Source organism: Pseudomonas sp., assembly GCF_049653025.1.
Lineage (GTDB): Bacteria > Pseudomonadota > Gammaproteobacteria > Pseudomonadales > Pseudomonadaceae > Aquipseudomonas.
This window is the reverse complement of the sequence record NZ_JBASFM010000006.1, coordinates 221,967-675,533: the sequence shown is the minus strand read 5'-3', so window position 1 is coordinate 675,533 and position 453,567 is coordinate 221,967. Positions and strand designations below refer to the sequence as shown.

418 protein-coding genes, 1 tRNA gene and 4 pseudogenes (2 of these 423 running past the window's edge) are annotated in these 453,567 nt (G+C 61.3%); 260 read left to right on the top strand and 163 right to left on the bottom strand.

Annotated elements, in window-relative coordinates; translation table 11 throughout:
* Window positions 1-1,198, bottom strand: the 5' portion of a protein-coding gene (locus tag WBK23_RS06210) for a TonB-dependent siderophore receptor (RefSeq protein ID WP_424483089.1). 920 nt of this gene lie to the left of the window's left edge; the window shows 1,198 of its 2,118 coding nt (coding positions 1-1,198); it begins with the start codon at window positions 1,196-1,198; the stop codon falls past the left edge of the window.
* Between the two features lie 169 nt (window positions 1,199-1,367).
* On the opposite strand from WBK23_RS06210, the gene guaB reads away from it, so the two are divergent.
* The 4 genes from guaB to tadA all read left to right on the top strand — a co-directional run bounded on the left by guaB (window position 1,368) and on the right by tadA (window position 6,423).
* A complete protein-coding gene (gene guaB / locus WBK23_RS06205) occupies window positions 1,368-2,837 on the top strand; it encodes an IMP dehydrogenase (protein WP_424483088.1) in 1,470 nt (489 codons plus the stop codon).
* A gap of 92 nt (window positions 2,838-2,929) precedes the next feature.
* On the top strand, window positions 2,930-4,510 hold the full coding sequence (gene guaA, locus WBK23_RS06200) for a glutamine-hydrolyzing GMP synthase (protein ID WP_424483087.1): 1,581 nt from the start codon (window positions 2,930-2,932) through the stop codon (window positions 4,508-4,510).
* A gap of 57 nt (window positions 4,511-4,567) precedes the next feature.
* On the top strand, window positions 4,568-5,938 hold the full coding sequence (locus tag WBK23_RS06195; protein WP_424483086.1) for a multicopper oxidase family protein: 1,371 nt from the start codon (window positions 4,568-4,570) through the stop codon (window positions 5,936-5,938).
* 2 nt (window positions 5,939-5,940) lie between these two features.
* On the top strand, window positions 5,941-6,423 hold the full coding sequence (gene tadA / locus WBK23_RS06190; RefSeq protein WP_424483085.1) for a tRNA adenosine(34) deaminase TadA: 483 nt from the start codon (window positions 5,941-5,943) through the stop codon (window positions 6,421-6,423).
* Here the strand turns inward: tadA and mltF are convergent.
* Window positions 6,420-7,880 (bottom strand): membrane-bound lytic murein transglycosylase MltF, encoded by a 1,461-nt coding sequence (mltF, locus tag WBK23_RS06185; protein ID WP_424483084.1) that lies wholly within the window; start codon window positions 7,878-7,880, stop codon window positions 6,420-6,422. The two genes, tadA and mltF, sit on opposite strands and share 4 nt — an antisense overlap.
* Before the next feature lie 176 nt (window positions 7,881-8,056).
* On the opposite strand from mltF, the gene purL reads away from it, so the two are divergent.
* The 3 genes from purL to WBK23_RS06170 all read left to right on the top strand — a co-directional run bounded on the left by purL (window position 8,057) and on the right by WBK23_RS06170 (window position 12,728).
* Entirely contained in the window at window positions 8,057-11,953 is a 3,897-nt protein-coding gene (gene purL / locus WBK23_RS06180; RefSeq protein ID WP_424483083.1) for a phosphoribosylformylglycinamidine synthase, read from the top strand.
* Window positions 11,954-11,971: 18 nt separating this feature from the next.
* Window positions 11,972-12,241, top strand: a complete 270-nt coding sequence (locus WBK23_RS06175) for a CDGSH iron-sulfur domain-containing protein (protein ID WP_424483082.1) — start codon at window positions 11,972-11,974, stop codon at window positions 12,239-12,241.
* Window positions 12,242-12,410: 169 nt separating this feature from the next.
* Window positions 12,411-12,728: an NGG1p interacting factor NIF3 gene (locus WBK23_RS06170; RefSeq protein ID WP_424483081.1), complete on the top strand. Its 318-nt coding sequence runs from the start codon at window positions 12,411-12,413 to the stop codon at window positions 12,726-12,728.
* A 208-nt stretch (window positions 12,729-12,936) separates the two neighbouring features.
* Here WBK23_RS06170 and WBK23_RS06165 read toward each other — a convergent pair whose 3' ends face one another.
* Together WBK23_RS06165 and WBK23_RS06160 are read right to left on the bottom strand one after the other, a co-directional pair.
* Window positions 12,937-13,440 (bottom strand): L,D-transpeptidase family protein, encoded by a 504-nt coding sequence (locus tag WBK23_RS06165; protein ID WP_424483080.1) that lies wholly within the window; start codon window positions 13,438-13,440, stop codon window positions 12,937-12,939.
* Between the two features lie 15 nt (window positions 13,441-13,455).
* Window positions 13,456-14,013: an NUDIX hydrolase gene (locus WBK23_RS06160; protein ID WP_424483079.1), complete on the bottom strand. Its 558-nt coding sequence runs from the start codon at window positions 14,011-14,013 to the stop codon at window positions 13,456-13,458.
* 169 nt (window positions 14,014-14,182) lie between these two features.
* Here WBK23_RS06160 and WBK23_RS06155 point away from each other — a divergent pair, with 169 nt between their 5' ends.
* Genes WBK23_RS06155 through WBK23_RS06135 form a run of 5 tightly spaced genes read left to right on the top strand, consistent with a single transcriptional unit; the run spans window position 14,183 to window position 17,478 of the window.
* Window positions 14,183-14,788 carry a CoA pyrophosphatase gene (locus tag WBK23_RS06155; protein ID WP_424483078.1) on the top strand — a complete coding sequence of 202 codons (606 nt, stop codon included), beginning with the start codon at window positions 14,183-14,185 and terminating at the stop codon, window positions 14,786-14,788.
* 22 nt (window positions 14,789-14,810) lie between these two features.
* Entirely contained in the window at window positions 14,811-15,335 is a 525-nt protein-coding gene (locus tag WBK23_RS06150) for a gamma carbonic anhydrase family protein (RefSeq protein WP_424483077.1), read from the top strand.
* Window positions 15,335-15,526: a DUF1289 domain-containing protein gene (locus WBK23_RS06145; RefSeq protein WP_424483076.1), complete on the top strand. Its 192-nt coding sequence runs from the start codon at window positions 15,335-15,337 to the stop codon at window positions 15,524-15,526. The genes WBK23_RS06150 and WBK23_RS06145 overlap by 1 nt, the downstream gene beginning before the upstream one ends.
* 33 nt (window positions 15,527-15,559) lie before the next feature.
* Window positions 15,560-16,741, top strand: a complete 1,182-nt coding sequence (purT, locus tag WBK23_RS06140) for a formate-dependent phosphoribosylglycinamide formyltransferase (protein WP_424483075.1) — start codon at window positions 15,560-15,562, stop codon at window positions 16,739-16,741.
* The gene (locus tag WBK23_RS06135; RefSeq protein WP_424483074.1) at window positions 16,738-17,478 is read left to right on the top strand and encodes an SGNH/GDSL hydrolase family protein; all 741 of its coding nucleotides are present in this window, start codon (window positions 16,738-16,740) and stop codon (window positions 17,476-17,478) included. Before purT ends, WBK23_RS06135 begins: the two co-directional genes overlap by 4 nt.
* Here the strand turns inward: WBK23_RS06135 and WBK23_RS06130 are convergent.
* Both WBK23_RS06130 and WBK23_RS06125 read right to left on the bottom strand, forming a co-directional pair.
* Window positions 17,444-18,733: an HlyC/CorC family transporter gene (locus tag WBK23_RS06130; protein WP_424483073.1), complete on the bottom strand. Its 1,290-nt coding sequence runs from the start codon at window positions 18,731-18,733 to the stop codon at window positions 17,444-17,446. The two genes, WBK23_RS06135 and WBK23_RS06130, sit on opposite strands and share 35 nt — an antisense overlap.
* Before the next feature lie 17 nt (window positions 18,734-18,750).
* Window positions 18,751-19,551, bottom strand: a complete 801-nt coding sequence (locus WBK23_RS06125) for a cytochrome C assembly family protein (RefSeq protein WP_424483072.1) — start codon at window positions 19,549-19,551, stop codon at window positions 18,751-18,753.
* A gap of 156 nt (window positions 19,552-19,707) precedes the next feature.
* Here WBK23_RS06125 and ffh point away from each other — a divergent pair, with 156 nt between their 5' ends.
* The 5 genes from ffh to rplS all read left to right on the top strand — a co-directional run bounded on the left by ffh (window position 19,708) and on the right by rplS (window position 23,277).
* On the top strand, window positions 19,708-21,081 hold the full coding sequence (ffh, locus tag WBK23_RS06120; protein WP_424483071.1) for a signal recognition particle protein: 1,374 nt from the start codon (window positions 19,708-19,710) through the stop codon (window positions 21,079-21,081).
* A gap of 253 nt (window positions 21,082-21,334) precedes the next feature.
* Window positions 21,335-21,586: a 30S ribosomal protein S16 gene (gene rpsP, locus WBK23_RS06115; protein ID WP_090239277.1), complete on the top strand. Its 252-nt coding sequence runs from the start codon at window positions 21,335-21,337 to the stop codon at window positions 21,584-21,586.
* A 5-nt stretch (window positions 21,587-21,591) separates the two neighbouring features.
* Window positions 21,592-22,128 (top strand): ribosome maturation factor RimM, encoded by a 537-nt coding sequence (gene rimM / locus WBK23_RS06110; RefSeq protein ID WP_424483070.1) that lies wholly within the window; start codon window positions 21,592-21,594, stop codon window positions 22,126-22,128.
* A gap of 5 nt (window positions 22,129-22,133) precedes the next feature.
* Entirely contained in the window at window positions 22,134-22,886 is a 753-nt protein-coding gene (gene trmD, locus WBK23_RS06105) for a tRNA (guanosine(37)-N1)-methyltransferase TrmD (protein WP_424483069.1), read from the top strand.
* A 40-nt stretch (window positions 22,887-22,926) separates the two neighbouring features.
* On the top strand, window positions 22,927-23,277 hold the full coding sequence (rplS, locus tag WBK23_RS06100; RefSeq protein ID WP_108486694.1) for a 50S ribosomal protein L19: 351 nt from the start codon (window positions 22,927-22,929) through the stop codon (window positions 23,275-23,277).
* Window positions 23,278-23,360: 83 nt separating this feature from the next.
* Here the strand turns inward: rplS and WBK23_RS06095 are convergent, their stop codons facing one another.
* Together WBK23_RS06095 and WBK23_RS06090 are read right to left on the bottom strand one after the other, a co-directional pair.
* Window positions 23,361-24,038, bottom strand: coding sequence for a hypothetical protein (locus tag WBK23_RS06095; RefSeq protein WP_424483068.1), 678 nt, complete (start codon window positions 24,036-24,038; stop codon window positions 23,361-23,363).
* Between the two features lie 112 nt (window positions 24,039-24,150).
* Window positions 24,151-25,968, bottom strand: a complete 1,818-nt coding sequence (locus tag WBK23_RS06090; RefSeq protein ID WP_424483067.1) for a cation:proton antiporter — start codon at window positions 25,966-25,968, stop codon at window positions 24,151-24,153.
* 77 nt (window positions 25,969-26,045) lie between these two features.
* Here WBK23_RS06090 and xerD point away from each other — a divergent pair, with 77 nt between their 5' ends.
* The 5 genes from xerD (at window position 26,046) to WBK23_RS06065 (ending at window position 31,560) form a co-directional block, all read left to right on the top strand.
* Entirely contained in the window at window positions 26,046-26,942 is an 897-nt protein-coding gene (xerD, locus tag WBK23_RS06085; RefSeq protein WP_424483066.1) for a site-specific tyrosine recombinase XerD, read from the top strand.
* Between the two features lie 93 nt (window positions 26,943-27,035).
* A complete protein-coding gene (gene dsbC / locus WBK23_RS06080) occupies window positions 27,036-27,761 on the top strand; it encodes a bifunctional protein-disulfide isomerase/oxidoreductase DsbC (RefSeq protein ID WP_424483065.1) in 726 nt (241 codons plus the stop codon).
* A 113-nt stretch (window positions 27,762-27,874) separates the two neighbouring features.
* Entirely contained in the window at window positions 27,875-29,179 is a 1,305-nt protein-coding gene (locus WBK23_RS06075) for a homoserine dehydrogenase (RefSeq protein ID WP_424483064.1), read from the top strand.
* Window positions 29,180-29,246: 67 nt separating this feature from the next.
* Window positions 29,247-30,656, top strand: coding sequence for a threonine synthase (gene thrC / locus WBK23_RS06070; protein ID WP_424483063.1), 1,410 nt, complete (start codon window positions 29,247-29,249; stop codon window positions 30,654-30,656).
* Window positions 30,657-30,840: 184 nt separating this feature from the next.
* A complete protein-coding gene (locus tag WBK23_RS06065) occupies window positions 30,841-31,560 on the top strand; it encodes a substrate-binding periplasmic protein (protein ID WP_424483062.1) in 720 nt (239 codons plus the stop codon).
* A gap of 42 nt (window positions 31,561-31,602) precedes the next feature.
* Here WBK23_RS06065 and WBK23_RS06060 read toward each other — a convergent pair whose 3' ends face one another.
* A complete protein-coding gene (locus WBK23_RS06060; RefSeq protein ID WP_424483061.1) occupies window positions 31,603-32,802 on the bottom strand; it encodes a CaiB/BaiF CoA transferase family protein in 1,200 nt (399 codons plus the stop codon).
* Between the two features lie 100 nt (window positions 32,803-32,902).
* Between WBK23_RS06060 and WBK23_RS06055 the strand changes: the two genes are divergently transcribed.
* Window positions 32,903-33,442, top strand: coding sequence for a YaeQ family protein (locus WBK23_RS06055; RefSeq protein ID WP_424483060.1), 540 nt, complete (start codon window positions 32,903-32,905; stop codon window positions 33,440-33,442).
* 214 nt (window positions 33,443-33,656) lie between these two features.
* Window positions 33,657-35,369 carry a single-stranded-DNA-specific exonuclease RecJ gene (recJ, locus tag WBK23_RS06050; RefSeq protein ID WP_424483059.1) on the top strand — a complete coding sequence of 571 codons (1,713 nt, stop codon included), beginning with the start codon at window positions 33,657-33,659 and terminating at the stop codon, window positions 35,367-35,369.
* A gap of 5 nt (window positions 35,370-35,374) precedes the next feature.
* On the opposite strand, the gene WBK23_RS06045 is transcribed toward recJ, so the two are convergent.
* Window positions 35,375-36,046 carry a transglutaminase-like cysteine peptidase gene (locus WBK23_RS06045; RefSeq protein ID WP_424483058.1) on the bottom strand — a complete coding sequence of 224 codons (672 nt, stop codon included), beginning with the start codon at window positions 36,044-36,046 and terminating at the stop codon, window positions 35,375-35,377.
* A 289-nt stretch (window positions 36,047-36,335) separates the two neighbouring features.
* On the opposite strand from WBK23_RS06045, the gene WBK23_RS06040 reads away from it, so the two are divergent.
* Window positions 36,336-37,106: a tellurite resistance TerB family protein gene (locus WBK23_RS06040; protein WP_424483057.1), complete on the top strand. Its 771-nt coding sequence runs from the start codon at window positions 36,336-36,338 to the stop codon at window positions 37,104-37,106.
* Between the two features lie 69 nt (window positions 37,107-37,175).
* On the opposite strand, the gene WBK23_RS06035 is transcribed toward WBK23_RS06040, so the two are convergent.
* The 8 genes from WBK23_RS06035 to WBK23_RS06000 form a co-directional block, all read right to left on the bottom strand.
* A complete protein-coding gene (locus WBK23_RS06035) occupies window positions 37,176-39,038 on the bottom strand; it encodes an NAD(P)-binding protein (RefSeq protein WP_424483056.1) in 1,863 nt (620 codons plus the stop codon).
* A 394-nt stretch (window positions 39,039-39,432) separates the two neighbouring features.
* Window positions 39,433-40,857 carry a gamma-aminobutyraldehyde dehydrogenase gene (locus tag WBK23_RS06030; RefSeq protein ID WP_424483055.1) on the bottom strand — a complete coding sequence of 475 codons (1,425 nt, stop codon included), beginning with the start codon at window positions 40,855-40,857 and terminating at the stop codon, window positions 39,433-39,435.
* 135 nt (window positions 40,858-40,992) lie between these two features.
* Window positions 40,993-41,817, bottom strand: a complete 825-nt coding sequence (locus tag WBK23_RS06025) for an ABC transporter permease (protein WP_424483054.1) — start codon at window positions 41,815-41,817, stop codon at window positions 40,993-40,995.
* On the bottom strand, window positions 41,807-42,748 hold the full coding sequence (locus WBK23_RS06020) for an ABC transporter permease (RefSeq protein ID WP_424483053.1): 942 nt from the start codon (window positions 42,746-42,748) through the stop codon (window positions 41,807-41,809). Before WBK23_RS06020 ends, WBK23_RS06025 begins: the two co-directional genes overlap by 11 nt.
* A gap of 1 nt (window position 42,749) precedes the next feature.
* Window positions 42,750-43,778 (bottom strand): ABC transporter ATP-binding protein, encoded by a 1,029-nt coding sequence (locus tag WBK23_RS06015; protein WP_424483052.1) that lies wholly within the window; start codon window positions 43,776-43,778, stop codon window positions 42,750-42,752.
* 282 nt (window positions 43,779-44,060) lie between these two features.
* Window positions 44,061-45,212 (bottom strand): putative ABC transporter substrate-binding protein YdcS, encoded by a 1,152-nt coding sequence (gene ydcS, locus WBK23_RS06010; RefSeq protein ID WP_424483051.1) that lies wholly within the window; start codon window positions 45,210-45,212, stop codon window positions 44,061-44,063.
* 81 nt (window positions 45,213-45,293) lie between these two features.
* Entirely contained in the window at window positions 45,294-46,748 is a 1,455-nt protein-coding gene (locus tag WBK23_RS06005; RefSeq protein WP_424483050.1) for a gamma-aminobutyraldehyde dehydrogenase, read from the bottom strand.
* Between the two features lie 135 nt (window positions 46,749-46,883).
* Window positions 46,884-47,795: a LysR family transcriptional regulator gene (locus WBK23_RS06000; protein WP_424483049.1), complete on the bottom strand. Its 912-nt coding sequence runs from the start codon at window positions 47,793-47,795 to the stop codon at window positions 46,884-46,886.
* A gap of 226 nt (window positions 47,796-48,021) precedes the next feature.
* Here WBK23_RS06000 and WBK23_RS05995 point away from each other — a divergent pair, with 226 nt between their 5' ends.
* Window positions 48,022-48,810: a hypothetical protein gene (locus WBK23_RS05995; RefSeq protein ID WP_424483048.1), complete on the top strand. Its 789-nt coding sequence runs from the start codon at window positions 48,022-48,024 to the stop codon at window positions 48,808-48,810.
* A gap of 184 nt (window positions 48,811-48,994) precedes the next feature.
* Here WBK23_RS05995 and WBK23_RS05990 read toward each other — a convergent pair whose 3' ends face one another.
* Window positions 48,995-50,368, bottom strand: a complete 1,374-nt coding sequence (locus tag WBK23_RS05990; RefSeq protein WP_424483047.1) for a diguanylate cyclase domain-containing protein — start codon at window positions 50,366-50,368, stop codon at window positions 48,995-48,997.
* A gap of 280 nt (window positions 50,369-50,648) precedes the next feature.
* On the opposite strand from WBK23_RS05990, the gene prfB reads away from it, so the two are divergent.
* From prfB to WBK23_RS05960, 6 genes are all read left to right on the top strand, one after another.
* A protein-coding gene (prfB, locus tag WBK23_RS05985; protein ID WP_424483046.1) for a peptide chain release factor 2 occupies window positions 50,649-51,744 on the top strand; the annotation gives its coding sequence in 2 pieces (ribosomal slippage) (window positions 50,649-50,720 and window positions 50,722-51,744; 1,095 coding nt in all).
* 85 nt (window positions 51,745-51,829) lie between these two features.
* Window positions 51,830-53,332, top strand: coding sequence for a lysine--tRNA ligase (lysS, locus tag WBK23_RS05980; protein WP_424483045.1), 1,503 nt, complete (start codon window positions 51,830-51,832; stop codon window positions 53,330-53,332).
* Between the two features lie 128 nt (window positions 53,333-53,460).
* Window positions 53,461-54,174: a TetR/AcrR family transcriptional regulator gene (locus WBK23_RS05975; RefSeq protein ID WP_424483044.1), complete on the top strand. Its 714-nt coding sequence runs from the start codon at window positions 53,461-53,463 to the stop codon at window positions 54,172-54,174.
* A gap of 30 nt (window positions 54,175-54,204) precedes the next feature.
* On the top strand, window positions 54,205-54,756 hold the full coding sequence (locus tag WBK23_RS05970) for a hypothetical protein (RefSeq protein WP_424483043.1): 552 nt from the start codon (window positions 54,205-54,207) through the stop codon (window positions 54,754-54,756).
* Between the two features lie 20 nt (window positions 54,757-54,776).
* Entirely contained in the window at window positions 54,777-56,072 is a 1,296-nt protein-coding gene (locus WBK23_RS05965; protein WP_424483042.1) for a flavohemoglobin expression-modulating QEGLA motif protein, read from the top strand.
* Between the two features lie 91 nt (window positions 56,073-56,163).
* Window positions 56,164-56,472 (top strand): hypothetical protein, encoded by a 309-nt coding sequence (locus tag WBK23_RS05960; protein ID WP_424483041.1) that lies wholly within the window; start codon window positions 56,164-56,166, stop codon window positions 56,470-56,472.
* Between the two features lie 4 nt (window positions 56,473-56,476).
* Here WBK23_RS05960 and WBK23_RS05955 read toward each other — a convergent pair whose 3' ends face one another.
* Entirely contained in the window at window positions 56,477-56,827 is a 351-nt protein-coding gene (locus WBK23_RS05955) for a pilin assembly protein (RefSeq protein WP_424483040.1), read from the bottom strand.
* Window positions 56,828-56,963: 136 nt separating this feature from the next.
* On the opposite strand from WBK23_RS05955, the gene ppc reads away from it, so the two are divergent.
* From ppc to WBK23_RS05925, 6 genes are all read left to right on the top strand, one after another.
* Entirely contained in the window at window positions 56,964-59,600 is a 2,637-nt protein-coding gene (gene ppc, locus WBK23_RS05950) for a phosphoenolpyruvate carboxylase (RefSeq protein ID WP_424483039.1), read from the top strand.
* A 244-nt stretch (window positions 59,601-59,844) separates the two neighbouring features.
* The gene (gene adk, locus WBK23_RS05945; RefSeq protein WP_424483038.1) at window positions 59,845-60,492 is read left to right on the top strand and encodes an adenylate kinase; all 648 of its coding nucleotides are present in this window, start codon (window positions 59,845-59,847) and stop codon (window positions 60,490-60,492) included.
* 213 nt (window positions 60,493-60,705) lie between these two features.
* Window positions 60,706-61,491 carry a 5'-nucleotidase, lipoprotein e(P4) family gene (locus WBK23_RS05940; protein ID WP_424483037.1) on the top strand — a complete coding sequence of 262 codons (786 nt, stop codon included), beginning with the start codon at window positions 60,706-60,708 and terminating at the stop codon, window positions 61,489-61,491.
* A 160-nt stretch (window positions 61,492-61,651) separates the two neighbouring features.
* Complete coding sequence (tsaB, locus tag WBK23_RS05935) at window positions 61,652-62,332, top strand: tRNA (adenosine(37)-N6)-threonylcarbamoyltransferase complex dimerization subunit type 1 TsaB (RefSeq protein WP_424483036.1); 681 nt, start codon at window positions 61,652-61,654, stop codon at window positions 62,330-62,332.
* A gap of 117 nt (window positions 62,333-62,449) precedes the next feature.
* Entirely contained in the window at window positions 62,450-62,791 is a 342-nt protein-coding gene (locus tag WBK23_RS05930) for a hypothetical protein (protein ID WP_424483035.1), read from the top strand.
* Window positions 62,792-62,794: 3 nt separating this feature from the next.
* A complete protein-coding gene (locus WBK23_RS05925) occupies window positions 62,795-63,655 on the top strand; it encodes a DUF72 domain-containing protein (protein WP_424483034.1) in 861 nt (286 codons plus the stop codon).
* On the opposite strand, the gene WBK23_RS05920 is transcribed toward WBK23_RS05925, so the two are convergent.
* Window positions 63,652-64,413 (bottom strand): hypothetical protein, encoded by a 762-nt coding sequence (locus tag WBK23_RS05920; protein WP_424483033.1) that lies wholly within the window; start codon window positions 64,411-64,413, stop codon window positions 63,652-63,654. The two genes, WBK23_RS05925 and WBK23_RS05920, sit on opposite strands and share 4 nt — an antisense overlap.
* A 106-nt stretch (window positions 64,414-64,519) precedes the next feature.
* On the opposite strand from WBK23_RS05920, the gene WBK23_RS05915 reads away from it, so the two are divergent.
* Window positions 64,520-65,308 carry a class I SAM-dependent methyltransferase gene (locus WBK23_RS05915; protein ID WP_424483032.1) on the top strand — a complete coding sequence of 263 codons (789 nt, stop codon included), beginning with the start codon at window positions 64,520-64,522 and terminating at the stop codon, window positions 65,306-65,308.
* 18 nt (window positions 65,309-65,326) lie between these two features.
* On the opposite strand, the gene WBK23_RS05910 is transcribed toward WBK23_RS05915, so the two are convergent.
* Complete coding sequence (locus tag WBK23_RS05910) at window positions 65,327-65,965, bottom strand: TetR/AcrR family transcriptional regulator (RefSeq protein WP_424483031.1); 639 nt, start codon at window positions 65,963-65,965, stop codon at window positions 65,327-65,329.
* Between the two features lie 91 nt (window positions 65,966-66,056).
* Here WBK23_RS05910 and WBK23_RS05905 point away from each other — a divergent pair, with 91 nt between their 5' ends.
* The 3 genes from WBK23_RS05905 to WBK23_RS05895 all read left to right on the top strand — a co-directional run bounded on the left by WBK23_RS05905 (window position 66,057) and on the right by WBK23_RS05895 (window position 72,077).
* A complete protein-coding gene (locus WBK23_RS05905; RefSeq protein ID WP_424483030.1) occupies window positions 66,057-67,178 on the top strand; it encodes an efflux RND transporter periplasmic adaptor subunit in 1,122 nt (373 codons plus the stop codon).
* A 5-nt stretch (window positions 67,179-67,183) separates the two neighbouring features.
* Entirely contained in the window at window positions 67,184-70,264 is a 3,081-nt protein-coding gene (locus WBK23_RS05900) for an efflux RND transporter permease subunit (protein WP_424483029.1), read from the top strand.
* A 373-nt stretch (window positions 70,265-70,637) separates the two neighbouring features.
* Window positions 70,638-72,077, top strand: coding sequence for a sodium:solute symporter family protein (locus tag WBK23_RS05895; RefSeq protein ID WP_424483028.1), 1,440 nt, complete (start codon window positions 70,638-70,640; stop codon window positions 72,075-72,077).
* Between the two features lie 989 nt (window positions 72,078-73,066).
* On the opposite strand, the gene WBK23_RS05890 is transcribed toward WBK23_RS05895, so the two are convergent.
* Complete coding sequence (locus WBK23_RS05890; RefSeq protein WP_424483027.1) at window positions 73,067-73,510, bottom strand: DUF2846 domain-containing protein; 444 nt, start codon at window positions 73,508-73,510, stop codon at window positions 73,067-73,069.
* 230 nt (window positions 73,511-73,740) lie between these two features.
* Window positions 73,741-74,418: a DUF4197 domain-containing protein gene (locus tag WBK23_RS05885; protein WP_424483026.1), complete on the bottom strand. Its 678-nt coding sequence runs from the start codon at window positions 74,416-74,418 to the stop codon at window positions 73,741-73,743.
* A gap of 163 nt (window positions 74,419-74,581) precedes the next feature.
* On the opposite strand from WBK23_RS05885, the gene WBK23_RS05880 reads away from it, so the two are divergent.
* From WBK23_RS05880 to WBK23_RS05870, 3 genes and pseudogenes are all read left to right on the top strand, one after another.
* Window positions 74,582-76,087 (top strand): transglycosylase SLT domain-containing protein, encoded by a 1,506-nt coding sequence (locus tag WBK23_RS05880; protein WP_424483025.1) that lies wholly within the window; start codon window positions 74,582-74,584, stop codon window positions 76,085-76,087.
* A gap of 155 nt (window positions 76,088-76,242) precedes the next feature.
* Window positions 76,243-77,133 (top strand): annotated as a pseudogene (locus tag WBK23_RS05875) (cache domain-containing protein); the annotation flags it as partial.
* On the top strand, window positions 77,119-78,249 hold the full coding sequence (locus WBK23_RS05870) for a methyl-accepting chemotaxis protein (protein ID WP_424483299.1): 1,131 nt from the start codon (window positions 77,119-77,121) through the stop codon (window positions 78,247-78,249). The pseudogene WBK23_RS05875 and the gene WBK23_RS05870, both read left to right, overlap by 15 nt.
* Here the strand turns inward: WBK23_RS05870 and WBK23_RS05865 are convergent.
* Entirely contained in the window at window positions 78,246-78,464 is a 219-nt protein-coding gene (locus WBK23_RS05865) for a hypothetical protein (protein ID WP_424483024.1), read from the bottom strand. The two genes, WBK23_RS05870 and WBK23_RS05865, sit on opposite strands and share 4 nt — an antisense overlap.
* Window positions 78,465-78,483: 19 nt before the next feature.
* The gene (gene plsB / locus WBK23_RS05860; RefSeq protein ID WP_424483023.1) at window positions 78,484-80,967 is read right to left on the bottom strand and encodes a glycerol-3-phosphate 1-O-acyltransferase PlsB; all 2,484 of its coding nucleotides are present in this window, start codon (window positions 80,965-80,967) and stop codon (window positions 78,484-78,486) included.
* 203 nt (window positions 80,968-81,170) lie between these two features.
* Here plsB and WBK23_RS05855 point away from each other — a divergent pair.
* From WBK23_RS05855 to WBK23_RS05835, 5 genes and pseudogenes are all read left to right on the top strand, one after another.
* Window positions 81,171-81,461 (top strand): annotated as a pseudogene (locus WBK23_RS05855) (hypothetical protein); the annotation flags it as partial.
* A gap of 51 nt (window positions 81,462-81,512) precedes the next feature.
* On the top strand, window positions 81,513-82,355 hold the full coding sequence (locus WBK23_RS05850) for a DUF692 domain-containing protein (RefSeq protein ID WP_424483298.1): 843 nt from the start codon (window positions 81,513-81,515) through the stop codon (window positions 82,353-82,355).
* Window positions 82,352-83,050, top strand: coding sequence for a DNA-binding domain-containing protein (locus WBK23_RS05845; protein WP_424483022.1), 699 nt, complete (start codon window positions 82,352-82,354; stop codon window positions 83,048-83,050). Before WBK23_RS05850 ends, WBK23_RS05845 begins: the two co-directional genes overlap by 4 nt.
* 53 nt (window positions 83,051-83,103) lie before the next feature.
* Window positions 83,104-83,703, top strand: coding sequence for a DoxX family protein (locus tag WBK23_RS05840; protein WP_424483021.1), 600 nt, complete (start codon window positions 83,104-83,106; stop codon window positions 83,701-83,703).
* Window positions 83,704-83,939: 236 nt separating this feature from the next.
* Window positions 83,940-85,340 (top strand): OprO/OprP family phosphate-selective porin, encoded by a 1,401-nt coding sequence (locus tag WBK23_RS05835; RefSeq protein WP_424483020.1) that lies wholly within the window; start codon window positions 83,940-83,942, stop codon window positions 85,338-85,340.
* A 774-nt stretch (window positions 85,341-86,114) separates the two neighbouring features.
* Here the strand turns inward: WBK23_RS05835 and WBK23_RS05830 are convergent.
* On the bottom strand, window positions 86,115-86,684 hold the full coding sequence (locus tag WBK23_RS05830; RefSeq protein WP_424483019.1) for a hypothetical protein: 570 nt from the start codon (window positions 86,682-86,684) through the stop codon (window positions 86,115-86,117).
* Window positions 86,685-86,846: 162 nt separating this feature from the next.
* On the opposite strand from WBK23_RS05830, the gene WBK23_RS05825 reads away from it, so the two are divergent.
* Together WBK23_RS05825 and WBK23_RS05820 are read left to right on the top strand one after the other, a co-directional pair.
* A complete protein-coding gene (locus WBK23_RS05825; protein ID WP_424483018.1) occupies window positions 86,847-87,968 on the top strand; it encodes a GNAT family N-acetyltransferase in 1,122 nt (373 codons plus the stop codon).
* A gap of 66 nt (window positions 87,969-88,034) precedes the next feature.
* Window positions 88,035-88,775, top strand: coding sequence for an MgtC/SapB family protein (locus tag WBK23_RS05820; RefSeq protein WP_424483017.1), 741 nt, complete (start codon window positions 88,035-88,037; stop codon window positions 88,773-88,775).
* 18 nt (window positions 88,776-88,793) lie between these two features.
* Here the strand turns inward: WBK23_RS05820 and WBK23_RS05815 are convergent, their stop codons facing one another.
* The 4 genes from WBK23_RS05815 to WBK23_RS05800 form a co-directional block, all read right to left on the bottom strand.
* Complete coding sequence (locus WBK23_RS05815; protein ID WP_424483016.1) at window positions 88,794-90,626, bottom strand: ABC transporter ATP-binding protein; 1,833 nt, start codon at window positions 90,624-90,626, stop codon at window positions 88,794-88,796.
* Between the two features lie 282 nt (window positions 90,627-90,908).
* Window positions 90,909-91,463 (bottom strand): peptidylprolyl isomerase, encoded by a 555-nt coding sequence (locus tag WBK23_RS05810; RefSeq protein WP_424483015.1) that lies wholly within the window; start codon window positions 91,461-91,463, stop codon window positions 90,909-90,911.
* A gap of 12 nt (window positions 91,464-91,475) precedes the next feature.
* On the bottom strand, window positions 91,476-92,288 hold the full coding sequence (locus WBK23_RS05805; protein WP_424483014.1) for an alpha/beta fold hydrolase: 813 nt from the start codon (window positions 92,286-92,288) through the stop codon (window positions 91,476-91,478).
* A 13-nt stretch (window positions 92,289-92,301) separates the two neighbouring features.
* Window positions 92,302-93,228: a LysR family transcriptional regulator gene (locus WBK23_RS05800; protein ID WP_424483013.1), complete on the bottom strand. Its 927-nt coding sequence runs from the start codon at window positions 93,226-93,228 to the stop codon at window positions 92,302-92,304.
* Window positions 93,229-93,312: 84 nt separating this feature from the next.
* Here WBK23_RS05800 and WBK23_RS05795 point away from each other — a divergent pair, with 84 nt between their 5' ends.
* The 3 genes from WBK23_RS05795 to rarD all read left to right on the top strand — a co-directional run bounded on the left by WBK23_RS05795 (window position 93,313) and on the right by rarD (window position 95,474).
* Window positions 93,313-93,627 (top strand): 3-phosphoglycerate kinase, encoded by a 315-nt coding sequence (locus WBK23_RS05795; RefSeq protein ID WP_424483012.1) that lies wholly within the window; start codon window positions 93,313-93,315, stop codon window positions 93,625-93,627.
* A 150-nt stretch (window positions 93,628-93,777) separates the two neighbouring features.
* Window positions 93,778-94,377 carry an FMN-dependent NADH-azoreductase gene (locus WBK23_RS05790; protein ID WP_424483011.1) on the top strand — a complete coding sequence of 200 codons (600 nt, stop codon included), beginning with the start codon at window positions 93,778-93,780 and terminating at the stop codon, window positions 94,375-94,377.
* A gap of 200 nt (window positions 94,378-94,577) precedes the next feature.
* Window positions 94,578-95,474 (top strand): EamA family transporter RarD, encoded by an 897-nt coding sequence (rarD, locus tag WBK23_RS05785; RefSeq protein ID WP_424483297.1) that lies wholly within the window; start codon window positions 94,578-94,580, stop codon window positions 95,472-95,474.
* Here the strand turns inward: rarD and WBK23_RS05780 are convergent.
* The 3 genes from WBK23_RS05780 to WBK23_RS05770 all read right to left on the bottom strand — a co-directional run bounded on the left by WBK23_RS05780 (window position 95,469) and on the right by WBK23_RS05770 (window position 97,231).
* Window positions 95,469-96,023 (bottom strand): dihydrofolate reductase family protein, encoded by a 555-nt coding sequence (locus WBK23_RS05780; protein WP_424483010.1) that lies wholly within the window; start codon window positions 96,021-96,023, stop codon window positions 95,469-95,471. The two genes, rarD and WBK23_RS05780, sit on opposite strands and share 6 nt — an antisense overlap.
* A gap of 86 nt (window positions 96,024-96,109) precedes the next feature.
* Window positions 96,110-96,514: an anti-virulence regulator CigR family protein gene (locus WBK23_RS05775; protein ID WP_424483009.1), complete on the bottom strand. Its 405-nt coding sequence runs from the start codon at window positions 96,512-96,514 to the stop codon at window positions 96,110-96,112.
* 45 nt (window positions 96,515-96,559) lie between these two features.
* Entirely contained in the window at window positions 96,560-97,231 is a 672-nt protein-coding gene (locus WBK23_RS05770; RefSeq protein WP_424483008.1) for a 7-cyano-7-deazaguanine/7-aminomethyl-7-deazaguanine transporter, read from the bottom strand.
* Between the two features lie 253 nt (window positions 97,232-97,484).
* Here WBK23_RS05770 and WBK23_RS05765 point away from each other — a divergent pair, with 253 nt between their 5' ends.
* Window positions 97,485-98,834 carry a DEAD/DEAH box helicase gene (locus WBK23_RS05765; RefSeq protein ID WP_424483007.1) on the top strand — a complete coding sequence of 450 codons (1,350 nt, stop codon included), beginning with the start codon at window positions 97,485-97,487 and terminating at the stop codon, window positions 98,832-98,834.
* A gap of 256 nt (window positions 98,835-99,090) precedes the next feature.
* Window positions 99,091-99,360, top strand: a pseudogene (locus WBK23_RS05760) (DUF1294 domain-containing protein); the annotation flags it as partial.
* Window positions 99,361-99,396: 36 nt separating this feature from the next.
* Here WBK23_RS05760 and WBK23_RS05755 read toward each other — a convergent pair.
* On the bottom strand, window positions 99,397-100,377 hold the full coding sequence (locus WBK23_RS05755) for a zinc-dependent alcohol dehydrogenase family protein (RefSeq protein WP_424483006.1): 981 nt from the start codon (window positions 100,375-100,377) through the stop codon (window positions 99,397-99,399).
* A 186-nt stretch (window positions 100,378-100,563) separates the two neighbouring features.
* On the opposite strand from WBK23_RS05755, the gene WBK23_RS05750 reads away from it, so the two are divergent.
* Entirely contained in the window at window positions 100,564-101,286 is a 723-nt protein-coding gene (locus WBK23_RS05750) for a substrate-binding periplasmic protein (RefSeq protein WP_424483005.1), read from the top strand.
* A 19-nt stretch (window positions 101,287-101,305) separates the two neighbouring features.
* Here WBK23_RS05750 and WBK23_RS05745 read toward each other — a convergent pair whose 3' ends face one another.
* Both WBK23_RS05745 and WBK23_RS05740 read right to left on the bottom strand, forming a co-directional pair.
* Window positions 101,306-103,519, bottom strand: a complete 2,214-nt coding sequence (locus WBK23_RS05745) for an LTA synthase family protein (RefSeq protein WP_424483004.1) — start codon at window positions 103,517-103,519, stop codon at window positions 101,306-101,308.
* Between the two features lie 223 nt (window positions 103,520-103,742).
* Complete coding sequence (locus tag WBK23_RS05740) at window positions 103,743-103,931, bottom strand: hypothetical protein (RefSeq protein ID WP_169852821.1); 189 nt, start codon at window positions 103,929-103,931, stop codon at window positions 103,743-103,745.
* A 322-nt stretch (window positions 103,932-104,253) separates the two neighbouring features.
* Between WBK23_RS05740 and WBK23_RS05735 the strand changes: the two genes are divergently transcribed.
* From WBK23_RS05735 to WBK23_RS05725, 3 genes are all read left to right on the top strand, one after another.
* The gene (locus WBK23_RS05735) at window positions 104,254-105,096 is read left to right on the top strand and encodes a CvfB family protein (RefSeq protein ID WP_424483003.1); all 843 of its coding nucleotides are present in this window, start codon (window positions 104,254-104,256) and stop codon (window positions 105,094-105,096) included.
* A 150-nt stretch (window positions 105,097-105,246) separates the two neighbouring features.
* Window positions 105,247-105,322 (top strand) — tRNA-Thr (locus WBK23_RS05730).
* A 105-nt stretch (window positions 105,323-105,427) separates the two neighbouring features.
* On the top strand, window positions 105,428-105,766 hold the full coding sequence (locus WBK23_RS05725; RefSeq protein ID WP_424483002.1) for a hypothetical protein: 339 nt from the start codon (window positions 105,428-105,430) through the stop codon (window positions 105,764-105,766).
* Window positions 105,767-105,778: 12 nt separating this feature from the next.
* Here WBK23_RS05725 and WBK23_RS05720 read toward each other — a convergent pair whose 3' ends face one another.
* The 7 genes from WBK23_RS05720 to WBK23_RS05690 form a co-directional block, all read right to left on the bottom strand.
* The gene (locus tag WBK23_RS05720) at window positions 105,779-106,216 is read right to left on the bottom strand and encodes an ABA4-like family protein (RefSeq protein ID WP_424483001.1); all 438 of its coding nucleotides are present in this window, start codon (window positions 106,214-106,216) and stop codon (window positions 105,779-105,781) included.
* 121 nt (window positions 106,217-106,337) lie between these two features.
* A complete protein-coding gene (gene msrA / locus WBK23_RS05715; protein WP_424483000.1) occupies window positions 106,338-107,009 on the bottom strand; it encodes a peptide-methionine (S)-S-oxide reductase MsrA in 672 nt (223 codons plus the stop codon).
* Window positions 107,010-107,011: 2 nt separating this feature from the next.
* Window positions 107,012-107,533, bottom strand: coding sequence for a peptide-methionine (R)-S-oxide reductase MsrB (gene msrB, locus WBK23_RS05710; protein WP_424482999.1), 522 nt, complete (start codon window positions 107,531-107,533; stop codon window positions 107,012-107,014).
* Between the two features lie 115 nt (window positions 107,534-107,648).
* Entirely contained in the window at window positions 107,649-108,203 is a 555-nt protein-coding gene (locus tag WBK23_RS05705) for a magnesium transporter (protein WP_424482998.1), read from the bottom strand.
* A 144-nt stretch (window positions 108,204-108,347) separates the two neighbouring features.
* Window positions 108,348-109,379, bottom strand: coding sequence for a GGDEF domain-containing protein (locus tag WBK23_RS05700; RefSeq protein WP_424482997.1), 1,032 nt, complete (start codon window positions 109,377-109,379; stop codon window positions 108,348-108,350).
* Window positions 109,380-109,535: 156 nt separating this feature from the next.
* Window positions 109,536-109,937, bottom strand: a complete 402-nt coding sequence (locus WBK23_RS05695) for a GNAT family N-acetyltransferase (RefSeq protein WP_424482996.1) — start codon at window positions 109,935-109,937, stop codon at window positions 109,536-109,538.
* Between the two features lie 86 nt (window positions 109,938-110,023).
* Window positions 110,024-110,155: a hypothetical protein gene (locus tag WBK23_RS05690; RefSeq protein WP_424482995.1), complete on the bottom strand. Its 132-nt coding sequence runs from the start codon at window positions 110,153-110,155 to the stop codon at window positions 110,024-110,026.
* Between the two features lie 272 nt (window positions 110,156-110,427).
* Between WBK23_RS05690 and WBK23_RS05685 the strand changes: the two genes are divergently transcribed.
* The 4 genes from WBK23_RS05685 to WBK23_RS05670 all read left to right on the top strand — a co-directional run bounded on the left by WBK23_RS05685 (window position 110,428) and on the right by WBK23_RS05670 (window position 115,122).
* Window positions 110,428-111,216, top strand: coding sequence for a PP2C family protein-serine/threonine phosphatase (locus WBK23_RS05685; RefSeq protein ID WP_424482994.1), 789 nt, complete (start codon window positions 110,428-110,430; stop codon window positions 111,214-111,216).
* A 23-nt stretch (window positions 111,217-111,239) separates the two neighbouring features.
* Window positions 111,240-112,742 carry a protein kinase domain-containing protein gene (locus WBK23_RS05680; RefSeq protein WP_424482993.1) on the top strand — a complete coding sequence of 501 codons (1,503 nt, stop codon included), beginning with the start codon at window positions 111,240-111,242 and terminating at the stop codon, window positions 112,740-112,742.
* Window positions 112,743-112,839: 97 nt separating this feature from the next.
* Window positions 112,840-113,694: an FHA domain-containing protein gene (locus tag WBK23_RS05675; protein WP_424482992.1), complete on the top strand. Its 855-nt coding sequence runs from the start codon at window positions 112,840-112,842 to the stop codon at window positions 113,692-113,694.
* A gap of 108 nt (window positions 113,695-113,802) precedes the next feature.
* The gene (locus tag WBK23_RS05670; protein WP_424482991.1) at window positions 113,803-115,122 is read left to right on the top strand and encodes a phospholipase; all 1,320 of its coding nucleotides are present in this window, start codon (window positions 113,803-113,805) and stop codon (window positions 115,120-115,122) included.
* Here WBK23_RS05670 and WBK23_RS05665 read toward each other — a convergent pair.
* The 6 genes from WBK23_RS05665 to WBK23_RS05640 form a co-directional block, all read right to left on the bottom strand.
* Window positions 115,100-115,975, bottom strand: a complete 876-nt coding sequence (locus WBK23_RS05665; protein WP_424482990.1) for a hypothetical protein — start codon at window positions 115,973-115,975, stop codon at window positions 115,100-115,102. The genes WBK23_RS05670 and WBK23_RS05665 overlap by 23 nt on opposite strands.
* 122 nt (window positions 115,976-116,097) lie before the next feature.
* Window positions 116,098-117,840 carry an N-acyl-D-amino-acid deacylase family protein gene (locus tag WBK23_RS05660; RefSeq protein ID WP_424482989.1) on the bottom strand — a complete coding sequence of 581 codons (1,743 nt, stop codon included), beginning with the start codon at window positions 117,838-117,840 and terminating at the stop codon, window positions 116,098-116,100.
* Between the two features lie 103 nt (window positions 117,841-117,943).
* Window positions 117,944-118,270 carry a DUF2025 family protein gene (locus WBK23_RS05655; protein ID WP_424482988.1) on the bottom strand — a complete coding sequence of 109 codons (327 nt, stop codon included), beginning with the start codon at window positions 118,268-118,270 and terminating at the stop codon, window positions 117,944-117,946.
* A 101-nt stretch (window positions 118,271-118,371) separates the two neighbouring features.
* Window positions 118,372-119,511 (bottom strand): hypothetical protein, encoded by a 1,140-nt coding sequence (locus WBK23_RS05650; protein ID WP_424482987.1) that lies wholly within the window; start codon window positions 119,509-119,511, stop codon window positions 118,372-118,374.
* 137 nt (window positions 119,512-119,648) lie between these two features.
* Window positions 119,649-120,269: a hypothetical protein gene (locus WBK23_RS05645; protein ID WP_424482986.1), complete on the bottom strand. Its 621-nt coding sequence runs from the start codon at window positions 120,267-120,269 to the stop codon at window positions 119,649-119,651.
* A 224-nt stretch (window positions 120,270-120,493) separates the two neighbouring features.
* Entirely contained in the window at window positions 120,494-121,195 is a 702-nt protein-coding gene (locus WBK23_RS05640) for a YebC/PmpR family DNA-binding transcriptional regulator (protein WP_424482985.1), read from the bottom strand.
* A gap of 199 nt (window positions 121,196-121,394) precedes the next feature.
* On the opposite strand from WBK23_RS05640, the gene WBK23_RS05635 reads away from it, so the two are divergent.
* Window positions 121,395-122,279: an EamA family transporter gene (locus WBK23_RS05635; protein ID WP_424482984.1), complete on the top strand. Its 885-nt coding sequence runs from the start codon at window positions 121,395-121,397 to the stop codon at window positions 122,277-122,279.
* Here the strand turns inward: WBK23_RS05635 and WBK23_RS05630 are convergent.
* Window positions 122,276-122,524, bottom strand: a complete 249-nt coding sequence (locus WBK23_RS05630) for a hypothetical protein (protein WP_424482983.1) — start codon at window positions 122,522-122,524, stop codon at window positions 122,276-122,278. The two genes, WBK23_RS05635 and WBK23_RS05630, sit on opposite strands and share 4 nt — an antisense overlap.
* Before the next feature lie 155 nt (window positions 122,525-122,679).
* Between WBK23_RS05630 and WBK23_RS05625 the strand changes: the two genes are divergently transcribed.
* Complete coding sequence (locus WBK23_RS05625; protein WP_424482982.1) at window positions 122,680-123,432, top strand: substrate-binding periplasmic protein; 753 nt, start codon at window positions 122,680-122,682, stop codon at window positions 123,430-123,432.
* 62 nt (window positions 123,433-123,494) lie between these two features.
* On the opposite strand, the gene WBK23_RS05620 is transcribed toward WBK23_RS05625, so the two are convergent.
* Both WBK23_RS05620 and sstT read right to left on the bottom strand, forming a co-directional pair.
* A complete protein-coding gene (locus tag WBK23_RS05620) occupies window positions 123,495-123,776 on the bottom strand; it encodes a peptidylprolyl isomerase (RefSeq protein WP_090248458.1) in 282 nt (93 codons plus the stop codon).
* 147 nt (window positions 123,777-123,923) lie between these two features.
* Window positions 123,924-125,144 (bottom strand): serine/threonine transporter SstT, encoded by a 1,221-nt coding sequence (gene sstT / locus WBK23_RS05615; protein ID WP_424482981.1) that lies wholly within the window; start codon window positions 125,142-125,144, stop codon window positions 123,924-123,926.
* A 280-nt stretch (window positions 125,145-125,424) separates the two neighbouring features.
* Between sstT and WBK23_RS05610 the strand changes: the two genes are divergently transcribed.
* Complete coding sequence (locus WBK23_RS05610; protein WP_424482980.1) at window positions 125,425-126,087, top strand: YceH family protein; 663 nt, start codon at window positions 125,425-125,427, stop codon at window positions 126,085-126,087.
* A gap of 45 nt (window positions 126,088-126,132) precedes the next feature.
* On the opposite strand, the gene WBK23_RS05605 is transcribed toward WBK23_RS05610, so the two are convergent.
* Window positions 126,133-126,561 carry a phage infection protein gene (locus WBK23_RS05605; protein ID WP_424482979.1) on the bottom strand — a complete coding sequence of 143 codons (429 nt, stop codon included), beginning with the start codon at window positions 126,559-126,561 and terminating at the stop codon, window positions 126,133-126,135.
* Window positions 126,562-127,011: 450 nt separating this feature from the next.
* On the opposite strand from WBK23_RS05605, the gene WBK23_RS05600 reads away from it, so the two are divergent.
* Genes WBK23_RS05600 through WBK23_RS05585 form a run of 4 tightly spaced genes read left to right on the top strand, consistent with a single transcriptional unit; the run spans window position 127,012 to window position 130,914 of the window.
* Window positions 127,012-128,253, top strand: a complete 1,242-nt coding sequence (locus WBK23_RS05600) for a glutamine synthetase family protein (RefSeq protein ID WP_424483296.1) — start codon at window positions 127,012-127,014, stop codon at window positions 128,251-128,253.
* A gap of 53 nt (window positions 128,254-128,306) precedes the next feature.
* A complete protein-coding gene (locus WBK23_RS05595; protein WP_424482978.1) occupies window positions 128,307-129,617 on the top strand; it encodes an MFS transporter in 1,311 nt (436 codons plus the stop codon).
* Window positions 129,614-130,306: a TIGR04283 family arsenosugar biosynthesis glycosyltransferase gene (locus tag WBK23_RS05590; RefSeq protein WP_424482977.1), complete on the top strand. Its 693-nt coding sequence runs from the start codon at window positions 129,614-129,616 to the stop codon at window positions 130,304-130,306. The genes WBK23_RS05595 and WBK23_RS05590 overlap by 4 nt, the downstream gene beginning before the upstream one ends.
* Window positions 130,303-130,914, top strand: coding sequence for a TIGR04282 family arsenosugar biosynthesis glycosyltransferase (locus WBK23_RS05585; RefSeq protein WP_424482976.1), 612 nt, complete (start codon window positions 130,303-130,305; stop codon window positions 130,912-130,914). The genes WBK23_RS05590 and WBK23_RS05585 overlap by 4 nt, the downstream gene beginning before the upstream one ends.
* Before the next feature lie 17 nt (window positions 130,915-130,931).
* Here WBK23_RS05585 and WBK23_RS05580 read toward each other — a convergent pair whose 3' ends face one another.
* From WBK23_RS05580 to flgA, 4 genes are all read right to left on the bottom strand, one after another.
* Entirely contained in the window at window positions 130,932-131,681 is a 750-nt protein-coding gene (locus tag WBK23_RS05580) for a flagellar brake protein (RefSeq protein WP_424482975.1), read from the bottom strand.
* A gap of 84 nt (window positions 131,682-131,765) precedes the next feature.
* The gene (locus WBK23_RS05575; protein ID WP_424482974.1) at window positions 131,766-132,233 is read right to left on the bottom strand and encodes a flagella synthesis protein FlgN; all 468 of its coding nucleotides are present in this window, start codon (window positions 132,231-132,233) and stop codon (window positions 131,766-131,768) included.
* An 88-nt stretch (window positions 132,234-132,321) separates the two neighbouring features.
* Window positions 132,322-132,666: a flagellar biosynthesis anti-sigma factor FlgM gene (gene flgM, locus WBK23_RS05570; RefSeq protein WP_424482973.1), complete on the bottom strand. Its 345-nt coding sequence runs from the start codon at window positions 132,664-132,666 to the stop codon at window positions 132,322-132,324.
* Window positions 132,667-132,822: 156 nt separating this feature from the next.
* Window positions 132,823-133,581, bottom strand: coding sequence for a flagellar basal body P-ring formation chaperone FlgA (gene flgA / locus WBK23_RS05565; protein WP_424482972.1), 759 nt, complete (start codon window positions 133,579-133,581; stop codon window positions 132,823-132,825).
* Window positions 133,582-133,655: 74 nt separating this feature from the next.
* On the opposite strand from flgA, the gene WBK23_RS05560 reads away from it, so the two are divergent.
* Window positions 133,656-134,588 carry a chemotaxis protein CheV gene (locus WBK23_RS05560; RefSeq protein ID WP_424482971.1) on the top strand — a complete coding sequence of 311 codons (933 nt, stop codon included), beginning with the start codon at window positions 133,656-133,658 and terminating at the stop codon, window positions 134,586-134,588.
* A 44-nt stretch (window positions 134,589-134,632) separates the two neighbouring features.
* Complete coding sequence (gene cheR / locus WBK23_RS05555) at window positions 134,633-135,460, top strand: protein-glutamate O-methyltransferase CheR (protein WP_424482970.1); 828 nt, start codon at window positions 134,633-134,635, stop codon at window positions 135,458-135,460.
* Between the two features lie 92 nt (window positions 135,461-135,552).
* Here cheR and WBK23_RS05550 read toward each other — a convergent pair whose 3' ends face one another.
* Complete coding sequence (locus tag WBK23_RS05550) at window positions 135,553-138,648, bottom strand: transglycosylase domain-containing protein (RefSeq protein WP_424482969.1); 3,096 nt, start codon at window positions 138,646-138,648, stop codon at window positions 135,553-135,555.
* Between the two features lie 296 nt (window positions 138,649-138,944).
* Between WBK23_RS05550 and WBK23_RS05545 the strand changes: the two genes are divergently transcribed.
* Complete coding sequence (locus tag WBK23_RS05545; RefSeq protein WP_424482968.1) at window positions 138,945-139,628, top strand: class I SAM-dependent methyltransferase; 684 nt, start codon at window positions 138,945-138,947, stop codon at window positions 139,626-139,628.
* A 7-nt stretch (window positions 139,629-139,635) separates the two neighbouring features.
* On the opposite strand, the gene WBK23_RS05540 is transcribed toward WBK23_RS05545, so the two are convergent.
* The 6 genes from WBK23_RS05540 to metR form a co-directional block, all read right to left on the bottom strand.
* Window positions 139,636-140,376: a glutathione S-transferase family protein gene (locus WBK23_RS05540; RefSeq protein ID WP_424482967.1), complete on the bottom strand. Its 741-nt coding sequence runs from the start codon at window positions 140,374-140,376 to the stop codon at window positions 139,636-139,638.
* A gap of 126 nt (window positions 140,377-140,502) precedes the next feature.
* Window positions 140,503-143,649 (bottom strand): efflux RND transporter permease subunit, encoded by a 3,147-nt coding sequence (locus WBK23_RS05535; RefSeq protein ID WP_424482966.1) that lies wholly within the window; start codon window positions 143,647-143,649, stop codon window positions 140,503-140,505.
* Window position 143,650: 1 nt separating this feature from the next.
* A complete protein-coding gene (locus WBK23_RS05530) occupies window positions 143,651-144,733 on the bottom strand; it encodes an efflux RND transporter periplasmic adaptor subunit (RefSeq protein WP_424482965.1) in 1,083 nt (360 codons plus the stop codon).
* A 5-nt stretch (window positions 144,734-144,738) separates the two neighbouring features.
* A complete protein-coding gene (locus WBK23_RS05525; RefSeq protein WP_424483295.1) occupies window positions 144,739-145,395 on the bottom strand; it encodes a TetR/AcrR family transcriptional regulator in 657 nt (218 codons plus the stop codon).
* Between the two features lie 110 nt (window positions 145,396-145,505).
* Window positions 145,506-146,279, bottom strand: coding sequence for a substrate-binding periplasmic protein (locus WBK23_RS05520; RefSeq protein ID WP_424482964.1), 774 nt, complete (start codon window positions 146,277-146,279; stop codon window positions 145,506-145,508).
* A 57-nt stretch (window positions 146,280-146,336) separates the two neighbouring features.
* Window positions 146,337-147,257, bottom strand: a complete 921-nt coding sequence (metR, locus tag WBK23_RS05515) for a transcriptional regulator MetR (RefSeq protein WP_424482963.1) — start codon at window positions 147,255-147,257, stop codon at window positions 146,337-146,339.
* Window positions 147,258-147,406: 149 nt separating this feature from the next.
* On the opposite strand from metR, the gene metE reads away from it, so the two are divergent.
* Window positions 147,407-149,695 (top strand): 5-methyltetrahydropteroyltriglutamate--homocysteine S-methyltransferase, encoded by a 2,289-nt coding sequence (gene metE, locus WBK23_RS05510; protein WP_424482962.1) that lies wholly within the window; start codon window positions 147,407-147,409, stop codon window positions 149,693-149,695.
* Between the two features lie 130 nt (window positions 149,696-149,825).
* The gene (locus WBK23_RS05505) at window positions 149,826-150,815 is read left to right on the top strand and encodes an alpha/beta fold hydrolase (RefSeq protein WP_424482961.1); all 990 of its coding nucleotides are present in this window, start codon (window positions 149,826-149,828) and stop codon (window positions 150,813-150,815) included.
* A 156-nt stretch (window positions 150,816-150,971) separates the two neighbouring features.
* Here WBK23_RS05505 and WBK23_RS05500 read toward each other — a convergent pair whose 3' ends face one another.
* The 4 genes from WBK23_RS05500 to WBK23_RS05485 form a co-directional block, all read right to left on the bottom strand.
* Complete coding sequence (locus tag WBK23_RS05500) at window positions 150,972-151,478, bottom strand: DUF1993 domain-containing protein (protein WP_424482960.1); 507 nt, start codon at window positions 151,476-151,478, stop codon at window positions 150,972-150,974.
* Window positions 151,479-151,576: 98 nt separating this feature from the next.
* A complete protein-coding gene (locus WBK23_RS05495; RefSeq protein WP_424482959.1) occupies window positions 151,577-152,047 on the bottom strand; it encodes a MaoC family dehydratase in 471 nt (156 codons plus the stop codon).
* Window positions 152,044-153,006 carry a lysophospholipase gene (locus WBK23_RS05490; protein ID WP_424482958.1) on the bottom strand — a complete coding sequence of 321 codons (963 nt, stop codon included), beginning with the start codon at window positions 153,004-153,006 and terminating at the stop codon, window positions 152,044-152,046. Before WBK23_RS05490 ends, WBK23_RS05495 begins: the two co-directional genes overlap by 4 nt.
* 71 nt (window positions 153,007-153,077) lie before the next feature.
* Window positions 153,078-153,806 (bottom strand): substrate-binding periplasmic protein, encoded by a 729-nt coding sequence (locus tag WBK23_RS05485; RefSeq protein WP_424482957.1) that lies wholly within the window; start codon window positions 153,804-153,806, stop codon window positions 153,078-153,080.
* 330 nt (window positions 153,807-154,136) lie between these two features.
* Between WBK23_RS05485 and fadD2 the strand changes: the two genes are divergently transcribed.
* Window positions 154,137-155,825 carry a long-chain-fatty-acid--CoA ligase FadD2 gene (gene fadD2, locus WBK23_RS05480; protein WP_424482956.1) on the top strand — a complete coding sequence of 563 codons (1,689 nt, stop codon included), beginning with the start codon at window positions 154,137-154,139 and terminating at the stop codon, window positions 155,823-155,825.
* Between the two features lie 314 nt (window positions 155,826-156,139).
* Window positions 156,140-157,828: a long-chain-fatty-acid--CoA ligase FadD1 gene (gene fadD1, locus WBK23_RS05475; protein ID WP_424482955.1), complete on the top strand. Its 1,689-nt coding sequence runs from the start codon at window positions 156,140-156,142 to the stop codon at window positions 157,826-157,828.
* 245 nt (window positions 157,829-158,073) lie between these two features.
* Here the strand turns inward: fadD1 and WBK23_RS05470 are convergent, their stop codons facing one another.
* The 4 genes from WBK23_RS05470 to WBK23_RS05455 form a co-directional block, all read right to left on the bottom strand.
* The gene (locus tag WBK23_RS05470) at window positions 158,074-158,445 is read right to left on the bottom strand and encodes a hypothetical protein (protein WP_424483294.1); all 372 of its coding nucleotides are present in this window, start codon (window positions 158,443-158,445) and stop codon (window positions 158,074-158,076) included.
* Between the two features lie 2 nt (window positions 158,446-158,447).
* A complete protein-coding gene (locus WBK23_RS05465) occupies window positions 158,448-159,251 on the bottom strand; it encodes a putative RNA methyltransferase (protein WP_424482954.1) in 804 nt (267 codons plus the stop codon).
* A gap of 146 nt (window positions 159,252-159,397) precedes the next feature.
* Entirely contained in the window at window positions 159,398-160,552 is a 1,155-nt protein-coding gene (gene dapE, locus WBK23_RS05460; RefSeq protein ID WP_424482953.1) for a succinyl-diaminopimelate desuccinylase, read from the bottom strand.
* A 96-nt stretch (window positions 160,553-160,648) separates the two neighbouring features.
* Window positions 160,649-163,246 carry a glycosyltransferase gene (locus WBK23_RS05455; protein WP_424482952.1) on the bottom strand — a complete coding sequence of 866 codons (2,598 nt, stop codon included), beginning with the start codon at window positions 163,244-163,246 and terminating at the stop codon, window positions 160,649-160,651.
* A 257-nt stretch (window positions 163,247-163,503) separates the two neighbouring features.
* Between WBK23_RS05455 and tcdA the strand changes: the two genes are divergently transcribed.
* A complete protein-coding gene (gene tcdA / locus WBK23_RS05450) occupies window positions 163,504-164,337 on the top strand; it encodes a tRNA cyclic N6-threonylcarbamoyladenosine(37) synthase TcdA (protein WP_424482951.1) in 834 nt (277 codons plus the stop codon).
* Between the two features lie 62 nt (window positions 164,338-164,399).
* On the top strand, window positions 164,400-165,206 hold the full coding sequence (locus WBK23_RS05445; protein WP_424482950.1) for a substrate-binding periplasmic protein: 807 nt from the start codon (window positions 164,400-164,402) through the stop codon (window positions 165,204-165,206).
* On the opposite strand, the gene WBK23_RS05440 is transcribed toward WBK23_RS05445, so the two are convergent.
* The 7 genes from WBK23_RS05440 to map form a co-directional block, all read right to left on the bottom strand.
* Entirely contained in the window at window positions 165,185-165,604 is a 420-nt protein-coding gene (locus tag WBK23_RS05440; protein ID WP_424482949.1) for a SufE family protein, read from the bottom strand. The two genes, WBK23_RS05445 and WBK23_RS05440, sit on opposite strands and share 22 nt — an antisense overlap.
* Window positions 165,601-166,806 (bottom strand): aminotransferase class V-fold PLP-dependent enzyme, encoded by a 1,206-nt coding sequence (locus tag WBK23_RS05435; protein ID WP_424482948.1) that lies wholly within the window; start codon window positions 166,804-166,806, stop codon window positions 165,601-165,603. Before WBK23_RS05435 ends, WBK23_RS05440 begins: the two co-directional genes overlap by 4 nt.
* 126 nt (window positions 166,807-166,932) lie before the next feature.
* Window positions 166,933-167,967 carry a 2,3,4,5-tetrahydropyridine-2,6-dicarboxylate N-succinyltransferase gene (gene dapD, locus WBK23_RS05430; RefSeq protein WP_424482947.1) on the bottom strand — a complete coding sequence of 345 codons (1,035 nt, stop codon included), beginning with the start codon at window positions 167,965-167,967 and terminating at the stop codon, window positions 166,933-166,935.
* Window positions 167,968-168,006: 39 nt separating this feature from the next.
* A complete protein-coding gene (locus tag WBK23_RS05425) occupies window positions 168,007-168,354 on the bottom strand; it encodes an ArsC family reductase (RefSeq protein WP_424482946.1) in 348 nt (115 codons plus the stop codon).
* Window positions 168,351-169,565 carry a succinyldiaminopimelate transaminase gene (dapC, locus tag WBK23_RS05420; protein WP_424482945.1) on the bottom strand — a complete coding sequence of 405 codons (1,215 nt, stop codon included), beginning with the start codon at window positions 169,563-169,565 and terminating at the stop codon, window positions 168,351-168,353. The genes WBK23_RS05425 and dapC overlap by 4 nt, the downstream gene beginning before the upstream one ends.
* Before the next feature lie 68 nt (window positions 169,566-169,633).
* A complete protein-coding gene (locus WBK23_RS05415; protein WP_424482944.1) occupies window positions 169,634-172,336 on the bottom strand; it encodes a [protein-PII] uridylyltransferase in 2,703 nt (900 codons plus the stop codon).
* A gap of 42 nt (window positions 172,337-172,378) precedes the next feature.
* Entirely contained in the window at window positions 172,379-173,161 is a 783-nt protein-coding gene (gene map, locus WBK23_RS05410) for a type I methionyl aminopeptidase (RefSeq protein WP_424482943.1), read from the bottom strand.
* Window positions 173,162-173,446: 285 nt separating this feature from the next.
* On the opposite strand from map, the gene rpsB reads away from it, so the two are divergent.
* The 32 genes from rpsB to rpoS all read left to right on the top strand — a co-directional run bounded on the left by rpsB (window position 173,447) and on the right by rpoS (window position 207,385).
* Window positions 173,447-174,190: a 30S ribosomal protein S2 gene (rpsB, locus tag WBK23_RS05405; RefSeq protein WP_275961183.1), complete on the top strand. Its 744-nt coding sequence runs from the start codon at window positions 173,447-173,449 to the stop codon at window positions 174,188-174,190.
* 183 nt (window positions 174,191-174,373) lie between these two features.
* Complete coding sequence (tsf, locus tag WBK23_RS05400; RefSeq protein ID WP_424482942.1) at window positions 174,374-175,240, top strand: translation elongation factor Ts; 867 nt, start codon at window positions 174,374-174,376, stop codon at window positions 175,238-175,240.
* Window positions 175,241-175,430: 190 nt separating this feature from the next.
* Window positions 175,431-176,174 (top strand): UMP kinase, encoded by a 744-nt coding sequence (gene pyrH, locus WBK23_RS05395; protein ID WP_424482941.1) that lies wholly within the window; start codon window positions 175,431-175,433, stop codon window positions 176,172-176,174.
* Window positions 176,171-176,728: a ribosome recycling factor gene (gene frr, locus WBK23_RS05390; RefSeq protein WP_136662670.1), complete on the top strand. Its 558-nt coding sequence runs from the start codon at window positions 176,171-176,173 to the stop codon at window positions 176,726-176,728. Before pyrH ends, frr begins: the two co-directional genes overlap by 4 nt.
* A 15-nt stretch (window positions 176,729-176,743) precedes the next feature.
* Window positions 176,744-177,499 carry a polyprenyl diphosphate synthase gene (uppS, locus tag WBK23_RS05385; protein WP_424482940.1) on the top strand — a complete coding sequence of 252 codons (756 nt, stop codon included), beginning with the start codon at window positions 176,744-176,746 and terminating at the stop codon, window positions 177,497-177,499.
* The gene (locus WBK23_RS05380; RefSeq protein ID WP_424482939.1) at window positions 177,499-178,314 is read left to right on the top strand and encodes a phosphatidate cytidylyltransferase; all 816 of its coding nucleotides are present in this window, start codon (window positions 177,499-177,501) and stop codon (window positions 178,312-178,314) included. The genes uppS and WBK23_RS05380 overlap by 1 nt, the downstream gene beginning before the upstream one ends.
* A complete protein-coding gene (gene ispC, locus WBK23_RS05375) occupies window positions 178,311-179,504 on the top strand; it encodes a 1-deoxy-D-xylulose-5-phosphate reductoisomerase (RefSeq protein WP_424482938.1) in 1,194 nt (397 codons plus the stop codon). The genes WBK23_RS05380 and ispC overlap by 4 nt, the downstream gene beginning before the upstream one ends.
* Window positions 179,504-180,856, top strand: a complete 1,353-nt coding sequence (gene rseP, locus WBK23_RS05370; protein WP_424482937.1) for a sigma E protease regulator RseP — start codon at window positions 179,504-179,506, stop codon at window positions 180,854-180,856. Before ispC ends, rseP begins: the two co-directional genes overlap by 1 nt.
* Window positions 180,857-180,929: 73 nt before the next feature.
* A complete protein-coding gene (gene bamA, locus WBK23_RS05365) occupies window positions 180,930-183,290 on the top strand; it encodes an outer membrane protein assembly factor BamA (protein ID WP_424482936.1) in 2,361 nt (786 codons plus the stop codon).
* Between the two features lie 43 nt (window positions 183,291-183,333).
* Complete coding sequence (locus tag WBK23_RS05360) at window positions 183,334-183,837, top strand: OmpH family outer membrane protein (RefSeq protein WP_424482935.1); 504 nt, start codon at window positions 183,334-183,336, stop codon at window positions 183,835-183,837.
* Window positions 183,837-184,898 (top strand): UDP-3-O-(3-hydroxymyristoyl)glucosamine N-acyltransferase, encoded by a 1,062-nt coding sequence (lpxD, locus tag WBK23_RS05355; protein ID WP_424483293.1) that lies wholly within the window; start codon window positions 183,837-183,839, stop codon window positions 184,896-184,898. Before WBK23_RS05360 ends, lpxD begins: the two co-directional genes overlap by 1 nt.
* A 48-nt stretch (window positions 184,899-184,946) precedes the next feature.
* Entirely contained in the window at window positions 184,947-185,387 is a 441-nt protein-coding gene (gene fabZ / locus WBK23_RS05350) for a 3-hydroxyacyl-ACP dehydratase FabZ (RefSeq protein ID WP_090383257.1), read from the top strand.
* Complete coding sequence (gene lpxA / locus WBK23_RS05345) at window positions 185,384-186,160, top strand: acyl-ACP--UDP-N-acetylglucosamine O-acyltransferase (protein ID WP_424482934.1); 777 nt, start codon at window positions 185,384-185,386, stop codon at window positions 186,158-186,160. The genes fabZ and lpxA overlap by 4 nt, the downstream gene beginning before the upstream one ends.
* Window positions 186,161-186,163: 3 nt before the next feature.
* Entirely contained in the window at window positions 186,164-187,297 is a 1,134-nt protein-coding gene (gene lpxB, locus WBK23_RS05340) for a lipid-A-disaccharide synthase (protein WP_424482933.1), read from the top strand.
* Entirely contained in the window at window positions 187,297-187,893 is a 597-nt protein-coding gene (gene rnhB / locus WBK23_RS05335) for a ribonuclease HII (protein WP_424482932.1), read from the top strand. The genes lpxB and rnhB overlap by 1 nt, the downstream gene beginning before the upstream one ends.
* Window positions 187,894-187,982: 89 nt before the next feature.
* Entirely contained in the window at window positions 187,983-191,504 is a 3,522-nt protein-coding gene (gene dnaE, locus WBK23_RS05330) for a DNA polymerase III subunit alpha (RefSeq protein ID WP_424482931.1), read from the top strand.
* Between the two features lie 168 nt (window positions 191,505-191,672).
* Window positions 191,673-192,623, top strand: a complete 951-nt coding sequence (locus WBK23_RS05325) for an acetyl-CoA carboxylase carboxyltransferase subunit alpha (RefSeq protein WP_424482930.1) — start codon at window positions 191,673-191,675, stop codon at window positions 192,621-192,623.
* Window positions 192,624-192,683: 60 nt separating this feature from the next.
* Window positions 192,684-194,000 carry a tRNA lysidine(34) synthetase TilS gene (tilS, locus tag WBK23_RS05320; protein WP_424482929.1) on the top strand — a complete coding sequence of 439 codons (1,317 nt, stop codon included), beginning with the start codon at window positions 192,684-192,686 and terminating at the stop codon, window positions 193,998-194,000.
* A 168-nt stretch (window positions 194,001-194,168) separates the two neighbouring features.
* Window positions 194,169-195,800, top strand: a complete 1,632-nt coding sequence (locus WBK23_RS05315; protein WP_424482928.1) for a CTP synthase — start codon at window positions 194,169-194,171, stop codon at window positions 195,798-195,800.
* A gap of 4 nt (window positions 195,801-195,804) precedes the next feature.
* Entirely contained in the window at window positions 195,805-196,650 is an 846-nt protein-coding gene (gene kdsA, locus WBK23_RS05310; protein WP_275961197.1) for a 3-deoxy-8-phosphooctulonate synthase, read from the top strand.
* A 145-nt stretch (window positions 196,651-196,795) separates the two neighbouring features.
* Window positions 196,796-198,085 (top strand): phosphopyruvate hydratase, encoded by a 1,290-nt coding sequence (gene eno / locus WBK23_RS05305; protein WP_424482927.1) that lies wholly within the window; start codon window positions 196,796-196,798, stop codon window positions 198,083-198,085.
* A 190-nt stretch (window positions 198,086-198,275) separates the two neighbouring features.
* Window positions 198,276-198,557: a cell division protein FtsB gene (gene ftsB / locus WBK23_RS05300; RefSeq protein WP_424482926.1), complete on the top strand. Its 282-nt coding sequence runs from the start codon at window positions 198,276-198,278 to the stop codon at window positions 198,555-198,557.
* Window positions 198,554-199,264: a 2-C-methyl-D-erythritol 4-phosphate cytidylyltransferase gene (gene ispD, locus WBK23_RS05295; RefSeq protein WP_424482925.1), complete on the top strand. Its 711-nt coding sequence runs from the start codon at window positions 198,554-198,556 to the stop codon at window positions 199,262-199,264. The genes ftsB and ispD overlap by 4 nt, the downstream gene beginning before the upstream one ends.
* Before the next feature lie 115 nt (window positions 199,265-199,379).
* Window positions 199,380-200,492, top strand: coding sequence for an S-(hydroxymethyl)glutathione dehydrogenase/class III alcohol dehydrogenase (locus WBK23_RS05290; RefSeq protein WP_424482924.1), 1,113 nt, complete (start codon window positions 199,380-199,382; stop codon window positions 200,490-200,492).
* Between the two features lie 20 nt (window positions 200,493-200,512).
* Window positions 200,513-201,358 carry an S-formylglutathione hydrolase gene (gene fghA / locus WBK23_RS05285; RefSeq protein ID WP_424482923.1) on the top strand — a complete coding sequence of 282 codons (846 nt, stop codon included), beginning with the start codon at window positions 200,513-200,515 and terminating at the stop codon, window positions 201,356-201,358.
* Window positions 201,359-201,459: 101 nt separating this feature from the next.
* Window positions 201,460-201,933 (top strand): 2-C-methyl-D-erythritol 2,4-cyclodiphosphate synthase, encoded by a 474-nt coding sequence (gene ispF, locus WBK23_RS05280; protein WP_424482922.1) that lies wholly within the window; start codon window positions 201,460-201,462, stop codon window positions 201,931-201,933.
* Entirely contained in the window at window positions 201,930-202,988 is a 1,059-nt protein-coding gene (gene truD / locus WBK23_RS05275) for a tRNA pseudouridine(13) synthase TruD (protein ID WP_424482921.1), read from the top strand. Before ispF ends, truD begins: the two co-directional genes overlap by 4 nt.
* Window positions 202,976-203,725, top strand: coding sequence for a 5'/3'-nucleotidase SurE (gene surE, locus WBK23_RS05270; protein WP_424482920.1), 750 nt, complete (start codon window positions 202,976-202,978; stop codon window positions 203,723-203,725). The genes truD and surE overlap by 13 nt, the downstream gene beginning before the upstream one ends.
* A 41-nt stretch (window positions 203,726-203,766) precedes the next feature.
* A complete protein-coding gene (locus WBK23_RS05265) occupies window positions 203,767-204,402 on the top strand; it encodes a protein-L-isoaspartate(D-aspartate) O-methyltransferase (protein WP_424483292.1) in 636 nt (211 codons plus the stop codon).
* 26 nt (window positions 204,403-204,428) lie between these two features.
* Entirely contained in the window at window positions 204,429-205,367 is a 939-nt protein-coding gene (locus WBK23_RS05260) for a DUF368 domain-containing protein (RefSeq protein ID WP_424482919.1), read from the top strand.
* A gap of 56 nt (window positions 205,368-205,423) precedes the next feature.
* Entirely contained in the window at window positions 205,424-206,272 is an 849-nt protein-coding gene (locus WBK23_RS05255) for a peptidoglycan DD-metalloendopeptidase family protein (RefSeq protein WP_424482918.1), read from the top strand.
* A gap of 105 nt (window positions 206,273-206,377) precedes the next feature.
* Window positions 206,378-207,385, top strand: a complete 1,008-nt coding sequence (gene rpoS, locus WBK23_RS05250) for an RNA polymerase sigma factor RpoS (RefSeq protein ID WP_424482917.1) — start codon at window positions 206,378-206,380, stop codon at window positions 207,383-207,385.
* A gap of 645 nt (window positions 207,386-208,030) precedes the next feature.
* On the opposite strand, the gene fdxA is transcribed toward rpoS, so the two are convergent.
* Both fdxA and mutS read right to left on the bottom strand, forming a co-directional pair.
* The gene (gene fdxA / locus WBK23_RS05245) at window positions 208,031-208,354 is read right to left on the bottom strand and encodes a ferredoxin FdxA (RefSeq protein WP_424482916.1); all 324 of its coding nucleotides are present in this window, start codon (window positions 208,352-208,354) and stop codon (window positions 208,031-208,033) included.
* A gap of 139 nt (window positions 208,355-208,493) precedes the next feature.
* Complete coding sequence (gene mutS / locus WBK23_RS05240) at window positions 208,494-211,067, bottom strand: DNA mismatch repair protein MutS (RefSeq protein WP_424482915.1); 2,574 nt, start codon at window positions 211,065-211,067, stop codon at window positions 208,494-208,496.
* Between the two features lie 77 nt (window positions 211,068-211,144).
* Between mutS and WBK23_RS05235 the strand changes: the two genes are divergently transcribed.
* The 3 genes from WBK23_RS05235 to recX all read left to right on the top strand — a co-directional run bounded on the left by WBK23_RS05235 (window position 211,145) and on the right by recX (window position 213,261).
* Window positions 211,145-211,645 (top strand): CinA family protein, encoded by a 501-nt coding sequence (locus tag WBK23_RS05235; RefSeq protein WP_424482914.1) that lies wholly within the window; start codon window positions 211,145-211,147, stop codon window positions 211,643-211,645.
* A 90-nt stretch (window positions 211,646-211,735) separates the two neighbouring features.
* A complete protein-coding gene (gene recA, locus WBK23_RS05230) occupies window positions 211,736-212,785 on the top strand; it encodes a recombinase RecA (RefSeq protein ID WP_424482913.1) in 1,050 nt (349 codons plus the stop codon).
* A gap of 11 nt (window positions 212,786-212,796) precedes the next feature.
* Complete coding sequence (recX, locus tag WBK23_RS05225; protein WP_424482912.1) at window positions 212,797-213,261, top strand: recombination regulator RecX; 465 nt, start codon at window positions 212,797-212,799, stop codon at window positions 213,259-213,261.
* Window positions 213,262-213,359: 98 nt separating this feature from the next.
* Here recX and WBK23_RS05220 read toward each other — a convergent pair whose 3' ends face one another.
* Window positions 213,360-214,439, bottom strand: a complete 1,080-nt coding sequence (locus tag WBK23_RS05220; RefSeq protein ID WP_424482911.1) for an LOG family protein — start codon at window positions 214,437-214,439, stop codon at window positions 213,360-213,362.
* A 333-nt stretch (window positions 214,440-214,772) separates the two neighbouring features.
* Between WBK23_RS05220 and WBK23_RS05215 the strand changes: the two genes are divergently transcribed.
* Window positions 214,773-214,973, top strand: a complete 201-nt coding sequence (locus tag WBK23_RS05215; RefSeq protein ID WP_424482910.1) for a hypothetical protein — start codon at window positions 214,773-214,775, stop codon at window positions 214,971-214,973.
* Between the two features lie 6 nt (window positions 214,974-214,979).
* Here the strand turns inward: WBK23_RS05215 and WBK23_RS05210 are convergent, their stop codons facing one another.
* The gene (locus WBK23_RS05210; protein ID WP_424482909.1) at window positions 214,980-215,378 is read right to left on the bottom strand and encodes a quorum-sensing-regulated virulence factor family protein; all 399 of its coding nucleotides are present in this window, start codon (window positions 215,376-215,378) and stop codon (window positions 214,980-214,982) included.
* A gap of 220 nt (window positions 215,379-215,598) precedes the next feature.
* Between WBK23_RS05210 and WBK23_RS05205 the strand changes: the two genes are divergently transcribed.
* Window positions 215,599-216,309 carry a tRNA-uridine aminocarboxypropyltransferase gene (locus tag WBK23_RS05205; RefSeq protein WP_424482908.1) on the top strand — a complete coding sequence of 237 codons (711 nt, stop codon included), beginning with the start codon at window positions 215,599-215,601 and terminating at the stop codon, window positions 216,307-216,309.
* Between the two features lie 73 nt (window positions 216,310-216,382).
* Here the strand turns inward: WBK23_RS05205 and WBK23_RS05200 are convergent, their stop codons facing one another.
* The gene (locus WBK23_RS05200) at window positions 216,383-217,264 is read right to left on the bottom strand and encodes a DMT family transporter (RefSeq protein WP_424482907.1); all 882 of its coding nucleotides are present in this window, start codon (window positions 217,262-217,264) and stop codon (window positions 216,383-216,385) included.
* Window positions 217,265-217,604: 340 nt separating this feature from the next.
* On the opposite strand from WBK23_RS05200, the gene erdR reads away from it, so the two are divergent.
* On the top strand, window positions 217,605-218,255 hold the full coding sequence (erdR, locus tag WBK23_RS05195; protein ID WP_424482906.1) for a response regulator transcription factor ErdR: 651 nt from the start codon (window positions 217,605-217,607) through the stop codon (window positions 218,253-218,255).
* A 60-nt stretch (window positions 218,256-218,315) separates the two neighbouring features.
* A complete protein-coding gene (locus tag WBK23_RS05190; protein ID WP_424483291.1) occupies window positions 218,316-218,681 on the top strand; it encodes a diacylglycerol kinase in 366 nt (121 codons plus the stop codon).
* Window positions 218,682-218,690: 9 nt separating this feature from the next.
* Here the strand turns inward: WBK23_RS05190 and WBK23_RS05185 are convergent, their stop codons facing one another.
* Window positions 218,691-219,617 carry a LysR family transcriptional regulator gene (locus tag WBK23_RS05185; protein ID WP_424482905.1) on the bottom strand — a complete coding sequence of 309 codons (927 nt, stop codon included), beginning with the start codon at window positions 219,615-219,617 and terminating at the stop codon, window positions 218,691-218,693.
* Between the two features lie 109 nt (window positions 219,618-219,726).
* Between WBK23_RS05185 and fpr the strand changes: the two genes are divergently transcribed.
* Window positions 219,727-220,506 carry a ferredoxin-NADP reductase gene (fpr, locus tag WBK23_RS05180; RefSeq protein WP_424482904.1) on the top strand — a complete coding sequence of 260 codons (780 nt, stop codon included), beginning with the start codon at window positions 219,727-219,729 and terminating at the stop codon, window positions 220,504-220,506.
* Between the two features lie 71 nt (window positions 220,507-220,577).
* On the opposite strand, the gene WBK23_RS05175 is transcribed toward fpr, so the two are convergent.
* The 11 genes from WBK23_RS05175 to WBK23_RS05125 all read right to left on the bottom strand — a co-directional run bounded on the left by WBK23_RS05175 (window position 220,578) and on the right by WBK23_RS05125 (window position 230,683).
* Window positions 220,578-221,942, bottom strand: coding sequence for a diguanylate cyclase domain-containing protein (locus WBK23_RS05175; RefSeq protein WP_424482903.1), 1,365 nt, complete (start codon window positions 221,940-221,942; stop codon window positions 220,578-220,580).
* A 139-nt stretch (window positions 221,943-222,081) separates the two neighbouring features.
* Window positions 222,082-222,495, bottom strand: coding sequence for a VOC family protein (locus tag WBK23_RS05170; RefSeq protein WP_424482902.1), 414 nt, complete (start codon window positions 222,493-222,495; stop codon window positions 222,082-222,084).
* 124 nt (window positions 222,496-222,619) lie between these two features.
* Window positions 222,620-223,315: a tRNA (N6-threonylcarbamoyladenosine(37)-N6)-methyltransferase TrmO gene (tsaA, locus tag WBK23_RS05165; RefSeq protein WP_424482901.1), complete on the bottom strand. Its 696-nt coding sequence runs from the start codon at window positions 223,313-223,315 to the stop codon at window positions 222,620-222,622.
* Between the two features lie 54 nt (window positions 223,316-223,369).
* Window positions 223,370-224,140: an SDR family oxidoreductase gene (locus tag WBK23_RS05160; protein ID WP_424482900.1), complete on the bottom strand. Its 771-nt coding sequence runs from the start codon at window positions 224,138-224,140 to the stop codon at window positions 223,370-223,372.
* A gap of 106 nt (window positions 224,141-224,246) precedes the next feature.
* Complete coding sequence (locus WBK23_RS05155; protein WP_424482899.1) at window positions 224,247-224,708, bottom strand: DUF1456 family protein; 462 nt, start codon at window positions 224,706-224,708, stop codon at window positions 224,247-224,249.
* A 52-nt stretch (window positions 224,709-224,760) separates the two neighbouring features.
* Window positions 224,761-225,471, bottom strand: coding sequence for an rRNA pseudouridine synthase (locus tag WBK23_RS05150; RefSeq protein WP_424482898.1), 711 nt, complete (start codon window positions 225,469-225,471; stop codon window positions 224,761-224,763).
* A 319-nt stretch (window positions 225,472-225,790) separates the two neighbouring features.
* Complete coding sequence (locus WBK23_RS05145; protein WP_424482897.1) at window positions 225,791-226,492, bottom strand: ABC transporter ATP-binding protein; 702 nt, start codon at window positions 226,490-226,492, stop codon at window positions 225,791-225,793.
* Window positions 226,492-227,259, bottom strand: coding sequence for a high-affinity branched-chain amino acid ABC transporter ATP-binding protein LivG (livG, locus tag WBK23_RS05140; RefSeq protein WP_424482896.1), 768 nt, complete (start codon window positions 227,257-227,259; stop codon window positions 226,492-226,494). The genes WBK23_RS05145 and livG overlap by 1 nt, the downstream gene beginning before the upstream one ends.
* Complete coding sequence (locus WBK23_RS05135) at window positions 227,256-228,524, bottom strand: high-affinity branched-chain amino acid ABC transporter permease LivM (RefSeq protein WP_424482895.1); 1,269 nt, start codon at window positions 228,522-228,524, stop codon at window positions 227,256-227,258. Before WBK23_RS05135 ends, livG begins: the two co-directional genes overlap by 4 nt.
* Window positions 228,521-229,444, bottom strand: coding sequence for a high-affinity branched-chain amino acid ABC transporter permease LivH (gene livH, locus WBK23_RS05130; protein ID WP_424482894.1), 924 nt, complete (start codon window positions 229,442-229,444; stop codon window positions 228,521-228,523). Before livH ends, WBK23_RS05135 begins: the two co-directional genes overlap by 4 nt.
* 117 nt (window positions 229,445-229,561) lie before the next feature.
* Complete coding sequence (locus WBK23_RS05125) at window positions 229,562-230,683, bottom strand: branched-chain amino acid ABC transporter substrate-binding protein (protein ID WP_424482893.1); 1,122 nt, start codon at window positions 230,681-230,683, stop codon at window positions 229,562-229,564.
* A gap of 295 nt (window positions 230,684-230,978) precedes the next feature.
* Between WBK23_RS05125 and WBK23_RS05120 the strand changes: the two genes are divergently transcribed.
* Complete coding sequence (locus WBK23_RS05120; protein ID WP_424482892.1) at window positions 230,979-231,308, top strand: DUF2288 domain-containing protein; 330 nt, start codon at window positions 230,979-230,981, stop codon at window positions 231,306-231,308.
* Between the two features lie 79 nt (window positions 231,309-231,387).
* A complete protein-coding gene (locus WBK23_RS05115; protein WP_424482891.1) occupies window positions 231,388-231,756 on the top strand; it encodes a DUF5064 family protein in 369 nt (122 codons plus the stop codon).
* A 32-nt stretch (window positions 231,757-231,788) separates the two neighbouring features.
* Here the strand turns inward: WBK23_RS05115 and phnE are convergent, their stop codons facing one another.
* From phnE to WBK23_RS05095, 4 genes are read right to left on the bottom strand one after another with little or no spacing between them, the layout of a single operon-like run.
* A complete protein-coding gene (gene phnE / locus WBK23_RS05110) occupies window positions 231,789-232,571 on the bottom strand; it encodes a phosphonate ABC transporter, permease protein PhnE (protein ID WP_424482890.1) in 783 nt (260 codons plus the stop codon).
* Window positions 232,568-233,395 (bottom strand): PhnE/PtxC family ABC transporter permease, encoded by an 828-nt coding sequence (locus WBK23_RS05105; RefSeq protein WP_424482889.1) that lies wholly within the window; start codon window positions 233,393-233,395, stop codon window positions 232,568-232,570. The genes phnE and WBK23_RS05105 overlap by 4 nt, the downstream gene beginning before the upstream one ends.
* Window positions 233,389-234,192, bottom strand: coding sequence for a phosphonate ABC transporter ATP-binding protein (locus WBK23_RS05100; RefSeq protein ID WP_424482888.1), 804 nt, complete (start codon window positions 234,190-234,192; stop codon window positions 233,389-233,391). Before WBK23_RS05100 ends, WBK23_RS05105 begins: the two co-directional genes overlap by 7 nt.
* On the bottom strand, window positions 234,189-235,040 hold the full coding sequence (locus tag WBK23_RS05095) for a putative selenate ABC transporter substrate-binding protein (RefSeq protein WP_424482887.1): 852 nt from the start codon (window positions 235,038-235,040) through the stop codon (window positions 234,189-234,191). The genes WBK23_RS05100 and WBK23_RS05095 overlap by 4 nt, the downstream gene beginning before the upstream one ends.
* Window positions 235,041-235,222: 182 nt before the next feature.
* Here WBK23_RS05095 and WBK23_RS05090 point away from each other — a divergent pair, with 182 nt between their 5' ends.
* Both WBK23_RS05090 and WBK23_RS05085 read left to right on the top strand, forming a co-directional pair.
* Window positions 235,223-236,143, top strand: coding sequence for an NAD(P)-dependent oxidoreductase (locus WBK23_RS05090; RefSeq protein WP_424482886.1), 921 nt, complete (start codon window positions 235,223-235,225; stop codon window positions 236,141-236,143).
* Window positions 236,140-236,928 (top strand): hydroxypyruvate isomerase family protein, encoded by a 789-nt coding sequence (locus WBK23_RS05085; protein WP_424482885.1) that lies wholly within the window; start codon window positions 236,140-236,142, stop codon window positions 236,926-236,928. The genes WBK23_RS05090 and WBK23_RS05085 overlap by 4 nt, the downstream gene beginning before the upstream one ends.
* Before the next feature lie 51 nt (window positions 236,929-236,979).
* Here WBK23_RS05085 and WBK23_RS05080 read toward each other — a convergent pair whose 3' ends face one another.
* Entirely contained in the window at window positions 236,980-239,193 is a 2,214-nt protein-coding gene (locus WBK23_RS05080) for a hypothetical protein (RefSeq protein WP_424482884.1), read from the bottom strand.
* Between the two features lie 309 nt (window positions 239,194-239,502).
* On the opposite strand from WBK23_RS05080, the gene WBK23_RS05075 reads away from it, so the two are divergent.
* Window positions 239,503-240,831, top strand: a complete 1,329-nt coding sequence (locus WBK23_RS05075) for a spinster family MFS transporter (protein WP_424482883.1) — start codon at window positions 239,503-239,505, stop codon at window positions 240,829-240,831.
* Between the two features lie 110 nt (window positions 240,832-240,941).
* Window positions 240,942-242,900: an HD domain-containing phosphohydrolase gene (locus tag WBK23_RS05070; RefSeq protein WP_424482882.1), complete on the top strand. Its 1,959-nt coding sequence runs from the start codon at window positions 240,942-240,944 to the stop codon at window positions 242,898-242,900.
* 204 nt (window positions 242,901-243,104) lie between these two features.
* Here the strand turns inward: WBK23_RS05070 and WBK23_RS05065 are convergent, their stop codons facing one another.
* From WBK23_RS05065 to rapA, 4 genes are all read right to left on the bottom strand, one after another.
* Window positions 243,105-243,992, bottom strand: coding sequence for a M48 family metalloprotease (locus tag WBK23_RS05065; protein WP_424482881.1), 888 nt, complete (start codon window positions 243,990-243,992; stop codon window positions 243,105-243,107).
* Between the two features lie 23 nt (window positions 243,993-244,015).
* Entirely contained in the window at window positions 244,016-244,516 is a 501-nt protein-coding gene (locus WBK23_RS05060) for an SH3 domain-containing protein (RefSeq protein WP_424482880.1), read from the bottom strand.
* Window positions 244,509-246,356, bottom strand: coding sequence for a CHASE2 domain-containing protein (locus tag WBK23_RS05055; RefSeq protein ID WP_424482879.1), 1,848 nt, complete (start codon window positions 246,354-246,356; stop codon window positions 244,509-244,511). Before WBK23_RS05055 ends, WBK23_RS05060 begins: the two co-directional genes overlap by 8 nt.
* 92 nt (window positions 246,357-246,448) lie before the next feature.
* The gene (gene rapA / locus WBK23_RS05050; protein WP_424482878.1) at window positions 246,449-249,292 is read right to left on the bottom strand and encodes an RNA polymerase-associated protein RapA; all 2,844 of its coding nucleotides are present in this window, start codon (window positions 249,290-249,292) and stop codon (window positions 246,449-246,451) included.
* 172 nt (window positions 249,293-249,464) lie between these two features.
* Between rapA and WBK23_RS05045 the strand changes: the two genes are divergently transcribed.
* The 4 genes from WBK23_RS05045 to ccoM all read left to right on the top strand — a co-directional run bounded on the left by WBK23_RS05045 (window position 249,465) and on the right by ccoM (window position 250,808).
* Complete coding sequence (locus tag WBK23_RS05045) at window positions 249,465-249,764, top strand: aspartate-semialdehyde dehydrogenase (RefSeq protein ID WP_424482877.1); 300 nt, start codon at window positions 249,465-249,467, stop codon at window positions 249,762-249,764.
* A gap of 11 nt (window positions 249,765-249,775) precedes the next feature.
* On the top strand, window positions 249,776-250,378 hold the full coding sequence (locus WBK23_RS05040; protein ID WP_424483290.1) for an alpha-ketoglutarate-dependent dioxygenase AlkB family protein: 603 nt from the start codon (window positions 249,776-249,778) through the stop codon (window positions 250,376-250,378).
* On the top strand, window positions 250,375-250,536 hold the full coding sequence (locus tag WBK23_RS05035) for a hypothetical protein (protein ID WP_424482876.1): 162 nt from the start codon (window positions 250,375-250,377) through the stop codon (window positions 250,534-250,536). Before WBK23_RS05040 ends, WBK23_RS05035 begins: the two co-directional genes overlap by 4 nt.
* Before the next feature lie 155 nt (window positions 250,537-250,691).
* Window positions 250,692-250,808: a cytochrome c oxidase subunit CcoM gene (gene ccoM / locus WBK23_RS05030; RefSeq protein WP_424482875.1), complete on the top strand. Its 117-nt coding sequence runs from the start codon at window positions 250,692-250,694 to the stop codon at window positions 250,806-250,808.
* A 148-nt stretch (window positions 250,809-250,956) separates the two neighbouring features.
* Here the strand turns inward: ccoM and glpD are convergent, their stop codons facing one another.
* Window positions 250,957-252,498 (bottom strand): glycerol-3-phosphate dehydrogenase, encoded by a 1,542-nt coding sequence (gene glpD / locus WBK23_RS05025; protein WP_424482874.1) that lies wholly within the window; start codon window positions 252,496-252,498, stop codon window positions 250,957-250,959.
* Window positions 252,499-252,710: 212 nt separating this feature from the next.
* Complete coding sequence (locus tag WBK23_RS05020; RefSeq protein ID WP_424482873.1) at window positions 252,711-253,469, bottom strand: DeoR family transcriptional regulator; 759 nt, start codon at window positions 253,467-253,469, stop codon at window positions 252,711-252,713.
* Window positions 253,470-253,710: 241 nt separating this feature from the next.
* Here WBK23_RS05020 and ybaK point away from each other — a divergent pair, with 241 nt between their 5' ends.
* The 3 genes from ybaK to WBK23_RS05005 are packed head-to-tail and all read left to right on the top strand — an operon-like array spanning window position 253,711 to window position 256,528.
* Window positions 253,711-254,181: a Cys-tRNA(Pro) deacylase gene (ybaK, locus tag WBK23_RS05015; RefSeq protein WP_424482872.1), complete on the top strand. Its 471-nt coding sequence runs from the start codon at window positions 253,711-253,713 to the stop codon at window positions 254,179-254,181.
* 38 nt (window positions 254,182-254,219) lie between these two features.
* The gene (glpK, locus tag WBK23_RS05010; RefSeq protein WP_424482871.1) at window positions 254,220-255,707 is read left to right on the top strand and encodes a glycerol kinase GlpK; all 1,488 of its coding nucleotides are present in this window, start codon (window positions 254,220-254,222) and stop codon (window positions 255,705-255,707) included.
* A 47-nt stretch (window positions 255,708-255,754) separates the two neighbouring features.
* The gene (locus WBK23_RS05005; protein WP_424482870.1) at window positions 255,755-256,528 is read left to right on the top strand and encodes a substrate-binding periplasmic protein; all 774 of its coding nucleotides are present in this window, start codon (window positions 255,755-255,757) and stop codon (window positions 256,526-256,528) included.
* A 42-nt stretch (window positions 256,529-256,570) separates the two neighbouring features.
* Here WBK23_RS05005 and WBK23_RS05000 read toward each other — a convergent pair whose 3' ends face one another.
* Window positions 256,571-257,800: an alginate export family protein gene (locus WBK23_RS05000; protein WP_424482869.1), complete on the bottom strand. Its 1,230-nt coding sequence runs from the start codon at window positions 257,798-257,800 to the stop codon at window positions 256,571-256,573.
* 341 nt (window positions 257,801-258,141) lie between these two features.
* Between WBK23_RS05000 and WBK23_RS04995 the strand changes: the two genes are divergently transcribed.
* On the top strand, window positions 258,142-258,942 hold the full coding sequence (locus WBK23_RS04995; protein ID WP_424482868.1) for a PhzF family phenazine biosynthesis protein: 801 nt from the start codon (window positions 258,142-258,144) through the stop codon (window positions 258,940-258,942).
* A 5-nt stretch (window positions 258,943-258,947) separates the two neighbouring features.
* Here the strand turns inward: WBK23_RS04995 and WBK23_RS04990 are convergent, their stop codons facing one another.
* Both WBK23_RS04990 and argF read right to left on the bottom strand, forming a co-directional pair.
* A complete protein-coding gene (locus WBK23_RS04990; RefSeq protein WP_424482867.1) occupies window positions 258,948-260,054 on the bottom strand; it encodes an ABC transporter ATP-binding protein in 1,107 nt (368 codons plus the stop codon).
* Entirely contained in the window at window positions 260,051-260,971 is a 921-nt protein-coding gene (argF, locus tag WBK23_RS04985; protein ID WP_424482866.1) for an ornithine carbamoyltransferase, read from the bottom strand. Before argF ends, WBK23_RS04990 begins: the two co-directional genes overlap by 4 nt.
* A 309-nt stretch (window positions 260,972-261,280) precedes the next feature.
* Here argF and WBK23_RS04980 point away from each other — a divergent pair, with 309 nt between their 5' ends.
* The gene (locus WBK23_RS04980) at window positions 261,281-263,389 is read left to right on the top strand and encodes a molybdopterin oxidoreductase family protein (RefSeq protein WP_424482865.1); all 2,109 of its coding nucleotides are present in this window, start codon (window positions 261,281-261,283) and stop codon (window positions 263,387-263,389) included.
* Between the two features lie 289 nt (window positions 263,390-263,678).
* Window positions 263,679-264,005 carry a Grx4 family monothiol glutaredoxin gene (gene grxD / locus WBK23_RS04975; RefSeq protein WP_424482864.1) on the top strand — a complete coding sequence of 109 codons (327 nt, stop codon included), beginning with the start codon at window positions 263,679-263,681 and terminating at the stop codon, window positions 264,003-264,005.
* A gap of 73 nt (window positions 264,006-264,078) precedes the next feature.
* Here grxD and bfr read toward each other — a convergent pair whose 3' ends face one another.
* Together bfr and WBK23_RS04965 are read right to left on the bottom strand one after the other, a co-directional pair.
* A complete protein-coding gene (gene bfr, locus WBK23_RS04970) occupies window positions 264,079-264,549 on the bottom strand; it encodes a bacterioferritin (protein WP_424482863.1) in 471 nt (156 codons plus the stop codon).
* A 342-nt stretch (window positions 264,550-264,891) separates the two neighbouring features.
* Window positions 264,892-265,110 (bottom strand): bacterioferritin-associated ferredoxin, encoded by a 219-nt coding sequence (locus tag WBK23_RS04965; protein WP_424482862.1) that lies wholly within the window; start codon window positions 265,108-265,110, stop codon window positions 264,892-264,894.
* Window positions 265,111-265,483: 373 nt separating this feature from the next.
* On the opposite strand from WBK23_RS04965, the gene flgB reads away from it, so the two are divergent.
* From flgB to WBK23_RS04825, 28 genes are all read left to right on the top strand, one after another.
* Window positions 265,484-265,891 (top strand): flagellar basal body rod protein FlgB, encoded by a 408-nt coding sequence (gene flgB / locus WBK23_RS04960; RefSeq protein ID WP_424482861.1) that lies wholly within the window; start codon window positions 265,484-265,486, stop codon window positions 265,889-265,891.
* 15 nt (window positions 265,892-265,906) lie between these two features.
* Window positions 265,907-266,350: a flagellar basal body rod protein FlgC gene (gene flgC, locus WBK23_RS04955; RefSeq protein WP_424482860.1), complete on the top strand. Its 444-nt coding sequence runs from the start codon at window positions 265,907-265,909 to the stop codon at window positions 266,348-266,350.
* Window positions 266,351-266,375: 25 nt separating this feature from the next.
* Complete coding sequence (gene flgD / locus WBK23_RS04950; protein ID WP_424482859.1) at window positions 266,376-267,044, top strand: flagellar hook assembly protein FlgD; 669 nt, start codon at window positions 266,376-266,378, stop codon at window positions 267,042-267,044.
* Window positions 267,045-267,087: 43 nt separating this feature from the next.
* Window positions 267,088-268,464, top strand: a complete 1,377-nt coding sequence (gene flgE / locus WBK23_RS04945) for a flagellar hook protein FlgE (RefSeq protein WP_424482858.1) — start codon at window positions 267,088-267,090, stop codon at window positions 268,462-268,464.
* Window positions 268,465-268,870: 406 nt separating this feature from the next.
* Window positions 268,871-269,611, top strand: a complete 741-nt coding sequence (locus tag WBK23_RS04940) for a flagellar basal body rod protein FlgF (RefSeq protein WP_424482857.1) — start codon at window positions 268,871-268,873, stop codon at window positions 269,609-269,611.
* 46 nt (window positions 269,612-269,657) lie between these two features.
* Window positions 269,658-270,443, top strand: a complete 786-nt coding sequence (gene flgG / locus WBK23_RS04935; protein WP_424482856.1) for a flagellar basal-body rod protein FlgG — start codon at window positions 269,658-269,660, stop codon at window positions 270,441-270,443.
* Between the two features lie 124 nt (window positions 270,444-270,567).
* Window positions 270,568-271,287 carry a flagellar basal body L-ring protein FlgH gene (flgH, locus tag WBK23_RS04930; RefSeq protein WP_424482855.1) on the top strand — a complete coding sequence of 240 codons (720 nt, stop codon included), beginning with the start codon at window positions 270,568-270,570 and terminating at the stop codon, window positions 271,285-271,287.
* Window positions 271,288-271,298: 11 nt separating this feature from the next.
* Window positions 271,299-272,402, top strand: a complete 1,104-nt coding sequence (locus WBK23_RS04925) for a flagellar basal body P-ring protein FlgI (protein ID WP_424482854.1) — start codon at window positions 271,299-271,301, stop codon at window positions 272,400-272,402.
* Between the two features lie 12 nt (window positions 272,403-272,414).
* On the top strand, window positions 272,415-273,587 hold the full coding sequence (gene flgJ / locus WBK23_RS04920; RefSeq protein WP_424482853.1) for a flagellar assembly peptidoglycan hydrolase FlgJ: 1,173 nt from the start codon (window positions 272,415-272,417) through the stop codon (window positions 273,585-273,587).
* A gap of 6 nt (window positions 273,588-273,593) precedes the next feature.
* Window positions 273,594-275,633, top strand: coding sequence for a flagellar hook-associated protein FlgK (gene flgK, locus WBK23_RS04915; RefSeq protein WP_424482852.1), 2,040 nt, complete (start codon window positions 273,594-273,596; stop codon window positions 275,631-275,633).
* Between the two features lie 42 nt (window positions 275,634-275,675).
* A complete protein-coding gene (locus WBK23_RS04910; protein WP_424482851.1) occupies window positions 275,676-277,355 on the top strand; it encodes a flagellar hook-associated protein 3 in 1,680 nt (559 codons plus the stop codon).
* 82 nt (window positions 277,356-277,437) lie between these two features.
* Window positions 277,438-280,263, top strand: a complete 2,826-nt coding sequence (locus tag WBK23_RS04905; protein ID WP_424482850.1) for a tetratricopeptide repeat protein — start codon at window positions 277,438-277,440, stop codon at window positions 280,261-280,263.
* Complete coding sequence (gene rfbF, locus WBK23_RS04900) at window positions 280,260-281,033, top strand: glucose-1-phosphate cytidylyltransferase (protein ID WP_424482849.1); 774 nt, start codon at window positions 280,260-280,262, stop codon at window positions 281,031-281,033. Before WBK23_RS04905 ends, rfbF begins: the two co-directional genes overlap by 4 nt.
* On the top strand, window positions 281,015-282,100 hold the full coding sequence (gene rfbG, locus WBK23_RS04895; RefSeq protein ID WP_424482848.1) for a CDP-glucose 4,6-dehydratase: 1,086 nt from the start codon (window positions 281,015-281,017) through the stop codon (window positions 282,098-282,100). Before rfbF ends, rfbG begins: the two co-directional genes overlap by 19 nt.
* Window positions 282,093-282,653, top strand: coding sequence for a dTDP-4-dehydrorhamnose 3,5-epimerase family protein (locus WBK23_RS04890; protein WP_424482847.1), 561 nt, complete (start codon window positions 282,093-282,095; stop codon window positions 282,651-282,653). The genes rfbG and WBK23_RS04890 overlap by 8 nt, the downstream gene beginning before the upstream one ends.
* Window positions 282,650-283,873 carry a methyltransferase domain-containing protein gene (locus WBK23_RS04885; protein WP_424482846.1) on the top strand — a complete coding sequence of 408 codons (1,224 nt, stop codon included), beginning with the start codon at window positions 282,650-282,652 and terminating at the stop codon, window positions 283,871-283,873. The genes WBK23_RS04890 and WBK23_RS04885 overlap by 4 nt, the downstream gene beginning before the upstream one ends.
* On the top strand, window positions 283,870-284,985 hold the full coding sequence (locus tag WBK23_RS04880; RefSeq protein WP_424482845.1) for a DegT/DnrJ/EryC1/StrS family aminotransferase: 1,116 nt from the start codon (window positions 283,870-283,872) through the stop codon (window positions 284,983-284,985). The genes WBK23_RS04885 and WBK23_RS04880 overlap by 4 nt, the downstream gene beginning before the upstream one ends.
* On the top strand, window positions 284,982-285,638 hold the full coding sequence (locus WBK23_RS04875) for an acetyltransferase (protein ID WP_424482844.1): 657 nt from the start codon (window positions 284,982-284,984) through the stop codon (window positions 285,636-285,638). Before WBK23_RS04880 ends, WBK23_RS04875 begins: the two co-directional genes overlap by 4 nt.
* Window positions 285,631-286,410 (top strand): cephalosporin hydroxylase family protein, encoded by a 780-nt coding sequence (locus WBK23_RS04870; RefSeq protein ID WP_424482843.1) that lies wholly within the window; start codon window positions 285,631-285,633, stop codon window positions 286,408-286,410. Before WBK23_RS04875 ends, WBK23_RS04870 begins: the two co-directional genes overlap by 8 nt.
* A 271-nt stretch (window positions 286,411-286,681) precedes the next feature.
* Window positions 286,682-288,277 carry a flagellin gene (locus WBK23_RS04865; protein ID WP_424482842.1) on the top strand — a complete coding sequence of 532 codons (1,596 nt, stop codon included), beginning with the start codon at window positions 286,682-286,684 and terminating at the stop codon, window positions 288,275-288,277.
* Between the two features lie 72 nt (window positions 288,278-288,349).
* The gene (locus WBK23_RS04860) at window positions 288,350-288,733 is read left to right on the top strand and encodes a flagellar protein FlaG (protein WP_424482841.1); all 384 of its coding nucleotides are present in this window, start codon (window positions 288,350-288,352) and stop codon (window positions 288,731-288,733) included.
* A 74-nt stretch (window positions 288,734-288,807) separates the two neighbouring features.
* Window positions 288,808-290,271 (top strand): flagellar filament capping protein FliD, encoded by a 1,464-nt coding sequence (gene fliD, locus WBK23_RS04855; RefSeq protein WP_424482840.1) that lies wholly within the window; start codon window positions 288,808-288,810, stop codon window positions 290,269-290,271.
* Window positions 290,271-290,663, top strand: coding sequence for a flagellar export chaperone FliS (gene fliS / locus WBK23_RS04850; RefSeq protein WP_424482839.1), 393 nt, complete (start codon window positions 290,271-290,273; stop codon window positions 290,661-290,663). Before fliD ends, fliS (WBK23_RS04850) begins: the two co-directional genes overlap by 1 nt.
* 72 nt (window positions 290,664-290,735) lie before the next feature.
* Window positions 290,736-291,116 carry a flagellar export chaperone FliS gene (gene fliS / locus WBK23_RS04845; RefSeq protein WP_424482838.1) on the top strand — a complete coding sequence of 127 codons (381 nt, stop codon included), beginning with the start codon at window positions 290,736-290,738 and terminating at the stop codon, window positions 291,114-291,116.
* 27 nt (window positions 291,117-291,143) lie between these two features.
* Window positions 291,144-291,440, top strand: a complete 297-nt coding sequence (gene fliT / locus WBK23_RS04840; RefSeq protein ID WP_424482837.1) for a flagellar protein FliT — start codon at window positions 291,144-291,146, stop codon at window positions 291,438-291,440.
* Between the two features lie 277 nt (window positions 291,441-291,717).
* A complete protein-coding gene (locus tag WBK23_RS04835) occupies window positions 291,718-293,190 on the top strand; it encodes a sigma-54 dependent transcriptional regulator (RefSeq protein ID WP_424482836.1) in 1,473 nt (490 codons plus the stop codon).
* A gap of 186 nt (window positions 293,191-293,376) precedes the next feature.
* Entirely contained in the window at window positions 293,377-294,588 is a 1,212-nt protein-coding gene (locus WBK23_RS04830) for a sensor histidine kinase (protein ID WP_424482835.1), read from the top strand.
* Between the two features lie 5 nt (window positions 294,589-294,593).
* Window positions 294,594-296,000, top strand: a complete 1,407-nt coding sequence (locus WBK23_RS04825; protein ID WP_424482834.1) for a sigma-54-dependent transcriptional regulator — start codon at window positions 294,594-294,596, stop codon at window positions 295,998-296,000.
* A gap of 63 nt (window positions 296,001-296,063) precedes the next feature.
* Here the strand turns inward: WBK23_RS04825 and lapD are convergent, their stop codons facing one another.
* From lapD to WBK23_RS04805, 4 genes are all read right to left on the bottom strand, one after another.
* The gene (gene lapD / locus WBK23_RS04820; RefSeq protein WP_424482833.1) at window positions 296,064-298,010 is read right to left on the bottom strand and encodes a cyclic di-GMP receptor LapD; all 1,947 of its coding nucleotides are present in this window, start codon (window positions 298,008-298,010) and stop codon (window positions 296,064-296,066) included.
* 9 nt (window positions 298,011-298,019) lie between these two features.
* A complete protein-coding gene (lapG, locus tag WBK23_RS04815) occupies window positions 298,020-298,712 on the bottom strand; it encodes a cysteine protease LapG (protein WP_424482832.1) in 693 nt (230 codons plus the stop codon).
* A gap of 84 nt (window positions 298,713-298,796) precedes the next feature.
* Window positions 298,797-299,213, bottom strand: a complete 417-nt coding sequence (locus WBK23_RS04810) for a YbaN family protein (protein ID WP_424482831.1) — start codon at window positions 299,211-299,213, stop codon at window positions 298,797-298,799.
* Window positions 299,214-299,228: 15 nt separating this feature from the next.
* Window positions 299,229-299,816 carry a UPF0149 family protein gene (locus tag WBK23_RS04805; protein ID WP_424482830.1) on the bottom strand — a complete coding sequence of 196 codons (588 nt, stop codon included), beginning with the start codon at window positions 299,814-299,816 and terminating at the stop codon, window positions 299,229-299,231.
* A gap of 166 nt (window positions 299,817-299,982) precedes the next feature.
* Here WBK23_RS04805 and recQ point away from each other — a divergent pair, with 166 nt between their 5' ends.
* The 8 genes from recQ to WBK23_RS04765 all read left to right on the top strand — a co-directional run bounded on the left by recQ (window position 299,983) and on the right by WBK23_RS04765 (window position 309,395).
* Window positions 299,983-302,109, top strand: a complete 2,127-nt coding sequence (gene recQ / locus WBK23_RS04800; protein ID WP_424482829.1) for a DNA helicase RecQ — start codon at window positions 299,983-299,985, stop codon at window positions 302,107-302,109.
* A gap of 99 nt (window positions 302,110-302,208) precedes the next feature.
* Window positions 302,209-303,372, top strand: coding sequence for a diguanylate cyclase domain-containing protein (locus tag WBK23_RS04795; protein ID WP_424482828.1), 1,164 nt, complete (start codon window positions 302,209-302,211; stop codon window positions 303,370-303,372).
* Window positions 303,373-303,708: 336 nt separating this feature from the next.
* Window positions 303,709-304,725 (top strand): DUF2804 domain-containing protein, encoded by a 1,017-nt coding sequence (locus WBK23_RS04790; RefSeq protein ID WP_424482827.1) that lies wholly within the window; start codon window positions 303,709-303,711, stop codon window positions 304,723-304,725.
* A gap of 82 nt (window positions 304,726-304,807) precedes the next feature.
* Entirely contained in the window at window positions 304,808-305,242 is a 435-nt protein-coding gene (locus WBK23_RS04785; RefSeq protein WP_090248226.1) for a MarR family transcriptional regulator, read from the top strand.
* Window positions 305,242-306,393 (top strand): MFS transporter, encoded by a 1,152-nt coding sequence (locus tag WBK23_RS04780; RefSeq protein WP_424482826.1) that lies wholly within the window; start codon window positions 305,242-305,244, stop codon window positions 306,391-306,393. The genes WBK23_RS04785 and WBK23_RS04780 overlap by 1 nt, the downstream gene beginning before the upstream one ends.
* Window positions 306,390-306,644, top strand: a complete 255-nt coding sequence (locus WBK23_RS04775) for a hypothetical protein (protein ID WP_424482825.1) — start codon at window positions 306,390-306,392, stop codon at window positions 306,642-306,644. The genes WBK23_RS04780 and WBK23_RS04775 overlap by 4 nt, the downstream gene beginning before the upstream one ends.
* A 265-nt stretch (window positions 306,645-306,909) precedes the next feature.
* A complete protein-coding gene (locus WBK23_RS04770; RefSeq protein ID WP_424482824.1) occupies window positions 306,910-309,000 on the top strand; it encodes a FimV/HubP family polar landmark protein in 2,091 nt (696 codons plus the stop codon).
* 104 nt (window positions 309,001-309,104) lie between these two features.
* On the top strand, window positions 309,105-309,395 hold the full coding sequence (locus WBK23_RS04765) for a SelT/SelW/SelH family protein (protein WP_424482823.1): 291 nt from the start codon (window positions 309,105-309,107) through the stop codon (window positions 309,393-309,395).
* 9 nt (window positions 309,396-309,404) lie between these two features.
* Here WBK23_RS04765 and WBK23_RS04760 read toward each other — a convergent pair whose 3' ends face one another.
* The 3 genes from WBK23_RS04760 to WBK23_RS04750 form a co-directional block, all read right to left on the bottom strand.
* Window positions 309,405-310,256: a DMT family transporter gene (locus WBK23_RS04760; RefSeq protein WP_424482822.1), complete on the bottom strand. Its 852-nt coding sequence runs from the start codon at window positions 310,254-310,256 to the stop codon at window positions 309,405-309,407.
* A complete protein-coding gene (locus WBK23_RS04755; RefSeq protein WP_424482821.1) occupies window positions 310,253-310,588 on the bottom strand; it encodes a tRNA-binding protein in 336 nt (111 codons plus the stop codon). Before WBK23_RS04755 ends, WBK23_RS04760 begins: the two co-directional genes overlap by 4 nt.
* A gap of 81 nt (window positions 310,589-310,669) precedes the next feature.
* Complete coding sequence (locus tag WBK23_RS04750) at window positions 310,670-311,422, bottom strand: AraC family transcriptional regulator (protein ID WP_424482820.1); 753 nt, start codon at window positions 311,420-311,422, stop codon at window positions 310,670-310,672.
* Window positions 311,423-311,556: 134 nt separating this feature from the next.
* Between WBK23_RS04750 and WBK23_RS04745 the strand changes: the two genes are divergently transcribed.
* Both WBK23_RS04745 and WBK23_RS04740 read left to right on the top strand, forming a co-directional pair.
* On the top strand, window positions 311,557-312,381 hold the full coding sequence (locus tag WBK23_RS04745) for a UDP-2,3-diacylglucosamine diphosphatase (protein WP_424482819.1): 825 nt from the start codon (window positions 311,557-311,559) through the stop codon (window positions 312,379-312,381).
* The gene (locus WBK23_RS04740) at window positions 312,378-313,409 is read left to right on the top strand and encodes a glycosyltransferase family 4 protein (RefSeq protein ID WP_424482818.1); all 1,032 of its coding nucleotides are present in this window, start codon (window positions 312,378-312,380) and stop codon (window positions 313,407-313,409) included. The genes WBK23_RS04745 and WBK23_RS04740 overlap by 4 nt, the downstream gene beginning before the upstream one ends.
* On the opposite strand, the gene WBK23_RS04735 is transcribed toward WBK23_RS04740, so the two are convergent.
* Together WBK23_RS04735 and WBK23_RS04730 are read right to left on the bottom strand one after the other, a co-directional pair.
* Complete coding sequence (locus tag WBK23_RS04735; RefSeq protein ID WP_424482817.1) at window positions 313,402-314,790, bottom strand: adenylate/guanylate cyclase domain-containing protein; 1,389 nt, start codon at window positions 314,788-314,790, stop codon at window positions 313,402-313,404. The genes WBK23_RS04740 and WBK23_RS04735 overlap by 8 nt on opposite strands.
* 158 nt (window positions 314,791-314,948) lie before the next feature.
* The gene (locus WBK23_RS04730; RefSeq protein ID WP_424482816.1) at window positions 314,949-315,266 is read right to left on the bottom strand and encodes an Mpo1-like protein; all 318 of its coding nucleotides are present in this window, start codon (window positions 315,264-315,266) and stop codon (window positions 314,949-314,951) included.
* 157 nt (window positions 315,267-315,423) lie between these two features.
* On the opposite strand from WBK23_RS04730, the gene WBK23_RS04725 reads away from it, so the two are divergent.
* Window positions 315,424-316,425: an AraC family transcriptional regulator gene (locus WBK23_RS04725; protein WP_424482815.1), complete on the top strand. Its 1,002-nt coding sequence runs from the start codon at window positions 315,424-315,426 to the stop codon at window positions 316,423-316,425.
* 212 nt (window positions 316,426-316,637) lie between these two features.
* On the opposite strand, the gene WBK23_RS04720 is transcribed toward WBK23_RS04725, so the two are convergent.
* Together WBK23_RS04720 and WBK23_RS04715 are read right to left on the bottom strand one after the other, a co-directional pair.
* Window positions 316,638-318,092, bottom strand: coding sequence for a TrkH family potassium uptake protein (locus WBK23_RS04720; protein WP_424482814.1), 1,455 nt, complete (start codon window positions 318,090-318,092; stop codon window positions 316,638-316,640).
* A 53-nt stretch (window positions 318,093-318,145) separates the two neighbouring features.
* A complete protein-coding gene (locus WBK23_RS04715) occupies window positions 318,146-319,600 on the bottom strand; it encodes a TrkH family potassium uptake protein (protein ID WP_424482813.1) in 1,455 nt (484 codons plus the stop codon).
* A gap of 215 nt (window positions 319,601-319,815) precedes the next feature.
* Between WBK23_RS04715 and WBK23_RS04710 the strand changes: the two genes are divergently transcribed.
* Window positions 319,816-320,187: a YkgJ family cysteine cluster protein gene (locus WBK23_RS04710; protein ID WP_424482812.1), complete on the top strand. Its 372-nt coding sequence runs from the start codon at window positions 319,816-319,818 to the stop codon at window positions 320,185-320,187.
* A gap of 69 nt (window positions 320,188-320,256) precedes the next feature.
* Complete coding sequence (locus WBK23_RS04705) at window positions 320,257-320,823, top strand: nitroreductase family protein (protein ID WP_424482811.1); 567 nt, start codon at window positions 320,257-320,259, stop codon at window positions 320,821-320,823.
* Here WBK23_RS04705 and WBK23_RS04700 read toward each other — a convergent pair.
* The 5 genes from WBK23_RS04700 to WBK23_RS04680 form a co-directional block, all read right to left on the bottom strand.
* Entirely contained in the window at window positions 320,789-322,132 is a 1,344-nt protein-coding gene (locus tag WBK23_RS04700) for a sensor histidine kinase (protein ID WP_424482810.1), read from the bottom strand. The two genes, WBK23_RS04705 and WBK23_RS04700, sit on opposite strands and share 35 nt — an antisense overlap.
* 74 nt (window positions 322,133-322,206) lie before the next feature.
* A complete protein-coding gene (locus WBK23_RS04695) occupies window positions 322,207-322,617 on the bottom strand; it encodes a Spy/CpxP family protein refolding chaperone (RefSeq protein WP_424482809.1) in 411 nt (136 codons plus the stop codon).
* A 119-nt stretch (window positions 322,618-322,736) separates the two neighbouring features.
* Window positions 322,737-323,414 (bottom strand): response regulator transcription factor, encoded by a 678-nt coding sequence (locus WBK23_RS04690; protein ID WP_424482808.1) that lies wholly within the window; start codon window positions 323,412-323,414, stop codon window positions 322,737-322,739.
* Between the two features lie 3 nt (window positions 323,415-323,417).
* Window positions 323,418-323,819 (bottom strand): translation initiation factor 2, encoded by a 402-nt coding sequence (locus WBK23_RS04685; protein WP_424482807.1) that lies wholly within the window; start codon window positions 323,817-323,819, stop codon window positions 323,418-323,420.
* A 56-nt stretch (window positions 323,820-323,875) separates the two neighbouring features.
* The gene (locus tag WBK23_RS04680) at window positions 323,876-324,175 is read right to left on the bottom strand and encodes a YciI family protein (protein WP_424482806.1); all 300 of its coding nucleotides are present in this window, start codon (window positions 324,173-324,175) and stop codon (window positions 323,876-323,878) included.
* A 150-nt stretch (window positions 324,176-324,325) separates the two neighbouring features.
* On the opposite strand from WBK23_RS04680, the gene WBK23_RS04675 reads away from it, so the two are divergent.
* The 5 genes from WBK23_RS04675 to rluB all read left to right on the top strand — a co-directional run bounded on the left by WBK23_RS04675 (window position 324,326) and on the right by rluB (window position 328,956).
* Window positions 324,326-325,189, top strand: coding sequence for a PHP domain-containing protein (locus tag WBK23_RS04675; RefSeq protein ID WP_424482805.1), 864 nt, complete (start codon window positions 324,326-324,328; stop codon window positions 325,187-325,189).
* Window positions 325,190-325,202: 13 nt separating this feature from the next.
* The gene (locus WBK23_RS04670) at window positions 325,203-325,832 is read left to right on the top strand and encodes an L-threonylcarbamoyladenylate synthase (RefSeq protein ID WP_424483289.1); all 630 of its coding nucleotides are present in this window, start codon (window positions 325,203-325,205) and stop codon (window positions 325,830-325,832) included.
* Window positions 325,833-326,089: 257 nt separating this feature from the next.
* Complete coding sequence (locus WBK23_RS04665) at window positions 326,090-326,788, top strand: segregation and condensation protein A (protein WP_424483288.1); 699 nt, start codon at window positions 326,090-326,092, stop codon at window positions 326,786-326,788.
* A gap of 2 nt (window positions 326,789-326,790) precedes the next feature.
* Window positions 326,791-327,594, top strand: a complete 804-nt coding sequence (scpB, locus tag WBK23_RS04660; RefSeq protein WP_424482804.1) for an SMC-Scp complex subunit ScpB — start codon at window positions 326,791-326,793, stop codon at window positions 327,592-327,594.
* A 165-nt stretch (window positions 327,595-327,759) separates the two neighbouring features.
* The gene (gene rluB / locus WBK23_RS04655; protein ID WP_424482803.1) at window positions 327,760-328,956 is read left to right on the top strand and encodes a 23S rRNA pseudouridine(2605) synthase RluB; all 1,197 of its coding nucleotides are present in this window, start codon (window positions 327,760-327,762) and stop codon (window positions 328,954-328,956) included.
* Between the two features lie 60 nt (window positions 328,957-329,016).
* Here rluB and WBK23_RS04650 read toward each other — a convergent pair whose 3' ends face one another.
* From WBK23_RS04650 to WBK23_RS04630, 5 genes are all read right to left on the bottom strand, one after another.
* On the bottom strand, window positions 329,017-329,943 hold the full coding sequence (locus WBK23_RS04650; protein ID WP_424482802.1) for a GGDEF domain-containing protein: 927 nt from the start codon (window positions 329,941-329,943) through the stop codon (window positions 329,017-329,019).
* 216 nt (window positions 329,944-330,159) lie between these two features.
* Window positions 330,160-330,900 carry a YciK family oxidoreductase gene (locus WBK23_RS04645; RefSeq protein ID WP_424482801.1) on the bottom strand — a complete coding sequence of 247 codons (741 nt, stop codon included), beginning with the start codon at window positions 330,898-330,900 and terminating at the stop codon, window positions 330,160-330,162.
* Window positions 330,901-330,958: 58 nt separating this feature from the next.
* Window positions 330,959-331,630, bottom strand: a complete 672-nt coding sequence (mupP, locus tag WBK23_RS04640; RefSeq protein ID WP_424482800.1) for an N-acetylmuramic acid 6-phosphate phosphatase MupP — start codon at window positions 331,628-331,630, stop codon at window positions 330,959-330,961.
* Window positions 331,630-332,328 carry a bifunctional 2-polyprenyl-6-hydroxyphenol methylase/3-demethylubiquinol 3-O-methyltransferase UbiG gene (ubiG, locus tag WBK23_RS04635; RefSeq protein ID WP_424482799.1) on the bottom strand — a complete coding sequence of 233 codons (699 nt, stop codon included), beginning with the start codon at window positions 332,326-332,328 and terminating at the stop codon, window positions 331,630-331,632. The genes mupP and ubiG overlap by 1 nt, the downstream gene beginning before the upstream one ends.
* A gap of 137 nt (window positions 332,329-332,465) precedes the next feature.
* Window positions 332,466-333,785 (bottom strand): TRZ/ATZ family hydrolase, encoded by a 1,320-nt coding sequence (locus WBK23_RS04630; RefSeq protein WP_424482798.1) that lies wholly within the window; start codon window positions 333,783-333,785, stop codon window positions 332,466-332,468.
* Window positions 333,786-333,935: 150 nt separating this feature from the next.
* On the opposite strand from WBK23_RS04630, the gene mtnA reads away from it, so the two are divergent.
* The 30 genes from mtnA to WBK23_RS04480 all read left to right on the top strand — a co-directional run bounded on the left by mtnA (window position 333,936) and on the right by WBK23_RS04480 (window position 371,304).
* On the top strand, window positions 333,936-335,012 hold the full coding sequence (gene mtnA, locus WBK23_RS04625; protein WP_424482797.1) for an S-methyl-5-thioribose-1-phosphate isomerase: 1,077 nt from the start codon (window positions 333,936-333,938) through the stop codon (window positions 335,010-335,012).
* Window positions 335,013-335,395: 383 nt separating this feature from the next.
* Window positions 335,396-338,167, top strand: a complete 2,772-nt coding sequence (gene gyrA / locus WBK23_RS04620; RefSeq protein ID WP_424482796.1) for a DNA gyrase subunit A — start codon at window positions 335,396-335,398, stop codon at window positions 338,165-338,167.
* Window positions 338,168-338,260: 93 nt separating this feature from the next.
* Window positions 338,261-339,346, top strand: coding sequence for a 3-phosphoserine/phosphohydroxythreonine transaminase (gene serC / locus WBK23_RS04615; RefSeq protein WP_424482795.1), 1,086 nt, complete (start codon window positions 338,261-338,263; stop codon window positions 339,344-339,346).
* Window positions 339,346-340,440 (top strand): prephenate dehydratase, encoded by a 1,095-nt coding sequence (gene pheA / locus WBK23_RS04610; protein ID WP_424482794.1) that lies wholly within the window; start codon window positions 339,346-339,348, stop codon window positions 340,438-340,440. Before serC ends, pheA begins: the two co-directional genes overlap by 1 nt.
* 91 nt (window positions 340,441-340,531) lie before the next feature.
* A complete protein-coding gene (gene hisC / locus WBK23_RS04605; protein WP_424482793.1) occupies window positions 340,532-341,638 on the top strand; it encodes a histidinol-phosphate transaminase in 1,107 nt (368 codons plus the stop codon).
* Window positions 341,639-341,682: 44 nt separating this feature from the next.
* The gene (locus WBK23_RS04600) at window positions 341,683-343,893 is read left to right on the top strand and encodes a bifunctional prephenate dehydrogenase/3-phosphoshikimate 1-carboxyvinyltransferase (RefSeq protein ID WP_424483287.1); all 2,211 of its coding nucleotides are present in this window, start codon (window positions 341,683-341,685) and stop codon (window positions 343,891-343,893) included.
* Window positions 343,890-344,576, top strand: coding sequence for a (d)CMP kinase (gene cmk, locus WBK23_RS04595; RefSeq protein ID WP_424482792.1), 687 nt, complete (start codon window positions 343,890-343,892; stop codon window positions 344,574-344,576). Before WBK23_RS04600 ends, cmk begins: the two co-directional genes overlap by 4 nt.
* A gap of 148 nt (window positions 344,577-344,724) precedes the next feature.
* On the top strand, window positions 344,725-346,410 hold the full coding sequence (gene rpsA, locus WBK23_RS04590) for a 30S ribosomal protein S1 (protein WP_160015557.1): 1,686 nt from the start codon (window positions 344,725-344,727) through the stop codon (window positions 346,408-346,410).
* Window positions 346,411-346,564: 154 nt separating this feature from the next.
* On the top strand, window positions 346,565-346,849 hold the full coding sequence (gene ihfB, locus WBK23_RS04585) for an integration host factor subunit beta (protein WP_090387490.1): 285 nt from the start codon (window positions 346,565-346,567) through the stop codon (window positions 346,847-346,849).
* 1,105 nt (window positions 346,850-347,954) lie between these two features.
* Window positions 347,955-350,756 carry a lipid II flippase MurJ gene (locus tag WBK23_RS04580; protein ID WP_424482791.1) on the top strand — a complete coding sequence of 934 codons (2,802 nt, stop codon included), beginning with the start codon at window positions 347,955-347,957 and terminating at the stop codon, window positions 350,754-350,756.
* 502 nt (window positions 350,757-351,258) lie between these two features.
* Entirely contained in the window at window positions 351,259-352,359 is a 1,101-nt protein-coding gene (locus WBK23_RS04575; RefSeq protein WP_424482790.1) for a DegT/DnrJ/EryC1/StrS family aminotransferase, read from the top strand.
* A complete protein-coding gene (locus WBK23_RS04570; RefSeq protein WP_424482789.1) occupies window positions 352,349-352,855 on the top strand; it encodes an acyltransferase in 507 nt (168 codons plus the stop codon). The genes WBK23_RS04575 and WBK23_RS04570 overlap by 11 nt, the downstream gene beginning before the upstream one ends.
* 4 nt (window positions 352,856-352,859) lie before the next feature.
* Window positions 352,860-353,816 (top strand): Gfo/Idh/MocA family protein, encoded by a 957-nt coding sequence (locus tag WBK23_RS04565; RefSeq protein WP_424482788.1) that lies wholly within the window; start codon window positions 352,860-352,862, stop codon window positions 353,814-353,816.
* Window positions 353,813-354,790 carry an NAD-dependent epimerase/dehydratase family protein gene (locus WBK23_RS04560; protein WP_424482787.1) on the top strand — a complete coding sequence of 326 codons (978 nt, stop codon included), beginning with the start codon at window positions 353,813-353,815 and terminating at the stop codon, window positions 354,788-354,790. Before WBK23_RS04565 ends, WBK23_RS04560 begins: the two co-directional genes overlap by 4 nt.
* Window positions 354,787-355,884 (top strand): DegT/DnrJ/EryC1/StrS family aminotransferase, encoded by a 1,098-nt coding sequence (locus tag WBK23_RS04555; RefSeq protein WP_424482786.1) that lies wholly within the window; start codon window positions 354,787-354,789, stop codon window positions 355,882-355,884. Before WBK23_RS04560 ends, WBK23_RS04555 begins: the two co-directional genes overlap by 4 nt.
* On the top strand, window positions 355,848-356,786 hold the full coding sequence (locus WBK23_RS04550; RefSeq protein WP_424482785.1) for a methionyl-tRNA formyltransferase: 939 nt from the start codon (window positions 355,848-355,850) through the stop codon (window positions 356,784-356,786). The genes WBK23_RS04555 and WBK23_RS04550 overlap by 37 nt, the downstream gene beginning before the upstream one ends.
* Window positions 356,783-357,526, top strand: coding sequence for a hypothetical protein (locus tag WBK23_RS04545; RefSeq protein WP_424482784.1), 744 nt, complete (start codon window positions 356,783-356,785; stop codon window positions 357,524-357,526). The genes WBK23_RS04550 and WBK23_RS04545 overlap by 4 nt, the downstream gene beginning before the upstream one ends.
* A complete protein-coding gene (locus tag WBK23_RS04540) occupies window positions 357,523-358,521 on the top strand; it encodes a GNAT family N-acetyltransferase (RefSeq protein WP_424482783.1) in 999 nt (332 codons plus the stop codon). Before WBK23_RS04545 ends, WBK23_RS04540 begins: the two co-directional genes overlap by 4 nt.
* A complete protein-coding gene (locus tag WBK23_RS04535; protein WP_424482782.1) occupies window positions 358,521-359,315 on the top strand; it encodes a methionyl-tRNA formyltransferase in 795 nt (264 codons plus the stop codon). Before WBK23_RS04540 ends, WBK23_RS04535 begins: the two co-directional genes overlap by 1 nt.
* 13 nt (window positions 359,316-359,328) lie before the next feature.
* Complete coding sequence (locus WBK23_RS04530; RefSeq protein WP_424482781.1) at window positions 359,329-360,831, top strand: lipopolysaccharide biosynthesis protein; 1,503 nt, start codon at window positions 359,329-359,331, stop codon at window positions 360,829-360,831.
* Window positions 360,828-362,363 (top strand): hypothetical protein, encoded by a 1,536-nt coding sequence (locus tag WBK23_RS04525; protein ID WP_424482780.1) that lies wholly within the window; start codon window positions 360,828-360,830, stop codon window positions 362,361-362,363. The genes WBK23_RS04530 and WBK23_RS04525 overlap by 4 nt, the downstream gene beginning before the upstream one ends.
* Window positions 362,353-363,501 carry a glycosyltransferase family 4 protein gene (locus tag WBK23_RS04520; protein ID WP_424482779.1) on the top strand — a complete coding sequence of 383 codons (1,149 nt, stop codon included), beginning with the start codon at window positions 362,353-362,355 and terminating at the stop codon, window positions 363,499-363,501. Before WBK23_RS04525 ends, WBK23_RS04520 begins: the two co-directional genes overlap by 11 nt.
* The gene (locus WBK23_RS04515; RefSeq protein ID WP_424483286.1) at window positions 363,501-364,097 is read left to right on the top strand and encodes a sugar transferase; all 597 of its coding nucleotides are present in this window, start codon (window positions 363,501-363,503) and stop codon (window positions 364,095-364,097) included. The genes WBK23_RS04520 and WBK23_RS04515 overlap by 1 nt, the downstream gene beginning before the upstream one ends.
* Complete coding sequence (locus WBK23_RS04510) at window positions 364,094-364,711, top strand: acetyltransferase (protein ID WP_424482778.1); 618 nt, start codon at window positions 364,094-364,096, stop codon at window positions 364,709-364,711. The genes WBK23_RS04515 and WBK23_RS04510 overlap by 4 nt, the downstream gene beginning before the upstream one ends.
* A 66-nt stretch (window positions 364,712-364,777) precedes the next feature.
* Window positions 364,778-365,959 carry a DegT/DnrJ/EryC1/StrS family aminotransferase gene (locus WBK23_RS04505; RefSeq protein ID WP_424482777.1) on the top strand — a complete coding sequence of 394 codons (1,182 nt, stop codon included), beginning with the start codon at window positions 364,778-364,780 and terminating at the stop codon, window positions 365,957-365,959.
* A gap of 91 nt (window positions 365,960-366,050) precedes the next feature.
* Window positions 366,051-368,000 (top strand): polysaccharide biosynthesis protein, encoded by a 1,950-nt coding sequence (locus WBK23_RS04500; RefSeq protein ID WP_424483285.1) that lies wholly within the window; start codon window positions 366,051-366,053, stop codon window positions 367,998-368,000.
* Window positions 368,001-368,137: 137 nt separating this feature from the next.
* Entirely contained in the window at window positions 368,138-368,461 is a 324-nt protein-coding gene (locus tag WBK23_RS04495; protein WP_424482776.1) for a ComEA family DNA-binding protein, read from the top strand.
* A gap of 219 nt (window positions 368,462-368,680) precedes the next feature.
* Complete coding sequence (locus WBK23_RS04490; protein ID WP_424482775.1) at window positions 368,681-369,487, top strand: SDR family oxidoreductase; 807 nt, start codon at window positions 368,681-368,683, stop codon at window positions 369,485-369,487.
* 130 nt (window positions 369,488-369,617) lie between these two features.
* Entirely contained in the window at window positions 369,618-370,778 is a 1,161-nt protein-coding gene (locus WBK23_RS04485; RefSeq protein ID WP_424482774.1) for a CynX/NimT family MFS transporter, read from the top strand.
* Window positions 370,779-370,875: 97 nt separating this feature from the next.
* Window positions 370,876-371,304 (top strand): hypothetical protein, encoded by a 429-nt coding sequence (locus WBK23_RS04480; RefSeq protein ID WP_424482773.1) that lies wholly within the window; start codon window positions 370,876-370,878, stop codon window positions 371,302-371,304.
* A 21-nt stretch (window positions 371,305-371,325) separates the two neighbouring features.
* On the opposite strand, the gene WBK23_RS04475 is transcribed toward WBK23_RS04480, so the two are convergent.
* The 3 genes from WBK23_RS04475 to dacB form a co-directional block, all read right to left on the bottom strand.
* Window positions 371,326-371,565, bottom strand: coding sequence for a YheU family protein (locus tag WBK23_RS04475; RefSeq protein WP_424482772.1), 240 nt, complete (start codon window positions 371,563-371,565; stop codon window positions 371,326-371,328).
* Window positions 371,566-371,652: 87 nt separating this feature from the next.
* A complete protein-coding gene (locus tag WBK23_RS04470) occupies window positions 371,653-374,400 on the bottom strand; it encodes a 7TM diverse intracellular signaling domain-containing protein (RefSeq protein ID WP_424482771.1) in 2,748 nt (915 codons plus the stop codon).
* Window positions 374,401-374,606: 206 nt separating this feature from the next.
* Window positions 374,607-376,055 carry a D-alanyl-D-alanine carboxypeptidase/D-alanyl-D-alanine endopeptidase gene (gene dacB, locus WBK23_RS04465; protein WP_424482770.1) on the bottom strand — a complete coding sequence of 483 codons (1,449 nt, stop codon included), beginning with the start codon at window positions 376,053-376,055 and terminating at the stop codon, window positions 374,607-374,609.
* A 235-nt stretch (window positions 376,056-376,290) separates the two neighbouring features.
* Here dacB and WBK23_RS04460 point away from each other — a divergent pair, with 235 nt between their 5' ends.
* Window positions 376,291-376,632 carry a YggL family protein gene (locus WBK23_RS04460; protein ID WP_424482769.1) on the top strand — a complete coding sequence of 114 codons (342 nt, stop codon included), beginning with the start codon at window positions 376,291-376,293 and terminating at the stop codon, window positions 376,630-376,632.
* 61 nt (window positions 376,633-376,693) lie between these two features.
* Here the strand turns inward: WBK23_RS04460 and WBK23_RS04455 are convergent, their stop codons facing one another.
* The 8 genes from WBK23_RS04455 to WBK23_RS04420 form a co-directional block, all read right to left on the bottom strand.
* Window positions 376,694-379,651 (bottom strand): HD domain-containing phosphohydrolase, encoded by a 2,958-nt coding sequence (locus WBK23_RS04455; protein ID WP_424482768.1) that lies wholly within the window; start codon window positions 379,649-379,651, stop codon window positions 376,694-376,696.
* Window positions 379,652-379,749: 98 nt separating this feature from the next.
* Complete coding sequence (locus WBK23_RS04450) at window positions 379,750-380,799, bottom strand: FUSC family protein (RefSeq protein WP_424482767.1); 1,050 nt, start codon at window positions 380,797-380,799, stop codon at window positions 379,750-379,752.
* A 3-nt stretch (window positions 380,800-380,802) separates the two neighbouring features.
* Window positions 380,803-382,134 (bottom strand): deoxyguanosinetriphosphate triphosphohydrolase, encoded by a 1,332-nt coding sequence (locus WBK23_RS04445; protein WP_424482766.1) that lies wholly within the window; start codon window positions 382,132-382,134, stop codon window positions 380,803-380,805.
* A gap of 70 nt (window positions 382,135-382,204) precedes the next feature.
* Window positions 382,205-382,978 (bottom strand): substrate-binding periplasmic protein, encoded by a 774-nt coding sequence (locus tag WBK23_RS04440; protein WP_424482765.1) that lies wholly within the window; start codon window positions 382,976-382,978, stop codon window positions 382,205-382,207.
* Window positions 382,979-383,147: 169 nt separating this feature from the next.
* Window positions 383,148-384,311 carry an EAL domain-containing protein gene (locus WBK23_RS04435; RefSeq protein ID WP_424482764.1) on the bottom strand — a complete coding sequence of 388 codons (1,164 nt, stop codon included), beginning with the start codon at window positions 384,309-384,311 and terminating at the stop codon, window positions 383,148-383,150.
* Between the two features lie 74 nt (window positions 384,312-384,385).
* Window positions 384,386-384,742 (bottom strand): hypothetical protein, encoded by a 357-nt coding sequence (locus WBK23_RS04430; protein WP_424482763.1) that lies wholly within the window; start codon window positions 384,740-384,742, stop codon window positions 384,386-384,388.
* A complete protein-coding gene (locus WBK23_RS04425; RefSeq protein WP_424482762.1) occupies window positions 384,739-385,122 on the bottom strand; it encodes a phage holin family protein in 384 nt (127 codons plus the stop codon). Before WBK23_RS04425 ends, WBK23_RS04430 begins: the two co-directional genes overlap by 4 nt.
* 15 nt (window positions 385,123-385,137) lie before the next feature.
* Entirely contained in the window at window positions 385,138-385,455 is a 318-nt protein-coding gene (locus WBK23_RS04420; RefSeq protein WP_424482761.1) for a DUF883 family protein, read from the bottom strand.
* A gap of 382 nt (window positions 385,456-385,837) precedes the next feature.
* Here WBK23_RS04420 and WBK23_RS04415 point away from each other — a divergent pair, with 382 nt between their 5' ends.
* Window positions 385,838-387,046, top strand: a complete 1,209-nt coding sequence (locus tag WBK23_RS04415) for an ammonium transporter (RefSeq protein WP_424482760.1) — start codon at window positions 385,838-385,840, stop codon at window positions 387,044-387,046.
* A 73-nt stretch (window positions 387,047-387,119) separates the two neighbouring features.
* On the opposite strand, the gene WBK23_RS04410 is transcribed toward WBK23_RS04415, so the two are convergent.
* Window positions 387,120-388,385: an OprD family porin gene (locus tag WBK23_RS04410; RefSeq protein WP_424482759.1), complete on the bottom strand. Its 1,266-nt coding sequence runs from the start codon at window positions 388,383-388,385 to the stop codon at window positions 387,120-387,122.
* Between the two features lie 214 nt (window positions 388,386-388,599).
* Between WBK23_RS04410 and WBK23_RS04405 the strand changes: the two genes are divergently transcribed.
* From WBK23_RS04405 to WBK23_RS04395, 3 genes are all read left to right on the top strand, one after another.
* The gene (locus WBK23_RS04405; protein ID WP_424482758.1) at window positions 388,600-389,766 is read left to right on the top strand and encodes a DUF5610 domain-containing protein; all 1,167 of its coding nucleotides are present in this window, start codon (window positions 388,600-388,602) and stop codon (window positions 389,764-389,766) included.
* 45 nt (window positions 389,767-389,811) lie between these two features.
* Window positions 389,812-390,048 (top strand): glutaredoxin family protein, encoded by a 237-nt coding sequence (locus WBK23_RS04400; RefSeq protein WP_424482757.1) that lies wholly within the window; start codon window positions 389,812-389,814, stop codon window positions 390,046-390,048.
* 61 nt (window positions 390,049-390,109) lie between these two features.
* Window positions 390,110-390,994, top strand: coding sequence for a chemotaxis protein CheV (locus WBK23_RS04395; protein WP_424482756.1), 885 nt, complete (start codon window positions 390,110-390,112; stop codon window positions 390,992-390,994).
* Window positions 390,995-391,084: 90 nt separating this feature from the next.
* Here WBK23_RS04395 and WBK23_RS04390 read toward each other — a convergent pair whose 3' ends face one another.
* Together WBK23_RS04390 and mobA are read right to left on the bottom strand one after the other, a co-directional pair.
* Window positions 391,085-391,306, bottom strand: a complete 222-nt coding sequence (locus tag WBK23_RS04390) for a YgdI/YgdR family lipoprotein (RefSeq protein WP_424482755.1) — start codon at window positions 391,304-391,306, stop codon at window positions 391,085-391,087.
* Window positions 391,307-391,380: 74 nt separating this feature from the next.
* The gene (gene mobA, locus WBK23_RS04385) at window positions 391,381-391,977 is read right to left on the bottom strand and encodes a molybdenum cofactor guanylyltransferase MobA (protein ID WP_424482754.1); all 597 of its coding nucleotides are present in this window, start codon (window positions 391,975-391,977) and stop codon (window positions 391,381-391,383) included.
* Window positions 391,978-392,044: 67 nt separating this feature from the next.
* Here mobA and moaB point away from each other — a divergent pair, with 67 nt between their 5' ends.
* Together moaB and glp are read left to right on the top strand one after the other, a co-directional pair.
* Window positions 392,045-392,584, top strand: coding sequence for a molybdenum cofactor biosynthesis protein B (moaB, locus tag WBK23_RS04380; RefSeq protein WP_424482753.1), 540 nt, complete (start codon window positions 392,045-392,047; stop codon window positions 392,582-392,584).
* The gene (gene glp, locus WBK23_RS04375; RefSeq protein ID WP_424482752.1) at window positions 392,581-393,795 is read left to right on the top strand and encodes a gephyrin-like molybdotransferase Glp; all 1,215 of its coding nucleotides are present in this window, start codon (window positions 392,581-392,583) and stop codon (window positions 393,793-393,795) included. The genes moaB and glp overlap by 4 nt, the downstream gene beginning before the upstream one ends.
* A 75-nt stretch (window positions 393,796-393,870) precedes the next feature.
* Here the strand turns inward: glp and WBK23_RS04370 are convergent, their stop codons facing one another.
* A complete protein-coding gene (locus WBK23_RS04370) occupies window positions 393,871-394,893 on the bottom strand; it encodes an AraC family transcriptional regulator (RefSeq protein ID WP_424482751.1) in 1,023 nt (340 codons plus the stop codon).
* Between the two features lie 124 nt (window positions 394,894-395,017).
* Between WBK23_RS04370 and WBK23_RS04365 the strand changes: the two genes are divergently transcribed.
* The 3 genes from WBK23_RS04365 to WBK23_RS04355 are packed head-to-tail and all read left to right on the top strand — an operon-like array spanning window position 395,018 to window position 399,779.
* Entirely contained in the window at window positions 395,018-396,613 is a 1,596-nt protein-coding gene (locus tag WBK23_RS04365; RefSeq protein ID WP_424482750.1) for an FAD-binding oxidoreductase, read from the top strand.
* A gap of 2 nt (window positions 396,614-396,615) precedes the next feature.
* Window positions 396,616-398,223, top strand: coding sequence for a glycerol-3-phosphate dehydrogenase/oxidase (locus tag WBK23_RS04360; protein ID WP_424482749.1), 1,608 nt, complete (start codon window positions 396,616-396,618; stop codon window positions 398,221-398,223).
* Entirely contained in the window at window positions 398,220-399,779 is a 1,560-nt protein-coding gene (locus WBK23_RS04355) for an FGGY-family carbohydrate kinase (protein ID WP_424482748.1), read from the top strand. The genes WBK23_RS04360 and WBK23_RS04355 overlap by 4 nt, the downstream gene beginning before the upstream one ends.
* Before the next feature lie 35 nt (window positions 399,780-399,814).
* Here the strand turns inward: WBK23_RS04355 and WBK23_RS04350 are convergent, their stop codons facing one another.
* On the bottom strand, window positions 399,815-400,513 hold the full coding sequence (locus WBK23_RS04350; protein ID WP_424482747.1) for a pirin family protein: 699 nt from the start codon (window positions 400,511-400,513) through the stop codon (window positions 399,815-399,817).
* A 274-nt stretch (window positions 400,514-400,787) separates the two neighbouring features.
* Between WBK23_RS04350 and WBK23_RS04345 the strand changes: the two are divergent.
* Together WBK23_RS04345 and WBK23_RS04340 are read left to right on the top strand one after the other, a co-directional pair.
* A pseudogene (locus tag WBK23_RS04345) lies at window positions 400,788-401,183 on the top strand (lipid kinase YegS); the annotation flags it as partial.
* Between the two features lie 166 nt (window positions 401,184-401,349).
* Window positions 401,350-402,285, top strand: a complete 936-nt coding sequence (locus WBK23_RS04340; RefSeq protein WP_424482746.1) for a chemotaxis protein CheV — start codon at window positions 401,350-401,352, stop codon at window positions 402,283-402,285.
* A gap of 9 nt (window positions 402,286-402,294) precedes the next feature.
* Here the strand turns inward: WBK23_RS04340 and WBK23_RS04335 are convergent, their stop codons facing one another.
* Window positions 402,295-402,774: a DUF1499 domain-containing protein gene (locus tag WBK23_RS04335; protein ID WP_424482745.1), complete on the bottom strand. Its 480-nt coding sequence runs from the start codon at window positions 402,772-402,774 to the stop codon at window positions 402,295-402,297.
* On the opposite strand from WBK23_RS04335, the gene WBK23_RS04330 reads away from it, so the two are divergent.
* Entirely contained in the window at window positions 402,773-403,579 is an 807-nt protein-coding gene (locus WBK23_RS04330; RefSeq protein ID WP_424482744.1) for an MOSC domain-containing protein, read from the top strand. The genes WBK23_RS04335 and WBK23_RS04330 overlap by 2 nt on opposite strands.
* Before the next feature lie 38 nt (window positions 403,580-403,617).
* Here WBK23_RS04330 and WBK23_RS04325 read toward each other — a convergent pair whose 3' ends face one another.
* The gene (locus WBK23_RS04325; RefSeq protein WP_424482743.1) at window positions 403,618-405,543 is read right to left on the bottom strand and encodes a transglycosylase SLT domain-containing protein; all 1,926 of its coding nucleotides are present in this window, start codon (window positions 405,541-405,543) and stop codon (window positions 403,618-403,620) included.
* Between the two features lie 382 nt (window positions 405,544-405,925).
* On the opposite strand from WBK23_RS04325, the gene WBK23_RS04320 reads away from it, so the two are divergent.
* Together WBK23_RS04320 and WBK23_RS04315 are read left to right on the top strand one after the other, a co-directional pair.
* The gene (locus WBK23_RS04320; RefSeq protein ID WP_424482742.1) at window positions 405,926-407,839 is read left to right on the top strand and encodes an ATP-binding cassette domain-containing protein; all 1,914 of its coding nucleotides are present in this window, start codon (window positions 405,926-405,928) and stop codon (window positions 407,837-407,839) included.
* A gap of 65 nt (window positions 407,840-407,904) precedes the next feature.
* Complete coding sequence (locus tag WBK23_RS04315) at window positions 407,905-408,591, top strand: DUF6901 family protein (RefSeq protein WP_424482741.1); 687 nt, start codon at window positions 407,905-407,907, stop codon at window positions 408,589-408,591.
* Window positions 408,592-408,635: 44 nt separating this feature from the next.
* Here WBK23_RS04315 and WBK23_RS04310 read toward each other — a convergent pair whose 3' ends face one another.
* A complete protein-coding gene (locus WBK23_RS04310) occupies window positions 408,636-409,076 on the bottom strand; it encodes a universal stress protein (protein WP_424482740.1) in 441 nt (146 codons plus the stop codon).
* An 85-nt stretch (window positions 409,077-409,161) separates the two neighbouring features.
* Here WBK23_RS04310 and WBK23_RS04305 point away from each other — a divergent pair, with 85 nt between their 5' ends.
* Complete coding sequence (locus WBK23_RS04305; protein WP_424482739.1) at window positions 409,162-409,599, top strand: hypothetical protein; 438 nt, start codon at window positions 409,162-409,164, stop codon at window positions 409,597-409,599.
* Window positions 409,600-409,824: 225 nt separating this feature from the next.
* Here the strand turns inward: WBK23_RS04305 and WBK23_RS04300 are convergent, their stop codons facing one another.
* Complete coding sequence (locus tag WBK23_RS04300; protein WP_424482738.1) at window positions 409,825-410,643, bottom strand: hypothetical protein; 819 nt, start codon at window positions 410,641-410,643, stop codon at window positions 409,825-409,827.
* Between the two features lie 482 nt (window positions 410,644-411,125).
* On the opposite strand from WBK23_RS04300, the gene fadB reads away from it, so the two are divergent.
* The 6 genes from fadB to WBK23_RS04270 all read left to right on the top strand — a co-directional run bounded on the left by fadB (window position 411,126) and on the right by WBK23_RS04270 (window position 418,438).
* Window positions 411,126-413,273, top strand: coding sequence for a fatty acid oxidation complex subunit alpha FadB (gene fadB, locus WBK23_RS04295; RefSeq protein WP_424482737.1), 2,148 nt, complete (start codon window positions 411,126-411,128; stop codon window positions 413,271-413,273).
* Between the two features lie 30 nt (window positions 413,274-413,303).
* Entirely contained in the window at window positions 413,304-414,479 is a 1,176-nt protein-coding gene (gene fadA / locus WBK23_RS04290; RefSeq protein ID WP_090248066.1) for an acetyl-CoA C-acyltransferase FadA, read from the top strand.
* An 86-nt stretch (window positions 414,480-414,565) separates the two neighbouring features.
* Window positions 414,566-414,802, top strand: a complete 237-nt coding sequence (locus tag WBK23_RS04285) for a DUF1653 domain-containing protein (RefSeq protein WP_424482736.1) — start codon at window positions 414,566-414,568, stop codon at window positions 414,800-414,802.
* A 125-nt stretch (window positions 414,803-414,927) separates the two neighbouring features.
* The gene (gene topA / locus WBK23_RS04280) at window positions 414,928-417,537 is read left to right on the top strand and encodes a type I DNA topoisomerase (protein ID WP_424482735.1); all 2,610 of its coding nucleotides are present in this window, start codon (window positions 414,928-414,930) and stop codon (window positions 417,535-417,537) included.
* A gap of 71 nt (window positions 417,538-417,608) precedes the next feature.
* Window positions 417,609-418,127, top strand: coding sequence for a DUF6586 family protein (locus WBK23_RS04275; protein WP_424482734.1), 519 nt, complete (start codon window positions 417,609-417,611; stop codon window positions 418,125-418,127).
* Between the two features lie 77 nt (window positions 418,128-418,204).
* A complete protein-coding gene (locus WBK23_RS04270) occupies window positions 418,205-418,438 on the top strand; it encodes a hypothetical protein (protein WP_090248059.1) in 234 nt (77 codons plus the stop codon).
* 67 nt (window positions 418,439-418,505) lie between these two features.
* Here the strand turns inward: WBK23_RS04270 and sulA are convergent, their stop codons facing one another.
* Both sulA and lexA read right to left on the bottom strand, forming a co-directional pair.
* A complete protein-coding gene (gene sulA, locus WBK23_RS04265; protein ID WP_424482733.1) occupies window positions 418,506-418,979 on the bottom strand; it encodes an SOS-induced cell division inhibitor SulA in 474 nt (157 codons plus the stop codon).
* A 10-nt stretch (window positions 418,980-418,989) separates the two neighbouring features.
* A complete protein-coding gene (gene lexA, locus WBK23_RS04260; protein ID WP_424482732.1) occupies window positions 418,990-419,601 on the bottom strand; it encodes a transcriptional repressor LexA in 612 nt (203 codons plus the stop codon).
* Window positions 419,602-419,872: 271 nt separating this feature from the next.
* On the opposite strand from lexA, the gene WBK23_RS04255 reads away from it, so the two are divergent.
* The 4 genes from WBK23_RS04255 to WBK23_RS04240 are packed head-to-tail and all read left to right on the top strand — an operon-like array spanning window position 419,873 to window position 422,920.
* Window positions 419,873-420,580, top strand: a complete 708-nt coding sequence (locus WBK23_RS04255; RefSeq protein WP_424482731.1) for a TetR/AcrR family transcriptional regulator — start codon at window positions 419,873-419,875, stop codon at window positions 420,578-420,580.
* 47 nt (window positions 420,581-420,627) lie between these two features.
* The gene (locus tag WBK23_RS04250; RefSeq protein ID WP_424482730.1) at window positions 420,628-421,152 is read left to right on the top strand and encodes a L,D-transpeptidase family protein; all 525 of its coding nucleotides are present in this window, start codon (window positions 420,628-420,630) and stop codon (window positions 421,150-421,152) included.
* 21 nt (window positions 421,153-421,173) lie between these two features.
* The gene (nagZ, locus tag WBK23_RS04245) at window positions 421,174-422,172 is read left to right on the top strand and encodes a beta-N-acetylhexosaminidase (protein WP_424482729.1); all 999 of its coding nucleotides are present in this window, start codon (window positions 421,174-421,176) and stop codon (window positions 422,170-422,172) included.
* A 10-nt stretch (window positions 422,173-422,182) separates the two neighbouring features.
* Window positions 422,183-422,920 carry an S-methyl-5'-thioinosine phosphorylase gene (locus WBK23_RS04240; RefSeq protein WP_424482728.1) on the top strand — a complete coding sequence of 246 codons (738 nt, stop codon included), beginning with the start codon at window positions 422,183-422,185 and terminating at the stop codon, window positions 422,918-422,920.
* Between the two features lie 60 nt (window positions 422,921-422,980).
* Here the strand turns inward: WBK23_RS04240 and WBK23_RS04235 are convergent, their stop codons facing one another.
* Both WBK23_RS04235 and mfd read right to left on the bottom strand, forming a co-directional pair.
* A complete protein-coding gene (locus WBK23_RS04235) occupies window positions 422,981-423,520 on the bottom strand; it encodes a CsiV family protein (RefSeq protein ID WP_424482727.1) in 540 nt (179 codons plus the stop codon).
* 11 nt (window positions 423,521-423,531) lie between these two features.
* Complete coding sequence (gene mfd / locus WBK23_RS04230; RefSeq protein WP_424482726.1) at window positions 423,532-426,969, bottom strand: transcription-repair coupling factor; 3,438 nt, start codon at window positions 426,967-426,969, stop codon at window positions 423,532-423,534.
* A 131-nt stretch (window positions 426,970-427,100) separates the two neighbouring features.
* Between mfd and WBK23_RS04225 the strand changes: the two genes are divergently transcribed.
* Window positions 427,101-428,567 (top strand): glyceraldehyde-3-phosphate dehydrogenase, encoded by a 1,467-nt coding sequence (locus WBK23_RS04225; RefSeq protein ID WP_424482725.1) that lies wholly within the window; start codon window positions 427,101-427,103, stop codon window positions 428,565-428,567.
* Window positions 428,568-428,632: 65 nt separating this feature from the next.
* Here the strand turns inward: WBK23_RS04225 and WBK23_RS04220 are convergent, their stop codons facing one another.
* Window positions 428,633-429,199, bottom strand: a complete 567-nt coding sequence (locus tag WBK23_RS04220; RefSeq protein WP_424482724.1) for a chalcone isomerase family protein — start codon at window positions 429,197-429,199, stop codon at window positions 428,633-428,635.
* 267 nt (window positions 429,200-429,466) lie between these two features.
* Between WBK23_RS04220 and WBK23_RS04215 the strand changes: the two genes are divergently transcribed.
* The 9 genes from WBK23_RS04215 (at window position 429,467) to sthA (ending at window position 438,353) form a co-directional block, all read left to right on the top strand.
* Window positions 429,467-430,804 carry a Na(+)-translocating NADH-quinone reductase subunit A gene (locus WBK23_RS04215; RefSeq protein WP_424482723.1) on the top strand — a complete coding sequence of 446 codons (1,338 nt, stop codon included), beginning with the start codon at window positions 429,467-429,469 and terminating at the stop codon, window positions 430,802-430,804.
* 1 nt (window position 430,805) lies between these two features.
* A complete protein-coding gene (locus tag WBK23_RS04210) occupies window positions 430,806-432,014 on the top strand; it encodes an NADH:ubiquinone reductase (Na(+)-transporting) subunit B (protein ID WP_424482722.1) in 1,209 nt (402 codons plus the stop codon).
* The gene (locus WBK23_RS04205) at window positions 432,007-432,807 is read left to right on the top strand and encodes a Na(+)-translocating NADH-quinone reductase subunit C (protein ID WP_424482721.1); all 801 of its coding nucleotides are present in this window, start codon (window positions 432,007-432,009) and stop codon (window positions 432,805-432,807) included. The genes WBK23_RS04210 and WBK23_RS04205 overlap by 8 nt, the downstream gene beginning before the upstream one ends.
* Complete coding sequence (locus WBK23_RS04200) at window positions 432,804-433,478, top strand: NADH:ubiquinone reductase (Na(+)-transporting) subunit D (protein ID WP_424483284.1); 675 nt, start codon at window positions 432,804-432,806, stop codon at window positions 433,476-433,478. The genes WBK23_RS04205 and WBK23_RS04200 overlap by 4 nt, the downstream gene beginning before the upstream one ends.
* Entirely contained in the window at window positions 433,478-434,086 is a 609-nt protein-coding gene (nqrE, locus tag WBK23_RS04195) for an NADH:ubiquinone reductase (Na(+)-transporting) subunit E (protein WP_424482720.1), read from the top strand. The genes WBK23_RS04200 and nqrE overlap by 1 nt, the downstream gene beginning before the upstream one ends.
* A gap of 155 nt (window positions 434,087-434,241) precedes the next feature.
* A complete protein-coding gene (nqrF, locus tag WBK23_RS04190; RefSeq protein ID WP_424482719.1) occupies window positions 434,242-435,465 on the top strand; it encodes an NADH:ubiquinone reductase (Na(+)-transporting) subunit F in 1,224 nt (407 codons plus the stop codon).
* A gap of 61 nt (window positions 435,466-435,526) precedes the next feature.
* Window positions 435,527-436,612, top strand: coding sequence for an FAD:protein FMN transferase (locus tag WBK23_RS04185; RefSeq protein WP_424482718.1), 1,086 nt, complete (start codon window positions 435,527-435,529; stop codon window positions 436,610-436,612).
* Window positions 436,609-436,842, top strand: a complete 234-nt coding sequence (gene nqrM, locus WBK23_RS04180) for a (Na+)-NQR maturation NqrM (protein ID WP_424482717.1) — start codon at window positions 436,609-436,611, stop codon at window positions 436,840-436,842. Before WBK23_RS04185 ends, nqrM begins: the two co-directional genes overlap by 4 nt.
* Window positions 436,843-436,958: 116 nt before the next feature.
* Window positions 436,959-438,353 carry a Si-specific NAD(P)(+) transhydrogenase gene (gene sthA / locus WBK23_RS04175; RefSeq protein ID WP_424482716.1) on the top strand — a complete coding sequence of 465 codons (1,395 nt, stop codon included), beginning with the start codon at window positions 436,959-436,961 and terminating at the stop codon, window positions 438,351-438,353.
* A 189-nt stretch (window positions 438,354-438,542) separates the two neighbouring features.
* Here the strand turns inward: sthA and WBK23_RS04170 are convergent, their stop codons facing one another.
* The 3 genes from WBK23_RS04170 to WBK23_RS04160 are packed head-to-tail and all read right to left on the bottom strand — an operon-like array spanning window position 438,543 to window position 440,160.
* Window positions 438,543-439,268 (bottom strand): glycerophosphodiester phosphodiesterase, encoded by a 726-nt coding sequence (locus WBK23_RS04170; RefSeq protein ID WP_424482715.1) that lies wholly within the window; start codon window positions 439,266-439,268, stop codon window positions 438,543-438,545.
* Entirely contained in the window at window positions 439,265-439,567 is a 303-nt protein-coding gene (locus tag WBK23_RS04165) for a phosphodiesterase (RefSeq protein ID WP_424482714.1), read from the bottom strand. Before WBK23_RS04165 ends, WBK23_RS04170 begins: the two co-directional genes overlap by 4 nt.
* Before the next feature lie 11 nt (window positions 439,568-439,578).
* Window positions 439,579-440,160: a PilZ domain-containing protein gene (locus WBK23_RS04160; RefSeq protein WP_424482713.1), complete on the bottom strand. Its 582-nt coding sequence runs from the start codon at window positions 440,158-440,160 to the stop codon at window positions 439,579-439,581.
* A 95-nt stretch (window positions 440,161-440,255) separates the two neighbouring features.
* Here WBK23_RS04160 and WBK23_RS04155 point away from each other — a divergent pair, with 95 nt between their 5' ends.
* The 11 genes from WBK23_RS04155 (at window position 440,256) to murB (ending at window position 450,392) form a co-directional block, all read left to right on the top strand.
* Window positions 440,256-441,506: a lipoprotein-releasing ABC transporter permease subunit gene (locus tag WBK23_RS04155; protein ID WP_424482712.1), complete on the top strand. Its 1,251-nt coding sequence runs from the start codon at window positions 440,256-440,258 to the stop codon at window positions 441,504-441,506.
* A 22-nt stretch (window positions 441,507-441,528) separates the two neighbouring features.
* Entirely contained in the window at window positions 441,529-442,212 is a 684-nt protein-coding gene (gene lolD / locus WBK23_RS04150; protein ID WP_424482711.1) for a lipoprotein-releasing ABC transporter ATP-binding protein LolD, read from the top strand.
* Window positions 442,212-443,456 (top strand): lipoprotein-releasing ABC transporter permease subunit, encoded by a 1,245-nt coding sequence (locus tag WBK23_RS04145; protein WP_424482710.1) that lies wholly within the window; start codon window positions 442,212-442,214, stop codon window positions 443,454-443,456. Before lolD ends, WBK23_RS04145 begins: the two co-directional genes overlap by 1 nt.
* Window positions 443,457-443,536: 80 nt before the next feature.
* Complete coding sequence (locus tag WBK23_RS04140; RefSeq protein ID WP_424482709.1) at window positions 443,537-445,762, top strand: DNA internalization-related competence protein ComEC/Rec2; 2,226 nt, start codon at window positions 443,537-443,539, stop codon at window positions 445,760-445,762.
* A gap of 72 nt (window positions 445,763-445,834) precedes the next feature.
* Window positions 445,835-446,467, top strand: coding sequence for a MotA/TolQ/ExbB proton channel family protein (locus tag WBK23_RS04135; RefSeq protein WP_424482708.1), 633 nt, complete (start codon window positions 445,835-445,837; stop codon window positions 446,465-446,467).
* Entirely contained in the window at window positions 446,464-446,892 is a 429-nt protein-coding gene (locus tag WBK23_RS04130; protein WP_424482707.1) for an ExbD/TolR family protein, read from the top strand. The genes WBK23_RS04135 and WBK23_RS04130 overlap by 4 nt, the downstream gene beginning before the upstream one ends.
* 13 nt (window positions 446,893-446,905) lie before the next feature.
* Window positions 446,906-447,907 carry a tetraacyldisaccharide 4'-kinase gene (gene lpxK, locus WBK23_RS04125; protein ID WP_424482706.1) on the top strand — a complete coding sequence of 334 codons (1,002 nt, stop codon included), beginning with the start codon at window positions 446,906-446,908 and terminating at the stop codon, window positions 447,905-447,907.
* Window positions 447,908-447,961: 54 nt separating this feature from the next.
* A complete protein-coding gene (locus WBK23_RS04120) occupies window positions 447,962-448,147 on the top strand; it encodes a Trm112 family protein (RefSeq protein WP_424482705.1) in 186 nt (61 codons plus the stop codon).
* The gene (kdsB, locus tag WBK23_RS04115; protein ID WP_424482704.1) at window positions 448,148-448,912 is read left to right on the top strand and encodes a 3-deoxy-manno-octulosonate cytidylyltransferase; all 765 of its coding nucleotides are present in this window, start codon (window positions 448,148-448,150) and stop codon (window positions 448,910-448,912) included.
* A complete protein-coding gene (locus WBK23_RS04110) occupies window positions 448,912-449,376 on the top strand; it encodes a low molecular weight protein-tyrosine-phosphatase (protein ID WP_424482703.1) in 465 nt (154 codons plus the stop codon). The genes kdsB and WBK23_RS04110 overlap by 1 nt, the downstream gene beginning before the upstream one ends.
* Complete coding sequence (murB, locus tag WBK23_RS04105; RefSeq protein WP_424482702.1) at window positions 449,373-450,392, top strand: UDP-N-acetylmuramate dehydrogenase; 1,020 nt, start codon at window positions 449,373-449,375, stop codon at window positions 450,390-450,392. Before WBK23_RS04110 ends, murB begins: the two co-directional genes overlap by 4 nt.
* A 103-nt stretch (window positions 450,393-450,495) precedes the next feature.
* Here murB and rne read toward each other — a convergent pair whose 3' ends face one another.
* On the bottom strand, window positions 450,496-453,567 hold the 3' portion of the coding sequence (gene rne, locus WBK23_RS04100; protein WP_424482701.1) for a ribonuclease E. Its footprint extends 33 nt past the window's final position; only the last 3,072 of its 3,105 coding nucleotides appear in the window; the start codon falls outside the window, past its right edge; the stop codon is at window positions 450,496-450,498.

The following is a 453,567-nucleotide window of genomic DNA, read 5'->3' as shown; positions in this document are numbered from 1 at the left end:
AGACCGGTCGGTAGATATTGAAGCCGCCAACGGCCGGGCCGCGATAGGTATCACCGCGGAAATTGTCGACTTGCTCGGTGTCGATGCCCAGCAGCAGGTCATGCTGTTGGCCGAGCACGCTGGCGTTGCCGATCCAGTCCCAGGCCAGGTACTGGGTCTGGTTGTCGTGTTCGCTGCCGTCTGAGCGTCGGCTGAGTGCGCCGGTCGTTGCGTTGAGCGCATTGGGGCGCGCTTCGGCATAGTCGTAGCGCTCGTTGTTCCAGCCATAGGTCAGGCGGCTCAGCCAGTCCGGGTTGAGTTGGTACTCGGCTTTGGCGGTAAACAGCTCATCGGTGCCTTCGGCTTTGGCCCAGCGTTCGTTAAAGCGTGCGTTGTACTCAGTGTTCGCCGGCTTGCCGTTGATGATCACCGTGCCGCGATCCACCGGGGTCGAGTATTCCTTGTGCTCGTAAGCCAGGGTGATGCGCAGGTCATCGCCGCTCCAGCTCAGGGACGGTGCCACCAGGGTGTGGTTGTCCGCGCCGAAGTTGCGCCAGTAGTCCTCGTGCTGGCGTTCGGCAATCAGGCGGTAGGCGAAGCCGCTGTCGCCCAGCGGGCCGGTGGTGTCGAGCATGAGGTTGCCGCCGCCCTCGTTGCTGGTCTCACCGCTGATCTGCGAGCTCCGCTGGTATTCGGGTTGCTTGCTGATCACGTTGATCAGGCCGCCCGGCTCCAGTGCGCCATACAGCAGAGAGGCTGGGCCTTTGAGCACTTCCACGCGCTCGGTGGTGGCGCTGAAGTTGCGCGACAGGCTGGAGCGGATGCCGTCACGCAGGATCGAGCCATCGGCGTTGGTACCAAATCCACGTTTGACGAAGCCGTCCTGGGTGCCTGCCAGGGTGTTGCTCTGGGTCATGCCGCTGACGAACTTCATAGCATCATCCAGCGACTGCACCTGAAAGTCCTCGATCACTTGTTCGGTGACCACTTGCACCGCCTGGGCTTCCTGCATGATCGGTACGGCGCTTTTGCTGGCGGTGCTGGCCGTGCTCGCGCTGTAGCTGGTTTGGTCTTCACGGGTTGCGGTGACGGTCTGGCTGGGCAATTCAAGCGCGGTGGCGGTTTCGGCCGCGAGGCTACTGGCGGCAGGCATCAAGGCCAAGGCGAGCAGGGTAAAACGCCAGGCTGGCTGGGCAGAAGAGAGGCGGGTGAAGGGCATATGCTACTCAGTTGCGGGTGTTTTTGAGAATCATTATTATATTGTTCTTGTCCTGCACCTGGATAGCGCCGCTAGGCTTCGCGCAGTTATGTTGTTGTTTGCGTTGAGTGCAGGGGGGCGTCTGAGTATAATGGCGCGCTTCCAATTTTCCCGTCCGGGAGCCCCCGCCATGCTGCGTATCAGTCAAGAAGCTCTTACCTTCGACGACGTTCTACTTATTCCAGGTTATTCCGAAGTTCTGCCGAAGGATGTCAGCCTCAAAACGCGCCTGACCCGTGGCATCGAACTGAATATTCCGTTGCTCTCTGCTGCCATGGATACCGTGACTGAAGCCCGTCTGGCGATTGCCATGGCTCAGGAAGGCGGCATCGGCATCATCCACAAGAACATGACCGTCGAGCAGCAGGCTGCCGAAGTGCGCAAGGTCAAGCGTTACGAGGCGGGCGTGGTCAAGGACCCGATCACCATCGAAGCCGACGCCACCGTGCGTGATCTGTTCGAACTGACCCGCATGCACAATATATCCGGCGTACCGGTGCTGAGCGATGGCGACCTGGTCGGCATCGTCACCTCCCGTGACGTGCGTTTCGAGAACCGCCTGGACGCCACCGTGCGTGAAGTGATGACGCCGAAAGAGCGTCTGGTCACTGTCAAGGAAGGCGCCGACAAGAATGTCGTGCGCGACTTGCTGCACAAGCACCGCATCGAAAAAGTCCTGATCGTCGATGATGCCTTCCATTTGAAGGGCATGATGACCGTCAAGGACATCGAAAAAGCCAAGGCCTACCCGCTGGCCAGCAAGGACGATCAAGGTCGTCTGCGCGTTGGTGCCGCCGTCGGTACCGGTGCTGACACCGCTGACCGCGTTGCTGCACTGGCTAACGCTGGCGTTGACGTGATCATCGTCGACACTGCCCACGGTCACTCCAAGGGCGTTATCGACCGCGTGCGCTGGGTCAAGCAGAACTTCCCGGACGTTCAGGTGATCGGCGGCAACATCGCCACCGGCGAAGCCGCCAAGGCCCTTGCCGAAGCTGGTGCTGATGCGGTCAAGGTCGGTATCGGCCCTGGCTCGATCTGCACCACGCGTATTGTCGCGGGTGTCGGCGTGCCGCAAATCTCCGCCGTGGCCAACGTTGCTGCCGCTCTGGCTGGCACCGGTGTGCCGCTGATCGCCGATGGCGGTATCCGCTTCTCCGGTGACCTGTCCAAGGCCATCGTCGCAGGTGCGTCCTGCGTGATGATCGGTTCGATGCTCGCTGGTACTGAAGAAGCGCCAGGCGAAGTCGAGCTGTTCCAGGGTCGTTCCTACAAGGCTTACCGTGGCATGGGTTCGCTGGGCGCGATGGCGCAGGCGCAGGGTTCTTCCGATCGTTACTTCCAGGACTCCTCGGCCGGTGCCGAGAAGCTGGTGCCGGAAGGCATCGAAGGCCGTGTGCCGTACAAGGGCGCAATGGCCGCCATCGTTCACCAGCTGATGGGCGGCCTGCGTGCCTCCATGGGCTATACCGGTTGTGCGACGGTCGAAGAGATGCGCAGCAAGCCTGAGTTTGTGCGCATCACCGGCGCTGGCATGGCCGAGTCCCATGTACACGATGTGCAGATCACCAAAGAAGCCCCGAACTACCGCGTGGGCTGATTGTTGATCAGTTGATATAAAGCCCGGGGCTGTCGCTGTTGTTTTACAGGGCAGCCCCGAGTCATTTGTGAATTCCGCTACGAGAGACGGCCATGGCTCATCAAGACATCCACGCTCACCGCATCCTGATTCTGGATTTCGGTTCCCAGTACACCCAGCTGATCGCCCGCCGCGTGCGCGAGATCGGTGTGTATTGCGAGCTGCACCCGTTCGATATGAGCGACGATGACATCCGTGCCTTCGCCCCGCGCGGCATCATCCTCGCCGGTGGTCCGGAGTCGGTGCATGAAGCCGGCAGCCCGCGTGCACCGAAAGCTGTGTTCGACCTCGGCGTACCGGTTTTCGGTATCTGCTACGGCATGCAGACCATGGCCGAGCAGCTGGGCGGCAAGGTTGAAGGTTCCGATCTGCGTGAATTCGGTTATGCCCGTGTCGATGTGGTCGGCAAGGCCCGCCTGCTCAACGGCATCGAAGACCACGTCGATGACGACGGTGTGTTCGGTCTCGACGTGTGGATGAGCCACGGCGACAAAGTCACCGCCATGCCGGCCGGCTTCCATATTCTCGCCAGCACCCCGAGCTGCCCGATCGCCGCCATGGCCGACGACAGCCGCGGCTACTACGGCGTGCAGTTCCACCCGGAAGTGACCCACACCAAGCAGGGCGGTCGCATCCTCTCGCGCTTTATCCTGGAAATCTGCGGCTGCGAAGCGCTGTGGACCGCCTCCAACATCGTTGAAGACGCCATCGCCAACGTGCGCGCCCAGGTTGGCAGCGCCAACGTACTGCTCGGCCTGTCCGGCGGTGTCGATTCCTCGGTAGTGGCTGCACTGCTGCACAAGGCCATTGGCGACCAGCTGACCTGCGTATTCGTCGACAACGGCCTGCTGCGCCTGCACGAAGGCGAGCAAGTGATGGCCATGTTCGCCGAGAACATGGGCGTCAAAGTGATCCGCGCCAACGCCGAAGAGCAGTTCCTCGGCAACCTGGCCGGCGAAGCGGATCCGGAGAAGAAGCGCAAGATTATCGGTCGCACCTTTATCGACGTGTTCGATGCCCAGGCCTCGCAACTGGAAAACATCAAGTTCCTCGCCCAGGGCACCATCTACCCGGACGTGATCGAGTCGGCTGGCGCGAAAAGCGGCAAGGCCCACGTGATCAAGTCGCACCACAACGTCGGCGGCCTGCCGGAAGAAATGAACCTGAAACTGGTCGAGCCACTGCGCGAACTGTTCAAGGACGAAGTGCGTCGCCTGGGTCTCGAACTCGGCCTGCCGTACGACATGGTTTACCGTCACCCATTCCCCGGCCCAGGCCTGGGCGTGCGCATCCTCGGTGAAGTGAAGAAGGAATACGCCGACCTGCTGCGTTGTGCTGACCATATCTTTATCGAAGAGCTGCGCAAGGCCGACTGGTACCACAAGGTCAGCCAGGCCTTCGTGGTGTTCCAGCCAGTGAAGTCGGTGGGCGTGGTCGGTGATGGCCGCCGTTACGCCTGGGTTGTCGCCCTGCGCGCCGTGGAAACCATCGACTTTATGACCGCACGTTGGGCGCACCTGCCCTACGAGCTGCTGGAAACCGTCAGCGGCCGCATCATCAATGAAATCGAAGGCATCTCCCGCGTCACCTACGACGTGTCGAGCAAGCCGCCAGCGACCATCGAGTGGGAATGATCTGAAGCATAAGGGCAGCCAAGGCTGCCCTTATGCTATGGGCTACGGGATGGATAAATGACGTTTACCCGCAGACAGATTCTCGCTGGCTTGGCCGGTCTCGGCGTGGTCGGCCTCGGCGCTGGCGGCGTGCGCTATTGGCTGGGTCGCCCGGAAAACGTGGCGAACCACGACTATGAGCTGATCGCCGCGCCGCTCGACCTGCAACTGGTGCCGGGGCACACGACCCCGGCCTGGGCCTACGGCGGCCAGGCCCCCGGTGTGGAGTTGCGTTGCCGTCAGGGTGAGCGGCTGCGCGTGCGCTTTACCAACAAGCTGGAGGTGCCGACCACCATCCACTGGCACGGCATCCGCCTGCCGCTGGCGATGGACGGCGTGCCCTATGTTTCGCAACTGCCGGTGCTGCCGGGCGAGTACTTCGACTACGCCTTTATCACTCCGGATGCCGGCAGCTACTGGTATCACCCGCATATCGCCAGCAGCGAGCAGCTCGGGCGTGGCCTGGTCGGCGCGCTGGTTGTCGAAGAGCGCGAGCCCACTGGCTTTCGTCATGAGCGCACGCTGAACCTGAAGAGCTGGCATGTCGATGCGCAGGGCGCGTTTACCGATTTCAGCGTGCCGCGCGAGGCGGCGCGCGGTGGTACGCCGGGACGCTTGAGTTCGGTCAATGGCGTGCACGCGCCGGTTCTGGATCTACCGGCCGGGCAGGTGGTGCGCCTGCGCCTGATCAACCTGGATAACACCCTGACTTATCGCCTCAACTTGCCCGGCGCGGACGCGCGGATCTATGCGCTGGACGGCAATCCGGTCGAGCCGCGGCTGTTGGGCAAGGAATACTGGCTGGGCCCGGGCATGCGCCTGGACCTGGCGCTCAAGGTGCCGTCCGCCGGCTCTGAGCTGCCCCTGCGCAACGGCCCGCTGCGCCTGGCCACCTTGCGCGCGGTGGCCAGTGTGGAGGTGGCGGGCGAGTGGCCGCCGGCGCTGCCGGCCAATCCGGTGGCCGAGCCGGATCTGGCCAGTGCCGAGACCCTGCGTTTCAACTTCGAATGGGCCGGTGCGGTGTCGGTTGGCCTGGAGCAGGGCGCGGCGCATAGCTTCTGGCAGATCAACGGCCAGGCCTGGGACAACAATGACAAGACCTGCGCCGACCGGCCGATTGCCCGCCTGCAACTGGGCAAGAGCTATATCTTCGAGCTGCGTAACCTCAGCCAGTATCAGCACCCGATACATCTGCACGGCATGAGCTTCAAGGTGCTGGCATCGGATCGCAAGACGATCATTCCGTATTTCACCGACACCTACCTGCTGGGCAAGAACGAGCGCGCGCGGGTGGCGCTGGTTGCCGATAATCCTGGGGTATGGATGTTCCACTGCCATGTGATCGACCATATGGAAACCGGTCTGATGGCATCAATCGAGGTCGCTTAAACGTGCGTCAGCCACTGATTATTGATCGCAGCCAAGATCAGCGCTTTATGCGCGAAGCCCTGGCCCTGGCGGCCGAAGGCGCTGCCCTGGGCGAAGTGCCGGTGGGTGCGGTGCTGGTGCAGGATGGGCAGATTGTCGGGCGCGGCTTCAATTGCCCGATCACCACCCATGACCCCAGCGCGCACGCCGAGATGGTGGCGATCCGCGCCGCGGCTGCCGACCTGTGCAATTACCGCCTGCCCGGCAGCACCCTGTATGTGACCCTGGAACCGTGCAGCATGTGCGCCGGCTTGATCGTGCATTCACGGATCATGCGGGTGGTGTATGGCGCGACCGAGCCCAAGGCCGGGGTGGCGATCAGTCGTGGGCAGTTCTTCAGCCAGGATTTTCTCAATCACCGGGTGCTGATCGAGGGCGGTGTGCTGGCCGAGGAGTGCGGGGCGGCACTGAGTGAATTTTTTAAAGCCAGGCGCGAGCAGCGTTAAAGCGGTGGGGTCTGCTCATTGGGCTGGCGTTTGTCGATGCCCGGCACATGCAGGCTGCCTTCCGCGACCTGGGTACCTTCCAGCTGCGGCTGAGTGACCCAGGTGAGAATGTCGTAATAGCGGCGGATGTTGCGCACAAAGTGCACCGGCTCGCCGCCGCGGGCGTAGCCATGCCGGGTTTTGCTGTACCACTGCTTCTGCGACAGGCGCGGCAGAATCTTCTGCACGTCCAGCCATTTATCCGGGTTCAGGCCTTCGGCCTCGGTGAGCTTGCGCGCATCTTCCAAGTGGCCACCGCCGACGTTGTAAGAGGCCAGCGCGAACCAGGTGCGGTCGGGCTCCTGGATACTTTCCGGCAGCTGGCTCTTCACGTAAGCGATGTACTTGGCACCGCCCTCAATGCTCTGCTTGGGGTTCAGGCGATCGGCCACGCCCATGGCCTGGGCGGTGCGCAGGGTCAGCATCATCAGACCGCGGACCCCGGTTTTCGAGGTGGCGGTGGGTTGCCAGAGTGATTCCTGGTAGCCCATGGCCGCGAGCAAGCGCCAGTCGACCTCGTGCTTCTGCGCGGCCTGACGGAAGAATCCTTCGTAGCGCGGCAGGCGCTGCTGCAGGTGCTTGGCGAAGGTGTAGGCACCGACGTAGCCGAGTACGTCGACGTGGCCGTAGTAGCGATCTTTCAGGCGCTGCAGGCTGCCATTCTTCTGCGCGCGTTCGAGAAAAGCGTTGATCTCATTGAGCAGGCTGCTGTCTTCGCCGGGCGCGACGGCCCAGGCCAGGCTCTGCTCATCGCCGATGTCGAAGGCCACGCGCACATTGGGGAAGTAGACCTGGTTCATTGCCAGCTCATTGGAGTCGACCAGTGTCAGGTCGATCTGACCTTCATCGACCATGCGCAGCAGGTCGACCACTTCCACGGCGGCGGACTCCTCGAAGACCAGGTCCGGTAGTTCAAGCTTCAGCGCCTGCAGTTGCTCGGCATGGCTGCTGCCCTTGAGCACCAGGATGCGTTTGCCGATCAGGTCGGCCGGGCGAGTCGGGCGTTGCTGGCCGTTGCGGTAGATCACCTGCGGGGTGACTTCCAGGTAGGGCAGGGAGAACCGCGCGTGCTGCTGCCGTCCGTCGCTTTTTACCAGGCCGGCAGCGGCGAGAACCGGGCCGTTGGGCTTGCTCAGGCTGGCGAACAGCTCGTCGAGGTTGTCGGCGGTTTCAATTTGCAGCTTCACGCCCAGGTCGTCGGCCAGGCGTTTGACCAGTTCGTATTCGAAACCGGTTTCGCCGTTGCGGTCCTGGAAATAGGTGGCGGGGCTGTTACGGGTGATCACCCGCAGTACACCCTCCGCCTGAACGCGTTCGAGTGCGCTGGGTTCTTCAGCGCAGCCACCGAACAGCAGGAGGATTCCGATCACCGACAGCCAGCAGGCGCAGCGCGTACGGAACGCAGATTGGGCAAACATTGGCGCAGTATACGCAAAGGCCGCTGCGCGCCATATCTCGACAGCGTATAGCTTCTCTGTTAGCGCAATTACTGCGTTTGGCTCGCGTTATTGCTGGCCGCCACGGGTGTCGTCGGCAACGCTTTAGGCTAGAATGCACGGCCTCAAAGTACACCCCTTCCCAGAGGCTGTCCCCGATGTTGATCCTGCGCGGCGCTCCCGCCCTTTCTGCTTTTCGCCACGGTAAATTGCTTGAGCAACTGACCAGCAAAGTCCCCGCTGTGACTGGGCTGTATGCCGAGTTTGCGCATTTTGCCGAAGTGACCGGCGTGCTCCAGGCCGACGAAGAGCAGGTATTGGCCCGTTTGCTGAAGTACGGCCCGAGTGTGCCGGTGCAGGAGCCAAGTGGCCGCCTGTTCCTGACCATTCCGCGTTTTGGCACTATTTCGCCCTGGTCGAGCAAGGCCAGTGACATCGCGCGCAACTGCGGCCTGGCGAAGGTTCAGCGGATCGAACGGGGTCTGGCCTACTACGTCGGTGGCGAGTTGAATGCCGCCGAGGCGCAGCAGGTGGCCGATGTGCTGCATGACCGCATGACCCAGCTGGTGCTGGATAACCTGGAAGGCGCTGCAGCGCTGTTCAGCCACGCGCAGCCCAAGCCGCTGACTGCGGTCGATGTGCTGGGTGGCGGCCGCGCCGCGCTGGAAAAGGCCAACGTCGAAATGGGCCTGGCCCTGGCCGAAGACGAAGTCGACTACCTGGTGACCAGCTTCAACGCTCTGGGGCGCAACCCCCACGACATCGAACTGATGATGTTTGCCCAGGCCAACTCTGAGCACTGCCGCCACAAGATCTTCAATGCCAGCTGGGATATCGATGGCGAGAGCCAGGAGAAATCCCTGTTCGGCATGATCAAGAACACCTACCAGATGCACAGCGAAGGCGTGTTGTCCGCTTATAAGGACAACGCCTCGGTGATCGTTGGCAGTGTGGCTGGGCGTTTCTTCCCGGACCCTGAGACCCGCCAGTACGGCGCGACCCAGGAGCCCGTGCATATCCTGATGAAGGTGGAAACCCACAACCACCCGACGGCCATCTCGCCGTTCTCCGGTGCTTCCACCGGTTCCGGTGGCGAGATTCGCGACGAAGGTGCCACCGGTCGAGGTGCCAAGCCGAAGGCGGGGCTGACCGGTTTCACTGTGTCCAACCTGAACATCCCCGGTTTCGAGCAGCCTTGGGAAGTGCCTTACGGCAAGCCCGAGCGCATCGTTACCGCGCTGGATATCATGATCGAAGGCCCGCTGGGCGGCGCGGCGTTCAACAACGAATTCGGCCGTCCGGCTCTGGCCGGCTACTTCCGCACCTTCGAGCAGGCGATCCAGACCCCGCGCGGTGAAGAAGTACGGGGTTACCACAAGCCGATCATGCTCGCCGGCGGCATGGGCAATATCCGTGCAGATCACGTGCAGAAGGCCGAGATCACCGTGGGCGCCAAGCTGATCGTGCTCGGCGGCCCAGCCATGCTGATCGGCCTGGGCGGCGGTGCCGCTTCGTCGGTCGCCACCGGTGCCAGCTCGGCTGACCTGGATTTCGCCTCGGTACAGCGCGAAAACCCGGAAATGGAACGCCGTTGCCAAGAGGTCATCGACCGTTGCTGGCAGCTGGGTGACAACAACCCCATCGCCTTTATCCACGACGTCGGTGCCGGTGGTATTTCCAACGCCTTCCCGGAGCTGGTCAACGACGGTGGCCGCGGTGGCCGCTTCGAGCTGCGCAACGTGCCCAACGACGAGCCGGGCATGGCCCCGCACGAGATCTGGAGCAACGAGTCCCAGGAACGTTACGTGCTGGCCGTCAGTGCCGTCGATTTCGAGCGTTTCAAGGCGATCTGTGAGCGCGAGCGTTGCCCGTTCGCGGTAGTCGGCGAGGCCACCGAAGAAGCCCACCTGACCGTGACTGACAGCCACTTCGCCAACACCCCGGTGGACATGCCGCTGGAAGTGCTGCTCGGCAAGCCGCCGCGCATGCACCGTTCGGCCACTCGTGAAAGTGAGCTGGGCGATGACTTCGATGCCAGCGCCCTGGCCATCGACGAAGCCGTGACCCGCGTACTGCATCACCCGGCCGTGGCCAGCAAGAGCTTCCTGATCACCATCGGCGATCGCACCATCACCGGTCTGGTTGCCCGCGACCAGATGGTTGGCCCGTGGCAGGTACCGGTGGCCGATTGCGCCGTGACCGCCACCAGCTTCGACGTTTACAGCGGTGAAGCCATGGCCATGGGCGAGCGCACGCCGCTGGCGCTGCTGGACGCTGCGGCGTCCGGGCGCATGGCGATTGGCGAAACCCTGACCAATCTGGCCGCGTCGCGCATCGAGAAGATGTCTGATATCAAGCTGTCCGCCAACTGGATGGCCGCTGCTGGCCACCCGGGTGAAGACGCGCGGCTGTACGACACCGTGAAAGCGGTCGGCATGCAGCTGTGCCCGGAGCTGGGCATCACCATCCCGGTGGGCAAGGACTCGATGTCGATGAAAACCCAGTGGACGGACGCGGGCACGGACAAGAGCGTGACCTCGCCGCTGTCATTGGTTGTGACCGGTTTTGCTCCGGTCAGCGATATCCGCAAGACCCTGACCCCGCAACTGCGCATGGACAAGGGCGAAACCGACCTGATCCTGATCGACCTCGGTCGCGGGCAGAACCGCCTGGGTGCCTCGATCCTCACCCAGGTGTACGGCAAGCTTGGCACCCAGGCACCGGATGTGGATGACGCCGAAGACCTCAAGGCCTTCTTCGCGGTGATCCAGGGCCTCAACGCCGACGGTCATATCCTCGCTTATCACGACCGTTCCGACGGTGGCCTGCTGGTCACTGCGCTGGAAATGGCCTTCGCCGGTCATTGCGGCCTCAACCTGTTCCTCGATGCCTTGGCCGATAACAGCGCTGAGCTGGCCGCCGTGCTGTTCAACGAAGAGCTGGGTGCAGTTATCCAGGTGCATCAGGACGCGACGCCGGAAGTGTTGGCACAGTTCAGCGCTGCGGGTCTGGGCGACTGCGTGGCGGTGATCGGTCAGCCGGTCAACAGCGACGACGTGGCGATCAGCTTCAACGGCCAGCCGGTATTTGGCGGTCAGCGTCGCTTGCTGCAGCGCCAGTGGGCGCAAACCAGCTACCAGATCCAGCGTCTGCGCGACAACGTGCAGTGCGCCGAGCAGGAATTCGACACGATCCTCGACGAGGACAATCCGGGCCTGTCGGCCAAGCTCAGCTTCGACGTCAATCAGGACATCAGCGCGCCGTACATCCGTAAGGGCGTGCGTCCGCAGATCGCCGTGCTGCGTGAGCAGGGCGTCAACGGTCAGGTGGAAATGGCCGCGGCCTTCGACCGCGCCGGTTTCAACGCGATCGACGTGCACATGAGTGACATCCTCAGCGGCCGCGTCAGCCTGGAAGAATTCAAAGGTCTGGTCGCCTGTGGCGGCTTCTCCTACGGTGACGTGCTGGGTGCCGGCGAAGGCTGGGCCAAGTCGATTCTGTTCAACGCCCGTGCCCGTGATGGCTTCCAAGCCTTCTTCGAGCGCAAGGACAGCTTCAGCCTGGGCGTGTGCAACGGCTGCCAGATGATGAGTAATCTGCACGAGCTGATCCCTGGTACCGAGTTCTGGCCGCACTTTGTGCGCAACCGTTCGGAGCAGTTCGAAGCGCGCGTGGCCATGGTTCAGGTGCAGGAGTCGGCGTCGATCTTCCTGCGTGGTATGGCCGGTTCGCGTATGCCGATCGCCATCGCTCACGGCGAGGGCCATGCCGAGTTCGAGAACGAAGAAGCTCTGCTCGAAGCCGATCTGTCTGGCTGCGTAGCGATGCGCTTTATCGACAACCACGGCAAGGTCACCGAAACCTACCCGGCCAACCCCAACGGTTCGCCGCGCGGGATTACCGGTCTGACCAGCCGTGACGGTCGCGTGACCATCATGATGCCGCACCCGGAGCGGGTATTCCGCGCCGTGCAGAACTCCTGGAAACCAGACGACTGGCAGGAAGATGCCGGCTGGCTGCGGATGTTCCGCAACGCTCGCGTGTGGGTGGATTGATCCAGTTGGCGCGGGATTATGTTGGATAAGCCCGCGCCGATCCTGCCCGAGGTGCGCCAGGTCAAACCTGGCGATACTTTGCTGCTGTGCCGCTGCGGGCGTTCGCCCCAGCTTCCCGATTGTTCTACTGGCTGTTCTGCCGGATTGCACGTACTGCCGCAACGCGAGCAGTTTCTGCTGCTGTGCCGCTGTGGCCAATCACAATGCCTGCCGTACTGCGATGGCAGCCATAACCGCCCGGTTAATGGCCTCAAGACGCGTTGGCTGCGGTTTTTCCGTGGTTTTTAGTGTCTGCCAGCTATGCTGATTGGCTCAGCGTGGCTGAACGCCGTGCGCATTATTGGGTCATAGACTGCAACTGTGATGAAGGCCGCGTACTGCGGATAAGGCAAAGTGCCATTATCTTGTGGCATCATTCTTGGACTGTTTTCTATCAGTCTTGCCGGCGGAGACTTCGATGTACAAGCTGTGTTTTTACGTGCCTGAAACTCATCTGGATGTGGTCAAAAGCGCCATTTTTGCTGCTGGCGGCGGTCGCATCGGCCAGTATGAGCAATGCTGCTGGCAGACCCTCGGGCAGGGGCAGTTCAAGGCGCTGGAAGGCAGTCAGCCGTTTATCGGCCAGCCTGGGCGGCTTGAGCAGTTGGCTGAGTGGAAGGTCGAGATGGTGGTGGCTGACGAGCTGATCCACGACGCGGTCAAGGCCATGAAGACGGCCCATCCCTATGACATGCCGGCCTTCGACGTGTGGCGCCTGTCGGATATCCAGTTCTGAGGGCCTGCAAAAGTCTGCTGCGCGTCGGCCCTGCTGCGTTATAAACAGGCTCGGAATGCTCATTTACAGCTCGTAAACTCCGCTTCCTCGCCTGTTTTTGCCTTGCATGGCTCTAGCTCGCGAGACTTTGAATAGACTCTGAAATTTCTGCATAAAAAGGCACCCTTGCGGTGCATTTTTATCTACGTGGTTTATGCATTTGGCTGCTTTACGGCCTGATTTCGATCAGGGTGCCGTCCTTGACCACTGCCCAGATCTCGCGCATGTCGATGTTGCGCATGGCGATGCAGCCTTCGGTCCAGTCCAGGGTGTGGAACATCCACTCGGGGTATTCCTCATCCAGCGGCGTGCCGTGAATCATGATCATGCCGCCTGCCGATACGCCGCTCTTGCGCGCCTGTGCCTGGTCGCGAGCATTCGGGTAGGAGATGTGCATCGACAGGTTGTAGTTCTCGCTGGGCTTGCGCCAGTCGATCCAATAGAAGCCTTCCGGGGTGCGCAGGTCGCCTTCGCGTTGTTTCGCCCCTTTAGGTTTCTTGCCTAGGGAGATGCGATAGGACTTGAGGGTGTTGCCACGGCTGATCAGGTGCAGCTTGCGTTCAGACTTGACCACCAACACCTTGTCGATGATTTTGCCCTTGAGGGTCGGCGTGGTGCTGGCGGGAGCCGCCAGGGTAACGGTCAGGCAGAGTAGGGCGAACAACCAGCGCATCGTATGTCCCGTGAATCAAAAGGCTTTCTTGTAATGTGCGCGCAAGGCTTCAAGCGGCTCGTTGCGAACCGGAAAGTGCTGTTGCACGCGGTCGGCGAAGTAGCATTCTAAGGTACGCCCGATGGTCGGGAAAGCCAGCTCTGACCAGGGGACATCCTGCTCATCGAATAGCTGCACCTCGAGGCTTTCTTCCCCGGGGTGAAAGTCCAGGTCGACCAGCTCGGCGCGAAACAGCATGTACACCTGATTGATATGCGGCAGGTCGAACAGGGTATAAAGGCTGAGGTTGCGCACCCGCGCACAGGCTTCCTCCTCGGTTTCGCGGGCGGCGGCCTGTTCCAGGGTTTCGCCGTTTTCCATAAAGCCGGCGGGCAGGGTCCAGTAGCCACGCCGCGGCTCGATGGCGCGGCGGCACAGCAGCACTTGCTCGCCCCACACGGGCAGGCAGCCGGCGATGATTCGCGGGTTCTGATAGTGGATGGTCTGGCACTGCCCGCACACATGGCGCAACCGGTTATCACCCGCTGGGATGAGCTGGCTGATAGGGCTGCCACAGTTGCTACAGAACTTCATGCCGGGTCCTCGTTGCGTGAGGCTTATCTTGGCGCGCTGGCGGCGTACTCGGCAAGCCTCTTGCGGCGGCTGCATCGACCGCCTGAATGATCGGTCTGCGGGTGCAAGGCTTTGGCTGTGCGCTGCTTTCGTGCCATTATCGGACGCAGAATAAAGACCGAGAATCCCCATGCTGGACGAGCTGCTCCATCGTATGCGTGGCTATAGCCCGCACCCGCTGCAGACCGACAAGCGTTACCCCGAGGCTGCGGTGCTGGTGCCAATTACCCGCAGCGATGAGCCGGAAGTGGTGCTGACCCTGCGCGCCAGCGGCTTGTCCACTCACGGTGGCGAGGTGGCCTTTCCCGGTGGCCGGCGTGATCCGGAAGACCCCGATCTGATTCACACCGCGCTGCGCGAAGCCGAAGAAGAAATTGGCTTGCCGCCGGGCCTGGTCGAAGTGATCGGGCCGCTCAGCACGTTGGTCTCGCGCCACGGTATTCAAGTCACGCCGTATGTGGGGCTGGTGCCGGATTTCGTCGACTATCAACCGAACGATGGTGAGATTGCCGCGGTGTTTGCCGTGCCGCTGGCGTTCTTTCGCGATGATCCGCGGGAAACCACCCACCGTATCGACTACCTCGGGCGCAGCTGGTACGTGCCGAGCTACCGCTATGGCGAATATAAAATCTGGGGGCTGACGGCGATCATGCTGGTCGAGCTGGTCAACCTGGCCTACGACGATGCGTGCATCGATATGCATCAGCCGCCCGAGCATTTCATCAAGCTCACATGACTGTGGGATGAGGACCGAATTAATGAAATACCGCCTGGGCCAGTCCCGTGTCGACGTTCATCCAGACAGCTGGGTCGCGCCCAATGCCACCCTGGTGGGCAAGGTCAAATTGGAGCCGGGGGCCAGCGTCTGGTTTAACGCCGTGCTGCGCGGCGACAACGAGCTGATTCATATCGGCGAGAACAGCAATGTGCAGGATGGCACGGTGATGCATACCGATATGGGCTTCCCGCTGGCCATTGGCAAGGGTGTGACCATCGGCCACAACGCCATGCTGCATGGCTGCTCGGTGGGCGATTACAGCCTTATCGGCATCAATGCCGTGGTGCTCAATGGCGCGAAAATCGGCAAGTACTGCATCATCGGGGCCAATAGCCTGATCGGTGAAGGCAAGGAAATTCCCGATGGCTCGCTGGTCATGGGCTCGCCCGGCAAGGTGGTGCGTGAGTTGAACGAGGCGCAGAAGAAGATGCTTGAAGCCAGCGCCGCCCATTACGTGCACAACGCCCAGCGCTATGCCCGTGACCTGGCCGAGCAGGACGACTGATGCAAGCGCAAGAGCGTCCGGTCGCCTCGCCCTGCGTGCATATCTGTGCGCTGGACGATGACGATATCTGCATCGGCTGCCAACGCTCGGTGGCCGAAATCACCCGCTGGAGTCGCATGGACAACACCGAGCGCCGTGAGGTGCTGGTGCTCTGCCATGAGCGCGCGAAAGCCAAAGGCGTGCTGCTGTAGCACACGCTTTATCAACCAGTTTGAGGAAAACCCATGCCCCGTATCGGAACCCCATTGTCGCCGAGTGCGACCCGTGTGCTGCTGTGTGGCTCTGGCGAGCTGGGCAAGGAGGTGGTGATCGAGCTGCAGCGCCTCGGCGTTGAAGTGATCGCCGTGGACCGCTATGCCAATGCCCCAGCGATGCAGGTGGCGCATCGTAGTCATGTGATCAATATGCTCGATGGCGACGCGCTGCGGGCGGTGATCGAGCTGGAGCAGCCGCACTACATAGTTCCGGAAATCGAAGCCATCGCCACCGCGACTCTGGTCGAGCTGGAGAATGAAGGTTTTACCGTCATCCCCAGCGCCCGCGCCGCGCAGCTGACCATGAACCGCGAAGGTATTCGCCGTCTGGCCGCCGAAGAGCTGGGCCTGCCGACTTCGCCCTATCGCTTTGCCGATTCCCTCGAAGAGTGCCGTGCGGCGGTCGAGGCGATTGGTTTCCCCTGTCTGATCAAGCCAATCATGAGCTCCTCGGGCAAGGGCCAGTCGGTGCTGAAAAGCCTGGACGATCTGCAGGCTGCCTGGGATTACGCCCAGGCCGGTGGCCGTGCCGGAAAAGGCCGGGTGATTGTCGAGGGCTTTATCGATTTCGACTATGAGATCGCCCTGCTCACCGTGCGCCACAGCGGCGGTACCACCTTCTGTGCGCCGGTCGGCCACCGTCAGGTCAAAGGTGATTATCAGGAGTCCTGGCAGCCGCAGCCGATGAGCGCCAAGGCCCAGGCCGAAGCCGAGCGCATTGCCTTGGCGGTCACCGGCTCGCTGGGTGGACGCGGTCTGTTTGGCGTCGAGTTGTTCGTCAAGGGCGATCAGGTGTGGTTCTGCGAGATTTCGCCGCGCCCGCACGACACGGGCCTGGTCACTCTGATTTCCCAGGATCTGTCCGAGTTTGCCCTGCATGCGCGGGCGATTCTCGGTTTGCCGATTCCGGCGATTCGCCAGCTCGGCCCGTCGGCTTCTGCGGTGATATTGGTCGAGGGCGAGTCGCAGCAAGTCAGCTTCGGCAATCTGGGTGCGGCCCTGGCCGAGCCGGACACCGCCTTGCGTCTGTTCGGCAAACCCGAGGTCAGCGGCCAGCGCCGTATGGGCGTGGCCCTGGCGCGTGATGAGTCATTGCAGGCGGCGCGGGCCAAGGCCACGCGCGCGGCGCAGGCGGTCAAGGTCGAACTGTGAATGCACTGCGCAGCTATGCCTGGTGGCTAACGCTGGTGCTGTTGGCTCCAATGGTCGTGCCACAGGCTATCTGGACGCGCCGACGGGCGCTGCGCTTGCCGGTGGCGGCGGGGCCGCTGTGCGGTGTGGCTGGCGCGGATTTGCCTGGTGCACCGTTGCGCCTGCTGGTACTTGGCGAATCGACAGTGGTCGGTGTTGGCGTCAACGAATTACAGGCGGCCCTAGTCGGGCAGCTGGCCGAGGCGCTGGCGCTTCAACTGGGGCGTCCGGTTGCCTGGCAGGCCTGCGGTGAAAATGGCATCACCGCCGCGCAGGCCCATGAGCGTTTGCTGCCGCAGATGCTGGAGCAACCCTTCGACCTGGCGCTGCTGGTGTTTGGCGTCAATGACACCACCCGTCTGACCTCGTTGCCACGCTGGAGCAGCGCCTTGGGCAGCATGGCCGAGGCATTGGCGGGGCGCGGCGCTCAGGTGGCATTCAGCAGTGTTCCGCCCTTGCAGCATTTCAGCGCATTGCCCTGGCTGCTGCGGCGCTTGCTTGGTCTGCGTGCGGGATTGCTGGATACGCGCCTGCGCACGTTGGCGAGTGCCCTAGGTGCGGGGCACCACTCAGTGGAGTTGGAGTTTTCCGCGGCGTACCTGGCGCGTGACGGCTATCACCCGTCGAGCCTGGGTTATCGCGTCTGGGCGCAGGGGTTGGCGCTCAGTCTTGCACCGGCTGTTCGGCGCGAACCTTGATGGTCGCGTGCCAGACGCGCACGCTTTTCACCCGGTTTTCCGAGGATTGCAGGATTTCCAAACGATACGGGCCGATCTTCAGGCACACGGGACTGTCGGGGATGCTTTCCAGTGCTTCGGTAATCAGGCCGTTGAGCGTTTTCGGGCCATCGCAGGGCAGGTGCCAGTCCAGCGCCTTGTTCACTTCGCGGATATAGGCCGCACCATCGATCACCTGGGTGCCATCAGCCTGTGGGTGAATCTCCGGGTTGCCCTGTGCATCCGGATTGCTGAAGCCGCCGACGATCTCTTCGAGGATATCTTCCAGAGTAACGATGCCGATCACGTCGCCATATTCGTCTACGACGATGCCGATGCGGCGTTTTTGCTTCTGGAAGTTGATCAGCTGGGTCGAGAGTGGCGTGCTCTCGGGGATGAAGTAGGGTTCGTTGCAGGCGGCCAGGAGGGCGTCCTTGCTCAGCTCGTTGTGCGTCAGCAGTCGGGCAATCTGGCGCATGTGCACGATGCCTTCGATCTGGTTGATGTCACCGCGAAACACCGGCAGTCGCGTGTGCGTGGTGCTGGTCAGCTGGTTGTTGATGGTTTCGAGGTCATCATCCAGGTCGATGCCGGTCACTTCGTTGCGCGGGATCATGATGTCGTTCACCGTGACCCGCTCCAGATCGAGGATGCCGAGCAGCATGTTCTGGCGGTTTTGCGGCAGCGCCTGGCCAGAGTCGCGCACCACGCTGCGCAGTTCCTCGGTACTCAGGCTGTCACTGCTTTTCGGCGTGGGGTCGATGCCCAGCAGCCACAGTAGGCCGTTGCTGACCCAGCCAAGCAGTATCACCAAAGGGTAGAACAGCTTGAGCAACAGCAGCAACGGCAGGCTGAAGGGGTAGGCGATCATTTCCGGGCGTAAGGCGGCCAGGGTCTTGGGGGTGATTTCACCGAAAATCAGCAGCGCCAGGGTCAGGCCGATGGTGGCAATGGCAATCCCGGCTTCGCCCCAGAGCTGCAAGGCCAGTACGGTGGCAATAGAGGAGGCGAGGATGTTGACGAAGTTGTTGCCGATCAGAATGGTGCCGAGCAGGCGATCCGGGCGGCTGAGCAGCATGCTGACGCGCTTGGCACCGCGATGCCCTTCCTTGGCCAGGTGGCGCAGGCGGTAGCGGTTAAGGCTGAGAATGCCGGTTTCCGAGCTGGAAAAAAACGCCGAGCAGAGCAGCAGGAAAATCAGCAAGCCAATCAAGTAGCCGGGATGTATGTCGTCCACGTGGGATGCCTTGGCCGCTAGATGTGCAGGATGAATTCGCGGACCAGCTTGCTGCCGAAATAGGCCAGCATCAGCAGGCAGAAGCCGGCTAGGGTCCAACGAATGGCTTTATGCCCGCGCCAGCCCAGTTGATGGCGGCCCCACAGCAGCACGGCGAACACCACCCAGGCGAAGCAGGAGAGGATGGTCTTGTGCGCCAGATGCTGGGCAAACAGGTCGTTGATAAACAGCGCTCCGGAGAGCAGCGACAGCGACAACAGTACCCAGCCAGCCCAGAGGAAGCCGAACAGCAGGCTTTCCATGGTCTGCAGCGGCGGGAAGTTCTTGATCAGCCCCGAGGGATGCTTGTGCTTGAGCTGGTGGTCCTGCAGCGACAGTAGCAGCGCCTGGAACACCGCAATGGTGAGCATGCCGTAGGCGGTGATTGACAGCAGGATATGCGCGAGGATGCCCGGGGCTTCATCGATGGCCTGGGTGGTGCCACTGGGCATAAATTGGGCGAGCAGCACGGTCAGGAAGCCCAGGGGGAACAGCAATAGCAGCAGGTTTTCTACCGGGATGCGGATGCAGGCTAGCAGCGTCAGCAGAATCACCGCATAGGCAATCAGGCTGGCGGCGTTGAAGAAGTCGAGGGCCAGGCCTGTCGAGTGGTACATCTGCAGAAACAGGCTGCCGCCATGGCAGAACAGGGCGAGCGCGCCGAGCAGGATCAGCAGGCGTCTGTCGGGAGCGCTGCGCTGAGTCAGGCGCAAGCCTTGGTAGAGAGCGGCTCCGGCATACAGGCCGGCAGCGGCGAGGCTGGGTAGCAGAGGGTGCATAAATCCTTGTCAGGCAAACCCGAAAGGGGCTCAGTGTGGCATACAACCCGTAAGCCACGAAAGCGTCTGGCGGTGTCGGTGCCTCGTAGTCTTCGCTATAATCCGCGACCTGTTGCAAGCCCACCCTCGGCTCGACTGAGCCTGAAAGGAACGCGCATGTTCGAAAATCTGACTGACCGCCTCTCGCAGACCCTGCGAAATGTCACCGGCAAGGCCAAGCTGAGTGAAGACAACATCAAGGACACCCTGCGCGAAGTGCGCATGGCCTTGCTGGAAGCCGACGTGGCGCTGTCGGTGGTCAAGGACTTCGTCAACAAGGTCAAGGATCGCGCGGTCGGCACCGAGGTGTCGAAGAGCCTGACTCCAGGTCAGGCGTTCGTGAAGATCGTGCGTGCCGAGCTCGAAGAGCTGATGGGCGCGGCCAACGAAGACCTGGCGCTGAATGCGGTGCCGCCCGCCGTGGTGCTGATGGCGGGCCTGCAGGGCGCGGGCAAAACCACCACCGTTGGCAAGCTGGCGCGCTTCCTTAAAGAGCGCAAGAAGAAGACCGTGATGGTGGTGTCTGCCGACGTATACCGTCCGGCGGCGATCAAGCAACTGGAAACCCTGGCCAATGATATTGGCGTGACCTTCTTCCCCTCCGACCTCAGCCAGAAGCCGGTGGATATCGCTGAAGCGGCGATCAAGGAAGCCAAGCTCAAGTTTATTGATGTAGTGATTGTCGATACCGCCGGTCGTCTGGCTATCGATGCCGAAATGATGGCGGAGATCCAGGCACTGCACGCGGCGATCAAGCCGGTGGAAACCCTGTTCGTGGTTGACGCCATGACCGGGCAGGATGCCGCCAACACCGCCAAGGCCTTTAATGATGCGCTGCCGTTGACCGGTGTGGTGCTGACCAAGGTCGACGGCGATGCTCGCGGCGGTGCGGCGTTGTCGGTGCGTGCGATTACTGGCAAGCCGATCAAGTTTATCGGTATGGGTGAGAAGACCGAGGCGCTCGAGCCTTTCCATCCAGATCGGATTGCCTCGCGCATCCTCGGTATGGGTGACGTGCTCAGTCTGATCGAGCAGGCCGAGCAGACCCTGGATCGTGAGAAAGCCGAGAAGCTCACCAAAAAGCTGAAAAAGGGCAAGGGCTTCGATCTCGAAGACTTCCGTGATCAGCTGCAGCAGATGAAGAATATGGGCGGTCTCGGCGGCCTGATGGACAAGCTGCCGCAGATGGGTGGCGTTAATTTGGCGCAAATGGGCAATGCCCAGGGCGCGGCCGAGAAGCAGTTCAAGCAGATGGAGGCGATCATCAACTCAATGACGCCGCAGGAGCGCCGCGATCCTGATGTGATCAGCGGTTCGCGCAAGCGCCGTATCGCCATGGGTTCCGGCACCCAGGTGCAGGACATTGGTCGTCTGATCAAGCAGCACAAACAAATGCAGAAAATGATGAAGAAATTCACTGCCAAAGGCGGTATGGCCAAGATGATGCGCGGCATGGGCGGGATGATGCCGGGCGGCCTGCCAAAGATGTAAGGAATTCGCGTCGGCAGCGATGTCGGCGTAGACCCTGCTAGACAGCGGGGATTTACAGTAAACCCGCCTTTTGCGGGAGCTGATTGGCCGGTTTGGACAGCGGCCCTCTGGCAAATCTTGACTGCACGGCTTCATGCGCCTGAAAAAGCCATTTGCAAAAGTCCGGATATTCCTTAGAATATGCGGCCTTTCGGGCACCCTATGCCCGCCGTGCATTTAGATTTGCAGCACCGACTACAGGAACTATGTTCACATGCTAACGATTCGTCTTGCCCTTGGCGGCTCCAAAAAGCGCCCGTTCTACAAAATTAACGTGACCGACAGCCGTAACCCACGCGACGGTTCGCACAAAGAAGAGATCGGTTTCTTCAACCCGATCGCTCGTGGTCAGGAAGTTCGTCTGTCCGTGAAGCAAGACCGCCTGGCCCATTGGCTGAGCGTTGGCGCACAGCCTTCTGATCGTGTTGCTCAGTTGTTGAAGGACGCTGCTAAGGCTGCGGCCTGAGCAATATGAGCGCGACGCCTGTTTCTACCGATGATTTGATCGTTATCGGCAAGATCTATTCTGTACATGGCGTTCGCGGTGAAGTGAAGGTGTATTCCTTTACCGATCCTGTTGCAAACCTGTTGGAGTACAAATCCTGGACGCTTAGGCGCGAAGGCAGTGTCAAACAGGTAGAGCTGGTCAGCGGACGCGGGAGTGATAAATTCCTGGTCGCGAAGCTCAAGGGTCTCGATGACCGTGAAGAAGCGCGTCTTCTCGCTGGTTATGAGATATGTGTGCCGCGCAGCCTGTTCCCTGAGTTAACAGACGGCGAGTACTACTGGTACCAGTTGGAAGGTCTAAAGGTTATCGATCAGGCGGGGCAGTTGCTCGGCAAGATTGACCACCTGTTTGAGACCGGTGCCAACGATGTGATGGTGGTCAAACCCTGCACCGACAGCCTGGATGGTCGTGAGCGCCTATTGCCCTATACCGAGCAATGCGTGTTGTCGATTGATCTGGCCGCTGGCGAAATGCGGGTCGACTGGGATGCGGACTTCTAAGCCTGATGCCAAATCTGCGCGTTGAAGTCATTACGCTGTTCCCGGAAATGTTTGCCGCTATCAGTGATTACGGCATTACCAGCCGAGCGGTGAAGCAGGGTTTGTTGCAACTGACCTGCTGGAACCCGCGTAGCTACACCACAGACCGTCACCACACCGTGGATGATCGGCCTTTCGGCGGTGGCCCAGGCATGGTGATGAAGATCAAGCCGCTTGAAGATGCTTTGCTTGAAGCGAAGCACGCTACAGGTGGTGCGGCCAGGGTGATTTACCTGTCGCCGCAAGGTCGCCAGCTGACGCAGTCAGCAGTACGCGAACTGGCCAATGAGGAGGCGTTAATCCTAATTGCCGGTCGCTACGAAGGCATCGATGAGCGCTTTATTGAAGCGCATGTCGATGAAGAATGGTCGATTGGGGACTACGTCCTGTCCGGCGGTGAGCTGCCGGCCATGGTGCTGATCGACGCGGTAACGCGCCTTTTGCCTGGTGCATTGGGTCATGCAGACTCGGCCGAGGAGGATTCCTTTACGGATGGCCTGCTCGACTGCCCGCACTACACCCGCCCGGAGGTGTATGCGGATAAACGTGTTCCCGAAGTGTTGCTGAGTGGCAACCACGAACACATCCGGCGCTGGCGTTTGCAGCAGTCCCTTGGTCGGACCTACGAACGACGCGCCGATCTTCTGGAAAGCCGCTCGCTTTCTGGAGAAGAGAAAAAGCTGCTGGAGGAATACGTCCGCCAGCGGGACGATAGTTAATGTATCGATGACCGGCCGAGGCCTGTCTTAGGAGCGCAGCATGACCAACAAGATTATTCAGCAGCTCGAAGCTGAACAGATGGGCAAAGAGATCCCGACTTTCGCACCGGGTGACACTGTTGTTGTCCAGGTTAAAGTGAAAGAAGGCGACCGTCAGCGTCTGCAGGCGTTCGAAGGCGTTGTTATCGCCAAGCGCAACCGTGGTCTGAACAGTGCTTTCACTGTTCGTAAGATCTCCAACGGTGTTGGCGTTGAGCGTACCTTCCAGACCTACAGCCCGCTGGTTGACAGCCTGGCCGTTAAGCGTCGCGGTGACGTACGTAAAGCCAAGCTGTACTACCTGCGTGACCTGTCCGGTAAGGCAGCACGCATCAAGGAAAAACTGGGCTAAGTCTCAGCTTCCTTGTAAAAAAAGCAGCCTTCGGGCTGCTTTTTTCGTTTAACGCGGTAGGACCAGTAGGCCGCGGCAGGTCCTTACTTGTGCAGGCTGATTTTCAGAGAGGCCTGCGACAGGTCGATATCGTGCAGGCTCAGGCTGCCGAAGCTCTGTCCCGGGGAGGCTCCGGCGACGCGGATATTGTCGAAGCGCAGCTCGCCGATCGAGCTGGGCAGGCGCACATTCACCGAGCCGTCGGCATTGATCACAGAGGTCAGCTTGCTGGTGTCGTACTGCACATCCTTCATCGAGGTTTCCGCCTCAAGGCTGTTCAGTACCGGCATCACCAGCTTGCTCAGTTGGCCGACGGTACCCAGGCCGTCGCCACTGCCGGCTTGCAGAAACAGGCCTTGCAGCACATCGTCCAGACCTTGGGCGCTGACATTGCTCATTTCCATATCGGTCAGCGGGCGGAGGCCGCGCGGTGTCTCTTCCTGGCTGATCGCACTGGGTTGTGCGCGCTGAATATCGGCGCTGGCAATCTGGAACGGGCTGAGCAGGGCGGCGACCAGGGTTGCCGCCAGGCGCAGGTTGCTCTGCTTGCTCAGGGCCTTTTTCAGCTGGCGTTCGCTCAGCCAGCCTTGCTCGATCAGGATCTCGCCCAGGCGCTTCTGGCTGGTGAGCTGCAGTTGAATGGCAGCATCCAGCTGGCCGCGGTTAATCAGTCCCTTGTTGATCAGTATCTGACCAAGACGTGAATGCTGTTGGCTGGACATCGCGTGGGCCCATTGTGCTGTAGTGGCGTGGTGCAATCATGGTCTGCAAATGGGCATCTGTCACCCACCCAAAGATAGGGTGACGTGCCTTCTAAGTCTTTGTAGCTCGCGTTTACGGCGCGCTGCTCTCTTTGCTCTCCATGTCGATCAGGGATACCAGGGTCCAGTCCGGGCCTGGCAGGGTCTCCAATGGCTGGGTCGCGACATGGATCCAACCACGCGGGTCGCGCGCCAGCAGGAGCAGCGCTCTCTCGCCATGCAGGTCTTGATAGGCCTGCCAATCGAAGGTGGCGGTCAGGGTGGTGGTGCGAATTTCCGCCCCTTTGCTCAGGCGGCTGGCGAATTGCGGGAAGCTCAGCGGGCCATTGCCCATGGGGCGGCCGCGGACTTCCTCGCTGCTGCGGTGTTTGTCGGTGCGCCGGCTTTCGGCTCCGCTGGGCAAGGTGAAGCGCCGCAGTGCGGAAAAGTCGTGACGAAAATGCATGCAGGCCAGCGCGTTCAACTCGCTGGAGGGCGACAGCGCCAGCAGGTGGCCGAGGCCGACCAGGTCCAGGTGCGCTTCGGCATCCTGCGAGGTGGGGTTGCCGAAGTAGGTGGGGAGTTTTTCCATGCGTGCGGCGCTGATGTTTTCCCAGCTGGAGTCACTCAGCAGCACGCGGTTGCCCAGGTCCTGCAGGGCTTTGCCGAGTGCGCGGGCCACGGGATTGGCACCGACGATAAGGAAGCCGCTGGGGGCGGGTTCGGCCACGTTCAGCAGCTTTGCCAGTGGCCGTGCGGTAGCGCTCTGCAGCACAACGGTGCCGATGATCACCAGGAAGGTCAGTGGCACCAGCAGGTGAGCCTGGGCGTGACCGTACTCCTCCAGGCGCAAGGCGAAAATCGCCGATACCGCCGCGGCGACTATGCCGCGTGGGGCGATCCAGGCCAGCAGGCTGCGTTCGCGCCAGTTGAGGTGGGTGCCGATGGTGCACAGGTAGGCGTTGAGCGGGCGTGCGACAAACTGGATCACCGCCAGCAGCACCAGGGTGAGCGGGCCGAGCGCGATCAGCGCATTCAGGTCCAGGCGCGCCGCGAGCAGGATAAACAGCCCGGAAATCAGCAGTACGCTGAGGTTTTCCTTGAAGTGCAGGATCTGTCGGACATCCACGCCGCGCATATTGGCCAGCCACATGCCCATCAGTGTGATGGCCAGCAAGCCGGACTCATGCATCAGGTGGTTGGCGGCAATAAACACGCCCAGCGCGGCGGCCATGGCGGCCAGGTTGTGCAGGTACTCCGGCAACCAGTGGCGGCGCAGCACCTGGCCAAACAGCCAGCCGCCGGCAATGCCGAGCACGCTGCCGGTGCCGATGACCGCGGCGAATGTCGCGAGGCTTTGGCTCCAGGCGTTGCTTTGCTCATGGCTGACGATAAAGCTGAACATCATCACCGCCAGCAGCGCGCCGATGGGGTCGATAACGATGCCTTCCCAGCGCAGGATGTTGGCGATGGCGGACGTGGGGCGTACCACGCGCAGCATCGGCACGATAACGGTCGGGCCGGTGACCAGGGTCAGGGTGCCAAATAGCAGGGACAGCTCCCAGGTAAAGCCCAGCAGGAAGTGGGTGGCGATGGCAATGACCGCCCAGGTCACCAGCGCGCCGATGGTCACCATGCGCCGCACCACGGAGCCGATTTCGCGCCATTCGGACAGCCGCAGGGTCAGGCTGCCTTCGAACAGAATCAGTGCGACGGACAGGGACACCAGGGGGAAGAACAGCGGGCCGAACAGCTTCTGTGGGTCCAGTAGCCCCAGTATCGGACCGGCCAAAATGCCGCTGAGCAGCAGAAAGAGAATTGCCGGCAGGCGCATGCGCCAAGCCAGCCATTGGCTGGCGAGCGCTGCTGCGCCAATGCCGCCGATGGCGAATAGAATCTGGTTTTCGTTCATGCGCACTCCTTGGCGCTGGTGATTGAGGGGCGTGCTGTGGAAAACTGGGGCGATTAATCACCTTAAAGTACTAGTTGATGCCTGCGCTAGAGCATTCTCTGATCGATAAGTTTCTCGAAGCCATGTGGTTCGAGAAGGGCCTGGCCGAGCACACTCGCGCGGCCTACCGCAGCGACTTGCAGCATTTCAATGGCTGGCTGAGCGAGCGCGGCGCGCTGCTGGAAAGTGTGGGCCGCGAGGCGATACTCGATCACCTGGCCTGGCGGCTTAATGAGGGTTACAAGGCGCGCTCTACGGCGCGTCTGTTGTCGGGGTTACGCGGCTTCTATCGCTATTGTCTGCGCGAGGGGTTGATTGTGCTCGACCCGACCGTGCAGGTGGATATGCCGCAGCTGGGGCGGCCGCTGCCCAAGTCGCTGTCCGAGGCCGATGTCGAGGCTCTGCTGGCCGCCCCCGAGCTGGATGATCCGATTGGCCTGCGCGATCGCGCCATGCTTGAGGTGCTGTATGCCTGCGGCCTGCGGGTCAGTGAGTTGATCGGCCTGACGCTGGAGCAGGTCAACCTGCGTCAAGGCGTGCTGCGGGTACTCGGTAAAGGCAGCAAGGAGCGCCTGGTGCCGCTGGGTGAGGAAGCCATCGCCTGGATCGAGCGCTACAGCAAGGAGGCGCGGCCGTTCCTGCTCGACGGTAGGCCCAGCACGGTGCTGTTTCCCAGTCTGCGCGGCGAACAGATGACCCGGCAGGCCTTCTGGTACCGCATCAAACATCAGGCCAAGGTCGCCGGGATTGCCAAGAGCCTGTCGCCGCACACCTTGCGCCACGCCTTCGCCACCCATCTGCTCAACCATGGTGCCGATTTGCGTGTGGTGCAGATGCTGCTGGGGCACAGCGATCTGTCGACCACGCAGATCTATACGCATATTGCCCGTGCGCGCCTGCAGGAGTTGCATGTGCAGCACCACCCGCGAGGCTGAGAACGCCGTCCGGCCTGCCATGGTCGGCCTGCTGGGGCTTCTATGGTAGGCTGCGCCAATCACTCGTTAGATCATTTTTGTCCAGGAGTTTGTATGCGTTTTAACCGCATTGTTGTCGCGTTGGCCCTGGGTCTGGCCAGCGGCATGGGCATTGCCGCCGATGCCGACCAGGCTATCCGCAAGACCCTCAAGGCTCTCGATCCCGACCTGCCGGTTGAAGCCATTGCTGAAAGCCCTATGCCCGGCGTCTACCAAGTTCAGTTGGCCGGTGGTCGGCAGCTGTATACCAGCGCCGATGGCCAGTTCCTGCTGCAGGGCTACCTGTTCCAGGTCAAGGATGGTCAGGCGGTCAACCTGACCGAGCGGGAAGAAAGCCGCGGCGTGGCGAAAATCCTGAATGCCACTCCAGCCTCGGAGATGGTGGTGTTCCCCGCCAGACAGGCGAAAACCCATATCACCGTATTTACCGACACCGACTGCGGCTACTGCCAAAAGCTGCACAGCGAAGTGCCGGAGCTGAACCGTCTGGGGATTGAGGTGCGCTATATGGCGTTCCCACGTCAGGGCCTGGATAGCCCGGCGGCCAAAGAGCTGACCAGCGTCTGGTGCGCCAAGGATCAGCAGGCGGCCATGAACCTGGCTAAAACTGGGCAGAACGTGCCTGCCGCCGAATGCAATAACCCGGTGGCCAAGCAGTACGCCCTGGGGCAGATGATCGGGGTCAGCGGTACGCCGGCCATCGTTTTGGCCAACGGCAAGGTCATTCCGGGCTATCAGCCAGCGCCACAGTTGGCGAAAATCGCCCTGGAATCCAAGTAAGCTGAGGCTTGCGCCTGATTGACTAATAAACAGCCGCTTCGTATGGTGCGGCTCTTTTTCTACGGCCGGGGCTTGCTCCGGCCGTTTTACGCAGTGCAGATGGGGAGTTCAGTGTGAAACCGGTGAAAGTAGGCATCTGTGGGCTGGGTACCGTCGGTGGCGGTACGTTGAATGTACTCAAGCGAAATGCCGAGGAAATTACCCGGCGCGCAGGGCGTGGTATTGAAGTTGCCCAGATCGCTATTCGCTCGCCCAAGCCGCAGTACGACACGACCGGTATTAGCATGACCAGCGATGCCTTCGAGCTGGTGAACAACCCCGAGATCGATATCGTTATCGAGCTGATCGGCGGTTACACCCTGGCGAAGGAACTGGTGCTCAAAGCCATCGAGAACGGCAAACACGTGGTTACCGCGAACAAGGCGCTGATCGCCGTGCACGGCAACGAAATTTTCGCCAAGGCCCGTGAAAAGGGCGTGATCGTCGCCTTCGAAGCGGCCGTTGCCGGTGGTATCCCGGTGATCAAGGCGATTCGTGAAGGCCTGGCGGCCAACCGCATCAACTGGCTGGCTGGGATCATCAACGGCACTGGCAACTTTATCCTCAGCGAGATGCGCGAGAAGGGGCGCACCTTTGAAGACGTGCTGGCCGAGGCGCAGGCGCTGGGTTATGCCGAAGCCGATCCGACTTTCGACGTTGAAGGCATCGATGCGGCGCACAAACTGACCATCCTGGCTTCGATCGCCTTTGGCATCCCGCTGCAGTTTGACAAGGCCTACACCGAAGGCATCACCAAGCTGACCACCGCTGACGTGAACTACGCCGAGGCGCTGGGCTATCGCATCAAGCACCTGGGTGTGGCCCGTCGCACGGACGCCGGCATCGAGCTGCGCGTACACCCGACGCTGATTCCGGCTGATCGTCTGATCGCCAACGTCAACGGGGTGATGAACGCCGTGATGGTCAATGGCGACGCCGCTGGCAGCACGCTGTTCTACGGCGCGGGTGCTGGCATGGAGCCGACCGCGTCCTCGGTTATTGCTGATCTGGTTGACGTGGTGCGTGCACTGACGGCCGATCCGACCAACCGCGTACCGCATCTGGCCTTCCAGCCGGATTCGCTGTCCGATCACCCGATTCTGCCGATCGAAGCCTGCGAGAGTGCTTATTACCTGCGCATCCAGGCCAAGGATCATCCGGGCGTGCTGGCTCAAGTGGCGAGTATTCTGTCGGCCCGCGGGATCAACATCGAGTCGATCATGCAGAAGGAAGTCGAGGAGCAGGATGGCCTGGTGCCGATGATCCTGGTCACTCACCGCGTGGTCGAGGCGCAGATCAACGAGGCGATTAGCGCCCTTGAAGCGCTTGAAGATGTAGTTGGCAGCGTTGTGCGTATCCGCGTCGAGCAGTTGAACTAATCCGCCTTTGGCCGCAGGTGCAGCAGGCAGCTGCGGCTCTTAAAGATTCAACCGAAGGTTTGCCCCTATGCGCTATATCAGTACCCGCGGCCAGGCACCGGCCCTGAATTTCGAAGACGTGCTGCTCGCCGGCCTGGCCAGTGATGGCGGCCTCTATGTTCCGGAAAACCTGCCGCGCTTCACCCAGGAAGAAATCGCTTCCTGGGCCGGCCTGCCATACCACGAACTGGCCTTCCGGGTGATGCGCCCGTTCGTCACCGGCAGCATCCCGGATGCCGACTTCAAGAAGATCCTCGAAGAAACCTACGGCGTGTTTGCCCATAACGCCGTGGCACCGCTGCGCCAGCTGAACGGCAACGAGTGGGTACTCGAGCTGTTCCACGGCCCGACCCTGGCGTTCAAGGATTTCGCCCTGCAGCTGCTTGGCCGTCTGCTCGACTACGTGCTGGCCAAGCGCAACGAGCGCGTGGTGATCATGGGAGCCACCTCCGGAGATACCGGCTCGGCGGCCATCGAAGGCTGCAAGGCCTGCGACAACGTCGACATCTTTATCATGCACCCGCACAACCGCGTGTCCGAGGTGCAGCGCCGGCAGATGACCACGATCTTCGGCGACAACATCCACAACATCGCCATCGAAGGCAACTTCGACGACTGCCAGGAGATGGTCAAGGCCAGCTTCGCCGACCAGGGCTTCCTTAAGGGCACCCGTCTGGTCGCAGTCAACTCGATCAACTGGGCGCGGATCATGGCCCAGATCGTCTACTACTTCCACGCGGCCCTGCAGCTCGGTGGCCCGGCGCGCTCCATCGCATTCTCGGTGCCGACCGGCAACTTCGGCGACATCTTCGCCGGCTACCTGGCGCGTAACATGGGCCTGCCGATCAGCCAGCTGATCGTCGCGACCAACCGCAACGACATCCTGCACCGCTTTATGAGCGGTAATCAGTATGTGAAGGGTGACCTGCACCCGACCCTGTCGCCGTCGATGGACATCATGGTGTCGTCGAACTTCGAGCGCCTGCTGTTTGACCTGCACGGTCGCAACGGCGCGGCCATCGCCTGCTTGATGGATACCTTCAAGCAGGGTGGCGGTTTCAGCGTCGATCAGGACCGCTGGACCGAGGCGCGCAAGTTGTTCGACTCCCTCGCGGTGGACGACGAAGCGACCTGCGAAACCATCGCCGAGGTGTACGCCGAGTGTGGCGAGCTGCTCGATCCGCACACCGCCATTGGCGTTAAAGCCGCGCGTGAATGTCGCCGTAGCCTGAGTACGCCGATGGTGATTCTCGGCACCGCGCATCCGGTGAAATTCCCCGAGGCGGTGGAGAAGGCTGGCATCGACACGGTTCCGGCATTGCCGCCACACCTGGCGGATCTGTTCCAGCGCGATGAGCGTTGCACGGTGCTGGCCAATGACCTGAAAACTGTGCAGCAATTCGTGGCCGCCCACGGCAACCGTGGCAAGCCGCTGTAAGTCAGTGTGACGCAGGTCGAAAGCCGGTTACCCGCAGGGGGACCGGCTTTTTTTATGTGGCTATGCTTTAGAAAGGCGCATTGTTGGAGTGACGCATGGGCCCAAGGTGTCTTGCTGTCGTCATCGCGGGCTGAGTTAGGTGTGCGCATGTTGAGGTGGCGTAATGAGGCGGTGTAGTAAACCTGTGCTGTGTTACTTGCTGTGCTGTTTAGGCCTGGCGAACACGGTCGCGGCAGATACCTTTGAAGTCGGCTTCTATGATTACCCGCCGATGATGATCGAGCGCGGCAATAGCGGTATCTACAAAGATATATTCGATGAGCTGGGTGCATTGCTCGGTGATGTATTCAATATCCGTTATTACCCCTATCCGCGTATTGGCTTGTTATTCAACGGCGGTCAGCTGGATATCGAACCCGGGGTGTATGCCGGCTGGATGCGCGGGCAGCCGGTGCCGGGTGAGTTCTCGGCCCCCTTTGGCAAGATCGTCGATGTGATGGTGTTTGCCCCAGGCAAATCCTTTCCGGTAAAGACCCCCGATGACCTGCGCGGCAAGGCGCTTGGTCTGGTGCGCGGCTATGCCTACCCGGATCTGCGTGCCTTGATCGAGGCAGGACAGATTGACCGGCGCAATGGCTTGAACGAGATGCAGCTGCTGGAGATGTTGTCGGTTGCGCGCTTCGATCAGATCGTGATCAACAAGGCAGTGGCGCAATACAACATCCTTAAAATGCCCGAATATCGCAAGCTGGAAGTGGGCGATGCGATCAGTGTGTTTGATGTGAGTATGCGTGTGCATCCGCGCAATAAAGCCTGGTTGCCCAGGCTGGATGAAGCCATTCTCAAGCTGAAACGTAACGGTGCGATTGAGCGGATTTACGCCAAGTATGGCGTGACGCTCTGACTTTGCTCCTCGCGTTATAAAGACGCCGCCAGGCTGACGAATTCAGATACTGCCCTCGCGGCGCAAGGCGGCGATCTGCTCGCTGCTGTAGCCAAGGTCGCTCAGCACCTGTTGGTTATGCTCACCCAGCTCCGGCCCGACCCAGTCGACGCCGCCCGGGGTGTCGCTGAGCTTGGGCACTATGCCTGGCATCTTGAATGGCTGGCCGCCCGGCAGTTTGGCGGACAGAAACATCTCGCGGGCCAGGTACTGCGGGTCGCTGAACATATCTTCGGCGCTGAAGATGCGGCTGGCCGGCACCTCGGCCTGGTTCAGCGTGCTCAGCACCTGCTGCAGTGGCAGTGCGCCAACCCAGCGGTCGATCACTCCATAAATCTCATCGCGGCGCGCATCGCGGCCATCGTTGCTGGCCAGCGTGGCATCGTCGGCCAGGTCCTGGCGGCCGATGGCCTGCATAAAGCGCTTGAAGATCGCATCGCCGTTGGCCCCGATCTGGATATGTTTGCCATCGCTACTGGTGTGGATCGAGGAAGGGGTGATGCCGGGCATGATATTGCCGCTGCGCTCACGGATAAAACCGAACACGTCGAACTCCGGCACCATGGACTCCATCATCGCGAAGATCGCCTCATACAGCGCCACATCGACCACCTGGCCGCTGCCGCCGTTGACCTCGCGATGGCGCAGCGCCATCAGCGCGCCGATCACGCCCCACAGCGCGGCAATCGAATCGCCAATGCTAATACCCGTGCGCACCGGCGGCCGGTCCTCAAAGCCGGTGATATAGCGCAACCCGCCCATCGATTCGCCAACCGCGCCGAAGCCCGGCTGATCCTTCATCGGCCCGCTCTGGCCGAAGCCGGACAGGCGCACCATTACCAGCTTGGGGTTTAGCGCATGCAACACGTCCCAGCCGAGGCCAAGTTTCTCCAGCACGCCGGGGCGGAAGTTCTCGATCAGGATGTCGGCTTCGCTCAGCAGCTTCTTCAGCACCTCTCGCCCAGCCTCATGTTTGAGGTTGAGGGTGATCGACTGCTTGTTGCGCGCCTGCACAAACCACCACAGCGAAGTGCCCTCATACAGCTTGCGCCACTTGCGCAGCGGGTCGCCGCCATCCGGCGACTCGACCTTGATCACCTCGGCACCAAATTCGGCGCAGATGCGCGAGGCAAACGGTCCGGCGATCAGGGTGCCGAGTTCGATCACTTTCAGGCCGGCGAGGGGTTTGGCAGTTAGGTTCATCAAGGATTCCGTCGGGCGGGGCAATAGCCGCGACTCTAACGTGCGCTGGCCGCATCGGGTAGACTTGCCGGCTTATTCGACCAGTCAAGAAGCCCCGTCCATGGCCCTGCCGTCTACCACCTACAAAATCGAACTGAACCTCACCGACATGGATCGCAGCGTCTATGAAAACCTGCGTTTCACCGTGGCCAAGCACCCTTCTGAAACCGAAGAGCGCCTGGCGGCGCGCCTGGTTGCCTATGCCTTGTTCTATCACGAGCAGCTGGCGTTCGGTCGTGGCCTGTCGGATGTGGATGAGCCGGCGCTGTGGGAAAAGAGCCTGGACGACCGCGTGCTGCACTGGATCGAAGTCGGCCAGCCGGACAGCGACCGAATCACCTGGTGCTCGCGGCGTACCGAGAAGTTCAGCCTGGTGGCCTACGGCAACCTGCGCGTCTGGCAGACCAAGGCGCTCGACCCGGTACGCAGCCTGAAAAACATCAACGTCGTCGCCCTTGACCAGGAAGCCCTGGCCAAGCTGGCGCTGGACATGCCGCGCTCGCTGAACTGGAGCGTGATGATCAGTGACGGCGAATTGTTCGTCACCGACGAGCGCGGCCAGCATGAGCTGCCTATCGAGTGGTTGGCTGGCGAACGCTAAAACCTGTTTCAACGCTGTTGCGCTTGGTTATGCGGCGTTAAAAGCTGGCTCGGAATGCTCATTTACAGCAGTAAACTCCGCTTCCTCGCCAACTTTTGCCTTGCCTAACCTGCGCTCACGACGCGTTGAGAACAGGTTTGTAGTCGTAGGGCGGGTGCAACCCGCCACGTTTTGATTTCGGCGGGTTGCACCCGCCCTACAAGATAAAACCACCATGCGCATCGAAGCCCGCCCGTTACCCGCCACTCTGCCTGATCTGGGCGCTCTGCCACCGTTGTTGACCCGCTTGTATGCCGCTCGCGGCGTGCAGTCGGCTGCCGAGCTGGACAAGGGCCTGGCGCGGCTGATTCCGTATCAGCAACTCAAGGGCATGGATGCAGCGGTCGAGCTGCTGGTGCAGGGATTGCAGCAAGGTCAGCGCATGTTGATCGTTGGCGACTTCGATGCTGACGGTGCCACCGCCAGTACGGTAGGGGTGCTTGGCCTGCGCATGCTTGGCGCGGCGCATGTCGATTATCTGGTGCCCAATCGTTTCGAGTACGGCTACGGTCTGACTCCGGAAATCGTTGCGGTGGCGCTGGAGCGCGAGCCGCAACTGCTGATCACTGTGGATAACGGCATCTCCAGCGTTGAGGGCGTGGCCGCAGCCAAGGCGGCCGGCTTGACCGTGTTGGTCACCGATCACCACTTGCCCGGTGCCGAGCTACCGGCCGCCGATGCCATCGTCAATCCCAACCAGCCGGGCTGCGAGTTCCCCAGCAAGGCGCTGGCCGGCGTCGGGGTAATGTTCTATGTGCTGCTGGCCCTGCGTGCGCGCTTGCGTGAAATGGGCTGGTTTACTGTGCAGCGCCCGGAGCCGAACCTGGGCGAGCTGCTCGACTTGGTTGCGCTGGGCAGCGTCGCCGACGTGGTGCCGCTGGACGCCAACAACCGCATCCTGGTGCATCAGGGCCTGGCGCGGATTCGCGCTGGGCGGGCGCGTCCGGGCTTGCGCGCAATTCTCGAAGTGGCCGGGCGCGACCATCGGCGCATCACCTCCACCGACCTGGGCTTTATCCTCGGTCCACGGCTGAATGCTGCCGGTCGTTTGGACGACATGGCGCTGGGCATCGAATGCCTGCTCTGCGAAGACGAAGCGCTGGCGCGTGATATGGCGGTGCAGCTGGATCAGCTCAATCAGGATCGCAAGGCCATCGAGCAGGGTATGCAGCGTGAGGCGCTGGCCCAGCTCAAGGATCTGCCTCTGGACGATATGCCATTCGGTCTGTGCCTGTTCGAGGCCGATTGGCACCAAGGCGTGATCGGCATCCTCGCCTCGCGGATGAAGGAGCGCTATCACCGCCCGACCATCGCCTTTGCCGATGCCGGCGACGGTGTGCTGAAAGGCTCGGCGCGTTCGGTGCCGGGTTTTCATATCCGTGACGCGCTGGATGCGGTGGCAGCCAAGCACCCACAGTTGATCAGCAAGTTCGGGGGGCATGCCATGGCCGCCGGCTTGTCGCTCCCAGCGGCGAATTTCGGCGCGTTTGCGGCGGCCTTCGACGCCGAAGTGCGCCGCCAGCTCTGTGCTGATGATCTGACTGGCCGGTTGCTGTCTGATGGTGCCTTGTCCATCGAGGAGTTCCACCTGCCGCTGGCCAAGGAGCTGCGCAATGCCGGGCCCTGGGGCCAGCACTTCCCCGAGCCGTTGTTTCATGGCGTGTTTCAGTTGGTGCAGCAGCGCATCGTCGGCGAGCGCCATCTCAAGGTGGTGTTGAAAAGCGAGTGCGGCAGCGTGCAGCTCGATGGCATCGCCTTTGGTGTGGACCGCGAAATCTGGCCGAACCCGACCGTGCGCTGGGTGGAACTGGCCTACAAACTCGACGTTAACGAGTACCGTGGCCAGGAGGCGATGCAGCTGATGATTGTCCACATCAGCCCACGCTGATGGCGCTAGCTCTGCGGTGAACGTGCGGCCGAGCCATCGGCCAGGGCGCGTTCGCTCAGCTCATTCCAGCGCGCCAGAAACTCCGGTGGCTGGCTGACGCGCTGCGGCGACTTGGCCAGAAACACCCCGTGATTATTGAAGGAATACACCGGCAGCAGGTCGCGGCGCTCGCTGGCCGGGCGAATACGTGGGTCGAGGTTGTCGAGGATCAGCGGCTGCTCGTTGGGGCTGGGGTAATAGGCCAGCACCATATGCGCCTGATTCTGCGTGAGCGCCTTGACGAAGGTCAGGCGCAGCTTCTCGCTGGGGATGCCCATGCTGACCAGGCTGAAGTACTTGGCGATGGCGAAGTCTTCGCAGTCGCCCTGGCCGCGGCTGAGCGTCTGCGCTGGCGTGGCCCAGTAGTCATCCGCAGCCCAGGCCTGTTGGTCGCTGACAAAACTCACCGAACGGTTGATAAAGCCATTGACCCGCTCCAGGCGGGCGCGTTCGCTGTCCTGCGCGGCGCTGCTCAGCAGGCTTTGCCAGGAACTCAGGCGGGCGCTGCTGAGGGCTTCGTTGAGCGCGCTGGGATGGGGTGGCGAGGCATCGGCGCTCAATGCCGGGCTGAATAGCCAGCAACTGGCGAGCAGGCTGTGCAGCAAGCAATGGGCTGGGCGAGCGGCGCGTGGTGGCATGGCGCTGAGTCTCCGGCGTCGGCTCTTGATAGCCTTTTACCGTTGTGGGGTTTCTGTCCGTCATCCTATCGACGTCAAATATAGATCGACTATCGACAGAATGTGATGGTGACCACTATTTGACATGTTTGCTGCCCCGTCACTGACAGAAAGCCGACGAATAGCCGGTTTTCCTGGCCTTTATGCCCGCTGGCAATCTTTCGAAGCACTCTGGCGTTAGGTCGCGGTAAACCTCTGTCCCTAGAATCAGTCTGTGTGACTGCACACCTACTTTTAGGGAGAACGGTTGATGAATACGCGTGGATTGCTTGATCAGTTGCTGAAATCCGGTTCGGATCTGCTGCAGCAGAAGTCTGGCGGTGCATCCGCCGGCGGCATGGCTGGCGGTTCGTCCGGTGGTTTGGGCGGTTTAGGTGGCGCACTGGGTGGTTTGCTCGGCGGGGCAGGCAAAGGTGGTCAGAGCGGTGATCTGAGTACCTTGCTCAAAGGTGCAGGTGGTGGCGCATTGGCGGCCGGTGCGCTGGGCATGCTGCTGGGCAACAAGAGTGCGCGCAAGATGGGCGGCAAGGCGCTGACTTACGGTGGTTTGGCCGCGCTCGGCGTGGTGGCGTACAAGGCCTATGGCAATTGGCAGGCGCAGCAGGCCAGCGCGCCACAGGGCGAGCCGCAGACCCTCGACCGCCTGCCGGCACCGCAGGCTGAGCAGCACAGCCAGGCGATTCTCAAGGCCCTGGTCGCCGCCGCCAAGGCAGACGGCCACGTCGATGCCCGCGAGCGACAGCTGATCGAAGGTGAATTGGTCAAACTGACCAGTGATGCCGAGCTGCAGCACTGGTTGCAGGCCGAACTGAACAAACCGCTGGACCCTGCTGAAGTGGCGCGCGCCGCCAGCACCCCGGAAATGGCCGCCGAAATGTACGTGGCCAGTGTGCTGATGGTCGATGAAGAGCACTTTATGGAGCGTGCTTACCTGGAAGAACTGGCCCGTCAGCTCAAGCTGGACCCAGCGCTGAAGGTCGAGCTTGAGGCTCAGGTGCGCCAGGAGTTGTTGGCCCGCTAGCTAGAGTGCACTCGCCCTGGTAGGTGAGCAGGCGGCGGATGGGCGTCCGTCACCTACTCGACCGGGCGCTTAGCTCAGCTCGTTTACCGCGCGTGCGGCTTCGTCGATAGCGGCGTGGGCATAGGCGCTCCAGGCCGCGTCGGAGTTGGCGATGCTGACGTTGCCGACCTTCTGGCGAGCCAGGTTCATCAGTTTTTCGCTCTCTGCTTCGTCATCGAACAGGCTATTGCTGTAGCCGGCGTAGCCGTGCGACCAGCGGTTGACGGTGATCGCCAGAATGTCCTTGTGGTGCTCGAAGCCGCCTGCACCGAGCATGCGTTGCAGTTGCTCGCGCAACTGCGCTTCGAGTTGTTCGAAGCTGGTGCCGTAAAGCTTGCCACGCCCCGCGCGGGCCTGGTCGCGAGCATTCATGCCGCTGTTCGGGCTGGTCGGCACATACACCATGTGTAGGCAGATCGGCTGCTTGGGGTCACGTGGGTGCTTGTAGTCGCCGAGGTCCACCGGGTAGTCGAGTTTGATCCGGCTGTAGGGCTGGGTCGCCGCGTAGATTTCATGCACGCCGAGCGTGGTGAAGGCCTGCCAGTTGCGGATCACCACCTTGGTGTAAACCAGCGGGTATTTGACGTTCTGGCTCAGCGCGTGGGCCTGTTCGGCCGAGAGGTCGCGCAGCAGGTACGGGATCATCATGTTGTAGCTGGCCAGCACGCAGTGTTTGCCGCGCACGCGGGCCAGCTGGCCGCCACGGCTGTAGCCGACATCGACGCCGCCGGTGACGTTGTGCACGCTCACCGCAGTGCTGTTCAGGCGCAGGCGAATCGGACTGTCGGCCACGTCCAGCTTGGCGTAATCGAACTTGGCCAGGACGATGTCTTCCATGCCTTTGCCCGGAGCCACGGCTGGAATCAGGCTGCGCACCAGCAGGCGCGCGACCGAGGCGTTACCGTCCGGGAAGTGGTAGATGTACGGCTCTTCCATCTCGGCTTTGGCTTCTTCGCTGATCGGGGGCAGGTTCATCGCGCTGAAACCGGGGAAGCCAACGTAATAAGCGTCGTAGGCGGCCACGGCATCAATGCTCAACGCCATAAAGTCGTTGGTACGGCTCTGGAAATACTTCACGGCGGCCGGCGAGAGGCCGACGTCCTTGAGCAGGAAGTCGCGGTAGCTGGTCTTGCTCAGGTGCTGCTCTTTCTCGTCGACTGATTTGCCGGCGAGGTAGTCCTTGGGCGCATTGTGCAGGGCGATCAGCGCCTGGCGGTCGGCTTCCGGCAGCGGGAAGTCGTTGATGAACTCGGCAATCGGGCGGGCATGCAATTTGTCTGGGGCGATATCGTCGGCCACCATCGGCGTCGGGTCGCCGGTAACCAGTTTGTCTTCGCCGAAGTTCTCCTTGTCGAAGAACACCGCGCGCGACAGGCCGAGGTTGGGGTAGAAGTCGCGGTCGAAGGCGGTATCGAAACGCTTGGTCTGTACCCCGAGGCTTTGCATCAGGTCGTTCACGGTCTTGCTGAATAGGTGGCTCGGTGATTGGAACGACTCGCTGCCGCCGTAACCGATGATGGTGCGCCCGCCGGCTTCGAACTCGTTGCGCTTGGCGTGACCGCCGAAGTCGTCGTGGTTCTCGATGATCAGGATGCGTGCCTGTGGGTGTTGCTGCCGGTAGAACCAGGCGGCGGACAGTCCGCTGAGGCCGCCACCGACCACCACCAGGTCGTACTCCTCACTGAGCGGCAGGCTGTCGGTGTCGAACACCTTCTTCTCCCAACCCATCTGGTGCGCAACTTCGAAGGAGCCGACATGGCTACCGCGCAGCCCCGTCAGTGCCGGCGGGTAGTAACGCCCGGAGGGGCTGGCGCGAAGCACCTGGATCGGCGTCAGGCCAGCCGCAATAGTCAAAGCGACGCCGTTGAGGAAGTCGCGGCGAGTGATGGTCATGGTAGAGCCTCCGGTTGAAAGTTCGGGTCAAGCGCCGTACATGCATAGCGTTGCTCCGGCCCATGCCAGGCGGAACGCATCTGGATGCAGTACAGCCTATAACGCTGCAGGCGGTGGAGTGGCGCGCAGGTTGCGACTGGCCCGTGCGGGCCGTGATGACGATGATCTTCGCGGGTATGCCGCAGGCATCGGCTGTCCGTAAGGGAAGCAGGCTGGCCTGATGTGTGCGGCGCGCATGATACCCCGTCCTTCGCGCCGCCCCGCGCTGACGGAGTGTCGCCAGCGGCGGTGCTGTTTCATTGTTAGTGCGCCAGCTGATTTTCGGGGGGTGGAAAAGACGGAGCGACCCAAGCCTCACGCCCGCCGGGCGGGCGAAAGGTTCAGATCAGTTGCGTTAATGCTTGAACATCACGTGGCGGATGGCGGTGTAATCCTCGAGCCCATACATGGACATGTCCTTGCCATAACCGGACAGCTTCACCCCGCCATGGGGCATCTCGCTGACCAGCATGAAGTGGGTATTGACCCAGGTGCAGCCGTACTGCAAACGCGCGGCCATGCGGTGGGCGCGGCCGACGTCGCTGGTCCATACCGAGCTGGCCAGGCCGTAGTCGGAGGCGTTGGCCCAGGCCAGGGCCTGCGCTTCGTCGTCGAACGGGGTGACCGAGACCACCGGGCCGAACACTTCGCGGCGTACGATTTCGTCGTCCTGCAGGGCACCGGCCAGCACCGTCGGCAGGAAGAAGAAGCCGCTGCCGGCCGGGGCCTTGCCGCCGGTGACCACTTCGATGTGTGAAACGGCGCTGGCGCGCTCGACGAAGCCGGCCACGCGCTGGCGATGCACCTCGGTGATCAGTGGGCCGAGTTCGGTGCTGGCGTCGTCCTGCAGGCCATGCTTGATCGAGCTGACGGCGGCACCGAGGGCGGCGACGAACTTCTCGTAGACGCCTTTCTGCGCGTAGATGCGGCAGGCGGCGGTGCAGTCCTGGCCGGCGTTGTAGAAGCCGAAGGTGCGGATACCTTCCACGGCGGCGTCGATGTCGGCGTCGTTGAAGATGATCACCGGGGCCTTGCCGCCCAGCTCCATATGCATGCGCTTAACCGAGGCGGCCGTGCTGGCGATGATATTGGCCCCGGTGGGGATGGAGCCGGTCAGCGACACCATGCGCACCTTGGGATGGGTGACCAGTGGCTCGCCGACGCTGGCACCGCGGCCGAAGACGATGTTGACCACGCCGGCGGGGAAGATCCCGGCGATCAGCTGGCCCAGGCGCAGGGCGGTCAGCGGGGTCTGCTCGGACGGTTTGAGCACCACGCAGTTGCCGGCGGCCAGGGCTGGGGCCAGCTTCCAGGCGGCCATCATCAGTGGGTAGTTCCACGGCGCGATGGAGGCGACCACGCCGATCGGGTCGCGGCGGATCATCGAGGTATGGCCGGGCAGGTATTCGCCGGCGGCTGAGCCTTGCAGGCAGCGCGCGGCACCGGCGAAGAAGCGGAATACGTCGGCGATCGCCGGCAGCTCGTCGTTGCGCGCAGCGGCGTAGGGCTTGCCGCAGTTCTGCGATTCCAGGCGGGCCAGCTCGTCGGCGTTGGCGTCGATGGCGTCGGCCAGGGCCAGCAGCAGGGCGGAGCGCTGGCCTGGGGTGGTCTGCGACCAACTGTCGAAGGCAGCGTCGGCGGCGCGCACGGCGGCGTCGATCTGCTCCGGGGTGGCTTCCGGAATCTGCACCAGCACCGAGCCCTGGGAGGGGTTGAGCACCGGCTGCGCGGCACCGAGGCCGTCGACCAGTTCGCCGTTGATCAGGAGTTTGCTTTGCATCGCTTCAACCTCGCTATCGGGTTTGCAGGAATGTTCTTGTCGGGTGGATGTCGCTTTTTACATCCACCATGGGCGTCTCTGCCGGCAGTGGTGGATCGATGAAGCGTGATCCACCCTACTTTTTGCCCCGCGTCCTTACTTGCCGCTGCCGGCCACGCCTTCACCACCCTTGGTCAGGTAGTAGGCACCGAGGATCGGTAGCATGGTCACCAGCATCACCAGCATGGCGACCACGTTGGTTACCGGCACATCACGCGGGCGTGACAGCTGGTTGAGCAGCCACAGCGGCAGGGTGCGTTCGTGGCCGGCGGTGAAGGTGGTGACGATGATCTCGTCGAACGACAGGGCGAAGGCCAGCATGCCGCCGGCCAGCAGGGCCGAGCCGAGGTTGGGCAGGACGATGTAGCGGAAGGTCTGCCAGCCATCGGCACCCAGGTCCATGCTCGCCTCGATCAGGCTGTGGCTGGTGCGGCGGAAACGCGCGATGACGTTGTTGTAGACGATCACCACGCAGAAGGTCGCATGGCCGATGACGATGGTCAGGAAGCCCGGCTCGATGCCGAAGCTCTTGAACGCCGCCAGCAGGGCCAGGCCGGTGATGATGCCGGGCAGGGCGATCGGCAGGATCAGCAGCATGGAGATGCTTTCCTTGCCGAAGAAGTCGCGGCGGTACAACGCGGCGGCGGCCAGGGTGCCGAGGATCATCGCGACCAGGGTCGCCAGGGCGGCGATCTGCGCCGACAGCTTGATCGCTTCCAGTACATCCGGACGGGCCAGGGCCACGCTGAACCAGTGCAGGGTGAAGCCCTGCGGCGGAAAGCTGAAGCCCGAGCTTTCGGTGTTGAAGGCGTAGATAAAGATGATCAGGATCGGGAAGTGCAGGAACAGCAACCCGCCCCAGGCGGCCAGTTTCAGGCCCCAGGAGGCTTGATCCCCGTGCTTTTCGGCTTTAGAGCGCATCGAAGGCCCCCAGACGTTTGACGATGGACAGGTATACGGCGATCAGCACGATCGGCACCAGGGTGAAGGCGGCGGCCATCGGCATGTTGCCGATCGAGCCCTGCTGGGAATACACCATGTTGCCGATGAAGAAGCCGGGCGGCCCCACCAACTGCGGCACGATAAAGTCGCCGAGGGTCAGGCTGAAGGTGAAGATCGAGCCGGCGGCGATGCCCGGGATCGACAGCGGCAGAATCACTTGCATAAAGGTTTGCCGGGGCTTGGCGCCGAGGTCGGCCGAGGCTTGCAGCAAGGAGGGCGGCAGGCGTTCCAGCGACGCCTGGATCGGCAGGATCATAAACGGCAGCCAGATGTAGACGAACACCAGAAAGCGCCCCAGGTGCGAGGTCGACAGAGTGTTGCCGCCCACCCCCGGCACTTCGAGGATCAGCTGCAGCAGCGGTTGCAGGTGCAGCGCCTGGATAAACCACATGGCCACGCCGCCCTTGGCCAGCAGTAGGGTCCAGGCATAGGCCTTGACGATGTAGCTGGCCCACATCGGCAGCATCACCGCGATGTAGAAGAAGGCCTTGGTCTTGCCCGTGGTGTAGCGCGCCATGTAGTAGGCGATGGGGAAGGCGATCAGGCCGCTGGCGATCGACACCGCCACCGCCATGCCGACGGTGCGCAGGATGATGTCGAAGTTGGCCGCCTGGAACAGCGCGGCGAAGTTGGCCAGGGTGAGGTCTGGAGTGACCGTCATGCTGAAGTCGTCGAAGGTGTAGAAACCTTGCCACAGCAGGGTCAGTAGCGAACCCAGGTACACCGCGCCAAACCACAGCAGCGGTGGAATCAGCAGCATCGACAGGTACAGCGTCGGCTTGCGGTAGAGCAGGTCGGACAGCCGGCGCATGAGGCCGCCGCTGTGGTCGAGGGCGAGGGTCTGGCTCATCTCACACGTCCTCGCGCAGGCCGACCATGGCACCACGCGCCCAGCGCGCGCTGACCCGCTGGCCTGGCTGCACCGGCGCATCGCCCAGTTGCCATTGGTTGTTGGCCTGGCTGACGGAGAAGTTCTGGCCGTTCTCCAGCTGGATCTCGAAACGGGTCGAGGCACCCTGGTACTGGATGTCGTGCAGCAGGCCGCTGATTTCCACTTCGTCGTTGCCCAGGGTCTCGCCGTTGCCCAGGCGGGTGTGTTCCGGACGGATCGACACCGGCAGCGGCGAGCCGTTGATCTGCGCGGCCAGCTCGCCCTTGAGCACGTTGGAGGTGCCGACGAACTCGGCGACGAACGGGGTGGCCGGCTTCATGTAGAGGTTGCGCGGGGTGTCGACCTGCTCGATGCGGCCCTTGTTGAACACCGCCACGCGGTCCGACATGGACAGCGCTTCGCTCTGGTCGTGGGTGACGAAGATGAAGGTGATGCCGAGCTGGCGTTGCAGCTTCTTCAGCTCGCTCTGCATCTGCTCGCGCAGCTTGAGGTCGAGGGCACCGAGCGGCTCATCGAGCAGCAGCACCCGCGGCCGGTTGACCAGGGCGCGGGCCAGGGCCACGCGCTGACGCTGGCCGCCGGACAGTTGCGCCGGTTTGCGCGCGCCGTAGCTGCCGAGGGCGACCATGCCCAGGGCTTCCTCGGCGCGGGCCAGGCGTTCGGACTTGCCGACGCCCTTGACCTTGAGGCCGTAGGCGACGTTGTCCAGCACGTTCATGTGCGGGAACAGGGCGTAATCCTGGAACACCGTGTTGACGTCGCGACGGTAGGGCGCCAGGCCCACGGCCTCCACGCCATGAATACGAATGGAGCCGCTACTTGGCTGCTCGAAGCCGGCGATCAGGCGCAGGCAGGTGGTTTTGCCCGAGCCGGACGGGCCGAGCATGGAAAAGAATTCGCCATCCTGGATGTCGATGGACACCCGGTCGACGGCTTTGACGTCGCCGAACGCGCGGGACACATCGGTGAATTGCACTGCAAGGGTCATTTCAATTGCTCCAGGATAAAAGCCATCCACCACCGTCTCGCCCGGGTTGGGTTTGCCGACACAAGACGGGAGAGTCGGTGGTTGATGTACAGCGGTGAAACCAATTGTTTGGAATGGGCGACCCAGGTGTGTGTTTCACCCCTGGGCTAAGTTGAGGCAGCGCTGAGCGAGCGGTCTGTGGGCAAGGCGTCCCGCAGCACGAAGCGAGACATACCGTCTGGTAGGCGAGCTTCGTGCGAGGACACAACGCCGCCCACGGACCGCGCAGCCAGCGCGGAACCCTTATCTACCGCCCATGATGGCGATGTAGTCCTGGGTCCAGCGGCTATACGGGACGTACTTGCCACCCTCGGCCTGCGGGGTTTTCCAGAAGGCGATCTTCTCGAAGTTGTCGAAGCCGTTGGTCTTGCAGCCTTCGGCGCCGAGCAGGGCGTTGTCCTTGCAGGCCGCTGGCACAGCCGGTACCGAGCCGAACCAAGAGGCCAGGTCACCCTGCACCTTGGGTTGCAGTGACCAGTCCATCCACTTGTAGGCGCACACCGGGTGCTTGGCTTCGGCGTGCAGCATGGTGGTGTCGGCCCAGCCGGTGGCGCCTTCAACCGGTACGGTGGAGGCGATCGGCTGTTTCTCCAGTTGCAGCGCGTTGACCTGATACGGCCAGGCGCCGGAGGCCACCACGCCTTCGTTCTTGAAGTCGTTCATCTGTACGGTGACGTCGTGCCAGTAGCGGTGGATCAGCGGCTGCTGGGCGCGCAGCACTTCGAGCACGGCGGCGTACTGGGCCTCATTGAGCAAGTAGGGGTCGGTGATGCCCAGGTCCGGTTTTGTCGCCTTCAGGTAGAGGGCGGCGTCGGCGATGTAGATCGGGCCGTCGTAGGCCTGCACGCGGCCCTTGTTGCTCTTGCCGTCGGCCAGGGTTTGCTCCTCGAACACGACTTTCCAGCTGGTCGGTGCTTCCTTGAACAGCGTGGTGCTGTACATCAGTACGTTCGGGCCCCACTGGTAGGGCGTGCCGTAGTGCTGGCCGGCGACCACGTGCCAGGGCGAATTCTGCAGGCGGCTGTCGACGTTCTTCCAGCTGGGGATCAGGTCGATATTGACTGGCTGCACGCGCTTGCCGGCAATCAGGCGCAAGGAGGCATCGCCGGAGGCGGTGACCAGGTCGTAGCCGCCCTTGGCCATCAGGCTGACCATCTCGTCGGAGGTGGCGGCGGTTTTGACGTTGACCTTGCAGCCGCTGTCTTTTTCGAACTGGGTCACCCAGTCGTAGTTCTTGTCGGTTTCGCCGCGCTCGATGTAGCCGGGCCAGGCAATGATATCGAGCTGGCCTTCGGCCTTGCCCAGGGTTTTCAGCGGTTCGGCGGCCTGGGCGGCACCGGCGGCGAGCAGAGCGGTGGCCAGTGCGCTGAGCACTGCAGTTTTATACGCGGACATTGTGATTCCCTCTTCTTGTGGGCTGTTATCGGGGCAGTTGAATGTCGTTCGGCGATACGGCTGCCGAGCCGGCGGTGTTACTCAGTCTAGTTGTTGTCCGTGGCGCGCCATGATGTGGCGCACCACGCTGTAATCCTGCAGTGAGTCGCTGGACAGGTCCTTGCCGTAGCCGGAACGCTTGAGGCCGCCGTGGGGCATTTCGCTGGCCAGCATGAAATGGGTGTTGATCCAGGTGCAGCCATATTGCAGGCGGTTGGCCAGCTGGAAGGCCTTGTCCAGGTTCTGCGTCCACACCGAGCTGGCCAGGCCGTACTCGGAGTCGTTGGCCCAGTCCAGCGCCTGGTTCAACTGGTCGAAACGGGTGACGGTGACCACCGGACCGAACACTTCGCGCTGGACGATCTCGTCGTTCTGCTTGCAGCCGGCCAGCAGGGTTGGCTGGTAATAGAAGCCAGCGCCGGAATGCACGGCGGCACCGGTGACCCGCTCGATATGCGGCTGGCCGAGGGCGCGCTCGACGAAGCTGGCCACGCGGTCGCGCTGGCGGGCGCTGATCAGCGGGCCGATCTCGTTATCGCTGTCTTTCTTGCGGGCGAAACGGATGCTCGCCACCGCATCGCCCAGCTCGGCGACTAGGCGGTCGTGGATGCCGGCCTGAGCGTAGATGCGGCAGGCGGCGGTGCAATCCTGGCCGGCGTTGTAGTAACCGTGGGTGCGAATGCCCTGCACCACGGCGTCAAGGTCAGCGTCGTTGCAGACGATCACCGGCGCCTTGCCGCCCAGTTCCAGGTGCGTGCGTTTCAGCGTGCGCGCGGCGGTCTGCAGGATCTTCTGCCCGGTGACGATATCGCCGGTCAGCGACACCATGCGGATGCGCGGGTGGCCAACCAGCTGGCTGCCGACGCCTTCGCCACCGCCACAGATGATGTTCAGCACGCCCGGCGGTAGGGTCTGCGCCAGTGCCGGAGCCAGGGCCAGGATCGACAGCGGGGTGTGTTCCGAGGGTTTGAAGATCATTGTGTTGCCGGCGGCCAGGGCCGGGGCGATCTTCCAGGCGGCCATCATCAGTGGGTAATTCCACGGTGCGATGGACGCGACCACGCCCACCGGGTCGCGGCGCACCATGCTGGTGTGGCCCGGCACGTATTCGCCAGCCAGCTGACCCTGCTGGCAGCGCACGGCGCCGGCGAAGAAGCGGAACACATCGGCGGTGGCGGGGATGTCGTCCTGACGCGCCAGGTGCAGCGGCTTGCCGCAGTTCAGCGATTCCAGACGAGCGAGCTGCTCGGCGTTCTGTTCGATGGCATCGGCGATGGCCAGCAGTGCTGTGGCGCGTTGGGCCGGAGTGGTCCGCGACCAGCCGGCGAAGGCGCGGTGGGCGGCCTGCACGGCGGCTTCCACCTGCTCCAGCGAGGCTTCGGCGATGGTGGTGAGCACTTCGCCGCTGGCGGGATTGATGATGGCTTCGGCCAAACCTTCCCCGCCGACCAATTGGCCGTCGATCAGCAGTGCGCTGTACAGGGTGGGTTCTGGCATTTTTGGCGTTCTTTTTTTGGTTTCTGCCTGCATGACGGCTCCAGTAACTGCCCGGAGCGCCTGCGTCTTTATGAAGCTGAGACTAGAGCCCGGTGCAGCGGTCGACAAATTCTAAATATTGAAAGCAGCGTTCGATTAAATCGAAACCTTGCGATTGTTTGGCTGTTCGCGTGCTACCGAGAGGAACGGGTCAACCAGTGCAGGCCGCGCCGTGCCTCGGCGCCAGGCCAGGCCGACGTCCATTGGCTCGCTCAGGTCAGCCAGCGGCAAGGCCTCGATGATGTCGCCTTCCAGCGACCAGGGGCGGTAGGTCATGTCCGGCTGGATCGACAAACCAAGGCCGGCCGCCACCAGGCTGCGCACCGCTTCCACCGAGGCGGTGCGCAGGGTGATGGTCGGCGTCATGCCGGCGCGGCCCCAGATGCGTTGGGTGTGCAGGCCCATTTCGTCGGCGTTGAGCTGGATCAGCGGCTCGCTGGCTACATCCGCCAGGCTGATGCTGTCGCGTTCTAGCAACGGATGCCGCGCCGGCAGCCATAGGCGGTGCGGCGAATGGGTCAGCACCTCGGTCTGCAGGGCGTGGCGGTCTTCCAGGTTTGAGAGGATCAGCACGCCGACATCGATCTCGCCGCTGACCAGCAGGTGCTCGATATAGGGGCGCTCATCCTCGACTACGCGCACCTGCACGTTGGGGTAGGCACGCTGGAAGCGGGTGATCGGGTCGGCCAAGTAGTAACCGGCAACCAGGCTGGTTACGCCAATGGTCAGGCTGCCGGCGACCTGGTCGGTGCTCTGCTGCAGGCTGCGCTTGGCATTGTCCACAGTGGCCAGGATCAGGTGCGCCTGGCGCAGGAACTGGTGGCCCTGGTGGGTCAGGCTCATACCTTTGGCGTGGCGGTTGAACAGGCTGACGCCGATCTCCTCCTCCAGTTGCTGGATGGCCAGGGTCAGGGTCGACTGGGAAATAAACACCGCCTGGGCGGCGGCGGAAATCGAGCCGGTTTCGGCGACGGCGATGAAATGGCGGATCTGGCGCAGGGTCATCATGCGGCGGTGGCTCGCAGCGAAGAGTGGGTGCTGGGCATTATGGTTTGTCGAAAGTAGGTGGGTTATTTCTTTTTTAACGAAGGCTTAGGTTTTATTGCGCCCATTAGCCCTGTGCAGAGGCAATTCTCGCGCCACGCACGTGTTGCCTATTGCACTGAACCGGTGATGGCCGCTGCCGGTTTGCCTCCCTATACTCGGCGCTTTTCTCGCTATGGACGGATACCCAATGCGCCGCATCTACAAGAATTGCCTGCTGACCCTGGGAATGCTGTGCCTCAGCCCGTTGTTGCAGGCTGCCCCCGATGCAGCCTTGGCACAGGTGCAGCAGGCGCAGGTGCTGGTATTTCGTAGCAGTACCGACCTGTTTATCCATCGTGGTGAAGGCGGGCACGCCGAGCTGGCCGCCAAGGTGCAGGCTGACCTGGGCAAGCTGGGTGAACGCGTGAGTGCATTGCAGGCGCAGGCATTGACGGATTCGGCGCGGCTGGCAATGGAGCAGCTGCAGCCGCCGTTGACCGCCTTTACCGGGTTGGTCGAGCAGACGCTGGCCTACAAGCCTGGCGAGCCGGACCTGCAGTGGGAATTCAATTTCCAGTACAGCAAAGCCCAGCGCGAGCTGGTGATTGCACTCGAAGCGCTTGAGCAGCAGTTGTTGAAGGCCTTGCCCCAACCGCTGTCGGCATCTGAGCAGCGCCTGCAAAGCCTGCCGGTCAAGGTGCAGTACCTGGCGGCACGTTACACCGCGCGGGCCTATGTCGGTGATATCGAAATCCTGCCGGAGCAACAGCAGCATTACCTGAATCAGGATATCGACGTGCTGGCCAAGCAGGTGGATGGCGAACTCGCCAGCCTCGCCGGCGAGCTAACCGATGCCCAGGCGCAGCAACGCTTGCAGCGGGCGCTGCCGCGCTGGAAGTTTATCTACCCGCGTCTGCTCGACTACAACGACAACCTGGTGCCGCTGATTGTCGAGCGCCATGCGGCCGAGCTGGCCGACCAGTTGTTACGTTTGTAAGAACCTGATTACGATCTGCTGTGCGTCGGCGCTGCCGCGTTAAAAACAGCCTCAGAATGCTCATTTACAGCTCGTAAACTGCGCTTCTTCGGCTTTTTTGCCTTGTCTCGCTCTGGCTCGCGAGATCGTAAATAGGTTCTAGGCCGACGCGTTTGGCTTGATGGGCGCGCTGAGCCTCAGCCCTTTAGTCGGTGCCGTTTTCGCAGTGATTGCGCCCGCCAACCTTGGCCCGGTAGAGCGCCTGGTCGGCGCTTTGGATCAGTTGCTCGGGGCTGTTGTCGGCGCGCGGGATCAGGCTGGCGGCACCCAGGCTCAGGGTCACCCAGGGACTGGTCGGTGAGGCGGCATGCTCCAACTGCAGCGCCTCCACGCCTTCGCGCATGGCCTCGGCCAGGGCCAGGGCGGTCTCGATCGAGGCATCCGGCAACACGATGACGAACTCCTCGCCCCCATAGCGCGCCACCAGGTCGCTAGAGCGTTGCGCCGTGTTTTGCAGCAAAGCGGCGACGCGCTGCAGGCAACGGTCGCCGGCCTGGTGGCCGTAGTGGTCGTTGTAGGCCTTGAAATGGTCGATATCCATCATGATCAGACCGAGCGAGCTGTCGGCGCGTAGGGCGCGGTTCCACTCCAGCGCCAGGTAGTCCTCGAAGCAGCGGCGGTTGGCGATCTGGGTCAGGGGGTCGCGGTTGGTCAGTTGCAGCAGGGTCTCATTGACCGTGCGCAGGGTCTGCTCCGCCTGGTGGCGCTCGACGACTTCCCGTTGCAGTGCCTTGTTGAGCAGGTTCAGCTCCTGGCTGAGGCACTGAGCTTCTTCACGGGCGCGATGCAAGCGGCCGACCACCAGGGCCAGCAGGGTGCTGAGCAGTGCCAGTATCGCCAGGGTGACGCCGGCGACCTCGAGCGGCAGGGCGCGCACATTCAGGCTGCTGGCATCCAGCACCTGGTTGATTTCCAGAATGCCGCGCAGGTCGCCTTCCTGCCAGCCGCGCCGTGGCGAATCGGGGTGGCTGTTATGGCAATCGACGCAGGCGGGGCGCATGCGGTCGGCGGTGGCATAGCGCAGCAGCAGCTTGCCGTCCTGCTCCTCGAGGCGATAGAAGGGTTGTTCGGGGCTGGCCAGCAGGGCTTGCCAGGCTTGCTCGCCGAAGCTGTCACGGAGGCCGCCTTCCTGTTGCCGCCAGGGAAAGGGGTAGGGGCTGTAGAGGCGAGTGCGCAGCCCCGTGCCCTGTTCGCCCAGGCGGCTGCCGAGCAGCATGCTCATGGTCGCCGGCAGCGGGATGGCCTGCGGGTTGTTCTGGTAGTCGTGGGTGATGGTCATGCCGTGCTGGCGAGCGCGGACGACCACCTCGGAGGTATAGAGGCTGCGGAATTCGGTCAGGGCGGCGGTGTACAACTGGGCATTCTTCAGCGCCGCCTGGTGCAGTTGCTGGGTGAAGATCTGCTGCAGGTGCCAGGTCAGTCCGCTCAGGCTGAGCAGCAACACCAGCGTCATGCCGAGCACGGCATGACGCTGGAAGAGATCGAGGCCCTGGTCCAGCCAGCGACGGAAAAACGGCATTATCCGGTAACCTCAAAAGGGCATGGTGGCTCTTCCTTTATAGGGGAAGAGCGGGTTGTTGGCTTGCTCTGCTTGTGGCGAACCGTCTCGTCTGGCGGGTTTGAGTCTACTAGTCGGGTGCGTGAGTTTACGAGTGGCGGGCACCTGATCGGTCAGCGCCAGAGTGCGCCGTTGGTCCGCCCTGGCGTGACTCGGCGGCCATTGCGGGCTGCCAGGGGCTGTTGGACTGGGGTATACTCGCCGGCTTTTCCGAAAGTTTGACCTGCGAGTGCTGCCAGCCATGGAAATCAACCCGATCCTTAATAGCATCAAGGACCTGTCCGAGCGCACCCAGACTATTCGGGGGTATCTTTGACTACGATCACAAACATGATCGGCTGGTCGAAGTAAACCGCGAACTCGAAGACCCGAGCGTCTGGAACAACCCCGAATACGCCCAGAATCTAGGCCGCGAGCGCGCGTCCCTGGCGCTGATCGTCGACACCCTGGACGACCTGCACGGCAGCCTGGCCGATTCGCGCGACCTGCTCGATATGGCCGTCGAAGAGAACGACGAAGGCGCGGTGGAGGACGTCGTCAGCGAAGTCGAGCGCCTGCGCGGCATCCTCGAGAAGCTTGAATTCCGCCGCATGTTCAGCGGCGAGATGGACCCGAACAACGCCTACCTGGACATCCAGGCCGGCTCCGGCGGCACCGAGGCGCAGGACTGGGCCAACATCCTGCTGCGCATGTACCTGCGTTGGGCTGACAAACGCGGTTTCAGTGCCGAGATCGTCGAGCTGTCCGCCGGTGAAGTCGCCGGGATCAAGGGTGCGACCGTGCATATCAAGGGCGAATACGCCTTTGGCTGGCTGCGTACCGAGATCGGCGTGCACCGGCTGGTGCGCAAGAGCCCGTTCGACTCCGGTAACCGTCGCCACACCTCGTTCTCTGCGGTGTTCGTCTCGCCGGAAATCGATGACAACATCGAGATCGAGATCAATCCAGCAGACCTGCGCATTGATACCTATCGTTCATCGGGTGCCGGTGGTCAGCACGTAAACACCACCGACTCGGCTGTACGTATCACCCACGTACCGAGCAACACCGTGGTGGCGTGCCAGAACGAACGCTCGCAGCACGCCAACAAAGACACCGCGATGAAGATGCTCCGTGCGCGCCTGTACGAGCAGGAAGTGCAGAAGCGCAACGCGGCTTCGCAGGCGCTGGAAGAGACCAAGTCGGATATCGGCTGGGGCCACCAGATTCGCTCCTATGTGCTCGATGCTTCGCGGATCAAGGATCTGCGGACCAATATCGAGCGCAGTGATTGCGACAAAGTGCTCGACGGCGACATTGATGAATACCTGGTAGCGAGCCTCAAGCAGGGGCTCTAACCGCCGGGTGATGGTTTTAGGCAGGTTGGGCGCGCCGCGCGCGGTCCGACCATCCGCCAACGATTGACAGGACAGACGAACGACCATGAGCGACCAACAACTCGACCACCACGAACTGCAGCAGGAAGAAAACAAGCTGATTGCCCTGCGCAAGGAAAAGCTTGCGGCCGTGCGTGAGCAAGGCAATGCCTTCCCGAATGACTTCCGCCGCGACAACTACTGCGCGGACCTGCAGAAGCAGTACGCCGAGAAGACCAAGGAAGAGCTGGAAGCCGCTGCCATTCCGGTCAAGGTGGCCGGGCGCATCATGCTCAACCGTGGTTCGTTTATGGTGATCCAGGACATGACCGGGCGCATCCAGGTCTACGTCAACCGCAAGACCCTGACCGAAGAAACCCTGGCCGCGGTGAAGACCTGGGACATGGGCGACATCATCGCCGCCGAAGGCACCCTGGCGCGTTCCGGCAAGGGCGACCTGTACGTCGAGATGACTAACGTGCGCCTGCTGACCAAATCCCTGCGTCCGCTGCCGGACAAGCATCATGGCCTGTCCGACACCGAGCAGCGCTACCGTCAGCGCTACGTCGACCTGATCGTCAACGAAGACGTGCGTCAGACCTTCCGCGTGCGTTCGCAGGTGATTGCGCACATTCGCAGTTTCCTGATGCAGCGTGACTTCCTCGAAGTGGAAACGCCGATGCTGCAGACCATTCCTGGCGGCGCGGCGGCCAAGCCATTCGAGACTCACCACAACGCTCTGGACATGGGCATGTTCCTGCGCATCGCGCCGGAGCTGTACCTCAAGCGCCTGGTGGTTGGTGGTTTCGAGAAAGTCTTCGAAATCAACCGCAACTTCCGTAACGAAGGCGTTTCGACTCGGCACAACCCTGAGTTCACCATGTTGGAGTTCTACCAGGCGTACGCCGACTACGAAGACAACATGGACCTGACCGAAGAACTGTTCCGCGAGCTGGCGCAGCTGGTTCTGGGCAGCACCGACGTGCCGTACGGCGACAAGGTGTTCCACTTCGGCGAGCCGTTCGTGCGTCTGTCGGTGTTCGATTCGATCCTCAAGTACAACCCTGAGTTGACCGCTGACGACCTGACCGACATCGACAAGGCCCGTGCCATCGCCAAGAAAGCCGGTGCCAAGGTGTTGGGCTTCGAAGGCCTGGGCAAACTGCAGGTGATGATTTTCGAAGAACTGGTCGAGCACAAGCTGGAGCAGCCGCACTTCATCACCCAGTACCCGTTTGAAGTGTCGCCGCTGGCCCGTCGTAACGACGACAACCCCAACGTCACCGACCGCTTCGAGCTGTTTATCGGTGGCCGTGAAATCGCCAACGCTTACTCCGAGTTGAACGACGCGGAAGACCAGGCCGAGCGCTTTATGGCCCAGGTGGCTGACAAGGACGCCGGCGACGACGAAGCCATGCACTACGACGCCGACTTCGTCCGCGCCCTGGAATACGGCATGCCGCCAACGGCCGGTGAAGGCATCGGCATCGACCGTCTGGTGATGTTGCTGACCAACTCACCGTCGATCCGCGATGTGATCCTGTTCCCGCATATGCGCCCGCAAGCCTGATGTTTGCAAAGCCGCCTCAGGGCGGCTTTTTATTGCCTGGCTTTTTATTGTCGGTAAATGGGTTACTTTTGCGGTCTACTGACTAAGTCTTAAATGATCCTGCAATAACTTGAGAGGAACATCGTGCTGTGACTGCCAAGCCTGCCCAAGAAAGCGCTACCCACGTGGCCAATGCCGTTGCCGAGAGTGTGCAGTATCAAGGGCGCAAGGCCAGTCGTCAGGGCAGCGAACAGCGGCGTCAGGCGATTCTCGACGCCGCCATGCGCATTATCGTGCGTGAAGGCGTGCGCGCCGTGCGCCACCGTGCGGTGGCCGCGGAGGCTGAGGTGCCGCTGTCGGCGACCACCTATTACTTCAAAGACATCAATGACCTGATCACCGATACCTTTACCCAGTTTGTCGAGCGCAGTGCGGCCCATATGGGCCAGTTCTGGAGCAGTACCGAAGGCTTGTTGCGTGAGCAGGTCAGCCGTCTGGATGGCAGTGCCGAAGCGCGCCGGCGTTTGGCCAATGAAATCGCCCGTTTGGCCGTGGAGTACGTGCGTCAGCAATTGCTCACGCGCCGCGAACACCTGCTGGCCGAGCAGGCCTTTCAGCAGGAAGCCTTGCTCAACCCGCGCTTGCACGAGCTGGTGCGTGCGCATCGGCAGATTCTGCTGCAGGGCGTGACGCATTTCTTTGAGGTGCTGGGTTCGCAGCAGGCCGAGCAGGATGCCAAGCTATTGACGGCGATTATTGTGCGCATGGAGTATCAGGGCCTGCTGGACGGCGTTGATCATCTGGACAGTGAAGATATGTTGGCCATGCTTAAACGCTATATGCATCTGGTACTGGGCCTGTAACCCGGTCAATCCGTTCACAAGGAGAGCTGAATGAACACCTGGCGCGCGCTGCTTGCCGTGTCTTTCTTGTTGCTCAGTGGCTGTCTGGTCACCTTCAAGGACCCGATTCCAGCCAATGAGGCGGCCCCGATTCCCTTGCTCGGCGAATGGTCGCGCAAGAATGAGTGGGGCGAGCAGCTGTATCTGCAGATCACCCGTGCCGGCTCCAACGTCTACAAGGCGCGGGCCTATGTCGACAGTCTGGACAATCTCGATAGCCTCGAAGAGTACGGTTTTACCGTGGCTCATCACGGCCGCCGCTGGTACCTGTCGGCGGGCTTGCCGAAGAGCATGGGGGCGAACTTCGCCATCGCCGGCTTCGAGCTGACCAGCAACAATGAACTGGTGATCTACAACCTGGATGTCGACCGCATTCTGCAGGAGCTGGAGCAGGGCGCGTTGCAGGGTGAAGTGGTCGACGGTGCAGAAGGCGATGGCGTGTTGATCAGCAGCCCGCTGGAGCAGGTGTTTACCTACCTCGACGATCAGGCCAATTCGGATGTGTTTATCGAAGTCGCGCGCTATCAGCGCGCCGGTGACTAGCAGGTTGTGGTGAGGGACGCATGAACAGTCATACCGGGTTGGACGACTATCAGTTGATCGTGCGGGTGTTGTCCGACCGTATCGTCGAGGCGCAAACGCCGATCCGCGTGCTGGATGCGGTGAAGTGGGACGACACGATCCGCAGCGAATTCCTCAAGCACAAGGGCAAGAAGCTGCCCGCCGTCGACCGTGGCTATTACGCCAACCGCCCGCTGGCCTTCGATGCCGCGGCGAAAAAGCTGGAATTCCAGAATATCGAGCGCGATATCACCCGCCAGCTCGGTCAGTTCAACCCGGTTGGGCAGATCATGCGGCGCATGTGCCGCGAGTACCGCATGGTGATCCGCATGCTGGAGGCGCGCGGCACCGAGGATTTCGGCCTGATCTCGCAGGAGCTCTACGGCGCGGCATCCGATGCCTTCCATGCCGGTGATCCGACCCTGGCCGACCTGGGCCTGATGTTCTCCGACTTCCTCAACAATATCGACAAGCGCGGCGACCTCAAGGACGAGCCCAAGACCCTCAGCGCCAAAGAGGCGGTCAACCTGCTGCAACACCGCCTGAACAAGGTGTTTGGCGAGGAGGAGAGCACCATTCGGGTGTTCGAGTCCGATGGCATTCTGGCTGACGCGGCGGCCGGCGCCGACTACATCAAGATCCGCAGCGACGCGATGTTCAACGAGCGCGATGTGCGGGCATTGGAGGTGCACGAGGGCCTGGTGCATGTGGCAACCACGCTGAATGGCCTGAGCCAGCCGGTCTGTACCTTTCTGGCCAAGGGCCCGCCATCCTCGACCGTGACCCAGGAAGGCCTGGCGATCCTGATGGAGGTGATCACCTTCGCCTCCTACCCGACCCGCCTGCGCAAGCTGACCAACCGTACCCGCGCCATCCATATGGCCGAGGAGGGCGCGGACTTCCTGCAGGTGTTCGATTTCTACCGCGAGCAGGGCTTCAGCCAGGAACAGAGCTACAGCAACGCCAACCGCGTGTTCCGTGGCTCGACGCCCAGTGGCCTGCCTTTCACCAAGGACCTGTCCTACCTGAAAGGCTTCATCATGATCTACAACTACATCCAGCTGGCCGTGCGCAAGGGCAAGCTGGAGCAGATTCCGCTGTTGTTCTGCGGCAAGACCACCCTGGAAGACATGCGCACCCTGCGCCAGTTGGTGGACGAAGGGCTGGTCACGCCGCCTAAGTACCTGCCGCCGCAATTCAGCGACCTTAACTCGTTGTCGGCCTGGATGTGCTTCTCCAACTTCCTCAATCACCTGAGCCTGGATCGGATCGAAGCCGACTACGCCAATATCCTCTGAGTGCTGCGGGGCTTTGCAAGATCCGGCGTTTGTATCAAGCTGCGCCGCCTCCGGCCGTGCTGGCCAAAGTCTTCAATCTTGAGAGTGCGTAATGAGTGAATTGAATCCAATCCCGCTGATCCTTACCGCGATCGGCAGTGTCTGCGCCACGGTGGCGGTGCTCGGTTTCTACGGTTACCTGCATATCGCCAAGCCGGAAGATGCCTTGCTGTTGTCCGAGTTCACCATGCTCAAGACCGTGCCTGGTGAGGACTACAAGGTCTCGCTGAAGCCCGCCAGCCAGGTCGCGCAGTGCATCGACGGTGTGCTGGTGCTGTTTGACCTGGAGCAGAAAGGTCTTACCGGCGTGCTGGTTGACCCGCGCAAGCAGGCCGTACGCTGTAATCCGGTGGTCGAATAAGGCCTTAACTGGCCAGCTGGGCCTGTTCCTGCTGCTCGCTGAGGCGTTGCAGATGCTTGCGAGAAAGCACCAGAAAGCGCGGCGTCAGGCCGATGTCTTCATAGATCGGATCGCCCTGCTCGTCGCTGGCCACCACCTTGCTGCCTTTCACGTAGGGCAGGCTGGCTTCCAGTTCGTCGAGCGCCGCGCCGAGCAGTTCGCCGAGTAATTCCTCGACATGGTGTTTGGGGTACATCTCCTGGAGCGCCGCCAGGCGTGCGGCGGACTCCAGGTCGAGATGGATCTGGTAGGGCGTTCGGGTCAGACGACCCTGGGCGTTCTCTTGCCAATGCCGAACAAGCTCGCGAATCTTCATGATCACCTCGTGTTTGTCCTGTCAGTGTTAAGCCTAGTTGGCAGGTCGGATATGTGCGGCCCAGACGTCGCGCCCTTGTAAGAAGTTGGCGCGCTGGGCACTCTTGGGCTTCACCTATTGGCGCAGGTATTCAGTCATGGCCGAAATCGACGCGCGCTTGCGCGAGGATGTACACCAGCTTGGCGAACTGCTCGGTAACACCATCAGCACACAGCATGGTGCAGCCTTTCTCGACAAGATCGAGCGTATCCGCAAGGGGGCCAAGGCCGCCCGCAAAGGCTCGCAGGAGGGTGCAGAGCAACTGAGTGCAACCCTCAACCAGCTCGGCGATGACGAGTTGTTGCCGGTGGCGCGCGCCTTCAACCAGTTTCTCAACCTGGCCAATATTGCCGAGCAGTACCACCACGTGCGTCGCCGCGCGCCGAATGAAGCCGAACCTTTCGAGGCCGGCGTACTGGCCGACCTGCTGCAGCGCCTGTCGGCCAATGGCCACAAGGGCGAGGCGCTGGCCCGTCAGTTCGGTCGCCTGGATATCGAACTGGTGCTGACGGCGCACCCCACTGAGGTGGCGCGGCGCACCCTGATTCAGAAATACGATGCGATTGCCGAGCAGTTGGCGGCTGGCGATCACAGCGACCTGTCGAGCGCCGAGCGCGAGCAGGTCAAGCAGCGTCAGCAGCGGTTGATTGCCGAGGCCTGGCACACCGAGGAGATTCGCCGCAGCCGGCCAAGCCCGGTGGATGAAGCCAAATGGGGCTTTGCGGTGATCGAGCACTCGCTCTGGCATGCCATTCCCAAGGTACTGCGCAAGGCCGATCAGGTGCTGCAGAGTTCTACCGGGTTGCACCTGGCGCTGGATGCCGCGCCCATCCGCTTCGCTTCCTGGATGGGCGGCGACCGCGATGGCAACCCGAATGTCACCGCCGCGGTGACCCGCGAGGTGCTGTTGCTGGCGCGCTGGATGGCGGCGGATCTGTACCTGCGCGACGTCGATAACCTGGCCGCCGAGCTGTCCATGCAGCACGCCAGCCCCGAGCTGCTGGCCCAGGTTGGCAGCAGCGCCGAGCCTTATCGCAGCCTGCTCAAGCAACTGCGCGAGCGCTTGCGCGCCACCCGCAGCTGGGCCCACGCCGCCTTGCATGAGCGCTTGGCCGCGCCGGCAGCGGTGTTGCAGGACAACCGCGAGCTGCTGGAACCGCTAACCCTGTGCTACCAGTCGCTGCACGCGTGCGGCATGGGCGTGATCGCCGATGGCCCGCTGCTCGATTGCCTGCGCCGCGCGGCCACCTTCGGCCTGTTTCTGGTGCGCCTGGATGTGCGTCAGGACTCCAGCCGGCATGCCGCGGCCATGAGCGAGATCACCGATTACCTGGGGCTGGGCTGTTACGCCGAGTGGGATGAAGAGGCGCGTCTGGCGTTCCTGCTGAAAGAGCTGGAAAACCGCCGGCCGCTGCTGCCAGCGCATTTCAAGCCCAGTGGTGAAACCGAAGAGGTGTTGGCCACCTGTCGCGAAGTGGCCGCCGCGCCGGCCGCATCCCTCGGCTCCTACGTGATTTCCATGGCCGGTGCGGCTTCTGACGTGCTGGCCGTGCAGTTGCTGCTCAAGGAAGCCGGCCTGCAACGGCCGATACGCGTGGTGCCGCTGTTTGAAACCCTGGCCGATCTGGATAACGCCGGACCGGTGATCAGCCGGCTGCTCGGCCTGCACGGCTATCGCGCACGCCTGCATGGGCCGCAGGAAGTGATGATCGGCTATTCCGACTCGGCCAAGGATGCTGGCACCACGGCGGCGGCCTGGGCGCAGTACCGCGCTCAGGAAACCCTGGTACAGATTTGCGCCGAACATCAGGTCGAGTTGCTACTGTTCCACGGTCGCGGTGGCACGGTCGGGCGCGGTGGCGGCCCGGCTCATGCGGCCATCCTGTCGCAGCCGCCGGGCTCGGTGGCCGGGCGTTTCCGCACCACCGAGCAGGGCGAAATGATTCGTTTCAAGTTCGGCCTGCCGGATATCGCCGAGCAGAACCTCAATCTGTACCTGGCCGCCGTGCTTGAGGCCACCCTGTTGCCGCCGCCCACGCCGCAGCCCGCCTGGCGCGAGCTGATGGACAAACTCGCTAGCGATGGGGTCAACGCCTACCGCGCGGTGGTGCGCGAGCATCCGCAATTTGTCGCGTATTTCCGCCAGGCCACCCCGGAGCAGGAGCTCGGCCGTTTGCCGCTGGGCAGCCGACCGGCCAAGCGCCGCGAGGGCGGGGTGGAAAGCCTGCGGGCCATCCCGTGGATTTTCGCCTGGACCCAGACCCGCCTGATGCTGCCGGCCTGGCTCGGCTGGGAAGCGGCCCTGGTCAATGCCTTGCAGCGTGGCGAAGGCGAGTTGCTCGGGCAGATGCGCGAGCACTGGCCGTTCTTCCGTACGCGTATCGATATGCTCGAGATGGTCCTGGCCAAGGCTGACGGGGCGATTGCCCGGTTGTATGACGAGCGTCTGGTCGAGCCGGGATTGCAGCCGCTGGGTGAGCATTTACGCGGCCTATTGTCGCAGGCAGTGGGTGCGGTTCTGGGTTTGACCGGTCAGTCGCGGCTACTGACGCACAGCCCGGAAACCCTGGAGTCGATCAGCGTGCGCAACACCTACCTGGATCCGCTGCACCTGCTCCAGGCTGAGCTGCTGGCCCGATCACGGCAGCGCGATAACCAGGCCGAGAGCCCTCTGGAACAGGCCTTGCTGGTCAGTGTCGCAGGGATTGCGGCCGGTTTGCGCAACACTGGCTAAGTGCATGGAAGAGTGTTTTGGGTGTTTTCGGTGGTGCGTATGTAGTGCGTGGCCGAAAGCACTACATCTCAGTGGCGGTCGCAGGTGTATCCGACTTTCGGTGGCTTGTGCGGTGGGGGTGCGCTGTGTATCTTGGGCGGCCTTTGGCAGTCTGGCCCTCGCCGGCACACTGCCTGAACAATTCTGAGATTGGCCCCACGAGGCGAGTCCGCCGATATTTACTTAAATCTTGAGGAGCACATCGATGCGCGTGATTCTGCTGGGGGCGCCCGGTGCCGGTAAAGGTACCCAAGCTGGTTTCATCACCAAGAAATTTGGTATTCCGCAAATCTCCACCGGCGACATGCTGCGTGCTGCTGTCAAGGCTGGTACAGAGCTGGGCCTGGTCGCGAAAAGCGTGATGGACAGCGGTGGCCTGGTGTCCGACGACCTGATCATCAACCTGGTCAAAGAGCGCATCGCCCAAGCCGATTGCGCCAACGGCTTCCTCTTCGATGGTTTCCCGCGCACCATTCCTCAGGCTGAAGCCCTGAAAGAAGCCGGTGTAGTGATCGACAACGTGGTCGAGATCGCCGTGGACGACGAAGAAATCGTCGGTCGCATCGCCGGTCGCCGTGTGCACCCGGCCTCGGGGCGCGTCTACCACACCGAGCACAACCCGCCGAAAGTCGCCGGTATTGACGACGAGACCGGCGAAGCGCTGATCCAGCGTGACGACGATAAAGAAGAAACCGTGCGTCACCGCCTGTCGGTCTACCATTCGCAGACCAAGCCGCTGGTAAGTTTCTACCAGAAGCTGGCCGCTGCCGATGGCACGCCGAAGTACAACGCCATCGCTGGCGTGGGTTCGGTGGATGAAATCACTGCCAAGGTGCTGGCTGCGCTCAGCTAAGACCCAGCAGTAGTTGAACCAACGGCCCGCTTATGCGGGCCGTTGGCGTTTCTGGGCCTCTTTCGTTTGTGTTGTTACGGATACGTGCTGGTCGTTCTCAAGCATGGCGGTGCGCGACAGGTTTTTTACTATCGAAGGGCGATCGCCATAGGTGTGTAGCGCCCTGGCATGTCGAATCGCGCGCGTGTCACCACCAAGGAGAGAGGACATTCAATGACCGAGAAATCCACAAACCGCCTGACCTGGCTGGGCCTTGCCGTATCGCTGCTGGCCGTTCCTGCGGCTTTTGCCGAGACCTCGGCGCAGTCCAAGACCGATTGCAGCGTTGCCGAGTTCACCATGGGCCTGCGCTTCCAGCAGCAATCGGCGGAAGTTCAAGCCCTGCAGCTGCAGGCCTACAACATCGCGACGCTGAAACTGGATGCGGCAGTCGCCGCGGCGAAAGATCCGTCGAAGCTGGCCATCGTTACCGATCTGGATGAAACCGTCATCGATAACAGCGCCCTGCTGGCGCGGGACCTGGCCAACTGTCACACCTATGATGCCTGGGACACCTGGCTGCCCTGGGAGCGTGACGGGACTCCGGCGCTGATCCCCGGTGCCAAGCAGTTCCTGCAGCACGCCGACAGCCTCGGCGTGACCATTCGCTATATCTCGGACCGTGCCGACGAGCAGAAGAAGTACACCCTGGCCACCCTGAGCAAGCTGGGCCTGCCTCAGGTGTCGGCGGACAGTGTGCTGCTGCTGGGGCCGGCCAAAGTCGAGCGGCGCGCCACTGTCAGCGCCGATCATCAGATCGTGCTGTTGCTGGGGGACACGCTGCATGACTTCGACGCGCGTTTCCGCAAGACGCCGCTGGCCGATCAGCGCGCCACCGTGGCTGCTGAGGCGGGCAAATGGGGTGCCGAGTGGATCGTCTTCCCCAATGCCAGTTACGGCACCTGGTCCAAAGCGCCTTTGCAAGGTTGGGACGCCAAGACTGTTATCGAACCCTGGTAAGCGCGGTTTGCTTAGGCAGCAGCGGCTCTGTGCAGGAGCGCTGCATGCCTGTGGTGCTGTGAGCCCGCTTGCGTGGCAGGCGCGTCGGCAGTGATTGCGCTGGAAAAAAAAGCCTCAAGCCGTTCTAATGCCGATCCATTTCGTCACCTGTCCGAATGCAATGACCACTCTCCTGGCCCTGGATACCGCCACTGAAGCCTGCTCCGTTGCCCTGCTGCATAACGGCCAGGTGCTCAGCCATTACGAAGTGATTCCGCGCCTGCATGCGCAGCGCCTGCTGCCGATGATCCAGCAACTGCTCGGCGAAGCCGGGGTGTCGCTGTCGGCGCTCGACGCAATCGCCTTTGGCCGTGGCCCGGGTGCGTTTACTGGGGTGCGGATCGCCATCGGCGTGGTTCAGGGCTTGGCGTTTGCGCTCGATCGTCCGGTGCTGCCGGTGTCCAACCTGGCCGTGCTGGCCCAGCGCAGCCTGCGCGAGCATGGCGCGCAGCAGGTGGCAGCGGCCATCGATGCGCGTATGGATGAGGTGTACTGGGGCTGCTATCGCGCCGAACAGGGCGAAATGCGCCTGGCCGGCATCGAGGCGGTGTTGCCGCCGGAGCAGGCCTGCCTGCCGCGCGATGCCAGTGGCGACTGGTTCGGTGCGGGCACCGGCTGGGGCACCTTTGCCGCGCGCCTGCCGGTTGCCGTAACGGGGCAGGCAGCCGCCATGTTGCCGCATGCCGAAGACCTACTCAGCCTGGCGACTTTCGCCTGGGCGCGAGGAGAGGGCTTGCCCGCCGACCAGGCGCAGCCGGTGTATTTGCGTGACCAGGTGGCGACGCCTAAAGCCCCGACCTAAGCACCTTCTGTCGCCCGCCCAGGCCAGCCGGCAACGCCTGATTGCCAAGCCGGATGGCGGGAGCTAAATTGCCATCACCTGTGTCCATCGTTGGCTAAGCAAGCCGAGCAGTAACTGATGCGTATCGACGGTTTTACCTCCTCTTTCTCGCCAGACCGCAGTGCCCGCCCAGGCTCTGCGGTTACGCCATTTCGCGAAGCCCAGCGCGAGATTGAGGAACGTCGTGAGCAGCCGGCCGCGCCCGCCAGCAGCCAAGGTTTCGAGCAGGTCGCGCAACCGCGCAAGGTCGAAGCCAGCAATGCCAGCAGCGACAGCCTGCCGGCGCGCTACCAGGACCAGCTCTACCAAGCTCCGCTGAATAATCGCGCCGCCCAGGCGCTTGCCAGTTACAGCTCAACCGCGAGCTTTGTCAGCGATGGTGATGCCCAGCAAGTGCTGGGTCTCGATCTCTACGCCTAGTTAATGCTGCCTTATTACCTCGGCTGCCCGTCATGGAGCGAGCCAGCCTGGCGCGGCGCATTGTACCCGCCAAACAGCCAATCCCGCGACTTTCTGCCCCTGTATGCGCAGGTATTCAACGCGGTTGAGGGCAACACCACCTTCTATGCCCAGCCTTCTGCGGACACCGTCGCCCGTTGGGCGGAGCGCATGCCGGCGCACTTTCGCTTCTGCGCCAAGCTGCCGCGCGAGATTAGCCATGGCGGTGACCTGCGTGAGCAGCTGAGCGCCACCGAGAGTTTTCGTCGTCTGCTGGCGCCATTGGGTGCGCGGGTCGCACCGTTCTGGCTGCAACTGCCGGCCAGTTTCGGCCCGCAGCGGCTGGCAGAACTGTGCGGCTTTGTCGAACTCTGGAGTGCCGGCGAGTTGGCGGTTGAAGTGCGCCATCCGGCGTTCTTTGCCAAGGGTGAAGAGGAGCGGGCGTTGAACCGCTTGCTGCATGAGCGCGGGATCGAGCGCATCTGCCTGGATTCGCGGGCCTTGTTCAGTTGCACTTCCAGCGCGCCGGCGGTGCTGCATGCGCAGGCGAAGAAGCCGCGCCTGCCGACCCGGCCGACGTCCTTCAGCCAGGCCCCGCAGCTGCGCTTTATCGGCCATCCCGAATTGCAGGCCAATGACCCGTTTATGCTGCCCTGGCTGGAAAAGGTGGCCGCCTGGATCGAGGAGGGTCGTACGCCTTATGTGTTTCTGCACACCGCCGACAATCGCCTGGCTGCGCCGCTCGCCCAGCGTTTTCATCAGCAGTTGATGCAGCGCCTACCGGGGCTGGCAGCATTGCCGCAGATACACCATGAGCCTGAGACCGAACAGCTGGGTTTGCTTTAACGCTGCGCTAGTAGCAGGTCGGCAGCCTGACCACTGCGGCCGTCGGCGAAGTCAAAGCGGCCGAGCTGGGCGATTTCGTCGTAGGCACCCAGGGCGATCTGCACGTCGCGGGCTTGCAGGTGGATGGCGCTGACGCCGGCCTGGCTGAGCGACTGGCTGGATTGGCGGCCTTGGGCGTCGAAGCGCAGCAGGCTCAGGCGTTCGAACACGGCATCCTGGGCGTCGATGCGACCGTCGCCGTTGTCATCGAAGTTGCGCAGCTCGGCAAAGCCGTTGGCCGCACCGTGTTGGTCGCCGAACAGCTCGCGGCCATTGTCGATACGGCCGTTGCCGTTGCGGTCGAGTGCCAGCAGGCCATCGTCGCCGGTGGGCACGCTGATTTGCTCGCGCTGGCCGTCGGCATCCAGGTCGAAACGCACCGAGCGGTTCAGGCCGCTGGTGCTGAAGCCATTGCTGGCGATATCCAGCACCAGTGGGTCGGTTTTCTGCGGTTCGGCGTTGATACTGACGTTCAGCTCCAGTTCGCGCTGAGCGGCCATTTCCTCAAAATCACTGGCCTGGACCGTGACGGCGGGTGGTTCGCTGGGCGTTTCGGCTGGGCTGGGCGGCGCTTCGGCCTCAATTTCATCGGGCATCAGGGTGCGCCGCAGGATCTGATAATCCAGCGAGGAGCGCATGCCTTCATCGAGGGTTTGCCCAATCGAGCCGTGGCTGTTGGGCGAGGGTGCGCTGCGGGGCGCGGAAATTACATCGAACATGGCGAACTCGGTGCGGCTGGAAGCTGCCGGGTCTGGCAAAATGCCGCTCAGGCAGGTTATCGGCCGCACAGGCGGTCAATTGAGTGGTTTTTGAGCATATTTCCTGATGAGTGATGAGCAGCATATAGCCAGAATTCGTATGCAGGCCCTGGCCCCCCATCTGCAAGCGGTCGCAGAGGTCTGGGCGCAGCGCCTGGGTTTGCCGCTGGAGGGCGACAGCGAGTTTGCCCTGCAGCTGGGTGAGGGTGGCTTGCAACTGGTGGAGCTGGGGCCGCAGGCACCGGGACCGGTCAAGGTAGACTTTGTCGAAGGCGCAGTGGCGCATCGTCGGCTGTTCGGTGGTGGTAGCGGGCAGATGATTGCCAAGGCAGTTGGGGTGCAGGCCGGGGTGCGCCCGAGCGTGCTGGACGCCACGGCTGGCCTGGGTCGCGATGCCTTTGTGCTGGCCAGCCTGGGCTGTGCGATGACCCTGATCGAGCGCCAGCCGCTGATCGCCGCGCTGCTGGAGGATGGCCTGGCGCGTGCCGCGCTGGACCGCGACGTCGCGCCGATTGCCGCGCAAATGCAATTACTTAACGGCAATGCCATTGAGCTGATGCGCGCCTGGCAGGGGGAATCTCCGCAGGTGATCTACCTCGACCCGATGTACCCGCACCGCGACAAGAGCGCTCTGGTGAAGAAAGAGATGCGCCTGTTCCGTCCGTTTGTCGGGGACGATCTGGATGCTCCGGCCTTGCTGGAGGCGGCGCTGAACCTGGCCAGCCATCGGGTGGTGGTCAAGCGCCCGCGCAAGGCCCCGCTGATCGAGGGGGCGAAGCCCGGTTATGCCCTGGAAGGTAAATCCAGCCGCTACGACATCTACCCGAAGAAGAAGCTGCAGGCCGCCAGCGAGTAGCGCTGGCGACGCAATGCGCTATTCGGCGCGGAAGGCGCGCAGGAAGACTCCCACTGCATCGCGCACATGGGCTTCGGCTTCGGCACCCTGCAGGGCTTCGCCGCAGCCGATCAGCAGGCGGAAGTTGGCCCCGCCCTTGATCAGGCAGAAGAACTGATCCGCTGCGCTCAGCGGGTCGGCAACGCGCAGCTTGCCGCTCTGGTCGGCCCGGCGCAGCAGCTCTTCCATGCCGTGCAGCACGCGCTGCGGGCCGGCCTCATAGAACATCTTCGAGAGCGTGGAGTCCTGCGCCGCCAGGCTCACCATCACCCGGTGCAGCTCCACCGACTCACGGCTGCTGATCAGCTCATTGAAGCCGCGGCCGATGCTCATCAGCACCTGCGCCACCGGCACCTCGTCGCTCAACTCGAACAGCAGTTCCGGCAGTTGCTCCTCGCATTTGGACTGCACCGCGGCGGCAAACAGCTTTTCCTTGTCGGTGAAGTGGCTGTACACCGTGAGCTTGGAAACCCCGGCTTCGGCGGCAATCGCATCCATACTGCTACCGTCATAACCATTGCTGAGGAATAGGGTCTTCGCCGCTTCCAGGATGGCTTTGCGCTTGGCCGGATCTTTCGGGCGACCGGGGCCGCTGGTTGGCAACACTTTGTTAGGCATTGGTCGTTTTTAATACTGGACTAGTGAGTTTGCTATTTTTACTATACTCGCCAGTATAAATATTCCAAAGCCTCCTGAAAGGTTAGTCATCATGTTTCGTCATGCCCTGTCTGTTGCTGTGCCTGCCGGTCTTGTCCTGCTCCTCGCTGCCTGTGGCAATGGTGAGCCTGCTGCGGTTGCCGTGCGTCCGGCGATGGTGGTGCAGCCACAGCTGGCGGGTGACCTGATGGATGCCTACCCCGGCGAGGTGCGCGCGCGCCTGGAGCCTGAGCTGGCCTTCCGCATTGGCGGAAAGGTGGCCAAGCGGCTGGTCGAGGTCGGCGAGCGGGTGAAGAAGGATCAGCCGCTGGCTGAACTGGACCCGCAAGACGTGCGTTTGCAGCTGGAGGCCATCCGCGCCCAGGTGTCGTCGGCCGAGGCCAACCTGCAGCTGGTGCGCGCCGAACGTGACCGTTACAAGACCCTGCAGGAACGCAACCTGGTCAGCCGTTCGCAGTACGACAACGCCGAGAACCTCTACCGTTCCGGCGAAGCGCGGGTGAAGCAGATCAAGGCCGAATTCAATGTGGCCAATAACCAGGCCGGTTATGCCGTGCTGCGCGCCTCGCAAGATGGTGTGGTGGCGCGGCGCATGGTTGAGGTCGGGCAGGTGGTTGCTGCCGGGCAGACCGTGTTTACCCTGGCCGCCGACGGCGAGCGTGAAGTGTTGATCAGCTTGCCGGAGCAGGCCTTCGAGCGCTTCAAGGTCGGCCAGGAGGTGGCTGTCGAGCTGTGGTCGCAGCCGGACCAGCGTTTCTCTGGGCGCATTCGTGAAATGTCGCCATCGGCCGATCCGCAATCGCGCACCTTTGCTGCCCGTGTGGCCTTCACCGAGGGCAAGGTGCCGGCCGAACTCGGCCAGAGCGCGCGGGTGTTTATCGCCCATGACGGCGTCGTGCCGCTGGCAGTACCGCTGTCGGCCGTAACGGCCGAGAAGGATCAGCCCTATGTCTGGGTAGTCGATCCCAAGGATTCCACGCTCAAGCGCACCTATGTACGCATCGGTGCTTATGGCGAAAAGACCGTGCCGGTGCTTGACGGCCTGAAGGCCACTGACTGGGTGGTGGCGGCCGGCGTGCAGGTACTGCGCGAGGGCCAGCAGGTGCGTCCAGTTGACCGCGATAATCGCCCCGTCCCACTCACGGCCAAGGCCAATCTGACGGTCGAGGAGTGAGCCTGATGGATTTCAACCTGTCCGCCTGGGCGCTGCGCAACCGTCAGATCGTCCTCTACATCATGTTGTTGCTCGGTATCGCCGGGGCCATTTCCTACACCAAACTGGGCCAGAGTGAGGATCCGCCTTTCTCATGGAAGGCCATGGTGGTACGCACCAACTGGCCAGGCGCGAGCGCCGAGGAGATGTCGCGGCAGGTCACCGAACGCATCGAAAAGAAGCTGATGGAGACCGGTGAGTACGACAAGATCATCTCCTTCTCCCGGCCCGGTGAGTCGCAGGTGACCTTTGTCGCCCGTGACTCCATGCGCTCCGGTGAGATTCCCGAGCTCTGGTACCAGATCCGCAAGAAGGTCAACGACATTCGCCACACCCTGCCGCAGGGCGTTCAGGGGCCGTTCTTCAACGACGAATTCGGTACCACCTTCGGCAATATCTACGCGCTGACCGGCGAAGGTTTCGACTACGCCGTGCTCAAGGACTACGCCGACCGCATCCAGCTGCAGCTGCAGCGCGTCAAGGACGTGGGCAAGGTCGACCTGCTCGGTCTGCAGGACGAAAAGGTCTGGATCGAGCTGTCCAACACCAAGCTGGCCACCCTTGGCCTGCCGCTTGAGGCCGTGCAGCACGCCCTGGAAGAACAGAATGCGGTGGCGTCCTCGGGCTTCTTCGAAACCACCAGCGACCGCGTGCAACTGCGCGTCACCGGGCGTTTCGAGACGGTCGAGGAAATCCGCAACTTCCCCATTCGGGTGGGCGATCGCACCTTCCGCATCGGCGATGTAGCCGTGGTCAAGCGCGGCTTCAATGATCCACCCGCGCCGCGCATGCGCTTTATGGCGGAAGACGCCATCGGCCTGGCTGTGTCGATGAAAGGCGGCGGCGACATCCTGGTGCTGGGCGAGGCGCTGGAAGGCGAGTTTGCCCGCCTGCAGGAAACCCTGCCGGCCGGCATGCAGCTGCGCAAGGTCTCTGATCAGCCGGCGGCGGTGAAAACCGGGGTTGGCGAGTTCGTGCGGGTGCTCACCGAGGCAGTGATCATCGTGCTGCTGGTGAGCTTCTTCTCCCTCGGCCTGCGCACCGGCTTGGTGGTGGCCCTGTCGATCCCGCTGGTACTGGCGATGACCTTCGCCGCCATGTACTACCTCGGCATCGGCCTGCACAAGATTTCCCTCGGCGCGCTGGTGCTGGCGCTGGGCTTGATGGTCGACGACGCGATCATTGCCGTGGAGATGATGGCGATCAAGATGGAGCAGGGCTACGACCGTATCAAGGCGGCCAGTTATGCCTGGACCAGCACGGCGTTCCCTATGCTGACCGGCACCCTGATTACCGCCGCCGGCTTCCTGCCGATTGCCACCGCGCAATCGGGCACCGGCGAATACACTCGCTCGATTTTCCAGGTGGTGGCGATTGCCCTGCTGGTGTCGTGGATCGCCGCCGTGGTGTTTGTGCCGTACCTCGGTGCCAAGCTGCTGCCCGATCTGGCCAAGCTGCACGCCGCCAAACATGGTGGCAGCGCAGCCGGACATGACCCGTACAGCACGCCGTTCTACCAGCGTGTGCGGCGTGCGGTGGAGTGGTGCGTGCGCCGGCGCAAGACGGTGATCCTGCTGACTATCGGCCTGTTTGTCGCCTCGATTCTGCTGTTCCGTTTCGTGCCGCAGCAGTTCTTCCCGGCCTCCGGGCGCCTGGAACTGATGGTCGACATCAAACTCAACGAAGGCGCGTCTCTGGCCGCTACCGAAGAGCAGACCAAACGCCTGGAGAAACTGCTCAGCGGCCACCCTGGCATCGACAACTACGTGGCCTATGTCGGTACCGGTTCGCCGCGTTTCTACCTGCCGCTGGACCAGCAACTGCCGGCGGCCAGCTTCGCTCAGTTCGTGGTGCTGGCGAAGAGCATCGAGGAACGCGAGAAGATCCGCACCTGGCTGATCGAGGTGCTGCACGACGAGTTCCCGAGCATGCGCACACGTATCTCGCGCCTGGAAAACGGCCCGCCCGTGGGTTACCCGGTGCAGTTCCGCGTCTCCGGCGAGCATATCGACGAGGTGCGTCAGCTGGCCCGCCAGGTCGCCGACAAGGTGCGCGAGAACCCGCACGTGGTTAACGTGCACCTGGACTGGGAAGAGCCGAGCAAGGTGGTGCGCCTGAACATCGACCAGGAACGCGCCCGCGCCTTGGGCGTGAGCACCGCCGACCTGTCGCGCTTCCTGCAAAGTTCGCTGACCGGTGCGCCGGTGAGCCAGTACCGCGAAGGTAACGAGCTGATCGAAATCCTCCTGCGCGGCACCTTGAGTGAGCGTCAGGAGCTCGGTCTGCTGCCAAGCCTGGCGGTGCCGACCGACAATGGCCGCAGCGTGCCGCTGTCGCAGGTCGCTACCCTGGAGTACGGCTTCGAGGAAGGCATCATCTGGCACCGTAACCGCCTGCCGACCGTCACCGTGCGTGCCGACGTGTATGGCAAGGAACAGCCGGCCAGCCTGATCAAACAGATCCTGCCGACCCTCGATCCGGTGCGTGCACAACTGCCGGACGGCTATCAGCTGGATGTCGGCGGCACTGTGGAGGACTCCAGTCGTGGCCAGGCCTCGGTCAATGCCGGGGTGCCGCTGTTTATCGTGGTGGTGCTGACCCTGCTGATGCTGCAGCTCAAGAGCTTCTCGCGCTCGGCCATGGTGTTCCTCACCGCGCCGCTGGGGCTGATCGGCGTGACTCTGTTCCTGCTGATCTTCCGTCAGCCGTTCGGCTTTGTGGCCATGCTCGGCACCATCGCCCTGTCGGGGATGATCATGCGTAACTCGGTGATTCTGGTCGACCAGATCGAGCAGGACATCAGCTCGGGCATGGACCGCTGGCACGCGATCATCGAAGCCACCGTGCGGCGCTTCCGCCCCATCGTGCTGACCGCCCTGGCGGCCGTACTGGCGATGATCCCGTTGTCGCGTAGCGTGTTCTTCGGGCCGATGGCCGTGGCGATCATGGGCGGCCTGATCGTCGCCACCGCGCTGACCCTGTTGTTCCTGCCGGCGCTGTATGCGGCCTGGTTCCGGGTCAAGGAAGTGGAAGCACAGCCGGGCTGAATCAGCGGCTGATGAGCTAAAAAGCCAGACCCCAGGGTCTGGCTTTTTTATGCCCGCGGTTTGCCAGAGGAGCCGCTCGGTGCGTGAATGGCTGTCAAATATATGCAACTACCCCGCTGTGACGGGTGGCTGCAAACGCAGCAATTACAGTCTGTTACACAGGTTGTGAGTGCATGTTTCGGATGAATGTGCAGACATTTCGTCGTTTTTGTTTGACATATTTTACGTATTTGCCAGACTGCGCGACCTTGAACGGGCGCGTGCGGTTACCCGTCATGAATGGTCATAACAAAAACCTGTAGTCCGCCGTTCCGTCCTGCGCCCTTGCGTAGGTGATGCATGCGGCGGGCTGACGTCTGTGGAACGGGAAAACATGCTGATCTGGTTCGTTGCGCTCTACCTGCTGGTCACCGTAGGCATCGGCTTCTACGCCGCCACCCGGGTGAAAAACTCCCGCGACTTCGCCGCCGGCGGTCGCAGCATGGGCTTCCCTATCGTCGCCGCCATGGTCTTCGCCACCTGGTTCGGCTCCGAAGCGGTGCTGGGGATTCCCGCCACCTTTATCGAAGAAGGCTTCGCCGGGATCATCGAAGACCCGTTCGGCTCCTTCGGCTGCCTGATGCTGGTCGGCCTGATCATCGCCCGCCCGCTGTACCGGATGAACCTGCTGACCATTGGCGACTACTTCCGCAAGCGTTTCGGGCCGAATGTCGAGCTGATCATCAGCCTGGTCATCGTGGCCTCCTACCTGGGCTGGATCGCCGCGCAGCTGACCGCTCTCGGCGTAGTGTTCAACGTGATCTCCGACGGCTCCATCAGCACCACCCAGGGCATGTTCCTCGGCACCTTTATCGTGCTGCTGTACACCTTGTTCGGCGGCATGTGGTCGGTGGCCCTGACCGACTTCTTCCAGATGATCATCATCGTCGTCGGCCTGGTCTACCTGACCTGGCTGATCGGTGACATGGCCGGCGGGGCCGACAAGGTGATCGCCCACGCGGCCAGCGAAGGCAAGTTCACCTTTATCCACGGCTTCGAGGCCAAGGACATCGTCGCCTTTATCGGCGCGGCGCTGACCATGATGCTCGGCTCGATCCCGCAGCAGGACGTGTACGCCCGGGTGATGTCGGCCAAGACCGAGAACATCGCCGCGCGCGCCTCGATGTTCGGTGCCGGCTTCTACCTGTGCTTCTGCATGCTGCCGATCTTCCTGGCCTACGCCGCCTCGATGATCGACCCGGCGATGGTGCAGCGCTGGCTGGCCGAAGACGCGCAGATGATCCTGCCGCACCTGATCCTGGAGAAGACCCCGCTGTTCGCCCAGATCATGTTCTTCGGCGCGCTGCTCTCGGCGATCATGTCCACCGCATCCGGCACCCTGCTGGCACCGTCGGTGACCTTCACCGAGAACGTGCTCAAGCGCTTCGTGCCGGTGATGAGCGACCAGCAGTTCCTGTTGGCCATGCGTATCACCATCGTGGTCTGCGCCATTGCCACCTTGAGCTTCGCGCTGTATTCGGATGCGAGCATCTACGAGATGGTCGGCAACGCTTACAAGGTGACTCTGGTCGCCGCCGTGGTGCCGTTGTTCGCCGGGCTGTTCTGGAAGCGCGCGACCACCCAGGGCGCGCTGTTTGCGATCTTCTTTGGTCTGACGTCGTGGATTTATCTGGAATACAGCCTGACCGACGCGGCCTTCTGGCCGCCGCAGCTGGCAGGTCTGCTGTTCAGCCTGGCCGGTATGCTGATTGGTACGCTGCTGCCGCAGTGGAGCAGCAATCGCAGCAACACCCTGGTGACTCAGCCGGAGTAAGGTTGGGCGCTGACTAACAAAACCCCGCCAACAGGCGGGGTTTTGTTTTTCGGGCCTGACGAGGGTTGCCAGCCCTGTGGGAGGGGCTTTAGCCGCGAGCTTTATTGTTTCTCGGCTGGGTCTTTGTTTGCGCCGCTTATGTGTTGGCCGGGGTAATGGTTCCGCCCTTACGGCGGCTCACTTTTGGCAGACGCCCCAAAAGTAAGCAAAAAGTCTTGCCCCTTGCATACGGCCCGACTTCGTCGGGTTCCCTCGTTCCATCATTGCTCCAGGGGCCGGCGTAAAGGGCCGTCCCTGGCCCTTTACGCCTCTCGCCGCATCCATGCGGCTCGCTCCCTTGACTCGCTTCGCTCGCCCTTCGGGCCAGCCTGCGGCTGTTACGTCGCTGCGCTCCGTTTCACAACGATTCCACTCGGCCTTCTGATGGGGCGTTTGTCCTGGCCCAGGCGGATTGGTTCGGCGGGGCCGCGAGTTGGCTTTTGATTTGTAGGATGGGTGGAGCAGAGCGATACCCATGCGGTTGTTTGAATACCTGTTTGATGGGTATCGCTGCGCTCAACCCATCCTACGAATGTTCACTGATCCTGTAGGAGCGGGCTTGCCTGCGATGCTTCCGCTGTTGCTCTGCTTTTGCCTTTCGCTCTGCCATCCACACATCACCCAAACAACGCGGTCCTCGAATCCCGTCAGGAGGCCGAGTGGAGGTGCTGTGGAGAGGGGCGTTTGGCATGGATGCCAAACGAGGAACGATGGGCCAGGGATGGCCCACCGTGACGACCCTCGGAACAGCACCGGAGCGAGGGAAGTCTGGCGCAGCCAGACCCGTATGCCGGGCGCGCTTTCTCTTTGGTTACTTTCTCTTTGCGCGCGCAAAGAGAAAGTAACTCGGCGTAAGGCCGAAACCGTTACTCACAGTCGATGCAGGTGCGACGGGTATCAGAGGTTTGATGGGTATCGCTGTGCTCAACCCATCCATGAGCTGCTATGGGCTAGCGCGCAAGCTCAGTGTTTGTTACGCCTTTTTTCCCTTCAGCCTCGGTGACTTCCTGAAGTTTTGCACCGCCAACAAAGACGCCGATTTTGATGGACTGACGCACGAAGTGGTTTTTACCGGCTTCGGCGTTCAGGTTGATGGCGTTGTCACTGAACTCCGATTCGGTGGCCAGAACGTGTTGGCCGGGGCTAACGACGCGATAGAAGTAGGTGTTCATGGCTGTTTCGCCGACAACTTCGTTGTCGATCTTGATTGTCTTTTTCAGGATTGGGCCCATTGCCGAATCGCGGAAAATATACAGTCCGGCTTGGTTCTCGGGTGGAGCCGGGAAAGCCTTGAACGCTTGGTCCTTTTCGGCCGATTCCATCGGTACGGATGCACAACCGGACAGCAGCGCAACACCCAGCGCAGCTGCACACATCATCAATTTTTTAGACATAAGGTACTCGTTCCTGAGTAGTGAGTTGAACTGGCGCAGTAGCAATCTGCCAGCAGGCGACACCTTATCGGGAACTTTTTATAAATCAAGCGATTGGCACAAGAAAGCCGCTTGTGGCGTATTAGCTTGGTTTGGCGAGATGTGTTGCACTAGTAGGGTGCCGCACTGTTCTTTGCTTGTAAAAAAGCCAGACCCTGGGGTCTGGCTTTTTCATATCGATCTAACCCTTCTTACAACGCCCCAAACACCTTCTTGGCCAAGCTGGTCGCTGCGCCAGCCGGGTTCTCACGGATGCTGGCTTCCTGCTCGGCGATCATGACGAACAGGCCGTCCAGCGCCTGCTCGGTTACATAGTTCTCGATATTCGCGCTTTTCGCGTCGATCACGCCGAAGCTCGCGGCTTGGCCGGCGAAGCTGTTGTATTGCTTGGCCAGGCCAACCTGGTCGGTGGCTTGTTTGACGATGGGCAGGAACTTGGCGCGGATCTGCTCGCGGCTGGTCTTGTTCAGGTACTGGGTGGCCGAATCTTCGGGACCTGCGAGGATGCTCTTGGCGTCCTGCACGGTCATCTTCTTCACCGAGTCCACCAGCAGCGCCTGGGCTTGCGGTACGGCGGCTTCGGCGGCTTTGTTCATGCTCGCTTCGAGCTGATCGACCTGCGCGCCCATGCCCATCATCTTCATGGTTTTTGCGGCTTTGCCGAGGTTGCCCGGCAGTTCGATACGCACGTCCGGGTTGTTGCTGAAACCACCGGGTTTGCCCAGTTGCTGCACGGCCACTTTCGCGCCTTGGGTGAGGGCGTCCTTGAGGCCGCCGCTGGCGTCGCTTTGCGAGAGGTCGGCGAGGGATAGGGCGAAGACGCTGCTGGACAGGGCGAGGCCAGCGGCCAGGGTTATGCTACGAAGCATCGGGGGCATCCTTGTGTGTGAGATGGGCACGAGCTTAACCAAGTCTGCGCGGCTGGCAAATGCGCGCGAGCACTTTCCCTGGCTGGCGAACCCGCCAAGGCTGAGCCAGTCTGTACCGGCGTGCCGGGCGATAACGCCGCAGGGGCGTACGGAGGAGGCGTTTATGAATCTGTGCAAGGTTTTGGCGCAGGTGTTTTTGCCAGCACTGTTGTTGGCCGCGCTGGCGGGGGCTGCACAGGCAGGCCTGTTCGAGTCGGTGAGTGTGGATTTGACGGCGGCGGAAGAGGCTGAGGTCGACAACCTGGTGTTGCCGGTACCGGCGGATTGGGTCGGCGATTTCGACGGTATGCGCGAACGGCACCTGGTGCGGGTGCTGGTGCCGTACAGCAAGACCTTCTATCTGGTTGAACGCGGTCATCAGCAAGGCATTAGCTACGAGCTGGGCAAGGCGCTGGAGGCGTGGCTCAACAGCAAGCACCCGTATAAGCAGAAGTCGTTGCGCTGGCAGGTGATGTTTATTCCGGTGGCGCGTGACGAGTTGATGCCCAAGCTGCTCAGTGGCGTTGGCGATATCGCCGCCGGTGGCCTGACCATTACCGAAGGCCGCCTGCAGACCGTGGATTTTGCCGCGCCCTTTGTCGACAAGATCAGCGAGGCGGTGATTACCGGGCTCAGCAGCGCGCCGCTGAGCAAGCTGGAGGATCTGGCGGGTCAGGAGGTGACGGTGCGTGCCTCCAGCAGCTATTTCGAGCACCTGATCAAGGTCAATCAGGACTTCAAGACGCGCGGCCTCGAACCGATCAAGGTGATGCCGGCGGATGAGAACCTGGAATCGGAAGACCTGCTGGAAATGCTCAACGCCGGGCTGCTCAACGCCGTGGTGGTGGACCGCTATATCGCCAAGGCCTGGAGCCCGCTCTATACCGAGCTGAAAATCCATGACGAGTTCTATATCCATGAGAACGCGCAGTTCGCCTGGGCCATTCGCAAGAGCAGCCCGCTGCTAAAACAGGAGCTGGCGGGTTTTGTGGCCAAACACAAGGCCGGCACCATGTTTGGCAACAGCCTGCGCAACAAGTACGTGAACAACAGCAAGCGCGTGCTGAATGTGGTGTCCGAGGCCGAGTTGAAGAAGTTCAACGAGCTGGTCGGCTTGTTTGAGAAGCATGCCGGCACCTACGACTTCGATCACCTGATGTTGATGGCCCAGGGCTTTCAGGAGTCGCAGCTGGACCAGGGCGCGCGCAGCCCGCGTGGCGCGGTGGGCGTGATGCAGTTGCTGCCGACCACGGCGGCGGACCCCGCGGTGGGGATCAAGGGCATCGACAAGAGTGCCGACAAGAACATCGAGGCCGGCAGCAAATACATGCGCGTGCTGGCGGACAAGTACCTGAATGATCCCGAACTGACCCCGCGGAACAAAACCCTGATGAGCTTTGCCGCCTACAACGCCGGCCCGGGCAACTTGCGCAAGTTTCGTCGGCTGGCGGAGAAGTCCGGGTTGGACAAGAACGTCTGGTTTGGCAACGTCGAACACTCCGCCGCGCGCATCGTTGGCCGCGAAACAGTCGATTATGTCGGCAATATCTACAAGTACTACGTGGCCTACAAACTGGCCGAGGCGAAGAACCGCAAGCGCGCCGAGCTGAGCAAGCCGGCCAGCAATTAACTACGCACCCAGGCGGCATCATCTATAACTCAAACCAGGCACCCGCGTAATGGTGGGTTGCTTGCTGCAGTACCTGACCTTGCTGGTGGAACTAGGAGTGGTTCGTAGGCAGTTCTGGTAGTCCCATCCTTTCTACGCAAGCAGGAGTAATCGGCATGGCTTTGGTCCCCGTTCGGCTGTCGCAGCGTTTGACCCTGGGTAGCATCCTTCTTCTGATTCTCACCGCCCTGGCGGTCTTTGCCGTGATGGCGCTGCGCGGTCAGCCTCGGGTAATCGCTGCCAGTGGCGAGCTGATCGAGCAGACCGGCAGCGCCATCGTGCGCCAGCTGGCGCTGCAACTGGCGGGTATCGAGGGGGTGACTGCCAGTCTGGCGCACCTGGCCGAAGTGCTGCCGCTGGATGAAACGCTGTACCTCAATAGCCTGCCCAATGTGATCGACAACCAAGGCGACAAAGCTATTGCCGGTGGTGGTGTGTGGCCGGAGCCGAATGCCTTTGCCGCGGGCGTGGAGCGCCGCAGCTTCTTCTGGGCGCGTGGTGGCGATGGCCGGTTGGCCTATTCCGATGACTACAACGCCGCCAGTGGGCCGGGTTACCACAACGATGCCTGGTACACCGGCGCGCGCAGCAGCAAGGCTGGCCAGTGCCTGTGGTCGGAGGCCTATCAGGATGCGGTGACCGGCGTGCCGATGGTCACATGCAGCGTGCCTTATCAGCTGGCTGGGCGCTTCGCCGGTGTGGCTACCCTGGACCTGCTGCTGGATGACCTGGCGCGCTTTCTCACCGAGCAGGGCAAGGTCACCGATGGCTACGCCTTCGCCCTCGATCAGGCCGGCAACGTCCTGCATTTTCCCGGCGTGACCGGTAGCAAGGGCGGTGCGATGTTGAAGTTTGCCGACCTGGTGCAACAGAACAACTGGCTGCGCCCGGTGCAGGAGTTGCTTGCCAGTTCCAGTTCGGGCGAAATTCGTAACCTTGATCTGGAAAACGACGAGCAGCTCAAGCAGGCCAGTCGCGTCAGCCTGTTCGTGATGCCCGATACCGGTTGGGTGATCGGCCTGGTTACGCCGCATGACCGCGTCACCGGCCTGGCCCGGGCGCTGACCTGGGACATTCTGCTGTTTCTCCTGCCGCTGCTGGCGGTGCTGCTGGCGCTGGCCTGGTTGGCCGGGCGCAAGCTGATCGGCCAGTTGGAGGAAACCACCGCGCAGATCGACTCCCTGGGGCGCGGTTCAACCAGCCGTGACGTGGCCTTGAGCGTGGAGCGTGAAGATGAAATCGGCGCGCTGCGGCATGCGGTCAATCGCTACGCCGGGCAGCTGCGCACCATGCTCCAGCGGATTGCCGAGGAAGCCGACCACCTGCAGGCCGAAGCCGCTCAGTTGGGTGGCCTGAGCAGCACCCTGGCCGGTCGCGCCGAGCAGCAGCGTCTGGAGAACACCCAACTGGCCGCGGCGATTACCGAGATGTCGTCGAGCGCCCAGGAAGTGGCGCAGAACACCAATGACTGCGCCACCACTGCGCAGAACTCGCTGGCGGTGGTGCAACAAGGCCAGCAGAAAGTTGCCTCCAACAGCTCGGCGATTCAGGCGCTGTCGGCGGAAATGGCCGGCGCGGCCATGGTGATTACCCGTCTGGAGAAGGACAGCCAGCAGGTCGGCGCGGTGCTGGATGTGATCAAGGCGATTTCCGAGCAGACCAACCTGCTCGCTCTCAACGCCGCCATCGAGGCCGCACGCGCCGGCGAACAGGGCCGCGGCTTTGCCGTGGTGGCGGATGAGGTGCGTACCCTGGCGGGCAAAACTCAGGCCTCGGCCAATGAGATCAGCACCATGATCAGTGCCCTGCAGCAGGCTTCACGCCAGGCGGTGCAGGCCATGCAGGCCGGTGAGGCACGTACCGAGCACGCGGTGGAAGAGGCCGAAGGCGCGGCGTCGGCGCTGTCGAGCACGGTGCAGAGCTTCGATGATATTTCCCAGCGCGCCCAGCAGATCGCCGTGGCGGCGCAGCAACAGAGCCATGTCACCCAGGAGATCAACGAGCTGGCGGTGCGCATTCACAGCATCAGCGAAGAAAACGCCCGTGATGCCCAGGCGCTGGATCAGGTCAGCAGCGCCATGCAGGCGTTGTCCTCACGGTTGACCGGGTTGAGTCGCGGCTAGCCGTCGTTGAGCCGCTGCAACTCGCGGCGCACCATCTGCGCGTAGGCGGCGGGTTTGAGGGCGTACAGCTCTGCCGCCACCCAGCTGAGCCAGCGCCCGCCGAGTTCGGCTTTGGCCGCCAGCAGGCGCTGGGCTTCAGCTTCGGCGCTGGCCTGGTTAGCCTGGTGAAACTCCGCACGGGAGGGCCCTGCGGGTTTGTCCTGGTCTGTCGACATGGCGGTGGGGCGGGCCGGTTTACACCGGCTCGGCCACATCCTCGTTGCGATCCATGGCCACTTGGCGAATCGACAGGCGCAGTTCTGCCGGCAATACGCGCTTGGCCGCGCCCTCAGCCAGTTCACTGAGCAGCGGGTGATGGCTGAGCTTGCCGGCTTCGTCCTGACGCAGCACGCCATGCTCCAGCAGGCTCTGGATAAAGTGGCGGAACAGGCTCTTGTCGAAGAACTCCGGGGCGTTGAGGCCATGCAGGATCGACAGGCGCTGGGCCATCACGGTGCAGAGGTCTTCCAGTTCTTCGGCGCTGATGGCGTTCTGTCCGGCATTCAGCAGCAGGGCAGTGGCCATATAGAAGCGCTGCAGGGTTTGCACGATGGCGCGGGCCAGCAGGGTCAGCAGCACGAACTCGCGCGAACTCGGCGCTGGGCGTACGTACATCTCGCCATCCAGCTTGAGCAGGCCCTGTTCGACGAAGGCCGCCAGCCACTGATCGACCACGCCGTCCAGCTCGTCCAGGCTCCAGCGGATAAACAGCTCGGATTGCAGGTAGGGGTAGAGCGCGCGGGTGTAGCGCAGGATCTGCTCGCGGCTCATCCGCGAGCTGCTCTGGAAGAAGCTCGCCAGCAGCGCCGGCAGGGCGAAGATATGCAGCACGTTGTTGCGGTAGTAGGTCATCAGAACGGCGTTGTGCTCGTCCAGATAGAGGATCTTGCCGAGGGCGTCCTTCTGTTCGGCGAGCAGGTCCATCTTCTGCACGTATTCGATCAACGCCTGGCCGTTGCCGTCCGGCAAGGTGGTGTGCGGCGAGTAGGGCACGCTGCGCAGCAGGGCCAGATAGAGGTCGAGCACTCGCGCCAGGGCACGGTCATCCAGAGCCAGCTTGCTGGTGGAGAGTAGCGCCAGGGCCACCAGGTTGACCGGGTTGATCGCCGCCGCCTCGTTGAGGTGCTGCGCCACGCGCTCGCCCAGGTTGTTGGTGGCTTCATTCAGCCAGCTCGGCCGGTAATGCGTGCCGTAATCCTGCTCGCGCCAGTCCGGTTGCTCACTGTCGAGGAATTCCGCCAGCTTGATCGGCTCGCCGAAGTTGACCCAGACATGGCCGAAGCGCTGCTTGAGTGCGCCGATGACCTTGAATATGTCGAAGATCGACTCTTTCTTCTTGCTCGCGCCGCGCAACTCGCCCAGGTAGGTGCGGCCTTCCAGCACGCGCTCGTAGCCGATGTACACCGGCACGAACACCACTGGCAGACGGTTGCTGCGCAGGAAGCTGCGCATGGTGATGGCCAGCATGCCGGTTTTCGGTTGCAGCATGCGCCCGGTGCGCGAGCGGCCGCCTTCGACGAAGTACTCGACCGGGAAGCCTTTGCTGAACAAGGTGTGCAGGTATTCGTTGAACACCGCGGTGTACAGCGGGTTGCCCTTGAAGGTGCGGCGCATAAAGAATGCGCCACCTCGCCGCAGCAGGCCGCCGATCACCGGCATATTCAGGTTGATGCCGGCGGCGATGTGCGGCGGCGTCAGGCCGTTGCGGAACAGCAGGTAGGACAGCAGCAGGTAGTCGATATGGCTGCGGTGGCAGGGCACATAGATCACCTCATGGCCCTGGGCGACTTCCTGCACACCCTCGATATGGTTGACCTTGATGCCGTCGTAGATCTTGTTCCAGAACCAGCTCAGCACCAGTTCGAGGAAGCGAATGGCGGTGTAGGTGTAGTCCGAGGCGATCTCGTTGCCATAGCGCAGGGCCTGGCTTTCGGCCTTCTCCAGGCTGATGTTCTCGCGCTCGGCTTCTTCGATGATCGCCTGACGCACCTGCGGGCCGTGCACCAGGCCTTTGACCAGGTTGCGCCGGTGCGAGACGTCCGGGCCGATTACGGCGGCCTTCTGGTTGCGGAAGTGCACGCGCAGGATGCGCTGGACCATGCGCAGGGTGCGCTCGTGGCCTTTGTCCTGCTCGATCAGCTCGCGCATATGGATGGGCGTGGAGAACTGCACGCGGGTCTTGCGCCCCAGAATCAGGATGCTCACCAACCGGCGCAAGCGCCCGGTAACCGCCCAGCTGTCGGCGAACAGCAGCTTCCACGGGCTGGTTTCGCGGTCCGGCGACTGGCCCCAGAACACGCTGACCGGAATGATCTGCGCATCGTCCACCGCATGCTGGCTCAGCGCGCTGACTAGGCGTTGCAGGGTTGGCGAGATGCCGCGTTTGTCCTGCCGGCCGAGCCAGTCGGGCTCCGGGGTCAGGTAGAAGAAGGCAGCAGGCTCCTGCAGTTCACCCACGGCCACCGGCAGAATTGGCCGTGGCAGACCGGCCTTGCGGCACTCGGTATCGACCACCGCCAGGTCGCTCAGCGACGGCTGTTGCAGCACGTAGAACACTGGCTTGCTGCGGTCGAGCTTGAGGGTAAAGGCGGACTGGTTGATGGTTTCCGAGCGCACCCAGAGGTACAGCACGCGGCGCAGGGTGCCAAAAACGAGACGGCGAAGCGGGGATCGGGTCATACGGAGTCTGCAGGCTTTGGAAAACGAGCATTTGCTCGGGGCGCGTAGTGTGACGGATCGGCCGCCTGCCGGCAAAAATCTTCTAGGGTGTAGGCGGCTGGGATTATTTTTCTCGGCGTTTGTAACGGCCGCTTGCCGGCTGCGTCTATTGGGCCGAGGTAGCCAATCGGTTGCCATGTCGAAATGCCATTTGGAGAGTTGCCATGAAACATCTGAACACTGTCGTTGCGTCCCTGGGTGCGGCCTTGCTGACCAGCGCTGCATTTAACGTGCAAGCAGCCAGCAACCCTTTTGCCGCACAGGAATTGAGCAGTGGCTACAGCCTGGCTGCCGGTGAGAAATCCGCCGAGGGCAGCTGTGGCGAAGGCAAATGCGGCGGCGAGATGAAGAAAGCCGAAGGCGAAGGCAAATGCGGTGAAGGCAAGTGTGGTGCCGAGGGCAAAACTGACGCCAAGGCCGCCGCTGAAGGTAAATGTGGCGAAGGTAAATGCGGCGCGGATAAAACAGAGAAAGCCGAGTAATAGATGAGCCAGCGAGGGCAGGGCATGCAGGAACATTTCGTCAGCGGCGCGGGCTTGGGCTTACGTCGTGGTCTGCTCGGGGCGTTGCAGGAATGCAGCAGCCGTGAGCTGGACTTTCTCGAAGTGGCCCCGGAGAACTGGATCGGCGTCGGCGGCAGATTGGGCAAGCAGTTGCGTGCCTTGAGCGAACGCCTGCCGCTGCTCTGCCATGGCCTGTCCCTCAACCTCGGCGGCTTCGCGCCGCTGGATATCGAGTTGCTCAAGGCGATCAAGGGCTTTCTCGATCTGCACGGTGTACGCGGTTACAGCGAACACCTGTCGGCCTGTGCCGACCATGGCCAGCTGTATGACCTGATGCCGCTACCGTTTTCCGAGGAATCGGTGCAGCGCATCGCCGAGCGCGTACGCATCGTTCAGGACGTGCTGGAACGGCCGCTGATTATCGAGAACGTCTCGGCTTACGCGCAGTTGCCGGGCGAGCTGGATGAGGCGGCGTTTGTCAGCGCGGTGCTGGAGCAGGCCGATTGCCAGCTGTTGCTCGATGTGAACAACGTCTTCGTCAATAGCATCAATTTTAACTTCGATGCGGCGGCTTATATCGCGGCCATGCCCAGTGCGCGCATCGCCTATCTGCATGTGGCCGGGCATTACGACCAGGCCAGTGATCTGAAAATCGACACCCACGGCGCGCCGGTGATTGACCCCGTCTGGGCGCTGCTGGAGCAGGCCTACGCCGTGCATGGCCTGCGCCCCACCTTGCTGGAGCGTGATTTCAACTTCCCGCCAATTGCCGAGCTGTACGCCGAGGTGGCGCAGATTCGTCAGCTGCAAGCGGCAGCGGTTCCGCTGAGAGGCTACGGCACATGAGCGCTATCGAGCGGCAACAGCAGTTTGCCGCGCGTATTCGCCAACCGGCAGAGCAGCCGCTGCTGGACGGCATCACGGCCGAGCGGATGGCGGTGTACGAAGCGCTGTTCTTCAACAATATCGAAGGTTTTATCAGCGGTGCGTTTCCGGTACTGCACCGGCTGATCGAGGCAAGTCGCTGGCAGCGCCTGGTGCGTAGTTTTATCGCCGAGCATCAGGCGCGCACGCCGTATTTTCTTGAGATCAGCCAGGAGTTTCTCGCCTGGTTGCAGCAGGGCTATGTTGCCGAGGCTGGCGATCCGCCGTTTATCCTCGAACTGGCGCATTACGAGTGGGTCGAGCTGGCGCTGGATGTCAGCGAGGCCGAGCTGCCTGCGCTGGGCTGGTCGCCACTGGCCTGGCCGCTGGCGTATCAGTGGCCGGTGCAGCGTATTGGCGTGGATTATCAGCCGGCCACGCCGCCCGCTGAACCGACTTGCCTGCTGGTCTGGCGGGATGGGCAGGACAAGGTGCGCTTTCTGCAACTCAGCCCGTTCGCCTACCAATTGGCGGCGCGCCTGCAAGCAGGAGCGGAGGCCAATTCAGCCTTATACGACCTGGCTCAGAGCCACGGTTTGCCGGCTGACAAACACTACTTCAGCAACGCCAAAATGCTGCTGGATGACTGGCAGTGCCAGGGCATCTGGTGCCCCTAATCCCTCGCAATACTTGATCCTCGGCGCTAAGCGCCGACCTGTGGAGATGTCCCATGCTGAGCCTGTTCCATCGCCTCCAGGATGCCCTGGACGCTTCCCGTCGCCTGGATTTTCTCGGGCCCTTGTTGCTGCGCCTGTATCTGGTGCCGATTTTCTGGATGGCTGGCAGCCACAAGCTGGCCGATATCGGCGCAACCTCCGCCTGGTTCGGCAACCCGGATTGGGGCCTGGGCTTGCCCTTTGCCGAGCAGTTGGCCTGGGCCGCGGCTCTGACTGAAATGGGCGGCGCGCTGTTGTTGCTATTGGGCCTGGGCGTACGCTGGATCAGCCTGCCGTTGATCGTGACCATGCTGGTGGCGATTTTCGCCGTGCACCTGCCGTTTGGCTGGCAGGCGATTGCCGATGCCTCGGCCCCGTTTGCCAATGAACGGGTGCTGGGCTCGGTGGAGAAGCTCGAGCAAGCCCGCGCACTGCTTAAGGAACACGGTGATTACGACTGGTTGAGCAGCAGCGGCAAGCTGGTGGTGCTGAACAACGGTGTCGAGTTCGCGGCCACCTACCTGGTGATGCTGGTGGTGCTGTTCTTCAGCGGGGCCGGGCGCTGGCTCAGTCTGGATTACTGGCTGGCCAGGGTATTGCGCCGCAGCGGTTGAGAGTTTTTTCGGCCACGCCCCATCGGCTTAAGAGGCGTGGCCGAGCCGCCTGCCCGCATGCGGGCTAGAGCGGTTTTCCTGTTTATAGACAATCGGAGTAAAAAGTTCCGCTGTAATCAAATATTTATATATCAGCAACCGCGCTGAAATATCCCGCCGCCAAGATTCCCTCCCAGCACGAACGAGCCCAGACGCTCGGGTGTTTTCAACACTAAAGACCAATAGGGGAATCTTCGATGATCCGTAAGCACTTCGCCGGTTTCGCAGCCAGCGCCCTGGCTCTGGCCGTTTCCGCCCAGGCTTTCGCAGGTACCGTGACCACTGACGGCACCGATATCGTTATCAAGACCAAGGGCGGTCTGGAAGTCGCCACCACCGACAAGCAATACAGCTTCAAGCTGGGCGGTCGTATCCAGGCTGACTTCGATTCGTTCGACGGTTTCTATACCACCAACAACGAGCAAGGCAACGAAGCTTACTTCCGCCGCGCGCAGATGGAATTCGGTGGTAACTACAAAGACTGGCGCTATCAGATCAACTACGACTTCAGCGACAACCGCGGTAACGAGAACAAGTTCGACGAAGCTACCATCACCTACACTGGCTTCGCCCCGATCAATATCAAGGTTGGTCGCTTCGACCCCGACTACAGCCTGGAAAAAGCCACCAGCTCCAAGTGGGTGACCACTAAAGAGCGTTCGGCGATCCTCGACCTGGCGTCTTGGACTACTGGCCATGAAAACGGCATGGGTATCCAGGTCAACGGCACCACCGCCGGCATGTTCTACGGTTCCGCCAGCATCCAGCAGCAAGACTCCAGCGCCAGCCTGGAAGACGAAGACGGCAAGGACGTTAACAGCTACTTCATGCGCGGCGTGTTCGCCCCGATCGTCAGCGAAACCCAGGTTCTGCACTTCGGTGTGGACTACGCCACCCGCAGCTACGGCAACGAGCGTGACGGCACCAAGTTCGGCGGCGCGATCACCTCCAACCTGGGCGTGCGCGGTGTTAACGAGAACAACGGTCTCAACACCGCGGCAATGACTCTGGCTCCGAACGACGCCAGTACCACTGCCGGCAATACCACCACCGGCTTCGAGGATGACGAAGTTGTAGGTCTGGAATTCGCCTATATGCAAGGCCCGTTCTCCGTGCAGAGCGAGTACCTCAAGCGTGATCTGAGCGGCTACGGTAGCAACGGTGATCGCGAAGCCACTGGCTACAACGCATTGCTGACCTATACCCTCACCGGCGAATCGCGCATCTACAAGCTGGACGGTGCCAAGTTCGATGCCATCAAGCCAATGGACAAGCAGTACGGTGCCTGGGAAGTGTTCTACCGCTACGACAACCTGAGTGTGGAAGACGATAACCTCATGGTTAACGGCACTACTGCGCAACTGCTTGCCCTCGGTGTTGATGAAACCGAGGCCAAGGTGCACACCCTGGGTGTGAACTGGTATGCCAACGAAGCTGTCAAGCTGTCGCTCAGCTACCTGATGACCAAGACCGACGAGAACACCGTCAAGATGCAGCATGCCGCTAGCCCAGCAACTGCAGGCAACAGCCGTTACCTGAACGGCTTCGACGATGACGACGGCCAGGCCATCTCCCTGCGTGCCCAGTACGTCTTCTAATAAGTTGTAACTTCGTTCTAGCTGCTCCCTTGATAGCCCCGCCTTGTGCGGGGCTTTTTTATGGCTCGGTTTTAGCCCTGTGCTGCAGAGGCTTTGGCGCAAGTGCTGGCTACGGATTTGGCTCGCGCTGGCCATCTGTTCGGATACACGCGAGTGGGTTGGCGCTGAGCGCAGCGAAGGTCAACAGTGGGTTGGCATGACTCCTTGGGCGTTGCCGTGCTGATCCTCAAGCCAATCTACGTCAGCTCCTAAGGCAGATGACTGGGGCTGAGGCATAAGAACTGTTGCCGGACTCAATCACTTCGCAGGAGCGGTCTTGGCCGCGAAGCATCTGGCCAGTTCGCCGCGATTCGCGGGCAAGCCCGCTCCTACAAGAGCAGGCACCTCTCGCAACAGGTTATTGATGCAAGGCTTCTGCTAGACCCGCCACCGAGCTCAACCCCGGGGTTCTCCACAAGCCGATCAATTACTGGCCGCGCTCGGTTTGGCTGAGTAAGGCGTACCAGGGCGCAAATCAGCCAGGCTGGCAGTGGGGTCGCGGCATTTCGTAAGCCTGTGTGCGCAGAGTCAGGCAGCGGTCTGCCGGTATAAAGGGCGAGCTGCAACAGGGCCGTGGTTCTGTGCGGGGGATGCTATCGGCTGTTCGCCTGCGGCAATCGTGCAGCCGTTGGCATGTATAAGACGTGTTGGCGGGGAGTCAGGCGGGGGATTGTGCTGTAGAGAGAGGGCCGCGAAGACCTGGCAGCGGGTTGCCCGCTGCCAAGTCAGCCAGCTTCAGCTGGCGGGGGTGATGCCGTAGTTCTGTTGGAACTGCTTGATCAGGGCTACTGGCTTCTTCTCTTCCTTTTGCATCAGGTAGATCACGCGCTCACCCTTCGGGCCGCTGGCGATCTCGGTGTGGCGGAAGATCGGCTCGCCGATATTGTTCAGGTCGATCATGTCGCCGTAGCGCTGGCCGACGAAAATCATGCCTTCCTGGCGGATTTCGCCATAGAACTTGCCGGCCGGCGGCTGGTTCTGACGCAGGAAGCGGTAGGCGGAAACGTCTTCCAGCTTGGTGTTGGCATCTTCAGCACGCAGGGCCAGGATGATGCTCTGGCCGTACTTGTCCTTCTCGCCCAGGTCTTTGATGACCGGTGCATTGCCGCTGACCAGGAAGTCGCGGTAGACCTTGTAGTCGTCGAACAGGAACAGCTTCTCTTCGGTACGCACCTGGTACCAGTCTTCGTTGTTCAGGCTGGCTTCGGCCTTGGCGACGGGTGCTGCCGAATAGCTGCTGCATGCGCTGATGCAGGCAGCCAGCAAGGCAATGGATAACGGTTTGATGGTGGTTTTGGCGGACATCGAATTCCCTCCCTAGGAAGTTGGCAAGAGAGTTTCGCCGTGCTTGGTGACAACCTGATGACGATTTGGTGTCGATTGGCTCCTCCCGGCAGGGCGCTGGCGGCTGTCTGGTACCCGGGCTTGCGGCTATAGTGCAGCCTTGCCTGATGCCCCGAGCTGCCGATGTTGTTGAGCCGCCTGACTGCCTTGAATGAAATCGCCGCTGCCGAGTGGGATGCCTTGCTCAGCCAGGCGCAACCGTTCTTGTGCCATGCCTTTCTGGCCACTCTGGAAGACAGCGCCAGCGTCGGCGGGCGCAGCGGTTGGCAGCCGGCCCATCAGCTGTTGCGCGATGCTCAAGGCCAGGTGCTGGCCGCCATGCCGGCCTACGTGAAAAGCCATTCCTATGGCGAATATGTGTTCGACCATGGCTGGGCCGATGCCTGCCACCGCGCCGGTATCGACTATTACCCCAAGCTGCTCGGGGCCATTCCGTTTTCACCGGTCAGCGGTCAACGCCTGCTCGGCGAGCCACAGGCCTGTGCGCAGTTGCTTGAGCAGTTGACGGCCGGGCTGGAGCAGCAGGGGCTGTCCAGCCTGCATGTGAACTTCACCCAGGCGGCGGATGATCAGCTATTGCAAGGCCGCGAGGGCTGGCTGCAACGGCTGGGCTGCCAGTACCACTGGCGCAACCGCGAGTATCGCGACTTCCAGGATTTCCTCGACGCGCTGAGTTCACGCAAGCGCAAACAGATGCGCAAGGAGCGCGAGCAGGTGGCGGCGCAGGGCATCGAGTTCGAGTGGCGCGAAGGCCATCAGCTGCGCGAGGTCGAATGGGATTTCGTCTACCTGTGCTACGCCAACACCTACCGCGTGCGCGGCCAGTCACCGTACCTGACGCGGCAGTTTTTCAGCCTGCTGGCCGAGCGCATGCCCGAGATGATCCGCGTGGTATTGGCCCACCAGGCTGGCAGGCCGGTGGCCATGGCCTTCAGCCTGGTCGGCGGCGACAGCCTGTACGGGCGTTACTGGGGTTGTCTGGCGGAGTTCGACCGCTTGCACTTCGAGACCTGTTTCTACCAGGGCATGGACTACGCCATCGCCAGTGGCCTGCAACGTTTCGACGCCGGCGCCCAGGGTGAGCACAAGCTGATTCGCGGCTTCGAACCGGTCATCACCCACTCCTGGCACTACCTCTGCCATCCCGGCCTGCGCGCCGCCGTGGCGAACTTCCTCGAACAGGAACGGCAAGACGTATTGGCCTATGCCGAGCAGGCCCGCGAGCTGTTGCCGTACCGCCAGTAGGCGCGCGCAGGTTGCCCCGCCGGCCACTATGCTGAGGGGCATGTCCGCTGCTGCGCGAGGTGTGTTGTGAGTGTATTTGCCCTGCTCGACGAGCTCTGGCTACTGCCGGGGGTGGCGGTCAACCTGACCCTGTTTATGAATATGCTCGGCGCGTTATTGCTTGGGCTGTTGGTGGGCTACGAGCGCTCCTACCATGGCCGCGCGGCGGGCATGCGCACCTATGGCATGGTCTGCATGGCGTCCTGCGCCTTGACCGTGTTGTGCCTCTATCCGCAGCACTGGCTGGGCGACCATTCGTTCGGCAATGTCGACCCCAGCCGGGTGATCCAAGGCGTTGTTACTGGCGTCGGCTTTCTCGGGGCCGGCTTGATCATGAAGGACGGCATGAACATCAGCGGCCTGACCACGGCGGCGTCGATCTGGGCCTCGTCGGCCATCGGTGTGCTGGTCGGTGTGGGTTTCTACGGCGCGGCGCTGCTGCTCAGTTTGGTGTCCGCCGTACTGATGATGTGGGGTGCCAAGCTGGAAGCGCGCCTGCCGTCTCGCCCGGCCATCGCCATTGTGCTGCGCTTCGCTCCGGGCTTTGTGCGCCCACATGAGGAGCGCCTGCGACAGATCGCCCGCGAACGTGGCTATGTTATTGCCGGAGGCTCGTTTGCCGTGAGCTTCGATCAGAACCAGCTGGAATGGCGTTTCGTCGCCGTGGCGGTGGACGGGCAGAAGAGTGCACGGATCAGCGATATGGCCGATGAGTTGGCGCAGTTGGAGGGCGTGGCGAAGTTTCAGATGGCCCATGCGCGCAACTGAACTTCGCCAGATCTGCCTTTAATCGACGCCGACAAAACCACCTGTCTGATGCTGCCAAAGCCGCGCATAGAGGCCGCCCTGGGCGATCAGCTGGCTGTGGCTGCCGGTTTCGACGATACGGCCCTGGTCGATCACCACCAGGCGGTCCATGCGCGCGATGGTCGACAGGCGGTGGGCGATGGCGATCACTGTTTTGCCCTGCATCAGGCTGTCCAGGCTTTCTTGGATGGCCGCTTCGATTTCCGAGTCGAGTGCCGAGGTGGCTTCGTCCAGTACCAGTATCGGCGCGTCCTTGAGCAATACGCGGGCGATGGCGATGCGCTGGCGCTGGCCACCGGAGAGTTTTACTCCGCGTTCGCCGACCTGGGCAGCGAAACCACGGCCACCCATGCCGTCATCCAGCAACGGAATAAAGCTGTCGGCGCGGGCCTTGCGCACCGCTTCGAGCAGCTCGTCTTCGCTGGCCTCGGGTCTGCCGTAGAGCAGGTTGTCGCGAATCGAACGGTGCAGCAGCGAGGTGTCCTGGGTGACCATGCCGATCTGCGCGCGCAGGCTTTCCTGGGCGACGTCGGCGATGTTCTGGCCGTCGATGAGGATGCGTCCGCTCTCCAGGTCGTAGAGGCGCAGCAGCAGGTTGACCAGGGTCGACTTGCCCGCACCGGAAGGGCCGACCAGGCCGATTTTCTCGCCCGCGGCCACCGTCAGGCTCAGGCCGTCGAGCACCCCGTTACGTTTGCCGTAGTGAAAGTGAATGGCGTCGAAGTGCACGGCCCCTTGGCTGACCTGCAGCGGCTTGGCCTGCTCCTGGTCGAGTACCTGGCGCGGCTGGACGATGGTTTGCATGCCGTCCTGCACGGTACCGACGTTCTCGAAGATGCCGTTGACCACCCACATGATCCATTCGGCCATGCCGTTGATGCGAATCACCAGGCCCAGCGCCAGGGCGATGGCCCCGGTGCTGATCAGCGCCTGGCTCCACAGCCACAGGGCCAGCGCGCCGGTGCCGACAATCAGCATGCCGTTGAGGCAGGTGATGAGGAAATCCAGGGTGGTGATGAGGCGCGATTGCAGGCGCACCTTGCCGAGCAGCTCCTGGATGGCTTCGCGGGCGTACTGTTCTTCAACCTGGGTGTGGGCGAACAGCTTGAGGGTGGTGACGTTGCTGTAGCCGTCGACCACTCGACCCATGACTTTCGAGCGTGCGGCCGAAGCGGCGGCGGAGCGTGCCTTGATGCGCGGCACGAAGTGCCAGAGCGCGGCGCAGTAACCGATTATCCACAGCAGCAGCGGCGCAATCAGGCGCAGGTCGGCGGCGGCGAACAGGTACAGCGCGCTGCCGGCGTACACCAGCACATGCCAGAGGGCGTCGACCACCTGCATCGCCGAGTCGCGCAACGAGGGGCCGGTCTGCATGATGCGTTGGGCGATGCGCCCGGCGAAATCGTTCTGGAAGAAGCCCAGGCTCTGCTTGAGCACATAACGGTGGTTCTGCCAGCGGATCAGGTTGGTCAGGCCGGGGTTGATGGTCTGGTGCGTGAGCAGGTTGTGCAGGCCGAACACCAGCGGGCGGATGATCAGCGCCACCAGCAGCATCCACAACAGGGTGCCCTGGTGTTGCTCGAAGAACTCGCCACTCGGGGTGGTCTGGGCCATGTCAATCAGCTGGCCGAGGAAGCTGAACAGCGCCACTTCGATCAGGGCGGCGACGAAGCCGACCACCAGCACGGCGATCATCAGCGGCCAGACCTGGCGCAGGTAGTGGGCGTAGAACGCCAGCATGCCGGCCGGCGGCTCGACGTCCGGGCTGGCTTTGAATACGTCGATAAGGTGTTCGAAACGGCGAAACAACATGTCAGGCATCCTGCCTAGATCAGGGAATAGCGCCCGATTCTAACAGGCCATTGCAAAACTACCTGCGTTGCCATCGCGGCGTTAAAAACAGGCTCAAAATGCTCATTTACAGCACGTAAACTCCGCTTTTTCGCCTGTTTTTTCCTTGCGCTGACTGCCTCGCCAACGTTTTTCAATAGCCTGCTAGCGCGTTTGCTGGGGTGGGTGTTGCGCAGGAAAGCAGGCGGGGCGTAAGGCGGGATTCAACGCGCGGGGTGAGCAGGCCCACCCCGCGTGGTGCAATCAGAGGCGCTTGGCGTCGGTGATTAGTACCGGCTGGCGCGGTACGTTTTGGTGGCCACCACGGGTGCTGGTCGGCACCTGGGCGATCTTGTCGACCACGTCCATGCCGCGGGTCACCTTGCCGAACACCGCGTAACCGAAATCACGCGAGCCGTGGTCGAGGAAGGCGTTGTCCTTGTGGTTGATAAAGAACTGGCTGGTGGCCGAGTCACGTACCTGGGTCCGGGCCATGGCCAGGGTGCCGCGCACGTTGTGCAGGCCGTTGTCGGCTTCGTTCTTGATCGCAGGCTGGGTGTCTTTCTGCTGCATCTGCGCATCGAAACCGCCGCCCTGCACCATAAAGCCCGGGATCACCCGGTGAAACTGGGTGCCGGCGTAGTAGCCGCTGTCGACGTAGGCGAGGAAGTTGGCGGTGCTGATCGGCGCTTTCTCGGCATCCAGTTCGATTTCTACTTCGCCGAGGCTGGTGGTCAGCAGCACTTTCGGGTTTTCGGCGGCCATCAGGCTGCTGGCAAACAGGATGGAGCAGGCGGCGAGGGTCAGGGTCTTCAGCATGCGTGGGCGTCCTTATTGTTGAGTGACAGTGCGGGCAGTCTGTTCGACTTCAGCCAGGAAGGCCAACAGGCTGCGGTTGAATTGTGCGGGTTGGTCCAGCGGCGTGGCGTGACGCGAGTCTTCGATTACCAACAGGCGGGCATTCGGCAGCTCATCGACATACGCCTGCTTCTGCGCCACCGGGGTGTAATCGCGGTCGGCCGTGACCACCAGGGTCGGACAGCTGATTCGCGCCAGACGTTCCCGCACGCCCCAGCCGATGATCGCATCCAGGCTGGCAAGGTAAGCCCGCTTGTCGTTCTGCGGCCAGCGCGTCAGGATTTTCTGCCGCAGCTCCTCCTGCTCCGGCTTGGGAAACAGCAAGCGGCCGAGGCCCTTGGCGATGCTATCGAGGCTGAGCAGGCGCGACAGGCTCCAGCGTTTGCCGATCTCTATATAGTCGCGCAGGCTTTTCGCCTTCACTTCCGGGCCGCTGTTGACGATGCACAGGCTCTTCAGCAGTTCGGGGCGATCCACGCCGAGCTGAAAACCGATCATGCCGCCCATGGAAATGCCCACCAGATGCACCTGGGGAAGGTTCAGGTGCTCAATCAGGGCAATCGCATCCTCGGCAAAACCCTGGATGCTGTAGCGCTCGCGCGGTTTGTCCGAGCGGCCGTGGCCGCGTATGTCGAGGGCGATCACCCGGTAATGGGCGGCCAGTTCGGGAATCTGGTATTCCCAGTCGCGGGTGCTCGAGCCCAGACCATGCACCAGCAGCACGGGCGCGCCATGGCCATATTCCTCGTAGTGCAGCTGACAGCCATCGTTGTCGAAATAAGACATTTACAGGTTCCTCTCAGGCGCTGGGCAGGGGTGCGGCAAAGGCTGCATTCAACGGCGCGGCATCGAAGCGCTGGATCAGTTCGACGAGAATCTGCGTGGCGGGGCCCAGGGGTTTGTCCTTGCTCGAGTAAAGATAGAAGAGCGGGTTGCGGCTGCCACCCTGCTCCAGCGGCAGGGGCTTGAGCAGGCCGTCCTTGAGTTCGCGTTCGATCAGGTGGCGTGGTAACCAGGCAAAGCCCAGGCCGTTGCTGACAAAGGTGGCCGCGGTGGCCAGGCTGCCGACCGTCCAGCGCTGTTCCGCGCCGAGCCAGCCAACATCGCGCGGTTGTTGCCGACCGGAATCGCGGATCACCACCTGCATCTGGGTTTCCAGGTCATGGAAGGTCACCACGCGCTGCAAGCGATGCAGCGCGTGGTCGGCGTGCGCCACGGCGACGAATTCCACGGTACTCATCTCGGCACCGAGGAAACCGGGAATGTTCAATGCGCTGATGGCCAGGTCGGCGCTGCCGTCCTTGATCACCTCTTCCACGCCAGACAGTACTTCCTCACGCAGGCGCACGCGGCAGCCACGGCTTTGCGGCATAAAGGCAGTCAGCGCGCGCACCAGCCGCGCATTCGGGTAGGCGGCGTCGACCACCAGGCGCACTTCGGCTTCCCAGCCCTGTTCCATATGATGGGCCAGGTCTTCCAGCTGGCTGGCCTGTTTGACCAGTTGCCGCGAGCGGCGCAGCAGCACGTCGCCGGCCTCGGTGAGCACCGCCTTGCGCCCGTCGATGCGCAGCAGCGGCACGCCGAGCTGCTCCTGCATGCGCGCCACGGTGTAACTGACCGATGATTGTGAACGGTGCAGCACCTCGGCGGCCTGGGCAAAGCCACCGTGGTCGACCACGGCTTGCAGGGTGCGCCACTGATCCAGGGTTACGCGGGGGGCTTTCATAGTGTTTTCCCGTCTACAGGTTCTAGGGTGCAAATGCCGACGCAATCAACCTAAACTGGCAGTCTTTTGTCGGAGACTGCCTTGATGAAGAAGCTTTGTTGCGCGCTGCTGGCCTGCTTGCCGTTGACGGCTATGGCCTACCCGATCGAGTTGGAAAAACAGCTCAACGGGGCCGAGGTGTCGGCCACTTCCCAGGAAATCGACCACAACATGGGCGCGGTGCAGCTGTACAACTATGGCCGCAGCGACGCCAAGTGCACGGCCGTGTTTCGCAACGGCCCGGAAGCGCCACGTACCCGTCAGGTCAGCCTGGCTGCCGGCGAAAGCAGCAACCTGGCAGTGAAGTTCAGCCGCAGCATTATCAAGCTGCGCGTCAAGCTGACCTGCGGGCTCAAGTAACCGGCAAGCACTGCCCAGAGCCTAAGCCGGGCAGTGCTATAAATCAAATTATTCGATAATTATAGGCGATTTTTTGCGCTTTTTTATCGATCGCTACGCTTCTACTCTTTGCCCATCGACGTTCAACAACCCTTCGATGGAGCAAACAACATGGCAAACGTCCTGGTAATCGAAAGCAGCGCCCGCCAACAAGGCTCGGTTTCGCGTCAGCTCACCGCGCAATTTATCGCCAACTGGACGGCCGCTAACCCGGCCGACTCGATCCAGGTGCGCGACCTTGCGGTCGACCAGGTGCCACACCTGGACGCCAACCTGCTGGGCGGCTGGATGACCCCGGCCGGACAGCAGAGTGAAGCCGAGCAAGCCGCTCTGGCGCTGTCCAACACCTTGACCGACGAACTGCTGGCCGCCGATGTGCTGGTGCTGGCTGCGCCGATGTACAACTTCGCCATTCCCAGCACCCTGAAAGCCTGGCTGGACCATGTGCTGCGTGCCGGCGTGACCTTCAAGTACACCGAAACCGGCCCGCAAGGTCTGCTCAGTGGCAAGCGCGCCTTTGTGCTGACGGCTCGCGGCGGTATCTACGCCGGCAGCGCTCAGGATCACCAGGAACCTTATCTGCGCCAGGCCCTGGCCTTTGTCGGCATCCACGATGTCAGCTTTATCCATGCCGAAGGTCTTAACCTGGGCGGCGAGTTTATGGAAAAAGGTCTGAACCAGGCCAAGGCGCAACTGGCCCAGGCCATCTGATACCTCCCGCTGCATCCTGTTCTCCTGGCGTTCGGTGCTCCTGGACGTCTCTGCCCGCGCTGCTGATGCAGTGCGGGCTTTTTTATGGCCTGTGTTTTTGCGCTGTACGGCTGTTTAAGTGCCCAGCTGTGCCGCTTGGTGGCTGTGGTCTTAACTACAAGCCAGGCAAGATGCTGGCTCTTATTGAGCAGGGTGGTGTGATGCAGCTGTCTGGGCGTGGTGTGGCGCTGTCGATTATTGCCTCGGGGTTGTTTGCCCTGGTGCCGGGCTATGTACAGCTGCTGGCCCCACTGGACGGTGGCCAGGTGTTTGCCCAGCGCGTGCTCTGGTCGATTCCGGCGGTGCTGCTGTTGGTCACGCTGGCGCGGCAATGGCCGGTGCTGGGCTTGGCCTTCGCGCGTTTGCGCCGCGAGCCGTGGTTGCTGGCGAGTTTGCCGTTGGCGGCGTTCTTGATGGGGATTCAGTGGGCGCTGTTTGTCTGGGCACCACTGGCCGGGCGCATGCTGGAGGTGTCGCTGGGCTACTTTCTTCTGCCGCTGGCCATGGTGCTGGTTGGACGGGTGTTCTATGGCGAGCGTTTGCGCGCACTGCAACGCCTGGCGGTGTTCTGTGCATTGCTCGGCGTGGCGCATGAGTTGTGGCGCACCCAGGCGTTTTCCTGGGTGGTGCTGGTGACCGCGCTGGGCTATCCGCCGTATTTCATGCTGCGCCGCTGGATGCGCATGGATGCCTTGTCCGGGTTTGTGCTGGAAATGCTGTTTATGGCCCCGGTGGCGATCTACATGATTGTGCAGTGGGGGCCGCCGCAGCTGTTCACCCATGCCCCGCAACTGTGGTGGTTGCTACCTGGCCTGGGCCTGCTCAGCGCGCTGGCGTTTGCCGCGATGATGGCGTCCAGCCGACTGTTGCCGATGGGGCTGTTTGGCATTCTCAGTTATGTCGAACCGGTGCTGCTGTTTCTAGTGGCGCTGCTATTTCTCGGTGAACAGTTCAATGCCGCGCAGTGGCTGACCTTTCTGCCCATCTGGCTGGCGGTGCTGCTGGTCGGCTGGGACAGCGCACGGCTGCTGCTGAAGCAGCAGCGACAGGGTTCATAGCGCTGTATTCGCAGGGTTTTCCGGCAGTACCTGATAGTGCAGTTGCACCACGCCACTGCTGAAGCTGCGTTGTTCGTGCAGTCTCAGGCTGCGTTCCAGGCCGCTGGAGAACATCGGAATGCCGGCGCCCAGCAGGTAGGGCACTAGGCTGACCACCAGCTCGTCGAGCAGGCCGGCGGCGAAGCAGTTGCCCGCAAGCGAGCCGCCACCGACCAACCAGATACGTTGATGGCCCTGTTCGGCCAGCTCAGTCAGGGCTTCGCTTGGCGTGCAGTGGCGCATGCTCACGCCCTGCGGCAATCGCTCATGCGGATAGCGGGTCAGTACCATGCAAGGCTTGCTGGGGTAGGGCCAGGCTTCCGCGGAATCCATCAGCGCATCGAAGGTCATGCGGCCCATTAGCAGGGCGTCGATGCCGTCATAAAAGGCGTGGTATCCGTGGTCGTCGCCAGACGCCTGGATGGCTTCCAGCCAATCGACCCGGCCATCCGGGCGAGCGATATAGCCGTCCAGGCTGGCGGCGACGTAGTAGATCAGGGTGGGTTTCATGCTGATGCCCCCAGTCACAGACGCAGGGCTCGGTTGATGCCCCTGCTCAGTGGAGTGGCAACAGAGGGCAAAGTTTCCTGGCGGGCTTAGTCCAGTACGTTCTGCAGCACCTCGTAGATCAGCCCTGTGGCCAGCGTGATCAGGACTACGTCGGTGCCAACCTGCTGCCATTCGTAACCGTCGTAGTGCGGCAACTGGCCCAGCAAACGATTGTCGAAACGTTTGGCGATACCCGGTGGCAGCGGCTTGCCGCGCGCCAAATTCTTGCGGATACCCGGCGGCAGCGACTGGGCCGGGCCGATCAGCGCGCGGTTGTCGCCAAGAACGATGCGCACTTGGCCGATATCGATGCTCGGGCCGCGTACATCAACCTGTATATCGCCATCGCCACCGTGTTTGTCGTGCTTGTCGTGTTTAGGCGCGGCGCTGGCACTGTTCAAGGCAACTGCCAGGGCCAGACTGGTGGCGGTTAGCAACAAGGAGCGGTACATGGCGGTACTCCGCGGGTGGCTGGGTTAATAGTCAGTGTAGGCCTTTCAGTGTGGCCGAGAACTCTCCGACGTGGCGGGCGAGCGCCCGGCCAGCATGCGCAGGATGGCATTGAGCAGCATGCCGTAGAGCGGCACGAACAGCAGCAGGCTGATGACTAGCTTGACCCCGTAGTCCACGGTGGCGATCTCCACCCAGTGCTCGGCCATAAACGGGTTGCTGCTATTCCAGAACGCCACCGAGAAGAACGCGAAGGTGTCCAGCAGGTTGCCGAAGATGGTCGATACGGTCGGCGCTACCCACCACAGCGACAGTTGGCGCAGGCGGTCGAAGACCTGGATGTCGAGAATCTGCCCCAGCACGTAGGCGAGGAAGCTGGCGATGGAGATGCGCAGGACGAACTCGTTGAACTCCAGCAGTGCGCCAAAGCCGCGAAAGCTGGCTTCCTGAAACAAGACCGAGACGATGTAGGAAATCAGTAGCGCCGGCAGCATGACCCGGGCGATCACCCTGCGCGCCGCCTGTTTGCCGAGCAGGCGCACTGTCAGGTCGGTGGCCAGGAAGATAAACGGGAAGCTGAATGCGCCCCAGGTGGTGTGCCAGCCGAACAGAGTGATCGGCAGCTGAACCAGGTAGTTGCTGGCGATAATGATCAGTATGTGGAACAACACCAGGGCCATAAGCGCATTGCGCAGGCGCTGTGGAGAGGTAAGCAGCATGACGGAACCTTTTTACGGGATGGGGTTAGGGAACCCATGCCGTGCGGAATTGAACGGCGGCGCGCATTCTACCGGCGCGACGCGGTGCTTGCGTAGTGGCCTGACGGGAGGCCTCGATCTGCGTCGTTTTGGCGTCCTGCTGCACGGTTGCGAACTAAGCTACAGACGCCGTTGGCCAGGCCGTTCGGGCTTTTAGCCAGCAGAACCGGTAATCTATGCCGCTGTATTGCTGATTTTTTGTCGAGGTATACCCGTGTTTTCCCAATTCGCCCTGCATGAACGCCTGCTCAAAGCCGTGGCCGAGCTTAACTTTGTCGAGCCCACCCCGGTGCAGTTGGCGGCCATTCCGCTGGCGCTGCAAGGAAAAGACTTGCGGGTTACCGCGCAAACCGGCAGTGGCAAGACCGCGGCCTTTGTGCTGCCAATGCTCAATCGCCTGCTCGGCGATGGCGCTTCTCAGCCACGCATGAGCGTGCGCGCGATGATCCTGCTGCCAACCCGCGAGCTGGCGCAGCAGACCCTCAAAGAAGTCGAGCGCTTTGCTCAGTTCACCTTCCTCAAGGGCGGGTTGATCACCGGTGGTGAAGACTTCAAGGTGCAGGCCGCCATGCTGCGCAAGGTCGACATCCTGATCGGTACGCCAGGCCGTCTGATCGAACATGCCAACGCTGGCAACCTGCTGCTCGATGAAGTCGAAGTGCTGGTACTCGATGAGGCCGACCGCATGCTCGACATGGGCTTTGCCGAGGACGTGCAGCGTTTGTCCGAGCTGTGCAACGCCGACCGTCAGACCCTGCTGTTCTCCGCCACCAGTGGCGGCGCCGTGCTGCGTGAAGTGGTAGGCAAGGTGTTGAAAGAGCCTGAGCACCTGCAGCTCAACCGCGTCAGCCAGCTCAACGAAGGCACCCGTCAGCAGATCATCACCGCTGACCACAACCATCACAAAGAGCGCTTGGTCGAGTGGTTGCTGAAAAACGAGACCTACGACAAGGCAATCATTTTCACCAATACCCGCGTCCAGGCTGACCGCCTGTATGGCAAGTTGGTTGCCCACGATTTCAAAACCTTTGTGTTGCACGGCGAGAAGGACCAGAAGGATCGCAAGCTGGCCATCGACCGCCTCAAGCAGGGCGCGGTGAAGATTCTGGTGGCCACCGATGTGGCGGCGCGCGGCCTGGATGTTGACGGCCTGGACCTGGTTATCAACTTCGATATGCCGCGCTCCGGCGACGAATACGTGCACCGCATCGGCCGTACTGGCCGTGCCGGCGCTGAAGGTCTGGCGATCTCGCTGATCTGCCACAACGACTGGGCGCTGATGTCGAGCATCGAACGCTACCTCAAGCAGCGTTTCGAGCGCCGCAATATCAAGGACCTCAAGGGCATCTACCAGGGCCCGAAAAACCTCAAGGCGTCCGGCAAAGCGGTTGGCCCGAAGAAGAAAAAGATCGACCCGAAAACCGGCAAGAAGCTTGCCACGAAAAAGCCGGCCGCCAAGGCACCGAAGCGCAACACCATCAACCGGCCGAAACCCGATGCGCCGGTGCTAGTCAGCCAGGACGGCCTGGCCCCGCTGAAGCGTCGCGCTCCAGCCGCCGAGTAAGCCAATGGCTTGGCGGATGTGCCTGTTTGCCGCGCTGGCTGTGGCCGCGCAGGCGCAGGGTGCGGTGCACAAATGCGTGCAGCCTGATGGCGTGCTGCTCTACAGCGATCAGCCGTGCAGCATCGCGCACAGCAACCTGGCCTTGAGTGTCAGCAATTACGCCAGCTATCCGCCGCTGCTGCAGGGTGTGGCGCAGCTGTGGCACGAGCGGGTTCAACCGCTGCTGGTCGGGGTCGATGTGCTGGCCCTGCTGGCGCTGGTGTATGGGCTGATGAGCCTGATCTGCTTTATCGCCTACTACCGCGACAAGCAGTTCGCTATCAACGGTCAGCAGCGCACGCCGGAAGCGCGTCTGCATCTCTATGAGTTGTTGGGCGGCTGGCCTGGAGGCTTGCTGGCACAGCGCTTGATTCGCCACAAGAATCGCAAGCTCGGTTATCAGCTGACGTTCTGGCTGATCGTCTTGTTGCATCTAAGTGTGGCTGGGTTGGTGCTGTGGTTGGCGAACGCACCTAGCGTAGGCTGAACGACGGCGGGATCTCCACCGTCGTTCTACTCAGGCTTACTTCGGTACGATCAGGATCTTGCCATCGCGTTCGCCACTGGCGGCTGCGGCCACTGCTTCCTTGATCTGGCTGACGTCGTAGGTCGCGGCGATACGGGTGTGCAGCTTGCCACTGGCGATCAACTGCACCAGTTCGCCAAACACCTTCATCTGCTCGGCCTGGCTGGCGTTCTGGAACCATTTGGCCAGCCAGAAGCCACGCAGGCTGACGTCGCGGAAGACAAACGACGCCGGCGAAACCTGGCACGGTTGGCGGCTCATCATGCCGTAATTGACCAGCACACCACCGTCGCTAAGGCTGGCCGCCAGGTGATCGGTGGCTTCGCCGCCCACTGCATCGATACCCAGACGTACCGCTGCGCCATCGGTGGCAGCGCGTACGCGCTTGGCCAGATCGGGGCCGTCGACCAGCACCACATCGCCGCCTTCGGCTTGCACGCCAGCCACCGCCGACTCACGGCGCACCACGTTGATGGTCTTGAAGCCGCGCAGCTTGGCCAGTTGCATCAGGTAGCTGCCTACCCCTGAGTTAGCGGCGTTCTGGATTACCCAATCGCCGGGCTTGAGGTCGACGAATTCACTGAGCATCAAGGACGCGGTCGGCGGGTTGACCGTGAGCATCGCCAGTTGCTGTGGATCGGCTTCGGGCAGCGGAATCAGCTTGTTCGCCGGTGCATTCAGGTGGCTGACCCAGGTGCCGCAGCCAACCGGCAGCAACACCATCTGGCCGACTTTCAGGTTGCTGACCTCGGCACCCAGCGCCTCTACCCGGCCGACGCCTTCGTTACCGCCAATCGCCGGCAGCGGCGGCAGCATGCCGTATTCACCGGTCAGGGTCAGGACATCGGAGGGGTTGATGGGGGCGGCCAGCACCTTGATACGTACTTGGCCAGCGGCAGGCTCTGCCAGTTGCAGTGCAACTGCGGCGATCACCTCATGAGGTTGCGGGCCGCGGTGTTGGTATTCGGCTTTAAGCATGAGCATTCTCCAGTGGCAGGTCGGCTAAGTCCGGTGGCAAGAGTCTAGACTGCGACGCGGCCTTGGCGACTAATGGCGCGCAATCGATTTGCCTGATGGCTGTGCCATGAAGTTGGCGCACGCTTTGTGCTGCGAGCAACGGGCATAGCCGGCTATGCTCAGTACTGGTTCAACTCAGGTATCGCCATGAAGTTGTTGTGGGCTCTTTGCTTGTTGTCATTCAGCCTGATGGGGGCGGCACAGGATCTGCGCCTGGGGTTTGGCACGCATAAGCCACCCTATGTCTTCGAGGGCGAGGCTCGCGGTCTGGAGTACGACATTGTGGTCGCTGCCGCGCAGCGCGGTGGCCTGCAAGTGGCGGTGCAGCACGCGCCGCAGGAACGTCTGCACCTGATGTTGAGTCGCGGCCAGATCGATGCGATCGCCACCACCAATGAGCGCAGCGGCGTCAGTGCGTTTTACTCGGATGTATATATCGAGTACCAGAATGTCGCCGTGGCCCTGCGTTCCAGGGAGCTGAAAATCGAGCGCATAAGCGATCTACGCAAGTACTCGGTCAATGCCTTTCAGCGTGCGCGTAATCTGCTGGGGCCGGAGTTCCAGAAAATGGCCGAGGCCAATCCGCAGTACCGCGAGGAGGCGTTCCAGATCGCCCGCAATCGTATGCTCTACAGCGGGCGGGTGGATGTGGTGGTGACCAATATGCGCATCCTGCGTTACTTCAACCGTGAGGTGTACACCCAGGTTGATGTGTCTCAGCCGCTGACGCTTTACCCGATTTTCCCTCCCACCGGTTATCGCCTGGGTTGTCGCCGACAAGCCGACTGCGAGCGTTTCAGTCAGGGCTTGGCGGCTATCCGCGCCGACGGCGAATACGCCGCCATCGAGCGCCGCTATGCGATGCACTGACGGCGGCCGCTAGCGGGCTCTATGGGCTGGGCAGCTCTTCCGGGTTTTCCTGGGTGGCCAGCAGCTTGGCTTCCAGTGGTTTGCTGGTGACGCTGAAATCGAGGATCTCGATCGCGCCTTGGCCCTGACCCAATAGGTGGAAGGAGAACGCCTTGCGCGCCTCCAGGTTGTCGAAGGCAAAGCTCAGTTCCATTGGTTTAGCGCGGGTCAGCAGCGGCAGCTCGGGAATCGGCAGCGCCACGTCGCGGTCGTATTCCTTGGTTTTCAGCTGCAGGCGCGCGCCTTGTTTGTCCAGGCGCAGCGCACGGATCTTCAGCGTTACCGTGGTCTGGGTGTCCTTGGCCAGCGTCAGGTACTGCGCGCCGACCAAGTTGTCTGCCCAGTCATCGCTGACGGTGGACTTGAGCTTGATCCGCTGGCTGTTGGCGAACTGGTAGTGCTGTTCGGCCTGGTTGCCGGTCAGCGATTGGTCGAGCAGGGCGGCACGCTGGCTGATCAGGCGCGCCGGCTTGCCGCTGAAACGGCCGAGGTAGCGCGCGCTGTCAGCAATAAAACCTGGGCTGGCGTAGCGCCGGCAGACCTGCTGGAAGTCGCATTCGGTGAGGGTGCCGTTGCCATCGTGCTGGCGCAGCAAACCGTTGGTGTACGACATTATTTCTCGACCGCCGGGGTAGTCGCGCAGCAGCGAGCGGCCGGCGATATTGGCCGGTACCGGGAAGGCGAAGTAGTCGAGTACCGAGGCGGTCAGGTCGACGTGGCCATACACCCCATGCTTGAGCACCGGCAGTTGTGCCTGCTCGGGAGCCAGCAGCAGGTTGAAGCCCCAGGCCGAGGCCAGGCGCACATTCTCCAGGCCGTGGGATTCATCCGAGGTGACGATCACCAGGGTGTCCTTGAGTACGCCCTGCTTTTCCAAACCGTTGAGGAAGTCGGCGACGGCGTCGTCGAGGTAGGCGATGGCCGCCAGCTTGGCATTGGCATGTCGATCCAGATAGTCCTGAGGGGCCGAGTAGGGCTGGTGGGTGCCTACGGTCAGCAGCGTGAGCATCCAGGGTTGCTGTTGCTTGCGCAGTTGCTGCACGTAACTCAAGGCCCCTTCGAAGTAGGCCTTGTCGTCCATGCCCCAAGGGAACTCGAGGTACGGTTTGTTCTTGAACCAGTCGCGGCCGTGGGTCTTGTCGAACCCCATCTGCGGCATGATCTGGTCCTTGGCCATAAAGCGCAGCCCAGCGCCTTGCAGGAAGTGGGTGCTGAGGCCACGCTCGCGCAGTTGGGCGGGCAGGCATTGTTCGCTGCGCGCCTTGTTGTTGAGCAGCTCAAGGCCTTTCGGGGTGCCGGAATCGAGCTTGCTGTAGTCGCCACAGAGCATGGCGTAGAGGCCGCGAATGGTCTGGTGGCTGTGCAGCACGTAATCGTAGGTGAGCATGCCGCGCTCGGCCCATTGGCTCAGGCGTGGCATCGGGTCTTGCATATAGCTGCTACCGATCGCTTGGCGGCTGGCTTGCAGATAAGCCCCGGTGACGCCTTCGAGGGTAATGATCAGTACGTTGCGCGCGCTGCCTGCTTGCTTGAGCAGCGGATTGCCGTTGAGGTCGAGCTGGCTCAGGCCACGGATATCCGGTGGGCTGCTCGGCTCATCGCCGTCCAGCCAGTCAGCCAGCTGTTGTTGCGCGCTATTGCTGCTTTCGGCCAGCAGCTTGTGCGGCAGGTTGAATTGCAGCCATTGGTCGGCTTCGCTCGGCTTGAGCTGTTGGCAAACCACATGCACGGCAAACAGCGACAGCGGCAATAGCAGCCAGGTGCGTTTAAAGGTTGCAGCCCGGCGTACCGCAGGCCAACTGCGCAGGGCCAGATAGGCCGCTAAATTCAATGCCAGCGCCAGCGCCAGCCACGGCTGGCTAAGCCCGCTGCCTTGGGTCGAATGGCTAACGAATTGTGCATCGCCGAGGTATTGCAGGTCGGCGGGTCCCGGCATGCGGCCGACCGCATTGACCAGCTCGGCGGTGCTCAGGTTAAAGATGCACCAGACCAGCAGCAGAGGAATGCTCAGCAGCCAGGAGCGTTGATGCAGGGTAACCAGTAGCAGGCTGCCAATTGCCAGGTCCGATAAGTAGCCATAGGGGTGCGACCAGCCCAGCGCGTAACGGCTGAGCAGCGGCAAGGCAATCACTAACAAACCGAGGGTGAGCAGGGTGCTGGAAGGGTGTCGCAGCCAATTGCAGGTAACGCGCACGGGTACTCCTGGGGCGACTGCCATCACTAGGCAACGGCAATGCCTGATCAGCCGCAAAATGCGGGCTGACATGATTCTGAAACAAGGTTGTGCTAAGCGCCAGAGGGTGGCGCAGAAATGCTTGAAACAACTGCGGGGGAGGCGACGGGGTGTAACGATTTATGCACTGGCCAGCGCCTTGTCGTTGCGAGCAAAACGCTGCATGGCCAGAGGAGGAATGCGCTTACTTTTTGCCGATGGTGATCTGCTTGGTGGTGCCGTACACCTGACCGCTCACGCCTTTGGCGATTTGCTGGATTTCCCCGCCGGATTTGAGGAAGGCTTCGATCTGTGCGTCGATCGAGGCGCTAGTTTCCACGGCTGGAGCCGGCTTGGGTTTGCTGTTGGATGCTTTTACGCGCATGACGGCCATTAACCTACTCAAAAATTAATTTGGCCGCGCATCATACTCGAAACGCTTGACAATTGCTTGATAAATAAATCTCGGATGCGAGGTTGTTGCGGGTAATTATTCTGATAAACATCCAGATAATTACCTGAAAGGCCAATAAGTGATTGTTTTAGCAGGTATCAAGTCGGCCTCTGAGTTTTCGCGGCAAGGCTGGCGTGCGCCTCGTTCCGCTGGTCGGATTGCGTCGCTGGGAGTCCAGCTAGCGCAAGGGTGATGCCCGGTTGTCGAGAAAAGTGGGGGCGACTCGGCTAGAATGCCGGCCTGGTAAAGAGGGTAAGGCACCATGGCAGTAATTGGACGGATGAACAGTTTGCAGGTCGTCAAGCACACCGACTTCGGCCTGTACCTGGATGGCGGCGCGGATGGTGAAATATTATTGCCCAAGCGCTATATCCCGAGTGACACGCCGAGTGAAGTAGAAGACTGGCTGAATGTATTCATTTATTTAGACAGCGAAGACAAGTTAATCGCCACCACGGAAAAGCCAAAAGTTCAGGTTGGCGAGTTTGCCAGTTTGAAAGTTGTGGATATCAACCGTGTCGGTTTATTCCTTAATTGGGGTTTGCCGAAAGATTTGTTATTACCGCATTCCGAAGAAAAGCGACCCTTGCAGATCGGCGACTATTGCGTCGTGCATGTGTTTCTCGATAAACGCAGCAAGCGGATTACTGCTACAGCCCGACTGGATCGCTACCTGGACAACCTGCCGGCGAACTACACGGCGGGTGAGGAAGTCGACCTGCTGGTGGCCGAATCCACTGACATGGGCTTCAAGGCGATCATCAATGGCAAGCATTGGGGCTTGATCCACAAGAACGAACTGTTCAAGTTCGTGCGCAGTGGCATGCAGGAAAAAGGTTTTATCAAGGAAGTGCGCGCCGACGGCAAGATCAGCCTGAGCCTGCAGCCAGTTGGTCAGGAAGCGGCCAGCAGCCTTGGCGAACAGATTCTGGCCAAGTTGCGCGAGCACGACGGTGTACTCAATCTGAACGACAAGAGTTCGCCCGAAGCCATCTCCGCTCTGTTTCGCGTCAGTAAAGGCAACTTCAAGAAGGCGATTGGCGGTTTGTATAAACAGGGCCGCATCGTTATTCACGAAGACCGTATCGAGTTGCCCGACAAGTAAGCCTTGGTCTTCGCGGGTGTCTGTCGGCTGAGGTAACCCCTCCGTACAGATCACCCTTGAGGCCCTGGCAACTCCGTTGAATAATGGCCGAGCCGCCGACGCACTGCCGCTTATGCAGGCGCGGCGCGGTTCAGGCAGGTTTGGATGTTTGCCGGTGTAGCTCAGTCGGTAGAGCAGCGCACTCGTAACGCGAAGGTCGCAGGTTCGATTCCTGTCTCCGGCACCAGTTTTATTGTTCAGTCGCTTGTCAGGACGAGTGGCTGGAACCGTTCGGGCCAGCTGTTGCCCAACCTGTAGGTTCGTTTCGCGCGTGGATAACGCAGAGGTCGCCATGACTGGGTTCAGGTGTATTGCAGGTTTGCTGGGCGTGCTGACGGTAACGCCGCTTTACGCCGAGCAGCAGGCTCCGCAGACCATTCGGGTGATTCCCAAGACCTATATCAGCCCCGGCGCCAGCGGCAGCATTGGCAGCTCCCAGCAGTTTGAGAGCCATAACCTGTATGGCGGTCAGCGTTTGCCGGGCGATGGCATCCGCCAGCAGCAGAACCATTACGGCAGCCAGTCGGTGGAAAGCCGTGGCGGTATTCAGCAAAGCATCGAGTACCCCAACGGCTACCGCGTACAGCAGACTCCAGGGCAGAGCACTGAATACTACGAGCGCAGCCGTTAAGCGGGTGTTGTCTTAGACGGCTATGGCCAGGCCGTAGCGCAAGGCCAGAAACGCCAGTAAACCCAGCGGGCCGAACATCAGCGTCAGCACATAGCAGGGCAGCAGCGCCCAGTGGCTGATACCGGCGATGGCCCCTTCGCTGCGGATATACAACCCCACCATCAGATCGAACGCCAGGATATGCACCCAGGCGGCCAGCGCGGCCGTGGGTTGGCGCAGCAGCGAGAGCACTCCGCCGAGGCTGAAGAAGCCGGGCCTGCCACTGCCAGGCTCGGGGCGCTGGCGCATGGCGACAAACAGCAGCCAGCTGTAAACGATGGCCAGCAGCACCACGCTAAATCCCAGCACCACTTCATCGGTGTAAGGCCAGAAGGGCAGGCAGACCAGCATCAGCCAACCGCCCAAGGCGATCAGCGAGGTCAGTTTGAACAAGGGTTTCAACGGGGCCATGGGCTGCTCGCGACAAAGTGTGAGTGCCCTACGATAGCGAATGCCGCTTGAGTCGAGGCGGCAAACCAGCGGCTGAATATAGAGCCATCAGCTGACGCAACCGCCAGCTGATGGAGGCCCTTCAATCCTGCTTGCCCCAGAGTTGCTCCAGGCGATCATCACGGCCACAGCCGTTGCGGTAGTAGTTGTAGCGCAGCGGGTTGCGCTGGGAGTAATCCTGGTGATAGTCCTCGGCCGGGAAGAAGGTAGTGGCCGGGAGGATTTCCGTGACCACCGGCGAAGGCAGGCGTCCCGAGTCTTGCAGGGCGGCCTTGGACGCCTCAGCCAGGCGTTGCTCCTCGGCGTTGCTGTAGAAAATCGCGCTGCGGTACTGCGGGCCACGGTCGCAGAACTGGGCGTTGGCGGTCACCGGGTCGATGGTTGGCCAGAAGGCCTCCAGCAGTTGCGCGTAGCTGGTTTTGCTCGGGTCGAAACGCACCTGTACCGCTTCGATATGCCCGCTGCTGCCGGCGGAAACCTGCTCGTAGCTGGGGTTGTCGACATGCCCGCCGATATAGCCGGAGGTGGTGGCGATAACGCCTGGCATCTTGTCGAAGTCCGATTCGGTGCACCAGAAGCAGCCACCGGCAAACACCGCCACGCCTGCATTGGCGACGTCTGCCGCCGCGCTCGCAGGTTTGGTCTCTTGCGGTGCCTGCGCTGCAGTGGGTTCACAGGCCGCAAGCAGTGCGGCGATGATCAGGCTGGTGCTGACCAGGGCGCGTTTGCGCCACGTCGATGAGAGGGTCGTCATAGTCAGCTCCGCAGCTCAGGCAGGGTTTCGCCTTCGGCAATAAAGCGCAGGGCTACGCCGTTGTTGCACCAGCGTTCGCTCCGCGGTTTCGGGCCGTCATCGAAGACATGGCCCTGGTGCCCGCCACAGCGCGCGCAATGGTATTCGGTGCGCAGGAAGAACAGCCTGGCATCGCGCTTGGTGCCGATGTGGCCGGCGATCGGCTGGGTAAAGCTGGGCCAGCCGGTACCACTTTCGTATTTGTGCTGGCTGGCGAACAGCGGCAGGTAGCAGGCGGCACAGATATAGGTGCCGCTGCGCTTTTCCTGATTCAGCGGGCTGCTGCCGGGGGCTTCGGTGTCTTCTTCGAACAATACGGCGTAGGCCTCGGCCGAGAGTTGTTCGCGCCAGGCACTGTGGGGTTTATCCAGCGCCACCACACTGGGTGCGTTGGCGATTGCTTCGGCCAGGCTCAGCGAGCTGTGGCCGGCCAGGGGCAGGGCTGGCAGCAGGGCCAGTCCTTTGAGCAAGGAGCGTCTGTTCATGGCGGTGCTCTGCATTGGGTGTGGCCAATAGACACTGCCGAGCCTGCGTTGTTACAGCACGCCATCAGCGGCCGAAATTATATGGCTCCGACCGCTCGGGCCGGAGCCTCAGGGGCTAGATGCTCTTCTTGAACTGATGCCATTTCTGCTGCCAGAGCAGCAGCCAGTAAGGCGTGGCGACGCCGGTACCGGCCATCTGCAGCATCGGGTGTTGTCTGACGACCTGCTCCAGCACGGCCTCTTGATTGTCGGCGACATCAACGAAGAACACATGCTTGCCCATATGCAGGCTAGGCTCGAAGCGCTCGAAGTAGCTGTTGGGGCGCTGGATGCCGAGAAAGCCACCTTCCCAGGCACCGAAGCCGAGCAGCACCACGGCGAGAAAGGCGAAGGGTGTCCAGCCCGCCGGGCTGTTGCTCCAGCCGGTGAAGTGCGCCAGCGCGACCACTGCTGCGGCCAGGCCCGCGCCAATCAGCACGCCTTTGCTGCCTGAGTTGACCAGGTCCTTTTTCAGCAGGGGCGAGACTTCATGCAGGTGGTGCTGTTCGAGTTCGCTGGCGTTTTCGCTCAACACATGGATCTGCTCGGTACTGATGCCACTGGCTTCCAGTTCGCTTTCCAGGCGTTCGAGGTCGTCCAGGTTGTCGCTGATGTAAAAATGCCTGTTCATGCTGCACCTCATTTCGCTGACGGTCGCAGAGCCCCCGGAGTCTGCCTGTGCTGAAGTAGGTCATTGTGTTTATGGGTTCAGTGTAGTTCCTCGCCGGCTGAGCTGCGGCCAGCCGGATATGCGGGCGTTGCGTGTGGGCGGGGCTTACGGGCAGCTGAGCGGGGCGGTGCTGGATTCATCGATGATGATGCAATTGCGCCCGGCGCTTTTGGCGCGGTACAGGCGTTTGTCGGCACGCTGCAGCATCTCGTCCCAGTGCTCGCCGCGGCGCAGGATGGCTCCGCCGATCGACATGGTCACTGCGCCACCGGGGCTTTGCAGGTGTTGCGCGATTTGCGCCTGGAGATGCTGCGCGGCGGCCAGCAGCCCGGTTTTCTCGGTGTTGGGCAGCAACAGCAGGAATTCCTCGCCACCGAAGCGGAACAGGCGATCCTCCTTGCGCGATGAGTTCTTGATCAGCTCGACGAAATCCACCAGCACCTGGTCGCCGGCCTGATGACCAAAGCTGTCGTTGATCCTCTTGAAGTGGTCCAGGTCCATCACCAGCACACCGTAGCTGTTGCCGTGGCGGCGCTGGAGGGAGGCGGCGATTTTCAGTTCTTCATTCATTGCCCGGCGATTGCGTGCGCCGGTCAGCGGGTCATGGATGGCCAGCTGCTGCAGTTGGTCGCGCTGGCTGTGGGTGCGGTAGGCGAACACAAAGCTGAGGATGCTGGCCATCATGCTGGTCACCAGAAACGAGATCATCTGGTAATCGCTTTCGAACACGCTGCCTGGCACCACTTGCGCGTAGCCGACCAACGACAGCAGCACCAGGATGGTGGCAACCAGCGCCTTGCCCGGCGAGACCATAAAGAAGTTGAAGAGAATCAGCGGATAAATCCAGAACAGACCGTTAACGCCGAGGTTGATGGCAATCAGGGTCGAGCCGACGGAGAAGATAATGGCCAGGTAAATACCCGGTTTGACGGTGTCGCCGGTGCGCCAGGCATAGAGTATGGCGAGCACGGTGGAGACGACAATGATGGTGTCGGCGGTGCCGACCAGGTAGTTGCCGGTCGTCAGCCGGTAGACGGCGTAGGGGGTAATACCAATGACGCCGAACAGCCCCATCAGGGTGATGATGGACAGCTGAAAATTGTTACGCAGGCGCCTGAGCAACCGCGATATACGCATATTGGTAGGCCATTGTTTTCATTGTTATGGGGCAAGCATGCAGAGCTTTGCCTGGGGATGGCAAGCGTCAAATTGAGCAAAGTGCCAGTATCTGCGGCGATCTGCCGAGCGGCGCGCCGACCGCCAGCGGATTCAATACTTAAGACGCTGCCAGCGTCAGGGCTGGCGGACCAATGCCAGCAGGTCTTTGCTGCGCTGGTAGCGTTGCAGGCGCTCGGCCAGAACCCCGGGCAGCGTGGCGCTGGGGGCAAAACCCAGGCGCAGGTAGAAGCCGTTGAGTTCGGGGCGGCAGAACAGCCAGACGGGTGCCGTGCAGTCGCTCAGTGCCTGTTCGACCAGTTGCCGGGCCAGGCCTTGTCGGCGCAGTGGTGGTGCGACCAGCAGGCTGGTCAGCCAGTGGCCACCCTCGACGGCGCGTAAACACAGGGCGGCGACAATTTCCGTGTGTTCGGCCACCCAGACCTGCTCGACCGTGCTGACGCGCATGGCAGAACGTTGGCTGCGGTAGAACTTGTCGGCCAAGGGTTTGAGTGGGGCGGGCAGGGCGCGGTAGTGCATGTATGGCAATCGGCGGCAGGGGGCGTAATGGTTGCAGCTCGCAGGCCTGACCACAAGCGTGTGCCTGTGTCAGGCCATGGGGGGCTTCAGGCGCTGGCAGTCGGGCTGCCAAGCAGGGTTTTCGCGCCGTGTTTGTCTTTTTTCGCCATGCGTTTTTCGCTGGCGGTTTTAAGCGGTTTCTTCTTCGCTTGTTTCTTCGCATCCATACCTTTGCTCATGATCTTCACCTCTGACGCAGTCGCGTTCGCATGTGCTGGGACCTGTTGCGGCAATGCCATCTCCCGTTGTGTTCGCGGGGCTGGTCATTTGAGTTTAGGCCCATAGCGGCTGTGCGGTAGCGTTATTTGCGGCCGCTAAATCGGCCCGTTTGGGGTTCGACTGGTTAACAGTTCATGGGCAAAGTCATGTGCTGGCGGTGACAGCCTCGGCTTGCCACCGCATCATGGGCGCAACTCCCGGATGTACAGATGTGCAGGGCACTGAAGTCACTATGTCGATCGCATTAATAGAACCACCGCTGATCTACGCCGGCCACAGCGTGCCCGGCCGGGTGCGTGGGCATAACGAGGATGCGCTGTTGTGCTGCCCGCAACTGGGCCTGTGGGCGATAGCCGATGGCATGGGCGGGCATCAGTGCGGCGAAGTGGCCAGTGCCCAGGCCTTGCAGAGTCTGCAGCAGGCCTGCAGTGAAGGCGCCGAACTGGTCGAGGCGGTGCAGGCGGCCAATCGCGAGATTCTTGCCGTGGCGCGTGCGCAAGGCAGTGGCGGCATGGGCACCACCCTGGTGGCGGTGCGTTTCGACGGTGCCGAGTTTGCCATCGCCTGGGTCGGTGACAGCCGAGCCTATCGGGTCAGTGCCGAGCATATCGAGCGCCTGACCCGCGATCACAGCTGGGTGCAGACGATGATCGATGCCGGGCAGATGAGCCCCGAGGCGGCGCGCAGTCACCCGCAGCGCAATGTCATCCTGCAGTGTCTGGGGCGCGATGAGCAGGCGCTCGAAGTGGGCCTGCTGCACGGCCGATTGGGTGAGCATGAGCTGCTGTTGCTGTGCAGTGATGGCCTCACCGGCGAGCTGGACGACCCGCAGATCCAGCAGTTATGCAGCAACGCCCAGACCCTCGATGAACTGGTGATACAGCTGATCGACCAGGCCAACGAAATGGGCGGCAAGGATAATATCTCCTGTATCGTGCTCGGCCGTGATGCACCTGCGCCCAGCGCCCCGGCCAAGCCACGTGGCTTTATCAGCCGTCTATTTACTCCCCGCAAGCCCTAATCAGCCGATGTGCACTGACTTCCATGACTGAACAATTGATCGAAATTCCCGGTTATCAGGTGCATGGCCGCCTGGGCAAGGGCGGTATGGCCGAGGTGTACCTGGCCACCCAGCAATCGCTGCACCGCAAGGTGGCGATCAAGGTGCTGCTGAGCAGCGATGATGAAGCCTACAGCCAGCGCTTTATCAAGGAAGGCCACATCGTGGCGTCCTTGCATCACCCCTCGATCATCACCATCTATGACATCGACCAGTTGGCCGATGGCCGCTATTACCTGGCCATGGAGTTCGTTGCCGGTGGCGACCTGGCGCAGCACAAGGGTGAGGTATTCGAGGTGCAGCGCGCCTTGCGCATCGTCCGCCAGGTCGCCAGCGGTTTGGCGGTGGTGCATGACAAAGGCCTGGTACACCGCGACATCAAACCGGCCAATATCCTCTTCCGTGGCGACGGCACGGCGGTGATCACCGACTTCGGCGTGGCCAAGGAAGTCGAGCTGGATACCGACCTGACCCAATTCGGCATTGCCGTCGGCAGCCCCTCCTACAGCAGCCCCGAGCAGGCGCAGTGCCAGGCCCTGGACGCGCGCAGCGATATCTACAGCCTGGGCGTGATCCTGCTGGAGATGCTCACCGGCAGTAATCCGTACCGCGCGGACAACTACCCGCAGACGGTGATGAACCACCTGCAGATGGACCTGCCCGCGCTGCCGGCGCAGTTGCAGGGCTACCAGTGGCTGCTTGAGCGCATGCTGGCCAAGGACCCGGATGAGCGTTTCGCCGACTGCCAGGTATTGCTGGCGAGCCTGGATGAACTCACCGACGCCGACCCGGACAGCACCCGTATCGCCCCGGCGCTTAATCTACCCAAGGCCGCGGCGGCCAAGCCAGGCGCAGCAAAGCGTTCGCTCTGGCTGTGGTTGTTGCTGGCGGCGCTGCTGTTAAGCGGCGTGGCGGCGGGCGGTTTCTATGCCTATCAGCAGAAGCAGATTGCCGATTACCTGGCTCTCGGCGAGCAACGCCTGCAAGAGGGCAAGCTGCTGGAACCGGCGCAAGACAATGCCGATTACCTGTTCCGCCAGGTGCTGAGCCTCGATGCCGACAACGCGCAGGCGCAGGATGGCCTGGCGCGCGTGCTGCAAGTGCGCATCAGCGGCTACCTGCAACTGGCTGAACAGCGCCTGCTGGATGAGCAGCTGCTGCTGCCGGAAGACGACAGCGCGACCTTCTACTTCCGCCAGGTGCTGGCCTGGGAGCCGAACAACGCGCAGGCCTTGGATGGGCTCAAACGGGTGGCGCAGCGCTTTATCGAGCTCAGTGAGAATGCCTACAAGCGCCGCGAGTTTGCCCTGGCGCTGGAAGCTATTCAGCAGGGGCTGGAAGTAGAGCCCGCCAACGAGGCGCTGCTGCAGCGCCTCGACGCCCATGAGCGCCGCGTGCGTGTGGCGCAAACCCCGCGGCGCAGGCCGGCGACCGAACAGGGCAGCGCCAATCCGATCAAGCGCTTGTGGAACAATATTTTTGATTGAGTAGCCATGCTGGCGTATTGCTAGCCTGACGATTGGCAGGCAGCATGCGCGCCACGGCCTGTTAGGGTGTTGGGTAGACTTTGGGGTAGCGGCGCATATGCTCAGAATTCACTTCAGTGACAATCGTCAGGCCCCGGTCTGGCTGGTCGACGAGCGCTTCACCATCGGCCAGGACAGCCGCAACAGCCTGGTGCTGAGCGATGCCGGGATCGGCCCGTTCCATGCGGAAATCCGCCAGGACCATGGTTTCTATTACCTGACCGATGTCGGCAGTCCGACCGGTTCCTTCGTCAATGACGAACGCATCAGCACGCGCTTCCAGTTGCGTGCCGATGACCGCGTGCGTTTGGGCTCGGTGGAGCTGCTGTTGGTCGACCCGGCGCGCAGCAAGGCCAAGGCCGAGCAGGCCGCGCGCTGGTACTTGCAGGTGATCCAGGGCGAGCACGAAGGCAAGAAGTTCCACGTCAACGGCTCGATGACCTTTGGCCGCTCGGTGAAGTGTGAGCTGTGTTTCAGCGACCAGGAGTTGTCGCGCCGGCACTGCGAGTTCTACCTCAAGGATGACGTGCTGGAGGTCAAGGACCTGGGGTCGGCCAACGGCATGCTGGTCAACCAGCAGAAGGTCGTGACGGCGGTGCTGCAGCCTGGCGATCAGCTGAAAATGGGCTCGGTCAGCCTGTTGGTGATCGGCCCGAAAAGCGCCGTGGCGCAAGCCGTGGACGAAGATGCCACGGTGTTTATGCGCGCCGTCGACCTGCCCAAGGCGCTGCCGCAGGCGGCGTTGTCCAGCCCACCACGCAACAGCGCCAACCCGCTGCGCAGTGCCGCCCAGAGCAAACCGGCAGCGCCCGCCGAGCCGGCCCGCAGTGGTCTGAACAAGCCGCTGCTGGGCGTGTTGCTGGTCCTGCTGGTCGCCGCCGGGGTGGCGTTGGCCACCTTGCTGCCTGCGTGATCGGTGCTGCCTGATTGGTGAATGGGGCTGACGTGATACGTCCGTGCCAGCTTGCACCTTTGCGGTTAGGCTGAAGGCCTTGCCTGATTGCCTGCTGCTGGAGTGCCTGTGAAGCCCCTGGTCCTGTTGTTATCCGCTTGCTGCTTGGCCTGTCAGCCCCTGGCTGCACTGGCCTGGTCCAATCATTCGCTGGGCAGCCAGCTGGCGTTGCAGGCGCTGCCCGAGTTGCAACGCAGGCTGAACTACGAGCCGCTGGAAGCTTTTCTAAGTGATCAGGCCCCGGCCATCGAGCAGCTGCTGGATGAGCAGGAAGGCTTTGCCCGCGCGCATTTCCCCGACTACCCACAACGCCCGGACGCCTTGCGTTTCAATGCCGCGGCGCAGGGTGATGCGCGCACGGCGTTCCTGCATGCGCTGCGGGTCAACCCAGAGGTGCGTCTGGCCGGCTTTGTTCAGCAATTGCCTGGGCAGGGCGACGAGGGCCGGGCGCGCCTGGCCGCCGAGCAGGTGCTGGTGTTCCGCAAGATCGGCCCGTGGAACCACTGGCGCTACCTGGCCCTGCAACCGGGGGATACGGTGCAAGCCTTGCAGGTGCTGAGCAGCGCCGCCGATGAGCCGGACTATGGCCACGACATCAACCTGTTCAGCGACAACCCCGGCGAGGCGGGCGCGCAGTACAACTTCGGTGCGCAGCCGTTTGGTGATGCGCGCTTCGAGTATTCCTCCCAGGCACCCTTTCATATCGGCTATTACCACGAGCCGGAACTGGTATTTCAGGCTGCGCCCTATCTGCGCCGCACTCTGCCGCACTGGCGCATCTACCAGTACACCGGCTTGGCGCGCCTGGCCCTGGCCAGCGGGCATGACTACTGGGGCTACCGTTTTCTCGGTTGGGCGCTGCACTATCTGCAGGACCTGACCCAGCCGTACCACGCCAAGACCGTGCCGGGTGTGGCCACGGCGGAGTTGATGCTGGTGGCCCTCAAGGCGGCGGCCGGCTATCCGGAAGACCGTTTGGCGACCATTGCCCGCGTGGCGGATCGGCACACGGCCATCGAGGAATACCAACTGCAGCGCATGCAGCAGCTGATGGTCGGCGAGCAGGCGGCGCAGCCGTTGTTGCAGGCTTATGCGCAGAACCCGGCGGACGCCTACCCGGCATTTTCGGCGGATTATCCGGTGCAGGTGGTGGCGGCCGAATCCTATGCCAGTGCCGATGCCTTCGATGAGCTGATTGGCCAATGGCTGGCGCGCCAACCGGCGGTTGCCCCAGGTTTCAGCGCCGGCAACCAGTTGGCCGCCAGTCAGCCTGATCCAGTGCTTGAGCAGTTGCTGATGGAGTTGTTCAGCCGTTTTGGGGCGCACAGCCGCAATGCGGTGCAGGCGACGCTGGCCGCGCCGCCAGCTAGCGCGCCGGCGGCGGAGTAAACCACAGCTCGCGCCGCTGCAGCGGCGTGGCGCTGGGTAGCAGGGGATTGTTCAGTTCGATTACCCGGCGCTGCGCCAGGTTGGCGCGCTGCAGGCTGGCGGCGAAATGCGTCTGGAACAGCTGCTCGAACGAGCCATCGGCCAGCGCCAGCTCCAGCCCCTGGCGCACGGTTTCCGCCAGCTCCGGGCGCTGCGGCGAGAAGAAGAAATACATCGCCGCCGGGTAGTGCAGCAACACATAGGGATCGGCGACCAGAGGCCGCCCGCGTGGGTGGTCCAGCTCGTCCCAGATCTCGATCACCGAGCGTGGAAAGTAATCGAAGCGCTGCGCCTGCAACATGCGGAACAGGCTGCCGTAGCTGGCCGAAACCTTGACCGGCAAACCCTGCCTGCGCAGGATTTCACTGTCCGGCCAGTCGTGGCCCTGGCCCGCGGTGAACTGGCGCAGATCGGCCAGGCCCTGCACGTCCTTGAAACGCTGCGGCGCATCGCTCGGCAGCAGGGCGATGCGCCAGCCGAACAGGCCCTTGTCCAGCGGAATACGTACCGGCAGCAGGCGCTGTTCACGCTCGCGGCTGGTCATGCTCCAGACCACGTCGAGGCGTTCGTTGCGTTCCAGGTTAATCAGCGCGCGTTCCTGCTCCATGCTGTAGTGCGTGGGTTGCAGGCGCAGGGGGCTGTGCGCTTTCTCCAGCGCCAGTTGCAGTTGCGCGAGCATATAGCGCGAGCGGAATTCGTCGCCTTCGGCACGGCGCGGGTAGCGGATCACGCCGCTGTCATCGGCGTACAGCGGCGTCAGCAGGCTGAGCAGTAGCAGGCCGAGGAGCCAGCGCCAGGCAGGTGGCGAAAGCATGCGGGGCATTTCGGTTCGAGTCCTTTCAATCCCGGCCCGGGAGTTCCTCACCAGGCTGTGCGGTGCGCATTATGCCAGCCTGGTGCCGCACCGGTGCGCCGTAGGTCGCCTGCCCAGCCGGGTTACAAATTGCTGCGCAGAAACTGCCCGTAGCCGCGGGCCTGGCCCAGATCCGCGGCGAACTTATCGTGCTGGAAGGCAATGCGCCCGTTGATCAGCACGGCCTCCACCGCTGCGCCACGATTGACCATGCGTTGTAGGCCGCCGAAGGCCTCCATCGGGGCTTCCTGGTAGCTGGCCAGGGACTCATCCAGCGCAGCCGGATCGATGATCACCAGGTCGGCCCGCGCGCCCTGGTACAGTCGGCCGGCGTCGATGTTGAACCATTCGCCCAGCTCGCCGGTCAGCCGCCAGATCGCGGTTTCTATCGGCATCACCGCTTGCCCGCGCAGTTCGGCGTCGCGCACCAGCTTGAGCAGGCGCACGCCGAAGTTGTAGAAGGCCATATTGCGGATATGCGCACCGGAGTCGGCAAAGCCGATCAGCGTGCTCGGTTCGCACACCAGCTTTTCCACCACCTCGGGACGGTGGTTGGCGATCAGGGTGCGCCAGCGCAGGCGCGGGCCGTGGGCCACCAGCAGGTCGAGAAACAGGTCGGCAGGGTGTGCGTCGCGGCTCTTGGCCAGTTCGCCGACGCTTTTGCCGACCACGCTGGCGTCCGGGCAGTCGACGATCCAGGCGTCGTCAAAATCGCGGTGCCAGACCCGCGGGCCGAATTTCTTCTCCACGTCCTGGCGAAAGCGCAGGCGGTAGGCCGGATCCTGAAACAGCTGACTGCGCAGGTCATGGTTGGCCAGGTGCAGCGCGGCCTGGCCGGCGGGGAATTCCTCGAAAACCACGAACTCCATGCCATCGGCATAGGTTTCGAACGGCACTGGTAGGGTCTGCCAGCGGAAGTCGGCGCGGGTCAGGCGGTTGATCCAGCGCGTCAGCGGGCCGAGGATCGGTGCCAGCCAGGGGTCGGCCTTGACGTCCATCAGGGTGATCAGGGTGGTCTTCAGCGGCTTGCGCCACCAACCGCCGATGCTGTCCCAGAGGAAGGCCAGCACATTCAGCTTGGTCACCAGGTTGGGCGCGCCCTGATGGATGCGTCCGCGTCGTCGGAGGATCTTGTTCAGCCGCGTGTATTCGGCCCAGGGCGCATACACCGAGGGCAGGGATTTCGAGCGCTGGCGCTCGCCATCGAGCTTGTCCCAGGGGTTGGTCATGCTCGACAGGCCGAGCAGGCCGGCGTCCAGCGCCTCGTCCAGCAGGCGCTCCATCTGCTGCAGCTCGCTTTCGCTGGGGCGCACGCTGGCGTCCACCGCGCGTTCCAGGCCGAGCACGGCGACGCGCAGGTCGGAGTGGCCGAGAAAGGCGCAGATATTCGGCCCCAGCGGGTGCTGGTCGAGGTAGGTGGCGAATTCGGCTGAGCTGTGCCAGCTCTTGCGCGCCTGCAGCAGCGGCAGCACATGCTCGCGCGGCACCGATTCGACGCGGGTGAACAGGTCGGAGCAGTCCTCGGGGCCGGACAGCACCATGCTGATTGAGCAACTGCCGATCATCACCGTGGTCACGCCATGCCGTACCGACTCCTTGAGTGCCGGCGCGGCCAGTAGTTCGGCGTCGTAGTGGGTGTGCATGTCGATAAAGCCGGGCGTCACCCAGCGGTTCTGCGCATCGATGACCTGGTCACAGCCTGTTTCATCCAGGGCACTGGTGCTGATGCAGGCCAGCTTGCCGTCGGCGATGCCCAGGTGGCGCACAACCCCCGGTGCGCCGCTGCCATCGAAAAACAGCGAATTTTTGATCAGCACATCGAACATCGGCAGGCTCCTGGGCGAATGCAATTGGCCAGTCGAGCTTAGTCTGCCGCGGGCTGCAGCTGTGAGGGCGAATGTGCACAAGCCTGGGTCGATTCGGCCATGCTCAGGCGTTCAGGCGACGCCGTTCGGCACTGATTTCCGGCATGTCGGTACGGCGCACATAGACCCGCAGCGGTTCGCTGATCGCCAGGCGCTCGTCGATGTTCTGTTCCAGCAGCAATTGCAGACGCGCGCGGTCGAGGTTCATCAGCTCGCCGTCAAAGGCGCGCCAGACGAATTCGCAGGTCGGCGTGATGCTGTTTTCGAGCACGTCGAGGCCGAAGGAGTCTTCGGAGAACCGCACGATGTAGTGGCCGCTCTTGCGGTTGAAACCGACAAAACCCTGCAATTGGTCGGCGGCCGCGCAAATGCTGGCAGAGGTGATGCTCATGGAAGCCTCGTCGATGACAGTGAGTAGTGTCATAGGCTAAGGCGCTGGGCGTTGGCCACCTTGCTGCGGATCAATAAGTGTGCGGATAACGCGGCCGTTGCTCAGTCGGTCAGAAAGGCCTGACGCAGGCGCTGCACGCTTTGTATATGCACCTGTAATGCCTGCAGCTGATCCGGCGCAGGCTGAGCTGCCGGCTGGCCGTTGTTCGCCTGGCAGTGTGTCGTTTGACTCAGCGCGAAGGCATCCCAGCTGTTGCTCGGGGCCTGCCCCTGGGTGCTGGACAGCTGCGCCAGGCTGCCGTCATTCAACCAGCTGGCCGCCAGCCACTGGCTGGCGCTGCTGTCATCGGCGCAACCGGAGTGGTAGCCGCTGTACTGCATTTCCACCAGTTGGCCGTCGGCAAACAGCGCCTCATAGCTGCGGCTGTGCTGGCACTGCGCCGAGGCTTCGCGGGTGGCCAGCAGCGACAGGCGCTCGACCAGCACGTTGTCTATCGGCAACTGCACCAGCTGTTGGCGCTCTATTACCCAGCCTTGTAGTTCGCTGGGCAAGGGTTCGGCCAGCTGCAGGTTGCGTTGGCCGCTGTGCGTTTGCGCAGCCAGGTGGCGGAACAGACCGGCGTGGCTATGCCTGGGGCGAAAGCGGTAGTGATCGTGGTCGATGATCTGCGCGTTGTCGCTGCAGCGCGGGCTGGGTTGCGTCATTACGGCCTGGGCATCGCTCCAGCGGTAGCGCAGGCGCATGCCCAGCTCGATGCTGCCGGCCTGCGTCAGCAGCGCATGTTGCTGCGCCTGAGCGCTGGGCGGCAGTTCCGGCAGGATGATTTCCAGGCTCGGCTGCGGCCGGCCTGGTCCATCGGCCATGGGCAGAAACAGTTGCAGATTGGCCAGCGTATAACCGCGGTGCTCGGCGTTTTTCTCGCTGACGCTAAAACTCAGGGTGCGGCCGCGGCGGGCAATCTGCTGGGGCGACAATTCGCTGCGCTGGAGGATCGGCAACAGTTTGCTGCCGAGCGGCAGGGTGCTTTCGCGTCTGGCGGTGATGCCGGGGATCAGCCAGCGCGGCTTATAGATGGCGCTAACCTGCACCGTGGGCGAGGCGAGCATGCTGTCCAGCTCGGCCGCCGGCAGCAGGCCGCCGATATGCTGGATATCCAGTTCGACGTCGAGGGTGCGTGCAAAGGCCGGCGCGGCCTGCAGGCCAATCATCAAACCGAGGGTAGTCAGCCAGCGAAGAGGCATGCGCAGGGCTCCGATTGCGTGCGGCCGTGTTCATACCATAGGTCGTTATAACGCCTTGGCAATAGACGGGCAGAGGGTGCTGTGGGAGAGGGGCGCTGGTGCAGGCGAGCCATTGCGACTCGCCGAGGTTGCGTATGTCAGTCGATGCGAGGTGTAGAGAACGCGCTGATCTTGCCGAAGGGCGAGCTTTGCATGGGCACCTTGACTGCCATCAGTGGCGAGTTATTGACCCATACATCGTCAATCACGATGGTTTGCCCGGGGCTGTCGTTATCGGCAGCGACGAGCAGGTAGTAGGTGCCGTCTTCACTGGCTTCACCATCCCAGCTCAGGTTGAGCTGGCCGACCGCGGCCGAGGCGCGCGAGGGTTTGTCGGCGATCACGGTGCCGTAGGCATCCAGCAGCAGGGCGCGCGGTTTCAGGGCGAACTTGCTGAAACCGAGGCAGGCGTCATTGCACAGCGAGTGCACGTTGAGGGTGTAGCGCTCGCCTTTTTTCAACGCCAGGGAGAACACCCGGTAGTTGGAAATCGAGCTGCCGAAATCCAGGCGCGGTTCGTCGGCGCTGATCGGCCACTGTGGAGCCAGCAGGCCCGGGTCGAGCGGCAGCGGGATGGCCTGGGTGTTGTGAATGGCCTCAAGGGCGCTCTTGGCCATGGGGCTGGTGCCGGCCTTGACCGACTGCTCGTAGACCGTCTGCTGGTTGCTGGCGCAGGCGGCGAGCAATAAACACCCCGCCAGGGTAAGAAGCTTGTGCACGGTAAAACTCCTGTGTGACAACGTCCCTGTGTACACGCCGGGCACTGGTGGCGCGGCGGGCGGCGATTTTACCCGCTTTGCAAAGGGCGGGGTGTGATCAATCTGCCTATTCGATGAATTGCGTCCATCGGTCGCACGTCTGAGATGTACCCCGGTTACCGTCCTGGCAACCGCTATCTTGCACCTCGACAGGCTCTGCACCTGTCGAGGGTGGCACCGGCTGGTTAGCCGGAGAGCCCGACATAGACGTTTTGCACGTCATCGTGGGCATCGAGCGCTTCGAGGAAGGCTTCGACTTCTTCCAGTTGCTCGGCCGTCAGGCTGCTCACCGGGTTTTTCGGGATAAACCCAATTTTCGCCGAGTTGACGCTGAAACCCTGCTCCGGCAATGCGCGGCACACGGCGTCGAGGTCGGTCGGCTCGGTGATAAACAGGGTGTTGCCGTCTTCGGCAGGCTCGAAATCCTGAGCGCCGGCTTCGATGGCGGCCATTTCCGGGTCAGCGCCGTTCTCGCTGTTGGCTTCGATCATGCCCACATGGTCGAAGTCCCAGGTTACCGAACCGGAAGCGCCCATCTGGCCCTTGCGGAACAACACGCGGACTTCGGCCACGGTGCGGTTGATGTTGTCGGTCAGGCACTCGATGATCACGGGCACCTGATGCGGGGCGAAACCCTCATAGGTGGCGGAGTGGAAGGTCACGGTGTCGCCCAGCAGGCCGGCGCCTTTCTTGATCGCCCGGTCGAGGGTTTCCTTGGGCATCGAGGCTTTTTTCGCCTGATGGATCGCCAGGCGCAGCTTGGGATTCAGGTCCGGATCGGCACCGTTACGGGCGCAGATCATGATTTCCTTGACCAGCCGGCCGAAGATCTTGCCTCTGGCGTTGGCGGCGGCTTCTTTAGGTTTGGCTTTCCACTGGGCGCCCATGGTTTATCTCGTCGTTACGGGTTGATGGGTAAAGGCTGCGATTCTAGCCCTTCACGCCGTTTGCGGCACCTGTAGCAGTGCAATCCGCCGGGCGGTGCGGGTCTGGCGCGCTGTATGGCTGATTTTTCGAGGTGCTGTATAGGAAGGGCATTGAGCCTGGCGGTTTTAATAAGAGCTTGCCAGTTAGCGAGGAGCGCCTATGCAACCCAAGGATTTACTGCTGGCCCTGGTGGTGATCATCGTCTGGGGCATGAATTTTGTGGTGATCAAGATCGGCCTGCACGAGATGCCGCCGATGCTGCTGGGCGCGTTGCGTTTTCTTCTGGCGGCCTTTCCTGCGGTGCTGTTTATCAAGCGCCCACAGATTCCGCTGCGCTGGCTGCTGGCCTATGGCTTGACCATCTCGCTCGGGCAGTTCGCCTTTCTGTTCTCTGCCATGTCCGTCGGCATGCCGGCCGGCCTGGCGTCGCTGGTGCTGCAGTCGCAGGCGATGTTTACCCTGCTATTTGCCGTGCTGTTGCTGGGCGAGCGCTTTCGCTTGGGCAACCTGTTTGGGCTACTGGTGGCGGCCGGAGGTTTGCTGCTGATCGGCTCGCAGGGCAATGGCCTGATGACTCAGGCCGGTTTTCTTCTAACGCTCTGCGCTGCCGCCATGTGGGCGCTGGGCAATATCGTCACGCGCAAGCTGGGCAAGGTGAATCTGGTGGGGTTGGTGGTGTGGGGCAGCCTGGTGCCGCCGCTGCCGCTTTTTGCGCTGTCCTGGCTACTGGAAGGCCCTGAGGTGATCGAGTCGGCGCTGCGCGGTTTTAGCCTGGATACCCTGCTGGTGCTGGTCTACCTGGCGTTCGGCGCGACCATTCTCGGCTATGGCCTGTGGAGTCGCTTGCTGTCGCGTTACCCGGCCAGCCAGGTGGCACCGTTCTCGCTGCTGGTGCCGGTGGTCGGGCTGAGCTCTTCGGCGCTGTTGCTCGATGAACGCTTGAGCAGCCTGCAGCTAGTGGGGGCGCTGCTGGTGCTGCTCGGGTTGCTGCTGAATGTCGGCGGTGGCTGGCTGCATGGCTGGCTGCGCGCGCGACTGGCCTAGCGCTTGCCCATGGAACGGCGGGTGCCGCTTGGGGCTGGGCCGATCTTCTTCTCATGGGCAGATTTATTGCCCTTCTGGTGCCACGGCTGGCCGTCTTGCTTGCCAGCGGCGGCCTTGGCTGCGCCGAACAGCGAGGCAAAGCCGGTGGCCGCGGGCTTGCTGGCGGTGTCGACGCTGCTCGGTTGCGCGCTGGCGTCGGTAGCCTGAGCAGCGGATTCGTGGTCAGGTGCTGGTGTCTGAGTCATGGCAAGGTCCGCGGGTGCGAGAAGAAAAGGCCGGCGAGTATACCTGGCTATTGGCCTGGCCCCGCGGCCATTGATCACGCCGCGCGCCCCTGGCTGGCGTCATGGACTATTTGCAGCCACGCTTAGACACCACTCTCTAGGCAGGATGTGCTCGTATGGGTGTCGCAGCGGCTCGGCATTGCAGGCTACTCAGGTCATGCTGCGCCTGGCTGCTGGCGTTGCTGCTGAATGTGGCCAATGCCGCTGAGCTGCCAGTCATCACCCTGAGTACCGTTGATACCGATGATCGCAGCACGCAGGTGATGAGCCGCGTGATGACGGCGGTGTACCGGCATATCGGTTATTCGTTGCAGATCGTGCCGCTGCCCTCGCGGCGCGGTTTGGCCAAGGCCAATGCCGGCGATTATGACGGCGAGTTGTTCCGGGTGAAGAGCATCAGCGAAGACTTCCCCAACCTTGTGGCGGTGCCAACACCAGTGGGGGTTATGGCGTTCCGGGCCTTTGCCATGCGTCCGTTGCCGCTCGATGGCTGGGCATCCCTGGCCGCGTACCGTTTGGGTTCCGAGATGGGCGTCAAGTATGTCGAGTACAACACGGCAGGCATGCAGGTCAGCTATGCGCCTAAACCGGAGCAGTTGTTTCTGATGCTCAAGGCCGGGCGTATCGATGTGGTGGTGATGGAGATCGCTTCGGCGCGGATGGCGCTGGATGAGTTGCGCGCGAGTGGCGAAGCGCTGGCGGGTATGCAGGTGCTCGGAGTGGTCGACGAGGTCGAGTTGCACACCTTTCTGCATCGCAAGCATGCGGCATTGTTGCCGAAGGTCGATCAGGCCCTGCGTGAGTTTGCTGCACAGGGGTTGTTGCAGCGTGCCAGGCAGCTAACGGTCGAGGGTGAGGCGCAGCCCTGACGGGCTGAGGTGTGGCGGGGGCTGAGTTCGCTGGGCCTGAGCGGCCCAGCGGAGCGTCAGGATCAGTCCTGGCGGCTGGTCACTTCCAGCAGGTGATAGCCGAACTGGGTCTTCACCGGGCCTTGCACGACGTTGATCGGGGCGCTGAACACCACGGTGTCGAACTCCTTGACCATCTGGCCTGGGCCGAACGAGCCGAGGTCACCGCCGCTGCGGCTGGACGGGCAGCTGGAGTTGTCTTTGGCGACTTGAGCGAAGTCGGCACCGCCTTCGATAGCGGCTTTCAGTTCGTTGCACTTGTCTTCGCTGGCAACCAAGATGTGACGGGCAGTGGCGCGGGCCATGGGGATTACTCCATTTAAAGAATGGGTGATTAAAGAGGGGCAAAGCCTACCGGAATCAGGCGGCTATTCAACCGCCAGGCGACTAACGTGCAGCACCTGGCGGGGTTTGCAGGCTTGCCACATGGCCGGCCTGCGGGGGGCTAAAGCTTAGTTGCGTGACTCTTCGGCGATACAGGCCGCGGCGGTAAACAGCACGTCGGTGGAAGAGTTCAGCGCGGTTTCCGCCGAGTCCTGGACGATGCCGATGATAAAGCCGACCGCCACCACCTGCATGGCCACTTCGTTGGGAATGCCGAACAGGCTGCACGCCAGCGGGATCAACAGCAGCGAACCACCGGCAACCCCCGAAGCGCCACAGGCGCAGATCGACGCCAGCACGCTGAGCAGCAGCGCGGTGGGCAGGTCGACGGCAATCCCCAGGGTGTGCACGGCGGCCAGGGTCAGCACGCTGATGGTGATGGCGGCACCGGCCATGTTGATGGTCGCGCCCAGCGGAATCGATACCGAGTAGGTTTCTTCATGCAGGCCCAGGCGTTCGCAGAGCTGCAGGTTGACCGGGATATTGGCGGCCGAGCTGCGGGTAAAGAACGCGGTCAGGCCGCTTTCACGCAGGCAGGTCAGCACCAGCGGGTAGGGGTTACGGCGAATCTTGAAGAACACGATGGCCGGGTTGACCACCAGGGCGATAAACAGCATGCAACCGACCAGCACCAACAGCAGGTGCAGGTAGCCGAGCAGCGCCCCCATGCCAGATTCGGCCAGGGTGGCCGCGACCAGGCCGAAGACGCCCAGCGGTGCCAGGCGAATCACCAGTTTGACGATGCTGGTCACGCCATTAGAGAGGTCGGCGAGCATCTGCTTGCTGCTCGGGCTGGCATGGCGAAAGGCAAAGCCCAGGGCGATGGCCCAGGCCAGGATGCCGATAAAATTACCCTTCAACAGGGCATTGACCGGGTTGTCGACCACATTCAGCAGCAGAGTGTGCAGCACTTCGCTGATGCCACCCGGAGGCGACAGTTCGGCGCTGTTGCTGACCAGGATCAGGCTCGACGGAAAGGCAAAGCTGGCGACTACGGCAATCAGGGCGGCGCTAAAGGTGCCGAGCAGATACAGCAACAGGATCGGCTTGATATGAGTCTGCTGGCCTTGCTGATGGTTGGCGATCGACGCTGCCACCAATACGAACACCAGCACTGGCGCTACGGCTTTCAGCGCCGAGACGAAGAGTGTGCCGAGGAGGTTGACGCTGGCAGCGGCCTGAGGCACGAACAGCGCCAGGGCGATACCGGCCAGCAGGCCGATGAAAATCTGTAGCACCAGGCTGGTGCGGTTGAGTATCTGCAATAGCGGGTGTTGGGCAGCGGTCATGGCATGCGTCTCGAATGATGGGCGGTGAGCCTGCGATCTCTTATTAGGGCCGGTCAGGCGCTGTAAGGCGTATCTGGGGCGGCTGGATGCAGTGGCTACGTGCAGCGTTGTGAGGATTTTCGCGCGGCCCGGAACAGGCCCGGCGGAAAAATAGCGCGCGACTTTAGCACAGTGCGCTCAGCTCTCGCTGCGTGGTGCGGTTGCACCCGTCGAGTGGTGGTCATATCAACCGCCGGTCAGGCGGGCTAGGCTAGGCAACTGTCTGATAGCTGAGGTCGTTATGTCCAACGAAGGCGTGAGTGAAGCGGTTGTTGAGCCCCTGACGGTCGTCGAGGCGCGGGTGCTGGGCTGCTTGATCGAAAAGCAGGTGACGACACCGGAAGCCTACCCCCTGACCCTCAACGCCCTGGTGCTGGCGTGCAACCAGAAAACCAGCCGTGAGCCGGTGTTGAACCTGACCGCTGGCCAGGTTGGGCAAGCCCTGCGCAGCCTGGAAGGGCGCGGGTTGGCCCGGCTGGTGATGGGCAGTCGCGCGGACCGTTGGGAGCACCGCGCCGACAAGGGCCTGGAGCTGGTAGCGGCGCAGGTTGTGCTGCTCGGTTTGTTGTTGTTGCGCGGCCCGCAGACGGTCAATGAGTTGCTTACACGTAGCAACCGCATGCATGAGTTCGAGGATGCCGAACAGCTGCAGCACAACCTCGAACGTCTGATCGGTCGTGAGCTGGCGTGCCTGCTGCCGCGTCAGGCGGGGCAGCGCGAGGATCGCTATATGCACGTGCTGGGCGATCCTGCCGATTTGCAGGCGGCGCTGGAAGCCAGGGCCAGTGAGCTGGTAAGACCGTCGAATAGCGCGCAGCAGGACTGCCGAGTCGAAGCGCTGGAGGCGCGGGTGGCGGAACTGGAGCAGCGGCTGGCGCAGCTGGAGGCAGCCTTAAACGCATAAAGCACCCATTTGGGTGCCTTATGCGAGAGGTGTAGCGGGGTGGTGTTAGCTGATGCGCATGCCTGGCGTGCGCTCAGCGCCATTTTCGGCGACACGGTTCAAACCAGTGCGGTCGGTACCGTCTGCGGCCACACGCATGCCTGGGGTGCGTTCAGCTCCGCCTTCAGCGACACGGTTCAAGCCAGCGCGATCGGCACCGTCTGCGGCTACACGCATGCCCGGGGTGCGTTCAGCTCCACCTTCAGCGACGCGGTTCAAGTCGGTGCGGTCGGCACCATCAGCAGCGACACGCAGGCGTTCTTGCAGGCGATCAGCGCCACCTTCAGTCTGCAGGTTGCCACCCAGGCTCAGCTGGGTTTTCACGCTGCTGTCCTGCATTTCACCCAACAATGGTTGCGGGTTGTTCTGCGGCAAGGCGAAAGCGCTGGCGGATAGGCTGGTCAGGATCAGGGCGGTGAGAATTTGCTTTTTCATGTTCAGGCTCCTCGTAAGGGCGGGTCGTAAGTGAGTACGGGGCCCATGTTACTTACGAAAAACTGATGAAGAAGTGGATGCTGGGCATGGTAAACATCGATGCTGTCGATAGTTGATTTTTAACTATATAAATCAATATATTAGCCTTTAATTTTGAGTGGATTAGGTCGCCGAGCTGATGGTTTTAGTCTGCATGTATATATCTAGTTAGTGGATGTATTTGTCGGTGTGTTACCGATCTGATTGATCAGTCAGGTTGCTGTGCTTGATATCTCGAACGGCTGATGCGTATTTTGTACGCTTCGGCCGTTCGACTACGGCTTCTTGCGCATATAAGGACAACAGCAAATGAACACCCTCAACCGCACCGCCCTGGCTGAATTGCTGCGTGGTGTTGATGAAATCGAATGCGTGACCCCGGATCTGAACGGTGTGCCACGTGGCAAGGTGATGACAGCTGAGGGGTTTCTCGAGGGGCGGCGGCTGCAGTTGGCGCGTGGTGTGCTGCTGCAATGCATGATGGGTGGCTATCCGGCCCCGCAGTTTTACGGCAGTGATGACGGTGACCTGGCGCTGAATGCCGAGCCGACGCAGATTCACCGTTTGCCCTGGAGCGATACGCCGCGTGCGCTGGCGATTTGCGATGCCGATGAGCTGGATGGTCGCAGCTCGGGCCTGTCGACCCGCGGTTTGCTCAAGCAAGTGATTGCCCGCTACGCCGCGCACGGTTGGCAGCCGGTGGTCGCGACCGAGCTGGAGTTCTTTGTGTTTGCCCCCAATAGCGACCCCCTACAGCCATTCCAGCCACCGCTGGGGCTTGATGGGCGTCGTGAAGATGGCTGTTCGGCGTTCAGCGTCAGTTCCAACAACGGCTTGCGGCCGTTCTTCAACGAGGTCTATCAGTGCATGGCAGCTCTGGGGCTGCCGCGCGATACCTTTATGCACGAGATGGGCGTTAGCCAGTTCGAGATCAATCTGCTGCACGGCGACCCGTTGCTGCTGGCCGATCAGACCTTTCTGTTCAAGCACCTGCTCAAGGAAGTCGCGCTCAAGCATGGCCTCAGTGTGGTGTGCATGGCCAAGCCGCTGGCGCATACGCCGGGCAGCTCCATGCACATTCACCAGAGTGTGGTGGCGCAGGGCAGTGGGCAGAATATCTTCAGCGCGGCCGATGGCCAGGCGACGCCGGCGTTCTATCACTTCATTGCCGGCCAGCAAGCGGCCATGGCCGATTTCACCTTGCTGTTCGCGCCGCATGTGAACTCCTACCAGCGTTTGTGTCACCCTTACGCGTCGCCGAACAATGCCTGCTGGTCGGAGGATAATCGCGCCGCTGGCCTGCGTATCCCGGCCAGTGCGCCAGTGGCCAGGCGGGTCGAGAACCGCCTGCCGGGTGCCGACGCCAACCCTTACCTGGCGCTGGCGGCCAGCCTCGCGGCGGGGTTGCATGGGCTTGAGCAACAGTTGCAACCCAGTGCGCCGATTCAGGGCGAGTTCGAGGTGCCGGATGAATTGGCGCTGCCTTGCACCATGCATGCGGCCATCGCGCGATTGGCGCGCAGTGAGCTGGCGCTGGAACTGTTCGGCAAAGAGTTTATCGAAGGCTACATTGCCACCAAGACGCTGGAGCTCACCAGCTTCTTCGATGAAATCACCCCGTGGGAGCGCCGTGTGTTGGCGGCCCACGCGTAGCATCTGACCGCCGGGCATGGGTTCGGCGGCCCTTAATGGAGGCCGGTGTACCCATGTCCGTGGTGCTCAAATCTTTCAGTTCGCTGTATTTCGCCACCCTGTTGATGCTGGTGGGCTCGGGTTTGTTGAGTACTTACCTGGCGTTGCGCCTGGCGCAAACGGTCGATGGCTTGTGGGTCGGTGCTCTGATGGCGGCCAACTACCTGGGCTTGGTGCTGGGCGGCAAGCTGGGGCATCGGTTGATCGCTCGGGTCGGCCATATCCGCGCCTATGTGGCCTGCGCCGGTGTGGTAACTGCCGCGGTGCTTGGGCATGGCCTCAGCGACTGGCTGCCCAGTTGGTTGCTGCTGCGGATGCTGGTGGGCCTGGGCATGATGTGCCAGTACATGGTGATCGAGAGCTGGCTCAATGAGCAGGCGGAAACCAGCCAGCGTGGCCAGGTGTTTGCCGGCTATATGGGGGCTTCCTACCTGGGCTTGATCCTCGGTCAACTGGTGCTGGTGGTACACCCGACGCTGGGCCTTGAGCTGCTGATGCTGGTGGCGCTGTGCTTTGCCCTGTGCTTGGTGCCGGTGGCCTTGACCCATAAACTGCACCCCGCGCCGTTGCATCCGGCTCCGCTGGAAATGCGCTTCTTTATCGATCGGGTGCCGATGTCGCTGACCACCATCGTAGTGGCGGGTTTGCTGGTCGGTTCGTTCTACGGTTTGGCACCGTTGTATGGCACGCGTATGGGGTTGCCCACCGAGCAGGTCGGTCTGTTTATGGGCTGCTGCATCATTGCGGGCTTGCTGGCGCAGTGGCCGTTGGGCTGGCTGTCCGACCGGCATGATCGCGTGCGCCTGATTCGCGGCTGTGCGGCGTTGTTGGCGCTGGCTGCACTGCCCTTGGCGATTCTGCCGCAGGTCAGCTTGCCGCTGCTGTTCGCCGGCGGCTTTCTGGTGTGTGCCTTGCAGTTCAGTCTGTACCCGTTGGCCGTGGCGCTGGCCAATGACCATGTCGAAGCCGAGCGGCGGGTATCGCTGACGGCCATGCTGCTGGTGACCTTCGGCGTGGGGGCCTGTATCGGGCCATTGCTGGCGGGCGTGCTGATGCGCGTGTTCGGCGCGAACATGCTGTATGCCTTTGTCTGCGGCTGCGCCTTGATTCTGGTGTTGCGTATACGGCCGCAGCGCGTCACCCACCTGCATCAGGTCGACGACGCGCCGCTGCACCACATTCCCATGCCGGACAGCACCGCTAGTTCGCCGTTGGCCGCCGCACTCGATCCGCGTGTTGATGAGCAAGCGGTGCAGGAGCAGATGCACGACAATAGCGCCACGTCTGCCGCTGAGTCGCCCTTGCCGCCGGAGGTGCGCGGATGACGCGACGGCTTAGCGTGATTATCCCTGCGCGCAATGAGGCGCAGGCGTTGCCGTGGCTGTTGGCGGATCTGGCTGCGCTGCGTGCGGATGGAGCCGAACTGATCCTGGTCGATGGCGGCAGCAGTGATGCGACCTGTGCACTGGCTGCCAGTCGGGTCGATCAGCTGTTGAGCGGTAGCGCTGGCCGCGCCGTGCAGATGAACCAGGGCGCGGCGGCGGCGAGCGGCGAGTACCTGTGGTTTGTGCATGCCGATACGCGGGTCAGCGCGGAGTCACTCAGGAGTCTGCTTGATGTCCTGAACGAGCGTCCCGTGTGGGGGCGTTTCGATGTGCGCTTGGCGGGCGCGGGGCTGGCGCTGCGCGTGATTGGCGCGATGATCAACCTGCGTTCACGCTTGACCGGAATCGCCTCGGGTGATCAGGGGATTTTCGTCCGTCGCGAGTGTTTCGAGGCTCTGGGTGGGTATGCAGCGATACCACTGATGGAGGATTTGCAGCTGTGCCGGCGGCTCAAGCGGCAGGTCCGTCCGCGCTGCCTGCGGCCGCCCTTGTCGACCTCCAGCCGGCGTTGGGAACAACAGGGGGTCATTCGCACCGTGCTGTTGATGTGGCGTTTGCGTCTGGCATATTACTGGGGTGTCAGTCCCGAACGACTGGCATCCCAATACCGCCGAGGATCACAGCCATGAGCCTGTCGATCTCCTTGCATCTGTTGGCGCGCGCACCGGTAGCGGGGCGGGTGAAAACCCGCTTGATTCCAGCGCTGGGTGCTCAGGGTGCTTGCGATTTGCAGCAGCTGCTGCTGGAAAGGGCATTGCATCTGCCTGCAGGTGATTTTCACGAGCGCTTCCTCTGGTTGGATGATCTGCCTGCGGTTGGCCTTCAGGCTTTGGCCGAGGCGCAGGGCTGGACGCTGGTCGAGCAACCAATTGGCGATCTGGGCGAGCGAATGCGGCGTATCGCGACCCTGGGCTTGGCCGAAAGTGATGCGGTGGTGTTGATTGGCAATGACTGCCCGGCGCTGGATGGTGCCTATCTGCAGGCGGCTTGCGCGGCATTGCAGGAGCAGTCAGTGGTGATTGGTCCAGCCGAGGATGGCGGCTATGTCCTGCTGGGGTTGCGCAGCATCGATGTGGCGTTATTCAACGATATGCCGTGGGGGACGGAGCGGGTATTGGGCATGACGCTGCAGCGTTTGCAGCAACTGGACTGGCGTCCAGCGCTGCTGCCTGAGCTATGGGATGTTGATCGGCCGGAAGATCTCGCGCGTCTGGCGGCGCTGAATATTCGCCTTTAATCGGCCGTTATGCCGGCTTAGAACAGGCCGTCGCTATCCACACGTCGTGCTTCACGTTGCAGCTGGTAGACGAAACGCTCAACCAGGCGCTGCTCTTGCCCGTTGATGCGATGAAAGCGTGCGCCGATAAAGGTGATGTCGAGCTTTTCCTCGTATTGCACATGGCGCACTTCAATGGCTGTGGTCATGGCCCCGAAAGGGAATTTTGCCGTAAAGCGCTCGTACACTTGGCCAGCCTGCAGGCTGTTGCTGATATTGCCCGGTATGCGCAGCTTGCAACCGGTTGCGGAGATGTCCAGCAACTGCCCCGGTATGGCGGTACGCAATTTATCGCCGGCCAGTTCTATCTTGATCAGCTCTGCCAGCTTGAGCGGTGCGCGGTAGGCGCTGCGGCGCTGGTGGTAGGTCACCTCGGTCGGCATCGGGCTGAAATAGCAGCGAGCGCCCTCATGTTCGGTGATGCGTACAGCCTGCTCGCACTTCCACGCCACGCGAACGCCTTCGTGAAAGGCCTCAACGTTAAAGGCTTCGCCATTGAGCAGGTAGCGTTCGCCGTCGCTCGGCATCAGTTCATCGAGGATCAGCAGATTCTTGTCGCGATCTACGTCGATGACATAGCTCTGAAAGCGCTGGTTACGTTCGTGGAAGGTGATGATCAGTGGGTCATGGCTTTGTTGCAGTTGGCGCAGGTTGGCCATTATTTCCACAGGTGCTTTGAGTACCTTGGGTGGCTGCGGGCCATCTTCCTGGCTAAAGGGGCTGGACACGGTCCATAACTCTCCGGGCAAAAATGCTACGGCACTAGCATACTGGCATTGTGACAGTATGTCCCCTGTGCCTTGTTATAGGTTTCAGGCCTGGCTGAGCGGGCGCTGCTGGCCGATTCTAGCCGCACCGCCGCGGCTGTCATAGAGGCTCGGGGTCTCATTGCCGCGAAGAATATTGAGCATGCTGTTGGCCGAGGCTTGGCTGGAACGGATCAGTCGACCATTGCGCAGATTGGCGGTTTGGCAGCGCTCCAGCAGGGCGTTGAGCTGGTCACCACGTTCAAGCAACAGTTCGGCCTGGCTGGATTGTGCGGCCAGTGCCTGCAGGCCGGCGCGATCGGGGCTTAGACCCAGGCTGGTGAGGAGCTGGCTGCGTTCTTTGCCGTGCTGCTGGAGCAGGCCGAGCAGGGGCAGCTTTTCCGTGAGAATACTTTGCAGGCGGGGGAGGTCGCGATCGCCAAGAACTTGGAACTCGCTATCGATCAATTCAAGCAATTGCTCGGCGGTGCCGATATCACGGGTGAACAGGTCGAGCAGGCTGGTGTCGTGCATTGCGGGCTCTTCGGGGGTAACAGATGCTTTCAGCAGTTATCGCGTGAAAGGTCTGTGGGCGACCAATACCCCCAGCGCAGCCCTTGGACTAGCGCTGGGATTCGAAATTAAGCAGCTTGCTGGCAACGCGTTGACTGTCGACCTGGTAGCTGCCGTCTTCAATCGCTTGCTTCAACTGGGCGACGCGCTCTTTGTTGACGGCCGGCTGATCGCGCAGTTTTTCGCTGACTTTTTGCAGCTGCTGGGCATCGCGGCTGAGCTGTACCGACTCACCACTTTTGCCAGCTTGTTGCGCCTGTTCGGTGGGGTTCGGCACGTTGCCAGGCTGTTTGCTGCCAACGGCTTCGCTCTGACCACCCGCCTGGGCACTGCCGGTACGCCCCGAATTGGCTGGCGTTGCGGCATTGTTGAGCCGGTTGATGTCAATGACCATGATGCAAAACCTCGAACAGTGTTTGGACGCTTGCCTAGCTTGTCGGCCTTGCCCAAGAAAACTTTAGGGCAAAAAGTGTGCGTCAAGTAACAGTCTAAACACAGTGTGGGAAATCGTCAGCTCACTTACGCAGCAAAGTTAAAACAAGAATCATGCCTACATGACCACTTCAACCTGGCCTGGACCTACCACTCGGGCCTTGATCACGCGATTGGAGCGTTGGTTGCGTACGCTGATCTGCTTGCCGATGGCCCCGTCCGTCAAGGCTTCACCGGGCATGCGCACGTTAATCCCACCGCTACGAGCGCTGATCACCACCTGATCACCTTTGCGAATGGCTTCGGCTAGCTGGACATGCACAGGTGTCAGCACCTGATCTACCAGTAGTGCTCGCGTCAATTTTTTGCCGATGGCCTGTGGCAGTGCCGTCAGATAGCCCTGATTGAGCAGGCCGACATCACGCTCTGCCAGTACTACATCCATTTCCGTCACTAAGTTGTCACGTTTGAGCGGGCGGCTGGCGATGACCACCTCGCGGAATAGGCGTACCTGGCCCGGCACGAAGACGGTCCAGGGGGCGTTGCCTTCGCAGCGCACACGTAGGGTTACCCGGCCAATTGGCTCGGCAGGGCTTTCCAGGGTGGTGGTCAGCGGAAGCTCACAGAGTGGCAGGCGCAGGCGTGGGTCGAGCCGGTTGATTTGAATCTGATGGCGGCCAGCGATGTTGCTACGCTGTAAATAATCACTTACCGCTTGCTCAAGAAACCCTTCGCCAGCGCCGATAAGTTGTTCAGGCCGTGTGGCATCCGCCGTTACCAGCGCGCTATAGCCGAGTGCCAGCAAAGCAGGTACAACTGCCAGCCAATAGCGGCATTTTGCCAGCGAGCGTCGATTAGTTGTCGTTTCAGTCTTCATATAGGTTGGATAGCAAGGCGCGTGCCGCCTGCTACGCTGACAGCAAGTGTGTTACTCAAATAAGGAGTTTGGGTATGGCCGGTGTGATGGATTCGGTTAACCAGCGAACTCAGTTGGTTGGGCAGAATCGTTTGGAGTTGCTGCTGTTCCGTCTGAACAGTAACCAGCTCTATGGGATCAACGTATTCAAGGTGAAGGAGGTGCTGCAATGCCCGAAACTCACCATCATGCCCAAGTCCAGTCCGGTTGTTCGTGGTGTGGCCAATATTCGCGGCGGCACCATTCCGATTCTTGATTTATCGATGGCCACGGGCAATGCGCCGTTGACCAATATCGACAGCAGCTTCGTGATCATCACCGAATACAACACCAAGGTTCAGGGCTTTCTGGTGCACTCGGTCGAGCGCATCGTCAACATGAACTGGGAGTCGATTCACCCGCCACCCAAGGGCACTGGGCGCGATCACTACCTGACGGCGGTGACGCACCTGGACGACAAGATGGTCGAGATCATCGATGTCGAGAAAATCCTTGCCGAGGTGGCACCGACATCGGAAGTTATTTCCGAAGGGATTTTAAGTGCCGAGACCCAAGCTCGAGCTATAAGCAAACGGGTGCTCACCTGCGACGACTCTTCGGTCGCGCGCAAGCAGGTCACCCGTTGCCTGGAAACCGTGGGCGTGGAGGTGGTGGCACTCAATGATGGGCGTCAGGCTCTGGATTATCTGAAGGCCATGGTCGAGGAGGGCAAGAACCCCGCCGAGGAGTTCTTGATGCTGATTTCCGACATCGAGATGCCGGAGATGGACGGCTACACCCTGACCGCGGAGATACGCGCCGATCCGCGTATGCAAAAGCTGCACATCATCCTGCATACTTCCCTTTCTGGCGTGTTCAACCAAGCCATGGTGAAGAAGGTGGGGGCAGATGATTTTCTCGCCAAATTCCGCCCGGATGACCTGGCTGCACGGGTCGCTGAACGCATCAATGTTGCGGCAGGGGACTAAGGGCTTGGCCCTTAGTGAATCATATGTTCGTCGAGGCCTCGCGAGTGTCTACAGGTAATTTGGATTTCGAGCAGTTCCGGACTTTCCTGGAAAAAGCCTGCGGCATCCTGCTTGGCACTAACAAGCAGTACCTGGTTTCCAGTCGGCTCAACAAGTTGATGGAGCAGAACAGCATCAAAACCCTGGGCGAACTGGTGCAGCGCATGCAGAGCCAGCCGCGCAGTGGTCTGCGTGAGCAAGTGGTCGATGCCATGACCACCAACGAAACCTTGTGGTTTCGCGACACTTATCCGTTTGAAGTGCTGAAGAACCGTGTGCTGCCCGAGATGATCAAGGCCAGCCCAGGGCAGCGTTTGCGCATCTGGTCTGCGGCCTGTTCTTCCGGACAGGAGCCGTATTCGCTGTCTATGACCATCGACGAGTTCGAGAAGACCAATATTGGTCAGCTCAAGGGCGGTTTGCAGATCGTTGCCACCGACCTTTCACCGACCATGCTGATCAACTGCAAGTCCGGCGAGTACGACAGCCTGGCGATGGGCCGTGGCCTGTCGCAGGAGCGCTTGCAGCGCTACTTCGACCCTAAGGGGCCGGGGCGCTGGTCGGTCAAGCCGGCGATCAAGAGTCGTATCGAGTTTCGTCCGCTGAACCTGCTGGACAGTTACTCCAGCCTGGGCAAGTTTGATGTGATTTTCTGCCGTAACGTGCTGATCTACTTTTCTGCGGATGTGAAGAAGGACATCCTTACGCGCATGCATGCGATGCTCAAACCTGGGGGGTATCTGTTCCTCGGCGCATCCGAGGCCCTCAACGGCTTGCCCACTCACTATCAGATGGTGCAATGCAGCCCTGGGATTATCTACAAGGCCAAATAGGCGGCAGTTGCGCTTAACAAAACGGGAGGCCATGAGCCTCCTGTTTTTATTTCGCCTGGCGGTAATTCCCCAGGGGCTTTGTGCTGCTGGGTTTAGAGGCTACTGGTCAGCGTATTCGGCTGAGGCGGCGGGCATTGGCTCTGACTGCCGGGCTCCAGATAGGGCATGAGGATCGGTGCCATGCCTTTGAGCACCTGCACCGGTAGCGCCGAGGTAAAGCGGAAGCTTTCGGCGGCGCGGCCAGGCACGAAGGCGGTGAGGGTGCCGTAGTGGTGTTCGCCCAGGTAGAACACGAAGGTCGCAGTGCGGTTCATGGCGCGCGAGCTGAGCACTCGGCCACCGGCCCCGACTGTTTCGATACGGTTATCACCGGTCCCCGTTTTCCCGCCAACCTTGAGGGGCTGGCCGTCCGCTTGAGTAAAGCTACCGAGCAGGCGGCGCGCGGTACCGGCTTCGACCACGTCGGCGAGTGCGCTGCGCAGCGCGGCGGCCACTTCGGGTGCCATTACCCGCTTGCCGGCCAGCTGATCGCGCACCACCAGGGTGTCGTAGGGCGTGTCGGCGGCGAAATGCAGGCTGTCGATACGCGCGGTGGCTTGGCGAATGCCATCGTTCTGGATGATTCCGACCAGCTCGGCCAGGGCTGCCGGCCGGTCGCCGGAGCTGCCGATGGCGGTGGCCAGTGACGGCACTAAGTGGGCGAAGGGATAGCCGAGGTTTTGCCAGCGGCGGTGAATATCGAGAAAGGCCTCGACCTCCAGCATGATGCGGATACGGCTGTCGCGCGCGCTTTTGTGCCGACTGCGAAACAACCAGCCATAGACCTCCTGGCGCTCGTCCTGACTGGCTGTCACCGCATCGCTGAATTTGGCTTGTGGTTGCTCGATCAGGTAGCCCAGTAACCAAAGCTCAAGCGGGTGGACGCGAGCGATATAACCCTGATCCGGCAAGTTGTAGGCACCTGGGCCGTAGCTTTTATACAGCTCTGTTATGCGTTTATCGCTGAGTTTTTCCTGAGGCAAATATTTGCGCAGAAACGCCGAGAAGCTGGCTGCGTCAGCATGCGGCATCAGGTAACGGTGCACGGCGGCGAGGCGCACCGAGGTATGACGCAGGCCGTTGAGAAAGGTGTCCAGACGCTGTTGTTCTGGCTGGCCCTGGTACTTGCGCCAGAAGCGCAGCAGGAAGGTGGTGCCTTCGCGGTCGGCGAAATCATGCAGGTAGGCCTGGCGGCGCGGGTCCTTGTCGTCCTTGAGTAGCTCGGCGCTGTTGTTCGGGCCTTGATAGGTGCTGTAGCGCACCAGGTCGCGCATCAGGCGGATAAATGGCAGGTTCAGCGACTCGCGCAGGGCTTCGCGCATGCTGGCGATGCGCTGATTATCTTCACGGCGGAAGTTGGCAAAGGTGTGCACGCCACCGCCGGTGAAGAAGCGCTCGCCTGGGCTGGCGGAGTATTTGCGCTCCAGCGCCGCATCCAGCATTTCCGGCAGTGTGGCGGCCGGATTGCTGAGTAGGTAGTCGACGGCCCAGCGGGTCAGGTTGTCCTGCGCATTGACTGCGCGCAGTTCGCTGGGGGCTTGGCCCGCGTGGCGTTGGTGCAGTTCGGCGATGATTTCCAGGTAGGTGGACAGCACCCGCAGTTTGGCGGTGGAGCCCAGCTCCAGCTTGCTGCCTTCATTGATGTCGAAGGGCTGGTCGGTGCTGTCGGTCTGCACGCGCACCACACTGCCGTTATCGGTGCGCTCGAACAGGGTGAAGCTGTAGCGCACGTCGGCGGTTTTTTCCGGCGACAGCAGGCGCTCGCCAAACAGGCCGATCTGCCCGGCAAATTCCGGGTCGGCCAGTTGCTGCAGGTACTGGCTGGCGGCTTGTTGCAGGTTGTTGTTCAGAGTGCTGCTGGCGCTGAGATCGAGGCGATCGAGGTCGTACAGCGGCATATTGAGCATCGCGGACAGGCGCGCCCGTGACACGCTGATGCCTTTGTTGCCCTCCACCGGTTGCAGGTTGGGTTCCAGGGCCCAGTCGCGGTAGGTCAGTGGCTGGTTCAGCGCCGCATCGCGCAGCGGAGCGTCAATTAGACCGCCGCTGGCCAACAGGCGGATATGGCTGTCAGTCAGCTTGGCCAGCTCATTGCGGCCCTGTGCCAGGTAATAGGAGGGGCGGCGCTGGGCGATCATCAAAGCCAGCACCTGGCGCAGCGCCAGTCCGCGCTCCTGGGTGGTCGCCTCGGGCGAGCGGGCCGGGTCGAGTAGCAGGTTGACCCGAGCAAAGTCCGCACCGAACCAGATGCGCAAGCCATCGGCCAGACCGTGCACTTCACCATGCCCTGGCGCGGCGGAGAGCGGCACGCTGTTGAGGTAGTCGCGCACGATGTTTTCCCGGGCGGCGAGGGTTTGCGGTCCGCTCTGGTAGGCGCGCACGCTGGCCGAGAGCATTTGCCGCAGCTTCTCGGTGGCGGACAAGGTCAGGCCGTCCGGCGAGTGACGGTATTTCTCCAGCTGGGTGGCCAGGGTGCTGCCGCCGGCGGATTGATCCTGCATATCCAGCAGTTTGCCGACCTGGGAGATGGCCGCCATGACAAAGCGTGGCCAGTCTACTGCGGGGTTGGCCAGCGCTTGCTCGGGGTCGAGCAGCTTGCGGTTCTCGATAAACAGCAGGCTGCCGGCCACCAGCGGCGGGATGCTGGTGAAGCTCGGGTAGCGCTGCTGCGGGTAGCGAAACTCATAGAAGGGCGTGCCGCTGCAGTCGCTGATGCGCAGGCCGCTCTGGATCTTCTCCGGGTAGGGTACAAACAGGCCGCGCTGGGCATAGTCGAGCAGGGCCGGGGAAAACTGCGCCTGTTGCTGCACGATATAGCCGCGCAGGCCCAGGCGTTCGAGCATCAGGGGCAGGTGGGTGTAGCCCTGGCGCTTATCGAAGGGGCCTTCCTTGGGGTAGATGATCGACGCGCTAGGCCCCGGTTTTACCCGGTAGCTGAGGGTTTGCGCGTAGCGGCTGAGCTGCTCGGCCTGAAAGCGCGAGGTGCGCATTTCATCGGCGGTAAACAGTCCGGCGGCGATAAGCAGCGCAAGTACCAGCAACCAGCAGGTGATTTTCAGCGCGCTGCTGCGTTTACGCGGACTCGGCTGCTGGCCAGGTTGCTCGCCGGCAGGCAGTGGAGTGATGTGGAGTTGCCATGACGCGCCCATATGTATTCAACCTGCTGCACTTATCCATAGGTTTGACAGGGCGCTGAGTCACTTCGGTCGGGCTAGATCCCTGAGCCCTGTTCAGCCGGCCACTGCTGCTTCAAGTCTAGCCGCTGGCCTGTCGGCTGGCAGGGATGTACTTGGCAGACAGGAAAATATTTACCGGGTTTTACAGCGTTTGAGTGAGCTTGCAGTGGTGTGGCGCTACGTTACGGCTGCTCAAGAATGGGCTGCCTCGCTGGATTGCGCGCGGCTGCTAGAATCGAGCGGGCGACTGAAGCGACGGCGAGTGGCGTATGCAGCGTGATCACAGGGAGCAACTCAACCTCAGCTGGCAGGCCAATGCCGATGCCTGGACGGCGGCCGTGCGCGAGCAGCGCATCGAGAGCCGGCGGCTGGTGACCGACGCGGCCATTGTTCAGGCCATTCTGGCGCTGGCCCCCAAGCGGGTGCTCGACCTGGGCTGCGGTGAAGGCTGGCTGTGCCGTGGCCTGGCCGAGCATGGCATCGAGGCAGTGGGGGTGGACGCCTCGGCCCCGCTGATTGCGGTTGCCCAGCAGGCGGCGGGCCAGCGCGCGCAGTACCGCGTGTGCGGCTATGCCGAACTGGAAAGCCAGGCCGCGCAACTTGGCCGGTTCGATGTGCTGGTGTGCAACTTTGCCTTGTTCGAAGAGCCGCTGACGCCAACCCTCGATGCCCTGCATCGGCTATTGGCCAAGGAGGGTCGCCTGCTGATCCAGACCCTACACCCCTGGCGCGCTTGCAATGATGCGAGTTACCGCGATGGCTGGCGGGTGGAAACTTTTGCCGGTTTTGGCGAGGGTTTTGCCCAGCCGATGCCCTGGTTCTTCCGTACCCTGGAGTCCTGGCTGGGGTTGTTCAATGAAACCGGCTGGCGTTTGCAGTGGCTGCAGGAGCCGCTGCATCCGGAGAGCGAGCAGCCGGTGTCGCTGCTGTTATTACTGAGTTCTGAACGCTGAGGCTCTATCAGGCGCGGCGCTGACGATCCTCGGCATAGCGGCGTATGACCCATTGGCCAGCCGGATGGGCGTGCAGTTCATCGAGAAAGGCTTGGGTTTTGCCATCGTGCCCGGTGATGTCTGCCCACGGCGTACCCGCCGGGGTGAACAACGGGGCGAACAGTGCGGCGGCACTGATATCGGCCAGGGTCAGTTGTTCTCCGACCAGATAGCGCGAGGGGTCGCCGTGGATGCGTGATTCGATCAGCGCCAGGCCTTCGAGCAATTCGGCCTGGGATTTCGCCACGCGCGGTGGGGTGACGCCATACAGGCGCTGCACGCCATTGATCAGCACCGGCTTCATCAGGTCGCGCAGGCCCAGTAGCGGGCGGTAGACCTTGAGCATGGCGTGCATCACCGAGTCCCACTGCTTGATCTGGCCATACAGCCAGCGCCGCACATGCACGCCGAGGCGGTCGAACTGTTCTTCCAGCTCCAGCACCTCGGCCCGTTGCGCGGCATCGGTCGGCAGCAGCGGGTTATCGGGGTAGCGTTGTTCCAGGTACAGGGCGATCTGCGTGGAATCGCCGATCACGCTGTCGCCATCCTTGAGGATCGGCAGGGTGACGATGCCGGCCAGAAACGTGCTCTTCAGTCGGTGCAGGCCGGGGAACAGGTTGTCCACTTGAAAATCGAGGCCCTTGTGGTCCAGATGCCAGCGGGTCTTTTCGCAATAGTGGGAAATTGGAAACTGGTAAAGCGTGCGCATGGGGAGCCCTCGGCAATGGTCGGCCGAGTCTACGGGCTGTGCGTCCGACTACCCAGTCGTAACCTGCAGTCCAGGCTTTCGTTAGGGGCCAGGGCTCAGGCGGCTAACCAGCCTGAGCCCTGGAGCTTATGGCGTACGCTGCAGTTCGGCCTTGCCCGTTGCGCTGGCCAGCAGGTGCTCCGGCAGATCCAGCAGGTCGTCGTCGAAGGTTTCCAGCGGCGCGGGCCGTCGTTCGAAACGCGAACCCAGTACCAGCATGCACGGCGTCAGCAGCAGGGTCAGTACGGTGGCGAAACTCAGGCCGCCGGCAATTGCGCTGGACAGCTGGGTCCACCATTGGGTCGACGGTGCGCCAAAACCCAGGCTCGGGCTGAGCAGGTCGACGTTGACCCCTATCACCATCGGCACCAGGCCCAGCACCGTGGTCACTGCCGTGAGCAGCACCGGGCGCAGGCGCAGGCTGCCAGTTTCCAGCGCGGCTTCACGCGGTGCCAGGCCCTGGCGGCGCAACTGGTTGTAGGTGTCGATCAGAATGATGTTGTTGTTCACCACGATGCCGGCCAGGGCAATCAGGCCCATGCCGACCATCACTATGCCGAACGACTGGCCGTTAACCAGCAAGCCCATCAGCACCCCGGCGGTGGACAAAACGATGGCCGAGAGCACCAGCAGCGCCTGGTAGATGCTGTTGAACTGGGTCACCAGGATGATAAACATCAGGAAGATCGCCACCGCAAAGGCCGTGCCGAGGAAGGTCGCGGCTTCGCGCTGATCGGCATCCTCGCCGGCGAACTTCACCTGCACATCGCTGGGCACCTCGCCTATGGCTTCACGCAGGGCCAGCAGGCGGTCATCCAGGCGTGCGCCTTCGGCAATATCGGCCTGCAGGGTGATGGTGCGGTTGCCGTCGACCCGGCGCAGGGTGCCAACCTTGGGGGCCTGTTGCAGCGAAACGAAGTTACCCAGCGGGATCTGCCCGGCTGGAGTGCTCAGGGTCAGGCGGCCAAGCTGGTCGAGGGAGCGCCAGTTGCCGGGCAGGCGCACGCGGATATCCACTTCATCGGTGGCATCTTCCGGACGATAGGTGGCCAGCTTCAGGCCATTGGTGACCATCTGCACGGCATTGCCCACGCTCAGTACGTCCGCGCCGAAGCGTGCGGCGGCCTCGCGGTCGACCTTGACCCGCCATTCGATGCCCGGCAGGGCGCGGTCATCCTCGATGTCCTTGAAGCCGCCCAGGCGCTGCATGCTGGCGCGAACCTGTTCGACCAGCTGATCGGCCTTGGCCGGGTCCAGCGAGCTGATCTGCAGTTTCACCGGCTTGCCGCTGCTCGGGCCTTCTTCCTGCTTACGGAATTCCAGGACGATGCCAGGGATATCGGCGGTACGCCGGCTCATGTCGGCGAGGATATGGCTGGCCGAACGGCGCTGGTGCCATTCGACGAACTGGAACTGCAGGGTGCCGATCACATCCGCGCCGAGCTGACCATCCGGTTGTGCCAGGGAGCGGGCGTACAGCGCCTTGACTTCGCTCATGCCCAGCAGACGTTTCTCCACCTGTTGCAGCAGGGCATCCTTCTCCTGCACCGACAGGTCGCCACGGGCGCGCGCCCAGATCTGCGCGCTTTCCGGCTCGACCTCGGGGAAGAATTCCACGCCGTGGTTGAAGCGGCCATAGGCGGTATAGATCAGCGCAATCACCGCGAGCATGCCCAGCAGGGTCAGGCCGGGGCGTCTCAGCAGCGCCGCCAGCAGGCGGCGGTAAGCCACTGCGCTACGGCCTGGCTGAGTCGGTTGCGGCTGCGGTTGGCCGCCGGTGACCGCACCCAGCACCGGGAGGAACACCAAGGCCATGGCCAGCGAGGCGAGCAGGCAGAGAATCACTGTGGCCGGCAGGTACTTCATAAACTGGCCGACCACCCCGGGCCAGAACAGCAGCGGCAGAAACACCACCAGGGTGGTGGCGGTGGAGGCGATCACCGGCCAGGCCATCCGCGTCGCGGCATTGGCCCAGGCCTGACGCGGGCTTTGCCCTTGGTGCAAATAGCGGTCGGCCAGCTCGGAGACCACGATAGCGCCGTCCACCAGCATGCCGGCGACCAGAATCAAGCTGAACAGCACGACGATATTGAGGGTGAAGCCGAGCATCCAGATCAGCAGGATGCCCGTGAGAAATGCCCCCGGAATGGTCAGTCCGACTAATAGCGCCGAGCGCATGCCCATGCTCGCCACCACCAGGATCAGCACCAGTACGATGGCCGCCAGCACGTTGTTGAGCAGGTCGCTGAGCATGCTCTGCACCTGCTGCGACTGATCCATGATGTAGCTGACCTTGAGACCGGCGGGCAGCAGCGGCTGGGCCTTGGCCATCAGCGCCTTGACCTGCTCGATGGTGTCGATGATGTTCGCGCCGCTGCGCTTGGACACCTCCAGCACCACCGCCGGCTGGCCATTGATCCGCGCGAAGCCGGTGGGGTCCTTGAAGGTGCGGTGAATGGTGGCGACATCACCGAAGGTCACCACGCTGTTGCCCACCACCTTGATCGGCATGGACAGCACGTCCTCGAGGTTTTCGATCACCCCGGGGACTTTCATGCTCATGCGCCCGGAGCCGGTGTCCAGGCTGCCGGCGGCGACCAGGCGGTTGTTGCGGCTGACCAGGTTGAACAGCTCGTTGTAATCGATGCCGTAACTGTCGAGCACCTGCGGGTCGACGACGATTTCCAGCAGGTCTTCGCGGTCACCACCGATTTCCACCGAGAGCACCTCGGCGATGCCTTCGACGTTTTCCTTCAGGCGGCGGGCGATATACACCAGCTCCTGTTCGGCAATCGGTCCGGACAGGCCAATCGACAGCACCGGAAACAGTGCCACGTTGACTTCATTGACCGTCGGCTCCTCGGCTTCCTCCGGCAGTTTGCTGCGGGCGGTGTCGACCTTCTCGCGGACATCGGCCAGCGCCAGTTTGGCGTTGAAGCCGGCATCGAACTCCAGGGTCACCGAGGCATGGCCTTCGCTGGCCATGGAGCGCATTTCCTTGACCCCTTCGAGGCTGCGCAGCTCCTGCTCCAGCGGGCGCACCAGCAGGCGTTCGGCGTCCTCCGGGCTGATGCCCTCCAGGGTCACCGAGACATAGATGATCGGGATGCTGACATCCGGGTTGGCTTCCTTGGGAATGGCGAAATACGCCGCCAAACCACCCAGCATCAGGAAGGCCAGCACCAGCAGGGTAGTGCGGCTGCGATCCAGCGCTGCAGCAATCAGCTCGTGCATATCAGCTGCCTCCCTTGGCCAGCTGGCTGACCACCTGCTGACCCGGCTCGACAAAGCCCTGGCCGAGGGTGATCAGCGCCACCTTGTGCGGCAGGCCGCTGACCCAGGCACCCTGGTTGTCGACGCTGATCAGCTGCACCGGGGTGAACTGCACCTGTTGCTGTTCATTGACCCACTTGACGCCATGCCGGCCGGCTTTATCCAGGCTCAGCAGGGCAGGCGACAGGCGATGGGCCAGGGCTTCGCCGGTCTGGATATGCAGGGTGGCACTGGCACCGGCCAGGCGCAGGGCCTGCGGGTTATCGACCTTGACCTCGATGCGGAAGCTGCGCGAGCCAGGGTCGGCGGCGGCGGCGATAAAATGCAGCTCGCCCGCCAGTGTGCGGCCATCGAGCAACTCGACCCGCACGCTCTGGCCGAGGGTCAATTGGGTGACTTCCTGTTGAGCGATCTGCGCGCTGACCTTGAGCTGGCTGATGTCCACCAGGGTCAGCAGGCTTTGCCCCGGTTGCACGTAGTCACCCAACTCGACCATGCGCTGGTCATACATCCCGGCAAAGGGCGCGCTGATCTGCGTGTTGGCCAGCTGGATGCGCGCCAGGTCGAGTTCGGCGCGAGCCTTGGCCAGCTCACTTTGCAGGCGAATCAGCTCATTGGCGGAGATCATCTTGCGTTCGTGCAAGCGCGTGGCGGCACTGACATCGGTTTCGCGCTGGCGCACATCGGCTTCACCCTTGGCCACCTGGGCCGGGCGGTTGTCGGCGGAGAGGCTGAGCAGGCGCTGGCCCTGAGTCACTGGGCTGCCCTTGTCCTGATCCAGGCGAATCACGCTGCCGCTGATCTGTGCCCGCAGCTCGACCCGTCGCCAGGCTTCAACCTGGCCCTGCACCACATGCTGGCGCTGCATCGGGCTGGCTTCCAGCCACTGCACTTCAACCTTGGCCAGGCCCTGTTCTGCCGCAGGCGCATCGGCGCTGGCGGTGTCCTGGGTTTGCAGCAGCGAACCGCTGAGCAGCCAGAACAGAAGCAGCAGGCTGATGGCAACGGCGATCAACCAGGGGCGTTTGGACAGCTGACTGAACATGGCGGTTACTCGACGCGAGTGGATTGAGCAAGCAGTTCGGCGGCCTGGGTGCGCAGGCCTGCAATGATGAAATCGGTCACGTGGGCGAAGTAGTCATCCAGGGCAATGGGCTCGGCCCAATGGGCGAAGCCCCCGGAGGCGATGCGCGCCATCACGCCATTGACGCAGGCCTCCACGCCCCACAGCAGGTTCTGGCAGTCCCTCTGGCTGAGCGCCTGGTTGTTCAGGGCGACGCCGAGCATGTCGCTGAAGAACAACTGGAATTCGCGCTCTATATCAAGGAACTGCTGGCGGTACGGGCTTTCCAGGCGCTCCTGAAACTCCGGGCGGTCGCAGTGCAGGCACAGTTGCGCCTGAATCGGATTGGCCAGCATCTGCTCGAAGGCGCGGTGGATCACCCGGCGCATGGCCTCCTGCGGCGGACTGGCAGCATGCAGGGTGCGCAGCTCCAACAGGTTGTCGCGGCTGAGGTCGAGCACCAGGCGCGCATACAGCGCTTCCTTGCTGGGGAAGTGCTTGTACACCGTGCCTTTGCCGATACCGGCGGCAAGCGCTACCTCGGCAATGGTCACGCGGTCCCAGGGCTGCTCGGCAAACAACTGGCGGGCGGCGTCGAGGAGGGCGTTTTCACGTTGTTCGAACAGTTGATCTTGGTAGCGCATGGGGATATATCGGTAGTTGTGACCGGTGGTCATGCTATGACTGCTGGTCACAGTCATGCAAGCCTGCAGTTGTAACAGGCTTTGCCGGCTGACCTGAGGGGCGCTGAGGCTTAGGGGAGGGGCGCAGCAGGCTGGTTGAAGGCTTGCCAGATCTGCGCGTGACGGCCGTTGTTGTGCAGTTGCTGCAGGCCGAGGTGGAACAGCTGCAGCAGGCGCTCGCTTTCCGGCAGCTGCCGCGACAGGATCAGGTGGTAGTCCCAGGTCTGGTAGCTGGGCGTGGTGGTGATCTGGTCGCGTTCGCGGGCGCTCAGCTGCTGGTTCAGCACGTGGCTGCCCGAGCCCTTGACGATGTCCACCGCATCAATGCGCCCGGCGGCCAGCTTGCGCAGGTTGATCAGCTCGTCGCCGCTGGCTTCATACTGCACCCAGCCGCGCTGTTCGGCCTGCTCCAGCACCGGCATTTTCGCCGAACCCAGTGGAATGCCGATGCGTAGGCCCTTTAACCGCTCGGCAGCGGCCAGGCTGCCGTCCCAGCTGATGGGTTTGCCACGGTTGTAGAACAGCACCACGTCGTCGCGGTAGACCACCTCGGAAAACAGGCAGTCGGCCTCGCGCTCAGGCGTGCGGCCCCAGACCGCCGAGGCTTGCCAGCGGCCCTGCTTGACCTCCTCGTAGGCGCGTTTCCAGGGGAAGAAGCCGTATTCCACGGTCACGCCCTGAGTGGCGAAGGCCTCGCTGATCAGCTGCGGAATCACCCCGTAATGCGGCAACTGCGCGCTGATAAAGGGCGGCCATTCGCCAATCGCGATGCGGATATGCTCCTGGCCCTGGGCGCTCTGGAGGAGGCCGGCGCAGATCAGCAAAGCGGTGAGCAGTCGGCGCATGCTGGGCTCGTTATTCAGGCGGTGGGTGACTCAGGTTACAAGCTAAGCACATTCGACTCAGGCGCGCGCCACGCTGACGCCTTCCAGGTTGGCAAAGGAGGTGTCCTTGGCGGTCAGCAGGAAGTCGCGCATAAACGGCGCATCGAGCATATCGGTGCGGATGCCGGCGTACAGGGTGGCGAACAGGCCCTTGTCGCCCAGGCGCTTGGCGGTCACGTAGCCGCGTGAGCTGTACTCGTGCAGCGCCCAGTTGGGCAGGCCGCATACGCCGCGGCCGCTGGCCACCAGTTGCATCATCATCACCGTCAGTTCAGAGGTACGCACCTGGGCCGGCTCGACATCGGCGGGCTCCAGAAAGCGGGTGAAGATATCGAGGCGGTCGCGCTCCACCGGGTAGGTGATCAGGGTTTCCGTGGCCAGGTCCTCGGGCTTGATGCAGGGCTTGCTCGCCAGCGGGTGCTGGTTGGCCACCGCCAGCATGGCCTCGTAGGTAAACAGCGGCACATAGGTGATGCCGGCCAGCTCGACGGGATCTGAGGTCACCACCAGGTCCAGATCGCCACGGGCCAGCGCCGGCAGTGGGGCGAAGGAGAAACCCGAAGCCAGGTCCAGCTCCACTTCCGGCCAGGCATCGCGGAACTGGTCGATGGTCGGCATCAGCCACTGGAAGCAGCTGTGGCATTCGATGGCCATATGCAGCCTGCCCGCCGTGCCACCGGCCAGGCGCGCCAGATCGCGCTCGGCACCGCGCAGCAGCGGCAATACCGTGTCGGACAGCTGCAGCAGGCGCAGACCGGCGCTGGTAAAGCGCACCGGCTTGGTCTTGCGCACGAACAGCGGCATGCCTAGGCGTTCCTCAAGCTCCTTGAACTGGTGCGACAGCGCCGACTGGGTCAGGTGCAAGCGCTCGGCGGCGTCCACCAGGCTTTCGCTCTCGCGCAGGGCATGCAGGGTTTTCAGGTGGCGTAATTCGAGCATGGAGGGCCTCGGTGGGGGCGGGTCTGCTTTCTGGTGGGTAGCAGAACATGAGGAAAACTATAGATCAATAAGAAAATCTTGAGTTTGTCTCACTCAGGTTGGGTGCCGAGAATAGCCGTCATCTTATTGATCTACTGGAGCGTTCTGACATGGCCCTGTCCCATTCCCTTGGTTTTCCCCGTATCGGTCGCGACCGTGAACTGAAAAAAGCCCTGGAGGCCTACTGGAAGGGCGAACTGGACGAAACCGGCTTGCAGGCGGTTGGTCGTGAATTGCGCGCCGCCCATTGGCAGTTGCAGAAAGACGCCGGCATCGAGCTGCTGCCGGCGGGCGATTTCGCCTGGTACGACCAGGTGCTGAGTCACTCGCTGGCCTTCGGCGTAATCCCCGAGCGTTTCCGCCCGGCAGACGGCAAGCCGACCCTCGACACCTTGTTTGCCATGGCGCGTGGCGTCACCCATGGCTGCTGCGGCGGGGCGCATGCCCAAGAGATGACCAAGTGGTTCGATACCAACTACCACTATCTGGTGCCGGAGTTCACGGCCGATCAGCAGTTCCAGCTGAGCTGGGAGCAGCTGTTCGACGAGGTCGAGGAAGCCCATGTCCTGGGTCACCGCGTCAAACCGGTGCTAATCGGCCCGCTGACCTATCTGTGGTTGGGCAAAGCCAAGGGCAGCGATTTCGACAAGCTCGATTTGCTGGAGCGCCTGCTGCCGGTCTACGGTGAGATCCTCCAGCGTCTGGCTGCGCAGGGCGTGGAATGGGTGCAGATCGACGAGCCGATTCTGGTGCTGGACCTGCCGCAAGACTGGAAGAATGCCTTCGAACGCGCCTACAACCTGCTGCAGCGCGAGCCGGGCAAGAAACTGATCGCCACTTATTTTGCTGGCCTTGAGGACAACCTCGATCTGGCCGCCAGCCTGCCGGTGGATGGCCTGCACATTGATCTGGTGCGTGCGCCGGAGCAGTTCCCGACCATCCTCGATCGCCTACCGGCTTATAAGGTGTTGTCGCTGGGGGTGGTCAACGGTCGCAATGTCTGGCGCACTGACTTGCAGCAGGTTCTGGGCATTCTGCTGCAGGCCCAGGAGCGCCTGGGCGAGCGCCTGTGGGTGGCGCCGAGCTGCTCGCTGTTGCACAGCCCGGTCGACCTGGGCCGTGAAGACCAGCTGGATGGCGAGCTGAAAAGCTGGCTGGCTTTCGCCGTGCAGAAGTGCGCGGAAGTTGCCTTGCTGACCCGCGCCCTGAATGATCCGCAGGACACCCAGGTGCAAGCCGCACTGGCGGCCAGCAATGCCGTACAGGCCAGCCGCGCGCAATCACCGCGCATCCACAAACCCGCGGTGCAGGCGCGATTGGCGGCTATTAGCGCCGCCGACAGCCAGCGCCAGTCACCGTTCGCCGCCCGTATCGAGCAGCAGCGCGCACGCCTGCAGTTGCCGGCATTTCCCACCACCACCATCGGCTCGTTCCCGCAGACCGCTTCGATCCGTCTGGCGCGCCAGTCGTTCAAGGCCGGCAAGCTGTCGGCAGCGGATTACACCGAGGCCATGTACAGCGAGATTCGCCACGCCGTCGAGGTGCAGGAAAACCTCGGTCTGGACGTGCTGGTACACGGTGAGGCCGAGCGTAATGACATGGTCGAATACTTTGCCGAGCAGCTCGACGGCTACGCTTTCAGCCGTTTTGGCTGGGTGCAGAGCTACGGCTCGCGCTGCGTCAAACCGGCGGTGATCTATGGTGATCTGAGTCGCCCGAAAGCCATGACAGTTTCGTGGATTGGTTATGCGCAGACCCTCACCAAGAAGGTGATGAAGGGCATGCTGACAGGGCCGGTGACCATGCTGATGTGGTCCTTCCCGCGTGACGATATTTCCCGCGAGCAGCAGGCGCGCCAGCTGGCCCTGGCGATCCGTGACGAGGTGGTCGACCTGGAGACGGCCGGCATCAAGGTCATCCAGATTGACGAAGCGGCATTTCGCGAGGGCCTGCCGCTGCGTCAGGCGCAGTGGCAGGGCTACCTGAGTTGGGCCACCGAGGCGTTCCGCCTGTGCGCCTCGGGCGTGCGCGATGAAACCCAGATCCACACGCACATGTGTTACAGCGAGTTCAACGATGTGATCGAGTCCATCGCCGCCATGGATGCCGACGTGATCACCATCGAAACCTCGCGCTCGGACATGGAACTGCTGGAGGCCTTCGAACGCTTCGACTACCCCAACGATATCGGCCCGGGCGTCTACGACATCCATTCGCCACGGGTGCCGGACAGCGCCGAGATGGTCAAGCTGCTGCGCAAGGCGGCGCAGCGCATTCCCGCCGAGCGGCTGTGGGTCAACCCGGACTGCGGCCTGAAGACCCGTGCCTGGCCCGAGGCCGAAGCGGCGCTGGTCAATATGGTCTCAGCCGCTCGTCAGCTGCGCACCGAACTGGCCTGAGACGCAAGCAAGACGAACGGCATGCTGCCGTTCGTCTTGCTTCATCAAACTGTCACGCTTGTGTGGCAGCGCGCTCGTACAAATGTCCGCAGACTCGCCGCTCAATGGGGTTCTGCGTTCTGGTGTTTTTATGCGTGCGTTAATTTTCCTTGCTGCGCTGTGGTGCGGCCTGCAGGTTGTTGCGGCCGAGCGCTGCGACCTGCAGGTGCCGACCGCGCGGGTCGAACTGGCTGAGGTGCAGCTGGCTTACCAGAGCATTGGCCGCGACAGCGATCCGGCGCTGCTGCTGGTCATGGGTCTGGGTGGGCAACTGATCCACTGGCCGGATGAGGTGCTGGTGCGCCTGTGTCAGCAGGGCTTTCGGGTGATTCGGTTCGACAACCGTGACGTCGGCCTGAGCCGCTGGAACCACACCGCGCCGACGATCAACCTGACTTACGAGGCCTTGCGTTATCGCCTTGGCCTGTCGGTTGCTGCACCGTACGGGCTGCGTGATATGGCGGGCGACGCGTTGGGGCTGCTGGATGCCCTGGGCGTGCAGCAGTTTCATGTGCTGGGCGCGAGCATGGGCGGGATGATTGCCCAGCACCTGGCGGATTTGGCCCCGCAGCGTGTGCAAAGTCTGACGTTGTTGATGACCAGCTCCAGCGCCCAGGGACTGCCGGCTCCCAGCCCGGCGTTGCTGGCCTTGCTGGCCAACCGCGAGGCGGCCAATCGGGCGCTGGCGCTGGAGCAGCAGGCCGACTTGCTGGCGGCATTGGGCAGCCCGACGGTGACCGATGATCGCCAGTTGCTGTTGCAACAGGCGCAGATTGCCTACGACCGGGCGTTCAATCCGGAGGGTGTACAGCGGCAGTTACTGGCGATTCTGGCCGAGCCGAGCCGGGTCGAGCTGCTCAATCGTTTGCGCGTGCCGACCCTGGTGGTGCATGGCACGGCCGATCCGTTGCTGCCGGTGATGCATGGCGTGCATGTGGCGGCGCATATCAAGAACAGCGAGCTGAAACTGATTCCGGGTCTGGCCCATCGTTTTCAGGAGGCTTTCAAGGAACCGCTGCTGGCCGCGGTATTGCCGCACCTACGGGCTCATCGGGGGGATGGGCAGTTGGCGCGGCTTTAAGGCTGCTGGCTCTTAAAATCTGTTTTACGATCTCGCGAGCTAGAGACCTGCAAGGCAAAAACAGGCGAGGAAGCGGAGTTTACTGGCTGTAAATGAGCATTCCGAGCCTGTTTTTAACGCGGCAGGGCCGACGCGCAGCAGATCGTAAATCGATTTTTAGCGAGTGCCGAGGAAATCGCGCTTGCCGATGTTTACACCGTTGTGGCGGAGGATGGCGTAGGCGGTGGTGAGGTGGAAGTAGAGGTTCGGCAGCACGTGCTCAAGCAGGAACGCCTGGCCCTGGAAGTGGGTTTCTTTGTCGCGGCGCTTGAGGGTCACGGTGCGATCTTCGCTGCCGTCGATCTGGGCGGCGTTCAGGCTGGCGAGGAAGGTCAGGGTCTTGGCGACCCGCGCTTGCAGTTCGGCGAAGCTGGTTTCGTCGTCGGCATGGCTCGGCGCATCGACGCCGGCCAGCAGTGCGGCACCGCCTTTGGCCGTGTCGCAGGCGATCTGCACCTGACGGCTCAGCGGGAACATGTCGGGGGCCAGGCGCGCATTGAGGAACACGCTGGCGTCGATCTTCTTCTCTTCGGCGTGGGCTGCGGCGATGCCGAGAATGACCGAGAGGTTGTTCAGCTGGCGGTTAAACACCGCGATGGAGGCTTGGGACATAGACAGGGACATGGAAATCTCCAGAGGCGCCGAAACGGATTGTTCCGCGCGCGATTGCATAGAAGGGCAGTGCACCGCCGCAGTGGCAGCGGTGACCTGAGGCAGCAAGCTTAGCCGATGGTGATGGGCGGCAGCTTAGTCAGTTCAACGGTCTGTGCCTTACGCGGGGCGAGGATTTCTGCTTCGCCATCGACCACCAGTTCGTCGTTCTGGTTGAACACCCGAGTGGCCATGCGCACGCGGAATTTCGGCAGTTTTTCCAGCACTTCCAGGCGCACGGTCAGGGTGTCGCCGAGTTTCACCGGCGCAGTGAAGCTCATGCGCTGGCCGATATAGATGGTGCCCGGGCCAGGCAGTTCGCAGGCCACTGCGGCGCTGATCAGTGCGCCGCTGAACATGCCGTGGGCGATGCGTTCCTTGAACATGGTGGTGGCGGCGTATTCGGCATCCAGGTGCACCGGGTTGTGGTCACCGGAGACTTCGGCAAACAGCTGGATATCGCGTTCGCTGACGGTCTTGCTGTAGCTGGCGGTCTGGCCGACTTCGAGGGCCTCGTAGGGCGTGTTGCTGCTCTGGCTCATGGATTACTCTCTTGGCTCTGTGGGGTGGGCTGGCGCTGCTGGCCGAGGGCCTGCTGCAACCAGTCGATAAGGTAGGCGGTGACCTCGTCACGGTTGCTCTCGTTGAGCAGCTCATGACGCGCATCCGAGTAAAGTTTGACCTGCACATGACGGTTGCCGGCGGCGCTCAGGGCGTTGCCCAGGTCTTGCTGGCGCGTGCCGTCGCTGACCGGGTCACAGGCTCCGCCAATCACCAGCAAGGGCAGGTTGCTGTCGATCTGCGCGAGGTTCTTCAGCGGGGTGATGTGTTGCAGCCCGCCGAGCAGGTCGACCCACAGCTGATTGCTGCAACGAAAGCCGCACAGCGGGTCGTTGACGTACTTGTCGACCTCGGCCGGGTCGCGGCTCAGCCAGTCGAAGGCAGTGCGGTTGGGCTTGAAGGCTTTATTGAAGGAGCCGAACGAGGCGAACTCAAGCAGCGCACTGCAGCCTTTGGGGCCTTGGCGCCAGCGCTCGAAGCGCGCCAGCAGCTGGCCGACGCGGTACAGGGCGGCGGGCTGGTAGTTGGAGCCAGAGAGAATCGCGCCTTGCAGGCTGCTGCTGTGCTGCATCAGGTAGGCCTGGCCGATGTAGCTGCCCATGCTGTGGCCGAGCAGGAAGATCGGCGCGTGCGGGTGCTGCTGGCGCATATGGTGATTGAGGCTGGCGAGGTCATTGACCACCAGGCTCCAGCCATTGGCGTCGGCGTAGTGGCCGAGGCTGCCGTGCTCGGCCGTCTTGCCGTGGCCGCGCTGGTCGTGGGCGTACAGTTCAAAACCTTGCGCCACCAACGCTTCGGCCAGGCGTGCATAGCGCCCGCTGTGTTCGGCCATGCCATGAGCCACCATCAGCAGCGCCTTGGGCGGCTGTTCGCTGTACCAGCGGTTGACAAAGAGCGGCGCTGCATCGGTGCTGTTGAGCCAGAACGCTTGGTGGAGCATGGCGAATCCCTTAAGCCTGCAGAAGCTGCGCATTGTGCACCCCGCGCGGCGCGGCGCAAAGTCCAGGGTGGCTAGCGATTATGCGCGCGCAGGATCTGCATATATTCGCCGCTGCTGTGCAGGTCGCGCAGGCCCTGCTCAAACACCTTGCTCCAGTCGGGTTCGCCAGTTTTGACCGGGGTAAAGCCCACCAGCAGGGGGATGCGCTCCAGTACGTTGCCGTGCCAGCGCAGTTTGCCGCGCAGCTGCTCGTCGTTGGCGATCAGGTGGTTACCGACGATGCGCTCCAGCAGCACCATGTCGAAGCGCCGGGCATTGAGCTTGCGCAGGTTGCTGATGTCGTCCACGGCGTCTTCCAGGGTCAACCCGGCGTCGAGGATGTGCTGCGGGTAGCCGTAACCGCGCACGATACCCAGGGTTTGTCCGTGCAGTTCCTGCAGTCGGCTGAACTGCAGCGGGTAGTCGTTGCGGATAAACAGGCCCAGTTCGCTGTAGAACAGCGGGCGCGAGGCTTGCAGTCCTTCCTCTTTAACCTCTTTGGGCCACAGCGCCAGCGCACCTTGGTAGTGGCCGTTGCGCAACTCGACGCGCACCCGCGCCCAGGGCAGAAAATCGATCTGCACCGGATAGCCGCGTACGGCAAAGGCACGCCGGGTCAGGGCGACGATGCTGCCGCCATCGGGGCGGTGTTCGGTGCTGTAGGGCGGGTATTCCAGGGTGGCCATGCGTAGTTGCGGTTCTGCCCTGGCGGGTTGGCCTAACGCGAGCAGAAGTACCACGGTGAGCAAAAGGGTTGGCATGGCGGATCGCAATCTATGTGTGCTGTGTGGTTATAGGTGGCGCAGCAGGATAGTTCCACAAAGAGCGGCAAGATTCAGTCCGTCAATGACGCTACCTGCGCTATTTGCCTGCCCTGCGTTAGCTGTTACTTTCCAGGCAACTCCGCTAGAGGGTGCTTACAAATTACTGCGCTCGCCCATGCTGTGTTGAGCCCAGCCTCAAAATGCTCATGTACAACTCGTACATTGCGCTTTTTCGGCTGATCTCGCCTTGCCTGGCCATCGCTCGCTACTTTTGTAAGCACCCTCTTTGGCGGATTAGGATCATTTCAGGGCAAGGGGATAAAAATAATGCAGCCTGATTTCTGGAGCGACAAACGCCCGGCCGGCGTACCCGCTGACATCGACCTGGGGGCTTACAAGTCGGTGATCGAGGTGTTCGAGCGCTCGTGCAAGAAATTCGCCGATCGACCGGCGTTCAGCAATCTGGGCGTGACCCTGACCTACGCCGAGCTGGACCGGCTCTCGGCGGCCTTTGCCGCCTACCTGCAAAAGCACACTGACCTGCAGCCAGGTGAGCGCATCGCCGTGCAGATGCCCAACGTGCTGCAGTACCCGATTGCCGTGTTCGGCGCGATGCGCGCCGGGCTGATTGTGGTCAACACCAACCCGCTGTACACCGCCCGTGAGATGCGCCACCAGTTCAAGGATGCCGGCGTACGCGCGCTGGTGTACCTGAATATGTTTGGCAAGCTGGTGCAGGATGTGCTGCCGGATACCGAGATCGATTACCTGATCGAAGCCAAGATGGGTGACCTGCTGCCGAGCCTGAAGGGCTGGCTGGTCAACACCGTGGTGAAGAAGGTCAAGAAGATGGTCCCGGATTACCACCTACCGCAGGCGGTGGGGTTTAAGGATGCGCTCAAACAGGGCCAGGGTCATGCGCTCAAACCGGTCAAGGTTGGTCATGCCGATGTCGCCGTGTTGCAGTACACCGGAGGCACCACCGGGGTGGCCAAGGGTGCGATGCTGACCCACGGCAACCTGGTGGCCAACATGCTGCAGGTCGATGCCTGCCTGTCGCAGCTGGGCAGCGATGGTACCCCGCTGATGAAGCAGGGCCAGGAAATCATGATCGCGCCGCTGCCGCTTTACCATATCTATGCCTTCACCGCGAACTGCATGTGCATGATGGTCAACGGCAACCACAACGTGCTGATCACCAACCCGCGTGACATTCCAGGCTTCGTCAAGGAACTGGGCAAGTGGCAGTTCTCCGCGCTGTTGGGTCTCAACACGCTGTTCGTGGCGTTGATGGATAACCCCGAGTTCCAGAAACTGGATTTCTCCAAGCTCAAGGTCACCAACTCAGGCGGCACCGCGCTGGTCAAGGCCACGGCCGAACGCTGGCAGGCGATGACCGGCTGCACCGTGGTCGAAGGCTATGGCCTGACCGAAACCTCGCCGGTGGCCAGCAGCAATCCCTATGGCGACAAAGCGCGTCTGGGCACGGTGGGTATTCCGTTGCCGGGCACTGCGTTCAAGGTCATCGATGATGACGGCGTCGAGCAGCCGCTGGGCGAGCGTGGCGAGCTGTGCATCAAGGGCCCGCAAGTAATGAAGGGCTACTGGAACCGCGAGGAGGCCACCGCCGAGGTGCTGGACGCCGAAGGTTGGTTCAAGAGCGGTGACGTGGCGGTGATCGATCCAGACGGTTTTGTGCGCATCGTCGATCGCAAGAAGGACATGATCATCGTCTCGGGTTTCAACGTGTATCCCAACGAGATCGAAGATGTGGTCATGGCTCACCCGAAAGTCGCCAGTTGCGCGGCTATCGGTGTGCCGGACGAGAAGTCCGGGGAAGCAGTCAAGTTGTTCGTCGTGGCCCGCGACAGCAGCCTCAGCAGCGAAGAGCTGAAGGCGTACTGCAAGGAAAACTTCACCGGCTACAAAGTGCCCAAGCAGATCGTCTTCCGTGACGCGCTGCCGATGACGCCCGTTGGCAAGATCCTCCGCCGCGAGTTGCGCGATATCGCCTAACCCTGCGTAAACGGGTCAAACCCGCCGCTCTCGGCGGATTTATGAAGGTGACCAGATAGCATGATCTGGTCGCTTTCGTGACCGCTGCGGCGCTTATTGGTGCTAGTCGCTGTATGGCAAAGCTGCTACTCTCGGGCGGCTTTTTTGTGATCCGCCATCCATGGCGACCACCCTTTTGGGGCCGTCGCTGTGCGACGTCAAAAATTGCTCCCGGCAATTTTTTTGCCGTTCAAGTCGCAGAAAACACGCAAATCTACAATAAACAACCGTCTACGCGCGGTGAAGATCAAGCTGTTGCTGAGGAGTGGGCTTCCATGAACGAAAACTTTTGGAAGGATAAGTATCCCGTTGGGATTGCTGCCGAAATCAATCCTGACCAGTACCCGAATATCCAGGCGGTACTGAAAGAGTCCTGCCAACGCTTCGCCAACAAGCCCGCTTTCAGCAATATGGGTAAAACCATTAGCTATGCCGAGCTGTATGAGCTTTCCGGTATTTTTGCCGCCTACCTGCAGCAACACACCGACCTGCAACCCGGTGACCGCATCGCGGTACAACTGCCCAACGTCCTGCAATACCCGGTCGTGGTATTCGGCGCACTGCGTGCTGGCCTGGTCGTAGTCAACACCAACCCGCTGTACACCGCGCGGGAAATGGAACACCAATTCAACGATTCCGGTGCCAAGGCCCTGGTCAGCCTGGCCAACATGGCCCACCTGGCTGAGCAAGTGCTGCCCAAGACCGGCATCAAGACCGTGATCATCACCGAAGTCGGTGACATGCTCTCGCCGCTCAAGCGCCTGCTGGTCAACACCGTGGTCAAGCACGTGAAGAAGATGGTGCCGGCCTACAACCTGCCGCAGTCTGTCTCGCTGTGCACCGCGATGGCCAAGGGTCGTGGTCATGCCGTCAAGGACGCTGCACCGAGCAATGCCGAAATCGCCGTGCTGCAATACACCGGCGGCACCACCGGCGTGGCCAAGGGCGCGATGCTGACTCACCGCAACCTGATCGCCAACATGCTGCAGGTCAAGGCGCTGATGGGCTCGGAAATGAGCGAAGGCAACGAAGTGCTGATCGCACCGCTGCCGCTGTATCACATCTACGCGTTCACCTTCCATTGCATGGCGATGATGCTGATTGGTGGGCACAACGTGCTGATCACCAACCCGCGTGATCTGCCTGCCATGACCAAGGACCTGGCCAAGTACAAGTTCACCGGTTTTGTCGGCCTCAACACCCTGTTCGTGGCCCTCTGCAACAACGAGGAATTCCGCAAGCTGGACTTCTCCACCCTGAAAGCCACCTTCTCCGGCGGCATGGCCCTGCAACTGGCCACGGCCGAGCGCTGGAAACAGGTGACCGGCTGCCCGATCTGCGAAGGTTTCGGCATGACCGAGACCAGCCCGGTCGCGTCGGTCAACCCGTTCAGCAATATCCAGATCGGCACCATCGGCATTCCGCTGCCGTCGACCCTGTGCAAGGTAATCGACGACGAAGGCGTCGAGCAGCCGCTGGGTTCGATTGGCGAGCTGTGCGTCAAGGGGCCGCAGGTGATGAAGGGCTACTGGCAGCGCCAGGAAGCCACTGACGAAATCCTCGACGCAGAGGGCTGGTTGAAGACTGGCGACATCGCGGTGATCCAGGAAGACGGCTTTATGCGCATCGTCGACCGCAAGAAGGACATGATTCTGGTGTCCGGCTTCAACGTCTACCCGAACGAGCTGGAAGACGTGCTGGCCACCCTGCCGGGCGTGCTGCAGTGCGCGGCCATCGGTGTGCCGGACGAGAAGTCCGGTGAAGCGATCAAGATCTTCGTGGTGGTCAAGCCGGGTGAAACCCTGACCAAAGAGCAAGTCATGGAGCACATGCGCGCCAATGTTACCGGCTACAAGGTGCCCAAGGCCGTGGAGTTCCGCGATGTACTGCCGACCACCAACGTCGGCAAGATCCTGCGCCGCGAACTGCGTGACGAAGAGCTGAAGAAACTGGGCAAGAAGTAAGCGCCCGGTTAAACAAAACCCCGCCTAGGCGGGGTTTTTTGTGCTCGTCAAACCGGTCGTTGAAAACGTAGCGAGCGATGGCTAGGCAAGGCGGAAGTAGCCGAAAAAGCGGAGTGTACGTCTGTACATGAGCATTTGATTCGCTGCGCTCACCCCTTTGGGGTCGTGCTAAAGCACGTTCAGCCTTCGGCTGTGAGGCTGCTGCCAACGCTGAATAGCCGAGAGCAGTAGTTTTCAGCGGTCGGTTAAGCGGTGCGCCAGGTGATTTCTTCTACCCCGTCGGCGCTGATGCGCATCCAGCGGTCGGCCTGCTCATCGCTTTCCTCTTCCTGCCAGCCGCCGGGGGCGCAGCGTACTTCGACATTCAGGGCGGCGAAGGCCGCCTGGGCGCAGGCCAGGTCGTCGTCCCAGGGCGTGGCGGCGCTTTCCAGAAACAGGCTATTCCATTTGCCGACAGCCTTGGGCAGCCAGGTCACCGGCACGTTGCCGGCCGTGCATTTGTAGGTCTGGCCCTTTTGCTGCCAGGGCGTGCAGCTGCCCAGTGCCGTGTTCAGCCACTCGCCGATGGCGGTGTGGTCGGCGTCTTTCAGGTAAATCTCGATATCCGGTTGGCGCATGGTCATATTCTCTCGATCCAGTCGTAGCGGATGGCAACAGTCACTTCACAGGGTTCGGCGATGACCGCAGCGCGGCGTTCGGCGCTGGCACGCCAGCCGTGTGGGGTCATGGCCAGCAGGTCGGCGCGCGCCTGGCTGCTGTCCAGTTGCAAATTGAACGTCAGGGTTTCGCTGTGCACCAGGCGCATGCCCTCGGGGATCAGCTCCAGATGCTTCTGCTCATCATAGTCGCGCACCTCGTCATACAGCTTCTGCCGCAGTTCCATCAGGTGGTCGTTGGTCGGCCCCATGCGCAGCAAGCCGCCGCCGGGGGCGAGCAGGCGCTTGGCCTCCTGCCAGTCCAACGGGCTGAATACGCTGGCCAGCAGCTGGCAGCTGGCGTCACTCAGCGGCACGCGCGCCATGCTCGCCACCAACCAGGTCAGCTGCGGTGAGCGTTTGCAGGCGCGCTTGACCGCCTCGCGGGAGATATCCAGGGCATAACCATCGGCTTGCGGCAGCCGATCGGCGATCTGCGCGGTGTAATAACCCTCGCCACAGCCGATATCCAGCCAGCACTGCGGGGCGCGCTCGGCGGCCAGTTCGGCCAGACGGCGCGCCAGTGGTGCGTAGTGGCCACCATCGAGAAAGCGCCGGCGGGCTTCGACCATGGCGACGTTATCGCCGGGGTCGCGGCTGTTCTTGTGCTGCACTGGCAGCAGATTCAGATAGCCCTGGCGTGCGCGGTCGAAACGGTGGTTGGCCGGACAGGCCACGCCATTGTCGACCAGGCTCAGCGCCTGCTGGCAGATCGGGCAGGTCAGCATGCGAAAAATCCATTAACAGGCCGTCGCGAGCGCCCCGAGAGCAAGGCGGACGGAACGCAGCGACGAGACATATCGAATAGATAGGCGAGGAGCGAGTACCGCCCAACGCAGCTATCGGGGTGCATAGCAGGCATGTTCATGGATTTTCATGCGAGTAGATTGACCAGGGTTCGATAATAGATTTCGGTCAGCACATCGAGGTCCGCAGCCAGCACGCGCTCGTCGATCTGGTGGATGGTGGCGTTGACCGGACCGAGCTCGACCACCTGAGTGCCGAGGGTGGCGATAAAGCGCCCGTCCGAGGTGCCGCCGGAGGTCGATAGCTGGGTGGCGCGGCCGGTGACGCTGTTGATGCTGCTGGCCACGGCATCCAGTAATGCGCCGGGTTCGGTGAGGAAGGGCAGGCCGGACAGCGCCCAGTCCAGGTGGTAGTCCAGGCCATGCTTGTCGAGGATGGTACGCACGCGCTGCTGCAGGCCTTCGACAGTGGATTCGGTGGAGAAGCGGAAGTTGAATACCGCCTTCAGTTCGCCGGGGATCACGTTGGTCGCGCCGGTGCCGGAGTTGAGGTTGGACACCTGGAAACTGGTCGGCGGGAAGAAGGCGTTGCCGTCATCCCAGTGCTCGGCGGTCAGTTCAGCCAGGGCCAGGGCGGCCAGGTGGATGGGGTTCTTGGCCAGGTGCGGGTAGGCCACGTGGCCTTGCTTGCCGTACACCGTGAGGGTGCAGCCGAGTGAGCCGCGGCGACCATTCTTGACCACGTCACCGACCAGGGTGGTGCTCGACGGTTCGCCGACGATGCACCAGTCCATCCGCTCGCCGCGCTCGCGCAGGCGCTCGACCACGGCCTTGGTGCCGTGGTGGGCCGGGCCTTCCTCGTCGCTGGTGATCAGAAAGGCGATACGCCCCTGGTGATCCGGGTAGTCGGCGACAAAGCGCTCCACCGCGATGATCATCGACGCCAGGCTGCCCTTCATATCCGCTGCCCCCCGCCCGCAGAGCATGCCCGTCTCGTCGATCAGCGCATCGAACGGCTGGTGCTGCCAGGATTGCAGCGGCCCGGTCGGCACCACATCGGTATGCCCGGCGAAGCACAGCACTGGGCCATCGCCCTGGCCATGACTGGCCCAGAAGTTGTCGACTTCCTCGATCCGCATCGGCTCCAGAGCGAAGCCGGCGGCAGCCAGACGGCGCATCATCAGCTCCTGACAGCCTTCGTCGAGTGGCGTGACGGACGGGCGGCGGATCAGCTCGCAGGCCAGCTCTAGGGTAGGCGTGAGGGTAGGGGTGAGGGCGGGCATGGGTCGACTCCGGAAAACACTCAGGGCGCGGAAAAGGCGCACATCTTAAAGCAAAACGGCGGCCCGAGGCCGCCGTTTCGACAGGCAGATGCTCACTCAGGCCGTGGCTTCAGCCTCGTTCTCGGTGGTTTGCGCTGGCTTGGGCAGCGACGACAGCAGGGCCATGATCAGCGCCGCCAGGTACGGCAGCGACTGCACCAGCAGCATGGCCACCCAGAACTTCACGTCGGCACTGGGGAAGCCCTGAACGACGCCGATACCCACCGCCGAACCCCACAGCAGCAGCATGATAAACACCTCTTCGCGGGCCTCGGCCAATGCGACCATAAAGCCGTGGTTGGAGGCCATCTTCGGCGTGCGGAAGAACGGGATGGTCTCGGTGAAGGCACCGTAGAGCACCGCCTTGGCAATCGTGTGCGACAGCGCCAGGCCCGCCACTGCGGCCTGGAACGAGCGCACCAGGTCGACGCCTACGGCCTTGCGGTAGAGGAACATGATCTTGCCGAACTTGAAGAAGAACAGTGCCAGCGGCGGGATGGCGAAGATCAGCAGCGGTGGGTCGACCCGGGTCGGCACGATGATCATCGCCGCCGACCAGAGCAGGGCACCGGCGGTGAAGAAGATGTTCAGGCCGTCGGCGATCCACGGCAGCCAGCCGGCAATAAAGTGATAGCGCTGGCCGTGCTTGAGTGCGGAATCCTTGCCGAGGAACAGGCTGCGCGCATGGCCCTTCATGATCTGGATCGCGCCGTAGGCCCAGCGGAAACGCTGCTTCTTGTAGTCGATAAAGGTGTCCGGCATCAGCCCCTGGCCGAAGCTCTGGTGCGCGTAGGCGGCCGCATAGCCCTGCTTGAACACACGCAGGCCCAACTCGGCGTCTTCGCAGATGGTCCAGTCGGCCCATTTCAGCTCGTCCATCACGGTGCGGCGGATCATGGTCATGGTGCCGTGCTGGATGATCGCGTTGCGGTCGTTACGGGTGACCATGCCGATATGGAAGAAACCCTTGTACTCGGCATAGCAGAGCTTCTTGAAGATGTTTTCGTTGCCGTCGCGGTAGTCCTGTGGCGACTGCACCACGGCGATCTGCGGATCACTGAAGTGCGGCACCATGTGCTTGAGCCAGTTCTTGTCGACGCAGTAGTCGGCGTCGATGACGGCCACCACTTCGGCGTCTGGTGCGGTGTGCGGCAGGATGTAGTTCAGCGCGCCGCCCTTGAAGCCGGCAATCGGTGATACGTGGAAGAAGCGGAAGCGCGGCCCCAGCACCTTGCAGTAGGCCTCTACCGGTTCCCACACCGCCGGGTCCTTGGTGTTGTTGTCGATGATCAGGACTTCGTAATCCGGGTAATCCAGCGCGGCCAGGGCGTCGAGGGTCTGTTTGACCATCTCCGGCGGCTCGTTGTAGCAGGGCACATGGATCGACACCTTGGGCCGGTAGGCGCTGTCGGTCAGCACCGGCAGGAACGGTCGGCGGCGGGTGCGGGTCCAGGCGGTTTCGGCCAGTTCATGGGCCTCGGTGAGCAGCACGATAAATACGCCGAATGCGCCGATACCGAGTAGCAGGCCGACCAGGGTGCTGAACCAGGTGCTGTATTGCTGGCTGTAGTCGTAACCGATCCACACCAGGGCGGAGCCGCCGGCGAAGGCGACCACGGTGAGGAAGGTGCGCCCGCGCTGGCGCAGGGCGCTGCCGTCGATCAGCATCAGTGCCAGGCTGAGCAGGGCCAGCACCACCGAACCGATGGCCAGCAAGCGCCACTGCGGAATGGCCACCACCGGGCCTTCGAAGGCGAACTTGGCTTGGCGGTCGAGGTTGTACACGCCCCAGTACGCGCCCACCGAGCCTTCATCGCTGGCCTTCCACGGCTGGTCGAAGGCTTCGATGACGAAGTAGTTGTAGCCCTTGGCATTCAGCGCATTGACCAGGGTGCGCAAGTAGATGGCCTGGTCCGCCTGCGACGCGTCGGCGCCGCCACGCATGCGGCCGTTGCTCGGCCAGCCGACTTCCGAGAGCAGCAGCGGTTTTTTCGGGAAGAGTTTCTTCAGGTCCTTGGCGCGCTCCAGGACGAACTCGGTGGAGTCCTCCATCGGCACGAATTCCCAGTACGGCAGCACGTGGGCGGCGACCAGGTCGGTGTGTTTGGCCAGCTCCGGGTATTCCTGCCAGATGTGCCACTGCTCGGACGTGGTCACCGGCACTTTTACTGCTGCACGCACGCGGTCGATATAGGCAATCAGGTTCTCGGGCGTCACTTCGCTGCGGAACAAGGCTTCGTTACCGACTGCGACCCGTACCACGCTGCGCGAGCTGTTGGCGATTTCGATGGCCTTGGCGATCTCGCGCTCGTTGCGCTCCAGATCCAGGCTGATCCAGATGCCCAGGGTCACGCGCAGGCCGAATTCTTCGGCGATACGCGGGATATTGGCCAGGGCACCGTCCACCGAATAGGTGCGGATGCTGTCGGTTTGCTTGCTCAGCAGCTCGAGGTCGGCGCGCATTTGCGCATCGCTCGGGTAGATATTCTGCTGCGGGTTCTGCCCGGCGCGGAATGGCGAGTAGGAGAAACCGGAAATCTGTTCCGGCCACTCCGGCGCACTTACCGGGCGGTTGTACAGCGCCCAGATACCGGTAAACAGGGCGGCAATCGCCAGGAATATGACCAGGTTCAGTCCAAACTTACGCGAAGGCATAGTGAGCAGGTCCAGCAATAGGGCAAAGAAGAGCGACGAGCGTCGGGTGGCGCATGCTACGCCGCCGCCACAGGGCTGTATAGCCTGGCCAGGGGCTGGTAGATGTGATGCTGCGAGGGCTTCGAGGTTCCGCCTGGCGGGTCGTGCGGCTGCTGTTCATCGGTTGCTGCACCATGGCGGCAAGACAGGGCTTGGGTCGGGGGGCGGGGCTTCCTATAATGCGCGCCGCCCGCGTTACCGGGCCGCAAGGAGACGAAATGCCTGTCGATGAACAACGCTTTGCCGGAATCGCCCGTTTATATGGCCGCGTCGGGGCCGAACGGCTGGCGGCTGCGCATGTGGCGGTGGTCGGCCTCGGCGGCGTCGGCTCCTGGGCGGCCGAGGCGCTAGCGCGTTCCGGGGTGGGCGAAATCTCCCTGTTCGACCTCGATGATATCTGCGTCAGCAACAGCAACCGCCAGCTGCATGCGCTGGACAGCACGGTCGGCCAGCCCAAGGTTGAGGTGATGGCGGCGCGCATTCGCGGCATCAACCCGGCTTGCGTGGTGCATGCGGTGACCGATTTTGTCACCCGCGAGACCATGGCGGAGTACATCACCGAGCAGTTCGACGCGGTAATTGACTGCATCGACAGCGTCAACGCCAAGGCCGCACTGATTTCCTGGTGCAAACGCCGCAAGATTCAGGTGATCACCACCGGCGGCGCGGGCGGGCAGATCGACCCGACGCAGATCCAGGTTGGCGACCTCAACAAAGCCTGGAACGATCCGCTGGCGTCCAAGGTGCGCTCGACCTTGCGTCGCGACTATGGCTTCTCGCGCACGCCGGGGCGTAACTACAGCGTGCCCTGCGTGTTTTCTACCGAGCAGCTGCGCTATCCCAAGCCGGACGGCACGATTTGTCAGTACAAGGGTTTTGTCGGCGAAGGGGTCAAGCTCGACTGCGCCGGCGGTTTCGGCGCGGTGATGATGGTAACCGCGACCTTTGGCATGGTGGCTGCGGCCCGGATCGTCGACAAACTGGTGGCTGGCACCCGTCGGCCTGCCGAGCGCGGCAGCGATGCAGCGCCGTCAACTTTGGCTAATCTCTAGAAATGACCGTTCCGGTCGCTGTGCAGCAGGGATGTGCTGGTTGAGTGTGATTGAGGTGTGTTGTGCTGTCCCTGCTGCGTCCCGTGTTGAAAACCCTGTTACGCCCCCTGTTGCCGCTTGCGGTGCTATTGACCTGTTTGCAGGTGGTCGCTGAGCCGGTAGTGCGCATCGGCACCGGTGACTGGGTGCCTTATGTCGACCAGCAACGTGCGGATGGCGGTGCCTTGTCGCGGTTGGTGAAGTCGATCTTCAACGCCGCTGGCTATCAGGTCGAGTTCGTTTACTACCCCTGGGATCGCAACCTGCTGATGCTCGAACAGGGCAGTCTGGATGCTGTAATGCCCTATACCTGCACGACTGCGCGACAGCGCGTGGGGGTGTGCAGCGAGCCGGTGGTCAAGGGTGAGATCGTGCTGTTCCAGCGCAGTGATCAGAAGCTGGATTGGGCGCGCATCGAGGACCTCAAGTCATTCAGCATCGCCACCACCCTGGGCTACTCCTACGGCCCAGAGTTCGATGCGGCGCAGCAATCTGGCGTGTTGAGTGTGCAGAAGAGTGGCAAGGAAGACACCGGTTTCCGTCTACTTGAGCTGGGCCGGGTGGATTTTCATCCGCAGGACCGGGCGGTGGGCTACGCCATGCTACGGCGGACGTTCTCCCCCGAGGCGCGAGCGGTAATCACCCATCATCCGCGTGTATTGAATACCGAACCGCTGCACCTGTTGTTTCGCAAGGACGACGCGCGAGCCACTCAGTTACGCGCGGTGTTCAACGCGGGTTTGCAGCGCTTTGCCGCCGATGGCGAGCTGGAACGCTTGCAGCAGGCGCTGTATTCCGGCAATCCGGATCAGTGGTTGAGCGCGCCCTGACGCAATTGCTGCATACGGCTCAACACCGCCTGCAAGCCATTGCTGCGTGATGGCGACAGTTGCCGGCCGAGGCCGAGCTGAGTAAACCAGCCCGGCAAATCGAGTTGCGCCAACTCATCTACCGACAGGTCGTTGACCCGCGCCAACAGCACAGCCAGCAGGCCACGCAGCAGGCGCGCCTCGCTACTGGCGCGAAACTGCCAGTGCTGGCCGTCGTGCTCTGCCACCAGCCACACCTGACTCTCGCAACCGTCTACGCGGTTGGCGTCACAGCGCTCGGCGTCGCTCAAGGGTGCAAGTTGTTCGCCCCATTGCAACAGCAGGCGGGCGCGCTGCTCCCAGCTGGCGCACTGGCTGAATGCAGCCAAGGCGTGCTCGGCGCTGGCGGGCAGGCTCATCGCAGCAGCTCCAGGGCTTGGTCGAGGGCGGTGAAGAAGCGTTCAAGGTCGCTCGAGTCGTTATACAGCCCCAGTGATACCCGAATCGCCCCGCTCAGGCCGAGGCTTTGCAGCAGCGGCATGGCGCAGTGATGGCCGGCGCGTACGGCAATGCCTTGCTCGGTCAGCAGGTGGGCGAGGTCGGCGTTATGCACACCGTCCACGACAAAACTGGCCAGCGCCACCTGCGGCGCGCCGAGCAGGCGTACGCCCTGGCGCTGCTGCAGGCCGCTGAGCAGTTGTGCGTGCAGGCGGGCTTCGTGGGTGGCGACGGCGTCGGCATCGAGTCCGGCCAGGTAAGCCAGGCTCGCGCCCAAGGCAATCACCGAGGCAATCGGCGGGGTGCCGGCTTCGAAGCCCAGCGGCGCATCGCGAAAACGAGCGCTGTGGTAGCTGGTCTGCAGCAGCATTTCGCCGCCAAATTGCCAATGCGCAAGCTGCTGCAAGGCCGCCGTGCGGCCGTACAGCAGGCCGACGCCATCCGGGCCGTAGAGCTTGTGGCTGGAACCGATATAGAAGTCGCAGCCCAACGTCTGCACGTCATGCCGGCCGTGCACCACACCTTGTGCGCCATCGACCACAGTCAGCGCACCCTGCGCCTTGGCCAGGGCGAGCAGCGGCGACAAGGGTTGCCAGCCGCCCAGCACGTTCGACAGTTGGCTCAGTGTCAGCAACTTGCAGCGCGGGCCGATCAGTTGTGCGGCATGCTCCAGGTCGATCAGCCCGCTGTTGTCCAGCGGCAGCACCACCAGCTTGAGTTGGCGGCGCAGCGCCAGTTGCTGCCAGGGCAGCAGGTTGGCGTGGTGTTCCAGGGCGCTGATAACAATCTCGTCGCCAGCCTGGAAGCAGTGTTCCAGGCCATAGGCGAGCAGATTGAAGGCCTCGGTGGCCCCGCGGGTAAAGATGATCTGGCTGGGTTCGGCGGCATTCAGCCAGGCCGCGAGGCTGGCCCGGGTGGCTTCGAACGCGCGGGTGGCACGCTCGCCCGGCAGGTGCTGCGCGCGGTGCACATTGGCTGCGCCGCCGGCGTAATAGCCGAGCAGGGCATCGAGCATGGCCTGGGGTTTCTGCGCGGTGGCGGCGCTGTCCAGGTAGGTCTGGCCTTCGGCCGCGAGGGCCAGAATGCCAGGGAAGTCAGCGCGCCAGGGGGAATGGATAGGCATGGGCAGGCAATCGAGACCGTAGGATGGGTTGAGCGCAGCGATACCCATAATGAGCGTGATGGGTATCGCGATGCTCAACCCATCCTACAAAACTGCAAGCGGTCGGCTTGCAGTTTGTCGCCAGGGTCAATTGTGCGCGTGCAGGGCTTCGTTGAGTTCAATCGCCGACTTGTGGGTTTTGCACTCCACGGCACCGGTTTGCGAGTTGCGGCGGAACAACAGATCTGGCTGGCCAGCCAGATCACGGGCCTTGAGCACCTTGACCAGCTTGTTGTCGGCATCCAGCAGTGCCACCTTGGTGCCGGCGGTGATGTACAGGCCGGATTCCACTGTGTTGCGGTCGCCCAACGGAATGCCGATACCGGCGTTGGCACCGATCAGGCAGCCTTCGCCGACCGAGATCACGATATTGCCGCCACCGGACAGGGTGCCCATGGTCGAGCAACCGCCGCCCAGGTCCGAGCCCTTGCCGACGAATACGCCAGCGGAGACGCGGCCTTCGATCATGCCAGGGCCGGCGGTACCGGCGTTGAAGTTGACGAAGCCTTCGTGCATCACGGTGGTGCCTTCGCCCACGTAGGCACCCAGGCGGATCCGCGCGCTGTCGGCGATACGCACGCCGGCGGGGACCACGTAGTCAGTCATTTTCGGGAACTTGTCGACCGAGAACACTTCCAGCAGGTCGCCTTTCAGGCGCGCTTCCAGCTGACGTGCAGCCAGTTCGCTGAGGTCGACTGCGCCCTGGCTGGTCCAGGCCACGTTCGGCAGCAGCGGGAAGATGCCAGTGAGGTTCAGGCCATGTGGCTTGACCAGGCGATGCGACAGCAGGTGCAGCTTGAGGTAGGCCTCAGGAGTGCTGGTCAGCGCGGTGTCTTCAGCGAGCAGGGTCGCCACCAGCGGCTTCTGGCTTTCGGCCAGGCGAGTCAGCAGGGCAGATTGGGTGGCATCGATATTTTTCAGCGCTTCGGCCAGATCGCCGGCCTGGCTGTTGCTGATGGCAATGGCCTGGTTGCCGCCCTGATAGCCGAGGGTTTCCACGACTTTGGCAACCAGCTCGCTGGCCGGGTTGAGCATGGGCTGGGCGTAGAAGACTTCCAACCAGGTGTTCTGGCGGTTCTGGGTGCCGACGCCGAAGGCCAGGCTGAAAAGGGTAGTGGTCATCTTGCTTTCCTTAACACGAATTCAATGGATACGGATGGTTCAGGCCAGTTCAGCGGCATAGCGCTCGGGCTTGAAGCCAACCAGGGTCTTGTTGCCGAGATCCAGCACCGGGCGTTTGATCATCGACGGTTGGGCGAGCATCAGTTCGATCGCCTTGTGCTGATCGAGGTCGCTTTTCTGCGCCTCGTCCAGCTTGCGGAAGGTGGTGCCTGCGCGGTTCAGGATTGTTTCCCAACCATGCTCGTTGCACCACTTTTCCAGGTTGCCACGGTCTATGCCGCAGGCTTTGTAATCATGAAAGTCGTAGCTTACCCCGTGCTCGTCGAGCCAGGTGCGGGCTTTTTTCATCGTGTCGCAGGCTTTTATGCCAAATAATTTCGTGTTCATGCGGGTTGGCTCTGCACAAAGGCGCGAATCCGCTCGGCCGCAGCAACGCATTCGGCCAGTGGCGCAACCAGGGCCATGCGGATACGCCCGGCACCTGGGTTGTTGCCGTCCACTTCGCGCGACAGGTACGAGCCAGGCACTACGGTCACGTGTTCGCGGGCGAACAGTTCGCGGGTAAAGCGTTCATCATCAATCGGCGTTCGGGCCCACAGGTAGAAGCCGCCGTCCGGGCGCTGCACATCCAGCACACCCTCGAGAACCCGCAGCACTGCGTCGAACTTCTCGCGGTACAGGTCGCGGTTGGCTTTGACGTGGGCTTCGTCGCTCCAGGCGGCCACGCTGGCCAGCTGGGTTTGCACCGGCATGGCGCAGCCGTGGTAGGTACGGTACAGCAGGAATGATTTCATTATGTCGGCGTCGCCGGCCACGAAGCCCGAACGCAGGCCTGGCAGGTTGGAGCGCTTGGACAGGCTGTGGAACACCACGCAGCGTTTGAAATCATCTCGGCCCAGTTCGGCGCAGGCGGTCAGCAGTCCGGCTGGCGGGTGGCCTTCATCGAAATACAGCTCGCTGTAGCACTCGTCGGCGGCGATCACGAAGTCGAATTTATCGGCCAGGGCGATCAGCTTCTTCAGCGTCGGCAGCGGTATCAGCGCGCCGGTCGGGTTGCCTGGCGAGCAGAGAAACAGAACCTGACAGCGCTGCCAGACGGCATCGCTGACCGCATCGAAGTCCGGGTTGAAACCATGCTCTTCTAGGCACGGCAAATAGTGCGGCTGCGCGCCGGCGAGCAGGGCCGCGCCTTCGTAGATCTGATAGAACGGATTGGGGCTGACCACCAGACCAGGTTCCTGCCCGGGCGCGCTGCGCTGCACCACCGCCTGAGTAAAAGCGAACAGCGCCTCGCGCGTGCCGTTGACCGGCAGTACATGGCGCGCCGGATCAAGCACACCGGCCGGCAGGTTGAAACGACGGCTGCACCAGTTGGCAATCGCCTCGCGCAGCGCCGGGATGCCCAGGGTGGTCGGGTAGACCGCCAGTTGTTCCAGGTTGGTGCTCAAGGCTTCGGCGACAAAAGCCGGCGAGCGGTGCTTGGGCTCGCCAATCGACAGGGCAATCGGGGCCTTGTCTGTTGGAGCCTGCACGCTGCCCAGCAGGGCGCGGAGCTTTTCAAAGGGGTAGGGCTGCAACTGGTTTAACGCGTCGTTCATTGTTCATTCCTGATGACTACTTAGCGGCCGCACCTCGGTGCCGGGCCGCTTAAGGCGGAGCGAGTGGTTTAAATCGTGATGCGGCTTGGCTCGATGGTCTGGCCATTGGCGTCGGAGAGTTGCGCGACCATGGTTTCCTGCAGGCGCGTGCACAGTTCGGGGTCAGACAGCGGCTGGTTGTGCGCGTCGGTGACGAAGAACACGTCTTCGACCCGCTCGCCCAGGGTGGCGATCTTGGCGTTCTGCAGCGACAGGTCGAAGTCGAGGAATATCCGCCCGATCCGCGCCAGTAGGCCCGGACGGTCGGGCGCGGTGACTTCGAGGATGGTCACCGGCCGATGCGCATCGTTGTGGATGGTCACCTGCGGCGCGAAGGCGAAGTGCTTGAGCTGGCGCGGTACGCGGCGTTGGATGATATTCGGGTAATCGTCCGGGTTCTTCAGTGCGTCGATCAGGCCCTGGCGAATCTGCTTGATCCGCGCCGGGTTATCGCCGATCGAGCCGCCTTCACCTTCGAGCACGATGTAGGTGTCGAGGGTGAACTGGCTGGTGGAGGTGAGAATCCGCGCGTCATGGATGTTCAGGTTGAGCTGGGCCATGGCCGCCACGGTCACGGCGAAGAAGTCGTGCTGATCCTGGGCGTAGATAAAGATCTGCGTGCCGCCCTCGAATTCGCGTTGGGTGGTTTCCTTGATCAGCACCAGCGGGTCGCCGTTGTGCGGGTGCTGCAGGATCGCCTCGCTGTGCCAGGCCACATCGCCGGCGCTGTGGCGCAGGAAGTAGTCGTCACCCAGTTGCGACCAGAGCTGTTCGGCGTCGTCCGGGTCGGTGCCGCCGCGCACCAGGATGTCCAGGGCGGAGATCTGCGTCAGGCGAATCTGCTCTTCACGGTCCAGCGGGTTTTCCAGGCCGCGGCGCAGGGCGCGCTTGGTCTCGGTGTAGAGCTGGCGCAGCAGGCTGGCGCGCCAGGAGTTCCACAGGCTCGGGTTGGTGGCGTTGATGTCGGCCACGGTCAGCACGTAGAGGTAGTCCAGGCGCGTCTGGTCGCCGACTAGGCGGGCGAAGTCGAAGATCACCTGGGGGTCGGACAAGTCCTTGCGCTGCGCAGTGGTGGACATCACCAGGTGATGCTGCACCAGCCAGACAATCAGCTTGGAGTCCCAGTTGGGCAGCTGATGGCGCACGCAGAAGGCTTCGGCATCCACCGCGCCGAGCTCCGAATGGTCGCCGCCACGGCCCTTGCCGATGTCGTGGTAGAGCCCGGCCATATAGATCAGCTCGGGCTTGGGCAGCTTGTCGATCAGCTTGCTGGCCAGCGGGAATTTTTCCGCCAGCTCGGTCCACTTGAACTTACGCAGGTGCTTGATCAGGTTTAGGGTGTGCGCGTCGACCGTGTAAATGTGGAACAGGTCGTGCTGCATCTGCCCAACGATATGGCCGAACTCGGGCAGGTACAGGCCGAGAATGCCGTAGCGGTTCATCCGCCGCAGGTTACGGTGGATGCCTTGCGGGCTCTTGAACAGCTCGATAAACAGGCTGGTGTTGCGGATATCGCGGCGGAATTCGTCGTCGATCAGATGGCGGTGCTCGCGCAGCAGGCGAATGCTGTTGGCGCACACGCCTTTGATCTCCGGGTGCTGGGCCATCAGCACGAAGATTTCCATGATGGCAAACGGGGTGCGCTTGAACACGTTGGGGTGCGCGACTTCGATATAGCCGTCACGCAGCAGGAAACGGCTGTTCAGCGGGCTGGCCTGGCCGATTTCGCCGGCACGCAGGATCTGCTCCTCGAAGTGCTGGACGATCAGGTCGCTAAGTTCGGCAATCGCCATCACCACGCGGTAGTACTTCTGCATAAAACGTTCTATGCCGCGCTTGCTGTCGCTGTCCTCGAAGCCAAGCAGGGTGGCGACATTGCTCTGATGGTCGAACAGCAGACGGTCTTCGGCGCGACCAGCGAGCATGTGCAGGGCGTAGCGCACCTTCCAGAGGAATTCCTGGCTGGAGGCGAGCAGGGCGTATTCGCTTTCCAGCAAAAAGCCCTGGCCGACCATGGCGTGCAGGTTCAACGTGCCGAAATGCCGGCGCGCGACCCAGAGGATGGTCTGGATATCGCGCAGGCCGCCGGGCGAGCCTTTGACGTTGGGCTCCAGGTTGTACTCGGTGTCGTTGTACTTGGCGTGCCGCGCCCGTTGTTCTTCGTGCTTGGCCAGGAAGAAGTGCTTGCTCGGCCACATCTGCGCGCTGCTGGTGACGTCCTGCATGCGTATGCGCAGGCGCTCGGGGCCAGCGATGGTGCGGCTTTCCATCAGGTTGGTGACCACAGTGAGGTCGGCGCGGGCTTCTTCGGCGCATTCATCCACCGAGCGCACGCTCTGCCCGACTTCCAGGCCGATGTCCCACAGCAGGGTGAGGAAGCGTTCGATCGGTTCGCGGAAGGTCTCGTGGTCGGCGTTGTCCAGCAGGATCAGCAGGTCGATATCCGAGAAGGGGTGCAGTTCGCCGCGGCCGTAACCGCCGACCGCCAGCAGGGCAATATCCGCATCTTCACTCCAGGACAGGCGTTCCCAGGCTTCACGCAGGATCTGGTCGACAAACCAGGCGCGATCCTCGACCAGGCGGCGTACATCGCGGCCGCTCTTGAAGCGCCCGTCGAGCACCTCACGGGCGTGGCGGATGGCCTTCTTGAAGGCAGCGATAGGGCTGGCCTTGAGGGCCAGTTCCGCCTGGAACTGGCCGCGGTCGAACAGCTCGGGATCTACCTGCGGCATGGCGGACTTCCTTCTATCTATAAAGCAGACGCGGCGTGCAGGTTAGGCCGACGTACGGGCAATGGTGTCGTCATTGCGCAGGGTGAAGATCTCGTAGCCGTCAGCGGTCACCAGAATGGTGTGTTCCCACTGGGCCGAGAGCTTGCGGTCCTTGGTGATTGCGGTCCAGCCGTCACCCAGGGTGCGGGTTTCCGGGCGGCCCTGGTTGATCATCGGCTCGATGGTGAAGGTCATGCCTTCTTTCAGCTCCATGCCGGTGCCGGCACGGCCGTAGTGCAGCACTTGCGGCTCTTCATGGAACACTGCACCAATGCCGTGGCCGCAGTATTCGCGGACTACGGAAAAGCCGTTCTTCTCGGCATGCTTCTGGATCACTTCGCCGATATCGCCCAGGCGCGTGCCCGGCTTGACCAGCTCGATGCCTTTATACATGCACTCCTGGGTGATCTTGGCCAGGCGCTCGGCCCATTCCGGGACCTTGCCGACCATAAACATCTTGCTGGTATCGCCGTGGTAGCCGTCTTTGATCACGGTGATGTCGATGTTGATCACGTCACCTTCTTTCAGCGGCTTGTCATTCGGGATGCCGTGGCAGACCACGTGATTGACCGAGGTGCAGATCGACTTGGGGAAGCCTTTATAGTTGAGCGGCGCAGGGATGGCCTGCTGCACGTTGACAATATAGTCATGGCAGATGCGGTCGAGTTCTTCGGTGGTGACACCAGGCTTGACGTGCTCGCCAATCATTTCCAGAACTTCGGCGGCCAGGCGACCGGCTACGCGCATTTTCTCGATTTCATCGGGCGTTTTGATGGTGACGGTCATGTGCGGCTCTCGAACGCGAACAGAAAGGGCGTCATCTTAACAGCTACACGCCGCATGCCATAAGCGTGACGTTAAAACGCGCTGCTATCTGGGCTTTGTTTACTGTGGATGCGTGTAGCCTGTGTCCATCTTTTATGGTATAAAACGCGCCGCTTTACGGGCTGTGTGCCCGAAAGCTTAAACCCACACACGTATCGACACGGTTTCCTGGGTGCCTTGCGGCAAGTTCGCGGGGTTGGAGATCGGGATACGTGGAGGCCTAACCCGACTTATCAAGGAACTATCATGTCCCAAGTCAATATGCGCGATATGCTGAAGGCCGGTGTGCACTTCGGCCACCAGACCCGTTACTGGAACCCGAAAATGGGCAAGTACATTTTCGGCGCGCGCAACAAGATCCACATCATCAACCTTGAAAAAACCCTGCCAATGTTCAACGAAGCGCTGTCCTTCGTTGAGAAACTGGCTTCGGGCAAAAACAAGATTCTGTTCGTAGGCACCAAGCGTTCCGCTGGCAAGATCGTTGCTGAAGAAGCAGCACGTTGCGGTTCGCCGTACGTCGATCATCGCTGGTTGGGCGGCATGCTGACCAACTACAAAACCATCCGCGCCTCGATCAAGCGTCTGCGTGATCTGGAAGTTCAGTCCCAGGACGGCACTTTCACCAAGCTGACCAAGAAAGAAGCCCTGATGCGCACCCGTGATCTGGAAAAACTGGATCGCAGCCTGGGTGGTATCAAGGACATGGGCGGTCTGCCAGACGCTCTGTTCGTGATCGACGTTGACCACGAGCGCATTGCTATCACCGAAGCCAACAAGCTGGGCATCCCAGTTATCGGCATCGTCGATACCAACAGCAGCCCGGAAGGCGTTGACTACATCATCCCAGGTAACGATGACGCCATCCGCGCCATCCAGCTGTACATGGGTGCAATGGCTGACTCGGTAATCCGTGGTCGCACCAACGCTAACGGCGGCACCGACGAATTCGTCGAGCAAGCCCCGGCTGCAGAAGCTGCTGAAGGCTAAGTAAAACGCGCATAGCGTTTGCTTAGTTCGCAAAAAGGGGGCTTGGCCCCCTTTTTGCCACCTTGAAAACCATCGCCGACGTGCAGTTGCAATTGTTTCTGGTCATTGTCGGCAATGCGTTACGAATTGAGCGCCCGTTTTTGGCGGGTGGAATGGTTAACAACCTATCCAGAGGATTTTGAAATGGCAGAAATTACTGCAGCGTTGGTTAAAGAACTGCGTGAGCGTACTGGCGAAGGCATGATGGATTGCAAGAAAGCCTTGACCAAGGCTGGCGGCGACATCGAAAAAGCCATCGACGACATGCGTGCTTCCGGCGCGATCAAAGCTGCCAAGAAAGCTGGCAACGTGGCTGCCGAAGGCGCCATCAGCATCAAGGAAGATGGCAAGACTGCCGTTATTCTCGAAGTTAACTCGCAGACCGACTTCCTGGCTCTGCAGGACGATTTCAAGAACTTCGTGGCTGCCAGTGTCGAGAAAGCCTTTGCTGACAAACTGTCTGCAGTTGAGCCGCTGATCGCTGCTCAAGAAGAAGCCCGTCTGGCTCTGGTTGCCAAGTGCGGCGAGAACGTCAATATCCGTCGTCTGGCGCGTATTGAAGGTGACGTTCTGGGTGCTTACCTGCACGGCAACAAGATTGGTGTTGTGGTTGTGCTCAAGGGCGGCACCGTCGACCTGGCCAAAGACATCGCCATGCACGTAGCGGCAAGCAACCCTGAGTTCCTGCTGCCTTCGGAAGTTTCCGCTGAAGCCATCGAGCGCGAGAAAGCCGTGTTCATCAGCCTCAACGAAGACAAAATCAAGGGCAAGCCGGCTGAAATCGTCGAGAAGATGGTTGCTGGTCGTATCCAGAAGTTCCTCGCTGAAGCCAGTCTGGTTGAGCAAGCCTTCGTTAAGGATCCGGAAATCAAGGTCGGTGCTCTGGCCAAGAAAGCCGGTGCTGAAATCGTTTCCTTCACCTACTTCAAGGTTGGCGAAGGCATCGAGAAGCCGGTCGACAACTTTGCTGAAGAAGTTGCTGCGCAAGTAGCTGCTGCCAGCAAGCAGTAAGACGGCTAACCGCTGTTGCCCCGAAGAGGCTGCCCGCTAACGCGCGCGGCCTCTTTGTCAAATTGAGGGGGCAGCTAAGCTGTGGAGTGATTGGCGCTTTGGCACCAATGACTCGGGGCGCTGTCAAAGCGCTCGATAAAAGCGAACCGAAGGTTTGCACAGAATTCAAACGCCGCAGGAGAGACTCGCAATGGCTCAGCAGATGAGTGGTCGTCAACCGCGCTACAAGCGCATTCTGCTCAAACTTAGCGGCGAGGCCCTGATGGGGTCGGAAGATTTCGGCATCGACCCCAAGGTGCTCGATCGCATGGCGCTGGAAGTCGGCCAATTGGTCGGTATCGGCGTACAGGTTGGTTTGGTTATCGGTGGTGGCAACCTGTTCCGTGGCGCGGCGCTGAGCGCGGCGGGTATGGATCGGGTAACCGGCGACCATATGGGCATGCTGGCGACCGTGATGAACGCCTTGGCCATGCGCGACGCGCTGGAGCGTTCGAATATCCCGGCGATCGTCATGTCGGCGATTTCCATGGTCGGCGTGACTGACCACTACGACCGGCGCAAGGCGCTGCGTCATCTGAAAACCGGTGAGGTGGTGATTTTCGCTGCTGGCACTGGCAATCCGTTCTTTACCACCGACTCGGCTGCTTGCCTGCGCGCCATCGAAATCGATGCCGACGTGGTGTTGAAAGCGACCAAGGTCGATGGTGTGTACACTGCCGATCCTTTCAAGGACCCGCATGCCGAGAAGTTCGATCGCCTGACGTACGATGAGGTGCTCGACCGCAAGCTGGGCGTAATGGATCTGACGGCCATCTGCCTGTGCCGCGACCATAATATGCCGCTGCGGGTTTTCAATATGAACAAGCCCGGTGCCCTGCTGAATATTGTAGTGGGTGGCGCTGAAGGCACTCTGATCGAGGAAGACAAGCAATGATCAATGAGATCAAGAAAGACGCCCAAGAGCGCATGCAGAAAAGCCTGGAATCGCTGCTCAACGCGTTCAGCCGGATCCGTACCGGCCAGGCTCACCCGAGCATTCTGGGTGGTGTGATGGTGCCTTACTACGGCTCGGATACCCCGCTGAATCAGGTCGCCAACGTGACCGTCAAGGATTCGCGCACCCTGCAGGTTGTGGCCTTCGAGCGCAACATGCTGGGCGCTGTCGACAAGGCGATTCAGAGCTCCGGCCTAGGCTTCAACCCGACCAACCTGGGTGAGTTGCTGCTGATCTCCATGCCGGCGCTGACCGAGGAAACCCGCAAGGGCTTCACCAAGCAGGCGCGTGATGCCGCCGAAGATGGCCGTGTGGCGGTGCGCAATATTCGTCGCGATGCCTTGAGCCAGCTGAAAGACCTGGTCAAGGAAAAGGAAATCAGCGAAGACGAAGAGCGCCGTGCTGCCGATGACGTGCAGAAGCTCACCGACAAGTTCGTGGCTGAAATCGAAGTGGCGGTGAAGCAGAAAGAAGCGGATCTGATGGCCGTTTAACGGCTGGATATCGTCATGGAAAAGACCAAAGACGGTAGTCCGTCCGCCGTGCCACGGCATGTGGCGATCATCATGGACGGTAATAATCGCTGGGCGAAGAAGCGTCTGCTGCCTGGCGTTGCCGGGCATAAAGCCGGTGTCGATGCGGTGCGCGCGGTGATCGAAGTGTGCGCTGAGGCCGGCGTTGAGGTGCTGACGCTGTTCGCCTTCTCCAGTGAAAACTGGCAGCGACCGGCCGAGGAGGTCAGTGCACTGATGGAGCTGTTTCTCGGTGCGCTGCGCCGCGAAGCGAAGAAGCTCGACGCCAATGACATCAGCCTGCGTATTATCGGTGACCGCTCGCGCTTTCACCCTGAGTTGCAGGCGGCGATGCGTGAGGCTGAAGCGCAAACTGCCGGCGATAAGCGTTTTGTTCTGCAGGTGGCGGCCAACTATGGCGGTCAGTGGGACATCGCCCAGGCTGCGCAGCGCTTGGCGCGCGAAGTTCAGGGCGGTCACTTGCGGGCCGAAGATATAACCCCTGAATTGCTGCAAAGCTGCCTGGTTACCGGTGATTTGCCGTTGCCTGACTTGTGCATCCGCACCGGTGGCGAGCATCGCATCAGCAACTTCCTGCTCTGGCAGCTGGCCTACACCGAGCTGTATTTCTCCGACCTGTTTTGGCCGGATTTCAAACACGACGCCATGCGCAAAGCCTTGGCCGATTTTGCTAGCCGCCAGCGTCGCTTTGGGAAAACCAGCGACCAGGTGACTGCTGAGGCCCGCAGCTGATGCTGAAACAACGGATTATCACGGCGCTGGTGCTGTTGCCGTTCGCCCTGGGTGGTTTCTTTCTCCTCAATGGTGGTTGGTTCGCGCTGTTTATTGGCGCGGTAGTCAGTCTGGGTGCCTGGGAGTGGGCGCGCTTGGCCGGTTTCGGCGCGCAAGTCCAGCGTGTGGCCTATGCCGCGTCAGTCGCTGCGCTGCTGCTCGGCCTCTACCTGCTGCCGGCACTGGCTCCTTGGGTGCTGTTGTGCGGCGTTATCTGGTGGGCTGTGGCCACCTTTCTGGTGTTGGGTTATCCCGCCAGCAGCCGCTATTGGGTGCAGGCTCCCGTTAGGTTGCTAATTGGTTTGCTGATTCTGCTGCCCGCCTGGCAGGGATTGGTGCTGTTCAAGCAGTGGCCTGAGGCCAATTGGCTGATCCTCGCGGTGATGGTGCTGGTGTGGGGCGCGGATATCGGCGCTTATTTCGCCGGTCGGCGCTTCGGCAAACGCAAACTGGCCCCGCAAGTCAGTCCAGGCAAGAGCTGGGAAGGTGTGTTCGGCGGTTTGCTGGCAACGCTGCTGATCTGCATGGGCGTGGCGATTTACCGCGAATGGTCGTTCGCCAGCGCGCTGCTGGCCTTGCTCGGCACAGCAGTGGTGGTGCTGATTTCGGTGGTCGGTGATCTGACTGAGAGCATGTTCAAGCGCCAGTCCGGAATCAAGGACAGCAGCAACCTGTTGCCGGGTCATGGCGGCGTGCTGGATCGTATCGACAGCCTGACGGCCGCTATTCCGGTGTTCGCCGCGTTGCTCTGGCTGGCGGGCTGGGGCGCATTGTGAGCCAGCTGCAACAGATTACAGTGCTGGGTGCCACTGGCTCGATTGGCCTGAGCACCCTCGATGTAATTGCTCGGCATCCTGAGCGTTATCAGGTGTTTGCCCTTTCTGGCTTCAGTCGTCTGACTGAGCTGGAAGCCCTGTGCATGATCTACCGTCCGCGCTTTGCGGTGGTGCCGGATGCGGCGGCTGCGCAGCATCTGCAAAGCGGCTTGCGCGCTGCTGGGCTGTCGACCCAGGTGCTGCATGGTCAGGATGGGTTGTGCCAGGTGGCGGCGCATCCCGAGGTGGATGCGGTGATGGCGGCGATTGTCGGTGCGGCTGGTTTGCCACCAACCCTGGCGGCGGTGGAGGCGGGTAAGAAGGTCCTGCTGGCCAATAAAGAAGCCCTGGTGATGTCGGGCGCACTGTTTATGCAGGCGGTGCGCAAAAGCGGCGCTGTGCTGCTGCCGATCGACAGCGAACACAATGCGATTTTTCAATGCCTGCCCGGCGACTATGCACGCGGCCTGCAGCAGGTCGGGGTGCGGCGCATTCTGCTGACCGCTTCCGGTGGTCCCTTCCGCGAAATGCCGTTGGATCAGCTGCGGGCAGTCACTCCCGAGCAGGCGTGCGCCCATCCCAACTGGTCGATGGGGCGCAAGATCTCGGTGGATTCGGCCAGCATGATGAATAAGGGCCTGGAGCTGATCGAGGCCTGCTGGCTGTTCGATGCCAAGCCTGCGCAGGTCGAAGTGGTGGTGCACCCGCAGAGCGTGATTCATTCGCTGGTCGACTATGTCGATGGCTCGGTGCTCGCTCAGCTGGGTAATCCGGATATGCGAACGCCGATCAGCCATGCCCTGGCCTGGCCTGAGCGTATCGATTCCGGGGTTGCGCCGCTGGATCTGTTTGCAATTGCCCGCCTGGATTTTCAGGCCCCCGACGAGCAGCGCTTCCCGTGCTTACGCTTGGCGCGACAGGCCGCAGAGGCGGGCGGTACCGCGCCAACGATGCTCAATGCGGCCAATGAGGTGGCGGTGGCCGCCTTCCTGGATCGACGCATCCGCTTTCCGCAGATCGCGGGTATTATCGAAGACGTTCTGCAGGCTGAGTCCGCTCAGCCTGTGGCAAGCCTGGACACGGTGCTGGCGGCGGATAGTCGGGCGCGTGGCCTGGCTGAGCAATGGCTAAGCCGCCGCGGAGAAGTGTGATGAGTGGTCTGTATATGCTGCTGGGCACCCTGATTGCGCTGGGAGTGCTGGTGACGTTCCATGAGCTCGGGCATTTCTGGGTCGCGCGTCGCTGCGGGGTCAAGGTGCTGCGCTTTTCCGTCGGCTTCGGCAGTCCGCTGCTGCGCTGGCATGATCGCCAGGGTACCGAGTTCGTGATTGCCGCTATCCCGTTGGGTGGCTACGTGAAAATGCTCGATGAGCGTGAGGGCGATGTGCCGCCGGAGCTGCTCGATCAGTCATTCAATCGCAAGACGGTAAGGCAGCGCATTGCCATCGTGGCGGCGGGCCCGGTGGCCAACTTTCTGCTCGCGCTAGTGTTTTTCTGGGTGGTTGCCATGCTGGGTAGCCAGCAGGTGCGTCCGGTTATCGGTGCGGTCGAGGCGGGTAGCCTGGCGGCGCAGGCCGGTTTGCAGGTTGGCCAGGAGATCGTTGCGGTTAATGGCGAGCCGACTAGCGGCTGGGCTGCGGTCAATCTGCAGTTGGTACGGCGTCTGGGTGAAAGCGGCACTCTGGACTTGAGTGTGCGCGAACAAGGCGCGACGGCGGATAGTGCGCGGCAGATTGCCCTGGATAACTGGCTGCGTGGCGTCGATGAGCCGGACCCTATCGCTTCGTTGGGTATTCGCCCTTGGCGTCCGGCTATTGAGCCGGTTCTGGCGCAACTTGATCCTGAGGGGCCTGCTTTTACGGCAGGCCTGCAACTTGGTGATCGTCTGCTTGCGCTTGATGGGCGGCCCCTTGCCGACTGGCAGCAACTGGTTGATCGGGTTCGCAGCTTGCCAGGCAAAAGCATCAGCTTGTTGGTTGAGCGCCAGGGCCAGCAGCGGGATGTGGCGCTGACACTGGCGGCGCGTGGTGACGACAAGGCGCAGAGTGGTTATCTGGGGGCCGGTGTAGCGGGTGGTGAGTGGCCGGCAGAAATGTTGCGCGAAGTCAGGTTTGGCCCTGTGGATGCCGTCGTCGAAGGAGCCAGAAATACCTGGACGATGAGCGTTCTGACCCTTAGTTCATTGAAGAAAATGCTGTTTGGCGAGCTCTCGGTAAAAAACTTGAGCGGGCCGATAACCATTGCTAAAGTGGCGGGCGCTTCTGCTGAGTCGGGTTTGAGTGATTTCCTGAAATTTCTCGCCTACCTGAGCATTAGCCTGGGGGTTCTTAATCTGTTGCCCATTCCAGTGCTGGATGGGGGGCATCTGCTTTTTTATCTGGTCGAGTGGGTGCGTGGTCGTCCGCTGTCGGAACGGATACAGGGTTGGGGGATGCAGATCGGTATCAGTTTGGTGATCGGGGTGATGCTGTTAGCCCTGGTGAACGACTTGAGTCGACTGTAACCGCTGCTGAATTACAAATCTGTCGCCTTAAGCGGCAGATTTTTTATTGTCAGTTGAAATAAGAAAGGACTTCATGAAACGTCTGCTGCTACCTGCGGTGCTTGCCGCACTGATGATCACCGAAGTTCACGCCGAGTCCTTCACCATCTCCGATATCCGGGTTACCGGCCTGCAGCGGGTATCCGCCGGCAGCGTATTCGGTGCTTTGCCCCTTAACGTGGGCGCAGAGGCCGATGACCGTGCGTTGGTAGAGGCTACCCGCGAGCTGTTCAAGACCGGTTTCTTTCAGGATATCCAGCTGGGCCGTGACGGCGATGTGCTGGTTATCAGCGTGGTCGAGCGCCCGTCGATTTCCAGCATCGAAATCGAAGGCAACAAGGCCATCAGCAGTGAAGACTTGCTTAAAGGCTTGAATCAGTCAGGCCTGTCCGAAGGTGAAATCTTCCAGCGCGCAACATTGGAAGGTGTGCGTAACGAGTTGCAGCGTCAGTATGTGGCCCAAGGCCGCTACTCGGCAGAGATCGAAGCGGAAGTGATTCCGCAGCCGCGCAACCGCGTCGCGCTGAAGATCAATATCAACGAAGGTTCGGTCGCCGCGATCCAGCACATCAACGTGGTGGGTAACACGGTTTTCACCGACGAAGACCTGATCGACCTGTTTGAGCTGAAGACCACCAACTGGTTGTCTTTCTTCAAGAACGACGACAAATATGCTCGCGAAAAACTCTCCGGTGACTTGGAACGCCTGCGCTCCTATTACCTCGATCGCGGCTATATCAATATGGATATCTCCTCCACTCAGGTATCCATTACCCCGGACAAGAAACACGTCTACGTCACTGTTAACGTCAACGAAGGCGAAAAATACAGTGTTCGTGAGGTCAAACTCAGCGGTGAGCTGAAAGTCCCGGAAGAAGAAATCAAGGCGCTGCTGCTGGTTCAGGAAGGGCAGGTGTTCTCGCGTAAAGTGATGACCACCACCTCCGAATTGATCACCCGCCGTCTGGGTAACGAGGGTTATACCTTCGCTAACGTCAACGGCGTGCCGGAAGCCCATGACGATGGCACCGTGTCCATTACCTTTGTGGTCGATCCGGGCAAGCGTGCATACGTTAACCGCATCAACTTCCGCGGCAATACCAAGTCGGAAGACGAAGTGCTGCGCCGCGAAATGCGCCAGATGGAAGGTGGCTGGGCTTCGACTTACCTGATCGACCAGTCCAAGACCCGACTGGAGCGTCTTGGTTACTTCAAGGAAGTCAACGTCGAGACTCCACAGGTGCCAGGCACCGACGATCAGGTTGACGTTAACTACAGCGTTGAAGAGCAGGCGTCCGGTTCGATCACCGCCAGCGTCGGCTTCGCCCAGAATGCGGGCTTGATCCTCGGTGGCTCGATCACTCAGAACAACTTCCTGGGCACCGGTAACAAGGTCAGTGTCGGCCTGACCCGCAGTGAATACCAGAGTAACTACAATTTTGGCTTCGTTGACCCCTACTGGACGCCAGACGGCGTCAGCCTGGGCTACAACGCCTTCTTCCGTGAGACCGATTACGACGAGCTGAACACCGATGTGTCCAGCTATTCGGTGGACAGCTACGGTGCGGGTGTCAGCATCGGTTATCCGATCAGCGATACGTCACGCCTGACCTATGGCTTGACTATCCAGAATGACAGTATCGGTACCGGTAGTTACACCGTCGATGAGATTTTCGACTTTATCGAGGCTGAAGGTGATAGCTACCTGAACCTCAAAGCGTCGATTGGCTGGTCCGAGTCGACCCTGAACCGCGGCGTGCTGGCTAACCGCGGTCATTCGCAGAGCCTGGTGCTGGAAACCACCGTGCCGGGCAGCGACCTGTCGTTCTTCAAGGTCGATTACCGTGGCCAGGTTTTCAAGCCGCTCAGCGATACCTACACCTTGCGTCTGCACAGCCAGTTGGGTTTCGGCGAAAGCTACGGTTCGACCGATAGCCTGCCGTTCTACGAGAACTATTACGCAGGTGGTTTCAACTCGGTTCGCGGTTTCAAAGACAGCAGCCTCGGTCCGCGCAGTACGCCTAGTCTGGGCGAGGCGGTGACGGGTAATGAGGGCACTTACCGCGATCCGGATCAAGACCCGCTGCCGTTCGGTGGTAACGTCCTGATTCAAGGTGGTGCTGAGCTGCTGTTCCCCATGCCGTTCGTCAAGGACCAGCGTTCGCTGCGTACCGCCCTGTTCTGGGATGTGGGTAATGTGTTCGACACCAACTGCGGCAAGACCCAGGAGAACTGCGGCAGTATCGATCCCGGTGAGCTGGCCAGCTCGATTGGTGTCGGTTTGACCTGGATCACCGCGCTTGGTCCGTTGAGCTTCAGCCTGGCCATGCCTATCGTCGAGCCGGATGACGCCGATACGCAGATATTCCAGTTCTCTCTCGGTCAGACGTTCTAAGCGTCGGATTATTGAATACCAACAGTTTTGCAGGAGTTGCACCGTGCGTAAGTTGACTCAACTGGTTTTGTTAAGTGTTGCCCTGCTGGCAACTCCGGCCTTCGCTGAGATGAAAGTGGCGGTATTGAACTATCAGATGGCCTTGCTGGAGTCGGACGCCGCCAAGCGTTATGCCGTGGATGCCGAGAAGAAGTTCGGTCCGCAGCTGAACAAGCTGAAGACCCTGGAAAGCGATGCCAAGCGCATTCAGGATCGTCTTGTCAAAGACGGCGAGAAGATGCAAACCGCCGAGCGTGAGCGCCTGGAGCTTGAATTCAAACAGAAAGCCCGTGATTTCCAGTTCCAGTCCAAGGAACTGAACGAGTCCAAGGCCGTGGCTGATCGTGAAATGCTGAAAAAGCTCAAGCCGAATCTGGATAAAGCCGTCGAAGAAGTGATCAAGGGCGGTAACTTTGATCTGGTTCTCGAGCGCGGCGCGGTGATTGATGTCAAACCGCAGTTCGACATCACCCGCCAAGTTATCGAGCGTATGAACAAGCTGCGCTGATCATGAGTGCAATGGTTTATACCCTCGGCCAGTTGGCCGAGCGTCTGGGAGCCACTTTGTGTGGCTCCGCAGACAAGGCGATCAGCGGTTTGGCCACTTTGCAGGAGGCCAGCGCTGATCAGCTGAGCTTTCTGGCTAACCCGCAATACCGCAAGTTTCTGCCGACCTGTCAGGCCGGTGCTGTGCTACTGACGGCGGCTGATGCCGAAGGTTTTGCCGGTAATGCGTTGGTCGTCAGCAATCCCTATCTGGCCTACGCCCAGCTTTCCCATCTGTTTGATCGCAAGCCCCAGGCGTTGCCAGGCGTGCATCCTACTGCTGTGGTCGCAGCTGACGCGCAGATCGATGCCAGTGCCAGTATTGGTGCCTATGCGGTGATCGAGAGCAGCGCGCAGATTGCCGCCGGCGTAAGCGTTGGTGCGCAATGCGTTGTCGGCGCACGCTCGATGATCGGTGAGGGCGGTTGGCTCGCTCCGCGAGTGACGCTGTATCACGACGTGCGGATCGGCAAGCGCGTGGTGATCCAGTCCGGTGCGGTGATCGGTGGCGAGGGCTTCGGCTTTGCCAGCGAGAAGGGTGTCTGGCAGAAGATCGCTCAGATCGGTGGCGTGACCATCGGTGATGACGTCGAGATCGGTGCCAACACCACCGTCGATCGTGGCGCGCTGTCCGATACGCTGATCGGCAATGGGGTCAAGCTGGATAACCAGATCATGATCGCGCACAACGTGCAGATCGGCGACAACACCGCTATGGCCGGCTGCGCCGGTATTTCCGGCAGTACCAAGATCGGCAAGAACTGCATGATCGCGGGTGGCGTTGGCATGGTTGGGCATATCGAGGTGTGCGACAACGTGTTCGTCACCGGTATGACCATGGTCACCCGTTCGATCACCGAGCCGGGTTCGTATTCCTCGGGCACTGCCATGCAGCCTGCCGCCGAGTGGCGCAAAAGTGCGGCGCGGATTCGTCAGTTAGATGACATGGCGCGTCGCCTGCAACAGTTGGAAAAGCAGCTGGCCGCAGTGACCTCGGCCGCCGACACTTCATCTGATGCCTGAGTCGGTGTTTGCCGGCTTCTCTTTTTTCTTTTACAGGCTTCTTTGCACATGATGGACATTAACCAGATTCGCGAATACTTGCCGCACCGCTACCCGTTCCTGCTGGTGGATCGGGTTGCCGAGCTGGACCTTGAAGGCAAGCGCATTCGTGCTTACAAGAATGTCAGCATCAATGAGCCATTCTTCAACGGGCATTTCCCCGAACATCCGATCATGCCAGGCGTGCTGATCATTGAGGCAATGGCCCAGGCGGCCGGTATTCTCGGCTTCAAGATGATGGATCTGAAGCCCTCCGATGGCACCCTGTATTACTTTGTCGGCTCCGACAAGCTACGCTTTCGCCAGCCAGTGGTGCCGGGTGATCAGCTGATCCTCGAAGCCCGCTACCTGAGCAGCAAGCGCAGCATCTGGAAGTTCGAGTGCAAGGCCAGCGTCGACGGCAAGGAAGTCTGCTCGGCAGAAATTATCTGTGCGGAACGCAAACTATGAGTTTGATTGACCCTCGCGCCATCATCGATCCCAGCGCCAAGTTGGCTGACGACGTAGTCGTCGGCCCTTGGTCGATAGTCGGGCCCGATGTCGAAATTGGTGAGGGTTCAGTGATCGGCCCCCATGTGATCCTCAAGGGGCCGACCAAGATCGGTAAACACAACCGCATCTATCAGTTTTCCTCGGTGGGCGAAGACACCCCCGATCTCAAGTACCAGGGCGAGCCTACTCGCCTGGTGATCGGCGATCACAACGTGATCCGCGAGGGTGTCACTATTCACCGCGGCACCGTCCAGGACCGCAGTGAAACTACCATCGGTGATCACAACCTGATCATGGCCTATGCCCACATCGGCCATGACAGCGTAATCGGCAACCACTGCATCCTGGTTAATAACACCGCGCTGGCCGGGCACGTCTGGGTTGATGATTGGGCGATTCTGTCTGGTTACACCTTGGTGCATCAGTTCTGCCATATCGGCGCGCACAGCTTTTCCGGCATGGGCACGGCGATTGGCAAGGACGTACCGGCGTTTGTCACCGTGTTTGGCAACCCGGCCGAAGCGCGCAGCATGAACTTCGAAGGCATGCGTCGTCGTGGTTTTAGCAGCGATGCTATTGCTGCCTTGCGCCGTGCCTACAAGATTGTCTACCGCCAGGGGTTGACCGTGGACCAGGCGATGGCCGAGCTGGCTGAGTCGTCCGCAGAATTTCCCGAAGTCGCGATCTTCCGCGATTCCATTCAGGCTTCAAGCCGCGGCATTACCCGATAATTTATGACTGACCTGATGCGTGTCGCGCTGGTCGCTGGCGAGGCGTCTGGCGATATTCTCGGTGCGGGCCTGATGCAGGCCCTCAAAGTCCAATACCCGCAGATCGAATTTATCGGTGTCGGTGGCCCGCTGATGCAGGCTCAGGGGCTGAACTCCTATTTTCCTATGGAGCGTCTGTCGGTGATGGGCCTGGTCGAGGTATTGGGTCGCCTTCCCGAATTGCTGTCGCGGCGCAAACGTCTGATCAACACCCTGATTGCCGAAAAGCCGGATGTGTTTATCGGCATCGATGCGCCGGATTTCAACCTGACCCTTGAGCTCAAGCTGCGTCAGGCCGGAATCAAGACCGTGCATTACGTCAGTCCGTCCGTATGGGCCTGGCGGCAAAAGCGGGTGCTGAAGATCCGCGATGCCTGCGACTTGATGCTGACCCTGTTTCCCTTCGAAGCGCAGTTCTATCAGGATCATCAGGTGCCGGTGCGTTTCGTCGGCCACCCGCTGGCCGATACAATTCCGCAACAGGCTGACCGTGTGGCCGCGCGTGAAGCCCTCGGCCTAGCCCAGGACCTCCCCGTGGTGGCCTTGTTGCCGGGTAGCCGTGGCGGCGAAGTGTCGCGCTTGGGCAGTCTGTTTCTTGATGCCGCCGTGCGGTTGCGTACCTTGCGCCCCGGTATCCAGTTTGTATTGCCGTGCTCCAGCCCTGAGCGCCGCGCCCAGCTTGAGCAGATGCTGGTGGGCCGCGACCTACCGCTGACCTTGCTCAACGGTCGCTCCCATGAGGTGCTGGCAGCTTGTGATGCGGTGCTGATCGCTTCCGGCACCGCGACCCTTGAGGCCCTGCTGTACAAGCGGCCGATGGTGGTGGCCTACAAGGTTGCGCCGTTGACTTACCGCATCCTCAAGCGCCTGGTTACCAGTGCTTATATCTCGCTGCCAAACCTGCTGGCCGAGCGTTTGCTGGTACCTGAGATGATTCAGGACGCCGCTACGCCCGAAGCATTGGCCCAGTTGCTGGCGCCGCTGCTGGATGGTGGTGAGATACAGACCGAAGGCTTTGATGTGATTCACCGGGCGCTGCGCCGTGACGCTTCGGTGCAGGCCGCCCAGGCTGTACTGCAACTGACAGGTCGCGGCTGATGCAACTTGGTTTGGATTTCACCCTGGTGCAGGAACTGGTGGCCGGCGTCGATGAAGTCGGCCGTGGCCCGCTCTGTGGCGCAGTGGTGACGGCGGCGGTGATCCTCGATCCGGCGCGGCCGATTCTCGGTCTGAATGACTCGAAGAAACTCAGCGAAGCGCGCCGCGACAAGCTCTTCGACGAGATTCGCGAAAAGGCCCTGGCCTGGTGCATCGCTCGCGCCGAAGTGGAGGAGATCGATCAGCTGAATATTCTGCAGGCCACCATGCTGGCCATGCAGCGTGCGGTCGAAGGCTTGAGTGTCACGCCCAAGCTGGCGCTGATCGATGGCAACCGTTGTCCGAAATTGCAGGTGCCCAGCGCCGCCGTGATCAAGGGCGATAGCCAGGTGCCGGCGATTGCTGCTGCCTCGATTCTGGCCAAGGTCAGCCGCGACCGCGAGATGCAGCTACTGGATGCGCAATACCCCGGCTACGGGATTGCCGGGCACAAGGGCTATCCCACCGCCGTGCATCTGGAAGCCTTGCGCCGCCTGGGTCCGACGCCGATTCATCGACGTTCATTTGCACCGGTTCGGGCGTTGCTCGACGAGTAAGCTCGATCCGCTGATCCGCATGCTGTTGTTTGCACCTTGGCCCGGTACAATCCGGGCCTTATCGTTTTTGTGTTTTGTATAGGACTGCCATGACCGCCTCGTTCGTCCACCTGCGTTTGCACACCGAGTTCTCCCTGGTCGACGGTCTGGTGCGGGTCAAGCCGCTGATCAAGTCAGTGGCGGCTGCGGGTATGCCGGCGGTGGCGGTCACCGATATGAGCAATATGTGCTCGTTGGTGAAGTTCTATAAGGCCGCCATGGGTGGCGGCATCAAGCCGATTTGCGGGGCCGACATCTGGCTGGCCAGCGCCGAGGAAGATGGCCCGCTCAGCCGTATGACTCTGCTGGCGATGAATGCCAAGGGCTATCGCAACCTCACCGAACTGGTCTCGCGCGGCTGGAGCGAAGGGCAGAGCAATGACCTGGTGATCATCCAGCGCGACTGGGTCAAGGAAGCGGCCGAGGGCTTGATTGCTCTGTCTGGCGCGAAGGAGGGTGAGGTCGGTCATGCCTTGCTCGATGGCGAGCCGGCGGCGGCCGAAGCGGTGCTGCGCGAGTGGATGGTGGTATTCCCCGAGCGTTTCTACCTGGAAGTGCAACGCACCAACCGGGTCAATGATGAAGAGCATCTGCACGCCGCCGTTGCTTTGGCTGATAGGGTCGGTGCGCCATTGGTGGCGACCAACGATGTGCGCTTTATCAAGCAAGACGATTTCGCCGCCCACGAAACCCGCGTGTGCATCGGCGAAGGCCGCAGCCTGGATGACCCGCGCCGCCTGCGCACCTATTCCGATCAGCAGTACCTGAAAACGCCTCAGGAGATGGCCGAGCTGTTCAGTGACCTGCCGGAAGCCCTGGAAAACACCGTCGAGATCGCCAAGCGCTGCAATATCGAAGTGCAGCTGGGTAAATACTTCCTGCCGGACTTCCCGGTGCCGGCCGGCATGACCATGGACGAATACTTCCGCCAGGTCTCGTTCGAGGGTCTGGAAGAGCGCCTGGCGGTGCTCTGGCCGAAGGACACCACGCCGAATTACGAAGAGAAGCGCCAGGTCTATATCGACCGGCTGAATTTCGAGCTGGATATCATCATCCAGATGGGCTTCCCCGGTTACTTCCTGATCGTTATGGACTTTATTAAGTGGGCGAAGAACAACGGCGTGCCGGTCGGCCCGGGCCGTGGGTCGGGTGCCGGTTCGCTGGTGGCCTATGTACAGAAGATCACCGACCTCGACCCGCTGGCCTATGACCTGCTGTTCGAACGCTTCCTCAACCCGGAGCGGGTCTCCATGCCCGACTTCGACGTCGACTTCTGCATGGATGGCCGTGACCGGGTGATCGATTACGTGGCCGAGAAATACGGCCGTAACGCGGTGAGCCAGATCATCACTTTCGGCACCATGGCAGCCAAGGCGGTGGTGCGCGACGTGGCGCGGGCCCAGGGCAAGTCCTACGGCCTGGCCGACCGTCTGTCGAAGATGATTCCCTTCGAAGTCGGTATGACCCTGGAAAAAGCCTACGAGATGGAAGAGCCGCTGCGCGACTTCCTCAAGGTCGACGAAGACGCCCGGGAAATCTGGGAAATGTCGCTCAAGCTCGAAGGCATCTGTCGCGGTACCGGTAAACACGCCGGTGGCGTGGTGATCGCGCCGACCAAGCTTACCGACTTCTCGCCGATTGCCTGCGATGACGAGGGCGGCGGCCTGGTGACCCAGTTCGACAAGGACGATGTGGAATCCGCCGGCCTGGTGAAGTTCGACTTCCTCGGCCTGCGTACCCTGACCATCATCAAGTGGGCGATGGAAACCATCAACCGCGAGCAGGCCAAGAAGGGCCTGCCGGATCTGAACATCGACTTTATCCCGCTGGATGACAAACCGACGTTCAGCATGCTGCAGAAAGCCGAGACCACTGCGGTGTTCCAGCTTGAATCGCGCGGCATGAAGGAGCTGATCAAGAAGCTCAAGCCGGACTGCCTGGAAGACATGATCGCTCTAGTGGCCCTGTTCCGTCCGGGGCCGCTGCAGTCGGGCATGGTGGACGACTTTATCAACCGTAAACACGGTCGCGAGCCGATTTCCTACCCGCATCAGGACTATCAGTACGCAGGCCTGGAGCCGGTACTCAAACCGACCTACGGCATCATTCTGTACCAGGAGCAGGTGATGCAGATCGCCCAGGTCATGGCCGGCTACACCCTGGGTGGTGCGGACATGCTGCGCCGCGCCATGGGTAAGAAAAAGCCCGAGGAGATGGCCAAGCAGCGTGGCGGTTTTATCGAAGGCTGCGCCAGTAACGGCATTGATGGCAACCTGGCGGGTAACATCTTCGATCTGGTGGAGAAATTCGCCGGCTACGGCTTTAACAAATCTCACTCCGCTGCCTATGGCTTGCTCTCGTATCAGACGGCCTGGCTCAAGGCGCACCACTCGGCGGCCTTTATGGCGGCGGTGCTGTCGGCGGATATGCACAACACCGACAAGGTGGTCACTCTGATCGAGGAATGCCGCAGCATGAAGCTGCGCCTCGATGCGCCGGATGTGAACATCTCCGAGTTCAAGTTCACGGTTAACAACGAAGGCTGGATCGTCTACGGCCTGGGCGCGATCAAGGGTGTCGGCGAGGGGCCGGTAGAGGCCATCGTCGAGGCGCGTCAAGACGGGCCGTTCAAAGACCTGTTCGATTTCTGTTCGCGGGTCGACCTCAAACGCATCAACAAGCGCACCCTCGAAGCGCTGATTCGCAGCGGTGCGCTGGATCGCCTGGGCCCGCACTTCCATGAAGAGCTGAAAGCCTACAAAGCCGATATCGACCGTAACCGCGCGGTCTTGCTGGGCGCGATGGAAGAGGCCGTGCAGGCCGCCGAACAGACCGCGCGCAGCGCTGAGAGCGGGCACATGGACCTGTTTGGTGGGGTATTTGCCGATACCGAGGCGGATGTCTATCGCAATCACCTGCGCGCCCGCGAGCTGACGCTGAAAGAGCGCCTCAAGGGTGAAAAAGACACCCTGGGCCTGTACCTGACTGGCCATCCGATCGATGAATACGAAGGCGAAGTGCGGCGTTTTGCTCGTCAGCGCATCGTTGACCTGAAAGCCGCGCGCGGCGATCAGACGATTGCCGGCCTGGTGGTCAATCTGCGGGTGATGAAGAACAAGAAGGGCGACAAGATGGGCTTTATCACCCTGGACGATCGTTCCGGGCGGATCGAAGCCTCCTTGTTTGCCGAAGCGTTCAACAGTGCGCAGGCCTTGCTGCAGACCGACGCCCTGGTGGTGGTCGAGGGCGAGGTGAGCAACGATGACTTCTCCGGCGGCTTGCGCCTGCGCGCCAAACGGGTGATGAGCCTGGAGGAGGCGCGGACCGGTCTGGCCGACAGCCTGCGCCTGAAGGTCACCAGCGGTGCTTTGCAGGGTGATCGCCTGCGCTGGCTGGGCGAACTGTGTGGTCGTCATCGCGGCGCGTGCCCGATCACCGTTGATTACAGTGGTGTCGATGCCAAGGCGCAGTTGCAGTTCGGCGAAGGCTGGCGAATTGAGCCGGCGGACAGTCTGATTCAGGCATTGCGTGACCAGTTCGGCAAAGACAACGTCTTTTTGCACTACCGCTGATTTGCGAGGCTCAGGCTTCGCCGGTTGGTCGTGATGCCCAGTGGGTTCTGTTTCGAAGGCTTTCGTGCAGATCCGGGTGTCGACCTGAATGCGCCTGCTGCTATAAGGTAAGGCGCGAAAACGGATACAGCTCCCGGCCACTTGGCCGTCGACGCAAGACGGATGACTATGAACCCGAATTTTCTCGATTTCGAACAGCCGATCGCCGACCTGCAAGCCAAGATCGAAGAGCTTCGCCTGGTCGGTAACGACAACTCGCTGAACATCAGCGATGAAATCGCGCGCCTGCAGGACAAGAGCAGCTCGCTGACCGAAACTATTTTCGGCAACCTGAGCAGCTGGCAGATCGCCCAGCTGGCGCGCCACCCGCGCCGTCCTTATACCCTGGATTACCTGCAGCACATCTTTACCGAGTTCGATGAGCTGCATGGCGATCGGCATTTCTCCGACGACGCCGCCCTGGTCGGTGGTGTGGCGCGTCTGGACGATCAACCGGTAATGGTGATCGGTCACCAGAAAGGCCGTGAGATTCGCGAAAAGGTGCGCCGCAATTTCGGCATGCCGCGCCCAGAGGGCTACCGTAAGGCCTGCCGTCTGATGGAGATGGCCGAACGCTTCAAGATGCCGATCCTGACCTTTATCGATACTCCGGGTGCTTACCCAGGCATCGACGCCGAAGAGCGTAACCAGAGCGAGGCCATCGCCTGGAACCTGCGCGTGATGGCGCGCCTGAAGACCCCGATCATCGCCACCGTAATCGGTGAAGGTGGTTCCGGCGGTGCCTTGGCGATTGGCGTGTGCGATCAGCTGAATATGCTGCAGTACTCGACCTATTCGGTGATCTCGCCGGAAGGCTGCGCCTCGATTCTGTGGAAAACCGCGGAAAAAGCGCCGGATGCCGCCGAAGCCATGGGCATTACGGCCGAGCGCCTGAAAGGCCTGGGCATTGTTGACCAGGTCATCGGTGAGCCACTCGGTGGTGCGCACAGTGATCCGGCTGCTGCCGCAGAGTCAGTACGCCAGGCATTGTTGACGCAGCTGGCAATGCTCAAGACCTTCGATACCGACGCGCTGCTCAAGCGTCGTTATGAGCGTCTGATGAGCTACGGGATTGCCTGATTGCTTGGCAGTTGCGCATACAACGGGCCTGCGGGCCCGTTGTTGTTTTAAGCTTGGCCGATGACTCCTGTGCATATTCGTTTGCGTAATGCCCTGCAGCCCTGGCGTAGTGCCCCAGGCTGGTGTGTTGCCCTGTCCGGCGGGCTGGACTCCACGGTGCTGCTGCACCTGCTGGCCAGCCTCGCGCAACGCGAGGCATTGCCGCCACTTTCCGCTATTCATATTCATCACGGTCTGCAGGCTGCGGCTGATGCCTGGCCGGCGCATTGTCGTGAGCTGTGCGCGGCCTTGTCTGTGTCGTTGCAAGTTGAATATGTGCAGGTGGCTCCCGGTGCGAGTCTTGAGCGTGCGGCACGCGAGGCCCGTTACGCGGCTTTTGCTGCGCGTTTGGGGGCTGGTGAGGTACTGCTTACTGCGCAGCATCGTGATGATCAGGCCGAAACCCTGTTGTTCCGCCTATTGCGCGGTGCCGGAGTGCAAGGCTTGTCGGCCATGCCGGTGAGTCGAGCGCTGGGCGTGGGGCAGCTGGTTCGGCCGCTCCTCAACTGTTCGCGTGAGGAGCTGTTGGCTTATGCCCGTGAGCACAAGCTGACTTGGATCGAAGATCCGTCAAATGCCGATGAGCGCTTCTCGCGCAATTACCTGCGCCGTCAGGTGTTGCCTGCGTTGCTCAGTCGCTGGCCGCAGGCCGCCACCAATATGGCCCGCAGCGCCGCGCACTTGAGTGAGGCCGCGCAGTTGCTCGATGAGTTGGCGCAGCAGGATATGGCTGCCGCTGAAGATGCAACCGAGTTTGCCTGGCTGTCGTTACCAAATCTGGCCCTACCTGCACTGCGCGCTCTGAGTGAGCCACGCCAGCGCAATGCCCTGCGCTACTGGCTGCGGCCGCTGACGACGATGCCCGATAGCGAACACTGGGCCGGTTGGCAGACGTTGCGCGATGCGGCCGTGGATGCCGCGCCAATCTGGCGATTGGCCGGTGGTGAGTTGCGCCGCAGTGATGAATGTTTGTGGTGGCTGAGCGGAGATTGGTTGTGCACGCCGCCACCTTTGGCCCAGCCGATACAGAGTAATCAGAGCGTGTCATTGCCCGGCAATGGACATGTGCAGGTTGTCGGTGCGCTGTCCGCGGGTGATTGGCGCTTGGCCTATCGCCAGGGCGGTGAGCAGATGTTGCTGGCGGGGCGCGGTCGGCGTGATTTGAAACGTCTGCTCAATGAGCGAAGGCTGCCGAGCTTTGTGCGTGATCGCTTGCCGCTGCTGCTGCTGGATGGCCAGGTTATGGCGTTGGCCAATCTGCCAGGTTTGCACGGTCCTGCCGATGGCAGCTGGCAATTGCATTGGCAGCCACCGACGAATGATCAAGGTTTGAGCTGATAAGCCCTTTCCGGTAGACTACGCTCCCGTCTTACTACAGCTTTTGTTGACTCCCCCTGGGAATCGACAGGGCTAGCTCATTGCAGTGCATCGCAGAGAGCCGCTTCGGTATTCCTTCGCTTTCCCCGGCGGCATTGACCGCTTAAACGCAGACTTCTAGGGTTTTTCATGACGCGCTACATATTCGTCACGGGTGGTGTTGTTTCTTCATTGGGGAAAGGCATCGCCTCGGCTTCATTGGCGGCTATCCTGGAGGCGCGGGGCCTGAAGGTCACCATGCTCAAGCTGGATCCCTATATCAACGTCGATCCGGGCACCATGAGCCCGTTCCAGCACGGTGAGGTGTTCGTCACCCACGACGGCGCTGAGACCGACCTCGACCTGGGCCACTATGAGCGGTTTATCCGCACCACCATGACCCAGAACAACAACTTCACCACCGGCCGCGTCTACGAAGACGTGCTGCGCCGCGAGCGCCGTGGTGATTATCTGGGCGCGACCATTCAGGTCATCCCGCATATCACCGACGAGATCAAGCGCCGCATTATCAAGGGTGCTGGCGACGCTGACGTGGCCATGGTTGAAATCGGTGGCACGGTCGGCGACATCGAGTCGCAGCCGTTCCTCGAAGCCATTCGCCAGCTGCGTGTTGAAGTAGGTGCCAAGCGCGCCATGCTGATGCACCTGACTTTGGTGCCGTATATCGCCACCGCAGGCGAAACCAAGACCAAGCCGACCCAGCACTCGGTGAAAGAGCTGCGCTCCATCGGCCTGCAGCCGGACGTGCTGATCTGCCGCTCCGATCACCCGATCGATATCTCCTCGCGCCGCAAGATCGCGCTGTTCACCAACGTCGAAGAGCGTGCGGTGATTTCCCTGGAAGACGTCGACACCATCTACAAGATCCCAGGTGTGCTGCATGCCCAGGGCCTGGATGACTTCGTCGTCGAGCGCTTCGGCCTGGAATGCAACGGTGCCGACCTGTCCGAGTGGGACCGTGTCGTCGATGCCAAGCTGAATCCGGAGCACGAAGTCACCATCGCCATGGTCGGCAAGTACATGGAACTGCTGGACGCCTACAAATCGCTGATCGAAGCGATGAGCCATGCCGGCATCCAGAACCGCACCAAGGTCAACCTGCGCTATATCGACTCCGAAGACATCGAGAACAAAGGCACCGACCTGCTCGAAGGTGTCGATGCCATCCTGGTGCCTGGCGGCTTCGGTCTGCGCGGCGTGGAAGGCAAGATCAAGACCGTGCAGTACGCCCGTGAGAACAAGATTCCCTACCTCGGTATCTGCCTCGGCATGCAGGTCGCGGTGATCGAGTTCGCCCGCAATGTGCTGGGCTGGACCGATGCCAACTCCACCGAATTCGACACCAGCAGCCAGCACCCAGTAGTCGGTCTGATCACCGAATGGCAGGACGCCACCGGCGTGACCGAGCAGCGTACTGACGCCTCCGATCTGGGCGGCACCATGCGCCTGGGTGCCCAGGATTGCCAGCTGATGGCCGGCTCCAATGTGCGTGACTGCTACGGCCAGGATGTGATCGTCGAGCGTCATCGTCATCGCTATGAAGTGAACAACAACCTGTTGCCGCAGCTGATCGCCGCCGGCCTCAAGGTCACCGGTCGCTCCGGTGACGGCGCGTTGGTTGAAGTGGTGGAGGCTCCTGAACACCCATGGTTCGTCGCCTGCCAGTTCCACCCGGAGTTCACCTCCACTCCGCGTGACGGCCATCCGTTGTTCAGCGGTTTCGTGACTGCCGCGCTGACGCAGAAAGCTAAGAAGGCATAGGGATATGACGCAGAAAATCATCAAGGTTGGCGGCATCGAAATCGCCAACGACAAGCCATTCGTGCTGTTCGGCGGGATCAACGTCATCGAATCCCGCGATCTGGCCATGCGCGCCTGTGAAGAATACGTGCGGGTTACCGACAAGCTCGGTATTCCCTACGTGTTCAAAGCCAGCTTCGACAAGGCCAACCGCTCGTCCGTGACCTCATTCCGTGGCCCAGGCCTGGAAGAGGGCATGAAGGTCTTCGAGGAAATCAAAAAGACCTTCGGCGTGCCGGTGATTACCGACGTGCACGAGCCTGAGCAAGCGGCTCCAGTGGCGGCGGTTTGCGACATTATCCAGCTGCCGGCGTTTCTCTCGCGGCAGACCGACCTGGTAGTGGCCATGGCCAAGACCGGCGCGGTGATCAATATCAAGAAAGCCCAGTTCCTCGCGCCCCAGGAGATGAAGCACATCCTGGCCAAGTGCGAAGAAGCAGGTAATGACCAGCTGATTCTCTGCGAGCGTGGTTCCAGCTTCGGTTACAACAACCTGGTGGTGGACATGCTCGGCTTCGGCATCATGAAGCAGATGAACTACCCGGTGTTCTTCGACGTAACCCACGCCCTGCAGATGCCGGGTGGTCGCGCTGATTCCGCCGGTGGTCGCCGTGCTCAGGTCACTGATCTGGCCAAGGCAGGCATGAGCCAGGGCCTGGCCGGTCTGTTCCTCGAAGCCCATCCGGATCCGGACAATGCCAAATGCGACGGCCCTTGCGCCCTGCGTCTGGACAAGCTGGAGCCGTTCCTCACCCAGCTCAAGCAGCTGGATGATTTGATCAAGAGTTTTGCGCCGATTGAGACTGCCTGAAACGGCAAATCTCCGGTAAAGTGCCTTTTGTATACAATCTGACTAAATAGTCAGTACATATTGCGCGCTGGACTAATCTCTGGCGCGCAATGAGTGTGCAACTCGGTACTACCCTTTTCGTCAATTTTTTGGAGTGCTACACGCAATGGCAAAGATCGTCGACATCAAAGGCCGTGAGGTTCTCGATTCCCGTGGTAACCCGACTGTAGAAGCCGATGTAATTCTCGACGGCGGCATCATGGGCAGCGCCTGCGCGCCGTCCGGTGCCTCCACCGGTTCGCGTGAAGCGCTGGAATTGCGTGATGGCGACAAGAGCCGTTACCTGGGCAAGGGCGTGCTGAAAGCCGTGGCCAACATCAATGGCCCGATCCGCGACCTGCTGCTGGGCAAAGATGCCACTGACCAGAAAGCCCTCGACCTGGCGATGATTGCCCTCGACGGCACCGAAAACAAAGCCACCCTAGGCGCCAACGCCATCCTCGCCGTGTCCCTGGCTGCCGCCAAGGCTGCCGCTCAGGCCAAGGGCGTGCCGCTGTACGCGCATATCGCCGACCTGAACGGCACTCCGGGCGTTTACTCGATGCCGGTGCCGATGATGAACATCATCAACGGCGGCGAGCATGCCGATAACAACGTCGATATCCAGGAGTTCATGGTCCAGCCGGTGGGCGCGAAGACCTTCGCCGACGCGCTGCGCATGGGTACCGAGATTTTCCATCACCTCAAAGCCGTGCTCAAAGCCCGTGGCCTGAGCACCTCAGTCGGTGACGAAGGTGGCTTCGCGCCGAACCTGGCCTCCAACGAAGACGCCCTGGCTGCTATCGCCGAAGCCGTAGCCAATGCCGGTTACACCCTGGGCGACGACGTCACCCTGGCGCTGGACTGCGCTTCCAGCGAGTTCTTCGAAGACGGCAAGTACGACCTGGCTGGCGAAGGCAAAGTGTTCAACGCCGAAGGCTTCGCCGACTACCTGGCCGGTCTGTCTGAGCGTTACCCGATCATCTCCATCGAAGACGGCATGGACGAGTCCGACTGGGCTGGCTGGAAAGTTTTGACCGATAAAATCGGTCAAAAAGTTCAGCTGGTCGGCGACGACTTGTTTGTAACGAATACAAAAATCCTCAAGCGCGGCATCGACGAGTCGATCGGCAACTCGATCCTGATCAAGTTCAACCAGATCGGCACCCTGACCGAGACCCTGGAAGCCATCCAGATGGCCAAGGCCGCTGGCTACACCGCGGTGATCTCGCACCGCTCCGGTGAAACCGAAGACAGCACCATCGCCGACCTGGCTGTGGGTACTGCTGCCGGCCAGATCAAGACCGGTTCGCTGTGCCGTTCGGACCGCGTGTCCAAGTACAACCAACTGCTGCGTATCGAAGAGCAGCTGGCTGGTAAAGCACCATACAAAGGCCGCGCCGAGTTCCGTGGCTGAAAACCGCTGCGCTCGACTATGCGGCGTTAAAATCAGGCTCGGCATGCTCATTTACTGCAGTAAACTCCGCTGCCTCGCCTGATTTTGCCTTGCCTAGTCATCGCTCGCGATGTTTTCAGTGACCACTCAATGCGTGGTAAAAGAGGGGCGGCGCGAGTCGCCCCTTTTTCATCCGGAATCTTTTGCCGTTATGCGTAGTCGTTCTTACTGGGTGTTTTTCGTGCTGATTGCCTTGCTGGCAGGTTTGCAATATCGCCTGTGGGTGGGCGATGGCAGCTTGGCGCAGGTGGCCCAGTTGCAGCAGCAGATCGCCGATCAGCAGGGCGAAAATCAGCAGCTGCAAGAGCGCAACCGGATTCTCGAAGCGGAAGTGCTGGAGCTGAAAAGCGGTATGGAAACCGTCGAAGAGCGTGCGCGGCACGAGCTGGGCATGCTTAAAGAGGGCGAAACCCTCTATCAGTTGGCTGAATGAATAACCGCGAGTTACCCCCTTTCTGGGCGTTAATCCCGGCCGCCGGTGTTGGCAGCCGGATGCACGCCGATCGGCCCAAGCAGTACCTGCAGCTGGCCGGTAAAAGCATTATCGAACACACCCTGGCCTGCTTTCTTGAGCACCCGCAGCTGTGCGCTGTGGTGGTCAGCCTGGCACTGGATGATCCCTACTGGCCGACCCTGAGCTGTGCCAATGATCCGCGTGTTCAGCGCGCTGCGGGTGGTGCCGAGCGCGCCGATTCGGTGTTGAGCGGCCTGCTGCGCCTGACGGAGCTGGGTGCACAGGAGCAGGATTGGGTGCTGGTGCACGACGCGGCGCGACCCAATCTGGCGCGTAGCGATCTCGACCTGCTGCTCGGCGAGCTGGCCGATGACCCGGTGGGCGGCCTGCTCGCCGTGCCGGCGCGCGACACCCTCAAGCGTGCCAGCGCGGATGGCCGGGTGCAGGCCACCGTGGACCGCACGCCGATCTGGCAGGCTTTTACCCCGCAAATGTTCCGCCTGGGCGAATTGCAACGGGCGCTGGCCGATGCCTTGATTGCCGGTATGGCGATTACCGACGAAGCCTCGGCGATCGAATGGGCTGGGCAAGCGCCGCGCCTGATCGAGGGGCGTGCGGATAACCTGAAAGTTACCCGCCCAGAAGACTTGCGCAGTTTGGCCAGCCTCTGGCACCTCAAGCAATAGCGACCCGTGTGAGTCGATAAGCGGCGTGCAGGATGGTCGCTCGGGAAAAGTGGGTTACCTGTCTGAGGTGCTGCTCTACACTCTGCGCCACCGTTGAAGCCGCTGGAGAGCGACCATGATCAAGTCCCGTGCTGCCGTAGCCTTTGCCCCCAATCAGCCGCTGCAAATCGTCGAAGTCGACGTTGCGCCGCCCAAGGCCGGTGAAGTGCTGGTGCGCATAGTTGCCACCGGTGTGTGTCACACCGATGCCTACACCCTGTCCGGCGCGGATTCCGAAGGCGTGTTCCCGGCGATTCTCGGCCACGAGGGCGGCGGTATTGTTGAGGCCATCGGCGAGGGTGTGACCTCGGTGAAGATCGGCGACCACGTGATTCCGCTGTACACCGCCGAATGCCGCGAGTGCAAATTCTGCAAGTCCGGCAAGACCAACCTGTGCAGCTCGGTACGCGCCACCCAGGGCAAGGGCCTGATGCCCGACGGCACTTCACGCTTCAGCTACAAGGGTCAGCCGATCTACCACTACATGGGCTGCTCGACCTTCTCCGAATACACCGTGTTGCCAGAAGTCTCCCTGGCGGTGATCCCCAAGGACGCGCCGCTGGAAAAGGTCTGCCTGCTCGGCTGTGGCGTGACCACCGGCATCGGTGCGGTGCTGAACACTGCAAAAGTGGAAGAGGGCGCGACCGTAGCGATCTTCGGTCTGGGTGGCATCGGCCTGGCGGCAATCATCGGCGCGAAAATGGCCAAGGCTTCGCGCATCATCGCTATCGACATCAACCCGGCCAAGTTCGACGTGGCCCGTGAGCTGGGCGCGACTGATTTCGTTAATCCAAAGGATTTCACCAAGCCGATTCAGGACGTGGTCATCGAGATGACCGACGGCGGCGTGGACTACTCCTTCGAGTGCGTCGGCAATGTGCAACTGATGCGCGCGGCGCTGGAGTGCGCGCACAAGGGCTGGGGCGAGTCGGTGATTATCGGTGTGGCCGGTGCCGGCCAGGAAATCAGCACCCGGCCGTTCCAGCTGGTGACCGGGCGCGTGTGGCGCGGTTCGGCCTTCGGTGGGGTCAAGGGCCGCACCGAGCTGCCGAGCTATGTGGACAAGGCGCAGAAGGGCGAGATCCCGCTGGACACCTTTATCACCCACACCATGGGCCTGGAGCAGATCAACGAGGCCTTCGACTTGATGCACGAAGGCAAGAGCATCCGCACCGTTATCCACTATTGATCTGTAGGGTGGGCATCTCCATGACCCTGGAAATCGTTTCCAGCAACAAGAGTTGCGGTGGCTGGCACAAACGCTACCGGCATCGTTCGACTGCACTCAACTGCGATATGCAGTTCGCCGTCTACCTGCCGCCGCAGGCCGAGCAGGGTGTCAGGCTGCCGGTGCTGTACTGGCTGAGCGGGCTGACCTGCACCGACGAAAACTTTATGCAGAAGGCTGGGGCACACAAGCTGGCTGCCGAACTGGGGTTGATCCTCGTCGCGCCGGACACGAGCCCGCGCGGTGCGGAGGTGCCGGATGATCCGGACAAAGCCTGGGATTTTGGTCTGGGCGCGGGTTTCTACGTCAACGCCACCCAGGAGCCCTGGGCGCGGCATTACCGCATGCACGACTATGTGGTGCAGGAGCTACCGGTGCTGATCGAAGCGAACTTTCCGGTATCCGCCAAACGCGGCATCAGCGGCCACTCCATGGGTGGGCACGGTGCGCTGGTCTGCGCGCTGCGCAATCCGGGGCGTTATCAGTCGCTGTCGGCGTTTGCGCCGATCAGTAACCCGAGCCATTGCCCCTGGGGCGAGAAGGCGTTCTCGCGCTACCTGGGCGATGAGCGTTCGCGCTGGCGCGAATGGGATGCCTGTGCGCTGCTGGCCGAGGCGACGGAAAAGCTGCCGATCCTGGTCGATCAAGGCGACCGTGATGATTTTCTGGAAAGCCAGCTCAAGCCGGATGCGCTCAAGGCCGCGGCGCAGGCCGCCGGCCATCCGCTGATCCTGCGCCTGCAACCGGGCTACGACCACAGCTACTACTTTATCGCCAGCTTTATCGATGACCACCTGCGTCATCACGCCAAGGCGTTATTGAGCTGAACTGCTGCTGACAGAAGGCGTTTTGCTTGGCCAGCTAGCCGGGTTGATCGTGCAGCTTTCAGTTAGAATCACGCCCTGACTTTTTCAGGGCGTTGTCTTTTATGCGTATCGGCCACGGCTACGATGTACACCGCTTCGGCGAGGGCGATTTGATTACCCTGGGCGGCGTGCAGATTCCCCATAAGTTTGGCCTGCTGGCCCATTCCGACGGCGACGTGCTGCTGCATGCCTTGAGCGACGCCTTGCTCGGTGCGGCGGCGCTGGGCGATATCGGCAAGCACTTTCCCGATACCGACCCGACCTTCAAGGGCGCAGACAGCCGCGTGCTGCTGCGGCATGTACTCGGTCTGGTTCACGCCAAGGGCTGGCAGGTCGGCAATGTCGACGCCACCATCGTCGCCCAGGCCCCGAAGATGGCCCCGCATATCGACAGCATGCGCGTGCGGATTGCCGAAGACCTGCAGGTGAGCCTGGATCAGGTCAACGTCAAGGCCACCACCACCGAGAAGCTTGGCTTTACCGGGCGTGAAGAAGGTATTGCCGTGCACGCCGTCGCACTGTTGGTGAACCGATGAACGAGCTCGAACTGCTCGGCCCGCGTGCCTATGGCGAACCCTGTGGCACCGCGTTGCTCAAGGCGGTGGCGGAAGACTTTCAGGTCGATGAGGTGCTGGATATTCCCCTGGCCGGCGAGGGTGAACACCTTTGGCTATGGGTGGAAAAGCGCGAGCTGAACACCGAGGAAGCCGCCAAGCGCATCGCCCGCGCTGCCGGTGTGCCGTTGCGGCTGATCAGCTACGCCGGGCTCAAGGATCGTCAGGCCCTGACTCGTCAGTGGTTCAGCCTGCACCTGCCGGGCAAGGCCAATCCCGATCTGAGCGCCGCCGAAGATGCCAGCCTGAGCATCCTCAAGCAGGTGCGGCATACCCGTAAACTGCAGCGCGGCGCGCATGCGGCCAACGGCTTTACCCTGCGCCTGACCCAGCTTGTCGCTGATCGCGAGGCACTGGACAAGCGCCTGACGCAGATCGCGGCGCAGGGCATCCCCAACTATTACGGCTTGCAGCGCTTTGGCTTCGAGGGCGGCAATGTCGCCCATGCCCGCCACTTTGCGGCGAACAAGAGCCTGCCGGAGAAGCGCAATGTGCGTTCGCGGGTGCTCTCGGCGGCGCGTAGTTACCTGTTCAATCAGGTACTGGCCGAACGGGTAGCCGCCGGCACCTGGAGCCAGGCGCTGCTGGGTGATCTGCTGGCCTTTACCGACAGCCGCAGTTTTTTTGCTGCCGGTGAAGCCGAGTGCAGCGATCCGCGTCTGGCCATTCTCGATCTGCACCCGACGGGCCCGTTGTGGGGCGCAGGCGTGTCCACCGCTGGCGGTGTGGCACAGGCGCTGGAACAGCAGATTGGTGCGCGTGAAAGCGTCTTGGTCGACTGGTTGGCAGAAGCGGACATGACGCACGAACGGCGTATTCTGCGCCTCCCCATTGGCGGTTTGACGTGGCATTATCCTGAGCCTGACATTCTGCAACTGGAATTCGTCCTGCCGGCTGGATGCTTCGCCACGGTGTTGGTGCGCGAGCTCGTCGATCTGTTGCCGGCAGGGCAGACGGACAACCCATGCGTATTCTGATTTCTAATGATGACGGTGTCGCCGCGCCAGGCCTTGCCGCGCTGCATGCCGCGCTGGCCGACTATGCCGAGTGCACGGTGATTGCACCCGATCAGGACAAGAGCGGGGCGAGCAGCTCGCTGACCCTCGACCGGCCGCTGCATCCCAATACCTTGCCCAATGGCTTTATCAGCCTGAACGGCACACCGACCGACTGCGTACACCTGGGCCTCAACGGCTTGTTGCCGCATGTGGCGGACCTGGTGGTGTCGGGCATCAACCTGGGAGCCAACCTGGGCGATGACGTGCTGTATTCCGGCACCGTCGCCGCTGCCTTGGAAGGGCGCTTTTTGAGCCGCCCGGCGTTCGCCTTCTCGTTGCTCTCGCGCTTGCCGGATAACCTGGCGACCGCCGCCTATTTCGCCCGCAAGCTGGTCGAGGCGCACGAGCAGCTCGACCTGCCGCCGCGCACCGTACTCAACGTGAATATCCCCAACCTGCCGCTGGAGAATATCCGCGGCATCCAGCTGACCCGCCTGGGCCACCGTGCCCGCGCTGCCGCGCCGGTCAAGGTGGTCAACCCGCGTGGCAAAGAGGGGTATTGGATCTCGGTGGCCGGTGATGCCGAAGATGGCGGCCCGGGTACGGATTTTCATGCGGTGATGCAGGGCTACGTCTCGGTCACGCCGTTGCAGCTTGACCGCACCTTCCAAGAGGGTTTCAACAGCCTGCAACCCTGGTTGGAGGGGCTGCTGTGATCCGCCGCGAGCAGGACCCGTTGCAGCACCGTGGCATTGGCATGACCTCGCAACGCACCCGTGAGCGCCTGATTCAGCGGCTGTACGAAGAGGGCCTGTCCAACGCCCATGTGCTGGAGACCATCCGCCGCACGCCGCGTCACCTGTTTGTCGATGAAGCCCTGGCGCACCGCGCCTATGAAGACACCGCGCTGCCGATCGGCAACAACCAGACCATCTCGCAGCCTTATATGGTCGCGCGCATGAGTGAGTTGCTGCTGGCGGCAGGTCCCTTGGACAAGGTGTTGGAGATCGGCACCGGCTCGGGTTACCAGACGGCGATCCTGGCCCAGCTGGTGGAGCGGGTGTTCACCGTCGAGCGTATCCAGTGCTTGCAGGAAAAGGCCAAGGAACGCCTGGCACAGTTGAATCTGCGCAACGTGGTGTTCCGCTGGGGGGATGGCTGGGAAGGCTGGAATGCCCTGGGTCCTTACAACGCCATTATCGTGACCGCCGCGGCCGCTCAAGTGCCGCAGGCACTGCTCGATCAGCTGGCTCCAGGCGGGCGTCTGGTGATTCCGGTCGGGGCGGGGGATGTGCAGGAGTTGCTGCTGATCGTCCGCGAAGAGGATGGCTTCTCCCGTCACGTGCTCGATGCTGTGCGCTTTGTGCCCTTGCTCAATGGGCCGTTGGCCTGACTCATCGATTGTCTGCGGATGGCTTCATGAAGAACTACTTGCTGCTCTATGCCAAAGGCATCGCCATGGGCGCGGCCGACGTGGTGCCGGGCGTATCTGGCGGTACCGTGGCCTTTATCGGCGGTATCTATGATGAGCTGCTGCGTTCCATCGCCAGCGTACCGGCCGGGCTGGCGCTGCTGTTGCGCGGGCGCATTGTCGCGGCCTGGCAGGCGGCCAACGCCACCTTTCTGTTGGTGTTGCTGCTGGGCATTCTGACCAGCGTGCTGAGCCTGGCCCAGTTGATTACCTACCTGTTGGCCGAACATCCCATCCCGGTGTGGTCGTTTTTCTTTGGCCTGATTCTGGTCTCCAGCCATCTGGTCGTGCGGGAAATTCAGCGTTGGAATTGGACGCGGCTGGTGAGCTTTGGCTTTGGCGTGGGCTTCGCCTACTGGATTACCGTCGCGTCGCCGCTGCAGTGGGGCAATGACCCGCTGAGTCTGTTTCTGGCAGGGGCGATTGCCATCTGCGCGATGATTCTGCCGGGGATTTCCGGGAGCTTTCTGTTGGTGCTGATGGGGTTGTATAGCTTCATCCTGAGCGCCGTAAAGGCATTGGATTTGCTGGTGCTGGGCGTTTTTGCCAGCGGCTGCCTGGTGGGTATTGTCAGCTTCGCCGGCGTTCTACGCTGGTTGTTGGCACGCTGGCGTGACCTGAGCCTGGCGTTCTTGACCGGCCTGATGCTCGGTTCGCTGAACAAGGTCTGGCCCTGGAAAGAAACCCTCAGCTGGCAGGTCGATAGCGCCGGGCAGTCGGTGCCGTTGTTGCAGGCTAATCTGTGGCCTGCGCGCTTTGCTGAAGTCAGTGGGCAAGATCCGCAGTTGCTCATGGCACTTGGCCTGGCGCTCGCAGGCGTCATCCTGGTGCTGGGCCTGGAGTGGCTGGCCGGGCGTAGCCCGCAAAGCGCTGGTGATAACCCATAATTGCGGCACAATACACGCCAGCCAGAAGTCGTCAGTTTTACCTAAGGGAGATGCGGGTGAGTTTCACAGCCATTCAATTGCCGATGCGTTCCAGCAGTGCACGATGCCTGTTGAGTGGCCTTGTCCTCAGTGCGCTTCTCAGTGCTTGCTCGAGCACGCCGCCAGCCGGTGGGGTCAACGTGGTTGACCGCAATAATGCTGGTGCCGCCCCAGTGCCGCAACGTCAGCCGGTTAGCCGCGGCCAGTATCAGGTGCAGCGTGGCGATACCCTGTATTCGATCGCCTTCCGCTTCGGCTGGGACTGGAAGGCCTTGGCCGCGCGCAATGGCATCGCGCCGCCTTATCTGATCCGGGTTGGCCAGATGATTCGCTTCGATGGGCAGCCGTCCAGCCGTCCGCCGGTGGCTGTGGCCCCTGTGGTTGCGCCTACGCGTCCCGGTGCACCTGTCGCAGCGAAACCGCCGCAAGCTCAGCCGCCTGTGCCGATCAAAACCCCACCGAGCGTGACGGCGGTGCCACCCTCGCAGCGCTCTGCATCGGGCTGGATATGGCCTTCCAGCGGCACCGTTATCGGGCGTTTTTCCTCAAACGGCAGTTTGAATAAAGGAATTGATATCGCCGGAGAATTGGGCCAGCCTGTTTTAGCTGCGTCTGATGGTTCAGTGGTCTACGCCGGGAGTGGTTTACGGGGCTACGGCGAGTTGATAATCATCAAGCATAGCGATACCTACGTAAGCGCCTACGGACACAACCGCAGGCTGTTGGTGCAGGAGGGGCAACAGGTCAAAGCCGGGCAGAAAATTGCCGAGATGGGTTCCACAGGAGCCGACCGGGTGAAACTTCACTTTGAAGTGCGCCGCCAAGGTAAACCTGTAGATCCATTGCAATACCTGCCACGTCGTTGATCTTGCGCTAGCCTGTCTCCACCACGTGGGAGGGACGGGCTCGGGTGTAACCAGGGATTTGGTCGCGCTAGGGCTTGCTGTCGAACTCAGCAAGGAATAACAAAAATGGCTCTCAATAAAAAAGAAGCGCCGGAGTTTGACGTCGATGATGAAGTGCTCCTGATGGAGCCTGCTATTGTCCTTGACGATGATTCAGACGAAGAAGCGCAACCGCCAGTCTCCCGCAGCAAAGCAAAAGGCTCCACGGCCAGCAAACAGCATAAGTACATCGATTACACCCGCGCGCTCGACGCCACTCAGCTGTACCTCAACGAAATCGGTTTTTCCCCCCTGCTGACCCCGGAAGAGGAAGTGTTCTTCGCGCGCCTGGCGCAGAAGGGTGACCCTGCCGGTCGCAAGCGCATGATCGAAAGCAACCTGCGCCTGGTGGTGAAAATTGCGCGGCGTTATGTCAATCGCGGCTTGTCCCTGCTGGACCTGATCGAAGAAGGCAATCTCGGCTTGATTCGCGCCGTGGAAAAATTCGATCCCGAGCGCGGCTTCCGTTTCTCAACCTATGCCACCTGGTGGATCCGCCAGACCATCGAACGGGCGATCATGAATCAGACCCGTACAATTCGTTTACCCATCCATGTGGTTAAAGAGCTCAACGTGTACCTGCGTGCTGCTCGCGAATTGACCCAGAAGCTCGACCATGAGCCTTCTGCAGAAGAAATTGCCAACCTGCTGGAAAAACCGGTGGGTGAGGTCAAGCGCATGCTGGGCCTGAATGAGCGTGTCTCCTCGGTGGATGTATCACTGGGCCAGGACTCGGATAAAACCCTGTTGGACACCCTGACCGATGAGCGTCCTACCGACCCTTGTGAGTTGCTGCAGGATGACGACCTTTCGCAAAGCATCGATCAGTGGCTGTCCGAACTGACCGATAAGCAGCGTGAGGTGGTGATTCGCCGCTTCGGCCTGCGTGGCCATGAGAGCTGCACGCTGGAGGAGGTCGGACAGGAAATCGGCTTGACCCGTGAGCGTGTAAGGCAGATCCAGGTTGAAGCGCTCAAGCGCTTGCGCGAAATCCTGGAGAAAAATGGTCTGTCGAGTGACTCGTTGTTCCAGTAGCTCCTTGCTTTAACACTCAACCCGGCTCAGGCCGGGTTTTTTGTGTTCAGCACATTCATGCGCGTCACCCCTTTTGGCTTCGCGCAAAAACGCTCCCCGCGTCTTGGTGGTCTGCTGTCCAGGGTGGGTGCCCTTGCGCTTCGCGCGCAGCGCAAGGTCAATAATCGTTCCTGGCGATTATTTGCGAGTGCTCATGTAAGCCATTGCTTACAACTTGTGTAAGCAATCGGTGCGGTGAGTGGCCTTATAATCGCTCGTTAATTACTTAAGCTGTTGTTTTTATTGATTTTTTATAAATAAATGAACTGCGTAACCACAGCTTTTAGGCGATTTTCCTGGCTTGTGGTGGGGCCGTAAATCGCTAATATCACACCTGTGCTAACGGATAAGCACGGGTTGTCAGGAAGACAATCAGGACATCGCAAGACGCGATTCATCAGGATGATGGGCTGGGAAATAAAGGGACTAGGGACAAAAGAGTGGGCGGCGCGAGCCGCCCCTTTTTTTGTGCTCGCGATTCCTGGCGACCACCCTTCGGGCCGTCGCTACGCGACGTCAAAAATTGTTCCCGACAATTTTTTGCCTGCAGAAAAGTAAAAACCCGCGCAAGGCGGGTTTTTAGTGTGCAGCTCGGTGAACCAGGTACTAGCGCTCCAGGTGTTGCAGCTTGTCCTTCACGCCATCCCATTCTTCTGCATCCGGCAGGGATTCTTTCTTCTCGGTGATGTTTGGCCAGATTTCGGCCAGATCAGCGTTCAGTGCAATGTATTCCTGTTGCTCTTCCGGGACTTCATCTTCGGAGAAGATGGCCTGGGCCGGGCATTCTGGCTCGCAGAGTGCGCAGTCGATGCACTCGTCCGGGTGGATCACCAGGAAGTTCGGGCCTTCGTAGAAGCAGTCCACCGGGCAGACTTCAACACAATCGGTGTATTTGCATTTGACGCAGTTGTCGGTAACGACGAAGGTCATTTCTGATTCTCTCCTCGGGCGCCAGCCTGCCCCGTTCTATGCGGGCTTTAGCAGGCTAGGGGTAATGGCCACGGCTCAGGCTTTAAGTCGGGCAGTCATAAAAATGCGCGCGATTCTAACAGTTATGCGCGCGCAAGCGTTAGAAGCGTGTCTTCCATGTATATAGCAGCTCTAGCGCCTTGCGCGGAGTCAGATCATCCGGGTTGATCTTCTGCAATTCTTCCAGCAGTGGGTGCGGCAGGCTGGCGAACATGTCGCTCTGCATCGGTGCGGCGGTCTGGCCTGGCTGAGTAGCTGGTAGTTCATGGGGCAGGCTGGTGGTTTCCAGTCGCGCCAGATGCTCGCGGGCGCGCAGGATCACCTCATTCGGCACGCCTGCCAGTTGTGCCACCGCCAGGCCGTAGCTCTGGCTGGCGGGGCCAGGCAGTACATGGTGAAGGAACACGATGCGTTCGTTGTGCTCGGTGGCGTTGAGGTGCACGTTGGCGACGATCGGCTGGCTTTCCGGCAGTACGGTCAGTTCGAAATAGTGGGTGGCGAACAGCGTGTAGGCGCGTAGCTTGGCCAGCTGCTCGGCTGCTGCCCAGGCCAGCGACAGGCCGTCGAAGGTGCTGGTGCCGCGGCCCACCTCGTCCATCAACACCAGGCTGCGTTCGCTGGCGTTGTGCAGGATGTTGGCGGTCTCGCTCATTTCCACCATAAAGGTCGAACGTCCGCCGGCCAGGTCGTCGCTTGAACCGATGCGGGTGAAGATGCGGTCGACCAGCGACAGCTCGCAGCTTTTCGCCGGCACAAAGCTGCCGATATGCGCCAGCAGCACGATCAAGGCGGTTTGGCGCATATAGGTGGATTTACCACCCATGTTCGGGCCGGTGATGATCAGCATGCGCGTGTCATCGTCGAGGTTCAGGTCGTTGGCCACAAACGGCGTGGTCAGCACCTGCTCGACCACCGGATGGCGGCCCTGGTCGATGCGCATGCACGGCTCATCGACGAAGCGCGGGCAGTTGAGGTCGAGGTTCAGCGCGCGCTCACCGAGGTTGCTCAGCACGTCCAGCTCGGCCAGGGCCGCAGCGCTGTCCTGCAGTGGGCCGAGGTGGCTGATCAGGCGTTCCAGCAATTCGTCATAGAGCATCTTCTCGCGCGCCAGTGCACGGCTCTTGGCTGAGAGTGCTTTGTCCTCGAACTCCTTGAGTTCGGGGGTGATAAAGCGCTCGGCCCCTTTCAGGGTCTGGCGTCGGATATAGTCGGCCGGGGCGGACTCGGCCTGCTTGCTCGGCAGCTCGATAAAGTAGCCGTGTACGCGGTTGTAGCCGACCTTGAGGTTGGCCAGGCCGGTACGGGCCTTTTCACGCACTTCCAGGTCCATCAGGTACTGGCCGGCGTTCTCGCTGAGCGATTGCAGTTCGTCCAGTTCGGCGTCGTAGCCGGTTTTCAGCACGCCGCCATCGCGGATTACCGCTGGCGGGTTGTCATTGACGGCGCGAGCCAGCAGTTCAGCCAGCTCCGGGTAGGTGCTGACGGTGCCAGCCAGGCTGGCCAGGTGTGGCGCTTCCAGATTGGCCATGGCCATTTGCAGCGTGGGCAATGCGGCGAGAGCGTCGCGCAGGCGTGCCAGATCGCGCGGGCGCGCATTGCGCAGGCCGATCCGCGCAAGAATACGCTCCAGGTCGCCGATTTCCTTGAGCTGTGGCTGTAGGGTTTCGAAGCGGTAGCGCTCCAGCAGACAGGCAATCGATTCCTGGCGCGCTTCCAGTACGGCGCGATCGCGTAGCGGACGGTTCAGCCAGCGGCTGAGCAAGCGGCTGCCCATGGCGGTCTGGCAGCGGTCGACCACCGATTGCAGGGTGTTGTCACGCCCGCCCGCCAGGTTAACGTCCAGCTCCAGGTTGCGTCGGCTGGCCCCGTCGAGAATCACCGTATCGTCGAGGCGCTCGTGGCGCAGGCCGCGCAGGTGCGGCAGGGCGGTGCGCTGGGTTTCCTTGGCGTAGGCCAGCAGGCAGCCGGCGGCACCAATGGCCAGGGTCAGGTTTTCGCAGCCGAAGCCCTTGAGGTCCTGGGTGCCGAATTGCTGGCACAGGCTCTTGTTCGCGGTGTCGCGCTCGAAGTCCCAAGGCGCACGGCGGCGCACGCCACGGCGTTTTTCCGCCGGCAAGCCCTGCGGCCAATCATCGGGAATCAGCAGCTCGACCGGGTTCAGGCGTTCCAGCTCGGCCAGCAGGTTTTCCCAGCCTTTTATTTCCAGCACGCTGAAGCGGCCGCTGGTGATATCCAGCACGGCCAGACCGAACAGCCGCTCATCACCGAGCACGGCAGCCAGCAAGTTGTCGCGGCGCTCATCGAGCAGCGCTTCGTCGCTGACGGTGCCGGGGGTGATGATGCGTACCACCTGGCGTTCCACCGGGCCTTTGCTGGTAGCCGGGTCGCCGATCTGCTCGCAGATAACCACCGATTCGCCCAGCTTGACCAGCTTGGCCAGGTAGCCTTCCAGCGAGTGGTAGGGGATTCCGCACATGGGAATGGCCTGGCCGGCAGATTGGCCGCGCGCGGTCAGGGTGATATCCAGTAGTTTGGCGGCCTTTTTCGCGTCCTCGTAGAAGATCTCGTAGAAGTCGCCCATGCGGTAGAACATCAGCTGATCCGGGTGCTGATTTTTCAGCCGCCAGTACTGCTGCATCATCGGCGTGTGAGAACTGAGGTCGCTTTGGCTCATCGTTTTAGCTGTCCGGCTGAATCGCAAAAGCGCCTAGTGTAGGGTATCCCCTACAACTGTTTCATCCCGGAGCGCATATGGATTCCTTAACTGCACTGGCTGCCCGCCTGGGACAGGGCCTGCAAGCCGCGCAGGCGCAGGTCAGTACGGCCGAATCCTGTACCGGCGGCGGCATTGCCGAGGCGATTACCCGGATTGCTGGCAGCTCGGCCTGGTTCGAGGCCGGGTATGTCACCTACTCCAATACGCAGAAGACTAAACAGCTCAATGTGCCTGAGGCGTTGTTCGGCTCTGTCGGGGCGGTGAGCCAAGAAGTGGTCGAAGCCATGGTGCGAGGTGCCCAGGTGCACAGCGGTGCGCGTTATGCGGTGGCGGTGAGTGGGGTGGCGGGGCCCGATGGCGGTTCAGTCGAGAAGCCGGTAGGCACGGTGTGGTTGGCCTGGGGCGACGGCGCGCAGCTATTCAGTGCGCGTCGCCGGTTTTCCGGGGATCGCACTGAGGTTCGCCGACAAACGGTTGAGGCCGCACTGGCTGGGCTGTTGCGGCTGCTTGCGCAAGAAAATCCAAACGCGGGGTAGGCGGGCGACTTGCCCTGTGGAATAATACTGTCTACTTATACAGTTGTTGGTGGCCGCTAGCTGGCCCTTCTTGATTACGTGAGGACTTAAATGGACGAGAATAAGAAGCGCGCCTTGGCGGCAGCCCTAGGCCAGATTGAAAAGCAATTCGGCAAAGGTGCAGTGATGCGCATGGGCGATCACGATCGCCAGGCCATTCCGGCCATCTCCACCGGTTCGCTGGGTCTGGATATCGCGCTGGGCATTGGCGGCCTGCCGAAAGGCCGCATCGTTGAAATCTACGGTCCTGAGTCTTCCGGTAAAACCACCCTGACCCTGTCGGTCATTGCCGAAGCGCAAAAGCTCGGCGCGACCTGCGCCTTCGTCGATGCCGAGCATGCGCTCGATCCTGAATACGCCGGCAAGCTGGGTGTGAATGTTGATGACCTGCTGGTGTCGCAGCCGGATACCGGCGAACAGGCCCTGGAAATCACCGACATGCTGGTGCGCTCTAATGCCATCGACGTGATCGTGATCGACTCCGTGGCGGCGCTAGTGCCAAAGGCGGAAATCGAAGGCGAAATGGGCGACATGCACGTTGGTCTGCAAGCCCGTCTGATGTCCCAGGCGCTGCGCAAGATCACCGGCAACATTAAGAACGCCAACTGCCTGGTGATCTTCATCAACCAGATCCGCATGAAGATCGGCGTGATGTTCGGCAGCCCGGAAACCACCACCGGTGGTAACGCGTTGAAGTTCTACGCCTCGGTGCGTCTGGATATCCGCCGTACCGGCGCGGTGAAGGAAGGCGACGAAGTGGTGGGTAGCGAAACCCGCGTCAAAGTGGTGAAGAACAAGGTGGCACCGCCTTTCCGTCAGGCCGAGTTCCAGATTCTTTACGGCAAGGGTATCTACCGCAACGGCGAGATCATCGATCTGGGTGTGCAGCTTGGCCTGCTGGAGAAATCCGGTGCCTGGTACAGCTACCAGGGCAACAAGATCGGTCAGGGCAAGGCCAACTCGGCCAAGTACCTGGAAGACAACCCGGAAGTGGCGCGCACTATTGAAGGCCTGATCCGCGAGAAACTGCTGGTCAGCAGCGCGCCGGTCAAAGCCAATGCCGTCGTTGACGAGTTGGCTGACGCCGAAGTCGACGCCTGATCCACGCGCCTATGTCCATCGTTCTGGATAACCCCGTCGCAGTGCGACGGGCGGCCATGGACCTGTTGGCGCGGCGTGAGCATGGTCGGGTCGAGTTGACTCGCAAACTGCGCAGTCGTGGGGCAGCCGATGATTTGATCGAAGCCGCCCTCGATCGTCTGGCAGAAGAAGGCTTGTTGTCTGAGGCGCGTTACCTCGAGGCCTTTGTCAGCTACCGCGCGCGCGCGGGCTATGGGCCGCTACGTATTCGTGAAGAGCTGGCACAGCGCGGCCTGGCCCGCGGCGATGTCGAACAGGCGTTGCGTGACAGTGGTATCGACTGGCGTGAACATCTGCAGGAGACCTGGCAACGCAAGTTTGCCGGTGAGTTGCCCCGCGATGCACGCGAGCGTGCGCAACAAGGGCGCTTTCTCAGTTATCGAGGCTATCCGCGGGAGCTGATTGGCAGACTCTTGCGTGGCGCTCTCGACGATTAAGCCTGGCCTGCCTGCTCAATAGGCCGTGCAGCCGCTGGCTCCTTTCTTGACCAACAGCCGATAACTGGCGGCGCGGATTATCGGCATGGTCCCATGGCTTAGGCGTTTTCTGCCCAGGTCTGTGGCTGATTGACCAGATCCAGCAGTTCGCGCAGGCGGCCGTGATCGCGACCGTTGAAGGTGAAGAGCAAGCGAGTCAGGTGGCAGTGTTCAGGCTCATCCTGCGCGGAATCGCAGTGCGGCTGTTGCAGAAAGTCGCCTTGCTTGCACAGGCCAATGAACTCGCTGTTCAGTTGCTGCATGGCTTTGTCGCTGAGCGCATGGTTGAGGCGGATAACGTAGCGTTCCTTGAGCCAGCGGCTGGAGTGATAGTTACGGTAGAACTGGTCTATCTCCTCGGCGGCGGCCTCGGCGCTGTATACCAGGCGCATCAGTTGCAAATCGCTGGGCAGGATATAGCGATTGTCTTGCAGCTGTTCGCGGATAAAACTCAGGGCAGTCGTCCAGAACGTGCCGCCTGGCTGGTCGAGTAGCACTACGGGCACCAGCGGGCTTTTACCAGTCTGGATCAGGGTAAGCACTTCCAGGGCTTCGTCCAGGGTGCCGAAGCCGCCGGGGCAGAGCACCAGAGCGTCAGCTTCCTTGACGAAGAACAGCTTGCGCAGAAAGAAGAAGTGGAACGACAGCAGGTTGCCGCTGCCTTGCACCGTGGCATTTGCGCCTTGCTCGAAAGGCAGGGTGATGTTGAACCCCAGGCTGTTTTCCAACCCGGCACCTTCATGGGCGGCGGCCATGATGCCGCCACCGGCCCCGGTCACGACCATAAGATCATGTTTGGCCAGGGTTGCGCCGAGCTCACGGGCTTGGGCGTAGAGCGGGTGGTCGGCAGGGGTGCGGGCCGAGCCAAATACCGTGACCTTGCGGCGGTGTTTGAATTGCTCCAGGGCGCTGAAGGCATGCTCCATTTCGCGTAGGGTCTGCAGCATGATTTTCGCGTGCCAGCGGTTGCGGTCGGCCTGGGCCATGCGGGTGACAGTGCCGAGCATTTCCCGGTAAAGCTTCAGGTTCGGGCTGTCTGCCGGGGTCGCAAGGGTGCTCAGTTCCTCCACTTTGCTGTCCAGCTCGATGCCACTGATTTGAACATGCCGGGGTAGGGCATCATCCGATTCATCGGGCATAGCATTTCTCCTTCTAATTCCAGACCGGGTCCTGGCATTCCCTGCATGCCCCGTCCTTGAGCTAAGTATGGCCGGCTACCGACAGTCTGCGAGGCAAAATAGTCCCGCCTGCACTCGATCTAAACTGCGCTTGGCTGAATACCTTGGCCGTTCGTCTGCGGTCCAGCACGTGCGTGTGAGCTCTGGTTTACTTGCAAGAGTCGACGCGTTGCAGGTGCGGCGCTCGGCTATTGCCGTGTTGGGCCTGCGAGTCGCCCGGTTGGCAATCGGCAATGCGCTAGGGTGTTGATCGTCCGCTGATACGCCGGCGGGCGTGGATAGGGAGGGGCAGGTATGCCTAAGCTGACCTTGGATCTTGAGTTGGATGTGTACCGCTTGCTGCAACAGGCTGCGCGCTCCAACCAACTGAGCCTTGAAGAGGAGTGTTTGCGGCGCTTGGATGGTGGTGCGCGTCGCTCACATTACATGGATGCCTTGCTGGCGGATTTGCGCGCCGATGATGAGCAGCGGCGCGCGCAGCAGGATGGCAGTTGACGGCTATTATAGGCCACAGTCCGATTTGGCAAAGCGTTCGGTGGTTACCGGGCGGTTGCTTTTGTATTCGCTGAATTCGTAGCGCAGCACAGCCCCGCGGGCCAGCAGCTGGCGATAGCCCTGGTTGCGACACACGCTGTTGGCCAATTGCACGCGTACCGAATCGGGGTTGCCGCGCATCTTGCCAGCGTGCTCGGCGCGTACGCTGAGGTGGTTGACCAGCTCATTACCTTCGACGGTATAGCCCTGATCGAGAATGTCCTCGTTGATTGCCCGGGGGGTGCCGACGCTGCTCTCACGGGCGACGTTTTCCAGAGCCTTGTTCAGTTCGAAATCTTTCAGGGTGGCGGCCTGGGCCAGTAGCGGCAGGCTCAGGGCCAGGGTCAGGCTGGTCAAACGCAGCATGGTGTTCTCCAAAGTCGATTTGCACCTCTGACCGGTTACTCCAGGCAGAGGTTCAGTGCCGGCTATATTACTCGCCCGTCCATCGTTGCGGCAGGCTCAGTTGCACGCTGTACGTTCGGCGGGCTGGCGCATAAGCATGGCGCAGCTTTGTTAGACTGCCGCGCTTTGCGTTTCAGGGATCACCGATGCTGCTTTTTATTTCTGTTCCGGCGAGTAGAGCATGAGCCATGCCGTCTCCCGTTTACGTGCCGCGCGGCTTGCCCGCTGCGTGAAGCCCTTTCACGCCCGCGGCAGCCGCTCGCTACGTTGCGCGGGCTGCCGTCTAGTGCCCAGTCACTGCCTGTGCGCCTGGCGTCCGCGTATCGCCGCGCAGTCGGCAGTGTGCTTGCTGATGCACGATGTCGAGGCGCTCAAGCCGAGTAACACCGGTTGGTTGATTGCCGATGTATTGGCCGAGACCTCGGCGTTTGGCTGGTCGCGTGTCGAGGTCGATGCCGCGCTGCCGGAGCTGTTGAGCGATCCGCAGTGGCAGCCTTATCTGGTGTTTCCGGGAGAGTTCGTCGCCCCGGAACGAGTGGTCAGCGAGGTGCTGCCGGTGGCGGGTAAACGTCCGCTGTTCGTCTTGCTCGACGCCACCTGGAGTGAGGCGCGCAAGATGTTTCGCAAGAGTCCGTATCTCGACAGCCTGCCGGTGCTCAGCCTGCAGCCCGAGCAGCTATCGCGCTACCGCTTGCGTCGTTCCAAACGCGACGATCATCTGTGCACCGCCGAGGTGGCGGCGCTGTGTTTGGAATTGGCGGGGGATCAGCGCGCCGCTGACGCGCTGAATGTTTACCTGGATGTCTTCAGCCAGCATTATCTGACCGCCAAGGCTCCGCGCGCCGTGGATCTGGATGACGCGCTGCATGAACGCCTGCGCGAGTTTCTCTAGCAGGTCGTTGAAAACAGATACAGCGTTGAAAATAGGCTCGGCTGCCTCGCTTAGGTGTTCAAACGACCCGATGTTAGGCCAGTTTCTTTGGCCACAACTGCGCCAGCAGCATGCCGGCGAACATCAGCGCGCAACCGATATAGCCACGCAGCTCCAGTGACTCGCCAAGCATCCAGGCCCCGGCGATGGCGGCGAATACCGCCTCCAGGGAGAGGATGATGGCGGCGTGGGACGCGATGGCATCTTTCTGCGCCACCACCTGCAAGGTGAAGCCGACGGCTACGCCAAAAATGCCGCCGTAGAGAATCGCCGGTGCCGCGCTGATGATGGCTTGCAGCTGGATTTCCTCGAAGAGTATCGCCAGTACCAGGCTGATTACCGCACAGGTGACAAATTGCACCAGCGCCAGGCGCAGCGGGTCATGTCGGCCGGCAAAGAACCCCACCAGCAATACATGCACGCCCCAGACGAAGGCCCCGGCCAGTTGCAGCCAATCGCCGGAGGCTACGGTAAAGCCATCGCCGACGCTGAGCAGGAACATGCCGAGCACCGCCATGCAGGCTCCCAGCCAGATACCCAGGCCGGTCTTGTGACCAATAAACAGCCCCAGCAGCGGCACGATTATCACGTACAAACCGGTGATAAAGCCGGAGTTGGTCACGCTGGTAAACAGCAGGCCGACCTGTTGCAGGTTGATGCCCAGTGCCAGCGCCAGGCCCATCAACACACCGCCACGCAGCAGTTGGCGGTTCAGCGGAGCCACTGCTGCACTGCTGCGGCCTTCCAGCAGGCGCAGTACCGGCAGCAGAATCAGCGCCGCCAGGGCAAAGCGCAGGCCGCTATAAAGGAAGGGGCCGATCGAGTCCATGCCCAGACGCTGCGCTACAAAGGACGCGCCCCAGATCATGGCAGTCAGCAGCATCAATAAATCGGCGCGCAGGGCGTGGCTTCGCATTTCAGGCTCTCACTCACAAAAGCTACCGACTGTGCCGCAAAGCGCGATGCTTGACCACCCCGTCAGTGCTCGGCATGCTGGGGCGCTTTTATGCGTAAGAACCTGTTTAGGATCTGCTGCGCGTCGGTCATTCGGCGTTAAAAACAGCCTCGGAATGCTCATTTACAGCTCGTAAACTGCGCTTCCTCGGCTGTTTTTGCCTTGTCTGACTCTAGCTCGCGAGATCCTAAACAGCTTCTAAGGAGCCGGATTGCATTGCAATCATGGTCGCGCAGGCCGTATTGACCGTGCCCTGGAAATACCCTTCGTGGGTATCCACATAACAAGAACAGGATCCGCCATGGCCGCTTTTGACATCCTGATTGCCGACGATCATCCGTTGTTCCGCAGTGCCTTGCAGCAGGCGCTGACCCTGGGGTTGGGCCCCGATGTGCGGCTGGTGGAGGCTGCCAGCATCGCCGAGCTGGAAGCCTGCCTGGCGCAGAAAACCGACTGGGATCTGGTGCTGCTCGACCTCAATATGCCCGGTGCCTATGGCTTCTCCGGCCTGGTGCTGTTGCGGGGGCAGTACCCGCATATCCCCGTGGTGATGATTTCTGCCCAGGAAGATCCGGCCATCGTCGCGCGCTCGCGCGAATTCGGGGCCAGCGGTTTTATCCCTAAATCCAGTCCGCTGGAAACCATTCAGCAGGCCGTGCGCCAGGTGCTCGATGGTGAGGTCTGGTGGCCGCAGCAGAGTCAGGCCGCGATCGCCCTGTCGGCTGAGGCCAAGGCGGCCAGCGCCGGCCTGGCGAGCCTGACGCCGCAGCAGTTCCGGGTGTTGACCATGGTCTGCGACGGTTTGCTGAACAAGCAGATCGCTTATGAATTGAGCGTATCCGAGGCCACGGTGAAGGCCCACGTGACGGCGATTTTCCGCAAGCTCGGGGTGCGCACGCGGACCCAGGCGGCCTTGCTGCTGCAGCAGCTGGAATCGATTCCGGCGGATTAGTGCTTTTCTCCGAGTCTTGGCGTAGCCTGCCGGGCTTTATCGCATGTGGTAGTAGTCATGATGTCGCCATTCAAGGGCCAGACCGGCCTTAAACGTGTGCTCAATGCCACCGGCTATTCGCTGGCCGGCTTACGTGCAGCCTTTACCGGAGAGGCCGCGTTCCGCCAGTTGCTGTTGATCAACCTGATCTTGGTGCCCCTGGCGTTCTACCTGGATGTCAGCCGCGTTGAGCGGGCACTGATGGTGGCGGTGTGCTTGCTGGCGTTGATCGTCGAGTTGCTCAACTCGGCGGTCGAGGCGGCCATCGATCGTATCTCCCTCGACCTGCACCCCTTGTCGAAGAATGCCAAGGACATGGGCAGCGCCGCCCAGTTCACCGCGCTGAGCCTGATTGCCCTGGTCTGGGCGATTATCCTGCTCGGCTAGGCCGCCTACTCAGGCAATAGTCGGCAGGACAATCTGGTCGCTGCGCTTGACCCCGGCGGTCAGCGCGCGGCATAGCTCGATAAATTCGCGCATGGCGGCGGTCTGGTACTTCTGTTTGTGCCAGATAAAGTAGAACTGCCTGCGCAAATCCAGTTCCGGCGTTTCCACCGCCACCAGGCTGCCGCGACGAAAGGCATCACGCAGCGCCAGGCGCGAGATGCAGCCGATGCCCAGGCCAGATTCAACTGCGCGTTTGATCGCCTCGGTGTGCTCCAGCTCCAGGCGTACATTCAGCGCGCTGGGGTGATGACGCATGGCCTGGTCGAAGGTCAGGCGGGTGCCAGAACCCTGTTCGCGAAGAATCCAGGCCTCGCGGCTGAGCTCCTCGAGGCTGGCTTCGCCATGGTGCGCCAGGGGGTGCTGCGGCGCGCAGAACACCACCAGTTCATCCTCGACCCAGGGTTGCACCTCGATGTCCGGGTGCTGGCAGTCGCCTTCGATCAGACCCATGTCCAGCTCATAATGGGCGATCTGCTGCACCACATGGGCAGTATTGTGCACCTGCAGCTTCACCCGGCATTCGGGGTGGCGCTGCATAAAGCTGCCGATCAGCAGGGTGGCTAGGTAGTTGCCGACCGTCAGGGTGGCACCGACATTTAGCGAGCCGTAACCGCTTTTACCGCCCAGCAGGCGCTCGATCTCCTTGGCCTGCTCGAGCAGGGCTACGGCTTGCGGCAGCAGTTGCAGGCCGAGGGCGTTCAGGCTCAAGCGTTTGCCGGCGCGGTCGAACAGCAGGCAGTCGGTCTGCCGTTCCAGTTCGCTGAGCGAGGTGCTGGTGGCCGACTGGGACAGCGCCAGTGAGTCAGCCGCGCGCGAGACGCTTTCCTGCTGGGCCACAGCGACGAAGACTTGCAGTTGCCTGAGTGTAAATTTCATATCGATATAACCGATAACCCATATCTTGATAATCAACTTAACAGATATTGTGCGCGCCGCTAGAATGCGCGGCAACCGTAACTGTGTCAGCGATTCTTGAGGAACCAGCATGAGCAACCTGAACGTCGAGCGTGTACTCAGCGTCCATCACTGGAACGACACCCTGTTCAGCTTCAAAACCACCCGCAATGCCGGGCTGCGTTTCGAGAATGGTCAGTTCGTGATGATCGGCCTGCAGCAGGAAAATGGCCGCCCGCTGATGCGTGCCTATTCCATTGCCAGCCCGAACTATGAAGAGCATCTGGAGTTCTTCAGCATCAAGGTGCAGGACGGTCCGCTGACCTCGCAGTTGCAGCACCTGAAACCAGGTGACGAGCTGATGGTCAGCCGTAAACCGACCGGCACCCTGGTACTCGACGACCTGCTGCCGGGCAAGCACCTGTACCTGCTCAGCACTGGTACCGGCCTGGCACCCTTTATGAGCGTGATTCAGGACCCGGAAACCTACGAGCGTTTCGAGAAGGTCATCCTTATTCACGGCGTGCGTTACGTCAACGAAGTGGCGTACCGCGAGTTCATCACCGAACACTTGCCGCAGAACGAGTTCTTCGGTGATGCGCTGAAAGAGAAGCTGATCTACTACCCGACCGTGACCCGTGAAGAGTTCGAAAACATGGGCCGCCTGACCGACCTGATGCGCAGCGGCAAGCTGTTCACCGACATCGGTCTGCCACCGATCAACCCGCAGGACGACCGCGCGATGATCTGCGGCAGCCCGAGCATGCTCGACGAGACCAGCGAAGTGCTGAACAGCTTCGGTCTGAAAATCTCGGCGCGCATGGGCGAGCCGGGTGATTACCTGATCGAGCGCGCCTTCGTCGAGAAGTAAGCGCCACAGGCTAAAAAAGCCCGCCACTCGGCGGGCTTTTTTGTGCGCGTGCAATGCTGCCGAGGGTTGGGTCAGGCCAGCGGGCTTTGCAGTTCGTGGGCGACATGGATGCAGTTGCCACCCTTGTTTTTGGCCTGGTACATGGCGCTGTCGGCATGGTTGAGCAGCTGTTGCGCATCCTGTGCGTGCTGCGGATAGAGGGCGATACCGATGCTGGGGAATACCGTGCGGCTGTGGCCTTGCAGCTCGAAGGGGGTGTTAAGTGCCAGGCGGATCTTCTCGGCGACCTGGCTGGCATGCTCGGCGCTGTGGAAGTCCTCGAGCAGCACCACGAACTCATCGCCGGCGAAGCGCGCCACCGTATCGACCTCGCGCAGGCAATGCTGGATGCGCTGGGCGACCTGTTGCAACAGCAGGTCGCCGCTGGCGTGGCCGAGGCTGTCGTTGACCTGCTTGAACTTGTCCAGATCGAGAAACAGCAGGGCCAGCGGCATCTGCTCGCGACGGGCCCTGGCCAGGGCGGTGTGCAGGCGGTCATGCAGCAGTTCGCGGTTGGGCAAGTGGGTGAGCGGGTCGTACTGCGCCATAAATTGCAGGTGGCTGATCATCTGCTGGCGCTCGGCGGCCGTTGCCAGCTGGGTCGAGACGAACTGCAGCAGTTCTTGATCGCGTTCGGTGTAACCCTGGCTCAGGGCATCGCTTTGTACGATCAGGGCCCCGATGGTGCCGTTGTGCGATTTCAGGGGCACGCCCAACCAGTGGCTGTCCTGCAGGTCGAGCTGGTACAGGTGTTCGGGCAGTGGGCTGCGGCTGCCGGTCGAGAGCAGCAGGGTTTTCCCGCTGTGCAGCACTTCTGCGGCCAGATCGGCCGCAATTGGTTGCGGCGCTGCGAGCTGTTGTGAGCAGGGGTAGGTGATGTTCAGCGTGCTCCCGGGGGCATCACGCAAGGCGACGAAGAAATTCAGGGCCGGCAGCAGTTCACCGATGATCAGGTGCGCCTGCTTGAACAGGCCGCGCAGGTCTTTGGCGGCGTGGGCGGCTTCGGAGATCGCGTAGAGCGCGGCCTGTAACGACTCGCTGCGCTTGCGCTCGGTGATGTCGTGGGCGACGGCGATGCGCACCTGATCATCTTCCGACCAGCGTGCCGACCAGAGGATATGCACGATCTGGCCGTCCTTGCGCACATAGCGATTCTCGAAGTCGGTTTTGCTGATGCCGGCCATGATTTCACTGGCGGCCTGCAGGGTTTTGCCACGGTCTTCGGGGAAGACCATCTCGATCATGGCGCGGCCGATCATTTCATCGGCGCGGTAACCGAAAATCCGCTCACAGGCCGCGCTGACAAAAACAAACCGACCCTGCTTGTCGACCACGCAGATCGCGTCGAGCAGGAGGTTTACAAGGTTCTCGGCTGGGGCGTAGGTGCTGGCTTTCATACGTTCACATAGGTCACTGAAAAGGGCTGAGTGCTGCGTGTGAACGCCACGGCTGCAGGCAGGCGGGGCTTATGCTCCACCATACCTGCAAGCTTTGTAACAGTGAAAAGATCTTTGCGGCGGGCGCTTGAGCCTGAGTTTAGCCGGTTTGGCTAAAACGTTGCCCGGAAACGGCAGGATGGTAGATGGGCTGCACCTTGTTGCCGGCCGGGTCGAGCAGGTGAAAGCTGTGCGCGCCGTCGCCATGGGCAAAGGGGCGATCGAGCAAGGTCACGCCCTGGGCCTTGAAATAGGCATACCAGGCGTGCAGTTCATCGATGCTGTCGACGATAAAGCCGTAGTGGTCGACCGCCTGCTCGCCGCTGCTGGGCACAAAGGCGCGACCCAGCGAGAGGTTGTCATTGCCGCAGGTCAGGTAGACCAGGTCCTCGTTGGCACGGTGCAGCACCTGCATGCCGAGAATATCCACGTAGAAGCGCTCGCAGGCTTCCAGATTGGGGACCAGCAGGGCGATATGGCGCAAGCCGTTGAGGCGACCGGGGCGTTCGAGCATGGCTGTGCTTCCTGTTTTGTATACATTTGTTGTGCAAATATAAGACAAAATAGCCTCGCAGGGTATTGCTCCGGACAGCAGGTGGTGCTGCGCCTGCTGCCCGGTCTGGCTGGCGGACGCATGGTCAGCCAGCTGCGACCACATCCAGCACGCAGATGGTCCCGGCTTGCGGGTAATGCCAGTGCACATCGACATCCCAGAAGCGTGCGCCGTAGCGTCGTTCCGGCGTCGGCTGTTGATAGGCAGGGCGCGGGTCCTGGGCCAGGCATTGCTCGATCAGCTCGACCAGCGGTTCGCTCAGGCGCTGCCCGTGGGTGTGGGCTTGGCTAAGGGCGCTGTCCTGCCAACTGACCTCGATCAGCGCCGGTGCGCTGTCGGCGATGCGGTTATAGGCGTCGGCGATGCTGTCGGCGTAGGGCACATAGGGTTTGATATCCAGCACCGGGGTGCCGTCGAGCAGGTCGATACCGGACAGCCACAGCTTGCCGGCCTCTACCTTGTCCAGCTTGACCACCGATTGGCCGATGCCATTGGGCCGGTGGGTGGCGCGGGTGCTGAATACACCAACCGATTGATTGCCGCCGAGGCGGGGCGGGCGCACCTTGAGGCGCGGTTTGTCTTCCAACGCCTGGTGAAACAGAAACAGCAGCCAGACATGGCTGACCTGCTCCAGCCCCTGCACGGCATCGCCGTTATCGAAGGGCGCAACCAGCTCCAGTACGCCACGCGCCGCCGGTGCCAGTTGCGGCTGGCGGGGAATGGCGAACTTCTCCTTGAAGCAGGAGTGGACAAAACCTATAGGGGAAACGGAGTAGGGCATGGCGGCGTGATCGGCTGGGAAACGCCGCCATGGTACCTGACTAATGGAGCCCGACTAGAGGCTAAAGCCGCCGTCGATGGGCACAATCACCCCGGTCATGTAAGCCCCGGCGGTGCTGGCCAGGCTGATCGCCAGGGCGGCCATTTCCTCTTCGCGGCCCCAGCGCTGCATCGGGATCAGCGTAGTGTCTTCGGCCATGGCGGCTTCATCGGTGGCGATGTGCTGGGTCATCTTGCTCGGGAAGCGCCCCGGGGCGATCACATTGACGTTGATGTGCTGGCCGACCAGTTCGCTGGCCAGCATGCGTGACAGCTGGTGCAGCGCCGCCTTGCTCGGGCCGTAGGCGTAGGCGTCTTCGCCGTGCGAAGTAATCCCGGCGACCGAGCCGATATTGATTACCCGCGCCGGGTTGGCAGCACTGCCGGCCTTGCGCAGCAGCGGCAGCAACTGCTGGATGCAGCTGAACACCGAGGTCACGTTGAGTTGCATGACCTTTTCCCAGCCCTTGACCGGGTAGCTTTCCAGCGGCGCGCCCCAGGTGGTGCCGGCGTTGTTGACCAGGATGTCCAGTTGGCCGATGCGGCTACTCAACTCGGCCGCCAATACCTGCACGCCTTCTTCGCTGGCCAGGTTGGCGGCCAGGCCATGGCAGGTGCCGAAGGCCGACAGTTCACTGGCGGTTTGCGCGCAGGCTTCGCCATCACGGGCGCAGACGTAAACCGTGGCGCCAGCTTCGACAAAGGCTTTGGCGATCATCTTGCCGATACCGCGCGTGCCGCCGGTGACCAGGGCAGTGCGGCCTTGCAGGGAGAAGTAGGGGTGCATGGCGAATCCTTGAGGGAGGGATGCCATTACCCTAATCGCGCGCCTGCCAGATGGCAGGCACTATTGCGCTTGCAAATGCAGCGCTATGCGCCGCGCGAGGTTGCGTTCAGCCGCGTACGCGCAGGGTCAGGCCCTTAAGGAAGTTGCGCAGGAACTGGTCGCCGCAGGTGCGGTAGTTGCTGTGGCCGAATTTGCGGAACAGCGCGCTCATTTCCGGCTTGGACACCGGGCAGTCGACGCTCTGCATGATCGCGTGCATGTCGTCTTCCTTCAGTTCGAAGGCCACGCGCAGCTTTTTCAGCACCATGTTGTTGGTGATTGGCAGCTCGAAGGGCAGGGCCGGACGGCTGTCGTCCTTGCCGCGCTTGAAGTACACCAGGCCGTCGAGGAAGTGCGCCATCAGCTCGTCATCGCAGGGAGCGAAGCCTTCTTCATCGTCTTTCTTCAGCAGTGGGCTCAGCTCGTCGAGGCTGACCTGTTTGCCGCTGAGCTGGATAATTTTGGCCAGCTGCGCATCAGTGATGTCGAGGGTGTAGCGCAGGCTGCGCAGTACATCGTTATTAAGCATGGAAGTGTCCTGAAAAGGGCAGGCGCAGCAACTGCACCTGCTTGAAAAAGGTTTAGAAGCGTTCTTTGCCCGCAAGGTAGCGCCATTGGCCTGCGGGGACCTTGGCCATGGACACGCCGCCGATGCGGATGCGCTTCATGCCCAGTACCTTGAGGTCGACGCTGTTGCACATGAATACGATCTGCCCGGGCAGGGGGTTCTTCAAGGCAAAGCGCAGGCGGGTTTCGTTCTGCCAGCTGACCTTGCACGGCGGCAATGCCACGCCGTTGAAAGTCAGGCCGTGAGCCAGGCGCTTAAGCTGGCTATCGCTGAGGGTGCCGAGTACTTCGACCACATATTCCTGCTCCAGCTTGCTCAGGTCTTCCTTGAGCTTGCGCTCGATGCGCCAGTCCTGGGTCAGCACATGCAGGCCATCGGCCCCGGCTTGCAGTGGCGCGCAGCTGACCAAACGGGCGAAATGGCTTTTCAGCGGGCGGATGCCGGCAGCGTCCTCGGCCCAGTGCCCGGCCGCGCCGATGCTCTCGATGGCGCGATCCGGGTAGTGCCCGGCGGGTATGTGCAGCAGCAGGGTGACCGGCTCCTGCGGCGTCAGCACTGCATCCGGCAGCAACTCGACCCGTTGCTCGGCGACCTTGAACTGCGGCTCTTCGACCACCACGCCATCGACCGTGACCCAGCCGCCCTCGATATACAGTTCGGCCTCGCGACGCGAGCAGCCGATCACTTCGATCAGGCGTTTGGACAGGCGGATGGGGTCGGTCATAAAAGCAGTCATCGGCAAAAAAAGGGCGACCATTGTAACTGGCCGGGGCTCCCGTGCGCGGAACATCGGGCGAGCGGTGCAGATAAAAATAGCCGGGCCGGCGTGGGAGGGGCGAGCTTTGGGAGGGTTCTGTATGCCTTGAATGAAAAAACCGCTCCGAAGAGCGGTTTTTTATTGAGCTTAGAACCTGTTTCGGATCTCGCGAGCGAGAGCGAGACAAGGCAGAAATGGCCGAGGGTGCGGAGTTTACTGGCTGTAAATGAGCAGCCCGAGGCCATTTCTAACGCCGTATCGCCGACGCGCAGCAGATCCGGGGTATTTAGCCGCCGAGGTAGGCGTCACGTACCTTCGGATCATTCAGCAGGTCGTGCCCACTGCCCTGCATGACGATCCGTCCGTTCTCCAGTACATAACCGCGATCCGCCAGCTTGAGCGCCTGATTGGCGTTCTGCTCGACCAGGAATACGGTCACGCCGTCCTTGCGCAGCTGTTCGATGATATCGAAGATCTGCTGGATGATGATCGGTGCCAGGCCCAGCGACGGCTCATCGAGCAGTAGCAGGGTGGGCTTGCTCATCAAGGCGCGGCCGATGGCGAGCATCTGCTGCTCGCCGCCGGACATGGTGCCGGCGCGCTGGGCGAAGCGTTCCTTCAAGCGCGGGAACAGTTGCAGGACCTTGTCCATCTGCTCCTGATTGTCTGCCTTGCTGCCGAAGAAACCGCCCATCACCAGGTTTTCTTCCACGGTCAGGCGGGAGAACACCCGGCGACCTTCCGGTACCACGGCAATGCTCTTGCGCATGATCTGCGGGGTGTCCAGGCCGATCAACTCATCACCCTGATAGCGGATGCTGCCGCTGGCCGCCTGTGGATTACCGCAGAGGGTCATCAGCAGGGTCGACTTGCCGGCACCGTTGGCGCCGATCAGGGTGACGATCTCACCCTGGCGGACTTCGACGTTGACGTTATGCAGCGCCTGGATCTTGCCGTAGAAGGTGGAAACGTTCTCGAAATACAGCATCACGCTTCCCCCAGGTAGGCTTTGATCACGTCCGGGTTATCGCGGATCTGCTCCGGCGTACCGTCGGCCAGGGGCGTGCCCTGGTTGATCACATAGATGTGGTCGGAAATGCTCATGACCAGCTTCATGTCGTGCTCGATCAGCAGCACGGTGACGTTGTGCTGGTCGCGCAATACGCCAATCAGCGCCTTGAGGTCGTCGGTTTCGCGCGGGTTGAGGCCCGCGGCGGGTTCGTCGAGCATCAGGATGCGCGGGCGGGTCATCATGCAGCGGGCGATTTCCAGGCGACGCTGCTGGCCGTAAGCCAGGGTGCCGGCCGGGCGGTTGGCGAATTCGGTCAGGTTGACCTGCTCCAGCCAATGCGCGGCGTAGTCCATGGCCTCGCGTTCACTCTTGCGGAAGGCCGGGGTCTTCAGCAGACCTGAGATGAAGTTGGTGTTGAGGTGGCGATGCTGGGCGACCAGCAGGTTCTCCACCGCGGTCATTTCCTTGAACAGGCGAACGTTCTGGAAGGTCCGCACCACACCCTTGCGCGCAATCTTGTGGCCGGGCAGGCCTTCGATGCGCTCGCCATCCAGGCTGATGCTGCCGGAGGTCGGCTGATAGAAACCGGTCAGGCAGTTGAACACCGTGGTCTTGCCGGCACCGTTGGGGCCGATCATCGATACCACTTGTTTCTCGTTCACCGTCAGCCCGACCCCGTTGACGGCCAGCAGGCCGCCGAAGCGCATGGACAGGCCGCTCACTTCTAGAATCGGGCGGCTCATTGTTTCAGCTCCAGGTGCGGACGCTGCATGGGCAACAGGCCCTGCGGACGCCAGATCATCATCAGAACCATCAGGGCACCGAACATCAACATGCGGTACTCGCTGAATTCGCGCATCAGCTCAGGCAGCAGGATCATCACCACGGCAGCGAGGATGATACCCAGCTGCGAGCCCATGCCGCCCAGCACGACGATGGCGAGGATGATCGCCGACTCGATAAAGGTGAACGACTCCGGTGTTACCAGACCCTGGCGCGCGGCGAAGAAGCTGCCGGCGAAACCGGCGAACGCGGCACCCAGGGTGAAGGCCGAAAGCTTGATCACGGTGGGGTTCATGCCCAGTGCGCGGCAGGCGATCTCGTCTTCACGCAGGGCTTCCCAGGCGCGGCCGATCGGCATGCGCAGCAGGCGGTTGATCACGAACAGGGTCAGCAGCACCAGCAGCAGGGCGATCAGGTAGAGGAAGATCACCTTGTTGATCGAGTTGTAGGCGACGCCGAAGAACTCGTGGAAGGTCTGCATGCCTTCAGCCGCACGGCGCTCGAAGGACAGGCCGAACAGCGTCGGTTTGTCGATGTTGCTGATGCCGTTCGGGCCGCCGGTCAGTTCGGTCATGTTGCGCAGCAGGATGCGGATGATCTCGCCGAAACCGAGGGTGACGATCGCCAGGTAGTCGCCGCGCAAACGCAGTACCGGGAAACCCAGGATAAAGCCGAAGAACGCCGCCATCAGGCCGGCGATCGGCAGGCAGATCCAGAAGCCCAGGCCGTAGTAGTGCGACAACAGCGCGTAGCTGTAGGCACCGACGGCGTAGAAGCCGACGTAACCCAGGTCGAGCAGACCTGCCAGGCCGACCACGATGTTCAGGCCGAGGCCGAGCATCACGTAGATCAGGATCAGCGTGGCGATGTCCACCGCGCCGCGGCTGCCGAAGAACGGCCAGGCCAGGGCAACCATGATCAGGCCGAGGAGAATCCAGCGCTGAGTCGAGGGCAGAGTGAGGAAGTTGCTGGCTTTGCTCGGTACGCTCGGCAGCTTGGGGGCATGCTCCCAGGCGGCGCTCAACTGGCTGCGGAACAGCTGCCAGAAGAACATGGCGATGGCACAACCGGCGATGGTCCACAGGATGGCCGGGCTGGCACCGTGCACTTCGAGCTGGATACCGACGGTGGTGAGCTTCAGGCCCAACACCGGGTAAGCCACGGCCAGCACCAACAGGGCACTGAAGAACGCGGTCTTGAGGTTTTTCGTGATGGCAGTACTCATACTTTTTCAACCTCCGGACGGCCAAGGATGCCGGTCGGACGGAACAACAGCACCAGAACCAACAGGCTGAACGCCACCACGTCCTTGTACTGGTCGCCGAAGATATCGGCACCAAAAGCTTCAGCCAGACCCAGCAGCAAGCCGCCGAGTACCGCACCAGGAATGCTGCCGATGCCGCCGAGTACCGCCGCGGTAAAGGCCTTGATCCCGGCTAGGAAGCCCAGATGCGGGTTGATCACGCCGTATTGCATGCCCAGCAGTACCGCCGCGATACCCGCCAGGGCGGCACCGATGACGAAGGTCAGGGCAATGATGTTGTTGGTGTTGATACCCAGCAGGTTGGCCATCTTGATGTCTTCGGCGCAGGCGCGGCAGGCGCGGCCCAGGCGTGAGCGGGAGATGAACGCGGTCAGTGCCAGCATCACCAGGAAGGTGACGACGAAGATCAGCACCTGCATATAGGAGATGGTCACGCTGTGCATGGTGCTTTCACCAAACACGAAGTTGCCGGGAAGCAGGTTGGGGATGGCTTTGTCTTTCGAGTCCTGCGACAGCAGGATTTCGTTTTGTAGAAAGATCGACATGCCGATCGCCGAAATCAGCGGGATCAGACGGTTGCCACCGCGCAGAGGGCGGTAGGCGACTCGTTCGATACTGTAGCCATAGGCGCTGGCGATAATGATGCTGCCGGCAAAGGCGGCGATCATCACCAGTGGCAGGCTGTCGATGCCCATCAAGGTCAGGCCAGCGATCACGATAAAGGCTACGTACGAGCCAATCATGTACACCTCGCCGTGGGCGAAGTTGATCATGCCGATGATGCCGTAGACCATGGTGTAGCCGATGGCTATCAGGGCATAGGTACTGCCAACGGTCAGACCGTTGATCAGCTGTTGTAGGTAGTGATAAAGATCAGGCATTGCCTAACTCCTGGGTCGTCACGCAAGGCAGCGCTTGTGGCGCAGCATGAAACCGGAATTCTTCTAATAAACAAAACCCACTGCCAAAGCAGTGGGTTTTGGGTTCAGGCGGGAAGCTTACTTGGCTTCGGTCTTGGTACCGTCCTGGTGCCATTCGTAAACCACGAAGCTGAAGTCCTTCAGGTCACCCTTGGCGTCGAACGCCAGGTTGCCAGTCGGGGTATCGAAGCTGTTGGCGCGCAGGGCGGCAGCTACTTTGGCGGTGTCGGTGTCGCCGGCTTTCTTGATGCCTTCGGCAATGACTTGCACGGCAGCGTAGGCTGGGAATACGAACGGGCCGCTTGGGTCTTCGTTCTTGGCTTTGAACGCATCAACCAGCGCCTTGTTGCGTGGGTCCTGGTCGAACGATTTCGGCAGGGTCACCAGCAGGCCTTCGGAAGCCGGGCCAGCGATGGCCGAGATTTCCTTGTTGCCTACGCCTTCAGGACCCATGAACTTGACCTTCACGCCTTTCTCGGACGCTTGGCGCAGCAGCAGGCCCAGTTCTGGGTGGTAGCCGCCGTAGTAGACGAAGTCGACACCGGCTTGCTTGAGCTTGGCGATCATCGCGGAGAAGTCCTTGTCGCCGGCGTTGATGCCTTCGAACAGAACAACCTTGGTGCCTTTGCTTTCCAGGGTCTGCTTGACCGCGGTGGCAATGCCTTCGCCGTATTGCTGCTTGTCGTGGATCACGGCAACGGCTTTCGGCTTGACGTGGTCAGCGATGAAGTTACCGGCGGTTGGGCCTTGCAGGCTGTCCAGACCGATGGTGCGGAACACCAGCTCGTAGCCACGGGCGGTGATGTCCGGGCTGGTGGAAGCGGCGGTGACCATCAGGATGCCTTCATCTTCGTAGATGTCGGATGCTGGCTGAGTGGAGCTGGAGCAGAGGTGGCCAACCACGAATTTGACTTCGTCGTTGACGATCTTGTTGGCTACGGCCACGGCTTGTTTCGGATCGCAGGCGTCGTCATAAACCACGCCTTCGAGCTGAGCACCGTTTACCCCACCGGCCTTGTTGATTTGATCGATAGCCATCTTGGCACCGATGAACTGCATTTCACCGTATTGCGCGACTGCGCCGGTCACTGGGCCTGCCAGGCCAATCTTGATGGTGTCAGCCGCTACCGAGTAGCTGGCAACGCCAGCCATGGCCATGGCGGCAAACAGTTTGGAAATCTGCTTAGTAGCCTTGTTCATAGTGCTCCACTCTTATTGGTTTTGATTGTTGTAGTTCTGGCGGCCAAAGCTGCAGAACCGGGTTGTTCCCCCGGTCATCCCCCCGGCAACTGTACCGGTGCAGTGTAGAGCGCTGCTTCGCGGCTTGAAAAGCGGCTTGCTAGGGGCAAAACATGGGGGTGTCGCTTTAACGCAATAAACGTATAGAAAAACGGCGTGTCTTGGTTGCGGTTGCCAGCGTCGCGAATTTGCCGACTGGCTGGCTGCCGTTATCATGGCCGCTGATCCCTAATCGGCCATCCATATAGGACAATCCATGTCTGAATTACCCACGACTGAACCTAGCACCCTCTATGCCAAGCTGCTTGGGGAAACCGCGCCTATTTCCTGGCAAGAGCTGCAGCCTACCTTCGCCCGCGGTGCCTTGCTGCTGGTAGACGGCAGCCAGGATCTGATCGAGGTGGCGCAGGCCGTAGCCCAGAACGATCAGGCGAAGGTCGCCGCCTGGCTGGCCGGCGGGCAACTGAGCCGGGTTGATGATGCGCGTGCCGAGGACCTGTTTACCCGCGATCCGCAGCTGTGGGCGGTGGTGGTTGCGCCCTGGGTGCTGGCGCAGGAGCGGACTGAGGCCGTCACCGCGCACTGATCTGGCGCGCCGCAGCGCACCTTCGCAAACAGAGCAACTATGCTGGCAGCACCAACGATTGATTACAGGAGCTGCCAGCATGTTCGAACCCGGTCATCTGCATCGCGCCAATACCCTGGCTACGGCTGAACTGCCGACGTTCAGCGTCGACCTCTACTATGAAGTGCGCCAGGATGCGGCCCAAGGGCCGATGCTGCACATGCGCCTACAGGGGCAGGTGGCGGACAAGGCCTTCGAAGAAGTGTTCGAGTTGCACCGCGATACCGCCTTCAACTTTGCCAGCGTGATCAGCCGCGTGGCGCACAAGCATGGCTTGCCGACCAATCAGGGCCTGATCATGCGCAGCCATGCTGAGTACGACCTGATGTTCGAAGACATTCGCAGCAAGCTCGGCGCGCGCAGCGGCGAGCCGGTCAATCTCGATCATCTGGAAAAGGACGGCTTGTAGGCCGGCTGACAACCTTGTGGGTTAGCGCTGGGTCAGGCGCTAACCCAGCGCTGGCGCGCCCAGCCGCTCAAGGCATCGACCAGCAGCACCAGCAGCAACATCGCCAGAATCACCGTGGCCGCTTGCGCTTCCCGGAACAGGCTGAGATTGAAATACAACATCTGCCCCAGCCCGCCGGCACCGACGAAACCCAGCACGCTGGCCATGCGGATATTGTTTTCCCAACGGTACAGCGTATAGGCGATCAGCTGTGGCCAGACCGCCGGCAGGGTGCCGTAACAGAAGGCCGCGACCTGGCCGCCACCGCTCAGACGAATCGCCTCAGCCGGTTGTTTCGGGGTGTTTTCCAGTGCCTCGGCAAACAAGCGACCGAGCACGCCACTGGTGTGCAGCGCCAGGGCCAGGGTGCCGGCATTCGGTCCCAGACCTGCGGCTAGCACCACCAGCGCCGCCCACACCAATTCCGGGATCGCGCGCAGGGCATTCAACAGCAAGCGGGAACCGCTCAAGGCCAGCCAGCCAAAGCGTCCGGCGGCCGGTAACGCCAGCGCCAGGCCGAGCAGCGCCGCCAGCAGGGTGCCGATGGCCGACATCGCCAGGGTTTCCAGTGCGCCACGGGCAATGCCGCTCAGGTGTGCGGTGGAGAAGTCCGGGCGCAGGAAATTGCTGGCATAGCGCGCCATCTGACTAGGGCTGTCGCCACGCAGCAGCGCAGTGAGATCAATCCCTAAATAGATAAAAGAGCCGCCAACCGCCGCCAGCAGGCCCAGCAGCAGGGCGTAATTGAGCAGTCGCGAGGGGCGTGATGGCGTCATAGCAGCCTCGTGCGCAGCAGGCGGCTGAGTTGGTCGGCGAGCAGCACCAGGGCCAGGAATGTCAGCAGCATGCTGGCCACTTCGCCGCCGGCGAACATGCGCATCGACAGGTCGATTTGCTGGCCCAGGCCGCCCGCACCGACGAAGCCCATCACCACCGAGGCGCGGATCGCGCATTCCCAGCGGTATACCGTGTAGGAGAGCATTTCGGCGGCTGAATTCGGCAGCACGCCATAGGCGAATGCCGCCAGGCGCGGGCTGCCGGCCAGCAGCAGGGCGCGGCTGGGGCGTGGGTCGACCGATTCGAAGATTTCCGCATAGACCTTGCCGAGCATGCCGCTGTAGGTGATGGCGATGGCCAGCACCCCGGCGGTCGGGCCCAGACCCACGGCGCGCACGAACAGCAGCGCCCAGACGATCTCCGGCACGCTGCGCAACACGATCAGCAAACCGCGCACCGGCCAGCGTAACGCCTGCGCCCACCAGGCTGGACGGCCATGGCGGTGCAGCGCAGACAGCGACAGCGCGCGACTGGCGAGCAGGGCGGCCGGCACGGCCAGTAGCAGCGCCAGGGCCATGCCGGCGGTGGCAATCGCCAGGGTTTCCAGGGTGGCGCGGCCCAGTAGTTGGAGGAACTCGGCGTCATGGGCCAGCGGCCAGAAGTCGGCTAGAAAGCGCCCCATATTGGCGGCATTGTCGCGCTCGGCCAGCACTGCAAGATTCAGCTCGCTCAGGTGCAGGCCCGGCCATAACAGCAGTAGCGCCAGGATGGTTAGCGTCAGGCGTGGTAATGCAGCGGGGTCACGCAGCGCAGGTTTCAGCATCGCGGAATCTGTACGCTCGCCTGCGTTGTTGATTCAGGGGCTGGCAACACCTGCAATTGTTCGTTGGCATACAGCGCATCGAGCTGCGCGGGGCTGATCGTGGCGGGCGGCTGATCGAAGACGATGCGCCCTTCGCGTACGCCAATCACCCGGGGGAAATGCGTCAGGGCCAGGTCAACCGCATGCAGGCTGGCCAGCAGGGTCATGCCGCGGCGGCTGGCTTCTTCATTGAGTACGCTGAGGGTGTGTCCGGCCAGTACTGGGTCCATGGCCGAGACCGGCTCATCGGCAAGGATCAGCTCAGGCGCCTGGTACAGCACCCGGGCGATGCCGACGCGTTGCAGCTGGCCGCCGGACAACTGGTCGCAGCGCTCGAACAGTTTGTCCGCCAGGTCCAGCCGCGCCAGCGCCGCTGCGGCGCCGGACATGTCCACCGGATGCAGCAGGTTGAGCAGGCTTTTTACCAGCGACCATTGCCCCAGTTTGCCGGCCAGCACCGCCGTCACCACACGCTGGCGCGGTGGCAGCGGTGGTGCCTGATGAATCAGGCCGATGCGCGCACGCAGGTGCTGGCGTTGCCGCGCACTGAGTTGCCAGGGCTGTTGCTCAAGCAGGCTGACCTGGCCCGCAGTGGGGCGCAGGTTGCTGGCGAGCAGGCGCAGCAAACTGGTTTTACCCGCGCCCGAGGGGCCGATGATGGCCACGCGTTCGCCGCTGCTGACCTGTAGATCGATGCCGCTGAGCGCAACCTGACCGTTGGCGTGGGTCAGACCCACGCCATTAAGGCTGACACTCACTGCAACAGGCCGGCCGCGTTGGCTGCTTCCTCGATGCCTTTATAGTTCTCGGCCTTGGTGGGGATAAAGCGGCTGGCGGCCTGCAGGTCGAGAATCGCCTTGTGCTCAGGTTTGGCCGGGTCGAGGGCGAGGAACGCCGCCTGGATCTTGTCGCGCAGAGCCGCATCGAGACTGCCGCGCACGGTCCAGTTGTAGTCGAAGTAGGGCGGGGTGGTGGCGATGACCTTGACCTTGCTGGTGTCGACCTTGCCGGCGGCGACCAGTTTTTCCCAAACCGAGGCGTTGAGTACGCCGCCATCGGCCTTGCCGGCCTGGACCCAGGCGGCGGTGGCGTCATGCGCGCCGGAATAGGCGATACGGCTGAAGAAGTCTTCCGGCTTGATGCCATCTTGCAGCATGAAATAGCGCGGCATCAGGCTGCCGGAAGTGGACGACACCGAGCCGAAGGCGAAGGTCTTGCCCTTGAGGTCTTGCAGCGATTTCACTGCCGGGTCGGCGCTGATGAACTTGCTGGTGAACTTTTCATCTTCGGCGCGCTGTACCAGCGGAATGGCATTGCCGGTTTTCAGGCGGGTCTGCACGAAGGTGAAACCGCCCAGCCAGGCCATGTCGATCCGGTCGGCGGCAATTGCCTCGACCACGGCGGCGTAGTCGGCCACCGGGACGAACTCCACCTGCATGCCCAGTTGCTGTTCCAGGTAGGCCCCTAGCGGCTTGAACTTGCGCAGCAGTTCGGTAGGCGCTTCATCAGGAATGGCCGAGACCCGTAGGGTGTCGGCGGCGTTGGCGAGCACGGCGGTAAGGCTCAGGGCAACGCCAAAGGCGGCGGCCAGGGTACGTTTCAACATGGGGGTTCTCCGGTTCAATAGCGGGGAAAGCCGGCGGAGTATAGAGCCATTGCCTGGCGCGGGCATGTACAAGCTGGCTTTGGCCTGTGTCGCCGTGGCCCAGCGCGTGCGTCAACCTGCTGCGCTGCGCGCAGGCGTGCCTACGTTAAGATAGCGACCATCACTGCATCGGAGTCTGTTTTATGTCCACACCGCTTCCCGCCCTGGCGTTTGCCGGCATTGGCCTGATGGGGCTGCCCATGACCCAGAGGCTGCTGGCCGCAGGGTATCCGCTGACTGTCTGGAATCGCTCGCCAGATAAATGTGCACTGCTACAGGCGCAAGGGGCGGCGCGGGTCGACAACCCGGCCGAGCTCTGTGCTGCCGCCGATATGCTGATGCTGTGCCTGGCTAATACCGAGGTGGTGCGCGAGGTGGTGTTTGGCCCTGGTGGGATTGTTGAAACGGCCAAGCCTGGGCAGTTGCTGGTGGATTTTTCCAGCCTGGAGCCGGCGGCCACCCGCGAGATGGCCGCTGAGCTGGAAGCGCGCACGGGCATGCGCTGGATGGACGCACCAGTCTCCGGCGGTACCCCGGGTGCGCTCAATGGCACGCTGGCGATCATGGCCGGTGGCCGGGTTGAGGATGTCGAGCGCGCGCGGCCGGTGCTCGCTCACCTGGGCCAGCGCCTGACGCGCATGGGCGAGGTTGGCGCGGGCCAGGTGACCAAGGTATGCAACCAGATGATCGTTGCCTGCAACGCCCTGGTGATCGCCGAAGTGGTGGCCCTGGCGGAGCAGGCGGGGGTCGATGCCAGCCTGATCGCGCCGGCGCTGGCCGGTGGTTTTGCCGACTCCAAGCCGTTGCAGATTCTCGCGCCGCAAATGGCCGAGAGCCAGTTCGAGCCGGTCAAGTGGCATGTGCGCACCCTGCTCAAGGACCTGGATACCGCGGTCAAGTTATCCCGCGAGATCGGCAGCGCCACGCCGCTCAGTGGCCTGGCTGCGCAGTTGATGCGCCTGCATGGCAGCCAGGGCAACCTGGAATGCGATCCGGCGACCCTGGTGCAGCTGTACCGCGAGCCGCAGCAGCAATATCCACAACATCAAGAACCACGGCCATGAAGATCGCCGCCAACCTGTCGCTGCTGTTTACCGAATTACCGCTGCGCGAACGGGTGGTGGCTGCGGCCGCTGCCGGCTTCGATGGTGTGGAAATCCAGTTTCCCTATGAGTTGCCGGCGATTGCCCTGAAAGAGGCGCTGGATGCTGCCGGTATGCCGCTGCGGCTTATCAATCTGCCTGCCGGTGATTTGATGAGCGGCGGGGCTGGTTTGGCCGCGGTGCCGGCGCGTCAGGCCGAGTTCGATACGGCGCTGCAGGAGGCGCTGAGCTACGCCGCCATGGTCCGACCGGCCAAGGTCAATGTGCTAGCGGGGCGTTTGGCCAAGGGGCTGAGCCGCGAGCAGGCACTGGCCTGCCTGGTCGAAAATCTGCGCAAGACCGCCGAGGCATTCCAGCTGTTGGGCATTGGCGTGCTGGTGGAGGCGATCAATCCGCTGGATATGCCGGGTTTTCTGATCAACACCCCGGCGCAGCTGGATGCACTGCTCAAGGTCGTAGCCCACCCCAATCTGGCTGTGCAGTACGACCTTTACCATATGGCGCGTCAGGGCCTGGATATACCGGCCGGTATCGCCTTGCTGGCAGGAAGTATCGGCCACGTGCAGTTTGCCGATTGTCCCGGGCGTGGTGCGCCGGGCACTGGTGAAGTGCAATTCGCGCCGTTACTGACGGCTCTGCGTGACAGTGGTTATCAGGGCTGGCTGGCGGCCGAGTATCGACCGGGAGAGGCGGGTACCCAAGCCAGCCTTGGCTGGCTTGGGGAGTGGCGCAGGATGTTTGCTTAACGCTATGCCTCTTGCCCGCAGCAGGCTGCTGCGGGCAACAAACGCTGCGGCTTAGTCCTGCGGGTCTTCGTGGTACTTGTTGAGCGAGATAACACGGGTTTTGCCGATGCGGTGACGGTAGATTTCGCGCAGGTACTTGATGGCTTTCTTCACGCTGTCGCGTGACAGGCGGATGTCGTTGATCGAGACGAACTTGTCCTGATCGTGGATCAGCTCGCGGTACTTCTTCTCGTACATCGGCTTGATCGCGTACCAGTTGGTGTCGAGGATCTTCGCCGGATTCTCGTACTCGTTGAGCATGGCATCGACGCGCACCTCGTCGAACTCATCGCTCATGATGAAATCGAGAATGGCGTTGTCCAGGCTCTCATCGAAGCGGTGCGGGTCGCGGGCGAAGCAGCGCTTGATAAAGGCCACGATCAGGGTCAGGAAGTCGTCCGACAGGCACGGGCTCTTGGCGATCAGGGTGGTCAGCGACAGGTTAGCCGAGGCGCCGATTACCAGCGCATAGCGCTTCAGCGTGGTGTTGGGGAACAGGCTGTTGAGGTGGGTCTTGAGCCGGTTCAGGTCCATATAGGACAGTTTGTAGTCTTTCGGCAGCGAGACGATCGACACCACCGAGGAGCAGTTCTTGAAGAAGTGCAGGTCGCTGAGTTTGGCGGCGTTGTAGTCGGACTTCTTGTACTCATCCAGCGCTTCGCGGTAACGCTTGGACTCGATCGGCAGCAGGCTGATGCCCTCAATGGCCTGGGTCACTTTGTTGAAGTGCGGCAGGTCGATGGAGCGGAAGAACAGGTCGTCGATATTCAGGCGCGGCGGCTCTTTATCCAGCACGCGGAATTTATCCAGCGCAGCGGCGCTCTGCTCCGGCACCACCGATTCGGCGTAGGCCACCGCAACCGGGCCGGCCAGGCTCATAAACAGGTCGTTAGCATCCAGGCGGATGGTTTCGCCGATGTCGATGCCGGCGCGGCGGAAGTAGTTCTGGTCGTAGTCGGTGGTCACCGCCTGGGCGGTGAGGATGTTGAAGATCTGCTGCGAGATGTACTGGTTGGCGTGACGCTCCATGGCGTTGACGTCGATGTTCTGGATGTTGCCGTCATCGCTTTCTTCGGCGTAACGCATGATGTCGTTGGAGATCAGCATCATCGCGTTCCACGGGCGGATGCGGCGCATCACGCTGGCTTCGCTGTTCTCTTCGTTGTCGAAGTTGTAGGAAAAGTCCCACTCCTCGGCGAGGTACTTGCACAGCAGGCGACCGGCGTTGATATGCAGGGCCTCGGACATCTCGCTGCGCTGGTCGGAGATGTTCGGCAGGATGCAGATGCCGCTGGTGAAGATCGGCTCGAAGACGAAGCTGTGGTCGCGGTTCTCCGGGGTTTCATCGAAGTTCTTGGTGTCGAAGGTCTTGCTCATGTAGGCGAACTGCTGGGCCAGGCCGAATTCCGAAGCCATGCCCGAGCCGGTGCCGCCGCCGGCGCTGAAGATGTAGAAGTACAGGCGCGACTGGTTGGCCTTGATCCCGCAGGAGTCGATCAAATAGCTGTGAATAAACTTCCAGTCTTCGTTGGTGAAGCGCTGGGTGTCCTTGTTGAGGATGATCTTGGCCAGGTACTGACCGAGGATCGGCGCGTTACCGGCGCCGCCCGCATGCACCTCGGAGAGGTCCATGATTTTCATCTTGCTGTAGTCGCTGAGGAAGCCGCTGGTTTCGCCTTTGCGTGAGAAGCGGATGCGCCCCTCGATGTCCTTGTCCAGGTCGCCGAGCATCACCAGCGGCTCGATCAGGAACACCGGCTTGCTGTCTTTGCTCGGCGCGCGCAGCAGGTTGCTGCGAATCCAGCGCGTGGGGCGGAAATCCTGCTCGGTAACGGCTTTTTCTTCGTTGTTGAATTCGCTGAGGTAGAACTGCCGCGCGTTGTAGACCAGCGAGGCGACATCCAGGGCGATGTTCGAGCCGCAGCGGCCGAGGCCGATCAGGCACACCGAGGGGAAGTGCTGAACCCGGCGTTCGCTGTCGTCATCCTGCGGCGCGGGTGGAAATACCAGGCTGCGCAGGCCGTCGAGGTTATCGAGGATGCGGTCGATATCGCGCTCGGTGAAATACATGTACTGCTCGCCGCTGCTATCGAGCCGCGCGGGCGCTAGCAGGGGGGCATGCGGTACAAGGGGCAGTGCTTCAAGTGGGGCGAGCAGGGTGTCGGCCAGATCAGCCAGGGTGGCTTCGGTCACGGATGGGGTCACAGCGTCTTTTTTTGTTTTCATTGGGAGACAGTCCGACGGCTAACGAGGTTGGAGAGGCAAATGGCCACGATTCGCTCAACAGGCTTGTTTGTAGCATGAAAAATAGAAAATCTCGCGGTCTGGCACGGTTTTACTGAGGCACATCCGGAGTTTTTCTTAGAGGCTTTGTGACGTGCGTGCTTGCCGCGGCACCGATTACCCGGCATACACGCTACAAATAGTCACAGACAGTCTAGATGCGAGGCTCTAGATTGCACCTTGCAAGTGCCTGGCAGGATGCCTTCACCTGCGGTATCCCGTGTCGATAACAACAATTAAGAGATGGATTCCATGCAGCAGTCCCAGCAAGCGGAGAATGCCTGGCGCATTCTGTTTCTGCTTTTTCTTGCCAACCTGTTCAACTTCTTCGACCGCACCATTCCGGCCATCATCATCGAGCCGATCCGCCTGGAATGGGACCTCAGCGACTTGCAGCTGGGCCTGGTCGGCACCGCCTTCACCCTCGTCTATGCCATCGCCGGCGTACCGCTGGGGCGTATGGCCGATACCGGCGCACGGCGCAAGATCATGGGATGGGGCCTGGCGGCCTGGAGCGGGCTGACCGCGGTTAACGGTATGGCCTGGAACTTCTGGAGTTTCCTGCTGATTCGTATGGGCGTTGGCATCGGTGAGGCGAGTTACGCGCCGGCGGCCAACTCGCTGATTGGCGACCTGTTCCCGGCACACAAGCGTGCGCGCGCCATGGGCATCTTTATGCTGGGGCTGCCGATTGGCCTGCTGCTGGCGTTCTTCACCATCGGTGCGATGGTCAAGGCCTTCGACAGCTGGCGCGCGCCGTTCTTTATCGCGGCGGTTCCGGGCTTGTTGTTGGCGTTGTTTATGTTCTTTATCAAGGAGCCTGCGCGCGGCGCGGCCGAGGCCGTCAAGGCGCAGACCACGCCGGTGGAAAAACCACTGCGCAAGGTCCTCGCGGTGCGTACCTTCTGGTGGCTGGTACTAGCAGGCCTGTCCTTCAACTTCGCCACTTACGCCTGCAACTCGTTCATGGTGCCGATGCTGCAGCGCTACTTCCTCTTGCCGCTAGAGCAGGCCGCCATGGCCACCGGGGTGATGGTCGGCTTGACCGGCCTGGTCGGCCTGACCCTGGGCGGCTGGCTGGCGGACAAGATCCACCAGCGCTGGCAGACCGGGCGCCTGCTGTTTGCCGCCCTGAGCATGCTGATCGCCTCGCTTGCCACGGGCTACGCCTTGCTTGCCGGGCGCATCGAAATCGCGGTGTTTGTGGCGCTGTTCAGCCTCGGCTGGTTGTTTGCCTACAACTTCTACACCTGCGTTTACACCGCTATTCAGGATGTGATCGAGCCGCGCCTGCGCGCCACCGCCATGGCGCTGTTCTTCGCCGGGCTGTACCTGCTCGGCGGCGGCCTTGGCCCATTGGCGGTGGGCATGCTGTCGGATCACTACTCGCAGGCGGCGATGCTCGCGGCCGGGGCCAGTGAAATGAATGAAACCTTCAAGGCCGTGGGCCTGCACAACGCCATGTACCTGATCCCAGTGGCCTTGATGCTGACCATGCTGGCGCTGCTGCAAGCCTCGCGCTGCTTTGTTACCGATGCTGTCACCATGCAGCAGGGCATGCAGCTACAGCCCGCCAGCTGAGCCGTTGCCGCGGGCCGTCGGGCATGCGCCGGACGGCCGGGTAGGGCTGCAAAGCTTGTGCAATACTCAGTCGCATCCCGTCTACGCAACAGCGACTGAGGACAGCCACCATGGGCACTTCCCGCCTTGTGTTGGGCCACAGCAATACGCTTGGCGAACATCCCCTGTGCCAGGTCCTAGGGCAGTGCCCGGTGAGCCTGCAGGTTGTCGACGACCCGCAGGCCCTGCCGGCAGAGCTGGCGCTGTTGCTGCTGGATGAAACCCTGCTGGCGCTCAGGCCGCTGGAATACTGGTTGGAGAGCGGGGCGATCCTGCTCGGTTGCCTGGACCAGTCCGGCGTATTGCCGCTGCCGGCGCGCGCCAGTGTCGAGGAGTTGTCTGCCCTGCTGCGCTTTGCCGGCGAGCAGCACAGCCTGCGGCACAAGACGGCGCAGCTGACCGCCGCCCTGGCGGGCAAGCATGATGACCTGAGCAAGCTGGTGGATGTCGGCCTGGCGCTGTCGGCTGAGCGCGACCTCGATCGCCTGCTGGAAAAAATCCTGATCGAAGGCCGGCGGCTGTCCAACAGCGACGCCGCTTCGTTGTTTCTGATTGGCCGGCGGCCGGACGCGCCACCGCAGCTGATCTTCAAGCTGACGCAGAATGGCACCCTCAGCCAGAACAGCTTTCAGGACCAGCGCATGCCGCTGAGCAAGGCCTCGATTGCCGGTTATGTGGCGCTGACCAGCACCGAGCTGAATCTTGAAGACGTGTATGCGATTGCCGCCGATGCGCCCTATCGCTTCAACCGCTCCTTCGACCTGCAGATGGGCTACCGCACCCTGTCGATCCTGGCGATCCCGATGCTCAACCACCGCCATGAAGTGGTCGGCGTGCTGGAATTTATCAATCGCCAACGCAAGGGCTGCGATGCCTTTAATCCCGAGCTAATCGCCTTCGACGAAGAGATTGCGGTGTCGTTGCGCGCGCTGGCCAGCCAGGCGGCGGTGGCGATCGAGAATCGTCAGTTGCTGGATGACATCAGCCGGCTGTTCGACGGCTTCGTCAAGGCCTCGGTGTTCGCCATCGAGCGGCGTGATCCGACCACCAGCGGTCATTCCTTCCGGGTGGCCGAATTGTGCCTGGCCCTGGCCAACCAGCTGCCGCAGGCCCCGAGTGACAAGCTACGCGCCCAGGCGCTGAGCAGCGACGGGCTGCGCGAGCTGCGCTACGCCGCCTTGCTGCACGATTTCGGCAAGGTCGGGGTGCGTGAGCACGTGCTGGTCAAGGCCAAGAAGCTGGCCGAACCGGTGCTGGAAAACCTGCGCTACCGGGTTGCCCTGGCCCAGGAAAACCTGCGCAACCAGACCCTGCGCAAGATGCTCCACGCCTACCGTCATCAGGCTGGGCTAAGCGAAGAGCGGCGGCTGCAACTGGAGGCGGAGTTGGCCTATGAGTGCGAACGGCTGGAGCGCTACCTGAACAACATCGTCCAGGCCAACGAGCCGAGCATGCTCAGTGAAGGGGATTTCCAGCACCTGCAGGAAGTCCAGGGCGAGCTGGTCAAGGCCCCCGGCAATTGCCTGATCAGCCTGCTCAGCGAAGGCGAGTTCGGTGCCCTGGCGATCCGCAAAGGCAGCCTGACCACCGCCGAGCGTGAAGAAATCGAGCGCCATGTGGTGCACACCCAGGAGTTTCTCAGCCTGATTCCCTGGACCCCGGACCTGCAGGGCGTGCCGCATATCGCCGGGGCGCACCATGAAAAGCTCGATGGCAGTGGTTACCCCAAGGGCCTGGTCGGCGATGCGATTCCCTGCGCGTCGCGGATCATGACTGTCTGCGACATCTACGATGCCCTGACCGCGGCGGATCGTCCCTACAAGCCGGCCATGCCACTGGACCGCGCGCTGGATATCCTCAAGAGCGAGGCACAAAGCGGTTTGCTCGATGCCGAGCTGGTGCAGTTGTTTATCGCCAGTCGCTGCTTCCAGGTCACCGGTGCGCCGGGCTCGCACGGTGCTTCGCCGTTCAGCCACCACGTCTGCGATTACGAACCGTCCTGTACTCGCGAACAGCCGCATACGCATTAAGAAGCTGCTTACGATCTGCTGCGCGTTGGCCAGCCGGCGTTAGAAACAGCCTCGGAAAGCCGCCTGTGGCTAACGCGCTTCAGCGCGGCCCGAGGGGCGAGTGAAACGAGTAGTGCTCATTTACAGCCAGTAAACTGCGCCTCCTCGGCTGTTTCTGCCTTGTCTGGCTCTAGCTCGCGAGATCGTAAACAGCTTCTGAAAGCCCTAGCGGTTGGCCCCGAGGGCCTGGCGATAGCGGGCGTCGAGGCTTTGCGTCGGGCCGCTGGCCTGCTTATCGATATACAGATAAACCGGTTCCAGGCGTTGCAGGCGGTCATCGATACCCGGATGCATCTTGAGGAAGCTGCTTAGCGCCGTGTCCTGACGAGTGGTGCCCAGGGTCTGTAGCACCCCGGCCAGGCCATAGGGGTCGTAGCCGGCGCGGGTGGCGATCACCGCGCCCATAGCGTCGGCTTCGTACTCATCGCCACGGTCCAGGCCGCGGCTGTAGAGGTCGCTGACGCTGCGGGTGAAGCGGTCGGTCAACTCGCCGGCCTGGCTGCCGCCCTTGTCGGCCGCGCCGGCCTGTACCGCCAGGGTGGCGAGGTCGCTCAGCAGTCCGGTTTGCGCCTGCTGCTGGATCGCCTTGAGGTGATGTTGCTGCACCACATGGGCCACTTCATGGGCCAATACGCCAGCCAGTTCAGCCTCGCTGTTCATCCGCGTGAGCATCCCGCTGGTGATAAAGATGTAGCCCGCCGGTGCGGCATACGCGGCCACCTGATGGCTGTCGAGCACGACAAAGCGCCATTGCAGATCAGGCCGTTCGCTGTGCTGGGCGACCCACAGGCCGACACGGTTGACGTAAGTCTGCAGCGCCGGGTTGTTCAGTACGGCGGCTTTGCTCAGCAGGATAGTGGCGGTGTTCTGCCCGATTACCTGCTCTTCATCGGCGCTTTTCTGGCCCATCTCGGTCAGGTGCTGGCCGGCGCTGGCCAGCTTGCCCAGGTCCACGCCTTGAATCTGCATGCCTTCCAGGCCTTGGCAGGCGCTGAGGCTGAGCAGCAGGCCGAGTAGGCTGGCGTGCTTGAGCGATACGGCGACTTTTCGCATGGCAATATCCTCCCGGTGGTGGATTAGCGGGCGTAGGGCAGGGACTGGCTGCGCAAGCCGCCCTGTTGGGCAAAGCTGCGGGCCTGGCTCGGGCTGGCGGCGAAGGCGTCCAGGCTCTGCACGGTGGCCGAGGTGTTGGCGCTGCCGCTGCGCAACTCTTCGTCGCTGATGCCGCGGATACCGGTGGCCACGCCGCTGGCGGGGGAGGACTGGCTGCCAAGCTTGAGCAGGCTGCCGAGGTCACTGCGGCCGGCCTGGGCATCCTTGGCGAAGCGCAGGCTGAGCAGTGGCACCCAGCCGCGCTGGCCACTTGCGGTTTGCACCTGATACCAGCCGCCCTGGCGTTCGAGCACCTGCACCTGCGCTTGCTTGCTGACCTGGCCGACGCTGGCGGCGCTGGCGCTGGGTTCGGCGTGCAGAACGCTGTCCTGCAGGGTGTGCGCCTGACGCAGCTCGGCCAGGCTGCTGACGCTGTACAGACCGAACAGCAGCACGGCAATGGCGCTGCAAAGGCTTCTATTCATCACGTCTCCTTCTGGGTTCGAACAGGCTGACCGCTTCGGCGCGGCCTTTGACCTGGTGATCGCCCTGGGGCACGAAGTCCAGTGGCAGGCTGCAGGCATCGCGTGTGGCGGCGGAAACCAGCAGGTGGGCGCGGCCCTTGGTCAGCCCCTCGATGCGGCTGGCCAGGTTCACCGTGTCGCCAATTGCAGTGTAGTCATAGCGCTGTTTCGCGCCGACCAGGCCGACGACCGCTGGTCCCGTGTGCAGGCCGATGCCGATATCGAAGTCTGGGCAGTTGTAGTCGCGGCGAAAGGCCTCGAGGTTATCCAGCATTTCCAGGGCCGCGAGAATGGCCTGGTCGGCCTGCTGTGGGTTGTCCAGCGGTGCGCCCCAGAAGGCCATGATGGCGTCGCCGATAAACTTGTCGAGGGTCGCCTGGTGCTTGAACAGCACCTCCACCTGGCTGCTGAAATAGCCTTCGAGCAGGCGCACGATTTCCGTCGGGGTGTGTTGCTCGGACAAGGTGGTGAAGTTGCGGATATCGGAGAACAACACCGTCAGCTGGCATTCCTTGCTCGCCAGCAGGGCCTCGGGGTCGTCGCGCGACACCAGCTGGTTGACCACTACCGGGTCCATAAAGCGGCTGAACAGGCGAATGGTGTCCTGCAACTGCTGGCGCCGACGCAGGTAGAACAGTGCCAGCGCGGCGGCGAGCAGCAGCCATAGGCTGATCAGCCCCGGCAATACACCGAGCAGCAGGCCGTGCAGGGCCAGGGCGTAGCTGCCGGCGAGCAGCGCCAGGCTGCCAAACAGGCTGAGGGCGAACGCGGCGGGCAGTTGCTCGCGCAGCAGCAGGGCAATCAGCCCCAGCAACAGCAGCAAGGGGCCGAGCAGTTCGATCCAGACATTGGCCTCGCGCAGCTGGCTGCTGTTGAGCAGGTTGTCGATCGCGGTCATCAGGATAAAAGGGGCCGGATACAGCGTATCCAGCGGTGTCGGACGCAGGTCGTGGAGGCCGGAAGCGGTGGTGCCGATAACGATGATCTTGTCCTTGAACAGCTCGGCTGCCAGCGGCTCGCCTTGATTGCGCGCCGCCGCCAGTACGGCGGCGTAGGGCAGGCGCGGGTAGGGCAGGCGACTGCTGCTGGGCCAGTCGAGCAGCAAGTTGGCTTGTTGCGGCAGCGTACCGGTGAGGTCATGAACGATGCGCGCCGGCAGGCTGGGCAGCCGCCAGTCGGCAAAGCTGCGGTACAGCTCGTAGCGCCGGCCGATGCCATCCGGGTCGGGGCGAAAGTTGATGCTGCCCAAGCGCCATAGTTCGCTGGCAAACGCCTTGGGTAACAGCAGCAAGCCGCGTTGCTCAGCCGCGCCGCGTTGCCCTGGTGCATCCCAGGTTTGTGGCGGGTAGTCGCGCAACAAGGGTGGCTGGCTGCCTTCTTCCGGTTGCTGGGCCAGGGCGGCCAGGTAAACGTTAGGACTGCGTTGCAGCACCTCGGCAAAGTAGCTGTCGGCGTCCGGGTTGAACTGGTCCGGCTCGCTGAACAGGATGTCGAAGGCCACCGCCTTGGGTTGTTGGCTGAGCAGGTACTCCAGCAGCTCGGCATGCAGCGAGCGTGGCCACGGCCATTTGCCGGCCTCGGTAGCCAGCACTTGCAGGCTTAGGTCGTCGATATCGATCAGCAGCAGGCGTGGATCGGGTGTCTGTTCCGCCGCGCGTTGGCGGATCAGCCAGTCCAGATGGGCATTGTTCAGCCCGTTGAGCGCGGGCCACAGGTGCAGCAGCGGCAGTGCCAGCAGGGCGGCCAGGCAGAGTGCCCAGAGCCCTTGGCGAAACAGGCGCGATGCGGGACGTGCAGGCACAGGGTGGGCCCCTCGATGGCAGCAGAGTCGGCGGTTATGCCACTGACTCTAGCAGCTCGGCGAGGGGCTCAAGGCCTGCGCGTAATTGGCGGTTAGCCGGCGACCAGTACCCGTATCGCTTCCAGGCGCAGAGCCGCTTTGTTGAGCATCTCCAGGCCTTGTTCGCGCTGCTGGCGCAGGGCGTTGAGTTCGCTGTCACGCACGCTTGGGTTGACCGCTTGCAGGGCGATCAGGCGCGCCAGCTCCTCGTCGGTGTCGGCGGCCAGGCGGCGTTTGGCTTCATCGACGCGGGTGCTGTGGCGCTCGGCGACCTTGCCTTCGCCGGCGTTGATCAGTGGGTTGAGGCTGTCACGTTGGGCCTGGACGAACTTGTTGGCGCTGGCGCGCGGCACGGTTTCCAGCTGCTCGTTGAGTTTCTCGAACGAGACCTTGCTGGCCAGGTCGTTGCCGTTGGCATCGAGCAGGCAGCGCAGGGCGATCGGCGGCAGGTAACGGCCCAGTTGCAGGGCGCGCGGCGCTACCACTTCACTGACGTAGAGCAGTTCAAGCAGCACGGTGCCGGGTTTCAGCGCCTTGTTCTTGATCAGCGCGACGCCGGTGTTGCCCATCGAACCGGAGCGCACCAGGTCCATGCCGCCTTGCACCATGGGGTGTTCCCAGGTGAGGAACTGCATGTCCTCGCGGGCCAGGGCCTGGTTGCGGTCATAGGTGATGGTCACACCTTCGTCGTCTCCGAGCGGGAAGCTGGCGTCCAGCATCTTCTCGCTGGGGCGCAGGATCAGAGCGTTTTCCGAATGGTCTTCGCTGTCGATGCCGAACGCGTCGAACAGCTGCTCCATATAAATCGGCAGGGCGAACTGGTCGTCCTGCTCATGGATCGCCTCGACCAGCGCTTCGCCTTCACCAGCACCGCCGGAATTGAGCTCCAGCAGGCGGTCACGGCCGGCATGCAGCTCGCTTTCCAGGCGCAGGCGTTCGGTTTTGGCTTCGTCGACCAGAGCCTGCCATTCGCCATCGTCACCGCTTTCCAGCAGGGGCAACAGGCGGCTGCCGAACTGGTGCTGCAAGGCGTTGCCGGTTGGGCAGGTGGCGAGGAAGGAATTCAGCGCCTGGTGATACCACTGGAACAGCCGTTCCTGCGGGCTGTTTTCCAGGTACGGCACGTGCAGCTGGATACGGTGCTTCTGGCCGATACGGTCGAGGCGGCCGATACGTTGCTCGAGCAGGTCCGGGTGGGCCGGCAGGTCGAACAAGACCAGATGATGGGAGAACTGGAAGTTGCGACCTTCCGAGCCGATTTCCGAACAGATCAGCACCTGGGCACCGAACTCTTCGTCGGCGAAATAGGCCGCCGCGCGGTCGCGCTCAAGGATGCTCATGCCTTCGTGGAACACGGTGGCCGGGATGCCCTTGCGCACGCGCAGGGCGTCTTCCAGGTCCATGGCAGTTTCGGCGTGGGCGCAGATCACCAGGACCTTGAACTTCTTGAGCATCTTCAGGGTGTCGATCAGCCACTCGACGCGCGGGTCGAATTTCCACCAGCGCTGCTCGTCATCGACATCCGCCTGCGCCTGGTAGCTGACCTCCGGGTAGAGGTCGGCGTGCTCGCCGAGCGGCAGCTCCATATATTCATCGGGGCTGGCCAGCGGGTAGGGGTGCAGCTCGCGATCCGGGAAACCCTGCACGGCGGCGCGGGTGTTACGGAACAGCAGGCGACCGGTGCCATGGCGATCGAGCAGCTCGCGCACCAGGCGCGCCGAGGCTTCGCTGTCGCCGTCGTTGACTGCGGCCAGCAGGGCTTCACCGCCGGCACCGAGGAAATCGTGGATGGTCTTGTGCGCGGCAGCGGACAGGCGGCCCTGCTCGAGCAGTTCCTGCACGGCCTCGGCGATGGGCTTGTAGTTGGCACTTTCGGCGCGGAAGGCTTGCAGGTCGTGGAAACGTGCCGGATCGAGCAGGCGCAGGCGGGCGAAGTGGCTGTCCTGGCCAAGTTGTTCCGGGGTGGCGGTCAGCAGCAGCACACCGGGGATCACCCGGGCCAGCTGTTCGACTAGCGCATATTCCGGGCTGGCGTGTTCCGGGTGCCAGACCAGGTGATGCGCCTCATCGACCACCAGCAGGTCCCAGCCTGCTGCAAACAGTGCGTCCTGGGCTTTTTCGTCGTCGCATAGCCATTCCAGGGCAACCAGGGCCAGCTGGCAGTCTTCGAAGGGGTTGCTGGCGTCGCTTTCGATAAAGCGCTCTTCATCGAACAGCGCGACATCCAGGTTGAAGCGCCGACGCATTTCCACCAGCCACTGGTGCTGGAGGTTTTCCGGCACCAGGATCAGCACACGGTTGGCGCGCCCGCAGAGCAGTTGGCGATGGATCACCAAGCCGGCTTCGATGGTTTTGCCCAAGCCTACTTCGTCGGCCAGCAATACGCGCGGGGCGATGCGGTCAGCGACTTCGCGGGCGATATGCAGCTGGTGCGCAATCGGTTGCGCCCGCACGCCGCCCAGGCCCCAGAGCGTGGATTGCAACTGGCGGCTGGTGTAGTCGAGGGTTTGGTAGCGCAGGGCGAACCAGGGCAGCGGGTCGATCTGCCCGGCAAACAGGCGGTCGCTGGCCAGGCGGAACTGGATAAAGTTCGACAGCTGGGTTTCCGGCAAGGTGACGCTTTCATGCTGGGCATTGAGGCCGTGATAGACCAGTAGGCCGTCGACGTCGTCGACTTCCTGTACGGTCAGCTTCCAGCCTTCGAAATGGGTGATTTCATCGCCTGGAGAGAAGCGTACGCGGGTCAACGGCGCATTGCGCAGGGCGTACTGGCGAGTTTCGCCGGTGGCCGGGTAGAGCACGGTGAGCATGCGGCCGTCTTGTATCAGAACGGTTCCCAAGCCCAGCTCTGCTTCGCTGTCACTGATCCAGCGTTGCCCCGGTTCATACTGCGCCATGCTTGTCTCCCGCGTGAAAAAGCCGACTATGGTAACGGAACCCTGGGTTCAGGCCCAAGGCGAATCCTGGGTATTGGGCACTTTGTGTGGTTAGGTAGATCAAAAGTGTAGCGAGGCGACGCTCAAGTCGCGGCTTGGCTGGCCGACAGTCTGACCAAAGGAGGGCCAATAGATGCTGCCGCCGATTCCCCACAGCCTGGTTCCCGTCACCGTCCAGCAGGACGTGATAAAACCGCGCCCGGAAATCCCGCCGGTGAGCGCCACGGCTGAAAGCGCCAAGGAAAGTGGCGTGAGCCTGGACAAGCGCCACCCGCAGGAAGCCGAGGCGCTGCTGCGTGAAGAGCAGCGCCGGCGTCAGCGGCGGCGCGGTTATACCGCCGAGGAGCTGGCCGAAGGCGAAGTGGCCGCGGCCGATGCGGCGGTGATCGAGGAGTTGCCGCGCCAGGGCTTGTGGGTGGATGTGGAAGTTTGAGCCTGTTACCCGTGGGTCTATTTGCTGATAGCCCCTTGCAGTTGCCCAACGCCGACTTGCAGCTGCATGCGCAGTGGCTGGATGTGGCAACCGCTGATCGCTGGTTGGCCGAACTGAGCGCGCAGACGCCCTGGCAGCAGCCGCAGGTGCAGATTTACGGCAGGCAATTGCCGGTGCCGCGCCTTGTGGCCTGGTATGGCGATGCCGAGGCCAGTTACCGTTATTCAGGCTTAACTCATCAACCGCTGCCCTGGACGCCGCTGCTGGCCGAGATTCGTGCGCAGGTGGAGCAGGCGGTGGGGCGGCCGCTGAATGGTGTATTGCTTAACTATTACCGTGATGGTCAGGATTCCATGGGCTGGCACAGCGACGATGAGGCCGAGCTGGGCGCTAATCCGCTGATCGCCTCGCTGAACCTGGGCGGCACTCGACGCTTCGACTTGCGGCGCAAGGGGCAGAGCCGTATCGAACACTCGCTGGAGCTCAATCATGGTTCGCTGCTGGTCATGCGCGGGTCAACCCAGCATTATTGGCAACACCAAGTGGCGAAGACGCGCAGCCCCTGTGCGCCTCGTTTGAACCTGACCTTTCGGTTGATTAAGCCAAGCCCATGAGCAATGACGACAAGCTGATTGATTTCACCGCCGAGCGCGACAAGCGCATTCATGACCTGCGCGACAAGAAACTCAATGAGCTGCGCGACGCCTTCGAGCAGGCGCTGCCGTTGGCCAAGAGCAAGAAAAAGCCCAAGGGCAAACCGAAAAAACCGTGAAGTTACAGCGCGCCAGGCTGATTGATTGATCTGGATCAGCTAAGCGCCGCCTCAGCTGGCCAGCGCCTGCCAGGTGTTGATCTGGATCAATAGCGCCCCTGCCGCCCTTGTTACCTTGAAGCCATACCCACACAGGCTTCAAGCAGGAGGCAACCATGTTTATCGATGTCGTAGTTCTCGCCGGTATCGGCACCGTCGGTTTGATGGTCGCCTTCTTCGTCGGTGTCGGTTATTTCATCTGGCAGGATTCGCACAAGCGTAAGCAGAGCTGATTCTGTTCGAAGGGGCACGCAAGGCAACTTGGGCGACTTAGGTCGCCCTTTTTTATGGCCTGCCATCCATGGCGGCCACCCTCCGGGCCGTCGCTACGCGACGTTAAAAATGATTCCCGATCATTTTTTATGTCTGCGATTCATATGTTTACGCCGCGTGAGCATCTTCCGGGCTGCGTGGCGATTCGATGCGCAGGTAGCTGTCGAGTTTGGCCTGTTGCGAGGGCGTCATAAACAGCCCGAGCTTGCTGCGCCGCCAGAGGATGTCTTCGGCCTGTACGGCCCATTCTTCCTGGCACAGGTAATCCACTTCGCGGGTGTACAGCCCGCCACCCAGGTGCTCACCCATGTCGCTGAGGTTGCTCACACCCTTGAGCATCACCCAGCTGCGGCTGCCATAACTACTGGCCCAGCGCCGCGCGAGTGAAGTGGGTAGCCAACCAAAGCGCGCGCACAGCGCCTCGATCAAGGCACTCTGGCTTTCAAGCTGTTCGGCCCCTGGCAGCAGGCTGCTGGCGGTCCAGCTCGGGCCCATCTTGGGAAAGAAGGGCGCCAGTTGCGCCAGCGCGGCTTCGGCCAGCTTGCGGTAGGTGGTCAGCTTGCCGCCGAACACTGACAGCAGTGGCGCTTCGCCAGGATGGCCAGACAGCGACAAGGTGTAGTCGCGGGTTACGGCCGAGGGGTCGTCCGACTCGTCGTCACACAGTGGCCGTACCCCGGCGTAGGTGTGCAGGATGTCGCTACGGCTCACTTGCTGTTTGAAATGGGCGTTGACCACATTCAGCAAGTAGTCGGTTTCTTCTTCGCTGATCGTCACCTTGGCCGGGTCGCCCTGGTATTCGCGGTCGGTGGTGCCGATCAGGGTGAAGCGCTCCTGATAGGGGATGGCGAAAACGATACGGCGATCTTCGTTTTGCAGGATATAGGCCTGTTCACCTTCGAACAGGCGCGGCACGACGATATGGCTGCCCTGGATCAGGCGGATGCCGTAGGGCGACTCCTGCTTCAGGTCCTCGCGAATAAAGCGCGCCACCCAGGGGCCGGCGGCATTCACCAGGGCGCGGGCGCGAATCGAGAACAGGCTGCCATCGGCGCGCTCCAGATGGATATGCCACAGGCCTTTGCTGCGCCGCGCGCTGACGCAACGGGTGCGGCTGTGGATATGCGCGCCTTGTTCGCGGGCGGCCATGGCGTTGAGCACCACCAGGCGGGCGTCATCGACCCAGCAGTCGGAGTATTCGAAACCGCGGCTGATCTCGCTTTGCAGCGGGCTGCCAGCACCGAAACGCAGGCTGCGTGAGCCGCCGAGTTGCTCGCGTTTGCCCAGATGGTCATAGAGGAACAGCCCCGCGCGGATCATCCAGGCCGGGCGCAGGTGTGGGCGGTGCGGCAGGATAAAGCGCAGCGGCCGGACTATATGCGGGGCCTTGCGCAGCAGCACTTCGCGCTCCGCCAGCGCCTCGCGTACCAGGCGAAACTCGTAGTGCTCCAGGTAGCGCAGGCCGCCGTGGATCAGCTTGCTGCTGGCGGAGGAGGTGTGTTGCGCCAGGTCGTCCTTTTCGCAAAGGAACACGCCCAGGCCACGCCCGGCGGCATCGGCGGCAATCCCCACGCCATTGATGCCGCCGCCGATTACGGCCAGGTCATACACTTCGGCGAGTGGAGTGTTGTTGGTAGGGCGAGTAGGCATAAAGGCACCAGAAAGTCGGTATTGAACGTTTCAATGTTCACTTTCGAAAATATGCTAGTCGAAGATGTAGCGCTTCGCCACCCCGCAATGCGCTTTCACGCCCAGTGGTTATCGGCTTAAGAATCTGTTTTGGATCTCGCGAGCGAGAACGAGGCCATCTCTAATGCCGCATTACCGACATGCAGCCGATACGGAGGCAGGCTATGGGCGGGTTACACCAGGTCGAGCTGCACCTTATGCTCGGCCAGCAGACGGCTGATCGCCGCGGAGGGCGCGGCGTCGGTAAATACCCGGTCGACCAGGGCGATCGAACCCAGGCGTACCACGGCATTGCGGCCGAACTTGCTGGAGTCGACGGCCAGAAAGACCTTGCGCGCATTGTCGATAATGGCTTGCGAGACCCGTACTTCCTGGTAATCGAAGTCGAGCAGGCTGCCGTCTTCATCGATGCCGCTGATGCCGACCAAGGCGAAGTCGACCTTGAACTGCTGGATAAAATCCACCGCCGCCTGGCCCACCACGCCGCCGTCGCTGCGTACGGTGCCGCCGGCGAGCAACACCTCGAAATCGGCCTTGGCGCTCAGTTGAGTGGCCACGTGCAGGTTGTTGGTGATGATCTTCAAACCCTTGTGGCCCAGCAGTTCACGGGCAATCGCCTCGGTGGTGGTGCCGATGTTGATAAACAGCGAAGCATGGTCAGGAATTTGTGCGGCGATGGCGGCGGCGATGCGCTGTTTCTCATCGCGCATCTGCCCGGCGCGCATGCTGTAGGCAGTGTTCTGCGTGCTTGAGCTTTCACTGGCTGCGCCGCCGTGGGTACGCCGTAGCAGGCCCAGTTCGGCCAGCTGGTTGATGTCGCGGCGAATGGTCTGCGGAGTCACCGCAAACGCCTGGGCCAACTCGTCGATGCTGACGTAGCCGCGTTCGCGGGCAAGTTCGAGAATGTCGTGTTGGCGGGGCGGCAGGGTCATGAAAGCTCCTCGGAAGTGCGCGGCATTATAGACAGCTGGCGCGGATTTTATGGCCGACCATCCCTGGCGGCCACCCTGCGGGCCGTCGCTGCGCGACGTTAAAAATGACTCCCGGTCATTTTTTATGGCCTGCTATCCGTATCGGCCCCTGGGGCAGTTGTTCTGTGACGTTAAAAACTGCTCTTGGCAGTTTTTTCGGCTAAGGTACGCCAACTTTGTCAGATTTTTTTCACATTCGAACATGACCCCAGCCATCGATCTGTTGAAAAAGGCCAAGGCGGTGCATCAGGTGCACAGCTATAGCCACGATCCCAAGGCAGCTTCCTATGGTCTGGAGGCGGCGGAAAAGCTCAATCTTGAGCCGGCTCAGGTGTTTAAGACCCTGCTGGCGGCCAGTGAGAAGGGCGAGCTGTTGGTGGCGGTGGTGCCGGTAGCCGGTACGCTTGATCTGAAAGCCTTGGCCCACGCTGCCGGGGTAAAGAAAGCCGATATGGCCGATCCTAATGCAGCGCAACGGGCCACCGGCTATCTGCTGGGCGGTATCAGCCCGCTGGGGCAGAAGAAACGTTTACGCACCTTTATCGATGAATCGGCGCAGCAGTTCCCCAGCATTTACGTCAGCGCCGGGCGGCGCGGGTTGGAAGTGCAGTTGGACGCCGCCGTGCTGGCGCAGCTGACCCAAGCTGTATTTGCGCCCATCGGCCGCAACTGAACTACACGCTCTATCCACATAAGAACAAGGAAATCTGCATGTCTCATTACCTGCTTGCCATCGACCAGGGCACCACCAGCAGCCGGGCGATTGTCTTTAGTGCCCAGGGTTTACCGGTGGCGCGCGCGCAGCAGGAGTTCAAGCAGTATTTCCCCCAGGACGGCTGGGTCGAGCATGACGGCGAAGAGCTCTGGCTGAGCACCCTCAAGGTTTGCCGCGAAGCGCTGCAACAGGGCGGTTTGCAGGCCAGCGATATCGCCGCCATCGGCATTACCAACCAGCGTGAAACCACCTTGGTGTGGGACGCCATCAGCGGCACGCCGATTCACCCGGCCATCGTCTGGCAGGACCGCCGCACCGCCGATTACTGCGCCGAGATGAAAAGCGCCGGGCATGAGGCAGCGGTGGCAGCCAAGACCGGGCTGTTGATTGATCCATACTTTTCCGCGACCAAGCTGCGCTGGATTCTTGAGCACGTGCCGGGTGCTCGTGAGCGCGCCGAGCGCGGCGAGCTGCGTTTCGGCACCGTGGATTGCTTCCTGCTGTGGCGCCTGACCGGCGGCAAGTCGCACAAGACCGACGCCAGCAACGCCTCGCGCACCCTGTTGTTCAATATCCACAGCCAGCAGTGGGATGCCGAGCTGCTCAAACTGTTCGAGATTCCCGCCAGCCTGTTGCCCGAGGTGCTCGATTGCGCCGCCGATTTCGGCACGACCGAGGCCAGCCTGCTCGGTGCGGCGATTCCGGTACTGGGCATGGCCGGTGATCAACAGGCCGCGCTGATCGGTCAGGCCTGTTTTGCCCCAGGCATGGTGAAAAGTACTTACGGCACCGGCTGCTTTATGATCCAGAACACTGGCAGCACGCCGGTAACCTCGAAAAACCGCTTACTGACCACCGTCGGTTATCGCCTGAATGGCAAGGTCACCTATGCGGTCGAGGGCAGCATCTTTGTCGCGGGTGCGGCGGTGCAGTGGCTGCGCGACGGTATCAAGCTGATCAGCCATGCCCGCGACACCGAGGCGATGGCCGAGCAGACTGGTGATGCCTGCGGCGTGTACCTGGTGCCGGCCTTTACCGGCCTCGGCGCGCCGTACTGGGACCCGAAAGCCCGTGGCGCGATCTTCGGCCTGACCCGCGACACCGGGATCAAGGAAATCGTCACCGCCGGCCTGCAGTCGGTGTGCTACCAGACCCGCGACCTGCTTGAGGCCATGCGTCAGGACGGCGCGGCCGAACCCAGCGCGCTGCGGGTGGACGGCGGCATGGTGGAAAACAACTGGGTCATGCAGTTTCTCGCCGACATCCTCGGCGTGCCGGTGGAACGGCCCGAAGTCACGGAAACCACCGCGCTCGGCGTGGCCTACCTGGCCGGGTTGCAGGCCGGGTTGTATCCGGATCTGCAAAGCATCGCCAGCCATTGGCATCGCCAGCAGCGCTTCGACCCGCGCATGGCCGACAGCCATCGCAGCAAGTTGTATGACGGCTGGCTGGATGCGGTGCAACGGGTACGCAGCGACGGCTGAGAGTGGTAAAACTGCGTTCAGCTTTATTCCTGATCATGGAACCCTGCATGCCGTTGCGTCGTCTGCTTGCCGTTCATGGATTGTTGTTGCTGCTCGGTGTTGCCAGCGCGGCGCGTGCCGAGACCCTGGTGATCGCCGGGGATGTCTGGTGCCCGATCAACTGCCAGCCAGGTTCCGAACGCCCCGGCATCTTTGTCGAACTGGCGCAGGAGATCTTCGCCGAGTCTGGTATCCAGGTGCAGTACCAGGCGCTGAATTGGGCGCGCACCCTGCATCGGGTACGCCGCGGTGAACTGAATGCGGCGATTGGTGCGGGCGTCGAGGATGCCCCGGACTTTATCTTTACCCCCACGCCCGTAGCATTGGCGCGCAACTGTTTCTTTACCCGCCAGGATTTGACTTGGGTTTATAGCGGTGTTGCGTCGTTGCCGACGGTGCGCCTGGGGGTGATTAACGATTACAGCTACGGGGAGAAGATCAACGCCTATGTGGCCGCTCACCGTGGCATGAATGACCGGGTGCTGGTGGCTTCCGGCGACCAGGCACTCGACCTGAACCTAAGCAAGCTGGCCCATGGCCGTCTGGATGCGTTGTTAGAAAACAGCTGGGTTATCCAGAATCGGCTCGCGGCGTTGGGGCGACGCGGTGAGCTGCGTGATGCGGGGTGTCGTGAGTCCGATGCGCCGATCTATCTGGCGTTCTCGCCGGCCCTGAAATCCAGTGCACGCTACGTCGCCCTGTTTGAGCAAGGCTTGCAGCGTTATTGGGCCAATGGCCGTTTGCAGGAGTTGCTCCAGGCCTATGGCGTGGATGCTCCCTGATTCGTGGTGTTGAGAGGGGCCCCGTTGCCGGGGCCGCAAACATCAGTAGCTGTATTGCACTTGCAGCCAGGCCTTGTCGGTGTCGACGGCAAAGTCGTCGGCATCGTAGCTGGCGTATTTGACCAATCCCACCAGGCCTTTCACGCCCGGAATCGGGTGGGCGTAGGACAGGTTGATCTCCTCGCCATACTGGCTGCTGCCTTCTTCGGCGCGAAAATCGTGGTACCAGGCCTGCAGGCTGCCGCCCAGCAACGGCGCGGTGACGCCGGCGTAGGCATCCTTGACGCCGCCAGCGGGCGTCATCAGGAAGATATCGGCCCAGCCCTGGAAGGCATGCTTGGTCGCCAGCGGGGTCTGGAAGGCGCGGTTGCCCGGGCCCTCGTCGCCGCCCAGTACTTCATAGCCGGCCTTCAGTGCCACGCCCTTGATCGTGTAACCCAGCTCAGCGAGGCGATAGTCGCTATCCAGATCCAGCGGGTTGTCGGCGTATTCGCTCTGCTGCGCATATTCCAGCACGTAGCTGAGGCCTTGGATGGCACCGTTAAGGCGCAGGCCGGTGGTCTTGCTCGACTGGCTGCCGGCGCTCAGGTTGTCCAGGCCCAGGCGGTATTGGTAGGCGGTGGCAGTCAGCTCCGGCATCAGGATGTACTGGGCGTTGAGCAGGTGGCTGTGGCCTTCGATATTAGCCGGGTTGGCCGCGGTGTCGTACTGGCCGTTGCCGGGGCCGAAGATGCTGTTGATGTTATCGATATAGGCGTAGGTCAGGGTCAGCCCGGCCAGCGGTTTGAGCTGGGCCAGGGCACCGTCGTAGGTCTGCTCGTTCTGCCGCCAGGCCACGCCGCCAACGAAGCGCTGGTTGTCCAGGTTGATCCGTTGGCGGCCGAGCACGGCCGCACCGTATTTGTGGTCATAGCGCAGCAGGGCCTGGTTGACTTCGCTGCCATCCGGGTCGGCGACCACCGAGTACTCGCTCTGGCCATTGCGGGTTTCGTTGTAACTGGCATCGCCCAGGCGGCTGACGTTGTCGGCCTCGATCAGCGCAGAGAGGCCGTACCACTTGCCGCTCTGTACGCCAACGCGGGTGCGCAGGGTCTGGGCGTTAGCGTGCTTGAGGGCGTTGTCCTGGTCGACATGCTCATAGCGGTAGCGCGCGTCGACAATCGGCTTGGCCTCACTGAACAGTTTGCTGAAGTCTTCTTCGGCGAGGGCGGCGTGACTGAGGGTGGTGCCGGCAATGGCCAGCGACAGTAGGGACAGGTTCATCATGCGCATAGCGGTTTTCCTGTAAGCCAAAAAACGCAAAAAAAAACGCCACAGCGCCCATGTCTCGAAAGGAGAGGGTGCTATGACGTCGTTGTCGGTTGAGTGGCAGACACGCCGTTGTGCTGACCGGGGTGAGTCATAGCAGGCGGCGTGCCAGGATTTCTAAGTGGCTGATTTGTTACGATTTAGTGAATTTTTAAGAACCTTTGGCGATTAATCACCGCACCGTAGCTGCACGTAGCGCATTCAGACAGTGCAGCTGTACCGGCGCAATCGTCGACCGCTGTAGCGGGTACGCGTGGTCGTGCTGCGGCATGCTTTGCACCATCACAGATAAGGAGAGTCGCCCCATGCAGCTTGAATTTCACCAGGTTGATGCCTTTGCCACACGGCCGTTTACCGGTAATCCGGCGATGGTTTATCGCCTGGACAGCTGGCTCGACGAGGCGCTGATGCAGCAGATTGCCGCCGAACATAACCTGGCGGAAACCGCCTTTGTGGTGAAGGAAGGCGCGGTCTGGCATATCCGCTGGTTTACCCCGACGGCCGAAGTGCCGCTGTGCGGCCACGCCACCCTGGCCAGCGCCCATGTGCTGTTCGAGGTCTACGGCGAGCCGGGTGCGGTGCTTGATTTCACCTGCCTGTCTGGCGCGCTGCGGGTCAGCCGTGCAGGCGACAAACTGGTGCTGGATTTCCCCGTGCGGCGGGCGCAGCCCTGTGAGCTGCGCGCAGAAGTCAGCCAGGCGCTGGGCGTGCCGGTGGACAGCGTGCTGGCGCTGCATGAAGGGCAGGGCATTCAGGAGCTGCTGGCGATTGTGGCTTCGGAAGCGGCGGTGCGCGCCTGCAAGCCCGACTTGGCAGCAGTGGCCCGGTTACCGGGGCTTGGCCTGCTGATCAGTGCGCCCGGCGAGCAGCATGATTTTGTCTCGCGCTACTTCGCCCCGGCCATTGGCATCGATGAAGACCCAGTTACCGGCTCGACTCACTGCATCCTTACGCCGTACTGGGCGCAACGCTTGGACAAGTGCGGGTTGAGCGCTTTCCAGTGTTCGGCACGCGGCGGCGAGTTGCACTGCGAACTGGCGGGCGAGCGGGTGATGATCGCCGGCCAGGCGCTGTTGATTGCCAGTGGCCGGCTGTTGCTGCCCTGAGTTGATCAGCTGTTGCTGCTGTAGCGGCGTACGCCCGACTCACCCAGATTGATCTGGGCGGCAATGCTGCCTGGGGCGGGGAATACCACCAGATGGTCGGCGGCGACGCGGATGCCGACCTGCTGGCCGGGTAGGTGGTCGGCATGGCTGGGGAAGATTGATTCCAGCTGGCTGCCGGTGGGCAACTGTAGGCGGTACAGAGTTGCGGCACCGAGGAAGGTCTTGCCGACGATCAGCGCCTTTTGCGTGCTGTCCGGGTCGTAGACGATATCGTCCGGACGCAGCAGCACGTCCACCGCGCTACCGGTTGGCCAGGTGTAGGCGCGGTTGCCGCGAATCAGGCCCAGTTCAGTTTGCACCGAGTCCGGGCTGAGCAGCTGGCCGCGGATAAAGTAGCCCTGGCCGATAAAGCTCGCGACAAACGGCGTTAGCGGCTCGTGGTAGAGGTTGAATGGGGTGTCCCACTGCTGCAGCTTGCCCTCGTGAAAGACGCCGACGTGATCGCTGACCGCAAAGGCTTCTTCCTGGTCGTGGGTCACCAGAATCGCGCTGGTGCCGCGCGCCTTGAGGATGTCGCGTACCTCATGGCTCAAACGTCGGCGTAGCTCGCCATCGAGGTTGGAAAACGGCTCGTCGAGCAGCAGCAGTTGCGGCTCAGGCGCCAGCGCCCGGGCCAGGGCCACACGTTGCTGTTGGCCGCCTGACAGCTCGTGCGGGTAACGCTTACCCAGGTGGCCGAGTTTGACCAACTCCATCAGCTCCTGGGTGACGCGCTCGCAGTTGGGCTGCTTGCGGATACCAAAGCCGATGTTCTCCGCCACGCTCAGGTGTGGGAACAGTGCGTAATCCTGGAACACCATGCCGATTCGGCGTTTCTCCGGGGCCAGGGTAAAGCCGGCCTTGGAGATAACCTGCTCGGCCAGTTGGATCTCGCCTTCCAGCACCGGCTCGAAACCGGCGATGGCCCGCAGCGTGGTGGTCTTGCCGCAGCCCGACGGGCCGAGCAGGCAACCGATATCGCCGGCATTCAGGTGCAGATTGAGGTTCTGCACCACCTTGTGTTCGTGATAGCCGCAGCTCAGATCACGCAGGTTCAGCAGTGACTGGCTCATGCGTGGTGGTACGCCGGTTCAACCAGAAATTCGAGCAGCGCCTTCTGCGCGTGCAGGCGGTTTTCGGCTTGGTCCCAGGCGGCCGAGCGTGGGTCGTCGAGTAGATCGAAACTGATCTCCTCGCCACGGTGGGCCGGCAGGCAATGCAGGAACAGCACGTCTTCTGCGGCGGCGTCGAGCAGGACGCGATTGACATGATAGGGAGCGAATAGCTTGAGGCGCTCGGCGGCTTCCTCTTCCTGGCCCATCGAGGTCCACACGTCGGTGCTGACCAGATGGGCACCTGCTACGGCGGCGCGTGGGTCACGCAGAATCTGCACGCGCTCGCCGGCGGCGGCGAGGAACTTGGCGTTTGGCTCATAGCCCTCGGGACAGGCTACGCGCAGCTGAAAGTCGAACTGTATGGCCGCTTCTATATAGGAGTTGCACATATTGTTGCCGTCGCCGATCCAGGCCACGGTCTTGCCCTTGATGCTGCCGCGCAGCTCCTGGTAGGTCTGCATATCGGCCAGCAACTGGCAGGGGTGCAGGTCATCGGACAGACCGTTGATCACCGGCACCCGCGAGTTGGCGGCGAATTCGGTGAGGGTGCTGTGGGCGAAGGTGCGGATCATCACCGCGTCGAGCATGCGCGACATAACGATGGCGGCGTCGCCAATCGGCTCGCCACGGCCCAGCTGGGTGTCGCGCGGCGAGAGGAAGATGGCCTGGCCGCCGAGCTGGATCATGCCAGCTTCGAACGACAGGCGGGTACGGGTCGAGGCCTTCTCGAAGATCATGCCCAGTACGCGATTCTTCAGCGGCTCGAACAGCACGCCGCGGTTACGCAAGTCCTTCAGCTCCATGCCGCGGCGGATCAGGCTCACCAGTTCATCCGGTGTGCAATCCATCAGCGAGAGAAAGTGTCTTGCGCTCATCGTTAACTACCTTTTGACAGCAGGGCGCAGGTTCAATGGCCTAGTTAAATAGAAGAAACGGCAGAACCTACGGCTGGGGGGCCGCACTATGCGACGAAACGGGGAAGTCGCGATCTTATAAGGAAACGGCGAGCCGGCGCAAATTGCCTGCTTGGCCGGCGCGGGCAGAGGGGTTGGCGCAGCACCGTATATCGGTGCACCTGATGCTGCGCGATTCACGCAGCGAACCCTGCTGGCGCAGGTAACCACCAGCCGCCATAGTCATGCTTTTGCGATGCAGTGCGTCGAATCAAAACAAGAGGCAAGGCCATGACCAAGACCCTCCACCACCGTGCATGCCATCTCTGCGAAGCCATCTGTGGCCTGACCATCGAAACCGAAGTGCAGGACGGCGGCTCGACGCAGATCCGCTCGATCAAGGGTGATGCCCAGGACAGCTTTAGCCGTGGCCATATCTGCCCCAAGGCTGTGGCCCTGCAGGATATCCAGAGCGACCCTGACCGTCTGCGTCAACCCATGCGCCGTGTTGGCAACGAGTGGCAGGCCATCGACTGGGATGACGCCTTCGCGCTGGTGGCCGAGCGTTTGAGCGCGATCCAGGAACGGCACGGGCAGAATGCCGTGGCGGTGTATCAGGGCAACCCGAGTGTGCACAACTACGGGCTGATGACCCACAGCAACTACTTCCTCGGCCAGCTGAAGACCCGTAACCGCTATTCCGCCACCTCGGTCGATCAGCTGCCGCACCACCTGACCAGTCACCTGATGTACGGCCACGGCCTGCTGATTCCGATTCCGGATATCGACCACACCGACTTTATGTTGATTCTCGGCGGCAACCCGCTGGCTTCCAACGGCAGCATCATGACCGTGCCAGATGTGGAAAAGCGTCTGAAGGCCATTCAGAATCGCGGCGGCAAGCTGGTGGTGGTCGACCCGCGCCGTAGTGAGACGGCGGCGATTGCCGACCAGCATGTGTTCGTGCGGCCAGGGCAGGACGCCGCGCTACTGTTCGGCCTGCTCAATACCCTGTTTGAAGAAAATCTTGGCCGCGCCAGCCACCTGGCAATAGACGGGCTGGATGAAGTGCGTCAGGCGATTGCCGGCTTTACTGCGGAGGCCATGAGCGTGCGCTGCGGCGTGCCGGCGCAGGTGATTCGCCAGTTGGCGCGTGACTTTGCCGCTGCCGAGTCGGCGGTCTGCTACGGGCGCATGGGCGTCTCCACCCAGGCCTTCGGCACGTTGTGCCAATGGCTGGTGCAGTTGATCAACCTGGTCACCGGCAACCTCGATCGGGTGGGCGGCGTGCTCTGCACCGAGCCGGCGGTGGACCTGGTGGCCTCAACCTCGGGTGGGCATTTCAATCGCTGGCAGAGCCGGGTGTCCGGTTTGCCGGAGTACGGCGGCGAATTGCCGGTGTCGGCCCTGGCCGAGGAAATGCTCAGTGAGGGCGAAGGGCAGGTGCGTGCACTGGTTACGGTGGCGGGCAATCCGGTGCTGTCCACACCCAATGGCCGGCAGCTGGAGCAGGCGCTGGATGGCCTGGAATTCATGCTCAGCATTGATTTCTATATCAACGAAACCACCCGTTATGCCGACCTGATCCTGCCGCCAACCGGGCCGCTGGAGCACGATCACTACGACACCACCTTTAATATGTTCGCTGTGCGCAATGTCACCCGTTTCAATGAGGCGGTGCTGGCCAAACCAGCGGGCGCGCTGCATGACTGGGAAATCTTCGTCGGCCTGGCCAAGGCCTTTGCCGCCAAGACCGGTAGCGAACTCAAACCGACCATGGCACCTGAGCAGATGATCGACATGGGTCTGCGCTTTGGTACTTACGGCGACAAGTCGGAACATAAGCTGTCGTTGGCTGCGCTGCGTGAGCACCCGCATGGGCTCGACCTGGGCGCGCTCAAGCCCAACCTGATCGGTCGTCTTAAAACCGCCAATAAGCAGATTCAGGCGGCACCGGCGGTGATCATGGCTGGCCTGCAGCGCTTTGCCGCGCAGCCCACCGCCAAGGCCGGCGAGTTGCTGCTGATCGGCCGGCGCCATGTACGCAGCAATAACTCCTGGATGCACAACTATCACCGCCTGGTTAAAGGCAAACCGCGCCATCAGCTGCTGATGCACCCGGCGGATCTGGAACAGCGCGGGCTGAGCGATGGCCAACGGGTGCGCGTGCGTTCGCGGGTTGGGGTCATCGAGGTGGAAGTCGCCGCCAGTGAAGACATGATGACCGGCGTGGTCAGCCTGCCGCATGGCTGGGGGCACGCGCGCCCAGGGGTGCAAATGAGCATCGCCAGCGAACAGCCCGGCGCTAGCGCCAATGACCTGACCGATGAGCGGCAACTCGACAGCTTGTCCGGTAATGCTGCCCTTAACGGTGTGCCCGTGCAGGTGGAAGCCGCCTAATAAGCTGTTTACGATCTGCTGCGCGTCGGCCCTGCTGCGTTAAAAACAGGCTCGGAATGCTCATTTACAGCTCGTAAACTCCGCTTCCTCGCCTGCTTTGACCAGCCGAAGGCTGTTACTACGTAGCGCCTTGCATGGCTCTAGCTCGCGAGATCGTAAACAGCTTCTGCGGGGCGATGTTCGGCACAAGGAAAGTGGTGGGGAAGGCCGAGCATCGCGCTCGGCTTTTCGTTACAATGCCGCCACCGTGCCGACCCGTGAGTCGGGAAGTTAAGTCCTGAGGTGCCCAATGGATATCATCGAAACTATCAAAGAACAGATCGGCAGTAACACCGTTCTGCTGTACATGAAAGGCTCGCCGAACGCTCCGCAGTGCGGCTTTTCCTCCAAGGCTGCGCAGGTTGTGATGGCCTGTGGCGAGAAATTCGCCTACGTCGACATCCTGCAAAACCCGGAAATCCGCGCCAACCTGCCGAAGTACGCCAACTGGCCGACCTTCCCGCAGCTGTGGGTCGGTGGTGAGCTGGTCGGCGGTAGCGACATCATGGCGGAAATGTTCGACAAGGGTGAGCTGCAGACCCTGATCAAGGACGCCGTACAGAAAGCCAGCGCTTAATCCGCTTTCTGTATCAACAAAAAACCCGCCTAGTGCGGGTTTTTTGTTGAGGGGCTGAGGCTATTGCTGCGCCTTATTCTTCCATCTGCGACTGCAGGTAGTTCTGCAGGCCGACCGCTTCAAGCAGGCTGAGCTGGGTTTCCAGCCAGTCGATATGATCCTCTTCCGAGCAGAGGATTTCTTCCAGCAGCTCGCGGCTGGCGTAGTCGCCGATGCTTTCGCAGTAGGCAATCGCCGCTTTCAGATCAATGTGAGCCTTGTGCTCGATCTTCAGGTCGCATTCGAGCATTTCCTTGGTGTTTTCACCGATCAGGATCTTGCCGAGGTCTTGCAGGTTGGGCAGGCCTTCGAGGAAGAGGATGCGCTTGATCAGCTTGTCCGCATGCTTCATCTCGTCGATCGATTCGTGGTACTCGTGCTCGCCGAGCTTCTTCAGGCCCCAGTCTTCATACATGCGCGCGTGCAGGAAGTACTGGTTGATCGCGACCAGCTCGTTACCGAGGATCTTGTTCAGATGCTGGATGACTTTCTTGTCGCCTTTCATGTCTGCGTCTGCCTTGCAGGGGAGTTGACTTCAAATTCTGGGCCGATGATTTTCGCCTGTCAAACCTAAGTGCTTGAATTTAAAGTTAAAATTAATATGAATACGAATGTTTAAGTTCTGCATCTTGGCGCTAAGGTGTTGAATTTCAGACATAAAAAATGGCCGGGAGCCGTTTTTAACGTCGCGCGGCTTGGGCTTTGAAGAGGGGCACTTGTATAGCGAGGCATAAAAACTGCCTGGAGCAGTTTTTAACGTCGCGCAGCGACGGCCCACAGGGTGGCCGCCATGGATCGCGGGCATAAAAAACCGGACACTAGGTCCGGTTTTTTTGAATGAGCTAAATCAGGCGGCAACAAAATTTGCAGGGAAGGCCATTGCCGCCTGACTGTTGTGCACTTCGCTCAAGGTTTCGCGTACCACTTGCTTGGCCAGGCAGGCGCATTTGCCACATTGGCTGGCCACACCGAGGGTTTCCCGGACATCACGGTAGCTGCAGCAGCCTTCATAGATGGCTTCGCGGATCTGACCGTCAGTAACACCTTCGCAGAGGCAGACGTACATGATGAGAGCTCGTGGCAGGGCAGGGGTAAGTTGCGAAGGATACTAATGCTAATGAGAATGCTTGTCAAAGATGAATTGTAAGCAACCCGCTTCAAACGTCTGGCTCGCGGCTTTGCGCGGAGCGATAAATAGAGCCGGCGTGCTCGCGGGTTCTGTTCAGTCTTTATCTGCCCGTTGCCGAGCGGGGCGGCAAGCTGGCGAAGGGGTTGCCGCTTTGTTTGCCTGCAGGCGGAAAGGGCTTGCCGCTTTATGGCCTGTGAAGCCTGTAAAATTATTCAAACCATTGAAATATAAGTAAAAAATAATATGGCACACGCCTTGCTTATGGTCTTGCACGGAAAACAGCAACGCCAACTGGCAAAGGTTTCTGACCATGAGCATCAGTTTCGATCGGGCACTCGGCATACATGAACAGGCACTGGGCTTTCGCGCTCAGCGCGCCGAGGTGCTGGCCAACAACATCGCCAACGCCGATACGCCGCACTACAAGGCGCGTGATCTGCAATTCGCCAGCGTGCTGGCCGAGCAGAGTGCCAAGACCCAGCGTGGTCCGGTCAGCCTGAATCGTACTGATAGCCAGCATATTCCTGCCGATGGCGTGATTGTCGGTGATGCCAACCTGGCGTACCGCACCCCGTTCCATCCCTCGATCGACCAGAACACCGTTGACCTGCAGATCGAGCAGTCCAATTACGCGGAAAACTCGGTGCAGTTCCAAGCCAGCTTCACCCTGCTCAACAGCAAGTTCAAAGGGCTGGTCAGCGCCCTGCGCGGCGATTAATAGGAGCCTGATGCCATGTCACTAGCCAGTGTTTTCAACATCGCCGGAACCGGTATGAGCGCCCAGAGCACTCGCCTGAATACCATCTCCAGCAACATTGCCAACGCCGAAACCGTCTCTTCGAGCATCGACCAGACCTACCGCGCCCGCCATCCGGTGTTCGCCACCATGTTCCAGTCGGCGCAGAACGGTGACCGTGGCTCGCTGTTTGCCGAGCAGGATGAGGCTGGTGTCGGCGTGCAGGTGCTGGGTGTGGTCGAGGATCAGAGCAGCCTGATGCCGCGCTACGAGCCGAACCATCCGGCCGCCGATGGCCAGGGCTATGTGTATTACCCCAACGTCAATGTGGTTGAGGAAATGGCCGACATGATTTCCGCCAGCCGGGCCTTCCAGACCAACACTGAAATGATGAATACCGCCAAACAGATGATGCAGCGCGTATTGACCCTCGGTCAGTAAGCCAACGGAAAAGGAGCGCAGACCTATGAGTACTGTTGGCGATGTGGCCGGATCGGCACTGGATCAATACCAGATCAAGAACGAAACCAAGACGAACAAGGAGCTGGGCAAGAATGAGTTCCTCAACTTGCTGGTGGCGCAATTGAACAATCAGAACCCGTTGGAGCCGCAAGGCAATGGCGAGTTTATCGCCCAGCTGGCGCAGTTCAGCCAGGTCGAGGGGATCGAGAAGTTGAACACCAGCATGGGTTCGCTGCTCACCGGCTATCAGTCTTCGCAGGCCTTGCAGGCCTCCTCGCTGGTCGGGCGCAAGGTGATCATCCCCAGCGACAAGGCGGTGGTCGATACCAGCGAGAGCTTCAAGGCCAGCCTGGTCTTGCCGACCAGCAGCAGCAACGTCTACGTCAACATCTATGACAAGGCCGGCTCGGTGGTCAGCCGGGTCAACCTGGGTGAGCAGGCGGCCGGCAATGTCAGCTTTATCTGGGACGGCAAGGACTCCAGCGGCAATCTGTTGCCGCCCGGCACGTACAAGTTCGAGGCGCAGGCAACCTACGCCGACGGCACCAAGGGGCTCTACACCATGCTGCCGGCTAACGTCGACAGTGTGACCCTGGGTGGCAAAGAGTTGATGTTGAACCTGGCAGGGCTCGGCAGTGTGCCGATGTCGCAAGTGCAGGTCATCGGTCAGTAACTAACAGCTGTGTGTGCCGGTTGTTCCGGCAGAGGAGTCTTCCATGGGTTTCAATATCGGTCTTAGCGGTCTGCGTGCGGCAACCAGTGACCTCAACGTGACCGGCAACAACATTGCCAACGCCGGTACGGCCGGGTTCAAGCAGTCGCGCGCCGAATTTGCCGATGTGTATGCGGCATCCGTGCTGGGTTCCGGCTCGAACCCGCAGGGCAGCGGCGTGCTGCTGGGCGACGTGTCGCAGCTGTTCAACCAGGGCAATATCAATTACACGCAAAACTCCCTGGATCTGGCCATCAACGGCAACGGTTTCTTCGTCACCAGCAACAATGGTGAGGTCAGCTATACCCGTGCCGGCTACTTCGGTACTGACCGTGACGGCTTTATGGTCAACAACTTCGGCTACAAGCTGCAGGGCTATGCGGTCGACGCCAATGGCAACCTGCAGAACGGTGTGGTCGATGACCTGCAGATCCAGACCGCCAGCCAGGAGCCGCGTGCGACCGAGAGCATCCTGCAGACGTTCAACGTCAACTCGACCAATGTGCGGCCAACCAATGCCGGCACCATGGTCGCCCCGACCTTCGACCCCAGCGATCCGCTGTCCTACAACTCTTCGACCTCGCTGAATATCTATGACACCCAGGGTAACGCCCATGTCATGACCCAGTATTTCGTCAAGGATGCGGCACCGGCCAACAACAGCTGGACCATGCATCTACTGATTGATGGGGTTAACCCGCGTGATCCAACCAGTACCCGGCCGTTTAGTTACGACCTGAACTATGACGCCGCGGGCCAGCTGGCTACGCCGGCCTTTACCCCGTTGGCGGGCATTCCGCCCAACGCCGCCCTGGATGCTCCGGCAATCCCGGGAGGCACGGTGAATGGCGTGATTCCATTCGTTCAGGCTGACTGGATCCCGGCCGAGCGTGATCCGCTCACCGGCAACCTGGTGCCCAATGGTGCCGACAGCGCCGCCGCCGGCTTTACCTTCGATGTGCGCGGCTCCACGCAGTTTGCCAGCTCCTTTGCCGTCAGCAGCGTCAGCCAGGATGGTTACACCACCGGCCAGTTGTCGGGGCTTGAGATCGACGACACCGGGGTGATCTTCGCGCGCTACACCAACGGCCAATCGCGGGTGCAGGGCCAGGTGGTGCTGGCTAACTTCGCCAACGTGCAGGGGCTGACGCCAGTGGGCAAGACCGCCTGGGTGCAATCCTTTGCTTCCGGTGAGCCGGTGGTCGGGACGCCGCGCAGCGGCACTCTGGGTGCCCTGCAGTCGGGGGCGTTGGAGGATTCCAACGTCGAGCTGTCGGACCAGTTGGTCAACCTGATCGTGGCGCAGCGCAACTACCAGGCCAACGCCAAGACCATCGAGACTGAGAGTGCGGTGACCCAGACCATTATCAACCTGCGTTGATAAGAACCTATTTACGATCTGCTGCGCGTCGGCCCTGCTGCGTTAGAAACAGGCTCGGCAAGCCACTTGTGGCTAACGCGCTTCAGGGCGATCCGAAGGACGAGTGAAGCGAGTAATGCTTATTTACAGCTCGTAAACTCCGCTTCCTCGCCTGTTTCTGCCTTGCATGGCTCTAGCTCGCGAGATCAGAAACAGGTTCTAGGTAGTTTGCCTGCGGCAGGCAATGCGCCTGCCGCAGGCGGCAAGACTACGCCGTTCAGGCTGTGCAGAGGCTCCCTTGGGAGCCTTTTCTATTTTTAAAGTTTATATAAATCATGTGTTTATAGTTATTTTCTGGGTGTGGCATAGCTATTGCTTTATAGCCTGTATAGAGCAGCGGGCGGCAAGCCCAACTCGGAGAATAACCATGGACAAGATGCTGTACGTCTCCATGACTGGGGCCCACCAGAACACCCTGGCCCAGCGTGCCCACGCCAACAACCTGGCGAATATCTCGACCAGCGGCTTCCGTCGCGATTACGAGCAGGCGCGCTCCATGCCGATCTTTGGTGACAGTTATCCGTCGCGGGTCTACGCCATGAGCGAACGCCCGGGCACCGACTTCACTCCGGGCTCGTTGCAGGAAACCGGGCGCGATCTCGATGTGGCCATTGGCGGTCAGGGTTTCCTGGCCGTGCAGGCACCGGACGGCAGCGAGGCTTATGTGCGCACCGCCAGCCTGAATGTCGACGCCCTGGGTGTGCTGCGTACCGGCAACGGCTTGCCGGTGATGGGCAATGGCGGACCGATTGCCGTGCCGCAAGAGCAGAAGATCGAGATCGGCAGCGACGGCACCATCAGCATCCGCGCCCTCGGCGAGGCCCCGAACGTGCTGGCCGAGGTCGACCGCTTGAAGCTGGTCAACCCGGACCTCAAGCAGATGGAGAAAGGCCCTGACGGCATGCTGCGCTTCAAGGGCGATGGCCCACTGCTGGCCGATGCCAACGTGCAGGTCACCTCGGGCTTTCTCGAGTCGAGCAACGTCAATGCCGTGGAAGAGATGACTGCGATTCTCTCCCTGTCCCGCCAATTTGAACTGCAAGTGAAGATGATGCGCACCGCCGAGGACAACTCGGCGGCGATGGCTCGCGTCTTGCAGATGTCCTAATTATCAGCACGCGGCGTCGTTAAAACGACGCCCGAGGAGAATCGCTATGCTTCCGGCACTGTGGGTCAGTAAGACGGGTTTGTCCGCTCAGGACATGAACCTGACCACCATTTCCAACAACCTGGCCAACGTCTCGACCACCGGCTTCAAGCGTGACCGTGCCGAGTTCGAGGACTTGCTCTACCAGATCCGTCGTCAACCGGGTGGCCAATCCAGTCAGGACAGCGAACTGCCGTCCGGCTTGCAGCTGGGTACCGGTGTGCGCGTCGTCGGCACGCAGAAGATCTTCACCGCCGGCAGCCTGCAAACCACCGAGCAGCCGCTGGACCTGGCAATCAACGGCCGTGGCTTCTTCCAGGTGCTGCTGCCTGATGGCACCGTGTCCTACAGTCGCGACGGTAGTTTCCACCTGGACGCCGACGGCCAGATCGTCACCTCCAGTGGTTATGCCCTGGAGCCGGCCATCGTCCTGCCGAACGAAGTGCGCACCTTTACCGTGGGCGAAGACGGCACCGTGTCGGTGACCACTACCGGTAACCCGCAGCCGCAGGTCATCGGCAACCTGCAAACCGCCGACTTCATCAACCCGGCGGGTCTGGAAGCGATCGGCAACAACCTGTTCCTGGAAACCGCTGCCAGCGGCGCGCCCCAGGCCGGTACGCCGGGTCTGAACGGGCTGGGCACCACGCTGCAGAACACCCTGGAAAACTCCAACGTCAGCGTGGTCGAGGAGCTGGTGAACATGATCACCACCCAGCGCGCCTATGAAATGAACTCGAAAGTCATTTCCACCGCTGACCAGATGCTCGGCTTTATTTCGCAGAATCTTTGATAGGTAAGGCTGGCTAGTCGCGCTGCGGCTGGCTCGGTCATGGTTACAGCAAGGAATCGCTCGGACTGGCACTGGTGGAGTCGGATTGCTCGATCCACCCCAGGCAACACATGAGGTAGTAGATATGAACCGGCTAATAATCATTAGTGCACTGCTTGGCCCCCTGGCCCTGAGCGGCTGCATGGCACCTCCGCCTAAGCCGGATGATCCCTATTACGCGCCGGTGATGCCGCGTACGCCGCTGCCCGCTGCACTGAACAATGGTTCGATCTACCAGGCGGGCTTCGACAATGGCCTGTTCGATGACCGCAAGGCCTATCGGGTCGGCGACATCATCACCATCACCCTCAATGAGCGCACCCAGGCGAGCAAGAACAACAACAGCCAGATCGAGAAGGACAGCTCGGCCAACATCGGCGTGCCTAACCTGTTCGGGATGACCCCGTCGCCAGATAACCCGCTGCGCTCCTTGAGTGCCCTCGGGATGACCAATAACAACCTCAGTTTGGAAGCCAGCTTCAACGCCACGCGTGAGAGCGAAGGTTCCGGCCAGGCGGGGCAGAGCAACAGCCTGACCGGCTCGATTACCGTATCGGTGGCCGAAGTGATGCCCAACGGCATTCTGCTGGTGCGCGGCGAAAAGTGGATGACCCTCAATACCGGTGATGAGCTGGTGCGGATTGCCGGCCTGGTGCGTTCCGACGACATCGCCACCGATAACACCGTGTCCTCGACCCGGATTGCCGATGCGCGCATCACCTACTCGGGTACCGGTGCGTTTGCCGATGCGAGCCAGCCAGGCTGGATGAGCCGTTTCTTTCTTAGCCCAATGTGGCCGTTCTGAGGATGGCCAACATGACGCTTCCTAAATATCTTGCGACAGCGCTGCTGCTGCTACTGGCGAACCTGGCCCAGGCCGAGCGGCTCAAGGACCTGGCCAGCATCCAGGGTGTACGGACCAACCAGTTGATCGGCTACGGCCTGGTGGTCGGCCTCAATGGTAGCGGCGACCAGACCACCCAGACGCCGTTTACCGTGCAGACCTTCAACAACATGATGGCGCAGTTCGGTATCAAGGTACCGGCGGGCGGCAACGTGCAGCTGAAGAACGTCGCCGCGGTGTCGATTCATGCCGACTTGCCGGCGTTCGCCAGGCCGGGGCAGACCATCGACATCACCGTGTCGTCCATCGGTAACGCCAAGAGCCTGCGTGGCGGCAGCCTGTTGATGGCACCGCTGAAAGGTATCGACGGCAACGTCTATGCCGTCGCCCAGGGCAACCTGGTGGTGGGTGGTTTCGATGCCGAAGGCAGCGACGGTTCGAGCATCACCGTCAACGTGCCGTCAGCCGGGCGCATCCCGGGTGGCGCGACGGTGGAGCGGCCGGTGCCGAGCGGTTTTGATCAGGGCAGCCATTTGACCCTCAACCTCAATCGTCCGGATTTCACCACCGCGAAGAACATCGTCGACCATATCAACGAGCTGCTCGGCCCGGGTGTGGCGCAGGCGCTGGATGGCGGTTCGATCCGCGTCAGTGCGCCGCTGGACCCCAACCAGCGGGTGGACTACCTGTCGGTGCTGGAAAACCTCGAGGTCGAGATCGGCCAGGCGGTGGCCAAGGTCATCATCAACTCGCGTACCGGCACCATCGTGATTGGCCAGAACGTGCGCGTGCAGCCGGCGGCGGTGACCCACGGCAGCCTGACCGTGACCATTACCGAAGACCCAATCGTCAGCCAGCCGGAGGCCTTGTCTGGCGGCCAGACGGCCGTGGTGCCGCGTTCCCAAGTGAGCGCCGACGAAGAAGCCAAGCCGATGTTCAAGTTCGGCCCGGGGACCACGCTGGATGAAATCGTCCGCGCGGTGAATCAGGTGGGCGCTTCGCCTTCCGACCTTATGGCCATCCTGGAGGCGCTCAAGCAAGCCGGCGCTCTGCAGGCTGACTTGATCGTTATATAAGAGGGCTGCGCCATGGACTCTCGACTTTCAGCCGGTTTGCTCGGCGGCACCTCGGCCCCCGACAGCGGTGCGTATAACGACCTGAATCGCCTCAACCAGTTCAAGGTTGGTGGCGACAGCGAAAAGAACATCAAGAAGGTGGCTCAGGAGTTCGAGTCGCTGTTTCTCAATGAGATGCTCAAGGCCATGCGCTCGGCCAACGAAGTGTTCGCTGAAGGGAACTTCATGAACAGCAACGAGAGCAAGACCTACCAGGACATGCACGACCAGCAGCTGGCGGTGACCCTGTCCAATCACCAGAATGGCATCGGCCTGGCCGACGTGCTGGTGCGGCAGATGTCGAAGATCAAGGATGCCGGCAGCCGTCCGAACCCCTTCGCCCAGGTCGATGAGCCCGTGCCGAGTGCGCCGAGCAAGCCCCTGGCCAAGGTCGACAGCGCGCGCGACGACACCTCGTTGATCAACCAGCGGCGCCTGTCGCTGCCAAGCAAGCTCACCGACCGCCTGCTCGCCGGCATCGTGCCATCGGCCAGCGCGGCGGATGGCCAGCCGCTGGCACAGAACGACTGGATTCCGGCCAAGGCCTTCGCCGCCCCCGATGAGCAGGGCCTGAGCCTGACCGGCGCGGATGCCATTACCGGCCGGCGTCTGGCGCAGCCGCCGCTGGCACCGGGCAAGGCGGCCTTCGCCTCGAAGGATGAGTTTATTGCCGCCATGCTGCCGATGGCCGAGCAGGCTGCCGAGAAGATTGGCGTCGATCCCCGTTACCTGGTGGCCCAGGCCGCGCTGGAAACTGGCTGGGGCAAATCGATCATCCGTCAGCAGGACGGCAGCAGCAGCCACAACCTGTTCGGCATCAAGAGCCACAGCACCTGGGAAGGTGATTCGGCGCGGGTGCTGACCACCGAGTTCAAGGGCGGCAAGGCGGTCAAGGAAGCCTCTTCCTTCCGCGCCTATGACTCCTTTGCCCATAGCTTCGAAGACTATGTGAGCTTCCTGCAGGGCAATGACCGTTACCAGAAGGCCCTGGCCAGCACCGACAAACCCGAGCAGTTCGCCCGGGAGCTGCAGAAAGCCGGTTACGCCACCGATCCGCAGTACGCCCGCAAGATTGCCCAGATAGCGCGGCAGATGCAGACCTATCAGACGGTCGCGGCCGTCAGTACGCCGTCCACCAACGGATGATGACGCATGGCTGACTTACTCAATATTGGCCTGTCCGGGCTGTCGGCGAACAAGACGTCGCTGGCGGTCACCGGCCATAACATCACCAACGTCAACACGCCGGGCTACTCGCGGCAAGAGACGGTGCAGGCCACGCGGATTCCGCAATTCAGCGGTGCCGGCTATATCGGCTCAGGCACTACTCTGGTCGATGTGCGGCGCATCTATAACGAATTTCTCAATAGCCAGGTGCGCAGCAGTACGGCGCTCAACAGCGATACCCAGAGCTACCTGGGGCAGATCAATCAGCTCGATTCACTGCTGGCCGGCAGTACCACCGGGATCAACCCGGGCCTGCAGAAGGTCTTCGCCGCGCTGCAAACTGCCGCCGAAGACCCTGCCAATATACCGGCACGGCAGTTGGCGCTGTCCGAGGCCGAGGGCTTGGCCAAGCGCTTCAACACCGTATATGACCGCCTGTACGAGCAGAACTCGTTTATCAACAAGCAGCTGTCGGCGGTGACCGATCAGGTCAATGAACTGGCCACCTCGATTGCCGGCTACAACGAAGCGATCGCGATTGCCGCGTCCAATGGTCAGCAACCCAATGACCTGCTCGATGCCCGCGAGGAAGCGGTGCGCAAGCTGTCGACCTTTATTGGCGTGACGGTGGTGGCGCAGGATGACAGCAGCTACAACCTGTTTATCGGCTCCGGCCAACCGCTGGTCGTGGGCAGCACTGCGGCGCGGCTGGAAGTGACCCCGGGCCTGGCTGACCCACTGCGCAGTGAAGTGCAGTTTGTCAGCGGCGGCTCGCGTCAGGGCATTACCTCGCTGATTACCGGCGGCGAGATGGGCGGGCTGATTCGCTACCGCGAAGATGTGCTGGACACCACGATGAACTCGGTCGGGCGCCTGGCCCTGTCGGTCACCGATCAGGTCAACCGCCAGCTGGGCCAGGGCCTGGACCTCAATGGCCAGTTCGGCAATGGCCTGTTTCGTGACCTCAATGACCCCATCCTGATCGGTCAGCGCAGCCTGGCACGGGTCGGTAACAGCGATCCGTTGGCCAACCTCAATGTGCTGATCGAGGACACCACGCAGCTGACCACCAGTGACTACGAAGTGGAGTTCACCACCGCCGTCGACTACACCGTGCGGCGCATCAGCGATGGCACCAGCTTCGGGCCGTTCGACATTACCGTACTGCCTGCGGCCGTAGTCGATGGGTTCTCGGTCAACGTGGCCAGCGGCACCTTTGCCGCCGGTGACAGCTTTCGCATCATGCCGACCCGCACTGCCGGTGAATCCATCCGTGCCGATATGAAACGGCCAGAAGAGTTGGCGTTTGCCGCGCCGCTGAAATCGCAGACCAGCCCGGGGAATATCGGTACCGGGGTGATCAGCCAGCCGACCCTGACCACCACCATCGACATCTATGACCCCATCGCCCAGGCGGATCTGGAAACCAGCCTGCGCAATGCGCCGCCACTGCGCATCGTGATGGGCGCGGCCGGTGGTGCCACCCAGGGCTATGACGTGGTCGATATCAATGGCAACGTGATCGATACCGGGGTGATAGTGCCAGGGCAGAACAACACCCTGACCATTACCGTGCCGGCATCGGTCGGGCCACCGCCGGTGCCGGTGCCCTTTGACTATGAAGTGAGCATCAGCGGCCGCCCGCAAGGGGGGGATAATTTCTCGGTTTCCTTTAACACCAATGGGGTGTCTGATAACCGTAACGCCTTGAAGCTGATCGACCTGCAGAACCGCGCGACGATTGGCATCAACCCGCTGGCCCCGACGACCACCGGTTCGAGCTTTACCGATGCCTATGGTGATCTGGTGGAGCGGGTGGGTACGTTAACCAGCCAGGCACGCGTCGATGGCGAGGCAACCGGGGCGATTCTCAAGCAGGCCACCGATAACCGGGATTCGATTTCAGCGGTCAACCTCGATGAAGAGGCGGCCAAATTGATTCAGTTCGAGCAGTACTACCAGGCGTCGGCGCAGATCATTCAAGTTGCGCGTAGCCTGTTCGATACACTGATTAACACGTTCTGACGCGCCGGTTTGCGGGCTGTCTAGAACCTCGAGGTTAGTTTTATGGTCATGCGCATCTCTTCGATCCAGGCGTTCAACAACGGTGTCAGTGGCCTTGGGCGTAATTATTCCAATGTGATCCGTACCCAGGAGCAGATCAGCAGCGGCAACCGCATCCTCACCCCGGCCGATGACCCGGTGGCCTCGGTGCGCCTGCTGCAACTCGAGCAGCAGCAGGCGGTGTTGGGCCAGTACAAGGAAAACCTCACGGCGGCGAAGAACAGCCTGACCCAGGAAGAAACCACCATTACCTCGGTGGTCAACGTGTTGCAGCGTATTCGCGAATTGGCCGTGCAGGCCGGTGGCGGGGCGCTATCCGGTGAAGACCGCAAGTCGATCGCCAAGGAGCTGAGTGAGCGCGAGGGCGAGTTGCTCAACCTGATGAACAGCCGCAACGCTCGCGGCGAATACCTGTTCAGCGGTTTTCTCGGCAAGACCGAGCCCTTCTTGCGTAACCCCGATGGCAGCTATTCCTATCAGGGCGACGAAGGCCAGCGCAGCCTGCAGGTGGCCGGTTCCAGTAACGTGGCGATCAACGACAATGGCAAGCGCCTGTTCGAAGAGGTGAGCAACGCCAATCGGGTTGTCGATACCGAAGGGGTGAACAACCCCGCGCTGCCGACACCGCCGTTGCCGGCGACCGTCATTCCGGCATTGCCTGCGGCCAACCAGCGGGTTTTTATGTCGCCCGGCTTGGTGCAGGACAACCAGACCTTCAACACCAACTTCCGCGGCGGCGAGCCTTATTCGCTGGCCTTTGTCAGCGGCAAGGAGTTCCGCATTTACGACAGCACGGGTGCCGACGTGACGTCCGAGGTACCCGGTGGCGGCCTGATCGACCCGCTGGCCAGCGGCGGCAATACCATCAACTTCCGCGGCATGCGTTTCCAGCTGGATGTGGTGCTGAAGCCTGGGGACAATGAACTGGATCTGGACAACCTGCTGGCCAATACCGCGACCCCCGGCACGCCCGGCATCAACACCCACAGCTTCACGCTGCAATCGGCCTCCACCGGTTTTGCCGTGAACCGCGCATCGACCAACAACTCGGCAGCCATTGTTGCCCCGGTTGGCATCAGCAACCAGGCGACATTCGACAGCCAGTTCCCGACCTCGGGCGTTGTCCTGCGCTTTACCGACGACACCAACTATGAGGTCTATGCGCAGCCCGTAGGCCCAGGCAGCCCGGTACTCGCCACGGGTACCGTGGTGGGTCCGTATCCGGCCACGTTCAGCGTATTCGGTGCCGACTTCAGCCTGTCCGCACCCGCCGCAGTGGCGGGCGGCGATGAGTTTGGCGTGCAGCCGCAGTTCCAGGAACAACGCAGCATCCTCAACACCATCAGCCGTTTGCGTCAGTCGCTGGAATCGTCGCCGGTATCGGCGGCGGGCAACCTGGGGGTGCGTGACGAGGTGGCAATTGCCTTGACCAATCTCGACAACGGCATCGGTCAGGTGCTGGAGGTGCAAACCGAAATTGGTGCGCGCCTGAACCTGATCGACACCACCGAGACCGACAACGAAGATGTCACCCTGGTCAACAAGGCGGTGCAGGCTGACCTGCGTGAACTGGATTACGCCGAAGCCCTGTCGCGCTTGTCATTTCAGACCATCATTCTTGAAGCCGCACAGCAGAGTTATGTGAAGATCGCCGGGCTGAACCTGTTCAATCAGCTGCGCTGACCTTTCTCTATGGTGGTCTGGTTTATAAATGGCATGCTGTTCTGCGGTGTACAGAACGTCCCTAAATAAATAGCGAGAAATTATGACGGTTGACTCTGTGTGGCTCATTGAGTTCTTTCGGCGGCAGGCTCGTTTGGGCTTCGAGGAGGGTGACTACACCCGTACGCGCAATAGCTGTCAGGGAGTCCTTAAGGAGTTGCCGGATGACCCGGAGGCGTTGTCGTTGCTCGGCGATGCCGCACTCGCCAGTCATGACAGCGCTGTGGCCTGCAAGACCTTTGACCGATTGCTTGAGCTAGATCCAAGTAATGCCATGCATGCCTTGAAACTAGGCAAGGCCTATTTGCAGATTCAGGATTGGGCAGCTGCCGCGGCCGCATTCAAGCAGGTGCTTGAGCTGGAGCCCGAGCATGGCGAAGCAGCCCAGTCGCTTATGCTGATCGAGCAACTGCAAGAGCGTCTGCATGTCCTTGGGCAAGTCGCCGTCTATCAACCGGGGCGCAATGATCCTTGCTCGTGTGGCAGTGGCTTGAAATATAAAAAGTGCTGCCTGCAAAGCAATACCCAGCAAATTCTCAAACAATGCCTTGAGCAAGCGACGCAGGCGCAAGATTGGGAGCGGGTGATTTCGTTGGCGGGTGAAATTCTGATGCCGACTGCGCAGGATCAGCGTGCTGAAGCGTTGGCGCGTTATCACCTGGAGCAGCGCGCGGATGCGTATCCGTTGGTTACGTCGGCCAGGCGTAATTTCCCCAAAGACCCGGAAGTGCTGGCGGCACTGGCTGATCTTGAGCTGGATCACAATGTGACTGAGGCCGAGGCACTGGCCCGTTTGGCGTTGGCGTTTGACCCTGGCCAGTGGTTGGCTCACCTGGTGTTATCGGCCTGTTGTTCCAGAACCAATCGGCTGGAAAAGGCCGAGTCGATTCTGCGAGAGCTGGTTCGAGACAACCCACAGTGCGATTTGGCCTGGCAGCGCCTGAGTACCCACTTGCGTAAGAATCACCGTTTGCCTGATGACTTGGTCGCCATGCGCGAATGGACGCAAGCGTGCCCCGAGAATCCAGACGCCTGGTGTCACCTGGGCATGTCGGCGGTGACCGCAGAGGCCAATCTGGATGATGCCAGGGCTTATCTGGAGCAGGCCTTGAGCCTAAAGCCGGAGCATCACGAGGCGCTCTGCTGGCTGGGCTTGTCGTATCAGCATCAACAGAATCCACAAGCCGCCCTGGGCTATTTGTTGAAGGGGTTGCAGCTTAAGCCGGATTACCAGCTGGGCTGGAATATGCTCGGTGCGGTCTACCACTCAGTTGGACGCCAGCATGAGGCAGAAGGTTGCTTTATGCGGGCAATCGCGATTTCGCCAAAGCAGTCGCTGTCGTGGAATAACTTGGCCAATACCTATTTGGATGCCTCATTGCTGGATGAGGCTGAGAAAGTTATGCGCGTTGCCTTGGATATCAACCAGAACGAGGCCGTTCTCTGGAATAATTTTGGCAATATCCTGGGTGCGCGTAAACGCTTGCGTGATGCCTATAAGGCCTATATGAAGGCGCTGGAAATTGCACCCGAGTTCAAGCAGGTGTTTGTCAATCTTGCCGGGATCGAGTCGCAGTTCGGTGACTTTAATACGGCCGTCGAGCAACTGCGTCAGGTATTGGATAACCCCTTGGCGCGTACCAACATATTGTTTACGGTTAATTATCATCCGGACTGGACTGGCCCGGAGGTGTTTGCTGTTTATCGCGAAGTGGTGGATGGGTATTTCCCGAAGCGCAAATATTTCGCCTATGAGAACCAGCGTGCAGCCGGGCGGAAGTTGCGTATCGGTTATGTGTCGCCTGATTTTTGCCATCACGTCTGCTCGTATTTTATCGAGCCGTTGATGCGCAATCATGATCACGAAAATTTCGAGATCTTTGCCTACTCGCTGGTCAAGCGCGAGGATCATGTGACTGAGCGCTTTGTTCAATACGCCGATCATTGGCGGCTTTGTACCGGGCTTACGTCTGAGGCGATTGCCGAACAAATCTATGCGGACCAGATCGATATTCTGGTCGACCTGGCTGGGCATACTGGGAATAACCGCCTGGAAGCCTTTGCCATCAAGCCGGCTCCGGTTCAGGTGAGTTGGTGGGTAGGCTTCGCTTTTGGTTCCGGTCTTAAGCAAATGGATTACTTTCTGGCCGATGAACAGATGTTGCCGCCCGGTTGTGAATCTTCATTTTCTGAGAGTTTATGGCGTATGCCGGCACCGGCCATTGTCTATGAGCCGAGCGTGGCCATGCCGGAGTTGTCCGATCTGCCCGCTTTGAAGAATGGCTATATAACCTTCGGTAGTCTTACTCGACCGATTCGAGTTAATTATAAGGTTATCAAGGCGTGGTCCGAGTTATTGAATCGGGTTCCTAACTCGAAGTTGATTCTCGACAGCCACTCTTTTCAAGACATGAGTCTGTGTGATTACTATCGAAGCGAATTTGCCAAGCATGGTATTCCCGCCCATCGATTGGTGATCGGCTTTACCTCGCCTGTTGCTGCAGTACTGAAAAAAATAGACATTGCCCTGGATTGCTTTCCGCATAACTCCGGTACTACGTTATTTGAAAGCCTCTGGATGGGCTTGCCGTTTGTTTCCTTGCGCGATCGACCGTCGATGGGGCGCGTAGGCGCGACCATTCTGCATGGGGTGGGGCGAGATGAATGGATTGCCGACAACGAAACGGAGTACGTGGATAAATTGGTGGCTCTGGCCAGTGATGTGGATGAGTTGGCCAAGATTCGTGCAGGTTTGCGTGAGGAAATGCAGGCCTCCCCACTCTGTAATGGCCCTGACTTCACTCGTCGCATGGAACTGACGTACCGACAAATGTGGCAGCGCTATTGCGAAGAAGGAGAGCAGCAATGAAGGCGGTGATTCTGGCGGGTGGCCTGGGCACGCGTATTAGCGAGGAATCGCACCTCAAACCCAAGCCTATGATCGAGATCGGCGGCAAGCCGATTCTCTGGCACATCATGAAGCAGTACTCGGCCCATGGTATCCACGACTTCGTTATCTGCCTGGGCTACAAGGGCTATGCGATCAAGGATTTCTTCGCCAACTACTTCCTGCACACCTCCGATGTCACCTTTGACATGCGCAACAACAAGATGGAAGTGCACCAGAACTACAGCGAGCCCTGGCGTGTGACCCTGGTCGACACTGGCGAAGACACCATGACCGGCGGCCGCTTGAAGAGTGCCGGGCGCTATCTGGATGCCGAGGAGGCGTTCTGTTTCACCTATGGTGACGGTGTCTCCGACCTGGATATCAGCGCCTTGGTGGCTTTCCACAAGGCCCATGGCAAATATGCGACTGTAACTGCGGTACAGCCGCCGGGCCGCTACGGTGCGCTCGAGCGCGAGGGTGACCAGGTCAAAGGCTTTATCGAGAAGCCCCGTGGCGACGGTGGCTGGATCAACGGTGGTTTCTTTGTGCTGTCGCCCAAAGTGCTGCCCTATATCGCCGAGGATGCCACGGCCTGGGAAGCCGAGCCGTTGACCCAGTTGGCCACTGAAGGTCAGTTGATGGCCTTCCAGCATCAGGGTTTCTGGCATCCCATGGATACCCTGCGCGACAAGAATTACCTCGAGCAACTGTGGTTGAGCGGGGAGGCCCCTTGGAAGCAGTGGAGCTGAGCCCCGCATTCTGGCGCGGCAAGCGGGTACTGCTCAGCGGGCATACCGGCTTCAAGGGTGGCTGGTTGACGCTGTGGCTGCAGAGCTGGGGCGCTCAGGTCAGCGGTTTTGCGTTGCAGCCCTCGACTTCACCCAGCCTGTTCGAGTTGGCGCGAGTCGGGGAGGGCATCGACAGCCATATCGGCGACTTGCGCGATCTGGCTGCCGTGCAGAAGGTGATGGCCGAGGTCAAGCCAGAAATCGTGCTGCACCTGGCCGCCCAGCCGCTGGTTCGTGAAGGGTATCGGGATCCGCTGGGAACCTATGCCAGCAATGTCATGGGCACGCTGCACCTGCTTGAGGCCATGCGCCAGACAGGCGGGGTAAAGGCCTGCGTGGTGGTCACCACCGACAAGGTCTACGCCAACAATGAATGGGCGTGGCCATATCGCGAGAACGAAGCGCTCGGTGGCCATGACCCTTACAGCAGCAGCAAAGCCTGTTGCGAGTTGGTGGCGCAGTCATTCGCCGCCTCTTATTTCCCCGCTGCGCGCTATGCCGAGCACGGCTTGGCCATGGCCACGGCCCGTGCCGGCAATGTACTGGGCGGCGGCGACTTTGCCCCCGACCGTCTGGTACCCGACATCCTGGCGGCCTGGACCCGTGGTGAGCCGGTGACGCTGCGCTACCCGCAGGCCGTGCGGCCCTGGCAGCATGCCTTGGAGCCGCTGGCGGGCTATCTGCAGTTGGCCCAGGGCTTGTACGAGCAGGGCTGTGCGTTTGCCGGTGCCTGGAATTTCGGCCCGAGCGACAGCGACATGTGTACGGTCGGCGAGGTGGTTGAACGCCTGGCGCAGCGTTGGCCGCAAGCGCCTGGCCTGCTGATCGAACCCAGTGAATTGCATGAGGCGGGCTTGTTGCGCCTGGACAGCAGCCGCGCCCGCCAGCTGCTGGGCTGGACGCCGCGCTGGTCGCTGGATGGCTGCCTGCAGCAGACCCTGGATTGGCATCAGGCCTGGCAACGTGGCGAGGATATGCGCGCGCTGACCTTGGCGCAGCTGGCCGCCTACTGGGGGCCGCATGAGTGAGCTGAGTCTGCAGGCATTACCACTGGCGGGATTGTTCAGCCTGCAGCACAAGGTGCACGAGGATGAGCGCGGTCGTTTTGCCCGACTGTTCTGTCAGGGCAGTCTGGTCGCATTCGGCCAGCCATTGCAGATTCGCCAGATCAACCATTCTCGTATCGCACAGCGTGGCAGCGTGCGTGGGCTGCACTTTCAGTACCCGCCGCATGCCGAAACCAAGCTGATTACCTGCCTGCGTGGCGCAGTCTGGGATGTTGCGGTGGATTTACGGCGCGGCTCTGCGACCTTCTTGCACTGGCATGCCGAGCGCCTGGAAGCCGGCGATGGTCGTAGCTTGTTATTGCCGCCAGGCTTTGCCCATGGTTTTCAGGCACTGAGTGACGATGCCGAATTGCTCTACCTGCACAGCGCGGATTACAGCCCCGAACATGAAGGCGGTTTGTCACCTACTGATGCGCGTTTGGCGATTGCTTGGCCGTTGCCTGTCAGTCATCTTTCGGCACGGGACGCCGCACATCCGTTGTTGGCCGCTAATTTCCAGGGAGTCGCGTTATGAAGTGCCGAGGCTGTGGTGCTGGTTTGCATGTGCCGTTGATTGATCTGGGTACTGCGCCGCCTTCCAATGCCTACCTGAGTGCCGACCAGCTCGATCAGGCCGAGCAATGGGTGCCGCTGCGGGTGCAGGTGTGCGACAGCTGCTGGCTGGTGCAGACCGAGGATTACCGTTCGGCCGCTAGCCTGTTCGATGCCGACTACGCCTACTTCAGCTCCTACTCCAGCAGTTGGCTGGAGCACGCTCAGCGCTATGTCGCACAAATGGTCGAGCGCTTTGGCCTGAATGCCCAGAGCCGGGTGGTGGAAATCGCCGCCAATGACGGCTACCTGCTGCAGTACGTGGCGCAGCGTGGCATTCCCTGCCTGGGCGTCGAGCCTACCGCCAGCACCGCGCGTGCGGCGCGGGAGAAGGGTTTGCAGATTCGCGAGCTGTTCTTTGGCGAGGCTACGGCTGCGGCCCTGGCAGCTGAGGGTTGGAGTGCCGACCTGATGGCGGCCAACAACGTGCTGGCCCATGTGCCGGACATCAATGATTTTCTCAAGGGCTTTGCCACGCTATTGAAACCGACCGGTGTGGCCACCTTCGAGTTCCCCCATCTGCTTCAGCTGATGGCCGAGCAGCAGTTCGACACCCTCTACCACGAGCATTACTCCTACCTGTCGCTGACAGCCGTGCAGAGCCTGTGCGCGCGCAATGGCCTGCATATCTTCGATGTTGAAGAGCTGCCGACCCATGGCGGTTCGTTGCGGGTCTATACGCAGCGCGCCGACGGGGGGCGTGAAGCCTCATCCGCAGTGGCCGAGTTGCTGGTGCGAGAGGAACACGCAGGCATCAAAACCTCCGCCTTCTATTCGACCCTGGCACCTGCCGCCGAGCGCATCAAGCATGAGCTGCTGCGCTTCCTGCTGCAGGCCAAAGCCGAGGGCAAGACGGTCGCGGCGTATGGTGCGGCAGCCAAGGGCAATACCTTGCTCAACTATGCCGGCGTACGCAGTGATCTGCTGGCCTGGGTGGCCGATGCCAATCCGCACAAACAGGGCAAGTTTCTCCCAGGTAGCCGCATCCCGATCGTCGCTCCCGAACGCATCCGTATAGACAAGCCGGACTATGTGTTGGTATTGCCCTGGAACCTGCGTGATGAGGTAATTCAGCAGCAGGCTGGAATCTATGAGTGGGGCGGACGTTTCGTGGTGGCAGTGCCGGAGCTGCAAGTGCTATGAGCAAAATTCACTACACCAAGCCGAGTATCGGCGAACGCGAAGTCGAGTATGTGCTGGATGCAGCCCGCAATGGTTGGGGCGAGCATTGCTATGACTACATCAACCGTTTCGAACGGGAGTTCGCCGCCTATTTGGGTGTGCCCTATGCGCACGCCACCTCGAGTTGTACCGGTGCCTTGCACCTGGGGCTGCGTGCGCTGGACATCGGCCCGGGCGATGAGGTGATTCTCGCCGACATCAACTGGATCGCCTCTGCAGCCCCGGTGTTCTATGTCGGGGCCACACCGGTGCTGGTCGATGTACTGGAGGACTCCTGGTGCCTGGACCCTGCGGCGGTCGAGCGCGCCATCACGCCGCGTACCCGGGCGATCATCTCTGTGCATCTGTACGGCAATCTGGCGGCGTTGGATCAACTGCAGGCGCTGGCCTCACACCACGGTCTGGCACTGATCGAGGACGCTGCCGAGGCATTGGGTTCGGAGTGGCACGGGCAGAAAGCCGGCAGTTGCTCGACTTTCTCGGTGTTCTCCTTCCACGGTACCAAGGTCATGACCACCGGTGAGGGCGGCATGCTGGCGACCCGTGATGAGGCCTTGCTCAAGCGTGTTCAGCAGCTCAACAATCACGGCCGTGCCGCTGGCGACATGCGTCAGTTCTGGCCTTCGGAGTTGGGCCACAAGTACAAGATCTCCAACTTGCAGGCGGCTCTAGGCTGTGCGCAGCTGGAGCGCATCGAGGAGCTGGTGGTGCGCAAACGCGAAATATTCGCCTTCTACTTCGCGCAGTTGCAAACGGCGATTCCGGGGGCGCGGATGAACCCCGAGCCGACGAACTGCCGCAACAGCTACTGGATGCCGACGCTGGTATTGCCAACAGAGCTGGCCGGGCAGCGCGATCGCGTCCTGGCGCAAATGGGGCAGGCCGGCATCGATGCGCGCATTTTCTTCCAGCCGCTCAGTGATACCCCGGTGTTCGCCAATCTGCCGCCGGTCAGCACGCCGCGGGCGCATGCCCTGGCACAGCGAGCCTTCAACCTGCCGAGCTATCACGACCTGGTTGCTGTCGACCAGCAGCGGGTGATCGATGCCATCTTGCAGGGTTTGCAGCGATGAAACCGCTGCTTCTGCTCGGTGCCAACAACCCTGAGTTGGTGCGCCAGGCTCGCGCCGTTAGCGCTGCCGGCCAACCGGTAGCAGGGTTGCTGGACAATGATCCGGCGAAGCGCGGCATGGATTTTTACGGCCTGCCGGTGCTCGGCGGTTTCGAGCGGTTGGCGGAACTGATCGGTGAGCACCTGCTGGTCAATTTGATCACCCGTGATACCCGCACCCGTCACCAGACCACCCGCGCGTTGCTGGCCGCCGGCGCGGAGCTGGGGCAATTTATCCATCCAGAGCTTGAGCTGGAGATGGTCGAGCTGGGGCTGGGCAGTTACCTGCAGCAATACACTGTGCTCCAGGCCGATGTACGCCTGGGGCGCAATTGCAGTGTCAGTGCCGGCAGCATCATCAACCACGAGTGCCGCCTGGGCGACTCGGTGTTTATCGCTCCCGGGGCCAATCTATGCGGCAAGGTGGAGGTCGGTGATGGTGTGTTCGTCGGTGCCAGCGCGGTAGTCTTGCCGCGTCTGCGCATCGGCGCGTGGGCGACTATCGGTGCTGGCGCCGTGGTTACCCGTGATGTGCCGGCAGGCGCGGTGGTGGTGGGCAATCCCGCCCGCATTCTTCGTTATGAACCGATTGAAAAGGAGTCACTGGATGGCTAAGCAGGACTATGCGGCGCAACATCAAGCCTTTCGCGATGAGTGCGCAGAGAATGCCAAGGGTGCCGGCGCGGATACCGAGTTGCAGGCCAAGTCGAACGATTGGCTGGTGCACAGCTGCCAGCACAAGTACTCCTACAACTTTACCTGGCTCGGTCGGCCGATCATCCAGTACCCGCAGGACATAGTCGCCCTGCAGGAACTGGTGTGGACGGTTAAGCCGGATCTGATCATCGAGACCGGTATCGCCCACGGCGGCTCGCTGATCCTCAATGCTTCGCTATTGGCCCTGCTCGATCTGTGTGAGGGCCGCACCGCTGCGCCGCGGCGGGTGGTCGGGGTGGACATCGAGATTCGTCCGCACAACCGCGCCGCAATCGAGGAGCACCCGCTGTTCTCGCGCATCAGCCTGATCGAAGGCTCCTCAATCGGCGAAGAGGTGATGGCCCAGGTGCGTCGCGAGGCGGCCGGTGCCGAACGCGTGCTGGTGATCCTCGACTCCAACCATACCCATGCGCACGTATTGCGCGAGCTTGAGCTGTACAGTCCGCTGGTCAGCCCTGGCAGCTATTGCGTGGTCTTCGATACCGTGGTCGAAGACATGCCGGCCGACTTCTTCCCTGACCGCCCCTGGGGACCAGGTGACAACCCGAAAACCGCCGTGCATGCCTTTCTCAAGACAGAGGCTGGCCAGGCATTCGCCATCGACCAGGCGCTGCAGGACAAGTTGTTGATTACTGTGGCACCGGATGGGTTTCTTAAGCGTTTGGCTTGAGCCTTAATAGGGGCAGGGTGCAGGCGTGAGTGTGGCTGTAGGCGTCAAGTTTCCTATCAAAGTACCGGGTTAGCTTCTTTTTAGCGCTGTAACTGACTGATCAGCAAGTAGAAAAAAAGTAAGAATTTTCTTGCTAAAGCTACCTAAAGTTGCTGCCAGTAGCGCCGATATAAAGATCGAATGCGAACTTTATGGGGCGTCTGAGCAAAGCAGGCCCAAAGCTCGCAGGCTCAGACAATCTCGGTAACACGGTCCTTTGGAGGCAAACACCATGGCCCTTACAGTCAACACAAACGTCGCCTCGCTGAATACTCAGCGTAACCTTAATACTTCTTCCAAAGGCCTGGACACCTCTTTGCAGCGCCTGTCCACTGGCTTCCGCATCAACAGCGCCAAAGACGACGCTGCTGGTCTGCAAATTTCCAACCGTCTGACCAGTCAGATCAATGGTCTGAACGTGGCAACCCGTAACGCCAACGACGGTATCTCCCTGTCGCAGACCGCTGAAGGTGCTCTGCAGCAGTCCACCGGCATTCTGCAGCGTATGCGTGACCTGGCCCTGCAATCGGCCAACGGCTCCAACGGCGCAACTGAACGCGCAGCCCTCCAGGGTGAAGTGTCCCAGCTGCAGCAAGAGCTGAACCGTATCGCTGAAACCACCAGTTTCGGTGCCCGCAAGATCCTTGACGGTACTTTCGGTTCGCAGAGCTTCCAGGTCGGTGCCAACGCCTTTGAAACCATCAGCGTTTCCATTGGTGCTGCAGGGGCGGCCCGTATCGGTGCCAACCGTTTCAGCAGTGCTGAGGCTGGTGCAGCCAACGCTACTCAAGGTGGTAAAGGTGCCGTCGCGGGCAGTAGTTTCGCTCTCTTGACCACCACTACTATTGGCTACTCCTCCTCGCCCGCCACTACCGCTGGCTTGACCCTGGCCGGTAAGCTGGGTACTGCCTCGGTAGCGCTTGCGGTGAATAGTTCGGCGCGTGATGTAGCCAATGGCGTGAACGGTGTATCCGATGCGACAGGCATTACCGGTCAAGCTCGTACCGTAGCGAAACTTGACATCACTGGCGGCACCACTACTGACGCTGAAACCCTCAGCTTCAACCTGTATGGTTCCAACGACGCCAATGTCGACGACAAGGTCGCGATCTCGGCGAATATCACCGACTGGAACGATCTGCAGGCTGTGGCCGATGCGGTCAACAAAGAGGCTGGCAAGACCGGTATTACTGCCAAGGCCAACAGCGATGGCACCTTGGAGCTGACCAGCGAGCGTGGCGACAATATTGTCATCACTGACTTTACTGGTGGCCAGAGCGGCACTGAGGTAGCAGGCAACATCCAGACCCTTGGTTTCGAGGGCGATAACCAGTCTGCTTCGGATAACTCCGACAACATCGGTGCTACCGTCGCCATCGGTGGTGCTGCCGCAGCTGCAGTGGGTGCTGCTGTTGTAGGTCAACTGCGCTTCGAGTCGCCGGATGCCTTCGAAGTGAAGAACTTCAGCACCATCGACGGTGGCGTACAGCCAGCCAGCGTGTTCAGTAACCTGGATTCGGTCGCTGAAATTGATGTGAGTACTGCGGTCGGTGCACAGAACGCTCTGGGTATCGTCAGCGGTGCAATCTCCAACATCGACAGCCAGCGAGCCCAGCTCGGTGCGGTGCAGAACCGTTTCGAGAACACCATCTCGAACCTGCAGAACATCGGTGAGAACGCCTCCGCTGCCCGTAGCCGGATTCGCGACACTGACTATGCTGCTGAAACCTCGGAACTGACCAAGAATCAGATCCTGCAGCAAGCCGGTACCGCAATCCTGGCCCAGGCTAACCAGCTGCCACAGGCTGTGCTCAGCCTGCTCGGCTAAGGTTAAAAGGGCTAGACTACGGGGGGAAGGGCTTGGCTCTTCTCCCCGTTCCCTCATTCTGAGGAGAAAGTTATGGACATTGGTTCTATTCAAAGTTCGCTGGTTGCTACCGCTGGGGCTAAGGCGGAGCGTGTGCAGAGTTCGTCCGCAACTGTTGTTGAGGTGGATGGACGCAAATCATCTGAAAACGCTCTCAATAGCGCTACACCGGCAGGCAGTGACTCCCCGGCTTCCCGTGAGGAGGTTGAGGCTGCTGTTGCGACGATTCAGGACTTTGTCCAATCGGTTCGTCGTAGCCTGAATTTTTCCCTCGAAGAGGGCAGTGGGCGTGTTGTTGTCAAAGTGACGGATGCGGGTTCGGGTGATGTGATTCGACAAATACCTTCTGAAGAGGCGCTGCAGTTGGCAGAAAATCTTTCGGAGGTTCGCAGTCTGTTATTCAAAGCCGAAGCCTGACCGCAAGGTTGGCGTGGCTTTTGCCTATGAACACTTGTTTAGTGTTCATGGTCATTATTTTGGCGAGGTGAAGCATGGCTGGGGTTACGGGCATTGGCTCAGGAATCAATATCGACGAGATCGTCGCAGCGATGGTCAATGCCGAAAAGGCACCGAAGACCAACCAGCTTGATCGTCTCGAGAAGACCACCACCACGCGCATCTCGGCAATCGGTTCTCTAACCGGAGCGCTGAATACCTTCAAGACGGCCGTCGACTCGTTGAACAAGACTTCGTTGTTCGAATCGCGCACGGCAAGCTCGTCTAATTCCAGTGTGTTCAAGGTCACTGCTGCCACCACGGCACCTGCAGGCTCTTACAATATTCAGGTTCAGCAGCTGGCGACTAGCAGTAAAGTCGCTTTGCAATCGGTGGCGGGCGGCAACACTGCCACGTTCAATAGCGGCACGCTGGCCATTTCGGCAGGAAGCTCGAGCTTCAACGTCAACATTACCGCGAGCAATAACACTCTTGCCGGTATGCGTGATGCAATCAATACGGCCGGTCAGAGTAGCGGCGTCAGTGCCACTATCATTTCCGATGCCTCTGGTTCGCGTCTGGTGCTCAGCTCTACCAAGAGTGGTGCTGGCAACGATGTCCAGGTTGTTGCGAGTGAGGATGGCGTAACCAGCGGTGCTAATGCGCTGACCTCCCAAAATTTTGCTCCAGTCGTCGATCCGGGCAATGCCGATGCCTTCCTGCCTCCCAGTTCCACCACCGGCGCCGGCGGGGTTATCACCAAGGCTCAGTCGGCCAAGTTGACCATTGATGGCCTGCAGTTGGTGCGCGATACCAATCGCATTGACGATGCTCTTGAGGGTGTGACTATTGATCTGGTCGCTGCTCAGACTCCTGCCGATCTGGCTGCTGGTAAAACCGTTACGCTCACCGTCGGTGTTGATAAGGCGGGTGTGAAAGCCAATCTGCAAAAATTCGTTGATGCATACAACGCCCTTATCGCTACAACGTCTCAGCTGACAGCGGTCGTTCCAGTCGAAGGTGGAGCCCCGGTTACCGGCCCCTTGTTGGGCGACTCTTCTATACGCAATGTGTTGTCGGGTGTGCGTAACGAGCTGGTGAAGATGACCGGCGAAGGGGGCGTTCGCGCACTGGCAGGTTTGGGTATTGCGTCTGATTGGAAAACCGGTCAACTCAAGATTGATGATGCCAAGTTGACCAAGGCCCTGGAGAGCAATTTTGATCAGGTCGGAGATTACCTTGCGGGGGACGATGGCCTGATGGGGCGCCTGTCCAAGTCGGTCGAAGCTTATGTGTCGACCAACGGCGTGCTTAAACAGCGCAGTGAGGCGTTGCAGGCCACCAAGAAGGGGGTCGATGAGCAGCGCAAGGCGTTGGATAAACGCGTTGAAAGTCTTCAGACACGCCTTTATGCCCAATACAACGCGATGGATTCCCTGGTCGGTCGTTTGAAGAAAACCAGTGAGAGTCTGGCCGGCCAGCTTGCCAGTCTGCCAGGCTTCGTGAAAAAGGATTCGTAATGAGCAAGAAACCGATTGATACCTACAAGCAGGTTAATACCAGCCACGAGGTCTCGCCTTATCGCACAGTCCAGTTGTTGCTTGAGGGGGCGGTACAGCGGGTGATGCTGGCCAAGCACGCGTTGACTGAGGGTGATGCTGAAATTCGTGGCATGGCCGTCGGCAGCACCATCACTATTTTGGGTGTACTGCAGGCCAGTCTGGATAAGCAGCAGGGCGGTGAGATTGCCGAGAATCTGGACTCGCTCTACGACTATATGACCCGTCGCCTGGCGGGTGTGGCGCTCGACAGCACGCCACGTACCCTGGATGAAGTGCAGGCACTGCTTGAACAGATCAAGAGTGCCTGGGATGCCATCGGCCCAGAGGTCGAGCCGGCCGTAGGAAACTGATTTCGTTGCTAAAGCTTTGCTCTGTAGCGCCGATACCCAAGGTATCCAGCAAGCAGAACAGCGAGAACAACGATGAACGCGATGGCGGCTCTCAAGCAGTATCAAACCGTCAATACGCAGGTCCAGGCAGTTGAAGCCAGCCCGCATCGATTGATCCAGATGTTGATGGAAGGCGGGCTGACTCGCTTGGCCCAGGCTCGTGGGGCAATGGAGCGTAACCAGGTTGCTCTCAAAGGCGAGTTAATCAGTAAAGCCATTGGCATTATCGGTGGTTTGCGCGAAGGCCTGAATCTGGAGTTGGGCGGCGAAGTGGCTGCCAATCTAGATGGCTTGTATGAGTACATGACGTCGCGTTTGATTGCCGCCAATGTGCAGAACGAAGTAGCGCCATTGGATGAAGTTGCAGACCTGCTGCGTAATGTAAAAGCTGGCTGGGATGCCATCGCCGAGTGATGCGGTTTCCCGCCTGAGGAATTGTTTATGAGCTCATCCGTGCAGCGTCTAGAAGAAACCGGCAGCGCTTTGCGTACCGCCTTGGCTACCCAGGACTGGGCCGCGATTGGTGAGTTGGATCTGCAGTGCCGCCAGGCCGTTGACGAGGCCATGGTCGAGTCGATTCACGATGAAGATGTTCTGCGCGCGCGTATGCAGGAGTTGCTGGATCTTTATCGTGAGCTGGTCAGTGTCTGTCAGGCAGAGCAACAACGCTTGGCGCATGAGCTGGTGCAGCTGAACCAGTCCCAGCAAGGGGCCAAGGTTTATCAGCTGTTTGGCTGAGTCAGTCGCCCTTTTGCCGGGGCTCGCCGGCCTCGCCTATCGCGTTTCCCCAAGTCGTTTTTACGTAGCAGGTGGTCAATTCTGACCGCCTTGTCGCCATTTCAGCCTTCTTTATAAACAGCCGCTTAGCCCTGCTCTGAGTCTAAGCAAAAAAAGCACGCCATAAAATTGACTGCGAACAAAAAATTGACTTTACTAGTGGCCAATTGCCGGCGCTTGCTTGAGTGCGATTTGGGCGGCGGGCGCGTTTTTCACTCCAGGATCAATAAAGAAAATTATGTGGCGTGAAACCAAAATCCTCCTAATTGACGATAACAGCGAGCGCCGCCGCGATTTGACGGTAATCCTGAATTTTCTCGGTGAAGATCATCTTGCCTGTGACAGCCAGGGCTGGCGTGAAACCGTAGCGCAGCTGGAGTCCAGTCGTGCGGTTTTGAGTGTGTTGCTGGGCGAAGTGAAAGCCAAAGGTGGTGCTCTGGAGCTGCTCAAGCAGTTGGCTGCTTGGGATGAGTTTCTGCCGGCTTTGTTGCTTGACGAACAAGTGGCAGGCGAATGGCCCGAAGAGCAACGGCGTAGCGTGCTGGCCTGTCTGGAAATGCCGCTGAGCTACAACAAGCTGCTGGATTCCCTGCACCGCGCCCAGGTTTACCGCGAGATGTACGACCAGGCCCGTGAGCGTGGACGGCAGCGTGAGACCAACCTGTTCCGTAGCCTGGTCGGTACCAGTCGGGCGATTCAGCAAGTTCGGCAGATGATGCAGCAGGTGGCTGATACCGAGGCCAGTGTGTTGATTCTCGGTGAGTCAGGCACGGGCAAGGAAGTGGTCGCCCGCAACCTGCACTATCACTCCAAGCGCCGTGATGCGCCGTTTGTACCGGTCAACTGCGGCGCAATTCCCGCTGAACTGCTGGAAAGCGAGTTGTTCGGTCATGAGAAGGGTGCTTTTACCGGGGCTATTACCAGCCGCGCGGGGCGCTTCGAACTGGCCAATGGCGGCACCTTGTTCCTTGATGAAATTGGCGACATGCCGCTGCCGATGCAGGTGAAACTGCTGCGCGTGCTGCAGGAGCGCACATTCGAGCGGGTTGGCAGCAACAAGACCCAGAGCGCCGATGTGCGCATCATTGCCGCCACGCACAAGAATCTCGAAAAAATGATCGAGGACGGCAGTTTCCGTGAGGATCTGTATTACCGGTTGAATGTCTTCCCGATCGAAATGGCCCCGCTGCGCGAGCGCATCGAAGACATTCCGTTGCTGATGAATGAGCTGATCTCGCGCATGGAGTTCGAGAAGCGCGGCTCGATCCGTTTCAATTCCGCGGCCATCATGTCGCTCTGCCGCCACGATTGGGCGGGTAACGTGCGTGAACTGGCCAACCTGGTCGAGCGCATGGCGATCATGCATCCCTATGGCGTGATCGGTGTCGGCGAGTTGCCGAAGAAGTTTCGCCATGTTGATGATGAAGACGAAAGTCTGGTGGCCAGCCTGCGTGACGAGCTGGACGAGCGTGCAACCCTTATGGCCGGCTTGCCGGGGGTGGAATCGCTGGCCATGCTGCCGCCGGAAGGCCTGGATCTCAAGGACTACCTGGGCAACCTGGAGCAGGGCTTGATTCAGCAGGCGCTGGATGACGCCAGTGGCGTAGTGGCGCGCGCCGCCGAGCGTTTGCGCATTCGGCGCACGACGCTGGTCGAGAAAATGCGCAAATACGGCATGAGCCGGCGTGACGATGAGGCCGTGGACGACTAAGTCCTGAGCACTTGGGTAATCGTCAGTGACTTGGCGCTTACCCCCTGAATAAAGCCTAAGGTTTGACACAGCCTTCGGCTTTGTTTTTTAAGGCGTTGATATCTAAGGATAAATTTTCAGGCACGGGTATTGCTATCTCTCAGTTAACTGACTGTCTTATGACGGCTCGCTGCGCGAGAGAGAACCATGAATAGCAACGCTCAACGCCCTGAAAACCTGCCAGAAACGCCTGCACCTGTTGAGCAGGCCAGCCGTGCCGGTCTCGAACAAGCCTTTGCCTTGTTCAATCAGATGTCGACCCAGCTCAGCACCTCCTACAGCATGCTCGAAGCCCGGGTGACTGAACTCAAGGGTCAGTTGGCGTTGGTCAGCGCCCAGCGCATGCAGGAGCTGGCGGAGAAGGAACGTCTGGCCCATCGCCTGCAAAGTCTGCTCGATCTGCTGCCGGGCGGGGTCATCGTGATCGATGGCCAGGGTGTGGTGCGTGAAGCCAATCCGGTGGCGCGCAACCTGCTCGGCCAGCCCCTGGTCGGCATGCTCTGGCGTCAGGTGATCGCACGCAACTTCGCGCCGCGCGAGGATGACGGTCACGAAATTTCCTTGAAAGATGGCCGGCGTCTGTCGATTGCGACCCGCTCGCTACACGCCGAGCCGGGCCAACTGGTGCTGTTGACCGACCTGACAGAAACCCGGCGCTTGCAGGATCAACTGTCTCGCCACGAGCGCTTGTCCGCCCTGGGGCGCATGGTGGCGTCGCTGGCGCATCAGATTCGTACGCCACTTTCGGCCGCCTTGTTATACGCCAGCCATCTGACTGAGCAAGTGTTGCCGGTGGAGCAGCAGCAGCGTTTTGCCGGGCGCTTGAAGGAGCGTCTGCATGAGCTGGAGCACCAGGTGCGCGACATGCTGATCTTCGCCCGGGGCGAGCTGCCATTGCCCGACCGTCTTGCACCGAAGGCCTTGTTTGATGCGCTGCGCGCCGCCGCCGAACCGCATGTGCTGGATATGCAGGTGCGCTGGCAGTGCGACAGCCGTGCGGGCGAGTTGCTGTGCAACCGCGACACCTTGGTCGGTAGTGTGCTGAACCTGATCGAGAACGCGATCCAGGCGGGAGGGCGTGAGGCGCGGTTGAAGATTCACCTGTATAGCCGTGGCGATTCGCTGCGCCTGTGCATCAGCGATAACGGTCCAGGTATCGACAGCGTCACCCTGGCGCGCCTTGGCGAACCTTTTTTCACCACCAAGACCACGGGCACCGGGCTTGGCCTGGCCGTGGTCAAGGCTGTGGCGCGGGCGCATCAGGGCGACGTGCAATTGCGCTCGCGCCCGGGGCGCGGCACCTGCGCCGTGTTGACCTTGCCACTGCTGGGTGCCACGCACCCCTTGATTCAGGAGTAACCCCAATGGCTGCCAAAGTTCTGTTGGTCGAAGACGACCGCGCCCTGCGCGAAGCCCTGGCCGATACCCTGGCGCTCGGCGGGCATGCTTTCCGTGCGGTGGATTGCGCCGAGGCGGCCTTGCTGGCCATCGCCGAGGAGCCCTTCAGCCTGGTCGTCAGCGACGTGAACATGCCGGGTATGGATGGGCATCAGTTGCTGGCGCAGATTCGTCAGCGCCAACCACAACTGCCGGTGCTGTTGATGACCGCCTACGGCGCGGTGGAGCGCGCGGTGGATGCGATGCGCCAGGGCGCGGCGGATTACCTGGTCAAACCCTTCGAGCCGAAAGCCTTGCTGACGCTGGTTGACCGGCATGCGCTGGGGCGGGTTACCGCGAGTGAACAGGATGGTCCGGTGGCGCAGGAGCCTGCCAGCGTGCAGCTGCTGGCCCTGGCGACGCGGGTGGCGCAAAGCGATTCGACGGTACTGATTACCGGCGAGTCGGGTACCGGTAAGGAAGTGCTGGCGCGCTTTATTCACCAGCAGTCACCACGCGGCAGCAAACCCTTTATTGCGATCAACTGCGCCGCGATTCCGGACAATATGCTCGAAGCCACGCTGTTCGGCCACGAGAAGGGCGCATTTACCGGGGCGATTGCCAGTGCGCCGGGCAAGTTCGAATTGGCCGAGGGCGGTACCATTCTGCTCGATGAGATTTCCGAGATGCCCCTGGGCCTGCAGGCCAAGCTGCTCCGGGTATTGCAGGAACGCGAGGTCGAGCGGGTTGGCGCGCGCAAGCCGATCAACCTAGATATTCGCGTGCTCGCCACCAGTAACCGTGACCTGGCCGGTGAAGTGGCGGCGGGGCGCTTCCGTGAAGACCTTTACTATCGCTTGTCGGTATTCCCGCTGGCCTGGCGACCGCTGCGCGAGCGTCCGGCGGACATCGTGCCGTTGGCTGAGCGGCTGTTGGCCAAGTACGTGAAGAAAATGAATCATCCGCCGATTCGCCTGTCACCACAGGCGCAGCTGAGCCTGATGAGCCACAGCTGGCCGGGCAATGTGCGTGAACTGGACAATGCCATTCAGCGTGCGCTGATCCTGCAACAGGGTGGTTTGATTCAGCCGCAGGACTTGTGTCTGCTCGCGCCGATCGGCTCTGCCGTGTCGGTACCGCAGCAACCACTATTAGCCGTGGTGCCGAGCTCTGCACCCGTCGCCGCAGAAATGCCGACAGTCGAGGCCGGAGCCCTGGGTGATGACCTGCGCCGGCATGAGTTCCAGATGATTATCGACACCCTGCGCGCCGAGCGCGGCCGCCGCAAGGAAGCCGCCGAACGCTTGGGTATCAGCCCGCGTACCTTGCGCTACAAGCTGGCGCAGATGCGCGATGCCGGTATGGATGTGGAAGGCTACCTGTTCGCCAGCTAAACCTAGGCGTGTATGCAATGGCGAGTTCGCCCTTTGCATACACGCCGCTGTGTCACCGCGCGCTTAGTCCTTCCACGGCTCCGGTGCGCCGAGCAGGCGTCCCATCGCGCCATACAGGCCCAGTTCCTTGAGCACCGCCAATTCGCCTTCGGTCTCCACCATCTCGGCAATCAACGGTAGGTCGATGCTGTTGGTGGCGCGGAATACCGCCTCGATAAACATGCGCTTGTCGCTTTCCTGATCGATGGCGCGGATATAGGTGCCGTCGAGTTTTAGGTACGCCAGACCCAGGTGAGTCAGGTTGCCGATCAGGCTGAAGCGCCCGCCGAAATGTTGCAGCCCCAGGCTGAAGCCCGTATCGCGGATGCCCTGGCTCAGGCTTTCCAGCTCGGCGGCCGGCGGTAGATGGCGCTCATCCACTTCGAGGGTCAGCAAGCTGGCCTGTTGTGGATGCTGCTTGAGAATGTCCAGCATGCGCTTGATGGTTTCCGCATCGCGCAGGGTCGCTGCGGACAGGCTCAGGGCGAGCGGCGCGGCATGTTGGGTCAGGTGCGCGAGGCTGTGTTCCAGCATCGCCAGGTCGAAGCGTGCGGTCCAGCCTAGGCGTTCGATCCAGGGCAGGAAGCGGCCGGCGGCAATGGCCTCGCCTTGCGGGTCGAGCAGGCGCGCGAGGACTTTATGGTGCAGCAGTTGGCTGCGATCCGCGCATTGCGTCACCGGCTGGAAATACAGCTGCAGGTTGCGTTTGTTCAGGGCGTCATCGATCCAGGCTCGCCAGTCATGCAGACCCTGGCTCGGCTGGGCGTTGTAGTCATCCAGGCGCACCCAATGACGGCTCGGGTCGCTTTGCGCCTGGGCCAGGGCCTGGTCGGCGCGGCCGATGACCTGGCTGGGTTCTTCGCCAGGCCGAAAGGCCGCGATGCCCAGGTGCGCCACTGGCGTGCAGTCGCTGGCACCAGTCTGGCGCAGGCTTTCCAGGCCGGTGTGCAATTCCCCGGCGAGCAGGTCGGCTTCCTCACTGCCGAGCCCCGGCGCGAGCAGGCTGAACTCGCCGCCGCGGCTACGCGAGGCCAGCCAGTCGGCACGATTGGCCTGACCGAGCAGGCGCTTGAGCAGTTCGCCGATCGCGCTGATCAGCGCATCGGTACGTTGCCCGCCCAGGCGCTTGTTGAGGCCGCCGAGGTCATTGACCCGCAACAGAATCAGGTAGCCATCGGCGTTCTGCTCGGACACCACCAGTTGGTTGGCCAGGCTGATATCGAACAGGCGGCGGTTGGCCAGCCCGGTGATGCTGTCCTGGTAAGCCTCTTCGCGTAGCTTCTCACTGCGCGCGGCTTCCTCGGCAAACAGGGTCTTGAGCTTCTCGACCATCTGGTTCATGGCCATCACCACGCGCTTGAGTTCCGGTGTGCGCGGTACCTTGGGCAGCGTGAGGAATTCACGGCGGGTGATGGCTTGGGCCTGTTGCACCATATTGTCCAGTGGGCGCAACTGGGTGCGCAGTAGCCAACCACCGAGGATAGCGCTGACCACCCCGCACAGCAGTAGCCAGAGCAGGCTGCCGATGGCGCTGTCCCAGAGCTTGGACAGGGCAAATTGCGGATGGCTGAGCACCTCGACCCGTGCCGCCTGGTCCCAGCCGCGCATGATCAGCGCATCGCCACCCTGGGGTTGCAGGTTGACCAGGGTGACGAACCAGGCCGGGACGTTTTCCGGGCTGGAGGTGGTGCGCCGTTCAACAATCACTTCTTCGCTGGGAATGCGCACCACGCGGATGCTGGTGAAGTAGCCGCTGTCGAAGATCGAGCTGACCATCAGCTCGATCATGGCGGGGTCGTCCACATGCGGGGTCATCGACAGGCCGAGCGCCGTGGCGGCGTCCTGGGCATGCGAGCGCAGTTGACTGAGCAGTTGTTCCCGCGAGCTTTCCACCCCGGCAATAAAACTGCCAGTGAACGCCACCACCAGAAACAGGCAGATGGCGAGAAATAGCTGCTTGAGTAGAGACATAGGTTCCTCCTAGCCTTCGCCGATGGCGAAGCCCTCCGTGCGCATTTTTTTCAACAAATCCTGCCAGCGTGAGAGCTTCTTGGTGTCGCTCTTCTTGCTGTTCGATCCGGCCAGGTACAGGCCTTCGGCGTTGAAGGCATAGACCGGCAGCAGGTCTCGGCGCTTCGAGGCAGGGCGGATGTCATTGATCAGGTTGTCCAGCACCAAGGGCTCTGCGCCGGGGCTGGCGTAGTAGGTCAGGACCATGTGCGCCTGGTTGTAATTGAGTGCCTTGACGTACGTGATACGCAGCTTGTCGCTGGGGATGCCGAGGCGGCGCAGGGTGAAATACTTGGCGATGGAGTAGTCCTCGCAATCGCCGGCCCCCTTGACCAGAGCCTCGATGGGCGTGGCCCAGTAATCGTTCTGTTTCCAGGTGCGGATGTCGTCGGAGAAGCGAATCTGCCGATTGAAGAAACGGTTGACCTCGGTGAGCTTGTCTTTTTCCGCGCTGCTTTCGTTGGCTTTTATCAAGGCGTCCCAGGCCTGAATGCGCTGCTTGGCCGCACCGAGGGTGCCATAGCGGCTTTCGGCCTTTTGCAGAATGATGCCGAAGTCCCAGTTGGCGACAGCGCTGGCGAGGCCAATCAGCAAGGCGCAGGCGGCCAGCAACGCTGTATTGAGGCGCTTGAACCATCCTTGAGTGAGCTGACGTGGTGGCATGTACCGCGCCTCGGCTAAAGATTGGGAAAGTCTAGGTGCTAGTTGTGATTTTTGCCGAGGCAAACATACCGCATGTCGGTCGGGTTAGCGCGGGGCCTGAACCTTGGGTCTGACCAGGGTTTTCTGCCGGAGGATGTACAGACTGACCACGATCGCGCTGGTGAGCATAAAGGCTCTGGCCCAGAACAGCGGCACCAGGTAGCAGGACAGGCTGATGCTCAACCACATCAGGCCGATCGCGTAGACCTTGCCCTTGAGTGGAATGCCCTGGTCTTCGAGGTAGTCGACGATCCAGGGGCCGAGTTGCGGGTGGTTGACCAGCCACAGGTAGAAGCGCTTGGAACTGCGCATAAAACAGGCGGCAGCCAGTAGTAGGAATGGCGTGGTGGGCAGCACCGGCAGGAAAATCCCGATCACGCCCAGCGTCACACTCAACCAGCCGATGGCCAGCAGGGTGTAGCGCAAGGCCGGGTTACGCTGTTCCTCTATCGCGCGCGCCATGGCTATGGCGTGGGTTTAGTGGTGGCGTGGCTTGAGCAGGGCCGGCTTTTCTTCCGGTGCATGGCACAGCAGGAACAGCGCGGTCAGCAGCTCGGGGATCTGATCGATCATGCTGTCGACCAGGTCGCGGTCACGGGCAATTTCAGCGAACTCGGGTTGCTCGTCGAACAGCCCGGAACCGACCATGATCGGCAGCAGCAGCTCGCTGACTTCATCCTCGGCGTCGTCGAACCACACCGCTTCACGCAGGAACACTCCTTCCATAAAGCCGATGCACCAGCCGCGCAGGTCGGAATCGTCCGGCTCTTCGCTCAGGTCGAGTTCGCACGGTACGTCGGGCTCGTCGTCGCTGGCCAGTTGGCGGGCGATATGGCTTTGCAGCTGGATCAGGGTGGCTTCGATCTCTTCGCGCTCGGCGTCGCTGCGGTAATGCGGTGGCTCGGAGAACAGCGCATCGATCCATTCGCGCTCCGGCACTTGCTCCGGGCAGATCGACAGCGCAGTCAGATAGCCGTGGGCGGCGATATAGTCCAATGCCTCTTCATGCAGCTCATCGGCATCGAGGAAGGCTTGCAGGCGGGAGAGTTGCTCGGCGAAGGACATCGGGTAGCTACCTTGAAGGAGTAAACGAGGCTGGATTCTAGTCTAGAGCGGCCTGAGCGGCCATAGCCGCAGGCCAATGCGCGATGTAAAAGCGCGCACCGTCGAGCGACCTGCCTGTGCCGACTGGCACCTGCGTATAATGCGCGGCTTGTTTCGGAGACCCTTCATGCTCGACCACGCGCAACGCATCCTTAAAGACGTTTTCGGCTACGACAGCTTTCGCGGCCGTCAGGGTGCGATCATCGAGCGCGTGGCCGGCGGCGGCGATGCCCTGGTGCTGATGCCCACGGGGGGCGGCAAGTCCTTGTGTTTCCAGGTCCCGGCCTTGCTGCGCGAGGGCTTGGCGGTGGTGGTATCGCCACTGATTGCGCTGATGGACGACCAAGTCGCGACCCTGGACGAGCTGGGCGTGGCCGCGGTGGCGCTGAATTCGACCCTGAGCAACGATGAGCAGCGTGAGATCGCCGAGCGGATCAAGCGCGGCGAAATCAAGATGCTCTACCTGGCCCCCGAGCGCCTGGTGCAGCCGCGCATGCTGAGTTTCCTGCAGAACCTGCAGATTGCCCTGTTCGCCATCGATGAGGCGCATTGTGTGTCGCAGTGGGGCCATGATTTCCGCCCCGAATACCTGCAACTGGGCCAGCTCGCCGAGCTGTTCCCCAATGTGCCGCGCATTGCCCTGACCGCCACGGCGGACATGCGCACCCGCGAGGAGATCGTCCAGCGCCTGCATCTGCAGAATGCCGAGCGTTTTCTGTCGAGCTTCGACCGGCCGAATATCTTCTACCGCATCGTGCCCAAGGAACAGCCGCGCAAGCAGCTGCTGAGCTTCCTGACGGCGCGCAAGGGCGATGCCGGCATCGTCTACTGCCTGTCGCGCAAGAAGGTCGAGGAAGTCGCGGCGTTTCTGTCCGAACAGGGTTTTCCGGCCTTGCCGTATCACGCCGGCCTAGCCAACGAGCTGCGCGCTTATCACCAGAAGCGCTTTCTCAACGAGGAAGGCCTGATCATGGTGGCGACCATTGCCTTCGGCATGGGCATCGACAAACCCAACGTGCGCTTTGTCGCGCACCTCGATCTGCCGAAATCCCTGGAAGCCTATTACCAGGAAACCGGCCGCGCCGGCCGCGATGGCCTGCCGGCCGATGCCTGGATGGCCTACGGCCTGCAGGATGTGATCTTCCTTAAGCAGATGCTCAACAACTCCGAGGGCGATGAGCGGCACAAGCGCGTCGAACAGCACAAGCTCGACGCCATGCTCGCCCTGTGCGAGGAGACCCGCTGCCGCCGCCAGGCGCTGCTGGCCTACTTCGATGAAGAGCTGCCGCAGCCGTGCGGGCATTGCGATAACTGTATCGACGGCGTACAGACCTGGGACGCCACCGAGCCGGCGCGTCAGGCGCTCTCGGCGATCTACCGCACCGGCCAGCGTTATGGCGTCGGTCACTTGGTCGATGTGCTGCTGGGCCGCGACAACGACAAGATGCGCAGCCTCGGCCATCAGCACCTGACGGTGTTTGGCGTGGGCAAGGCGCTGGCCGAGGGCGAGTGGCGCTCGCTGTTCCGTCAACTGGTGGCGCGTGGCCTGGCCGATGTTGACCTCGATGGCTACGGCGGCCTGCGTCTGTCCGACAGTTGCCGACCATTGCTCAAGGGTGAAGTCAGCCTGCAGCTGCGTCGTGACCTCAAGCCGCAACAGAGCGCCAAGGCCTCCAGCAGTGCCGCCAGCCAGCTGGTGCGTGGCGAGGAGCGCGGTCAGTGGGAAGCCCTGCGCACCTTGCGGCGCAAACTGGCGGAAGAGCACAGCGTGCCGCCTTATGTGATCTTTCCGGACGCCACCCTGCTGGAAATGCTGCGCAGCAAGCCCAGCACCCTGGCCGAAATGGCCCGGGTCAGCGGCGTCGGTGCGCGCAAGCTGGAGCGCTATGGCGAGGCGTTTCTCGAGGTGTTGGCGGGGGAGGCCGAAGCGCCGCGTGCGGTGGTCGATCTGCGGCATGAATTGGTCAGCCTGGCCCGCGCGGGCATGACCCCGGCACAGATCGCCCAGCAGCTCAGTTGCAGCGAGAAGAGTGTGTATGGCCTGCTGGCAGAGGCCATCGCGCGCCAGCAGCTGTCGCTGGAGCAGGCGCTGGATGTGCCGGAGCAATTACTTGGCGAAATTCAGGATGCCTTTCTCGACGGCGAGGGCGAGTTACCGGCGGTAACGGCCATCAGCGAGCAGTTTGCCGGACGCGTTGAAATCGGCATTTTGCAGTGTGTACGCGCGGCCTTGCAGGCGGAATTCGAGGGCTGAGCAGGGTGTGCGCGGCGTCGTCGCCGCTAGTTGGTTCAGCTTGTGGCACTGATGGCGAGCGGCTAAGGTGGTTTCAGCCATCCCGCTGTAGAGGTCACGGTGCCGCTTTCCCATGCCTGGCTAGACGATGTTCGCCCCAGCCCCTATGCCGACCAGCTCGCGCTGGGCTTTCGCCTGTTGCGTTTCGCCCGGCCGCTGGAGCAGGAATACCGCGACTACCTGCGTGACGACACCTTCGAGCTGAAACGCATCGCCCTGAGCGTTGGCATCCTGGTTTGGCTGGCATTTGCCGCCTTCGATTTTGTGCTGATCAAGGCCCCTGAAGTCTGGTGGATGTTCGCCATTCGCCTGGTGGTGTTGCTGCTGCTGTGCCTGTTCGGTTGGCTGCTGATTCAGCGCAAACACACCCACCTGTTGCAGCCATTGAGCCTGGTCAGCCTGATTGCATTGGGCGCTGCGGCGTCCTTTGTGGTGGGTATTGCCCATCGTGTCGACCCCAGCTACCCCTATGAAGGCTTGTTGCTGATCTGCATGGCGGCCTACTTCCTGGTCGGCCTGCGCCTGAGCGAGGCGCTCAGCTGCTCCTTGCTGGTGCTGCTGGTGTACGTCTGCGTGGAGTGGACGATGGCCGAGATGCCGCTTGCGCGGCTGATCAACAACACCCTGTTCCTGCTGTTCGGCAACCTGATGGGCGCAGTCGGTTGCTACCTGCTGGAGTTCAAGTCGCGTGAGCATTTTCTGATCAGCCGGCTGATGCGTGTGCTGGCCGATCACGACAGCCTGACCGGGCTGCATAACCGCCGCAGCTTCAATCGCCAGTTCGAGCGCCTCTGGCGTCAGGCCCAGCGCGAGCAGCGCAGCCTGGCGCTGCTGCTGTGCGATATCGATCACTTCAAGGCGTACAACGATCATTACGGCCACCAGGCCGGCGATAACGTGTTGCAGCGTATTGGCAGCCTGCTGCAAGACGCCGCGCGACGTCCGCTGGACATGGCCGTGCGCCTGGGCGGCGAAGAGTTTGCCGTGCTTCTGTACGACATTGGCGAAGCCGAGGCGCGGCTGCACGCCGAGGCGCTGCGACAAACCCTGCAAACCCTGAATATCGAGCATGCCGGCTCCGATACGGCGCGGATGCTGACCATGTCGATTGGTATTGCCTGCATCCAGCCCGCCGAGGGCGGCGCGTTGGCGCAGCTTTATGAGCATGCGGATCGTGCGCTTTATGAAGCCAAGGCCTTTGGCCGCAATCAGGTCGTCGCCTGAGAATCTATTTACGATCAGCTGCGCGTCGGCCCTGCTGCGTTAAAAACAGGTTCGGCAAGCCGCTTGCGGCTAACGCGCTTTAGCGCGGCCCGTAGGGCGAGCAAAGCGAGTAGTGCTCATTCACAGCTCGCGAACTCCGCTTCCTCGCCGTTTTGACCAGCCGGAGGCTGTTACTAACGTAGCGCCTTGCAGGACTCTAGCTCGCAAGATCCTAAACAGATTCTTAGGGGAGGGAAGTGGCCGATTTTGCCGCTGCGCTTGGCGCTTGTGGTGAGTGCTGGGGCCGAAGCCGCGGTGCTAGCATCGCTGAGGTTTTCTCCTTGAGTGATTGCTCCGATGGATCGACTGATTCAGGCCAACGGCCAGCCGCATTACGGCATCTTTCCCGCTGCGCCCGGGGAGATCAATTACCGCGACTTTGACTTCCGCTCGCCCATGGGGCGACGCCTGGGAGCGTTGGCCAAGTGGCGGCGCTTTCACCAGTTCCAATACTTCGGGGTGATCAGCGACGAGCTGATCGGCGGCTGTGCGCTGGCCAACCTGAGCCTGGCCGGCATCGGCTTCGTCTACCTGTTTCATCCAGCCAGCGGACGCATGATCGAGCGTCAGTTCAAGCTGCCGCTTGGCTTTGGCAGTCAGTTCTCGCAGACGCCGGATGACGGTGTGTGCGAGTTGCGCAGTGGCCGTAACCTGCTGCGCCTGGAGAATTCGGGGGCGACGCGGGAAAAACGCCTGCTGGTGGAGCTGGATGACGGCACTCGCATCGATGCGCACTTCAGCGAGGCTGTGCCGGCGTTTCAACCCATGTGCATCAACACGCCAACGGCGACCAACGGCTGGGTTTATGCGCAGAAGGTGGCCGGCGTGCGGTGCGTGGGTCAGGTCAGCAGCGCGCTGGGTAACTTCGACCTGGCGCAGATCGGTGCGTTTGCCCACCACGACTGGTCGGCCGGCTATATGCGCCCCGAAACGCACTGGAACTGGGCTTGCCTGTCGGGCCAGGCCGGCGCGCAGAGGATGGGGCTGAACCTGTCGTGCGGGGTCAACGAAACCAGCTTCACCGAGAACTGCTTCTGGCTCGACGGCGAGCTGCACAAGGTCGATACGGTGCGCTTTGCCTTCGACCGCGAGCAGCCGCTGCAACCGTGGCAGATCAATTCGTTCGATGGCCAGGTGGAGCTGCACTTCGAAGGGCGTGGCTTGCACAAGGAACGCCTCAACCTGGGATTTATCGCGAGTAACTTCAAACAAATATTCGGCCAGTTCAATGGCGTGCTGCGTCCCACTGGCCGTCCCGAGGTGCGCATCGAAAACCTCTGGGGCTTTGTCGAAGACCAGTATGTAAAGTGGTGAAACCTTTTGCAGGCTTGCCTCGTTAAAAGGGTTATGGTTAGCTGGCTAATAATTAGTTTTTGATAGTTAAGAGCCGTTGTCCATGTCGCATACCGATCAACACCGTTTCGCCATGCAAGTTGCCCAACTCTCCCGCGCCTGGCGCGCCGAACTGGATCGCCGCCTGGTCGGCCTTGGCCTTTCCCAGGCCCGCTGGCTGGTGCTGCTGCACCTTGGGCGGTTTGCCGAACTGCCCACCCAGCGTGAACTGGCCCAGAGCGTGGGTGTCGAGGGTCCGACCCTGGCGCGCTTGCTCGACAGTCTCGAAGCGCAAGGCCTGGTCAGCCGTCAGGCAGTGCCTGAGGATCGTCGCGCAAAGAAGATCGCCCTCAGTCCACAAGCCCGTCCATTGATTGAAAAGATCGAAGCGATCTCCGCGCAACTGCGCCAAGAGGTGTTCGCCGGCATCGACGAAGACGAACTGCGGCGCTGCCAGAAGGTCCACGCGCAAGTGTTGAGTAACCTGGAAAAGCGCTGATGCAGGACGATCTGCCGGCTCTGCAGCAGCGCTTCGGCAAGCACTATCCACAGTGGTTGCTGGCGTTGCTGATGGTCGGCAGCATGGCCATGGTGCTGGCTTCGACCAGCATCAATGTCGCCTTGCCGGCGATCATGGCAGACTTTTCCATCGGCCGGCCGCTGGCGCAGTGGCTGTCCACCGGTTTTCTCGCGGCCATGACCGCCGGCCTGTTGCTGGCCGCCTGGGCCCATGCGCGCTTTGGGGCGCGGCGCACGGCGCAAGCCGGTCTGTTGCTGTTTATCCTCAGCTCGCTGTTGGCGTTGATCGTCGAGGCGGCCTGGCAGTTGATCGCCCTGCGCATCGTTCAAGGCTTGTGCGCCGGTATCGTCCAGCCGCTGGCGATGGTGCTGATCTTTCGCGTGTTCGCCGATGGTGGCCGGGGCATGGCGCTGGGACTTTACGGCCTCGGAGTGATGCTGGCTCCCACTCTGGGGCCGGGCATCGGCGGTTATCTGGTCGATCACTTCGGTTGGGTGGCGGTGTTCTGGATGCCCTTGCCGATGTGCCTGCTGGCGCTGCTGGCCGGGCAATGGTTGCTGCCTAATCAGGGCGATCGCAGCACGCCGTTGCTGGATTTTCGGGCATTCGCTTGGTTGTGCCTGGGCCTGTTTGCGGCGCTGGGCTTTCTGGCCGAAGCGCAACGCTTTGCCTGGTGGCAACCGCGGGTATGGGGCCTGGGGCTGCTGGCGGTCGTGGCGTTGGCCGCGTTTGTCTGGCGCAGTCGCCGCAGCGGCAAACCCTTGTTGCCGCTGAGCCTGTGGCGGCACGCCGGTTTTCGCAGCGCCAGTTGGGTGGCGTTGACCCTGGGGCTGGGCCTGTATGGTTCGACCTATCTGATTCCCCTGTACCTGCAAACTGTCGAGGGTTATAGCGCCGGCCAGGCTGGCATGCTGTTGCTGCCGGCGGGGCTGCTGATGGGCATGGCTTCGTTTGTTGCAGGCTGGCTGAGCGATCGCCTATCTGCGGCGCTGCTGCTGATCAGCGGCTTGTTGATCTTCACGCTGTCGGCTGCCGGCCTGGCCTGGGTTGGGCAGGGCGCGTCGTTCGCGCTGCTGTGCTTCTGGGCCTGCGTTGGTCGGGTCGGCCTGGGGGTGAGCTGCCGGCCTTGAGCACGGGCTCGCTGGATATCCTCAGCGTCGAAGAGCTGGCTCTGGGGGCCGGTGCTATCACCTTTGTGCGCCAGCTCGGCGGCGCGTTCGGGGTCAACCTGCTGACTTTCTTTCTCGAATGGCGGCATGCAGCCGAAGGCGGCCATCCGTTGGCTGAAGTGCTGGCCTTTGAGCAAAGCTTCTGGCTGGTCGCGGCGGTGTTCTTCGTCACGATTCTGGCCGCCTGGGGCGTCAGGCCGACAAGACGCTGACGGTCGATTGAAAGTGTGATCGACTTGTCATTTTATTGACTGCAAGCCTATGCTCCCACCTGTGATGGCTCTTTGCCAAACGGCGCTTGCCTGCTTATGGCGATGCGCGTCGTGATTATGGCCATGCACCAGCCGGGTTCGACATGGAACGTAATTCCCGAGTTTTTAGTTGCCGTCTTCTATGCTGTCCCAATGCGGGATGCGCGCGCCTCTCTGGCGTGTTGTGGGAAGTGCATAGCGAGCGGATTCACCGGGAGCGTCTTTTATGGCAAGGGTTCGTCAGTTACTGATTGGCCTGGCTTCAAGCTCGGCCCTCTACTCGAGTCTGGTTCCGGCCTTGGGGCTGGGCGAGATCACCCTGCATTCGGCGCTGAGCCAGCCGCTGGATGCCGAAATCGAATTGTTTGATGTCGGCGACCTGACCGCTGAAGACATGCGTGTACGTCTGGCACCTGCCGATGTGTTCAGCCGTTCCGGCGTCGATCGCCTGTACTTCTTCAGTGACCTGCGTTTCACCCCGTTGCTGCGCGGCGGCAAGAGCGTGATTCGCGTGGTTTCGAGCCAGCCGGTGCGCGAGCCTTACCTGAACTTTATCGTCGAAGTGGTGCGTCCCAACGGTCAGCTGTACCGCGAATACACCGTGCTACTCGATCCGCCTGGCTCTTCGGCTTATCGCAGCCTGGCCGCAGCGCCAGAACCGTTGCCTGCCGCCGTGCGCCCCATCAATAGGGGCGCACCTGCTACAGCGCAGCCGGTCAGTGCGCCGCGAGCAATGCCGACAGCTGAGCAAGGCCAACGCTACAGCGTGGTCAGCGGCGACAGCCTGTGGAAGATCGCCGCACGCCTGCGCGAGGTCGGTAGCACGGTCTCCCAGCAGGATTTGATGAACGATATCCATGCGCTTAACCCTCAGGCGTTTATCAATGGCGATATCAATCGGATGCGTGCCGGCGGCGAGTTGTTGTTGCCCGACAGCGTCGCACGCACACCTGCTGTTGCAGATATTGATTCGTCGGTGGCCGCTGATGCCGCAGTCGTGTCTGCGCCCGCTGAGGCGGTCGTTGTTGAGCTCTTGGTTGGCGAATCGCCAGATGCAGTGGCGGATCAGCAGGCATTGCTTAAAGAGCAGAGTCGCGTTGATCAGGAACTGGCCAATCAGATTGCCGAAACCTCGCAGTTGCAGCAGAGCCTGGCTCAGCTGGGCGTACAGGTAGAAGCGCTGCAGGAACAGATGGCCGCGCGTGATCGGCAGATTGCCGGATTGCAGGCTGAGCTGGCAGCGCGCACGGCGGCGGCAGCGGTTGTCCCGACCGCTCCGGTTACAGCTGCAGCCCCTGACACGTCGGATAACAACTGGCTGACAGCCGGCCTGGCTTTGCTGGCGCTACTGTTTGCCGGCGTTGTCGGTGTGTTGTGGCGTTCGCGAAACCGTTCGCCGGAGCCGCAAGCACCGGTTGAGCAAGTGTCTGTCGCAGTCAGGCCGACTGCCGCCGTGGCTCCGCGCGCGGCTGCCGCGGTATCGGTCAGCGCGCACACCGCGCCTAGCACCGGCCCCATCTGGCCGGAGGCCGATAAAACCGATGCCCTGCAGAGTGCCAATGTGTACATCGCCTATGGCCGTTTTGCCGATGCCGCGACGACCTTGCGCCAGGCGCTGCGGGTGCAACCGCAACGCAGTGACATCGGTTTCCGCCTGCTCGAGGTGCTGGCCAAGCTGGGCGATATACAGGCCTTTAGCGAGCTGGAGAGCAACTTGCGTGCTGCAGGCTTCAACGCGGTGCGTATCGATGAGTTGAAGGCGCGGCATGCCGAGCTGTTCAGCACACCGCCGACTGAGTTGCTGGACGATGCGGAGCTGCACCTCGATGACGTGTCGCTGGAAGTGTCGGAAAGCAGCGTGCCCGACGACAGCAATCTCAATCTGGACGATCTGTCACTGGATGCCGACTGGGACCTAGTCAGTCCGTTCTCGCCTGCTGCGCCGAACAAGACACAAAGTGCCCCCAGCCCGGTCAGCGCGAAAGCCTCGGACAGTTTTGAAATGGGCGCTGGTCGCGATGCGCGCAGCCCATTTGCCGAGTCGATGCTGGTGGAGGAAACCACGCAGGACGGTTGGGCGGATGAGGAACTCAGCGATGCCTTTGCCGATCAGCCCAAGGCCGCGCCGCTCACCGTTATCAGTGAACTGGACGATCTGGCGGGCAGTCGCGACAACCTGGCCAAGCTCAATATGGCCCTGGCCTATATCGAGCAGGGCAGTCTGGACAGCGCCTGCAGTATCCTCAATGAAATCATCAGCAGCGGTGACGAGAAGCAGAAACAGAGGGCGCGGCAGTTACTGGCAAGAATCGCCTAGTTAGCTTTCTCCCCCCAGCGCCCGCTCAGCAGAGCGGGCGTTTTCGTTTTAGCGGCCTGCGCGTAGCACGCTATCATCGCGCTTCGATCGTCAGGGAGTCCGCCATGTCCAGCGCCAAAGCCGAAGTTGTCATCACCTACTGCACTCAGTGCCAATGGCTGCTGCGTGCCGCCTGGCTGGCCCAGGAGCTGCTCTCGACTTTTGCCGATGACCTGGGCAAGGTCAGCCTGGAGCCGGGTACTGGTGGGGTGTTTCGCATCACCTGCGACATGGTGCAGATCTGGGAGCGCAAGGCCGATGGCGGCTTCCCCGAGGCCAAGGTGCTCAAGCAGCGTGTGCGTGACCAGATCGACCCGGCCCGCGATCTGGGCCACAACGACCGACCGGCTGGTTAAGCGCCTGAATTACTTGGCCAGACGCGCCGAAAGAAAGATCGCGCTGATGATCAGCAGGCCGCCGGCGAGCATGCGCAGGGTCGGTACTTCGCTGAACAGCAGCCAGGCAAAGGCAATCCCGTAGATCGGCTCCAGGGCGAAAATCACCGCCGTGGTGCGGGCCTTGAGCACGCGCAGGCTGGCAACGAACAGGCTGTGTGCCAGGCCCGTGCAGAAGATGCCGAGCATGGCCATCCACAACCAGTCCTGCGCCTGCACGCTGGGCAGCACCGGCCAGGCCAGCGGCATAAATACCAGCAGTACCGCCAGGTTCTGGTACAGCGCAGCCTGTACCGGGTCGATGCCACGGGTGCTGGCGCGGTTGAGCAGCGACAGCAGGGCAAACAGCAGACCCGACAGCACTGCCCAGAGCAGGCCGCTGGTGGCCTGGCTGGCCAGGTCGAAATTCGGGGTGACTAGTACCAACCCGAGGCACACCAGGGCAACCATGGCGTACTCGGCCGGCTGGGTGCGTTCGCGAAACAACAGGCCTTCGAGCAGTACGGTAAACGCTGGAAAGCTGGCAAAACCGAGGGTGGCGATGGCCACGCCGGAGATATGTACTGATTCGAAAAAGCTCCACCAGTGGCCGCCGAGCAACAGACCGCCAAGGGTCAGCAGGCCCAGTTGGCGCAAGCTGAGGCGTTGCAGTTCGGCCTTGCTCAGCAGTTTGGCGAACAGCAGCAGGGCCAGTACGGCAAACACCGAACGGCCGGCGGTGATCATTTGCGGTGCGGTGTTCGCCAGTTTGCCGAAGATCCCGGACAAGCCGAACAGCAGGGCGCCCAGGTGAATGGCCCAAAGGGCCTTACGTTGATTCATGCCAGGCGCGCGCCATTGGGCAGCGGTTTGTCGAAGCTGGCCAGCACCACCTTGTTGTCGGCGTCATACACGCCAGTCACCAGCACCTCGGAGCGCACGCCAGCGATGCGCTTGGCGGCGAAGTTGCACACGCAGAGCACTTGGCGGCCGAGCAACTGTGCGCAGTCGTAGTGGGCGGTGAGTTGTGCGCTGGACTGCTTGATGCCCAGCTCGCCGAGGTCGACCTGCAGAACGTAGGCCGGCTTCAGGGCTTTTTCATTGACCTGCGCGGACAGCACGGTGCCGACGCGCAGTTCCACCCGTTGAAAGTCGTCCCATTCGATCTGTTGCATAGCGCCGCCCCCTGATTGCAGCTTGCAGTCTAGGGGGCGCTCGTACGCTTGTCTGTCGCCAGGCTTGCGGTGTTTGTCGCGTTACTCGCGCTGCAAACGCAGGGCGCGTGCCGAGCGGCCGAACTGGCGCGAGAGGGCAGCGGTAAACGCGCTTTGCGAGCTGTAGCCAACCTGCGCGGCGATTTCGCCGATTGCCAGAGTGCTGTGCTGCAACAGCTGGCGGGCCAGTTGCAAGCGTCGGCTGCGCACGTAATCCATGGGTGTTTGCCCGGTGGCGCTGAGAAAGCGCACATGAAAGCGCGCCGCCGAGAGCCCGGCCAGCCGCGCCAGATCGGCGACTTGCAGCGGGTGGGCGGCATGCTGGTCGATATGCGCGTCGATCGCCGCCAGCGGCAGACTGCTGGGCTCAGGAGGGCTGGTCGCATCATTGGCCAGGCTGGCCAGAAGCAGAGCCGCACCTTGCTGAGCGATCACCGGGTCATTGATCGGGCTGGCCGCCAGCCAGCTGACCAGCTGCCCCTGCGCCGGGTTGAGGCTGACCGCTGCCGGCGTGTCGAGCAGCCTGCGAGTGGCATTGGCATGCCGGCCCAGTTGCTGCTGCAACCACTGCTCGGACGGCACGTCGAGCACCAGGCATTGGCTGCCGGCTTTGCTGCCGCAGGCATGTTGGGCGTCACAAGGCACCACGGCCAAGGTCTGCCGGGTGATCAAACTGCCGCGGCCGGCCACTTCAAAGTCGAGCAGACCGCTCAGGCCGAATACCAGCTGGGCATGCGCATGGCTGTGGCTGAGCAGTTCATGGCTGTAGTGACGCAACGACAGCAGCGAGGGCATGGTGGGCTCCTAGTTCAAGCGGCTAAGTCTACCCGCAGACCAGGCGCGTGCGCTGTCATCGAATCGCCACGCCGCTGTCATGGTGGTTTCACTGGCGCTGCGCAGACTCGAGCAAACCCAGCCGGAGGTCGTCTATGACCAGCGCCCAGCTCGCCAAACCGAGTCGTAAGCAACGTGTCCGCACCCTGTGGATTTCCGATGTGCACCTGGGCACCCGCGATTGCCAGGCGGAACATCTGGCGGCGTTTCTCAAACGCTACCAGACCGACAAGGTCTACCTGGTCGGCGACATCATCGACGGCTGGAAACTGCGTAGCGGCGTGTACTGGCCGCAGGCGCACAGCAACGTGATCCGCCGCTTGCTGACCATGAGCAAGCGCGGCACCGAGGTGATCTATGTCACCGGTAACCATGATGAGTTTCTGCGCCGCTATTCCAGCCTGATCCTGGGCAATATCCAGCTGGTCGACGAGGCCGAGCACATCACCGCCGATGGTCGTCGCCTGCTGGTGATTCACGGCGACCAGTTCGACGTGATCACCCGTTACCACCGTTGGCTGGCCTTTCTCGGCGACTCGGCCTACGGCTTTACCCTGACCCTCAACCGCTGGCTGAATTTCTGGCGCAGCCGTTATGGCTACGGCTACTGGTCGCTGTCGGCGTACCTCAAGCACAAGGTCAAGAGTGCGGTGAGCTTTATCAGTGACTTTGAAGAGGCAATCGTCCACGAGTGCGTCAAGCGTGGCTTCAATGGTGTGGTCTGCGGGCATATCCACCATGCCGAGATCCGCCCGATGGGCGATGTCGAGTACATGAATTGCGGCGACTGGGTGGAGTCCTGCACGGCGCTGATCGAGCATCTGGATGGCAGTATCGAGCTGTATCGGCTGGCCGATGACCAGGCCCGTCAGGCTCAGGCCGTGGCGCAGCCGGTGGCCGCCGCCGAGCCCGTGTTGTGAGGGTGCTGATTGTTTCGGATGCCTGGACGCCGCAGGTCAATGGCGTGGTCACCAGCTTGCAGGCGCTGGTTGCTGAGCTGCGCGGCCTGGGCCATCAGGTCAAGCTGCTGTCGCCGGCGGATTTTCGCACGCTGCCGTGCCCCAGCTACCCGGAAATTCCGCTGGTGTGGAATGTCTGGAAAGTCGGCGCGGCGATTCGTGATTTTCAGCCCGACTGCGTGCACCTGGCCACCGAAGGCCCGCTCGGCTGGGCGGCCCGGCGCTGGTTGGTTAAGCGTGGCTTGGCCTTTTCCAGCGCCATCCACACGCGTTTTCCCGAATACATCAACACCCGCTGGCCCTGGATTCCGCTGAGTTGGGGTTATGCCTTCCTGCGCGCGTTTCATCGGCCGAGCCAGGCCGTTTTGGTGACGACCGAGCGCATGCGCGACGAGTTTACTGGCTGGGGTTTTCGGCACCTGGCGTTATGGCGCAAGGGCGTCGATACCCGGCTGTTTCAGCCCTCAAACACGCCGTTGAACCGGGTTGCGCCGGCGTTTCTGTATGTCGGGCGGATTGCCGCGGAGAAGAATATCGAGGCGTTTCTGCGCCTCGATCTGCCGGGGGAGAAGCAGGTGGTCGGCGATGGCCCGCAGCGTGAAGCCCTGCAAGCGGCTTATCCGCAGGTACAGTTTCTCGGTTATCGGCACGGCGCGGCATTGGCCCAGGCCTATCAACAGGCCAGCGTGCTGGTATTTCCGTCGCGTACCGATACCTATGGCCTGGTGATGCTTGAAGCCTTGGCGTGCGGCACACCGGTGGCGGCTTTTCCCGTAGCCGGGCCGCTGGATATTGTGCAAGCGGGTGTCAGCGGAGTGCTGGACGAGGATTTGCGCGCGGCCTGCCTGGCGGCGTTGGCGCTGGATCGTGAGCAGTGCGCCGCGCTGGCGGCGCGGCAATCCTGGGCAGCGTCGGCGCTGGAGTTTCTTGCGCAGCAACCGCTGATCGGCACCGGCGCAGACGTACAGGCCCAGGTGGGGCTTACATGATCACCTTGTCACGCAGCTTATCAGCGGCATGACTGAGGGCCTGGATGACCTTTTCCTTGTCGAAGTTCTGGATGCCGTTGGTGTCCAGGTACATCGAGAACCCTGGCAGTTCGTGTTCGACATAGCTGGAGGTGGCACCCAGGTCGCGGCGGAAATCCACCACCTGGTAGATCTGCACCGGACGGGTAAAGCCTTTGACTGTGATCTGGCCCTTATCGCGGCACATGATCACGTCCTTGATCAGTGAGTAGGTCTCGTGGGAGATCAGGATTTCGCCGGATTCGGCGGCGCTTTCCAGGCGGCTGGCGAGGTTCACGTCGCGGCCGATGATGGTGTAGTCCATGCGCGTGTCGGCGCCGAAGTTGCCCACCGTGCAGTAGCCGGTGTTTAGACCCATGCGGATTTCCAGCGGCTTGGTGATGCCCTGGGCGCGCCACTGCTGGCGTAGCACCTTCATATGCTTGCGCATGGCGATGGCCATGGACACCGCGTTTACCGCGTCCTTCTTCGCGCCTTTGCTGGCTGGGTCGCCAAAGAACACCATCACGCAGTCGCCGACGAACTTGTCGATGGTGCCGCCGTATTTCAGGCATATCTTCGACATTTCGTTGAGGTAGGTGTTGAGCAGGTCGGTCAGGGCTTCGGCTTCCAGTTCCTCGGACAGCTCGGTAAAGCCCTTGATGTCGGAGAAGAACACCGTGAGCTTCTTGCGCTGGGTTTCCAGGCGCACGCTCTTCTTGCCGCTGAAGATCGACTCCCACACCTGCGGCGACAGGTACTTGGCCAGGTTGCGCGCCAGCCGCGCGGCTTTTTCCTGCTCGCGGGTGATTTCGCTGCGCACATGGGCCAGGCGCAGGCCCTGCTGGTGCACGAAGTAGGCGGTGATGCAGATATACAGGGTGGTAAAGAAGATGCTGACCAGTGCCACCAGCGCCGGGGTATGGATGTTCGGCTTGATGCCAAGCAGCGCTGCGCTGAGTACTGCGCTGCTCAGGGCGATCAGTCCCGCCAGGCCCAGGTAGCGCAGGCCACCGATCACCAGCGAGCTGAACAGCAGAATCAGCAGCGACATCAGGCTGGGCACCACCGAGAACCCGAGCAGGGCCACTACACCACCCGAATGCAGCGCATCAACAAACAGCAGGCCGAGGGTGGTGCGCTGCGGGTGGTCGCGCTTGAAGCGTAGGCTCAGGTGGTGCGCCAAGTGCGGGTAGAGCAGGGCGTAAGGCACCATCCAGAGGATGTCGTAGGAAAAATGCTGGGTGAAGGTTCCGGCGGCGATGCTGGCGGCGATGGCGATATAGGCCAGGACGCGCGAGTAGTATTCGCGCAACGGCGGTGCCGGCAGTTCTGAGAGTCGGGGGGCGGTCTTGACATTCATCCTTTGGAACAATCCCTGCTGCTTGGCTGGCACCTCTGCTGGGTGCCTGGGCGGCACGCCATGGCTGGCGTGCAAAATAGCCAGGGATCATAACCAAGCCCATGACAACCGCCAAGCGCGGCAGCCGAACGGCTGTAAGGCCTTGGTTAGCGGTCAGTCTAGAATTTAATCCGCCCGGTAAAGGCATCCTTGAGCATCACCCAGTCGCCCATCAGCGAGTAGAAGGGGTAATCGAAGGTGGCCGGGCGATTCTTTTCAAACACGAAGTGGCCCACCCAGGCAAAGCCATAACCGACCAGCGGGATGGCCAGCAGCCATAGCCATTGCTGTGTAAGCAGGGCATAGCCCAGCACACTGAGCACCAACAGACTGCCAACATAGTGCAGGCGGCGGCAGGTGGCGTTGCTGTGTTCCTGCAGGTAATAGGGGTAGAACTCGGCAAAGCTGGCGTAGCGCTGCTGGGTTTCAGTGGTCATGGCAGGCCTCCGGTTTATTCTTCTGTGGGCGGCAGTGATTGCAGCCATCACGGGTTACTTGCAGTCTAGGTCGACTGACTCGTTAGGCCACTGACATTCGGTGCCAGTTTAGTATCCTTCGGTCGCCCTTTTTGCTGACTCACAATAAGAAAACGCCATGAGCGAACGCACCACTTCCTCCAGTTGGGCCTCCGGTATCGTGCAAGCGTTGGAGCTTGGCGGTGTCGATTGCCGCAGCCTGTTTACCCAGTTGGGCCTCGACTACGCGGCCCTCGGCGATGCCGATGCGCGCTTCCCCCAGGATGGCATGACGCGCCTTTGGCACATGGCCGTAGAAGCATCCGGCAATCCGGCGATTGGCCTGAACATGGCGAAAACCTTGCGGCCATCCTCGTTCAACGTGGTGGGTTATGCGGTGATGTCCAGCCGCAACCTGCAGGAAGGTTTTGCTCGCCTGGTGCGCTATCAGCGGATCATTGGCGAGGGGGCCGACCTGAGCTTCCACCCGACGCCCGAAGGCTACGAGATGGTCCTGGCGATCCATGGTGACCGCCTGCCGTCGGCCCGACAGAGCGCCGAGGCTTCGCTGGCGCATTCCCTGGCGTTCTGCCGTTGGCTCACCGGCAAACCGCTACGGCCGCGCCTGGTCAGCTTTATGGGGCCGCCGCCGGAAGACCTGGAACCCTACCGTGAGGTGTTTCAGTGCCCGCTGAAGTTCAATGCCGAGCACTATGCGTTGCTGTTCGAACGTGCCGACCTGGATGCGCCGCTGCCGTCGGCCAACGAGGCCCTGGCGCAGTTGCACGATCGCTTTGCCGGGGATTATCTGGCGCGCTTCTCCGGCAGCCGGGTGACCCATCAGGCGCGTCAGGTGCTGTGTCGCCTGTTGCCCCAGGGTGAGCCCAAGCGCGAGACGGTGGCGCAGGCCTTGTTGTTGTCCGAGCGCACCTTGCAGCGCCGTTTGCAGGATGAAGGCACCAGCTACCAGCACCTGCTCGACGACACACGGCGCGAGCTGGCCGCGCAGTACCTCGGCCAGCCCAACCTGACGTTGCTGGAAATCTCCTACCTGTTGGGCTTTGCCGACCCGAGTAACTTCTTCCGCGCGTTCCGCCGCTGGTTCGAGGTCACCCCAGGCGAGTACCGCGCACGGTTGTAGCGGCATGCGCGGGCTCTTAGAACCTGTTTCGGACCTCGCGAGCTAGAGCGAGACAAGGCAAAAAGGGCCGAGGAAGCGGAGTTTACGAGTTGTAAAAGCATTACTCGTTGCACTCGCCCTTCGGGTCGCGCTAAAGCGCGTTAGCCGCAGCGGCTTGCCGAGCCTGTTTTTAACGCAGTATCGCCGACGCGCAGCAGATCCGAGACAGGTTCTCAATGACGCCAGAAGGTCGGCATCAACAGCACCAGCACGGTGAGGATTTCCAAGCGCCCCAGCAGCATGCCGAGGGTCAGCAGCCATTTGGCCGTATCCGGTAGGGTGGCGAAGTTGCCTGCCGGGCCGATGATCGGGCCCATGCCCGGGCCGACGCCGGATACCGTGCTGGCTGCACCGCTGAGCGCGGTGATCCAGTCCAGGCCGCAGAGCGTCAGGCCGAGGGCGAGTGCGGCGATGGTGATGGTGAAAAAGAACGAGAAGGTCAGGATCGAACGAACGATGTCCTCATCCAGGTGATGGCGGTTGTACTGCTGCTTGATCACCGCGCGCGGGTGCACCAGCTGCATCAGGTTGGCCTTGAGCAGGATATAGGCGACCTGGAAGCGGAACACCTTTAAACCGCCAGCGGTTGAGCCCGAGCAGCCACCGATAAAGCCCAGGTAGAAGAACAGCATGCCGGCAAAGCCGCCCCACAGGCTGTAGTCGCCGAGGGCAAAGCCGGTGGTGGTCATCACCGAGGTGGTGTTGACGGCCACGTGGCGCACGGCTTCGAGCCAGTGCAGTTCGGTGGTCAGGCAATACCAGGTGCCCATCACCACCCAGGTGCTCAGCAAGATGGTCAGAAAGCCTCGCACCTGCTGATCCTTGATCAGTGCCTTGTAGTTACCGCGCAGCATCGAGGCAAACAGTACGAACGGCACGCTGCCGAGAATCATCAGCAACACCAGCACCCAGTGCACGCCCGGCTCGCTCCATTTGCCAACCGACTGGTCCGAAGTGGAAAAGCCACCGGTGGAGATCGCCGACATGGTGTGGTTGATCGCGTCGAACAGGCCCATGCCGGCGATCCACAGGGCCAGGCAGCCGAACAGGCTGATGCCCAGGTAGGCGGCCACCATGTATTTGGCCACCATGTGTGAGCGCGGCATGATCTTCTCGGAACGGTCCGAGGATTCGGTCTGGAACAGGCGCATGCCGCCGATACGCAGCATCGGCAGAATCGCCACGGCCATGGCGATAAAACCGATACCGCCCAGCCAGTGCAGCAGCGAGCGCCAGATCAGGATGCCCGGCGACATGCTGTCGAGTCCGATCAGCACGGTGGCCCCGGTGGCGGTGATGCCGGACATGCTCTCGAAGATCGCGTCGGTAAGGCCCAGGTGCTGCGAGAACATAAAGGGCAGGGCGGCGAAGATGCCCACCAGCACCCAGCTGGATACGGTCAGCAGGTACATGTCGCGCGGGCGCAGCTGCACATCCTTGGGCCGGCCCTGGATGATCATCGCCATGCCGGCGACGAAGGTGATCAGGCTCGACCAGAGAAAGGCGTTGAGCTCGTTGGGGCGCGAGAAAATCATCAGGGTCAGCATGGGCACGGCCATGCTGATCGCCAGGGTCAGCAGAAAGATGCCGTTGATAAAGGTGATGATGCGTAAGGTTGGCCAGGCCATCTAAGCGCGTTCCGTGTCCGTTGATAACAGAGAGTAGTGCCTGAGCGCCTGCGTCAGTGACGCCAGAACGCGCGGGTAAACAGCACCAGCACGGTGAGAATTTCCAGGCGGCCGAGCAGCATGCCGATGGTCAGCAGCCATTTGGCCGCGTCCGGCAGGGTCGAGAAGTTGCCCGCCGGACCGATGATCGGGCCCAGGCCCGGGCCGACGTTGCACACGGCGGTGGCGGCACCGGTCAGCGCGGTGACCCAGTCGAGGCCGACCAGGGTCAGGCCGAGGGCGATCACGCCGATGGTGACGCTGAAAAAGAACGAGAAGGTGATCATCGAGCGAACGATGTCTTCATCCAGGCTGTGGCCGTTGTACTGCTGCTTGATCACCGCGCGGGGGTGCACCAGCTGCTGCAGGTTGGCCTTGAGCAGAACGTAGGCGACCTGGAAGCGGAAAATCTTCAAACCGCCGGAAGTGGAGCCCGAGCAGCCACCGATAAAGGTCAGGTAGAAGAACAGCAGCACCGCAAAACCGCCCCAGGTGGTGTAGTCACCGAGGGCAAAGCCGGTGGTGGTCACTACCGAGGTGACATTCACCGCGACGATGCGAAAGGCGTCGAGCCAGCTGTGCTCCGAGTTCTGCCAGAGCCAGGTGCCAAAAACCAGCCAGGTGAGAACTAGAAAACCAATAAAGCCGCGTACCTGATGGTCCCTCAACAGGACTTTACGATTGCCGCGCAGGGTCGCGACATACAAGGTAAAGGGCAGTCCACCAATAATCATCAGCACGACGGCGACCCAATGCACCGCCGGTTGCGGCCAGTTGGCCAGGGAGGAATCCGAGGTGGAAAAACCGCCGGTGGAGATCGATGCCATGGAGTGGTTGATGGCGTCGAAGGGCGTCATTCCCGCCGCCCAGAAGGCCAGGAAACCCAGCAGGGTAAAGCCCAGATAAACCAGCAGGATGTATTTGGCCGCCATATGCGAGCGCGGCATGACCTTCTCGCCCCAATCCGAGGATTCGGTCTGGAACAGGCGCATGCCACCGACCCGCAGCAATGGCAGGATCGCCACGGCCATGCCGATAAAACCGATGCCGCCGAGCCAGTGCAGCATCGAGCGCCAGATCAGCAGGCCGGGCGAGGCGCTGTCGAGGCCGGTCAATATGGTCGAACCGGTGGTGGTAACGCCGGACATGGTCTCGAAAAACGCGTCGGTGTAGCTGATGTGATGGATCAGCACCATCGGCAGCGCGGCGAAAATGCACACAATGACCCAGCTGGCGGTGGTCAGCAGGTACATGTCGCGTGGGCGCAGGTGCGCTTCCTTGGGCCTGCCCGGAGCGATCATGACGATGCCGGCGATGGCGGTGATCAGGCTGGACCAGAGAAAGGCGTTGAGGTCGTCGGTGCGTGAATAGATCAGCAGCGTCAGCAATGGCAGCAACATGCTGATGGCCAGGGTGATCAGGAAGATGCCGAGAATAAAAGCGATGATGCGCAGTGTCGGCAATGACATGAATTCGGGCTCGGCTTTGGAGTGGCAAAGGGGCGTCATTCTACGCGCGCCATGGGCGCTGTACAGCCACCTGCGAGCGCACTTTACAAGTCACAGGCGCGGCATAGAATAGCCGCCCGCTCAGGCCATGTAGGCCGGACTGTGGGAAAACCACTGCGCGTACGTTTACGCCAGCTGAGGTGCCGGCCCTTGCCGGTTTCTGAGTCGTCTAAATCATGTCTGATAGCAACCCTTGTCTTAGCTGTGGCGCGTGCTGCGCGCATTTTCGGGTGTCGTTCTTCTGGGGCGAGTGCCAATCGGCCGGTGGTGTGGTGCCAGATGACCGCGTGGTGCTGATCACCCCGCACCGCGTCGCCATGCTCGGCACCGAAAGCAAACCGGTGCGTTGCACGGCCTTGCTCGGCGAGGTCGGTGAAGGGGTGCGCTGCACCTTGTATGAGCAGCGTTCGAGCACCTGTCGCGAGTTCGAGGCCTCCTGGGTCAATGGCGAACACAACGCGCATTGCGACGATGCGCGCCGCGCCTATGGCTTGCCGCCACTGACGCCGCCGGTACTGCCGAGCGTCGAGCCGGAGCGCGTGGCCTGACGCCGTGGCTATCGGGTGGCTGCACCCAGGCACTAGAATGGTCGACTGATCCAATCTCTGAGGTGGCTGATGGACGCTCTTGATGCGCTGCTAAACCGTGTTTCCGCGCCCCGCCTGGTGGCCCCCGCACCCGATGCGGCGCAGCGCGAGCTGCTGTTTCGTGCGGCCCTGCGCGCGCCGGATCACGGCCAGTTGCGGCCCTGGCGCTTTCTCACCATCGAAGGCGCGGCGCTGACCCAGCTGGGCGAACTGTTTGCCAGCGCGCTGCCCGCCGATGCCAGCCCCGAGGCAGTGGCCAAGGCGCATGCCATGCCGCTGCGTGCGCCGTTGCTGGTGGTCGTGGTGGCGCGTCTGCAGGCGCATTTCAAGGTGCCGCAGCAGGAGCAGCTGCTGGCGGCGGGGTGCGCGGCGCATGGCATTCTGCTCGCCGCGCATGCTCAGGGCATCGGCGCGGTCTGGCGCACCGGTGAACTGGCGTATAACCCGCAGGTCGCCGCCGGGCTTGGCCTGGGCGCGGGCGAGCAGATTGTCGGCTTCCTCTACCTGGGCACCCCGGAGCGTGAGTTGCGCGCCGTGCCGCAGCTGGAACTGGCCGACTTCGTCAGTGCCTGGGCGGCCCCTCAGTCACCGGTTTGAGCGGCAGCAGTAAGCTGGCGCAGAAACCGCCGTCGGGGTGATTGCTCAGTTCCAGGCTACCGCCGTGGCGTTCGGCGGCGCGACGGGCAATCGCCAATCCCAGGCCGTGGCCGCTACTGGTTTGCCCCGGCGCGCGGAAGAACGGCTCACCCAGGCGCGCCAGGTGTTCAGCGGCTACGCCCGGACCATGGTCACGCACGCTCAGGCATAGCTGATCGGCGTCTTTCACCACGCTCAGTTCGATTGCCTGCCCCACCGGGTTGAAGCGCAGCGCATTGCGCAGCAGGTTTTCCACCGCACGCTGGAGCATGTCCGGCCAGCCATTGAGGTTGAGGCCAGGCTCTGCCTGCACCTCGATCTGCTGCTCGGGGGCATCCAGGCGTGCGTCGTCTTGCAGCTTGTGCAGCAAGGCGCTCAGGTCAATCGGTTGCGTCGCGCCGGGGTCGGCGTCGAGGCGGGCGAGGGCGAGAATCTCGCTGATCAGGGCTTCCAGGCGGTCGCATTCCTGATTCAGGCGTGGCCAGTACTTCTCGCGTTCGGCCGTATCGGCCCGCTCGGTCAGGGCCAGGGCGATGCGCAGGCGCGCCAGGGGGGAGCGCAATTCATGGGACACGTCGCGCAGCAGCTGGCGCTGGCTGCCGATCAACCCTTGCAAACGCGCGCCCATGCGGTTGAAGTCGCCGGCCAGCACGCCGAGTTCATCGCGGCGTTCGGCCAGCTGCGCCAGGCTGTTCTGCTGGTAGGCGGTCTGGCCGAGGTCATGCACCGCACCGCGCAGTCGATCCAGCGGGCGGGTGATCGATAGGGTCAGCCAGAGGCTGAACAGGGTCAGCACCAGCATGGCAATGCCCAGCGCGCTGAGTGGCCAGAGCAGGCTGTCGCGCTGCCAGGCGGCGACTTCGGGAATCGGGATGCGGTAGATAAACAGGTAGGTTTCGCCGCTGTGCGGGCTGGTGTAGTCGACACTCAAACGCCGCCAGGGCAGGCGCTTTTCATTCATGTGGCGGGCTTCAAAGGCTGCCGCGCGGGGCGGGAAGGTGCCCTTGATCACCGGCTGGCCGCTGTCGTCGAGCACCTGCACGTCGATTCTGAACTTGCGTTTGCGTTGTTCGAGCAGCGCTTGGGCGGCGCGCGGGCCCTGCTTTTCGTAGCGCTGCGTCCACTTCTCGGCGAGGTCATCCATGCCCGGATGCTGGTTGAGCAGCCAGGCGTCCTGATTGAGCATGCGCCCAAGCAGCATGGACAGCCCGGCAACCAGGGCGATAGCCAGCCAGAAGCTGGCAAAGATGCGCCAGAACAGTGAACGCACGGTAACTCCTTAACTAACAGAAACGCCCATCAAGCCTTGCGGCTGGATGGGCGTAGGCCTACAGGGGTGTCGGCTTAGTTTTTCTTCGCCTGTTCAGCTTGCCAGGCTTTGAATGCAGCATGTTCGGCGCGACGCTCTTCCATCTTCTTCTGGTGCTCGTCGAAGGCCTTTTGTTGCTCGGGCTTGAGCAGGGCGCGGATGGCGCTGTGCTGTTTGTCCTTGGCAGCCTTCAATTCGTCCTGCATGGCTTTCTGCTCGGCGGCCGGCAGTTTGTCCAGGTAGCGCTGGGTGATTTCGTGGCGGCCCTTCATCTGCTCGCCCATCAGTTTGCGGATATCGCGGTGCTGCTCTTTGCTCAGGTCGAGCTCTTTGAACATGCGGGAACCGTGCTCGCCGCCGCCATGGCGTGGGCCGCCTTCGGGCATGGCCATAGCCAGGGTTGGCAGGGTCATGGCGAGCAGTACTGCGGTAAGGGTCTTGCGCATGGTGTGTCTCCTTGTCTGAAACCGGTAAACACCGGATGAGCCCAGTCTAGGGCGGTCAAGGTCAAGGGCAGTCAGGCCAAGGTAAAGCTTAGGTAAAGAGCGCGGCTGAGCAGATTTACTCAGACGCTGTAGTAGTAGCCGCGGCTACGCAGGGCCAGGATGCGCTGGCGGCCATCGGCGTGTGGGCCGAGCTTTTTGCGCAGGTTGCTGACGTGCATATCCAGGCTGCGGTCGTACAGGGTCAACTTGCGGCCCAGCGCCAGTTGCGCCAGCTCCTGCTTATCGACAGGCTCGCCAGGGTGGCGCAGCAAGGCTTCGAGAATGCGGCTTTCCGAGAGGGTGAGGAGCACTTCCAGCTCGCCCAAGGTGACAATGCCACGGGCCTGGCTGTAGTGCAGGTCGCCCAGGTCGAGCTGGCTGGACGTTGCAACTGGCAGGCTGCGGCGCAATACGGCGCGCAGGCGGGCGGTCAGCTCGCGGGGGTCGCAGGGCTTGGCCAGGTAGTCGTCGGCACCCAGTTCCAGGCCGAGAATGCGGTCCAGCGGTTCGCCGCGGGCCGATAGCATCAGCACTGGCAGTTCCGGGTGATCGCTGCGCAGCTGTTTGAGCAGTTCCAGGCCGCTGCCATCGGGCAGCATCACATCCAGCACTACTGCGTCCGGGGTGTGGCTGGCAAGGGCGCGGCGGGCGCTGCCGCCGTCATGGCAGGCGCTGACTTGGAAACCTTCCTGGGTCAGCCAGCTGGTCAGCAATTCGCACAGTTCGATATCGTCGTCGATTAGCAGCAAGGCACTCATGGGTCAGTTGAGCCACTCGCTGCGTGAGCGTCGGCCGCGGCGCAGTAGGGCTCCGATAATCACCCCGAGCAGCCCGGCACCTGCGCCGATGGCGAACCAGGTTTGTTGTTCGCTGACCAGTGGTTGCGGGGCGCTGGCCTGGGTTTTCTTCAGTTGCAGTTTGAGGCGCTGGTTGTCCTGGCGCAGGCGCTGCAATTGCACGGTTTCACGCTCGCCTACGCTGTTTTGCAGCTCGGAACTCAAGGCTTCGCGCTGCGCTTCGCTGAATGCCAGGCGCTCTTCCAATTCGTCGATCTGGGTCTGCGCCGAGGTGGCTTCTGCCAGCGGCGGGGTGGGGCTTTCTTCGGCCTGAACGGCCGCCGGCAAGCACAGGGTCAAGAGTAGAAACAGCGGGCCTGGGCGCATCGGAACTCCTATTTTTGTAATTGTTGTTATGGCGTGTGCAGCGGGGGCTTATGGGGTCAAGGCAAGACCAGTTTGAACGGTTTTACCAGTACCGAGGCATACACCCCGGCGGCGCGGTAAGGATCGGCATCGGCCCATTGTTTGGCGGCTTGCAGGGATTCGAACTCGGCGACGATCAGGCTGCCAGAAAAACCAGCAGGACCTGGATCATTGCTGTCGATGGCCGGGTGCGGGCCGGCGAGGATCAGGCGGCCTTCGCTTTTCAGTTGTTCCAGGCGTGCGAGGTGCGCCGGGCGGGCGTTCAGGCGGTTTTCCAGGGAGTTTTCCACATCGGTGGCAATGATCGCGTAGAGCATCTCTATCCTTAATAAGGTCGGTGGCATGGGCCGCGGCCAGGGGAGAAAAGCAGTCTGGTCAGGCAAAGTCGAGGAAATACTGGCGTAAGCCAGCAAGAATCCATATCTGCCGGCATAATAACAAACATAAATGACTCGGAAAGTGCCCCTATGGACGTTGATTTGCATTGCCACAGCACTGCCTCAGATGGTGCGCTCGCGCCCGCTTTGGTGGTGGCGCGAGCGCACGAACGGGGCGTGCGGATGCTGGCGCTGACCGATCACGACACCCTTGAGGGGCTGGATGAGGCGCACGCCGCAGCCGCGGCCCTGGGCATGCAACTGGTCAATGGCATTGAGCTGTCCTGCACCTGGGGTGGGGCGACCATCCATGTGCTGGGTTATGCCTTCAATCGTGACGCCCCGGCCTTGCAGCAGGCAATTAGCGAGCTGCATGACGGCCGCTGGCTGCGAGCGGCGGAAATTTCCAAACGCTTGGAAAGCAAAGGCATGCCGGGCGCTCTGGAAGGCGCGCGCGCGATACAGCAGGAGCTGGGCGACAGCGGCAATGCGCCTGCGCGCCCGCACTTCGCCGATTTTATGGTGCGCAGCGGTTATGTGAAGGACCGCGCCGAGGCGTTTCGCAAGTGGCTGGGCTCGGGCAAGTTGGGCGATGTGAAGCAGCATTGGCCGGAGCTGGCCCAGGCGGTGGATACCCTGCGCCGGGCTGGGGCCTGGGTTAGCCTGGCGCATCCTTGGCAGTACGACTTTACTCGGAGTAAACGACGCAAGTTGATCGCCGATTTCGTCGGTGCCGGTGGGCACTCGCTGGAGGTGGTCAACGGCATGCAGCCGGCCGATCAGGTCGGCAGTCTGGCGATTCTGGCGAGGGAGTTCGGCATGTTCGTCACTGCGGGCAGTGATTTCCATGCGCCGGGCCAGTGGTCTGAGCTGGGCGTCTATCGCCCGGTTCCCGAGGATCTACCGCCCTTGTGGGCACGGTTTCAACATGTCCAACAGCCTACTGCAAGTTGACCAGGGCCTCAGCGTGAGCCAATTCTTCCAGATTCATCCGGAAAACCCACAGGCGCGCCTGATCAAACAGGCCGTGGAGATCATCCGCAGCGGTGGGGTGGTGATCTATCCGACCGACTCCTCCTACGCAATCGGCTGCCATATTGGCGACAAGGGCGCGGTGGAGCGCATTCGCCGTCTGCGTCAGCTGGACGACAAACACAACTTCACCCTGGTTTGCCGCGACCTGTCGCAGCTCAGCACCTTTGCCAAGGTCGATACAGCGGCGTTTCGTCTGCTCAAGAGTCATACCCCTGGGCCGTACACCTTTATTCTCAGCGCCACCCGCGAAGTGCCGCGCATGTTGCTGCACCCCAAGCGCCGCACCATCGGCCTGCGCGTGCCCAGCCATCCGATTGCCATGGCCCTGCTCGAAGAACTCGGTGAGCCGCTGATGAGCGTCAGCCTGATCATGCCCGGTGAAGCCTTGCCGATGAGCGACCCTTACGAGATGCGGCAGATCCTCGAGCATCAGGTCGACCTGATCATCGACGGCGGCTTTGGCGGCCTGGAGGCTTCCACCGTGGTCAGCCTGGTCGACGATGAGCCGGAGGTGTTCCGGGTCGGCTGCGGTGATCCGTCGCCTTTTACGGATGCCTCCTGATCCTGGCTATAATCGGCCCCCTCGATTTTTCAGCTGAAACGCTACCAGCCGTGTCGCTGCGCCTCGTCGGCTGCGCGCCTTTGGCCTGAATCATCGCTGAACCCCTTGTGAGAGCGAACATGTCCGGCGTGCCCCAGGAAACCTCCGATACCCATCCCCAGGATCAGGCCCACGCCCAGCAGGAGTTGCCGTTTGCCTTGGTATACGGCCAGGCGGTGACCGAAATGCCGTTGGACCTGTATATCCCGCCGGATGCCCTGGAAGTGTTTCTCGAAGCCTTCGAAGGCCCGCTGGACCTGCTGCTGTACCTGATTCGCAAGCAGAACATCGACGTGCTGGATATCCCCGTGGCGGAAATCACCAAACAGTACATGGGCTATGTCGAGTTGATGCAGTCTGTGCGCTTGGAGTTGGCCGCCGAGTACCTGGTGATGGCCGCCATGCTCGCCGAGATCAAGTCGCGCATGCTGCTGCCGCGTTCCAGCGAAGCCGAGGTCGAGGAAGACGACCCGCGCGCCGAACTGATTCGCCGCCTGCAAGAGTACGAACGCTACAAGGCCGCCGCCGAGGGCATCGATGGTTTGACCCGGGTCGGCCGTGATCTAACTGTGCCGCGCCTGGATGCCCCCGAGGCGCGGGCGCGCAAGCTGCTGCCGGATGTCAGCCTGGAAGAGCTGCTGCTGTCGATGGCCGAGGTGCTGCGCCGCGCCGACATGTTCGAAAGCCACCAGGTGACCCGCGAAGCGCTGTCGACCCGCGAGCGCATGAGCGAGGTGCTGGAGCGGCTCAAGGGTGGCGCTTTTGTGCCCTTTGCTGCGCTGTTCAGGGCGGACGAAGGCAAGCTGGGCGTGGTGGTGACCTTTATGGCGGTACTCGAGTTGATCAAGGAATCCTTGGTCGAACTGGTACAGAACGAGGCCTTCGGGCCAATCCATGTGCGTGCGCGAGCTGAATAAGCATGAATCTGAACGAACCGCGTGAACTGGCCAGCCTGCTTGAGGCGTTTCTCCTGGCCTCTGGCAAGCCGCAATCGTTGGAGCGGCTGTTTGAGCTGTTCGAGGAGGCCGAGCGGCCGGAACCTACGGTGTTCAAAAAGGCCTTGGCCCATCTAGGCAAATCCTGCGAGGGACGTGCTTTCGAACTCAAGGAGGTGGCCTCAGGTTATCGTCTGCAGGTGCGCGAGCGTTACGCGCCCTGGGTCGGCCGGCTGTGGGAAGAACGCCCGCAGCGCTACTCGCGCGCCATGCTGGAAACCCTGGCGCTGATCGCCTACCGCCAGCCGATCACCCGCGGCGAGATTGAGGATGTGCGCGGCGTGGCGGTCAACAGCCATATCGTCAAAACGCTGCTGGAGCGCGAGTGGATTCGTGTGGTCGGTTACCGCGATGTGCCGGGCAAACCGGCGATGTTCGCCACCACACGGCTGTTCCTCGATCACTTCAACCTGAAAAACCTCGACGAGCTGCCAACCCTGGCCGCGCTGCGCGAGCTGGAGCCGGAACCGGTGCTGGCCTTCGAGGACGATCTGGAGGCCCCGGCCAGCCTGCAGGCGCGTGCCGATATGGCGTTGGCCGATGAGCCTGCGCCGGAGGTTGGTGAAGAAACCAGCTTCAGCAGCCTGCTGGCGGAGCTCGATACCATGGAGCAGGGCTTGAAGACCGACTTCGATGATCTGCCAGAGCTGGTTGATGAGCGCGCTGAGGACGATGCGCAGGGCGAGCAGTTGCCCGAGGCGGACGAGGAAGAGTGGCACCGCGATTGAGCTGGCCAGGCGTGCCCCGAGGTGCCGGTTGTCGTAAAGGCTGACGGTCGCTCGTCTGCCGGCTAGCCTCAATCCGTGCTAATAGGCTGCGTTTCGCGTATGCTCCGCGGCCCTTCGACGACCCTGAGTCGTCCATCACCAGAGAAAACACCGGGAGGTGCCCAGATGAGTGAATCCGAAGAATACACCCCAGCAGGTGAGAAACTGCAGAAAGTCATGGCGCGCATGGGCCTGGCTTCGCGCCGTGAAATCGAAGCCTGGATCACCGCTGGCCGGGTCAAGGTCAATGGCGCAGTCGCCAGCCTCGGCGTGCGTGTCGACCTGCACGATGCGATTGCCGTCGATGGCAAGGTGATCCGCCGCGAAGAAGCCGCCGAAAGCGTGCGTCGCGTGATCATCTACAACAAACCCGAAGGCGAGATCTGCACCCGTGATGACCCGGAAGGCCGCCCGACCGTGTTCGATCGCCTGCCACGGCCGAAAGATGGCCGCTGGATCAATATCGGTCGACTCGACATCAACACCACCGGTCTGCTGATGTTCACCACCGACGGTGAGCTGGCCAACCGCCTGATGCACCCGTCCTACCAGATGGACCGCGAGTACGCGGTACGTGTGCGTGGCGAAGTCGACGAAGAGATGATCGAGCGCCTGAAAGCCGGCGTGATGCTCGAAGACGGCCCGGCCAAGTTCACCGACATCAAAGAAGCACCGGGCGGCGAAGGCTTCAACCATTGGTACCACTGCGTGGTGATGGAAGGCCGCAACCGTGAAGTGCGCCGCCTGTGGGAGTCCCAGGGCCTGGTGGTCAGCCGTCTGAAGCGTGTGCGTTTCGGTCCGGTATTTATCACCTCCGACCTGACCATGGGCCGCTGGCGCGAAATGAGTCAGCGCGAAGTGGACATCCTTAGCGAAGAAGTCGGCCTCAAGCCGGTGGCCTTGCCGGATATGAAGGAAAAAGCCCGCGACAAGATCGACCGTCTGCAGCGCAAATCGGCCAAGCCGGTGGGGCGCGCCGCGCGTCCTGAGCGGACCCTGCGTCCGGCCCACGGTGGCAGCCCAGCAGCGGCTGGCGATCAGGGCCGTTCGCGCCCTGCGCGTGGCGAAGGTGATGAGCGTGGCGAGCGTCCAGTGCGCACCCCACGTGCGCCGCGCGCCGATCAGAGCAAGGGCACACCGGTTGCCGAGCGTCCGCGTGACGTCAACAAGAAGCGTCCGGCCAAGCCGGGTGCGCAGCGTCCTGGCGTCGAGCTGAGCGAGCGCCCGTCGCGCAAGCCGGCCGGTGCGCCGGTCAAACGTCGCAGCCAGCCGAGCCGTGAAGGTCAGCGCCCAGGCTTCGGTCGTGGTCCTAAGCCGGAGTAAGCCATTTCGCTGGACGTAAAAAAGGCGACCCTCGGGTCGCCTTTTTTGTGCGTGCTGGTTTTACCCGGCCATTGACAACCGATTGCGGCCATCACGCTTGGATACGTATAGCGCGCTGTCGGCGCGGCGCAGCAGGCTGTCCATGGATTCACCCGGCAGCAGGCTGGCGCAGCCGAGGCTGATCGACAGCTCGATGGCGCGATTCTCCACTAGGTACTGGACGCCGAGTACCGCCATGCGCAGGCGCTCGCCGACCATCGAGGCAGCTTCGCGGCTGGTGCTGGAGAGCAGCACCACGAATTCTTCGCCGCCGTAGCGAAACACCATGTCGACGTTGCGCAGGCTGTCTTTCAGCGCAGTGGCAACGGCCTTGAGCGCCTGATCGCCGACCAGGTGGCCGTGGCTGTCGTTGATGCGCTTGAAGTGGTCGATATCCACCATCAGCACCGACAGCGGCTGCAGGTTGCGCCGGGCGATGTCCACTTCGCGCTTGAGGGTCTGTTCCATGGCGATGCGGTTGCCGGTTTCGGTCAGCGGGTCGCGCAGTGCTGTCTGCAGCGCCGCGCGGTAGAGCAGGGCGTTACGCAGTGGGAAGAGCAGGCTGGCAAGCAGCGACTCAAGCTGGCCAAGCTCGTCTTCGCTGAAGCGCTGGTTGCGGCGGAAGGTCAGTTCACCGAGGTATTCGCCATCGTGGCTGAGGCGGTAGCCGGCCGAGTGATTGGCGCGCTCGCCGAGATCCAGACGCAGATCGCAAGACGCCAGTTGGTAGCTCAAGGCATTCAGTGGCACCAGGCGCTGCACTTCGCCGAAGAACAACTCGAGGATGCGCTCGGCTTCCAGCGAGGTTTGCAGGCGCAGGCTCAGCTGTTGACGCAATTGCGCCAGGCTGACCGGCTTCAGGGTTTTCTGCAGGCGGCCGGCATAGCCGAGACGCTGCAATTTTGCAGCGTCGAAATCGATGGTGTTGGACTGGTTGTGCGGGGCCATGAAGCTCTACCTCTAGCGCGATACGCGACGACAACAGGTGTAGAGCGAATTTCGTGCCAATCTCTGATTAGCACTAAAATTGCTTTTATTTCATGTGCTTAGATGGTTGTGCTGCGGCGGGGCGGCAAATATTTGCCGGTTAACTGGCGTGACTGCTGGCAATCTGATGCCAGTTAAAACACTGGCCGCCGGAAAACCGGCGGCCATGTGCAGTGCTTACTGCGCGTCAAATGCCTGACCATTGACGCCCGTGCTGTCCGGGCCCATCAGGTACAGGTAGACCGGCATGATCGCCTCGGGCAGCGGGTTGTTCGCCGGGTTTTCGCCGGGGTAGGCCTGGGCGCGCATATCGGTGCGGGTGGCACCCGGGTTGACGCTGTTGGCGCGCACGTTGCTGATGCCGTCGACTTCATCCGCGAGTACCTGCATCAGGCCCTCGGTGGCGAACTTCGACACCGCATAGGCACCCCAGTAGGCGCGGCCCTTGCGCCCGACGCTGCTGGAGGTGAACACCACCGAGGCGTCGTCCGACAGTTTGAGCAGCGGCAGTAGGGTGCTGGTGAGCATAAACATGGCGTTGACGTTGATCTGCATGACGCGCATGAAGTTGTCGCCGGATAGCTGCTCCAGCGGCGTGCGCGGGCCGATGATCGAGGCGTTGTGCAGCACGCCGTCGAGCTTGCCGAATTCGGCTTCGATCATCGCCGCCAGTTCGTCGTACTGGTGCGGCAGGGCGGTTTCCAGGTTGAACGGGATCACAGCGGCCTGCGGGTGGCCGGCGGCTTCGATGGCGTCATACACCTGGCTGAGGTTGGCTTCGGTCTTGCCCAGCAGCAGCACCGTTGCGCCATGGGCGGCGAAGGTCTTGGCGGCGGTTGCGCCAATGCCGCGCCCGGCACCGGTCACCAGGATCACGCGGCCCTTGAGCAGGTCGGGGCGGGCGGAATAGTCATGCATGGGTAAACCTCATTAATTCAAAAGCGGGCGGCGGCGGTGCGCGCCCGGCAAGCAGTCTTCAGCAGCCGCACAGGGCGCGTTCGAGCACGTCGCGCAGTTCCAGCGGGTGATCGACCACCACGTCGGCACCCCAGTTGCGCGGGTTGTCTTGTGGGTGGATATAGCCGTAGGTGACGGCTGCGGTCTTGCAGCCGGCGGCGCGGCCGGCTTCGATATCGCGCTCGTCATCGCCAACAAACAGGGTGGCAGCCGGCTCCACGCCGATTTTCGCGCAGGCCAGCAGGATCATCTCCGGGTCGGGCTTGCTGCGGCTGACGTGGTCTGGGCAGACCAGCACTGCCGAGCGGCTCGCGAGGCCGAGTTGCTGCATGATTGGCTCGGCATAGCGCACCGGCTTGTTGGTCGCCACGCCCCAGGTCAACTTGGCCTGTTCGATCTCATCCAGCAGCTCATTTATGCCGTCGAAGGGCTTGGTGAGTACCGCACAGTGATCCTGATAGCGCTCGAGAAATTCCAGGCGCAGGGCTTCGAAGCCTTCAGTATCGGGGCTCATGGCGAAGTTGGCGGCGACCATGGCGCGCGCGCCGCCGGACACCTGATCGCGGATCAGCTTGTCGGCAATCGGCGGCAGGCCGCGCTCGGCACGCATGGCCTGGCAGATGGCGATAAAGTCCGGCGCGCTGTCGAGCAGGGTGCCGTCCATATCGAATAGAACCGCGCGCAAGCGCATCACGCCTCCTTGAGAGTCTGGATCATGTAGTTGACGTCGACATCGGCTTCCAGCTTGTAGCGTTTGCTCAGTGGGTTGTAGGTCAGGCCGATGATGTCCTTGACCTGCAGGCCCGCCTCGCGGCTCCAGGCACCCAGTTCCGATGGGCGAATGAACTTCTTGAAGTCATGGGTGCCGCGTGGCAGCAGGCGCATCAGGTACTCGGCCCCGATGATGGCGAACATATAGGCCTTGGGGTTGCGGTTGATGGTGGAGAAGAACACCTGACCGCCAGGCTTGACCATGCGGTAGCAGGCGCGGATCACCGACGCCGGGTCGGGCACGTGCTCGAGCATTTCCAGGCAGGTGACCACATCGAACTGCTCAGGCATCTCCTCGGCCAGGGCTTCGGCGGTGATCTGCCGGTACTCGACGCTGACGCCGGATTCCAGCTGGTGCAGCTGGGCTACGGCTAACGGCGCTTCGCCCATGTCGATGCCGGTGACGTTAGCGCCACGCTGAGCCATGGATTCGCTGAGGATGCCGCCGCCGCAGCCGACGTCCAGTACCTTCTTGCCGGCCAGGCCTACGCGCTCGTCGATCCAGTTGACTCGTAATGGGTTGATGTCGTGCAGCGGCTTGAATTCGCTTTCGCGGTCCCACCAGCGATGGGCGAGGGCTTCGAATTTGGCGATTTCGGCGTGGTCGACGTTGCTCATATAAATCCCTGATTCAGGCTGCGGCGAGAGTGGGCGCAAGGCGCTTATGTTGCCAGTTTCGCCGGGTGGATTGGACGCCTGTTGTGCGTCCAATGTATGTCAGTTTGTCGCAGTTCCCGCATTCTCTGGGCTTGCGGTTATTTAGCGGCGATTTTCGCCCCCCAGGCGCGGGCGTTGGCGATGATCCGTTGTTCGTCCATGCGCGTCAGGTGGCCGCCGTCGAGCAATTGTTTGCCGCCAACCCACAGGTGTTCGACGCAAGCGCGGCCGCCGGCGTAGATCAGCTGCGAGACCGGGTCGTAGACCGGTTGCTGGGCCAGGCCGTTGAGGTTGAACACTGCCATATCCGCAGCCTTGCCCAGTTCCAGCGAGCCGATCTGCTCATCCAGGCCGAGCGCGCGGGCGCCATTGAGCGTGGCCATGCGCAGTGCGCGGTGAGCGTCCAGGGCGGTGGCAGAACCGGCAACCGCCTTGGCCAGCAGGGCAGCGGTGCGGGTTTCGCCGAGCAGGTCGAGATCGTTATTGCTCGCCGCGCCATCGGTGCCGATGGCGACGTTAACGCCGGCTTGCCAGAGCTTTTCCACTGGGCAGAAGCCGCTGGCCAGCTTGAGGTTGGACTCCGGGCAATGGATCACGCTGCTGTTGCTTTCCACCAGCAGGGCCAGGTCTTCGTCATTTATCTGGGTCATGTGCACGGCCTGGAAGCGCGGGCCGAGCAGGTCGAGGCGCGCCAGTCGAGCCAGTGGCCGCTCGCCACGTTGCTCCAGGCTCTGCTGCACTTCGAAGGCGGTTTCGTGCACGTGCATATGAATGCCTGCGTCCAGCTCTTCGGCGAGCATGCGGATGGTTTCCAGCTTGTCGTCGCTCACCGTATAGGGCGCGTGCGGGCCGAAGGCCACGCTCAGGCGTGGATGGTGCTTGAGGTCGTCGAATAGGTTCAGGCCCTTGCGCAGCGCTTCGTCAGCGTCGCGGGCGCCGGGAATCGGGAAATCCAGCACCGGAATGGTGATCTGCGCGCGGATACCGCTGCTGTGTACCAGCTGGCTGGCCATTTCCGGAAAGAAGTACATGTCGGAGAAGCAGGTGATGCCGCCCTTGAGCTGTTCGGCGATGGCCAGCTCGGTGCCGTCCTGCACGAACTGCTCGTTGACCCATTTGGCCTCGGCCGGCCAGATGTGCTTTTCCAGCCAGGTCATCAGTGGCAGATCATCGGCTAGGCCGCGAAACAGGGTCATCGCCGCGTGGCCGTGGGCGTTGACCAGGCCCGGTGTGAGCAGGCGGCCGGGCAGCTCCAATACCTGTAAGGCTGTGTGCTTGAGCGCTTCGTTGCGCGGGGCGATCAGTACGATACGCCCGTCACGGATGCCCAGGCCATGCTCCAGCAGCACCACGCCAGCGGGTTCGACCGGCACCAGCCAAGTGGGCAGCAGTAGCAGGTCGAGTGGGGCTTGGGGCATGGTGGTACTTCCGCAGGTGGTAATTAGGTGGCGAGTTTATAGGGGAACGCCCTAGGCTTGAAGCTGCACACGCCTTAAGTGGCGGGCTGCTGGCGCGATGCGCGGGGCTGTGTGCGTATAATGGCCGGCTTTTTCCGGTGGAGGTGTGTGATGCGCGAGCAATTGCTAGCGGCAGAGAAGGTCAAGGCCATTGAATGGCGTGATGGCGCTCTGCACCTGCTTGATCAGCGCGCGCTGCCTTTCGAGGAAACCTGGCTGAGCTACCACTCGGCGGCGGATGTGGCCGAGGCGATTCGCAGCATGGTGGTGCGTGGCGCGCCGGCCATCGGCATCAGCGCGGCCTATGCGATTGTCCTGGCTGTAAGGGCTCGTCTGCAGGAAGGCGGCGACTGGCGAGCGGCACTGCAGACGGATTTCGACCTGCTGGCTGCCTCGCGGCCGACGGCGGTCAATCTGTTCTGGGCGCTCAACCGCATGCGTGAGCGGCTTGATCGGCTCAAGAGTCACGACAATCCGCTGGCGCTGCTGGAGGCCGAAGCCGTCGGCATTCATCAGAGCGATCGCGAAGCCAACCTGACCATGGCTCAGCTCGGTCTCGACTTGATCCGCAAACACCAGGGCAACCAGCAGAATCTGCTCACTCACTGCAATGCCGGGGCGCTCGCCACGGGTGGCTTCGGCACAGCGCTGGGAGTGATTCGTGCGGCGTACCTGGATGGCTTGGTCGAACGGGTGTATGCCGATGAAACCCGGCCCTGGCTGCAAGGCTCGCGTTTGACCGCTTGGGAGCTGGCTGCGGACGGTATTCCAGTCACGGTCAATGCCGATTCGGCGGCTGCCCATCTGATGAAAACCCGTGGCATCACCTGGGTCATAGTCGGGGCCGACCGCATCGCCGCCAATGGCGATGTGGCCAACAAGATCGGCACCTACCAACTGGCGGTGAATGCCATGCACCACGGTGTGCGCTTTATGGTGGTGGCGCCCAGTTCGACCATCGACATGGTCATGGAGCATGGCGATGACATCGTGTTGGAGGAGCGTGACGCCAGCGAGCTGCTCGAATTGGGCGGCAAGCGTATGGCTGACGGAATCGAGGCGCTAAATCCGGTGTTCGATGTGACGCCGGCGGACCTGATCGATTTTCTCGTTACCGAAAAGGGCGTGATCGATCGTCCGGATGCCGAGAAGATGGCGAAATTGATGTGCCGCAAGCGTCTGCACTGAGTTTGTCTATTTCGCGCACGGCAGGCCGTTGAAAACGTAGCGAGCGAAGGCTAGGCAAGGCGAAAACAGCCGAGGAAGCGCAGTGTACGAGTTGTACATGAGCATTCCGAGGCTGCTTTCAACGCGGCATAGCCGAGCGCAGTAGTTTTCGACGGTCTGCTAGTCGGTAGGCTGGTGCTGGGGATAGGTGCGCGGCGGTGATTGTGGTAAGCTCCGGCGGTTTTCGGAGGTGCCTGTTGCGGGCCTCTCAACTGCGCAGATACATGGCATAACTCATTGATTTGTCGTGAGTCGTTGCTGGCCATCAGGGCCGCAGCGGCAAGCTTCGCGTCGTTCAGGACGAATGGCGCGGAGTTTCACCAGAAAAAGGAACCAGGCTACTCATGGGCGAACTGGCCAAAGAAATCCTCCCGGTCAATATTGAAGACGAACTCAAGCAGTCCTACCTCGATTACGCGATGAGCGTAATTGTCGGGCGAGCGCTGCCGGATGCACGTGACGGCTTGAAGCCCGTGCACCGTCGCGTGCTATTTGCCATGAGTGAGTTGGGCAACGACTGGAACAAGGCATACAAGAAGTCCGCCCGTGTGGTCGGTGACGTAATCGGTAAGTACCACCCCCACGGTGATACGGCGGTATACGACACCATCGTGCGGATGGCTCAGCCATTCTCCCTGCGTTACCTGTTGGTTGACGGTCAAGGCAACTTCGGTTCGGTGGACGGCGATAACGCGGCCGCCATGCGTTACACCGAAGTGCGCATGACCAAGCTGGCTCACGAGCTGCTGGCCGACCTGCACAAAGAAACCGTGGATTGGGTGCCGAACTACGACGGCACCGAAATGATCCCGGCGGTGATGCCGACCAAGATCCCCAACCTGCTGGTTAACGGTTCCAGCGGTATCGCTGTGGGCATGGCGACCAATATTCCGCCGCACAACCTCACGGAAGTGATCAATGGCTGCCTGGCCCTGATCGATAACGGCGAGCTGACGGTCGATGAGCTGATGCAGCACATCCCGGGCCCGGACTTCCCGACGGCGGCGATCATCAACGGTCGCGCCGGCATCATCGAGGCCTATCGCACCGGCCGCGGGCGCATCTATATGCGTGCCCGCGCGATTATTGAAGACATCGACAAGGTTGGCGGCCGTCAGCAGATCATCGTCAGCGAGCTGCCGTACCAGCTGAACAAGGCGCGTCTGATCGAGAAGATCGCCGAGCTGGTTAAAGAGAAGAAACTCGAAGGCATCACCGAGTTGCGCGATGAGTCCGACAAGGACGGCATGCGCATCGTGATCGAGCTGCGCCGCGGCGAAGTGCCGGAAGTGGTGCTGAACAACCTCTACGCCCAGACCCAGATGCAGTGCGTGTTCGGCATCAACGTGGTGGCGCTGATCGACGGCCAGCCGAAGATCCTTAACCTCAAGGACATGCTCGAAGCCTTTATTCTGCACCGCCGTGAAGTGGTTACCCGCCGCACGGTGTTCGAGCTGCGAAAAGCCCGCGAACGTGGTCATATCCTTGAAGGCCAGGCCGTTGCCCTGTCCAACATCGACCCGGTCATCGCCCTGATCAAGGCCTCGCCGACTCCGGCCGAAGCCAAACTGGCGCTGATTGCCACGCCCTGGGAATCCAGTGCGGTGGAAACCATGGTCGAGCGTGCCGGTGCCGACGCCTGCCGCCCGGATGACCTCGATCCGCAGTACGGTCTGCGCGACGGCAAGTATTTCCTTTCGCCGGACCAGGCCCAGGCCATCCTCGAACTGCGTCTGCACCGCCTGACCGGTCTTGAGCATGAAAAACTGCTGGCCGAATACCAGGAAATCCTCACCCAGATCGGCGAACTGATCCGCATCCTCAACAGCGCCGTGCGCCTGATGGAAGTGATCCGCGAAGAGCTGGAAGCGATCAAGGCCGAGTTCGGCGATGCCCGCCGCACCGAGATCCTCGACAACCGTCTGGACCTGAGCCTGGCTGACCTGATCACCGAAGAAGAGCGCGTGGTCACCATCTCTCACAGTGGCTATGCAAAGAGCCAGCCGTTGCATGCCTACCAGGCGCAGCGCCGTGGCGGTAAGGGCAAGTCAGCGACTGGGGTTAAAGATGAGGACTACATCGAGCATCTGCTGGTCGCCAACAGCCACGCCACCCTGTTGCTGTTCTCCAGCAAGGGCAAGGTGTACTGGCTGAAGACCTACGAAATTCCGGAAGCCTCGCGTGCGGCCCGTGGTCGTCCGCTGGTCAACCTGCTGCCATTGGGTGAGGGCGAGCGCATCACCGCTATGCTCCAGGTTGATCTGGAAGCCCTGCGTCAGCAGGCACCGGAAGGCGACGAGCAGGACGATATCGAAGGTGTGGTGGTCGAGGTTGAAGAGGTCGAGGACCTGTCTGAGGGCGAAGAGTCCGAAGACGACGACAGCGCAGATGAACCGACCGGTGCCTACATCTTTATGGCAACTGCCAAAGGCACTGTGAAGAAGACCCCGCTGGTGCAGTTCAGCCGGCCGCGCAGCTCCGGCCTGATTGCCCTCAAGCTGGACGAAGACGACACCCTGATCGCCGCGGCCGTGACCGACGGTGCCCGCGAAGTGATGATGTTCTCCGACGGCGGCAAGGTAATTCGCTTCAAAGAAAGCAAAGTGCGCACCATGGGTCGTACGGCTCGCGGTGTACGCGGCATGCGTCTGACCGAGGGTCAGCAGATCATCTCCATGCTGATCCCTGAGTCCGCAGCGCAGATTCTCACCGCCTCCGAGCGTGGCTACGGCAAGCGCACTGAGATGGCCGAGTTCCCGCGTCGCGGTCGTGGCGGCCAGGGCGTGATCGCCATGGTCAGCAACGAGCGTAACGGCAAGCTGGTCGGTGCGGTGCAGGTGCTTGAAGGCGAGGAAATCATGCTGATTTCCGACCAGGGCACTCTGGTACGTACCCGCGTTAGCGAAGTCTCCAGCCTGGGTCGTAACACCCAGGGCGTGACCCTGATCAAGCTGGCCAAGGATGAAACCCTGGTAGGCCTGGAGCGGGTGCAGGAGCCTTCGGCGGAAGATGACGACGAGCTGCTGGAAGGCGAAGAAGGCTTTGAAGAGGCCGCTGAAGATGCCGTAGAGGCATCTGATACTGCAGCTGACGAAAGCCCGATCAGCGAAGAGTGATCTGTCGGGGCGAGTGCGCTCGCCCCTGACGGCGTAGGATTTGGCGGCTGCTGGTGATGCCAGCCCGCCCACCATTTTTGAGCGAGAGTGGATGTGAGCAAGCGAGCCTTTAACTTCTGCGCCGGCCCGGCCGCGCTTCCTGAAGCTGTTCTGCAACGCGCCCAGGCGGAGCTCCTCGATTGGCAGGGTAAAGGCCTGTCGGTGATGGAGATGAGCCACCGCAGCGAGGAGTACACCTCGATCGCGGAAAAGGCCGAGCAGGACCTGCGCGACCTGATGGAAATTCCGTCCGACTATAAAGTGCTGTTCCTGCAGGGCGGCGCGAGCCAGCAGTTCGCCGAAATTCCGCTAAACCTGCTGCCGGAAGACGGCGTGGCCGACTATATCGACACCGGTATCTGGTCGAAGAAAAGCATCGAGGAAGCCAGCCGCTACGGTAATGTCAATGTCGCCGCCAGCGCCAAACCGTACGACTACTTTGCGATTCCTGGGCAGAACGAGTGGCAACTGTCGAAAGACGCCGCCTACCTGCACTACGCCAGCAACGAAACCATCGGTGGCCTGCAATTCGACTGGATTCCCGAAGTGGGCGACGTGCCATTGGTCGCGGATATGTCTTCCGACATCCTTTCGCGCCCTATTGATGTGTCGAAGTTCGGCCTGATCTACGCCGGCGCGCAGAAGAACATCGGCCCCAGCGGCCTGGTGGTGACCATCGTTCGTGAAGACCTGCTCGGCCGTGCCCGCAGCGTCTGTCCGACCATGCTCAACTACAAGATCGCTGCCGATAACGGCTCGATGTACAACACCCCGGCGACCTTCTCCTGGTATCTGTCCGGCCTGGTGTTCGAATGGCTGAAGGAGCAGGGCGGTGTCGCCGCGATGGAGCGGATCAACCGCGCCAAGAAAGACCTGCTGTACAAGGCCATCGATACCAGCGATTTCTACAGCAACCCGATTGCCGTGAATGCCCGCTCCTGGATGAACGTGCCGTTCCGCCTGGCCGACGAGAAGCTGGACAAGCCGTTTCTCGCCGGTGCCGACGCGCGCGGTCTGCTCAATCTCAAGGGGCACCGTTCGGTCGGCGGCATGCGCGCTTCGATCTACAACGCCGTTGGCCTGGACGCTGTTGAAGCGCTGGTCGCCTATATGGCCGAGTTCGAGAAGGAGCACGGCTGATGTCCGAACAGGAACTGCAAGCCCTGCGCGTGCGCATCGATAACCTCGATGAGAAAATTCTCGAGCTGATCAGCGACCGTGCACGCTGCGCCGAAGAAGTCGCCAAGGTCAAGATGAAGGCCTTGCCGGTCGGCGAGAAACCGGTGTTCTACCGCCCCGAGCGCGAAGCCCAGGTGCTCAAGCGCGTGATGGAACGCAACAGCGGTCCGTTGGGTAATGAGGAAATGGCGCGGCTGTTCCGCGAAATCATGTCCTCCTGCCTGGCTTTGGAGAACCCGCTTAAGGTCGCTTACCTCGGTCCGGAAGGCACGTTCTCCCAAGCGGCGGCGATGAAGCACTTTGGTCATGCAGTGATCAGTGTGCCGATGGCGGCGATCGACGAAGTGTTTCGCGAAGTGGCTGCCGGTGCGGTGAACTTTGGCGTGGTGCCGGTGGAGAACTCCACCGAAGGCGCGATCAACCACACGCTCGACAGCTTCCTCGAACACGACATGGTCATCTGTGGCGAAGTCGAGCTGCGCATTCACCACCACCTGCTGGTCGGTGAAACCACCAAGACCGACAAAATCACCCGCATCTATTCCCATGCCCAGTCCTTGGCGCAGTGCCGCAAATGGCTGGACGCGCATTACCCGAACGTCGAGCGCGTGGCGGTATCGAGCAACGCCGATGCAGCCAAGCGGGTGAAAAGCGAGTGGAACAGCGCGGCGATTGCCGGCGATATGGCGGCCAGCCTGTATGGGCTGACCAAGCTGGCGGAGAAGATCGAAGACCGTCCGGACAACTCCACGCGCTTCCTGATCATTGGTAGCCAGGAAGTGCCGCCGACCGGCGACGACAAGACCTCGGTGATCGTCTCCATGCGCAACAAGCCGGGTGCGCTGCACGAGTTGCTGGTGCCGTTCCACAGCAACGGCATTGACCTGACGCGCATCGAAACCCGCCCGTCGCGCAGCGGCAAGTGGACCTACGTGTTCTTTATCGACTTCGTCGGCCACCACCGCGATCCGCTGATCAAGGACGTGCTGGAGCGCATCAATCAGGAAGCCGTGGCCCTCAAGGTGCTGGGTTCCTACCCCAAAGCGGTACTTTAAACCTGCAGTGGCAAGCGCCAAGTCTCAAGCTACAAGCGGATCGACGCCTGGCTGAGCTTGGAGTTTGCGGCGTTAAGCGTGAGGCTTTGCTATGACCGATTTCCTCGCCCTGGCCCAGCCAGGCGTACAGCAGTTGTCGCCATACGTGCCTGGCAAGCCGGTGGATGAGCTGGCCCGTGAGCTGGATCTGGACCCGGCCAGCATCGTCAAGCTGGCCAGCAACGAGAATCCGCTGGGTCCAAGCCCTAAGGCGCTGGAAGCGATTCGCGGCGAGTTGACCGAGCTGACCCGTTACCCCGATGGCAATGGCTTCGAGCTGAAAAGCCGCCTGGCTGCGCGCTGCGGCGTGCAGATCAATCAGGTCACGCTGGGCAATGGTTCCAATGACATTCTCGATCTGGTCGCCCGCGCCTATCTGGCCCCAGGCCTTAATGCGGTGTTCAGCCAGTACGCTTTTGCCGTTTACCCCATCTCGACCCAGGCCGTAGGTGCTCAGGGCAAAGTGGTGCCGGCGCAGGACTACGGCCACGACCTGGAAGCCATGCTGGCGGCCATCGATGAAAACACCCGCGTGGTGTTTATCGCCAACCCGAACAACCCGACCGGCACCTGGTTCGGTCCCGACGCGCTGGCGCGTTTTCTCGCGCGTGTGCCGCAGAACGTGCTGGTGGTGCTGGATGAGGCCTATATCGAATACGCCGAAGGCGATGAGTTGCCGGACGGTCTGAAATATTTGGCCCAGCATGAGAATCTGCTGGTTTCGCGCACCTTCTCCAAGGCTTATGGCCTGGCGGCGCTGCGCGTTGGTTATGCAATCAGCTCGGCGCAGATCGCCGATGTACTTAATCGCGTACGCCAGCCATTCAACGTCAACAGCCTGGCCTTGAGCGCCGCCAGTGCGGCGCTGGAAGATGCCGACTATCTGTTGCAGAGCCGCCAGGTCAACGATGCCGGCATGGCGCAACTGGAAGCGGGCTTGCGCGAGTTGGGCCTGAGCTGGATTCCCTCCAAGGGCAACTTTATCTGTGTTGATTTCGCCCGCGATACGGCGGCCATCAACCAGGCGCTGCTGCGCGCCGGGGTGATCGTGCGGCCGGTGGCTGGTTATGGCATGCCCAATTTTCTGCGCATTTCCATCGGTCTGCCGGTAGAGAACGCGCGCTTCCTTGAGGCCTTGGCCACGGTGTTGCGCGCGTGAGTGAGTCGACTGCGGTTGTCACGCTGGTGCAATCCGCCGCCCCTATGATCGGCCGCCTGGTGGTGATTGGCCTGGGTCTGATTGGCGGCTCTTTCGCCAAGGGCTTGCGTGAGCGTGGCTTGTGCCGCGAGGTGGTCGGCGTCGATCTGGACCCCGAATCGCGCCGCCTGGCGGTAGAGCTGGGCGTGGTGGATCGCTGTGAGGCTGACTTGGCTGTCGCCTGTCAGGGTGCCGCAGTGATTCAGCTGGCGGTGCCTATCCTGGCCATGGAGAAGCTGCTGGGCGAACTGGCCAAGCTGGATCTGGGCGATGCGGTGCTGACCGATGTAGGCAGTGCCAAAGGCAGTGTGGTGCGCGCCGCGCGTTTGGCGTTTGCCGACAAAATCGTGCGCTTCGTGCCGGGCCACCCGATTGCCGGCTCCGAGCAGAGCGGCGTCGAGGCGGCCAATGCCGAGCTGTTCCGTCGGCATAAGGTGATTCTCACGCCGTTTGAGCAGAGTGACGAGGCGGCGCTGACGCTGGTCGATGCGCTGTGGCGTGCCCTGGGTGCGGATGTCGAGCATATGCAGGTCGAGCATCACGACCAGGTGCTCGCCGCTACCAGCCATCTGCCGCACCTGCTGGCCTTTACCCTGGTCGACTCACTGGCCAAGCGCAGCGAGAACCTGGAAATTTTCCGTTACGCCGCCGGTGGCTTTCGCGACTTTACGCGGATTGCCGGCAGCGACCCGGTGATGTGGCACGACATCTTCCTCGCCAATCGCGAGGCGGTGCTGCGCACCTTGGATGTATTTCGCGACGACCTCAACGCTCTGCGTGATGCGGTCGACGCTGGGGATGGGCATCAACTGCTGGGCGTCTTTACCCGCGCCCGGGTGGCCCGTGAGCATTTCGGCAAAATTTTGGCCCGCAGGGCCTATGTGGACGCTATGCACTCGAATGATCTGATTTTTCTGGCTAATCCTGGTGGCAAACTGTCTGGGCAGATTCGTGTGCCAGGCGATAAATCCATCTCCCATCGCTCAATCATGCTCGGCGCGCTGGCGGAAGGCACCACCGAAGTTGAAGGCTTCCTCGAAGGCGAAGATGCCCTGGCGACGCTGCAAGCGTTCCGCGATATGGGCGTGGTCATTGAAGGTCCGCATCATGGTCGCGTAACCATTCATGGCGTAGGTCTGCACGGTCTGCAGCCGCCGCCGGGACCGATCTACCTGGGTAACTCGGGTACGTCCATGCGCTTGCTGTCTGGTCTACTGGCTGGCCAGCCGTTCGATAGCGTACTCACCGGCGATGCTTCGCTGACTAAGCGCCCGATGAACCGTGTTGCCAAGCCGTTGCGTGAAATGGGCGCGGTAGTCGAAACCGCTGCAGAAGGCCGGCCGCCGCTGACCATTCGTGGTGGTCAGCGCCTGTCTGGTATGCGCTACGAAATGCCGATGGCCAGCGCTCAGGTTAAATCCTGCCTGCTGTTGGCTGGCCTCTATGCCGCAGGTTCTACCTCGGTCACCGAGCCAGCGCCGACCCGCGACCACACCGAGCGCATGTTGCGTGGCTTTGGCTGCCCGGTCCGCGTGGATGGCAGCACTGCCAGTGTTGAGTCGGGTCATAAGCTCACCGCTACACATATCGAAGTGCCTGCGGATATTTCCTCGGCAGCGTTCTTCCTGGTTGCCGGCAGTATTGCCGAAGACTCCGAGCTGCTGCTTGAGCACGTCGGTATCAACCCGACCCGCACCGGGGTGATCGATATCCTCAAACTGATGGGCGGCGACATTACCCTGGAAAATCAGCGTGAAGTTGGTGGCGAGCCGGTGGCGGACATTCGTGTGCGCAGTGCCAAGCTCAAGGGTATTGATATCCCGGAAGACCTGGTGCCGTTGGCCATCGATGAATTCCCGGTGCTGTTCGTCGCCGCCGCCGTGGCCGAAGGGCGCACAGTACTGCGCGGTGCCGAGGAACTGCGGGTCAAAGAGTCGGACCGCATTCAGGTCATGGCTGATGGTCTCAGCGCCCTGGGCGTGAAGGTTGAGCCGACTCCGGACGGCATTATTATCGACGGTGGCAGTAGTATCGGCGGTGGCGAGGTGTGGAGCCATGGCGACCACCGTATCGCCATGTCCTTCAGCGTGGCGTCGCTACGCGCCACTGCGCCGATCCGTATCCATGATTGCGCCAACGTGGCGACTTCATTCCCCAACTTCCTGGCGCTGTCGGCTCAGGTAGGCATCCGCGTGGCCGAGGAGGGCAAGGCATGATCGTCGCACCTGTTATCACCATCGACGGGCCAAGTGGCTCGGGTAAGGGCACGATTGCCGGTTTACTGGCCAAGCAACTGGGCTGGAAACTGCTGGATTCTGGTGCGCTTTATCGCCTGCTGGCCTTCGCCGCGGGCAATCATGGCGTCGACCTGACCAATGAAGAGGCGATGAAGGTTCTGGCGGCGCATCTCGATGTGCAGTTTGTCGCCGCCGGTGACGGCCATGGCCAGCGCATCATTCTGGAAGGTGAGGAAGTCACCGATGTGATCCGTAATGAACAGGTTGGTGCTGGAGCCTCGCAAGTGGCGTCCTTGCCGGCTGTGCGTGAGGCCTTGCTGCAGCGTCAGCAGGCGTTTCAGGAGATGCCGGGTCTAGTCGCCGATGGTCGCGACATGGGCACGGTGGTATTTCCCGATGCGCTGTTGAAGGTATTTCTGACCGCCAGCGCCGAGGAGCGTGCCCGCCGCCGCTACTTACAGTTGAAGGCTAAGGGCGATGATGTTAACCTCGCGAGTCTTCTTGATGAGATTCAGGCGCGCGATGAGCGCGATACCCAGCGTGCAGTGGCTCCGCTCAAGCCGGCAGCCGATGCGATCCAGCTGGATTCAACCGAACTCTCGATCGAGCAAGTGCTTGAAAGAATTCTGAGTGAAGTCGCCAATCGCGATCTCGCCGGATAAGAGCCACAGCTGCTTAAGCTGACCGGCTCGCAAGGAGGCGTGTGGGAGACCAGTCCTAGTCCCGCGTGCCTCTTTTTATATGAACGTACCCACATTGTCTGGAATGTGGTTTGGGCGGATTTCCTGCCCTGAATCAACAGGAATTAAAATGAGCGAAAGCTTTGCTGAACTGTTTGAAGAAAGCCTAAAAACCCTGAACCTTCAGGCTGGCTCGATCATCACCGCTATCATCGTCGACATCGATTACCAAGCTGGTTGGGTAACCGTTCACGCTGGTTTGAAGTCTGAAGGCCTCATCCCGCTGGAACAGTTCCACAACGACGCTGGCGAGCTGACCATCAAGGTCGGTGACGAAGTTCACGTTGCGCTGGACGCGGTTGAAGATGGCTTTGGTGAAACCAAGCTGTCCCGCGAAAAAGCCAAGCGTGCCGAGTGCTGGATCGTTCTGGAAGCAGCTTTCGCCGCTGAGGAAGTGGTTACGGGCGTTATCAACGGTAAGGTTAAGGGCGGCTTCACTGTCGACGTTAACGGCATCCGTGCGTTCCTCCCAGGTTCCTTGGTCGATGTCCGTCCGGTGCGTGATACCACCCACCTGGAAGGCAAAGAGCTCGAATTCAAAGTCATCAAGCTGGACCAGAAGCGCAACAACGTTGTCGTTTCCCGTCGCAGCGTCCTCGAAGCCGAGAACTCTGCAGAGCGTGAAGCGCTGCTGGAATCCCTGCAGGAAGGCCAGCAGGTCAAAGGTATCGTCAAAAACCTCACCGACTACGGCGCGTTCGTGGATCTGGGTGGCGTCGACGGCCTGCTGCATATCACCGACATGGCTTGGAAGCGCATCAAGCATCCGTCGGAAATCGTCAACGTTGGCGATGAAATCGACGTCAAGATCCTCAAGTACGATCGCGAGCGCAACCGTGTTTCCCTCGGCCTCAAGCAGCTGGGCGAAGATCCATGGGTTGCCATCAAGGCGCGTTACCCGCAGGACACTCGCGTTACTGCGCGCGTAACCAATCTGACCGACTACGGCTGCTTCGCAGAGCTGGAAGAAGGCGTGGAGGGCCTGGTGCACGTATCCGAAATGGATTGGACCAACAAGAACATCCACCCATCCAAAGTCGTTAACGTCGGCGACGAAGTGGAAGTCATGGTTCTGGATATCGACGAAGAGCGTCGTCGTATCTCCTTGGGTATCAAGCAGTGCAAAACTAACCCGTGGGAAGATTTCTCCGGTCAGTTCAACAAGGGTGACAAGATATCCGGCACCATCAAGTCGATCACCGATTTCGGTATCTTCATTGGTCTGGATGGCGGCATCGACGGCCTCGTTCACCTGTCCGATATCTCCTGGAACGAAGTAGGCGAAGAAGCTGTACGCCGCTTCAAGAAGGGTGACGAGCTGGAAACCGTTATCCTCTCCGTTGATCCGGAGCGTGAGCGCATTTCCCTTGGCATCAAGCAGTTGGAAGAAGACCCGTTCTCCGACTACGTTGCTGTTAACGATAAAGGCACCATCGTGCGCGGTATCGTTAAAGAAGTTGACGCCAAGGGTGCCATCATCACCCTGGCCGATGGCATCGAAGCGACTCTGAAAGCCTCCGAAATTAGCCGTGACCGCGTTGAAGACGCGCGCAACGTGCTGAAAGAAGGCGAAGAAGTAGAAGCCAAGATCATCAGCGTTGACCGTAAGAGCCGCGTAATCAGCTTGTCGGTCAAGTCGAAAGACGTTGAAGACGAAAAAGAAGCCATCAAAGAAATGCGTAAGCAGGAGGTTGAAACTGCTGGTCCGACCACCCTCGGTGATCTGCTTCGTGCGCAAATGGAAAAACAGAACTAAGTTCGGTTAATCCAGAGAAAAAGGGCGACTTCGGTCGCCCTTTTTTGTGCCTGGAATTCGCTAACGTGTTGTTTTATAGGCTGTTCAAAACTCATCAGGCATGCTAAAAACGTACTATCTAGTGATCTAGCCGCTTGAAAACGAAGGGAAAACCATGACCAAGTCGGAGTTGATCGAGCGCATTGTTACTCATCAGGGCCAGCTTTCGTCCAAGGATGTCGAGCTGGCCATCAAGACTATGCTTGAGCAGATGTCGCAGGCACTGTCGACCGGTGATCGCATCGAGATCCGTGGCTTTGGCAGCTTCTCGCTGCACTATCGTGCCCCGCGCGTGGGGCGTAACCCGAAAACCGGTGACTCGGTCAGGTTGGATGGCAAGTTTGTGCCGCATTTCAAACCGGGCAAGGAGTTGCGGGATAGGGTGAATGAAGATGAATAACTTGACATTTTTAGGCCCGTAACTGCTTTGGTTGATTTCGTTATTTAGGCGTTTAATCTCAGACGTTGTTTGATCTGAGTGCTTGTCATGCCAGAATGCCGCTTTGCGTTGATTGCTTCTCTTGAGGTCTATGGACTAACCCATGTTATACCCTAAAGTGTGCCCGTGACGCTTCGAGTGGCGTAAGGGATTCTTGCCATCAGTTGTTCATGATATCGATGGCGGTCTGTTGACTGATCGTCGTCTTTTCCAAGGTGCGGGAAACTCCAGTTTTTGTTACTTGGGCTCTGATCGGCTCGTTATCGATGTATTCGTACACTGATCGATCATGTTGGTGTATTCCCTGTTTTTGGCCGCTGGTTTACAGAGGGGCTGTGCAGGGCGTCCTTGGGTAGGTCTTTCAGGTTGTGCTGGGCGATGTGTTTAAGCTTGCCCGCTTGGATACTGATCTGCATTGTCCGCAGCCGTGCCATGCGAGTTGGAAGAGATCATCTGACACAAAAATCTATAGCTTTGTTTCAGGCACTGCCGCATTTGGCCGGGAAAACATTCTGGAGCCAGTACTAACGAGCCAGTCTACTTCGTTGAGTGGGGGGGCGGTAATTCAGGGGGGCAATAAGTAATCCCTGAAGCTAGCTCGGCCAAATTTCCTGATTTTTGCTCTAGCTGAAACAGACTTTCCTGTGATCGCCATCGACGATGATTGCATACGTTCCAGTGGTCGAGTCGTTAACTACTTGAAAGCCGTGCTCGGAGATAAACCTTATAATTTTCTATTGGCCTATAGATGTTGGACTCGTGGTTTGGAATTGATGTGGTGGCTTCAGGTTGGCTCAAGGTTTAATTATTTAGAAATATTCAGGTTGGAGCTTTCTTAGATGTTGGGTATCAAGCAGGTTACTGTTTTTAGCTTTAATAAGCGAAGGGGGCTTGGTTGTTCTATTGGGATTTGGCTATGCCATCCTGTCACTGGTCTTTCGTTATGGTGTCATCGGCTTTTTTATTCGTAGTATTAAAGTCGCTTGGCAGTAAAATTGTCCGGTAGCTATTTCTTGGGTCGGGGATTGGCACCTTTTATTTTTTTAAAAATAGGTAATTTATATATATGCCTCTGTTAGTGAATTTTATTCTTCCTGTGCGTAGCGTTTTTTTCTTGTGGCTGATTGCGTTTTTTTATGCATTAGTTGTTGGTCTGGTGCTTCAGAAACTTATATTGCCGATGATGCCGAGCATGCATGCTGGGCATGGTCTGATGCGTGATGACGCTATATTTTTTCACGGCGTTGCTGTCGCCATGGCTGAACAAATTCAGATGCATGGATGGAGTGAGTGGCGACTTATCCCGTCAGCTTCCGCTACTGGGCATGTTGGAATATTAGCAGCAGTTTATGCTCTCTTAGGTCCTGAACCCGCCTGGTTTCTACCCATAAACGCCGGATTTCATGCGCTGGGAGCTGTTTTATTAGTGCTGATTGCCCTACAGATCGAGCCTTCAAGGAACGGTTTTCGGGGAGGGCTGGTTGCTGCATTTTGCTTTCTTGTGTTTCCTTCCGCGTTAGTGTGGTTTGGGCAAAATCATAAAGATGCCTTTGTTATAACGGGTTTTCTGTTGTGTCTTTTGGCTTTTCTGCGCTCACTTGAGTTGCGAGAATGGCGGGGTATTTTTGCAAACTCCTTAATGTTCGCTGCAGGCATAGGCTTGGTTTCCATCATGCGCGCGCATTTGGTAATGGTCTATCTTGCTGCATTTTTCGGTGCGTTTGGGCTTGCGTGTATAGCTTGGTCGTTAAAAGGAGATAAGAAAGCAGGGTTGCCTCGGTTAGGAAACCTTCTTTTGTTAGTGTTGATTGGTGCTCTTACACTACCGTCAGTGCCTTCAAAGAATGAGTTTGCTGAGGGTGGAGGTAGTATTTTGGGAAGCTGGAATTGGAAGGCTTCCAGTTATTTGCCACAAAAAATAGATCAATTGTTTGAGAAAGTGTCATCGGTTCGTACACACTTTGTTAACTATGGTTTGTCGGTCGAGGCAGGCTCTATTATTGATTCATCAAGTACCCCGCAAAGTGCAAGCGAGATGATCGCTTATTTGCCTCGCGCGGCCCAGATTGGTTTGCTGGCTCCGTTTCCGAGTTTCTGGATGGAGCGCCTGTCTCTGCCGAGGGTGATTGGAGCTTTTGAAACGTTAGTTTTCTATTTGTTCATTCCTGGTGCCTTATATTTGCTTTTTCGGCGCTTCAGCCTCCCATCATTATTGTGTGTTGCTGTGGCCGGTTCTGTGCTGATCGTGCATTCCTATGTCAGTCCGAACCTTGGCACTTTGCACCGAGTGCGATATGGACAATGGCTTCCGCTTTTGATGGTCGGTGCTTGCGGCTGGATGTTGTTGCTGGAGAGACTTGCCGAAAAGTTCGGGCGTGGTGGGGGGGGGGGGGCTGCTACTGGCCACCAGGCTGCGTTAATCAGTGGGACGCGTGCTGCCGGTGCTGGGCTTATGGTGATGCTTGTTTCTCTATTGGGCTTTCTAGGGTTGTTGATCAGGGACTTGATGCTGATTGACAAGGTTGGGTTCGGTGCCGGGCTTGATAGTTACTATTTGGCAATGATGCCGCCTATGTTCTTTATTGCGTTGCTGGCAGCTCCTCTGGGTGATGCATTATCGACACGAATTGCTCAGCTTTCCGAGCGAATGCATATCCAGAAACTGCTTGGAGCTGTTTCTGCGTTCACATTGCTGTTGTTTGGAATTGTGAGCGTATTATTGCTGTTGTTTGCTGATAGTATTTTTTCAGCGTTCGTTTCCGATGGGCAATTTTCTCATGCGGTACAGTTATTTCCGATCGCATTGCTGCTGTTGGTTTTATCTGGCGTTATTGTTGCGGGTAACAGTTTAATCAATTCCTATGGTCGACCAATGCTGGCGGCAGGAGCTCAGTTGGTCGCTCCTGCAGTAGTGGTAGGTTCGATCCTGTTGGCAGGCGACAGCGATGTGTTAGTTGTTGCAATGGTTGGTATGGCACTGGGGCAGTTGGGTAACCTGCTGCTACTTTCGATTTTTTTATACCGCTATCGTTTTAATGTGCTACCAAGTTCATTGCAGCCGCTTCGCGCCGAAGGCGAAATGTTGCAAAACTTCAAGTGGTTGTCGCTCTGTGCCTTGTTAACGGGGCTTGCGGTGCCAGTGAACTACTGGTTTGCCGGTGGCATTGGTGTTGGTGCGGTTTCTACGTGGGCGCTTGGCAGTAAGCTGGTGCAGGTTTCATCATTGATGGGTGCGGCGATCTTGGCCGCGGTATTTGTACCTTACATGAGTCGAGTGGTAGCGCTTGGGGGGGGGGCTAGAATAAGAGGTGATTTGTTCACATCGCTAATTGTAGGAGCTTGGGGTTGCACCCTTGTGATTGCTGCGGTTTTTGTATTTGCGGAGCCAATTATATTTTCCGCAATGAGCAGCCTGGAGGATGAGGCTGCAGCTTTGCGTCTTGTGGAGATTATAAAGTTGGGGGCTTTGCAGTTACCCTTTGTTCTTACCTCTCTTATTTTATTCAAGCTCTGTGCAGTCTCGGCAGTATCGACTAAGGCGGTTGTTTCTGCGTTTTTTGGGCTGCTAGTTAATATCTTGCTGAGTTTTATTTTCGTTCCCCTATTTGGTTTGGCGGGGCTTGCGCTCGCTTGGACTCTGGCTAGTCTTGCAGCTTCCTTGGCTGCCATAATGATGACGCGGAGACAGTCGCACCTTGCCGGGCGGGACATAATTGTGATTCTTGCCACTTGGTGCTTTTTGGGAGGGGTTGCTGCGTCCATTCATTTGAAAAGTTTTATGGCTGTTTTTCTGGTTTTTATTTTTGGAGTGGTGATGATAATGGTGCAGTTAAGGATTTTTTCTCGATTGAGGGCTGAGTTCGTCTGACGAGGAGTGGGGTGGGCTTTGTTGTATTGTCTATGGAAAGATCTTATGGTTTTTAATCAAATTCTAAGCTCGTGATTTATCAGTTGGGAATCTTGTCAGTGCTGTGCTGTTAGTTTGCCTTTTTTATTAATTATTATGTAGCTATTCATGCTCTTGATATTTATAGGTGGTCTGGTTGCTGCTGGGGCATTTTAGTAAAACTAGCTAGTCGAAAATCCGCTATATATTTTTAATCTTCTTGCTGTTTAAGTATTTTTTGCTAGCCTTTCTTGCTTCGCTATAGACTTGGTTTTTATGTATTTACTTCTGCTCGGTGGCACGTGAGCATTGGTAAGTGCGCCGCGCGACTCTCCGGCTATTGGATTGGCGACTGCGGGATTGTCCTTTTGCTAAGGAAAGCTTTGCTTATGACATCAACGAACGTTGCTGGTACAGTGCGCGGCGTTCGGACTGACTCGTCAGGAGATTGAAAATTAACGTTCCCTTTATCGACCTCAAGCGCTTGGAGTTCGGCTTCCATGCCGTGCTGATGGAAAAACTCCATGACATGACTCTCAATGCCCAGTTCATTGGCGGCTCTGAAGTCACTACTCTTGAAGCGCGCCTGCAGGAAGTGCTGCACGTGAGGCATGCTGTCACCTGTGCCAACGGCACCGATGCTTTGCAACTAGCCTTGCGCGCTGCAGGGGTGCGCGAGGGGGATGTGGTTTTGGTGCCGAACGTCACCTTCTGGGCGACCTTTGAGGCAGTGGTGAACGTGGGGGCAAAACCGGTCACCGTCGACGCTAACCTTGCCGATGGTGGGGTCTGTTTCGAAGCCTTCGAACAAGCCATTCGCGAAGCTAAACCCAAGGTTGCGCTGATTGCACATCTCTATGGCTGGGGCAGCGCGCGCTTGCTTGATCTGCGCGAACTATGCCGTAAGCATGGCGTAATCCTGATCGAAGATGGTGCTCAGGCCTTTGGCGTGCGTTACCAAGGAGAGGCCATCTACAAAGGTGCGCATATTTCCACCACCTCCTTCTACCCAGCGAAGGTGCTGGGTGCCGCAGGTGACGGTGGTGCGGTATTCACCGACGACGCCGAGCTGGCCGACAAGGTGCGTCGCCTCGGCAATCATGGCCGCACTGCCCACTATGGCTACGGCGACGTGGGTTGGAACTCGCGCCTGGATTCGCTGCAGGCGGCGTTCCTCAATCTGTCTCTGGATTACATCGACGCCCGCATAGCATCGCGCCGCGAGGCGGTCGCCTACTATCAGAAGGCTCTGCCGGCCACCGGAATCCAGCTGATGAGTGCCCCGGCCGGATACGAAGAAAACGGCTACTGCAATGTCTGCCTGGTACCTGAGTCTGAGGTGAAGGCCGGGCTCGAAACGCGTCTCAAGGCCGAAGGCATTGGCTTCGGCAACATCTATCCCAGTGTCATGTCCAGCCAGCCAGGTGCTGCCGCGTACCTGAAAGGTCATTTCGGCGGTCAGGTCGGCGAGCAGTTGTGTGCCTCAGTGCTCAACCTGCCGCTGTTCCCGTATATGACCGAGGCTGAATTGCAGCGTGTGGTCGATGTGGTCGGTACCATGCTTGGAGGCGAGAATGCCCGCTAATGGTATTTATATTCACCCGACTGCCAATGTATCTGACAAAGCCAGCATCGGTGCCGGCACCAAGGTCTGGATCAATGTGCAGATTCGCGAAAACGTTCTGATCGGCGAGGGTTGCATTCTTTCCAAGGATGTCTATGTCGACCACGCCGTGAAGATCGGCAACCGCTGCAAGATCCAGAACAGCGTCTCGGTCTACAACGGTGTGGAAATCGGCGATGACGTCTTTGTCGGCCCCAATGCCTGTTTTACCAACGACAAGGTGCCGCGGGCGTTCAATACTGAGTGGAAGGTCACCCCGACGCGCATCGACAACGGCGTGAGCATCGGTGCCAACGCCACCATCGTCTGCGGCATCACCATCGGCGAATTTGCCATGGTCGCTGCAGGCAGTGTGGTGACCAAGGATGTTCCGCCCTACACCCTGGTTATGGGCAACCCCGCGCGCGCGGTGGCCCGTATCGACCAGGAAGGCAACCGCGTTTCTGGAGACGTTTGACGATATGCAAGATGAAGTGCTCAAGGTAGGTCTGATCGGCCTCGGCAATATGGGGCGCAATCACCTGCGCGTACTGTCTATGCTCAAGGGCTTTGAGCTGGCGTTTGTGGCCGATGCCAATGCCGAGGTTGCTGCACGTGCCGGTGAAACGCATGGCGTCCCAGGTGTGGTCGACCCTACGCCGTTGCTAGCCGGAGTTGATGCCGTGGTGATCTGCACGCCGACCGTGACCCACGCGGACTATATTCGCCTAGCGGCTGCCCACGTGAAGAATATCTTCGTTGAGAAGCCGTTGGCTGCCACTTTGGAAGAGGCTCGCGACATTGCTGCCTTCGCTAAGAAGGAGGGCCTTAATATTCAGGTTGGCTTCATCGAACGCTTCAACCCGGCCGTGCAGGCACTCAAGATGGTCTTGGACAAGACCGAACGGGTAATCAGCCTCGATTTCACTCGTACCAACAAGGTGAGCTCGCGCATTACCGATGTGGACGTGGTCACCGACTTGATGATCCACGACATCGATCTGGCGCTCTACCTGAACGGCCCAGCCCAGTCAGTGGCAGCCCATGGCTTCGCCCACGGAAGCATGATTGATTTCGCCTCTGCGTTGATCACCCATGAAAACGGCCAGTTCTCGCGTATTCAGGCCAGTCGCGTGACTGACAAGAAGATCCGCCAGATCGAAGGCACCTGCGTCGACATGTTCGTCGATTGCGACTTGTTGCGTAAGGAAATCCTGATCAACCGCCAGTCCGAGACTCGCGACAGTGGCAGCCTACCCTATGCGGTTTCCGCCATACAGGAAACTGTCGCCGTACCGCCTCAGGAGGCCCTGCTTACCGAGCTGCAGGCATTCATGGCCAGCTGTCGCCAGCCTGGCGTAGGGCTGGGCCCAGGGGTCGACGCCGGCGTTGATGCAATGAAGATCTGTGCACAAATCCAGGCGGCGGTGCAGGCATGACGATTCGAGAAGGTTTTGCAGGGAAAGGCATTCTGGTCACCGGCGGTGCCGGTTTCATCGGCAGCCATCTGGTGGATCGCCTGCTGGCCGAAGGTGCTGCGCATGTGGTTGTGATCGACAACCTCTTCGTTGGCTCTGAAGACAACCTCGCCCAGGCCCTGGCCAGCGGCAAAGCGACCTTCTATCGTGACGATGCCGAGCTGAACACCAGCCTGGAATACATCTTCGCCAACCATTCCATCGATCTGGTGTTCAACTGCGCGACCAAAGCGCTGAACTACTCCTTCCTCAATCCGGCCAACGCGTTCGATACCAACGTCAAGGTGGTACTGAACCTGCTCGAATTGCAGCGTCGCGGCCTGTTCAAGACCCTGTGCCACTTCTCCACCTCCGAGGTTTACGGCTCGGCGGTGTACGAGCCGATGGACGAGGCGCACCCGCGCAACCCCACCACAACCTACGCCGCAGGCAAGGCCGCGGCGGACATGGCGGTGGAAAGCTACGTGCGGATGTTCGGTGTGGATGCCTACATCGTCCGGCCCTTCAACAATTACGGGCCGCGCCAGAACCATAAGGGTATGTTGGCAGGAGTCATTCCAATCACCGCCGTGCGTCTGCTCACCGGCGGCAGCCCGGAAATCCATGGCGAAGGCACACAGAGCCGTGACTTCATCTACGTGCACGACACCGTGGATGCGGTGGTCAAGCTGCACGCGGTGTTGCCCTCGGGTGACACGGTGAACATCTCCACCGACAACCAGATATCGATAAACGAGCTGATTCCGCGCATCTGCGCCTACTACGGCTATACCGGCGATATTCTACGCAAGCCCGCGCGCCACTCCGACGTGCTGTCGCATAATGCCAGCAACGAGAAGGTGAAAGGGTTGATCCAGTACTCGCTGACGCCATTCGACAAGGGACTGGCGGATACCCTGGCCTGGTACACCGGCCAGATCGGAGAACATGCATGAGCCAGATTCGCTTGATGAGGCCTTACATCAGCTTCGATGAGGTTGAGGCCGAAATGCGCGAGATATTTGACTCGGGCATGTTCACTCGTGGTCAGCATGTAGACTCTTTTCGCAAGGAAATCTGCGCTTACACAGGGGCGAAGTACACTCACTTGGCGACTTCGGCTACCACTGCCCTGAGCGTTTGTCTGAAGTTGATCGGTGTGGCACCAGGCGATGAAGTCATTGTCTCGGACTTCTCCTTTCCGGCCACGGCCAACGTTGTAGAAGATCTGGGGGCGCGCCCGGTTTTCGTCGATGTGTCGCTCGACACCTACAACATGCTGCCCAATGCGTTGCGCGCTCGTATCAGTCCAAAAACCAAAGCAGTGATAGCAGTCGATGCATTTGGTAACCCAAGCGGAATGCATGAAATCGCCGCAATCTGCCAAGAGTACGGTGTGCCTCTCATTGAGGACGCTGCTTGCGCCATCGGTAGCAGTGAAAACGGCGCCAGAGTGGGGAATATCGCTGATCTGACCTGCTTCAGCTTCCATCCGCGCAAGCTGCTAACTACTGGCGAGGGCGGTGCGATCACCACCAACAGTGACGCGTGGTCTGTCTGGTTCGACGTAAAGCTCAACCACGGAGCGAGCGGAATGCTGGGCTACGGTCTGGATTTCATCGAGCAGGGCTACAATTACCGTCTTTCCGAACCCCAGGCGCTGATGGGGCGGGTGCAGTTGCGCAAGCTGGATGCGATTGTCGCTGAACGCAACGAGGTGCGTGCCGCCTATGTGAGCCTCCTAGAAGGCGCGGGTTTCGTACCGCAGTACCGCGACGCCAATGTCGTACACAACGTGCAATCTTTGGTATTCCGCGTACCTGCAGGTATGAGCCGTGATGAGCTGATCCACGGTTTGCGTGAAGATGGTATCGAAACCACCATCGGAACCTATTGCTTGAGCGGCACCACCTACTACCGCCAGCGTTACGCTGACGTGCAGCCCAACGCTGCACGTTTGCAAGAAGAGACCATCACTTTGCCGTGTTACGAGGGGGTCGATGTGGAGCGCGTTTGCACGGCGATCTTGCGCCGGAGCATTGCCGAGTGATTGACGCTGTAGTGTTCATGGGTAGTAAGGCGGCGGGGTTGTTGTTGTGCGAAACCGTCTGTCAGCTGTTTCCCGGCAACCTTGCTGCGATCATTTGTCCTGATGACTCTCAGGACGCGCGTTCCGTGCTGCCGGGGTTTCGTTCGCTGGCTGAACGTCATGGTGTGCCGCTCAAGGTGGTTGCAACGCGAGCCGACACATTACGCTGGCTAGATTATTACCAGGCACGGCTAGCGTTTGTGCATGGTTGGTACCAGATCATTCCGGTGGATGGACCTTGCGATTTCTACGGCTTTCACTATTCATCCCTTCCCCAATATCGCGGTAACGCGCCTCTGGTGTGGCAGATCATCAATGGTGAGCCCGCTATCGGAGTGAGCTTTTTCCGCTTCAGTGAGAGAATGGATGAGGGGTTGCTGGTGGGGCAGGCGAGTGTCGCGCTGGATTCTGACGAGACCATTGGCGATGCCTTGGAAAAGGCAAACGCGCTGATGCTTGAGCTGGCAGCCAGATACATGCCGGAAGTTGTAGGTGGGGTCGTGAAACTCTATCCGCAGCCCAATGAGGATGCCTCCTATTGCGGCCTCAGACGCCCGGAAGATGGCCTTATCGACTGGCGTGCCTCAGCTGAACGAGTGCATGACTTTATACGCGCCCAGACGCATCCCTATCCTGGCGCATACACCCAGGTAGAGGGTGGCGGAGTGCTTCGTGTATGGCGCTGTGCACTTGAACCCAGGCGTTTCTATGGGGTTCCCGGTAGCGTGGTTGAGGTTTCTGCCGAGTGGGTGGTAGTGGCCTGCGGAGAAGGCGCTGTGCGGCTGCTCATTATTGCGTTGGACGGTGCGGCAGAAGTTTCGGCGCCACAGGTACTCAGGTCATTGAAAACGAGGCTCATATGACGGCCGCCCGCACCAGGATATTCTCCACGATTTCGCGTATCGATATGAATGATCCAAGCTCCTGGGAAGATAAGGTGTTTCTTACCTTCGATATCGACTGGGCGCATGATGAAGTGCTAGCTGACTGCATTGATTTGGTAGAGCAGGCAGATGTTCCCGCAACATGGTTTGTCACCCACGAGACACCACTACTAGCACGGCTGCGGGCCAATCCTAAGTTCGAGTTGGGTATACACCCTAATTTCAACTTTCTCTTCAGCCTGCAAACTCAGGCGGGGGCTTCCGCGGAAGAGGTGCTAGAGCGAACGATGGCGCTGGTGCCCGAGGCAACAGCCGTGCGCAGCCATCACATGACGCAGAGTTCAACCTTGTTGAATCTCTTCCGCAGTAAGGGTCTGACCCACGACTGCAATCACTTCATCCCGACGACTGCAGGAATTACTCTAAAGCCTTGGCTGCTATGGAACGGCATGCAGCGGATTCCCTACTCGTGGGAAGACGACATCATGTGCATTTACGGTCAGCAGCAGAGTTTGCCGAGTATTGGTGATTTGCTGGGCCAGGATGGTCTGATGGTTTTCGATTTTCACCCTATCCACGTCTATCTAAACACCGAAAATCTGCAGCGCTACGAACGCACACGCCCTCTGCATTATCAACCAAATAAACTACTGCAAGAGCGGTTTACTGGCTCTGGTGCCCGTCAGTGGCTTCTTGACCTTCTGGAATCCCTTCATTGAACACTGTTGCTTCTGTCGTCGACTGCGTGATTGTACGCGAAGGCGATCCAGCCGCTGCTGGCTGGGATGACTTCATTGAGAGCTCCAACGATGGCACGCTTTTTCATCAGTTGCGTTTTCTGCGTTATCACGGAAACCGCTTTTTAGGCTTCGAGCACTTCCTTTCTGTTCAGCGAAAGCAAAAGCGAATTGGAGTTTGGCCGTTAGCCCTCATAGAGCGCGACGGCGTACTCTGCGCACTATCGCCTTACGGTGCCAGCTACGGCGGTCCTGCGCTACGGGAGGCGCTGGGTTTGTCCGCTTGTAGAGATGTAATAAACGCCGCTGTTGCGTATGTTGCAAATGCGGGTGCCAAGGAGTTTCGTGTGACTCTGCCGCTGCGTGCGTGCAGCCGCGTTTACACTGAGACATTTCGTTTCGCGCTCATGGAGGCGGGATTTACTTGCGTAAATAGGGATATTTCCAGTGTCATTCCACTCGATCCGAGCCTCACTGAGTTCGCTCAAGTAGTATCTAACCGGTCTGAGTGGGAGCGGCGTGCACGCAAGGCAAGTAAGTCAGGGGTTGTAGTACGTAGGAGGGCGCCTATCGAGCACTTTTGGCAAGTGCTGGCAGCAACTTTTACCAAGCATGGTATGAAGCCGACACATACGTTTGACGAGCTGCAATGGCTCGCGAGCGAGTTGCCTGAGAGTATTTTCTTTTCCTGTGCTTACCTAGATGAAAAGCCTGTTTCCGGTGTCTGTTACTTCGTACAAAACCGCCGCGTGGTCGGGACATTTTACCTTTGCCAAGATCCGGAATATCAGGCGACCCAGGCGCAATCAGCATTGTTGCTCGATGGTTTTAAACATGCACAGGAGATGGGTTATATCTGGATGGATCTAGGGACCTCCTCGGTGCAAATGAAAGCGTACGACTCCATTTTTCGGTTCAAAGAAACACTGGGGGCTGTAGGGCAGTTCAGAGAGACATATGCGCTGAGGCTTGAATAGTGATCACTTTGCTGACGACGCTGGAACCTACCGCTGAACTTTTCAAAGTGGTCGATAATACTGGGTTGATATCCCGCGTCTTTCGATCTCGCGATGAGTTGGATCAAGTCAATGACGCTATTATGTTGCTGATCAATTGGCCGTATATTCTGCATCCGGATTTTATTGCTCGGCAGCGCGTCGTTCTTAATGTACATAACTCTTTGCTACCTCGATATAGAGGAAGGCATGCGTTTACATGGGCCATTCTGAATGGCGAGCGCGAGTTGGGATTTTCTCTGCACAGAGTAGTGGCTGCAGTAGATGCTGGTGAGGTTTTTGCTCAAACTGCCTTTCCCTTGGCGGTGGAGGAAGACGTTAATGGTGCTTTCCGCCGAGGGGAGGAAATACTCAATAGTTGGCTCCCCGGCACGCTGCTTGATTGGGCCGAAGGCCGTTTGGTTGCACATCCTCAAGACGAGACACATGCCAGTTCATTCCGTCGTAGGCATGCTGAAGATAACTGGCTGATGTCGTTTGATCGTGCCGAGCAGGTTCGGGACCTTATTCGTGCGGTCGCACCGCCTTACACATCAGGAGCAATGAGCCGTACTACACAAGGGGAGATACTGCATTTCGCCTCGTCGCAGGTAGTCGACTCAGTGGCGCGTGGTGAGCCGGGGCGTATTGTGGCGATTGACAAGTTAGGCATCAGCGTTGCCTGTGCTGACGGGATCGTTCGGTTAGTACCCGTTGAGAGAGAGTTGTTAGACAGGCTATGCACGGGGGATACCTTAGTGGCGGAAGTTCTTTGAGTTTTTTTTTGCAATGAGCTCGACAGTCCCCCCGTTTCGCCTGTCAGGAGCGGCTGCATTGATGTTGGCGCGTACTGTGCGTGCTCCGTTATGGCTGCTCGTCTCGGCGTTGATGGCTCGTGTAATGGGACCAGAGGGTCTGGGCGTTTGGGCCATGCTTTTGGCCGCAGGAATGCTGTTTAACCAAGTGTTGGTTCTGTGGTCACAATCGATCACACAGCGTTTTGGGCGTCTTGAATGGGAATCTTCAAGACAGCTGAGGCGGACTTGGGCCACCCGCTGGCCGTTGCTCCTTTTCGCCGGATCGCTGGTCTTTGCTTGCGCCCTTTTTGCTCCAGTCGACTGGTTGTCTGCTCGTCTGCGCGTGCCCCAGGAAAGTATATGGTTGGTTCTGCCGCTACTGTTGTCGTTATGGCTAATGGGTGAAGTGCAAGGGCTTCAGCAAGTTAGGGAGCGCTACATGCGCCTAGCATGGTCACCTTTGATCGCTGACTTGGTATTGATAGGCATTTTGGCTGTTCTGTCTTTGCTTGCTATCTTCGGCCAACAATTGTCGACATTTCAGATGCTTGTGGCGGTAATTTTCTCGGGGCTTGTAACATGGGCATTGCTGCTTTCGCGTGAACTGAAAGGTACTTCTATCGGTTGGCAGATTCCTGAAGGTCGCCAACTACGCTTGGCGGCAGCGTTTGCTCTACCGCTGCTGCCCGGTTACTTAATTGGTTATCTTTCGGAGTGGTGTGATTATCTTCTAATAGGTCATCTTATTAATAGTCAAGCGGTGGGGCTTTACCACCCCGCATACCAATATATGTTGATTCTGATCGGCATACCTACTGCCGTTGTTGCTGTGTTGATGCCGCAGTTGATCTCTCGGATAGATCAATTGGGCCCTGCAAGTGAGGTTCAGCTGATTGAGCGCGTTACTCCTCAGATCATGAGTCTTTGGGCTGTCGCGACAGTAGGGCTTATCGCTTTGCTACCTGCTGTGTTCTCTCTGCTTGTTGGTCCCTCATTTGAACAGAGTCGAGCGGTACTGCAGGTGCTGTTAACAGCGGTGCCTGGCGCTGCAGCTACTCACCTATATGGGTTAGCGCATTTTGCACAAGGACGGCTATTGACCGCAAACGTCACCTTGTTTGGGGTGAAGTTGCTCGTTAATGCGTCACTGACTTTAATGTTGCTGCCGCTTCTTGGAATTCTAGGTGCCGCCATTGCGGCGGTAACCGGCTTTTTGCTTGTGCAATGGTTGTTTCTACTTGATCAGCACCGGTATTTGAAAGTACCTATTAATAAAGGAGCGTTTGCGCTGTTGTTAGCTCATATTGGTGGATTGGCTTTGTTAGCGGTGGATGCTCTTTTTCTGCGGTCGTTGATCGCTGCTGCGGTGGTATTTTTGATGCTTTTTCTTGTTCGGCGAGCAGACTTTTTTTCCCCTCAAGAGGTATCTGCAATGGTTCCTGCCTCCCTGCGGCGCGTTACGCCTGCGCTAACACGTGTGCTGTGTCAAAAATGAACCTTTTCGAGATTTCCATGTTGGCTGCGTTATTTTTTGTGTTTTTACTTGCGCTTGTGATGCGTCTCGCTCCTGTGCTGCTTTCTCCACATGGTTCAGGAGTGGATCAATGGTACTGGAAGACTTACATTGAAACTTTACGTCGAGACGGCTCTTTGCCGGTCAAAATGCCGCAATTTCTTTTGGATGAGGGGCATTGGTATCCGCCATTTTTCCCGTGGTTGATGGCTCGGCTGCCTGCGCCTATGTTCGACCGCTTCAGCGTCCAGTTCGCGGTATTCATTGATATGCTGCGTATGATTCTCGTAGTTTGGGCAGCTTGGTGGCTTACAGTAGATGTTATTGCCGCTGTAATCACTGGAGTGGTCTATGCGATAACGCCCCTCCTAATTACCTATAATATGCAACTAAATCCTCGCGGTATGGGAGCGTTGTTTTTAGACGCAATGTGGTTGTTGGTGGGTGCAGTGCTTTTACAGGGCATGTCACCGTGGTTTTGGTTGGCTGTGCTGTTTCTGGCCGGTCTGGTAATGATTACACACAAGATGGCCATGCAGCTGTTCTGGTTTATTGCTTTGGTCGGTGCGGGCATGGCTGGTGAATTCCGACTAGCTTTGTTGGTGCCAGGTAGTGTTTTGGCTGCGATTCTTCTAAGTGGTGGATTTTACCGTCTGACTATGCGGGCTCATTGGGATACGGTTAAGTTCTGGAGTCGTAATTGGCGAGGTAATGGGGTTCATCCATTGCTGGAGTCTCCTTTGTACGGAGATGAGAACTACGAAACGCCAGGTAAGTTCTATCGGTCCGGATTAAAAGCTTGGGTTCGTAGGTTGCAATTCGTCATAGGATTTAATCCTTGGATGCCAATTGTTCTAGGTGTTGGGTTTTTTGCCTTAATTGATGGGCATAAATTTTCTATATATGAGGTTTGGATATATTCGTGGCTCGCGCTCACGTTTTGTTTTGCTCTTTTGACTACATTATTTCCGGCTTTTCGTTCGCTTGGGCAGGGATATCTCTATGGTTACAATGGCAGTTTCCCGGCCGCTCTTGCGCTAGGTATTGGTTGGGGTTCATTTGGAAGCACTTGGTATTGGTGGGCGGCGGTTTTCATTGGTTTTTTAATGTGTGTTTCTGCTCTTGTAGTCTTTCTGCGGGCGTTGCGCGCAAGCCGGACTATGAAAGTTGATTCAAACTTGGACGAAGCTATCAGCCGTTTGGCTATTCTCGAGGATGGCCCAGTCATGTGTTTTCCGCAGCACTGGCATGATGTGGTGGCATATAGAACAGGTAAGTCAGTGCTGTTTGGGGGGCATGGTTACGGGTATTACTTGTTGGAGCCTATATTTCCTGTCCTGCGTGTACCGGTACGACAGATCTTTGAGCAATATCGAGTACGATATATGTTGACTTATGATGGCTACTTGCCCGAGCGCTTTTGCGCTGACCTGCCGGCAGCAGAAGTGGAAACCTTCGGCGACTACCGCCTTTACAAGTTCAACGCATCGCAAGAGATTCTTCATGACGCGTAAGCGCCTCTGCTTCATCACCACCGTCCCTATGGCCGTCTCTGCCTTTCTGCGCTTGCATATCGAGCGTCTTGCAGACGACTACGACGTCTTTGTTATATCGAACTACGGAGCGGAGCCGGTTCCTCAGGATGAGCGAGTGACCTACCTGAGCGTGCCTCTGGCGCGAGAAATTTCACCTATTGTCGATCTGAAAACACTGTTCCTGCTGGTGCGGCTGTTTCGCCGTTATCGCTTCGATGCGTTGCATTCCGTGACGCCCAAGGCCGGTTTGCTCGGAATGCTGGCTGCGCGGATGGCTGGTGTGCCGGTGCGGGTGCACTGGTTTACCGGCCAGGTATGGGTCACGCGTGCGGGAGTGGGGCGCTTTGTATTGAAGAGTGCGGATCGCCTGATCGCGGCGACGGCTTCGCATCTGCTCGCTGATAGCCCTTCCCAGCGGGATTTTCTGTTGGCAGAGGGCGTCTGCCGTGCAAGCGCGATAGAGGTGATTGGTGATGGCTCGATCTGTGGCGTGGACGGCGAGCGTTTTCGTCCCAATCCGCAGGCGCGTGAGCGAGTCCGCGTCGAGCATGGTATTCCCGCCGACGCAGCGGTGGTGCTTTTCCTCGGCCGCTTGAATACGGACAAGGGGCTTCGCGAAATGGCCGAGGCCATGCTGCTGCTGGACCAGCGTTTTCCCGCTTTGCATTGGCTCATAGTGGGGCCCGACGAGGGAGGGATGGTCGAGCACATCCTCTCGGTTGTCGGAGGCCTAGGTGAACGTCTGCATTTCCAGGGTTTTACCCAGGAGCCCGAGGCCTACATGGCTGCGGCGGACATTTTCTGCTTGCCCAGCTATCGCGAAGGCTTCGGCAGTTCGGTACTGGAGGCCGCAGCTGCTGGTGTTCCTTCTGTGGCTACCCGGATCTACGGGCTTACCGATGCGGTAGAAGACGGTGTCTCCGGTCTGCTGGTGCCACCATTCAAGGTGCTGGAATTGGCAAACGCGCTGCAGCGTTTGCTCGAGGATGACGAGTTACGCGCGGCGATGGCGCAGGCTGCGCGCGTTCGCGCCTTACAGCGGTTCTCGCGTGAGCGGATTGTGGAAGGACTGAGGGCTTTCTATACGCGCGTGTTTGCCCAGGGTGAGAAGGCATGATGCTCAAGCGGGTGTTCGACATCATTTGCAGCATGCTGGCGCTGCTGCTGTTCTGGCCTGCGTTACTTATTCTTTATGTGTTGGTGCGCGTGAACCTTGGTTCGCCCGTCCTTTTTCGCCAGCAGCGCCCCGGTTTGCACGGGCAACCCTTCATGATGGTCAAGTTCCGCACAATGCTCGACGCAATGGATGCAGAGGGTAATCCGTTGCCGGATGAGGTTCGCCTGACTCGCTTCGGACGGTTCCTGCGCGGCACCAGCTTGGATGAGCTGCCCGAGTTGTGGAACGTACTGAAAGGGGACATGAGTCTGGTTGGGCCGCGCCCACTGCTCATGGAGTACTTGCCGCTATACAGTGCCGAGCAGGCACGACGCCACGCCGTGCGGCCGGGGATTACCGGCTGGGCGCAGATCAATGGGCGTAATGCGCTGAGCTGGAAGCAAAAGTTCGATCTGGACACCTGGTACGTGGACAACCAATCGTTCTGGCTGGATTTTCGTGTCCTGCTGCTGACTGTGCGCAAGGTTTTCATCCGTGAAGGCATCAGTGCTGAGGGGCAGGCAACCATGTCCAAGTTCACCGGGAATGATGAATGAAGCGCCTGGCCATCCTGGGCGCCAGCGGGCATGGCAAGGTCGTGGCCGATACGGCCGAGATCTGTGGTTGGCAATCGGTGGTGTTCTTCGACGATGCCTGGCCTACAAGGGAGCGAAACGGTGTCTGGCCGGTAGAGGGTAATGCCGCGGAATTGCTTGAGCGTCTGTCGGCGTTTGATGCTGTCCTGGTCGCGATCGGCGACAATCGCATTCGGCTGGAAAAACTGGCGATATTGAAGGCGGCCGGAGCCCATTTTGCTTGTTTGTTGCACCCAGCTGCGACGGTCAGTCGTTATGCGAGTGTTGAAAATGGTTCGGTCGTGTTTGCTGGTGCCGTGGTCAATGCTTATGCACGAATTGGCATGGGTTGCATCCTGAATACGGGGTGCAGCGTCGACCATGACTGTACCCTCCTGGCCGCCGTGCATGTCAGTCCGGGTGCTCACCTGGCTGGAGGGGTGCAGGTGGGAGAGGGCAGTTGGATTGGTATCGGTGCCTGTGTGCGGCAGTCTATTCGCATCGGAGCAGGGGTCATGGTTGGTGCGGGTGCCGTTGTCGTGGCGGATGTCGTTGATGGTGTGACCGTGACAGGTGTTCCGGCGCGTTTGATATAGTGTTTTCTGCGCCGTGTTGCGCAAAGCATTTAGTCAGTTTTCAAGGTTTTTACTGGGAATTTATTTGTGCTGAATACGCCGTTTTCTCCCTGGCCTTCTTTTACTGAAGAAGAGGCGAATGCTGTTCGGGATGTGGTTCTATCCAACAAAGTCAATTACTGGACAGGGCAGGAGTGCCGAGACTTCGAGCGTGAGTTCGCAGCGTGGTCCGGTACCGAGCATGCGGTTGCCCTGGCGAATGGAACGGTGGCGCTGGATCTGGCGCTGAATGCTCTCGGTATCGGCGAGGGGGATGAGGTGGTCGTGACATCGCGAACCTTCCTCGCCTCTGCATCGTCTATCGTGACTGCGCGGGCTGTACCTGTTTTCGCGGATGTCGACCCGAACTCCCAAGCCATCACGGCCGAGTCGATCGCTGCTGTGTTGACTCCGCGTACCCGTGCGATCATCTGCGTTCACCTGGCAGGTTGGCCTTGCGACATGGACCCTATCATGGCGCTGGCGAATGCCCATGGGCTTTTCGTCATCGAGGATTGCGCACAGGCCCATGGTGCCCTCTACAAGGGGCGTCCAGTGGGCTCCATTGGGCACATCGGTGCGTGGTCATTCTGCCAGGACAAAATCATGACCACCGGGGGCGAAGGTGGCATGGTCACCACTAACGATGCTGGCCTCTGGTCGAGCATGTGGTCGTTTAAGGATCATGGGAAGTCCTGGGAAGCGGTGTATGAGCGTGAACATGCTCCGGGCTTTCGTTGGTTGCATGAGCGATTCGGAACCAACTGGCGCATGCTTGAGGTACAGGCAATCATCGGGCGTATCCAACTCAGGCGTATGCAGGCCTGGCAGGCAGCGCGCATCGATAATGCGCGTCGTATCTGGCAGCGGGCCAGCTCGCTCGCGGGCTTGCGTGTCCCGGTGATACCCGAGGATATTCGCCATGCGGCGTATAAATGCTATGTGTTTGTCGAGCCCTCCAGGCTCAAGCCAGGTTGGGATCGTGACCGGATTCAGTCCGAGATTACTGAGCAAGGAGTGCCTTGCTACGCGGGCACTTGTTCAGAGGTTTACCTCGAGAAGGCGTTCGATGGTACTGGCTGGCGTCCCGAGTGTCGCTTGCCGGTTGCCAAGGAACTGGGCGAAACCAGCCTGATGTTCCTGGTTCATCCCACGCTCGAGCCGCAGGAAATTGAAAAAACCTGTGACGTTCTGGCCTCCGTGATGGCGTTGGCCGCAGCTGATCAGTGATTTTGTAAATATCGATGAGGGCGTTGTTGTGTTGAGGACTATTGACCTGTTGCGTGAGCGGCTGCTGAATCTGCCGCGGCAAACCAAGCGCATGCTGCAGGTTGGCACGGATGTGATTTTGGTGTGGACCGCTCTATGGCTGGCTTTTGTCGTTCGGCTTGGGATCGATGATCTGGTCATGCCGTGGGATGGTTACATGTGGTTGTTTATTTCGGCACCACTGATTGCTATTCCCCTGTTCGTCCGGATGGGTATGTACCGTGAGGTTATGCGCTATTTTGGTAATGACGCGTTAGTTGCTATTGCCAAGGCCGTTACGTTGTCGGCGTTATTTTTGGCATTGGTGGTGTACTGGTATCAGGATGTGGCCAATACCGTCCCCCGCTCACTGGTGTTCATTTACTGGTGGCTCAGTATTGTCATGGTTGGCGGTCTACGTTTGTTCATGCGCCAGTATTTTCTTGGCGACTGGTATATGGCTAGTCAGGCACTGCCGTTCGTTACGCGCGAAGACGCTCTACCGAAAGTTGCGATTTATGGTGCGGGCGCTGCAGGTAATCAGTTAGGCATTGCGCTTCGTATGGGGCGAGCAATGCGGCCTGTTGCCTTTATCGATGACGATGAAGGTATCGCCAATCGAGTTATTTCTGGCTTACGTGTCTATAAACCCAAACATATTCAGCAGATGATCGATGATACGGGGCCTCAGGAGATTCTTTTGGCCATCCCTTCAGCGACACGCGGCCGTCGTCGTGAAGTCTTGGAGATGCTCGAGAAGTTCCCGTTACATGTTCGTAGCGTTCCTGGCTTTATGGATCTGGCCAGTGGTCGGGTCAAGGTCGAGGATGTTCAGGAGGTCGATATCGCCGACCTGCTTGGCCGTGATGCCGTTCCACCGAAGAAAGCGTTGTTCGAGCGCTGCATCTGCGGTCAAGTAGTCATGGTGACAGGCGCTGGTGGCTCTATTGGTTCTGAGTTGTGCCGGCAGATTGTCGCAACTGGACCAACTATCTTACTGTTGTTCGAGCACAGCGAGTTCAATCTTTACGCTATTCACAGTGAGTTGGAACAACGTATTCGGCGCGAATCGTTGTCGGTCCGTCTAGTGCCGATTCTGGGTTCGATTCGTAACGCTGGACGTTTGTTGGATGTGATGCGTACATGGGCCGTGAACACGGTCTATCACGCGGCAGCCTATAAGCATGTGCCCATGGTTGAGCACAATATTGCTGAGGGCGTGTTGAACAATGTGCTGGGCTCAACCTTGACTGCCCAAGCGGCGGTGAGGGCTGGTGTTGAGCACTTTGTACTGATTTCTACCGACAAGGCGGTGCGTCCGACTAACGTCATGGGCAGCACCAAGCGTCTGGCCGAGATGGTGTTGCAGGCGTTGAGTCGTGAGTCGGCACCTGTGCTATTTCTTGACGATGAGGGTGTGCATCAGCTCAATAAGACTCGCTTCACCATGGTGCGTTTCGGTAATGTTCTGGGCTCCTCAGGATCTGTTATTCCGCTGTTCCATGAGCAGATCCGCAAGGGCGGCCCTGTTACAGTCACCCATCCCAATATCACTCGCTACTTTATGACGATCCCTGAGGCAGCCCAGTTGGTTATTCAGGCTGGTGCCATGGGGCAGGGTGGGGATGTGTTTGTCCTGGATATGGGCCAGCCGGTAAGAATTGTTGAGCTGGCCGAGAAAATGATTCACCTGAGTGGCCTCAGTGTGCGCTCTGAGAAGAACTTGCAGGGTGACATCGCTATCGAGTTCAGCGGTTTACGCCCAGGTGAGAAGCTGTACGAGGAGCTGTTGATCGGCGATAACGTGAGTCCTACGGATCACCCGATGATCATGCGGGCTAACGAAGAACATCTACCATGGGACGCATTCAAGCAGGTGCTGGCTGATCTCCTGGCTGCGGTTGAGTGTGATGATTACGACCGCGTAAGGCAGCTGCTACGTGAGACAGTCAGCGGGTATATGCCTGAGGGTGAGATAGTCGACTGGATACATCAGCAGCGCCGTACGGATACGCCGAGCTGATACTTGGGGCGGTCGGGTAGTCGTCTTGGCAGATTGCTTCTGCGTATTTGACAGCGTCGATTGATCGACTAGTTTGAGTTTGCGGGTGGAGCATGGAAGTGCCATCCGAACTTATCTCTAAGGAAGGATATAAAATTATGCTCAAAGTCTATTGTTCTGCTCTGCTGTTGGCGCTCTTAAGCGCACTGCCACTCGTCGCTTCGGCAACTGAAGCACCTTCGCAACCTGTCAGCCAGAGCGCAGAAGTTCAGGCTTCGACTACCGCTAAAGTCAATCTCAATACGGCCGATGCGGAAACTTTGCAGCGCGAGTTGTTGGGTATTGGCGAAGTCAAAGCGCAGGCGATTGTTGCCTATCGTGATGAGCACGGTGCTTTTGCTTCGGTGGATGAGTTGCTTGAGGTCAATGGGATTGGCGAGGCAACTTTGGCGAAGAATCGCGATAAGTTGAGCATCAACTGACGCATTCAAACGTTATCTGGAAGGCCGGGTTGACCGGCCTTTTTGTTGTCCGAAACTTGGCGATTGAGTCACCCAGTAAGGACGCGTTTTGGCGATTTCAGCCGCCACCTACTGTCGATGGTTTGCCTGGCTTATTCAGGGCGCTAATGGTGGGTGGGGTGGATTATTTGCTTGGCTACACTGCGTTCATCAATCACAGCACAACAAGGCAGCCACTCTATGCAAAATCGCATGATGATCACCGGCGCGGGTTCGGGTTTGGGGCGTGAAATCGCTTTGCGTTGGGCGCGTGAGGGTTGGCAGTTGGCGCTTTCCGATGTCAATGAACCTGGCCTGGCGGAAACCCTGCAGATGGTTCGCGAGGCTGGTGGTGATGGTTTTACTCAGCGTTGCGATGTGCGCGATTACAGCCAACTGACAGCCTTGGCGCAGGCGTGCGAAGAAAAGCTTGGTGGTATCGATGTGATCGTCAATAACGCCGGTGTGGCCTCTGGCGGTTTCTTCAGCGAGCTGTCGCTGGAGGATTGGGATTGGCAGATCGCGATCAACCTGATGGGCGTGGTCAAGGGTTGCAAGGCCTTCTTGCCACTGCTGGAAAAGAGCAAAGGCAAGATCGTCAATATTGCCTCCATGGCGGCCTTGATGCAGGGGCCTGCCATGAGCAACTACAACGTGGCCAAGGCCGGCGTGGTGGCGCTGTCGGAAAGCCTGTTGATCGAATTGAAGCTGCAGGAAATCGGCGTGCATGTGGTTTGCCCGTCGTTCTTCCAGACCAATCTGCTCGACTCGTTCCGCGGTCCGACGCCGGCCATGAAGGCGCAGGTGGGCAAACTGTTGGAAAGCTCGCCGATCAGCGCGGCCGATATTGCCGATTACATCTACCAGGAGATCGGCAAAGGCGAGTTTATGATTCTGCCGCACGAACAGGGCCGCATGGCCTGGGCATTGAAGCAGAAAAATCCGCAGTTGCTGTACAGCGAAATGACCACCATGGCCGACAGGATGCGCGCGCCACGGTCGAAGTAAGGGTGGTTTTTCCAGGCTGGACTTGTTGATTGTCTGGTCAACTTAATGCGTCCTCGGGCTTGCCTGTGGCAGGCTCGGGCGTTAGGGTTTGCGGTCATGTCGGCCTGGCCGCGAAACTGATGGATGTATTGTGAAACCTTTCCCGCGGGTCATGCTGCTACTGGCCCTGATTCTGGCCGCAATCAACTTGCGACCCGGGATCACTTCCCTCGCGCCGTTGATTGAACGGATCGCCACTGAACTGGCCTTGAGCCGCAGCCTGATCAGCCTCACCACCGCCTTGCCGGTGCTGTGCATGGGCTTGTTGGCACCTTTCGCGCCACGTCTGGCGTTACGCATCGGTCTGGAGCGCACCATTGCCTTGTGCATGGGCGTGATTGCACTGGCGCTGTTGCTGCGCTTGCTCGGGCATGCCAGTGAGATTCTGATTGGTAGCGCAGTGCTGCTGGGCGCGGCGATCGCCGTGACCGGCCCGCTGTTGTCGGGTTTTATCAAACGCCATTTTGCTGGGCGGATGGGCAGCGTGGTGGGCTGGTATTCGCTGAGCATGGCGATTGGCGGTGCCAGCGGTGCGGTGCTGACGGTGCCGGCAACCCAGCTGTTGGGCGACGAGTGGACGCAAGGGCTGGCGATATGGACGCTGCCTGCGCTGCTCGGCTTGCTGTTATGGCTGTGTCTGCCAAATCGCCTCGAGGGGGATGGCAGTGAAGGTGCGGGTGGCCTGCCGTGGCGACAGCCGCGGGCCTGGTTGATCAGTGCTTTCTTTGCCATTCAGGCCGGCTTGTTCTATGCCTTGGCGACCTGGTCGGTGGCGCGTTACCACGAGGCTGGCTTGAGCCTGATGCACAGCAACAGTCTGTTCAGTGTGTCGATGCTGATGGGTTTGCCCAGCTCCTTTCTTTTGCCGTGGCTGGCGCAGCGCTTCCAGAATCGTTACCTGCTGCTGGTCGGCTGTGGTCTGCTGTCGACCGTCAGCTTGGCGATGATCACCTTCCAGCCGACCGTTCTCCCTGAGGTGTGGGCGCTCAGCATTGGTTTCGGTCTGGGTGGCACGTTTGCCTTGTCGCTGGTATTGCCATTGTATGAGGCGGGTTCGCCGCTGGCGGTCAGCCGCTGGACCGCGATGATGCTGTGCGTGGGCTACAGCATTGGCTGCCTGACGCCGGTGCTGACTGGCTTGGCCCGCGATCTGGCGGGTAACTATCAGGTGCCGTTTGTGGCGCTGACCGGCCTGGCAGTGTTGATGACCGTGCTGGCCTGGATGATGCGGCGGGGGCCGCGGGCCAGCTAGCCTGCTTTGGTTGGGGATTGTGCTTATTTAGCGGCAGTTCCTTCCTTGCTCTCCGAGGCTGTGATAGAAGGCAGCCTTGAATTTCTGGAGTGCCTGCGTGGAGTCCGAATCCATCGTTTATGGCTGCATCCGCGATTGCCCGTCCGATAGTCCGGCGGAGAGCCGTTTGCGCCGCGAAATCAATCGCCAGGTTCTGGACGGGTTGCCGTCTGGTGACGTCTGGAGTTTTCTCGGTCGTGAGATGTTTGCCAGCTGTCAGCAGCCGAGCGATGGCTTGTACCAGACTCAGGTGATCCACTTCGGGGCCAGTTACCGCACGGTTGAGTACGAGTGGAGCCTGTGGATCAAGCAATTCGAGGCGTTGCTCAAGCGCCTGTACTGGGCCAGCGCGGTGGTGCATCTGGAAACCGAGCTGAATGGCACGCACACCTTTCGCTGGGAGTCTGACAATGGCTCGCATAGTCCTCATGAAGGTGAGTTACGCGTGCGTTGCGCCTGGGAGCGTGAGGGCGGATTGCGCGGCTAGCGCACCCTTGCTGTGCTCGGCTTACTCTTCCAGCGCCTGTAGCCACTCCTTGGGTACGTCGCGCTTTAACGCCAGCTGGCACAGCTGGCTTTCCGGATCAAACACAATCACGGCCTGGCCTTTGCCCAGGGCATGACGTACCCGTTCTATGCGTGTGTGCAGCGGTGTTTCGTCGCCATTGTCGGTGCCGTCGCGGGTGACGAAATCTTCGATCAGGCGGGTGAGGGTGTCAGCTTCCAGCAGGTGGTAGGGGATCAGCACGGCTTATTCTCCAAAACGCAGCGGCGATGCTAACGCGCGTAGTCCTGGCTGGCCATGTTTGCTGCCGGATGATTGATGTGTGGTCGCTCAACTGGTTGAAGTGCGTTGTAGATACTGCTCCAGAGTGCTGTAGAGCTTGGCGCTGTCCAGCGGTTTGCCGAGAAAGTCATTCATGCCGGCTTCGGTACCGTGCTGGCGGTGTTCGTCGAGGATATGCGCGGTCAGGGCGATGATTGGCACCGCCGGCAGCTTGTGCTGGTGTTCCAGGCGGCGGATCTGGCGGGTGGCTTCGAAGCCATCCATCTCCGGCATTTCGCAGTCCATCAAAATCAGCTGCGTCGCGCTTGGGTCACGCTGGTATTCGTTGACCGCGGCCAGTCCGTTGGTCACCAGGCGTACGCTGTAGCCACGCTTTTTCAGAAACCCCTGCACCACCAACTGATTCACCGGGTTGTCTTCGGCGACCAGGATGCACGGTGTGTTGCCGCTGTCGTTGTGCGCCCTGGGCAGGGGCTTGATTTCCGCCACGCGCGGCTCCTCATACAACTCCTGCAGGGCGCTGCGCAGGGCGGTGATGGCCAGTGGCTGGGCCAGGCTGAGCAGGCGCAAGCCGCCGGTGCTCGGCAGTTGCTGGAATTGCTCGGGTGCGCAGAGCAGCAGCACGCGCTGACCAGGCTGCAGCAGCGGACGCAGTGAGTCGAGCCAGTGCTGGGTGCTGCCCGGCCAGGGGGCCATCAGTACCAGCAGCGGCGGAGCGGCGAAATCCTGCAGGTAACCGAGCAGGCTTTCCGGGTTCTGGCAGCGCTCGGTGCGCATGCCCCAGCGCCCGAGCAGCCGGCTCAGGGCATCCAGGCCGAGGCCGTCGAGGGAGGTGAGCAGCGCCGTACGCCCTTTGAGCAGCGTATGCAGTGGATCGACCGGGCTTGCCTCGCCGGCTTGCGGAATGTCGAAGGCGAAGCGCGTGCCCTGGCCGGGCGTGCTCTGCACCTCGATACGCCCGCCCATCATCTCCACCAGCTCCTTGCTGATGGCCAGTCCCAGGCCACTGCCGCCATAGCGGCGGGTGGTGCTGGAGTCGCCCTGGGCGAAGGAGTCGAACAGTTGCGCCAGGGCCTTGTCGCTGATGCCAATGCCACTGTCGCTGATGGCGAATACCAGGTGGGGTTTGCCCTGGGAGTCATTGCGCTGGCAGATATTCAGCGCCACATGGCCCTCGGCGGTGAACTTCAGGGCGTTACTCAGCAGGTTCATCAGCACCTGCTTGAGCCGCGTCGGGTCACCCTGGATACGCCGTGGCACACCGTTTTCCAGGCTGACATAGAGGCGCAGGCGCTTGTCCAGCGCCTGGCCGGTGAACAGGCTGAAGGTGTCGGAAATCAGCTCTTCCAGGTCGAACTCGATATGTTCCAGGCTGAGCTTGCCGGACTCGATACGGGCGTAATCGAGAATGTCGTTGATCACCGCCATCAACGAACTGCCCGAACTGGAAATGGTGTCGACATAGAAACGCTGGCTGCGGTCCAGTGCGGTTTCCTTGAGCAGTTGCAGCATGCCCAGCACGCCATTGAGCGGGGTGCGGATTTCGTGGCTCATCTTGGCCAGGAAGCGGCTCTTGGCCAGGTTCTCGATTTCCGCCTGCTCGGCCGCGCGGCGCGACTGGAAACCTTCTTCCTTGAGCATATTGATGCGGTCGGCGAGGCCGATCGACAGGGTGATCAGTTCGACAGTCACGCCGACTTTGACCACGGCTGCGCCATACAGGCCGAACAGTTCGACGCCCAGCGAGCCCGAGGTGGCGATGATAAACGAGGCCAGCAGGATGCCCCAGGCCAGGATGTAATAAGAGCCGTAGCGCAGGCCCTTGCGCCAGACATAGGCCCCGCAGAGCAGCAGGACCAGGGACACCGCCAGCACGGTCAGGCTGGCGAGGATATTCCAGGCCTGCAGACCGATCAGCGGCACCGACACCAGGCAGCCGCCGACCAGCAGCATAAACAGGCGCAGGCCCAGGTCCAGGCGCGGGAAGTACTGGTAGGTGTGCAGGAAGTGGCGGCTGAACTGGGTGGCGGTCAGGCAGTGGATATACATCAGGATATAAATGCTCACCGACTGCAGGCCGATATGCTCGGGCAGCAGCTTGAACAGCATGCCGTCGAAGCTGGCGGCGAACAGGCCGATATTCAGGTTGTACACCAGGTACCAGAAGTAGGCCGACTCGCGTAGCGAGAGGAACAGGAACAGGTTGTAGCAGAACATCGCGAACAGCACGCCGTAGAACGCGCCATTGATGCCCATCAGGTTTTCCTGGGCGGCGGCACTGGCCTGGTAAGTGCTGAAGAACAGCGGCATAAAGATCGTACTGGTGGTGTCGACGCGCACCAGCAGGGTGCTCTCGCCAGGGGGCAGATCGAGTGGGAACCAGAAGTTGCGCACCTGCACCGGGCGCTGGGAAAAGGCGTAGCGATCGCCACTGTCTTGCATCTGCCACTGGCCATCGGCCATGGAAAGGAAGACCTGGAGGTGGTCGAGTAGGGGGTAATTGACCTCCAGATAGCCGGCCAGGTGCTGTGCCAGGCTGTTGTTCAGCCTGACCTTGAACCACCAGACCGAATCATTCTTGCCGAGGTTGGCGTGCTCGCCCTGTACCGGGGTGAAGCGTTCGTCCGCCAGGGCGCTGACCTGGGCAAGCGTCAGTTCGCCTTGCGGGTCTTGCAGGTAGCCCATGGACGGCCCGAGCGACAGGCGCAGGTCGGTATTGTCCAGGGTTGCAGGCAATAGCGCCCACGCCGGCCCGCACAACCAGAGCAGTACCAACGCCAGCCAGATACGAGGCATTCAGCAACCTCTTTATTCTTATGTGGGGCCGAATCCGACCCCTTCGTTGGCATCACTTTGCCCGGATGCGGGCTGCCCTTCAAGCATCCTGAACGGGCGTATCGCACAGTGCCGGGAATGCTGGGTCCAGGTGTCTAGCGTTGGCCTTCGAGGTCGCGCTGCGGCCTGCGACAACAACCCTAGGGTTGTGCCGCGGGCCATCGGCTTTAGCGCTGGGCGCTGAGCTTGGGCTGGCGATAGAGGTCGATCAGTACCTGATCGAGAATCGACGATGCGCCCCACGGGCGTGGGTCGTTGAGGATGGCCACCACGGCCCAGCTGTTGCCGTTGCTGTCGCGGCTGAAGCCGGCGATGGCGCGCACGTTGTTCAGCGTCCCGGTCTTGATCCGCGCTTCGCCCACCAATGGGGTGCGGTGCAGGCGTTTGCGCATGGTGCCGTCCATTGCCACCAGCGGCAGCGAGGCCATGAACTCGGCGGCATACGGGCTTTTCCAGGCGGCTTGCAGCAGCGCAGCCATTTCCCGTGCGCTGACCCGCTCGGCGCGCGACAGGCCGGAACCGTTCTCCATCACCAGGTGCGGCGCGGTAATGCCTTTGCGTGCCAGCCAGCTGCGAATCACCCGCTGCGCGGCCTTGCTGTCGTCCTGGTCGGCGGAGTTGCGGAACTGCGCGCCGAGGCTGAGAAACAGCTGCCGCGCCATGGTGTTGTTACTGTACTTGTTGATGTCGCGGATGATCTCGGTCAGGTCCGGCGAGTAGGCGCGGGCCAGCAGGCGGGCTTTGGCCGGCACCGGGGCCAGGCGGTCCTTGCCGAGGATGCTGCCACCCAGTTCCTGCCAGATGGCGCGGATTGCGCCTGCGGCGTAGCTCGGGTGATCGAGCAGCGACAGGTAGGTCTGCGAGCTGCAACCCTCGGCCAGCTTGCCGCTGACAATCACCGTGGTGCCGTCGAACTCGGTCACCGGGTTGTAGCGTACGTCCGGCCAGCCTGGGCATTTGGCCGCGGGCAAGGCCTTGACGCGATTGTCGATGCGGATATTGGCAATCGGTGGCTCGGCGGCGATATGCACCTTGCCGCCTTCGGTGCGGGCGATAAAGCGCAGCGCCTTGAGGTTGACCAGCAGTGCGTCGGGGGCCACCAGGAACGGCTTGTTGGCGTCACCGCCGTCGTCGTTGAAGCTGGGCAGTGCGGGCTGGACGAAGTGGCTGCGGTCGAGCACCAGATCGCCGGTCACCTGCTGCACGCCGTTGGCGCGCAGGTCACGCAGCAACAGCCAGAGCTTCTCCATATTCAGCTTGGGGTCACCGCCGCCCTTGAGGTACAGGTTGCCGTTGAGCACGCCGCCTTTGAGCTGGCCGTCGGTGAAGAATTCGGTTTTCCACTGGTGGGTCGGGCCGAGCAGTTCGAGCGCCGCATAGGTGGTCACCAGTTTCATGGTTGAAGCCGGGTTGACGGAAATGTCGGCGTTGTAAAAGGTACTGCTGCCCGGGCCATTGAGCGGAATGGTCACCAGCGACAGTGATTGGGTGCTGATCTTGTTGGCCTTCAGCGCTTGCTGGACCTTGTTCGGCAGGCCGTCGACGGCAGCGTGCAGCGGCAGGGCCAAGGGCAGAAGCAGGCTGGCGATGGCCAGGTGACGCAGGGATTTGATCATGGGCGGCTACCCTCCAGCTGAGGGACAAAAATGACGCGAAGCATGTAATAAGGTCCCATCGCGGGTTGGGAGGATGCCGGCAATTATGCCCCAAGACAGGGCTCGCTGAGTGCGCGCAAATGCTATTCGGCGGGCTTTTTCTGTTGCCCGGGTAGCGACCTGTCGTCTTCTAGGCGGGCGCGCAGGCCGCGAAACTGCTAGAGTGCCGCGCGTTATCACTTTTGAGGATTGTTCCATGGCTACTAACCGTTCCCGCCGTCTGCGCAAAAAACTCTGCGTGGATGAATTCCAGGAGCTGGGTTTTGAGCTGAACCTGAACTTCAAGCAAGACCTGGCTGATGAGGCCATCGACAGCTTCCTTGAGCAGTTCCTGCGTGACGCCATGACCGCTAACGGTCTGGGCTATGTCGGCGGCGATGACTTCGGTCTTGTATGCCTGTCCAAGCGTGGCTCGGTCAACGCAGAGCAGCGCGCTGCCGTTGAAGCCTGGCTGAAAGGCCGTGATGAGCTGGTGGATTTCACTGCCAGCCCGCTGATCGACGTCTGGTATCCAGACAACTCGATCAACCAGGCCTGATGCTCCAAGCGGGACGTGCATCGCGCGCGTCCCGCTGTTGTTCCCTCCAGCAAAACTCCTGTTAGCCGCTCAGGCCAGCTTTGGCCAGCAGCGCCGCGTCGTCCACCGTGTCCACTTGCTCACTGCGTAGAAAGCGTTCGGCGTAGCTGAGGTAGATCTTTTCCTGCACAAACAGGCCGAACAGCTCGGGATCGATATGCGCGCCCTTGCACATGCCCGCCATGATGTTGAGTGATTCGGACAACAGCTTGCCCTTCTTGTAGGGGCGATCCACCGCAGTCAGTGCCTCGAAAATATCGGCGATGGCCATCATCCGCGCCGGCAGGCTCATGTCCTCGCGCTTCAGCCGTTTCGGGTAGCCGGTACCGTCCATTTTCTCGTGGTGACCGCCCGCGATCTCGGCGACGTTGGCCAGGTGCGGCGGGAAGGGCAGGTGGTTGAGCATGCGGATGGTCTGCACCATGTGCCCGTTGATGATAAAGCGTTCTTCGTTGGTCAGGGTGCCGCGGCCAATGCCGAGGTTATAGAGCTCGCCGCGGTTGTGTTTGTAATGCGGCACGTCCAGTTTGAAGCCCCAGGGATTGTCGGCGGCGATGCGCTCGCTGTCCGGGCGCTCGATCAGGTGCTCGGGCTTGTCGCTGAGTAGCGCTTCCTGTACCGGCAACGCTTGCGCCGGGCTGCGTGACTGGCGCAGGTTCTCTTCCCAGGACACGCCGAGGCGATCATCCAGGGTGCGCGTCCAGGTGCGTGCGGCGATGCTGCGCAAACGTTCCAGATCGGCCTCGGCCATCGCTTCGCCGCCCAGGTTGCAGCGGGCGATAAAGGCGAATTCATCATCCAGGGTGGCCAGCAGTTCATCGCGCAACTGACTCAGGCTGCTGGCATCGCCGCCTTGGCTCAGGCTTTGCCAATAGACAATCCAGGCATCACGCTTGAGCACCTCGAAACGCATGCGCACTTCATGGATGCGGTCGCAGATGGTTTCCAGCTTGGTCGCCTTGTCCACCACGTACTCGGGCACGGTGACCTTGCCGCAGTCGTGCAGCCAGGCGGCGATATGCAGGGCTTCCCATTCCTCGTCATTGGGCTGGTAATCGCGAAACGGTGCTTCGTCGCTGGCGGCCGCCGCGCGGGCGAGCATCAGGGTGATCTCCGGTACGCGCTGGCAGTGTCCGCCGGTGTAGGGGCTCTTGGCGTCGATGGCACCGGCGATCAGCTGGATAAAGGCATCCAGCAGCTTTTTCTGCTGATCGAGCAGGCGCTGGCTTTCGATGCACAGTGCCGCGACGCCAGATACGGCTTCGACATAGGCGATCCGTTCGGGGCGCAGCATGGCCAGGTCGGACTCATCGCCGGTATCGCGGTGCAACAACAGGAGGACGCCGAGGGTCTGCCCCTGGCGATTGTGCAAGCCGCTGCTGACCAGGTGTACGCGTGGGCTGTCGAGGGTGTGCAGCAGGCTCTGGAAGTTGCCGGCCTCATCGAACCCCAGCGACACCACCACGCTGCTGCCACCCATGGCCGTATGCGCCAGCCAGTCGGGAATGCTCGGGTCGCCCTGATCGAAGCTCGGGATGCGGTGTTGTTCCAGGTTGTGTTGCTCATCGTTGATAAACAGGCCGTGCGGCTCCAGCCGGCCGCTGCTGCTGTCGCGCAGATAGAGCAAGCCGCCGCTGGCCTCGCTGAGGTCGACGGTTTCGCGCAGTACCCGGCGCAGCAGGGCATCGAAGCGGGTTTCCGCGGACAGGCTGGCGGTGATGTCGAGGAAGCTGGAAATGGTGTCCTTCATCTTGCTCATGGCCACGGCCAACTGATCCACTTCCAGTACCGGCGAGCGGCCGCTGGCTGGGTAGTCGAAGTTGAAGCTGCGAATCGCTTCGGCCTCGGCGACCAGCGCGCGCAGCGGGCGTACCAGCACCCGCGACATCAGCCAGCCAATCGGGATGCACAGCAGCAGAATAAACAGGGTCAACACTGCGCCCTGCCAGCGCATGCGGTAGGCATCGGCCAGCAGCTCGCGCTCCGGGGCCAGCAACGCCAGGCGCAGGCCATCCGGGCCGCCTTCGCTGAGCTGGGTATAGGAGACCTGCCAGCGTTGCCCGCCCAGTTGCTCGCCGCCTTGGCGATCCTGCTCCAGGCCGAGCTTGAGGAAATCATCGAGTGCCGGGCTGAGGTCCTTGACCTGGGCCAGTTGCAGCTTTTCGCCGGGGATGATCAAGCGTGCGCTGTCCGGGTAGGCCACTGCGCTGCCATCCGCGCTGTACAACACAATTTCGGTGGAGGGCGTGACCTTGTGCGCGGCCAGGGTGGCGGACAGGTCGTCCAGGGTCAGGTCGGCACCCACCACGGTGGTGCCGGTGCTTTGCCGGGAAAGGGTGGTGCCGATCTCGCTGGTGGAGAAAAACGCATAGGGTGCCGTGGTGTGGTGCTTCTGACTGAGCAGCGCCTTGTTGTACCAGGGCCGGGTGCGCGGGTCGTAGGTTTCCTTGAGGTTTTGCCGACGGCTGATGGGTTGTAACTGGTCGTCGAAGAAGGTGAATTCGGAGTCCAGACGCTGCTCGCTGATGCGGTCGATGCTCCACACCTGAAAGGCGGCGTTGGCCGGGGCGAAGAAGATTTTGCGCAGTTTCTCGCTGCGCAGTGGGCGCACCATAAAGAAACCGCCATCGCCGTAGCCGACGTAGATCGAGGCCAGCTTGGCATTGTCACGCAAGGCCTGGGCGAAGATCGGCAGCATGATCATCCGTTCGTGGCGGTCGCGGCCGTTGATCTGCTCGTTGCGCGCCAGCAGGTTGATCATGGCGCGGATCGGCTGGTAGGTGTTTTGCAGATCCGCCTGGACCTCTTTGCGCATCTGAGTGAACAGCTGGTCGCTGCTGGACAGGATGATCTTGCTGGTTTGCTGATAGTTGTAGAGGCCGAGAACCAACCCCGAGCCGAGCAGCAGAAGGGTGAACAGCACACTGATATGGATATGGAGGGGGAAGCGCCGTTCGTTGAAGCGTGGTTTTTGCTGCATTGCCCTTCACTCCTTTGACTGCAATCGACAAGGAGCCAAGCATAGTGAAGCCTGGCTCGGTTTGCTGCTGTGGCAGGGCAGAAAGCGTCTCAGAAATACTAGTTATTTTGTGGGTTTTGTCGACGCTGCAACCAGTGCTCCAGTCCGTGGATCAGCAGGGCCACCAACAGCGCCAATACCACCCCGATCAGGCTGTTGAACAGGCGCACCTGTGGCAGCTGCCAATCCTGCGCCAGGCTTTCTGCCAGCAGCACGAAACACACCGAGGTCTGCAGTACGAACAGACCGTAATGGTTGGCCTGCAGGGCGCGGCTGAGGGTGATCAGCGGCAGCAGGGTGGCGACCATCAGGGCTGGGTTCTGCAGGCTGTGGCCGAGCAGGATCAACAGTGCCGCCGCGCCCAGACTGGCGAGAATCGATTGCACAGCACGTACCAGGCTGCCCTGGAAATCCAGCTGCAAGGTGGTGACCACCGTCAGTGTCAGCCAGTAGCCGCGGTGCAGTTCTGCGAGGGTGACAATCAGCCCGGAGAGGGCGAACGCCAGGGTGCAGCCCAGCGCATGCAGCCGCCACTTCTGCTGCGGCAGGCGCTTGGCGTGGCGCTTGAGCACTTTGAAGATGCTGATAAAGCGCGGCATGTACGGCCACATGCGCAGGCCGTGCATGCCACGCAGACCAAAGGCCAGGAGCATCACCCAGAGCCCGCCGAGGATAAACAGCATGGCAATTGCGTAGGGGTTGTTCAGGTTGCCCAGGCCGTACTGGCCTTGGCCCAGGCACAGGCAGATGGCCAGGCCGATGCCCAGCTTGCCGGCTTCGCTGCCAAAGCGTTGCAGCCAGGCCAGCAGAAAACCGAAGGCGGCGAAGATCAGAAAGCTCGCGTAGGGGTGGTCGGCGGACCAGAAGCCGAGGCCGGCACTGCAGGCCCCCAGGCCACAAAGCATCAGCATGCGCAGCATGCCGAGGCGGTGCAGCGGGCTGGCCTGGGCGGCCTGGAAGGCCCCGGCCGATGCCCAGAGGAAACCCGGGTGGGCGCTGAACAGGCCGAGCAGCAAGGGCAGGGCGCAGCCGAGCCCGGCAACCATCGCCGGACCCCAGGCGGGTGGGCCGGCATGCCAGCTGAAGGTTTGTCGCAGGAAGCTATTCATGGCTTATACCGGACTTGAACGGCCCGTCATTTCACGGGCCATTTCAGTAGCGTAGCTGTCGGTCATGCCGGCGATAAAGTCGATCATGCGCAGAAACGAGCGGTACAGCGGCCAGTTCGGGTCCGGCGCGTTGTTGCCGAGCAGATCGAGGATGCGGCGGTTCTTGAACGACGGCGTACGCCCGCCATGTTGCTCCAGAGCCGCACCACAGAAGGCATTGAGCAGAATTTCCAGGGTGGTGTAAGCGCCGATCTCGTGCAGGGTCTTGCGCTTGTCCTGGAAGATCTTCTGCCGCGCCATGTCTTTCGCGCCCTGCACGCAGCGCTTGGCGGTGCCGTGCATGTGCTCGACCAGGTCGCCCTGCAGGCTGCCTTTGAGCAGCGCATCCTGCTGTTCGACAAAGGCATGCGCGGCGGCGTTGGTCAGGTGCTCAATGGCCTTGCCGCGCAGGATCGCCAGCTTGCGCCGCTTGGAGTCGTCCGGACCGAGTTGGCGGTAGGTTTCCGGGATGTCATCGCCGACCAGGTCGAGCAGCAGCGCTTCGACTTCGCGGTAGTCGAGCAGCTCCATTTCCAGGCCGTCTTCCAGGTCGATCAGGCCGTAGCAGATGTCGTCGGCGGCCTCCATCAGGTACACCAGCGGATGGCGCGCCCAGCGCTGCTCTTCCAGCTGCGGCAAGCCGAGTTTGCTGGCGATCTGCTCAAGCAGTGGCAGCTCGCTCTGGTAGCAGCCGAACTTGTGCTTCTTGTAGCCCTGTGCCTCGGCGTGGCGGGCGGTCCAGGGGTATTTCAGGTAGGTACCGAGCGTTGCGTAGGTCAGCCGGGTACCGCCGTCGAACTGGTGGTATTCCAGCTGGGTGAGCACGCGAAAGCCCTGGGCATTGCCCTCGAAACTGAGAAAGTCGCCGCGCTCGGCGGCGCTCATGTCGTCCAGCCAACCGCGCCCGGCGGCCTGCTGAAACCAGTGGCGGATGGCGTCTTCGCCGGAATGGCCGAACGGCGGGTTGCCAATGTCGTGGGCCAGGCAGGCCGATTGCACGACCATGCCCAGGTCGCTTGGCTCGCACCAGTCCGGCAATGCGCCACGGATCATCTCGCCGACGCGCATGCCCAGCGAACGGCCGACGCAGCTGACTTCCAGCGAGTGGGTCAGGCGGGTGTGGATATGGTCGTTGCTCGACACCGGATGCACCTGGGTCTTGCGCCCCAGGCGGCGAAACGCGCCGGAGAAGATGATGCGGTCGTGGTCTTTGTGGAAGGGTGTGCGGCCCAGTTCTGCGACGCTGTGCGTCGGTTTGCCGAGTCGTTCGCGGGTAAGCAGGGTTTGCCAATCCAAGGTATGTCCTCGTCGTTACCTGGCTTTTGCCGGCTAGCTTCGGGGTTCTGTTCTGATCATGCAAGGCGACTTAAGGCCAAGCGCTTAAATAGCGCTGGCGCAGCTCGGGGGCGCGCGCTTCACGTTGCTGGCCGAGGGCTTGCCAGAAGCGTTGAGCCAGCTCCGGGTGGCGCTGATAGAACTGCTGGGACAGGGGCAGATGCCAGTCCGCTTCCAGCAGCGGTATGGGGTGAAACTGCAGTTGGCCTTGCAGCTGTAGTTTGGTGATCAGGGTTTGGCTGATCGAACGCTCGATCACGAAGCCATCGAGGCGGCCGCTGGCCACCAATTGCAGGGCTTTTTCCGCCGTGTACGAGGCGCTGGCCAGGGCCCCCAATTCTTCCAGGCGCTGACGAGTGAGGTAGCCCAAGGGGGCGCTCAGGCCATAGCGTAGATGCTTGAAGCGCTGGCCGTCCCACTCCAGCAGGCTGTCGCGGCGGGTGGCAATCGGGTAGTCGACCTGCCACAGCCGGTACTGCCGCTGCACCGGCAGGTCGTGTTTGCGGTCGCGGCCGGGGAACTGGCCCCAGGCATCGCGTTCCTCCTGCCAGATGGCTGGGAATATGCCGTCCACCTCGCCCTTCTGCAAGGCGAGGATGCAGCGTTTCCAAGGCTTGCGCTGCAAGGTAATGGGCAGCTCGGCCTGCGCCGCTGCGGCCTCGATAAGCTCCAGCAGAATCCCCGGGCCAGGGGGTTGCGCGCCGGTCGCCGGTGCCGTGAACGGCAGGTGGTCTTCCAGCTGGTAACACAGGCGCAGAACGCTAGCTCCTTCGGCCCGCAGCGCCTGGGACAGGAGTAAGAACACGAGCAGCATACTGATAAGGGCCGCTTGCATGATGCTGGGTCGCCGTGGCTGTGGAACACCCGGCAGCCTGAGTCGGCTGCGCGCTGCCTTGCATCTCCCTCCCTTGATTGTGGCCGCGCCGGAGTGTTCGTCAATTCGCCGTAGCCTTTGGCCGCGAGCTGCGGCGTGCTTAGAAGCCGGCTGCGTCGATATCGATCAGCAGCAGCTGTTTGCCGTTGTCAATAAATTGCCCGGCAGTCAGGCAGTACTGGTTGCTGGTGGCATCGCGGTAGGTGCTGGAGAGGATCAGTCGGCGTTCTTCCCAGCCCTCGGCCAGCAATTGGTAGAAGTACGGCCGCCAGGACCAGTTATGCCCGACATAGCGCGCATCGCTGTGCCAGCTGTGCTCGCGCCACTCCAGGTTGGCGGTGAGCTGGGTACCGTGGCGGTCGCATTGGTAGATGCGCAGCAGCCAGGGGTAGGCGTGCGGCTGCGGCAACTGATCGGCTGGCGCGCCGCCTTCGATCCAGGTTTTGAAACTGTTCATCAGCTCGCCCAGCTGCTGGCGCAGGGTCATCAGGCGTGCGCGTTCGGCGAGTTTCTGCTGCACATAATGGTCGCGCAATTGGGCGAAGCGTTTGACGAAGGCATTGCTGCTGAAAAACGCTTCTTCGGGTTTGGCAAACAGGTAGCCCTGCACGTAGCGCGCCCCACACTCCAGGGCAAAATCCAGCTCGGCTTCGGTTTCCACGCCCTCGGCGATGATCCAGCAACCGGTTTTTTCCGCCATCTGCGCCAGGGCCTTGACCACTTCGCTGCTCGGGCCGCCGCGCGCGGCCTGCTGGAACAGACGCATGTCCAGCTTGAGGATGTCCGGTTGCAGGGCCAGTACGCGGTCGAGCTGCGAATAGCCGGCACCGAAATCGTCGATGGCGATGCGCGCGCCGGCTTGGCGGTAGCGTTCGACCACGCCGGGTAAACGGTTGCTGGCACCACCCAACTCGGTGATTTCAAAGACGATGCGTGTCGGGTCGATACCGCTGCGCTGCAGCTGTTTCAAGCTGGGCAAGGCTTGCTCTGGACGCAGTCGACTGATCCAGCGCGGCGAGATATTCAGGCTGAGAAACCAGTCCTGCGGGGCGTCATGGAAGCGTGCCAGGGCTTGCTCGCGAACCTGGCGGTCGAGGCGGCGCAGGGCCGTGGGCGGGGTTTTCGGGTCACTGAACAGCGGGCCTGCCGAGTGCAGGCGGCCATCCTCACTGCGCAGTCGCGCGAGCGCCTCGACACCGGCAATACGTCCGGTGGCGGTATCGATAAAAGGTTGGAAGACCGCAAGCGGTTGACCGTTGAACACTGCGCAGTTCCTTAGCCAGGCAAAGCGCCCCGATGGGCGGCGTAGCCAAGGGACTAAGCAAGATCGTGGCCAGATTAATCCCCTGTATCTGCCTCTTTAGTCGTGCCTGCCGCTGTCTGCGGGCGGCGCTGCGGGTTGCGCCTGAGCAAGGGGAAGGCGATCAGGGCGATGCGCAGCCAGCGTCGCCAATGGCCACGGCGGATGCCCAGTGTGGCCAGCAATAGCGCACCCCCTGCGACCCAAAGTGGTGCATTGCTGTTGCCCAGCTCCTCGCGCCAGTGGCTGCTGAAGTGCTGCGCCTGACGCAGCGGTTGCAGCATCACCAGGGTTTCATGGCGCAGCTCCTGGCGGTGCATTTCCAGGCGCAGGCGCAGCATGGCCTTGCGCAGGTCGCGGCGTGAGGCGTTGGCCGGTAATTCGATCGGATTCATGGCAGCAGTTGCTCACGGTCGCGGGCCAGCTCTTCGAGGCTGGCGCTGAAAGGCGCGGGTGCGTTGTGGATGCGTAGCAGCAGTGCGGCCAGGCAGCTCAGCAGGCCCAGCCCATAAAAGGCGCACAGGCCGATCAGTACGCTGACCCGATGGCTTTCCCAGAAGATCACCAGCAGCGCCGCAGACAGGCCGATCAACAGCAGCAGGCCGAAGGTCAGGCTCAGGCTGGTCAGTACCAGCAGGCGCAGGGTGTGGCTTTGCTGTTCTTTCAGTTCTTCGCCGAATAGGGCGATATGGCCCTGCACCAGCCCCATAAGGGCCGCCGCAAAACGCCGCGGCGCGCTGCCGCGGCTGGAGGAGGAAGGGGGGGTAGCATCCATGGTCAGTCTCGCGTGTTAGCGCCGGGAAATCAGCATGCCGAGCAACAGGCCAATGCCGGCGGCAATGCCCAAGGTTTGCCAGGGGTGGCTCTGTACATAGCCTTCGGTGGCCTCAAGCGCGGCTTTACCGCGTTGGTGCAGGGCGTCTTCGGCGTTGTGCAGGGTGCTGCGGGCGCGGCCGAGGCTGCTGCGGATCTGTTCGCGCAGCTCTTCGGCCTGCTCACCGGCCAGGCTGGCGGAGTGTTGCAGCAAGCGTTCGGTGTCGCGTACCAGGGCCTGGAATTCTTCGAGCAGTTGATCCTGGCTGGGTGGGGTAGGACTTTTGCGGGTCATAAGGTCTCTCCGTTGACGGCGTCAGTGTAGGGCGTTCGAGTAGCCAGAGGACACTGAGGTTGCTTTTTTCTGCGGATCGCGTGTTGAGCACCTTTGCGGCGCACGGGCTGGTATAGCGCTTGCATTGGGTTGGTGCGCAGCCTCGGTCAAGCGCGCCTTTATGGGGCCTTGAGGGGTTTGGCCAGGATGCCGTGGTGCATCAATAACTCATTAATAACTATGGAATAAGTGCCTCGATACGAATTGCCCGTGGTGCCGTTTGACGGTGTCGCTGGCAGGGTGTCGATCCGGTGGAAGGCTATCTGTGCCGTTAAATGGTGCGTAGATGGCTGGTCGTGATCCGCTTTGGTGCTTTTCCCTCGCGACGGAGTTTTCTTCGCAGATGGAAAACCTCAACAGTGCTGTGCAAACCCTGATTCATGGCTCCAACACCCTGTTTATTCTGCTCGGTGCGGTGATGGTGCTGGCCATGCACGCCGGCTTCGCCTTCCTCGAAGTAGGTACGGTGCGGCAGAAGAATCAGGTCAATGCCTTGTCGAAGATCATCTCCGACTTCGCCGTTTCGGCGCTGGCCTACTTCTTTGTCGGCTATTGGATTGCCTACGGCGTGACCTTCCTCGAACCGGCCAAGGTGCTGACCGAGGGCCATGGTTATGGCCTGGTGAAGTTCTTCTTCCTGCTGACCTTTGCCGCGGCGATTCCCGCGATCATTTCCGGCGGCATTGCCGAGCGCGCCAAGTTCGGCCCGCAACTGTGCGCCACGGTGCTGATCGTCGCGTTCATCTACCCGTTCTTCGAGGGGATGATCTGGAACGGCAACTACGGCGTGCAGGCCTGGCTGGAGGCGCAGTTTGGCGCGACCTTCCATGACTTCGCCGGCTCCGTGGTGGTGCATGCGGTGGGTGGCTGGCTGGCGTTCGGCGCGGTAATCCTGCTCGGCCGGCGCGATGGGCGTTATCGGGATGGACGTCTGGTGGCCTTTGCGCCGTCGAATATTCCGTTTCTGGCCCTTGGCTCGTGGATTCTGATCATTGGCTGGTTCGGCTTTAACGTGATGAGCGCGCAGACGCTGGGCAGCGTCAGCGGCCTGGTGGCGGTCAACACCCTGATGGCGATGGTCGGTGGTACGGTCGCGGCGTTGGTGGTGGGGCGCAATGACCCGGGCTTCCTGCACAACGGCCCGCTGGCTGGACTGGTGGCGGTGTGCGCCGGTTCCGACCTGATGCATCCGGTCGGTGCGCTGGCGACTGGGCTGCTGGCCGGTGCGCTGTTTGTTTGGGCGTTTACCGCGACCCAGGTGAAATGGAAAATCGACGATGTGCTCGGCGTCTGGCCGTTGCATGGCCTGTGCGGCGTGTGGGGCGGTATCGCCTGCGGCATCTTCGGTCAGGAGGCGCTGGGCGGTCTGGGCGGCGTCAGCATTGCCAGTCAACTGATCGGCACCGCGCTGGGCGTGCTGGTGGCGCTACTTGGCGGCCTGCTGGTGTACGGCGTGCTGAAAGTCACCGTGGGCATTCGCCTGACTCAGGAAGAGGAGTACTACGGTGCCGACCTCTCGGTGCACAAGATCGGCTCCATCAGCCAGGATTGATGGCTACGCGCTAATGCAAAAGGCCCGGACAGTGTCCGGGCCTTTTTATTGCAACCTGCTTAAGTGTTGAGGCTTAGAGCAGTGGCAGGGTGTAGCTGACAATCAGACGGTTCTCGTCGATGTCGCGGCTGAAGTTGTTGCGCATGGTTGCGTTGCGCCACTTCACGCCGAGGTTCTTCAGTGCGCCGTCCTGGATCACGTAGGCGATATCCGTGTTGCGCTCCCACTCGGTGCCATCGGTTGCGCCCGGGCGGTCGATGTTGTCGCCGCTCAGGTAGCGGGTCATAAAGGTCAGGCCGGGAATGCCGATGGCGGCGAAGTTGAAGTCGTAACGCGCCTGCCAAGAGGTTTCGTCCTTGGCGGCGAAGTTGCCGATCTGCACGTAGTTGACCAGGAACGGATCGGTGCCGCCGACGTAGGCGAAGCCGGTGTCGCCGCTCATCTTCTGGTAGCCGAGGCCGAGGCTGTGGCCGCTCAGCGCATAGGTGAGCATCGCGCCGAAGGCTTTGTTGTCGACGTTGCTCAGGCCGTCATCGCTGGAGCGGGCGTAGCGCAGGTCGGTTTTTAGCGACTGGTTTTCTGCCAGTGGCAACACGTGCACCAGGTTGACCGAGTGCTGCTTATACATGTCCTCCAGGTTGCTGTAGTAGTAGCCGCCCGTGAGGCTGTCGGTCAGTTTGTAGCTGCCGCCGGCAAAGATGAATTCGTTGCTCAGGTTGGCGCTGTTGCCGCCCTTGAAGGTGATGCCGCTGAGGGCGTAGGTGTTCAGGGTCATGTCTTCGTAATCTTGCGAGTTACGATTGTTGACCTCATCCAGATAACCGGCATCGAGGGTCAGTCCGGCAATGTCCTTGGAGACCAGGTTGCCGCCACGGAACACCTGCGGCAGCAGGCGGCTGTCGCTGGAGCCAATGGCCTGGTTCTTCAGTTGCAGGGTGCCAACTTTGAGCACGCTTTCGGCCACCTTGGCTTTGGCCGTCAGGCCGAGGTCGCCGTAGTTGTCCTGCGAGCCGCCGGAGCGATCCGGGTTGAGCAGGCCGGTGCCGGCCGTGCCGTCGCCGGAATCCAGCTTGAGGCCGAGGCTGCCCAGTGCATCGACACCAAAACCCACGGTGCCTTCGGTAAAGCCGGACTCCAGGCGCAGGAGGAAGCCCTGGGCCCATTCCTCCTGTTTGGCCTGGCCGGCACCTTCACGGAAATCACGGTTGAAATAGAAGTTGCGCGCTTCGATGCTGGCTTTGCTGTCCTTGATAAATTCAGCCTGGGCCAGGGTTGGCAGGGTCAAGCAGGTGCCCAGTGCGGCGAGTGCCACAGCGCGGGCGAGGGGAGTTCGGCTCATTATTGTTAGCTCCTCGTGTGTGCGGGTCGGCTTGTGACCGAGCTGTTACAGCGAGGCGCAATAAACCATGTGGTGGGGCGCTTGACTCTTAGACTTTGGTCGGCGCGGGCAGGTTGCCGGCGGCCTGCCGTTGATCGGTTTATCCGGCAATCCGGCTAAAGTTTCAGCGCTTGCCGCCGCCAACCAATCAGATACACCGCCCAGGTAATTTGCCATGAACCCTCTGGCCTCGCTGTCACCCTCCGTTTCACATTCATCCTCCACCCATTGCCCGCCTGTGGTACGCAACGTTGCCGATGCGCAGACGACCCTGGCCAACCGTCTGGCTGAACGCCTGGGCCTTGCGCCTGGCGCGCTGGCGGGCAAGGCCGACGACTACACCCCGGAGAAAGTCGCCGAGCGCATTCTCGGTTTTGTCGAGCGACGTCTGCAGAGCGAGGAAGCTGCCGGGGCCGATACCAGCAAGCTCAAGGGCCTGCTCGCCCAGGCGCGCAGCGGCGTGGAAAAAGGCTTTGCCGATGCGCGCAAGATTCTCGACGGCATGGGCATGCTGCAAGGCAAGGTGGCGAGCGATATCGACGACACCTACCAGAAGATCCAGGACGGCTTCAGCGATCTGGACAAGCGTTTTAACCCAGTCGCCACCCCCTCCAGTACCGGCAGCGCAGCCGTGGCCGCTTACAGCGAGCGTTTTGCCGCCCAGGCGGAAACCTTCGATATGGAAGTGACCACCCGTGATGGCGATCGCCTGCGTATTTCCATTGCCCAGGCTTCGGCCAACTGGTCGCAGAGCAGTGTCGCCGCAAGCAGCAATGGCAACGGCAGTGCGCTGGTGGCCAGCAGCCAGTCGGGCAGCATGCAGATCGGCGCGTGGCAGGTCAGTATCGAAGGCGAATTGGACGAGGAAGAGCGCGGCGCGCTGGAAAAACTCTTCGGCCAGGTGCAAGAGCTCTCCGACAAGTTCTACTCCGGCGACTTGTCCGGTGCCTTCGACCGCGCCATGGCTCTGGAGATGGACGGTGAGCAACTGGCGTCTATGTCCCTGCGCCTGACCCAGACCAGCGTGCGCCAGGCTACCGATGCCTACAGCGCCGTGGCGCAAGATGGCGGGCAGGCCGCCAGTGCCGTCAACGCCTCGCTGATCGACTATGCCCAGGGCTTGCTGGAGGCCTTGCGCAGCGCCAATGAGGCGATCGAAGAAGGCCAGGGCAAGTCCAGCCTGCTCGATCTGCTCAAGGGCGGGTTCTCCCTCGATGAGCGTTTCGATGCGGGCCGTCTGGACAAGGCCGAGCAGCTCAACAGCCGTCTGCTCGATGGCCTGCAAAGCCTGCTCGCGCCGCAGGTGCCGGCCAGCCCCGAGGCACCCGGCACTTCCGCCTGAGGCAAGTGCTAGACTGCACGTCTCGTAGTGAGTGGAGGCGTGCAGATGATCCCGGAGTGTCAATTGTTCGGTACGCTCGGTTGCCACCTGTGCGAAGTGGCCGAGGCATTGCTGATGCCTTTTGTCGAGCACGGCCTGCTGGTTGAACTGGTGGATATCGCCGAACATGAAGATTGGGTCGAGCACTACGGCCTGCGCATCCCGGTGCTGCGCCGTACCGACAGCGGTGCCGAGCTGGACTGGCCGTTCGAAGCCGAACAGATTGTGGAATTCTTGCGTTGAGCGTGATCGTTAAGCGGGCATCGCGCCGCGTGGTATTAGCGTTGTTGAGGGAAGAAAATCGATGAGCATGGTGCTGGGTGATGCCTTATCGCTGCTGTTGTTTCGTTTGCACAGTGGTCGCTTGCTCGGGATTAACCTGCTCAAGGTTCAGGAAATCATTCCCTGCCCGGCATTGACCAAGCTGCCCAGCCGCCATCCGCATGTCCGTGGCGTGGCCACCTTGCGTGGTTCGGCGTTGACGGTGATCGATCTGGCCAAGGCCATCGGCGAGCAGGGCGTGCCCGGCAACAACGACGGTTGCCTGATCGTCACCGAACTCAGCCGCTCGCGTCAGGGCCTGCATGTGCAGAGTGTCGAGCGCATCGTGCAGTGCTACACCCGTGACGTGCGCCCGCCGCCGGCGGGTTCTGGTGGCAAGGCCTTTATCACTGGGGTGACGCAGATCGATGGCAAGATCGTGCAAATTCTCGATATCGAGAAAGTCCTGCACGAGCTCGCGCCCGCGATTGTCGAAGAACTCGACGAGCAGCAGCTGTCGGAAAGTGAGCGCAACCTGCTCAGGGGGCGGCGCGTACTGGTGGTGGATGATTCCCACGTGGCGTTGCACCAGACCATGATCACCTTGCGCAAGCTGGAACTGGACTGTCAGATGGTGCGCAGCGCCGCCGCCGCTCTGGAGCTTTTGCACAGCGAGCATGCCGCCGGGCAACCGATAGAGGTGCTGGTGTCGGACATCGAAATGCCGGAAATGGACGGCTATGATCTGGTGCGAGCGATTCGCAAGGATCCGCAGATAGGCCAGATCTACGTGCTGTTGCACACCTCGCTGGACAGCACCATGAACACCGAGAAGGCCAAGGCGGTAGGTGCCAACGATGTGCTGACCAAGTTCTCGACCGTCGACCTGAGCAAGTCATTGGTGCGTGCGTTTGAAACCCTTGATTAGCGCTTGCCAGCGTCCACAAAAAAGCCCGCGATAAGCGGGCTTTTTTACGGCTGCCACACGCTCTGGAGACGCTGGCAATGGCACCGCTGTTTACAGCTCTTTGACGGTACGCACTTGATCCTTGTTGACCTTGGCGCGCTTGCCGTCCAGTTGCTCGAACTCATAGAAGCCCGAGTCCTCGTCGAAGATCGGCTCGTCCACGGCCTGGATTTCGCGGCCATCGTTGAGGGTGATCACCGCGGGTGATGCACAACCTGTCAGCGTGATCAGGCCCAAGGTAAACAGGAATGCCGGAATAATCCGCTGAGTCATAGGGTTCTCCTTGATTGATAGAGGTTTACCCTGGTTGAGACGGGGCTGTGCCGGCCAAGTTCCCTTGCCGAGGGTTAGCCGCGGGCTGCCAGCAATTGCGGCGTATTGAAATTGGCCAGGCGCGGGTCATCTACCGGGCAGGCCATAGTCACCGGGTCGAGGCTGCGCAGCCAGCGTTGCGGGCTGCGTTCGCCGGCTTGCCAGGCCTGTTCCAGGTCCGGGTAGAGCGCCTGCGGAATGACGCTGAACAGCGGCTCCAGGTAGTCGCCCTGACGCACCACCACCGCGCGTTCGCCGGCTTGCTGCAGCAGTGCTTCGAGCAGTGCCCGGTCAAGCTGCGGGGCATCGCAGGGCAGGATCAGCATCTGCTTATACCGGGCGATGCGCAGGCCGGCGCGAATGCCTGCCAGGGGGCCCTGGAAGTCGCCACTGCCATCCGCGACAGAGTCATCCGCAATCAGGCGATCGGCGAAGGGCGCATAACGCTCGGCGTTGCGGTTGCAGGAGATGATCAGGTCATCACTGAGCGGGCGCACCAAATCATGCAACCAGGCAATCAACGGACGGCCCTGCCAGTCGAGCAGGCCCTTGTCCTGGCCGCCCATGCGCTGCCCACGACCACCCGAGAGCAGCAGTACGGAGCAGGTGGGCAGGGTGCTGAGAGCGGGCATGGCGGAGCCTCCGGGGATGGGCCTGTGATATAACGGCGGCATTATCGCCCATAATTGGAAGCCTGCCATGAACCACAAGGCCGAGGCACATTTCGTGCCCTTGAATATCGCGGTGTTGACCGTCAGTGATACCCGCAGCCTGGACACCGACACCTCCGGCCAGCTGTTTGTCGACCGCCTGCAAGCCGCCGGCCACCAGCTCGCCGCACGGGTCTTGCTGAAGGACGATCTGTACAAGATTCGCGCCCAGGTCGCCACCTGGATTGCCGAAGACCAGGTGCAGGTGGTGCTGATTACCGGTGGCACCGGCTTCACTGGCCGCGACAGCACCCCGGAAGCGGTGGCCTGTCTGCTGGACAAGCAGGTCGATGGCTTTGGCGAACTGTTCCGGCAGATTTCCGTGGCTGATATCGGTACCTCCACCATTCAATCCCGCGCCCTGGCTGGCCTGGCCAATGGCACCCTGGTGTGCTGCCTGCCGGGCTCGACCAATGCCTGCCGCACCGCCTGGGACGGCATCCTCGGTGAGCAGTTGGATAACCGTCATCGCCCGTGTAATTTCGTGCCCCACCTGAAACAGGTGGCTGCCTGCGAGAGCCGTGGATGAGCTGCTGTGACAAACCTGGGCTGATGCCCGTTGAGGCGGCGCTGGCGCGTTTGCTGGCGCAGGCCGAGGCCAGCGCGATTGTTGAATGTGAGCGGGTCATGCTGAGCGACGCCGCTGGCCGGGTATTGGCCGAGCCGTTGCTGGCCGAGCTGGATCTACCGCCTTGGGACAACAGCGCCATGGATGGCTACGCCTTGCGCCTGGCCGACTGGACGGGTGAGCCGCTAGTTGTCAGCCAGCGTATCCAGGCCGGTAGCGCGCCTGCGCCTTTGCAGCCCGGCACCTGCGCGCGGATCTTTACCGGCGCGCCCTTGCCGGCCGGTGCCGATAGCGTGGAAATGCAGGAAAACGCCGTGCTCGGTGAAGACGGCCGCGTTGCCTTTAGCGAGCCGCTAAAGCTCGGGCAGAACGTGCGCGCCCAGGGCCAGGAAACCCGTATCGGTGACTCGGTATTGCCGGCCGGTACTCGTTTGGGGCCGATTGAACTGGGTCTGGCTGCGTCTCTGGGTTGCGCCGAGTTGACGGTGCGCCGGCGGCCGCGCGTGGCGGTGCTGTCCACTGGCGATGAGCTGGTCGAGCCGGGTCAACCGCTGGGGCCAGGGCAAATCTACAACAGCAATCGCCGTTTGCTGATCGCTTGGCTGCAGCGCCTGGGCTGTGAAGTGGTGGACGGCGGCATTCTGCTCGATGATCTGGAGCTGACCCGCGCGGCGTTGGCTGCACTGAGCGATGTTGACCTGATTCTGTCGACCGGTGGTGTGTCGGTGGGCGAGGCGGATTTCCTCGGTATGGCCCTGCGCGAAGAGGGTGAGTTGGCGCTGTGGAGGCTGGCGATCAAGCCGGGCAAGCCACTCACCTGCGGGCAGTTTCGCGGTGTGCCGGTGATCGGCTTGCCGGGTAATCCGGCCTCAACCCTGGTGACCTTTGGTTTGTTGGCACGGCCTTATCTGCTGCGTCGTCTGGGCGTGCAGCGGGTCGAGCCGCTGGGCTTTCCGATGCCGGCAGGTTTCACCTGGAGCAAGCCAGGCAATCGCCGCGAATACCTGCGTGCGCGCCTGGAAAACGGCCGGGTGGTGCCTTACCCGAACCAGAGCTCCGGGGTGCTGCGCAGCGCGGCCTGGGCTGAGGGTTTTGCCGAGGTGCTGGAAAACACCACGCTCGCCGAGGGCGATAGCCTGAGGTTTATCCCGCTAAGTGAGATTCTCGGCTAGGGCCGCGTAGGATGGGTTGAGCGCAGCGATACCCATGCTGCCCAATTGATGGGTTACGCCTGAGGCTAACCCATCCTACGTTTTGCGCCGGCTCTCGCGGAATTCGCCGGGGGTCTGCCCGGTCCAGCTCTTGAAGCTGCGGTGGAATGAACGCGACTCGGTAAAGCCCAGGTAGCTGGCGATGTCCTGAATCGCCAGGTCGCTGCGCAGCAGGTAGTGCTCGGCCAGCTCCTGGCGCAGCTCATCGAGAATCTGTTGGTAGCTGGTGCCGGCCAGCTGCAGATGACGCTGCAGGGTACGCACCGTCATGCTGAATTTCTCCGCCACTCGCTCCTTGCGTGGCAAGCCATCCTTGAGCAGCAGGCGCAGGGCGTTTTTCACCCGTTGCGGCAGTGGCTCGTTGTCGTCCAACCCGGCCATCAGGGTCAGCGCGTGTTCTTCCAGGGTACGCAGCAGGTTGGCGTCGGCCTGGCGCAGCGGCACCGCCAGGTATTCCAGCGGCACGACCAGCGCGTTGCAGCTCTGCTCGAAGCGGATCGGGCAGGCAAAGAGGGCCTCGTACTCGCTGATCTCTACCCCTGGCGGCAGGGCATGCTCGAACCACACCTCCCGCGGCGAGCTGTCCGAATCGGAGATCCAGCGCGCATACAGCAGCCAGGAGGCCAGCACGTTTTCCACCATATGGCGGCGAATGGTGGGCTCGTCGTGACGGCATGTCCAGATCAGACGAACGTGGTCGCTGGCCGCCTCGACCCGACTGACGCCCATGTCGCCGACCAGTTTTTCATAGGGCACGATGCGGCTCATGGCCTCGCCCAGGGTCGCGCAGTTCATGGTGATATAACCCAGTACGCTCCAGGACCCTGGCTGTACAAAACGCGCGCAATGCAGGCCGAACAGCGGGTCGTCGGACACCTGCAGCAGGTGCGCGAGAAGGCGCTCGTGGGTACTGCTGGGCATGCGCCTGCCGTTGTCCGCCAGGTCCTCGGCAGTCATCCCGGCGGCTGCCAGTGCCTGGTCGATATCCAGACCCAGCTGTTCGGCATGGCGCAGGTACTTGAGCAGGGCAGGGACAGAGGTGTAGCCGAGGTTTTCCATGATTGTGCTTATTCTGAATGTCTTGATTGGCGATAACGCCTGGCTCGATTCGACAGTGACGCCTTTGAGCGGCCAGCTAGTATAGGCAGCCATTAAGGGTGACTGAAATATCCGGGAGAAGCACATGCGACGTTGGAACGGCTGGGGTGATGAGGCAACAGTGGTGGAACTGCCAGCGCATGGCGAGGCTTTTCTCGCGGATCTGGTCGGTCCCGGCCAGGTGCTTGCCGATGCCAGCCTGGAGCAGGTACTGGCTAAGGTGCCGGCTTCGCGTCTGCAGGCGCACCCGCTGATCTGCCTGAACGCCGATGATCGCCTGCGCCACGCCCGCGGCCAGAGCCTGCCGGATTGGCTGGCAATGCGTTCCGGCGATTTCGGCGTGTTCCCCGATGGCGTCGCTTACCCGGAAAGCCCAGCGCAGATCCGCGAGCTGCTGGAATGGGCCAGCGCGCAGGACCTGATTGTGATCCCCTATGGTGGCGGCACCTCGGTGGCCGGGCATATCAACCCGCAGGCCGGCAGCAAACCGGTGCTGACCCTGTCGCTTGAGCGCATGGGCAAGCTGATCGAAATCGACCACGACAGCCTGATCGCCACCTTCGGCCCCGGTGCCACTGGCCCGCAGGTGGAAAGCCAGCTGCGCGCCCAGGGCTACACCCTCGGTCATTTCCCGCAATCTTGGGAGCTGTCGACCCTCGGTGGCTGGGTGGCCAGCCGTTCCAGCGGTCAGCAGTCGCTGCGCTACGGGCGTATCGAGCAGTTGTTTGCCGGTGGCAAGGTTGAGACCTTCGCCGGCACATTGGATATTCCGACTTTCCCGGCGTCCGCCGCAGGCCCCGACCTGCGTGAAATCCTGATGGGTTCGGAAGGGCGCTTCGGCATTATTTCCGAGGTCAAGGTGCGTATTACCCGACTGGCCGAGCAGGAAAATTTCTACGCGGTGTTCCTGCCCAACTGGCAGCAGGCGCTGAACGCCATTCGCAGCCTGGCTCAGGCGCGGGTGCCGCTGTCGATGCTGCGCTTGTCCAATGCCATCGAAACCAAGACTCAACTGGCCCTGGCCGGCCATCCGCAGCAGATCGCCTGGCTGGAGAAATACCTGGCCCTGCGCGGTGCCCGCGATGGCAAGTGCATGCTGACTTTCGGCGTGACCGGTAGCCGCACGCAGAACGCCGCTTCGCTGAAACAGGCGAAGAAGCTGCTGAAAAGTTTTGATGGTGTGTTTACCGGCACCCTGCTGGGCAAGAAGTGGGCAGAAAACCGCTTCCGTTTCCCCTATCTGCGCCACGGCCTGTGGGCCGCCGGTTACGCGGTGGACACCCTGGAAACTGCCACCGACTGGAGCAACGTCGACAGCCTGCTGAACAAGGTCGAGGCCAGCCTGCGCAACGGTCTGAGTGAAGAGGGCGAGCAGGTGCATGTGTTTACCCACCTGTCCCACGTCTACAACGAAGGTTCGAGCATCTACACCACCTACGTGTTTCGCCCTGGCAACAGCTACGCCGAGGCCATGGCGCGCTGGCAGAAGCTCAAGCACGCCGCCAGCCTGACCATCGCCGAAAACCGCGGCACCATCAGCCATCAGCACGGTGTCGGTCGCGATCACGCGCCTTATCTGTCGGTGGAGAAGGGCGAATTGGGCATGGCCACGCTCAAGGCGTTGGCCGGGCACTTCGACCCCGAGCAGCGCCTGGCCCCTGGCGTGCTGATTCAGGATTGATGATGACTCAGTGGAACGCCGCCTGGCGCGAACAGGCGCTGCCCGAACTGGCCGCGCGGGATTGGGATCTGATCGTGGTCGGCGGCGGTATCAGCGGTGCCGGCATTCTGCGTGAAGCGGCGCGGCGCGGCTGGACGTGCCTGCTGCTGGAGCAGCGCGATTTCGCCTGGGGCACCTCCAGTCGCTCGTCGAAGATGGTGCATGGCGGGCTGCGCTATATCGCCAAGGGCCAATTTGCCCTGACCCGTGATTCGGTGCGTGAGCGTCAGCGCCTATTGCAGGAAGCGCCGGGGCTGGTCGATCCGTTGAGCTTTATCATGGCCCATTACCAGGGCGGCTTCCCTGGCCCACGGGTATTTGGCGGTCTGCTGGCGGTGTATGACGCCCTGGCCGGCAAGCGCAACCATCTGTACTACCCGCTGCAGCAACTGCGCTACTTGGCTCCGGGCCTGAAGGAAGATGGTCTGCTCGGTGGCACGCGCTTTTTCGATGCGGTGACCGATGATGCGCGGCTGGTACAGCGGGTACTGGGCGAGGCGCGCGCCGAAGGCGGCGAAGCGCTGAACGGCCTGCGTGTGGTCGAGCTGCGCCGTGCTGACGGGCAGGTCAACGGCCTGTTGGCCGAGGATGCTGAAACCGGGCAGCTGTACCGCTTTAACAGCCGCGTGGTGGCTCAGGCCACCGGGGCCTGGGCCGATCAGTTGCGGCGTAAAACCGGCCTGGAACATATCCGCCCGTTGCGTGGCAGCCACCTGCTGCTGCCGGCCTGGCGCTTGCCGGTGGCGCATGCCTTCAGCTTTATGCACGCGGCGGACAAGCGCCCGGTGTTTGTCTTCCCCTGGGAGGGCGCGACGGTAATCGGCACCACCGATCTCGATCACCCGGCACCATTGGCTGAAGAAGCGCGAATCAGCCCGGACGAAGTGACTTATCTGCTAGACGCCTGTACCCAGCAATTCCCCGCTGCCGGGATTAGCGCTGCAGATGTGCTCTCGACCTGGGCCGGCGTGCGCCCGGTGGTCAGCGACGGCAGCGAAGGGCGCAAACCCTCGGATGAAAAGCGCGAGCATGCGCTATGGGTTGAGCCAGGCTGCGTGACTCTGGCCGGCGGCAAGCTGACCACCTTCCGCCTGCTGGCCCTGGAAGTGCTGCAGACCTGTGCGCCTTTTGTCGGGCGCGCTGTGGCCGATCAGGGCGCGGCGACCTTTGCCCCCGTGCCCAGTCAGCCGATGCCCGCGCTAAGTCCCGCCCAGCAGAAACGCCTGATCGGTCGCTATGGCCGGGCGCTGCCGCAGCTGCTGGCGCTGCTCGACGAGCTGGGTGTCGAGTCGGTGGCTGGCACGGACACGCTGTGGGCCGAGTTGGCCTGGGCCGCCGAGCAGGAGCTGGTGCTGCATTTGGATGATCTGCTGCTACGGCGTACCCGTTTGGGCCTGCTGCTGGCGCGCGGCGCGGTGGCCGAGCTGCCGAAAGTTCGTGCGTTGTGCCAGCCGCGCCTGGGCTGGGATGACGCGCGCTGGCAGCAGGAACAGCAGGACTATCTGCAACTCTGGCAGCGCTGCTACAGCCTGCCGGCAGAAGATCGATCAATAGGAAGGACCGCGTCTTGAGCGAGAAAAGTTACCTGCTGGCCATCGATAACGGCACCCAGAGCATCCGGGCGCTGTTGTTCGATCTTCAGGGCAACCTGCTCGCCAAGGGCAAGGTGGAGCTTGAGGCCTATTACTCCAAGCAGCCCGGTTGGGCCGAGCAGGACCCCGAGTATTACTGGGCCAGCCTGGGCCAGGCCTGTACGCAGCTGTGGCAGCAGGTGGATATCGACCGCAGCTTGATCAAGGGCGTGTCCCTGACCACCCAGCGCGGCACCCTGATTAACGTTGATCAACAGGGCCAGCCACTGCGCCCGGCCATGCTCTGGCTGGATCAGCGCCAGGCCAAGGTCGAGGGGCGGATCAAAGGGCCCTGGGGTTGGCTATTCAAGCTGGCGGGTTTGCAGGCCACGGTGGATTACTTCCGCGCTCAGGCCGAGGTCAACTGGATCGCACAGAACCAGCCGGAGATCTGGGCCAAGACGCACAAGGTGCTGTTGCTCTCGGGTTTTCTCACCCATCGCCTGTGCGGCCAGTTTGTCGATTCGGTGGGCTGTTGCGTGGCCTATTTGCCGTTCGACTACAAACGCCTGCAGTGGGCCAAGGACAGCGACTGGAAATGGCAGGCCATGCCGGTGCGCCGCGAACAGTTGTCGGAGTTGCGCAAGCCGGGTGAGTTGCTCGGCCATATCAGCGCGGCGGCCAGCCGTCACACCGGCATTCCCGAAGGCTTGCCGCTGATCGCTGCTGGTGCCGACAAGGCCTGCGAGGTGCTCGGCGCTGGCGGCGTTGAAGCGAGCACCGCCTGCCTGTCCTATGGCACCACGGCGACCATCAACACCACGCGCAGCCAGTACCTGGAAACCATTCCGCTGATTCCGCCATACCCGTCGGCGATTCCCGATCACTTCAACACCGAGGTGATGATTTATCGCGGTTTCTGGATGGTCAGCTGGTTCAAGCAGGAATTTGGCCTGCGTGAAATGCAGCGGGCCAAGGAGCTGGGCGTCGAGCCTGAGGCGTTGTTCGATGAGCTGGTCAACAGCGTGCCGGCCGGCTCCATGGGCCTGATGCTGCAGCCCTACTGGTCGCCGGGCATCCGCGAACCGGGTCTGGAGGCCAAGGGCTCAATCATCGGTTTTGGCGACGTGCACACCCGCGCGCATATCTACCGGGCGATTCTTGAAGGCTTGGCTTATGCCCTGCGTCAGGGCAAAGAGAAGATCGAGAAGCGTTCGGGCACGCGCATCACTCGCCTGCGCGTCTCCGGTGGTGGTTCGCAGAGCGATGCGGCGATGCAGCTGACTGCCGATATCTTTGGCCTGTCTGCTGAGCGTCCGCATCTGTATGAAACCAGCGGCCTGGGTGCGGCGATCAATTGTGCCGTGGGTCTGGGTTTGCATCCGGATTACCCGACAGCGATCAAAGCCATGACCCGGGTAGGTGACGTGTTTACGCCCAACCCCGAGGCGCAGCGCGTGTATCAGCAGCTGTACACGCAGGTCTACCAGCGCATGTACAAACAACTCAAGCCGCTGTATCAGACCATTCGGCGCATTACCGGTTATCCCGCGTAGGATGGGTTGAGCACAGCGATACCCATCTGCTGTGCTTAGGCCACATCCACCAGGATGATTTCGCTGTCTTCGAGGGCCGTTACCCGGATCACCTCGACATCGCTGACTGCCACACCATCGCGAGCCTGGGCGCTGATGCCGTTGACCTCGATGCTGCCGCTGGCGGCTACCAGATAGGCTTTGCGTGCAGCGCCAATCGGGTACTCGGTGCTCTGTCCGGCTTGCAGGGTGGCAGCGGCCATCCGTGCATTGGTGCGGATCGGCAGGGCATCCTGATCTTCGGAAAAACCGCTGGCCAGGGTGACAAAGGTGCCGGCACGCTCCCCTTTGGGGAACGGCTTGGCCCCCCAGGATGGCGGCAGGCCCGACTGGTTGGGCTGAATCCAGATCTGGAATATCTTGGTGGTGGTGTCTTCCAGGTTGTATTCGCTGTGGGCAATCCCGGTGCCGGCGCTCATCACCTGCACATCGCCCGCCTCGGTACGGCCCTGGTTGCCCAGGTTGTCCTTGTGGGTAATGGCACCCTGACGCACGTAGGTAATGATTTCCATATCGCGGTGCGGGTGCGTCGGAAAGCCGGTGTGCGGGGCGATTTCATCATCGTTCCAGACCCGCAGCGGGCCCCAGCTCATCCGCTGTGGGTCGTAGTATTCGGCGAAGGAGAAGTGATGACGGGCATTCAGCCAGCCATGATGGGCACCGCCGAGTTCGGCGAAGGGGCGTACTTCGATCATCTGGGTATCCTCGGCAGTGACAGGGCGGTTTAGCCGTGGCTGTCGGTTGGCGTTGGGGGGATGATCCGTCAATTTAAGTCGATTAAAAAACGCTAAATACTGGATTAAATAATCTATTTATTAGATTTGTTTGATGGCCTTGAATGATCGGCGCGTGCGTCTGTGCGCGGCATCGGGTCATGATGCCGGTTATTCAGATGGCTGCTCGGCCGAGGGCGCTGCAATGCACGAACGTAAAGCCCTGTTGATCCTGCATGGCAAACAAGCCCTCAACGCCGAGGTGCACTCGGCCTTTGGTCGTTTCAGCGGGCCGGGCTTTGCCTGGGAGGGCGAGTTTCTTGCCCTGGGCATCGGCAATGGTCGCCAGGCCGGTGGTGGGCATTTGCTGTGCCCGCAGGCGCGGGTCAATGACGGCCTGCTGGACGTGTGCATCGTGCCGGCTCCGGCGGATGTGGTCGGCACTCTCGGCACGCTGCTGTCGGGTGGTATCAACGGCTTGCAGAGCGTGACCCTAACGGCGCGTCTGCCCTGGCTGGAGATCGAGGCACCGGAAGGTCTGGACCTGAACCTGGATGGCGAACCGCTGGAGAGCAGCCGCTTGCGCTTTGCCGCCATGCCGGCCGCCTTGCGCGTGCACTTACCGGCCAATTCGCCGCTGTTGAGCGATTAAGCGGCCGCTGGAAAACGCCTCGTGTTGCCAATGCGGCTGGCCTCGGCGCAAGGCTTCACGCATGATGGCTTACCGCCATGCGCCTTCAGATGCAGCACGCCTGGCCGATACACCAGGCTATGGCTATTTGAGCTAGGCTAGATCAATAAATGAACAGGAGCGCATGATGGCCGGCATTCTCGACTCAGTGAACCAACGCACCCAACTGGTGGGTGAGAACCGCCTGGAAATCCTGATGTTCCGTCTGGCCGGGCGGCAGCTGTTCGCGATCAACGTGTTCAAGGTGCAGGAAGTCCTGCAAATGCCCAAGCTGACCCTGATGCCGCAGCGTCATCGCTTCGTCTGCGGGGTGGTCAATCTGCGCGGGCAAACGCTGCCGGTGATCGACCTGTCGCAAGCCATTGGCATGCGCCCCATCGTGCCGGATGAGCGCAGCACCATCATCGTCACCGAGTACAACCGCTCGGTGCAGGCGTTTCTGGTGGGCGGCGTCGAACGCATCCTCAACCTCAACTGGGAATCCATCCTGCCGCCCCCAGGCGGGGCAGGCCGCCAGCATTACCTGACGGCGATCACCAAGGTCGAAGACCAGATCGTCGAAGTGATCGACGTGGAAAAGGTGCTGGCGGAAATCACCCCTATGAGCACCAAGGTCTCCCCGGAAAAACTTGCCGACCCGCTGCTGGAGTTCGCTCGCGGCCGCGAAGTGCTGCTGGTGGACGACTCCAACGTGGCCATGAGTCAGCTCAAGGGCACCATGGCGCAACTGGATATCCGCTGCCATGCCGCCAGCGATGGCCTGCGCGCCATCAACCTGCTGAAAGGCTGGGCCGATGACGGCATCGATGTGCATGAAAAACTGCTGATGGTGATCACCGACGCGGAAATGCCGGAGATGGACGGCTACCGCCTGACCACCGAGATTCGCAACGACCCGCGCCTCAAGGACCTCTACGTGGTGCTGCACACCTCGCTGTCGGGCAGTTTCAACGAGGCAATGGTGAAGAAGGTCGGCTGCGACAACTTCCTCTCCAAGTTCCAGCCGGACAAGCTGGTGGACGTGGTGCACGAGCGTTTGGCGCTGCTGCACCCGGCCGAGTAAACCCCGCGGTTATTCGGCCAGACGTTGGCGCAGATGCTCGATGCGTTCGCGGTTGACGTCGAAGTCCGAATGACCCAGGCGTGACGCCGAGCGCACCTCCACGGCAGTCGCGCCAATCAGAAACTCCACATCGTCGACAAAGCGCATCAGCTTGCTGCTGAACTCGGCACGCAGGTATCCCGGCGCTTCCTCAACCAGATTCACCCGTGGCTCTTCGCTGAGCAGCGCCTTGAGGCGCGCCTGGGTCTGTTGTGCGTCGCCGTTGAGTGGCAGGGGCGCAATCGCATGACGAGCGTCGCTGGCCTGGCTGTTGACGCAGTTGGGTGAGTCCGGGCAGGGCGCGAGACGGCCGTCATGCACGCCAAGGTTATCGGGCGGGCTGCCGCTGCAGGCACTCAGTAACACGGCCAGTGGTACGACCAGGGTGGGCTTGTGAGCACGGCGGGTTACTCGTATAAGAGCGTTTTGCCAAAGGGAAACTGGGCTCATGTTGCATCTCTCCGGGTTGTACCGCTATCCACTGAAGTCTGCTGCCGGTGAGGCCTTGTCTGAAACTGAAGTGGATGCGCTGGGCGTGCTGGGCGATCGTCGCTGGATGGTAGTCGATGCAGCCAACGGGCGCTTTATCACCCAGCGCCTGTTGCCACAGATGACCCAGCTGAAGGCGCGCTGGAGTGGTGCCGAACACCTGTTGTTGAGTGCGCCGGGCATGCCCGAGCTGTTGGTTGGCGTGCCGGAGGCGCAGGCCGAACTGCGTGCGGTGACCATCTGGCGCGACAACCTGCAGGTGCCGGACGCCGGCGAGGCTGCGGCATTGTGGTTAAGCCAGCTGCTCGGGCGGGCCTGCCGCCTGGTGCAGGTGTCGGCTGAGCGCGCGCGGCAGGTCGACATCGGGTATGCCGAGGTTGGTGAGAGAGTCGCCTTCGCCGATGGCTTTCCGCTGCTGCTGATCGGCCAGGCGTCGCTGGATGATCTGTCGGCGCGCGTCGGTCGGCCATTGCCGATGTTGCGTTTCCGGCCGAACCTGGTGGTCGCTGGCAGTCAAGCCTATGCCGAGGACAGCTGGAAGCGTATCCGCATCGGTGAGCTGGAGTTTCGCGTGGTCAAGGGTTGTTCGCGCTGCATCATGACCACCCTCGATCCGCAGACGGGCGAGCGCAGCGCGGATCGTGAACCGCTGAGCACCTTGAAGACCTATCGCGAGCGCGATGGCGAGGTGTACTTCGGGCAGAACCTGATCGCCTGTGGTTCAGGCCGGTTGGCGTTGGATATGCCGGTGGAGGTTCTGGCCTAACGGACGCTGCACGGTCGGCACCGTGCAGCGGTTAGCGCTTACTGATCGAAATAGCGCTCATGCCAGGCCACCAGCGGCTGCGGCGCGTTGAGCTTCTCGCCGTAGATCACCGAGTAGGACAGCACGTTCTGCACGTACTGGCGGGTCTCATCGAACGGGATGTTTTCGATCCACACGTCATACGACAGGTGATCCGCGCCGCGCAGCCATTGCCGCACACGGCCTGGGCCGGCGTTGTAGGCGGCGGAAGCGAGCACGCGGTTGCCGTTGAACTGGCCGTAGATCTGGCTTAGGTAAGCGGCACCCAGCTGGATGTTCACTTCTGGTCGATACGCCAGCTGTGGCGAAGACAGCGGAATACCGAAGCGTTTGGCGGTTTCCTTGGCGGTGGCCGGCATCAGCTGCATCAGGCCCATGGCTCCGACGCCGGACTTGGCATCGGCCATAAAGGCGCTTTCCTGGCGGGTGATGGCGAATACCCAGCTGGAGTGGATGTCACGCTTGCGCGCCTCACGCACCAGCTGGTCGCGGTGCGCCATGGGGAAGCGCACATCGAGGTCGTCCCAGTACTGCGCCTGGCTGATGGTGCGGATGGCCGGGAAGTACCAGCCCATTTCATAGGCCAGACGTGCCTGGGCAACCATTTCATCGCGGCTGAACAGGCGGCTGACGTTGTACCACTCGCGGCGACCGTCGGCGATCTGGCCGCGGGCGTGGAACTCCAGGGCGCGGCGAATGGCCGCCGAGTTACGTACCTTCTGGATGGTCTGCGGGCTCAGGGCCAGCGGCTTGTTGTTCAGCTGGTAGGGCGCTTGCACCTGGTCGGCGGCCATAAAGCCGTAGAAATCGCGTTCCTTGGCCAGGGCCTGATACAGGGCTTTCGGTTCTGTGCTGTTGGGTTGCGCCAGTTGCAGGCTGCGCGCCTGCCAGTAGCGCCAGCGGTTGGTCTTGCCCAACTCTTCAGGCATTTTCCGGGTCAGCTGGTTGGCTTCTTCCCAGCGGCCCAGGCGCAGCAGCAGGCGGGCGCGCCATTCACTGACGGTGTTGTCACGCAGCTCGGGGTCATACTTGGCCATGACCTGCAGGGCGCGGGCATCGAAGCGCTTGGCCAGGGTCAGGCCGATTTCACGGGCAATGGCGACCTTCTCCTCGCTGGAGAACTTCATCCGCGTGGCATAGCTATCCAGAAGACGCAGGGCTGTTTCCGGGTCCTGACGCGCCAGGCGCCGCAGGCCCAGGCCGACCACATCGGCCATGGCCTGATCGGTTTGGGTGAAGCGGCTGGTCTGTTTCAGCAGTTCCGGCTTCTGCGCCACTTGCAGCAGCATCTTGGCGTGGTTGCCCAGGGTTGGCAGGGTCTTGATCAGGTGGGTGAGCAAGCCGTAGTTGCGTGCCTCGGCCGCCAGTTTGGCGCGCTGCCAGCGTTTCTGCTCCGGCAGCTGGCCTTCGGCGGCCCAGCGCTCGAACAGCGGGTCGCAGGAGTTGGGCTGCGATTTACCCACCAGCCAGAGTTTTTCCGCCGTGGCGTAGCCTTCGGTGCGCATGCCGTGCTTGAGTTGGTATTGGCCGTACAGGCAATCGAGTTCGGTGAAGTTCAGGGTCGGGTCGTAATGGTTGATAAAAGTCTGCCATTCGCCACGTTCGGCCAGCCAGCGCAACCAGCGCAGTTTCATCCAGCCGATCTGCGGCAGGTCGCCATGCTCGGCGAGGAATTTCTCGATTTCGTCGTTACTCGCCCATTTCAGCCGGGCGGTCAGTTCGTCATAGGCCAGGTAGGGTTCCAGCGGGTAATCACGCAGCGCACTGGCGTAGCGCTGGTAAGGCCCTTTGTCGCCTTTGGCCAGCGCGGCTTTGGCTTGGTCGTAGTATTGGCGTTGTTGCGTCAGGCTGGCGGCGTGGGCCGCAGAGTAGCTGAGAGACGAAATAAGCAGGCAGGACAACAGGCTGAACAGAGAACCGCGCATGACACTTCCAGGCTAAAAGGTGCGTATTTCCCTAGCTTAGTCGTTTGCCTTAGGGCGGTGAAGGCTCAATGTGGCGGCTTGCCAACTGCCGCTGGGCAATTCAGCGGATGGCGGGTCTTTCCTGGCCAAGGGCCGGGCCAGACAGTCCGCGAGTTCTATGCGCGGCGGCAGGTGCAGAAAATTGCGGCGCTGCGGCTGAAATTGCCAGCGATGTGCCAGCACTTCTCGGTTAGAATGCGCGCCCTATTTTGCGGGTGCTTCGCGCAGCTGCAATGGATTTTCCTGGTGAAGCAGTAGCCTGGGTGGCATTGGCGCAAACGCGTCGAATGTACACATCCGTAGTTTTACTGTGTTTCACCTGTCGTTTTCGTCGAGGCGTGCCATGACCCTGCTCAAATTTACCGATGTTTCCCTGGCCTTCGGCGCTATGCCGCTGTTGGACAAGGTGTCGTGGCAAATCGGTCGTGGCGAGCGGGTGTGCATCATCGGCCGCAACGGCACCGGCAAATCGAGCATGATGAAGCTGGTCAAGGGCGATCAGAAGCCCGATGACGGCGCAGTCTGGCGTGCGCCTGGGTTGAAGATCGGTGAGTTGCCGCAGGAGTTGCCGCTGGCCGACGAGCGTACCGTGTTCGATGTGGTTGCCCAAGGTCTGGACGGTGTGGGTGAATTACTCGCGCAATACCACCACTTGGCGCAGAACTGCGTCACCGACGCGGATCTGGACAAGCTGATGCACGTCCAGCATGACCTCGAAGCCCGTGACGGCTGGCGCTTGCAGCAGTTGGTCGACAGCACCCTGAGCCGCCTGCAGCTGCCTGCCGACAAGACCCTGGCCGAGTTGTCCGGCGGCTGGCGTCGCCGCGTGCTGCTGGCCCAGGCGCTGGTCTCCGAACCGGATCTGCTGCTACTCGACGAACCCACCAACCACCTGGATATCGGCGCGATTGCCTGGCTGGAAGAAGCCTTGGCCGACTTCCAGGGTGCGGTGCTGTTTATCACCCACGACCGTTCCTTCCTGCAGAACCTGGCCACGCGCATCCTCGAACTGGACCGCGGCGGCTTGATCGACTGGAACGGCGACTACGCCAGCTTCCTGGTGCACAAGGAAGCCTCTCTGGCTGCCGAGGAAACTGCCAACGCGCTGTTCGACAAGCGCCTGGCCCAGGAAGAAGTGTGGATTCGTCAGGGCATCAAGGCGCGTCGTACCCGCAACGAAGGCCGCGTGCGCGCGCTGAAAGCCCTGCGCGTGGAGCGCAGCGAGCGCCGTGAACGCACCGGCAAGGCCAATATCCAGCTGGAAACCGCCGAGAAGTCCGGCAAGCAGGTAATGGTGCTGGAGAACGTCAGCTTCGCCCACCCTGAGGGTCCGTTCCTGATCAAGGACTTCTCCATGGTGCTGCAGCGCGGTGACCGTATTGGCCTGCTGGGGGCCAACGGTACCGGCAAGACCACCTTGCTCAAGTTGATGCTGGGTGGTTTGCAGCCCACCAGCGGGGTGGTTGCCGAAGGTACGCGGATCGACGTGGCCTACTTCGATCAGTTGCGCCACCAGCTCGATCTGGAAAAAACCGTGATCGACAACGTCGCCGAAGGCCGCGACTTTATCGAGATTGATGGGCAGAACCGCCATGTGCTGAGCTACCTGGGCGACTTCCTGTTCAGCCCGCAGCGTGCACGTACCCCGGTCAAGGCCTTGTCCGGCGGTGAGCGGGCGCGTTTGCTGCTGGCCAAGCTGTTCAGCAAACCGGCCAACCTGCTGGTGCTGGACGAACCGACCAACGACCTCGACGTGGAAACCCTGGAACTGCTTGAGGAAGTGTTGCTGACCTTCCCTGGCACCGTGCTGATGGTCAGCCACGACCGGGCCTTCCTCGACAACGTGGTTACCAGCACCCTGGTCTTCGAGGGCGAGGGCCTGGTCCGTGAGTACGTCGGTGGTTATCAGGATTGGCTGCGTCAGGGCGGCTCGCCGCGCCTGCTCGGGGTTGGCGAAAGCAAAGCCGGCAAGCCTGAACTAGCCTCAGCGGTAGTCGCCGCGCCGGTTGCGCCAGAGCCCGTGGTGGCTGCCGCAAGCAAGAAAAAACTAAGTTACAAGCTGCAGCGCGAGCTGGAAGCCATTCCTGGGCAGATCGATGTTCTGGAAGGGCGGGTTGCGGCTCTGCAGGCGCAGATTGGGGCTGCGAGCTTCTATCAGCAGCCGGCAGAGAAGACTGCCGAAGTGCTGGCGCAGTTGCAGGCTGTGCAGCATGAGCTGGAGCAACTGGTCGAGCGTTGGGCCGAGCTGGAAGGCTAAGCCTGGCGACGACGTTTTACTGAATACTCGCAAACGGAACCGAAAGAAGTCTGGCGGAGACAGTCATGGCCATCGAGTACCGCATCACTCTCGACGACAACCATCAGTTCAGCTACAGGATCGAGCTGGACCGTGGTTATGAAGTTGAGGCTACACGCAGCGCGCCCGCCTGGACGCGCCTGGAACACCAGCAATGCAGCAATTGTCCGCTGAGCAAGGATAATTTCAGCCATTGCCCGGCAGCGGTCGATCTGCATCGGGTGATCGAGGATTTCCATGGCCTGCCGGCGTTCAAGAAGGCCTCGGTCTGGGTGCGTACGCCCGAGCGTGAGTACACCAAGCTGGTGAGCCTGGAGGAGGGGCTGCGGGCGCTGCTCGGGGTGATCATGGCGACCAGTGCTTGCCCGGTACTGGGCAAACTCAGGCCCATGGCGCAGAACCACCTGCCGTTTGCCAGCAATCAGGAATTCACCCTGCGCACGGTGTCGCTGTACCTGACGCGGCAGTATTTCAATTTCCGCGAAGGGCGGCATGCCGATTGGGAGTTGAAGGGGCTGGTGCGCATGTTCCAGCAACTGCAACTGGTCAATCAGGCGTTCTGGCAGCGCATTCACGACACCTGTGAAGGCGATTCCAACCTCAAGGCCTTTCTGACCTTCTTCTCGATGTCATCGAGCATGAGTTATTCGCTGGAAACCCAGCTGCAGAAGATTCGCCCGTTGGTCATGAGCTCGGGGGATGGCGCGGACTAGCCAGGCTGGCGAATAGCGCGGGGCGTTATTCGCCGCCGCTAGCGCTATTCGGCTTTCTTCAGGCGTACCGCCAGAACATCGCAGGGCGCACCGTGCAACACGTCGTTGGCGGTCGAGCCCAGCAATAGGGCCAGGCCATGACGACCGTGACTGCCGACGATGATCAGGTCGCATTGCTGCTCGCCGGCCAGACGATGAATTTCCTGGCGCGGCTGGCCGTAGGCCAGGTGGCGCTGGTCGGCGGCCAGATCTGGGTACTTGCCGGAAAAGTTGTCGAGGCGCTCGCGGGCCTGGTCAAACTGCTGCTGTTGCAGCATCGACAGGTCCATCGGCACGTCGCCGCCAAACGCCATGGCCATGGGCTCGACTATATGCACCACAGACAATTTGGCCCCGCTGCAGGCCGCCAGTTTCTGCGCGCGTTTCATGACCGGGTCGCATTCTTCGGTAAGGTCGACGGCGACCAGAATGTGCTGGTAGGGCATGGGTATCTCCTTTCAAGGGGGATCAATGAATTGAGTATGGCTGTCCTGAGCGCTGATGACAGGCTTTTGCCGGCGAGATAACGATATGAGTCTCTGGTTAGTGGTTTTGCTCCTGGCGGTGATCCTCAGTCCCTTGGCCTGGCTGGTGCCGTCGCGCCGACAGCGCGGGCAGATGGATGTGCGTCTGCAGGCGCGGCGTATGGGCGTGGCCATGCAGTTGTCGCCTCAGGAGTGGCCGCATTGGCTGGTACGCCAGCCGCCGCATTCCTGCCCGCAATATCACCGGGCGCGCCGCCGTGGGCAGCAGGACAGTTGGTGTTATTGGCAGTCCGAGCCTGGCCTGTGGCTGAACAAATGGCGCGAGCCCTGCGTGGATGAGGCGCTGCTGGGGCAGTTGCAGGCCTTGCCGGCGGATGTGTTCAAGGTCGAGGCGACTGCGCAGATGCTGGCCGTGTGCTGGGGGGAGCGGGGTGAGGCTGAGGCGCTGCAGAAGGTTGTCGATTTTCTGCAGGCCAAAGCCTGAGCAAAAAGTTGCCGGGAGCAAGTTTTAACGTCGCGTAGCGACGGCCCGAAGGGTGGCCGCCATGGATGGCCGGCCATAAAAAATGCCTGAAGCAATTTTTGATGTCGCGTAGCGACGGCCTGAGGGCTGCTCGGCATGGGCAAAAGAAAGCCCAGTGCGAACACTGGGCCAGAGAGCGGCCAGGCAGGCCGGTAAAGCGGATCGGGTTGCCCTATGGGCAGTGGCTTAGAGGTTGGCCGCTGCGTACTGGCTGGAAATCTGTTCAATGCCCTGGATGATGATGTTGGAGTACTTGTTGACCAGGAATGGCACGCTGTTCTCGTTGTAGTTGATCAGCGACTTTTCAATATAGCGCCATTTGGTGCTGACCCCGTCCCAGGATTGCTTGAGCTGCGGGCTGTTCTTCGGCTCTTTTTCCAGCGCGCTCATCTTGCTGGCGAACTCGCTCACCAGTTCCTCGATCGGCCGCGCATCGGCACCGCCCATAAAGGTTGCACCCACTGATGCGCTGCGCGAGGCGTAGTCCACCGCGATCGCTTGCATCAGCAGGCTCTGTTCACGGCTGCGCTGGGTCAGTTGCGGCACGCTGTAGCTGCTTTCCTGCTGAATCTTGGTGTACAGCTCTTGGCTCAGGCTCATCAACTGCTGGTTGCGCGCGGCCAGGTCGGCCACCGGCTGCAGGTCGGTAAAGCCTTGAGTCTTCAGTGCATTGGTGAGGTTGTTGAGGTCGATCTGGTAACCCTTCCACTGTTGGTCGAGCTGCGAACGCAGGGCCTTCGAGCCTTCGCCGGGCATGTCGGTGAGGGCGTTGAGCTGGGTGTTCACCTCGCTCAGCGACTCGTTGATCATGCGCGCATAGCGCTGATCGCCTTCCATGCCGTTGAACATATAGAAGTCGCCGAGGGTCTTTTGCGCGGCAAGGCGCAGTTGGTGCAGCTTCAGCAGATTGGTGGCGGGGTCAGCCGCGTGAGTGGCAGCACTGAACAACGGTAAGGCGATTGCGAGCAGGGTGCTCAAGACAATGGCAAGCATGCGGCTCGACATGGGGGAAACTCCGTGCGCCCTTGATGCGGGCTCTAATTGTTTTTGTTGTGGCTACGGCCGGTCTAAAGCGGCCGTATTGAGACGACTGTACCTGTAGCCAAACCATTTTGCTAGGCATGCGCTGGATCACACTTCTGCGTCATGATTCGCGTTAATGCCGGCTTATCGCCGCTGATGTTTGCGTGTTCGCGACAGAGTTTGTGGCATGCGGATGTCAGTCATATCGTAATTTTTTGTACGCCTTGGCAGTCACAACAGGCCAATTGACAAGTTGGGGCTTTTCCTTGAAGGTGTGCGCACCCAAATCAAACGGGCGTATGAATTGAGCGTTTACCTATCAAGGTGACGCCACTACAGCCCGAATATCGCGTCGGCGGGTGTGCCAGGCTGATTGGGGCTACTCTAGACGGCTGTGCCGTGGAGTAGCTTGCTGGTTGGCTCCGATGTGTACTGTTCAGCTTCCATACCGTGGAGATCAGTTGATGATTTACGAAGGTAAAGCCATCACGGTTAAGGCTCTTGAGAGTGGCATCGTCGAATTGAAATTCGACCTCAAGGGTGAATCCGTCAACAAATTCAACCGTCTTACCCTCAATGAACTGCGTCAATCCGTTGATGCTATCAAGGCCGATGGTTCGATCAAGGGCGTGATTGTCACCAGTGGCAAAGACGTATTTATCGTCGGTGCCGACATCACCGAGTTCGTCGACAACTTCAAGTTGCCGGACGAAGAACTGGTGGCTGGCAACCTCGAAGCCAACAAGATCTTCAGTGATTTTGAAGACCTCAATGTTCCGACCGTAGTCGCAATCAATGGCATCGCCCTGGGCGGTGGTTTTGAGATGTGCCTGGCCGCGGATTACCGCGTCATGGCCGAAAGCGCCAAGGTTGGCCTGCCGGAAGTCAAGCTGGGTATCTACCCGGGCTTCGGCGGTACCGTGCGTCTGCCACGTGTTATCGGTACCGATAACGCTGTTGAGTGGATTGCTGGCGGTAAAGAAAACAAAGCTGCTGACGCCCTGAAAATGGGTGCAGTGGATGCCGTGGTTGCCGCTGACAAGCTGCAAGCCGCTGCCCTGGACCTGATCAAGCGCGCCATCTCTGGCGAGCTGGACTACAAGGCCAAGCGTCAGCCGAAGCTGGAAAAGCTCAAGCTCAACGCGATTGAGCAGATGATGTGCTTTGAAACCGCCAAAGGTTTCGTTGCAGGTCAGGCCGGTCCGAACTACCCGGCACCGGTTGAAGCGATCAAGACCATCCAGAAAGCCGCCAACTTCGGTCGCGACAAAGCGCTGGAAGTTGAAGCTGCAGGCTTCGTCAAACTGGCCAAGACCCCAGTTGCTGCCAGCTTGATCGGCCTGTTCCTGAATGATCAGGATCTGAAGAAGAAGTCCAAGCAGCACGACGAAATCGCCAAAGACGTGAAACTGGCTGCCGTACTCGGCGCTGGCATCATGGGTGGCGGTATCGCCTACCAGTCCGCTTCCAAGGGCACCCCGATCTTGATGAAGGATATCCGTGAAGAGGGTATCCAGATGGGTCTGGCCGAGGCTTCCAAGCTGCTTGGCGGTCGTGTTGCCAAAGGTCGTATGACCCCGGCTAAGATGGCTGAAGCCCTCACCGCTATTCGCCCAACCATGTCCTACGGCGACTTTGGCGCTGTCGACATCGTTGTCGAAGCTGTGGTCGAGAATCCGAAAGTCAAAGCGATCGTTCTGGCTGAAGTGGAAGGCGTGGTTCGCGAAGACGCGATCCTGGCTTCCAACACCTCGACCATTTCCATCAACTTGCTGGCCAAGGCCCTCAAGCGTCCGGAAAACTTCGTTGGCATGCACTTCTTCAACCCGGTGCACATGATGCCGCTGGTTGAAGTGATTCGTGGCGAGAAGTCCAGCGACGTAGCTGTGGCGACCACCGTTGCTTACGCCAAGAAAATGGGCAAGACCCCGGTTGTGGTCAACGACTGCCCAGGCTTCCTGGTTAACCGCGTGCTGTTCCCGTACTTCGGTGGCTTCTCCAAGCTGCTGGCATTCGGCGTGGACTTTGTGCGTATCGACAAGGTCATGGAGAAGTTCGGCTGGCCGATGGGCCCGGCGTACCTGTCCGACGTGGTCGGTATCGACACCGGCCACCACGGCCGTGACGTGATGGCTGAAGGCTTCCCGGATCGCATGGCTGTTGAAGGCCGTACCGCGGTTGACGTGATGTATGAAGCAGATCGCCTGGGCCAGAAGAACGGCAAAGGCTTCTACTCCTACGAAATGGACAAGCGCGGCAAGCCGAAGAAGGTTTCTGATCCGGTTGCCTACGACCTGCTCAAGTCCATCGTGACCGAGCAGCGTGAAGTGACTGATGAAGACATCATCAACTTCATGATGATTCCTCTGTGCATGGAAACCGTGCGTTGTCTGGAAGACGGCATTGTTGATACCGCAGCTGAGGCCGATATGGGCCTGATCTACGGCATCGGCTTCCCTCCGTTCCGCGGTGGTGCGCTGCGTTACATCGATACCGTCGGTGTAGCCGAGTTCGTTGCCCTGGCCGACAAATACGCCGAGCTGGGCGCGCTGTACACCCCGACTGCCAAGCTTCGCGAAATGGCCGCTAAGGGCCAGAAGTTTTTCGGTTAATCGCGGTCAGACTAGAGCGAGAGTGAATTTATGAGCCTGAATCCTAGAGATGCAGTCATCGTCGACTTCGGTCGTACCCCGATGGGTCGTTCCAAGGGCGGCATGCATCGCAACACCCGTGCCGAAACCATGTCGGCCAACCTGATCAGCGGCGTGCTGGCACGTAACACCAAGCTGGATCCAGCTGAAGTGGAAGACGTGATCTGGGGCTGCGTTAACCAGACCCTGGAGCAGGGCTGGAACATCGCGCGCATGGCGTCGCTGATGACCCAGATCCCGCACACCGCTGCTGGCCAGACTGTGAGCCGCCTGTGCGGTTCGTCCATGAGCGCCCTGCACACTGCTGTGCAGGCGATCCAGACCGGCAACGGTGACGTATTCGTCATCGGCGGTGTGGAGCATATGGGCCACGTTGGCATGATGCACGGCGTCGATCCAAACCCGCACCTGTCGCTGTACGCGGCCAAGGCCTCGGGCATGATGGGTCTGACTGCTGAAATGCTCGGCAAGATGCATGGCATCAGCCGTGAGCAGCAGGACGCGTTCGGTGAGCGTTCGCACCGTCTGGCCCACAAAGCCACCGTCGAAGGCAAGTTCAAGGATGAAATCATCCCGATGCAAGGCTACGACGAGAACGGCTTCCTCAAGGTGTTCGACTACGACGAAACCATTCGTCCGGAAACCACCCTGGCAAGCCTGGCTGCGCTGAAGCCTGCGTTCAACCCGAAAGGCGGCACCGTGACTGCAGGTACGTCCTCGCAGATCACCGACGGCGCTTCCTGCATGATCGTTATGAGCGCCCAACGCGCCCAAGACCTCGGCATTCAGCCAATGGCTGTGGTTCGCGCCATGGCCGTGGCCGGTGTTGATCCGGCGATCATGGGTTACGGTCCAGTACCGTCGACTCAGAAAGCTCTCAAGCGTGCTGGCCTGACCATCAATGACATCGACTTCTTCGAGCTCAACGAAGCCTTCGCCGCCCAGGCTCTGCCTGTGCTGAAGGACCTGAAAGTGCTCGACAAGATGGAAGAGAAGGTCAACCTGCACGGCGGCGCGATCGCCCTGGGTCACCCGTTCGGTTGTTCCGGTGCGCGTATCTCCGGTACCCTGCTGAACGTGATGAAGCAGAATGGCGGCACCTTCGGTGTGTCGACCATGTGCGTAGGTCTCGGCCAAGGCATCACCACCGTCTTCGAACGCCTCTAAGCTTCACTGGGTGTAAGAGATGGAAAAACCGGGGCCCAGTGCCCCGGTTTTTGTTTATCAGCAGAAAATCTTCAAGGAATTCACCCATGCAACTGCAGCCTGGCCTCTACCGCCACTACAAAGGCCCTGAGTACCGTGTGTTTGGCATCGCTCAGCATTCCGAAACGGAGCAGCAGATGGTGGTCTATCAGGCGCTGTACGGCGAGTTTGGCCTGTGGGTGCGACCGCTGGAGATGTTCTGCGAAAGCGTCGAGGTGGACGGCGAGACGGTTCCACGCTTTGCTTTGATTCAGGCTGAAACCGCGCTGTTCTCTCGCCCTTGAGCTGATACCGGGCCATTGCTGCGCTTGACCTCGGCCGGACCACCACTATATATAGCGGTGCCGCGCTAGCAGGCAGTACAGCGCCTCCCGCATTTATTTACCGAATTTCAGGAATTTTCCAATCCATGGGCAAATCGCTGGTCATCGTGGAATCCCCGGCTAAGGCCAAGACCATCAACAAGTACTTGGGCAACGAGTACGTGGTGAAGTCGAGCATCGGCCATATCCGTGACCTACCCACCAGTGGTTCGGCAAGCACGGCCAAAGAACCGGCCAAGCGTGGTAAAGCCGCCGCAGGTGAAGCCCCGGCGCTGTCGCCCAAGGAAAAAGCCAAGCGCCAGTTGTTTGCGCGCATGGGGGTTGATCCCGAGCACGGCTGGAAGGCCAAGTACGAGATCCTTCCGGGCAAAGAGAAGGTGGTCGAAGAGCTGCGCCGTTTGGCCAAGGATGCTGACACCATCTACCTCGCAACCGACTTGGACCGCGAGGGGGAAGCCATTGCCTGGCACCTGCGCGAATCCATTGGGGGTGACGACAGCCGCTACAAACGCGTGGTGTTCAACGAAATCACCAAGAAAGCGATCCAGGAAGCCTTCTCCAAACCTGGCGAGCTGGACATCAATCGGGTCAATGCCCAGCAGGCGCGGCGCTTCCTCGACCGCGTAGTGGGCTATATGGTCTCGCCGCTGCTGTGGGCCAAGATCGCCCGCGGCCTGTCCGCCGGCCGTGTGCAGTCGGTGGCAGTGAAGCTGGTGGTCGAGCGCGAGAAAGAGATCCGTGCCTTCGTTCCCGAAGAGTACTGGGAAGTGCACGCCGACCTCGGCACCGCCAAGGGTGCCAACGTGCGCTTCGAAGTGGCCCGTGAGAACGGTGCCGCGTTCAAGCCGTTGAACGAAGCCCAGGCCATGGCCGCGCTGAACACGCTCAAGGCGTCCAGCTACAGCATCGCCAAGCGCGAAGACAAACCGACCAGCAGCAAGCCCTCGGCCCCCTTTATTACCTCCACCCTGCAGCAGGCGGCCAGTAACCGTCTGGGCTTCGGGGTGAAGAAGACCATGATGATGGCCCAGCGTCTGTACGAGGCGGGTTACATCACCTATATGCGTACCGACTCGACCAACCTCTCGGCCGACGCCGTGAGCATGGTGCGTGACTTTATTCAGGGCGAGTTTGGTAAGAAGTACCTGCCGGCCGATCCGATTGCCTACAGCAGCAAAGAGGGCGCGCAAGAGGCGCACGAAGCGATTCGTCCGTCCGACGTCAACCTCAAGCCGACCCAACTGTCGGGCATGGAACGCGACGCCGAACGCCTCTACGAGCTGATCTGGCGTCAGTTCGTGGCCTGCCAGATGCCGCCGGCCGAATACCTGTCGACCACCGTGACGGTGAACGCTGCGCAGTTCGAGCTGCGCGCCAAGGGCCGTATTCTCAAATTCGACGGTTATACCCGGGCATTGCCGCAGCTGAGCAAGCCCGGCGATGACGATGTACTGCCGGACATGAGCCAGGGCGAAGCGCTCAAGCTGATCAAGCTCGATCCGAGCCAGCATTTCACCAAGCCGCCGGCGCGTTACTCCGAAGCCAGCCTGGTCAAGGAAATGGAAAAACGCGGTATCGGTCGCCCGTCGACCTACGCGGCAATCATTTCCACCATTCAGGATCGCGGCTACGTAGCCCTGCATAACCGCCGCTTCTACTCCGAGAAGATGGGCGACATCGTTACCGAGCGTCTGGCTGAGAGCTTCTCCAACCTGATGGACTATGGCTTTACCGCCGGCATGGAAGAGCACCTGGACGACGTTGCTCAGGGCGAGCGCGAGTGGAAGCACGTGCTGGACGAGTTCTACGGCGACTTCAAGAAGAAGCTCGAAGTGGCCGAGGCCAGTGATGGCGGCATGCGCGCCAACCAGCCGACCCTGACCGATATTGCCTGTCGCGATTGTGCGCGGCCGATGACCATTCGTACGGCCTCCACCGGGGTGTTCCTCGGTTGTTCCGGCTATGCATTGCCGCCAAAAGAACGCTGCAAGGCCACCGTCAACCTGGTGCCGGGTGATGAGATTGCCGCCGATGACGAGGGTGAGTCCGAGTCCCTGGTGTTACTGGGCAAGCATCGCTGCCCGATCTGCGCCACCGCCATGGATGCCTACCTGCTGGATGAAACCCGCAAGCTGCATATCTGCGGCAACAACCCGGATTGCTCGGGTTACGAGGTTGAACAAGGCCAGTACCGGATCAAAGGCTACGAAGGCCCGAGCCTGGATTGCGACAAGTGCGGCAACCAGATGCAGCTGAAGACTGGCCGTTTCGGCAAGTTCTTCGGATGCACCAATAGCGAGTGCAAGAACACCCGCAAGCTGCTGAAAAGCGGTGAAGCCGCACCGCCGAAGATGGATCCGGTGAAGATGCCTGAACTCAAATGCGAGAAGGTTAACGACACCTACATCCTGCGCGATGGTGCTTCCGGGCTGTTCCTGGCTGCCAGCCAGTTCCCGAAAAACCGCGAAACCCGCGCGCCATTGGTGCTTGAGCTGATCCCACATCGTGATGAGATCGATCCCAAGTACCACTTCCTCTGCGATGCGCCGAAGAAAGACCCGCAAGGCCGTGCCGCAGTGATCCGCTACAGTCGCAAGACCAAGGAGCAGTACGTGCAGACCGAGGTCGACGGCAAGCCGACCGGCTGGCGCGCGTTCTATGACGGCGGCAAGTGGAAAGTCGAAGACAAGAGCTGATCTGACTAAGTGCGCGCCTGCCGCCGGCAGGCGCGCGTATGCTTATCCGATCTGTAGTGGAGGGTGCCACGATGGCCCATGAGCTCTATACCCGTACCAATCAGAAAATCTTCTATGCAGGTCTGGCGCTGGAGTCCTGGCGCAAGGCCGAGCAGGGCCAGAGCATGAATGCCCTGGCGTTGATCCAGGCTGAGCGCGAGGCTGCGCTGTTTCATCTATACGGTGCCCTGTTGGGGCTGTGCCATGAAATAGCCGGTTACTACCGTTTGCCAGATAGCGCTGCGCCGCGCGCAGAAAGCTTTCTCAACCAATCCGTACTAAGCGCCGCGCCGAGTCAGGAGTTGGGCGAGTTGGTTGAACTGGTGCAATCACCGGAGAGCTGGCTGGCTCAGTTGCTCAAGGCCTACGGCGAACTGTTTCAGCCGCCGCAAGCCGGCAAGAAAGCCAAGGTCGACCCCAGTACGCCGTTGATCACCGCAGTCAGCCTGGATGAAGAGGTTGTACCTTTGTCGCGGGAAATCCTGGAGGCCTGGCGTCAGCACCTGAAAGTACTCGCACAGCGTTTTCGCGAAACCCTGAATGAATGGTGATGGCTGATTGGATCGGCGGACTAGGGTGAGTCCTGGTCGGCTGTTACAATGCGCGCCTTTCGTGGAGAGCCAACCCTATGCCTACATCCTTCCTGGAAATCGTCGAGCTGCCTGATGGGCGCATTGCCCTGCGTCGTGCGGAGGATGAAGAGTCGTTGGTGGTGTTGGATTTCTCTGCTGACGCCAAGGCTTTCCTGCAGGGTCAGCATGTCGAGGTGGCCAAGGCCATGCTCAATGTTGGCGTGCAGATGGCCGGCCGCTTGGCCGAGAACAATTTCCAGCAGGAAGAAGGGCCGCGGGTTCTGCACTGATCCCGCAGGTGTAGCTGGGCGCTGAGCCCGGCCTTCAGTTCAATCAACAGATTCCCGCCGAGTGACATCAGCCCAGGCTGATATTCAAACTTTGTGCTTTGCCCAGGCGCGCCGCGTGCTCCAGCTGTTGCCGCGCCTCGCGTTCGAGTGGGTGCAGCCAACTCACCACGGTGTGACTACGGCCCAGTGTTAGGGCTTGCTGGGCCAGTTCCAGTGGGCTTTGTGCGCCACGTGGGTGCAGCAGCAGAATACGTTCGCGGTTCAAGCCGGCATCCCTTAGCCAGGCCTGGGTGAGACTGGACGGTGGGGCAATCAGGGTCAGCCAGCGTTCGTCGTGGTTCTCGCTGAGTTGACGCAGAATCGGTGCGAGCAGGTTCAAGCAGTGCCCGGCTGCGCCGCGCAGCGACATTTCACTGAATGCTTCTGTCTCATCCTGCCAGGGCAGCTCACCCGCATCGGTAAGCAGTGGGTTCACGGTCGATGCCAAAAACGCATCGAACAGTGGCAGTTGTGTACGGTTCAGCGAATGCGGGAACTGCATAGATCCTCCACTAGCGGCGGATAACGCCGACGCTCAAGCCTTCAATAATCAAATCCTGCTCTTCCAGGTTCACTTCAATCGGTGCGAACTCGGGGTTTTCGGCAATCAGCCAGACCTTGTTGCCTTCGCGCTTGAAGCGCTTGACCGTGACTTCGTCATCGATACGCGCCACTACCACTTGGCCGTTGCGGGCTTCGCGGGTGGTGTGCACGGCCAGCAGGTCGCCGTCGAAGATGCCGATGTCTTTCATGCTCATGCCGCGTACGCGCAGCAGGTAGTCGGCCCTGGGGTGAAAGAACTCCGGGTTGATCTTGCAGGACTCTTCGATGTTCTGTTGCGCCAGAATCGGCGCACCCGCCGCGACGCGGCCAATCACCGGCAGGCCTTCTTCGTCATCGCTGTTGGGTTCGAAGCCTGGGATGCGGATGCCCCGCGAAGCACCTGGGGTCATTTCAATCGCACCCTTGCGGGCCAGGGCCTTCAGGTGTTCTTCCGCCGCGTTGGGTGATTTGAAACCCAGTTTCAAGGCGATTTCTGCACGGGTGGGCGGATAGCCGTTGTCTTCAAGGCATTGCTTGATGAAGGCGAGAATTTCAGCTTGGCGCGGCGTCAGTTTAAGCATGATTGGCTCTGTTTTTTTGTACAGTGACTGGAATTATATACAGTGATTTGTGATTGGCAATCCCTCTGTTCTGATCTCTACTCAATGCAGCGCTTTCTGGCTTGTGCCGACAGGCTGTTACTCGAGCGCGTTGGCGCTCGTCTAGCTTTGGCTGTCTGCTGTTGGCTGCGGCGCGCGTGACTGCTCAGCCACAAGATGGTTTGTCCGGCTTGACAAGGCAGGCAGCTGAAACGTATGTTTCAAACAAGTGTTTGTTCAGATGAAAAGAGTCATGGCCCAGTCGGAAACCGTTGAACGCATTCTTGATGCGGCAGAGCAGCTTTTTGCGGAGAAAGGTTTCGCGGAAACGTCGCTGCGCCTGATCACCAGCAAGGCCGGGGTCAACCTGGCGGCGGTGAACTATCACTTCGGCTCGAAGAAAGCCCTGATTCAGGCGGTTTTTTCGCGGTTTCTCGGGCCATTCTGCGTAAGCCTCGAGCGTGAGCTGGACCGTCGCCAGGCCAAGCCGGAAGCCAAGGTCAGTCTGGAGGAGCTGCTTGAGCTGCTGGTCGAGCAAGCCCTGGCAGTGAAGCCGCGCAGCGGTAATGACCTGTCGATTTTCATGCGCCTGTTGGGGTTGGCCTTTAGCCAGAGCCAGGGTCACCTGCGCAAATACCTGGAAGAGGTGTACGGCAAGGTGTTCCGCCGCTACATGATGCTGGTGCACGAAGCAGCGCCACGTATTCCGCCGCTGGAGTTGTTCTGGCGTGTGCACTTTATGCTCGGCGCGGCGGCGTTCAGCATGTCCGGGATCAAGGCGCTACGGGCCATGTCGGAAACCGATTTTGGGGTTAATACCTCGATCGAGCAGGTGATGCGCCTGATGGTTCCGTTCCTGGCGGCCGGCATGCGTTCGGAGACCGGTTTGGCCGACGAGGCGCTGGCCAGTGCTCAGCTCAAGCCCCGCACTAAAGCTGCGCTGGCACCTAGCAAAGTTTGAGGCGTGCGGGTGGGCGTGTCGGGTTCGATCCGCTAAGCTAGCGGCCCATGGCTGCTCTCGATTTTCTCCATATTTCTCTCGCTGATCAGTGCCTGTATGGCTTCGCCAACGGGCAGCTGCAGCTGCGTCTGGCGGTTTCCACGGCGCTCAATGGCCCGGGTGAACGCAATGGCTCCGGCTGTACGCCGCGCGGTCTGCACCAGGTGCGCGCGAAGATCGGCGAAGGCCTGCCGTGTGGCGCGGTGCTGCGCGGGCGGCGCTGGACCGGCGAGGTCTGGTCGCCCGAGTTGCATGCGCAATTTCCCGGGCGTGACTGGATTCTTACGCGGATTCTCTGGCTCAGCGGCTGCGAGCCTGGGCGCAATCGCCTCGGCGCTGTCGATACCTTTCGCCGTTATATCTACCTGCATGGTACGCCGGACAGCGAGCCGCTCGGCGTGCCGCTGTCCCATGGCTGCGTGCGGCTGCGCAATAGCGACCTGGTGGAACTATTCCCGCGCGTGCCGGCTCAGTGTCTGGTGCAGATCGACGAAGCGCCATGCCCGCACTGGGCTGCTGCGCCTCTTAATTAAGGAAGGGTTGTGAGTTCAAGCATGCAAGGTTCATTGATGCTGGATATCGCCGGCACCTGGCTGACGGCAGAGGATCGACAGATTCTGCGTCAGCCGCAGGTCGGTGGTTTGATTCTATTCGCGCGCAATATTGAAGACCCACGCCAGGTGCGTGAGCTGAGCGCGGCGATCCGCGCGGTGCGGCCCGACCTGCTGCTGGCGGTCGATCAGGAGGGCGGCCGGGTGCAGCGTCTGCGCCAGGGTTTTGTGCGGCTGCCGGCAATGCGTGCGTTGGCCGATAACGCCAATGCCGAGCATCTGGCCGAGCAGTGCGGCTGGATCATGGCCACCGAGGTACTGGCGGCCGGCCTGGATTTGAGTTTCGCCCCGGTGCTGGACTTGGACCATCAGCGCAGTGCGGTGGTGGGCAGTCGCAGTTTCGAGGGTAACCCCGAGCTGGCGACCCGCTTGGCTGGTGCCTTTATTCGCGGCATGAACGCAGCGGGTATGGCCGCAACCGGCAAGCATTTCCCGGGTCACGGCTGGGCCGAGGCCGATTCTCATGTGGCAATTCCGCTGGATGAGCGCAGCCTCGAACAGATTCGCGCGGTCGACCTGCAGCCCTTTGCTCAACTGAGTCAGCAACTGGCGGCGGTGATGCCGGCGCATGTGATCTATCCCCAGGTCGACAGTCAGCCGGCCGGTTTCTCGCGGCGCTGGTTGCAGGACATCCTGCGCGGCGAGCTGGGTTTTCAGGGCGTGATTTTCAGCGATGACCTGTCCATGGCCGGTGCTCATGTGGTCGGCGATGCGGCGTGCCGCATCGAGGCGGCGCTGACGGCGGGTTGCGATATGGGCCTGGTGTGCAATGACCGCGCGGCTGCCGAGTTGGCCTTGAGCGCGCTGCAGCGGCTCAAGGTAGAACCGCCGAACGGCTTGGCGCGCATGCGTCGTCAGGCGTTTCCCGGTATCGAGTACCGGCAGGACCCGCGTTGGCAGGAGGCGTTGGTCAGCCTGCGCGCCGCCCAGCTGATCGACTGAGGACAAACGCATGACGGTCTACGCGATTATCGGTGGTACCGGGCTGACCAAATTGGACGGCCTCACCATCAAGGCGGCGCTGCATATCGACACGCCTTACGGCGCGCCTTCTGCGGCGGTGCTGCGCGGCGATTATGCCGGGCGTGAGGTGTTGTTTCTCGCGCGCCATGGTCATCCGCATCGCATCCCGCCGCATCAGGTTAACTACCGCGCCAATCTCTGGGCGCTGCGTGACGCGGGTGCCACGGCGATTATCGCGGTGAATGCGGTGGGTGGTATTCATTCCGCCATGGGCACTGGGCACTTCTGCTTGCCGCATCAGCTGATCGATTACACCAGCGGCCGCGAGCACACCTATTTCGAAGGCGAACTGGAGCATGTCACCCATATCGACTTCAGCAATCCCTACGATGCAGGGCTACGGACCCGGTTGACCCGTGCCTTGAGCGCCGAGCAATGCGCGTTCAGCAGCCATGGCGTGTACGGCTGCACCCAGGGGCCGCGCTTGGAAACGGCGGCGGAGATCGCCCGACTGGAACGCGATGGCTGCGATATCGTCGGCATGACCGGCATGCCCGAAGCGGGATTGGCGCGCGAGCTGGAGTTGCCCTACGCCTGCCTGGCGTTGGTGGTGAACCCGGCTGCCGGCAAGTCGCGGGCGTTGATCAGCATGGCGCAGATCGAACGCGCGGTTGAAGAGGGCATGACCACGGTCAAATCCGTACTGGCGCGGGTGCTGACCAGTTGAGCCGCTAACCGCGCAATAAAAAAGGGCCGCTTAATGCGGCCCTTTTTTGTGCCTGAGTGTTTACAGCGGGCTGACGCGAATCAGCAGGCCCAGGCTGCCGTTGTCCAGAAAGGTCAGTTCGCCGCTTTTCAGGCGGCTGCTCTGCTTGATCCGCTCGCTGTCGCTGAGGCTGCCGCTGGCGTCGAACTGGTTGACCCAGATATCGCTGTCCAGCTCGATCAGGCGGCCTTCTTTCAGGCTGATGCGGCCTTCGACGGGGTAGTGGCCGAACTGCTCGTTGCCGGTGCTGATGGCAACGCTGCTGTTTGAGCCGCCCAGGCTCTGCGACCAGGCTTTATGCAGCAATACCTGATAGCCGCTGGACGGGCTGAGTTTGCCGGCTTCGGCATTCAATGAGGTGCTGCGGCTGTTGCTGCCGTCTACCGGTAGAGCGCTCTGCGCCCAGTTGTCCGGTGCCAGTTGGCCGGCCGAAAGCAGCTCGGCGGATTGGCGGAATACGATGACTTCAACCTGGTAGAGGCCTTCGGCCAGCGCCGTGGCGCTGCTCAGTAGGCTCAGCAGCAGAAGCGGCAACAGGGTCAGGGTGCGGAGTGCGCGCATGGATCAGTCCTTTAAACAGAGAGGGTCAGGCGCTCGAACAGCGCTTCCAGGGTATTGAATCGTTCTTCCGGGCGCTCCATCGGCACCTGGAATTTAAACATGGTTGCGCCTTCGAACTTGTAGCGGCTCGGCGCGCTCTGGATCAGCTTGATCAGCGTCAGCGGGTCGACGCATGTGTCGGCGGCGAATTCGATGCGCCCACCTTGCGGGCCGGCATCGACCTTCTTGATTCCGAGCTTTTCCGCCTGCAGCTTGAGCAGGGTAATGCGCACCAGGCTCTTGGTCGGGTCCGGCAGCAGGCCGAAGCGGTCGATCATTTCCACTTGCAGCTCTTTCAGGCCATCTTCGTCGGCAGCGTTGGCGATGCGTTTGTAGAGGATCAGCCGCGCATGCACGTCGGGCAAGTAGTCCTCGGGGATCAGCGCCGGCACGCGCAGGTTGATCTCCGGGCCGCCGCCCAGCGGCTGGTCGAGGTTCGGTTGTTCACCCTTGCGGATCGACTTCACCGCGCGTTCGAGCATTTCCATATACAGGGTGAAACCCACTGCCTGGATCTGCCCGCTCTGGCCGTCGCCGAGCAGCTCGCCGGCACCGCGGATTTCCAGATCGTGGGTGGCCAGCAGGAAGCCTGCGCCGAGGTCCTGGGCACCGGAGATGGCTTCCAGGCGCTTCTGCGCATCGTCGGTCATCTGCTTGCGCGGCGGCGTCAGCAGGTAGGCGTAGGCCTGGTGGTGGCTACGGCCAACCCGGCCGCGCAACTGGTGCAGCTGAGCCAGGCCGAACTTGTCGGCGCGCTCGATGATGATGGTGTTAGCGCTCGGTACGTCGATACCGGTCTCGATAATGGTCGAGGCGATCAGCACGTTGAAACGCTTGTGATAGAAATCGCCCATCACCTGTTCCAGCTCGCGCTCGCGCATCTGCCCGTGGCCGATGCCGATGCGTGCTTCTGGCACCAGTTCGGCGAGGTCGGCGGCGCATTTCTCGATGGTTTTCACATCGTTGTGCAGGTAGTACACCTGGCCGCCGCGCAGCAGTTCGCGCAGCAGCGCTTCCTTGATTGTCGGGTTGTTCTGCTCCATCACAAAGGTACGCACTGACAGGCGGCGCGCCGGCGGCGTGGCGATGATCGACAGGTCGCGCATGCCGGCCACGGCCATGTTCAACGTGCGCGGGATCGGTGTGGCGGTGAGGGTCAGGATGTCGACTTCGCTGCGCAGGGTTTTCAGCTGTTCCTTCTGGCGCACGCCGAAACGGTGCTCTTCGTCGATGATCACCAGGCCCAGGTTGCTGAATTTGACGTCGTCCTGCAGCAGCTTGTGGGTGCCGATAACGATGTCGACCTTGCCCTCGGCCAGTTGCTGCATGGCCTCGCTGACTTCCTTGGCGCTCTTGAAGCGGCTCATCACTTCGACCTTTACCGGCCAGTCGGCGAAGCGGTCACGGAAACTGTTGTAGTGCTGCTGGGCGAGCAGGGTGGTCGGCACCAGCACTGCCACCTGCTTGCCGCCATGCACGGCGATAAACGCGGCGCGCATGGCTACTTCGGTCTTACCAAAGCCAACATCACCACAGATCAGGCGATCCATCGGCTTCGCCGTGAGCATGTCGTTGTAGACGGCTTCGATGGCGGCTTGCTGGTCCGGGGTTTCCTCGAAGGGGAAGCCGGCGCTGAAGGTAGCGTAGTCGGCTTTCGGGTCGGCAAAGGCATAGCCTTCGCGGGCGGCGCGGCGGGCGTAGATGTCGAGCAGTTCGGCGGCGACATCGCGCACCTGTTCGGCGGCCTTGCGCTTGGCCTTCTGCCAGATTTCCGAGCCGAGGCGGTGCAGCGGAGCGAGGGCGTCGTCGCTGCCGGTGTAGCGCGCGATCAGGTGCAGGCTGGCCACCGGCACGTAGAGCTTGGCTTCCTCGGCGTACATCAGGGCGAGGAATTCGGCGGCCTGGCCGTCAAACTCCATGGTCACCAGGCCCAGGTAGCGGCCCACGCCGTGGTCGATATGCACCACCGGCGCGCCTTCGCGCAGCTCGGTGAGGTTCTTGATCACGTTGTCGCCGCCATCGCGCGATTTCTCGCGGCGGCGGCGCTGCATCACCCGCTGGCCGAACAGCGGGCTTTCTGCCACCAGGGCCAGGTCTTCGAGCAGCAGGCCGTCATCCAGTGGGGCGATGCAGATACCCAGGCGCTCTTTGCTGGCGGTGAAACTCGGCCAGCTGTCGAACTCGTTGGGCTTGAGCTTGAGGCGAGCGAGCAGTTCCAGCAGCACTTCGCGCCGCCCCGCGGACTCGGCGCAGAACAGCACGCGACCCGGATGTTCCTCGATAAAGCGCCGCAGCGCGGCCAACGGCTCGCCGGCTTTGGCCTGAATCGCCAGGTCCGGCAGCGGTTTGGCGGCGAAGCGAGTGCGGCCGACGCCGGCTTCGATGTCGTCCTGGCTGACCACCACGCGCGGCCAGTTTTTCAGGCGGGCGAAACAGTCTTCTACCGTCAGGAAGATATCCACGGGCGGCAGCAGTGGACGTTCCGGGTCTACCCGGCGTTCTTCATAACGGCCGCGCGCATCCACCCAGAACTGCTCGGCGGCTTTCTCGATGCCCGGCAGGGAAAACACCTGGGTGTCCGTCGGCAGGTAGTCGAACAGGGTCGCGCTTTCCTCGAAGAACAGCGGCAGGTAGTACTCGATACCGGCCGGGGTGATGCCGGTGCTGAGGTCCTGGTAGATCGGGCAGCGGCGGAAATCCACGTCGAAACGCTCGCGAAAGCGCCCGCGAAAATCGGTAACGGCTTTCTTTTCCAGCGGAAATTCGCGCGCTGGCAGCAGCTTGACCGAGTCGACCTTGTCGATGGAACGCTGGGTTTCCGGGTCAAAGGTGCGCAGGGTTTCGATTTCGTCATCGAACAGATCGATGCGGTACGGCAGGTTGCTGCCCATCGGGAACAGGTCGATCAGTGCGCCACGGACGGCGAACTCGCCATGCTCATACACCGTGTCGACGCAGCGATAGCCGGCGGCTTCCAGGTTGCCGCGCATCTGGTTGACGTCGAGCTGCTGGCCGACCTGCATAACCAGGCTGCTACCAAGTAGGAAGCGCTTGGGCGCCAGACGGTGTAGGGCGGTGGTGATTGGCACTACCAGCACACCGTGTTTCAGCTCGGGCAGGCGATACAGCGCGGCGATCCGCTGGGAAATGATGTCCTGATGCGGCGAAAACAGGTCGTAGGGCAGGGTTTCCCAGTCGGGAAAGTGCAGCACAGGCAGTTCCGGGGCGAAAAACGCCAGCTCTTCCTGCAGGCGCTCGGCGCTCTGGCTGTCGGCGGTCAGCAGCAGGGTGAAGCGGCGGGCAGCGCTGGCGGCTTCGGCAATCGCCAGGCTCAGCGCGGCACCGGGCAGGTTGCCCCAATGTTGTTTCCCGGCAGTGGCGGGCAGGGACGGTAGACGCAGTACGGACACAGGCGGCTCACGGTCATGGCACAAGGGCGCCGATTGTAGCGGGCGTTTATGTGCGGTGTCAGTTACGACAGCCGTGCATTGCTCATGCACGCGTGCGCCGTCATAATGTAGCCCCTTTTTTCAGCCCCTACATGTGGAAGGTACTGCCCGTGACTCAGAAGCCCGACCAGTGTCTCGGTGAGTGGATCGATCGAGAAGCCCTTGCGGAAGCGATGATTCCGATGATTGGCCAACTCTACCGTAACAACAACGTGGTCACCTCGATCTACGGCCGTGGTCTGATCAACCGTTCGGTGATCGACATTCTCAAAGCCCACCGCTTCGCCCGTCACCGCCTGGCTGACGACAGCGAGCTGTCGGTGCACGACACCTTCCCGATCCTCAAGACCATGAGCGAGCTCAAGCTGGGTGCCGCCTCGGTGGACCTGGGCAAGATGGTCAGCAAGTTCAAGGCCGAAGGCCAGAACCGCAGCATCGAGCAGTTCGTTAAAGACGAGCTGGTTGAAGTGGCTGGCAAGCAGAACGGCGCGGCCCGTGAAGGCACCGACGTGGTGCTGTACGGTTTCGGTCGTATCGGCCGCCTGCTGGCGCGCATCCTGATCGAGAAGACCGGTGGTGGCGACGGCCTGCGCCTGCGCGCCATCGTCGTGCGCAAGGGCGCGACCAATGACCTGGTCAAGCGCGCCAGCCTGCTGCGCCGCGACTCGGTACACGGCAAGTTCGACGGCACCATCACCATCGATGAAGCCAACAACACCCTGACGGCCAACGGCAACCTGATCCAGGTGATCTACGCCAAGGATCCGAAAGAAATCGACTACACCCAGTACGGCATCAAGAACGCTCTGCTGGTCGACAACACCGGTGTATGGCGTGACGCCGAGGGCCTGGGCCAGCACCTGGCTTGCCCGGGTGTCGACCGCGTAGTCCTCACCGCGCCTGGCAAGGGCGCGCTGAAGAACATCGTGCACGGCATCAACCACAGTGAAATCACCGCTGACGACAAGATCATCTCGGCCGCTTCCTGCACCACCAACGCCATCGTGCCGGTGCTCAAGGCGATCAACGATCAGTACGGCATCGTCAACGGCCACGTCGAAACCGTTCACTCGTACACCAACGACCAGAACCTGATCGACAACTTCCACAAGGGCGACCGCCGCGGCCGCAGCGCACCGCTGAACATGGTGATCACTGAGACCGGTGCCGCCACTGCCGCCGCCAAGGCGCTGCCCGTGCTGAAAGGCAAGCTGACCGGCAACGCCATTCGCGTGCCGACGCCGAACGTGTCGATGGCCATTCTCAACCTCAACCTTGAGAAAGCCACCACCCGTGAAGAAGTCAACGAGTACCTGCGCCAGATGGCCATGCACTCGGACCTGCAGAAGCAGATCGACTTCGTCCAGTCGCAGGAAGTGGTGTCGACTGACTTCGTTGGTTCGCGTCACGCCGGTGTGGTCGATGCCGAAGCCACCATCTGCAACGACAACCGTGTCGTGCTGTACGTGTGGTACGACAACGAGTTCGGTTACAGCTGCCAGGTGGTTCGCGTGATGGAAGACATGGCCGGGGTCAACCCGCCAGCCTTCCCGCGCTAAGCCGCGCGAGCGTCAAACAAAACGGGAGCCTAGGCTCCCGTTTTGCATTTCAGTGCATCGTGGTTTCAGCGATCGGCCAGGAGCTGTTCGCGCAGGGTGTCCGATAGGCCTTCGGGGGCCAGCCAGATGCCCAGGTAGGCGCGGGCCAGTTCGGTGTCGCCGCTGCGGAAGACTTCGCTGCCGTTGCGTTCCAGGGTCAATCCTTGCTGTACCGAGTAGTTCAGGGCGTAGCGGTCGCCGGGGCGGATGTCGCGGAAAGTGGCGTGCAGGGCGTCCAGCTCCGGTTTCAGCTTTGCCAGCTGGGCCGCGTCGTGCTGGTGTTTAAGGGTTGTCCAGGCAGCCTTGATGACATCCTCTTTGGCGATATCGCGGTAGTAATACAGCTCCAGTCGCTGCGTGGCTGGCCGGCTGACGGCTTGGCTGGGGTTGACGCCGGCGGCGGTATAGAAGGCCGCTGCGTAGACATCGGCCCACAGATAGGTCAACAGCGCCTGGTTCTTGCGCTCCAGGGCGGTGCCGGCCAGCTCGTAGGTGGTGCTGAAGGCTGCCTGCTCGAGAATCGAGTCGTTACTGTTGGCCAGCAGGTTGCTGGTGCTGGCGAACAGCAGGATCAGTGCAAGCAGGTGGCGCATGGCGCATGCTCCGCAGGGTTTAGCTGCTTTTCGCCGCAGTTGACTGCTGAGTCAAGTAGATTGCTGTTGCCTGGTGTTACGACTTATCGGTCGAAAACAGCACTCATGGGTGGGAAGTCACGGCTTATCTCCTTATAATTTCAGCGTTTTTCACTTCGGGGTGGCCGCCGCAGGTATTGCCGGCACTGAACGCAAGCGTTCTGCTTTATCTATCCCGATTGTGTCCCCACTCTGCCAAAGCACTGATTTCAGTGTTTGGATCACTCAATGATCAAGATTAAATCCGGACTGGATCTGCCAATCAGCGGCGTTCCTGAACAACGTATCGAGGCGGCGCGGGCGGTGCGTAGCGTGGCCGTACTGGGCTGCGATTACCACGGCATGAAGCCGACCATGGCCGTACAGGTCGGTGACCGGGTCAAGCTTGGCCAGGTGCTGTTTTCCGACAAGAAGAACCCGGGCGTGCATTTCACGGCACCCGGTGCCGGCGTGGTCGGTGCCATTCACCGTGGCGAGCAGCGCGTGCTGCAATCGGTGGTGATCGACCTGGACGGCGATGAGGCGGTCGAGTTCGCCCGCTACGAGGCCGGCCAGTTGGCCAGCCTGGAGCCGCAGGCGGTGCGTGACAACCTGCAGCAGTCCGGCCTGTGGGCTGCGCTGCGCACGCGGCCGTTCAGCAAGGTGCCGGCCATCGATGCCGTGCCCAGCTCGATTTTCGTGACGGCTATCGATACTCAGCCGCTGGCTGCCGATCCTGCGCTGATCATCGCCGAGCAGGCTGGCGCTTTCGAAAATGGCCTGAGCGTGCTGGCGCGCCTGGCCAAGGTGTTTCTGTGCAAGGCCGCAGGCGTGCCGTTGCCAGGTGAAAATCTGCCGGGCGTGCAGGTCGAAGGTTTCGCCGGCCCGCATCCGGCCGGCTTGCCGGGCACCCATATACATTTCCTCGATCCGGTCAGCGTCAGCAAGAGCGTGTGGCAGATCGGTTATCAGGACGTGATCGCCATCGGCCAGCTGTTCACCAGCGGCCGCTTGCATGTCGAGCGCGTGGTGGCTCTGGCTGGCCCTGTGGTGGAAAAACCGCGTCTGCTGCGTACCCGCCTGGGTGCCAATCTGGATGAACTGAGCGCGGGCGAACTGCAGCCGGGCCACAACCGGGTGATTTCCGGTTCGCTGCTGGGCGGCCGTACCTCGCGTGGTGCTTTTGCCTTTCTCGGTCGCTACCACGTGCAGGTGTCCTGCCTGCATGAAGGCAACGAGCGCGAGCTGCTGCATTACCTGCGCGCTGGGGTGAACAAGCACTCGGTGCTGAATATCTTCGTGTCCAAATTGATGGCGGCCAAGCGTTTCGCCTTCGACACCAGCACCAACGGCAGCCCGCGCGCCATGGTGCCGGTGGGCAACTACGAGGCGGTGATGCCGCTGGATATCCTGCCCACCCAGCTGCTGCGTTACCTGATCGTTGGCGACACCGAGATGGCGCAGAAGCTCGGTTGCCTGGAGCTGGACGAGGAAGACCTGGCGCTGTGCAGCTACGTCTGCGCCGGCAAATATGAATACGGTCCGATCCTGCGGGACAACCTGACTCGCATCGAAAAGGAGGGCTGATATGGGCCTGCGTAAATTCCTCGACAAGATCGAGCACAACTTCGAGCAGGGTGGCCGCTTCGAGAAGTGGTATGCGCTGTACGAAGCCGTCGACACCTTCTTCTACCGCCCGGGCAGCGTGACCAAGACCACCGCCCACGTGCGTGACGGCATCGACCTCAAACGCATGATGATGACGGTGTGGTTTTGCACCCTGCCGGCGATGTTCTTTGGCATGTGGAACATCGGTTTCCAGGCCAACAGCCTTATGGCCGCCAACCCCGAGCTGCTGGCGGCCCAGGATGGCTGGCGCTTCGGCCTGATTGGCCTGCTCGCGGGTTTTGACCCGAACAACCTGTGGGATTGCTTTATCCAAGGCGCGGCGTATTTCCTGCCGGTGTATCTGGTCACCTTTATCGTCGGCGGTTTTTGGGAAGTGTTGTTTGCTTCCATCCGCCGGCATGAGGTTAACGAAGGTTTCTTCGTCACTTCCGTGCTGTTCGCCCTGACCCTGCCGCCGGATATCCCGCTGTGGCAGGTGGCGCTGGGCATCAGCTTCGGCGTGGTGATCGGCAAGGAAGTGTTCGGCGGCACCGGTAAGAACTTCCTTAACCCGGCCCTGGTCGGCCGCGCCTTCCTGTTCTTTGCCTACCCGGCGGATATTTCCGGTGATGCGGTGTGGACTGCTGTGGACGGCTATGCCGGTGCCACTGCACTGTCCGTGGCCGCGTCTGGCGGTATCGAGCAGGTGACGGCCAATGGCCTGAGCTGGTGGAACGCGTTCGTCGGCCTGGAGCAGGGCTCCATGGGCGAAACCAGCGTGCTGGCGATCTTTATCGGCGGTGCTTTCCTGCTGCTGAGCAAGATTGCCTCCTGGCGCATTGTCAGTGGCGTGATGCTCGGCATGATCGCCATGAGCTACCTGTTCAACGCCATCGGCTCGGCGACCAATCCGATGTTCTCGATGCCCTGGCATTGGCACCTGGTGGTCGGCGGCTTTGCCTTCGGCATGATCTTTATGGCCACTGACCCGGTGTCGGCGTCCATGACCAACACCGGCAAGTGGCTGTTCGGCGCGCTGATCGGGGTGATGGTGGTGTTGATCCGCGTGGTCAACCCGGCCTTCCCGGAAGGCATGATGCTGGCGATTCTGTTCGCCAACCTCTGTGCGCCGCTGATCGACCACTTCGTCGTGCAGGCCAATATCAAGCGGAGGCTCGCCCGTGGCTAAGCAAGAATCGACCGTCCGCACTCTGATCGTGGCGGTACTGGTGTGCCTGGTCTGCTCGGTGTTCGTCGCCGGCGCAGCGGTGGCGCTGAAACCGACCCAGGTGGAAAACCGCCAACTGGACAAACAACGCAGCATTCTGGCGATTGCTGGTTTGGGCGAGGAGGGCATGTCGGCCTCCGCGATCAAGGCGCTGTACGCCGAACGGATCAAGGCCCGCGTGGTTGACCTGCAGTCTGGCACCTTCAGCGATACCGAGGACGCCGCCAGCTTCGATCCGCTCAAGGCGGCCAAGGACCCGGCGCTGTCCGATGCCCTCGCCGGGCCGCAGGACATCGCCTCGCTCAAGCGCCGCGAGCGGCTTTCCACCGTGTATATGGTGGAAACCGACGGCCAGCTCGACACCCTGATCCTGCCGGTACGCGGTTACGGCCTGTGGTCGACCCTGCACGGCTTTATCGCCATCAAGGGCGACCTCAATACCGTGGTCGGCTTCGGTTTCTACCAGCACGGTGAGACCCCGGGTCTGGGTGGCGAGGTGGACAATCCGAAGTGGAAGGCGCTGTGGGCCGGCAAGACCCTGTTCGACGAGCAGGGGCTGCTTGCCGTGGAAATCATCAAGGGCAGTGTCGATCCGCAGGCGGCCAAGGCCACGCACCAGGTCGATGGCCTGGCCGGTGCCACGTTGACCAGCAAGGGCGTGAATAACCTGCTGCATTTCTGGCTGGGCGAGAGCGGCTTCGGTCCGCTGCTGGCCAATATTAAGCTCCTTAGACAGAAAGCAGGGGAGGCATAAGCATGTCGCAACCCACCATCAAGAGCGTGTTGCTCGACCCGATCTTTCACAACAACCCCATCGGTCTGCAGATCCTCGGTATCTGCTCGGCGCTGGCGGTGACCTCCAACCTGAAAACCGCCTTGGTGATGTCGATCGCCCTGACGCTGGTGACCGGTTTCTCCAACCTGTTTATCTCGATGATTCGCAGCCAGATCCCCAGCTCGATCCGTATGATCGTGCAGATGGTGATCATCGCCTCGCTGGTGATCGTGGTGGACCAGATCCTCAAGGCGTTCGCCTTCAGCCTGGCCAAGCAGCTGTCGGTGTTTGTCGGCCTGATCATCACCAACTGCATCGTTATGGGTCGCGCCGAGGCGTTTGCCATGCAGAACCCGCCGATGCTGTCGTTCTTCGATGGCATCGGCAACGGCCTGGGTTACAGCGCCATGCTGATCGTCCTCGGCGTGTTCCGCGAGCTGTTTGGGGCAGGCAAGTTGCTCGGTTACAGCATTCTGCCAACGGTCACCGACGGCGGCTGGTATCAGCCCAATGGCATGCTGCTGTTGCCGCCTTCGGCGTTCTTCCTGATCGGTCTGATCATCTGGGCGCTGCGCAGCTGGAAACCCACGCAAAAGGAAGCCCCGGCTTTCCGCATGGCCCCGCAAGTCTCGGATAAGGAGGCCTACTGATGGAGCACTACCTCAGCCTGTTCGTGAAGGCGGTGTTTATCGAGAACATGGCCCTGGCCTTCTTCCTCGGCATGTGCACCTTTATCGCCATCTCCAAGAAGGTGGAAACCGCTATTGGCCTGGGCATTGCCGTGGTCGTGGTGCAAGCCATCACCGTGCCGGCCAACAACCTGCTGTACACCTACCTGCTCAAGGAAGGTGCGCTGGCCTGGGCCGGGCTGCCGGAAGTCGACCTGTCGTTTCTCGGCCTGCTCAGCTACATCGGGGTGATCGCCGCCATCGTGCAGATCCTCGAGATGCTGCTGGATAAGTACGTGCCGGCGCTCTACAACGCCCTTGGCGTGTTTCTGCCGTTGATCACGGTGAACTGCGCGATCATGGCCGGCTCGCTGTTTATGGTGGAGCGCGACTACAACCTGGCCGAGAGCGTGACCTACGGCATCGGCTCCGGTTTCTCCTGGGCCCTGGCCATCGCGCTGCTGGCCGGCATCCGCGAGAAGCTCAAGTACAGCGATGTGCCCGAAGGCCTGCAGGGTCTGGGCATCACCTTTATCACCATCGGTCTGATGTCGTTGGGTTTTATGTCCTTCGGCGGCATTCAACTGTGAAGCACCGGCAAAACTACTGCGCTTGCCCAGGCTGTGTTGAAAACAGGCTCGGACTGCTCATTTACAGGCCCGTAAACTCCGCGTCCTCGCCTGTTTTCGCCTTGCCTGAGCTGTGCTCGCTACGTTTTTCCGGCGTTTCAAAAAGGGGTTAATGAATGGGTTTCGAGATTTCCCTGGCCATCGGCATGTTCACCGCTATCGTCCTGGCGTTGGTGGTGATCATCCTGGCTGCGCGCGCCAAGCTGGTCTCCAGCGGCGACGTGAATATCGTCATCAACGGCGAGCGTACCCTCACCGTGCCGGCCGGCGGCAAGTTGCTGCAGACTCTGGCGGCGAACAACCTGTTCCTCTCTTCGGCTTGCGGCGGCGGCGGTACCTGCGCCCAGTGCAAGTGCGTGGTCGAGTCGGGCGGTGGCGAGATGCTGCCCACCGAGGAGTCGCACTTCACCAAGCGCGAAGCCAAGGCTGGCTGGCGTCTGTCGTGCCAGACTCCGGTCAAGCAGGACATGCACATCGAAGTCTCGGAAGAAGTGTTCGGGGTGAAGAAGTGGGAATGCACGGTGGAGTCAAACCCCAACGTCGCCACCTTTATCAAGGAGCTGACGCTGCGCCTGCCGGAAGGCGAGAGCGTGGACTTCCGCGCCGGCGGCTACGTGCAGCTGGAGTGTCCGCCGCACGAGGTGGCCTATAAGGACTTCGACATCCAGCCCGAATACCGTGGCGACTGGGACAAGTTCAACCAGTGGAAGTACGTGTCCAAGGTCGAGGAGCCGGTGATCCGCGCCTATTCCATGGCCAACTACCCGGACGAGAAAGGCATCGTCAAATTCAACATCCGCATCGCCTCACCGCCGCCGGGCAAGGATCACCTGCCGCCGGGGCAGATGTCGTCCTGGGTGTTCGGCCTCAAGCCAGGTGACAAGGTCACGGTATACGGGCCGTTTGGTGACTTCTTCGCCAAGGACAGCGACGCCGAGATGATCTTTATCGGCGGCGGTGCTGGTATGGCACCGATGCGTTCGCACATTTTCGACCAGCTCAAGCGCCTCGGCTCCACGCGCAAGATCAGCTTCTGGTACGGCGCGCGCTCGCTGCGTGAAGCCTTCTATGTCGAGGAATACGACCAGTTGGCGGCGGAGAACCCGAACTTCGAATGGCACCTGGCGCTGTCCGATCCGCAGCCGGAAGACAACTGGACTGGCCTCAAGGGCTTTATCCATAACGTGTTGTTTGAACAGTACCTCAAGGACCACCCCGCGCCGGAAGACTGCGAGTTCTACATGTGCGGCCCACCCATGATGAACAGCGCGGTGATCAAGATGCTGCTGGACCTGGGCGTGGAACGCGAGAACATCCTGCTGGACGACTTTGGTGGCTAAAACTCGGCTCGATTGGCTACTGCGTTTGCTCCTTGGGCCGCAGGCAGTGCGCGGAATCCTCATGTACTACTCGTACACTGCGGCTCCTGTGCGCTGGCTGCGACTCAAGGCCCTGCGCTCGCTACGCCACTCAAACCAAGTTTTCACTGCGTTGTTCGCCTTGCTGGCCGGCGTGCTGCTGACCGGTTGCAGCGAGCAGATCGAGGAATTTGGTGGCCCGACCATGGGCAGCCACTACTCGCTGAAATATGTGGCGGGTGAGGGCGCTGTGGATGCCGCTGTGCTTAAGGCTGAGGTGGAGGGTCTGTTGGCCGAGGTGGACCAGCAGATGTCCACCTGGCGTGCGGATTCCGACCTGTCGGTATTCAACCGTTTGCCCGCCGGCAGTTGCCGGGCTATGCCGGCTCCAGTGCTGGCGCTGGTCCGCGCCGGCGAGCAGTTGTCGGTCGAGAGTGACGGTGCCTTTGACCTGACCATTCAGCCGTTGCTCGATTTGTGGGGCTTCGGCGCGCAGTCGCGCGGTGAGCGGGTACCCAGCGCCGAGCAGATTACGGCGGCGCGGGCCAGTGTCGGTCACCAGCACCTGCGCATCGACGGCGCACAGCTGTGCAAGGACGCTGCCGTGCAACTCGATCTCAACAGCATCGCCGCCGGCTACACGGTGGACCGCATTGCCGCGCGCCTGGCCGAATTGGGCGTGCGCAGCTACCTGCTGGATGTCACTGGTGAAATCAAGGCGCTCGGGCGCAAGCCGGATGGTTCGCCCTGGCGCATCGCCATCGAGGCCCCGCGTGACGATCAGCAGGTGATGCAGAAGGTGTTGGCGCTGGACGGTCTTGGGGTTTCCACCTCCGGCGACTACCGCAACTACTTTGAGCGTGATGGTAAGCGCTACTCGCACACCCTCGACCCGCAGACTGGCGCGCCGATCACGCATCGCCTGGCGTCGGTGACGGTGGTTGATCCATCGACCCAGCGCGCCGATGGCTTGTCTACTCTATTGATGGTGCTGGGGCCTGAGCGTGGCTACGCCTTCGCTGAGCGAGCGGGCATCGCCGCCTTCTTTGTCACCCGTATCGACCAGGGCTTCGCTACCCAGGTGACACCCGCATTCACTCGCCGTTTCGGCAAAGGAGATCACCCATGACCTGGGTTCTGGTATTTGCATTGATGCTGCTGGTGGTGCTGGGCATGGCCGTCGGGGTGATTTTCGGGCGCAAACCCATCGCAGGCTCCTGCGGTGGCATCGCCAACCTCGGTATCGAGAAAGAATGCTCAATTTGCGGCGGTAGCCGTGAGAAGTGCGAAGAAGTGAATCGTGAACAGGCGGGCGATGTAGTGAATTCAAAGCTCGCCTACGACGCGACCAAGCGCTAATGTGCAGCGCAAAACGGCCCGGCTAAGCTGTGCCGATAATCAAGTGTGTCGTGGCCATGGTGTCACGCCACCTTCAGGGCCGCGCAGGCACCTGAGGCGTTCTGAAAGGAGTAAGCATGGCGGTCTACAACTACGACGTGGTGGTGCTGGGTTCCGGCCCTGCGGGTGAAGGCGCGGCAATGAACGCGGCCAAGGCCGGGCGCAAGGTGGCCGTGGTCGACAGCCGCCGTGAAGTCGGCGGCAACTGCACTCACCTGGGCACTATCCCGTCCAAGGCGCTGCGCCATTCGGTGCGGCAGATCATGCAGTTCAACACCAACCCGATGTTCCGCCAGATCGGCGAGCCGCGCTGGTTCTCCTTCCCGGACGTGCTGAAAAGCGCCGAGCGGGTGATCGCCAAGCAGGTGAGTTCGCGCACCGGCTACTACGCGCGCAACCGTATCGATGTGTTCTTCGGTACCGGCAGCTTCGCCGATGAGCACACCATCGAAGTGGTTTGCCCCAATGGCGTGGTGGAAAAGCTGGTGGCCAAGCAGATCGTCATCGCCACCGGTTCGCGCCCGTATCGCCCGGCCGACGTCGATTTCCGCCACCCGCGCGTGTATGACAGCGACACCATCCTCAGTCTGACGCACACGCCGCGCCGCATCATCATCTACGGTGCCGGGGTGATCGGCTCCGAGTACGCCTCGATCTTCAGCGGCCTGGGCGTACTGGTCGACCTGATCGACAACCGCGACCAGTTGCTGAGCTTCCTCGATGCGGAAATCTCCGATGCGCTGAGCTACCACCTGCGCAACAACAACGTGCTGATTCGCCATAACGAAGAGTACGAAAGCGTCGAAGGCGTGGAAAATGGCGTGGTTCTGCACCTCAAATCCGGCAAGAAGATCAAGGCTGACGCCTTCCTCTGGTGCAACGGCCGTACCGGCAATACCGATCAACTGGGTCTGGAAAACATCGGCATCAAGGTCAACAGCCGTGGCCAGATCGATGTTGATCAGAATTACCGTACCTCGGTGTCGAACATTTACGCGGCTGGCGACGTGATTGGCTGGCCGAGCCTGGCCAGTGCGGCGGCCGACCAGGGCCGCTCGGCGGCCGGCAGCATCGTCGACAATGGTAGCTGGCGTTTCGTCGATGACGTGCCGACCGGCATCTACACCATTCCGGAGATCAGCTCGATCGGCAAGACCGAGCGCGAGCTAACCCAGGCCAAGATTCCCTATGAAGTGGGCAAGGCGTTCTTCAAGGGCATGGCGCGGGCGCAGATTTCACACGAGCCGGTGGGCATGCTGAAGATCCTGTTCCACCGCGAAACCCTGGAAGTGCTCGGCGTGCATTGCTTCGGCTATCAGGCTTCGGAGATCGTGCACATTGGCCAAGCGATCATGAACCAGAAGGGTGAGGCCAATACCATCAAGTATTTCGTCAACACCACCTTCAACTACCCGACCATGGCGGAAGCCTATCGGGTGGCGGCGTTCGACGGTCTCAACCGGCTTTTTTGAGCGGCTCCGGCCGGTGGCCTGAGCCGGCCGGGGAGGACCCGTTCAGTGACTCCCGCGACTGGCGTTGGCCGAATCGCGAAAGTTTCTGATCAGGCTTAACGAAAAACCGGCCCATGCGGCCGGTTTTTTATGTATGGATTATCTAGGGCTGGTGAAATCCGTGGGTTTCACCAGCCCTACGCCTAGGCTTCACGCGCTTTGCGGCAACGTCGTCATGGCCAGGCCGGGGAAGTCGGTGATGATGCTATCCACACCGAAGTCCGCCAGGCGGCGCATCAGTGCCGGCTCATTGACCGTCCACACCGAGACATGCAAACCGGCTTTCTGCGCTTTGAGCAGGCGCTCCGGGGTGCACAGCGTCCAGTTCAGCGCGAGCAGGTGGCAGCCGTAATGTTTGGCCACTTTCAACGGGTCGAGCCAGGCGTATTCGGCAACCAGGCCGCGCTGCAGGTGCGGGGTCAGGCGCTGCAGGGCGCTGAGCACCTCGCGGGAGCTGGAGGTGACGGTGACCTTGTCGGTCAGCTGGTAGCGTTCGGCCAGTTCGGCGATGGCCTTGACCATGCGTGCCGAGCGAACCTTCGAGGCGCTTTTGACTTCCAGCTGCCAGTGCTCGAAATCGCAGTGCTGGAACAGCTCTTCCAAGCGCGGGATCGGGCAGGGCGTTACCGCGCCAGGGCCGCCTTTGCGCGCGTCATAGGTCACCAGCTCGGCGGCGTCATGCTCGACCACCTTGCCGCGGTGGCCGGTGGTGCGCTTGAGGGTCGGGTCGTGAATCACCATCAGCTCGCCGTCGCGCGACAGGTGCAGGTCCAGCTCGCAGCGGCGCACGCCATGTTTCAGGCATTGCTGAAAACTGGCCAGGGTATTTTCCGGCACCTCACCTTTGGCCCCGCGATGTCCGTAGATGACTGTCACTGTTGCTCCTTGTCTGGCAGGGCTGCGCCGGGTTGATGGTGGCGCACGCTGTTGATCACATGTTTGTGTTCGAAATAGACGCTGAATTCGCGGTAATCCCAGCGGGTGATCGGCGGGTTGCCGACGCTCGGGTGTTCTTCATCGGCCAGGCCGAAGCGTTCCAGCACCGCGCGTTGAGATTCGCCGAACTGCGGCAGCTGAAAACTGGTTGCGCCTTGTTGGCCGAGCGGGATTTCCAGGGTTTCGGCGCTGGCAGCGAGTGGCAGCAACAGCGCGAGCAGTAGCAATAGACGAGGCATGGCGGCTCTTTTCAGGACTGCAGGGGGTGTTCGCGGGCCTGGCGGCGTTCCAGTGCCTGGCGTTGCAGGATATGCCGGGCGAGCAATTGGCGCTGGGCGTCGGTGACGGCCTCGAACTCGGCGCCAATATCGAATTGCTGCGACGGCAGCGGCCGGCAATGCACGACTTTGGCCCGCAGCAGCAGGCCCAGTGCCTGTGGCATCAGCACCATCTTGACTGCCAGGTGCGCACCTGTGGCCACCGGCTGGGCATTGTTGAAGCTGACGCCACCTTCGGACAGGCTGACTTTGCGCGGCGCGCCGATGTCGCGCAGCAGGCTTTGCGCCACGGCCTGACCGAGCAGGTCGATGCGCTTGTTCATCACCTTGAGGTAGTTAGCCAGGGTGCGATCACGCTCGGTGATATGCCGCAGCAGGTGCTGCGACTCGAAGTCCATCAGGTGCAGATCGCTGAGCAGGTTGAACAGTGGCGAGTTGTCGTGAAGCTCGTCACTGGCCAGGGCTTCGGCCCCGGACAGCAGGGTGAATTCCAGTGCGATCGTATCGTCGATACGATAGTATTCGCGGCGATCATCTTCATCTTGAGTCGGCATGGCGAACCCATGGCAGCAGTAGTGGTCAGAGTGTAAGGCTGCTCGCCAAGCCCCGCCACAAGGACGTTTCTTTTTCCCTCGAATCAGCCCCCGACATGTTCAGACCTCTGTTCGTATTTATCGGCACGCGCTACACGCGGGCCAAGCGTCGCAACCACTTCGTATCCTTTATTTCCCTGACCTCGATGATCGGGCTGGCACTTGGCGTGCTGGTGATGATTCTGGTGCTGTCGGTGATGAATGGCTTCGACCATGAAATGCGCACTCGGGTGCTCGGCATGGTGCCGCACGCCACGGTCGAGAGCGCCACGCCGATCAGCGACTGGCGTCGCCTGGCCGACAAGGCGCAGGCCAATCCGCAGGTAGTGGCGGTTGCGCCGTTCAGCCAGATGCAGGGCCTGCTGACCCATGATGGCAAGGTGCAGAAAGTGCTGATCAATGCGGTCGATCCGCTTGAAGAAGCCAAGGTCTCGATCATCGGCAATTTCTTTCAGCAGGGCCGCCTGGAGGCACTGCAGCCGGGCGAGTTCGGCATGGTGATTGGCGACAAGGCCGCGGCCAAACTCGGCGTCGGCCTGGGTGACAAGGTCACCTTTGTCGCCCCGGAAGTGACGGTCACCCCAGCCGGCATGTTTCCCCGCCTTAAGCGCTTTACCGTGGTCGGCATCTTCCATGTCGGCGCGGGCGAGATCGACGGCCACCTGGCCCTGACCCATGTGCAGGATCTGGCGCGCTTGCAGCGCTGGAAACCTGACCAGGTGCAGGGTATTCGCCTGAAATTCGCCGACCTGTTCCAGGCACCGCGTACGGCCTGGGCCCTGGCGCAAACCCTGGGCGAGGGTGACTACTATGCCCGCGACTGGACCCGCACCCACGGCAACCTGTATCAGGCGATACGCATGGAGAAGGCGATGATTGGCCTGCTGCTGTTGCTGATCGTCGCCGTCGCCGCGTTTAACATCATTTCCACCCTGGTCATGGTGGTCACCGACAAGAAGGGCGATATCGCTATTCTGCGCACCCTGGGTGCCACGCCTGGGCAAATCATGGCGATCTTTATGGTCCAGGGCACGGTGATCGGCGTGTTCGGCACGGCGATTGGCGCGGTGCTGGGCTGTCTCGCGGCGCTAAATATCAGCAGCGCGATTGCCGCGCTGGAAGGCCTGCTGGGCATCAAATTCCTCAACGCCGATGTGTACTTTATCGACTACCTGCCTTCGCAGCTGATGCTCGCGGATGTGCTGCTGGTCTGCGGCGCGGCGCTGGTTCTAAGTTTTCTCGCCACCCTTTACCCGGCCTGGCGCGCGGCGCGTACCCAGCCCGCGGAGGCGCTACGTTATGAATGATCAGGTTATGAGTGATCCGGCTATGCAAGATCGTGCAGTGTTGAGTTGTCGCAACCTCGGCAAAAGCTACGACGAGGGCCCGCAATCGGTAGTGGTGCTGGAAGATTTGCAGCTGGAACTGCACCCGGGCGAGCGCGTGGCGATTGTTGGCAGCTCCGGCTCGGGCAAGAGCACCTTGCTGAATATGCTTGGCGGCCTGGATACACCGAGCACCGGCAGTGTCTGGCTGGCCGGCGAGGAGTTGTCGGCGCTGAATGAAAAGCAGCGCGGCCTGCTGCGTAACCGCGCCCTTGGCTTCGTTTACCAGTTCCACCATCTGCTGCCGGAATTCACTGCGCTGGAGAACGTGTGCATGCCCTTGCTGATTGGCCGCACGCCGATCAGCGAAGCGCGTCAGCGTGCCACGGCGCTGCTGACGCGGGTTGGTTTGGGCCATCGCCTGGCGCACAAACCGTCGGAGCTGTCCGGCGGTGAGCGTCAGCGTGTGGCGATTGCCCGTGCGCTGGTCAATCAGCCGGGTCTGGTGCTGCTCGATGAGCCCACCGGTAACCTCGATCACCACACCGCCCAAGGCATTCAGGACCTGATGAAGGAGCTGAGCAGCTCGTCGCAGACCGCCTTTCTGGTAGTGACCCACGACATGGCTTTGGCCCAGCAGATGGATCGCATCCTGCGTCTGGAAGACGGCAAGCTGGTGGCCGCCTGATGTTTCGTCCGCTGAGTATCTTTATCGGTATCCGCTATACCGGAGCCAAGCGGCGCAACCACTTTATTTCCTTTATCTCGATGACCTCGATGATCGGCCTGGCGCTGGGCGTTCTGGCCATGATCGTGGTGCTCTCGGTGATGAACGGTTTTCAGAAGGAAATGAGCACGCGCATCCTCGGCATGGTACCGCACGCCAGCATCGCTGGGGTCAAACCACTGGATGACTGGCAGCAGGTCGCTGCTGCCGCAAAGAACAATCCGCAGGTGGTCGCCGCCGTGCCGTTTGCCGAGCTGGAAGGCATGCTTTCGGTACGCGGCGCGATGCAGCCGGTGCAGCTGCATGGCGTCGATCCGGCGCTGGAGCCGCAGGTGTCGATCATCGACAAGCATATGCAGCAAGGCCGCCTGAGCGATTTGCGTGAAGGCGAGTTCGGCGTGGTACTCGGCGAGATCACCGCGCGGCGCTTCCAGCTACGCGTCGGCGACAAGCTGGCGCTGATCGTGCCGGAACTGAGCAGTGTGCCGGGCGGTATCAGTCCGCGCATGCAGCGCTTGAACGTGGTCGGCATCTTCAAGGTGGGTGCCGAGCTGGACAGCTCGCTGGCACTGCTGCACGTCGCCGATGCTGCGCATATCCAGCGCATGCAGCCGGGCCAGGTACAGAGCGTGCGCCTGAAGCTGCGCGACCTGTACCAGGCACCGCAGGTGGCCGCGAGTATTGCTGCCGGGTTGGGCGAGGGCTACAAGGCCAGTGACTGGACCCTGACCCAGGGCAGCCTGTTCAGTGCGATGAAGATGGAAAAGACCATGATTGGCCTGCTGCTGCTGCTGATTGTCGCGGTTGCGGCCTTTAATATCATCGCCACTTTGATCATGGTGGTGGCGGACAAGGGCGCGGACATCGCCATCCTGCGCACCCTGGGCGCGACGCCGGGGCAGATCATGGGCATCTTTATGGTGCAGGGCACTGTGATCGGCGTGATCGGTACGCTGATCGGCGCGACGCTGGGTATTCTCGCCGCGTTGAATGTCAGTGAGCTGGTGGCCTGGATCGAGCGCTTTAGCGGCCAGCAGGTGATGAGCTCGGATGTGTATTTCATCAGCAACCTGCCGTCGCAGTTGCTGCTCTCGGATGTGCTGCTGATTTGCGGCGCGGCGTTCAGCCTGAGCTTTCTGGCTACGGTCTATCCGTCCTGGCGCGCCTCGCGCATCCAGCCGGCCGATGCGCTGCGTTACGAATAAGCTACGCTGGCAGAAACAAAAAGCCGTTACTGAGTAACGGCTTTTTTGCTTTCTACGGGGTCGACTCATGGAGTGAGTCTATGCGCACAGGGATATTGGCGCTGCTGGCTGGGTTGCTGGTGTTGCGCTGGTTGCCAAGTTTGCCGCCAGTCTGGCTGTTGGCTCTGCTGCCAATCATCGGCTTGATGCTGCTGCCATTTCGCAGCTATCCGCTGGCGCTGTTTCTCTTTGCATTCACTTGGGCGTGTACCTCCGCGCACTGGGCGCGGGATGATCGTTTGCCGGCGCAATTAGACGGCCGCACGCTGTGGCTGCAAGGCCAGGTCGTCGGCCTGCCAGAGGTTGGTGCCGGCGTGGTGCGCTTTCAGCTGCAACAGGCCGATGCGCGCCGCGATCAGTTGCCATCCCTATTGCGACTGGCCTGGTATGACGGCCCCGCGTTACGGGCAGGGCAGACCTGGCGGCTGGCGGTGCGACTCAAGCGTGCGCATGGCTTGGTCAACCCGCAATCCTTCGATTACGAGGCCTGGCTGCTGGCGCAGCGGATTGGCGGCACCGGCACGGTTAAAACCGGTGAACTGCTGTACCCGGCCAGCGGTGCCGGGGCTTGGCGGGATCAGCTGCGCCAGCTCCTGCTCGCCACTCCGGCGCATGGTCGTGAAGGAGTGCTAAGTGCGTTGGTGCTGGGGGACGGCTCCGGCCTGTCGACAGCTGACTGGCAGGTGTTGCAGAGCACCGGCACGGTTCATCTGATGGTGATTTCCGGCCAGCATATCGGTCTGCTGGCTGCCCTGTTATATGGCCTGGTAGCAGGCTTGGCGCGCTTGGGTTACTGGCCGCGCGCCTGGCCGTGGTTGCCGTGGGCGTGTGGTCTGGCGTTTGCCGGTGCCCTCGGTTACGGCCTGCTGGCCGGATTTCAGGTGCCGATACAGCGCGCCTGCTTGATGGTCGGTCTGGTGCTGCTGTGGCGCTGGCGTTTTCGCCATCTCGGCGTTTGGCTGCCGTTAGCGCTGGCCTTGCTGGCAGTGTTGTTGAGTGAGCCACTGGCCAGCCTGCAGGCGGGTTTCTGGCTGTCGTTTGGCGCGGTCGCGCTGCTTATTCTGGTGTTTGGCGGTCGCCTGGGGGTTTGGCCTTGGTGGCAGGCCTTGCCGCGCGCGCAGTGGGCCATGGCCATCGGTTTGTTGCCGTTGCTGCTGGCTCTGGGCCTGCCAATCAGCGCCAGTGGGCCGCTGGCCAATCTGCTCGCGGTGCCGGTGATCGGCCTGTTGGTGGTGCCGCTGGCATTGCTCGGCACCCTGTTGCTGCCGGTGCCGGTTATCGGCGCTGAGTTGCTCGGGCTGGCCGGCGCGATTGTCGATGTGCTGTTCAGCTTGCTCGCGCAGATGGCTTTGTGGCTGCCTGCCTGGCTGCCCAGTGCCTTGCCGTTGTGGTCATGGTTGCTGGTGCTGTGTGGGGCACTGCTGTTGGTGATGCCCGCGGGCTTGCCGATGCGCAGCCTGGGCGTATTGCTGCTTTTGCCGTTGCTGTTCAGCCCGCAGCAGCGCCCGGCATTTGGCCAGGCCGAGGTGTGGCTGTTGGATGTCGGCCAGGGGCTGACGGTGCTGGTGCGCACTCACCAGCACGACCTGCTGTATGACGCCGGGCCGCGCTTTGGTGATTTCGATACTGGTGAGCGGGTGGTGTTGCCGTCCTTACGGGCGCTGGATGTGCGCGGGCTGGATCTGCTGCTGATCAGTCACGCCGACAACGACCACGCTGGCGGTGCGCTGGCTATTCAGCGCGGGCTACCCGTGCAGCAGGTGCTTAGCGGCGAAGCCGACGGCTTGCCGGCGCAATTAGCCGCAGCGGCGTGCGTCAGTGGTCAGCACTGGCAATGGGATGGAGTGCGCTTTAGCACCTGGCGCTGGGCGGACGCTACCACGGGCAACCAGGCCTCCTGCGTCTTGCGGGTGGAAGCCAATGGCGAGCGACTGCTGCTTACCGGCGATATCGACAGTCAGGCCGAGCGCGCCTTGCTCAGCAGTGGCCAGGATCTGCGCGCCGACTGGTTGCTAGCCCCGCATCACGGCAGCCGCAGCTCCTCTTCAGCCGATTTCTTGGCCCAGGTTGCACCGTCGGCGGTGCTGTTTTCGCGTAGCCGGCACAACGCCTTTGGTCACCCGCATACCGGGGTGATCGCCCGTTACCAGGCCATTTCCGCGCAGCTGTATGACACGACCACCCATGGCGCTGTGCGGATTCGCTTGGGCGCTTTCGAGCAAGCGCAGGGTTTGCGCGATCAAGCACGCTTTTGGCGGGAAAAATGAGAACGGCAGCGGTCGGCGAGGCGGCGACCCTATGTTAGAGTTGCGCCACTTTTGTGAAGGGGATCTGCCACCGTGTGGGAACTGGTCAAAGCTGGCGGCTGGATTATGCTGCCGATCATTCTGTGTTCTATCGCTGCGGCCGGCATCATTGCCGAGCGCCTGTGGACGCTGCGGCCGAGCCGCATCACCCCACCCAACCTGCTCGGTCAGGTATGGAAGTGGATCAAAGAGAAAAAGCTCAATAGTCAGAAGCTCAAGGAGCTGCGCGCCAACTCGCCGTTGGGGCAGATCCTCGCCGCCGGTCTGGCCAACTCCAAGCATGGTCGCGAGATCATGAAAGAGTGCATCGAGGAAGCCGCGGCGCGGGTGATTCACGACCTGGAGCGTTACCTCAATGCCTTGGGCACCATTGCTGGTATCGCGCCACTGCTGGGTTTGCTCGGTACGGTGCTGGGCATGATCGATATCTTCGGCTCGTTTATGGGCTCGGGTCAGACCAATGCGGCATCGCTGGCCGGTGGTATCTCCAAAGCATTGATCACCACGGCAGCCGGCCTGATCGTGGCCATTCCAGCACTGTTCTTCCATCGTTACCTGCAACGCCGGGTCGATGAGTTGGTCGTCGGCATGGAGCAGGAAGCGATTCGCTTGGTGGAAGTGGTGCAGGGCGACCGTGACGTCGACATGGGCGAGGACAAGGCGTGAAATTCCGGCGCAAACCGCGGGAGAACGTCGAGATCAACCTGGCCTCGTTGATCGACGTGGTGTTTATCCTGCTGCTGTTCTTTGTGGTCACCACCACCTTTACCCGTGAGACCCAGCTCAAGGTCGAGCTGCCCGAGGCTGCCACTGGCACGCCGCCGGAGCAGACTGAACTGAAGCAGCTGGAAATCCTGATTGCCGCCGATGGCAGCTATTCGCTGAATGCCAAGCAGTTGCTGAAAAGCGATCTGGACAGCCTGATGGCGGCGCTGCAGAAAGAATCGGACGGCGATAACAGCCTGCCACTGATCATCAGCGCGGATGCCAAGGCGCAGCATCAGGCGGTGATTACCGCCATGGATGCGGCCGGCAAACTGGGTTTTGCCCACCTGCGCATGACCACCATCGAGGCGCAAGCCGCGCCTTGAGGGTTAGCCACTGATGAGCCTGTCCGCACGACTCACTGCTGCCTGGTACGCCGGTCACCCGGCGCTGGGTTTGTTGCGTCCGCTGGAATGGCTTTATCGCACGGTGGTGCAGCGCAAACGCGCGCGCTTTCTGGCGGGTGAGGGCGAGATCTACCGGGCTCCGGTGCCCGTAGTGGTGGTAGGCAATATCACCGTCGGTGGCACCGGCAAGACCCCCATGATTCTCTGGCTGATCGAGCATTGTCGCCGTCAAGGGTTGCGCGTCGGCGTGGTCAGTCGCGGCTATGGCGCGCAGCCGCCGCACTTGCCTTGGCGCGTGCAGGCCGATCAAACCGCCAGCGTTGCCGGTGATGAGCCGCTGTTGATCGTGCAGCGCAGTGGCGTGCCGCTGGTGATCGACCCCGATCGCAGCCGCGCGGTGACTGCCTTGCTGATGACCGAACCGCTGGATCTGATTCTCAGCGACGACGGCCTGCAGCATTACCGATTGGCTCGTGATCTGGAGCTGGTGCTGATCGATGCGGCGCGTGGTCTGGGCAATCGTCGCTGCCTGCCGGCGGGGCCGCTGCGTGAGCCGGTCGAGCGCCTGCAAAGTGTGGATGCGCTGCTCTACAACGGTGCGGCCAGCGATCCGCAAGACGGCTACGGCTTTACCTTGCAACCGCGTGCGCTGATCAATCTGCGCAGCGGCGAGCAGCGCCCCTTGAACCATTTCCCGCCGGGCCAGGCCCTGCATGCAGTGGCCGGCATCGGCAATCCGCAGCGTTTCTTCAATACCCTCGAAGGGCTACACTGGCGGCCTGTTGCGCATGCGTTTGCCGACCATGCGCCGTACAGCGCCGAGTTGTTGGCTTTCAGCCCGGCGCTGCCGCTGGTGATGACGGAAAAAGATGCGGTTAAATGCCGGGCCTTTGCCGCTGACGATTGGTGGTACCTGGCCGTCGACGCCGAGCCTTCGCCCGCGTTTGTCGGCTGGCTGGACCAGCAGCTGCAACGCCTGCTGTCGCGTACCTAGGCGCCGGCTAATCCCGTTTCGCCCCCTGCAGTCGTTCTACCTCAAGGATTTCCCATGGACCCGAAACTGCTCGATATCCTCGCTTGCCCACTGTGCAAAGGGCCGCTGAAACTCACTGCCGACAAAGCCGAACTGGTCTGCAAGGCCGATGCCTTGGCCTTTCCGGTGCGTGACGGGATTCCGGTGATGCTGGAAACCGAAGCGCGCACCCTGAATGTCGACGAACGTCTGGACAAATAAATGAGCACTGCTTTTACCGTTGTGATCCCCGCGCGTTTCGCCTCCAGCCGCCTGCCGGGCAAGCCGCTGCAAGATATCGCCGGCAAGCCGATGATCCAGCATGTCTGGGAACAGGCGTGCAAAAGCAGCGCGCAGCAGGTGGTGGTGGCGACCGATGATGCGCGCATCGTCGAGGTCTGCCGCGGCTTTGGCGCGCACGTTGTGCTGACCAAGGTCGAGCACAATTCCGGTACCGACCGTCTGGCCGAAGTGGCCACGGCCCTGGGTTTGGCCAATGACGCCATCGTGGTCAACGTGCAGGGCGATGAGCCGCTGATTCCGCCCAGCATCATCGATCAGGTGGCGGCCAATCTGGCGGCCAACACGCAAGCGGCGATGGCCACTCTGGCCGAGCCGATTGAGGATGTGCAGGCGTTGTTCAACCCCAATGTGGTCAAGGTGGTCAGCGACAAGACTGGCCTGGCCCTGACCTTCAGCCGTGCGCCGCTGGCCTGGGCCCGCGATGCCTTCGCCAAGAGTCGTGACGAACTGCCCGCTGGCGTGCCGTATCGTCGGCATATCGGCATCTATGCCTACCGTGCGGGTTTTCTCCACGATTTCGTCGCCTGGGGCCCGTGCTGGCTGGAAGACACTGAGTGCCTGGAGCAGCTGCGTGCGCTCTGGCACGGCGTGCGCATTCACGTGGCTGATGCCCTGGAAGCGCCGCCGGCCGGTGTCGATACGCCAGAAGACCTTGAGCGCGTTCGGCGCCTGCTGGGGGCTTGATGCGCGTTCTGTTCGTTTGCCTGGGCAATATCTGCCGCTCGCCCACGGCCGAGGGTGTGTTGCGCCACAAGCTGCGTGCAGCTGGGCTGGAAGGGTGCATTGAAGTCGATTCGGCCGGCACCGGCGATTGGCATGTGGGTAAGGCGGCAGATATCCGTACTCGCCAGGCGGCGCAGCAGCGCGGCTATGATTTGTCGGCGCTGCGCGGCCGCCAGGTCAACGTGGCGGATTTCCACGCCTTTGACCTGATTCTGGCGATGGATAACAGCAACCTGCACAACTTGCAGCAACTGCGCCCGGGCAATGCCTCGGCCGAGCTAGATCTGTTTCTGCGCCGCTATCAGCTTGAACTGGATGAAGTGCCGGACCCTTATTACGGCGGTGAAGCCGGTTTTGAGCAGGTGCTGGATCTGCTCGAGCAGGCCTGCGATGCCCTGGTGATTGAACTCAAGGGGCGGTTATGAGCCTGCATATTCAGACTCAGGTGTCGCTCAAGCCCTACAACAGCTTTGCCGTTGAGGCCCAGGCCAGTCATTTTGCCGAAGCGCAGGATGATCAGCAGGTCGAACAGGCGCTGGCTTACGCGCAAGCGCAAAAGCTGCCATTGCTGTTGCTCGGTGGTGGCAGCAACCTGCTGCTGACTGCTGACGTCGATGCCCTGGTGCTGCGCATGGCCAGTCGCGGTATTCGTTTGCTGAGCGATGACGGCGAGCGTGTCGTCATTGAGGCCGAAGCAGGGGAGCCGTGGCACCCGTTTGTACAGTGGACGTTGGCCCAGGGTTTTGCCGGGCTGGAAAACCTCAGCCTGATCCCCGGCACTGTGGGCGCGGCTCCGGTGCAGAATATCGGCGCTTATGGCGTCGAGTTGAAAGACCTGTTTGCCGGCCTGACCGCGCTGGACAGAAACAGCGGCGAGTTGCGCGAGTTCTCCCTGGCGGACTGCGCCTTTGCTTATCGCGACAGCCTGTTCAAGCGTGAAAACGGCCGCTGGGTGATTCTGCGTGTGCGTTTCGCCTTGAGCCGCACTGCGGCGTTGCATCTGGACTATGGCCCAGTACGCCAGCGCCTGACCGAGCAGGGTATTGCCGCGCCGACGGCCAGTGATGTGAGTGCAGCGATTTGCGCGATCCGCAGCGAAAAATTGCCCGACCCGGCCGAGCTGGGCAATGCCGGCAGCTTCTTCAAGAATCCGCTGGTATCGGCCGAGTTGGCGCAGCGTCTGCGTACCGAACATGCCGATCTGGTTTCTTATCCGCAGGCAAACGGGCAGGTCAAACTGGCCGCCGGTTGGTTGATCGAGCGCGCGGGCTGGAAGGGTTTTCGCGAAGGTGATGCCGGTGTGCACCGCTTGCAGGCGCTGGTGCTGGTCAACTATGGCAGCGCGAGCGGCGCGCAGTTGCTGGCCTTGGCACAGCGTATTCAGGCGGATATCGCCGAGCGCTTTGCCGTTGTGCTGGAGATCGAGCCGAACGTGCTGTAGCGGCGTTGTCGATGTAATAACGCCGGTGTGTGGATTTGTGTTCTGCCATAACGCAAAAGGGGGATGCTAAAAGCATCCCCTTTTTTTATTGCTCCGAGTGACCTCAGGCGAGCGGTTTGGCCGCTTGCTCTTCGGTTTCGGCGTCTGCTACCGCAGGGCTGAACAGCTCCTCGCTTGCTGCTTCGGCTGGCGCTTCAGCTTCAACGACTTCGCTGCTGACTACGGCTTCGACAACCGGCTCGGCCACAACTGCTGCCACTACGGCCTCAACCTGAGGCGCTGCGGCAGTTTCGCTCGCTTCGCGGGCCTGACGTTCGGCTTCGCGCTGACGGCGACGCACTTCACGTGGGTCGTTCGGTGCGCGGCCAGTGCTGCTCAGTGCTTCCGCAGGGGCAGCTGCAACGGCTGGTGCTTCTGCAACCACTTCGGCTACAACAGCCTCAACCACTTCCGCCACTGCAACCGGGGCGGCTGGTGCGACAAACTGTTCTATCGGCTGCTCAACCTGTTGTTCAGCTTCGGCAACTACCACCGGTGCTTCTACCGCCACTTCTGCCACTACCGCTTCGGCTTCAATGGCAGCTGGAGCGCTGATCGACTCTTCGCGGGCTTCGGCGACTGGGTTGCTGATTGGCTCGGCAACGCTGGCTTCTGCTGCGACGTGCTCGACCACTACGGCTTCGCTCGGCTGCTCGGCGCGTGGCGCTTCGCTGTCGGCTGGACTCGCTTCGGCGCTAACTGCGGTGCTGGCGGCGACTGCTACAGCGGCAATGTTGCCGTCAGCAGTTTCTTCACCGGCTTCTTCGCTGCCTTCGATCGGGTTGCCATTGGCATCGCTCTGGCGCTCACGACGATTGCTGCGACGACGCTGACCACGCGAGCGGCGACGTGGGCGATCGCCCCCTTCGCTGCCTTCTTGATCATCATCCTGCAGTGCTTCTTCGCCATTCAGCACTTCTTCTTCATCGGCTGCTGCAGCGGCTTGTTCGGTACGTGGCTGACGCTCTTCACGCGGCTGGCGTGGTTGACGCGGCTCGCGTTGCGGGCGTTCGCTACGCACTTCTTCAGTGGCTACGGCTGGGCTGTCACCCTGAACGGCATCCAGCGGCTCGCGCAGTTCGCGTGGTTGACGCTCTTCACGTGGCTTACGATCACGTGGCTGACGCTCTTCACGCGGCGGACGCGACTGACGCACTTCCTGCGGCTCACGAACTTCTACTACGTCACGCGGGCTGCGTTCTTCGCGCGGTGCGCGGTCTTCGCGTGGCGCACGCTCTTCACGCGGGGCGCGGTCCTCACGTGGAGCACGTTCTTCACGGGCGACGCGTGGTTGACGCTCTTCGCGTGGTGCGCGGTCCTCACGTGGAGCACGCTCTTCGCGCGGCTTACGGTCTTCGTTGTTGCGGCCACCGCGGCTGCGGTTTTGCTGACGACCGTTGCGACGCTCATCGCTGCGCTGCGGGCGTTCGCTGGTTTTCTTCTCAACGACGGTAGGTTTTTCTTCTTCCTTGCCGGCGAACAAGCTGACCAGCGACTTGACCAGGCCCTTGAATAGGCTTGGCTCGGCAGCAGCTACAGGCTGTGCGGCGACTGCTTCAACCGGGGTTGGAGCAGTGCGCTGCGGCGCGGTCTTGATTGCGGCTTCCTGGCGAACCAGGGTGCGCGTTGCGGCGGCCTGCTTCTCTTCTTCCACTTCAATGGTCGCCATTTCATAGCTGGATTGAGTGGACTGAGCTTCCGGGCTGTCGTCACGGATGCGGGTGACTTCGAAGTGCGGGGTTTCCAAGTGATCGTTCGGCACGATAACGATGCGCGCACGAGTACGCAGTTCGATCTTGGTGATCGAGTTGCGCTTCTCGTTGAGCAGGAAGGCGGCAACTGGAATTGGCACCTGGGCGCGAACTTCGGCGGTGCGGTCTTTCAGGGCTTCTTCTTCGATCAGGCGCAGAATGGCCAGCGACAGCGATTCAACGTCACGGATGATGCCTTGGCCGTTGCAACGCGGGCAGACGATGCCGCTGCTTTCGCCCAGGGATGGACGCAGGCGCTGACGCGACATTTCCAGCAAACCGAAGCGCGAGATGCGGCCCACTTGGACGCGGGCGCGGTCGGCTTCCAGGCTTTCGCGGACTTTCTCTTCCACGGCGCGCTGGTTCTTGGCTGGAGTCATGTCGATAAAGTCGATCACGATCAGGCCGCCGATATCACGCAGGCGCAGTTGGCGAGCGATTTCTTCGGCTGCTTCCAGGTTGGTCTGCAGGGCGGTTTCTTCGATGTCGCTGCCTTTGGTCGCACGGGCCGAGTTGATGTCGATGGACACCAGGGCTTCGGTCGGGTCGATCACGATGGAGCCGCCGGATGGCAGTTTCACTTCGCGCTGGAAGGCGGTTTCGATCTGGCTTTCGATCTGGAAGCGGTTGAACAGCGGTACGCTGTCTTCATACAGCTTGATCTTGCTGGCGTACTGCGGCATCACCTGGTTGATGAAACTCAGGGCTTCCTGCTGCGCTTCGATGCTGTCGACCAGTACTTCACCGATGTCCTGGCGCAGGTAGTCGCGGATGGCGCGGATGATTACGTTGCTTTCCTGGTAGATCAGGAATGGCGCAGCGCGGTCCAGCGAGGCTTCTTTGATCGCGGTCCAGAGTTGCAGCAGGTAATCGAGGTCCCACTGCATTTCTTCGCTGGAGCGGCCCAGGCCTGCGGTGCGCACGATCAGGCCCATGTCGCTCGGAGCGACCAGGCCGTTCAGCGCTTCACGCAGTTCGTTGCGCTCTTCGCCTTCGATACGGCGCGAGATGCCACCGGCACGTGGGTTGTTTGGCATCAGCACCAAATAACGACCGGCCAGGCTGATAAAGGTGGTGAGGGCTGCGCCCTTGTTGCCACGCTCTTCTTTCTCGACCTGAACGATGACTTCCTGGCCTTCCTTGAGCACGTCTTTGATGTTGACGCGGCCTTCGGGAGCCTTGCTGAAATATTCGCGGGAGATTTCTTTGAGGGGCAGAAAACCGTGGCGCTCTGAGCCGAAGTCGACGAAAGCGGCTTCAAGGCTAGGCTCTACGCGGGTGATCTTACCCTTGTAGATGTTGGATTTTTTCTGTTCACGGGCACCGGATTCGATGTCCAGGTCGTAGAGTTTTTGGCCATCTACCAGGGCGACACGCAGCTCTTC

Bases quoted from the DNA above. Each gene is read 5' to 3' on its own strand.
- guaB (WP_424483088.1), top strand. From the start codon at position 1,368: ATGCTGCGTATCAGTCAAGAAGCTCTTACCTTCGACGACGTTCTACTT.
- guaA (WP_424483087.1), top strand. From the start codon at position 2,930: ATGGCTCATCAAGACATCCACGCTCACCGCATCCTGATTCTGGATTTC.
- WBK23_RS06195 (WP_424483086.1), top strand. From the start codon at position 4,568: ATGACGTTTACCCGCAGACAGATTCTCGCTGGCTTGGCCGGTCTCGGC.
- mltF (WP_424483084.1), bottom strand. From the start codon at position 7,880: ATGTTTGCCCAATCTGCGTTCCGTACGCGCTGCGCCTGCTGGCTGTCG.
- purL (WP_424483083.1), top strand. From the start codon at position 8,057: ATGTTGATCCTGCGCGGCGCTCCCGCCCTTTCTGCTTTTCGCCACGGT.
- WBK23_RS06175 (WP_424483082.1), top strand. From the start codon at position 11,972: ATGTTGGATAAGCCCGCGCCGATCCTGCCCGAGGTGCGCCAGGTCAAA.
- WBK23_RS06170 (WP_424483081.1), top strand. From the start codon at position 12,411: ATGTACAAGCTGTGTTTTTACGTGCCTGAAACTCATCTGGATGTGGTC.
- WBK23_RS06165 (WP_424483080.1), bottom strand. From the start codon at position 13,440: ATGCGCTGGTTGTTCGCCCTACTCTGCCTGACCGTTACCCTGGCGGCT.
- WBK23_RS06160 (WP_424483079.1), bottom strand. From the start codon at position 14,013: ATGAAGTTCTGTAGCAACTGTGGCAGCCCTATCAGCCAGCTCATCCCA.
- WBK23_RS06155 (WP_424483078.1), top strand. From the start codon at position 14,183: ATGCTGGACGAGCTGCTCCATCGTATGCGTGGCTATAGCCCGCACCCG.
- WBK23_RS06150 (WP_424483077.1), top strand. From the start codon at position 14,811: ATGAAATACCGCCTGGGCCAGTCCCGTGTCGACGTTCATCCAGACAGC.
- WBK23_RS06145 (WP_424483076.1), top strand. From the start codon at position 15,335: ATGCAAGCGCAAGAGCGTCCGGTCGCCTCGCCCTGCGTGCATATCTGT.
- purT (WP_424483075.1), top strand. From the start codon at position 15,560: ATGCCCCGTATCGGAACCCCATTGTCGCCGAGTGCGACCCGTGTGCTG.
- WBK23_RS06125 (WP_424483072.1), bottom strand. From the start codon at position 19,551: ATGCACCCTCTGCTACCCAGCCTCGCCGCTGCCGGCCTGTATGCCGGA.
- ffh (WP_424483071.1), top strand. From the start codon at position 19,708: ATGTTCGAAAATCTGACTGACCGCCTCTCGCAGACCCTGCGAAATGTC.
- rpsP (WP_090239277.1), top strand. From the start codon at position 21,335: ATGCTAACGATTCGTCTTGCCCTTGGCGGCTCCAAAAAGCGCCCGTTC.
- rimM (WP_424483070.1), top strand. From the start codon at position 21,592: ATGAGCGCGACGCCTGTTTCTACCGATGATTTGATCGTTATCGGCAAG.
- trmD (WP_424483069.1), top strand. From the start codon at position 22,134: ATGCCAAATCTGCGCGTTGAAGTCATTACGCTGTTCCCGGAAATGTTT.
- rplS (WP_108486694.1), top strand. From the start codon at position 22,927: ATGACCAACAAGATTATTCAGCAGCTCGAAGCTGAACAGATGGGCAAA.
- WBK23_RS06095 (WP_424483068.1), bottom strand. From the start codon at position 24,038: ATGTCCAGCCAACAGCATTCACGTCTTGGTCAGATACTGATCAACAAG.
- WBK23_RS06090 (WP_424483067.1), bottom strand. From the start codon at position 25,968: ATGAACGAAAACCAGATTCTATTCGCCATCGGCGGCATTGGCGCAGCA.
- xerD (WP_424483066.1), top strand. From the start codon at position 26,046: ATGCCTGCGCTAGAGCATTCTCTGATCGATAAGTTTCTCGAAGCCATG.
- dsbC (WP_424483065.1), top strand. From the start codon at position 27,036: ATGCGTTTTAACCGCATTGTTGTCGCGTTGGCCCTGGGTCTGGCCAGC.
- thrC (WP_424483063.1), top strand. From the start codon at position 29,247: ATGCGCTATATCAGTACCCGCGGCCAGGCACCGGCCCTGAATTTCGAA.
- WBK23_RS06060 (WP_424483061.1), bottom strand. From the start codon at position 32,802: ATGAACCTAACTGCCAAACCCCTCGCCGGCCTGAAAGTGATCGAACTC.
- WBK23_RS06055 (WP_424483060.1), top strand. From the start codon at position 32,903: ATGGCCCTGCCGTCTACCACCTACAAAATCGAACTGAACCTCACCGAC.
- recJ (WP_424483059.1), top strand. From the start codon at position 33,657: ATGCGCATCGAAGCCCGCCCGTTACCCGCCACTCTGCCTGATCTGGGC.
- WBK23_RS06045 (WP_424483058.1), bottom strand. From the start codon at position 36,046: ATGCCACCACGCGCCGCTCGCCCAGCCCATTGCTTGCTGCACAGCCTG.
- WBK23_RS06040 (WP_424483057.1), top strand. From the start codon at position 36,336: ATGAATACGCGTGGATTGCTTGATCAGTTGCTGAAATCCGGTTCGGAT.
- WBK23_RS06035 (WP_424483056.1), bottom strand. From the start codon at position 39,038: ATGACCATCACTCGCCGCGACTTCCTCAACGGCGTCGCTTTGACTATT.
- WBK23_RS06030 (WP_424483055.1), bottom strand. From the start codon at position 40,857: ATGCAAAGCAAACTCCTGATCAACGGCGAACTGGTCGACGGCCTCGGT.
- WBK23_RS06025 (WP_424483054.1), bottom strand. From the start codon at position 41,817: ATGCGCTCTAAAGCCGAAAAGCACGGGGATCAAGCCTCCTGGGGCCTG.
- WBK23_RS06020 (WP_424483053.1), bottom strand. From the start codon at position 42,748: ATGAGCCAGACCCTCGCCCTCGACCACAGCGGCGGCCTCATGCGCCGG.
- WBK23_RS06015 (WP_424483052.1), bottom strand. From the start codon at position 43,778: ATGACCCTTGCAGTGCAATTCACCGATGTGTCCCGCGCGTTCGGCGAC.
- ydcS (WP_424483051.1), bottom strand. From the start codon at position 45,212: ATGTCCGCGTATAAAACTGCAGTGCTCAGCGCACTGGCCACCGCTCTG.
- WBK23_RS06005 (WP_424483050.1), bottom strand. From the start codon at position 46,748: ATGCCAGAACCCACCCTGTACAGCGCACTGCTGATCGACGGCCAATTG.
- WBK23_RS06000 (WP_424483049.1), bottom strand. From the start codon at position 47,795: ATGATGACCCTGCGCCAGATCCGCCATTTCATCGCCGTCGCCGAAACC.
- WBK23_RS05995 (WP_424483048.1), top strand. From the start codon at position 48,022: ATGCGCCGCATCTACAAGAATTGCCTGCTGACCCTGGGAATGCTGTGC.
- WBK23_RS05990 (WP_424483047.1), bottom strand. From the start codon at position 50,368: ATGCCGTTTTTCCGTCGCTGGCTGGACCAGGGCCTCGATCTCTTCCAG.
- lysS (WP_424483045.1), top strand. From the start codon at position 51,830: ATGAGCGACCAACAACTCGACCACCACGAACTGCAGCAGGAAGAAAAC.
- WBK23_RS05970 (WP_424483043.1), top strand. From the start codon at position 54,205: ATGAACACCTGGCGCGCGCTGCTTGCCGTGTCTTTCTTGTTGCTCAGT.
- WBK23_RS05965 (WP_424483042.1), top strand. From the start codon at position 54,777: ATGAACAGTCATACCGGGTTGGACGACTATCAGTTGATCGTGCGGGTG.
- WBK23_RS05960 (WP_424483041.1), top strand. From the start codon at position 56,164: ATGAGTGAATTGAATCCAATCCCGCTGATCCTTACCGCGATCGGCAGT.
- WBK23_RS05955 (WP_424483040.1), bottom strand. From the start codon at position 56,827: ATGAAGATTCGCGAGCTTGTTCGGCATTGGCAAGAGAACGCCCAGGGT.
- ppc (WP_424483039.1), top strand. From the start codon at position 56,964: ATGGCCGAAATCGACGCGCGCTTGCGCGAGGATGTACACCAGCTTGGC.
- adk (WP_424483038.1), top strand. From the start codon at position 59,845: ATGCGCGTGATTCTGCTGGGGGCGCCCGGTGCCGGTAAAGGTACCCAA.
- WBK23_RS05940 (WP_424483037.1), top strand. From the start codon at position 60,706: ATGACCGAGAAATCCACAAACCGCCTGACCTGGCTGGGCCTTGCCGTA.
- tsaB (WP_424483036.1), top strand. From the start codon at position 61,652: ATGACCACTCTCCTGGCCCTGGATACCGCCACTGAAGCCTGCTCCGTT.
- WBK23_RS05930 (WP_424483035.1), top strand. From the start codon at position 62,450: ATGCGTATCGACGGTTTTACCTCCTCTTTCTCGCCAGACCGCAGTGCC.
- WBK23_RS05925 (WP_424483034.1), top strand. From the start codon at position 62,795: ATGCTGCCTTATTACCTCGGCTGCCCGTCATGGAGCGAGCCAGCCTGG.
- WBK23_RS05920 (WP_424483033.1), bottom strand. From the start codon at position 64,413: ATGTTCGATGTAATTTCCGCGCCCCGCAGCGCACCCTCGCCCAACAGC.
- WBK23_RS05915 (WP_424483032.1), top strand. From the start codon at position 64,520: ATGAGTGATGAGCAGCATATAGCCAGAATTCGTATGCAGGCCCTGGCC.
- WBK23_RS05910 (WP_424483031.1), bottom strand. From the start codon at position 65,965: ATGCCTAACAAAGTGTTGCCAACCAGCGGCCCCGGTCGCCCGAAAGAT.
- WBK23_RS05905 (WP_424483030.1), top strand. From the start codon at position 66,057: ATGTTTCGTCATGCCCTGTCTGTTGCTGTGCCTGCCGGTCTTGTCCTG.
- WBK23_RS05900 (WP_424483029.1), top strand. From the start codon at position 67,184: ATGGATTTCAACCTGTCCGCCTGGGCGCTGCGCAACCGTCAGATCGTC.
- WBK23_RS05895 (WP_424483028.1), top strand. From the start codon at position 70,638: ATGCTGATCTGGTTCGTTGCGCTCTACCTGCTGGTCACCGTAGGCATC.
- WBK23_RS05890 (WP_424483027.1), bottom strand. From the start codon at position 73,510: ATGTCTAAAAAATTGATGATGTGTGCAGCTGCGCTGGGTGTTGCGCTG.
- WBK23_RS05885 (WP_424483026.1), bottom strand. From the start codon at position 74,418: ATGCTTCGTAGCATAACCCTGGCCGCTGGCCTCGCCCTGTCCAGCAGC.
- WBK23_RS05880 (WP_424483025.1), top strand. From the start codon at position 74,582: ATGAATCTGTGCAAGGTTTTGGCGCAGGTGTTTTTGCCAGCACTGTTG.
- WBK23_RS05870 (WP_424483299.1), top strand. From the start codon at position 77,119: ATGCCCGATACCGGTTGGGTGATCGGCCTGGTTACGCCGCATGACCGC.
- WBK23_RS05865 (WP_424483024.1), bottom strand. From the start codon at position 78,464: ATGTCGACAGACCAGGACAAACCCGCAGGGCCCTCCCGTGCGGAGTTT.
- plsB (WP_424483023.1), bottom strand. From the start codon at position 80,967: ATGACCCGATCCCCGCTTCGCCGTCTCGTTTTTGGCACCCTGCGCCGC.
- WBK23_RS05850 (WP_424483298.1), top strand. From the start codon at position 81,513: ATGCAGGAACATTTCGTCAGCGGCGCGGGCTTGGGCTTACGTCGTGGT.
- WBK23_RS05845 (WP_424483022.1), top strand. From the start codon at position 82,352: ATGAGCGCTATCGAGCGGCAACAGCAGTTTGCCGCGCGTATTCGCCAA.
- WBK23_RS05840 (WP_424483021.1), top strand. From the start codon at position 83,104: ATGCTGAGCCTGTTCCATCGCCTCCAGGATGCCCTGGACGCTTCCCGT.
- WBK23_RS05835 (WP_424483020.1), top strand. From the start codon at position 83,940: ATGATCCGTAAGCACTTCGCCGGTTTCGCAGCCAGCGCCCTGGCTCTG.
- WBK23_RS05830 (WP_424483019.1), bottom strand. From the start codon at position 86,684: ATGTCCGCCAAAACCACCATCAAACCGTTATCCATTGCCTTGCTGGCT.
- WBK23_RS05825 (WP_424483018.1), top strand. From the start codon at position 86,847: ATGTTGTTGAGCCGCCTGACTGCCTTGAATGAAATCGCCGCTGCCGAG.
- WBK23_RS05815 (WP_424483016.1), bottom strand. From the start codon at position 90,626: ATGTTGTTTCGCCGTTTCGAACACCTTATCGACGTATTCAAAGCCAGC.
- WBK23_RS05810 (WP_424483015.1), bottom strand. From the start codon at position 91,463: ATGCTGAAGACCCTGACCCTCGCCGCCTGCTCCATCCTGTTTGCCAGC.
- WBK23_RS05805 (WP_424483014.1), bottom strand. From the start codon at position 92,288: ATGTCTTATTTCGACAACGATGGCTGTCAGCTGCACTACGAGGAATAT.
- WBK23_RS05800 (WP_424483013.1), bottom strand. From the start codon at position 93,228: ATGAAAGCCCCCCGCGTAACCCTGGATCAGTGGCGCACCCTGCAAGCC.
- WBK23_RS05795 (WP_424483012.1), top strand. From the start codon at position 93,313: ATGAAGAAGCTTTGTTGCGCGCTGCTGGCCTGCTTGCCGTTGACGGCT.
- WBK23_RS05790 (WP_424483011.1), top strand. From the start codon at position 93,778: ATGGCAAACGTCCTGGTAATCGAAAGCAGCGCCCGCCAACAAGGCTCG.
- rarD (WP_424483297.1), top strand. From the start codon at position 94,578: ATGCAGCTGTCTGGGCGTGGTGTGGCGCTGTCGATTATTGCCTCGGGG.
- WBK23_RS05780 (WP_424483010.1), bottom strand. From the start codon at position 96,023: ATGAAACCCACCCTGATCTACTACGTCGCCGCCAGCCTGGACGGCTAT.
- WBK23_RS05775 (WP_424483009.1), bottom strand. From the start codon at position 96,514: ATGTACCGCTCCTTGTTGCTAACCGCCACCAGTCTGGCCCTGGCAGTT.
- WBK23_RS05770 (WP_424483008.1), bottom strand. From the start codon at position 97,231: ATGCTGCTTACCTCTCCACAGCGCCTGCGCAATGCGCTTATGGCCCTG.
- WBK23_RS05755 (WP_424483006.1), bottom strand. From the start codon at position 100,377: ATGCTTAAAGCCGAATACCAACACCGCGGCCCGCAACCTCATGAGGTG.
- WBK23_RS05750 (WP_424483005.1), top strand. From the start codon at position 100,564: ATGAAGTTGTTGTGGGCTCTTTGCTTGTTGTCATTCAGCCTGATGGGG.
- WBK23_RS05740 (WP_169852821.1), bottom strand. From the start codon at position 103,931: ATGGCCGTCATGCGCGTAAAAGCATCCAACAGCAAACCCAAGCCGGCT.
- WBK23_RS05735 (WP_424483003.1), top strand. From the start codon at position 104,254: ATGGCAGTAATTGGACGGATGAACAGTTTGCAGGTCGTCAAGCACACC.
- WBK23_RS05725 (WP_424483002.1), top strand. From the start codon at position 105,428: ATGACTGGGTTCAGGTGTATTGCAGGTTTGCTGGGCGTGCTGACGGTA.
- WBK23_RS05720 (WP_424483001.1), bottom strand. From the start codon at position 106,216: ATGGCCCCGTTGAAACCCTTGTTCAAACTGACCTCGCTGATCGCCTTG.
- msrA (WP_424483000.1), bottom strand. From the start codon at position 107,009: ATGACGACCCTCTCATCGACGTGGCGCAAACGCGCCCTGGTCAGCACC.
- msrB (WP_424482999.1), bottom strand. From the start codon at position 107,533: ATGAACAGACGCTCCTTGCTCAAAGGACTGGCCCTGCTGCCAGCCCTG.
- WBK23_RS05705 (WP_424482998.1), bottom strand. From the start codon at position 108,203: ATGAACAGGCATTTTTACATCAGCGACAACCTGGACGACCTCGAACGC.
- WBK23_RS05700 (WP_424482997.1), bottom strand. From the start codon at position 109,379: ATGCGTATATCGCGGTTGCTCAGGCGCCTGCGTAACAATTTTCAGCTG.
- WBK23_RS05695 (WP_424482996.1), bottom strand. From the start codon at position 109,937: ATGCACTACCGCGCCCTGCCCGCCCCACTCAAACCCTTGGCCGACAAG.
- WBK23_RS05690 (WP_424482995.1), bottom strand. From the start codon at position 110,155: ATGAGCAAAGGTATGGATGCGAAGAAACAAGCGAAGAAGAAACCGCTT.
- WBK23_RS05685 (WP_424482994.1), top strand. From the start codon at position 110,428: ATGTCGATCGCATTAATAGAACCACCGCTGATCTACGCCGGCCACAGC.
- WBK23_RS05680 (WP_424482993.1), top strand. From the start codon at position 111,240: ATGACTGAACAATTGATCGAAATTCCCGGTTATCAGGTGCATGGCCGC.
- WBK23_RS05675 (WP_424482992.1), top strand. From the start codon at position 112,840: ATGCTCAGAATTCACTTCAGTGACAATCGTCAGGCCCCGGTCTGGCTG.
- WBK23_RS05665 (WP_424482990.1), bottom strand. From the start codon at position 115,975: ATGCTTTCGCCACCTGCCTGGCGCTGGCTCCTCGGCCTGCTACTGCTC.
- WBK23_RS05660 (WP_424482989.1), bottom strand. From the start codon at position 117,840: ATGTTCGATGTGCTGATCAAAAATTCGCTGTTTTTCGATGGCAGCGGC.
- WBK23_RS05655 (WP_424482988.1), bottom strand. From the start codon at position 118,270: ATGAGCATCACCTCTGCCAGCATTTGCGCGGCCGCCGACCAATTGCAG.
- WBK23_RS05650 (WP_424482987.1), bottom strand. From the start codon at position 119,511: ATGCCTCTTCGCTGGCTGACTACCCTCGGTTTGATGATTGGCCTGCAG.
- WBK23_RS05640 (WP_424482985.1), bottom strand. From the start codon at position 121,195: ATGGGCGCCCAGTGGAAAGCCAAACCTAAAGAAGCCGCCGCCAACGCC.
- WBK23_RS05635 (WP_424482984.1), top strand. From the start codon at position 121,395: ATGCAACCCAAGGATTTACTGCTGGCCCTGGTGGTGATCATCGTCTGG.
- WBK23_RS05630 (WP_424482983.1), bottom strand. From the start codon at position 122,524: ATGACTCAGACACCAGCACCTGACCACGAATCCGCTGCTCAGGCTACC.
- WBK23_RS05625 (WP_424482982.1), top strand. From the start codon at position 122,680: ATGGGTGTCGCAGCGGCTCGGCATTGCAGGCTACTCAGGTCATGCTGC.
- WBK23_RS05620 (WP_090248458.1), bottom strand. From the start codon at position 123,776: ATGGCCCGCGCCACTGCCCGTCACATCTTGGTTGCCAGCGAAGACAAG.
- sstT (WP_424482981.1), bottom strand. From the start codon at position 125,144: ATGACCGCTGCCCAACACCCGCTATTGCAGATACTCAACCGCACCAGC.
- WBK23_RS05610 (WP_424482980.1), top strand. From the start codon at position 125,425: ATGTCCAACGAAGGCGTGAGTGAAGCGGTTGTTGAGCCCCTGACGGTC.
- WBK23_RS05605 (WP_424482979.1), bottom strand. From the start codon at position 126,561: ATGAAAAAGCAAATTCTCACCGCCCTGATCCTGACCAGCCTATCCGCC.
- WBK23_RS05600 (WP_424483296.1), top strand. From the start codon at position 127,012: ATGACAGCTGAGGGGTTTCTCGAGGGGCGGCGGCTGCAGTTGGCGCGT.
- WBK23_RS05595 (WP_424482978.1), top strand. From the start codon at position 128,307: ATGTCCGTGGTGCTCAAATCTTTCAGTTCGCTGTATTTCGCCACCCTG.
- WBK23_RS05590 (WP_424482977.1), top strand. From the start codon at position 129,614: ATGACGCGACGGCTTAGCGTGATTATCCCTGCGCGCAATGAGGCGCAG.
- WBK23_RS05585 (WP_424482976.1), top strand. From the start codon at position 130,303: ATGAGCCTGTCGATCTCCTTGCATCTGTTGGCGCGCGCACCGGTAGCG.
- WBK23_RS05575 (WP_424482974.1), bottom strand. From the start codon at position 132,233: ATGCACGACACCAGCCTGCTCGACCTGTTCACCCGTGATATCGGCACC.
- flgM (WP_424482973.1), bottom strand. From the start codon at position 132,666: ATGGTCATTGACATCAACCGGCTCAACAATGCCGCAACGCCAGCCAAT.
- flgA (WP_424482972.1), bottom strand. From the start codon at position 133,581: ATGAAGACTGAAACGACAACTAATCGACGCTCGCTGGCAAAATGCCGC.
- WBK23_RS05560 (WP_424482971.1), top strand. From the start codon at position 133,656: ATGGCCGGTGTGATGGATTCGGTTAACCAGCGAACTCAGTTGGTTGGG.
- WBK23_RS05550 (WP_424482969.1), bottom strand. From the start codon at position 138,648: ATGGGCGCGTCATGGCAACTCCACATCACTCCACTGCCTGCCGGCGAG.
- WBK23_RS05545 (WP_424482968.1), top strand. From the start codon at position 138,945: ATGCAGCGTGATCACAGGGAGCAACTCAACCTCAGCTGGCAGGCCAAT.
- WBK23_RS05540 (WP_424482967.1), bottom strand. From the start codon at position 140,376: ATGCGCACGCTTTACCAGTTTCCAATTTCCCACTATTGCGAAAAGACC.
- WBK23_RS05535 (WP_424482966.1), bottom strand. From the start codon at position 143,649: ATGCACGAGCTGATTGCTGCAGCGCTGGATCGCAGCCGCACTACCCTG.
- WBK23_RS05530 (WP_424482965.1), bottom strand. From the start codon at position 144,733: ATGTTCAGTCAGCTGTCCAAACGCCCCTGGTTGATCGCCGTTGCCATC.
- WBK23_RS05525 (WP_424483295.1), bottom strand. From the start codon at position 145,395: ATGCGCTACCAAGATCAACTGTTCGAACAACGTGAAAACGCCCTCCTC.
- WBK23_RS05520 (WP_424482964.1), bottom strand. From the start codon at position 146,279: ATGCGCCGACTGCTCACCGCTTTGCTGATCTGCGCCGGCCTCCTCCAG.
- metR (WP_424482963.1), bottom strand. From the start codon at position 147,257: ATGCTCGAATTACGCCACCTGAAAACCCTGCATGCCCTGCGCGAGAGC.
- metE (WP_424482962.1), top strand. From the start codon at position 147,407: ATGGCCCTGTCCCATTCCCTTGGTTTTCCCCGTATCGGTCGCGACCGT.
- WBK23_RS05505 (WP_424482961.1), top strand. From the start codon at position 149,826: ATGCGTGCGTTAATTTTCCTTGCTGCGCTGTGGTGCGGCCTGCAGGTT.
- WBK23_RS05500 (WP_424482960.1), bottom strand. From the start codon at position 151,478: ATGTCCCTGTCTATGTCCCAAGCCTCCATCGCGGTGTTTAACCGCCAG.
- WBK23_RS05495 (WP_424482959.1), bottom strand. From the start codon at position 152,047: ATGAGCCAGAGCAGCAACACGCCCTACGAGGCCCTCGAAGTCGGCCAG.
- WBK23_RS05490 (WP_424482958.1), bottom strand. From the start codon at position 153,006: ATGCTCCACCAAGCGTTCTGGCTCAACAGCACCGATGCAGCGCCGCTC.
- WBK23_RS05485 (WP_424482957.1), bottom strand. From the start codon at position 153,806: ATGCCAACCCTTTTGCTCACCGTGGTACTTCTGCTCGCGTTAGGCCAA.
- fadD2 (WP_424482956.1), top strand. From the start codon at position 154,137: ATGCAGCCTGATTTCTGGAGCGACAAACGCCCGGCCGGCGTACCCGCT.
- fadD1 (WP_424482955.1), top strand. From the start codon at position 156,140: ATGAACGAAAACTTTTGGAAGGATAAGTATCCCGTTGGGATTGCTGCC.
- WBK23_RS05470 (WP_424483294.1), bottom strand. From the start codon at position 158,445: ATGCGCCAACCGGATATCGAGATTTACCTGAAAGACGCCGACCACACC.
- WBK23_RS05465 (WP_424482954.1), bottom strand. From the start codon at position 159,251: ATGCTGACCTGCCCGATCTGCCAGCAGGCGCTGAGCCTGGTCGACAAT.
- dapE (WP_424482953.1), bottom strand. From the start codon at position 160,552: ATGCCCGCCCTCACCCCTACCCTCACGCCTACCCTAGAGCTGGCCTGC.
- WBK23_RS05455 (WP_424482952.1), bottom strand. From the start codon at position 163,246: ATGCCTTCGCGTAAGTTTGGACTGAACCTGGTCATATTCCTGGCGATT.
- tcdA (WP_424482951.1), top strand. From the start codon at position 163,504: ATGCCTGTCGATGAACAACGCTTTGCCGGAATCGCCCGTTTATATGGC.
- WBK23_RS05440 (WP_424482949.1), bottom strand. From the start codon at position 165,604: ATGAGCCTGCCCGCCAGCGCCGAGCACGCCTTGGCTGCATTCAGCCAG.
- WBK23_RS05435 (WP_424482948.1), bottom strand. From the start codon at position 166,806: ATGCCTATCCATTCCCCCTGGCGCGCTGACTTCCCTGGCATTCTGGCC.
- dapD (WP_424482947.1), bottom strand. From the start codon at position 167,967: ATGACCACTACCCTTTTCAGCCTGGCCTTCGGCGTCGGCACCCAGAAC.
- WBK23_RS05425 (WP_424482946.1), bottom strand. From the start codon at position 168,354: ATGAACACGAAATTATTTGGCATAAAAGCCTGCGACACGATGAAAAAA.
- dapC (WP_424482945.1), bottom strand. From the start codon at position 169,565: ATGAACGACGCGTTAAACCAGTTGCAGCCCTACCCCTTTGAAAAGCTC.
- WBK23_RS05415 (WP_424482944.1), bottom strand. From the start codon at position 172,336: ATGCCGCAGGTAGATCCCGAGCTGTTCGACCGCGGCCAGTTCCAGGCG.
- map (WP_424482943.1), bottom strand. From the start codon at position 173,161: ATGACCGTCACCATCAAAACGCCCGATGAAATCGAGAAAATGCGCGTA.
- rpsB (WP_275961183.1), top strand. From the start codon at position 173,447: ATGTCCCAAGTCAATATGCGCGATATGCTGAAGGCCGGTGTGCACTTC.
- tsf (WP_424482942.1), top strand. From the start codon at position 174,374: ATGGCAGAAATTACTGCAGCGTTGGTTAAAGAACTGCGTGAGCGTACT.
- pyrH (WP_424482941.1), top strand. From the start codon at position 175,431: ATGGCTCAGCAGATGAGTGGTCGTCAACCGCGCTACAAGCGCATTCTG.
- frr (WP_136662670.1), top strand. From the start codon at position 176,171: ATGATCAATGAGATCAAGAAAGACGCCCAAGAGCGCATGCAGAAAAGC.
- uppS (WP_424482940.1), top strand. From the start codon at position 176,744: ATGGAAAAGACCAAAGACGGTAGTCCGTCCGCCGTGCCACGGCATGTG.
- WBK23_RS05380 (WP_424482939.1), top strand. From the start codon at position 177,499: ATGCTGAAACAACGGATTATCACGGCGCTGGTGCTGTTGCCGTTCGCC.
- rseP (WP_424482937.1), top strand. From the start codon at position 179,504: ATGAGTGGTCTGTATATGCTGCTGGGCACCCTGATTGCGCTGGGAGTG.
- bamA (WP_424482936.1), top strand. From the start codon at position 180,930: ATGAAACGTCTGCTGCTACCTGCGGTGCTTGCCGCACTGATGATCACC.
- fabZ (WP_090383257.1), top strand. From the start codon at position 184,947: ATGATGGACATTAACCAGATTCGCGAATACTTGCCGCACCGCTACCCG.
- lpxA (WP_424482934.1), top strand. From the start codon at position 185,384: ATGAGTTTGATTGACCCTCGCGCCATCATCGATCCCAGCGCCAAGTTG.
- lpxB (WP_424482933.1), top strand. From the start codon at position 186,164: ATGACTGACCTGATGCGTGTCGCGCTGGTCGCTGGCGAGGCGTCTGGC.
- rnhB (WP_424482932.1), top strand. From the start codon at position 187,297: ATGCAACTTGGTTTGGATTTCACCCTGGTGCAGGAACTGGTGGCCGGC.
- dnaE (WP_424482931.1), top strand. From the start codon at position 187,983: ATGACCGCCTCGTTCGTCCACCTGCGTTTGCACACCGAGTTCTCCCTG.
- WBK23_RS05325 (WP_424482930.1), top strand. From the start codon at position 191,673: ATGAACCCGAATTTTCTCGATTTCGAACAGCCGATCGCCGACCTGCAA.
- tilS (WP_424482929.1), top strand. From the start codon at position 192,684: ATGACTCCTGTGCATATTCGTTTGCGTAATGCCCTGCAGCCCTGGCGT.
- WBK23_RS05315 (WP_424482928.1), top strand. From the start codon at position 194,169: ATGACGCGCTACATATTCGTCACGGGTGGTGTTGTTTCTTCATTGGGG.
- kdsA (WP_275961197.1), top strand. From the start codon at position 195,805: ATGACGCAGAAAATCATCAAGGTTGGCGGCATCGAAATCGCCAACGAC.
- eno (WP_424482927.1), top strand. From the start codon at position 196,796: ATGGCAAAGATCGTCGACATCAAAGGCCGTGAGGTTCTCGATTCCCGT.
- ftsB (WP_424482926.1), top strand. From the start codon at position 198,276: ATGCGTAGTCGTTCTTACTGGGTGTTTTTCGTGCTGATTGCCTTGCTG.
- ispD (WP_424482925.1), top strand. From the start codon at position 198,554: ATGAATAACCGCGAGTTACCCCCTTTCTGGGCGTTAATCCCGGCCGCC.
- WBK23_RS05290 (WP_424482924.1), top strand. From the start codon at position 199,380: ATGATCAAGTCCCGTGCTGCCGTAGCCTTTGCCCCCAATCAGCCGCTG.
- fghA (WP_424482923.1), top strand. From the start codon at position 200,513: ATGACCCTGGAAATCGTTTCCAGCAACAAGAGTTGCGGTGGCTGGCAC.
- ispF (WP_424482922.1), top strand. From the start codon at position 201,460: ATGCGTATCGGCCACGGCTACGATGTACACCGCTTCGGCGAGGGCGAT.
- truD (WP_424482921.1), top strand. From the start codon at position 201,930: ATGAACGAGCTCGAACTGCTCGGCCCGCGTGCCTATGGCGAACCCTGT.
- surE (WP_424482920.1), top strand. From the start codon at position 202,976: ATGCGTATTCTGATTTCTAATGATGACGGTGTCGCCGCGCCAGGCCTT.
- WBK23_RS05265 (WP_424483292.1), top strand. From the start codon at position 203,767: ATGACCTCGCAACGCACCCGTGAGCGCCTGATTCAGCGGCTGTACGAA.
- WBK23_RS05260 (WP_424482919.1), top strand. From the start codon at position 204,429: ATGAAGAACTACTTGCTGCTCTATGCCAAAGGCATCGCCATGGGCGCG.
- rpoS (WP_424482917.1), top strand. From the start codon at position 206,378: ATGGCTCTCAATAAAAAAGAAGCGCCGGAGTTTGACGTCGATGATGAA.
- fdxA (WP_424482916.1), bottom strand. From the start codon at position 208,354: ATGACCTTCGTCGTTACCGACAACTGCGTCAAATGCAAATACACCGAT.
- mutS (WP_424482915.1), bottom strand. From the start codon at position 211,067: ATGAGCCAAAGCGACCTCAGTTCTCACACGCCGATGATGCAGCAGTAC.
- WBK23_RS05235 (WP_424482914.1), top strand. From the start codon at position 211,145: ATGGATTCCTTAACTGCACTGGCTGCCCGCCTGGGACAGGGCCTGCAA.
- recA (WP_424482913.1), top strand. From the start codon at position 211,736: ATGGACGAGAATAAGAAGCGCGCCTTGGCGGCAGCCCTAGGCCAGATT.
- recX (WP_424482912.1), top strand. From the start codon at position 212,797: ATGTCCATCGTTCTGGATAACCCCGTCGCAGTGCGACGGGCGGCCATG.
- WBK23_RS05220 (WP_424482911.1), bottom strand. From the start codon at position 214,439: ATGCCCGATGAATCGGATGATGCCCTACCCCGGCATGTTCAAATCAGT.
- WBK23_RS05215 (WP_424482910.1), top strand. From the start codon at position 214,773: ATGCCTAAGCTGACCTTGGATCTTGAGTTGGATGTGTACCGCTTGCTG.
- WBK23_RS05210 (WP_424482909.1), bottom strand. From the start codon at position 215,378: ATGCTGCGTTTGACCAGCCTGACCCTGGCCCTGAGCCTGCCGCTACTG.
- WBK23_RS05205 (WP_424482908.1), top strand. From the start codon at position 215,599: ATGAGCCATGCCGTCTCCCGTTTACGTGCCGCGCGGCTTGCCCGCTGC.
- WBK23_RS05200 (WP_424482907.1), bottom strand. From the start codon at position 217,264: ATGCGAAGCCACGCCCTGCGCGCCGATTTATTGATGCTGCTGACTGCC.
- erdR (WP_424482906.1), top strand. From the start codon at position 217,605: ATGGCCGCTTTTGACATCCTGATTGCCGACGATCATCCGTTGTTCCGC.
- WBK23_RS05190 (WP_424483291.1), top strand. From the start codon at position 218,316: ATGTCGCCATTCAAGGGCCAGACCGGCCTTAAACGTGTGCTCAATGCC.
- WBK23_RS05185 (WP_424482905.1), bottom strand. From the start codon at position 219,617: ATGAAATTTACACTCAGGCAACTGCAAGTCTTCGTCGCTGTGGCCCAG.
- fpr (WP_424482904.1), top strand. From the start codon at position 219,727: ATGAGCAACCTGAACGTCGAGCGTGTACTCAGCGTCCATCACTGGAAC.
- WBK23_RS05175 (WP_424482903.1), bottom strand. From the start codon at position 221,942: ATGAAAGCCAGCACCTACGCCCCAGCCGAGAACCTTGTAAACCTCCTG.
- WBK23_RS05170 (WP_424482902.1), bottom strand. From the start codon at position 222,495: ATGCTCGAACGCCCCGGTCGCCTCAACGGCTTGCGCCATATCGCCCTG.
- tsaA (WP_424482901.1), bottom strand. From the start codon at position 223,315: ATGCCCTACTCCGTTTCCCCTATAGGTTTTGTCCACTCCTGCTTCAAG.
- WBK23_RS05160 (WP_424482900.1), bottom strand. From the start codon at position 224,140: ATGCACCCCTACTTCTCCCTGCAAGGCCGCACTGCCCTGGTCACCGGC.
- WBK23_RS05155 (WP_424482899.1), bottom strand. From the start codon at position 224,708: ATGCTTAATAACGATGTACTGCGCAGCCTGCGCTACACCCTCGACATC.
- WBK23_RS05150 (WP_424482898.1), bottom strand. From the start codon at position 225,471: ATGACCGACCCCATCCGCCTGTCCAAACGCCTGATCGAAGTGATCGGC.
- WBK23_RS05145 (WP_424482897.1), bottom strand. From the start codon at position 226,492: ATGCTGTATTTCGAGAACGTTTCCACCTTCTACGGCAAGATCCAGGCG.
- livG (WP_424482896.1), bottom strand. From the start codon at position 227,259: ATGAGCCGCCCGATTCTAGAAGTGAGCGGCCTGTCCATGCGCTTCGGC.
- WBK23_RS05135 (WP_424482895.1), bottom strand. From the start codon at position 228,524: ATGAGTACTGCCATCACGAAAAACCTCAAGACCGCGTTCTTCAGTGCC.
- livH (WP_424482894.1), bottom strand. From the start codon at position 229,444: ATGCCTGATCTTTATCACTACCTACAACAGCTGATCAACGGTCTGACC.
- WBK23_RS05125 (WP_424482893.1), bottom strand. From the start codon at position 230,683: ATGAACAAGGCTACTAAGCAGATTTCCAAACTGTTTGCCGCCATGGCC.
- WBK23_RS05120 (WP_424482892.1), top strand. From the start codon at position 230,979: ATGTCTGAATTACCCACGACTGAACCTAGCACCCTCTATGCCAAGCTG.
- WBK23_RS05115 (WP_424482891.1), top strand. From the start codon at position 231,388: ATGTTCGAACCCGGTCATCTGCATCGCGCCAATACCCTGGCTACGGCT.
- phnE (WP_424482890.1), bottom strand. From the start codon at position 232,571: ATGACGCCATCACGCCCCTCGCGACTGCTCAATTACGCCCTGCTGCTG.
- WBK23_RS05105 (WP_424482889.1), bottom strand. From the start codon at position 233,395: ATGCTGAAACCTGCGCTGCGTGACCCCGCTGCATTACCACGCCTGACG.
- WBK23_RS05095 (WP_424482887.1), bottom strand. From the start codon at position 235,040: ATGTTGAAACGTACCCTGGCCGCCGCCTTTGGCGTTGCCCTGAGCCTT.
- WBK23_RS05090 (WP_424482886.1), top strand. From the start codon at position 235,223: ATGTCCACACCGCTTCCCGCCCTGGCGTTTGCCGGCATTGGCCTGATG.
- WBK23_RS05085 (WP_424482885.1), top strand. From the start codon at position 236,140: ATGAAGATCGCCGCCAACCTGTCGCTGCTGTTTACCGAATTACCGCTG.
- WBK23_RS05080 (WP_424482884.1), bottom strand. From the start codon at position 239,193: ATGAAAACAAAAAAAGACGCTGTGACCCCATCCGTGACCGAAGCCACC.
- WBK23_RS05075 (WP_424482883.1), top strand. From the start codon at position 239,503: ATGCAGCAGTCCCAGCAAGCGGAGAATGCCTGGCGCATTCTGTTTCTG.
- WBK23_RS05070 (WP_424482882.1), top strand. From the start codon at position 240,942: ATGGGCACTTCCCGCCTTGTGTTGGGCCACAGCAATACGCTTGGCGAA.
- WBK23_RS05065 (WP_424482881.1), bottom strand. From the start codon at position 243,992: ATGCGAAAAGTCGCCGTATCGCTCAAGCACGCCAGCCTACTCGGCCTG.
- WBK23_RS05060 (WP_424482880.1), bottom strand. From the start codon at position 244,516: ATGAATAGAAGCCTTTGCAGCGCCATTGCCGTGCTGCTGTTCGGTCTG.
- rapA (WP_424482878.1), bottom strand. From the start codon at position 249,292: ATGGCGCAGTATGAACCGGGGCAACGCTGGATCAGTGACAGCGAAGCA.
- WBK23_RS05045 (WP_424482877.1), top strand. From the start codon at position 249,465: ATGCTGCCGCCGATTCCCCACAGCCTGGTTCCCGTCACCGTCCAGCAG.
- WBK23_RS05035 (WP_424482876.1), top strand. From the start codon at position 250,375: ATGAGCAATGACGACAAGCTGATTGATTTCACCGCCGAGCGCGACAAG.
- ccoM (WP_424482875.1), top strand. From the start codon at position 250,692: ATGTTTATCGATGTCGTAGTTCTCGCCGGTATCGGCACCGTCGGTTTG.
- glpD (WP_424482874.1), bottom strand. From the start codon at position 252,498: ATGCCTACTCGCCCTACCAACAACACTCCACTCGCCGAAGTGTATGAC.
- WBK23_RS05020 (WP_424482873.1), bottom strand. From the start codon at position 253,469: ATGACCCTGCCGCCCCGCCAACACGACATTCTCGAACTTGCCCGCGAA.
- ybaK (WP_424482872.1), top strand. From the start codon at position 253,711: ATGACCCCAGCCATCGATCTGTTGAAAAAGGCCAAGGCGGTGCATCAG.
- glpK (WP_424482871.1), top strand. From the start codon at position 254,220: ATGTCTCATTACCTGCTTGCCATCGACCAGGGCACCACCAGCAGCCGG.
- WBK23_RS05005 (WP_424482870.1), top strand. From the start codon at position 255,755: ATGCCGTTGCGTCGTCTGCTTGCCGTTCATGGATTGTTGTTGCTGCTC.
- WBK23_RS05000 (WP_424482869.1), bottom strand. From the start codon at position 257,800: ATGCGCATGATGAACCTGTCCCTACTGTCGCTGGCCATTGCCGGCACC.
- WBK23_RS04995 (WP_424482868.1), top strand. From the start codon at position 258,142: ATGCAGCTTGAATTTCACCAGGTTGATGCCTTTGCCACACGGCCGTTT.
- WBK23_RS04990 (WP_424482867.1), bottom strand. From the start codon at position 260,054: ATGAGCCAGTCACTGCTGAACCTGCGTGATCTGAGCTGCGGCTATCAC.
- argF (WP_424482866.1), bottom strand. From the start codon at position 260,971: ATGAGCGCAAGACACTTTCTCTCGCTGATGGATTGCACACCGGATGAA.
- WBK23_RS04980 (WP_424482865.1), top strand. From the start codon at position 261,281: ATGACCAAGACCCTCCACCACCGTGCATGCCATCTCTGCGAAGCCATC.
- grxD (WP_424482864.1), top strand. From the start codon at position 263,679: ATGGATATCATCGAAACTATCAAAGAACAGATCGGCAGTAACACCGTT.
- bfr (WP_424482863.1), bottom strand. From the start codon at position 264,549: ATGAAAGGCGACAAGAAAGTCATCCAGCATCTGAACAAGATCCTCGGT.
- WBK23_RS04965 (WP_424482862.1), bottom strand. From the start codon at position 265,110: ATGTACGTCTGCCTCTGCGAAGGTGTTACTGACGGTCAGATCCGCGAA.
- flgB (WP_424482861.1), top strand. From the start codon at position 265,484: ATGAGCATCAGTTTCGATCGGGCACTCGGCATACATGAACAGGCACTG.
- flgC (WP_424482860.1), top strand. From the start codon at position 265,907: ATGTCACTAGCCAGTGTTTTCAACATCGCCGGAACCGGTATGAGCGCC.
- flgD (WP_424482859.1), top strand. From the start codon at position 266,376: ATGAGTACTGTTGGCGATGTGGCCGGATCGGCACTGGATCAATACCAG.
- flgE (WP_424482858.1), top strand. From the start codon at position 267,088: ATGGGTTTCAATATCGGTCTTAGCGGTCTGCGTGCGGCAACCAGTGAC.
- WBK23_RS04940 (WP_424482857.1), top strand. From the start codon at position 268,871: ATGGACAAGATGCTGTACGTCTCCATGACTGGGGCCCACCAGAACACC.
- flgG (WP_424482856.1), top strand. From the start codon at position 269,658: ATGCTTCCGGCACTGTGGGTCAGTAAGACGGGTTTGTCCGCTCAGGAC.
- flgH (WP_424482855.1), top strand. From the start codon at position 270,568: ATGAACCGGCTAATAATCATTAGTGCACTGCTTGGCCCCCTGGCCCTG.
- WBK23_RS04925 (WP_424482854.1), top strand. From the start codon at position 271,299: ATGACGCTTCCTAAATATCTTGCGACAGCGCTGCTGCTGCTACTGGCG.
- flgJ (WP_424482853.1), top strand. From the start codon at position 272,415: ATGGACTCTCGACTTTCAGCCGGTTTGCTCGGCGGCACCTCGGCCCCC.
- flgK (WP_424482852.1), top strand. From the start codon at position 273,594: ATGGCTGACTTACTCAATATTGGCCTGTCCGGGCTGTCGGCGAACAAG.
- WBK23_RS04910 (WP_424482851.1), top strand. From the start codon at position 275,676: ATGGTCATGCGCATCTCTTCGATCCAGGCGTTCAACAACGGTGTCAGT.
- WBK23_RS04905 (WP_424482850.1), top strand. From the start codon at position 277,438: ATGACGGTTGACTCTGTGTGGCTCATTGAGTTCTTTCGGCGGCAGGCT.
- rfbF (WP_424482849.1), top strand. From the start codon at position 280,260: ATGAAGGCGGTGATTCTGGCGGGTGGCCTGGGCACGCGTATTAGCGAG.
- WBK23_RS04890 (WP_424482847.1), top strand. From the start codon at position 282,093: ATGAGTGAGCTGAGTCTGCAGGCATTACCACTGGCGGGATTGTTCAGC.
- WBK23_RS04885 (WP_424482846.1), top strand. From the start codon at position 282,650: ATGAAGTGCCGAGGCTGTGGTGCTGGTTTGCATGTGCCGTTGATTGAT.
- WBK23_RS04880 (WP_424482845.1), top strand. From the start codon at position 283,870: ATGAGCAAAATTCACTACACCAAGCCGAGTATCGGCGAACGCGAAGTC.
- WBK23_RS04875 (WP_424482844.1), top strand. From the start codon at position 284,982: ATGAAACCGCTGCTTCTGCTCGGTGCCAACAACCCTGAGTTGGTGCGC.
- WBK23_RS04870 (WP_424482843.1), top strand. From the start codon at position 285,631: ATGGCTAAGCAGGACTATGCGGCGCAACATCAAGCCTTTCGCGATGAG.
- WBK23_RS04865 (WP_424482842.1), top strand. From the start codon at position 286,682: ATGGCCCTTACAGTCAACACAAACGTCGCCTCGCTGAATACTCAGCGT.
- WBK23_RS04860 (WP_424482841.1), top strand. From the start codon at position 288,350: ATGGACATTGGTTCTATTCAAAGTTCGCTGGTTGCTACCGCTGGGGCT.
- fliD (WP_424482840.1), top strand. From the start codon at position 288,808: ATGGCTGGGGTTACGGGCATTGGCTCAGGAATCAATATCGACGAGATC.
- fliS (WP_424482839.1), top strand. From the start codon at position 290,271: ATGAGCAAGAAACCGATTGATACCTACAAGCAGGTTAATACCAGCCAC.
- fliS (WP_424482838.1), top strand. From the start codon at position 290,736: ATGAACGCGATGGCGGCTCTCAAGCAGTATCAAACCGTCAATACGCAG.
- fliT (WP_424482837.1), top strand. From the start codon at position 291,144: ATGAGCTCATCCGTGCAGCGTCTAGAAGAAACCGGCAGCGCTTTGCGT.
- WBK23_RS04835 (WP_424482836.1), top strand. From the start codon at position 291,718: ATGTGGCGTGAAACCAAAATCCTCCTAATTGACGATAACAGCGAGCGC.
- WBK23_RS04830 (WP_424482835.1), top strand. From the start codon at position 293,377: ATGAATAGCAACGCTCAACGCCCTGAAAACCTGCCAGAAACGCCTGCA.
- WBK23_RS04825 (WP_424482834.1), top strand. From the start codon at position 294,594: ATGGCTGCCAAAGTTCTGTTGGTCGAAGACGACCGCGCCCTGCGCGAA.
- lapD (WP_424482833.1), bottom strand. From the start codon at position 298,010: ATGTCTCTACTCAAGCAGCTATTTCTCGCCATCTGCCTGTTTCTGGTG.
- lapG (WP_424482832.1), bottom strand. From the start codon at position 298,712: ATGCCACCACGTCAGCTCACTCAAGGATGGTTCAAGCGCCTCAATACA.
- WBK23_RS04810 (WP_424482831.1), bottom strand. From the start codon at position 299,213: ATGGCGCGCGCGATAGAGGAACAGCGTAACCCGGCCTTGCGCTACACC.
- WBK23_RS04805 (WP_424482830.1), bottom strand. From the start codon at position 299,816: ATGTCCTTCGCCGAGCAACTCTCCCGCCTGCAAGCCTTCCTCGATGCC.
- recQ (WP_424482829.1), top strand. From the start codon at position 299,983: ATGCTCGACCACGCGCAACGCATCCTTAAAGACGTTTTCGGCTACGAC.
- WBK23_RS04790 (WP_424482827.1), top strand. From the start codon at position 303,709: ATGGATCGACTGATTCAGGCCAACGGCCAGCCGCATTACGGCATCTTT.
- WBK23_RS04785 (WP_090248226.1), top strand. From the start codon at position 304,808: ATGTCGCATACCGATCAACACCGTTTCGCCATGCAAGTTGCCCAACTC.
- WBK23_RS04780 (WP_424482826.1), top strand. From the start codon at position 305,242: ATGCAGGACGATCTGCCGGCTCTGCAGCAGCGCTTCGGCAAGCACTAT.
- WBK23_RS04770 (WP_424482824.1), top strand. From the start codon at position 306,910: ATGGCAAGGGTTCGTCAGTTACTGATTGGCCTGGCTTCAAGCTCGGCC.
- WBK23_RS04765 (WP_424482823.1), top strand. From the start codon at position 309,105: ATGTCCAGCGCCAAAGCCGAAGTTGTCATCACCTACTGCACTCAGTGC.
- WBK23_RS04760 (WP_424482822.1), bottom strand. From the start codon at position 310,256: ATGAATCAACGTAAGGCCCTTTGGGCCATTCACCTGGGCGCCCTGCTG.
- WBK23_RS04755 (WP_424482821.1), bottom strand. From the start codon at position 310,588: ATGCAACAGATCGAATGGGACGACTTTCAACGGGTGGAACTGCGCGTC.
- WBK23_RS04750 (WP_424482820.1), bottom strand. From the start codon at position 311,422: ATGCCCTCGCTGCTGTCGTTGCGTCACTACAGCCATGAACTGCTCAGC.
- WBK23_RS04745 (WP_424482819.1), top strand. From the start codon at position 311,557: ATGACCAGCGCCCAGCTCGCCAAACCGAGTCGTAAGCAACGTGTCCGC.
- WBK23_RS04735 (WP_424482817.1), bottom strand. From the start codon at position 314,790: ATGAATGTCAAGACCGCCCCCCGACTCTCAGAACTGCCGGCACCGCCG.
- WBK23_RS04730 (WP_424482816.1), bottom strand. From the start codon at position 315,266: ATGACCACTGAAACCCAGCAGCGCTACGCCAGCTTTGCCGAGTTCTAC.
- WBK23_RS04725 (WP_424482815.1), top strand. From the start codon at position 315,424: ATGAGCGAACGCACCACTTCCTCCAGTTGGGCCTCCGGTATCGTGCAA.
- WBK23_RS04720 (WP_424482814.1), bottom strand. From the start codon at position 318,092: ATGGCCTGGCCAACCTTACGCATCATCACCTTTATCAACGGCATCTTT.
- WBK23_RS04715 (WP_424482813.1), bottom strand. From the start codon at position 319,600: ATGTCATTGCCGACACTGCGCATCATCGCTTTTATTCTCGGCATCTTC.
- WBK23_RS04710 (WP_424482812.1), top strand. From the start codon at position 319,816: ATGTCTGATAGCAACCCTTGTCTTAGCTGTGGCGCGTGCTGCGCGCAT.
- WBK23_RS04705 (WP_424482811.1), top strand. From the start codon at position 320,257: ATGGACGCTCTTGATGCGCTGCTAAACCGTGTTTCCGCGCCCCGCCTG.
- WBK23_RS04695 (WP_424482809.1), bottom strand. From the start codon at position 322,617: ATGCGCAAGACCCTTACCGCAGTACTGCTCGCCATGACCCTGCCAACC.
- WBK23_RS04690 (WP_424482808.1), bottom strand. From the start codon at position 323,414: ATGAGTGCCTTGCTGCTAATCGACGACGATATCGAACTGTGCGAATTG.
- WBK23_RS04685 (WP_424482807.1), bottom strand. From the start codon at position 323,819: ATGCGCCCAGGCCCGCTGTTTCTACTCTTGACCCTGTGCTTGCCGGCG.
- WBK23_RS04680 (WP_424482806.1), bottom strand. From the start codon at position 324,175: ATGCTCTACGCGATCATTGCCACCGATGTGGAAAACTCCCTGGAAAAC.
- WBK23_RS04675 (WP_424482805.1), top strand. From the start codon at position 324,326: ATGGACGTTGATTTGCATTGCCACAGCACTGCCTCAGATGGTGCGCTC.
- scpB (WP_424482804.1), top strand. From the start codon at position 326,791: ATGAATCTGAACGAACCGCGTGAACTGGCCAGCCTGCTTGAGGCGTTT.
- rluB (WP_424482803.1), top strand. From the start codon at position 327,760: ATGAGTGAATCCGAAGAATACACCCCAGCAGGTGAGAAACTGCAGAAA.
- WBK23_RS04650 (WP_424482802.1), bottom strand. From the start codon at position 329,943: ATGGCCCCGCACAACCAGTCCAACACCATCGATTTCGACGCTGCAAAA.
- WBK23_RS04645 (WP_424482801.1), bottom strand. From the start codon at position 330,900: ATGCATGACTATTCCGCCCGCCCCGACCTGCTCAAGGGCCGCGTGATC.
- mupP (WP_424482800.1), bottom strand. From the start codon at position 331,630: ATGCGCTTGCGCGCGGTTCTATTCGATATGGACGGCACCCTGCTCGAC.
- ubiG (WP_424482799.1), bottom strand. From the start codon at position 332,328: ATGAGCAACGTCGACCACGCCGAAATCGCCAAATTCGAAGCCCTCGCC.
- WBK23_RS04630 (WP_424482798.1), bottom strand. From the start codon at position 333,785: ATGCCCCAAGCCCCACTCGACCTGCTACTGCTGCCCACTTGGCTGGTG.
- mtnA (WP_424482797.1), top strand. From the start codon at position 333,936: ATGCGCGAGCAATTGCTAGCGGCAGAGAAGGTCAAGGCCATTGAATGG.
- gyrA (WP_424482796.1), top strand. From the start codon at position 335,396: ATGGGCGAACTGGCCAAAGAAATCCTCCCGGTCAATATTGAAGACGAA.
- pheA (WP_424482794.1), top strand. From the start codon at position 339,346: ATGTCCGAACAGGAACTGCAAGCCCTGCGCGTGCGCATCGATAACCTC.
- hisC (WP_424482793.1), top strand. From the start codon at position 340,532: ATGACCGATTTCCTCGCCCTGGCCCAGCCAGGCGTACAGCAGTTGTCG.
- WBK23_RS04600 (WP_424483287.1), top strand. From the start codon at position 341,683: ATGATCGGCCGCCTGGTGGTGATTGGCCTGGGTCTGATTGGCGGCTCT.
- cmk (WP_424482792.1), top strand. From the start codon at position 343,890: ATGATCGTCGCACCTGTTATCACCATCGACGGGCCAAGTGGCTCGGGT.
- rpsA (WP_160015557.1), top strand. From the start codon at position 344,725: ATGAGCGAAAGCTTTGCTGAACTGTTTGAAGAAAGCCTAAAAACCCTG.
- ihfB (WP_090387490.1), top strand. From the start codon at position 346,565: ATGACCAAGTCGGAGTTGATCGAGCGCATTGTTACTCATCAGGGCCAG.
- WBK23_RS04580 (WP_424482791.1), top strand. From the start codon at position 347,955: ATGCCTCTGTTAGTGAATTTTATTCTTCCTGTGCGTAGCGTTTTTTTC.
- WBK23_RS04570 (WP_424482789.1), top strand. From the start codon at position 352,349: ATGCCCGCTAATGGTATTTATATTCACCCGACTGCCAATGTATCTGAC.
- WBK23_RS04565 (WP_424482788.1), top strand. From the start codon at position 352,860: ATGCAAGATGAAGTGCTCAAGGTAGGTCTGATCGGCCTCGGCAATATG.
- WBK23_RS04560 (WP_424482787.1), top strand. From the start codon at position 353,813: ATGACGATTCGAGAAGGTTTTGCAGGGAAAGGCATTCTGGTCACCGGC.
- WBK23_RS04555 (WP_424482786.1), top strand. From the start codon at position 354,787: ATGAGCCAGATTCGCTTGATGAGGCCTTACATCAGCTTCGATGAGGTT.
- WBK23_RS04545 (WP_424482784.1), top strand. From the start codon at position 356,783: ATGACGGCCGCCCGCACCAGGATATTCTCCACGATTTCGCGTATCGAT.
- WBK23_RS04530 (WP_424482781.1), top strand. From the start codon at position 359,329: ATGAGCTCGACAGTCCCCCCGTTTCGCCTGTCAGGAGCGGCTGCATTG.
- WBK23_RS04525 (WP_424482780.1), top strand. From the start codon at position 360,828: ATGAACCTTTTCGAGATTTCCATGTTGGCTGCGTTATTTTTTGTGTTT.
- WBK23_RS04520 (WP_424482779.1), top strand. From the start codon at position 362,353: ATGACGCGTAAGCGCCTCTGCTTCATCACCACCGTCCCTATGGCCGTC.
- WBK23_RS04515 (WP_424483286.1), top strand. From the start codon at position 363,501: ATGCTCAAGCGGGTGTTCGACATCATTTGCAGCATGCTGGCGCTGCTG.
- WBK23_RS04510 (WP_424482778.1), top strand. From the start codon at position 364,094: ATGAAGCGCCTGGCCATCCTGGGCGCCAGCGGGCATGGCAAGGTCGTG.
- WBK23_RS04500 (WP_424483285.1), top strand. From the start codon at position 366,051: ATGCTGCAGGTTGGCACGGATGTGATTTTGGTGTGGACCGCTCTATGG.
- WBK23_RS04495 (WP_424482776.1), top strand. From the start codon at position 368,138: ATGCTCAAAGTCTATTGTTCTGCTCTGCTGTTGGCGCTCTTAAGCGCA.
- WBK23_RS04490 (WP_424482775.1), top strand. From the start codon at position 368,681: ATGCAAAATCGCATGATGATCACCGGCGCGGGTTCGGGTTTGGGGCGT.
- WBK23_RS04470 (WP_424482771.1), bottom strand. From the start codon at position 374,400: ATGCCTCGTATCTGGCTGGCGTTGGTACTGCTCTGGTTGTGCGGGCCG.
- dacB (WP_424482770.1), bottom strand. From the start codon at position 376,055: ATGATCAAATCCCTGCGTCACCTGGCCATCGCCAGCCTGCTTCTGCCC.
- WBK23_RS04460 (WP_424482769.1), top strand. From the start codon at position 376,291: ATGGCTACTAACCGTTCCCGCCGTCTGCGCAAAAAACTCTGCGTGGAT.
- WBK23_RS04455 (WP_424482768.1), bottom strand. From the start codon at position 379,651: ATGCAGCAAAAACCACGCTTCAACGAACGGCGCTTCCCCCTCCATATC.
- WBK23_RS04450 (WP_424482767.1), bottom strand. From the start codon at position 380,799: ATGAATAGCTTCCTGCGACAAACCTTCAGCTGGCATGCCGGCCCACCC.
- WBK23_RS04430 (WP_424482763.1), bottom strand. From the start codon at position 384,742: ATGAATCCGATCGAATTACCGGCCAACGCCTCACGCCGCGACCTGCGC.
- WBK23_RS04425 (WP_424482762.1), bottom strand. From the start codon at position 385,122: ATGGATGCTACCCCCCCTTCCTCCTCCAGCCGCGGCAGCGCGCCGCGG.
- WBK23_RS04420 (WP_424482761.1), bottom strand. From the start codon at position 385,455: ATGACCCGCAAAAGTCCTACCCCACCCAGCCAGGATCAACTGCTCGAA.
- WBK23_RS04415 (WP_424482760.1), top strand. From the start codon at position 385,838: ATGGAAAACCTCAACAGTGCTGTGCAAACCCTGATTCATGGCTCCAAC.
- WBK23_RS04410 (WP_424482759.1), bottom strand. From the start codon at position 388,385: ATGAGCCGAACTCCCCTCGCCCGCGCTGTGGCACTCGCCGCACTGGGC.
- WBK23_RS04405 (WP_424482758.1), top strand. From the start codon at position 388,600: ATGAACCCTCTGGCCTCGCTGTCACCCTCCGTTTCACATTCATCCTCC.
- WBK23_RS04400 (WP_424482757.1), top strand. From the start codon at position 389,812: ATGATCCCGGAGTGTCAATTGTTCGGTACGCTCGGTTGCCACCTGTGC.
- WBK23_RS04395 (WP_424482756.1), top strand. From the start codon at position 390,110: ATGAGCATGGTGCTGGGTGATGCCTTATCGCTGCTGTTGTTTCGTTTG.
- WBK23_RS04390 (WP_424482755.1), bottom strand. From the start codon at position 391,306: ATGACTCAGCGGATTATTCCGGCATTCCTGTTTACCTTGGGCCTGATC.
- mobA (WP_424482754.1), bottom strand. From the start codon at position 391,977: ATGCCCGCTCTCAGCACCCTGCCCACCTGCTCCGTACTGCTGCTCTCG.
- moaB (WP_424482753.1), top strand. From the start codon at position 392,045: ATGAACCACAAGGCCGAGGCACATTTCGTGCCCTTGAATATCGCGGTG.
- glp (WP_424482752.1), top strand. From the start codon at position 392,581: ATGAGCTGCTGTGACAAACCTGGGCTGATGCCCGTTGAGGCGGCGCTG.
- WBK23_RS04370 (WP_424482751.1), bottom strand. From the start codon at position 394,893: ATGGAAAACCTCGGCTACACCTCTGTCCCTGCCCTGCTCAAGTACCTG.
- WBK23_RS04365 (WP_424482750.1), top strand. From the start codon at position 395,018: ATGCGACGTTGGAACGGCTGGGGTGATGAGGCAACAGTGGTGGAACTG.
- WBK23_RS04360 (WP_424482749.1), top strand. From the start codon at position 396,616: ATGACTCAGTGGAACGCCGCCTGGCGCGAACAGGCGCTGCCCGAACTG.
- WBK23_RS04350 (WP_424482747.1), bottom strand. From the start codon at position 400,513: ATGATCGAAGTACGCCCCTTCGCCGAACTCGGCGGTGCCCATCATGGC.
- WBK23_RS04340 (WP_424482746.1), top strand. From the start codon at position 401,350: ATGGCCGGCATTCTCGACTCAGTGAACCAACGCACCCAACTGGTGGGT.
- WBK23_RS04330 (WP_424482744.1), top strand. From the start codon at position 402,773: ATGTTGCATCTCTCCGGGTTGTACCGCTATCCACTGAAGTCTGCTGCC.
- WBK23_RS04335 (WP_424482745.1), bottom strand. From the start codon at position 402,774: ATGAGCCCAGTTTCCCTTTGGCAAAACGCTCTTATACGAGTAACCCGC.
- WBK23_RS04325 (WP_424482743.1), bottom strand. From the start codon at position 405,543: ATGCGCGGTTCTCTGTTCAGCCTGTTGTCCTGCCTGCTTATTTCGTCT.
- WBK23_RS04320 (WP_424482742.1), top strand. From the start codon at position 405,926: ATGACCCTGCTCAAATTTACCGATGTTTCCCTGGCCTTCGGCGCTATG.
- WBK23_RS04315 (WP_424482741.1), top strand. From the start codon at position 407,905: ATGGCCATCGAGTACCGCATCACTCTCGACGACAACCATCAGTTCAGC.
- WBK23_RS04310 (WP_424482740.1), bottom strand. From the start codon at position 409,076: ATGCCCTACCAGCACATTCTGGTCGCCGTCGACCTTACCGAAGAATGC.
- WBK23_RS04305 (WP_424482739.1), top strand. From the start codon at position 409,162: ATGAGTCTCTGGTTAGTGGTTTTGCTCCTGGCGGTGATCCTCAGTCCC.
- WBK23_RS04300 (WP_424482738.1), bottom strand. From the start codon at position 410,643: ATGTCGAGCCGCATGCTTGCCATTGTCTTGAGCACCCTGCTCGCAATC.
- fadB (WP_424482737.1), top strand. From the start codon at position 411,126: ATGATTTACGAAGGTAAAGCCATCACGGTTAAGGCTCTTGAGAGTGGC.
- fadA (WP_090248066.1), top strand. From the start codon at position 413,304: ATGAGCCTGAATCCTAGAGATGCAGTCATCGTCGACTTCGGTCGTACC.
- WBK23_RS04285 (WP_424482736.1), top strand. From the start codon at position 414,566: ATGCAACTGCAGCCTGGCCTCTACCGCCACTACAAAGGCCCTGAGTAC.
- topA (WP_424482735.1), top strand. From the start codon at position 414,928: ATGGGCAAATCGCTGGTCATCGTGGAATCCCCGGCTAAGGCCAAGACC.
- WBK23_RS04275 (WP_424482734.1), top strand. From the start codon at position 417,609: ATGGCCCATGAGCTCTATACCCGTACCAATCAGAAAATCTTCTATGCA.
- WBK23_RS04270 (WP_090248059.1), top strand. From the start codon at position 418,205: ATGCCTACATCCTTCCTGGAAATCGTCGAGCTGCCTGATGGGCGCATT.
- sulA (WP_424482733.1), bottom strand. From the start codon at position 418,979: ATGCAGTTCCCGCATTCGCTGAACCGTACACAACTGCCACTGTTCGAT.
- lexA (WP_424482732.1), bottom strand. From the start codon at position 419,601: ATGCTTAAACTGACGCCGCGCCAAGCTGAAATTCTCGCCTTCATCAAG.
- WBK23_RS04255 (WP_424482731.1), top strand. From the start codon at position 419,873: ATGGCCCAGTCGGAAACCGTTGAACGCATTCTTGATGCGGCAGAGCAG.
- WBK23_RS04250 (WP_424482730.1), top strand. From the start codon at position 420,628: ATGGCTGCTCTCGATTTTCTCCATATTTCTCTCGCTGATCAGTGCCTG.
- nagZ (WP_424482729.1), top strand. From the start codon at position 421,174: ATGCAAGGTTCATTGATGCTGGATATCGCCGGCACCTGGCTGACGGCA.
- WBK23_RS04240 (WP_424482728.1), top strand. From the start codon at position 422,183: ATGACGGTCTACGCGATTATCGGTGGTACCGGGCTGACCAAATTGGAC.
- WBK23_RS04235 (WP_424482727.1), bottom strand. From the start codon at position 423,520: ATGCGCGCACTCCGCACCCTGACCCTGTTGCCGCTTCTGCTGCTGAGC.
- WBK23_RS04225 (WP_424482725.1), top strand. From the start codon at position 427,101: ATGTGGAAGGTACTGCCCGTGACTCAGAAGCCCGACCAGTGTCTCGGT.
- WBK23_RS04220 (WP_424482724.1), bottom strand. From the start codon at position 429,199: ATGCGCCACCTGCTTGCACTGATCCTGCTGTTCGCCAGCACCAGCAAC.
- WBK23_RS04215 (WP_424482723.1), top strand. From the start codon at position 429,467: ATGATCAAGATTAAATCCGGACTGGATCTGCCAATCAGCGGCGTTCCT.
- WBK23_RS04210 (WP_424482722.1), top strand. From the start codon at position 430,806: ATGGGCCTGCGTAAATTCCTCGACAAGATCGAGCACAACTTCGAGCAG.
- nqrE (WP_424482720.1), top strand. From the start codon at position 433,478: ATGGAGCACTACCTCAGCCTGTTCGTGAAGGCGGTGTTTATCGAGAAC.
- nqrF (WP_424482719.1), top strand. From the start codon at position 434,242: ATGGGTTTCGAGATTTCCCTGGCCATCGGCATGTTCACCGCTATCGTC.
- WBK23_RS04185 (WP_424482718.1), top strand. From the start codon at position 435,527: ATGTACTACTCGTACACTGCGGCTCCTGTGCGCTGGCTGCGACTCAAG.
- nqrM (WP_424482717.1), top strand. From the start codon at position 436,609: ATGACCTGGGTTCTGGTATTTGCATTGATGCTGCTGGTGGTGCTGGGC.
- sthA (WP_424482716.1), top strand. From the start codon at position 436,959: ATGGCGGTCTACAACTACGACGTGGTGGTGCTGGGTTCCGGCCCTGCG.
- WBK23_RS04165 (WP_424482714.1), bottom strand. From the start codon at position 439,567: ATGCCTCGTCTATTGCTACTGCTCGCGCTGTTGCTGCCACTCGCTGCC.
- WBK23_RS04160 (WP_424482713.1), bottom strand. From the start codon at position 440,160: ATGCCGACTCAAGATGAAGATGATCGCCGCGAATACTATCGTATCGAC.
- WBK23_RS04155 (WP_424482712.1), top strand. From the start codon at position 440,256: ATGTTCAGACCTCTGTTCGTATTTATCGGCACGCGCTACACGCGGGCC.
- lolD (WP_424482711.1), top strand. From the start codon at position 441,529: ATGCAAGATCGTGCAGTGTTGAGTTGTCGCAACCTCGGCAAAAGCTAC.
- WBK23_RS04145 (WP_424482710.1), top strand. From the start codon at position 442,212: ATGTTTCGTCCGCTGAGTATCTTTATCGGTATCCGCTATACCGGAGCC.
- WBK23_RS04140 (WP_424482709.1), top strand. From the start codon at position 443,537: ATGCGCACAGGGATATTGGCGCTGCTGGCTGGGTTGCTGGTGTTGCGC.
- lpxK (WP_424482706.1), top strand. From the start codon at position 446,906: ATGAGCCTGTCCGCACGACTCACTGCTGCCTGGTACGCCGGTCACCCG.
- WBK23_RS04120 (WP_424482705.1), top strand. From the start codon at position 447,962: ATGGACCCGAAACTGCTCGATATCCTCGCTTGCCCACTGTGCAAAGGG.
- kdsB (WP_424482704.1), top strand. From the start codon at position 448,148: ATGAGCACTGCTTTTACCGTTGTGATCCCCGCGCGTTTCGCCTCCAGC.
- WBK23_RS04110 (WP_424482703.1), top strand. From the start codon at position 448,912: ATGCGCGTTCTGTTCGTTTGCCTGGGCAATATCTGCCGCTCGCCCACG.
- murB (WP_424482702.1), top strand. From the start codon at position 449,373: ATGAGCCTGCATATTCAGACTCAGGTGTCGCTCAAGCCCTACAACAGC.